The sequence below is a fragment of the Kribbella sp. C-35 genome, assembly GCF_046549195.1.
Taxonomy (GTDB): Bacteria; Actinomycetota; Actinomycetes; order Propionibacteriales; family Kribbellaceae; genus Kribbella.
Map to the genome: position 1 here is coordinate 166071 of NZ_JAJPWG010000001.1, position 445276 is coordinate 611346.

The 445276-nt window shown below is 68.2% G+C and carries 454 protein-coding genes, 1 tRNA gene and 1 pseudogene (2 of these 456 only partly in view); 228 read left to right on the top strand and 228 right to left on the bottom strand.

Annotated elements, in window-relative coordinates; all coding sequences use genetic code 11:
* On the bottom strand, positions 1 to 36 hold the beginning of the coding sequence (locus ACLJOO_RS00850) for an alpha/beta family hydrolase (protein WP_410784809.1). 606 nt of this gene lie to the left of the window's left edge; the window shows 36 of its 642 coding nt (coding positions 1-36); it begins with the start codon at positions 34 to 36; the stop codon falls past the left edge of the window.
* A 36-nt stretch (positions 37 to 72) separates the two neighbouring features.
* Positions 73 to 858 (bottom strand): SOS response-associated peptidase, encoded by a 786-nt coding sequence (locus ACLJOO_RS00855; protein WP_410784810.1) that lies wholly within the window; start codon positions 856 to 858, stop codon positions 73 to 75.
* A 165-nt stretch (positions 859 to 1023) separates the two neighbouring features.
* Here ACLJOO_RS00855 and ACLJOO_RS00860 point away from each other — a divergent pair, with 165 nt between their 5' ends.
* Positions 1024 to 1218, top strand: a complete 195-nt coding sequence (locus ACLJOO_RS00860; protein WP_410784811.1) for a hypothetical protein — start codon at positions 1024 to 1026, stop codon at positions 1216 to 1218.
* A gap of 60 nt (positions 1219 to 1278) precedes the next feature.
* Here the strand turns inward: ACLJOO_RS00860 and ACLJOO_RS00865 are convergent, their stop codons facing one another.
* A complete protein-coding gene (locus tag ACLJOO_RS00865; RefSeq protein ID WP_410784812.1) occupies positions 1279 to 2103 on the bottom strand; it encodes a hypothetical protein in 825 nt (274 codons plus the stop codon).
* A gap of 274 nt (positions 2104 to 2377) precedes the next feature.
* On the opposite strand from ACLJOO_RS00865, the gene ACLJOO_RS00870 reads away from it, so the two are divergent.
* From ACLJOO_RS00870 to ACLJOO_RS00900, 7 genes are all read left to right on the top strand, one after another.
* The gene (locus ACLJOO_RS00870) at positions 2378 to 4681 is read left to right on the top strand and encodes a sigma-70 family RNA polymerase sigma factor (protein ID WP_410784813.1); all 2304 of its coding nucleotides are present in this window, start codon (positions 2378 to 2380) and stop codon (positions 4679 to 4681) included.
* Between the two features lie 248 nt (positions 4682 to 4929).
* Positions 4930 to 6213: an aspartate--tRNA(Asn) ligase gene (gene aspS / locus ACLJOO_RS00875; protein WP_410784814.1), complete on the top strand. Its 1284-nt coding sequence runs from the start codon at positions 4930 to 4932 to the stop codon at positions 6211 to 6213.
* A 13-nt stretch (positions 6214 to 6226) separates the two neighbouring features.
* On the top strand, positions 6227 to 7081 hold the full coding sequence (locus ACLJOO_RS00880) for a phosphotransferase family protein (protein WP_410784815.1): 855 nt from the start codon (positions 6227 to 6229) through the stop codon (positions 7079 to 7081).
* Positions 7075 to 8298 (top strand): M20/M25/M40 family metallo-hydrolase, encoded by a 1224-nt coding sequence (locus tag ACLJOO_RS00885; RefSeq protein WP_410784816.1) that lies wholly within the window; start codon positions 7075 to 7077, stop codon positions 8296 to 8298. The genes ACLJOO_RS00880 and ACLJOO_RS00885 overlap by 7 nt, the downstream gene beginning before the upstream one ends.
* 12 nt (positions 8299 to 8310) lie before the next feature.
* Positions 8311 to 10857 (top strand): ATP-binding protein, encoded by a 2547-nt coding sequence (locus ACLJOO_RS00890; protein WP_410784817.1) that lies wholly within the window; start codon positions 8311 to 8313, stop codon positions 10855 to 10857.
* A 126-nt stretch (positions 10858 to 10983) separates the two neighbouring features.
* Positions 10984 to 11700, top strand: coding sequence for an alpha/beta hydrolase (locus ACLJOO_RS00895; protein ID WP_410784818.1), 717 nt, complete (start codon positions 10984 to 10986; stop codon positions 11698 to 11700).
* Positions 11697 to 12485 (top strand): alpha/beta fold hydrolase, encoded by a 789-nt coding sequence (locus ACLJOO_RS00900; RefSeq protein WP_410784819.1) that lies wholly within the window; start codon positions 11697 to 11699, stop codon positions 12483 to 12485. Before ACLJOO_RS00895 ends, ACLJOO_RS00900 begins: the two co-directional genes overlap by 4 nt.
* A gap of 50 nt (positions 12486 to 12535) precedes the next feature.
* Here ACLJOO_RS00900 and ACLJOO_RS00905 read toward each other — a convergent pair whose 3' ends face one another.
* The 3 genes from ACLJOO_RS00905 to ACLJOO_RS00915 form a co-directional block, all read right to left on the bottom strand.
* Positions 12536 to 13762 (bottom strand): serine hydrolase domain-containing protein, encoded by a 1227-nt coding sequence (locus ACLJOO_RS00905; protein ID WP_410784820.1) that lies wholly within the window; start codon positions 13760 to 13762, stop codon positions 12536 to 12538.
* A gap of 39 nt (positions 13763 to 13801) precedes the next feature.
* Positions 13802 to 14470 carry a DUF4097 family beta strand repeat-containing protein gene (locus ACLJOO_RS00910; protein ID WP_410784821.1) on the bottom strand — a complete coding sequence of 223 codons (669 nt, stop codon included), beginning with the start codon at positions 14468 to 14470 and terminating at the stop codon, positions 13802 to 13804.
* Between the two features lie 115 nt (positions 14471 to 14585).
* Complete coding sequence (locus ACLJOO_RS00915) at positions 14586 to 15422, bottom strand: aminoglycoside phosphotransferase family protein (protein ID WP_410784822.1); 837 nt, start codon at positions 15420 to 15422, stop codon at positions 14586 to 14588.
* An 82-nt stretch (positions 15423 to 15504) separates the two neighbouring features.
* On the opposite strand from ACLJOO_RS00915, the gene ACLJOO_RS00920 reads away from it, so the two are divergent.
* The 4 genes from ACLJOO_RS00920 to rsgA are packed head-to-tail and all read left to right on the top strand — an operon-like array spanning position 15505 to position 19195.
* Entirely contained in the window at positions 15505 to 16236 is a 732-nt protein-coding gene (locus tag ACLJOO_RS00920) for a DsbA family protein (protein WP_410784823.1), read from the top strand.
* A 58-nt stretch (positions 16237 to 16294) separates the two neighbouring features.
* The gene (locus tag ACLJOO_RS00925; RefSeq protein WP_410784824.1) at positions 16295 to 16867 is read left to right on the top strand and encodes a DoxX family protein; all 573 of its coding nucleotides are present in this window, start codon (positions 16295 to 16297) and stop codon (positions 16865 to 16867) included.
* A gap of 49 nt (positions 16868 to 16916) precedes the next feature.
* The gene (aroA, locus tag ACLJOO_RS00930; RefSeq protein WP_410784825.1) at positions 16917 to 18185 is read left to right on the top strand and encodes a 3-phosphoshikimate 1-carboxyvinyltransferase; all 1269 of its coding nucleotides are present in this window, start codon (positions 16917 to 16919) and stop codon (positions 18183 to 18185) included.
* Complete coding sequence (rsgA, locus tag ACLJOO_RS00935; RefSeq protein ID WP_410784826.1) at positions 18185 to 19195, top strand: ribosome small subunit-dependent GTPase A; 1011 nt, start codon at positions 18185 to 18187, stop codon at positions 19193 to 19195. The genes aroA and rsgA overlap by 1 nt, the downstream gene beginning before the upstream one ends.
* On the opposite strand, the gene ACLJOO_RS00940 is transcribed toward rsgA, so the two are convergent.
* Positions 19192 to 19668: a DUF2231 domain-containing protein gene (locus ACLJOO_RS00940; protein ID WP_410784827.1), complete on the bottom strand. Its 477-nt coding sequence runs from the start codon at positions 19666 to 19668 to the stop codon at positions 19192 to 19194. The genes rsgA and ACLJOO_RS00940 overlap by 4 nt on opposite strands.
* A 147-nt stretch (positions 19669 to 19815) precedes the next feature.
* On the opposite strand from ACLJOO_RS00940, the gene hisN reads away from it, so the two are divergent.
* The 3 genes from hisN to ACLJOO_RS00955 are packed head-to-tail and all read left to right on the top strand — an operon-like array spanning position 19816 to position 23268.
* Positions 19816 to 20595 carry a histidinol-phosphatase gene (hisN, locus tag ACLJOO_RS00945; protein WP_410784828.1) on the top strand — a complete coding sequence of 260 codons (780 nt, stop codon included), beginning with the start codon at positions 19816 to 19818 and terminating at the stop codon, positions 20593 to 20595.
* Between the two features lie 40 nt (positions 20596 to 20635).
* Positions 20636 to 21922: a M16 family metallopeptidase gene (locus ACLJOO_RS00950; protein WP_410784829.1), complete on the top strand. Its 1287-nt coding sequence runs from the start codon at positions 20636 to 20638 to the stop codon at positions 21920 to 21922.
* Positions 21919 to 23268 (top strand): M16 family metallopeptidase, encoded by a 1350-nt coding sequence (locus ACLJOO_RS00955; RefSeq protein ID WP_410784830.1) that lies wholly within the window; start codon positions 21919 to 21921, stop codon positions 23266 to 23268. The genes ACLJOO_RS00950 and ACLJOO_RS00955 overlap by 4 nt, the downstream gene beginning before the upstream one ends.
* Before the next feature lie 60 nt (positions 23269 to 23328).
* Here the strand turns inward: ACLJOO_RS00955 and ACLJOO_RS00960 are convergent, their stop codons facing one another.
* The 3 genes from ACLJOO_RS00960 to ACLJOO_RS00970 form a co-directional block, all read right to left on the bottom strand.
* Positions 23329 to 23754: a CBS domain-containing protein gene (locus tag ACLJOO_RS00960; RefSeq protein ID WP_410784831.1), complete on the bottom strand. Its 426-nt coding sequence runs from the start codon at positions 23752 to 23754 to the stop codon at positions 23329 to 23331.
* Between the two features lie 276 nt (positions 23755 to 24030).
* The gene (locus tag ACLJOO_RS00965; RefSeq protein WP_410784832.1) at positions 24031 to 24678 is read right to left on the bottom strand and encodes a response regulator; all 648 of its coding nucleotides are present in this window, start codon (positions 24676 to 24678) and stop codon (positions 24031 to 24033) included.
* Entirely contained in the window at positions 24672 to 25985 is a 1314-nt protein-coding gene (locus ACLJOO_RS00970; protein ID WP_410784833.1) for a sensor histidine kinase, read from the bottom strand. Before ACLJOO_RS00970 ends, ACLJOO_RS00965 begins: the two co-directional genes overlap by 7 nt.
* Before the next feature lie 128 nt (positions 25986 to 26113).
* On the opposite strand from ACLJOO_RS00970, the gene ACLJOO_RS00975 reads away from it, so the two are divergent.
* From ACLJOO_RS00975 to ACLJOO_RS00985, 3 genes are all read left to right on the top strand, one after another.
* On the top strand, positions 26114 to 26647 hold the full coding sequence (locus ACLJOO_RS00975) for a hypothetical protein (protein WP_410784834.1): 534 nt from the start codon (positions 26114 to 26116) through the stop codon (positions 26645 to 26647).
* 35 nt (positions 26648 to 26682) lie between these two features.
* On the top strand, positions 26683 to 27894 hold the full coding sequence (locus ACLJOO_RS00980; protein WP_410784835.1) for an MFS transporter: 1212 nt from the start codon (positions 26683 to 26685) through the stop codon (positions 27892 to 27894).
* Positions 27895 to 28010: 116 nt separating this feature from the next.
* On the top strand, positions 28011 to 28685 hold the full coding sequence (locus ACLJOO_RS00985) for a hypothetical protein (protein ID WP_410784836.1): 675 nt from the start codon (positions 28011 to 28013) through the stop codon (positions 28683 to 28685).
* 497 nt (positions 28686 to 29182) lie between these two features.
* On the opposite strand, the gene ACLJOO_RS00990 is transcribed toward ACLJOO_RS00985, so the two are convergent.
* The 4 genes from ACLJOO_RS00990 to ACLJOO_RS01005 all read right to left on the bottom strand — a co-directional run bounded on the left by ACLJOO_RS00990 (position 29183) and on the right by ACLJOO_RS01005 (position 33554).
* Positions 29183 to 30010, bottom strand: a complete 828-nt coding sequence (locus tag ACLJOO_RS00990; RefSeq protein WP_410784837.1) for a carbohydrate ABC transporter permease — start codon at positions 30008 to 30010, stop codon at positions 29183 to 29185.
* Positions 30007 to 30948, bottom strand: coding sequence for a carbohydrate ABC transporter permease (locus ACLJOO_RS00995; protein ID WP_410784838.1), 942 nt, complete (start codon positions 30946 to 30948; stop codon positions 30007 to 30009). The genes ACLJOO_RS00990 and ACLJOO_RS00995 overlap by 4 nt, the downstream gene beginning before the upstream one ends.
* Before the next feature lie 25 nt (positions 30949 to 30973).
* Positions 30974 to 32329, bottom strand: coding sequence for an extracellular solute-binding protein (locus tag ACLJOO_RS01000; protein ID WP_410784839.1), 1356 nt, complete (start codon positions 32327 to 32329; stop codon positions 30974 to 30976).
* Between the two features lie 223 nt (positions 32330 to 32552).
* Complete coding sequence (locus ACLJOO_RS01005) at positions 32553 to 33554, bottom strand: hypothetical protein (RefSeq protein ID WP_410784840.1); 1002 nt, start codon at positions 33552 to 33554, stop codon at positions 32553 to 32555.
* A 107-nt stretch (positions 33555 to 33661) separates the two neighbouring features.
* On the opposite strand from ACLJOO_RS01005, the gene ACLJOO_RS01010 reads away from it, so the two are divergent.
* From ACLJOO_RS01010 to ACLJOO_RS01025, 4 genes are all read left to right on the top strand, one after another.
* The gene (locus ACLJOO_RS01010; RefSeq protein ID WP_410784841.1) at positions 33662 to 34258 is read left to right on the top strand and encodes a TetR/AcrR family transcriptional regulator; all 597 of its coding nucleotides are present in this window, start codon (positions 33662 to 33664) and stop codon (positions 34256 to 34258) included.
* A gap of 77 nt (positions 34259 to 34335) precedes the next feature.
* Positions 34336 to 35121: an ABC transporter ATP-binding protein gene (locus tag ACLJOO_RS01015; RefSeq protein WP_410784842.1), complete on the top strand. Its 786-nt coding sequence runs from the start codon at positions 34336 to 34338 to the stop codon at positions 35119 to 35121.
* Positions 35118 to 37583, top strand: a complete 2466-nt coding sequence (locus ACLJOO_RS01020; protein WP_410784843.1) for an ABC transporter permease — start codon at positions 35118 to 35120, stop codon at positions 37581 to 37583. Before ACLJOO_RS01015 ends, ACLJOO_RS01020 begins: the two co-directional genes overlap by 4 nt.
* An 81-nt stretch (positions 37584 to 37664) precedes the next feature.
* Positions 37665 to 38603 carry a phosphotransferase family protein gene (locus ACLJOO_RS01025; RefSeq protein WP_410784844.1) on the top strand — a complete coding sequence of 313 codons (939 nt, stop codon included), beginning with the start codon at positions 37665 to 37667 and terminating at the stop codon, positions 38601 to 38603.
* Here ACLJOO_RS01025 and ACLJOO_RS01030 read toward each other — a convergent pair.
* The 3 genes from ACLJOO_RS01030 to ACLJOO_RS01040 are packed head-to-tail and all read right to left on the bottom strand — an operon-like array spanning position 38574 to position 40758.
* A complete protein-coding gene (locus tag ACLJOO_RS01030) occupies positions 38574 to 39362 on the bottom strand; it encodes a class I SAM-dependent methyltransferase (protein ID WP_410784845.1) in 789 nt (262 codons plus the stop codon). The genes ACLJOO_RS01025 and ACLJOO_RS01030 overlap by 30 nt on opposite strands.
* 46 nt (positions 39363 to 39408) lie before the next feature.
* Entirely contained in the window at positions 39409 to 40035 is a 627-nt protein-coding gene (locus ACLJOO_RS01035) for an NADPH-dependent FMN reductase (protein ID WP_410784846.1), read from the bottom strand.
* A 60-nt stretch (positions 40036 to 40095) separates the two neighbouring features.
* The gene (locus ACLJOO_RS01040) at positions 40096 to 40758 is read right to left on the bottom strand and encodes a DedA family protein (RefSeq protein WP_410784847.1); all 663 of its coding nucleotides are present in this window, start codon (positions 40756 to 40758) and stop codon (positions 40096 to 40098) included.
* 173 nt (positions 40759 to 40931) lie between these two features.
* On the opposite strand from ACLJOO_RS01040, the gene ACLJOO_RS01045 reads away from it, so the two are divergent.
* On the top strand, positions 40932 to 41672 hold the full coding sequence (locus ACLJOO_RS01045; protein WP_410784848.1) for a 6-phosphogluconolactonase: 741 nt from the start codon (positions 40932 to 40934) through the stop codon (positions 41670 to 41672).
* Here ACLJOO_RS01045 and ACLJOO_RS01050 read toward each other — a convergent pair.
* Positions 41669 to 42295 (bottom strand): SDR family NAD(P)-dependent oxidoreductase, encoded by a 627-nt coding sequence (locus tag ACLJOO_RS01050; RefSeq protein WP_410784849.1) that lies wholly within the window; start codon positions 42293 to 42295, stop codon positions 41669 to 41671. The genes ACLJOO_RS01045 and ACLJOO_RS01050 overlap by 4 nt on opposite strands.
* Before the next feature lie 25 nt (positions 42296 to 42320).
* A pseudogene (locus ACLJOO_RS01055) lies at positions 42321 to 42428 on the bottom strand (SDR family NAD(P)-dependent oxidoreductase); the annotation flags it as partial.
* An 18-nt stretch (positions 42429 to 42446) separates the two neighbouring features.
* Here ACLJOO_RS01055 and ACLJOO_RS01060 point away from each other — a divergent pair.
* Positions 42447 to 43016, top strand: coding sequence for a TetR/AcrR family transcriptional regulator (locus tag ACLJOO_RS01060; protein ID WP_410784850.1), 570 nt, complete (start codon positions 42447 to 42449; stop codon positions 43014 to 43016).
* On the opposite strand, the gene ACLJOO_RS01065 is transcribed toward ACLJOO_RS01060, so the two are convergent.
* Entirely contained in the window at positions 43013 to 43654 is a 642-nt protein-coding gene (locus tag ACLJOO_RS01065) for a TetR/AcrR family transcriptional regulator (protein WP_410784851.1), read from the bottom strand. The two genes, ACLJOO_RS01060 and ACLJOO_RS01065, sit on opposite strands and share 4 nt — an antisense overlap.
* Positions 43655 to 43740: 86 nt before the next feature.
* On the opposite strand from ACLJOO_RS01065, the gene ACLJOO_RS01070 reads away from it, so the two are divergent.
* Positions 43741 to 45111: a DHA2 family efflux MFS transporter permease subunit gene (locus tag ACLJOO_RS01070; RefSeq protein WP_410784852.1), complete on the top strand. Its 1371-nt coding sequence runs from the start codon at positions 43741 to 43743 to the stop codon at positions 45109 to 45111.
* On the opposite strand, the gene ACLJOO_RS01075 is transcribed toward ACLJOO_RS01070, so the two are convergent.
* The 5 genes from ACLJOO_RS01075 to ACLJOO_RS01095 all read right to left on the bottom strand — a co-directional run bounded on the left by ACLJOO_RS01075 (position 45088) and on the right by ACLJOO_RS01095 (position 50343).
* The gene (locus ACLJOO_RS01075; RefSeq protein ID WP_410784853.1) at positions 45088 to 45708 is read right to left on the bottom strand and encodes an antibiotic biosynthesis monooxygenase family protein; all 621 of its coding nucleotides are present in this window, start codon (positions 45706 to 45708) and stop codon (positions 45088 to 45090) included. The genes ACLJOO_RS01070 and ACLJOO_RS01075 overlap by 24 nt on opposite strands.
* A 92-nt stretch (positions 45709 to 45800) precedes the next feature.
* Entirely contained in the window at positions 45801 to 46151 is a 351-nt protein-coding gene (locus ACLJOO_RS01080) for a VOC family protein (protein WP_410784854.1), read from the bottom strand.
* A 3-nt stretch (positions 46152 to 46154) separates the two neighbouring features.
* Positions 46155 to 46970: a MerR family transcriptional regulator gene (locus ACLJOO_RS01085; RefSeq protein ID WP_410784855.1), complete on the bottom strand. Its 816-nt coding sequence runs from the start codon at positions 46968 to 46970 to the stop codon at positions 46155 to 46157.
* A 125-nt stretch (positions 46971 to 47095) separates the two neighbouring features.
* Positions 47096 to 48466 (bottom strand): ricin-type beta-trefoil lectin domain protein, encoded by a 1371-nt coding sequence (locus tag ACLJOO_RS01090; protein WP_410784856.1) that lies wholly within the window; start codon positions 48464 to 48466, stop codon positions 47096 to 47098.
* Entirely contained in the window at positions 48463 to 50343 is a 1881-nt protein-coding gene (locus ACLJOO_RS01095) for a ricin-type beta-trefoil lectin domain protein (protein ID WP_410784857.1), read from the bottom strand. Before ACLJOO_RS01095 ends, ACLJOO_RS01090 begins: the two co-directional genes overlap by 4 nt.
* Positions 50344 to 50579: 236 nt before the next feature.
* Between ACLJOO_RS01095 and ACLJOO_RS01100 the strand changes: the two genes are divergently transcribed.
* A complete protein-coding gene (locus tag ACLJOO_RS01100) occupies positions 50580 to 51806 on the top strand; it encodes a family 16 glycosylhydrolase (protein WP_410784858.1) in 1227 nt (408 codons plus the stop codon).
* Between the two features lies 1 nt (position 51807).
* On the opposite strand, the gene ACLJOO_RS01105 is transcribed toward ACLJOO_RS01100, so the two are convergent.
* Positions 51808 to 52140, bottom strand: a complete 333-nt coding sequence (locus ACLJOO_RS01105; RefSeq protein ID WP_410784859.1) for a hypothetical protein — start codon at positions 52138 to 52140, stop codon at positions 51808 to 51810.
* Positions 52137 to 52994 carry an alpha/beta fold hydrolase gene (locus tag ACLJOO_RS01110; RefSeq protein WP_410784860.1) on the bottom strand — a complete coding sequence of 286 codons (858 nt, stop codon included), beginning with the start codon at positions 52992 to 52994 and terminating at the stop codon, positions 52137 to 52139. The genes ACLJOO_RS01105 and ACLJOO_RS01110 overlap by 4 nt, the downstream gene beginning before the upstream one ends.
* A 77-nt stretch (positions 52995 to 53071) precedes the next feature.
* Here ACLJOO_RS01110 and ACLJOO_RS01115 point away from each other — a divergent pair, with 77 nt between their 5' ends.
* Positions 53072 to 53668 (top strand): TetR/AcrR family transcriptional regulator, encoded by a 597-nt coding sequence (locus ACLJOO_RS01115; protein WP_410784861.1) that lies wholly within the window; start codon positions 53072 to 53074, stop codon positions 53666 to 53668.
* On the opposite strand, the gene ACLJOO_RS01120 is transcribed toward ACLJOO_RS01115, so the two are convergent.
* The gene (locus ACLJOO_RS01120; RefSeq protein WP_410784862.1) at positions 53665 to 54846 is read right to left on the bottom strand and encodes an ROK family transcriptional regulator; all 1182 of its coding nucleotides are present in this window, start codon (positions 54844 to 54846) and stop codon (positions 53665 to 53667) included. The two genes, ACLJOO_RS01115 and ACLJOO_RS01120, sit on opposite strands and share 4 nt — an antisense overlap.
* 234 nt (positions 54847 to 55080) lie before the next feature.
* Here ACLJOO_RS01120 and ACLJOO_RS01125 point away from each other — a divergent pair, with 234 nt between their 5' ends.
* The 9 genes from ACLJOO_RS01125 (at position 55081) to ACLJOO_RS01165 (ending at position 65286) form a co-directional block, all read left to right on the top strand.
* Positions 55081 to 56094 carry a LacI family DNA-binding transcriptional regulator gene (locus ACLJOO_RS01125; protein WP_410784863.1) on the top strand — a complete coding sequence of 338 codons (1014 nt, stop codon included), beginning with the start codon at positions 55081 to 55083 and terminating at the stop codon, positions 56092 to 56094.
* A gap of 164 nt (positions 56095 to 56258) precedes the next feature.
* Entirely contained in the window at positions 56259 to 57950 is a 1692-nt protein-coding gene (locus ACLJOO_RS01130; protein ID WP_410784864.1) for an ABC transporter substrate-binding protein, read from the top strand.
* A gap of 58 nt (positions 57951 to 58008) precedes the next feature.
* On the top strand, positions 58009 to 59022 hold the full coding sequence (locus ACLJOO_RS01135) for an ABC transporter ATP-binding protein (protein ID WP_410784865.1): 1014 nt from the start codon (positions 58009 to 58011) through the stop codon (positions 59020 to 59022).
* Positions 59019 to 59999: an ABC transporter permease gene (locus tag ACLJOO_RS01140; RefSeq protein WP_410784866.1), complete on the top strand. Its 981-nt coding sequence runs from the start codon at positions 59019 to 59021 to the stop codon at positions 59997 to 59999. The genes ACLJOO_RS01135 and ACLJOO_RS01140 overlap by 4 nt, the downstream gene beginning before the upstream one ends.
* Positions 60000 to 60001: 2 nt before the next feature.
* Entirely contained in the window at positions 60002 to 61033 is a 1032-nt protein-coding gene (locus tag ACLJOO_RS01145; protein WP_410784867.1) for an ABC transporter permease, read from the top strand.
* Positions 61030 to 62028 carry an ABC transporter ATP-binding protein gene (locus ACLJOO_RS01150; RefSeq protein WP_410784868.1) on the top strand — a complete coding sequence of 333 codons (999 nt, stop codon included), beginning with the start codon at positions 61030 to 61032 and terminating at the stop codon, positions 62026 to 62028. Before ACLJOO_RS01145 ends, ACLJOO_RS01150 begins: the two co-directional genes overlap by 4 nt.
* Before the next feature lie 10 nt (positions 62029 to 62038).
* Positions 62039 to 63436 (top strand): GH1 family beta-glucosidase, encoded by a 1398-nt coding sequence (locus ACLJOO_RS01155; RefSeq protein WP_410784869.1) that lies wholly within the window; start codon positions 62039 to 62041, stop codon positions 63434 to 63436.
* A 118-nt stretch (positions 63437 to 63554) separates the two neighbouring features.
* Positions 63555 to 64691 (top strand): NAD(P)/FAD-dependent oxidoreductase, encoded by a 1137-nt coding sequence (locus ACLJOO_RS01160; protein WP_410784870.1) that lies wholly within the window; start codon positions 63555 to 63557, stop codon positions 64689 to 64691.
* Between the two features lie 13 nt (positions 64692 to 64704).
* On the top strand, positions 64705 to 65286 hold the full coding sequence (locus tag ACLJOO_RS01165; RefSeq protein WP_410784871.1) for an OsmC family protein: 582 nt from the start codon (positions 64705 to 64707) through the stop codon (positions 65284 to 65286).
* Between the two features lie 2 nt (positions 65287 to 65288).
* Here the strand turns inward: ACLJOO_RS01165 and ACLJOO_RS01170 are convergent, their stop codons facing one another.
* A complete protein-coding gene (locus tag ACLJOO_RS01170; RefSeq protein WP_410784872.1) occupies positions 65289 to 66821 on the bottom strand; it encodes an alpha/beta fold hydrolase in 1533 nt (510 codons plus the stop codon).
* 38 nt (positions 66822 to 66859) lie between these two features.
* On the bottom strand, positions 66860 to 67534 hold the full coding sequence (locus tag ACLJOO_RS01175) for a GAF and ANTAR domain-containing protein (RefSeq protein WP_410784873.1): 675 nt from the start codon (positions 67532 to 67534) through the stop codon (positions 66860 to 66862).
* A gap of 49 nt (positions 67535 to 67583) precedes the next feature.
* Here ACLJOO_RS01175 and ACLJOO_RS01180 point away from each other — a divergent pair, with 49 nt between their 5' ends.
* Positions 67584 to 69206: a beta-N-acetylhexosaminidase gene (locus ACLJOO_RS01180; RefSeq protein WP_410784874.1), complete on the top strand. Its 1623-nt coding sequence runs from the start codon at positions 67584 to 67586 to the stop codon at positions 69204 to 69206.
* Between the two features lie 80 nt (positions 69207 to 69286).
* Here ACLJOO_RS01180 and ACLJOO_RS01185 read toward each other — a convergent pair whose 3' ends face one another.
* The 5 genes from ACLJOO_RS01185 to ACLJOO_RS01205 all read right to left on the bottom strand — a co-directional run bounded on the left by ACLJOO_RS01185 (position 69287) and on the right by ACLJOO_RS01205 (position 76451).
* A complete protein-coding gene (locus ACLJOO_RS01185) occupies positions 69287 to 71380 on the bottom strand; it encodes an NPCBM/NEW2 domain-containing protein (RefSeq protein ID WP_410784875.1) in 2094 nt (697 codons plus the stop codon).
* Positions 71381 to 71426: 46 nt separating this feature from the next.
* Positions 71427 to 73412 (bottom strand): alpha-galactosidase, encoded by a 1986-nt coding sequence (locus ACLJOO_RS01190; protein ID WP_410784876.1) that lies wholly within the window; start codon positions 73410 to 73412, stop codon positions 71427 to 71429.
* Positions 73409 to 74230, bottom strand: a complete 822-nt coding sequence (locus ACLJOO_RS01195; protein WP_410784877.1) for a carbohydrate ABC transporter permease — start codon at positions 74228 to 74230, stop codon at positions 73409 to 73411. Before ACLJOO_RS01195 ends, ACLJOO_RS01190 begins: the two co-directional genes overlap by 4 nt.
* A complete protein-coding gene (locus tag ACLJOO_RS01200; RefSeq protein WP_410784878.1) occupies positions 74227 to 74994 on the bottom strand; it encodes a carbohydrate ABC transporter permease in 768 nt (255 codons plus the stop codon). The genes ACLJOO_RS01195 and ACLJOO_RS01200 overlap by 4 nt, the downstream gene beginning before the upstream one ends.
* A 173-nt stretch (positions 74995 to 75167) precedes the next feature.
* Entirely contained in the window at positions 75168 to 76451 is a 1284-nt protein-coding gene (locus ACLJOO_RS01205; RefSeq protein ID WP_410784879.1) for an ABC transporter substrate-binding protein, read from the bottom strand.
* Positions 76452 to 76663: 212 nt separating this feature from the next.
* On the opposite strand from ACLJOO_RS01205, the gene ACLJOO_RS01210 reads away from it, so the two are divergent.
* The 4 genes from ACLJOO_RS01210 to ACLJOO_RS01225 are packed head-to-tail and all read left to right on the top strand — an operon-like array spanning position 76664 to position 80038.
* Positions 76664 to 77386, top strand: coding sequence for an SDR family NAD(P)-dependent oxidoreductase (locus ACLJOO_RS01210; RefSeq protein ID WP_410784880.1), 723 nt, complete (start codon positions 76664 to 76666; stop codon positions 77384 to 77386).
* An 11-nt stretch (positions 77387 to 77397) separates the two neighbouring features.
* On the top strand, positions 77398 to 78123 hold the full coding sequence (locus tag ACLJOO_RS01215; protein WP_410784881.1) for a FadR/GntR family transcriptional regulator: 726 nt from the start codon (positions 77398 to 77400) through the stop codon (positions 78121 to 78123).
* Entirely contained in the window at positions 78120 to 79265 is a 1146-nt protein-coding gene (gene dgoD, locus ACLJOO_RS01220) for a galactonate dehydratase (protein WP_410784882.1), read from the top strand. The genes ACLJOO_RS01215 and dgoD overlap by 4 nt, the downstream gene beginning before the upstream one ends.
* Positions 79259 to 80038 (top strand): hypothetical protein, encoded by a 780-nt coding sequence (locus ACLJOO_RS01225; RefSeq protein WP_410784883.1) that lies wholly within the window; start codon positions 79259 to 79261, stop codon positions 80036 to 80038. The genes dgoD and ACLJOO_RS01225 overlap by 7 nt, the downstream gene beginning before the upstream one ends.
* Before the next feature lie 2 nt (positions 80039 to 80040).
* On the opposite strand, the gene ACLJOO_RS01230 is transcribed toward ACLJOO_RS01225, so the two are convergent.
* On the bottom strand, positions 80041 to 81831 hold the full coding sequence (locus tag ACLJOO_RS01230) for an exo-alpha-sialidase (RefSeq protein ID WP_410784884.1): 1791 nt from the start codon (positions 81829 to 81831) through the stop codon (positions 80041 to 80043).
* Between the two features lie 127 nt (positions 81832 to 81958).
* Between ACLJOO_RS01230 and ACLJOO_RS01235 the strand changes: the two genes are divergently transcribed.
* Positions 81959 to 82579 (top strand): bifunctional 4-hydroxy-2-oxoglutarate aldolase/2-dehydro-3-deoxy-phosphogluconate aldolase, encoded by a 621-nt coding sequence (locus ACLJOO_RS01235; protein WP_410784885.1) that lies wholly within the window; start codon positions 81959 to 81961, stop codon positions 82577 to 82579.
* Between the two features lie 237 nt (positions 82580 to 82816).
* The gene (locus ACLJOO_RS01240) at positions 82817 to 83800 is read left to right on the top strand and encodes a sugar kinase (RefSeq protein ID WP_410784886.1); all 984 of its coding nucleotides are present in this window, start codon (positions 82817 to 82819) and stop codon (positions 83798 to 83800) included.
* On the opposite strand, the gene ACLJOO_RS01245 is transcribed toward ACLJOO_RS01240, so the two are convergent.
* Genes ACLJOO_RS01245 through ACLJOO_RS01255 form a run of 3 tightly spaced genes read right to left on the bottom strand, consistent with a single transcriptional unit; the run spans position 83797 to position 85253 of the window.
* Positions 83797 to 84417 (bottom strand): dihydrofolate reductase family protein, encoded by a 621-nt coding sequence (locus ACLJOO_RS01245; protein ID WP_410784887.1) that lies wholly within the window; start codon positions 84415 to 84417, stop codon positions 83797 to 83799. The two genes, ACLJOO_RS01240 and ACLJOO_RS01245, sit on opposite strands and share 4 nt — an antisense overlap.
* The gene (locus tag ACLJOO_RS01250; protein ID WP_410784888.1) at positions 84417 to 84908 is read right to left on the bottom strand and encodes an SRPBCC family protein; all 492 of its coding nucleotides are present in this window, start codon (positions 84906 to 84908) and stop codon (positions 84417 to 84419) included. Before ACLJOO_RS01250 ends, ACLJOO_RS01245 begins: the two co-directional genes overlap by 1 nt.
* Positions 84909 to 84911: 3 nt before the next feature.
* Complete coding sequence (locus ACLJOO_RS01255; RefSeq protein WP_130383899.1) at positions 84912 to 85253, bottom strand: ArsR/SmtB family transcription factor; 342 nt, start codon at positions 85251 to 85253, stop codon at positions 84912 to 84914.
* A gap of 100 nt (positions 85254 to 85353) precedes the next feature.
* Here ACLJOO_RS01255 and ACLJOO_RS01260 point away from each other — a divergent pair, with 100 nt between their 5' ends.
* Positions 85354 to 86001 carry an MSMEG_1061 family FMN-dependent PPOX-type flavoprotein gene (locus ACLJOO_RS01260; RefSeq protein WP_410784889.1) on the top strand — a complete coding sequence of 216 codons (648 nt, stop codon included), beginning with the start codon at positions 85354 to 85356 and terminating at the stop codon, positions 85999 to 86001.
* A 1-nt stretch (position 86002) separates the two neighbouring features.
* Here ACLJOO_RS01260 and ACLJOO_RS01265 read toward each other — a convergent pair whose 3' ends face one another.
* Positions 86003 to 86533 carry a helix-turn-helix domain-containing protein gene (locus ACLJOO_RS01265; protein WP_410784890.1) on the bottom strand — a complete coding sequence of 177 codons (531 nt, stop codon included), beginning with the start codon at positions 86531 to 86533 and terminating at the stop codon, positions 86003 to 86005.
* A gap of 55 nt (positions 86534 to 86588) precedes the next feature.
* Here ACLJOO_RS01265 and ACLJOO_RS01270 point away from each other — a divergent pair, with 55 nt between their 5' ends.
* Positions 86589 to 87491 (top strand): alpha/beta hydrolase family protein, encoded by a 903-nt coding sequence (locus tag ACLJOO_RS01270; protein ID WP_410784891.1) that lies wholly within the window; start codon positions 86589 to 86591, stop codon positions 87489 to 87491.
* 7 nt (positions 87492 to 87498) lie between these two features.
* Here the strand turns inward: ACLJOO_RS01270 and ACLJOO_RS01275 are convergent, their stop codons facing one another.
* The 3 genes from ACLJOO_RS01275 to ACLJOO_RS01285 all read right to left on the bottom strand — a co-directional run bounded on the left by ACLJOO_RS01275 (position 87499) and on the right by ACLJOO_RS01285 (position 92484).
* Complete coding sequence (locus ACLJOO_RS01275; RefSeq protein ID WP_410784892.1) at positions 87499 to 88965, bottom strand: ATP-binding protein; 1467 nt, start codon at positions 88963 to 88965, stop codon at positions 87499 to 87501.
* The gene (locus tag ACLJOO_RS01280; protein ID WP_410784893.1) at positions 88965 to 90626 is read right to left on the bottom strand and encodes an FAD-dependent oxidoreductase; all 1662 of its coding nucleotides are present in this window, start codon (positions 90624 to 90626) and stop codon (positions 88965 to 88967) included. Before ACLJOO_RS01280 ends, ACLJOO_RS01275 begins: the two co-directional genes overlap by 1 nt.
* A gap of 103 nt (positions 90627 to 90729) precedes the next feature.
* The gene (locus ACLJOO_RS01285; RefSeq protein WP_410784894.1) at positions 90730 to 92484 is read right to left on the bottom strand and encodes a chitinase; all 1755 of its coding nucleotides are present in this window, start codon (positions 92482 to 92484) and stop codon (positions 90730 to 90732) included.
* Positions 92485 to 92596: 112 nt separating this feature from the next.
* Between ACLJOO_RS01285 and ACLJOO_RS01290 the strand changes: the two genes are divergently transcribed.
* A complete protein-coding gene (locus ACLJOO_RS01290) occupies positions 92597 to 93376 on the top strand; it encodes a class I SAM-dependent methyltransferase (protein ID WP_410784895.1) in 780 nt (259 codons plus the stop codon).
* A gap of 19 nt (positions 93377 to 93395) precedes the next feature.
* On the opposite strand, the gene ACLJOO_RS01295 is transcribed toward ACLJOO_RS01290, so the two are convergent.
* The 3 genes from ACLJOO_RS01295 to ACLJOO_RS01305 form a co-directional block, all read right to left on the bottom strand.
* Positions 93396 to 93872, bottom strand: a complete 477-nt coding sequence (locus ACLJOO_RS01295) for a winged helix-turn-helix transcriptional regulator (RefSeq protein WP_410784896.1) — start codon at positions 93870 to 93872, stop codon at positions 93396 to 93398.
* The gene (locus ACLJOO_RS01300; RefSeq protein WP_410784897.1) at positions 93869 to 95113 is read right to left on the bottom strand and encodes an MFS transporter; all 1245 of its coding nucleotides are present in this window, start codon (positions 95111 to 95113) and stop codon (positions 93869 to 93871) included. Before ACLJOO_RS01300 ends, ACLJOO_RS01295 begins: the two co-directional genes overlap by 4 nt.
* Before the next feature lie 136 nt (positions 95114 to 95249).
* Positions 95250 to 95600 carry a hypothetical protein gene (locus tag ACLJOO_RS01305; protein WP_410784898.1) on the bottom strand — a complete coding sequence of 117 codons (351 nt, stop codon included), beginning with the start codon at positions 95598 to 95600 and terminating at the stop codon, positions 95250 to 95252.
* Positions 95601 to 95766: 166 nt separating this feature from the next.
* Here ACLJOO_RS01305 and ACLJOO_RS01310 point away from each other — a divergent pair, with 166 nt between their 5' ends.
* The 4 genes from ACLJOO_RS01310 to ligD (ACLJOO_RS01325) are packed head-to-tail and all read left to right on the top strand — an operon-like array spanning position 95767 to position 100275.
* Positions 95767 to 96900, top strand: a complete 1134-nt coding sequence (locus ACLJOO_RS01310; protein ID WP_410784899.1) for a helix-turn-helix domain-containing protein — start codon at positions 95767 to 95769, stop codon at positions 96898 to 96900.
* 49 nt (positions 96901 to 96949) lie between these two features.
* Positions 96950 to 98059 (top strand): branched-chain amino acid aminotransferase, encoded by a 1110-nt coding sequence (locus ACLJOO_RS01315; RefSeq protein ID WP_410784900.1) that lies wholly within the window; start codon positions 96950 to 96952, stop codon positions 98057 to 98059.
* 30 nt (positions 98060 to 98089) lie between these two features.
* Entirely contained in the window at positions 98090 to 99277 is a 1188-nt protein-coding gene (locus tag ACLJOO_RS01320; RefSeq protein WP_410784901.1) for a YwqG family protein, read from the top strand.
* A 35-nt stretch (positions 99278 to 99312) separates the two neighbouring features.
* Positions 99313 to 100275, top strand: coding sequence for a non-homologous end-joining DNA ligase (ligD, locus tag ACLJOO_RS01325; protein ID WP_410784902.1), 963 nt, complete (start codon positions 99313 to 99315; stop codon positions 100273 to 100275).
* Here the strand turns inward: ligD (ACLJOO_RS01325) and ACLJOO_RS01330 are convergent.
* The gene (locus tag ACLJOO_RS01330; RefSeq protein WP_410784903.1) at positions 100272 to 100874 is read right to left on the bottom strand and encodes a TetR/AcrR family transcriptional regulator; all 603 of its coding nucleotides are present in this window, start codon (positions 100872 to 100874) and stop codon (positions 100272 to 100274) included. The two genes, ligD (ACLJOO_RS01325) and ACLJOO_RS01330, sit on opposite strands and share 4 nt — an antisense overlap.
* 84 nt (positions 100875 to 100958) lie before the next feature.
* On the opposite strand from ACLJOO_RS01330, the gene ACLJOO_RS01335 reads away from it, so the two are divergent.
* On the top strand, positions 100959 to 102305 hold the full coding sequence (locus tag ACLJOO_RS01335; protein WP_410784904.1) for an FAD-dependent monooxygenase: 1347 nt from the start codon (positions 100959 to 100961) through the stop codon (positions 102303 to 102305).
* 10 nt (positions 102306 to 102315) lie between these two features.
* A complete protein-coding gene (locus ACLJOO_RS01340) occupies positions 102316 to 102942 on the top strand; it encodes a nucleoside/nucleotide kinase family protein (RefSeq protein ID WP_410784905.1) in 627 nt (208 codons plus the stop codon).
* Here the strand turns inward: ACLJOO_RS01340 and ACLJOO_RS01345 are convergent.
* The gene (locus ACLJOO_RS01345; protein ID WP_410784906.1) at positions 102923 to 103660 is read right to left on the bottom strand and encodes a TetR/AcrR family transcriptional regulator; all 738 of its coding nucleotides are present in this window, start codon (positions 103658 to 103660) and stop codon (positions 102923 to 102925) included. The two genes, ACLJOO_RS01340 and ACLJOO_RS01345, sit on opposite strands and share 20 nt — an antisense overlap.
* Positions 103661 to 103742: 82 nt before the next feature.
* Here ACLJOO_RS01345 and ACLJOO_RS01350 point away from each other — a divergent pair, with 82 nt between their 5' ends.
* From ACLJOO_RS01350 to ACLJOO_RS01370, 5 genes are all read left to right on the top strand, one after another.
* On the top strand, positions 103743 to 104642 hold the full coding sequence (locus tag ACLJOO_RS01350; protein ID WP_410784907.1) for an ATP-binding cassette domain-containing protein: 900 nt from the start codon (positions 103743 to 103745) through the stop codon (positions 104640 to 104642).
* Between the two features lie 10 nt (positions 104643 to 104652).
* A complete protein-coding gene (locus ACLJOO_RS01355) occupies positions 104653 to 105426 on the top strand; it encodes an ABC transporter permease (protein WP_410784908.1) in 774 nt (257 codons plus the stop codon).
* 235 nt (positions 105427 to 105661) lie between these two features.
* Positions 105662 to 105859 carry a hypothetical protein gene (locus ACLJOO_RS01360; RefSeq protein WP_130383912.1) on the top strand — a complete coding sequence of 66 codons (198 nt, stop codon included), beginning with the start codon at positions 105662 to 105664 and terminating at the stop codon, positions 105857 to 105859.
* A gap of 82 nt (positions 105860 to 105941) precedes the next feature.
* Positions 105942 to 106889 carry a proline racemase family protein gene (locus tag ACLJOO_RS01365; RefSeq protein ID WP_410784909.1) on the top strand — a complete coding sequence of 316 codons (948 nt, stop codon included), beginning with the start codon at positions 105942 to 105944 and terminating at the stop codon, positions 106887 to 106889.
* 49 nt (positions 106890 to 106938) lie between these two features.
* Positions 106939 to 107262 carry a putative quinol monooxygenase gene (locus ACLJOO_RS01370; protein ID WP_410784910.1) on the top strand — a complete coding sequence of 108 codons (324 nt, stop codon included), beginning with the start codon at positions 106939 to 106941 and terminating at the stop codon, positions 107260 to 107262.
* Positions 107263 to 107540: 278 nt separating this feature from the next.
* Here the strand turns inward: ACLJOO_RS01370 and ACLJOO_RS01375 are convergent, their stop codons facing one another.
* From ACLJOO_RS01375 to ACLJOO_RS01385, 3 genes are read right to left on the bottom strand one after another with little or no spacing between them, the layout of a single operon-like run.
* The gene (locus tag ACLJOO_RS01375) at positions 107541 to 108890 is read right to left on the bottom strand and encodes an ATP-binding protein (protein WP_410784911.1); all 1350 of its coding nucleotides are present in this window, start codon (positions 108888 to 108890) and stop codon (positions 107541 to 107543) included.
* On the bottom strand, positions 108887 to 109558 hold the full coding sequence (locus tag ACLJOO_RS01380) for a response regulator transcription factor (protein WP_410784912.1): 672 nt from the start codon (positions 109556 to 109558) through the stop codon (positions 108887 to 108889). The genes ACLJOO_RS01375 and ACLJOO_RS01380 overlap by 4 nt, the downstream gene beginning before the upstream one ends.
* Positions 109559 to 109615: 57 nt before the next feature.
* The gene (locus ACLJOO_RS01385; protein ID WP_410784913.1) at positions 109616 to 110290 is read right to left on the bottom strand and encodes a hypothetical protein; all 675 of its coding nucleotides are present in this window, start codon (positions 110288 to 110290) and stop codon (positions 109616 to 109618) included.
* A gap of 46 nt (positions 110291 to 110336) precedes the next feature.
* Between ACLJOO_RS01385 and ACLJOO_RS01390 the strand changes: the two genes are divergently transcribed.
* Entirely contained in the window at positions 110337 to 112436 is a 2100-nt protein-coding gene (locus tag ACLJOO_RS01390) for an ATP-binding cassette domain-containing protein (RefSeq protein WP_410784914.1), read from the top strand.
* Positions 112429 to 114216, top strand: a complete 1788-nt coding sequence (locus ACLJOO_RS01395; RefSeq protein ID WP_410784915.1) for an ABC transporter ATP-binding protein — start codon at positions 112429 to 112431, stop codon at positions 114214 to 114216. Before ACLJOO_RS01390 ends, ACLJOO_RS01395 begins: the two co-directional genes overlap by 8 nt.
* A gap of 69 nt (positions 114217 to 114285) precedes the next feature.
* Here the strand turns inward: ACLJOO_RS01395 and ACLJOO_RS01400 are convergent.
* Positions 114286 to 114359, bottom strand: a tRNA-Met gene (locus ACLJOO_RS01400).
* 115 nt (positions 114360 to 114474) lie between these two features.
* Here ACLJOO_RS01400 and ACLJOO_RS01405 point away from each other — a divergent pair.
* A complete protein-coding gene (locus tag ACLJOO_RS01405) occupies positions 114475 to 115440 on the top strand; it encodes a GNAT family N-acetyltransferase (protein WP_410784916.1) in 966 nt (321 codons plus the stop codon).
* A gap of 119 nt (positions 115441 to 115559) precedes the next feature.
* Positions 115560 to 116144: a hypothetical protein gene (locus ACLJOO_RS01410; protein WP_410784917.1), complete on the top strand. Its 585-nt coding sequence runs from the start codon at positions 115560 to 115562 to the stop codon at positions 116142 to 116144.
* A gap of 96 nt (positions 116145 to 116240) precedes the next feature.
* Here the strand turns inward: ACLJOO_RS01410 and ACLJOO_RS01415 are convergent, their stop codons facing one another.
* From ACLJOO_RS01415 to ACLJOO_RS01435, 5 genes are read right to left on the bottom strand one after another with little or no spacing between them, the layout of a single operon-like run.
* A complete protein-coding gene (locus tag ACLJOO_RS01415; RefSeq protein WP_410784918.1) occupies positions 116241 to 119231 on the bottom strand; it encodes a UPF0182 family protein in 2991 nt (996 codons plus the stop codon).
* On the bottom strand, positions 119228 to 119836 hold the full coding sequence (locus ACLJOO_RS01420) for a PPA1309 family protein (protein ID WP_410784919.1): 609 nt from the start codon (positions 119834 to 119836) through the stop codon (positions 119228 to 119230). Before ACLJOO_RS01420 ends, ACLJOO_RS01415 begins: the two co-directional genes overlap by 4 nt.
* Positions 119837 to 119879: 43 nt before the next feature.
* Positions 119880 to 120917, bottom strand: a complete 1038-nt coding sequence (locus ACLJOO_RS01425; RefSeq protein WP_410784920.1) for a PDZ domain-containing protein — start codon at positions 120915 to 120917, stop codon at positions 119880 to 119882.
* Entirely contained in the window at positions 120914 to 121186 is a 273-nt protein-coding gene (locus ACLJOO_RS01430; protein WP_410784921.1) for a hypothetical protein, read from the bottom strand. Before ACLJOO_RS01430 ends, ACLJOO_RS01425 begins: the two co-directional genes overlap by 4 nt.
* A gap of 30 nt (positions 121187 to 121216) precedes the next feature.
* On the bottom strand, positions 121217 to 121642 hold the full coding sequence (locus ACLJOO_RS01435) for a molybdenum cofactor biosynthesis protein MoaE (protein ID WP_131285467.1): 426 nt from the start codon (positions 121640 to 121642) through the stop codon (positions 121217 to 121219).
* 307 nt (positions 121643 to 121949) lie between these two features.
* On the opposite strand from ACLJOO_RS01435, the gene ACLJOO_RS01440 reads away from it, so the two are divergent.
* Together ACLJOO_RS01440 and ACLJOO_RS01445 are read left to right on the top strand one after the other, a co-directional pair.
* On the top strand, positions 121950 to 123260 hold the full coding sequence (locus tag ACLJOO_RS01440) for a zinc-dependent metalloprotease (protein ID WP_410784922.1): 1311 nt from the start codon (positions 121950 to 121952) through the stop codon (positions 123258 to 123260).
* A gap of 99 nt (positions 123261 to 123359) precedes the next feature.
* Positions 123360 to 123902 (top strand): NUDIX hydrolase, encoded by a 543-nt coding sequence (locus tag ACLJOO_RS01445; RefSeq protein WP_410784923.1) that lies wholly within the window; start codon positions 123360 to 123362, stop codon positions 123900 to 123902.
* A gap of 1070 nt (positions 123903 to 124972) precedes the next feature.
* Here ACLJOO_RS01445 and ACLJOO_RS01450 read toward each other — a convergent pair.
* Together ACLJOO_RS01450 and ACLJOO_RS01455 are read right to left on the bottom strand one after the other, a co-directional pair.
* Positions 124973 to 125596, bottom strand: coding sequence for a DUF2064 domain-containing protein (locus tag ACLJOO_RS01450; protein ID WP_410784924.1), 624 nt, complete (start codon positions 125594 to 125596; stop codon positions 124973 to 124975).
* Entirely contained in the window at positions 125593 to 126000 is a 408-nt protein-coding gene (locus tag ACLJOO_RS01455; RefSeq protein WP_410784925.1) for a winged helix-turn-helix transcriptional regulator, read from the bottom strand. The genes ACLJOO_RS01450 and ACLJOO_RS01455 overlap by 4 nt, the downstream gene beginning before the upstream one ends.
* A 104-nt stretch (positions 126001 to 126104) precedes the next feature.
* Here ACLJOO_RS01455 and ACLJOO_RS01460 point away from each other — a divergent pair, with 104 nt between their 5' ends.
* Positions 126105 to 127028 carry an NADP-dependent oxidoreductase gene (locus tag ACLJOO_RS01460; RefSeq protein WP_410784926.1) on the top strand — a complete coding sequence of 308 codons (924 nt, stop codon included), beginning with the start codon at positions 126105 to 126107 and terminating at the stop codon, positions 127026 to 127028.
* A gap of 3 nt (positions 127029 to 127031) precedes the next feature.
* On the opposite strand, the gene ACLJOO_RS01465 is transcribed toward ACLJOO_RS01460, so the two are convergent.
* From ACLJOO_RS01465 to ACLJOO_RS01475, 3 genes are read right to left on the bottom strand one after another with little or no spacing between them, the layout of a single operon-like run.
* Entirely contained in the window at positions 127032 to 128798 is a 1767-nt protein-coding gene (locus ACLJOO_RS01465; protein ID WP_410784927.1) for a helix-turn-helix domain-containing protein, read from the bottom strand.
* A 4-nt stretch (positions 128799 to 128802) separates the two neighbouring features.
* Positions 128803 to 130104 carry an MFS transporter gene (locus tag ACLJOO_RS01470; protein ID WP_410784928.1) on the bottom strand — a complete coding sequence of 434 codons (1302 nt, stop codon included), beginning with the start codon at positions 130102 to 130104 and terminating at the stop codon, positions 128803 to 128805.
* A gap of 16 nt (positions 130105 to 130120) precedes the next feature.
* Positions 130121 to 130849: a 3-hydroxybutyrate dehydrogenase gene (locus ACLJOO_RS01475; RefSeq protein ID WP_410784929.1), complete on the bottom strand. Its 729-nt coding sequence runs from the start codon at positions 130847 to 130849 to the stop codon at positions 130121 to 130123.
* A gap of 146 nt (positions 130850 to 130995) precedes the next feature.
* On the opposite strand from ACLJOO_RS01475, the gene ACLJOO_RS01480 reads away from it, so the two are divergent.
* Positions 130996 to 133251: an FdhF/YdeP family oxidoreductase gene (locus ACLJOO_RS01480; RefSeq protein WP_410784930.1), complete on the top strand. Its 2256-nt coding sequence runs from the start codon at positions 130996 to 130998 to the stop codon at positions 133249 to 133251.
* Here the strand turns inward: ACLJOO_RS01480 and ACLJOO_RS01485 are convergent.
* Entirely contained in the window at positions 133226 to 134383 is a 1158-nt protein-coding gene (locus ACLJOO_RS01485; protein WP_410784931.1) for an MFS transporter, read from the bottom strand. The genes ACLJOO_RS01480 and ACLJOO_RS01485 overlap by 26 nt on opposite strands.
* 68 nt (positions 134384 to 134451) lie before the next feature.
* On the opposite strand from ACLJOO_RS01485, the gene ACLJOO_RS01490 reads away from it, so the two are divergent.
* On the top strand, positions 134452 to 135039 hold the full coding sequence (locus tag ACLJOO_RS01490) for a CGNR zinc finger domain-containing protein (protein WP_410784932.1): 588 nt from the start codon (positions 134452 to 134454) through the stop codon (positions 135037 to 135039).
* Here ACLJOO_RS01490 and ACLJOO_RS01495 read toward each other — a convergent pair.
* Entirely contained in the window at positions 134993 to 135694 is a 702-nt protein-coding gene (locus ACLJOO_RS01495; protein WP_410784933.1) for a uridine kinase, read from the bottom strand. The genes ACLJOO_RS01490 and ACLJOO_RS01495 overlap by 47 nt on opposite strands.
* Before the next feature lie 142 nt (positions 135695 to 135836).
* Here ACLJOO_RS01495 and ACLJOO_RS01500 point away from each other — a divergent pair, with 142 nt between their 5' ends.
* The 3 genes from ACLJOO_RS01500 to ACLJOO_RS01510 are packed head-to-tail and all read left to right on the top strand — an operon-like array spanning position 135837 to position 138547.
* On the top strand, positions 135837 to 137354 hold the full coding sequence (locus ACLJOO_RS01500) for a hypothetical protein (RefSeq protein WP_410784934.1): 1518 nt from the start codon (positions 135837 to 135839) through the stop codon (positions 137352 to 137354).
* A 6-nt stretch (positions 137355 to 137360) separates the two neighbouring features.
* Complete coding sequence (locus ACLJOO_RS01505; RefSeq protein WP_410784935.1) at positions 137361 to 137717, top strand: hypothetical protein; 357 nt, start codon at positions 137361 to 137363, stop codon at positions 137715 to 137717.
* A gap of 20 nt (positions 137718 to 137737) precedes the next feature.
* On the top strand, positions 137738 to 138547 hold the full coding sequence (locus ACLJOO_RS01510) for a zinc ribbon domain-containing protein (protein WP_410784936.1): 810 nt from the start codon (positions 137738 to 137740) through the stop codon (positions 138545 to 138547).
* Between the two features lie 55 nt (positions 138548 to 138602).
* Here the strand turns inward: ACLJOO_RS01510 and ACLJOO_RS01515 are convergent, their stop codons facing one another.
* Both ACLJOO_RS01515 and ACLJOO_RS01520 read right to left on the bottom strand, forming a co-directional pair.
* Entirely contained in the window at positions 138603 to 140807 is a 2205-nt protein-coding gene (locus tag ACLJOO_RS01515) for an MMPL family transporter (protein ID WP_410784937.1), read from the bottom strand.
* A 427-nt stretch (positions 140808 to 141234) separates the two neighbouring features.
* A complete protein-coding gene (locus tag ACLJOO_RS01520) occupies positions 141235 to 141771 on the bottom strand; it encodes a YgjP-like metallopeptidase domain-containing protein (RefSeq protein WP_410784938.1) in 537 nt (178 codons plus the stop codon).
* A 523-nt stretch (positions 141772 to 142294) separates the two neighbouring features.
* On the opposite strand from ACLJOO_RS01520, the gene ACLJOO_RS01525 reads away from it, so the two are divergent.
* Complete coding sequence (locus ACLJOO_RS01525; RefSeq protein WP_012922897.1) at positions 142295 to 142453, top strand: DUF5679 domain-containing protein; 159 nt, start codon at positions 142295 to 142297, stop codon at positions 142451 to 142453.
* A gap of 144 nt (positions 142454 to 142597) precedes the next feature.
* Positions 142598 to 143911 (top strand): ABC1 kinase family protein, encoded by a 1314-nt coding sequence (locus ACLJOO_RS01530; protein ID WP_410784939.1) that lies wholly within the window; start codon positions 142598 to 142600, stop codon positions 143909 to 143911.
* Here the strand turns inward: ACLJOO_RS01530 and ACLJOO_RS01535 are convergent.
* Positions 143898 to 145370 carry an MFS transporter gene (locus ACLJOO_RS01535; protein WP_410784940.1) on the bottom strand — a complete coding sequence of 491 codons (1473 nt, stop codon included), beginning with the start codon at positions 145368 to 145370 and terminating at the stop codon, positions 143898 to 143900. The two genes, ACLJOO_RS01530 and ACLJOO_RS01535, sit on opposite strands and share 14 nt — an antisense overlap.
* A gap of 139 nt (positions 145371 to 145509) precedes the next feature.
* On the opposite strand from ACLJOO_RS01535, the gene ACLJOO_RS01540 reads away from it, so the two are divergent.
* Complete coding sequence (locus ACLJOO_RS01540; protein WP_410784941.1) at positions 145510 to 146304, top strand: DUF899 domain-containing protein; 795 nt, start codon at positions 145510 to 145512, stop codon at positions 146302 to 146304.
* Here the strand turns inward: ACLJOO_RS01540 and ACLJOO_RS01545 are convergent.
* The gene (locus tag ACLJOO_RS01545; RefSeq protein WP_410784942.1) at positions 146295 to 147269 is read right to left on the bottom strand and encodes an alpha/beta fold hydrolase; all 975 of its coding nucleotides are present in this window, start codon (positions 147267 to 147269) and stop codon (positions 146295 to 146297) included. The two genes, ACLJOO_RS01540 and ACLJOO_RS01545, sit on opposite strands and share 10 nt — an antisense overlap.
* Before the next feature lie 29 nt (positions 147270 to 147298).
* Here ACLJOO_RS01545 and ACLJOO_RS01550 point away from each other — a divergent pair, with 29 nt between their 5' ends.
* Positions 147299 to 147826 (top strand): NUDIX domain-containing protein, encoded by a 528-nt coding sequence (locus ACLJOO_RS01550; protein ID WP_410784943.1) that lies wholly within the window; start codon positions 147299 to 147301, stop codon positions 147824 to 147826.
* A 66-nt stretch (positions 147827 to 147892) separates the two neighbouring features.
* Here ACLJOO_RS01550 and ACLJOO_RS01555 read toward each other — a convergent pair whose 3' ends face one another.
* From ACLJOO_RS01555 to ACLJOO_RS01570, 4 genes are all read right to left on the bottom strand, one after another.
* A complete protein-coding gene (locus ACLJOO_RS01555) occupies positions 147893 to 148033 on the bottom strand; it encodes a hypothetical protein (protein WP_410784944.1) in 141 nt (46 codons plus the stop codon).
* A 108-nt stretch (positions 148034 to 148141) separates the two neighbouring features.
* Positions 148142 to 148429 carry a WhiB family transcriptional regulator gene (locus tag ACLJOO_RS01560; RefSeq protein WP_130383944.1) on the bottom strand — a complete coding sequence of 96 codons (288 nt, stop codon included), beginning with the start codon at positions 148427 to 148429 and terminating at the stop codon, positions 148142 to 148144.
* A 149-nt stretch (positions 148430 to 148578) separates the two neighbouring features.
* Positions 148579 to 148776 (bottom strand): hypothetical protein, encoded by a 198-nt coding sequence (locus ACLJOO_RS01565; RefSeq protein WP_410784945.1) that lies wholly within the window; start codon positions 148774 to 148776, stop codon positions 148579 to 148581.
* A gap of 373 nt (positions 148777 to 149149) precedes the next feature.
* A complete protein-coding gene (locus tag ACLJOO_RS01570; RefSeq protein WP_410784946.1) occupies positions 149150 to 151276 on the bottom strand; it encodes an ATP-dependent DNA helicase UvrD2 in 2127 nt (708 codons plus the stop codon).
* 100 nt (positions 151277 to 151376) lie between these two features.
* On the opposite strand from ACLJOO_RS01570, the gene ACLJOO_RS01575 reads away from it, so the two are divergent.
* Both ACLJOO_RS01575 and ACLJOO_RS01580 read left to right on the top strand, forming a co-directional pair.
* Positions 151377 to 151616: a mycoredoxin gene (locus ACLJOO_RS01575; protein WP_131285498.1), complete on the top strand. Its 240-nt coding sequence runs from the start codon at positions 151377 to 151379 to the stop codon at positions 151614 to 151616.
* A 255-nt stretch (positions 151617 to 151871) separates the two neighbouring features.
* Positions 151872 to 154229 (top strand): hypothetical protein, encoded by a 2358-nt coding sequence (locus ACLJOO_RS01580; RefSeq protein ID WP_410784947.1) that lies wholly within the window; start codon positions 151872 to 151874, stop codon positions 154227 to 154229.
* 103 nt (positions 154230 to 154332) lie between these two features.
* Here ACLJOO_RS01580 and nudC read toward each other — a convergent pair whose 3' ends face one another.
* Positions 154333 to 155256: an NAD(+) diphosphatase gene (nudC, locus tag ACLJOO_RS01585; RefSeq protein ID WP_410784948.1), complete on the bottom strand. Its 924-nt coding sequence runs from the start codon at positions 155254 to 155256 to the stop codon at positions 154333 to 154335.
* A gap of 39 nt (positions 155257 to 155295) precedes the next feature.
* Between nudC and deoD the strand changes: the two genes are divergently transcribed.
* Both deoD and ACLJOO_RS01595 read left to right on the top strand, forming a co-directional pair.
* Entirely contained in the window at positions 155296 to 156009 is a 714-nt protein-coding gene (gene deoD, locus ACLJOO_RS01590; RefSeq protein ID WP_410784949.1) for a purine-nucleoside phosphorylase, read from the top strand.
* A gap of 278 nt (positions 156010 to 156287) precedes the next feature.
* A complete protein-coding gene (locus ACLJOO_RS01595) occupies positions 156288 to 156581 on the top strand; it encodes a hypothetical protein (RefSeq protein ID WP_410784950.1) in 294 nt (97 codons plus the stop codon).
* A gap of 9 nt (positions 156582 to 156590) precedes the next feature.
* Here the strand turns inward: ACLJOO_RS01595 and ACLJOO_RS01600 are convergent, their stop codons facing one another.
* On the bottom strand, positions 156591 to 157217 hold the full coding sequence (locus ACLJOO_RS01600) for a TetR/AcrR family transcriptional regulator (protein WP_410784951.1): 627 nt from the start codon (positions 157215 to 157217) through the stop codon (positions 156591 to 156593).
* 187 nt (positions 157218 to 157404) lie between these two features.
* Here ACLJOO_RS01600 and ACLJOO_RS01605 point away from each other — a divergent pair, with 187 nt between their 5' ends.
* Genes ACLJOO_RS01605 through ACLJOO_RS01615 form a run of 3 tightly spaced genes read left to right on the top strand, consistent with a single transcriptional unit; the run spans position 157405 to position 160908 of the window.
* Positions 157405 to 158211 carry an SDR family NAD(P)-dependent oxidoreductase gene (locus ACLJOO_RS01605; protein WP_410784952.1) on the top strand — a complete coding sequence of 269 codons (807 nt, stop codon included), beginning with the start codon at positions 157405 to 157407 and terminating at the stop codon, positions 158209 to 158211.
* A complete protein-coding gene (locus ACLJOO_RS01610) occupies positions 158211 to 159332 on the top strand; it encodes a DUF5938 domain-containing protein (RefSeq protein ID WP_410784953.1) in 1122 nt (373 codons plus the stop codon). Before ACLJOO_RS01605 ends, ACLJOO_RS01610 begins: the two co-directional genes overlap by 1 nt.
* Positions 159333 to 159342: 10 nt before the next feature.
* On the top strand, positions 159343 to 160908 hold the full coding sequence (locus tag ACLJOO_RS01615) for an AMP-binding protein (protein ID WP_410784954.1): 1566 nt from the start codon (positions 159343 to 159345) through the stop codon (positions 160906 to 160908).
* Here ACLJOO_RS01615 and ACLJOO_RS01620 read toward each other — a convergent pair.
* Positions 160894 to 161565: a GOLPH3/VPS74 family protein gene (locus ACLJOO_RS01620; RefSeq protein ID WP_410784955.1), complete on the bottom strand. Its 672-nt coding sequence runs from the start codon at positions 161563 to 161565 to the stop codon at positions 160894 to 160896. The genes ACLJOO_RS01615 and ACLJOO_RS01620 overlap by 15 nt on opposite strands.
* Before the next feature lie 138 nt (positions 161566 to 161703).
* Between ACLJOO_RS01620 and ACLJOO_RS01625 the strand changes: the two genes are divergently transcribed.
* Positions 161704 to 162312, top strand: coding sequence for a GNAT family N-acetyltransferase (locus ACLJOO_RS01625; RefSeq protein ID WP_410784956.1), 609 nt, complete (start codon positions 161704 to 161706; stop codon positions 162310 to 162312).
* Between the two features lie 21 nt (positions 162313 to 162333).
* Here the strand turns inward: ACLJOO_RS01625 and ACLJOO_RS01630 are convergent, their stop codons facing one another.
* Positions 162334 to 163515, bottom strand: coding sequence for an RNA-guided endonuclease InsQ/TnpB family protein (locus ACLJOO_RS01630; RefSeq protein WP_410784957.1), 1182 nt, complete (start codon positions 163513 to 163515; stop codon positions 162334 to 162336).
* Positions 163516 to 163613: 98 nt separating this feature from the next.
* Here ACLJOO_RS01630 and ACLJOO_RS01635 point away from each other — a divergent pair, with 98 nt between their 5' ends.
* The 4 genes from ACLJOO_RS01635 (at position 163614) to ACLJOO_RS01650 (ending at position 167663) form a co-directional block, all read left to right on the top strand.
* On the top strand, positions 163614 to 165308 hold the full coding sequence (locus tag ACLJOO_RS01635) for an IucA/IucC family protein (RefSeq protein ID WP_410784958.1): 1695 nt from the start codon (positions 163614 to 163616) through the stop codon (positions 165306 to 165308).
* A gap of 200 nt (positions 165309 to 165508) precedes the next feature.
* Positions 165509 to 166000: a Uma2 family endonuclease gene (locus tag ACLJOO_RS01640; RefSeq protein ID WP_410784959.1), complete on the top strand. Its 492-nt coding sequence runs from the start codon at positions 165509 to 165511 to the stop codon at positions 165998 to 166000.
* 101 nt (positions 166001 to 166101) lie between these two features.
* Positions 166102 to 166647, top strand: coding sequence for a Uma2 family endonuclease (locus ACLJOO_RS01645; RefSeq protein ID WP_410784960.1), 546 nt, complete (start codon positions 166102 to 166104; stop codon positions 166645 to 166647).
* 173 nt (positions 166648 to 166820) lie between these two features.
* Positions 166821 to 167663, top strand: coding sequence for an LLM class flavin-dependent oxidoreductase (locus tag ACLJOO_RS01650; RefSeq protein WP_410784961.1), 843 nt, complete (start codon positions 166821 to 166823; stop codon positions 167661 to 167663).
* A 3-nt stretch (positions 167664 to 167666) separates the two neighbouring features.
* Here the strand turns inward: ACLJOO_RS01650 and ACLJOO_RS01655 are convergent, their stop codons facing one another.
* Positions 167667 to 170888, bottom strand: a complete 3222-nt coding sequence (locus tag ACLJOO_RS01655) for a UvrD-helicase domain-containing protein (protein ID WP_410784962.1) — start codon at positions 170886 to 170888, stop codon at positions 167667 to 167669.
* Positions 170888 to 174106 carry an ATP-dependent helicase gene (locus ACLJOO_RS01660; protein WP_410784963.1) on the bottom strand — a complete coding sequence of 1073 codons (3219 nt, stop codon included), beginning with the start codon at positions 174104 to 174106 and terminating at the stop codon, positions 170888 to 170890. Before ACLJOO_RS01660 ends, ACLJOO_RS01655 begins: the two co-directional genes overlap by 1 nt.
* 111 nt (positions 174107 to 174217) lie before the next feature.
* Between ACLJOO_RS01660 and ACLJOO_RS01665 the strand changes: the two genes are divergently transcribed.
* Positions 174218 to 175123 carry a hypothetical protein gene (locus tag ACLJOO_RS01665; protein WP_410784964.1) on the top strand — a complete coding sequence of 302 codons (906 nt, stop codon included), beginning with the start codon at positions 174218 to 174220 and terminating at the stop codon, positions 175121 to 175123.
* Between the two features lie 51 nt (positions 175124 to 175174).
* On the opposite strand, the gene ACLJOO_RS01670 is transcribed toward ACLJOO_RS01665, so the two are convergent.
* The 3 genes from ACLJOO_RS01670 to ACLJOO_RS01680 form a co-directional block, all read right to left on the bottom strand.
* A complete protein-coding gene (locus ACLJOO_RS01670) occupies positions 175175 to 175471 on the bottom strand; it encodes an MGMT family protein (RefSeq protein ID WP_410784965.1) in 297 nt (98 codons plus the stop codon).
* Between the two features lie 9 nt (positions 175472 to 175480).
* Complete coding sequence (locus ACLJOO_RS01675; protein ID WP_410784966.1) at positions 175481 to 176320, bottom strand: TIGR03560 family F420-dependent LLM class oxidoreductase; 840 nt, start codon at positions 176318 to 176320, stop codon at positions 175481 to 175483.
* Between the two features lie 70 nt (positions 176321 to 176390).
* Positions 176391 to 176657 carry a DUF2277 domain-containing protein gene (locus ACLJOO_RS01680; protein WP_410784967.1) on the bottom strand — a complete coding sequence of 89 codons (267 nt, stop codon included), beginning with the start codon at positions 176655 to 176657 and terminating at the stop codon, positions 176391 to 176393.
* 78 nt (positions 176658 to 176735) lie between these two features.
* On the opposite strand from ACLJOO_RS01680, the gene ACLJOO_RS01685 reads away from it, so the two are divergent.
* Positions 176736 to 177377, top strand: a complete 642-nt coding sequence (locus ACLJOO_RS01685; protein WP_410784968.1) for a TetR/AcrR family transcriptional regulator — start codon at positions 176736 to 176738, stop codon at positions 177375 to 177377.
* Positions 177374 to 178159, top strand: a complete 786-nt coding sequence (locus ACLJOO_RS01690; RefSeq protein ID WP_410784969.1) for a maleylpyruvate isomerase family mycothiol-dependent enzyme — start codon at positions 177374 to 177376, stop codon at positions 178157 to 178159. Before ACLJOO_RS01685 ends, ACLJOO_RS01690 begins: the two co-directional genes overlap by 4 nt.
* Here the strand turns inward: ACLJOO_RS01690 and moeZ are convergent.
* The 3 genes from moeZ to ACLJOO_RS01705 all read right to left on the bottom strand — a co-directional run bounded on the left by moeZ (position 178156) and on the right by ACLJOO_RS01705 (position 183259).
* On the bottom strand, positions 178156 to 179346 hold the full coding sequence (gene moeZ, locus ACLJOO_RS01695; RefSeq protein ID WP_410784970.1) for an adenylyltransferase/sulfurtransferase MoeZ: 1191 nt from the start codon (positions 179344 to 179346) through the stop codon (positions 178156 to 178158). The genes ACLJOO_RS01690 and moeZ overlap by 4 nt on opposite strands.
* A 184-nt stretch (positions 179347 to 179530) precedes the next feature.
* A complete protein-coding gene (locus tag ACLJOO_RS01700) occupies positions 179531 to 182281 on the bottom strand; it encodes a Calx-beta domain-containing protein (protein ID WP_410784971.1) in 2751 nt (916 codons plus the stop codon).
* 63 nt (positions 182282 to 182344) lie between these two features.
* The gene (locus ACLJOO_RS01705; RefSeq protein WP_410784972.1) at positions 182345 to 183259 is read right to left on the bottom strand and encodes an alpha/beta fold hydrolase; all 915 of its coding nucleotides are present in this window, start codon (positions 183257 to 183259) and stop codon (positions 182345 to 182347) included.
* A 42-nt stretch (positions 183260 to 183301) separates the two neighbouring features.
* Here ACLJOO_RS01705 and ligD (ACLJOO_RS01710) point away from each other — a divergent pair, with 42 nt between their 5' ends.
* The 5 genes from ligD (ACLJOO_RS01710) to ACLJOO_RS01730 all read left to right on the top strand — a co-directional run bounded on the left by ligD (ACLJOO_RS01710) (position 183302) and on the right by ACLJOO_RS01730 (position 185929).
* Complete coding sequence (gene ligD / locus ACLJOO_RS01710) at positions 183302 to 184228, top strand: non-homologous end-joining DNA ligase (protein WP_410784973.1); 927 nt, start codon at positions 183302 to 183304, stop codon at positions 184226 to 184228.
* 13 nt (positions 184229 to 184241) lie between these two features.
* On the top strand, positions 184242 to 184421 hold the full coding sequence (locus ACLJOO_RS01715; protein ID WP_410784974.1) for a hypothetical protein: 180 nt from the start codon (positions 184242 to 184244) through the stop codon (positions 184419 to 184421).
* 128 nt (positions 184422 to 184549) lie between these two features.
* Positions 184550 to 185179, top strand: coding sequence for a TetR/AcrR family transcriptional regulator (locus ACLJOO_RS01720; protein ID WP_131467385.1), 630 nt, complete (start codon positions 184550 to 184552; stop codon positions 185177 to 185179).
* A 102-nt stretch (positions 185180 to 185281) separates the two neighbouring features.
* Positions 185282 to 185509 (top strand): DUF3107 domain-containing protein, encoded by a 228-nt coding sequence (locus ACLJOO_RS01725; RefSeq protein ID WP_410784975.1) that lies wholly within the window; start codon positions 185282 to 185284, stop codon positions 185507 to 185509.
* A 159-nt stretch (positions 185510 to 185668) separates the two neighbouring features.
* Positions 185669 to 185929, top strand: a complete 261-nt coding sequence (locus tag ACLJOO_RS01730; protein WP_238154745.1) for a GlsB/YeaQ/YmgE family stress response membrane protein — start codon at positions 185669 to 185671, stop codon at positions 185927 to 185929.
* Between the two features lie 64 nt (positions 185930 to 185993).
* Here the strand turns inward: ACLJOO_RS01730 and ACLJOO_RS01735 are convergent, their stop codons facing one another.
* A complete protein-coding gene (locus tag ACLJOO_RS01735; RefSeq protein ID WP_410784976.1) occupies positions 185994 to 186674 on the bottom strand; it encodes a ferritin-like fold-containing protein in 681 nt (226 codons plus the stop codon).
* Between the two features lie 251 nt (positions 186675 to 186925).
* On the opposite strand from ACLJOO_RS01735, the gene ACLJOO_RS01740 reads away from it, so the two are divergent.
* Both ACLJOO_RS01740 and ACLJOO_RS01745 read left to right on the top strand, forming a co-directional pair.
* Positions 186926 to 188638, top strand: coding sequence for a DEAD/DEAH box helicase (locus tag ACLJOO_RS01740; protein ID WP_410784977.1), 1713 nt, complete (start codon positions 186926 to 186928; stop codon positions 188636 to 188638).
* Between the two features lie 87 nt (positions 188639 to 188725).
* Positions 188726 to 189670, top strand: a complete 945-nt coding sequence (locus tag ACLJOO_RS01745; protein ID WP_410784978.1) for a DUF4349 domain-containing protein — start codon at positions 188726 to 188728, stop codon at positions 189668 to 189670.
* Here ACLJOO_RS01745 and ACLJOO_RS01750 read toward each other — a convergent pair.
* Positions 189664 to 190419, bottom strand: a complete 756-nt coding sequence (locus ACLJOO_RS01750) for a ParA family protein (RefSeq protein ID WP_410784979.1) — start codon at positions 190417 to 190419, stop codon at positions 189664 to 189666. The two genes, ACLJOO_RS01745 and ACLJOO_RS01750, sit on opposite strands and share 7 nt — an antisense overlap.
* Positions 190420 to 190481: 62 nt before the next feature.
* Between ACLJOO_RS01750 and ACLJOO_RS01755 the strand changes: the two genes are divergently transcribed.
* A complete protein-coding gene (locus tag ACLJOO_RS01755) occupies positions 190482 to 191357 on the top strand; it encodes an alpha/beta fold hydrolase (RefSeq protein WP_410784980.1) in 876 nt (291 codons plus the stop codon).
* Here ACLJOO_RS01755 and ACLJOO_RS01760 read toward each other — a convergent pair.
* Positions 191350 to 192429 carry a hypothetical protein gene (locus ACLJOO_RS01760; protein ID WP_410784981.1) on the bottom strand — a complete coding sequence of 360 codons (1080 nt, stop codon included), beginning with the start codon at positions 192427 to 192429 and terminating at the stop codon, positions 191350 to 191352. The two genes, ACLJOO_RS01755 and ACLJOO_RS01760, sit on opposite strands and share 8 nt — an antisense overlap.
* Entirely contained in the window at positions 192426 to 192953 is a 528-nt protein-coding gene (locus tag ACLJOO_RS01765; protein WP_410784982.1) for an RNA polymerase sigma factor, read from the bottom strand. The genes ACLJOO_RS01760 and ACLJOO_RS01765 overlap by 4 nt, the downstream gene beginning before the upstream one ends.
* A 278-nt stretch (positions 192954 to 193231) precedes the next feature.
* On the opposite strand from ACLJOO_RS01765, the gene ACLJOO_RS01770 reads away from it, so the two are divergent.
* The 4 genes from ACLJOO_RS01770 (at position 193232) to ACLJOO_RS01785 (ending at position 196215) form a co-directional block, all read left to right on the top strand.
* On the top strand, positions 193232 to 193951 hold the full coding sequence (locus tag ACLJOO_RS01770) for a hypothetical protein (protein ID WP_410784983.1): 720 nt from the start codon (positions 193232 to 193234) through the stop codon (positions 193949 to 193951).
* The gene (locus tag ACLJOO_RS01775; RefSeq protein WP_410784984.1) at positions 193948 to 194262 is read left to right on the top strand and encodes a hypothetical protein; all 315 of its coding nucleotides are present in this window, start codon (positions 193948 to 193950) and stop codon (positions 194260 to 194262) included. Before ACLJOO_RS01770 ends, ACLJOO_RS01775 begins: the two co-directional genes overlap by 4 nt.
* Positions 194263 to 194410: 148 nt before the next feature.
* Entirely contained in the window at positions 194411 to 195274 is an 864-nt protein-coding gene (locus ACLJOO_RS01780; protein ID WP_410784985.1) for a hypothetical protein, read from the top strand.
* Positions 195275 to 195288: 14 nt separating this feature from the next.
* Positions 195289 to 196215 carry a hypothetical protein gene (locus tag ACLJOO_RS01785; RefSeq protein ID WP_410784986.1) on the top strand — a complete coding sequence of 309 codons (927 nt, stop codon included), beginning with the start codon at positions 195289 to 195291 and terminating at the stop codon, positions 196213 to 196215.
* A 5-nt stretch (positions 196216 to 196220) separates the two neighbouring features.
* On the opposite strand, the gene ACLJOO_RS01790 is transcribed toward ACLJOO_RS01785, so the two are convergent.
* From ACLJOO_RS01790 to ACLJOO_RS01820, 7 genes are all read right to left on the bottom strand, one after another.
* A complete protein-coding gene (locus tag ACLJOO_RS01790) occupies positions 196221 to 197168 on the bottom strand; it encodes an ATP-binding cassette domain-containing protein (RefSeq protein WP_410784987.1) in 948 nt (315 codons plus the stop codon).
* Between the two features lie 4 nt (positions 197169 to 197172).
* Positions 197173 to 197988, bottom strand: a complete 816-nt coding sequence (locus tag ACLJOO_RS01795; protein ID WP_410784988.1) for an ABC transporter permease — start codon at positions 197986 to 197988, stop codon at positions 197173 to 197175.
* Positions 197981 to 198778, bottom strand: a complete 798-nt coding sequence (locus ACLJOO_RS01800) for an ABC transporter permease (RefSeq protein WP_410784989.1) — start codon at positions 198776 to 198778, stop codon at positions 197981 to 197983. Before ACLJOO_RS01800 ends, ACLJOO_RS01795 begins: the two co-directional genes overlap by 8 nt.
* Before the next feature lie 242 nt (positions 198779 to 199020).
* Positions 199021 to 199866, bottom strand: coding sequence for an alpha/beta fold hydrolase (locus ACLJOO_RS01805; RefSeq protein WP_410784990.1), 846 nt, complete (start codon positions 199864 to 199866; stop codon positions 199021 to 199023).
* Positions 199867 to 200046: 180 nt separating this feature from the next.
* Positions 200047 to 200916, bottom strand: a complete 870-nt coding sequence (locus ACLJOO_RS01810) for a RecB family exonuclease (protein WP_410784991.1) — start codon at positions 200914 to 200916, stop codon at positions 200047 to 200049.
* Between the two features lie 13 nt (positions 200917 to 200929).
* Complete coding sequence (locus tag ACLJOO_RS01815) at positions 200930 to 201547, bottom strand: MarC family protein (RefSeq protein ID WP_130383984.1); 618 nt, start codon at positions 201545 to 201547, stop codon at positions 200930 to 200932.
* Positions 201544 to 202425: a PHP domain-containing protein gene (locus ACLJOO_RS01820; RefSeq protein ID WP_410784992.1), complete on the bottom strand. Its 882-nt coding sequence runs from the start codon at positions 202423 to 202425 to the stop codon at positions 201544 to 201546. Before ACLJOO_RS01820 ends, ACLJOO_RS01815 begins: the two co-directional genes overlap by 4 nt.
* Positions 202426 to 202526: 101 nt before the next feature.
* On the opposite strand from ACLJOO_RS01820, the gene ACLJOO_RS01825 reads away from it, so the two are divergent.
* Together ACLJOO_RS01825 and ACLJOO_RS01830 are read left to right on the top strand one after the other, a co-directional pair.
* Positions 202527 to 202925 (top strand): NUDIX hydrolase, encoded by a 399-nt coding sequence (locus ACLJOO_RS01825; RefSeq protein WP_410784993.1) that lies wholly within the window; start codon positions 202527 to 202529, stop codon positions 202923 to 202925.
* A 160-nt stretch (positions 202926 to 203085) separates the two neighbouring features.
* Positions 203086 to 203838, top strand: coding sequence for a GNAT family N-acetyltransferase (locus tag ACLJOO_RS01830; RefSeq protein WP_410784994.1), 753 nt, complete (start codon positions 203086 to 203088; stop codon positions 203836 to 203838).
* Here the strand turns inward: ACLJOO_RS01830 and ACLJOO_RS01835 are convergent.
* Positions 203820 to 204257, bottom strand: a complete 438-nt coding sequence (locus tag ACLJOO_RS01835) for a DUF4267 domain-containing protein (protein WP_410784995.1) — start codon at positions 204255 to 204257, stop codon at positions 203820 to 203822. The two genes, ACLJOO_RS01830 and ACLJOO_RS01835, sit on opposite strands and share 19 nt — an antisense overlap.
* A gap of 155 nt (positions 204258 to 204412) precedes the next feature.
* Between ACLJOO_RS01835 and ACLJOO_RS01840 the strand changes: the two genes are divergently transcribed.
* Positions 204413 to 205009: a TetR/AcrR family transcriptional regulator gene (locus ACLJOO_RS01840; protein WP_410784996.1), complete on the top strand. Its 597-nt coding sequence runs from the start codon at positions 204413 to 204415 to the stop codon at positions 205007 to 205009.
* A 78-nt stretch (positions 205010 to 205087) separates the two neighbouring features.
* Entirely contained in the window at positions 205088 to 206068 is a 981-nt protein-coding gene (locus ACLJOO_RS01845) for a hypothetical protein (protein ID WP_410784997.1), read from the top strand.
* A gap of 25 nt (positions 206069 to 206093) precedes the next feature.
* Here ACLJOO_RS01845 and ACLJOO_RS01850 read toward each other — a convergent pair whose 3' ends face one another.
* Entirely contained in the window at positions 206094 to 206669 is a 576-nt protein-coding gene (locus ACLJOO_RS01850) for a histidine phosphatase family protein (RefSeq protein WP_410784998.1), read from the bottom strand.
* Positions 206670 to 206786: 117 nt separating this feature from the next.
* On the opposite strand from ACLJOO_RS01850, the gene ACLJOO_RS01855 reads away from it, so the two are divergent.
* The 6 genes from ACLJOO_RS01855 (at position 206787) to ACLJOO_RS01880 (ending at position 214296) form a co-directional block, all read left to right on the top strand.
* Positions 206787 to 207827, top strand: a complete 1041-nt coding sequence (locus tag ACLJOO_RS01855; protein WP_410784999.1) for a LacI family DNA-binding transcriptional regulator — start codon at positions 206787 to 206789, stop codon at positions 207825 to 207827.
* A 29-nt stretch (positions 207828 to 207856) separates the two neighbouring features.
* On the top strand, positions 207857 to 209152 hold the full coding sequence (locus ACLJOO_RS01860) for a sugar ABC transporter substrate-binding protein (protein WP_410785000.1): 1296 nt from the start codon (positions 207857 to 207859) through the stop codon (positions 209150 to 209152).
* Between the two features lie 173 nt (positions 209153 to 209325).
* Positions 209326 to 210099: a carbohydrate ABC transporter permease gene (locus ACLJOO_RS01865; protein ID WP_410785001.1), complete on the top strand. Its 774-nt coding sequence runs from the start codon at positions 209326 to 209328 to the stop codon at positions 210097 to 210099.
* A complete protein-coding gene (locus ACLJOO_RS01870; protein WP_410785002.1) occupies positions 210099 to 210911 on the top strand; it encodes a carbohydrate ABC transporter permease in 813 nt (270 codons plus the stop codon). The genes ACLJOO_RS01865 and ACLJOO_RS01870 overlap by 1 nt, the downstream gene beginning before the upstream one ends.
* Positions 210912 to 210921: 10 nt before the next feature.
* Complete coding sequence (locus ACLJOO_RS01875) at positions 210922 to 212496, top strand: glucoamylase family protein (protein ID WP_410785003.1); 1575 nt, start codon at positions 210922 to 210924, stop codon at positions 212494 to 212496.
* On the top strand, positions 212497 to 214296 hold the full coding sequence (locus ACLJOO_RS01880; protein ID WP_410785004.1) for a GH39 family glycosyl hydrolase: 1800 nt from the start codon (positions 212497 to 212499) through the stop codon (positions 214294 to 214296). It begins immediately after the preceding gene.
* Here ACLJOO_RS01880 and ACLJOO_RS01885 read toward each other — a convergent pair.
* Complete coding sequence (locus ACLJOO_RS01885) at positions 214202 to 214963, bottom strand: FadR/GntR family transcriptional regulator (protein WP_410785005.1); 762 nt, start codon at positions 214961 to 214963, stop codon at positions 214202 to 214204. The two genes, ACLJOO_RS01880 and ACLJOO_RS01885, sit on opposite strands and share 95 nt — an antisense overlap.
* Positions 214964 to 215141: 178 nt before the next feature.
* Between ACLJOO_RS01885 and ACLJOO_RS01890 the strand changes: the two genes are divergently transcribed.
* Genes ACLJOO_RS01890 through ACLJOO_RS01905 form a run of 4 tightly spaced genes read left to right on the top strand, consistent with a single transcriptional unit; the run spans position 215142 to position 219527 of the window.
* Positions 215142 to 216413 (top strand): ABC transporter substrate-binding protein, encoded by a 1272-nt coding sequence (locus tag ACLJOO_RS01890; RefSeq protein WP_410785006.1) that lies wholly within the window; start codon positions 215142 to 215144, stop codon positions 216411 to 216413.
* Positions 216413 to 217354: a carbohydrate ABC transporter permease gene (locus tag ACLJOO_RS01895; protein WP_410785007.1), complete on the top strand. Its 942-nt coding sequence runs from the start codon at positions 216413 to 216415 to the stop codon at positions 217352 to 217354. The genes ACLJOO_RS01890 and ACLJOO_RS01895 overlap by 1 nt, the downstream gene beginning before the upstream one ends.
* Positions 217344 to 218192, top strand: a complete 849-nt coding sequence (locus tag ACLJOO_RS01900; protein WP_410785008.1) for a carbohydrate ABC transporter permease — start codon at positions 217344 to 217346, stop codon at positions 218190 to 218192. The genes ACLJOO_RS01895 and ACLJOO_RS01900 overlap by 11 nt, the downstream gene beginning before the upstream one ends.
* Before the next feature lie 18 nt (positions 218193 to 218210).
* Positions 218211 to 219527: an alpha-L-fucosidase gene (locus ACLJOO_RS01905; protein ID WP_410785009.1), complete on the top strand. Its 1317-nt coding sequence runs from the start codon at positions 218211 to 218213 to the stop codon at positions 219525 to 219527.
* Positions 219528 to 219539: 12 nt separating this feature from the next.
* Here ACLJOO_RS01905 and ACLJOO_RS01910 read toward each other — a convergent pair whose 3' ends face one another.
* Together ACLJOO_RS01910 and ACLJOO_RS01915 are read right to left on the bottom strand one after the other, a co-directional pair.
* Complete coding sequence (locus ACLJOO_RS01910) at positions 219540 to 220043, bottom strand: MaoC family dehydratase (RefSeq protein ID WP_410785010.1); 504 nt, start codon at positions 220041 to 220043, stop codon at positions 219540 to 219542.
* Between the two features lie 96 nt (positions 220044 to 220139).
* Positions 220140 to 220688 (bottom strand): general stress protein, encoded by a 549-nt coding sequence (locus ACLJOO_RS01915; protein ID WP_410785011.1) that lies wholly within the window; start codon positions 220686 to 220688, stop codon positions 220140 to 220142.
* A gap of 76 nt (positions 220689 to 220764) precedes the next feature.
* Between ACLJOO_RS01915 and ACLJOO_RS01920 the strand changes: the two genes are divergently transcribed.
* Positions 220765 to 221871 carry a magnesium and cobalt transport protein CorA gene (locus ACLJOO_RS01920; RefSeq protein ID WP_410785012.1) on the top strand — a complete coding sequence of 369 codons (1107 nt, stop codon included), beginning with the start codon at positions 220765 to 220767 and terminating at the stop codon, positions 221869 to 221871.
* A gap of 211 nt (positions 221872 to 222082) precedes the next feature.
* Complete coding sequence (locus ACLJOO_RS01925; RefSeq protein WP_410785013.1) at positions 222083 to 223102, top strand: ArsR/SmtB family transcription factor; 1020 nt, start codon at positions 222083 to 222085, stop codon at positions 223100 to 223102.
* A gap of 61 nt (positions 223103 to 223163) precedes the next feature.
* Here the strand turns inward: ACLJOO_RS01925 and ACLJOO_RS01930 are convergent, their stop codons facing one another.
* Positions 223164 to 224354 (bottom strand): acyl-CoA dehydrogenase family protein, encoded by a 1191-nt coding sequence (locus ACLJOO_RS01930; protein WP_410785014.1) that lies wholly within the window; start codon positions 224352 to 224354, stop codon positions 223164 to 223166.
* Positions 224355 to 224461: 107 nt separating this feature from the next.
* Entirely contained in the window at positions 224462 to 225892 is a 1431-nt protein-coding gene (locus ACLJOO_RS01935; RefSeq protein WP_410785015.1) for a protein kinase domain-containing protein, read from the bottom strand.
* 118 nt (positions 225893 to 226010) lie between these two features.
* Between ACLJOO_RS01935 and ACLJOO_RS01940 the strand changes: the two genes are divergently transcribed.
* Complete coding sequence (locus ACLJOO_RS01940) at positions 226011 to 226661, top strand: peptidylprolyl isomerase (protein ID WP_410785016.1); 651 nt, start codon at positions 226011 to 226013, stop codon at positions 226659 to 226661.
* Here ACLJOO_RS01940 and ACLJOO_RS01945 read toward each other — a convergent pair whose 3' ends face one another.
* Positions 226662 to 227018, bottom strand: coding sequence for a hypothetical protein (locus ACLJOO_RS01945; RefSeq protein ID WP_410785017.1), 357 nt, complete (start codon positions 227016 to 227018; stop codon positions 226662 to 226664).
* Positions 227019 to 227172: 154 nt separating this feature from the next.
* Between ACLJOO_RS01945 and ACLJOO_RS01950 the strand changes: the two genes are divergently transcribed.
* Together ACLJOO_RS01950 and ACLJOO_RS01955 are read left to right on the top strand one after the other, a co-directional pair.
* Complete coding sequence (locus tag ACLJOO_RS01950) at positions 227173 to 227844, top strand: TetR/AcrR family transcriptional regulator C-terminal domain-containing protein (RefSeq protein ID WP_410785018.1); 672 nt, start codon at positions 227173 to 227175, stop codon at positions 227842 to 227844.
* 4 nt (positions 227845 to 227848) lie between these two features.
* Complete coding sequence (locus ACLJOO_RS01955) at positions 227849 to 228472, top strand: VOC family protein (protein WP_410785019.1); 624 nt, start codon at positions 227849 to 227851, stop codon at positions 228470 to 228472.
* Between the two features lie 481 nt (positions 228473 to 228953).
* On the opposite strand, the gene ACLJOO_RS01960 is transcribed toward ACLJOO_RS01955, so the two are convergent.
* Together ACLJOO_RS01960 and ACLJOO_RS01965 are read right to left on the bottom strand one after the other, a co-directional pair.
* Positions 228954 to 229916 carry an HpcH/HpaI aldolase/citrate lyase family protein gene (locus ACLJOO_RS01960; protein ID WP_410785020.1) on the bottom strand — a complete coding sequence of 321 codons (963 nt, stop codon included), beginning with the start codon at positions 229914 to 229916 and terminating at the stop codon, positions 228954 to 228956.
* A 103-nt stretch (positions 229917 to 230019) separates the two neighbouring features.
* Positions 230020 to 230178 (bottom strand): hypothetical protein, encoded by a 159-nt coding sequence (locus ACLJOO_RS01965; RefSeq protein WP_410785021.1) that lies wholly within the window; start codon positions 230176 to 230178, stop codon positions 230020 to 230022.
* 251 nt (positions 230179 to 230429) lie between these two features.
* On the opposite strand from ACLJOO_RS01965, the gene ACLJOO_RS01970 reads away from it, so the two are divergent.
* Both ACLJOO_RS01970 and ACLJOO_RS01975 read left to right on the top strand, forming a co-directional pair.
* A complete protein-coding gene (locus tag ACLJOO_RS01970; RefSeq protein ID WP_410785022.1) occupies positions 230430 to 231095 on the top strand; it encodes a LuxR C-terminal-related transcriptional regulator in 666 nt (221 codons plus the stop codon).
* Positions 231096 to 231128: 33 nt separating this feature from the next.
* Entirely contained in the window at positions 231129 to 231644 is a 516-nt protein-coding gene (locus tag ACLJOO_RS01975; RefSeq protein WP_410785023.1) for a hypothetical protein, read from the top strand.
* Here the strand turns inward: ACLJOO_RS01975 and ACLJOO_RS01980 are convergent.
* Both ACLJOO_RS01980 and ACLJOO_RS01985 read right to left on the bottom strand, forming a co-directional pair.
* The gene (locus ACLJOO_RS01980) at positions 231641 to 235264 is read right to left on the bottom strand and encodes a S8 family serine peptidase (protein ID WP_410785024.1); all 3624 of its coding nucleotides are present in this window, start codon (positions 235262 to 235264) and stop codon (positions 231641 to 231643) included. The genes ACLJOO_RS01975 and ACLJOO_RS01980 overlap by 4 nt on opposite strands.
* A gap of 118 nt (positions 235265 to 235382) precedes the next feature.
* Positions 235383 to 236351 (bottom strand): helix-turn-helix domain-containing protein, encoded by a 969-nt coding sequence (locus ACLJOO_RS01985; RefSeq protein WP_410785025.1) that lies wholly within the window; start codon positions 236349 to 236351, stop codon positions 235383 to 235385.
* Positions 236352 to 236440: 89 nt separating this feature from the next.
* Between ACLJOO_RS01985 and ACLJOO_RS01990 the strand changes: the two genes are divergently transcribed.
* The 6 genes from ACLJOO_RS01990 to ACLJOO_RS02015 all read left to right on the top strand — a co-directional run bounded on the left by ACLJOO_RS01990 (position 236441) and on the right by ACLJOO_RS02015 (position 241532).
* Positions 236441 to 237718, top strand: a complete 1278-nt coding sequence (locus ACLJOO_RS01990; protein ID WP_410785026.1) for a magnesium transporter MgtE N-terminal domain-containing protein — start codon at positions 236441 to 236443, stop codon at positions 237716 to 237718.
* Positions 237708 to 238247 carry a DUF1003 domain-containing protein gene (locus ACLJOO_RS01995; RefSeq protein WP_410785027.1) on the top strand — a complete coding sequence of 180 codons (540 nt, stop codon included), beginning with the start codon at positions 237708 to 237710 and terminating at the stop codon, positions 238245 to 238247. Before ACLJOO_RS01990 ends, ACLJOO_RS01995 begins: the two co-directional genes overlap by 11 nt.
* A gap of 40 nt (positions 238248 to 238287) precedes the next feature.
* Positions 238288 to 239181 (top strand): zinc metalloprotease HtpX, encoded by an 894-nt coding sequence (gene htpX, locus ACLJOO_RS02000; RefSeq protein ID WP_410785028.1) that lies wholly within the window; start codon positions 238288 to 238290, stop codon positions 239179 to 239181.
* A gap of 4 nt (positions 239182 to 239185) precedes the next feature.
* Positions 239186 to 239749 (top strand): PspA-associated protein PspAB, encoded by a 564-nt coding sequence (gene pspAB / locus ACLJOO_RS02005; RefSeq protein ID WP_134006890.1) that lies wholly within the window; start codon positions 239186 to 239188, stop codon positions 239747 to 239749.
* A gap of 77 nt (positions 239750 to 239826) precedes the next feature.
* Positions 239827 to 240972, top strand: coding sequence for an Mrp/NBP35 family ATP-binding protein (locus ACLJOO_RS02010; RefSeq protein WP_410785029.1), 1146 nt, complete (start codon positions 239827 to 239829; stop codon positions 240970 to 240972).
* A gap of 2 nt (positions 240973 to 240974) precedes the next feature.
* On the top strand, positions 240975 to 241532 hold the full coding sequence (locus ACLJOO_RS02015; protein ID WP_410785030.1) for a GNAT family N-acetyltransferase: 558 nt from the start codon (positions 240975 to 240977) through the stop codon (positions 241530 to 241532).
* 7 nt (positions 241533 to 241539) lie between these two features.
* On the opposite strand, the gene ACLJOO_RS02020 is transcribed toward ACLJOO_RS02015, so the two are convergent.
* The 7 genes from ACLJOO_RS02020 to ACLJOO_RS02050 all read right to left on the bottom strand — a co-directional run bounded on the left by ACLJOO_RS02020 (position 241540) and on the right by ACLJOO_RS02050 (position 246830).
* Positions 241540 to 241875, bottom strand: coding sequence for a sec-independent translocase (locus ACLJOO_RS02020; RefSeq protein ID WP_410785031.1), 336 nt, complete (start codon positions 241873 to 241875; stop codon positions 241540 to 241542).
* 65 nt (positions 241876 to 241940) lie between these two features.
* The gene (locus tag ACLJOO_RS02025; protein ID WP_410785032.1) at positions 241941 to 243440 is read right to left on the bottom strand and encodes a trypsin-like peptidase domain-containing protein; all 1500 of its coding nucleotides are present in this window, start codon (positions 243438 to 243440) and stop codon (positions 241941 to 241943) included.
* Between the two features lie 76 nt (positions 243441 to 243516).
* Complete coding sequence (locus tag ACLJOO_RS02030) at positions 243517 to 244581, bottom strand: sigma-E factor regulatory protein RseB domain-containing protein (protein WP_410785033.1); 1065 nt, start codon at positions 244579 to 244581, stop codon at positions 243517 to 243519.
* Positions 244582 to 244584: 3 nt separating this feature from the next.
* Complete coding sequence (locus ACLJOO_RS02035; protein WP_410785034.1) at positions 244585 to 245190, bottom strand: anti-sigma factor family protein; 606 nt, start codon at positions 245188 to 245190, stop codon at positions 244585 to 244587.
* Complete coding sequence (gene sigE, locus ACLJOO_RS02040; RefSeq protein ID WP_130384020.1) at positions 245187 to 245858, bottom strand: RNA polymerase sigma factor SigE; 672 nt, start codon at positions 245856 to 245858, stop codon at positions 245187 to 245189. Before sigE ends, ACLJOO_RS02035 begins: the two co-directional genes overlap by 4 nt.
* 150 nt (positions 245859 to 246008) lie before the next feature.
* Positions 246009 to 246230 (bottom strand): biotin/lipoyl-binding carrier protein, encoded by a 222-nt coding sequence (locus ACLJOO_RS02045; RefSeq protein ID WP_410785035.1) that lies wholly within the window; start codon positions 246228 to 246230, stop codon positions 246009 to 246011.
* Positions 246231 to 246293: 63 nt separating this feature from the next.
* Complete coding sequence (locus ACLJOO_RS02050) at positions 246294 to 246830, bottom strand: CGNR zinc finger domain-containing protein (protein WP_410785036.1); 537 nt, start codon at positions 246828 to 246830, stop codon at positions 246294 to 246296.
* A gap of 71 nt (positions 246831 to 246901) precedes the next feature.
* On the opposite strand from ACLJOO_RS02050, the gene ACLJOO_RS02055 reads away from it, so the two are divergent.
* Both ACLJOO_RS02055 and ACLJOO_RS02060 read left to right on the top strand, forming a co-directional pair.
* Complete coding sequence (locus tag ACLJOO_RS02055; RefSeq protein ID WP_410785037.1) at positions 246902 to 248068, top strand: MFS transporter; 1167 nt, start codon at positions 246902 to 246904, stop codon at positions 248066 to 248068.
* Positions 248058 to 248648, top strand: a complete 591-nt coding sequence (locus ACLJOO_RS02060; RefSeq protein ID WP_410785038.1) for a GNAT family N-acetyltransferase — start codon at positions 248058 to 248060, stop codon at positions 248646 to 248648. Before ACLJOO_RS02055 ends, ACLJOO_RS02060 begins: the two co-directional genes overlap by 11 nt.
* Here ACLJOO_RS02060 and ACLJOO_RS02065 read toward each other — a convergent pair.
* Complete coding sequence (locus ACLJOO_RS02065; RefSeq protein ID WP_410785039.1) at positions 248635 to 249516, bottom strand: SIS domain-containing protein; 882 nt, start codon at positions 249514 to 249516, stop codon at positions 248635 to 248637. The two genes, ACLJOO_RS02060 and ACLJOO_RS02065, sit on opposite strands and share 14 nt — an antisense overlap.
* 101 nt (positions 249517 to 249617) lie before the next feature.
* Here ACLJOO_RS02065 and ACLJOO_RS02070 point away from each other — a divergent pair, with 101 nt between their 5' ends.
* Together ACLJOO_RS02070 and ACLJOO_RS02075 are read left to right on the top strand one after the other, a co-directional pair.
* On the top strand, positions 249618 to 250400 hold the full coding sequence (locus ACLJOO_RS02070; protein ID WP_130384025.1) for a DeoR/GlpR family DNA-binding transcription regulator: 783 nt from the start codon (positions 249618 to 249620) through the stop codon (positions 250398 to 250400).
* Positions 250401 to 250566: 166 nt separating this feature from the next.
* Positions 250567 to 251265 carry an O-methyltransferase gene (locus tag ACLJOO_RS02075; RefSeq protein ID WP_410785040.1) on the top strand — a complete coding sequence of 233 codons (699 nt, stop codon included), beginning with the start codon at positions 250567 to 250569 and terminating at the stop codon, positions 251263 to 251265.
* A gap of 3 nt (positions 251266 to 251268) precedes the next feature.
* Here the strand turns inward: ACLJOO_RS02075 and ACLJOO_RS02080 are convergent, their stop codons facing one another.
* The 8 genes from ACLJOO_RS02080 to glgC all read right to left on the bottom strand — a co-directional run bounded on the left by ACLJOO_RS02080 (position 251269) and on the right by glgC (position 259403).
* Positions 251269 to 251991 carry an alpha/beta hydrolase family protein gene (locus ACLJOO_RS02080; protein WP_410785041.1) on the bottom strand — a complete coding sequence of 241 codons (723 nt, stop codon included), beginning with the start codon at positions 251989 to 251991 and terminating at the stop codon, positions 251269 to 251271.
* Positions 251988 to 252983 carry an amidohydrolase family protein gene (locus ACLJOO_RS02085; protein ID WP_410785042.1) on the bottom strand — a complete coding sequence of 332 codons (996 nt, stop codon included), beginning with the start codon at positions 252981 to 252983 and terminating at the stop codon, positions 251988 to 251990. Before ACLJOO_RS02085 ends, ACLJOO_RS02080 begins: the two co-directional genes overlap by 4 nt.
* Positions 252980 to 253495, bottom strand: a complete 516-nt coding sequence (locus ACLJOO_RS02090; RefSeq protein ID WP_410785043.1) for a 3-hydroxyanthranilate 3,4-dioxygenase — start codon at positions 253493 to 253495, stop codon at positions 252980 to 252982. Before ACLJOO_RS02090 ends, ACLJOO_RS02085 begins: the two co-directional genes overlap by 4 nt.
* Positions 253496 to 253498: 3 nt before the next feature.
* Positions 253499 to 253927, bottom strand: a complete 429-nt coding sequence (locus ACLJOO_RS02095) for a RidA family protein (RefSeq protein WP_410785044.1) — start codon at positions 253925 to 253927, stop codon at positions 253499 to 253501.
* The gene (locus tag ACLJOO_RS02100) at positions 253924 to 255426 is read right to left on the bottom strand and encodes a 2-hydroxymuconic semialdehyde dehydrogenase (RefSeq protein ID WP_410785045.1); all 1503 of its coding nucleotides are present in this window, start codon (positions 255424 to 255426) and stop codon (positions 253924 to 253926) included. Before ACLJOO_RS02100 ends, ACLJOO_RS02095 begins: the two co-directional genes overlap by 4 nt.
* 190 nt (positions 255427 to 255616) lie before the next feature.
* Complete coding sequence (locus ACLJOO_RS02105) at positions 255617 to 256918, bottom strand: FAD-dependent oxidoreductase (protein WP_410785046.1); 1302 nt, start codon at positions 256916 to 256918, stop codon at positions 255617 to 255619.
* Positions 256915 to 258147 (bottom strand): kynureninase, encoded by a 1233-nt coding sequence (kynU, locus tag ACLJOO_RS02110; protein ID WP_410785047.1) that lies wholly within the window; start codon positions 258145 to 258147, stop codon positions 256915 to 256917. The genes ACLJOO_RS02105 and kynU overlap by 4 nt, the downstream gene beginning before the upstream one ends.
* Positions 258144 to 259403, bottom strand: coding sequence for a glucose-1-phosphate adenylyltransferase (glgC, locus tag ACLJOO_RS02115; RefSeq protein ID WP_410785048.1), 1260 nt, complete (start codon positions 259401 to 259403; stop codon positions 258144 to 258146). Before glgC ends, kynU begins: the two co-directional genes overlap by 4 nt.
* Positions 259404 to 259467: 64 nt before the next feature.
* On the opposite strand from glgC, the gene ACLJOO_RS02120 reads away from it, so the two are divergent.
* The 4 genes from ACLJOO_RS02120 to ACLJOO_RS02135 all read left to right on the top strand — a co-directional run bounded on the left by ACLJOO_RS02120 (position 259468) and on the right by ACLJOO_RS02135 (position 263677).
* Positions 259468 to 260013, top strand: a complete 546-nt coding sequence (locus tag ACLJOO_RS02120; protein ID WP_410785049.1) for a GNAT family N-acetyltransferase — start codon at positions 259468 to 259470, stop codon at positions 260011 to 260013.
* A gap of 19 nt (positions 260014 to 260032) precedes the next feature.
* Positions 260033 to 261190, top strand: a complete 1158-nt coding sequence (glgA, locus tag ACLJOO_RS02125; protein WP_410785050.1) for a glycogen synthase — start codon at positions 260033 to 260035, stop codon at positions 261188 to 261190.
* Between the two features lie 70 nt (positions 261191 to 261260).
* On the top strand, positions 261261 to 262535 hold the full coding sequence (locus ACLJOO_RS02130) for a hypothetical protein (RefSeq protein ID WP_410785051.1): 1275 nt from the start codon (positions 261261 to 261263) through the stop codon (positions 262533 to 262535).
* Positions 262536 to 262822: 287 nt separating this feature from the next.
* Entirely contained in the window at positions 262823 to 263677 is an 855-nt protein-coding gene (locus ACLJOO_RS02135) for an oxidoreductase (RefSeq protein ID WP_410785052.1), read from the top strand.
* 54 nt (positions 263678 to 263731) lie between these two features.
* Here the strand turns inward: ACLJOO_RS02135 and ACLJOO_RS02140 are convergent, their stop codons facing one another.
* The gene (locus ACLJOO_RS02140; protein WP_410785053.1) at positions 263732 to 264283 is read right to left on the bottom strand and encodes a TetR/AcrR family transcriptional regulator; all 552 of its coding nucleotides are present in this window, start codon (positions 264281 to 264283) and stop codon (positions 263732 to 263734) included.
* A 79-nt stretch (positions 264284 to 264362) separates the two neighbouring features.
* On the opposite strand from ACLJOO_RS02140, the gene ACLJOO_RS02145 reads away from it, so the two are divergent.
* On the top strand, positions 264363 to 265346 hold the full coding sequence (locus tag ACLJOO_RS02145) for an alpha/beta hydrolase (RefSeq protein WP_410785054.1): 984 nt from the start codon (positions 264363 to 264365) through the stop codon (positions 265344 to 265346).
* A 126-nt stretch (positions 265347 to 265472) separates the two neighbouring features.
* Here ACLJOO_RS02145 and ACLJOO_RS02150 read toward each other — a convergent pair whose 3' ends face one another.
* The 3 genes from ACLJOO_RS02150 to ACLJOO_RS02160 form a co-directional block, all read right to left on the bottom strand.
* Positions 265473 to 266429 (bottom strand): type IV toxin-antitoxin system AbiEi family antitoxin domain-containing protein, encoded by a 957-nt coding sequence (locus ACLJOO_RS02150; protein WP_410785055.1) that lies wholly within the window; start codon positions 266427 to 266429, stop codon positions 265473 to 265475.
* A gap of 164 nt (positions 266430 to 266593) precedes the next feature.
* Complete coding sequence (locus ACLJOO_RS02155) at positions 266594 to 268114, bottom strand: leucyl aminopeptidase family protein (RefSeq protein WP_410785056.1); 1521 nt, start codon at positions 268112 to 268114, stop codon at positions 266594 to 266596.
* A gap of 129 nt (positions 268115 to 268243) precedes the next feature.
* A complete protein-coding gene (locus ACLJOO_RS02160; RefSeq protein WP_012923066.1) occupies positions 268244 to 268411 on the bottom strand; it encodes a DUF3117 domain-containing protein in 168 nt (55 codons plus the stop codon).
* Positions 268412 to 268577: 166 nt separating this feature from the next.
* Between ACLJOO_RS02160 and ACLJOO_RS02165 the strand changes: the two genes are divergently transcribed.
* From ACLJOO_RS02165 to ACLJOO_RS02175, 3 genes are read left to right on the top strand one after another with little or no spacing between them, the layout of a single operon-like run.
* Positions 268578 to 269396, top strand: coding sequence for a PaaX family transcriptional regulator C-terminal domain-containing protein (locus ACLJOO_RS02165; protein WP_410785057.1), 819 nt, complete (start codon positions 268578 to 268580; stop codon positions 269394 to 269396).
* A gap of 32 nt (positions 269397 to 269428) precedes the next feature.
* The gene (locus ACLJOO_RS02170) at positions 269429 to 270232 is read left to right on the top strand and encodes an enoyl-CoA hydratase/isomerase family protein (RefSeq protein ID WP_410785058.1); all 804 of its coding nucleotides are present in this window, start codon (positions 269429 to 269431) and stop codon (positions 270230 to 270232) included.
* A gap of 47 nt (positions 270233 to 270279) precedes the next feature.
* Entirely contained in the window at positions 270280 to 272397 is a 2118-nt protein-coding gene (locus ACLJOO_RS02175) for an alpha/beta hydrolase-fold protein (protein WP_410785059.1), read from the top strand.
* 191 nt (positions 272398 to 272588) lie between these two features.
* Here ACLJOO_RS02175 and ACLJOO_RS02180 read toward each other — a convergent pair whose 3' ends face one another.
* The 6 genes from ACLJOO_RS02180 to ACLJOO_RS02205 form a co-directional block, all read right to left on the bottom strand.
* A complete protein-coding gene (locus ACLJOO_RS02180) occupies positions 272589 to 273149 on the bottom strand; it encodes a DNA-3-methyladenine glycosylase I (RefSeq protein WP_410785060.1) in 561 nt (186 codons plus the stop codon).
* Positions 273146 to 273625, bottom strand: a complete 480-nt coding sequence (locus tag ACLJOO_RS02185; protein ID WP_410785061.1) for an SRPBCC family protein — start codon at positions 273623 to 273625, stop codon at positions 273146 to 273148. The genes ACLJOO_RS02180 and ACLJOO_RS02185 overlap by 4 nt, the downstream gene beginning before the upstream one ends.
* The gene (locus ACLJOO_RS02190) at positions 273625 to 274614 is read right to left on the bottom strand and encodes a DivIVA domain-containing protein (protein ID WP_410787106.1); all 990 of its coding nucleotides are present in this window, start codon (positions 274612 to 274614) and stop codon (positions 273625 to 273627) included. The genes ACLJOO_RS02185 and ACLJOO_RS02190 overlap by 1 nt, the downstream gene beginning before the upstream one ends.
* A 214-nt stretch (positions 274615 to 274828) precedes the next feature.
* The gene (locus ACLJOO_RS02195; RefSeq protein WP_410785062.1) at positions 274829 to 275686 is read right to left on the bottom strand and encodes a TIGR00730 family Rossman fold protein; all 858 of its coding nucleotides are present in this window, start codon (positions 275684 to 275686) and stop codon (positions 274829 to 274831) included.
* A gap of 37 nt (positions 275687 to 275723) precedes the next feature.
* Positions 275724 to 276788 (bottom strand): succinyl-diaminopimelate desuccinylase, encoded by a 1065-nt coding sequence (gene dapE, locus ACLJOO_RS02200; RefSeq protein WP_410785063.1) that lies wholly within the window; start codon positions 276786 to 276788, stop codon positions 275724 to 275726.
* Positions 276785 to 277468: a VOC family protein gene (locus ACLJOO_RS02205; protein WP_410785064.1), complete on the bottom strand. Its 684-nt coding sequence runs from the start codon at positions 277466 to 277468 to the stop codon at positions 276785 to 276787. The genes dapE and ACLJOO_RS02205 overlap by 4 nt, the downstream gene beginning before the upstream one ends.
* Before the next feature lie 190 nt (positions 277469 to 277658).
* Here ACLJOO_RS02205 and ACLJOO_RS02210 point away from each other — a divergent pair, with 190 nt between their 5' ends.
* On the top strand, positions 277659 to 278324 hold the full coding sequence (locus ACLJOO_RS02210; protein ID WP_410785065.1) for a maleylpyruvate isomerase family mycothiol-dependent enzyme: 666 nt from the start codon (positions 277659 to 277661) through the stop codon (positions 278322 to 278324).
* Positions 278325 to 278374: 50 nt separating this feature from the next.
* Here ACLJOO_RS02210 and ACLJOO_RS02215 read toward each other — a convergent pair whose 3' ends face one another.
* Positions 278375 to 278638: a hypothetical protein gene (locus tag ACLJOO_RS02215; RefSeq protein ID WP_410785066.1), complete on the bottom strand. Its 264-nt coding sequence runs from the start codon at positions 278636 to 278638 to the stop codon at positions 278375 to 278377.
* 167 nt (positions 278639 to 278805) lie between these two features.
* Between ACLJOO_RS02215 and ACLJOO_RS02220 the strand changes: the two genes are divergently transcribed.
* The 5 genes from ACLJOO_RS02220 (at position 278806) to ACLJOO_RS02240 (ending at position 282313) form a co-directional block, all read left to right on the top strand.
* Positions 278806 to 278982 carry a hypothetical protein gene (locus tag ACLJOO_RS02220; protein WP_410785067.1) on the top strand — a complete coding sequence of 59 codons (177 nt, stop codon included), beginning with the start codon at positions 278806 to 278808 and terminating at the stop codon, positions 278980 to 278982.
* Positions 278983 to 279033: 51 nt separating this feature from the next.
* The gene (locus ACLJOO_RS02225) at positions 279034 to 279396 is read left to right on the top strand and encodes a hypothetical protein (protein WP_410785068.1); all 363 of its coding nucleotides are present in this window, start codon (positions 279034 to 279036) and stop codon (positions 279394 to 279396) included.
* 260 nt (positions 279397 to 279656) lie between these two features.
* Positions 279657 to 280310 (top strand): SIS domain-containing protein, encoded by a 654-nt coding sequence (locus tag ACLJOO_RS02230; protein WP_410785069.1) that lies wholly within the window; start codon positions 279657 to 279659, stop codon positions 280308 to 280310.
* Positions 280307 to 281245 (top strand): ribokinase, encoded by a 939-nt coding sequence (locus ACLJOO_RS02235; protein WP_410785070.1) that lies wholly within the window; start codon positions 280307 to 280309, stop codon positions 281243 to 281245. The genes ACLJOO_RS02230 and ACLJOO_RS02235 overlap by 4 nt, the downstream gene beginning before the upstream one ends.
* A 69-nt stretch (positions 281246 to 281314) precedes the next feature.
* Positions 281315 to 282313, top strand: a complete 999-nt coding sequence (locus ACLJOO_RS02240) for a LacI family DNA-binding transcriptional regulator (RefSeq protein WP_410785071.1) — start codon at positions 281315 to 281317, stop codon at positions 282311 to 282313.
* A 33-nt stretch (positions 282314 to 282346) separates the two neighbouring features.
* Here the strand turns inward: ACLJOO_RS02240 and ACLJOO_RS02245 are convergent, their stop codons facing one another.
* The 3 genes from ACLJOO_RS02245 to ACLJOO_RS02255 form a co-directional block, all read right to left on the bottom strand.
* Complete coding sequence (locus ACLJOO_RS02245; RefSeq protein ID WP_410787107.1) at positions 282347 to 285418, bottom strand: GH92 family glycosyl hydrolase; 3072 nt, start codon at positions 285416 to 285418, stop codon at positions 282347 to 282349.
* A gap of 131 nt (positions 285419 to 285549) precedes the next feature.
* On the bottom strand, positions 285550 to 286443 hold the full coding sequence (locus tag ACLJOO_RS02250) for an NAD-dependent dehydratase (protein ID WP_410785072.1): 894 nt from the start codon (positions 286441 to 286443) through the stop codon (positions 285550 to 285552).
* A complete protein-coding gene (locus ACLJOO_RS02255) occupies positions 286440 to 287300 on the bottom strand; it encodes a phosphotransferase family protein (RefSeq protein WP_410785073.1) in 861 nt (286 codons plus the stop codon). The genes ACLJOO_RS02250 and ACLJOO_RS02255 overlap by 4 nt, the downstream gene beginning before the upstream one ends.
* 78 nt (positions 287301 to 287378) lie before the next feature.
* Here ACLJOO_RS02255 and dapD point away from each other — a divergent pair, with 78 nt between their 5' ends.
* Entirely contained in the window at positions 287379 to 288317 is a 939-nt protein-coding gene (gene dapD, locus ACLJOO_RS02260; protein WP_410785074.1) for a 2,3,4,5-tetrahydropyridine-2,6-dicarboxylate N-succinyltransferase, read from the top strand.
* Positions 288318 to 288417: 100 nt separating this feature from the next.
* A complete protein-coding gene (locus ACLJOO_RS02265) occupies positions 288418 to 289395 on the top strand; it encodes a hypothetical protein (RefSeq protein ID WP_410785075.1) in 978 nt (325 codons plus the stop codon).
* Positions 289396 to 289441: 46 nt separating this feature from the next.
* Here the strand turns inward: ACLJOO_RS02265 and fdxA are convergent, their stop codons facing one another.
* Positions 289442 to 289768: a ferredoxin gene (fdxA, locus tag ACLJOO_RS02270; protein WP_012923087.1), complete on the bottom strand. Its 327-nt coding sequence runs from the start codon at positions 289766 to 289768 to the stop codon at positions 289442 to 289444.
* Positions 289769 to 289886: 118 nt separating this feature from the next.
* Here fdxA and ACLJOO_RS02275 point away from each other — a divergent pair, with 118 nt between their 5' ends.
* On the top strand, positions 289887 to 290813 hold the full coding sequence (locus ACLJOO_RS02275) for a GNAT family N-acetyltransferase (protein ID WP_410785076.1): 927 nt from the start codon (positions 289887 to 289889) through the stop codon (positions 290811 to 290813).
* A gap of 11 nt (positions 290814 to 290824) precedes the next feature.
* Entirely contained in the window at positions 290825 to 291262 is a 438-nt protein-coding gene (locus ACLJOO_RS02280; protein ID WP_410785077.1) for a type II toxin-antitoxin system PemK/MazF family toxin, read from the top strand.
* A gap of 4 nt (positions 291263 to 291266) precedes the next feature.
* Here the strand turns inward: ACLJOO_RS02280 and ACLJOO_RS02285 are convergent, their stop codons facing one another.
* From ACLJOO_RS02285 to ACLJOO_RS02330, 10 genes are all read right to left on the bottom strand, one after another.
* A complete protein-coding gene (locus ACLJOO_RS02285) occupies positions 291267 to 293039 on the bottom strand; it encodes a VanW family protein (protein ID WP_410785078.1) in 1773 nt (590 codons plus the stop codon).
* Between the two features lie 113 nt (positions 293040 to 293152).
* Positions 293153 to 293671, bottom strand: coding sequence for a flavin reductase family protein (locus ACLJOO_RS02290; protein WP_410785079.1), 519 nt, complete (start codon positions 293669 to 293671; stop codon positions 293153 to 293155).
* A 77-nt stretch (positions 293672 to 293748) separates the two neighbouring features.
* On the bottom strand, positions 293749 to 294660 hold the full coding sequence (mshB, locus tag ACLJOO_RS02295) for an N-acetyl-1-D-myo-inositol-2-amino-2-deoxy-alpha-D-glucopyranoside deacetylase (protein ID WP_410785080.1): 912 nt from the start codon (positions 294658 to 294660) through the stop codon (positions 293749 to 293751).
* 57 nt (positions 294661 to 294717) lie between these two features.
* Positions 294718 to 295014 carry a LuxR C-terminal-related transcriptional regulator gene (locus tag ACLJOO_RS02300; protein WP_410785081.1) on the bottom strand — a complete coding sequence of 99 codons (297 nt, stop codon included), beginning with the start codon at positions 295012 to 295014 and terminating at the stop codon, positions 294718 to 294720.
* Positions 295015 to 295171: 157 nt separating this feature from the next.
* Positions 295172 to 296869 (bottom strand): ABC transporter substrate-binding protein, encoded by a 1698-nt coding sequence (locus tag ACLJOO_RS02305; RefSeq protein WP_410785082.1) that lies wholly within the window; start codon positions 296867 to 296869, stop codon positions 295172 to 295174.
* 188 nt (positions 296870 to 297057) lie between these two features.
* On the bottom strand, positions 297058 to 298101 hold the full coding sequence (locus ACLJOO_RS02310) for an ABC transporter ATP-binding protein (RefSeq protein WP_410785083.1): 1044 nt from the start codon (positions 298099 to 298101) through the stop codon (positions 297058 to 297060).
* 16 nt (positions 298102 to 298117) lie between these two features.
* Positions 298118 to 299188 carry an ABC transporter ATP-binding protein gene (locus ACLJOO_RS02315; protein ID WP_410785084.1) on the bottom strand — a complete coding sequence of 357 codons (1071 nt, stop codon included), beginning with the start codon at positions 299186 to 299188 and terminating at the stop codon, positions 298118 to 298120.
* Between the two features lie 14 nt (positions 299189 to 299202).
* The gene (locus ACLJOO_RS02320) at positions 299203 to 300207 is read right to left on the bottom strand and encodes an ABC transporter permease (protein ID WP_410785085.1); all 1005 of its coding nucleotides are present in this window, start codon (positions 300205 to 300207) and stop codon (positions 299203 to 299205) included.
* A gap of 3 nt (positions 300208 to 300210) precedes the next feature.
* On the bottom strand, positions 300211 to 301257 hold the full coding sequence (locus tag ACLJOO_RS02325) for an ABC transporter permease (RefSeq protein ID WP_410785086.1): 1047 nt from the start codon (positions 301255 to 301257) through the stop codon (positions 300211 to 300213).
* Positions 301258 to 301403: 146 nt separating this feature from the next.
* Complete coding sequence (locus ACLJOO_RS02330) at positions 301404 to 301811, bottom strand: (deoxy)nucleoside triphosphate pyrophosphohydrolase (RefSeq protein ID WP_410785087.1); 408 nt, start codon at positions 301809 to 301811, stop codon at positions 301404 to 301406.
* A 9-nt stretch (positions 301812 to 301820) separates the two neighbouring features.
* Between ACLJOO_RS02330 and ACLJOO_RS02335 the strand changes: the two genes are divergently transcribed.
* From ACLJOO_RS02335 to ACLJOO_RS02375, 9 genes are all read left to right on the top strand, one after another.
* Positions 301821 to 302447 (top strand): hypothetical protein, encoded by a 627-nt coding sequence (locus ACLJOO_RS02335; RefSeq protein WP_410785088.1) that lies wholly within the window; start codon positions 301821 to 301823, stop codon positions 302445 to 302447.
* Between the two features lie 102 nt (positions 302448 to 302549).
* Positions 302550 to 302843 carry a hypothetical protein gene (locus tag ACLJOO_RS02340; protein ID WP_410785089.1) on the top strand — a complete coding sequence of 98 codons (294 nt, stop codon included), beginning with the start codon at positions 302550 to 302552 and terminating at the stop codon, positions 302841 to 302843.
* A gap of 80 nt (positions 302844 to 302923) precedes the next feature.
* A complete protein-coding gene (locus ACLJOO_RS02345; protein WP_410785090.1) occupies positions 302924 to 303643 on the top strand; it encodes a hypothetical protein in 720 nt (239 codons plus the stop codon).
* A gap of 7 nt (positions 303644 to 303650) precedes the next feature.
* Positions 303651 to 305531, top strand: coding sequence for a fumarate reductase/succinate dehydrogenase flavoprotein subunit (locus ACLJOO_RS02350; RefSeq protein WP_410785091.1), 1881 nt, complete (start codon positions 303651 to 303653; stop codon positions 305529 to 305531).
* A complete protein-coding gene (locus tag ACLJOO_RS02355) occupies positions 305528 to 306280 on the top strand; it encodes a succinate dehydrogenase/fumarate reductase iron-sulfur subunit (RefSeq protein ID WP_410785092.1) in 753 nt (250 codons plus the stop codon). The genes ACLJOO_RS02350 and ACLJOO_RS02355 overlap by 4 nt, the downstream gene beginning before the upstream one ends.
* Positions 306281 to 306461: 181 nt before the next feature.
* Entirely contained in the window at positions 306462 to 308438 is a 1977-nt protein-coding gene (locus ACLJOO_RS02360; RefSeq protein WP_410785093.1) for an ABC1 kinase family protein, read from the top strand.
* Positions 308439 to 308472: 34 nt separating this feature from the next.
* Positions 308473 to 309879, top strand: coding sequence for an MFS transporter (locus ACLJOO_RS02365; RefSeq protein WP_410785094.1), 1407 nt, complete (start codon positions 308473 to 308475; stop codon positions 309877 to 309879).
* A gap of 4 nt (positions 309880 to 309883) precedes the next feature.
* Positions 309884 to 310171 (top strand): 4a-hydroxytetrahydrobiopterin dehydratase, encoded by a 288-nt coding sequence (locus tag ACLJOO_RS02370; RefSeq protein WP_131467271.1) that lies wholly within the window; start codon positions 309884 to 309886, stop codon positions 310169 to 310171.
* Positions 310172 to 310246: 75 nt separating this feature from the next.
* Entirely contained in the window at positions 310247 to 311305 is a 1059-nt protein-coding gene (locus tag ACLJOO_RS02375) for a VPS10 domain-containing protein (RefSeq protein ID WP_410785095.1), read from the top strand.
* Here the strand turns inward: ACLJOO_RS02375 and ACLJOO_RS02380 are convergent.
* Both ACLJOO_RS02380 and ACLJOO_RS02385 read right to left on the bottom strand, forming a co-directional pair.
* Positions 311278 to 311643 (bottom strand): VOC family protein, encoded by a 366-nt coding sequence (locus ACLJOO_RS02380; protein ID WP_410785096.1) that lies wholly within the window; start codon positions 311641 to 311643, stop codon positions 311278 to 311280. The two genes, ACLJOO_RS02375 and ACLJOO_RS02380, sit on opposite strands and share 28 nt — an antisense overlap.
* Positions 311644 to 311653: 10 nt before the next feature.
* Complete coding sequence (locus ACLJOO_RS02385) at positions 311654 to 312487, bottom strand: helix-turn-helix domain-containing protein (protein WP_410785097.1); 834 nt, start codon at positions 312485 to 312487, stop codon at positions 311654 to 311656.
* A 49-nt stretch (positions 312488 to 312536) separates the two neighbouring features.
* On the opposite strand from ACLJOO_RS02385, the gene ACLJOO_RS02390 reads away from it, so the two are divergent.
* A complete protein-coding gene (locus ACLJOO_RS02390; protein ID WP_410785098.1) occupies positions 312537 to 313361 on the top strand; it encodes an acyltransferase domain-containing protein in 825 nt (274 codons plus the stop codon).
* Here the strand turns inward: ACLJOO_RS02390 and ACLJOO_RS02395 are convergent.
* The 4 genes from ACLJOO_RS02395 to ACLJOO_RS02410 all read right to left on the bottom strand — a co-directional run bounded on the left by ACLJOO_RS02395 (position 313356) and on the right by ACLJOO_RS02410 (position 319189).
* Positions 313356 to 314504 (bottom strand): hypothetical protein, encoded by a 1149-nt coding sequence (locus tag ACLJOO_RS02395; RefSeq protein ID WP_410785099.1) that lies wholly within the window; start codon positions 314502 to 314504, stop codon positions 313356 to 313358. The genes ACLJOO_RS02390 and ACLJOO_RS02395 overlap by 6 nt on opposite strands.
* A gap of 75 nt (positions 314505 to 314579) precedes the next feature.
* Entirely contained in the window at positions 314580 to 315209 is a 630-nt protein-coding gene (locus ACLJOO_RS02400) for a DedA family protein (RefSeq protein WP_410785100.1), read from the bottom strand.
* A 98-nt stretch (positions 315210 to 315307) separates the two neighbouring features.
* The gene (locus tag ACLJOO_RS02405) at positions 315308 to 316489 is read right to left on the bottom strand and encodes a cytochrome P450 family protein (protein ID WP_410785101.1); all 1182 of its coding nucleotides are present in this window, start codon (positions 316487 to 316489) and stop codon (positions 315308 to 315310) included.
* Between the two features lie 9 nt (positions 316490 to 316498).
* Entirely contained in the window at positions 316499 to 319189 is a 2691-nt protein-coding gene (locus ACLJOO_RS02410) for a helix-turn-helix transcriptional regulator (RefSeq protein ID WP_410785102.1), read from the bottom strand.
* A 94-nt stretch (positions 319190 to 319283) separates the two neighbouring features.
* On the opposite strand from ACLJOO_RS02410, the gene ACLJOO_RS02415 reads away from it, so the two are divergent.
* From ACLJOO_RS02415 to ACLJOO_RS02425, 3 genes are read left to right on the top strand one after another with little or no spacing between them, the layout of a single operon-like run.
* Positions 319284 to 320348, top strand: a complete 1065-nt coding sequence (locus ACLJOO_RS02415) for a class I SAM-dependent methyltransferase (protein ID WP_410785103.1) — start codon at positions 319284 to 319286, stop codon at positions 320346 to 320348.
* 33 nt (positions 320349 to 320381) lie between these two features.
* Positions 320382 to 320699, top strand: coding sequence for an ArsR/SmtB family transcription factor (locus ACLJOO_RS02420; protein ID WP_410785104.1), 318 nt, complete (start codon positions 320382 to 320384; stop codon positions 320697 to 320699).
* Complete coding sequence (locus ACLJOO_RS02425; protein WP_410785105.1) at positions 320689 to 321129, top strand: SRPBCC family protein; 441 nt, start codon at positions 320689 to 320691, stop codon at positions 321127 to 321129. Before ACLJOO_RS02420 ends, ACLJOO_RS02425 begins: the two co-directional genes overlap by 11 nt.
* Here ACLJOO_RS02425 and ACLJOO_RS02430 read toward each other — a convergent pair.
* The 7 genes from ACLJOO_RS02430 to ACLJOO_RS02460 all read right to left on the bottom strand — a co-directional run bounded on the left by ACLJOO_RS02430 (position 321089) and on the right by ACLJOO_RS02460 (position 326981).
* Entirely contained in the window at positions 321089 to 321880 is a 792-nt protein-coding gene (locus tag ACLJOO_RS02430) for an ABC transporter permease (RefSeq protein ID WP_410785106.1), read from the bottom strand. The two genes, ACLJOO_RS02425 and ACLJOO_RS02430, sit on opposite strands and share 41 nt — an antisense overlap.
* Complete coding sequence (locus ACLJOO_RS02435; RefSeq protein WP_410785107.1) at positions 321864 to 322679, bottom strand: 2-aminoethylphosphonate ABC transporter permease subunit; 816 nt, start codon at positions 322677 to 322679, stop codon at positions 321864 to 321866. Before ACLJOO_RS02435 ends, ACLJOO_RS02430 begins: the two co-directional genes overlap by 17 nt.
* On the bottom strand, positions 322669 to 323694 hold the full coding sequence (locus ACLJOO_RS02440) for an ABC transporter ATP-binding protein (RefSeq protein WP_410785108.1): 1026 nt from the start codon (positions 323692 to 323694) through the stop codon (positions 322669 to 322671). The genes ACLJOO_RS02435 and ACLJOO_RS02440 overlap by 11 nt, the downstream gene beginning before the upstream one ends.
* A complete protein-coding gene (locus ACLJOO_RS02445) occupies positions 323691 to 324716 on the bottom strand; it encodes a 2-aminoethylphosphonate ABC transporter substrate-binding protein (RefSeq protein ID WP_410785109.1) in 1026 nt (341 codons plus the stop codon). Before ACLJOO_RS02445 ends, ACLJOO_RS02440 begins: the two co-directional genes overlap by 4 nt.
* Positions 324713 to 325816, bottom strand: a complete 1104-nt coding sequence (locus ACLJOO_RS02450; protein WP_410785110.1) for a TIGR03364 family FAD-dependent oxidoreductase — start codon at positions 325814 to 325816, stop codon at positions 324713 to 324715. The genes ACLJOO_RS02445 and ACLJOO_RS02450 overlap by 4 nt, the downstream gene beginning before the upstream one ends.
* Positions 325817 to 325999: 183 nt before the next feature.
* Entirely contained in the window at positions 326000 to 326701 is a 702-nt protein-coding gene (locus tag ACLJOO_RS02455) for a GntR family transcriptional regulator (protein ID WP_410785111.1), read from the bottom strand.
* A 103-nt stretch (positions 326702 to 326804) separates the two neighbouring features.
* Positions 326805 to 326981 carry a DUF5302 domain-containing protein gene (locus ACLJOO_RS02460; protein WP_157996243.1) on the bottom strand — a complete coding sequence of 59 codons (177 nt, stop codon included), beginning with the start codon at positions 326979 to 326981 and terminating at the stop codon, positions 326805 to 326807.
* Positions 326982 to 327127: 146 nt separating this feature from the next.
* Here ACLJOO_RS02460 and ACLJOO_RS02465 point away from each other — a divergent pair, with 146 nt between their 5' ends.
* Genes ACLJOO_RS02465 through ACLJOO_RS02475 form a run of 3 tightly spaced genes read left to right on the top strand, consistent with a single transcriptional unit; the run spans position 327128 to position 329419 of the window.
* Complete coding sequence (locus ACLJOO_RS02465) at positions 327128 to 327778, top strand: LysE family translocator (protein WP_410785112.1); 651 nt, start codon at positions 327128 to 327130, stop codon at positions 327776 to 327778.
* 34 nt (positions 327779 to 327812) lie between these two features.
* Positions 327813 to 328487: a hypothetical protein gene (locus tag ACLJOO_RS02470; RefSeq protein WP_410785113.1), complete on the top strand. Its 675-nt coding sequence runs from the start codon at positions 327813 to 327815 to the stop codon at positions 328485 to 328487.
* Positions 328488 to 328531: 44 nt separating this feature from the next.
* On the top strand, positions 328532 to 329419 hold the full coding sequence (locus ACLJOO_RS02475; protein ID WP_410787108.1) for an aminoglycoside phosphotransferase family protein: 888 nt from the start codon (positions 328532 to 328534) through the stop codon (positions 329417 to 329419).
* Here the strand turns inward: ACLJOO_RS02475 and ACLJOO_RS02480 are convergent.
* The 4 genes from ACLJOO_RS02480 to ACLJOO_RS02495 form a co-directional block, all read right to left on the bottom strand.
* On the bottom strand, positions 329406 to 330131 hold the full coding sequence (locus ACLJOO_RS02480) for a class I SAM-dependent methyltransferase (protein WP_410785114.1): 726 nt from the start codon (positions 330129 to 330131) through the stop codon (positions 329406 to 329408). The two genes, ACLJOO_RS02475 and ACLJOO_RS02480, sit on opposite strands and share 14 nt — an antisense overlap.
* A gap of 150 nt (positions 330132 to 330281) precedes the next feature.
* Positions 330282 to 331067: an ABC transporter permease gene (locus tag ACLJOO_RS02485; RefSeq protein ID WP_410785115.1), complete on the bottom strand. Its 786-nt coding sequence runs from the start codon at positions 331065 to 331067 to the stop codon at positions 330282 to 330284.
* A complete protein-coding gene (locus ACLJOO_RS02490; protein ID WP_410785116.1) occupies positions 331064 to 331819 on the bottom strand; it encodes an ABC-2 family transporter protein in 756 nt (251 codons plus the stop codon). The genes ACLJOO_RS02485 and ACLJOO_RS02490 overlap by 4 nt, the downstream gene beginning before the upstream one ends.
* Positions 331816 to 332784 (bottom strand): ATP-binding cassette domain-containing protein, encoded by a 969-nt coding sequence (locus ACLJOO_RS02495; RefSeq protein ID WP_410785117.1) that lies wholly within the window; start codon positions 332782 to 332784, stop codon positions 331816 to 331818. Before ACLJOO_RS02495 ends, ACLJOO_RS02490 begins: the two co-directional genes overlap by 4 nt.
* A 62-nt stretch (positions 332785 to 332846) precedes the next feature.
* Here ACLJOO_RS02495 and ACLJOO_RS02500 point away from each other — a divergent pair, with 62 nt between their 5' ends.
* Positions 332847 to 333791 (top strand): helix-turn-helix transcriptional regulator, encoded by a 945-nt coding sequence (locus tag ACLJOO_RS02500; protein WP_410785118.1) that lies wholly within the window; start codon positions 332847 to 332849, stop codon positions 333789 to 333791.
* 3 nt (positions 333792 to 333794) lie between these two features.
* Here ACLJOO_RS02500 and map read toward each other — a convergent pair whose 3' ends face one another.
* Positions 333795 to 334574, bottom strand: a complete 780-nt coding sequence (map, locus tag ACLJOO_RS02505) for a type I methionyl aminopeptidase (RefSeq protein ID WP_410785119.1) — start codon at positions 334572 to 334574, stop codon at positions 333795 to 333797.
* Between the two features lie 65 nt (positions 334575 to 334639).
* Here map and ACLJOO_RS02510 point away from each other — a divergent pair, with 65 nt between their 5' ends.
* Positions 334640 to 334906, top strand: coding sequence for a helix-turn-helix domain-containing protein (locus ACLJOO_RS02510; protein ID WP_130384096.1), 267 nt, complete (start codon positions 334640 to 334642; stop codon positions 334904 to 334906).
* Between the two features lie 4 nt (positions 334907 to 334910).
* Here the strand turns inward: ACLJOO_RS02510 and ACLJOO_RS02515 are convergent, their stop codons facing one another.
* The 4 genes from ACLJOO_RS02515 to ACLJOO_RS02530 are packed head-to-tail and all read right to left on the bottom strand — an operon-like array spanning position 334911 to position 337331.
* Entirely contained in the window at positions 334911 to 335255 is a 345-nt protein-coding gene (locus ACLJOO_RS02515; protein WP_410785120.1) for a hypothetical protein, read from the bottom strand.
* Between the two features lie 10 nt (positions 335256 to 335265).
* Entirely contained in the window at positions 335266 to 335679 is a 414-nt protein-coding gene (locus ACLJOO_RS02520) for a pyridoxamine 5'-phosphate oxidase family protein (RefSeq protein ID WP_410785121.1), read from the bottom strand.
* Positions 335680 to 335687: 8 nt separating this feature from the next.
* Entirely contained in the window at positions 335688 to 336764 is a 1077-nt protein-coding gene (gene ychF, locus ACLJOO_RS02525) for a redox-regulated ATPase YchF (RefSeq protein WP_410785122.1), read from the bottom strand.
* A gap of 45 nt (positions 336765 to 336809) precedes the next feature.
* Positions 336810 to 337331, bottom strand: a complete 522-nt coding sequence (locus ACLJOO_RS02530) for a GNAT family N-acetyltransferase (RefSeq protein ID WP_410785123.1) — start codon at positions 337329 to 337331, stop codon at positions 336810 to 336812.
* A 67-nt stretch (positions 337332 to 337398) separates the two neighbouring features.
* On the opposite strand from ACLJOO_RS02530, the gene ACLJOO_RS02535 reads away from it, so the two are divergent.
* The 9 genes from ACLJOO_RS02535 to ACLJOO_RS02575 all read left to right on the top strand — a co-directional run bounded on the left by ACLJOO_RS02535 (position 337399) and on the right by ACLJOO_RS02575 (position 345383).
* A complete protein-coding gene (locus ACLJOO_RS02535) occupies positions 337399 to 338265 on the top strand; it encodes a DUF817 domain-containing protein (RefSeq protein ID WP_410785124.1) in 867 nt (288 codons plus the stop codon).
* A 70-nt stretch (positions 338266 to 338335) separates the two neighbouring features.
* Positions 338336 to 339103: a polysaccharide deacetylase family protein gene (locus ACLJOO_RS02540; protein ID WP_410785125.1), complete on the top strand. Its 768-nt coding sequence runs from the start codon at positions 338336 to 338338 to the stop codon at positions 339101 to 339103.
* A 30-nt stretch (positions 339104 to 339133) separates the two neighbouring features.
* Positions 339134 to 340132 carry a methyltransferase gene (locus tag ACLJOO_RS02545; protein WP_410785126.1) on the top strand — a complete coding sequence of 333 codons (999 nt, stop codon included), beginning with the start codon at positions 339134 to 339136 and terminating at the stop codon, positions 340130 to 340132.
* A gap of 46 nt (positions 340133 to 340178) precedes the next feature.
* A complete protein-coding gene (locus ACLJOO_RS02550; RefSeq protein ID WP_410785127.1) occupies positions 340179 to 341348 on the top strand; it encodes a DNA recombination protein RmuC in 1170 nt (389 codons plus the stop codon).
* A 46-nt stretch (positions 341349 to 341394) separates the two neighbouring features.
* Positions 341395 to 341937 (top strand): DinB family protein, encoded by a 543-nt coding sequence (locus tag ACLJOO_RS02555; RefSeq protein WP_410785128.1) that lies wholly within the window; start codon positions 341395 to 341397, stop codon positions 341935 to 341937.
* Positions 341938 to 342057: 120 nt separating this feature from the next.
* Positions 342058 to 343251, top strand: a complete 1194-nt coding sequence (locus tag ACLJOO_RS02560; RefSeq protein WP_410785129.1) for a glycoside hydrolase family 64 protein — start codon at positions 342058 to 342060, stop codon at positions 343249 to 343251.
* 40 nt (positions 343252 to 343291) lie between these two features.
* Positions 343292 to 343642, top strand: a complete 351-nt coding sequence (locus ACLJOO_RS02565; protein WP_410785130.1) for an ArsR/SmtB family transcription factor — start codon at positions 343292 to 343294, stop codon at positions 343640 to 343642.
* A complete protein-coding gene (locus ACLJOO_RS02570) occupies positions 343639 to 344088 on the top strand; it encodes an SRPBCC domain-containing protein (RefSeq protein ID WP_410785131.1) in 450 nt (149 codons plus the stop codon). Before ACLJOO_RS02565 ends, ACLJOO_RS02570 begins: the two co-directional genes overlap by 4 nt.
* Positions 344089 to 344261: 173 nt before the next feature.
* Positions 344262 to 345383 (top strand): aromatic ring-hydroxylating oxygenase subunit alpha, encoded by a 1122-nt coding sequence (locus ACLJOO_RS02575; protein WP_410785132.1) that lies wholly within the window; start codon positions 344262 to 344264, stop codon positions 345381 to 345383.
* Here the strand turns inward: ACLJOO_RS02575 and ACLJOO_RS02580 are convergent.
* Positions 345367 to 345975: an NAD(P)-dependent oxidoreductase gene (locus ACLJOO_RS02580; RefSeq protein WP_410785133.1), complete on the bottom strand. Its 609-nt coding sequence runs from the start codon at positions 345973 to 345975 to the stop codon at positions 345367 to 345369. The two genes, ACLJOO_RS02575 and ACLJOO_RS02580, sit on opposite strands and share 17 nt — an antisense overlap.
* 77 nt (positions 345976 to 346052) lie before the next feature.
* Here ACLJOO_RS02580 and ACLJOO_RS02585 point away from each other — a divergent pair, with 77 nt between their 5' ends.
* From ACLJOO_RS02585 to ACLJOO_RS02595, 3 genes are all read left to right on the top strand, one after another.
* Complete coding sequence (locus ACLJOO_RS02585; RefSeq protein ID WP_410785134.1) at positions 346053 to 346415, top strand: winged helix-turn-helix transcriptional regulator; 363 nt, start codon at positions 346053 to 346055, stop codon at positions 346413 to 346415.
* 84 nt (positions 346416 to 346499) lie between these two features.
* On the top strand, positions 346500 to 347018 hold the full coding sequence (locus ACLJOO_RS02590) for a SigE family RNA polymerase sigma factor (RefSeq protein WP_327637283.1): 519 nt from the start codon (positions 346500 to 346502) through the stop codon (positions 347016 to 347018).
* Between the two features lie 3 nt (positions 347019 to 347021).
* On the top strand, positions 347022 to 347783 hold the full coding sequence (locus tag ACLJOO_RS02595) for a hypothetical protein (protein ID WP_410785135.1): 762 nt from the start codon (positions 347022 to 347024) through the stop codon (positions 347781 to 347783).
* On the opposite strand, the gene ACLJOO_RS02600 is transcribed toward ACLJOO_RS02595, so the two are convergent.
* Positions 347776 to 348816: a 4-hydroxy-3-methylbut-2-enyl diphosphate reductase gene (locus tag ACLJOO_RS02600; RefSeq protein WP_410785136.1), complete on the bottom strand. Its 1041-nt coding sequence runs from the start codon at positions 348814 to 348816 to the stop codon at positions 347776 to 347778. The two genes, ACLJOO_RS02595 and ACLJOO_RS02600, sit on opposite strands and share 8 nt — an antisense overlap.
* 86 nt (positions 348817 to 348902) lie before the next feature.
* Entirely contained in the window at positions 348903 to 349400 is a 498-nt protein-coding gene (locus tag ACLJOO_RS02605) for an HAD domain-containing protein (RefSeq protein ID WP_410785137.1), read from the bottom strand.
* A gap of 46 nt (positions 349401 to 349446) precedes the next feature.
* Between ACLJOO_RS02605 and xseA the strand changes: the two genes are divergently transcribed.
* The 5 genes from xseA to ACLJOO_RS02630 all read left to right on the top strand — a co-directional run bounded on the left by xseA (position 349447) and on the right by ACLJOO_RS02630 (position 354006).
* On the top strand, positions 349447 to 350661 hold the full coding sequence (gene xseA, locus ACLJOO_RS02610) for an exodeoxyribonuclease VII large subunit (RefSeq protein ID WP_410785138.1): 1215 nt from the start codon (positions 349447 to 349449) through the stop codon (positions 350659 to 350661).
* 17 nt (positions 350662 to 350678) lie between these two features.
* Positions 350679 to 350873 (top strand): exodeoxyribonuclease VII small subunit, encoded by a 195-nt coding sequence (locus ACLJOO_RS02615; RefSeq protein ID WP_410787109.1) that lies wholly within the window; start codon positions 350679 to 350681, stop codon positions 350871 to 350873.
* Between the two features lie 50 nt (positions 350874 to 350923).
* Positions 350924 to 351367, top strand: a complete 444-nt coding sequence (locus ACLJOO_RS02620; protein ID WP_410785139.1) for a GNAT family N-acetyltransferase — start codon at positions 350924 to 350926, stop codon at positions 351365 to 351367.
* A 103-nt stretch (positions 351368 to 351470) separates the two neighbouring features.
* Complete coding sequence (locus tag ACLJOO_RS02625; RefSeq protein WP_410785140.1) at positions 351471 to 352394, top strand: hypothetical protein; 924 nt, start codon at positions 351471 to 351473, stop codon at positions 352392 to 352394.
* Positions 352395 to 352398: 4 nt separating this feature from the next.
* Positions 352399 to 354006, top strand: coding sequence for an SMI1/KNR4 family protein (locus ACLJOO_RS02630; protein WP_410785141.1), 1608 nt, complete (start codon positions 352399 to 352401; stop codon positions 354004 to 354006).
* Here ACLJOO_RS02630 and ACLJOO_RS02635 read toward each other — a convergent pair.
* Positions 354003 to 354629 (bottom strand): TetR/AcrR family transcriptional regulator, encoded by a 627-nt coding sequence (locus ACLJOO_RS02635; protein ID WP_410785142.1) that lies wholly within the window; start codon positions 354627 to 354629, stop codon positions 354003 to 354005. The genes ACLJOO_RS02630 and ACLJOO_RS02635 overlap by 4 nt on opposite strands.
* 42 nt (positions 354630 to 354671) lie before the next feature.
* On the opposite strand from ACLJOO_RS02635, the gene ACLJOO_RS02640 reads away from it, so the two are divergent.
* Together ACLJOO_RS02640 and ACLJOO_RS02645 are read left to right on the top strand one after the other, a co-directional pair.
* Entirely contained in the window at positions 354672 to 355265 is a 594-nt protein-coding gene (locus ACLJOO_RS02640; RefSeq protein WP_410785143.1) for a flavodoxin family protein, read from the top strand.
* The gene (locus ACLJOO_RS02645) at positions 355265 to 355585 is read left to right on the top strand and encodes a DMT family transporter (RefSeq protein ID WP_410785144.1); all 321 of its coding nucleotides are present in this window, start codon (positions 355265 to 355267) and stop codon (positions 355583 to 355585) included. Before ACLJOO_RS02640 ends, ACLJOO_RS02645 begins: the two co-directional genes overlap by 1 nt.
* A 20-nt stretch (positions 355586 to 355605) precedes the next feature.
* Here the strand turns inward: ACLJOO_RS02645 and ACLJOO_RS02650 are convergent, their stop codons facing one another.
* Together ACLJOO_RS02650 and ACLJOO_RS02655 are read right to left on the bottom strand one after the other, a co-directional pair.
* Positions 355606 to 356262: an NTP transferase domain-containing protein gene (locus ACLJOO_RS02650; RefSeq protein WP_410785145.1), complete on the bottom strand. Its 657-nt coding sequence runs from the start codon at positions 356260 to 356262 to the stop codon at positions 355606 to 355608.
* A 187-nt stretch (positions 356263 to 356449) separates the two neighbouring features.
* Positions 356450 to 357088 (bottom strand): DUF4245 domain-containing protein, encoded by a 639-nt coding sequence (locus ACLJOO_RS02655; protein ID WP_410785146.1) that lies wholly within the window; start codon positions 357086 to 357088, stop codon positions 356450 to 356452.
* 149 nt (positions 357089 to 357237) lie between these two features.
* Between ACLJOO_RS02655 and glpX the strand changes: the two genes are divergently transcribed.
* The 3 genes from glpX to ACLJOO_RS02670 are packed head-to-tail and all read left to right on the top strand — an operon-like array spanning position 357238 to position 359683.
* On the top strand, positions 357238 to 358272 hold the full coding sequence (glpX, locus tag ACLJOO_RS02660; RefSeq protein WP_410785147.1) for a class II fructose-bisphosphatase: 1035 nt from the start codon (positions 357238 to 357240) through the stop codon (positions 358270 to 358272).
* Positions 358269 to 359210, top strand: a complete 942-nt coding sequence (locus ACLJOO_RS02665; protein WP_410785148.1) for a carbohydrate kinase family protein — start codon at positions 358269 to 358271, stop codon at positions 359208 to 359210. Before glpX ends, ACLJOO_RS02665 begins: the two co-directional genes overlap by 4 nt.
* 2 nt (positions 359211 to 359212) lie before the next feature.
* Positions 359213 to 359683 carry a hypothetical protein gene (locus ACLJOO_RS02670; RefSeq protein WP_410785149.1) on the top strand — a complete coding sequence of 157 codons (471 nt, stop codon included), beginning with the start codon at positions 359213 to 359215 and terminating at the stop codon, positions 359681 to 359683.
* Here ACLJOO_RS02670 and ACLJOO_RS02675 read toward each other — a convergent pair.
* Entirely contained in the window at positions 359680 to 360348 is a 669-nt protein-coding gene (locus tag ACLJOO_RS02675; protein ID WP_410785150.1) for a FadR/GntR family transcriptional regulator, read from the bottom strand. The two genes, ACLJOO_RS02670 and ACLJOO_RS02675, sit on opposite strands and share 4 nt — an antisense overlap.
* Before the next feature lie 178 nt (positions 360349 to 360526).
* On the opposite strand from ACLJOO_RS02675, the gene ACLJOO_RS02680 reads away from it, so the two are divergent.
* Positions 360527 to 361855 carry a 2-isopropylmalate synthase gene (locus ACLJOO_RS02680; RefSeq protein ID WP_410785151.1) on the top strand — a complete coding sequence of 443 codons (1329 nt, stop codon included), beginning with the start codon at positions 360527 to 360529 and terminating at the stop codon, positions 361853 to 361855.
* On the top strand, positions 361843 to 362631 hold the full coding sequence (locus ACLJOO_RS02685) for an ABC transporter ATP-binding protein (RefSeq protein WP_410785152.1): 789 nt from the start codon (positions 361843 to 361845) through the stop codon (positions 362629 to 362631). The genes ACLJOO_RS02680 and ACLJOO_RS02685 overlap by 13 nt, the downstream gene beginning before the upstream one ends.
* Here the strand turns inward: ACLJOO_RS02685 and ACLJOO_RS02690 are convergent.
* Positions 362573 to 363400, bottom strand: coding sequence for a hypothetical protein (locus tag ACLJOO_RS02690; protein WP_410785153.1), 828 nt, complete (start codon positions 363398 to 363400; stop codon positions 362573 to 362575). The genes ACLJOO_RS02685 and ACLJOO_RS02690 overlap by 59 nt on opposite strands.
* 66 nt (positions 363401 to 363466) lie before the next feature.
* On the opposite strand from ACLJOO_RS02690, the gene ACLJOO_RS02695 reads away from it, so the two are divergent.
* Together ACLJOO_RS02695 and ACLJOO_RS02700 are read left to right on the top strand one after the other, a co-directional pair.
* The gene (locus tag ACLJOO_RS02695; RefSeq protein ID WP_410785154.1) at positions 363467 to 363997 is read left to right on the top strand and encodes a hypothetical protein; all 531 of its coding nucleotides are present in this window, start codon (positions 363467 to 363469) and stop codon (positions 363995 to 363997) included.
* Entirely contained in the window at positions 363969 to 364487 is a 519-nt protein-coding gene (locus tag ACLJOO_RS02700; RefSeq protein WP_410785155.1) for a hypothetical protein, read from the top strand. Before ACLJOO_RS02695 ends, ACLJOO_RS02700 begins: the two co-directional genes overlap by 29 nt.
* Here the strand turns inward: ACLJOO_RS02700 and ACLJOO_RS02705 are convergent.
* Positions 364484 to 365173 carry a DUF1707 domain-containing protein gene (locus tag ACLJOO_RS02705; protein ID WP_410785156.1) on the bottom strand — a complete coding sequence of 230 codons (690 nt, stop codon included), beginning with the start codon at positions 365171 to 365173 and terminating at the stop codon, positions 364484 to 364486. The genes ACLJOO_RS02700 and ACLJOO_RS02705 overlap by 4 nt on opposite strands.
* A 128-nt stretch (positions 365174 to 365301) precedes the next feature.
* On the opposite strand from ACLJOO_RS02705, the gene ACLJOO_RS02710 reads away from it, so the two are divergent.
* Both ACLJOO_RS02710 and ACLJOO_RS02715 read left to right on the top strand, forming a co-directional pair.
* Positions 365302 to 366969: a fumarate hydratase gene (locus tag ACLJOO_RS02710; protein ID WP_410785157.1), complete on the top strand. Its 1668-nt coding sequence runs from the start codon at positions 365302 to 365304 to the stop codon at positions 366967 to 366969.
* 53 nt (positions 366970 to 367022) lie between these two features.
* Positions 367023 to 367445 carry a nitroreductase/quinone reductase family protein gene (locus ACLJOO_RS02715; RefSeq protein ID WP_410785158.1) on the top strand — a complete coding sequence of 141 codons (423 nt, stop codon included), beginning with the start codon at positions 367023 to 367025 and terminating at the stop codon, positions 367443 to 367445.
* A 1-nt stretch (position 367446) separates the two neighbouring features.
* On the opposite strand, the gene ACLJOO_RS02720 is transcribed toward ACLJOO_RS02715, so the two are convergent.
* From ACLJOO_RS02720 to ACLJOO_RS02750, 7 genes are all read right to left on the bottom strand, one after another.
* Positions 367447 to 367605, bottom strand: a complete 159-nt coding sequence (locus ACLJOO_RS02720; RefSeq protein ID WP_410785159.1) for a hypothetical protein — start codon at positions 367603 to 367605, stop codon at positions 367447 to 367449.
* 67 nt (positions 367606 to 367672) lie between these two features.
* Positions 367673 to 368341, bottom strand: a complete 669-nt coding sequence (locus ACLJOO_RS02725) for a DUF402 domain-containing protein (protein ID WP_410785161.1) — start codon at positions 368339 to 368341, stop codon at positions 367673 to 367675.
* A gap of 8 nt (positions 368342 to 368349) precedes the next feature.
* Complete coding sequence (locus ACLJOO_RS02730; RefSeq protein ID WP_410785162.1) at positions 368350 to 369753, bottom strand: class II fumarate hydratase; 1404 nt, start codon at positions 369751 to 369753, stop codon at positions 368350 to 368352.
* 85 nt (positions 369754 to 369838) lie between these two features.
* A complete protein-coding gene (locus ACLJOO_RS02735; protein WP_410785163.1) occupies positions 369839 to 370483 on the bottom strand; it encodes a hypothetical protein in 645 nt (214 codons plus the stop codon).
* Positions 370483 to 370635 carry a response regulator transcription factor gene (locus ACLJOO_RS02740; protein WP_410785164.1) on the bottom strand — a complete coding sequence of 51 codons (153 nt, stop codon included), beginning with the start codon at positions 370633 to 370635 and terminating at the stop codon, positions 370483 to 370485. Before ACLJOO_RS02740 ends, ACLJOO_RS02735 begins: the two co-directional genes overlap by 1 nt.
* The gene (locus tag ACLJOO_RS02745) at positions 370628 to 371143 is read right to left on the bottom strand and encodes a response regulator transcription factor (RefSeq protein ID WP_410785165.1); all 516 of its coding nucleotides are present in this window, start codon (positions 371141 to 371143) and stop codon (positions 370628 to 370630) included. The genes ACLJOO_RS02740 and ACLJOO_RS02745 overlap by 8 nt, the downstream gene beginning before the upstream one ends.
* A complete protein-coding gene (locus ACLJOO_RS02750) occupies positions 371136 to 372491 on the bottom strand; it encodes a sensor histidine kinase (RefSeq protein ID WP_410785166.1) in 1356 nt (451 codons plus the stop codon). Before ACLJOO_RS02750 ends, ACLJOO_RS02745 begins: the two co-directional genes overlap by 8 nt.
* Here ACLJOO_RS02750 and ACLJOO_RS02755 point away from each other — a divergent pair.
* Positions 372472 to 374049 carry an alpha-L-fucosidase gene (locus tag ACLJOO_RS02755; protein WP_410785167.1) on the top strand — a complete coding sequence of 526 codons (1578 nt, stop codon included), beginning with the start codon at positions 372472 to 372474 and terminating at the stop codon, positions 374047 to 374049. The genes ACLJOO_RS02750 and ACLJOO_RS02755 overlap by 20 nt on opposite strands.
* Positions 374050 to 374053: 4 nt before the next feature.
* Here the strand turns inward: ACLJOO_RS02755 and ACLJOO_RS02760 are convergent, their stop codons facing one another.
* From ACLJOO_RS02760 to ACLJOO_RS02770, 3 genes are all read right to left on the bottom strand, one after another.
* Positions 374054 to 374755, bottom strand: a complete 702-nt coding sequence (locus ACLJOO_RS02760; RefSeq protein ID WP_410785168.1) for a hypothetical protein — start codon at positions 374753 to 374755, stop codon at positions 374054 to 374056.
* A 172-nt stretch (positions 374756 to 374927) separates the two neighbouring features.
* On the bottom strand, positions 374928 to 376259 hold the full coding sequence (locus ACLJOO_RS02765; RefSeq protein WP_410785169.1) for a PhoH family protein: 1332 nt from the start codon (positions 376257 to 376259) through the stop codon (positions 374928 to 374930).
* Positions 376260 to 377708: 1449 nt separating this feature from the next.
* Positions 377709 to 378488: an isoprenyl transferase gene (locus ACLJOO_RS02770; RefSeq protein WP_410785171.1), complete on the bottom strand. Its 780-nt coding sequence runs from the start codon at positions 378486 to 378488 to the stop codon at positions 377709 to 377711.
* Positions 378489 to 378748: 260 nt separating this feature from the next.
* Here ACLJOO_RS02770 and trhA point away from each other — a divergent pair, with 260 nt between their 5' ends.
* Positions 378749 to 379444 (top strand): PAQR family membrane homeostasis protein TrhA, encoded by a 696-nt coding sequence (gene trhA / locus ACLJOO_RS02775; RefSeq protein WP_410785173.1) that lies wholly within the window; start codon positions 378749 to 378751, stop codon positions 379442 to 379444.
* A 40-nt stretch (positions 379445 to 379484) separates the two neighbouring features.
* Here trhA and ACLJOO_RS02780 read toward each other — a convergent pair whose 3' ends face one another.
* Positions 379485 to 379976, bottom strand: coding sequence for a hypothetical protein (locus tag ACLJOO_RS02780; RefSeq protein ID WP_410785174.1), 492 nt, complete (start codon positions 379974 to 379976; stop codon positions 379485 to 379487).
* 681 nt (positions 379977 to 380657) lie between these two features.
* Positions 380658 to 381101 carry a MarR family winged helix-turn-helix transcriptional regulator gene (locus ACLJOO_RS02785; RefSeq protein WP_410785176.1) on the bottom strand — a complete coding sequence of 148 codons (444 nt, stop codon included), beginning with the start codon at positions 381099 to 381101 and terminating at the stop codon, positions 380658 to 380660.
* A gap of 53 nt (positions 381102 to 381154) precedes the next feature.
* Here ACLJOO_RS02785 and ACLJOO_RS02790 point away from each other — a divergent pair, with 53 nt between their 5' ends.
* Positions 381155 to 382309, top strand: a complete 1155-nt coding sequence (locus ACLJOO_RS02790) for a phosphotransferase (protein WP_410785177.1) — start codon at positions 381155 to 381157, stop codon at positions 382307 to 382309.
* Positions 382310 to 382373: 64 nt separating this feature from the next.
* Positions 382374 to 382886 (top strand): hypothetical protein, encoded by a 513-nt coding sequence (locus tag ACLJOO_RS02795; protein WP_410785178.1) that lies wholly within the window; start codon positions 382374 to 382376, stop codon positions 382884 to 382886.
* On the opposite strand, the gene ACLJOO_RS02800 is transcribed toward ACLJOO_RS02795, so the two are convergent.
* The 3 genes from ACLJOO_RS02800 to ACLJOO_RS02810 all read right to left on the bottom strand — a co-directional run bounded on the left by ACLJOO_RS02800 (position 382883) and on the right by ACLJOO_RS02810 (position 388646).
* The gene (locus tag ACLJOO_RS02800) at positions 382883 to 384298 is read right to left on the bottom strand and encodes a M28 family peptidase (RefSeq protein ID WP_410785179.1); all 1416 of its coding nucleotides are present in this window, start codon (positions 384296 to 384298) and stop codon (positions 382883 to 382885) included. The two genes, ACLJOO_RS02795 and ACLJOO_RS02800, sit on opposite strands and share 4 nt — an antisense overlap.
* Before the next feature lie 85 nt (positions 384299 to 384383).
* Entirely contained in the window at positions 384384 to 386432 is a 2049-nt protein-coding gene (locus tag ACLJOO_RS02805) for a M4 family metallopeptidase (protein ID WP_410785180.1), read from the bottom strand.
* Positions 386433 to 386681: 249 nt separating this feature from the next.
* A complete protein-coding gene (locus ACLJOO_RS02810) occupies positions 386682 to 388646 on the bottom strand; it encodes a thioredoxin domain-containing protein (RefSeq protein WP_410785182.1) in 1965 nt (654 codons plus the stop codon).
* 36 nt (positions 388647 to 388682) lie between these two features.
* Here ACLJOO_RS02810 and ACLJOO_RS02815 point away from each other — a divergent pair, with 36 nt between their 5' ends.
* Positions 388683 to 389210 carry a nitroreductase family protein gene (locus ACLJOO_RS02815; RefSeq protein ID WP_410785183.1) on the top strand — a complete coding sequence of 176 codons (528 nt, stop codon included), beginning with the start codon at positions 388683 to 388685 and terminating at the stop codon, positions 389208 to 389210.
* 222 nt (positions 389211 to 389432) lie between these two features.
* On the opposite strand, the gene ACLJOO_RS02820 is transcribed toward ACLJOO_RS02815, so the two are convergent.
* The 4 genes from ACLJOO_RS02820 to mca all read right to left on the bottom strand — a co-directional run bounded on the left by ACLJOO_RS02820 (position 389433) and on the right by mca (position 392423).
* A complete protein-coding gene (locus tag ACLJOO_RS02820) occupies positions 389433 to 389990 on the bottom strand; it encodes a type IV toxin-antitoxin system AbiEi family antitoxin domain-containing protein (protein ID WP_410785184.1) in 558 nt (185 codons plus the stop codon).
* Between the two features lie 77 nt (positions 389991 to 390067).
* Entirely contained in the window at positions 390068 to 391093 is a 1026-nt protein-coding gene (locus ACLJOO_RS02825; RefSeq protein WP_410785185.1) for a copper resistance D family protein, read from the bottom strand.
* A gap of 138 nt (positions 391094 to 391231) precedes the next feature.
* Positions 391232 to 391516 (bottom strand): hypothetical protein, encoded by a 285-nt coding sequence (locus ACLJOO_RS02830; protein ID WP_410785187.1) that lies wholly within the window; start codon positions 391514 to 391516, stop codon positions 391232 to 391234.
* Positions 391517 to 391559: 43 nt separating this feature from the next.
* Positions 391560 to 392423, bottom strand: a complete 864-nt coding sequence (mca, locus tag ACLJOO_RS02835; protein WP_410785188.1) for a mycothiol conjugate amidase Mca — start codon at positions 392421 to 392423, stop codon at positions 391560 to 391562.
* Between the two features lie 58 nt (positions 392424 to 392481).
* Here mca and ACLJOO_RS02840 point away from each other — a divergent pair, with 58 nt between their 5' ends.
* A complete protein-coding gene (locus tag ACLJOO_RS02840) occupies positions 392482 to 392910 on the top strand; it encodes a DUF4307 domain-containing protein (protein ID WP_410785189.1) in 429 nt (142 codons plus the stop codon).
* Here ACLJOO_RS02840 and ACLJOO_RS02845 read toward each other — a convergent pair.
* Positions 392907 to 394208 carry a peptidase MA family metallohydrolase gene (locus ACLJOO_RS02845; protein WP_410785190.1) on the bottom strand — a complete coding sequence of 434 codons (1302 nt, stop codon included), beginning with the start codon at positions 394206 to 394208 and terminating at the stop codon, positions 392907 to 392909. The genes ACLJOO_RS02840 and ACLJOO_RS02845 overlap by 4 nt on opposite strands.
* Before the next feature lie 274 nt (positions 394209 to 394482).
* Here ACLJOO_RS02845 and greA point away from each other — a divergent pair, with 274 nt between their 5' ends.
* Complete coding sequence (gene greA / locus ACLJOO_RS02850) at positions 394483 to 394995, top strand: transcription elongation factor GreA (protein ID WP_130384156.1); 513 nt, start codon at positions 394483 to 394485, stop codon at positions 394993 to 394995.
* 55 nt (positions 394996 to 395050) lie between these two features.
* On the opposite strand, the gene ACLJOO_RS02855 is transcribed toward greA, so the two are convergent.
* The 4 genes from ACLJOO_RS02855 to ACLJOO_RS02870 are packed head-to-tail and all read right to left on the bottom strand — an operon-like array spanning position 395051 to position 397940.
* Positions 395051 to 395485 (bottom strand): VOC family protein, encoded by a 435-nt coding sequence (locus ACLJOO_RS02855; RefSeq protein WP_410785191.1) that lies wholly within the window; start codon positions 395483 to 395485, stop codon positions 395051 to 395053.
* Positions 395482 to 396096: a TetR/AcrR family transcriptional regulator gene (locus ACLJOO_RS02860; RefSeq protein ID WP_410785192.1), complete on the bottom strand. Its 615-nt coding sequence runs from the start codon at positions 396094 to 396096 to the stop codon at positions 395482 to 395484. The genes ACLJOO_RS02855 and ACLJOO_RS02860 overlap by 4 nt, the downstream gene beginning before the upstream one ends.
* Positions 396097 to 396129: 33 nt before the next feature.
* Positions 396130 to 396966 (bottom strand): ABC transporter permease, encoded by an 837-nt coding sequence (locus ACLJOO_RS02865; protein WP_410785194.1) that lies wholly within the window; start codon positions 396964 to 396966, stop codon positions 396130 to 396132.
* Positions 396963 to 397940, bottom strand: coding sequence for an ATP-binding cassette domain-containing protein (locus tag ACLJOO_RS02870; protein ID WP_410785195.1), 978 nt, complete (start codon positions 397938 to 397940; stop codon positions 396963 to 396965). Before ACLJOO_RS02870 ends, ACLJOO_RS02865 begins: the two co-directional genes overlap by 4 nt.
* Positions 397941 to 398088: 148 nt before the next feature.
* On the opposite strand from ACLJOO_RS02870, the gene ACLJOO_RS02875 reads away from it, so the two are divergent.
* Both ACLJOO_RS02875 and ACLJOO_RS02880 read left to right on the top strand, forming a co-directional pair.
* On the top strand, positions 398089 to 398400 hold the full coding sequence (locus tag ACLJOO_RS02875) for a hypothetical protein (RefSeq protein ID WP_410785196.1): 312 nt from the start codon (positions 398089 to 398091) through the stop codon (positions 398398 to 398400).
* Positions 398401 to 398477: 77 nt separating this feature from the next.
* On the top strand, positions 398478 to 398927 hold the full coding sequence (locus tag ACLJOO_RS02880; RefSeq protein ID WP_410785197.1) for an MFS transporter: 450 nt from the start codon (positions 398478 to 398480) through the stop codon (positions 398925 to 398927).
* On the opposite strand, the gene ACLJOO_RS02885 is transcribed toward ACLJOO_RS02880, so the two are convergent.
* Complete coding sequence (locus ACLJOO_RS02885; protein ID WP_410785198.1) at positions 398914 to 399924, bottom strand: hypothetical protein; 1011 nt, start codon at positions 399922 to 399924, stop codon at positions 398914 to 398916. The two genes, ACLJOO_RS02880 and ACLJOO_RS02885, sit on opposite strands and share 14 nt — an antisense overlap.
* 274 nt (positions 399925 to 400198) lie before the next feature.
* Here ACLJOO_RS02885 and ACLJOO_RS02890 point away from each other — a divergent pair, with 274 nt between their 5' ends.
* The 3 genes from ACLJOO_RS02890 (at position 400199) to ACLJOO_RS02900 (ending at position 402348) form a co-directional block, all read left to right on the top strand.
* A complete protein-coding gene (locus ACLJOO_RS02890) occupies positions 400199 to 400522 on the top strand; it encodes a hypothetical protein (RefSeq protein ID WP_131467179.1) in 324 nt (107 codons plus the stop codon).
* A 240-nt stretch (positions 400523 to 400762) separates the two neighbouring features.
* On the top strand, positions 400763 to 401344 hold the full coding sequence (locus ACLJOO_RS02895; RefSeq protein WP_410785199.1) for a copper resistance protein CopC: 582 nt from the start codon (positions 400763 to 400765) through the stop codon (positions 401342 to 401344).
* Positions 401341 to 402348 carry a copper resistance D family protein gene (locus ACLJOO_RS02900; RefSeq protein ID WP_410785200.1) on the top strand — a complete coding sequence of 336 codons (1008 nt, stop codon included), beginning with the start codon at positions 401341 to 401343 and terminating at the stop codon, positions 402346 to 402348. The genes ACLJOO_RS02895 and ACLJOO_RS02900 overlap by 4 nt, the downstream gene beginning before the upstream one ends.
* Before the next feature lie 86 nt (positions 402349 to 402434).
* Here ACLJOO_RS02900 and ACLJOO_RS02905 read toward each other — a convergent pair whose 3' ends face one another.
* A complete protein-coding gene (locus ACLJOO_RS02905) occupies positions 402435 to 403898 on the bottom strand; it encodes an MFS transporter (protein WP_410785201.1) in 1464 nt (487 codons plus the stop codon).
* 118 nt (positions 403899 to 404016) lie between these two features.
* Between ACLJOO_RS02905 and ACLJOO_RS02910 the strand changes: the two genes are divergently transcribed.
* Genes ACLJOO_RS02910 through ACLJOO_RS02925 form a run of 4 tightly spaced genes read left to right on the top strand, consistent with a single transcriptional unit; the run spans position 404017 to position 406136 of the window.
* Entirely contained in the window at positions 404017 to 404472 is a 456-nt protein-coding gene (locus ACLJOO_RS02910; protein ID WP_410785202.1) for a MarR family winged helix-turn-helix transcriptional regulator, read from the top strand.
* A complete protein-coding gene (locus tag ACLJOO_RS02915; protein ID WP_410785203.1) occupies positions 404465 to 404617 on the top strand; it encodes a hypothetical protein in 153 nt (50 codons plus the stop codon). Before ACLJOO_RS02910 ends, ACLJOO_RS02915 begins: the two co-directional genes overlap by 8 nt.
* Before the next feature lie 25 nt (positions 404618 to 404642).
* Positions 404643 to 404888, top strand: a complete 246-nt coding sequence (locus tag ACLJOO_RS02920) for an alpha/beta fold hydrolase (protein ID WP_410785204.1) — start codon at positions 404643 to 404645, stop codon at positions 404886 to 404888.
* A 33-nt stretch (positions 404889 to 404921) separates the two neighbouring features.
* Positions 404922 to 406136 (top strand): aminoglycoside phosphotransferase family protein, encoded by a 1215-nt coding sequence (locus ACLJOO_RS02925; RefSeq protein WP_410785205.1) that lies wholly within the window; start codon positions 404922 to 404924, stop codon positions 406134 to 406136.
* Here ACLJOO_RS02925 and ACLJOO_RS02930 read toward each other — a convergent pair.
* The 6 genes from ACLJOO_RS02930 to ACLJOO_RS02955 all read right to left on the bottom strand — a co-directional run bounded on the left by ACLJOO_RS02930 (position 406116) and on the right by ACLJOO_RS02955 (position 411681).
* On the bottom strand, positions 406116 to 406862 hold the full coding sequence (locus ACLJOO_RS02930; RefSeq protein ID WP_410785207.1) for a hypothetical protein: 747 nt from the start codon (positions 406860 to 406862) through the stop codon (positions 406116 to 406118). The two genes, ACLJOO_RS02925 and ACLJOO_RS02930, sit on opposite strands and share 21 nt — an antisense overlap.
* Before the next feature lie 68 nt (positions 406863 to 406930).
* Complete coding sequence (locus ACLJOO_RS02935; RefSeq protein ID WP_410785209.1) at positions 406931 to 407974, bottom strand: hypothetical protein; 1044 nt, start codon at positions 407972 to 407974, stop codon at positions 406931 to 406933.
* Between the two features lie 56 nt (positions 407975 to 408030).
* A complete protein-coding gene (locus ACLJOO_RS02940; RefSeq protein ID WP_410785210.1) occupies positions 408031 to 409107 on the bottom strand; it encodes a hypothetical protein in 1077 nt (358 codons plus the stop codon).
* Between the two features lie 38 nt (positions 409108 to 409145).
* Positions 409146 to 409949 carry an ABC transporter permease gene (locus tag ACLJOO_RS02945; protein ID WP_410785211.1) on the bottom strand — a complete coding sequence of 268 codons (804 nt, stop codon included), beginning with the start codon at positions 409947 to 409949 and terminating at the stop codon, positions 409146 to 409148.
* Positions 409949 to 410731 carry an ABC transporter permease gene (locus ACLJOO_RS02950; protein ID WP_410785212.1) on the bottom strand — a complete coding sequence of 261 codons (783 nt, stop codon included), beginning with the start codon at positions 410729 to 410731 and terminating at the stop codon, positions 409949 to 409951. Before ACLJOO_RS02950 ends, ACLJOO_RS02945 begins: the two co-directional genes overlap by 1 nt.
* 2 nt (positions 410732 to 410733) lie before the next feature.
* A complete protein-coding gene (locus ACLJOO_RS02955; RefSeq protein WP_410785213.1) occupies positions 410734 to 411681 on the bottom strand; it encodes an ABC transporter ATP-binding protein in 948 nt (315 codons plus the stop codon).
* A gap of 55 nt (positions 411682 to 411736) precedes the next feature.
* Between ACLJOO_RS02955 and ACLJOO_RS02960 the strand changes: the two genes are divergently transcribed.
* Positions 411737 to 412303: a hypothetical protein gene (locus ACLJOO_RS02960; protein WP_410785214.1), complete on the top strand. Its 567-nt coding sequence runs from the start codon at positions 411737 to 411739 to the stop codon at positions 412301 to 412303.
* Here the strand turns inward: ACLJOO_RS02960 and ACLJOO_RS02965 are convergent.
* Positions 412300 to 412584 carry a TipAS antibiotic-recognition domain-containing protein gene (locus ACLJOO_RS02965; protein WP_410787110.1) on the bottom strand — a complete coding sequence of 95 codons (285 nt, stop codon included), beginning with the start codon at positions 412582 to 412584 and terminating at the stop codon, positions 412300 to 412302. The two genes, ACLJOO_RS02960 and ACLJOO_RS02965, sit on opposite strands and share 4 nt — an antisense overlap.
* Here ACLJOO_RS02965 and ACLJOO_RS02970 point away from each other — a divergent pair.
* On the top strand, positions 412480 to 413652 hold the full coding sequence (locus ACLJOO_RS02970; RefSeq protein WP_410785215.1) for an amidohydrolase family protein: 1173 nt from the start codon (positions 412480 to 412482) through the stop codon (positions 413650 to 413652). The genes ACLJOO_RS02965 and ACLJOO_RS02970 overlap by 105 nt on opposite strands.
* Here the strand turns inward: ACLJOO_RS02970 and ACLJOO_RS02975 are convergent.
* Both ACLJOO_RS02975 and ACLJOO_RS02980 read right to left on the bottom strand, forming a co-directional pair.
* A complete protein-coding gene (locus ACLJOO_RS02975; RefSeq protein ID WP_410785216.1) occupies positions 413634 to 414362 on the bottom strand; it encodes an SDR family oxidoreductase in 729 nt (242 codons plus the stop codon). The genes ACLJOO_RS02970 and ACLJOO_RS02975 overlap by 19 nt on opposite strands.
* Positions 414359 to 415132, bottom strand: coding sequence for a CPBP family intramembrane glutamic endopeptidase (locus ACLJOO_RS02980; RefSeq protein WP_410785217.1), 774 nt, complete (start codon positions 415130 to 415132; stop codon positions 414359 to 414361). Before ACLJOO_RS02980 ends, ACLJOO_RS02975 begins: the two co-directional genes overlap by 4 nt.
* 249 nt (positions 415133 to 415381) lie before the next feature.
* Between ACLJOO_RS02980 and ACLJOO_RS02985 the strand changes: the two genes are divergently transcribed.
* The 6 genes from ACLJOO_RS02985 to ACLJOO_RS03010 all read left to right on the top strand — a co-directional run bounded on the left by ACLJOO_RS02985 (position 415382) and on the right by ACLJOO_RS03010 (position 420389).
* Entirely contained in the window at positions 415382 to 415984 is a 603-nt protein-coding gene (locus tag ACLJOO_RS02985) for a MarR family winged helix-turn-helix transcriptional regulator (protein WP_410785218.1), read from the top strand.
* Complete coding sequence (locus tag ACLJOO_RS02990) at positions 415981 to 417591, top strand: MDR family MFS transporter (protein WP_410785219.1); 1611 nt, start codon at positions 415981 to 415983, stop codon at positions 417589 to 417591. The genes ACLJOO_RS02985 and ACLJOO_RS02990 overlap by 4 nt, the downstream gene beginning before the upstream one ends.
* A gap of 179 nt (positions 417592 to 417770) precedes the next feature.
* Entirely contained in the window at positions 417771 to 418364 is a 594-nt protein-coding gene (locus ACLJOO_RS02995) for a hypothetical protein (RefSeq protein WP_410785220.1), read from the top strand.
* Positions 418361 to 418678, top strand: a complete 318-nt coding sequence (locus ACLJOO_RS03000) for a hypothetical protein (RefSeq protein WP_410785221.1) — start codon at positions 418361 to 418363, stop codon at positions 418676 to 418678. Before ACLJOO_RS02995 ends, ACLJOO_RS03000 begins: the two co-directional genes overlap by 4 nt.
* Before the next feature lie 32 nt (positions 418679 to 418710).
* Complete coding sequence (locus ACLJOO_RS03005) at positions 418711 to 419292, top strand: hypothetical protein (protein WP_410785222.1); 582 nt, start codon at positions 418711 to 418713, stop codon at positions 419290 to 419292.
* A gap of 11 nt (positions 419293 to 419303) precedes the next feature.
* Positions 419304 to 420389, top strand: a complete 1086-nt coding sequence (locus ACLJOO_RS03010) for a hypothetical protein (RefSeq protein ID WP_410785223.1) — start codon at positions 419304 to 419306, stop codon at positions 420387 to 420389.
* Positions 420390 to 420479: 90 nt separating this feature from the next.
* Here the strand turns inward: ACLJOO_RS03010 and ACLJOO_RS03015 are convergent, their stop codons facing one another.
* The 3 genes from ACLJOO_RS03015 to ACLJOO_RS03025 are packed head-to-tail and all read right to left on the bottom strand — an operon-like array spanning position 420480 to position 424298.
* On the bottom strand, positions 420480 to 421745 hold the full coding sequence (locus tag ACLJOO_RS03015; protein ID WP_410785225.1) for an AI-2E family transporter: 1266 nt from the start codon (positions 421743 to 421745) through the stop codon (positions 420480 to 420482).
* Positions 421746 to 421776: 31 nt separating this feature from the next.
* Entirely contained in the window at positions 421777 to 423147 is a 1371-nt protein-coding gene (locus tag ACLJOO_RS03020) for a glutamate mutase L (RefSeq protein WP_410785226.1), read from the bottom strand.
* A complete protein-coding gene (locus ACLJOO_RS03025; protein WP_410785228.1) occupies positions 423144 to 424298 on the bottom strand; it encodes a cystathionine gamma-synthase in 1155 nt (384 codons plus the stop codon). Before ACLJOO_RS03025 ends, ACLJOO_RS03020 begins: the two co-directional genes overlap by 4 nt.
* Before the next feature lie 357 nt (positions 424299 to 424655).
* Between ACLJOO_RS03025 and ACLJOO_RS03030 the strand changes: the two genes are divergently transcribed.
* Both ACLJOO_RS03030 and ACLJOO_RS03035 read left to right on the top strand, forming a co-directional pair.
* Positions 424656 to 425237, top strand: coding sequence for a hypothetical protein (locus ACLJOO_RS03030; RefSeq protein WP_410785229.1), 582 nt, complete (start codon positions 424656 to 424658; stop codon positions 425235 to 425237).
* A gap of 82 nt (positions 425238 to 425319) precedes the next feature.
* Positions 425320 to 426972: a hypothetical protein gene (locus ACLJOO_RS03035; protein WP_410785230.1), complete on the top strand. Its 1653-nt coding sequence runs from the start codon at positions 425320 to 425322 to the stop codon at positions 426970 to 426972.
* 55 nt (positions 426973 to 427027) lie between these two features.
* On the opposite strand, the gene ACLJOO_RS03040 is transcribed toward ACLJOO_RS03035, so the two are convergent.
* Both ACLJOO_RS03040 and ACLJOO_RS03045 read right to left on the bottom strand, forming a co-directional pair.
* Positions 427028 to 427324 (bottom strand): DUF1905 domain-containing protein, encoded by a 297-nt coding sequence (locus tag ACLJOO_RS03040; RefSeq protein ID WP_410785231.1) that lies wholly within the window; start codon positions 427322 to 427324, stop codon positions 427028 to 427030.
* Positions 427321 to 427902, bottom strand: a complete 582-nt coding sequence (locus ACLJOO_RS03045; RefSeq protein ID WP_410785232.1) for a TetR/AcrR family transcriptional regulator — start codon at positions 427900 to 427902, stop codon at positions 427321 to 427323. Before ACLJOO_RS03045 ends, ACLJOO_RS03040 begins: the two co-directional genes overlap by 4 nt.
* A 94-nt stretch (positions 427903 to 427996) precedes the next feature.
* On the opposite strand from ACLJOO_RS03045, the gene ACLJOO_RS03050 reads away from it, so the two are divergent.
* The gene (locus ACLJOO_RS03050) at positions 427997 to 430153 is read left to right on the top strand and encodes an MMPL family transporter (protein WP_410785233.1); all 2157 of its coding nucleotides are present in this window, start codon (positions 427997 to 427999) and stop codon (positions 430151 to 430153) included.
* A 155-nt stretch (positions 430154 to 430308) separates the two neighbouring features.
* On the opposite strand, the gene ACLJOO_RS03055 is transcribed toward ACLJOO_RS03050, so the two are convergent.
* Positions 430309 to 430968: a YczE/YyaS/YitT family protein gene (locus ACLJOO_RS03055; RefSeq protein ID WP_410785234.1), complete on the bottom strand. Its 660-nt coding sequence runs from the start codon at positions 430966 to 430968 to the stop codon at positions 430309 to 430311.
* 63 nt (positions 430969 to 431031) lie between these two features.
* Here ACLJOO_RS03055 and ACLJOO_RS03060 point away from each other — a divergent pair, with 63 nt between their 5' ends.
* From ACLJOO_RS03060 to ACLJOO_RS03070, 3 genes are all read left to right on the top strand, one after another.
* The gene (locus ACLJOO_RS03060) at positions 431032 to 432474 is read left to right on the top strand and encodes a PLP-dependent aminotransferase family protein (RefSeq protein ID WP_410785235.1); all 1443 of its coding nucleotides are present in this window, start codon (positions 431032 to 431034) and stop codon (positions 432472 to 432474) included.
* A 183-nt stretch (positions 432475 to 432657) separates the two neighbouring features.
* On the top strand, positions 432658 to 433308 hold the full coding sequence (msrA, locus tag ACLJOO_RS03065; RefSeq protein WP_410787112.1) for a peptide-methionine (S)-S-oxide reductase MsrA: 651 nt from the start codon (positions 432658 to 432660) through the stop codon (positions 433306 to 433308).
* A gap of 152 nt (positions 433309 to 433460) precedes the next feature.
* Complete coding sequence (locus tag ACLJOO_RS03070) at positions 433461 to 434048, top strand: hypothetical protein (RefSeq protein WP_410785236.1); 588 nt, start codon at positions 433461 to 433463, stop codon at positions 434046 to 434048.
* 178 nt (positions 434049 to 434226) lie between these two features.
* Here ACLJOO_RS03070 and ACLJOO_RS03075 read toward each other — a convergent pair whose 3' ends face one another.
* Positions 434227 to 435165, bottom strand: coding sequence for a lysylphosphatidylglycerol synthase transmembrane domain-containing protein (locus tag ACLJOO_RS03075; protein WP_410785238.1), 939 nt, complete (start codon positions 435163 to 435165; stop codon positions 434227 to 434229).
* An 81-nt stretch (positions 435166 to 435246) separates the two neighbouring features.
* On the opposite strand from ACLJOO_RS03075, the gene ACLJOO_RS03080 reads away from it, so the two are divergent.
* Positions 435247 to 437541, top strand: a complete 2295-nt coding sequence (locus tag ACLJOO_RS03080; protein ID WP_410785239.1) for a CDP-alcohol phosphatidyltransferase family protein — start codon at positions 435247 to 435249, stop codon at positions 437539 to 437541.
* A 133-nt stretch (positions 437542 to 437674) separates the two neighbouring features.
* Entirely contained in the window at positions 437675 to 438694 is a 1020-nt protein-coding gene (locus ACLJOO_RS03085) for a phosphotransferase family protein (protein WP_410785241.1), read from the top strand.
* Positions 438695 to 438714: 20 nt separating this feature from the next.
* Here the strand turns inward: ACLJOO_RS03085 and ACLJOO_RS03090 are convergent, their stop codons facing one another.
* From ACLJOO_RS03090 to ACLJOO_RS03110, 5 genes are read right to left on the bottom strand one after another with little or no spacing between them, the layout of a single operon-like run.
* Complete coding sequence (locus ACLJOO_RS03090; protein WP_410785242.1) at positions 438715 to 439671, bottom strand: NAD(P)-dependent alcohol dehydrogenase; 957 nt, start codon at positions 439669 to 439671, stop codon at positions 438715 to 438717.
* Positions 439672 to 439717: 46 nt separating this feature from the next.
* Positions 439718 to 439984, bottom strand: coding sequence for a VOC family protein (locus ACLJOO_RS03095; RefSeq protein ID WP_410785244.1), 267 nt, complete (start codon positions 439982 to 439984; stop codon positions 439718 to 439720).
* Between the two features lie 3 nt (positions 439985 to 439987).
* A complete protein-coding gene (locus tag ACLJOO_RS03100) occupies positions 439988 to 440749 on the bottom strand; it encodes a class I SAM-dependent methyltransferase (RefSeq protein ID WP_410785245.1) in 762 nt (253 codons plus the stop codon).
* A 53-nt stretch (positions 440750 to 440802) separates the two neighbouring features.
* Entirely contained in the window at positions 440803 to 441030 is a 228-nt protein-coding gene (locus tag ACLJOO_RS03105) for a nucleoside triphosphate pyrophosphohydrolase (RefSeq protein ID WP_410785246.1), read from the bottom strand.
* Between the two features lie 40 nt (positions 441031 to 441070).
* Entirely contained in the window at positions 441071 to 441994 is a 924-nt protein-coding gene (locus ACLJOO_RS03110) for a DUF4333 domain-containing protein (RefSeq protein ID WP_410785247.1), read from the bottom strand.
* A gap of 117 nt (positions 441995 to 442111) precedes the next feature.
* Here ACLJOO_RS03110 and ACLJOO_RS03115 point away from each other — a divergent pair, with 117 nt between their 5' ends.
* Entirely contained in the window at positions 442112 to 442741 is a 630-nt protein-coding gene (locus ACLJOO_RS03115) for a chloramphenicol phosphotransferase CPT family protein (protein ID WP_410785249.1), read from the top strand.
* On the opposite strand, the gene ACLJOO_RS03120 is transcribed toward ACLJOO_RS03115, so the two are convergent.
* Together ACLJOO_RS03120 and ACLJOO_RS03125 are read right to left on the bottom strand one after the other, a co-directional pair.
* Positions 442726 to 444801: a heparinase II/III family protein gene (locus tag ACLJOO_RS03120; RefSeq protein WP_410785250.1), complete on the bottom strand. Its 2076-nt coding sequence runs from the start codon at positions 444799 to 444801 to the stop codon at positions 442726 to 442728. The genes ACLJOO_RS03115 and ACLJOO_RS03120 overlap by 16 nt on opposite strands.
* Before the next feature lie 118 nt (positions 444802 to 444919).
* Positions 444920 to 445276, bottom strand: partial view of a DinB family protein gene (locus ACLJOO_RS03125; protein WP_410785251.1) — the 3' portion only. It continues 171 nt past the right edge of the window; 357 of the gene's 528 nt are visible here — the last part of the coding sequence; the start codon falls outside the window, past its right edge; the stop codon is at positions 444920 to 444922.

The window sequence follows — 445276 nt, forward strand, 5'->3', positions numbered from 1 at the left end:
CGTCGCCACAATCCGTTCGTCGGTCACCCGGCCCATCCTGTCATCACGACCGGTGAAGAGCGGGCACGAAACTCAGAAGAGAGTGGTCGGGCTGTCCTGCGGGTCCTCGCCGTCGGGCGGCAGCGGATCGAGCAGGTGCGGGCCGTTGTTCTTCACGGAGCTGACCGCCTTCGACACGGCGTACGCCTCGAGGCGGCCGGGTGCGGCGGGGACCAGGAGCTCGAGCAGGTCGTCGGTGTCCGAGGACAGCGGGTCGAGCCAGGCGTCGTACCGCTCGCGCTCGACGAGCAGCGGCATCCGGTCGTGGATGCGGCCGAGGTCGTCGGTGGCCGACGTGGTCAGCACCGTGCAGGTCCAGAGCCAGGCCTCGTCCTTGTCCGGGTCCTCGACCGACTTGTCCCGCCAGATCTCGTACAACCCGGCCATCGACAGGATGCTGCCGTCCGGCGGGTGGATGAAGTACGGCTGCTTGACCGGCTTGCCGTTCACCTTCTCCTCGGCGGTGTACCACTCGTAGTAGCCGTCGGCCGGGAGGATGCAGCGGCGGGTGGCGAACGCCTTCTTGAACGCCGGCTTCTCCGCGACGGTCTCCATCCGGGCGTTGATGAGCCGCGAGCCGATCGAGGTGTCCTTGGCCCAGGACGGCACCAGCCCCCACTTGACCGTGGTCAGCTTGCGGATCGTCTCGTCGGGCTGCTCGCGGTTCTTCCGCTCGACCACCGCGACCACCTGGTTGGTCGGCGCGACGTTGTAGTTCTCGCCGAGCTCCTCGACCGTCTCACGCACATTGCCCGCCTCGATCTCGAACTCCGCGACGAGATCGGACGGCTCCCGGCTGGACGCATACCTACCGCACATGCCACCAGCCTAGGCCGATTCCCGGCGTCTGCTGCGTCAAACCACGGACAGCTACCAGACGTAGGAGGAACACGACGGCCGCGGAGGAACCGGTGCTGGCTGATCCGGTGGCGGCCGGCGATTCCGTCGTACCCGTGCCGAAGGAGCCCCCGGCGCCGACGGACCGTGCTCTGCTGCGCCAACGGATGTACGCTGAGCCGCCGAGCGGGTACGCCGTACTGCCTGGAGATCAACGCGCTGCCCGGACTCACCCCGGGCAGCCTCGTCCCGGTCGCCGCGAAGGGCGCGGGGATCACGTACGGCGAACTCGTCGACCGGTTGCTGACGGCAAGCGGCGGCGGATCGCCCACCCCGTGTTAGGCGATCCGCCGCCGGACTGATGCGCCCGGCCGCCCCCCTGTAGGCGTCCGGACGCAGGTCTCAGGTTCTGGCCAGCTCGTCGAGCAACCTCCCGGCCATCTCGTCACTCCCCGGCAGTCCCTCGATCCAGATCCGGGCCAGCTGGGGTACGTCGGTGTCCAGCCGCCACTGGGTGATCAGGGCTCGTACCGTCGCGACCTGCTCCGGCAGGTTCGGGTCGCGGCCGACGAGCGCCGCCGCGCGGCGTGAGCCGACGCGGCCCAGTACGTCACCGCCGCAGAAGACGATCCGCAGGCACTCCGCGACGTCGACGAGCGTGAGCTCGCGGTCGAACGGCGACGTACCCGGGGGATGGAGCGGTTCGACAACCACCAGTGCGTGGGTTTGCGGTACGGAAGTTCCACGGAGTTCCGCCTCTCGGTAGAGCTCGCCGAGCCGGGACCGCAGGTGCGCCAGGCTGGACAGCCCGGTCAGCGGGTCCTCGCAGGACAGCGAGTGCAGGTAGACCAAGGACGCCTCGGCCCAGCTGGAACTGAGTGCGCGTACCGCGGCGAAAGCCGGCTCGCCCCCGGCGATCGAGCGGTACAACGCACTCAGCCCATCAAGTGCCTCCACCAGCGAGATGCCGTCGGCCGCCAGGCGGCGTCCGGTCTCGTCCGATGCAGGCACGACATCGGCACCGTCCCGGAGCGCCTCGGCAATCGCGAGATAGGCGCTGTGGTCGATGCCAGCTGTGCCGTGCGGCTCCCTCCGGCCGCGCGGTTGCTCCCCCGTGCTTGTGGTCGACGACGCTTCCGGCCGGGTCCGGGCGAGCGACCCCGCCAGGTTCAGGGACTTGGCCGGACGCAAATCGAACCGTCTGCGGATGTCCGCGAACAGCGACATGGCCCTCCTCGAATAGCCCCGTCAGTCTCCCGACCGGTCGGCCGGAAGCGTCGTACGCCGAAGAGACAGCGCTGCCCGCGGTTCATGACGCGGATTCGCAGAACTTTTTTCGGGCGTAACTTCGGGGCTGGTGTTCTCGTCAGGAAAGGAGCACGATTCCGCGTCAGGAAAGATGCGAACCTCCGTCCCACGTGGGAGCCTTGTCTCCGGCAACTAGTGACGGATCGTCACCTTGCCGCACACAGAGTTGCTACACAGCCCACGGGGGAGATGGATGGAGACGCCGGACGGCCAGCCCGATCCGCTGAGCGACGCCGAGCTGATCGCGAGCGTTCGCAACGGCGACCTGGAGGCGTACGGCGAGCTGTACGCGCGGCACCACCACGCCGCCGAGCGGATGGCGCGCCAGCTGGTCCCGGCCAACGACGCCGACGACCTGGCCAGTGACGCGTTCGCCAAGGTCCTGGACGCGCTCCGGGCCGGCGGCGGACCGGACGTCTCCTTCCGCGCCTATCTGCTGACGACCGTACGGCGGGTGCACGTCGACCGGATCCGCTCCGGGAAGAAGGTGCAGACCACCGACGACATCGCGTCGTACGAGCGGGAGCCCGAGACCTTCGACGACCCGACCGTCACCGGATTCGAGAGCGGTGCGGCGGCGAAGGCGTTCGCCAGTCTCCCGGAACGCTGGCAGGCGGTGCTCTGGCACACCGAGGTCGAGGGTGAGAAGCCGGCCGCGATCGCTCCCCTGCTCGGTCTGACTGCGAACGGCGTGTCCGCGCTCGCCTACCGGGCCCGCGAGGGCCTGCGCCAGGCGTACCTGCAGCAGCACCTGGCCGATGTCGCCGGAGACCGCTGCCGCTGGACGACCGAGCGCCTCGGCGCGTACGTCCGCGGCGGCCTGACCAAGCGCGAGAACCGGAACGTCCGCGAGCACATGGACGACTGCGCGAAGTGCACCGCGGTGTACCTCGAGCTCGTCGAGGTCAACAGCGCGCTGCCGGCGCTGCTCGCCCCGGCCCTGCTGGGCACCGCGGGTATCGGCTACCTGGCCGCCGCTTCGGGCGCCAAGGTCGGCCTGGTCGGCTTCTTCGTCACCGGCTGGAAGAAGGTCACCGAGAACAGCACCCGGGCTGCCGTCGGCGGCGGCGCGGTCGTGGTCGTCGCGATCGCCGCCGTACTCGCCGCGATGGCGCTCACCGGCAACGACACTCCCCCGGCCGCGATCAACCAGCCGTCGACGCAGCCGACGCAGCAGCCGACCCAGCCGCCCGCGCAGAAGCCCACCGTGCCGCCGGTCAAGCCGCCGGTGAAACCCCCGTCGGCCAAGCCGCCGGCATCCAATCCGACGCAGGCCCCGACCAGCGCACCGACGGCTCCGACCACGACCGCGCCGACCACCGCGCCGACGCAGCCCAGTGTCACGCCGACGCCGACGGTCCCGACGCCGCCTCCCACTACGCCGACGCCGCCGAAGCCGACCCCGACCACTCCGGTGCTCGACGAGGGTCTGGTGACGATCAGCATCCCGCGCGGCGGCGGCAGCCCGGTGCTCGAGACCCGATCGACGCAGGCCGAGGCCGACGCCGGCGTACGGTTCGTGATCACGATCAAGACCCCGGCCGGGAACGCGAACCCGGTGGTGATCGGGCTCAAGTACGGCGCCGAGCTCGACTGGCCGCTGACGTCGAACCCGGCGGGCTGGACCTGCACCCAGGCGTCCGGCTCGTGTACGGCGAGCGACCCGGTGAACCCGAAGCCGCTGGCGGTCACGTTCGACGCCCCGACCGGCGGCTCGACCGCCGATCGCACCTTCACCGTCTCGGCGAAGACCGGCCGGCTGTACGACGACGACTCGGCGACCGTGGACGCGAAGCCGACCACCGACGAGAACCTGCTGAAGATCCTCGACGGCAAGGCCGACCCGGACGTCCACCACCGGATCCTGACCGTTGCCCCGCGCACCAACCGCAAGAGCGTCACGCTGAAGCTCATGTACGGCAGCGCACTCGAGTGGCCGATCGCGGCGAACCCGGCCGGCTGGAAGTGCACCCGGTCGACCAAGACGTGTACGGCGACCAACCCGGAGAAGCCCGCTCCGCTCGCGGCGAACTTCGACGTACCGGACAAGTCGTCGGACGCGGCGCGAACGTTCACCGTGGCGGCGACCGCGGACCTGGTCAGCGACACCGACTCCGATGTGCTGCCGGCGATCCAGCAGGACGAGTCGCTGCTGCAGATCCTCACGCCGACGCCGCACACCGACCCGAACCCGTTCGTCTACAACCGGTTCTTGAAGGTCAACGGCGCACAGGGCCGGACGGTGACGCTCGACATCTCGTGGGGACGCAACCTGATCTTCCTGCCGTCGTTCGACGTGGGCTGGACCTGCGAGCGGACCAGCGACATCCGCCGTGCGACCTGTACGACGAAGAACTACAAGAAGCCGCTGAACTCCGAGTGGAACGCCTGGCTCCCCGGCAACGGCTCCAGCAACGCCATCACCGTCCACGCTCGCGTCGGCGGCCGCGAGGACACCGACACCGCTCAGATTCCACCGTCGACGTCCCGGCGATGAAATGGGGTTGCCGGGTCCCCTATCCTGGTGATGTTCGTGTTGAGGGAGACAAGTAGCGCCGTACACCACGTCAGAGAGAGTCGCCGGTAGCTGGGAAGGCGATGCGTGGAGCGGTCGTGAAGACACTCCTGAGCGACTGTTGTGCAAGAGGCCGGGCTGTTGTGGCTCGGTGAAGGTGTGGTGGCACCGCGAGATTCCCCTTCGCCCACACCTCCGGGGTTCGAGAACAACCTGGAGGTGAAAACAGCATGCGAATTCTCAGCCATGAGATCCCCTCAGCAGTAGGCCAGACCGTCACGGTGGCCGGCTGGGTGCACCGAAGACGACGGCTCGCCGCCGTCAGTTTCCTGATCCTGCGCGACCGGTCCGGCCTGGCCCAGATCGTCGTCAAGGGCTCTCAGGCCCAGTTGGACGAGCTGGGTGAAGAGACTGTCGTTCAGGTGACCGGCACAGTCGCCGCGAACCCGCAGGCTCCCGGCGGCGCCGAGATCGTCGACCCGGTGATCGAGCCGCTGACCGAACCGGCCGCGACACCGCCGATCGAGCTCTGGCGGCCGACAGTCGGCGCGGGGCTTCCCGTAGTACTGGACAACGCACCGGTTGCGCTTCGGCATCCGGTCGTTCGTGCCGGGTGGGAGATCGCCGCGGCCGCGCTGCACGGGTTCCGGTCCGCGCTGGACGGTCAGGGCTTCACGGAGATCCAGACGCCGAAGATCGTCGGTACGGCGACCGAGTCCGGGGCGAACGTGTTCGCGCTGGACTACTTCGGCGGCCCGGCGTACCTGGCGCAGTCGCCGCAGTTCTACAAGCAGACGATGGTCGGCGTGTTCGAGCGGGTCTTCGAGGTCGGTCCGGTGTTCCGGGCCGAGCCGCACGACACGGTGCGGCACCTGGCCGAGTACGTGTCTCTGGACGCGGAGTTCGGGTTCATCCATGACCATCGCGACGTGCTCGCCGTACTGCGTTCTGCCATCGCGGGCATGTTGTCGGCGGTCGGCGAGCGGGCCGGTGGCGCGCTGGAGCGGCTCGAGGTTTCGCTGCCGGAAATTCCGGTCGACGTACCGGTGCTGCACTTCAGCGAGGCGTTGAAGATCGCGGGTGCGGACCCGGAGGAGCCGGACCTCGCGCCCGCCGACGAGCGTGCGGTCGGCGAGTGGGCGCTGCGGGAGCACGGCAGTGACTTCGTCGCCGTCGAGGGCTACCCGATGGTGAAGCGGCCGTTCTACACGCATCCGCAACCGTCGGACCCGCGCTGGTCGAACTCGTTCGACCTGTTGTTCCGCGGGATGGAGCTGGTCACCGGCGGGCAGCGGCTGCACCGGTACAGCGACTATGTCGCGGCTCTCGAGGCGCGCGGCGAGTCGGCGGACGCTCCGGCGTACAGCTCGTACCTGCAGGCGTTCAAGCACGGGATGCCGCCGCACGGCGGGTTCGCGATCGGGCTGGAGCGGTTCGTGGCGCGACTGACCGGGGCGGAGAACGTCCGCGAGGTCACGCTCTTCCCCCGCGACCTGCACCGGCTGACGCCCTGATGGCTCGTTCATCATGACAGAGAGCACCGAGTCAGTTGTCGCCGAGCTGAACGTTGCCCTCGGCACCGATTATCAGGTCGTGCGGCACCTGACCGGTGGACTCCAGTCGACGGCGTACGAACTGACCGGCGGCGTGGTTCTGAAGTGGACCGACAACCCCGGGTGGGCACCGCGGGTCCGGAAGGCGGCCGAGCTCGTCCGCCGGGCTCGCGCCGTCGGCTACCCCACACCTGCCTGGCTCGCCGTCGGCACGACCGCCGCCGGGTCGCCGTACCAACTGCAGGAGCTCGTTCCCGGCAGCCCACCGAAGCTCGACGACGGCCTTGCTCGGCAGCTGATCGAGATCTGTGAGCTCCAGCGGGACCTGCTCCCGGAGGACCACGAGGTCACCTGGTCGGGGTGGTCGAGCGGCGTCGTCTTCGACGGCTGGGACGGTGTCTGGGAGCGAGTGCAGGCGTACGACGGTGAGACCGCCGAGCTCCTCGAACTGTACGGCGAACTGTGCCGGCCTTATAGCGATGAGGAGCTGCCGCGCCACGATCTCGTGCACGGTGACCTGAACATGGGCAACCTGCTGGTCGACGACGGGCGGATCACCGGGATCGTGGACATCGAGGCAGCCGGCGGTGGCGCGCGTGCATACGACCTCGTCGGGCTGGCGACGTCCGCTGCAAGGGATGGTGCCGAGGCCGGCGTCGACGAGCTGTTCCTCGAGGCGGCCTTGCGCGCGAACGGACGGGCCGCGGTCGCGGTGTGCGCGGCGGCGGCGTTCGCGAGTGTCGCGGAGTTCGTCCACGAGCGGTCGTACTCGCCGGAGCGGGTGAATCACGGCGGCCGGCGGCTGCTCGAGATGATGGGCGCATGCTGAGCGACGTGGAGCGGGCCGCTCTCGATGCGGTCGACGACGAGCGGATCGTTGCGGAACTGCGGGAGCTGGTGCGGATCCCGAGCGTGGACGGGACCGCGGCCGAGGTCGACGTACAGGCATGGTGTGCTGCGCGACTGGAAGCGCTGGGGCTGACCGTGGATCACTGGCGGCTCGATTTGGCGCCGGACGATCCGGGGTTCCCCGGGATGGAGGTCGAGCGCGACGAGGCGTGGGGCTGTGTCGGCGTGCTCGGCGGCGATGCGAAACCGGGGCTGATCTTCAACGGTCATGTCGATGTGGTGCCGGGTGGCACGTTCGACGCCCGGATCGAGGAGGGCGTGATGTGGGGCCGCGGGACGTGTGACATGAAGGGCGGTGTCGCGGCGATCCTCGGCGCGGTGGCGGCGATCGTTGCCGCGGGCATTCGGTTGCGGAAGCCGCTGGCGGTGCACACCGTGATCGGTGAGGAGGACGGCGGGGTCGGCGCGTTCGCGACCCTGCGCCGCGGCCATCGCGGCGAGGCCTGCCTGATCGCAGAGCCGACCGCGGGCACAGTCATCCCGGCGAACGCCGGCTCGCTGACCTTCCGGCTGGAGGTGCCGGGACTCGCCACGCACGGATCGACTCGCAGCCGCGGGGTGAGCGCGATCGAGAAGTTCACCGTGATCCAGACCGCGCTGCAGGAGCTCGAACGCGAGCGCAACCGCGACCCGCATCCGCTGCTGGCCCACCTCGACCTCGCCAACCCGCTGTCCGTCGGCACCATCGCGGCCGGCGACTGGGCGAGCACCGTGCCCGACCACTTGGTGGCCGAGGGCAGGTACGGCGTACGCCTCGGTGAATCACTCGCCGACGCGCGGACCGCCTTCGAGACCGCGATCGCAGAGGCCTGCCTGAAGGACGACTGGCTCCGCGAGCACCCGGTGACGGTCAGCTGGCCCGGCGGCGAGTTCGCCTCCGGCCTGCTGCCTGAGGGCGACCCACTCCTCGCCGACACCCTTCAAGCCGTGTCCGACACGGGCGGCCCGGTGCCGGACGTCAAGGGAGCGCCGTACGGGTCCGATCTACGCCAGTACGCCGCAGCGGGCATCCCCACGCTGCAGTACGGGCCAGGCGACGTCCGCTACGCACACGCCGCGGACGAGCACGTCGTACTGGCCGACGTACTGGATGCCGCGCGTACGTATGCCCTGCTGGCTGTACGCCGCTGCGGTTGATACAAATCCACCATGATGCCGCTGCGGGGACGCTCCGAGGAGCTCGGCAAGCTCCTGGACGCGCTGCGAGCAGCAAGCAACGGACAGGCTTCGCTGGCCGTGGTCAGCGGTGAGCCTGGCATCGGTAAGTCGGCGCTGCTGGCGGCTGCTGTGGAGCAGGCCGAGCGGCAGGGCTTCCTGGTAGCGAGTGCGGCCGCGCACCAGACCGACAACATCAGTCCGCTCGCGTCACTCGCACCTGCGCTCCGGGCCGGCACGGAGCCGCTGATCGGCACCGACGAGTTCCTGGAGCTCGCCGGCCTCAACACCCAGCCGCTCTGGCTCGCCGAACGCCTGGCCGACCTCATCGGCCGCCGTCTCGCCGGTGTCCGCGCCCTGATCGTGCTGGACGACGCCCAGTGGTCCGACCCGCTCAGTGCGTTCGTGCTGCGGGTTGTGGTCGCCCGTCTCCCCGCAGCGAACCTCCTCTGGCTTCTCGCGACCCGTCCGAGCCCTGGTGGGACGACCGACCAGCTGATCGAGGCGGTCGGTGTACCGGTGCACACCATCCCGCTGGCGCCCCTCACCACGGACGCGATCCAGGATCTGGCTGCGGACCGTCTGAACCATCCTGTCGACCCGTCGCTCGCGGTTCAGCTGGCCGGCGTCCAGGGCATCCCGTTTCTGGCTGAGCAGCTCATCGCAGGTCTGTACCTGAGTGACAGCGACCTGTCCGCCGGTCTGGTCGAGGGTGTCCGCCGTCGTACCAGCGAGCTGTCCGAGGCCAGCCGGGACCTGATCCGCACAGCCGCTGTCTTCGGCAGCGAGTTCCGCCTCGAAGACGTCGCCGTACTGATGGCCACGCCGGTTGCCCGACTCGCTGCACCGCTGGAGGAGGCGATCCAGGCCGGTCTGCTCACCGACGCCGGCTCGGTACTGCGTTTCCGCCACGAGCTGCTGCGGTCCGCCGCGCTGGCCGACGTGCCGCCGTCTGCTCAGCGGGCGCTGCACGGCGCGATCGCGGATCAGCTGATGTCCGCGGGGCGTGGTGCGGCCGCTGCTGCGCCGCATGTCCTCGCGGTCGCGCAGTCCGGCGACACGAGGGCGGTCGCGACGTTGCGGGAGGCTGCGCGGGACCTGCTGGCGACCATGTCGATCACGGCCGCGGAGCTGATCCAGGAGGCGTTCGACCTGACCCGGGTGGACGATCCGCTGCGCGCTGAGGTCGGTGTGGACGTGGTGAGCATTCTGCTCGCCGCGGGTCAGTACGACCGCGCCAAGACCTTCGCCGACGACCTGCTCAGCGGTACGGCGCTCTACCACGGACCGATCACCCCGGACCTGCACGCAACGATCCGTCTGCAATTGGCGCCGCACCGGCGTCTCGACGTACGAGAGCTCACCATCCCGGGCGCTGCGCCCCACCTGACCGAACGGCTTGCCGGCCACCGCGCACTGGCCGGCGCGGAGGCTCCGGGCACAGCAACCGACCCGATCGCACAGGCGCTCCAACAGGTGGCTGCAGCCGAGCAGGCGCAGGCAGAGGGAAGGTACGCCGACGCACGCGAACTGTACGCCGCGGCACGCCAGGTGGAGCCCGGTCTGGGGAGCTTGCTGCCCACGCTGGTCGAGGTGGGCGAGCTGTACTGCCGAGCCGAGTCAGACGATCTGTCCGGTGCACTGGAGCGTGTGCGGGAGTTGATGACCGCAGGCTCCTCCTGGGCCGCTGCACAGCTCGCTGTGCTGCATGCGCGGCTCGAGTACGCGTCCGGCAACCTGCAGGAAGCAGAGGACGCCGCGCACGCCGGTCTGCGCTGGATGGACCAGTTGCACAACCGGTCGCTTGCCCCGGCAGCGGACCAGGTACTCGCCCTCGTCGCGCTGCTCCGCGGTCACCTCACGCAGGCACGCAAACTGGCCGGCAGCGATCCGACGATCAGTGCACTGCTGGCGATCGCGGACGGCGACACCAACGCAGTCCGCCGGCTGGCTGCGGCACCACGGGATTTTCCGGAGCGCGTCGGCGTACTGCTGGAAGCCAATGCCGTGGACGAGCTGTCCCAGTCCACAGCAAGCCGTGGCGCGCTCGCGGTGGTGACAGCGGGCGACGACGTCCAGCAGTTGGCTGCGGCGCTGGAGGTCGTTCGAACGGCGCAGCGGCCGTTGCTGCTCGCACAGGTCGAGGAGCGCTACGGCCGGGCCGCTCTGGAGGCCGGTGATCGCAAGACCGGCGTACCGGCTCTGGAGCGAGCACACGACAGTTTGACGGCTATGGGCGCGACAGCTCCAGCCGCGCGGATCCAGGCGGTGCTGCAGGCGGCCGGCGTACGACGGCGTCGCTGGGCCGCCGTACCGCCGCGGGCTCAGGAAGGCTGGGAGTCGCTGACGCCGATGGAACGGCGGGTGGCTTTGCTCGTCGCCGAGGGGCACACAAACCGGTCGGCCGCGGAGGAGCTGGTGGTGTCGGCCAGCACGGTCGGGACGCATCTGCGGGCCGTGTTCGGCAAGCTCGGGGTGAATTCGCGGGTGCAGCTCACCCGGCTGGTGCTGGAACGGTTCGCCCCTCCCCCGAACGCATGAGATTCGGGTGCAGCGGCCGGTCGGAGCACCTGAGGCCGCGCTGACAGGTTCACGTGTTCGCTCGATCCGTCGGAGCGGGCCTGGGCGGTTTCCTTCTAGCAAGCCAACCGAGAAGGGAACAGCAAGATGACTAACAAGACCACCGTCGTCCTGATTCATGGGGCGTTTGCGGAGAACGGCAGCTGGGACGGTGTGATCGGCGAGCTGACCAGCCGTGGCATCCCGGCGATTGCGGTCGCCAACGAGCTGCGCGGGCCCGCCCTCGACGGCAGTCGGGTCGCCGCCCAGGTCCGCGAGATCGACGGCCCGGTCGTCCTGGTCGGGCACTCGTACGGCGGTGCCGTGATCACCGCGGCCGCCAACCAGGCCGACAACGTCTCCGCACTCGTGTACGTCGCCGCGTTCGTCCCGGAGGAGGGCGAGAGCCTGCAGGACCTGCTCGGCAGCTTCCCGGCCAACGACTTCGCGGCCGGCCTCGTCCCGCACCAGCTGCCTACCGGCGACGGCGGCCAGGAGACCTGGCTGAGCATCGACCGGTCCAAGTTCCCGGCGCTGTTCGCTGCGGACGTCGAGAACGCCGAGCAGCTCGGCCGGACCCAGCGGCCGATCGCCGCGATCGCGTTCGAGGAGAAGTCCGGTACGGCGAGCTGGAAGCGGCTCCCGGTCTACGACCTGGTGGCCACCGGTGACCAGGCGATCCATCCGGACGGCCAGCGCACGATGGCCGCCCGCGCGAACGCCACCACGATCGAGGTCGACGGCTCGCACGCGGTCGCGGTCTCGCAGCCGAAGGCCGTCGCCGACTTCATCGCGAGCGCTGTCGAGGCAGGTGCGAACCGATGAAGCCGATCAAACTCAGGCACTTGGTCGCAGTCGCCGCTACGGCGATCCTCGCCGTCACCGGCATCACCACGGCGAGCGCTCAGACCGAGCACAAGCCGAAGCCCACTATCGTCCTGCTCCACGGTGCGTTCGCCGACGGCGCCAGCTGGTCCGAAGTGACCAGTCGGCTCCAGCGGGACGGGTACACGGTGGTCGCACCCGCCGTACCGCTGCGGGGGATCGTGTCGGACACGGCGTACCTGCAGGGCGTGCTCAACAACATCAGTGGCCCGAAGGTGCTCGTCGGCCACTCGTACGGCGGTGCGCTGGTCAGCCAGCTCGCCGGGACGAGCGGCGTGAAGTCGCTCGTGTACGTCGCCGCCTTCATCCCTCAGGCCGGTGAGACGATCGGGGCGCTGAACTCGCAGTACCCGGGCAGCCAGATCGGTCCGGACACGACGAACGCGATCAGCTACCCCGGTGGGGTGGACCTGGTGATGAAGCCGGAGTCGTTCCGGCAGGTGTTCGCGGCCGACCTGCCCGCGCGTCAGGCCGCCGTACTCGGCGCCTCGCAGCGACCGGTCAACGCAGCCGTCTTCGACGAGAAGGTCCCGGCCAGTGCTCCGGCATCGCTCCCGAAGTACGCCGTGATCCCGACCGGTGATCACGCGATCGCACCGGCCGCCGAGCGGTTCATGGCCGACCGCGCCCACGCCACCACGGTGGAGGTCCCCGGAGCGTCCCACCTGGTCGCTCTCTCCCAGCCGGGCACCGTCACCCGCGTGATCGAGCAAGCCGCCCGCTGAAACAGAACGCCGGCCGGACCGCAGTGCAGCGGTCCGGCCGACGAGGTCTCTCAGAGAGCCTGGTAGAGCGTGGTCCAGAAGTCGTTGTGGAGCTGGATCGCGGACGGCACGGTCGTACCGACCTGGGTGAGCACGATGCCGACGACCTGGTTGACGGGGTCCGCGTACGTCGACGTACCGGAGCCACCGTCCCAGCCGAACTGGCCGACCGGCGCGTAGTCGCCCCGGTAGGTGCGCACGGCCATCCCGAAGCCCCAGCCGCCCTGCTGCCCCTGGCCGAAGGAGATGTGCACGTTGTCCCGGGCCAGTGCCTCGCGTGCCGCCAGGACCTCTGGCGTGAGGCTGTTGGAGGTCATCAGCTCCACCGCGGGCCGCGACAGGATCTGCTCGCCCTGGTGTACGCCGTGGTTCAGCAGCATCCGGAAGTAGGCGTGGTAGTCGTCGGCGGTGGAGTTCAGCCCGCCGCCACCGCCCTGGAACGCCGGCGGAGCGCTGTGCCGGCCGCCCTCCGCTTCGTCCCACACCTGGAACTCGCCGGTCGCGGGGTCCGGCGCGTACAGCGGTGGCAGCCGGTGCAGCTGGTCGGCGGGCACCGAGAACCCGGTGTCCTTCATACCCAGCGGCCCGAAGATCCGCTCCTGCAGGAACTCGTCGTACGACTGACCGGTGACCCGGGAGACGAGGACGCCGATCAGGTCGCTGCTGATCTGGTACTGCCAGCGCTCGCCCGGCTGGTACATCAGCGGAAGCGTGCCGAGGCGGCGCATCCACTCGTCCTGCTCCGGCATCGGCACCGGCCCGTTGGGCGTGATGCCCTGCTCGAACAAGGCGGCCATGATCGGCGTACCGATCATCGTCATGTCCATGCCGAGCCCGAACGTCGAGGTCAGCACGTCCCGGACGGTGATCGGGCGCTTGGCCGGCACGGTGTCGTCCACCTGGCTGTCGATCCGCTTCAGCACCTGGCGGCCGGCCAGCTCGGGCAGCCACGGCTCGACCGTGTCGTCGAGCCGCAGCCGGCACTCGTCGAGCAGCACCATCGCCGCCGACACCGAGACCGGCTTGGACGTCGAGGCCATCCGGAAGATCGTGTCCCGTTGCATCGGCGCGCCGCCCTCGTGGCGCATGGTCCCGAGCGTCTCGACGTACGGCTCACCGTCGCCGCGGCTGACCAGGGCGACGACGCCGGGGATCTTCCCGGAGTCGACGTGCCGGGCCAGTACGTCGTGCAGTCGGCGCAACCCGGCCTCGGTGAAGCCGGAGGGAGTCGTTGACATTGGTGATGCTCCTTCGCATTGAAACGTTCAGGTTGCGGGTCAGAGACTACGGGCGACGATGTCGCCGACCGAGGTGGTCGCGCGGATCGTGAGCTCGGCGCCCGCGCCCTCGCTGTTCTTGAGCGCGTTGGTGATGCGGCCGGTGGCGGTGCCGGCGTCCAGCGTGGCCGAGGCTCCGGCGGCGGCGACGATCTCGACCTCGCCGACATCGGTGCGCAGTACGACGGCGCCGCGGACGGCCTCGGCGATCCGGATGTCGCCCTTGCTGGTGCGGATCTCCGCGGGACCGTTGAGGCGGCCGACGGACACGTCACTGGCGGAGCTTGTGATCCGCGCGCTCGCGACGTCCTCGAGGTCGATCGGACCCTGAGCGCTCTCGATGACGACATCGCCGAAGCGTCCGGTCGCCCGGAGGTCGGCGCTGGCCGCCTTCACCTCGGCCTGGGAACCGGCCGGCAGTTGCACTGTCACCGCGACGGCTCCGGACGGTCCGAAGTACTGGTTCTTCGTGACGACCGCGATCCGCAGGACGCCGTCGGCGTACTCGACCGTGGTCTGCTCGGCCGCCTTCACGTCGCGACTCTTCGAGGCGTTCGCGGGGAGCACCTCAACGGCGGTGTCGGCCCGGTCGGCGGCGACGAGCTGGATGCGTCCGGCGGGGATGTCGAGGACTGCGGAGATCGGCTCGGGGGTGCTGAAGTTCGGCATTGTGGTGCCTTCCTGGTGTGTTCGACTGGTTGTTGACACCAAGATCCAGGCCGGCGCTGACACCGAACCGCCGCGGCCCTGACACGGCCACTGACACCCCCACTGACGCGATCGATCAGAGCAGCCGGTCGAGCGCTGCGTGGCCGATCGGGCCCCAGTGGGTCTTCCCGCCCGGCTTGCCCAGTTCCCCGTTGATGCCCATGGCGATCAGGAACAGTGCGCGCGTCAGGGCCCAGCCGCGAGCTCGTCGTACCGACGCCTCGTCCGCCCCGTAGGCGTCGAGGAACCGCTCCGCCTCCGGGAGCAGGATCCAGGCGGCCGCGAGGTCGTTCGCCGGATCGCCGGCACCGATCTCCTCGAAGTCCACGACGCCGGCGAGCGTGCCGTCGGCAACGACCACGTTCGCCGGGTGCAGGTCGCCGTGCAGCCACACCGGCGCCCTGTCCCACTGGGGCGCCGCGAGCGCGTCCTCCCAGACCGCACGGATCTCGTCGGCGCGGCCGACGTACGCCTGCACCTCGTCGAAGCCGGGGCTCGGCGCGAGAGTGCTGCGTTCGCTCACCGGCGCGTCGGCCGGCGGCTCGGTGTGCAGTGCCTTCAGGAAGTCCGCGAGTACGTCGGCAGCGGCCGGATCCGTGATCGGCGCGTGGTCCGCGGGTTCTCCGTGCACCCAGGTGGTGATCAGCCACGTGCGCGGGAAGCTGTCCGACGGTTCACAGAGGTGCACCGGGGTCGGGACGGGCAGCGGGAGTTGGGCGGCGAGGCTGGGCAGCCACTGGTGTTCTCTGCGAAGGGGCTCAGCGAGTTGGTTGAAGCGGGGCATTCTGACGGCCAGGTCGTCGCCCAGGCGCCACATCTGGTTGCCCCAACCGCCGACGATCTCCTTCAGCTCCAAATCAGCCAGGTCGGGGTGCTGCGCTTTCAACAGGGTCCGCACGAGTTCGTCGTCCATTTTCAGATCCACGGCCCGTCAGACGCGTCACATCGGCGGCTGGTTGGGAATAGGTCCAGAGACCGGACAGTTGCCGACAGTTATGCGCATTGATGTGTGGTCCGACGTCGTCTGCCCGTGGTGCTACATCGGGAAGCGGCGGCTCGAAGAGGCGCTCGCCGACAGCGGCGACAGCGCCGAGATCGTCTGGCACAGCTTCCAGCTCGACCCGTCGTCGACGAACGACGACCCGCGGGACCTGCCGACGCGGCTCGGCGAGAAGTACGGTCGCGGCCGCGAGTGGGGTCTGCAGGCGAACGCCCACGTCACCGAAGTGGCGGCCGAGGTCGGGCTCGAGTACCACCTGGACCAGGCGAAGGCGGTCAACACCGTCGACGCGCACCGCATCCTGCACCTGGCCCGCGATCTCGCGGATGCCGGTGAGGTGCCCACAGACACGCAGGGCCGCCTCAAGGAGCGTCTCCTCAAGGCGTACTTCACCGACGGTCTCCCGGTCGGTGACCACGCCACGCTGACCGATCTGGCCACCGAGGTCGGCCTCCCCGCCGAGCGGGTGCGTGAGGTCCTCGCGAGTACGACGTACACCGACGACGTCGCCGCGGATCAGGCACAGGCGCTGGCGTACGGCGCGAACGGCGTACCGTTCTTCGTCATCGACGAGAAGTACGGCGTGAGCGGCGCACAGCCCGTCGACGTCTTCAAGGAGGCCCTGCGCCGGGCGAACGCGGACCGCAAGCCGGTGACGCTCATCACCGCACCGGGCGCGACCACCGACGGTGACGTCGAGTGCGGGCCGGACGGGTGTCCTATCTGATCACCAGGTTCAGCGGTGGGTACCGGAACTCACACGAAACGTGGTGTATTAAGGAGGCATGACTGTCGTGCGCGCACTGGCCAGGCCGTTGCTGTCCATGATCTTCGTCGTGCAGGGCGCGAACTCGATCCGTAACCCCGAGCCGCTGGTGCCCAAGGCCCAGCCGGTGACGGACCGGCTCGTGCCGATGGTGAAGAAGGTCGCGCCGGCCCAGGTCGGCGACCGGATCCCCGAGACCACGGTCAACCTGGTCCGGCTGAACGGAGTCGTGCAGGTGGTCGGCGGGCTCGCGCTGGCGAGCGGCAAGGGCCGGCGCCTCGGAGCCGCCGTGCTGGCGGCCACGCTCCTCCCCGTGACCGTCGCCGGGCACCCCTTCTGGGAGCTGAAGGACAAGGAAGCCCGGAGCGCCCAGCGCATCCAGTTCATGAAGAACCTGGGTCTGCTCGGCGGTCTGCTGCTCGCCGCGGTCGACACCGAGGGCAAGCCGGGCGTCGCCTGGCGCGCCACGCACGGTGCGCGGGCGGCGAAGCGCGAGACCAAGCGCGGCGCGAAGGCGGCCAAGCGGGAGGCGAAGCAGCTGGCCCGCGAGGCGAAGCACGCCGCCCGTCTCGCGAAGGCTGAGCTCAGCTGATCCCGATGCCCTAGGCTCAGGGCGTACAAAACCTGAGCTGAGGAGTGGGATGAGCGAGCAGGGCTGGCCGGCGCCGCGGGTCGATGGAGCGGTGACGGGTACCGTCACAGTGCCTGGATCGAAGTCGATCAGCAACCGTGCGCTCATCCTCGCCGCGATCGCGGACGGCCCGTCGCACCTGACCGGCCTGCTCGCGGCCCGCGACACGGAGCTGATGCGGTCCGCCCTGGTCTCGCTCGGGGTAGGCATCAGTGAGAGCGGTACGACGGTGACCGTCACCCCGGGCTCGCTCAAGGGCCCGGCGAACGTCGACTGCGGTCTGGCCGGCACCGTGATGCGGTTCGTCCCGCCGGTGGCCGCGCTCGCGGACGGCATGGTCGCGTTCGACGGTGACGAGTACGCGCGGGAGCGGCCGATGGGCGTCATCCTGGGCGCTCTGCGGACCCTCGGCGTACAGATCGACGACGGCGGGACCGGCCGGATGCCGTACACCGTCTCCGGCACGGGTTCGGTGCGCGGCGGCAAGGTGACGCTGGACGCGTCCGGGTCGAGCCAGTTCGTGTCCGCCCTGCTGCTGGCCGGCGCGCGGTACGACGAGGGCGTCGACATCCGGCACGACGGGAAGCCGGTGCCGTCGCAGCCGCACCTGGACATGTCGGTGGCGATGCTGCGGGAACGCGGCGTCGTGGTCGACGACGCGGAGCCGAACCGCTGGGTCGTTGCCCCTGGCCCCGTTCGGGCGCTGGACACCGCGATCGAGCCGGACCTGTCGAACGCGGCGCCGTTCCTGGCCGCGGCCGTCATCACCGGCGGTTCTGTCACTGTGACCGGTTGGCCGGCGGAGACCACGCAGCCCGGTGGTCAACTGCCCGAGATCTTCACGCGGTTCGGCGCCGAGGTGACGCGCACCGAGGACGGTTTGACCGTGCGCGGGACCGGACGGGTGCAGGGCTGTGACCTCGACCTGAGCGAGGTCGGCGAACTGTCGCCCGTGATCGCCGCGGTGGCCGCGTTCGCCGACGGACCGTCGTACCTGCGGGGTATCGCGCATCTGCGCAACCACGAGACCGACCGGCTGGCGGCGCTCGAGACCGAGCTCAACGCGCTCGGCGGCGACGTCACGCAGCTCGAGGACGGACTGGCGATCCGGCCGAAGCCCTTGCACGGCGGGCTTTTCCACACGTACGCCGACCACCGGATGGCCCACGCCGCCGCGGTCGTCGGCCTGCTCGTCGACGACCTGCAGATCGAGAACATCGCCACCACGGCGAAAACCCTGCCCGAATTCCCCGCCATGTGGTCGGAGCTCGCCGGCTGATGTCGCGGTACGACGAGGAGGCCAAGTACGACCGTCCGAGGCGTCACACCCGGCCACGGACCAAGGACCGCCCCTCGTACGACGACGCCGCGATCGGGTTCGTCTTCACCCGCGACCGCGGGCGCTATGCCTGCTGGGTCGAGGATCCGGACGGCGGGCGCGAGGTGACCGCGATGAAGGCCCGCCAGCTCGGCCGCACCGGCGTGATCGTCGGCGACCGGGTGAAGCTCGACGGCAACGCCACTGGCGACGAGGGCTCGCTGGCCCGGATCGTCGAGGTTCTCCCTCGGACGACGCTGCTGCGCCGCTCCGCTGATGACGACGACCCGGTCGAGCGGCCCCTGGTCGCGAACGCGGACCAGCTCGTCATCGTCGTCGCAGTCGCGAACCCGGAGCCCCGCACCGGGTTGATCGACCGCTTCCTGGTCGCGGCGTACGACGCCGGCATGCGCCCGCTGCTCTGCCTCACGAAGACCGACCTGGCCGACCCGGACCCGCTGCTCTCGATCTACCGCCCGCTCGGCGTCGAGTCGGTCGCCACACACCAGGGCGGCGATCTGACCGAACTCCGCGAGCAGCTCGACGACCGTACGAGCGTTCTGGTCGGCCACTCCGGTGTCGGCAAGTCCACGCTGGTCAACGGCCTCATCCCGGGCGCGGACCGGGCGATCGGCGTCGTCAACGTGGTGACCGGCCGTGGACGCCATACGTCGACCAACACTCTGGTGCTGCGGCTGCCCGAGGGCGGGTGGATCATCGACACCCCGGGGATCCGCTCCTTCGGCCTGGCCCACGTCGATCCGGAACAGCTGATCAACGCCTTCCCGGATCTCGCCGAGATCGCCGAAACCTGTCCCCGGGGCTGCACCCATACGGCCGACGCCCCCGATTGCGCGCTGGACGACGCCGTGGCCGCGGGACGCGCCGATGCCGCCCGCGTCGACTCGTTCCGCCGGCTGCTGGCCTCCCGCGAAGGCCGGGAGCTGCGCGAGACCGACGAGCCTACTTAGCTCTTCGGGAGTTGCCCTTCCCAGACCGCTTTCGCGCCGGCGTCGCCGGTGCGGATGGTCTGCCAGATGACCAGTACGCCGATCACGACGACGGCGGCCTGCGTCAGCAGCTCGAGCGGTCGGCTCTTCGTTGCCTTGTCACCCTTGATACCGGCGAGCAGCAGGAAGGCGGCGACGGCAACGACCGTGAAGATCAGGCAGTACCAGAACAGCAGGTTGCCGCGCTTCTCGTGCAGTTCAACCGCCTTCGCGAGCGTCGGCACCGCGGCGACGAACGCCTCGCCGCTCTCCTTCGCCACGAACGCGCAGACCACCGTCCCGACGCCGAGCACCAGCGCCGGCCAGCGCAGCAGCCGGCGCCACCGCGGCACCACCGCGAAGGCGATCAAGGTCAGCGCGGCCACGGGCAGCAGCACCACCGTCAGGTGGATCACCAGCACATGCAGCGGCAGGTCCCCGAAGCGCTCGAACATGGACAGCCTCCATGGCAGTCGTGTGACGTGATCAGACACTAATGGCACGTTCAACGACCGCATTCGGTTCAATCCACACCGCAATCGATCCGCAATCGATCCCGGACACCCGGTCCGCTCCGGAGCGGTTCAGGCTAGCCTTCCGGCATGCCTTCGCACACGGATGACCTGCGGCTCGCCCACATCCTGGCCGACGACGCGGACTCGACCACGATGGACCGCTACAAGGCGCTCGACCTGCACGTGGCCACCAAGCCCGACCTCACCCCGGTGAGCGAGTCGGACAAGAAGGTCGAGGACGTGATGCGTAAGACGCTCGCCCGGGCCCGTCCGCGGGACGCGTTCGTGGGCGAGGAGGACGGCACCAGCGGCTGGGGCGTACGGCGCTGGGTGGTCGACCCGATCGACGGCACCAAGAACTACATCCGCGGCGTCCCGGTCTGGGCCACGCTGATCAGCCTGATGATCGAGGACCAGGTCGTCGTCGGCGTGGTCTCCGCCCCCGCACTCGGGAAGCGCTGGTGGGCGTCGTACGGCGACGGCGCCTGGACCGGCCGCGCGCTGCACTCGTCGCAGCCGTGCCGAGTCAGCGACGTGAGCAAGATCGAGGACGCGTCGCTCTCGTACGCCTCGCTCAAGGGCTGGGAGAAGATCGGCAAGAAGAACCAGTGGGCGGACCTGATGGAATCGGTCTGGCGGACCCGCGCGTACGGCGACTTCTGGTCGTACATGCTGGTCGCGGAAGGCGCCGTCGACATCGCGGCCGAGCCCGAGCTCAACCTCTACGACATGGCCGCGCTGGCGATCATCGTCGACGAAGCCGGCGGCATGTTCACCTCCGTCGACGGTGCCCCCGGCCCCAACGGCCCGAACGCCGTCGCCACCAACGGCCGTTTGCACGACGAGGTCCTCAAGCGCCTCGCGTAGCCTCGGCGGGGAGGTTTCGCGACCACGTATGGTGGCCGGTATGCCCTTGACGTACCCCATCGCGGAGCAGACGCTCGACAACGGCCTCCGGGTCGTCGTGAGCTCGGATCGCGCCGTCCCGATCGTCGCCGTCAACCTCTGGTACGACGTCGGGTCGCGCCATGAACCACCGGGGCTGACCGGGTTCGCGCACCTCTTCGAGCACCTGATGTTCCAGGGGTCGCGCAACGTCGCCTCGGGTCAGCACTTCAGCCTGCTGGAGACCGCCGGCGCCAGCCTGAACGCGAGCACGTTCTTCGACCGCACCAACTACTTCGAGTCGCTGCCCAGCGGCGGTCTGGACCTCGCGCTCTGGCTCGAGGCGGACCGGATGGGCTATCTGCTCGACGCGGTCAACCAGGAGAACCTGGACAACCAGCGTGACGTGGTCAAGGAGGAGAAGCGGCAGAGCTACGACAACCGTCCGTACGGCGACTCGTACGAGCGGCTTGTGAAGCTCGCGTTCCCCGAAGGCCACCCGTATGCGCACATGACGATCGGGTCGATGGCCGACCTGGACGCTGCCTCGCTGGAGGACGTGCACGCGTTCTTCCGCAAGTACTACGGCCCCAACAATGCCGTCCTGACGATCGTCGGCGACGTGTCCGAGGAGGACGCGTTCGACGCCGCCAAGCGGTACTTCGGCCATCTGCCCGCGATCCCCACGCCGCCACCGGCGCCGGACGGGACGATCGGCCCGATGACCGGCGTCCAGCGTGACGACGTGGAGTCCGACGTACCGTCCGACCTGATCACGATGATGTTCCGGCTGCCGGTCGACGGGACGCCCGAGCTGGACGCGGCCGGGCTCGCGCTCGACATCCTCGCCGCGGGGCAGAGCGGCCGGCTGAACCGGCGGCTGGTCCGCGACGAGCAGATCGCGCAGTCGGTGTCCGGTGGCGCGCTGCCGCTGATCGGCGGGGTGTCGTTCGGGACGCTGACCGGGATCGCGTCGGACGGTATCGACCTGCAGAAGGTCGAGGACGCGCTGCTCGAGGAGATCGAGAAGCTGGCCGCGGACGGTGTCACCGCGGAAGAGCTCGCCACGGTGCAGGCGCAGGCCGAGCGGGACTGGCTCGAGCAGCTCGCCACGTGCGCGGGTCGTGCCGACGAGATCTCGCATCACGCGTTGCTGTTCGGCGACGCGAACCGGATCAACACCCGCATCGACCAGGTGCAGGCGGTGACCGTCGAGCAGGTGCAGGCGGCCGCGCAGAAGTGGATCCGCGCCGAGGGTCGTGTGCAGGTCACGTACCGCCGTACCGAGACTGCAGGAGAGCAAGAGTGAGCCAGGTTCTGACCACCCCGCCGGCCGTCGGCGCGCCGCGTCCGTGGAAGTTCCCGGAGGCGGTGACCACGCGGACCAGCGTCGGCGCACCGGTGCACGTCTTCGACCGTCCGGGGCAGTACGTCGCCACCGTCCGGGTCACGATCGCGATGCCGCTGATCGCCGAACCGCGGGAGCTCGAAGGCGTCGCGACGATCATGTCGCGCACGCTCGACGAGGGCACCGAACTGCATTCCGCCAACGAGTTCGCCGCCGCGCTGGAACGGCACGGAGCGGCGTACGGCGTCGACGTCAGCTCGGACGCGCTGCACGTGGAGATCTCGGTGCCGGTGTCGCATCTCGCGCCGGCGGTCGAGCTGCTGGCCGAGGCGATCACGCGGCCCGCGTTCAACCAGGCCGATGTCGGGCGGCACGTGACGATCCGGCTCGGCGAGATCAACCAGGAGCGGGCCAACGCCGGGTACCGGGCGCGGGAAGCGTTCGCGGCGCATCTGTTCGACGCGTCGACGCGTCGGTCGCGGCCGACCGCGGGCCGGCCGGACACGATCCGTCCGCTGACTCATACCGAGGTCGCTGAGTTCTACCGGAACAACATCGGCCCCGAGCGGGCCGAGATCCTGTTCGCCGGCGACGCGACCGGTGTGGATGTCGCCGGCATCATCGACGCGGCCTTCAGCAACTGGACGTCGTCCGCCGGTACGGCGCTGGAGACGCCGGAGCCGATCTACCTGCCGGGCAACCGGGTCGTGCTCGTCGACCGGCCGGGCTCGGTGCAGAGCCAACTGCTGATCGGGTGCGCCGGTCCGGACCGGCGGGACCCGGCGTGGGGTGCGGCCGCGGTCGCGAACCACGTGGTCGGCGGGACGATCACCTCCCGGGTCGACACCGTGCTGCGCGAGGAGAAGGGGTACACGTACGGGACGCGGACCAGCTTCGCGGCTCCCCGCAAGGGCGGGACCTTCAGCCTCGGCGGCGCCGTACGGACCGAGGTCACCGGCGCCGCGATCAGTGACGCGCTGCGGATCCTGCGAGAGGCCCGCGACGGCCTCACCGAGCAGGAGGTGCAGGAGGCGAAGGACAGCCTGATCCGCACCGCACCACTGCGCTACGAGCAGGCCGACTCCGTGGCCCAGCAGGTCGGCAGCAACATCGCGAACGGCGTACCGATCGACTTTGCCGACACGTACCTGACCAACATCGCCGCCACCACAGCCGCCGAGGCGACCGACGCCTACCGCCGGTACGTCGGCACCGACGGCCTGCTCGTGGTCGTGGTCGGAGAAGCCAAGGACGTCCGCCCTCAGCTCGAACCCCTGGACCTCGGCGACCTCACCGAACTCAGCTGATCTACCCGGGCTGATCAGGTCCGCTGCCCCGGGCACGGTCGGGGCAGCGGATCCGCCCGGTCAGCTGCTGATGTAGTTGGAGAGCTGCTCGGTCTCGAACTCGAGTTCGCCGATCCGGGACTTGACCACGTCGCCGATGCTGACCAGGCCGGCAAGGTTGCCGTCGACAACAACCGGGACGTGCCGGATCCGGCGGTCGGTCATCAGCCGCATCAGGTTGTCGATCAGGTCGTCCGGCGTACAGGTGTGTACCTCGGACGTCATGATCGCGCTCACCCGGACCTGGCCCGCGTCCGGCGTACCGTTCCAGAGCCGGACGATGTCGCGCTCGGAGACGATGCCGTCCACCGACGCTCCGTCCGCGCTGACCACGACCGCACCGATGTTGCGTTCGGCCAGCAGCGAGAGCAGTTCGGTGACAGTGGCTTCTGGGGAGATGGTGACGACCTGGTTGCCCTTACCGCGCAGTACGTCATTGATCTTCACGGAGCCTCCTGCAAGTTCGAAGGACCAATACCCCAAGGTACCGGCATTCCCCCGGTCACCCCCAGTGACAACGACGGACAACCGTCCACCTCGCGACCACACGCCCGCGGCGTTTAGCTGTTTGAACGCTCAAGTTGGCGCTCGGGGGTGGTTCTCCGGGCGTTCGCTACTTAGGGTGATCGCAGAGCGTGTGCGCGGAGGGGTGCACATGGTCGGTCGGAGGGTACCGATCGTGGGGGCGGTGAAGAGGGGGGATCGCCCGCACGGTCGGCACTCTCAGCGGTCGTCCTTCAGGACGTCGATGGCGGACTGGCGGTCCTTGACCCGGAGTTTGCGCAGTACGGACGAGATGTGGACGCGGACCGTCGTTGGGGACAGGAACAAGCGTTTGGCGACTTCCTCGGTCGTGAGACCTTCGCCGAGCAGCCCCATCACCTCCCACTCGCGCGACGTCAGCAGGGCCGCCTTCGTCCGGCGGACCGTACGCCGGCGCCCCGGTTCCCGGAACTCGTCGAGGATGCGCGCGACCAGCGACCGCGGGATCGCCGCTTCACCCGACAGCACGCCGCGCAACGCCGCGGGCAACCGGCCGGGATCGGTGTCCTTCAGCAGATAACCGGAGGCCCCCGCGCGGAGCGAGTCGAACAGGTCGTTGTCGTCGCGCGACACGGTGAGCATCACGATCGCGATCTCCGGCAGCAGCCGCGACAGCTCCGCGGCCGCCCGGATCCCGCCGCCGGGCATGTGGATGTCGAGCAGTACGACGTCCGGCCGGTGTTCCTCGGCGTACCGGACGGCCTGCGGCCCGTTCCCCGCCTCGGCGCAGACCTCGAAACCGCCCGCCTCCAGGGCCTGCCGGATGTGCGCCCGGAGCTGCGGGTGGTCGTCCGCGATCACCACCCGGCTCGGTTCCGCGTTCACCACCTGACCACCACCGTCGTCCCCTCGTCCGGCCGCGAGGTGAGCTCGAAGGTCCCGGGCAGCGTCTCCGCACGCTCCCGCATGCTGACCAACCCGAACCCGGTCCGCGATTCCCCCGGGTCGAACCCGGACCCGTCGTCGGAGATCCGCAGCCTGCTCCCCTCGCCGTCACGGACCAGCTCGACCCTGACCCGATCCACCTTGCCATGCCGGACTGCGTTCAGGACGGCTTCCCGGGCGATTCGGACAAGCGAGTGCCGCTGCGCGCGGTCGACCACGATCGACTCGTCGAGCTCGAGATCCAGCGTCACGCCGTACCGCTTCGCCAATTGCTCGACCGCCCGGTGCAGCACGAGACCGAGGGGCTCGTCGTCCGACCGCCCCAGGGCCTCCAGCAGCTGCCGCGCCTCGTCCAGCGCGCGGTCGCTGGCGCCGAGGATCCGGTCGACCCGAGGGCGATCGTCGTCGGTGAAGGCCGAGATCTCGGAGCGGATGTAGCCGAGCTCCTGCAGTACGCCGTCGTGCATCTCGCGAGCGAGCCGTCGCCGGTCCTCGACCACCGCGGCCTCCGCCTGCAGCGCCCAGTGCCGGCTGATCTCGCGGCCCGCAGCGACGAGCAGCAGGAGGTACGACGCGGTGCGCAGCACGGTGCCGGAGTAGAGCCAGTTCTCGCGCGCCGGTGGAAAGACCAGGTAGTTCAGCCGCGCGAACGCACCGACCGCGCAGGCGGGACCGAGCCAACGCAGCAGTACGTCGTCCCGGCTGCGGGCCTGCATCGTGAACCCGACCGCAGCCACCGCGAAGCAGGTGAGCGTTACGAGCGCCGGGACCAGGGGTGCATCCGTGGTGGAGAACGCCGGCAGCGAACCCTTCCGCCAGTACAGGATCGCGCCGATCACGAGCATCACCGCGATGACCGGCGCCAACGCCCAGTGCCGCCAGCCGCGCCGACGTGCCTGGCGGTCCGGGACGAGGGCCGCTCCGGCGATCAGCAGCGTGCCGACGATCCGCAGCGCCGGCGGCAGCCAGTTGCCGAATGCGCCGACCGGCTCGTTCTTGGCGAGCGTGACGCTCACCAGCGCGTTCGCCGTACCGAGAACCACCAGTCCCTGCAGCAGCAGAAGATCCTGCCAGGTGTTCGTACGCCGGAATCGTCCGTAGACCAGGTACGCGAGCAGCAGCGCGACGCACGCGTTCACCGTCTCGAGCACGAGGTACGCCGCCGGGCTCTGGTACCCGAACTCGCGCTCCCACCGCCCCACCGCGACCGCCGCCGCAGCCATCCCGGCAACGAGCAAAGCTAGTGCCACGCTTCCCCGTGCCGCCCAAAAACCGCTCAGACGCCCCCTCACAACTACCGACCGTACGCCGATCCCCCACGCACAGAAACTCTCCGCCCGCCCACCGAACAGCGCCGGTTGTGGAATGCTCTGGGCCTATGGTCGTGGTGGAGCCGACCCGGGTCGTCCGGTACGACGCTCGGAGCTGTCTCGGGATCCGAGTGGTGACGCCGTTCCGCGGCATGCTGGGGAAGCGGAACGAGCTGCTGGACGAGCTCATCGCCTGGGTAGCCGCTGCGGGCATCGACGACGCCGGCCCGTTCTTTCTCCGATTGCACGTGATCGACATGAGCGGGCCGATGGATCTGGAGGTCGGCGTCATGACACCGACCGCCCTGCCCGGCGACCAGCGGGTGCGGCCCAGCACGCTGCCCGCCGGACAATACGCGACGCTGACGTACCGCAATCATTCGCTCCGGGCGAACCGCGCGCTGCTCGACTGGGTTGCCGACGAAGGGCTGACCCTCGACCGGCACGAGATCGCGGCCGGCGACGTCTTCGGCTGTCGATACGAGGCCTATCGCACCGATCCCCGCACCGAGCCCCGCAAGACGAAATGGGAGGTCGAGCTGAGTATGCGGCTGGCAGACAGGCCGGATATTCCTCCGCGTGAGACCCGCGGGAGACCGTAGGATCGGCTGGTTCGTCGGGCGGTGAGGGGGATGCGGTGACTTGGCGGCAGGACCTCGCCGTACTGCGGCATCGAGATGTCCGCGTCTTCGTCTCCGCTCGGTTCATCTCGATCCTCGGCTCGGCGATCGCGCCGGTCGCGTTGGTGTTCGCCGTACTGGACGTGTCGCATTCGGCCAGTGCGGTCGGGACGGTGCTGGCGGCACGGAGCATCCCGAACATCGTGTTTCTGCTGATCGGCGGCGTGATCGCCGACCGGCTGCCCCGGCACCTGGTGCTGGTCGCGGCCAACACGATCAGCGGACTCACCCAAGGGCTGGCCGCGACGCTCGTCCTCACCGGGCACGCGACAATCTGGCAGCTCGCGGCGATCGAAGCGGTGAACGGGGTGGCGGCCGCGTTCGTGATGCCCGCGATGACCGGGATCCTGCCGTCGATCGTGGACCGCGCCGAACTCCCCCAGGCCAATGCGATCGCCGGGTTCGCGCGCTCGGCGGCGATGATCGGCGGCGGCGCGGTCGCGGGTGTGATCGTCGGGCTGACCGGCCCGGGGGTCGGGCTCGCGGTGGACGGCGTCACGTTCCTGATCGGTGCGCTGTTGATGTCCCGCCTGACGATCCCGCGGATCGAGCGGGTGGCGAGCTCGGTGCTGACCGACCTGCGGGAGGGCTGGACGGAGTTCGCGTCCCGGCAGTGGGTCTGGGTGATCGTGCTCGCGTTCGCGCTGCTCAACCTGATCTACACGGCCTGCTACCAGGTCCTCGGCCCGGTGATCGCGGACCGCACGTTCGGCCGGGCCGGCTGGGGATTGGTCAGTGCCTGCTTCGGCGCCGGACTCATCACGAGCGGCCTCATCATGCTCCGCCTCAAACCAAGCCGCCCGCTCCGCACCGGGATGCTCGGCATGCTGCTCACGGTCCCGGTGATGTTGTGCCTGGCCCTGCTGCCCGAGCTCTGGGCGATGGCGATCGCGGCGTTCCTCCTCGGGGTCGGTTTCGACATCTTCGGAATCAGCTGGGAGACCGCACTCGGCCAGCACGTCCCCATCGACAAGCTGTCGCGCGTGTCGTCGTACGACATGCTCGGCTCCTTCATCGCCGGCCCCGTCGGCCAGCTCACCGTCGGGTACGTCGCCGTTGCGATCAGCGCCAAAGCCGTCGAACTGTACGGCGCCGCACTGTTCGTCCTGATCACGCTCATCACGCTTGTGGTCCCGTCGGTGTGGAACCTCCGCCGCCTGGACGCCTGACCTTTGGCGGTCGACCTTTGGTGGGTGGGCGTCCGAGATGCTGGGTTTGTGCATCGGATCTCGGTCGCGAACCCTGAATCTCGGACGCCCACCCACCAAATGCGTAGGGTGGGCGTGTGAGCTCAATCGTTCCGGGACCTCAGAAGAAGATCGGCGAGGAGATCGACGCGGCTCGCTCCGGCGCCAAGCCGCTCGATCCCAGCGCGCTCAACGCGTCGGCGCCCCGTCAGGAGCAGCTGACCGGTCTCGAGGACTGGCCGGAGTCACTGCGCACCACGATCGAGGCGGAGCACGCACGCGTCGCCGCACTGGACTCGAACCGCCGCAGGACGGCTGACAAGGCCGTACCCGAGCTTGTCCACTGCCTCGACACACTCCTGGACGAGATCGCTGACCGCCTCCAGTCCGACAAGCCCCGCCTGTTCGGCAAGTCAACCCCTGCCGCAGAGCCGTCAGCCGAAGTCGCGGAACTCCTGGGCATCCCAGCCGACGAACTCGACCAGCCATCAGGCCGCGGCGAACACCGCACGGCGCTCCGCACCATCAAACAGCTCCGCGGCCAATTGAAGGAGCTGGAAACAACCCCCGACCACTCCCGCCTGACCCGCCTGGCAACCTTCATCATCCGCCTGGCCGTAGTAACAGAAGCCGCCCCGGGGTACGCCGCCACTCTGGCCCCGCTGGCCCTCTCCCGCTTCACCCAGGGCGTCCCAGACTTCCAATGGGAAACCCCCTTCCCCGAAAAACTAAAGTTCTGGCACCAAACCCACACCACCCTCACCACCCACTGACGCGGCCCCGCCCGCCCCACCCACCGCCGAGTCGTGGCATTCGGCGAGCCCCCAAGACCACGAGTCGTGGATACGGGTCCCGTTTCCCAACCAATCCCCACGACTCAGCAACCTATGCGACAGCCTCCTCGGCCGGAGCGGCACCGGTCTCCGCCGTCGCCCCGTACCCGCCCCGTACCCGCCGCGCACCCGCCCTCGCCTTGGCCTGCCACCGGCGACCCGCCACGACCCCACCGCCCTTCGCCCCCTCGCCGGCCTGGCTTGTCGACACACGGACCGGCACAAGAACGGATATCCCTCCGTCTTGGGGGTTCTCTGCTGGTGTGCCAGGGGAGAACCCCCAACACGAGGGGATATCCAATCCCGTGCCCAGCCGAGCAACCAAGCGGCGGAAGACGTTCACCACCCAGCACGATCCGCGCACGCCGGGCGAAGCCGGCCAACAGAACAGCCGCCGCGAAGCGGTGTCCGTTTGCGGCGGCTGTTGTGCTTGTGGATCAGCCCTTGATGGCGCCGCCCAGTGCGAAGGCGCCGCCTAGTTTGCGGCTGAGGAGGAGGTAGAGGAGGAGTACGGGGGTGGTGTAGATGAGGGAGTACGCCGCCAGCTGCCCGTAGTTCGGTTCGCCGTACTGGCCGAAGAACGTGAAGATGCTGACCGACGCCGGCAACCGCTCCGGGGACAGCAGCAGCATGAACGGGACGAAGAAGTTCCCCCACATGCCGATGAAGGTGAAGATCAGCACGACCGCGATCCCCGGCCACATCAACGGCAGCACGATCGCCCGCAGCGCGCGCATGTTCCCGGCGCCGTCGACCCAGGCCGCTTCCTCGAGCGAGATCGGTACGCCGTCCATGAACGTCTTCGTCAGCCAGATCGCAAAGGGCAACGCCGAAGTCGCCATGAACATGATCGTGCCGCCGAGCGTGTCGACCAGGTTCAGCTGCACGAACAACCCGTACACCGGCACCATCACCGCGGTGATCGGCAGCCCGGTGCAGAACAGCACGGTGAGCAGGAACGGCCGGTTGAACCGCGTCCGGAATCGCGACAACGGGTACGCCGCCAGCACCGCACACACTATCGTCAGCAACGCGGCCCCGCCGCACAGCACGATGCCGTTCAGCACCGGCCGGTACGTCGTGTCGGTGTTCAGCACCGCCTTGAAGTTCCCGAGCGTCGGATGCGTCGGGAACTCGACCCGCAGCCCCGCGGTCCGGTTGATCGACGCGAACAACACCCACAGCAGCGGAAGCACGAACAGTACGCCGATGGCCAGCAGCACCAGGTTCGATGCGAGCTTGCTCATCTTGTCGCGGGCGATCACGCTGCCTCCGAGTTCAGTCCACGCAGGTAGATCAGCGAGAAGACCGCGCCGATCGCCAGCATCACCAGGGCGATCGCGGTGCCGTAGCCGATCTGGGAGAAGCTGAACGCCTGCTCGTACATGTACAGCGGCAACGTCTGGCTCTTGGTTCCCGGGCCGCCGCGGGTCATCGCGAAGATCAGGCCGAACACGCTCAGCGTCTGCAGCGTGATCAGCATCAGGTTGGTCATGATCGCGCGGGTGATCATCGGCAGCGTCACGAACAGCAGCCGCCGCCAGCCGCCCGCGCCGTCCATCTCGGCGGATTCCTCGATCTCCTTGGGAATCTCGCTCAGGGCGGCCGAGTACACCAGCATCGAGAACGCCGTACCGCGCCAGATGTTGGCCAGCGAGACCGCGATGATCGGTGCCGCGTACAACCAGTCCTGACCGGGCAGGCCGACCGCGTGCAGCATCACGTTCAGCGTGCCGTCGTCGTTGAAGAACGCGCTCAGCAGGTACGCGGCAACCACCTCGGGCAGCACCCACGCGCCGATCACCGCCGTACCGACGAAGTTCCGGACGACCTTCGTGGACCTGCGCATCAGCAGCGCCAGGCCGAGGCCGAGCGTGTTCTGGCCGATGATCGCGGAGATCAGCGTGAACACCAGCGTCAGCCAGATCGCGTTCGTGAACGCACCGCTGGAGAACGCCTTGCGGAAGTTGTCCAGCCCGACGAACTTCACGTTCGCCGCGCCGGTGCCGGTGAGCGCCATGTTCGTGAACGCGGCGTACACGCAGTAGAGGATCGGGCCGGCCAGGAAGACCAGCATCAGTCCGATGGCCGGCGACAGCGGCAGCATCCGGACCAGCTTGGCGGCCCTCGGCTTCCCGCTCCCTCCGGACGTCTTGCCGGAGGGCGCGGGAGTGGAGGCCGTGGGGGCGACAGTCGTCGTCACAGGCAAGGTTCCTTCGTCAGTTCGGCTACTGGCCCGAAGTCGTCTTGTCCTTGCCGACGATGCCTTCGACTGCCTCGTCGTAGTTCTTCGCCGCCTTGTCCGGAGGCGACTGCCCGGTCATCACGGCCTCCATCGCGGTGATGATCTCGTTCGACACCTTCGGGTACTCCGCGAACGCCGGGCGGTACACGGTCACCGACACCAGGTCGGTGAAGAACTGCGTGCTCTTGGCCGAGTTCTTGTACGTGGCGTCGGCCGCGACGTCCTTGCGGACCGCGATCTGCGCGCCGTCGGTGGCGTACTTGGTCGCGTTCTTCTGGGTCTGCAGGGTCTTGATCAGGTTCCAGGCCGCGTCCGGGTTCTTGGACTTGGCCGGGATCGCCCAGGTCCAGCCGCCGGAAAGGCTGACCTTTCCCTTGCCGCTGCCGTCCTGGGTCGGCATCGCGGTCTGGCCGAGCACCGTGCTCCACTGCGGCCACGGCTTCGCACCGGTCTTCTGCCAGTTGCCGTAGATCCACGAGCCGTCGAGGTCGATCGCCAGCTTGCCGCCGGGGAGCAACTCGGTGCCGACCTTGCTGCCCATGTTCGGGTCGAGCGCCTGCTTCGGCGACGGCGCGAGGCCCTCGCTGTAGATGGTCTTGATGAAGTTCAGCGAGTCCTTGAAGCCCTGGCTGCCGACGACCCACTTCTGCTGGTCGTTGTTGTACAGCGTGTCCTTCGTGCCGTAGAGCAGCATCTCGAAGCCCTGCATCGCGGACGCCTCACCCATCGGCTTGCCCGAGTACACGTTCAGCGGGATGACACCGGGGAGCTTCTGCTTGATCGTCCGGGCCGCGCTGAGCACGTCGTCCCAGGTCTTCGGCTGCCAGTCCTCCGGCAGGCCGGCCTTCGCGAACAGCTGCTTGTTGTACCAGAGCGCGCGGGTGTCGGTGCCGTCCGGGACGCCGTACGTCTTGCCGTCGAGCGCCTTCGCCGCGCCCTTGGCGGTGTCCTCGAACTGACTCCACTGGTCCCACTTGTTGATGTAGTCGTCGAGCGGCTTCAGGTACCCCGCGGTGATGTCGGAGTTGATCAGGAAGGTGTCCTCGTAGACCACGTCCGGTGCGGTGTTGGGCGACCGCATCATCAGCTGCAGCTTGGTGTAGTAGTCGTTCTCCGAGGCAACGATCGGCAGGATCTCGACCGTCGAGCCGGGGTTCGCGGCTTCGTACTCGGCCTTCACGCCGGTGAGGAAGTTCTTCATCACGACGCCCGGGCCCCACTGCTGGTACGCGATCTTGATGTGCGCGGGACCGGAGCTCTGCGAGCTGCCGGCGTCCGGCTGCTTGGTCGTCGACCCCTGGCTGCAGGCCGTGACCGCCAGCAGCAGCGCGCTGGCCACGGCGGCTACTTTGAAACGTTTCCTAGACATCATTCAGGTCCACCTTCGGGCAATCGTTGTCATGCCGGTACTACGACCCAAGCCTGCGGGCTTTCCCGCGACCGTAGGAGCCTCTATCGGCGGAAGTCAATGCTTGACAGACAACGTTGTCGCGGCAGGTACGCGGTAACGCGGTGACCGGAACGTAACGATCCGGTCACCGCGTTGTCATACCCCCACTTTGTCAGGCGGCGACGGCGGACGCCTCGTGACGAGCCGGTACGGCGCGTCCCCGCAAGCGCAGTGCGCCGAGCCCGCAGAGCACCACTCCCGCGAGTAACCAGCACGCGAGTACGACGAGTGGCCGGGCAGCGCCGGCGCCGTCGAAGAAGCTCACCGAGCGCAACGCCGTACCGGCTGCTCCGGGCGGCAGGAGCTGACCCAGCGTGCCCCACCCGCTCGGCAGCATCTCGGGCGCACTCGTCATCCCGGAGAGCGGGTTTCCGAGCAGCATCATCGTCGCGCCGCCTAGCGCGAGTCCCGCCGTACCGAGCAGCCACTCGAGGCCGAGCAGGGTGAGACTGATCGCCCCGATCGACATCGCGATCACGCCCGCGTTGCCCAGGTAGCTGCCCTCGAACGAGCCGAGCCAGTACTGCAGTACGGCGGCCAGCGCGAGCCCGCCGGTGATCGCGAACGTGACCGCGCCGATCATCCGCTTCGCACCGGATCGCACCAGCTGGGTGAGCGCAGCCGCGGCAATGATCCCGCCGAGCACGAGCGGCAAGGCGCCGGCAGCGAGACCCGCACCGCGCGGATCGTCCTTCGGCAGCGGCACGATGTCCGTCACCTTCGCCGGGTTCTCAGGGGACATCCGGGCGGACAACTGCGTCAGGATCTGCGCGATGGCCGGCCCGCCCGCGGAGGCGGTCAGTACTTCGGGCTGCGCCGCGTCCAGCACGATCGCGCCGTACGCGTCCCGGTCCTCGATCCGCTGCACGGCCGCCTGCCGATCCAGTACGGCGGTGATCTCGAAGCCACCGGGCATCGCCTGCTCGAGCGCGGCCTCGATCTGGGCGACCGCCGGCGTCGGGCCGGACACCGCGAGCGGGACGTTCCGCGGTTCGGAGCGCGCGGACGGCCACGCGAAGGCGATCAGGAACACCGTGAGGACCGCGGTCAGCAGCGTGATGACGGCGATCAGCGGTGGCCGGCGACGTTCGGCCGCGTGCGCCTCAGTGGTCATGGTGGTACTCCCTCGGGCAGTAAACCGAATGATCGTTCTTTATAAGGACGAGCCTGGCAACGGCTCGGCGACTTGTCAAGAACGGACATTCGTTTTATGTTGCGAGAGTGCCCAAGGTCACCGAGGAACACCGCCTGGCCCGCCGCGCGCAGATCGTCGCGGCGGCCCGCACCTGTGTGCTCGAGGAGGGCTTCCACAAAACCACGATGGCGGACGTGATCCGTGTGTCCGGGCTGTCCGCCGGCGCCGTCTACGGGTACTTCAAGAGCAAGGAAGAGATCGTCGCCGCGATCGCCGAGGACGCGCTCAGCACCGTGGACGAGGTCTTCCAGAAGATCCTCGCCACCGAGGAGCCGCTGACTCCCCTGCTGGCTCTGGAAACCGCGCTCGATCACGTGGTCGCGGTCGCGGAACGGCCCGAAGGCGATGTCACCCGGGTCGCCGTCCAGGCCTGGGCCGAGGCGTTGCGCAACCCGGCGATCATGACCACCGCCTGCGGCAAGTACACGCAGCTGCGCGACCGGTTCGAGGACGTCGCCCGCCGTGCCCAGGCCGACGGCACGATCGACGCCGACGTCGATCCCCGCCACGTCGCCCAGGTCCTGTTCGGCCTGATCCCGGGCTTCGTCCTCCAGCGGCTCATCATCGGCGACGTCACCCGCGCCACCTACACCGCCGGCCTCCGGGCGCTGTTCCGCCCCTAGGTGGTGGGGTTTTACCCACCCCGTACGGTGGTTCAGCACCATGGGTTCGTACGCCGCTGCTCCGTAGCGTCGGCGGCATGAAGAAACGGACGCAGGAAGCAGTCGACGGGACCGGGTACTCGGTCGTCCTGCAGGAGGTACGACGGGTCTACGGCCGTGGCGGGAACGCCGTCACCGCCCTCGACGGGATCTCGATGAAGTTCGCCCCCGGCACCTTCACCGCGGTGATGGGTCCGTCCGGATCGGGCAAGAGCACCTTTCTGCACTGTGCCGCGGGGCTCGACCGGCCGACGTCCGGCAGCGTCTCCATCGACGGCCAGCCGCTCGCCGGACTGAGCGAGCGCAGGCTGACCGAGCTCCGGCGGGAGCGGATCGGCTTCGTGTTCCAGTCCTTCAACCTGCTGCCCGCGTTGACCGTCTGGCAGAACGTCTGCCTGCCGCAGGAACTCGACGGGCGCCGCGTGAACAAGGCCGCCGTACGCCAGGTGCTGGAGCGGGTGGGTCTCGCCGACAGGGCCAAGCATCGCCCCGGCGAACTGTCCGGCGGCCAGCAGCAGCGGGTCGCGATCGCCCGCGCGCTCGTCGCGCGGCCGGCCGTGATCTTCGCCGACGAGCCGACCGGCGCGCTCGACACCCAGACCGCTGCCGACGTCCTCGAACTTCTGCGCGAGCCGGTGCGGACCCAGGGCCAGACGGTCGTCATGGTCACCCACGACCCGGTCGCCGCGTCGTACGCCGACCAGGTGGTCTTCCTCGCCGACGGCGCGCTCGCCGGCAGCCTGACCGCCCCGACCGCCGAAGCGGTCGCCGACCGGATGACCCACCTCGGCGCGCGCTCGGCCCTGCAGGCGGTGGCGGGATGATGCGCCTCGCCCTCCGCACCTTGCGCCATCGCAAGAGCGGATTCATCGCCACGTTCATCGCGGTCGTCTTCGGTACGGCGATCGTCATGGCCTGCGGCGGCCTGATGGAAACCGGCATCCGCTCCAACGTGGAGCCCGAACGCCTGGCCGCGACCTCACTGGTCGTGACCGGTAACCAGTCACACCACCGCCCCGGCGTCGAGGACCCCACCCCGCTGACGGAACGCGTCGGCGTACCGGTTGAGCTGTTGGCCAAGATCCGTTCTGTACAAGGCGTTTCGTCCGCCGTCGGCGACTACACCTTCACCGCCGTCGGACACGATGTTGCTGAGGGCCACAACTGGTCGAGTGCCGCCCTCGCCCCCTATCAGCTCAGTTCCGGGCACGCACCACGTTCCGGTCAGGTCGTCGTCTCGTCCGGGAAGGTCGGCGAGCGCCTCACGCTCCTGATCAACGGTGAGCCGAAGACCTTCACGATCAGCGGACTCGCCCCGACCGCATCCAGCCACGCCTTCTTCTCCGACCACGACGCAGCGCAATTCGTCAGCAACCCGGCCCGCTTCGCCGACGTCGGGGTACAAGTTGCTCCTGGCACCGACCTCGACGCCGTCAAGGACCGGTTGGAAGAAGTCGACGGGAACCTGGCTGTCCGCGCCGGTGTCGACCGCGGCCTCGCGGAACACCCCGACGCCGAATCACACCGTACGGCGTTGATCGCGATCGCCGGCTCGTTCGGCGGGATCGCGACGATGACGATGATGTTCGTGGTCGCGTCCACGCTGGCGCTCGCGGCGCAGCACCGGGAACGTGAGTTCGCCCTGCTCCGCGGGATCGGCACGACGCCCGGTCAGGTACGGCGGATGATCCTCGGCGAGGCGCTCATGGTCTCGCTGCCGGCTGTCGCACTCGGATGCCTGCCGGGGATCTTCCTCGGCCGGTTCCTCTTCGATCAGCTCAGTTCGCACGGCGTCGCCTCGCCGGTGATCGAGTTCTCGCAGGGGTGGATCCCGTTCGCGGCCGGAGCCGGCGCGGCGGTCCTCGCGGCGATCGGCGCGGGACTGATCGCGGCGCGGAAGTCGGCGAAGATCAAGCCGGTCGAGGCGCTGGTCGAAGCGTCGTTGCAGCGGAAGTGGTTCAGCTGGATCCGGTTGCTGTTCGGGCTGCTGTTCCTCGGTGGCGGGATGGCGTTGCTGATCGTCACGGCGACGGTGATGTCCGGGCCGCTCGCCGCCTCGACCGCGGGTCCGTCCATCCTCTGCTGGGCGATCGGTGTCGCGGTTCTCGGGCCGTTCTGGACCAAGGCGGTGCTGGGGATCTGGCGTTGGCCGGTTCAGGCGCTGACCCGCGTGAACGGCCGGCTAGCGATCCGCAACCTGTCGGCGCGTTCGGTGGCGCTGTCGGCCGCGGCGATGCCGGTGATGCTTGCCGTCGGCATCTCGACCGCCAACTTGTACATGCAGACCACGCAGGTGCACGCATCCTCGGAGGCGTTCACGCGGGATCTGCGTGCGGACGCCGTACTGGTGTCGGATGCCGGTCTCTCGCCGACGGTTCTCTCGCAGGTTCGGGAGGTGCCTGGCGTGACGAGTGCTTCGGCCTTCGTACGCAGCATGGCCGCGGTCGATGAGCCTCGTAACGCTCCGTTCGATGAGGAGGGCGCGCCGGTGATCGGCGTGGATGCGCAGGGCGCGAACGGTACGGCGCCGGTTCGGTTGACGAGCGGATCGCTCGCCGGCCTCACCGGGTCGACCGCGGCGGTTCCGGAGTACATGGCGACCAAGACCGGTCGTGGCGTCGGGTCCGAGATCACGATGACGTTGGGCGACGGGACCACGGTGAAGCTGCGGGTGGTCGCGACGTTTGCGGCTGAGCGCGGGTACGAGACGATCATCCTGCCTGCGTCGCTGGTCGCGGCGCACACGACGGACGGGTTGACCAAGCAGATCTTGGTACGAGCCGCACCGGGTGCCGACGTACGGCCGGATTTGGCCAAGCTCGCTGCCGCCCACCCGGGCGTCCAGGTCGCGGACCGCAGCACGCTGGTCGCCTCGAACGTCGAGGACCTGCAGACACAGGCGTGGATCAACTACATGCTCGTCGGCATGTTGATCGCCTACACCGGGGTCTCGGTCGTCAACACCCTCGTGTCCACCACACTGCGCCGCCGTCGCGAGTTCGCCCTCCAACGACTGACCGGCTCGACCCGCTTCCAGGTGCTCCGCATGCTGACCACCGAAAGCACCCTGGTCACGCTCACCGGCGTCACCCTAGGCACCGCCGTCGCCCTGGCCTGCCTGCTCCCCTTCTCCGCGAAGGTCTCCAACGACGCCCTCCCGACAGGCCCGATCTGGATCTACCTCGTAGTCGTAGGCGCCGCAGCTCTCCTGACCTTCGCCTCAACCCTCATCCCGGCAACCACCGCCCTCCGCCACTCCCCCACCCAACCGACCTACTCGGACTGAGTTCGTGCGGCTTTCCGGAAGATTCTTGCCACCCAACGCAAACTTTCTTCCGGAAAGCCGTCCTCGTGATGGGATGGACGGATGAGGTGGTCGGCCGAGAAGTCTCCGAACGCGGTCGCTGACGCCCTGCGAGCGGTTGCTCCGGAGTTGAGCGGGCACGAGATCGTCGTCCGGGAGACACTGAACGAGGAAGATCCGCAGTGGTGGGCCGCCAGCGCGATGGTCGGGGAGCAGTACGTCGCGAAGTTCGCGTGGTCGCGATCCGCAGCGCTCCGGGTTGCGCACGAGATCGACGTGCTGGCGGCACTTGCGAACGAGCCTGGCGTCCCGTTCCTCCCGGAGGTGGTTGCCAGCAGCACCGATCCGGTGCTGCTCGTGACCAAGCGCGTTCCTGGTACGGCGTTGTTCGACATCATCGACTCGATCGACCGGGATCACGCCGGCCGGCAGCTCGCGCTCTTTCTGGCCGGCCTGCACCACCCGGCGACCTTCGAGCGGGTCGACCGGGTCATCGGCGGCCTTCAGCCCGTACTGCTGCCGCCCGCGACCACGCAGACGATCCGCGCCGGCTTCGGGCGGTGGGTCCGCCCGGATCAGGTCGAGTCGGTGATGCGTTGGTGCGACTGGGCCGACGACGTCCTCGCCTCGCCGGCACCGGCTGTACTGGCGCACGGCGACTTCCACGGCGGCAACCAGGTCTGGCAGGGCGATGAACTCCGCGTGGTGATCGACTTCGAAACAGTCGGCACGGCCGACCCCGAGTACGACCTCCGCGCTTTCCCGGGGACCGGGCCGGGCGTCGAACTCATGCAGGCGACCATCCATCACTACCAACAGATCTCCGGCCGCCGCCTGTCTCCCGAGCGGGTCATGGCCTGGCACCTGCGCACCACGCTCGGCGACGCCCTGTGGCGGAGCGAAGCCGGCGTACCGCTCCCGGATCATCGAACCCCAACAGCCTGGGTCGACGACCTGACCGCTCGCTTCAAGTCAGTCTTTGACAGCCCGACAGGTCAGTAGGAGCGGCAGAAGGTCGCCTGGTAGGTGCCAGAAACCGTTGGAGTCCTGGATCATTTCCGGGCTTCGCCGGCGTAGGTCTACTGGGAGCTCGTCGAGGCGTTCCACTCGCAGACCGGCTCCGGCCAGCGCGTTGACGAGGCCGCTGACCGTCCACGGCCAGGTGCTTTGTACGTGCTCCTGCAGCTCCTGGCCGGTGTAGCTGGTTCGGACCGTGCGATCGGCGGCGCCTTCCCGGAAGTACGACGTACGCACCCGGAGTTCCCCGTCGACCATCGATTGCAGCGGGTGGAACTCCGCGAGGAACACCACGCCGCCCGGTCGCAGCATCCGCGCCACCACCCGGGCGAACCTATCGAGGTCCGGTAGCCACACCAGGACGCCGTACGTCGCCACCACCACGTCGTACGACGCGGGCTCCAGTACGTCGGCCACGTCGTACACGTCCGCCTGCACGAACTGTGCGGGCAGCCCGACCTCGGCGGCCAACGCTTGCGCGGCGCCAACCGCCTCGCCGGAGAAGTCCACGCCGGTGACGTCGGCGCCCAATCGCGCCCACGACAACGTGTCCAACCCGAAGTGACACATCAGGTGCAGCAGCCGCTTCCCGCGCACGTTCCCCAACGCCTCGACCTCGAACACCCGCAGCGAACTACGCCCCGCCCGAAACCCGTCGACGTCGTAGAACCCCGACGACACATGCGCAACAGCCCGCAAGTCCCACGCATCCCGATTCCGCTCGACCCGCTCCCGGTCTCCCATGGGGTGACAGTAGGTCGCGGACCGCCAGGTGTGCGCGGGGTTTGCGCTATCGGGCAGGCGTGGGTTCGGCGACTGGCTGGAGGGCGATGGTGGTGGCCTGGACGATGCCGGCGTTGTCGCGGATCCAACCGGACAGCACGACCTGCAAATCCTCGAGGTCGCGCTCCTCCAGGATCACCCCGGGCACCGGGACGCTCGCGCCGAGCTCGGCCAGCACCGGACGGATGTGCTGATCGGCCAGCAACTTGTGGCTCGGCGCCGCCGACACCGTCACCGGCACGACCACGGAACCCGCCAACGCGGAAGGTCGCAGTACGTCGAGGAAGCTCTTGAGCAACCCGGTGTAGCTGCCCTTGTAGACCGGAGTCGCGACGACGATCACCGACGCCGACGACACCAGATCGATCGCGCTCTCAAGCGCCGCCTGCGCCTCGACTCCGGCCTGCTCACCCTGGAAGATGGCCGGGGCGATCGTCACCAGATCGATCAGTTCGTCGATCCGGTACGGCGTACCGAGCTCAGAGGCAAGCAGCTCCGCGACGGACGCCGCAGCGGCCGCTGTCCGCGAACCGGCCCGCGGATTGCCCACCAGCGTGACCACCGACTGCGGCCAGACCGGCGGCTCTTGCGCACCCTGGGGCACGACCTGCGACTCGAACGCGACTGACGGCATCTGACCCATCTCCTGAAACCTCGACGGCAACTCCCTCGAGCGTAGTCAAAGTCGAGCCGCTTACTGGACTTTCTCAGAATCCGAACGCCGGGCCCGGATCTGCACCACGACGAACCACCCGACCGCGCCCACCGCGGCGGCGATCACGAGCTTCTGGAACACCCCGACCGACGACTCCACCAGATGCCACCGCTCGCCGAGCTGGTAGCCGGCCAGGATCAGCACCGAGTTCCACACCAGGCTCCCGACGGCCGTCAGCGGGAGGAACAGCGCGACCGGCATCCGCTCGACCCCGGCCGGCACCGAGATCAGGCTGCGTACCACCGGGACCAGCCGCCCGATCAGTACTGCCTTCGCACCGTGCCGTTCGAACCAGCCCTCGGCCTTGTCGACGTCCCGCAGCTTCACCAGTGGCAGCTTCCCGGCGAGCGCCCGCGTCCGGTCCCGCCCGAGCACCGCGCCCACGCCGTACAACGCGAGCGCACCCACGATCGACCCGAGCGTGGTGAACACGATCGCGGCAACCAGCCCGAAGTCACCGCGCGCCGCCGCGAACCCGGCCAGCGGCAGGATCACCTCACTCGGCAATGGCGGAAACAGATTCTCCAGCGCCACCGCAAGCCCTGCCCCCGCCGGCCCCAACCGCTCCATCAGATCGATCGCCCACCCAGCCACCCCACCCGTCGGCTCCTGCACCGCACCCAGCAACACCTGATTCGTCATAGCCACGAAGCTATTTGCGCGGACAACCCCGCACACTCCAGTCAGCCCACCAACCCAACCGGGGGTTAACCCCCGGGTCAGAGCACACCCGCCGGTGTCGGTGAACAAGCTATTGCCTGTGCCCCGACACCATCGCTTGTTCACAGACCCGAATCGTGTGCGAGCCTTTCCCCATGACTGTTGAGCATGCGCCGCGAGTCGTCACCTGCTCCGACCGCACCGAGCTCGGGCGCGCTGCGAGCGCCGCAGCGGCCGAGCGGCTACGGAAGGCGATCGCAACGACCGGGCGAGCGCGCGTCATGCTGGCCGCCGCGCCGAGCCAGACAGCCACCCTGGCCGCGCTCGCCGCCGAGCCGGACCTCGACTGGAGCCGGGTCGAGTGCTTCCACATGGACGAGTACGTCGCCCTGTTGCCGGAGGCGCCGCAGTCGTTCCGCAACTGGCTGCGCCGGAACTTCCTCGACAAGGTGCCGCAGGCAACGTTCCACCCGCTTGCCCCCGACGACGGCCCGGACGCCTACGCCGAGCTGATGAGCGACGACCCGTTCGACCTGGTCCTGTTCGGCCTGGGTGTCAACGGCCACCTCGCCTTCAACGACCCGCCCGCCGACTTCAATGACCCGGACGCCGTGAAACGCGTCGCGCTCGACGAGACCAGCCGCCGGCAGCAGGTCGACGAGGGCAATTTCCCGACCCTGGCCGACGTACCGACCCACGCGATCACCGTGACCATCCCCCGCCTGCTGAACGCGCACGCGCTGATCGGTTCGGTCCCCGGATCAGTCAAGCGCCAAGCCGTCCACGACACCCTCACGCAGCCGATCGGCCCCGATCACCCCGGTACGGCGCTGCGCACGCATCCCGACGTACAACTCTTCCTCGACACCGAGTCGACGCCCGAGTCGACCCCCTAGCCGACCCCGAGGTGCAGACCACCGGACGCGTCCACGACCTGTCCGGTGATCCACCGCGCCGCCGGTGAGGCGAGGAACGCGACCACCTCCGCGACATCGTCGGCGCTCCCCAACCGCCCGAGCGCCGTCTGCGCGACGATCAGCTCCGACAGGCCGGGCGTCTCGAAGATCGCCCCGTTCGCCTCGGTCCGGGTCGCACCGGGCGCGACGGCGTTCACGGTGATGCCCCGTGCGCCCAGCTCCTGCGCCAAGCTGAGGGTCATCGTCTCCAGCGCGCCCTTGGTCATCGCGAACGAGGTCTGCGCCGGGTTCGCCATCCGGGTCGCGACCGACGAGATCGACACGATCCGGCCGTCGTCGGACAGCACCGGCAGCAACCGCTGGATCAGGAAGTACGGTGCCCGCACGTTGACCGCCATCAACCGGTCGAACGCTGCCTCCGTGTCCGTACCGATCGGACCCGTCGGCGACGTCGCCGCGTTGTTCACGAGCACATCCAGCCGCCGGCCATCCAACCCAGCCGCCAACTGCCGCACCACCCCCTCCACATCCCCTGAAACACCGAGCTCGGCCCCGATCACGAACCCCGCGACCGCCGATCCGCTCGAGCGTCTCCTCCGCACCGGCCTTGTCCTGGTGGTAGTGCACGGCTACCTCCGCCCCCGCCGCGGCCAACCGCTCCGCGATAGCCCGCCCGATGCCCCGGGAGGCGCCCGTCACCAACGCGACCTTGCCGTTCATGTTAGAAACTATCATGTTGTTAGTATCTACCACATGAACTTGAGGGACCGCCAGCGCGCCGACACCCGGCAACGCATCCAGCGGCAGGCGCTCCGCCTCTTCACCGACCGCGGGTACGACGCGACCACGGTGAACGACGTCGCCGACGCGGCCGGCGTCTCGGCGATGACGGTCTACCGGAACTTCCCCACGAAGGAAGACCTGGTCCTGTACGACGACTTCGACCAGCTGACCGCGACCACGCTCACCGAGCTCCCCGCGACGGGATCACTCACCGACCGCATCGGCCGTACCGTCCTGACCATCCTCGACCTGGCCGCCACGAACGAGCACGACCTGCTCCTCGCCAGACTCCGGCTGATGATCTCGACCCCGGCACTCCAGGCGCGACACCTGGACAGCCAATTCCGCCTCCAAGAGGCGTTCGTCAGCGCGATCTGCGCCGACGATCCCACCCTCGAGTACGGCGCCCGCGCCGCCGCAAGCGCCGTACTGGGCGTGACCCATACCGCCTTGCTCCGCTGGGCCGCCGACGACGGCGAACCCGACCTGGCCGACCTCTTCCAGGAGGCGTTCAGCGCAACTTTCGGCCACTCAGCCTAGGGACGGCACGCCCGCACGATCAGATCGGCAGCCTGGGCGGCGATGCGATGCCGATCGTCCGCGCGCAGCGGCTCGGTGCCCTGCAGCGTCGCCACCCGACCCTCGGTGACGACCAGGAACGTCAGCTGCCGAGTCACCAGCTCGGGATCCGGGACCTTGAGCAGGCCCTTGGCGTCACAGGACCGCAGGTACGCCGCGATCAGGTCGTCGCGCCCGGGCCTGGCCGTTTCGTCCCGCCACATCCGCTGCAACTCCGGATGGTGTGGCAGCTCGGCGATCGTCAGGCGGTGCAGCGCCGAGATCGACGGTGACAGGACACCGTCGAGGATCAACTCGCCCACCGCGGTCAGGTCGGCCAGCGGGTCGCCGGTATCCGGCATCCCCGGTTCGACCGCCGCCTCCTGAGCCTCTCGCACCGCCTCGACCACAGCGAGGAACAGGCCTTCCTTGTCCCCGAAGTGGCCGTAGACGGTCTGCTTCCCGACGCCCGCGGACGCGGCGATCGCGTCGACGCTGGTCCGCTCGTAGCCATGCTCGAAGAACATCGCGGTCGCCGCGGCAAGGATCGCCGACCGCTTGGCCGGCGACTTCTTCCGTACCGGCGGCCGTCCCGGGCCGACCGTGCGCTCATCCGTCATACAGCCACCTTACTTGACTAGACGGTTCAGTCTAATTTAGCCTCAAACAAGACTGAACCGTCAAGTCTAATTAGGAGACTTCACCCATGCCCGTCACCGAGACTCGGCTGGAACCCCGGCTGATCCGCCTCGCGCTGGTGCTGTCGATCGGTTCGGCGGCCACGCTGCTCGACACCACCATCGTCAGCGTCGCGATCGACCGCCTGGCCCGCGAGTTCGGCTCTCCGCTCGCCACGATCCAATGGGTCACCACGGCGTACCTGCTCGCGCTGACCGCGATGCTCCCGTTGACCGGCTGGGCCGTCGCGCGGTTCGGCACGCGCTGGGTGTGGCGGCTCTGCCTGACCGGTTTCCTGCTCGGTTCGGTCCTGTGCGCGGTCGCGTGGTCGGCCGGCGCGCTGATCGCCTTCCGGGTGATCCAGGGGCTCGGCGGCGGGATGCTGCTCCCGTTGCTCCGGATCGTCCTGGCCGAGCAGGCGGGTCAGGACAAGCTCGGCCGGGTGATGAGCTTCGTCATCGTCCCGACCCAGCTCGCTCCGGTCGTCGGACCGGTGCTCGGCGGCCTGATCATCGGCGCGTTCGACTGGCGATGGGCGTTCCTGGTCAACGTTCCGGTCATCGTGGCCGCACTCGTCCTGTCCCGCGGACTCGTCACCGGAGGCCCGGCCGAGACCCGGCCGCCGCTCGACCTCCGCGGGCTGGCACTCCTCTCCCCCGGACTCGCGATCCTCATCTACGGCCTGACGTCGTACGGCGGGATCGGTCACCTCTCCGCTGCCGCGACGACCGGGCTGATCGCGGGGATCGTCCTGCTGCTCGGGTACGGCGTGCACGCGGTGCGGACGGTGACGCCGTTGCTCGACCTCCGGCTGTTCCGGGACCGGTCGTTCAGCGCGTGTGCTGCGCTCGTGTTCATCTTCGGAGGCTCGCTGTTCGGAGCGATGTTCCTGCTGCCTCTGTACTACCAGCAGACCCGCGCGGCGACCCCGCTCGAGGCCGGTCTGCTGCTGGCGCCGCAGGGCATCGGCGCGATGATCGGGACGATCTGCGTCGGCCGGATCCTCGACCGGACCGGCGCGACCCGGACGATCATGCTCGTCGGTCTCGCCCTCGCGGTGGCCGGCACGATCCCGTTCGCGATCGCCGGATCGGGTACGCCGGTCGCGTTGCTCGCGGTTGCTCTGCTGGTCCGTGGTGTCGGGCTGACCGCGTCGTTGCTCCCGTCGATCACGGCGACGTACGCGACCTTGCCGAAGTCGCAGTACGCCGCCGCGACGACAGGGACCCGGATCCTGCAGCAGATCGGCGGTTCGCTCGGGATCGCCGTACTCGCGGTGATCCTGCAGCGCGGATCGTTCCCGGCCGCGTTCTGGGCGGCGGTCGCGATCACGGCCGCCGCCTCGATCGCGGCGCTGGCGCTTCCGAACGCCAGGTCAGGTCAGCTCAGGGACCCTTAAATGGGCGATGGCGAGTTCGAACTCGCCGAAGTCCAGCATCTCGGCGCCGGCGTCCTTGGCGGTCGAGGCACGCATCGAGGCCGCCGCTTCCCGGCTGCCGTCCAGCGTCTCCTGGCTGTCGTAGGTGACCGACGAGACCGCGCGGCCGGACGCCCGGTCGACCAGCAGGCTCGCGCTGCAGAAGCCGGCCAGGTCCTCGAGCCTCGGCAGCGACGCGAGCTTGTAGACGTCGATCGACCGGTCGAGGTTCGCAGGATCGACCTTCACCCAGGTCGCCCGGACACACGCGCCGGCGGCCGAACGGTGATCACGGTGCAGTACGGCGATCTCCCACTCCTGCACCATCGGGCTGCCGCCGAGCACCGCTGCGATCCTGTCCCGGACCGGTCGCAGTGCTTCATCCGTGGCCCGCATCGCCTCCTCCGACTGCCAGGCGCTGGTGGTGATACAGCGGCCGGACTCACGGTCGACGATCATGGACAGGCCGATACAGCCGTCCATCCCCGTCAGCATGGGCATCACCTCGTCGCGCACCTGCGCGATTCCGGCGTCGATCGACGCCGGGGCGGCATTGATCGTGGTGGAACGCGCGTACACGATCCACCTCCTCTGCGCTCAGGGCAGCGCCCCGGCGGCGCCGCCGGACACTTCTCACCCTCCTCCCACAATCCCTGCCTGGCAATGGCCCGTCAGGAGTGCTCGGCGAGGTCGAAGACGTTGCCTTCGGGGTCGGCGAGGGTGATCCAGTGGACGCCGTACTCGTGGTGGTCGTCGAGCCGCTTGGCGCCCAGTCCGACCAGCCGGTCGACCTCGTCGGACCAGTCCGCGGTGGCGAGGTCGACGTGCAGCCGGTTCTTGCTGGTGCGCGGCTCCGGGACCTGCTGGAACATCAGCGTGAGGCCGTCCGCGGCGCGGTTCACAGTCGCGAAGGACTCATTGCCGTCAGCATCGACCTCGGTGGACAGGACGCCGGCCCAGAAGGCGGCGAGGGTGGCCGCGTCGGCACAGTCGAAGACGATGCTCTCGAGAGAAGTGGACACAGTTCAGCCTTTCAGCACGGGGATCCGCTGGATCGGCCAGCAGACCTCGGTTCGGTAGTCGGCCGGATCGGGGACGTCCCCCGGGCCGATGGGGTACAACTCACGGATCGGTCCCGGCGCCACCTCGCAGTACTCCGCGACATGGCTGCCGAGCGCGCCGTACGTGCGATCGAAGTCGGTCAACGGGCCGGCGTGCACGGCGATCGCGAAGTACCCGCCGGGCAGGTCGACGAGCTCGACCCCGTCGGCCGGCGGCTGGTCGGGCGCCACCGGGAGGAAGGTCACCACCTCACCCGCGTCGTCGGTGAAGAACTCGTCGCTGTACGTGGCTCCCGAGGTCGCCCGGATGTCACCGGCGACGGCGTCGAGCTTCCCGAAGGCGTACTCGCACCACGGCCCGATCTCGTCCCGTACGACGTGCCCGGACACGCCGTACGCACGGAACGCCGGGATGAACCGGTACTGCACGTCGAGTACCGGCCGACCGGGTGTCAGCAGTTCACGCAGTGACGTGACGACGTCCCGCGTATGGGCGAGTTCCTGCTCCATCCGCTCGAGATGGGCCCGCAACGTCTCTTCCCGGGCCGGACCGTCGGACGCCTCGACCACCGCGCGGACATCCGGCAGCGGCATCCGCAGTTCCCGCAGCCGCCGGATCAGCAGCGCGGTGTCGACCTGATCGGTCCCGTAGCGCCGATAGCCCGAGGAGGCGTCGATCGCGACCGGCGCGAGCAGGCCGATGTCGTGGTAGTGGTGCAGGGTTTTCACACTCAGATGCGTCAGGCGGGAGAATTCCCCCACCGTCACCGTCGCCGTCATGCGACAAGCTTCCACCCTCCGGTAGCCGGAGGGTCAACGATCCCCAGGCCATCACAATCGTCGGCCCGCGACGAGCGCCCGTGGTGGGGCGCCGTCGCGGGCCGATTGTGATGGCCTGGGGATCGCTAACCGCGATATCTCCCAATCACCCGTGAGAAGTCCCAAGCATTCTGGGAGACGCCGGAGCAGGTGTCGGCGCCGCCGCCTGTGCACGGACGGTCGCGGTTCACCGACCAGAACGTGAACCGGGCCAGGTGGTGCTCGGACGCGTAGGACAGCATCGACTCGAAGTCCGACAGGTTGACGCGCTCACCGGCCACGTCGGTGATGCCGTTCATCGAGGAGATGCCGATCTTCCGGTACGCCGCGTCGTCGGTCAGCCCGTACGCCGCCTTGACCCGGTTCTTCAGCCCATCGGCCGCCTGCCGGGTCAGCGTGCCCATGTTGGTCGACCCGCCGCCGAAGTCGAACGGCATGATCACCCAGCCGTCCAGGTTCAGCCCCGAGTTCGCACCCCGCTGGATCAGGTCCTGGCCGTTCCCGTCCGGACCGGACGTCGTGGTGCCGAACGTCAGGTACGTCGCGATCCCCGGGTTGTTCTGCTCGACGATCTTCAGCGCGTCGACGACCTTCTGCCGGACCGCCGGCTGCGAGAACTCCTGGTCCTCGATGTCGACGTCGATCGCCTTCAGCGACAGCGCGTTGATCACCTTCTGGTACGCCGCCGCAAGCTCACTGGCCGTACCGCAGCTCTGCCCCAGCTTGTTGCCGGACCAGCCGCCGACCGAGACCACGACGTCGCCGCCGTTGGACCGGATCGTGTTGATCGCCTGCTGGTCGACGCCACCGGTCAACGGCCGGTTCCCGTCCCACTGCGGGTTGCAGTACCCGTTCGACAGGATGAACGCCATCGTGAACCACTTCACCCCGGCCGCGTTCATCACGGTCGCCGGGTTCGGCGGCTCACCCCAGCCCTGATAGAGGTACGGCGCTGCGGCCATCGGCGCACCGCCCGCCGGAGGAGGCCCGTCATCCGCGGCAGGCACGTTCCACTTCTGGTTCGCCGCACCGGTGCAGGTCCACAACTGCAACGGCGTACTGTTCGCGGAATTGTTTCCGGTGACATCGAGGCACTTGTTCGCCTGCGGGTTCACCAAGTCCCGCCCAGCCGTGTACGTCCACTGCTGGGCAGCAGACCCGTTGCACGTCCACAACTGCACCTTCGCACCGTTGGCCACAGAGCCACCCGACACATCCAGGCACTTGCCGAGGGCCCGCAACGTCCCGTCACTCGATCGGGTCCACTGCTGCGCGCCCGTCCCGTTGCAGTCGTACAACTGGACCGCCGTACCGTCCGCGGAGTTCGCGCCGGCGACGTCCGCACACTTCCCGGCCAGGCCGGTGATCGTCCCGGTCGCCGCCTGCGCAGGGCTGGCCGTCATCAACAGACCACCGCCGAGCACCAGAGCGGCGGCGGCCGCCGTCACCCGCTTCATGAGATGGTCCACTTCTGGTTCGCCGCGCCCGTGCAGGTCCAGGTCTGCAGCGGAGTCGCGTTGGCGGAGTTGTTGCCGGTGACATCGAGACACTTGTTCGCCTGTGGATTCACCAGGTCTCTCCCACTCGTGTAGGTCCATTGCTGGGCGGCACTGCCGTTGCACGAATAGATCTGCACCTTCGCGCCGTTGGCGACGGAGCCGGCGTTGACGTCGAGGCACTTGCCGAGTGCGCGGACCGTCCCGTCACCAGGACGCGACCACTGCTGGGCCGTCGTACCGTTGCAGTCGTACAACTGGACCGCCGTACCGTCCGCGGCGTTGGCGCCGGCGACGTCCATGCACTTGCCGGCCAACCCCGTGATCTGTCCGCCACCGCCGCCGCCGTCGCCGCTCTGTGAGCCGGACCAGGTGAAGGTCGCCGACGTCTTGGTCGGCAGGGTGTAGACGAAGGACTGCGAGCCCCAGTTCACCCGCACGGACTGCGAGCTCCCCGTGGTGTTGAAGGCGATCAGGGCCTTGGAACCGTCCGGGTTCTTCCAGGCCACGTTCTTCACCGAGCTGTTCGCGGTCGAGTCGATCCGCAGCGCGCCCGGCTTCACGAACTTGGTCAGGTGGCCCATCGTGTAGTACTCGACGGTCTTCGTGACCTGACCGCGCTGGCTGTCGTTGCGGTGCACGGTGACGAGACCGGTGCAGACGTTGCAGCCGGCGCCGACGTACGGCAGGTGGTTCTCGTCCAGAGCGATGCCCCACTTGACCCACGACTTGTCCCAGTTGCGGGTGTAGTCGATCAGGTTGTTCATGTCCTCGACCTGCTGGTTCGCGATCCAGGTCCCGCCGGAGTGCTCGGTCATGTACGCGTTCACGCCCGGGTACTGGTTGTGCACCTGGGTCTGCAGGTTCACGTCGCCGCCGTACCCGTGCCAGGCGATACCGCCGAAGTTCGGGTGGTTGCGCAGCGCGGCGTCCGCGATCGGGACCGAACCGAGGTCGTTGTAGTTACCCCAGTTGTAGTCGAGGATCAGCACCTTCGTGGTCAGCCCGGCGGCCTGCAGCGCGGGCATCAGGTTGTTCTTGGTGAACTCGAGCAGGCCGGACCCGTTCCAGTTCATCGACGCGTACCCGGTCGAGTCCGAGCCGCAGCACGTCGGCTCGTTCTGCACCGAGATGTAGTCGATGTGGTTGCCCTGGGCCTCGTTCTGCTGCAGGTACTTGACGAAGTACTGTGCGTACGTCGGCGCGTACTCCCACTTCAGCCAGCCGCGGTGGACGAAGTCGTTGTTGTCCTTCATCCAGGCCGGCGCGCTCCACGGCGAACCCATGACCTTCAAAGCCGGGTTGAGCTGCCGGGCCTGCTTGGTGAGCGGTACGACGTCCGCGAGGTCGTGCTGGATGCTGAAGTCGTTCAGGTCGCAGCAGGTGTCGTCGTACGAGTAGTTGAACCGGGCCAGGTCGGACGCGCCCATCGGGTTCCGGACGAAGGCGAGGCCGATCCCGTTGACCGGGTCGAACAGATCCTTCATCACCTGGTCGCGGGTCGCGGCCGAGATCACGTTGCTGCTGTTCAGCAGCCACGCCGAACTGTCGGCGAACGACGCACCGCCGCCCTCGAAGGACTGGTACGTCGTGTTCTCGTTGACCGTGATGGTCTGGTTCGCGGAGCCACCGGCCGGGCCGAAGTTCACCGGCGTCTGCTGCTGCAGACCGCGGGTCACGTTCTGGCCGGCCGCGTCGTTGGTGGTGGTCAGCCAGATGTTGACCTGTTCACCGGCGGCCATCGAGCCGACGGCGGGTGGGGCGGTTCCGAAGCCGAATCCGGCGGCGGCCACGCAGAGCGCAGCGACCGCGGCCGGCAAGAGCCGTTTCGCGGGCATGGGGCGGTTCTCCCTTGTTTTAAAGGAGCCTGGGGCGGTTTCGAGTTGTCGGCGTCTGCCCGCGCCGCAACAGTTGGTCAGCAAGAGGTAACCATTCGCGCACAGCAGTGTCAACGCCGGAACCGAGACTTTTTTCAGATCTTTTATTTAGTCCCGGGCTTGACCTGAGAGCGTTCTCACGGCACGCTGCCGCCCAATCACTGTCCTCATTCAGACGCCCCCGAAATGAGGTACTCATGAAGCGTCCCCGCTTGTTCGCGCTCGTCGGGATCGGTGCCGCACTGATCGGCACCGCCCTCCTCCAGCCCGCGGCCACCGCACACCAGCAGGCCGATGCGGCCGCGACCGCCACGGTCTGGGAGGACAACTTCGACGGCCCGGCCGGCCAGGCCCCCGACCCCGCCAAGTGGCGGTACGACATCGGCGGCAGCGGCTGGGGCAACAACGAGATGGAGTACTACACCAACAGCACCCGCAACTCCGCGCTGGACGGCAACGGCAACCTGGTCATCACCGCCCGGCAGGAGAACGGCGGCTTCCAGTGCCACTACGGCCCGTGCCAGTACACGTCGGCGCGGTTGCTGACCGCGCAGACCTTCACCCAGACGTACGGCCGGTTCGAGGCCCGCATCAAGATCCCCCGCGGGCAAGGGATCTGGCCCGCGTTCTGGATGCTCGGCGGCGGCAACTGGCCGAACGACGGCGAGATCGACATCATGGAGAACATCGGCAAGGAGCCGGCGACCGTGCACGGCACTATCCACGGGCCGGGGTACTCCGGCGCCGGCGGAATCGGTGCCGCGTACAACCATCCGAACGGCTGGTCGTTCGCCGACGACTTCCACACGTTCACGGTGGACTGGGCCCCGGACTCGATCACCTGGTACGTCGACGGCGTTCAGTACCAGCGCCGTACGCCGGCCGACCTGAACGGCAACACCTGGGTCTTCAACCACCCGTTCTTCATGATCCTGAACCTCGCGGTCGGCGGCTACTGGCCGGGCTACCCCGACGGTACGACGCAGTTCCCGCAGACCATGACCGTCGACTACGTCCGCGTCTCCACGCTCGGCAGCTCCGGCGGAAGCGGCTCGCAGATCACCGGTCTGGCGGGCAAGTGCCTCGACGTGGCCGGAGCGAACGCCGCTGACGGTACGACGGTGCAGCTGTACGACTGCAACGGCACCAACGCGCAGAAGTGGACGCGTCCGGGCGACGGCACGATCCGCGCCCTGGGCAAGTGCCTCGACGTGGCGAACGCCGCCACCGCCGACGGCACCAGAGTCCAGATCGCCACCTGCAACGGCAACGCGGCCCAACAGTGGACCTACACCAGCGGGCACGATCTGGTGAATCCCCCGGCCAACAAGTGCCTCGATGTCACCGGCAACAACTCCGCCAACGCAACCCCGACCCAGATCTGGACCTGCACCGGCGGCGCCAACCAGAAGTGGACCGTGTGACCTACCGACTGGTCTGCTCCGCGACCGCGTTATGTCGCGGAGCAGACCTGAACGTGGCAACGAAGATGTACGGCAGCGTGTAGAGGCTCCCGAGTACGACGGGAACCGCGAGCAGCAGGCCGCGCAACGTCCGTCCTTCCCGATAGACGATCCACCCCATGATCAACAGCAGATGCAGACTGAAGTCACCGTTGATCTGAGCACGCCAAGGGTGCGAGAAGTCCGTGACGAACACGCTGCCGGCGGACAAGCCGACCGTTGCGATGGCGTGCACCGTCACCGCCACGATGGCCAGCCAGGCCACCACGAGCGCGGACCTGAAAGCCGTCATCATGAGGCGAAGTCCACGATCAGTTGGGCCAGTTCGGACGGCTGGTCCTCCGGGATGAACGTCCAGGAGTCGGCAACCGAGACCAGCTCCGCGTTGGGCAGGATTGCCGCAAGTCGATCGAAGAGCACGGGCTGGAAGATCCGATCGTCCGCGGCCCGGACCAGGAGGACAGGTTTGCCGAAGTCGGCGAGCGCTGTCGAAGCAGCCAAGGTGTAGCTGTTGTCGACGCCCGAGATGAACCGCCGGGCGTCCCTGCGAATCTCCGCGTTGTCGCGGATCGGCCGCAGGTAGGAGTCGAGGATCTCCGCGGGAATGCCGCGTTTGGCCAACCAGCCGTAGGTGTTCGGCTGCCGCCGTACGAACGGCAGTTGCAGAAGGCGGCTCGCCAGCCAGATCGCACCTGGCAGACGAGCCAGCTTGGGCATCTGGTCGAACGGCGCCGGGAAGAAGTCCTCGAAGGCGTCACACGGGGTCAGGACGACGCGTCCGATCCGCTCCGGATGGCCGGCCATCAGAATCTGCGTGAGCGCCCCGCCGGTGTCGTTGGCAACGACGGTGACATCAGCTAGATCCAGCGCCTCGATGAACTCGGCGATCAACTCGGCGACGCCGGAGGGCGTCAGATCCGTGCCGTCCGGCATCGGCAGCCGATGCGCGCCGAGCGGCCAGTCCGCAGCCAGACAGCGAAAGCCCGCACCGGCGACGTCCGGAACTACCTTGCGCCAGAGATCGGCGTTGACCAGCAGACCGTGGACGAACACGACCGGCGGGCCGGACCCGCGGTCGACGTACGCGACCCGTCCGCGCGGCAAGTCAACGGTCTTCCGGACGCCAAGAGCAGTGTCGGGCATGTCCATGTCCTCTCCTCGGGACCTTTATACCACCGTTCTGTAACAGCGTTCCGTAACGCTGCTCCACGTGTTACGGTCGGGCTGTGCCACGGGTCAAGCAACGCACGGAAGCGCTCCACGAGCGGGGGCTGGCGAGCGCGATGGCTGTGCTCGCGGAGGAAGGCGTCGCGGGCCTGACGACCCGGACCGTCGCCCACCGCGCCCGCGCCTCGCTTCCGGCGATCTACGAGGTTTTCGGCGACAAGGCGGGGATCGTCCGCGAGATCTTCTTCGAGGGTTTCCGCTTGCTCGGCGAGGAGCTCGCGGCGCTTCCTCCGACGGCGGACGCACTCGAGGCGCTCCGGCACCTGGCCGAGGCCTTCCGCCTGTTCCTCCTGGAGCACCCGATGCTCGCCGACGTGATGTTCTCCCGGCCGTTCGCGGACTTCGACCCCACGCAGAACGAAGGCAAGGCAGGGGCCAAGGTACGCAAGATCTTCGTCCAGCACGTCCGGAACGCCGTCGACGCGGGAGACTTCGACGGCGACCCGACCGACATCGCCCTGGTGTTCTTCACCCTCGTCGAGGGGCTCGCGGCCGCCGAGAACGCTCAGCGCCTCGGCGGTTCGAAGCAGTCGGCCAATCGCCGCTTCCAGCTCGGGGTCGACACCCTCATCGACGGCTTCACCAGAGGTAACTAGCGCGCGGGTACGGTGCCGCCATCGCGAAGTAGTCGTACGACGGGAAGGGTCGCGGCGCCGAGTGCTACGGCGTCGCGGCCCAACTCGCACAACACGATGGACACCTGCGCATAGGGACGCCGAAGCGCGTGCTTGCCCACCTCAGCACGTAGCTCGTCGAGGTGCTTCTCCCCCAGCAACAGTCCCGCCCAGCCACCGAGCACGATGCGCTCGGGGTTGACCAGGTTGACCAGGTTCGCAAACCCCGCGGCCAGGTAGCCGATCGTTTCGTTGACGATCGTCGTAGCCGGCTCTGTCGTCGACTCCAGCAACTCGACGAAGGCGGTCTCCTCGTCGCCGTCGACAGTCCCGCCGGCGAGCCGGTACCGGTCCAGGACGCCTTCCGCACCGACGTACGCCTCGAGGCAGCCCAAGGCGCCGCAGCGGCATCGGCGGCCGCCGTACATGATCGTCATGTGGCCCCACTCGCCCGCGCTGCTGCGGGCGCCGCGGTAGCTGGATCCGCCGGCGACCAGGGCCGATCCGGCACCGGAGCCGACCAGCGCGACGACGGCGTCGGTTGCGCCGCGGCCCGCGCCGAACCACATCTCCGCCTGACCGAGCATGTTCGCGCCGTTGTCCACGTGCACCGGAATATCGGTGCCCTCGGCAAGCAGCCCGGCGAGCGGCACAGCCTCCCAGCCGAGCGTCTGCGCATCGACGATCGCGTTGTCCTCGACCACACCGGCGACCGCGACACCGAGCCCGAGCACCTGCTCGGGCTGGATGCCGGAGGCAGCGATCACGGTCGAAAGCCCTTCCAGTACGTGCTTCACGACCTCTTCGGGCGTCGGCGTGGCGATCGGATGGTCGGCCCGCGCCAGCACATTCATGGCCAGGTCGAACAGCTCGACCCGGACCCGGGTCTCCCCGACCTCGGCGCCGACGACGTACCGGAATGTTGGTGCGACCCGCAACAGCACGCGCGGCCGGCCGCCCTCGGACTCGACCGAGCCGGCCTCCTCGACCACGCCTTCGGCGATGAGTTCGGCGACCAGGTTGCTGACGCTCGCCGCGCTGAGCGAGGTCCGGACGGTCAGCTCCTGGCGACTCAGCGGGCCCTCGCGATAGATGCCGGTGAGGATCACCGAGCGGTTGGACCGGCGCATGTCACGCACCGTGGTCCGGCGTACTTCCATCCCTCTACCTCACCCTGCCCGGCCCCGCGCGGGCCGCTCGCCCCGAGTTCATCATGCCGCCCCCGGCGGCGGAAGAGGTCCCTTCTTCCAACTCGTGAACTAAGCCGCGATTCGTTACCACTCCGTGATTGACGGCCCGTTGCGGTCTCGGCTTTGATCTACGGAACCGCTTCCGAAACCGGTTCCGGCCCAGAAGACGATGCAGCACCCCGACCGCCCGAGGGGAGAGTCAGCATGTCCATCACGATCGCCGATGTCGCGGCCCGTGCCGGTGTCAGCAAGACGACCGTGTCACGCGTCCTCAACGGCAAGGGCGAGCTGGACCTGCGCACCGCCGAGCGGGTCCGGCAGGTGATCGCCGAGCTCGGCTACGTGCCGAGCGCCCGTGCGGTCGGCCTGGCCCGCGGCCGCACCCGGATCGTCGGGATGCTGGTCCCGTCGCTCACCTGGCCCTGGATGGGCGAGGTGCTGCAGGGCGCGGTCGACGTGGTCGAGAGCGAGGGCTACGGACTGCTGCTGTTCACCTTCAACCGGGGTGAGGAATCCATGCATCAGTTCGCGTCCCAGGTCTCGGCGCAGTCGTTCGACGGCCTGCTGGTGATCGAGCCCGAGGGCACGCTCACCTACATCGAGCAACTCCACGCGCGTGGTCTGCCGGTGGTCCTGATCGACGACCGCGACAAGCGCCCGCAGTTCCCGTCCGTCGCCACCACGAACTACGCCGGCGGCCAGTCCGCCGCCCGGCACCTGCTGGAGCTCGGTCGTCGCCGGCCACTGGTGATCACCGGCGTCGAACGCTTCGGCTGTACCCACGAACGCCTGGACGGTTTCCGCGACACCTACGCGGAGGCCGGTATCGAGCTTGACCCGAGACTCGTGTTCGAGGGCGACTTCACCCACGAGAGCGGACGCCGCGGCGTCCAGCACGCGCTCGACGAGCGACTCGAGTTCGACGCGGTCTTCGCCCATAACGACCTCTCCGCCGGCGGTGCCATCCAGGCCGTCCGGGAGACCGGGCGGAACGTGCCGAACGACGTGTCGGTGGTCGGGTTCGACGACATCCCGTACGCCGAGCACACCGAACCGCCGCTGACCACGGTGCATCAGCCGATGCGCCAGATGGGTCAGGCCGCGGCCCGGATGCTGATGGGGTACTTCGGCGGCACACCGCTGCCGGAGACCCCGCAGGTGCTGCCGACGACCCTGATCGTCCGCAGCTCAACCGCCCCGAAGACCCGGTCCCAGTAGAGCTCCGGCGGCGAGGCAGCTGCCCCTGTCCCGCCGCCGGCGTACCCCTCGATATCGATCCGTTAAGGCGTCCGCTCTTCCCATGAGAGCGTTCTCACGCCACGATGCACCTGCTCACGCGGCTCAGGCGTGAGCATCCGCCAACAGATACACAGGAGGAACCGATGCGAGCACGACGTACAGTCGCGCTGGCCCTCACGGGCTTGCTCGCGGCAGCCGCTCTGGCTGCTTGTAGCAGCGGGGACGGTAAGTCAGGCAGCTCCGGGAACAACGGCTCGGGCACCGCCGCGACCGTTCTGAACATCGGCATGCCGAACGGTCCGCAGACCGAGAACCACAACCCGTTCCTCGGCTCCTCCTCGGGCGCCTCGCTGGGCTACCGCTGGATGATCTTCGAGCCGCTGGTGATGATCAACGGGATCAAGCCGACCGAGCCGGGCAAGCCGTGGCTGGCGACCGAGTGGAAGTGGGACGCCAACTACACCAAGCTCTCGCTGACCGTCCGCGAGGGCGTGAAGTTCTCCGACGGCCAGCCGATGACCGCCGACGACGTGGCGTACTCGTTCCAGATCCGCAAGGACAACGAGGGCCTCAACCAGGACGCGATCCCGTACGGCACCATCACCGCGTCCGGCAACAAGGTCGACCTGACCTTCACCCGGTCGCAGTTCACCAACCAGAACAAGATCCTGACCGTGTTCGTGATCCCGAAGCACCAGTGGTCGACGATCAAGGACCCGAGCCAGGACACCCTGAAGAGCCCGATCGGCACCGGTCCCTACACGGTGAAGTCGTTCACCCCGCAGACCACGACGCTGACGTTGCGCGACTCGTACTGGCAGGACCTCCCGAAGGTCAAGGAGCTGCGGTACACGTCGTACAACGACAACAACGCGCAGACCACCGCGCTGGCCAACGGCGCGTCGGAGTGGAGCTTCGTCTTCGTCCCGAACGTGAAGGCCGTCTACCAGGACAAGGACCCGAAGAACCACAAGCTGTGGTTCCCGGCGAACCTCGGCATCCACGGTCTGTGGATCAACACCACCCGCAAGCCCTTCGACAACCCGGCGTTGCGGCGGGCGATGAACCTGGTGATCAACCGCGACGACATCTTCCAGCAGGGCGAGGCCGGGTACTTCTACCCGAAGGTCGAGTCGATGACCGGCATCCCGACGCCGGCCGGTGAGTCCTTCATCGCCCCGGAGTACAAGGACCTGAAGCACAAGGTCGACGTGGACGCGGCCAAGAAGGAGCTCACCGACGCCGGGTTCAAGCTCGAGGGCGACGCGCTCAAGGACCCGACCGGCAAGCCGGTGACGATCACGCTGACCGACCCGGCCGGCTGGTCCGACTACATCACCGACCTGGAGATCATCAAGGACAACCTGTCCACGATCGGGATCAAGGCGACCGTCGACAAGGCCAACCAGGACGCCTGGTTCAAGAACATCGACGAGGGCAACTTCGACGCCGCGATGCACTGGACGAACGGCGGCGCGACGCCGTACGACATCTACCAGAACATCATGGACGGCAAGATCCTGAAGCCGGTCGGCAAGGGCGGCGTGAGCGGCAACTACGGGCGGTTCAACAGCCCGGAGGCGACCAAGGCGCTCGACCAGTACGCGAACGCCGCGGACGACGCGGCCCGCACCGCCGCGCTGAACACGCTGCAGAAGATCATGGTCGAGCAGATGCCGATCATCCCCACCTCGGCGTCCAACGTCGGCGGTCTCTACAGCACCAAGAACTGGGTCGGCTGGCCCGACGAGCAGAACCAGTACGGGCCGGCGCAGCCGACCCAGCAGAACGCTCTGCAGATCATCCTGAACCTGAAGCCGGCCGGCAGCCAGTAGCAGCGGTGGACGGCGCCAGACCGCTTCGGTCTGGCGCCGTCGCCTTGAGGAGAGACTGATGACGGTCACCGAGACCGAGGTTGTTCTGGAGGCCGAGGGCCTCACCAAGCATTTCCCGGTACGACGGGGCGTCCGCGACCTGTTCACCCGCGAGCACAAGGCCGTGCACGCGGTGGACGACGTGAAACTCACGCTGCGCCGGGGCCGGGTGACCGCGCTGGTCGGCGAGTCCGGTTCGGGCAAGTCGACCGTGGCCCGGCTGCTCGCCCAGTTGTACGCGCGGACGTCGGGTGACATCCGGCTGCACGGCGAGTCGGTGACGGTACGCGGCGGCCGGAAGTTCCGCGCGTACTGCCGCCAGGTGCAGATGATCTTCCAGGACCCGTTCGCCTCGCTGAACCCGACGCACACCGTGCGGTACCACTTGACCCGCTCGCTGCGTATTCACGGTCGCGCGGGCGATCTCGAGGAGAACCTGCGCGCGTTGCTGGAACAGGTGCAGCTCACTCCCCCGGAACGCTATCTCGACAAGTTTCCGCACGAACTGTCCGGCGGTCAGCGGCAGCGCGTCTCCATCGCCCGTGCGCTCGGCGCGGATCCGGAGGCACTGCTCGCCGACGAGCCGGTCTCGATGCTCGACGTGTCGATCCGCCTCGGCGTCCTGAACCTGCTGCGGGACCTGAAGGAACGGCTCAACCTCGCCATCCTCTACATCACCCACGACATCGCCTCGGCCCGGTACTTCGCCGACGAGACGCTGGTGATGTACGCCGGCCGCATGGTCGAGGGCGGCGACTCCGAGACCGTCACGCAGAACCCCGCGCACCCGTACACGCGCCTGCTGATCGAGAGCGCGCCGGATCCGGATCGGCTCGGTGAGCTGAGCAAGCCCGAGGACCAGGCCGGCGGCGAACCGCCGAGCCTGATCGCGCCGCCGACCGGCTGCCGGTTCAATCCGCGCTGCGTGCACGCGATGCCGAAGTGCTCGACCGACCTTCCGCCCCGCTTCGAGCTGCCGGTCGCGGGCCATTGGGCCGCTTGCTGGCTCTACGAAGAGGGGGCGGCTAAGTGAAGTTTCTCCTGCAGCGGCTGGCGTTCTACGTGTTCACCGCGTGGGCCGCGCTGACCATCAACTTCTTCATCCCGCGAATGATCCCGGGCGACCCGGTGACGTCGCTGATCAACAAGTTCCAGGGCCAGATGAGCACCGACGCGATCAACTCGCTGTACGTGCTGTTCGGCCTGGACAAGAACGCGTCGCTCTGGAGCCAGTACGTCGACTACTGGGGCCAGGTGTTCCGCGGCGACCTCGGGCTGTCGTTCACGTTCTTCCCGACCCCGGTCGCGGAGATCCTCCGGCAGAGCCTGCCGTGGACCATCGCACTGGTCGGCATCACCACGTTCGCCAGCTTCATGATCGGTACGTCGCTCGGCGTGCTGGCCGGCTGGCGGCGCGGCTCGATCATGGACGGGCTGTTGCCGGTGACAACGTTCCTGTCGTCGATCCCGTACTTCTGGCTCGGTCTGCTGGCGATCACGCTGCTCGCCGGACCGGACAGCTTCTTCCCGTCGTCCGGCGGGTACGAACCGGGGCTGGTTCCGTCGTGGAACGCCGAGTTCATCGGCAGCGCCGTACAGCACAGCCTGTTGCCGGCGATCACGATCCTGATCTCCTCGGTGAGCGGCTGGATCCTCACCATGCGGAACATGATGGTGACGGTGGCCTCCGAGGACTACATCACCGTCGCGCACGCCAAGGGTCTGCCCGAGCGCCGGGTGATGGTCAGCTACGCGGCCCGGAACGCGCTGCTGCCGAACGTCTCCGGTTTCGCGCTGTCGCTCGGCTTCATCGTCGGCGGCACGCTGCTGGTGGAGATCGTCTTCTCCTACCCGGGCATCGGCTACAACCTGTTCCAGGCCGTCGGCGCGAAGGACTATCCGCTGATGCAGGGCGTGTTCCTGGTGATCACGCTGTCGGTCCTGGTGGCCAACCTGCTCGCCGACGTCGCGTACCTGCTCCTCGACCCGCGTACCCGGAAGGAGGGCTGACGATGTCCGCACCGACGTCCACCATCACCGCGGTCACGCCCGAAGGGCCCGAAGTCGCGGCCGCCCCGGCCAAGCGCCGCCGGCTGCGGTTCGTCGCGAACCCGAAGGCCGCGACCGGTCTGGTCGTGCTCGCGTTCTTCTGCCTGATCGCGATCATCGGCCCGTGGATCGCGCCGTTCGACCCGTCGGCCCGGAGCAGCGACCTGATCCAGGCGCCGTCCGGCAAGCACTGGTTCGGTACGACGCACCTCGGCCAGGACATCTTCAGCCAGGTGCTCGTCGGCACCCGCGGCGTGATGTTCGTCGGCCTGCTGGCCGGCCTGGTCGCGACCACGTTGTCGATCCTGATCGGCGTCAGCGCGGGCTTCCTCGGCGGCGCCGCGGACGACAGCCTGTCCGCGTTGTCCAACGTTTTCCTGGTGATTCCGGCGCTGCCACTCATCATCATCGTCGCGTCGACGATCCCGTCGGCCGGCGACCTGATGGTTGCCCTGGTCATCGGTTTGACGTCCTGGGCGTGGGGTGCGCGGGTGCTGCGCGCGCAAACGTTGTCCTTGCGCCGCCGGGACTACGTCGAGGCCGCCCGGGCGACCGGTGAGAGCACCTGGCGGATCATCACGTTCGAGATCATGCCGAACCTGACCGCGATCATCGCGTCCGGTTTCGTCGGCACGGTGATCTTCGCGGTGATGTCCGAGATCACGCTGGCCTTCATCGGGATCTCGACGATCTCCGAGTGGAACTGGGGCACGATCCTGTTCTGGGCGCAGAGCCAGCAGGCGCTCGCGCAGGGCGCGTGGTGGTGGTTCGTCCCGGCCGGTCTGGCGATCGCGGTCCTCGGTACGGCGCTGTCGCTGATCAACTTCGGCATCGACGAGTTCGTCAGCCCACGGTTGCGCAGCAGCGGTCACACCCGGCTGAAGACCAAGGACGGCCACTCCGTGCGGATGCGCGTCGGTTTCACCCCGGTGTTGTCGTCTGCGCGCGAGCCCGTGACGCCCGTCGTACGCCGTGAGCAGGAGGAGGTCGCGTGAAGGCGCCGGTGCTGGAGATCAAGAACTTTCACGTCGACTACGGGCTCGGGGACGAAGCGGTGCAGGCGGTGCGCGACGTCACGCTGACGTTGCACCGCGGCGAGGTACTGGGACTGGCCGGCGAGAGCGGCAGCGGGAAGTCGACGCTGGCGTACGGCGTGACGCGGCTGCTGCCGCCGCCCGGCGTGATCAGCGGCGGGTCGGTGGTCTACCACCCGCCGAGCGGCGATGCGTACGACGTGATGGCGCTGACCGACGCGGAGCTGCGGAAGTTCCGGTGGGCCGAGACGTCGATCGTGTTCCAGGGCGCGATGAACTCGCTGAACCCGGTCCACAAGGTCTCCACCCAGATGCTCGACGTGATCAAGGCGCACGAGCCGCAACTGTCGCCGCAGGCACGGATCGCCCGCGCTCAGGAAATGCTGAAACTCGTCGGGATTTCCGCGGACCGGATGGACGCCTACCCGCATCAGCTGTCCGGCGGCATGCGGCAGCGGGTGATGATCGGGATGGCGCTCGTCCTCGAGCCGCAGGTCGTGATCATGGACGAGCCGACGACCGCGCTGGACGTGGTGATGCAGCGGCAGATCCTCGCGCAACTAGTCGAGCTCCGCGAGCGGCTCGGGTTCTCGGTGCTGTTCATCACGCACGACCTGTCGCTGCTGGTCGAGTTCTCGGACCGGATCGCGATCATGTACGGCGGCCGCATCGTCGAAGAGGCCCGCTCGAAGGACCTCTACACCGACAGCCTGCACCCCTACAGCGAAGGCCTCCTCAAGTCCTTCCCTGCCTTGCGAGGAGAACGGCGCGAGCTCTCCGGGATACCAGGTTCGCCGCCCGACCTCCGCGGCATGCCATCGGGATGTTCCTTCCACCCGCGCTGCCCACAAGCATTCGACCGTTGCTCGACCGAGATCCCCGTGCTGGGAATCCCGTCCGCACGCAACGACCCCAACCGTTCCGTCGCGTGCTGGCTTCCGGGCCGCACTGCCTAGAAAGGCAACTATGAGCACAACATCTGTCTCGGGGGCGGCCGAACTGGTCGCAGGGCTGCCGTCCGGATTCCGCTGGGGAGTCGCGACGTCGGCCTACCAGATCGAGGGCGCGATCGCGGAGGACGGCCGGACGCCGTCGATCTGGGACACGTACTGCCGGGTGCCGGGCGCGATCGACAACGGCGACGTGGGTGACATCGCCTGCGACCACTACCACCGGATGCCGGAAGACGTTGCCCTGATCAAGGACCTCGGTCTGGACACGTACCGGTTCTCGGTGGCCTGGCCGCGGGTGCAGCCGCGCGGCAAGGGCCCGGTGAACCCGGCCGGGATCGGGTTCTACGACCGGCTGGTCGACGAGCTGCTTGCCCAGGACATCGACCCGTGGGTGACGCTGTACCACTGGGACCTGCCGCAGGAGCTCGAGGACGCGGGCGGCTGGCCGGTGCGCGACACGGCGTACCGGTTCGCGGAGTACTCGATGCTGGTGTTCGACGCGTTGAAGGACCGGGTCGACACCTGGACGACGCTGAACGAGCCGTGGTGCTCGGCGATGCTCGGTTACGCGTACGGCGCGCATGCTCCGGGGCGGCGCGAGTACCCGGCAGCGTTGGCCGCCGTACATCATCTGCTGCTCGGGCACGGGCTCGCGACTTCCCAGATGCGGGAGGCGGCGCCGCGCAAGCTCGACATCGGCATCACGCTGAACGTCGCGACGGCGTACCCCGCGTCGGATGCGGAGCCGGACGTCGACGCGGCACGGCGCGCGGACGGGATGGGCCGGCGGATCTACCTCGACCCGCTGGTGCACGGGCACTACCCTGCCGACGTGGTCGCCGACCTCGCCCGTGAAGGCGTCGAGCTGCCAATCCAGGATGGCGATCTCGAGATCATCTCGGCGCCGATCGACGTGCTCGGGGTGAACTACTACTTCAGCCAGAAGTTCACCGGGTACGCCGAGGACGGCAGTACTGTCGACGCTCAGGGTCTCCCGGTGAGTCGCGACGTACCGCTGGGCAAGCCGCGCACCGCGATGGACTGGGAGATCGTCCCCGAAGGATTCACCGACCTCCTGCTCAGCATCGCCCGCGACTACCCCGGCCTCCCGATGGTCATCACCGAAAACGGGTCCGCCTTCGAGGACGTCCCCGACTCGGAGGGCTTCGTCGACGACACCGACCGTACGGCGTACTTCACCTCCCACCTGGCCGCGGTCGCCGACGCCATCGCGCAAGGCGCCGACATCCGCGGCTACCTGGCCTGGTCCCTGATGGACAACTTCGAATGGGCCTACGGCTACGTCAAACGCTTCGGCATCATCCGCGTCGACTACGAAACCCAGGCCCGCACCCCCAAGGCCAGCGCCCTCTACCTCAAGGAGCTCGCCGAGCGGCACCGGAACGAGTAGGGCCTTAGCCGGGCGAATGTGGAGAACTCGTGGAGATTGTGGTCTCCACGGGCTCTCCAAGTTTCGGGGCGCCGGGCGGCGGAGAGTCGACCCCATCACTTGAGGATGGGGGCGGACGATGTACGACGTGGTGGTGGTCGGGGCCCGGTGCGCCGGGGCTGCGACCGCGAGGTTGCTGGCCGGGACCGGCCGCGACGTGGTGATCGTCGACAAGGCGCGGTTGCCGAGCGACACGGTGTCGACCCACGGGCTGCTGCGCGGCGGCGTGGTCCAGCTGTCCCGCTGGGGCCTGCTCGATCGCGTCCTCGCGACCGGCGCACCCGCGATCACGCAGGTGCTCTTCGACATCGAGGGGGACTCGAAGGTACGGCGGATCAAGCAGCGGGCCGGCGTGGACAGTCTGGTCGCACCACGCCGGTACGTGCTGGACGAACTCCTCGCGGACGCCGCCGTGGAGTCGGGCGCGGAACTCCGGACCGGGGTGACCGTGACCGGGCTGCTGCGCTCGGACGACGGCCGGGTCGGCGGCGTCGCCGGCCATGATGCGAACGGCGGCCGGGTCGAACTGCCCGCCCGCCTCGTGATCGGCGCGGACGGCCGCGGGTCACGGATGGCTGACCTCGTCGGCGCCGAGAAGCTCGAGCAGTTCACCTCGCCGTGCGCCGTCTTCTACACCTATGTATCCGGTCTCGCACCGGATACCTACGCGTTCCACATCGGGAAGGACACGTTCGCCGGTGTCTTCCCGACCAATGACGCCGCCTGCGTCTGGCTGATCCGGCCCACCCCGCTGCTCGAACCGATCCGTACGGCCGGCTCCCACCGGTCGAAGGCCTTCGTCGAACAACTCGACCTGCTCGTTCCCGACCTCGGCGAACGAGTGCGCGCGGGCCGCATCACCGAACGACTCCGCGGTACGGCGAACCTGCCGAACTACCGCCGTCGATCCCACGGTCCAGGGTGGGCGCTGGTCGGAGACGCCGGTTACCACCGGGACCCGATCACCGGGCACGGCATCACCGACGCTTTCCGGGACGCCGAACTGCTGGCGACCGCGGTCGACCAGGACGACCTGCCGTCGTACGAGGGGATCCGGGACGTGATGGCTCGCGAGGTCTTCGACCTGACCCGCGCACTGACCGCCTTCCCGGCACCGGAGCGCTTCGTCGAGCTGCAACTGCAGCTCAGCGACGCGCTCGAACGCGAGGCCGACGCGCTCGCCTCGTTTCCAGAACTCACCGCACTTGCCGCTTGAAGGGACCAGCACCATGACCGCAACCACGACCGACACCACGACCGGCAAGGGCCGCAACGGAGTCGACGTCGCCACCTTGTTCGCAACGCTCGACGCCGTCAAGGCCCAGCCGGAGATCGCCCGCTTCCAGTTCCGCGCCACCAACCGGTGGATCAGCGGCACCCACAACCGCGGCACGATCAACGGGTACTACGGAGCCGGCCAGGAGAACACGCGTTCCGCCGACTTCACCTTCGACGCCGATCACCCGCCGGTACTGGTCGGCGGCGACAACGGCCCGACCCCGGCCGAGCACCTGCTGCACGCCCTCGCCGCGTGCCTGACCGCGGGTCTGGCCAACATCGCGTCGGCGCGGGGCATCGACCTCGAGGAGGTCACGTCGACGGTCGAAGGCGACATCAACCTGCTCGGCATCCTCGGGCTCGACCCCGAGGTCCGCAACGGGTACGAGGCGATCCGCGTCGTGTTCCACGTGAAGGGCGACGCCGAGGCGGAGAAGCTCCGCGCCCTCGTCGAGCAGTCCCGCAGCCGCTCGGCGGTGTACGACGTGATCACCCACGGCGTACCGGTATCGATCGACGTCGCGACAGCCTGAGCTCACCGCGGCGCGCAGAAGACGCCGTCGGCGACCGGGTCCGTCGCGATGCCCGAGCCGGCCAGCAGGTCACGTACCCCCGAGGTCAACCACACCGACCCCGGGGGTGCGTCGTCGGCGAGCCCGATCGCAACCTGTACGCCGTACGCGTCGAGGTCGCGTTCGTCCTTGGGTACTTCGGCGATCGCGACACCGAGCCGGTCGCCGTCCCGCACCTGGGCAAGCCCCGCGCGCACCGCGGTGGCCGGACCGTCGAACAGCACCACCGGCCGTCCGGCCGGACCGACGCGGCGACGGCCACCTGCCGCGGACAAGCCGGCCACCAGGTCGTCCGCCCGAGTGCCGGCCGGTGCCACGACCGCGGCGAGCGCCAACGGGCGCGCAACCGGATCGGGAAGGTCGCGCAGGAACCCCTCGATCGCGTCGAGGATCTGATCCGGGTTCCCGGAGACGAAATGGTCGCTGCCCTCCATGAGCTCGAACCGCGCGCCGGGGATGCGATCCGCGAGGTACCGCGCATCACCCATGCTGACCAGTGCGTCACCGGACCGATGCAGTACCAGCGTCGGAACCCGGACGGCGGGTAACGCGTCCCGGACGTCCACGAGCGAGTTCATGTCCATCAGCGCCCGGACGGTCGACGGTGTCGCGGCCGCTCGCATCCGCTGTGCCCACCAGCGCCGCATCGGCTCGTCGGCCGACGGACAGCGCATCACCATGTCGGCTTCCCAGTCCCACTTGCTCACGAGGAGCTCGGTGTACGCCTCCCGCTCCTCCTGGGGGCGCGCCCACGGATAGTCCTCGGACCACACCCGCTTGGCGTAGGTGCCGTACAGGACCAGCCCGGCCACCCGCTCCGGGTGCGCGGCCGCGCACAGGATCGACATCGGGCCGCCCTCGGAGTACCCGACCAGCACGGCCCGGCGCGAGCCGACCGCGTCCATCACCGCGAGGACGTCGTGCATCCGCGTCTCGACGTCGGGGAGGCCGGACGGCCGGTCCGACATCCCGGTGCCGCGCTTGTCGAACCGGATCAGCCGCCCGAAGGACCCGAGCCGGTGCAGGAAGTGCGCGTGCCGGGGATCCGCCCAGTCGAGCTCGAGGTGCGAGATGAAACCCGACACCAGCACGATGTCGAGGTCGCCGCCGCCGGTCACCTGGTAAGCGATGTGGAGCCCGTCGCTGACCGTGTACCTGATCGGCTCGGCCGGCCGCAGCCCGGACTGCGTCTCGACCGGCGCGACGAACCGGTAGCCGCGGCCGTGCAGCGTGCGGATCATCCGCTGGCTGTGACCGTCGTCCCCGAGCGCCCGCCGTACCTGCTTGATCCGGCTGGTGACGGCCGTCTCGCTGACGAAGCGACCGCCCCAGACGCTGTCCATCAGTTCCTCTTTCGGAACCACCCGATCACGGTGCGAGACGAGATACGCCAACACGTCGAACGCCTGCGGCTCCAGCGGCACAGGGGCCCCACCCCGCCGTACCTCGAACAACGCCGGGTCGAACTCCAGGTCCCCACCAAACCCAAGCACCACACTCCGACTATGCCGAACCAACTACCCGAAGTCAGCAGTCAGCGGAGGGTGGTGCCCTCGATGATCTGCTCGGCGATCACCCGGAGCTTCGTGTTCCCGTCCTGGGACAGCCTGGTGAGGAAGGCGAACGCGCGATCGTCGGTGAGCTGATACCGCTCCATGACGATCCCTACCGCGTTGCCGATCAGCCCGCGCGTGCGCACGGCCTCCTGCAGGTTCTGGATCTCCCGGGCGTACTCGATCGCCGTCGCGGCCTGGTGCTGGAAGAGCAGGCCGAGCGCGCCGAAATCGCTGAACGCCCCCGGCCGGCGGGCGTACAGATTCAGCGCACCTCGCGACTTCACGGCGTCGTAGAGCCGGAGACCGGCTTGTGCCTCGATCCCGGCGGCAACCGCTGTCGCGGCGTAGCGCGGGAAGCGCGGATCGCTGTCCAGGTACGGCGAGATGACGTGGACGGATTCGGCCGCCGCGTCGTAACACGGTCCTTCCCGCAGCGCGTACTGGGCGGCGTCGACGGTGAGGAGCAACTCGTCCGTCGGGGCCACCGTTTCCAGCCGTCCGTCGGCGTGCAGGATCGTCATGCTGGCATAGTCCACCTCCGGCAGCACCTCGACCGCCGCCGCCGTGATGCGTGCGAGCGTATGGTCGAGGTCCCCGGGCGTGAGCGCCTTCGACAGGCGTTCTGCCTGCTCCAGCAGCCGTTGCGTGTCCATTGCCACCCGGTACCCAGCTCAGGCGGCCGGAATGCCGCAGAATCGTCGTATGAGTCTTCCCGTGATCCCTGCATCCACGACGACGACCACGAGCGACGCCACCTTCACTCTCAGCGGCGAATCGGGTGTCGCCGTACAGTCGCCGGAGGTGGCCGGGCCGGCCGCACTGTTCGTCAACGACGTCCGGCTCGACACCGGCCTCACACTCACCCCGCCGGTCCTCCGGGACCAGGCAGCGGACAGCGCGGCGGCAGCCATCACCGTTCTGCTCGCCGACGACGGCCTCGACGACGTCCCGGCTGCCGCCGGACTGCGCGCGGACGGCGACGCTGTCGACGAGCGCTACGGGCTGGACGTCACGAGCGAGGGCGTGCGCGTCTGGGGCCCGACCCCCGAAGCGATCCACCGCGGCCTCACCTCGCTGCGCCAGCTCATCTCCGCGAACCTCCAGGACGGTACGGCGGTTCTGCCGGCTGCTCGGATCGTCGACGGGCCGCGGTTCGCGTGGCGCGGGTTGTCGCTCGATGTGGTGCGGACGTTCCACGCGCCGGACGAGGTACGGCGAGTCATCGACATGCTCGCGCTGTACAAGCTCAACGTGCTGCACCTTCATCTCACGGACGATCAGGGGTGGCGGGTCGAAGTACCGTCGCGGCCGGCGTTGACCGAGGTGGGTGCGGCCGGTGCTCTTGGCGACCGCCCCGGTGGGTACTACACGCAGGCCGAGATGGCGGATCTCGTCGCGTATGCGGCCGACCGGTACGTGACCGTCGTACCCGAGATCGACATCCCGGGGCACACGACGGCGGTCTTCACGGCGTACCCGGAGCTGGCGCCGGCCGAGCTCCGCACCATCGACCTCGGCAACGGAACGTCGATCCCGCTGAACGCGCTCGAGCCCGGTCGCCCTGAGACGTGGACGTTCGTCGAGGACGTGCTGGACGCGGTCATCCCGCAGTTCCCGCAGAGCGCGTACGTGCACATCGGCGGCGACGAGGCGTGGGGCATGTCGGATGAGGACCACGCTGCGTTCGTGGACCGGGCCGCCGCGCTGGTGCGGGCCCGGGGCAAGCGCGTCGTCGGGTGGCAGGAGATCGCCCGGGCCGCCATCGGTCCGGACGATATCGCGCAGTACTGGATCAGCATCGATGTCGACGCGATGGACGCCGGCAACGGGCCGGTCCCGCCGGAGGACCTGTTGCCGATCCTCGTCGACCATCTGCAGAAGGCGAAGCGCGACGCCCCGAAAGCACTCGCCGCCGGCGCGCGCCTGATCGCCTCGCCGACCACCTGGGTGTACTTCGACCGCCCGCACGGTGACGCCTCGTCCGACGCCGAGCAGGAGGAGGCCCGCAAGCGGCTGGGCCTGGAGTTCTACGGGCCGGCCACCCTGCGCGACGGCATCTCGTGGGACCCCGTCGAGAACACCCCTGGCGTCACGTCGCCCGATCAACTGGCCGGCGTCGAGGCCGCGATTTGGTGCGAGACGATCACCAGCTCCGACGACCTCGAACTCCTGCTCCTCCCCCGCCTCCCCGGCGCCGCCGAAAAGGCGTGGTCCCACTCTGCTGCCGACTGGCCCGACTACGCCGACCGCCTCGCCAGGCAGTCCCCAATCTGGCGCCACCGCACCTGGACCTGGCTGCAGTCGGTCGAGGTGCCCTGGACCTGACCAACCCCCCACTTTGAGCACGCACCAACCATTTTGGGTCGCCCAAAACGGTTGAGTGGTGCTCAAAGTGGGGTTGGTTGTCAGCAGGTTGCCGTTGGGGCGGCCCAGTCGGCTCGGTCGTTGTAGCCGCCGTCGCCGGCGTCGCCGACGAGGAGGTCCAGGACGCGTACGCCGGTCAGGTCGACGTCGAACTGCTTCGGGGTGAAGCGGTCGACGGTGCCGCTGTCGAACAGGACCTTGCCGTCGCCGACGACCTGGAACGTCGACGTACCACCCTCCGGACCGACGTTGCCGACCACATCATCGATGCCGACGGTTCCGGTCAGCCGCGAGCACGACTTGCCGAGGTAGTACCGGATCAGCGACGGCGACGCGACACCGATTCCGGTGGAGTACGTCGTACCGGTGAGCTTGATCGGGTTGCCGCCGCCGACACTCTCGTCGATCGTCGGCGACATCCAGCCGCTGGTCGCGGTGATCCACTGGTGATGCGACAACGGGACCGTCCCACTCGGCGGAGCGGGCGCGACGACCACCGGCGACAGCACAGTCGTCTGATTCTGCACGCCGTACCCGATCGTCTGGTACGTCGTGGTCGCGGTCAGGCTCGCGGTTCCGGGCGGGGCTCCGGCCGGCAGTGTCACGGTGAACGCGAACGTGGCCTGCATGCCGCCTTCGATGAGAGCAGGTGCCTTCGACAGCGGCTTCACCGTCCACCCGGTGCCACCGGCAACCGTCACTGCCGGCGCGAACACCGGCACCAGCCCATCGTTGCGTACGGCAACCTGCACGGTGAGTTGGTCTCCACCGGCGACCACCGGCGCCGCGCCCTCGGGCTGCGGGTCCGTGCCGACCTTCGTCACCTCCGGGATGCCCGCCGTCACATGCGGAACACCCGGAATGCCACGAGCCGGCGCGACGCGGAACAACGCCGTACCATGCGCCGGAACCGCCGCGCTGATCACGCCGCCGCTGTCCGTCACCTTGTTGCTCCAGGCGTTCTTCAAGGTGAATCGATCACCACTCAGCCCGACCGCCGACGCGGTGGTGGTGAGTGTCTTCGCGCTGTCGCCTCGATTGAGCAGTACGACGGCACGGCTGCCGTCAGCGAGCCGCTTGACCCACGTTTCCGTCGTACCGGCCGCGCCGACCCGGACGGCCTGTACGGCCGCCTTGTCCTGGTTGATCGCGAGCACATCCGGATCGGTCAGCATCCCGATCGTGGTCGCGCTGAGCTTCCGGACGTCGCTGCCGACGACCAGCGGCGCCGCGGCCACCGCCCACAGGGTGAGCTGCGTGCGGAACTCCTCGTCGCTCATTCCGAGCTCTGGCGCCAGGTAGTCCGGGTCGCTGAACGCGCCCGGCTTCACGACCTCCGGGTGCCGCGCGTTCGCGTCGTAGTTCCGCAGGACGTCCTTGAACTTGATGTCGCCCTGGAACCCGACGTCGGTGTACGTACGCCACGACTGCGCGATCCCCGGCGCGTACGACCACGAGTTGATCGACTGCTGGGACTCCGGGTAGTTGCCCCAGTCCGGCGACGTCACCGGGTTGCACAGGTTGAAGATCATCGGCCGGTGGCTGGCGTTGTTGCGCAGCGCCTGGGCGAACTCGGTGAAGACCGTCTTCGGGTCCAGATCCGCCGCGATCCCGCACAGGTAGTCGACCTTGACCGCGTCGAAGCCCCACGCGGCGAACTGGTCCGCGTCGCGCTGGTAGTACCCGCCGCTGCCGAGGCCGCACTTGCCCGGGATGTACGGGCCGGCGTCGGTGTAGATGCCTGCCTTCAGGCCCTTGCTGTGGATGTAGTCGACCAGCGGCTTCAACCCGTTCGGGAACTTGGCCGGGTTCGGCACGAGATCGCCGGCGGCGCTGCGGGACTGATCAGCCTGCCAACCGCCGTCCAGCCAGACGATGTCGTAGCCGGCCTTCGCGAGGCCGCGGCTCACCAGGGAGTCCGCGACCGACTTGATCGTGTCCTCGGTGAAGTCGCCACCGAGTCCGTAGTAGGTGTTCCAGCCCTGGTACGGCGTGGGGCTGAGCACCGTTGCGGTGGCCTGAGCCGCCACCGCACCGGTGCTGGTGGCTCGGGCCGCCACCGCCGGGGTCGTGATGGCCGCGATCGTGCCGGCCACCAGGGCCGCCGCGATCACACCACCCAGGAATCTCCTCATCTGTCTTCCCCTTCAAGAGAGAGCACTGTCGTTGAGCGGAACGGGGTCAGTCGAGGTGCTCGACGACCAGGCAGTGCGAGTCGGCGGAGTCGTCGAACGCGACCCCGACCTGCAGCAGGTAGCTGCCCGGGTAGGTCTCGTTGCCCACCCGGTAGTTCTTCGCCGGATCCAGCCCGGCCAGCGGCACCCGCCGCGGCCGGGTCGGCAACGTACCGCGCACGTTGCCGTCGCCGGTCTCCCACAGGAACACCACGGACCGCGTCGCGCCGACGTACTGCACGCCGGCCGTCAATCCGTAGACCTTGCTTTCGGCAATCAACTCCCGAAAACCCTTGTACTGCTCGATATGGCGTGCTGCGGTCTTCAGCTGGTCGTCGGTCCAGTGCGACAGATCCGCGCCGATCCCGAGTACGCCGGCCATCGCGACGTGGAACCGGAAGCCGAGCGACCGCTCACGACCGTCGTGCGTACCTTCGGCGTCAGTGACCCAGGAACTCATCAGGTGCGGCGCGAACCCGGTCCGGAAGCCTTCCTGAATCCGGAGCCGATCCAGCGGAGCCGTGTTGTCACTGGGCCACAACGTGTCGACCCTCGAGGCTATCCCCAGATCCACCCGCGCACCACCGCCGGCACAACCTTCGACGGAGACCTCCGGGTGCTGGGACCTGAGCTTCTCGAGGATCTCGTAGAGGTTGGCAACCACGCGCCCGTCGAGGTCCCGGCGTTGGTCGCCGCTGTCCAACCGCGGCCGGTTGGCGTCCCACTTCAGGTAGGAGATGTCGTACGACGAGAGCAGCCGATCGAGTGTGCTCCAGATGAACTCCGCTACGTCGTCCCGGCTCAGATCGAGCAGGAGCTGGTTGCGGATCAGGATCGGATCGCGCGCCGGCGTACGCAGGATCCACTCCGGGTGCTCGGCCGCCAGCCGCGACTTCGGACTGACCGACTCGGGCTCGATCCACAACCCGAAATCAAGGCCGAGCCCTCGCAGCTGGGCGATGAAGCCGTCGAGCCCGTTCGGGAACTTGGCCGGATCGACCTCCCAGTCCCCCAGCCCGCCGGTGTCGTCCGACCGTCCGACGAACCACCCGTCGTCCACCACGAACGTCTCGACGCCGATCCCCGCCGCCCGCCGCGCCAGCCCGAGCTGATGGTCGGCGCGAATGTCGAACTCGGTCGCGAACCAGGAGTTGTACAACACCTTCGGAACACGTTTTCGCGACGCGGCCCGCTCGTACTCGTGGAACACCCGTGCCAACCCATCGGCGCCCTCGGCACTGCACGCACCAACGGCCTTCGGCGACACCCACGTCTCCCCCGGCTCGAGCCGCAACCCCAGACTCGACGACGTCCGACCTGCCTGGATCCGCACCAGGCCGGTCGTGTCCGCGTCCGCCGACATCTCCCACGACCCGGACCACGCAAGCTGTACGCCATACGCCAGGTCACCATCGACAACCAGGTACGGCGAGTACGAGTGCCCGGTGATCCCCTGCGCGCTCCCGATCGTGAACCGCCCGCGCGGCAGCGTCACCGAGGCCTGCTGGAACTCGCTGTTCCACTCGCCCCACAAGTACTTGACGGTGTTCCCACCCGGCACCACAAACCCAGCTGACTCATGCCGATGCAGCGTCAGCTCGTCAGTTCCCTCGTTGTCCACGGAAACCCACCGCTCCACCACATCCCCAACCACCCGGTAGTGCAGTACAAGCCGCACACCCCGCACCCCGTCCAGGAACACCAACTGAAGACGAGAGGCTTCGACGGATGCTTCGGCGAAGACCGGGCGCAGTTCGTCGGACCCGTCCGGTCCACTCACCACCAGATCCACCGGTGCCGTGTACCGCACCCCACGAACGGCGTACTCCAGCGGCTCCACGTCAGCCCGCGGGACGAAATGCTCCGTCCCGACAACCTCAACAGGCGCGAGACCGTCGTGCGGACCCCAAGCAACCAGCTGCGCCCACAACCCGTGATCCGGTACGCCGACGACGTACGAGGTCGTCGTACCGCGCAAGGTCCAGGTCCTCACTTGACCGCTCCGATCGCCAGCCCGCCGACGAAGTGTTTCTGGAAACGAAGGAACACCGCCACCGTAGGCACCGCTGCGATCACCGTGCCGGCGGCGATCACGTTCCACGACGACACGAACAGGCCTTGCAGCCCGAGCAGCGCCGGCGTGACCGGCATCTTCTCGCCGGAGCGGATCACCGTGATCGACCACAGCAGGTCGTTGAAGATCCACGTGAACGACAGCGCCCCTAGCGCCGCTAGCGCCGGACGGGTCAGCGGCAGGATCACACTCGAGTAGATGCGACCCGGCCCCGCCCCGTCGATCGTCGCCGCCTCCTGGATCTCTCGCGGCAGATCCCGCATGAACCCGTGCAGCACGAACGTATAGAACCCCAGCCCGAACCCGACATGGACCGCGATCAGCGCGATCAGCGTGTCGTAGTACCCGATCAGCTCCACGAACCGGGAGATCGGGATCAGCAGGATCTGCGGCGGCAACAGGTTCCCCATCAACATCAGCAACAGGATCGTCCGCCGGAACGGGATGCTGTAGCGAGCCAGCCCGTACGCCGCGACCGACGCCAGCCCGAGACTGAGCAGAACGGCCGGGATCGTCACCAGCAGGCTGTTGATCAGCGCCCGGAACTCGTCCGCGTCCTCCCACGCCGACTTGTACGTCGAGAACGTGAACGAATGCGGCAGCGATCCCAGCCCGTTCGCGGCGACGTCGTCGAAGCTGCGGAACGAGATCACGATCACCCAGAGGATCGGCGCCACCCACAGGAACGAGATCAGCCCCATCGCGACGTGGTAGCCCGACGTACGCAGGCGGTTCATGCTTCCTCCCGGAAGGCACGGATCAGGTAGCCGAGGATCACGGCCAGGGCGAGCAGGAAGATCACCACGGCGAGCGCGGAGGCGTAGCCCAGCTGGGTGGACTGGAACGCCGTCGAGTACATGTACGTGCTGAGCAGCTCGGACGAGTGGTACGGCCCGCCCTTCGTCATCGACCAGACGATGTCGAAGGACCGCAGCGAGTCAATGACGATCACCGACAGTACGACGGAGTTGACGCCCTTGAGCTGCGGGATGGTGACGTACCGCGTCCGCTGCCAGGCGGATGCGCCGTCGACCTTCGCGGCCTCGTAGAGCGCGGGATCGACCGCCTTCAGGCCGGCCAGGTACAGCACCATCACGTACCCGATCTGGCGCCACAGGGCCGGCACGATCACGGCGTACAGCGCGGTGTCCGGGTCGGCCAGCCACGGGCGGATGAAGTTGCCGAGGCCAACGGTCCGGAACACCGTGTCGACAAGTCCATCCGGCTGGTAGAACACCCGCCAGATCAGCGCGGTGACCACCAGCGAGAACACCACCGGGGTGAACAGGGCAGCCCGGTAGATCCCGACGCCACGGCGCTCCCGCTGCAACAGGAGCGCCATCCCGAACCCGCCGATCACACTCAACCCGCCGAACAGCACGAGCCAGATCGCCGTGTTCTTCAACGCCGTCCGGAAGATCGGATCCGACACCATGTCGGAGAAGTTCCCGAACCCGACAAACCGAGGCGCCGACAACCCGTCCCAACTCGTCAAGGCCAACCAAAACCCCTGCACAGCAGGCCAAAACACCCAAACAGCCTCAACAACAAACGGCACCAACACAAACGCAAGAATCAGAGGAGACACGCGCCGGGGTCCCGAGCGTTTGGTACGACGCGACCCGGCAGCCGGACCGTTCCCGGTCCGGCTCCGTGGTTCCACAGCTGTAGCCGTCACGCCTTGAAGACCTTCTCGGCGGCTGCCTGCCAGTCCTTGAGGATCTTGTCGATCTGGTCGGGCTTGTCGAGGAACTTGGTGAGGGCGGCGTCCGCGGTCGGCTGGAGGGCGTCGGACGAGTCGCGGTTGAAGAACTGGGTGAGCTCGGCGGCGCCTTCGATCATCGCCTTGCCCTTTTTCACCAGAGCGGTGTCCGCCGACTTGCCTTCCGGGTTCGCGGGAATCGCCGTACCGGACGAGCTCTGCACGTAGATGTTCTGCGCCTCCGGCGTCGCCAGCCAGGTCAGGAACTTCTTCACGCCGTCGACGTCCTGCACCTTCTTCGAGGCGAAGTACCCGTCCGTCGGCGCCTCTTCGGCGACCGGTACGGCGGGATCGATAATCGGGAACTGGAAGAAGTCGATGTCGTCCAGCGCGTCCTTCGGCGCCGAGTCCGCGAAGAACGTCCCGATCAGGAACATCCCGGTCTTGCCCGCGAGCAGCGCCGATGTCGCCTCCTGGAACGGGAACGACTTCCCCTTCGGGTCGAAGTACGGCAGCACCTCACGCCACTTGGTGAAGACCGCCTTCACCTTCGGGTCGGTGAAGTTCCCCTGGCCGGCCAGTAGCTCCCGGTGGAACGGCGCGCCGTTGATCCGGATGTTCAGGTAGTCGAACCACGCCGACGCGACCCACGGGGTGTCGCCGAGCCCGATCCCGATCGGCGGAATCCCCTTGCCCTGAATGGTCTTGCACACGGCGACGAACTCGGCCCAGGTCTTCGGCGGCGTCACGCCCCACTTGGCGAAGTTCGACTTCCGATAGAACATGCCCCACCAGTAGTAGCTGGTCGGCACGAAGATCTTCTGCCCGGCGCTGCTCGTCGACAGCGTCTGCATCGCCTTCGAGTAGTTGCCCATCGATTCCCAGACGCTCGAGACGTCGAGCAACAGGTCCTTCTTCGCGTACGAGTCCGCGACCGAGCCGGCGTACCAGGTGTAGACGTCCGGCGGGTTCGCCGATGTCAGGTACGTCGGGAGCTGGGTCCGGAAAATCTCCGACGCGACCGTGTTCAGCTTGACCTGGGATCCGCCGGTCTTGTTGTACGCGGCCACGAGTTTCTCCATCGCGGCCTTCGCCTGCTCACTGGAGAGGTTGGACTGCAGCGCCAGCTCACCAGTCGCCCCGCTGCTACTGCCCGGACTCTTCGTCGATGTCGCGCACCCCGGTACCAGGGTCGCTGCCCCGAGCAGTCCGAGTCCCTTGAGGAAAGTCCGCCGATCTGCTGCCAGACCCGTCATGCCCGCTCCTGAGTTCTGCTCGACGGTGATGCCAGTCGAGTACGTGGTCCTTGTTGCCGACGATCTTGCGGCGAGCCGTCCCGGGTGTCAATATTAATTCGTAAATTACGAGCAAATCGCTTGACCGGGTACTCTCCTACACGGTCAACTGGTTCATCGTTGGAAGCGGCCTGCCTCCGTGCTTGGGTAGGAGCAGATCGAAGGAGGCGCAGGTGCGGCTGGCTGGGCGGGTGATCGTGGTGACCGGGGCTGCGTCGGGAATCGGCGCGGCCTGCGCCGAGCGAGCGCTGACCGAGGGCGCGCAGGTCGTGCAGGTCGACGTACATCCTTGCAAGGACGTGCCGGGCAAGGCGATCAGCGTCGTCGGCGACGTGTCGTCGCAGGACACCTGGGCGGAGGTCCGCTCCCGCGGCCGCGACGAGCTCGGCCCGATCGACGGCCTGGTCAGCAACGCGGGCTTCGCCGACGTGAAACCGGCCCACGAGCTGTCGCCGCCGGCCTGGCAACGCCAGCTCGACGTCAACCTGACCGCCGCGTTCCTCGGCTTCCAGTCGCTGTACGACGACCTCGTGGCGAACGCCGGCTCCGTCGTACTCGTGTCTTCGGTGCACGCGATCGCGGGTCTGCCCGGACATCCGGCGTACGCCGCGACCAAGGGCGCGCTGGTCTCGCTGGGACGACAGCTCGCGGTCGAGTACGGTCGCTCGATCCGGGTGAACACCGTCCTTCCGGGGCCGATCGTGACCGCGATGTGGGACCGGGTCGACGCCGAAGGTCGTGAGCGCAGCGCGCAGGCGACCGCGCTCGGGCGGCTCGGGCAGCCGGACGAGGTGGCTCAGGCAGTCGCGTTCCTGTTGTCGCACGAGGCGTCGTACGTGACTGCCGCCAGCCTGGTGGTCGATGGCGGATGGTCCGCAACGAAGGACTCGGCGTGAGGGAGAGCGGTATGACGGGGATTCAGCGCGGGGTGTCGCGGGGCTTGCACGGGCAGATCGTGGAGGTGATGGCGGAGCGCATCCTGTCCGGTCAGATCCCGGAGGGGGCGACCATCAACGTGACCGAACTGCAGTCCGACCTCGGCGTCAGCCTGACCGCCGTACGCGAGGCGTTGAAGGTACTGACCGCCAAGGGACTGGTCGACGCGCGGCAGAAGCGCGGCACGTTCGTCCGGCCGCGCTCGGACTGGAACCTGCTCGACGCGGACATGATCCGCTGGCACTTCAAGGACGCCGACGCCCGGCCCGAGCTGCTCGAGGAACTGCACGAGGTGCGCGGAATCGTCGAGCCGGCCGCGGCCCGGCTGGCCGCGCTGCGAGCCGACGATGCGGACGTCGCGGCACTCGACGAGGCGCTCGCGGCGATGGAATCCGCAGGTGACAACGTCGCCGCGGCGGCCGCGGACATCGCGTTCCACCGTGCGTTGCTTGCGGCCACGGGCAATGAGCTGCTGACCAAGATGGAAGTGATCATGGAAACCGGGCTCGCCGACCGCGACCGGCTGGTGCACAAGGTGAAGCCGTCGGACGACCCGGTGCCGAGTCACCGGCGCGTCGTGGACGCGGTCCGCGCGCACGACCCCGAGGGCGCCGAGCTCGCGATGCGGGAACTGCTCGCGAAGGCGGCCGAGGACCTGACCGAGGTCCGCGGATCGAGCCGGCGGCGGCGCCGGTGAAGATCGAGAGGATCGAGACCTTCCTGGTTCCGCCGCGGTGGCTGTTCTGCCGCATCGAGACCAGCGACGGAGTCGTCGGGTGGGGCGAGCCGGTCGTCGAAGGGCGCGCCGAGGTTGTCCGGGCCGCGATCGACGTACTGTCGGAGTACCTGATCGGCCAGGATCCGCTGCAGATCGAGCGGCACTGGCAAGTGTTGACGAAAGGCGGGTTCTACCGCGGCGGACCGGTGCTCAGCAGCGCGGTCGCCGGGCTCGACCATGCGCTGTGGGACATCGCCGGCAAGGTGTACGGGGCTCCGGTCGCAGCGCTCCTCGGCGGGCGGGTCCGGGATCGAGTCCGCGTCTACGCGTGGGTCGGCGGGGACGAACCGTCCGCGATCGGCGAGTCCGTCGCGGAGCAGGTCGCGGCCGGGATGACGGCCGTGAAGATGAACGCCAGCGGGCAGATCCAGGCCTCGCCGTCCGTTGCCGAGATCAACGACATCGTCAACCGGCTCGCTGCTGCTCGTGCAGTCCTGGGGGATTCGCGGGACGTCGCGATCGACCTGCACGGGCGGGTCGGCGTGGCGGCGGCGCGGCGGATCCTGCACGCGGTCGAGGACCTGCAGCCGATGTTCGTCGAGGAGCCGGTGCTGCCGGAGCAGATGGCGCACCTGTCCTCGGTCGTGGAGGCCTCGACGGTCCCGGTCGCACTCGGTGAACGGCTCTATCACCGGGCCGACTTCATGGCGCCGTTGAACGCCGGCGTCGCGGTCGTGCAACCCGACGTCTCGCACGCGGGCGGGATCTCCGAGCTGCGGCGGATCGCCGTACTCGCGGATGCGCACGGGGCCATGCTTGCGCCGCATTGTCCCCTCGGACCGATCTCGTTGGCGGCTTCGTTGCAGGTGTCGTTCGCGACGCCGAACTTCCTGATCCAGGAGCAGAGCCGGGGCATCCACTACAACGTGACAAGCGACCTCACGTCGTACGTCGTGGATCCGGCGCCGTTCACCTGGGTCAACGGTCACGCGGAGTGGAATCCCCTGCCCGGCTTGGGAATCACGGTCGACGAGGAAGCCGTCCGCGCCGCAGACCGAACCGGCCACACCTGGCGCAACCCGGTCTGGACCCACGAAGACGGCTCCTTCGCCGAATGGTAACGGTCGATCTCGTCGACGGTGGTCGTTGGACGTCGCTTCAGCTCGCAGGGCGCGAGTGGCTCTGGGCCGGACCCGGCCTGATCACCGGTCCGCGCACCGGTCTCGCCACCTTCATCGACGCCGGCGGCCTCGACGAATGCTTCCCCACCGTCCGCGGCACCCCCGACCACGGCGGCCTCTGGAACCAGCCCTGGGACAGCACGGTGACCTACGACGACGCGATTCTGACTCGGGCGTTCACCCCGGGCCTGGATACCGTCACCGTCGACTACCACCTCGAGGCAGCCCCTGGCTATCGGTTCGTATGGGCCGCACACGCGCTCCTCGACTGCGTGCCCGGCGCAACCATCTCCGCCCAACCCGGGACGGAGTGCCGCCTGTATCCGGAGGCTGCCCCGTGGCTGCCGTGGACCTGGCCGGACGACACCGCCTGGGTGACCGCTGTCTGGCCGACCCTTCTCGAACTCGGAACCTTCGGCCCCACGGACGGGACTGCTGCCGGCGCGGTTCTGGTGGACTGCCCGACGGTCTCGGTCCGCGACCGCGGCGCCGAGCTCACGACGACCTTGAGTTGCCCGGGGCAACCAGTCTCCACCGCCCTCTGGCGTAACCAGGGCGGGTTCCCGGACGATGCGCCGTACCGGAGTCTCGGGGTCGAGCCGATGCTGGGCCGCGTGTTCGACCTGGCAACCGCCGGTCCGGGCGATGCCGCCGTGGTGCCGGAGAGCGGTGAACTGACCTGGCGGTTGACACTGTCCGCCAGGCCAGTCTGATGTCACCCCAGCGGCAGATCGAGTACGGCGTTGGGCACCGACGTGCTGTTCGCGGTGCGGATGCTGTTGATCTCCGTCGCGGTCAGAGCACGTTTGTAAATCCGGACCTCGTCCATCGAGCCGTCGAAGTGGTGCGCTCCGTCCAGGCGTTGCCCGACGTACATCTTGAAGGGTCGGCCCGGACTGACCGATCCGGCCGGGGCCGTGACGCTCGCAGCCTGCACGCCGTCGACCCAGATCGAGAGGGTGCCGGCCTTGCGTTGCAGGGCGACGTGGTGCCAGGCGTTGTCGTTGTAGGCCTTCGTCGTCTGCACGGCCGCCGTATTGCCGCCGGTGGTGATCAGGCCGCGGATGCGACTGTCCTCGGGCTCTGCGCGGAGCCAGAACTGCGAGAACTCGTTGATGTTGTAGCCCCAGAAGATCGCCTGAGGTCCGGTGCTGGCGCCGTACTTGATCCACGCCATCGCGGTGAAGTCACCGGCGCCGACCGCGAGCGATTCGGCGAACGGGAGCTGGATCGCATCGTCGACGCCGTCCAGGTCTCGCGCTTGGCCGAACTTGCCGGCCACGGCCGTGGTACCGCCGCGCAGGTAGCTGTCGTTGTGCAGGCCGGAGACGTCGGGCGTCGTGGCGCCGAGCGGCGCGTCAGGGTGACCGATGTCGTTCTCGGTGAAGCGGGCGAAGCGGATCTGGTCGCGCGCGTCGACCGTACCGCCTTCGTACAGCAGGCCGATCTCGCCGGTGTCGAGGATCGCCATGTCGGAGTATCCCGACCAGTCGCTGGTGATTCTGGTGCCCTCGGCAACGGTCTGCCAGGTCTTGCCTTCGTCGAAGCTGGACCGGATCGTCATGTACCTGCGCCGGTCGGGATCCGCCGGGGCCGCGAACAGGAGACGGTTGTACTTGTCGCCTTGATCGACCGCTCGCAGACGCTGCAGCGACCCTTGAACGACAGGCGTTGTCAGGCCCGCGATGGTCGCAAACGGCGCGGAAAACGTTTGACCGCCGTCGTTGCTGACCGCGGCCATCCGGCTCGCGCCCGACGTACCGGCGTTGTTGCGAGCACCGGCGTACACACCGCCGTCGACCTTCTCGACGACGCTGATCTCCTGCGGGGTGGCGTCCGAGCGGAGGTCGGTCGCGCCCTTGTGCCACGTCTCGCCATGGTCGTCGCTGTAGACGAGTTGACCCGCGTTCTGGCCGGCGCCGTTGTCGTAGTTGGTGCCCGCGACCAGACGTCCGGCGTGGGCGCCGCGGGCGAGCTGGATGCCGTGCACGGGCCCGGTCGCGTACCAGCCCCAGGCCGGATCGTCGATCTGGCCGCCGATGTTCTTCGCCTTGCTCCACGTCTTCCCGTCGTCATCACTGACCTGCACGTACGGCGTACGCGGACGGCTCGTCGTACCGGGGTCCATCGTGCTCAGCAGCACGATCCGGCCGGTCTCGTAGTCGACGATCGGCGCCGCGTTGCCGCGGGTGGCGACCGCGTTCGGGTCGGTGTCGGTGCCGGAGAGGACGGTCTGGGTCGCCGACCAGGTGCGGCCGTCGTCCTCGGAACGGCGCAGGACGAGGTCGATCTCCTGGGAGTCCGCGCACCACGCGCGGCGGGCCTCGGCGAACGCGAGCAGCGTGCCGGCCTTGGTCTTCACGATCGCGGGGATGCGGTAGCACCCGAAACCGGCGTCCCCTTTGTCGAACAGCACCGTCTGGGTAACGGCGGCTTGGGCGGGCTGGATCGTCAGGGCTGGGACGGCCAGCGCGAGGACCGTCAGCAGGGCTTTGAGCTTAGGCATGAGCGGATGCCTCCTGAAAGTAACCAACGGGGCGGTTGTCTACTTCGAAATTTAGCCACACATTCGGCGTCCACACCAGAGCTCATGGGACGTCCTATGTGTTCATCCATCACATAGGTTGGGGATTATGGATCTGCATGCCGAACTCCGGAGCCGGAAACTGCTCGCGATCATCCGCGCCGACGGGGCGGACACCGCCTTCGCCTGCGTGCAGACCCTCGTCGAGGCCGGCATCACGGCGCTCGAGGTCTCGCTCACCACGCCCGGCGGCGTCGAGGCGATCGCCAAGGCGCGTGCGCAGTACGACCCGAACATCCTGATCGGCGCCGGTACCGTCGTCACCGCCGCCCAGGCCGACGAGGTCGCCGCCGCCAACGCCGACTTCACCGTCACGCCCGCGATCACCCGCGGCGCCTACCGCTCGGTCGAGCTCGGCCTGCCGCTGTTGTGCGGCGCCCTCACGCCCACCGAGGTGGTCGCCGCGCTGGATCTCGGCGCCACCGCCGTCAAGATCTTCCCAGCCAAGGTCTACGGCCCCGGCTACCTCTCCGAACTCCGCGCACCCCTCCCCGACGCGCCGCTGATCGCGGTCGGTGGCATCGACGCGGTGTCCGCTCCGAAGTACCTCGCCGCGGGCGCTCTCGCGGTCGGCGTCGGCTCCCCCCTCCTCGGCGACGCCGGCACCGGCGGCTCCCTCTCCGAGCTCGCCATCCGAGCCAGCACCTTCCGCACTGCCCTCAACATCTAACCCACCACCCACCCAACCCCCGCGCCCCTGACCACCCCGCCCCACCATCCCGCCGCATTTGCTGGGTAGACCAGGCAATTTGCCTGGTCTACCCACGAGATGCTGGGTTCTCCACCCTCAACAACGGTGTGGAACCCTGCATCTGATGGGTAGACCAGGCAAATGCGACTGGGCCGGAGCGGAGACCGGGGCTCGGGGTTTCCGCGGGTGGCCGCAGTATTGAACGGAGTACGTGGAATGACGGACTTGCTGACGCTCGGCGAGACGATGGTGTCGGTGCGGACCGCGCGCCCGATGCGGCTCGGCGGGGATGCGCATCTCTCGATCGCCGGCTCCGAGAGCAACGTGGCGATCGGCGTCGCGCGGCTCGGGCACGACGTCACCTGGCTGAGCGCCGTGGGCAACGACGAACCCGGCCGGCTGATCGAGCGCACCCTCCGCGCCGAGAACGTCGGCACGCGGATCCGGTTCTCCGAGGACGCGTTCACCGGGTTCATCGCGTTCGACCAGCCGTCGCACGACATCACCCGCGTGAGCTACCACCGCCGGGGCTCGGCCGCCTCCACGTTGACGCCCGACGAGACCACCGCGGCCATCGATGCGTTGGCCCCGACCCTGCTCCACGTCACCGGCATCACCCCGGCGCTCTCCGACACAGCACGCGCCGCGACACTGGCCGCCGTACGCACGGCCTTCGCAGCAGGCGCCCAGGTCTCACTCGACGTGAACTACCGCGCCCGCCTCTGGACCCGCCCCGAAGCAGCCACTGCTCTCCGCGAACTCCTCCCCCACGTCCACACCGTCTTCGCATCCGACGACGAGCTAGATCTCCTCACCGACGCCAACGACCCGATCGCCGACCTCCTGAAGTCAGTCGACACCGTCGTTGTAACAGCCGGCGGAAAAGGCGCCTGGTCCCACACCAGAGCCACCGCTGGTACGCCGGCCGAGGCGCACACCGTCGACGCACCCCCGACCGAGGTGCAGACGATCCACAGCCCCGCGCTTCCGGTGACCGTCGTCGACAGCATCGGCGCCGGCGACGCGTTCGTCTCCGGCTACCTCTCCGCCACCCTCGACAACCTCGCCCCCGACGCCCGCCTGACCCGCGCCACCACCTCAGGCGCCTTCTGCGTCACGGCGTACGGCGACTGGGAGTCCCTCCCCACCCGCCAAGACCTCACCCTCCTGACCCACACCCAAGGCACCGCCCTCCGCTAGCGCTCCCGGACCGCGTAGGTCAGGTGTGTCACGTTCGGGGAGTGTTCTGCGTGGACCTGCTCCAGGGCTATGCGGCTCGCGTCCACGCCCTCGAACAAGCGGATTCCGGAACCGAACAGCACCGGCGACAAGGCGACCGAGAACTCGTCGATCAACCCGGCGTTCAGGTACTCCAGGATCGTCGCACCCCCTCCCGCGATGCGTACGTCGCGGTCGCCCGCGGCTTCACGAGCCTGCTCGAGCGCGGCCTCGATGCCGTCGTTGACGAAGTGGAACGTAGTCCCACCCGGCCGCTCCCAAGGGTCACGTTTCTCGTGCGTCACCACGAATACCGGCGTATGAAACGGTGCCTCCTCCGGCCACATCCGCTCCCCGGCGTCGAACATGCGCTTGCCCATCACACTCGCACCAGTCCGCACGTACGTCTCCCGAGCGATGTCGTTGTCGCGCCCCTCCTCACCGCCCTTGCCGAGCTTCAAGTTCTCCCGGAAGAACCGCAACGGAAAGACCCACCGCTGCAACTCCATCCACTGCTTCCCCATCAATTCCTCAGGCGAGTCGGGCGCGATGAACCCGTCCAGCGACATCGACACACCGAAGAACACCTTCCCGGCCATCAGTCCTCCACTCCTACCCGTGAGCTGACATAAGCAGCCAGATTGCTCAGCGTCTGCCGTCCGCCCTCGATCGCGCCGTACTTCTCGACCGCCTCATCACGCAGTTCCTTGGTACGGAACACCGTGCGCATCTCGATCCGCGTCGCCGCACCGTCTAGCGTGAACGTCAGCACCGACTCGAACGCGTTCGGGTCGTCGCTGGATTCACCGTGCAGCAGCGCGATCCGCTCCGGTACGACGATCTCGGTCCACGTGATCCACTCGGCGTAGTCCGTTCCGTCCGGCCCGTGCATCACGAAGTCCCACACTCCGCCGACCCGGAATTCGAACGCCTGCGTGGTCGTGCTGAACCCGTCCGGTCCCCACCACTGCGACAGATGCCGGACCTCGGTGAACGCCTCGAACACCAACTCCCGCGGAGCGTCGATCACCCGAGAGATGACGACCTCCCGCTCGGCCGTCGCTGGTGCTTCTTGTCTTGCCCCTGCCATCGGTCATTCCTCCAGCCGTGTCTGCTTCAAGTCCTGCACGTATGCGTCCAACCGGTCGAAGCTCTCGTTCCAGAACTGTTCGAACCCGCCGGCCCACTCATGGACCGGCCGCAGCCCGCGGGCGTCCAGGCCGTACAGCCGCTGCTTACCCGCCTTGCGATCCCGCACCAGCCCCACCTCCCGAAGCACCCGCAGATGTTTGGATGCCCCCGGCTGAGTCATCCCCAACTCCTGGGCCAGCTCGGTCACCGGCCGCTCACCCGCCCGTAGCAGCACCAGGATCTCCCGGCGCTGCGGCTCGGCGATCGCGTTGAAGACGTCCGACGTCGTCGCTGCTCGTGCCATGCCCGCAATCATATGCCCATATCGGAATGCGTCAAGCAGGTGTCACGCCGGAGCCGGCCGACTCGTCCTAGACAGCGACGTCGAACAGGGAGGAGCTGTGGTGGGTCAGTGGGATGCATTGCCTGTCGTGCGGAGTGTGGCGGAGCTCGAGCAGTTCGGTACGCCGGAGCCGATCAACCGCGACAAGGTCGAGCCGCGACTGAGCGACGTACACGCCGAATGGATCGGCGGCTCGCCGCTCGTCTTCGTCGGTACGTCGTCCGCCGACGGCCACTGCGACGTCTCACCGAAGGGCGACCCACCCGGATTCGTAAAGGTGCTGGACGAGATCACCCTCGCGATTCCGGAACGTTCCGGAAACCGCCGGATGGACGGTTTCCGCAACATCCTCGAGAACCCGTACGCCGGCCTGGTCTTCGTCGTCCCCGGTCGCCCCGAGACGCTCCGGGTGAACGGTCGCGCGAGGATCGTCACGGACGGCCCGTTCTTCGACGACCTGATCGTCCGCTCACACCGCCCGCGACTCGCGCTTGTCGTCGACGTCGAGGAGGCGTTCTTCCATTGCCCGAAGGCATTCGCGCGATCCAAGACCTGGAAACCCGAGAGCTGGGACCCGACGGCGATCCGCCCGTACGCCGAGATCGCCCGCGCACTGTGGCGACAGGGCGAGTCGCTGGAATCGATCGAGGCCCGGAACCGCCCCGAGGCGCTCGACACCCAGCTCTACCCGACCACCAACCTCCCGTGAACTAGTTGTCTTCGGTCGGGAAGAGGATCGGGCTGAGGAGATAGCGGGAGCGGGCCGGCGTCGCCTCGTTCGACAGGACCGGGAGGATCGCGGCTCGCATGCCCTCGATCAGTTGGTGCAGTTCGGCTTCGGTCAGCCAGATGCCGTGCTGGCGATAGCCGACGAGGTCCGCGATCGGGTCGGCCCCGTCGCGTTCGACGTACGCGTTGAACTCCGCGACCAGCGCCGCCATCGCCGCGGCGAATCCGCGCCGGTGATCCTCGACCGTCAGCTGCTCAAGCTCCTCCGGCGTGATCGACGCGCGCGCGACCCGCAACCGGAAGCGTCGCTCGACGGCGCCACGAACCCGCCGCTCCTCCGCGACCTCGAGGATGCCGCCCTCGGCGAGCAGCTCGACGTGCCGGTACAGCGTCGCCTTCGACACCTCCGCGATCCGCTCCCCCAGCTCCGCGGTCGTCAGCTCCCGTCCACCGCGCAGCGCATGCACGATCCGCAACCGCACCGGATGTCCCAGCAGTTCCAACGGACCCATGGCGCAACAATCTCACGCCATGCTACCTTTCTCAAATCATGAGAAAGGTACGCCGATGACTTGGACTCCCCCGCCGTACGCCGATCCGGCCGGCTTCACCGAACACGACATCACCCTCGACGCGGACGGCCGAACCGTCCCGGGCACGTTGACGCTGCCCGCGCGACCGACCGGCCAAGGTGCTGTCCTGCTGACCGGCGGCGGTCCGTTCGATCGCGACGAGTCCAGTGGACCGAACAAGCCGTTGAAGGATCTCGCGTGGGGCCTGGCGACTCAGGGCGTCGCCGTACTGCGCTTCGACAAGATCACCGCGAACCGGCCCGAAGCGATGGCCGAGCCGGGCTACACGATGACCGCGGAGTACGTCCCGCACGGGATCGCCGCCGTACGGCTGCTCGCCGAGCACGTCGACCGGGTCGTTCTCGTCGGCCACAGCATGGGCGGCAAGATCGCACCGAGGATCGCCGCCGAGGAACCGCTCGTCGCCGGGGTAGTGATCATGGCCGGCGACACCGAGCCGATGCAGCACGCGGCGGTCCGCGTCATGCGTTATTTGGCGCAGACGAACCCTGAGGTGGTCTCGCCCGAGACCGTGGCCCTCTTCGAACGGCAAGCGGTCGCGGCCGACAACGTGTCCCCGGATACTCCGGCGGCTGACCTGCCGTTCGGCGCGCCGGCGTCGTTCTGGCTGGACCAGCGCGCGTACGACCCGGTCGTGACGGCCGCGAAGCTCGACGTACCGATCCTTGTCCTGCAAGGCGGTCGCGACTACCAGGTCACCGTCGCCGACGACCTCCCGGCGTGGCGCGAAGGGCTTCCCGACGCCACGATCAAGATTCTCGACGCCGACAATCACGTGTTCTTCGCGGGCCACGGCCAGTCGACGATGGCCGACTACCAGGTCCCCGGCCATCTGGACCCGGCAGTCGTCACCACGATCGTCGACTGGCTGCCTTAAGCAACCGCTAAGCAAGCAGGGCCGGGTCGGACTCCAGTTCGCGCTCCGGATCGAGGGGCAGGACGATCTTGAAGACGGTGCGGCCCGGCTCGGACTCGACGCGCAGGTCGCCGTGGTGCTTCTTCACAACGATGCGCCAGGAGATGTCGAGTCCCAGGCCGGTGCCTTCGCCGATCGGCTTGGTGGTGAAGAACGGCTCGAAGATCCGGCGCCGGATCTCGTCGGGGATACCCGGGCCGGTGTCGCCGATCTCGACGACCGCGTAGGCGCCGTCCCGGCGGGTGCGGATCGTCAGCGTCCCGGATCCGCCCATCGCGCTCACCGCGTTGTCGATGATGTTCGTCCACACCTGGTTGAGCTCCGCGGCGTACGCCGGGATCGCGGGCAGCTCGGGATCGAAGTCCTTGACGATCTCGTACCCCTGCAGCTTCCCCGACATCATCACCAGCGTCGACTTCAGCAGCTCCCGCAGATCGACGGTCTGGTACGGCGCCCGGTCGATCTGCGAATACTGCTTCGCGGCGCCGACGAGGGTCGAGATCCGGGTCACGGAGTCGTCGATCTCGTTCATCAGCGACTCGGTGTCGATCGTGTACATCAACCACCGCACCGCGCCCTCGAGGTACTTCGGGCCGACCGCCGCCAGGACGTTCTCCATCCACGGCACGTCCAGGCCCGCGGCCGCGAGCACCGGTGCCACGTCCCAGCTCGCCTGGACGTCGTGGTCGTCGAGCCAGTCCGTCAGCGTGTCCTCGCGGTCGGACAACTCCAGCGGCGGGATGTCCTTGTCCTTGTTCTTCTCCAGCCGCTCGACCGCGTCGTCCTGCAGCGCGACGATCTGGTGCAGCTTGGTCGCGTCGAGGGTGCCGTCGGCGAGCATCGCCAGCTTCGACCGCATCCCGGACACGCGCTGCCGCAACGTCGCCGCCGCCCGGACCGCGGCGGCGGCCGGGTTGTTCAACTCGTGGGTCAGACCCGCGGACAAGGAGCCCAGGGCAAGCAACCGCTCACGCTCGCCGAGCGTCTCGTTGGTCCGCCGCATGCCCATCACGAAGCCCTCGATCAGGTGCACCGCCATCGGGAACCAGGTGTTCATCATCGTCGCCATCGTCTCGGCGCTGATCACGAAGAACTCCGACGGCCCGGTCACCTGCATCGTCGCGGTGTAGGACTTGTGGTCGTTGGCGCCGAAGAACGCGTTGAACGCCCCGGAGTACACGCCGCGCTGACCGGTCCGGTTGATCTCCACGAGCTCGCCGTGCGACAGCTTGCACAGCCGAATCTCACCCGAGAGCAGGACGTAGCAGCAGGTCGCCTCGTCGCCCTCGTTGAACACGATCCCGTCGTGCACGGACTCGACGTACCCGGCTTCGGAGAGCCACTGCAGCTGCTCCTCGGTGAGGCTCTCGAAGAGGAACAGCGTGCGCAACTCGTCGGGAGTCAGCCGCCGCGGCTCCACAGCTTGGTCAGTCATCAGAGCATCTCCAGGTATCGGTGCACCAGTGTCACGGCCATCGCTCCGTCGCCGACCGCGGAGGCGACCCGCTTCACCGACTCGGCCCGTACGTCGCCCGCGGCGAACACGCCCGGCATGCTCGTCTCCAGGTGGTACGGCTCCCGCTCCAGCGGCCAGCCCGGCGGTCTGCCGTGCAGGTCGGGTCCGGTGAGCACGAAGCCTCGGTCGTCGCGGAGCAGGTCACCGGGCAGCCAGTCCGTCCGCGGAGCCGCGCCGATGAACACGAACATCCATTCCGTGTCCACCTCACGACCCTCCCCGGTCTCGCTGTTCAGCAGGGTGAGACGTTCCAGGTGCTCCGAGCCCTTACAGGAAACGACCTGCGTGCAGGTGTGCACCTCGATGTTGTCGATCTCGTCGATCTGGTCGATGAGGTACGACGACATCGTCGCGGTGAGCGATGGTCCTCTCACCAGCATATGCACGCGTTTCGCATGCCTCGAGAAATAGACCGCCGCCTGACCGGCCGAGTTCGCCCCGCCGATGATGTACACCTCGGCGCCGGCGCACGCCGGACCCTCGGTGGTGGCCGAGCCGTAGTAGATGCCACGACCGCACAGATCGTCGACACCGGGCGCCTGAAGCGTCCGGTACGAGACGCCGGTCGCCAGGATCACCGAGTGCGCCGAGATCTCGCTGCCGTCGGCGAACCGCAGCCGGCGCGCGTTCCCCAGCGTCTCGAGCCCGACGACCTGCCGCGTCGTCAGCAACTCGGCCCCGAACCGGACCGCCTGCCGCCGGGCCCGGTCCGTCAGCTGTGCACCCGACACCCCGTCCGGGAAGCCCAGGTAGTTCTCGATCCGGCTCGACTGCCCGGCCTGTCCACCGGTCGCCACTTGCTCGACCAGCACGGTCCGCAGGCCCTCGCTGGCGCCGTACACCGCGGCACCGAGCCCTGCCGGGCCGCCGCCGACCACGACCAGGTCGTAGAAGTCCTTCGCCGGCGCCGTCGACAGACCGACCTTCTGCGCCAGTTCGGCCTCGGACGGGGCGATCATCACCGTGGCGTCGGGCGTGATCACGACCGGCAGCGTCGTACCGTCCACGTCGGCGGCGTCGAGAAGCCGCTTGGCCTCGTCGTCGTCCACGTTCAGCCAGCGGTACGGCACCGCGTTGCGGGCGAGGAAGTCGCGGGCCGCGAACGACGGCGCCGACCAGCGGTGACCGATCACCCGGGTCTCGTCGCCGGACGGCTCCGGGGTCGACCGCCACAGGTCGAGCATCGCGTCGACCACCGGATACAGCTTCTCCTCCGGCGGGTTCCACGGCTTCAGCAGGTAGTGGTCGAGGTCGACCACGTTGATCGCCTGGATCGCCGCATCGGTGTCGGCGTACGCCGTCAGCAGCACCCGGCGAGCCAGCGGGAACAGGTCCATCGCGGCCTCGAGGAACTCGATCCCGGACATCTGGGGCATCCGGTAGTCGGCCAGCAGCAGCGCGACCGGTTCACCCCGGAGCTTCAGCTCCTTCAGCGCGTCGAGCGCCTGCGCCGGATTCTCCGCCCGGACGATGCGGTTCTCCTCGCCGTACCGACGGCGGAGGTCACGGGCGATCGACCGGGAAACCCCGGGATCGTCGTCGACGGTGAGGATCACCGAGCGGGTCGTTGACGCTGTCATGCCTCCTTCATACCAGCGGAACCCCACAAACAGGGATCGGTAATCCACAGGCCCACACCCGGTTCGCGAGGGGCTGATTCGCGAACCGGGTGCGAGGGGCGGCCTACGGGAGGGCGTCGAGGTACGGCGCGTGGCTGTTCTGGAACTCCCAGTTGTAGTAGTGGTCCCAGTTGATCGACCACGTCATCAGCCCGCGGAAGCCCGGCGAAGTCCCGCCGCGGAGGCTGTAGCCGCCGCAGTTCTGGCCCTTCACCAAGCAGTCGAGCGCTTCGTGCACGGCTGCCGGGGCGGTGTAGCCGTTCCCTGCGCTGACCGCCGCCGGGAGCCCGAAACCGATCTGGTCGTCGCGCAGTCCCGGAAACGTCTGACCGGTGTTCGCCACCGGGAAGCCCGCCTTGACCATGTCGGTCATCGCGATGTGGAAGTCGGCGCCGCCCATGGTGTGGTACTGGTTGTCCAGCCCCATCACGGGACCGGAGTTGTAGTCCTGGACATGCAGCACGGTCAGCGAGTCCCGCAGCGCGTGGATGACCGGCAGGTACGAACCGGTCCGGTTGTCGCCGCCGCTGGAGCCGCCGTAGAACTGGTACCCGACCTGCACGAAGAACGTCTCCGGCGCCATCGACAGCACGAAATTCGCGCCGTACTTGGCCTTCAGGGTCTTCAGCGCCGAGATGAGGTTGACGATCACGGGTGTGGTCGGGTTGCGGAAGTCGGTGTCGCCCGCGTTCAGATAGAGCGAGTGCCCTTCGAAGTCGATGTCGAGCCCGTCCAGGCCGTAGCGATCGATGATCGCGCTCACCGAACTGACAAACGCGTCCCGGGCCGCGGTCGTCGTCAGCTGCACCTGTCCGTTCGCGCCGCCGATGGAGATCAGCACCTTCTTACCCGCAGCCTGCTTGGCCTTGATGGCTGTAGCGAAGTCCGCGTCGCTCTCCACGTTCGGACACTCGCTCGCCGGACACCTGTTGAACCTGATGTCCCCCGAGGTAACGCTGGTGGGCTCGCCGAACGCCAGGTTGATGATGTCCCACTGGTCCGGCACGTCAGCCATCCGCACGTACCCGGACCCGTTGGCGAAGCTCGCGTGCAAGTACCCGATGAGCGCATGCTTCGCCAGACCAGTGCTTGTACAGCCCGCTGTTGTAGCTGTGGTTGCAGCTGACTTCGCTGACTCACCGGCGTCGTTGTACGCCGCCACCGAGTAGGAGTGACTGCTACACGTCGCGAGACCGCTGACCGTCGCCGTCGTACCAGTGACCGTCTGTACGACGCTTGCGCCTTCGTAGACGCGGTATCCAGAGACAGTGCCCGTGGAGGCCGGCCATGTCAGCGCGATGGATGAGGTGGTCGTGCTGGTGACTGTCGGCGTACCAGGCGTGCTCGGAGCACCCGGCGTACCGCCTGGACCGTCCAGGGTGAAGTCGTCGGCCTGGTACGCCGGCTGGCCGTACCAGCCGTGCACGTAGACCTGCACAGACGTCTGACTCGCACCGGTCGTGAAAGCCACACTGAGCTGAGTGAATGTCGACGCGGACGGCGTCCAGGTGGAGACGCCGCCCGCGACACCCAGGTAGACATAGGACCCACGCACCCAGCCCGACAGCGTGTACGCCGTGTTGGGCTGCACCAACACCGTCTGACTGCACTGCGCATAGTCCGAGCTCGTCACTGCGCCGTTGAGGGCGTAGCCACCGCTGCGGACCGGAGTACTGACGACTGAGCCTCCCGAGCAGTTCCAGCCGCTCAGCGAACCGGTCTCGAAACCGGGGTTGGTCAGGATGTTCGCGGCCTGCGCGGGCACCGTGATGCCGGCCAGCAAGACCCCGACGACAACAGCGAGCCATCGTGCACGCATGGAACCTCCTCGGGCGGTCCATTTAGTAGAGACGCTCCATAACTGCGGGTCAATGCGTTCACCCCGTCGGAAACCCGACGCTGTCCGGAACCCGCCGCCTAGGGTGAACGGCATGAGCCAGATCGACTGGGGTGCGGGCAGTTACGAGACAACCGCCGCAGACCTGCTGCCCGCGGCACGCGAACTGGTCGCGGCGGCGCGGATCCAGCCGGGCGAGCAGGTGGTCGACGTGGGCGCGGGGACCGGCAACGTTGCTCTCGTCGCCGCCGACCTCGGAGCCCGAGTGACCGCGGTCGAACCGGCCGCCCGGCTCCGCGAGGTCATCAGTGAGTCCGCCGGCTCCCGAGACCTGACCGTCGTGGACGGCACCGCCGCGTCGCTGCCGCTCGCCGACGGCTCGGCCGACGTGATCCTGTCCAACTTCGCCGTCATCTTCGCGCCGGACCCGCGCGCGGCGATCGCCGAGTTCGCCCGGGTCGCCACGCCGGCCGGCCGCATCCTCCTGACCAGTTGGCTCCCGGGGGTGATGGGCAAGATCGTCGGCATCGTGGCGAAAGCAGTCAACGAGGTGACCGGCAGCGGCAAGGCCATGGAGGGCCAGATCGACTGGCACGACCCCAAGTCCCTGTCGGACCTGTTCGGCGAGCACGGCTTCGAGGTCTCGACCACCGTCAAGGACCTCTCCGTCACCACCACGTCGCCCGAGGACTACTGGGAGACCCGCATCGCCAACCACCCGCTGGGCGTCGCGACCTTCCCGCTGCTCAAGAAGGCCGGCCGACTGGAGGAGGTCCGCACCCAGACGCTCGACGCCATCTCCAAGGACTGGACCACTCCGGCCGGCGAGGTTCGTCTCCCGGCGCAGTACCTGCTGGCAATCGCCACGCGCTGACTGGCAGCGCGCCCCGTACTCAGCGCCAGGTGCTGCGGTCCGCCGGACCACCCGCAACGGGCTCGAAGACCACGTCCTCCTCAGGAACCGCGTTGCCGCCCTTGTCGATGAAGCCGACGTCGACAAGGTCTCTGGACCCCGTGCTCCGCCGGACCACGGTCGGTCCGTCGGGACGCGGCACATGCACATCACCCCACTGCTGCAGGGCCGCCAGCACCAGCTTCAGGTCCTCACCTGCCGACGTCAGGTGGTACGACGACCGCGTCCGCTGGCCCTCCTCGTGATACTCGCGCTTCTCCAGCAGGCCGGCGTCCATCAACGCGGTCAGCCGGTTCGTCAGGATGTTCGGCGCGATGTGCAGGAAGTCGCGGAAGTCCGCGAACCGCGTCGTCCCGAGGTGCGCCTCGCGCAGGATCAGGAAGCTCCAGCGGTCACCCACCAGATCGAGAGTCCTGGCGATCGAGCAGTTCGGCCGGTTCGCCGTACGCGTGGTCATCGCGCCTCCTCCACCTGCTGCCTTCCGGTCTGCGCCGCCAGGGCTCCGGCGGCGGCGATGACGAGCAGCGCCAGGCTACCGATCACGATCACGCCCAGCAGCAACGCCGTACCGAGACCTGACGCCGTCGCGACCAGGCCGAGCGTCAGCGCGATCGCTCCCTGCAGGACATAGGCGACCAGGTACACCGCTGCAACCGTGCCGCCGCGGTGGTGAGCCGGCGCGTGCGTGGTGATCAGACCCAGGCCGCCCGAGAAGAGCAGCCCGTAGCTGATGCCGCCGAGCACGGTGGTGGCCATGAACACCGGCAGCGAGTGCAGCTGGGCCGAGGTCTCGAGGAGGGCCAGGTCGACCAGTGTGGCGACTGCGCCCACCGCGACCAGTCGTGCGGCGGGGAAACGGCGGCCGGCGATGGCGGTGACGCCGATCGTGACCGACATGATCGCGAGGATCAGGCCGATGACGAAGATGTTCTCGGTCCCGATCAGCTGACGGGCGATCTGCGCGCCGAGAGCCAGGAAGACCGAGCCGAAGGAGTACGCGGCGGTCACTGCGACGGCGGAGGCGACGTACAGCACGCGGATGCCCTTGGGCAACGTCATCGGACGCGGCCGCCAGCGGCCCCGGCTCTCGTCCTTGGTGTGCCGAGGCAGCTGCCAGACGAAGCCGAAGACGACGGCCACGACCGCCAGCAGCACCCAGAAGTCGAGGTGGAGGGGCGCCGGCGCGTACTCGATCAGTCCGCCGCCGACGATCGTCGCCAGCGACAGACCGGCCGCCGTCGCCGCGGTCGTGATGGATGAGGCGCGCGCTGCCTTGCCTCGTGCGCTGAACTCGAGCACTGCTGCTGTCGCGGGAGTGAGTGCGAGACCAACGCCTGCTCCCATCAGCGCGCGCCCGGCGTAGACCCAGCCGACCGACGGTGCGATGGCGAAGAGCAGGACGCCGGCGAGCAGCGCGCCAACGCCGTACAGCATCGTCGTACGGCGGCCGATGTAGTCGGACAGCTGCCCGAAGACCAGCAGGAAGGCGACCAGCACGACCGGGTAGACGGCGAAGATCGCAGTGGTCGCGGTGGGACTGAGGTGCCAGGTCGATGCATAGAGCGGGTACGTCGTCGTCGGGGCGGCGCTGGTCCACAGGCTGATGCCCGCGACCGTGGCGGCGGTCCAGAAACTGGCCCGTCGGCTCAGAGTGCGAGGTGAGTGCGAGGTGCTCAGTTCGACAGTGCTGGTGGTCACGCCGGGTTCCTTCCGGAGGGCTTTCCCTGAGTTGCGTTCTGAAACTCAGAACACCTGAGTTGCTCGATGCAATCCAGTTCGCTTGGTGATCCCCGTCACACCCGGGTCCGGCTCGACGACGGCGGGCGGCCTCCGGTCACGGACCACAGGCGAGGCATGGCCACGGCCGGCCGCAGCGGGAGCAGAGGCCGTCGACCCCTGGCGCCGGCAGCCACACGGGCGCCACGTGCTCGGCTGGTCGCTGGTTGACAGTCCTGCTCACGGTCACAGGTGCGCTGGAGAGCCAGTGGACCTGGGTGCGGCCGCCGGTCCCGTGCACAGCCAGGACGGAGCCGATGCAGTCCCAGGTCGACGTACTGGACCAGGGGCCGCGCCAGCGGAGGGCGACGGTGCCGTCGGACCACTCCACGCCCTCGGCGAGGATCGCGGTGGGGTTGGGGTGGCGGACCAGACGGAAGAGGCGGGCCTGTCGCTGCAGCGTGTTCACCTCTGCAGAATCGCCCAGCACGCAGTGCGCACAACAGGTGTGGGCTGTGGGCTGTCAGAACAGCCCACAGCCCACATGCCCTTGTTTTCCACGGTTTTTGTCGGCGAGGGCTTGTAGCTTGTCCGGCACGCACCACATGAGCTCGAAGCGCGAACGGGGTGATCCTGTGACCGAGACATCGATTGGGACAGCGTTTGGTCCGTTGCTGCGGCAGTGCAGGCAGGCGGTCGGGCTGAGCCTGCGCCAACTCGCAGCACGGGTCGGGTACGACCACAGCTATCTGTCGCAGGTGGAGCGCGGGCAGCGGCCCGGCTCTGCGGACTTGGCCCGGCTCTGCGACCGGGAGCTCGGCACTGACGGCCGACTGACTGCCACCTTCGAGCGAAGGCCCACCCGCGCAGGTCAGGTCAGGCCGGAGGCCGACCCGTTGGAGACAGCGTGGCGAGGACTGGTCGCGACGCTCGATGCCGGCGGACCGGTGCCCGACGACTTCCGCAGTGTTCCACCGGCCTCGCTGCTACCGGAGCTGGTGCGGCAGCTGCACGGCGCTGATGGAGCGGAGGCGGCCGAGCTGAGCATGCTGATCGCCGAGACCCTCACCAGACTGGGTGAGCGAAGCACTGCCAGCCGCTGGTGGTGGGCCGCTCGCGCGGCCGCGGACAGCCTCGGCGAAGGCCCGCTGCCGGCCCTGGTGCGGGCCAGGGAAGCAATCACCGGTCTGGCCGAGCGGCGTCCGTTGGCAGAGCTGCTGGAGCTCGCGGACGAGTCGGTCGCACTGGACCGGCACGTGCCGGGCGCGGCAGGCTGCGTGCCGCGGACCGCGCAGGCACTCGTCCTTGCCGAGCTCGGGCGCACTCAGGACGCAGACCGCGCATTGCAGGAGCTGATCGGTATCGGCGACGAACTCCTGCGCACCACTCCGCAGGCCCGGCCGTACCAGCTGCACTGGGCCGAAGGACGAGTCTGCACTCTGCTGGGGTACGGCGTGGCCGGCTGCGTCCTGCTGGAGCGCGCCAGGGAGCTCTGCCCAGAGAGCTGGATCGGAGAGCGCGCACGACTCGACCTGTGCCTGGCCGAGTGCCTGGTGGTCGCGGGCGAGGTTGCAGCGGGCCTGGCCACGGCACTCCGAGTCCTGGTCGAGCTGCCGGACGAGTGGCACGACTCCTTGGTGTACGACGCTGCCGATCGAGTGCTGCACGTCGTACAGGCAGAGCCCGGTGCAGCCGAGCTACGGCAGTTGCTGGCGCGGTCGCCGTACCGGAGTGGTCGGAGTGTGGGCGGCGGGTCGAGTTGGAGATGAGAGCAGGGGTAGCGTGCGGCGAGTGACAGGTGAACAGCAGGCAACGGTAGTGACAGACGCATGGGACTTCGCGGTCGAGCTGCGCAGCGATCCGGCCAGTGCTGAGGCTCGGGCGGCCGTCCTTGCGGATCCGGCGTTCGGACAGTCGTTCACAGACCACATGGTCGTTGCGAACTGGTCGGTGGACCGCGGCTGGCACGACTCGAAGGTCACGGCGTACGCGCCGCTGTCACTCAGCCCGGCGGCTGCTGTCTTCCACTACTCGCAGGAGATCATCGAAGGCCTCAAGGCGTACCGGCACGCGGACGGTTCGGTGTGGGCCTTCCGGCCGGACCGGAACGCCGCACGGTTCACTGCGAGCGCGGAGCGACTCGCACTGCCGCAGGTCCCGGAGGACGCATTCGTCGCGGCGCTGCGCGCGCTGGTGACTGTTGACGAGGCCTGGGTTCCGTCGGCCGAGGACGGTGAAACCAGCCTGTACCTGCGGCCGTACATGATCGCCACCGAGGCCGCGCTGAGTGTCCGGCCCGCCCACGAGGTGTTGTTCGGCGTCATCGCCTCCCCTGCCGGCCCGTACTTCAACACCGGTCCCAAGCCGGTGTCCATCTGGCTGACGACCTCGACCATCCGGGCGACGCCGGGCGGGACCGGAGCGGCCAAGTGCGGTGGCAACTACGCGGCCAGCCTCGCCGGCCTGGCTGAGGCGGTCGCGAACGGCTGCGAGCAGGTTGCGTTCGTCGATGCCGTCGAGCACAAGTGGCTCGAGGAGATCGGCAGCATGAACATGTTCTTCGTGTACGCCGACGGCCGAATCGCGACGCCCGAGCTGAACGGCTCGCTCCTCGAAGGCGTCACCCGCGCATCGGTGCTCGAACTCGCCGCCGACCTCGGCTACCCGGTCGAAGAACGCCGGATCTCCGCCGACGAATGGAAGGACGGCGTACGCACCGGCGAGATCACCGAGGTCTTCGCCTCCGGCACCGCCGCGGTCATTACCCCCATCGGCCGCGTCGCCTGGCCCGACGGCGACCTGACCATCGGCGACCACTCCGTCAACCACGGCGTCGGCCCGATCACCGCCAAGCTCCGCAGCACCCTCCTCGACCTCCAATACGGCCGCACCCCGGACACCCGCAACTGGCTGACGCGGCTGGCCTGACGAGCAATGGGAGACAGGTACGACGCTCTGATGGCCCGCCGTCAGGCGCTACTGGACGACGCAAGCGCCAGGGTCCAGGCGATGCGGGACGAGTTCTTCCGGACCGCCCCCTTGAGTTCACGCTCCTGGGGATCGAGCGCGCCAACCCTCGGCAACGATGGGCGACTGACTCTCACGGTCCACGAGAGCGACGAGTACCACCGTCGCGTAGAGGCCTTCACGTTGGTGTCGGAGGTCGACGGGACGATCCGCCGAATAGGTGAGGCGACAGTCGACGTCGATCCGGGACCTGACCGTCGGGTACGCGATGGCGAGTCGGAGCCGACGTACGACGAACTCGCGGCGCTGGCCGAGCGGCACCTCGGGCGAACTGTCGCGCAAGCCTGGCTCGAGCACCTGGCGCCGGCAGTTCGGCTCGCTCACGCTCAACCGGGCGACCTGGTGGTCGGGCAACTCGGCGGACTACCGATGCTGCCCATCAACTCGTGGCCGGTCTGGCCGGGCTACGGGCCGCTGAGCCACGTCATGAGCCTCGACTGCTCGAAGCTCTCACCGATGCTTCCGGCCCTCCGTCTGCCCGAGTCCGGCCTGCTGTCCTTCTTCTACTTCGACGGCCAGTTCGACAATCACCTCGCCACTGTCACCGTTACCGACCGGGATTCCGAGACGGTCGAAGGTATCCGCACTCTGTGGTTCGACCCGGTGGTGGACGCCCCGCCCGAGCTGGCTCCGGTTGTGACCCAGCCGCCCGCGGGATTGCAGGCCTTCCCGGCGATCGCGCTGACTCCGATCCCGACCCTGACCTGGCCAACCTGGGAACACGTGGAGCTACGCCGGGTCTGGGCGGCCCACGGTCTCGAGCAGCCCAGGCCAGGCGTCCCACCGGAGGCTGTGAACGCTCTGTACGACGTCCTCGACGAGCGAGGCTATGTGGCTCCCAACCACCAACTGGGCGGCCATGCCTTCCCCGAGCAGAGTGCCGTGGAGATGGACCTCGCGGCTGCTTGCCTGCGACGGTTCGGAGCGACCGAGATCGGCTACGGGAGTCCGGAGTTCGAGGAGCATGAGCGCGGCTGGCAACTGCTGCTCCAGGTCGACACCGACGATGACGCTGACATGATGTGGGGTGACGTGGGGAAGCTCTATTTCCTGATGCGGCCCGCGGACCTGGAAGCCGGCAACTTCGGCGAGGTCGGCTTCACCTGGCAGTGTGGTTGAGGCCAGTTGTCCCTCGCGCCCGTTAGTTTGGGTGCATGGCAGGAAAGGCGAAGTCTCCGGCGATCGAGCTGGAAGTGGGGGAACGGACGGTTCGGGTCTCCAATCCGGATCGGGTGTACTTTCCTGCGCGCGGTGAGACCAAGCTGGATCTGGTGAAGTACTACCTGTCCGTCGGGGACGGGATCGTCAACGCGCTGCGGGAGCGGCCGTGCATGTTGCACCGGTTCCCGGAGGGGGTCGCGGGCGAGAAGGTGCACCAGAAGCGGCTGCCGCACGGAGCGCCGCCGTGGATGGAGACGGTTCGGGTCACGTTCCCGCGGTACAACCGGACCGCCGACGAGCTGTGCGTCACCGAGATCGCCCACGTCGCCTGGGCGGTGCAGATGTCGACGGTCGAGTTCCATCCGTGGAACTCCCGGCGCGCCGACACCGAGACGCCGGACGAGTGGCGCATCGATCTCGACCCGATGCCCGACTGCCCGTTCGATCGGGTACGACGGGTCGCGCACACCGTCCACGAAGTACTCGACGAGCTCGGCGCGGTCGGCTACCCGAAGACCTCCGGCGGCTCGGGCATCCACATCTACGTTCGGGTCGAGCCGGCGTACGGCTTCTCCGACGTACGGCGGGCTGCGCTGGCGTTCGCGCGTGAGGTAGAGCGGCGTACGCCGGAGGACGTGACGACGACGTGGTGGCGCAAGGATCGCGACCCTCGGTTGGTCTTCGTCGACTACAACCAGAACGCCCGGGACCACACGATCGCGAGCGCCTACTCGGTCCGCGGGAATCCCGAAGGCACGGTCTCCACGCCGATCCGCTGGGACGAGATCGACGACGTGAACCCGAAGGACTTCACGATCGCTACCGTCCCCGCCCGGTACGCCGAACTCGGCGACCTGCACGCGAAGATCGACGAGAACGTCTACTCACTCGACACCCTCATGGAGTGGGCCGCCCGCGACGAACGCGAAGGCGCCGAAGCCCCACCCGAGGACTAACCGACCAACCCGTGGTGCAGGAGGTTGGTGAGGGTGTCGATGGCTGCCTCGTCGGGGATGGTCTGGCCGTTGGAGGGGTTGACGACGAGCCAGGTGTAGGCGAAGCCCTCCATCAGCGCGTTCATCGCGGAGATCGCGACCAGCGGATCGGCCGGCGGGTTCGGCAGATGGGAGAAGTGCTCGATCATGTGCTGGTCGTCGTCGGCCATGATCTGCTGCAGCCGCCGCCCCAGCTCGGGATCGAGCATCGCGGCCTGCTTCACCGCGACCATCTCCGGCAGATGCGCCTGGTAGAACCGCCAGAACGCCGCCACGTGCCAGCGGATCGCCGACAGCTTGCTGAAGTCGGCGTCGTGCCCGGCGACATCGACGACCGCCTCGTCCGCCGCGGCCAGCATGTCGCGAAGGAGCGCCTCGAGCAGCTCTTCCTTGCTCGCGAAGTGGTTGTAGAAGGACCCGGTCGCGCGGCCCGCGGCCGCGGTGATGTCGGTGATCTTCGTGTTCAGGTACCCGCGCTCGGCGAAGACGTCGCGCGCGGCCTGCTTCAGCGCCACCTCGGTCCCGGCCGCCCGTTGCCGGCGGCTCACCGTGTCTGTCACGAAGTACCTCCTTGACAGCGAACCCTAGTCGTGCGCAAACTGAATATGAATTCAGTGAATTATAATTCAGTCAAGGAGACCACCATGAACGTCCTGATCGCGGGTGCCGGGCCGACCGGACTGACCCTCGGTATCGAGCTGGCCCGGCGCGGGATCGCGGTCCGGGTGATCGACAAGGCGACCGAGTTCTTCAACGGATCCCGCGGCGACGGGCTGCAGCCGCGGACCCTCGAGGTCTTCGAGGACCTCGGCGTACTGGACGACGTGCTGACCCAGAGCCTCCCGATCCCGCTGATGAAGATCTTCATCAGCGGTCAACCGTTCGGAGAGCGCCGCATGGCCGACCCGGTCGAGCCCACCCCGGACATCCCGTACCCGAACGCACGGATGCTTGGCCAGTCCCGCACCGAGAAGATCCTCCGCGACAAGCTCGCGTCGTACGGCGTCAGTGTCGAACTGAACACCGCGATCACCGGCTTCACCCAGACCACAAAGGATGTCACCGCCGAACTGTCCACCGGCGAGACGCTGACCGTTGACTACCTGGTCGGCGCCGACGGCGGGAAGAGCTTGGTCCGCAAGCACCTCGGAATCGCCTTCGAGGGCACCACCGACGAGTCGATCCGCACCCTGCTCGGCGACGTCGCGGCCGATGGACTCGACCACGAGTACGGCTACTGGTTCGCATCGAAGGACAACCCGATGGCCGGCATCGCGATGACTCCGCTGAGCGGCGGCGACCAGTTCCAGTTCGGCGCGCCGCTCGACGGCGACGACGCGGACACCTCGCTCGAAGGCCTGCAGGCGTTGGTCGACAAGTACGCCGGCCCGGGTATCGCGAAGCTCCGCGACCTCACCTGGTCGACAGTGTGGCGCCCGAACGTGCGGCTCGCCGCGAAGTTCCGCGTCGGCCGGGTCTTCATCGCCGGCGACGCCGCCCACGTCCACCCGCCGACCGGCGGACAGGGCCTGAACACCGGCGTCCAGGACGCGTACAACCTGGGCTGGAAACTCGCCGACGGTCGCGAAGAGGTGCTCGCGACCTACGAGACCGAGCGCCGGACCAACGCGATGCGGGTGCTCGGGATCAGCGAGGACCTGCTGCAGAAGCATGTCGACGGCGACGAGTCTGCGCTCGAGCGCGGCGAGAACACCCGCCAGCTGGACGTCTCGTACCGCGACCCGTCGGACACCCGCCCGCTCGTCTCCGGCGACCGCGCTCCTGATGCGCCAATAAAGGATGCCAAGGGCAACCAAGTCCGGCTCTTCGAGCTCTTCCGCGGCCCGCACGAGACCCTGCTGCGCTTCTCGCCCAGCACTCCCTCGGACCACCCACACGCTGTCGAGATCACGAATCCGGAAGCGTTCGCGATCTATCACGCACAGCCGGGCGACGAGATCCTGATCCGCCCGGACGGCTACCTCGCTTAGGATCCCCACCATGGACTCAGCCGCCGCCTACGATCGTGCCGTCGAGTTGGCGACGCGCGGGCGGCGGCAGATCTTGGGGATCACCGGGGCGCCGGCGGCGGGCAAGTCGACGTACGCCGAACAACTCGCCGCGAAGCTGACCGCGGACGGCCACAAGGTCGCGCTCGTACCGATGGACGGCTATCACCTCGCCCAATCGGTTCTGGAAGCTGAAGGACTGGCGGATGTGAAGGGCGCGCCGCACACCTTCGACGGCTACGGCTTCGTCGCGCTCCTCAGGCGGTTGAAGGAATCACCGGACGAGCAGATCTGGGCGCCGCGCTTCGACCGCAGCATCGAGGACTCGATCGCTGCCAGCATCGGAATCGCCCCCGAGGTCACGCTGGTCCTGACCGAGGGCAACTACCTGCTGCTCGACGAGACGCCATGGTCGATCGTCCGCAGCCTGCTCGATCAGTGCTGGTACGTCGAGGTGCCCGAGGAGCTCCGGCACGCGCGCCTCGAAGCCCGGCACCGGGCGTTCGGCAGATCACCCGAGGAAGCGCACGAACGCACGTACGGCTCCGACGAACGCAACGCCCACCTGATCGCGGCGACGGCACCGGCGGCCGACGCGATCATCCAACCCGGTCAATGAAGGCCGCGACCCCGTCCAGGTAGAGCTGCAGGCCGAAGTCGAAGTCGGCCTCGTTGTCCTCCTCGAAGCTCCCGACCTCGTCGAAAACCCCGGCCTCGACCGTACGCGCCACCGCCGGATAGACCCGCGGATCCGCGACCTTCCGCAGCGTCGAACCGAACAGCTGAAAGGCATCCGGGTTCTCCGCGTAGCCGGCCGCCAGGTCGAACGCCATCCGGATCTGTCCCTGCACGTACGTGATCAGGCCCATCACGACGCCGACCTTCGCCTCCTCCGGCAGGCCGGTGTCCTTCAGCACGCCGAGCGCGGAGTCGAACCAGGCGAGATTGTTCGGACCGGCCGGCGGACCGGAGATCGGCACCTTGGCGTACCACGGGTGCCGGCCGATCGCGGTCAGCACGCCGTCCGCCCAGAAGGTCAGCCCGGTCCGCCAGTCGATGCCCTCGGGCATCGGCTCCGGACGCTCGACCGCGGCGTCCGACATGATCACGAGCAGGTCGTCCTTGCTCTTCACGTGCCGGTACAGCGCCATCGTCGAGTTGCCGAGCCGCTCGGCGACCCTCGCCATCGAGACCGCGGCCAGGCCTTCGGCATCGGCGATCGCGATCGCCGCCGCGACGATGTCGTCGAGCGTCAGCGACGGTTTCGGCCCACGCCGCGGCTTCTCCTGCAACCGCCACATCAGCGCGACGTCGGCCGGCAGCTCGTTGTTCTCCACCGGCTCAGTTTAGGGCTTGCCAGCCATTACTGCGTACCTGCTACGCTATTTAGCGTATTCCATACGCAGTAAGGAGGGGACCATGATCGTCGAGGCGACCGGCTTGAGGAAGTCGTACGGCGCAACCGACGTACTGACCGGGGTCGACCTGAGCGTCGCGGAGGGATCGGTGCTCGCGTTGCTGGGCCCGAACGGCGCCGGCAAGACCACCGCGGTGCGGATCCTGACCACGCTGACCCGCCCGGATTCCGGTACGGCGACGATCGCGGGGTACGACGTACTCCGCGAACCGGCCCGGGTCCGCGGCGTGATCAGCCTGACCGGGCAGTACGCCGCGGTCGACGAGAACCAGACCGGGCGGGAGAACCTGGTGATGGTCGGCCGGCTCATGCACCTCGGCCGGCGTACTGCGCGGCGGCGTACGACCGAGCTGCTGGAACAGTTCGGACTCACCGACGCGATGGACCGGCGCGTGAAGACGTACTCCGGCGGCATGCGGCGGAAGCTCGACCTGGCGATGAGCCTGATCGCGCGACCGCAGGTGATCTTCCTGGACGAGCCGACGACCGGACTCGATCCGACCAGCCGGTTCGCGATGTGGGACGCGATCGCGGAACTGGTCCGCGACGGTACGACGATCCTGCTCACCACGCAGTACCTGGAGGAAGCGGACCGGCTCGCCGACCGGATCGTGCTGCTCGACCAGGGGCGCATCGTCGCCAGTGGTACGGCGGACGCGCTGAAGACCCAGATCGGTGGGGAACGGATTGAGCTGCGCTTCACCGACGAGGTACAGCTGCAGAAGGCTGCCGGCGTAGTGAGCGGTGTGGTCGACCAACTGGTGCTGAACGTTCCGTCGGACGGTACGGCGGCGCACCTGCACCAGGTCCTCGACGTACTGCGTGACAACGGGCTGACGCCGGAGCGGGTGTCGTCGCACCGGCCCACGCTCGATGACGTGTTCCTCGCACTGACTGCCTGAGAGGTTGCTGATGTCACACCAAGGAGTCGTCGCCGCCTGCTCGGACGCGGTGACCATGATCGACCGCAGTGTGCGGCTGGCGCGGCGCAACGTCGACACGTTGTTCGTGTCGCTCCTGCTGCCGTTGCTGATGATGGCGTTGTTCGTGTACGTGTTCGGCGGCGCGATCAACACGGGGACGGAGTACGTGAACTACGTCGTACCGGGGATCCTGCTGCTCACCACCGGGTACGGCGCCTCGTCGACGGCGATGGTGGTCGCCGACGACATGAACAGCGGGATGATCGACCGCCTGCGCTCGCTGCCGATCCACAGCTTCGCCGTACTGACCGGACACGTGGTCGCGAGCGTCGCGCGCAACGCGACGTCGACGGCGATCGTCATCCTGGCCTCACTCGCCGTGGGGTTCCGCCCCGAGGGCGGGGTCGTCGACTGGCTGGCGGCGATCGGTCTGCTGTTGCTGTACGTCGTAGCGCTGTCCTGGCTCGCTGCGGGGCTCGGTGTGATCGCCAAGTCGGTGGAGTCGGCCAGCACGCTCAGCTTCTTCATGCTGTTCCTGCCGTACCTCAGCAGCGCGTTCGTGCAGCCGGAGTCGATGCCGTCGTGGTTGCGGCCGATCAGCGAGCACCAACCGATCACGCCGGTGATCGAGACCGTCCGCAGCCTGCTGATCGGGACGCCGATGGAGAACAACGGCCGCATCGCACTCGCCTGGTGTTGTGGTCTGCTCCTGTTCTCGGTCGTACTGGCGACTTCGCTGTATCGGAGACGCACGCACCGCTGAACGCGCTTTTGGTGCCGTTCGGCGAAAGACTGCCGAGAGTGACCCCTTCGTCGGGTTAACGTCAAAGTCCCCCCCCAACGTGTGGTGGTCCCACTCCCCCCGGGACCCACACGGACGAGCGCCCCGGTCATCGATCGGGGCGCTTTGTTTTTCCCGGATTTCTTTTCGAGGACGTGTCGAATCCGGCCCCTCTGGTCCGACGTATCAGTAAGAGCGACCAAAGGAGAGGGTCAGAATGAACATCACCACCGACATCCGGAACATGATCGTCACCATGCTGGCCGAGGGGAGCCCGGTCTGGTACGTGGCCGGCATGGTCAACATGCGAAGCCACGACGTCTACGTGATCGGCTGCGAAGCCGGCTACCCCGACAAGGCCAAACTGCGCCGAGCCGTCTGGGCCGCGCGCAACCGCGTACCCCAGGCCGCCTGACCGAACCGGTCCAGGTCGCTCCAGCCGCCGCCAGCCCCACATCAGGGGCGGACGGCGGCTTTCGCGTGTTTAAGGTGCATCTGTGGACGACATCAGCGTTGTGGACTATCACACGGCCGGGGAGCCCTTCCGGATCGTGACCTCGGTCGAGCTCCCGGGAGCCTCCGTGGCGGACCGACGGGTCGCGGCGCAGTCGTCCGAGGCGATCGACGCCGTACGACGATTGCTGGTGAACGAGCCGCGTGGTCATGCGGACATGTACGGCGGGTTCGTCGTACCGGGTGATGACGACGGCGCCGACTTCGGCGTGGTGTTCTGGCACAAGGACGGGTACTCGACCGCGTGCGGGCACGGGACGATCGCCCTCGCGACCTGGGCGGTCGAAACCGGTCTGGTCCCACCTGGGGATGTCACCATCGACGTTCCCTCCGGAAGGGTGACCGCCCGGGTCGACAGTTCTGGAAGTGTTGCCTTCCGCAACGTCCCGTCGTACGTGCTGAGCCGAGGAGTGCAGGTGCCGACGTCACGCGGATCGGTGCTGGCGGACATCAGCTACGGCGGCGCGTTCTACGCCTCGGTCCCCGCATCGTCGGTCGGTCTGTCGGTGACGCCGGAGTGTTACGCGGACCTGATCGCGATCGGCCGCGAGATCAAGTGGGCCTTGGACGCAGTCGCCGTACATCCGACCGATCCGCGACTGAGCGGTCTCTACGGCACGATCCTGTACGACGATCTCGGCCCTGCGCACCAACGCAATCTGGCGGTGTTCGCCGACGGAGAGGCCGACCGCTCCCCCTGCGGCTCCGGTACGTCGGCACGCCTGGCCCTCCTGCACGACGAAGGACGCCTGAGCACGGGTGAGGTCCTGCGCCACGACTCCATCGTCGGTACGACGTTCCTCGGCCGCGTCGTCTCGGAGACTCCCGCCGGCGTCATCACCGAGGTCACCGGCACCGCCTACCGCACCGGCACCGCGACGTTCAGCCTCGACCCGCGCGACCCGTTGGGCACCGGATTCACCCTCCGCTGATCTCAGATTGGGACGCGCTGTTGATGGGGCGGCCGCTAAGTTGGTCGGCATGATCTTCATCACCGCGAAGTTCCGCGTGAAGCCCGAGCACGCCGACGACTGGCCGACCATCACCGCCGACTTCACCGCTGCGACCCGCGCCGAACCCGGCTGCCTGTGGTTCGACTGGTCCCGCTCCGTCGACGACGCCGACGAGTACGTCCTCGTAGAAGCCTTCGCCGACGACGACGCCGCCACCCACCACGTGACGTCGCCCCACTTCAAGGCCGCCCAGCAACACCTCCCACCCCACCTGGTGGAGACTCCCCGCATCGTCAACTTCAAACTCCCCCAGGACAAATGGTCCGAACTCGGCGAACTCGCCGTCAATTGACCCGTCTGACCTTCGAGAGGTCCGACGCCGACGTGGTCAACCTGCAGGAGGTGCTCACCTACTACCACCTACCGCCGCTTCCCGACGTTGTCCGCGACCGAAGCCACGCCCCGGCAACGCCTGGAAGCGTCATTCAAAGGCGTCCTGTTCACGAGGCTGCCCGCACTACCCCAGCGACCACCTGGCTCTGCTGGTCCGCCTCGAGGTCTAAAGGCGCTGCACCGACTCAGGAACCGGAAAGCCCAGCCGCTGATCCAAGATCGCGTGTGACGCTTGTTCTAGGGTTCGGCGTGTTCGCTACACACCGGCAGTTTCAGGCGCAGTAGCGCGCCGCTTCGGTGCGGCACGACTTCAGCCCTCCCGCCATGAGCCTCGGCGACCTGTCGGACAATGGCCAGACCCAGCCCGGATCCGGGGTGCGCGCGGGCAGCGGGTGAGCGGTAGAAGCGGTCGAAGACGAATTCGACGTCGCTGTCGGGGATCCCTGGACCGGCGTCCGCGACGTCGAGAGTGCCCTCTTTCACGCTGATCAGGACCTTGCCGCCTGCCGGGCTCCATTTCACGGCGTTGTCGACCAGGTTTGCAACGGCGCGCTCCAGGGCGTCGGGGTCTCCGTGGACGAGGGTGGGCGCGCAGGTCAGTTCGAATCCGATCTGTGCCGCCCGACGTGTCGCGCGGGCCGCGACGCGCTCCGCGACGAGATCCAAGCGGACGTCTTCGGTATGGAAAGCGGGTTGACCGTAGCGGGCCAGGTCGACCAGGTCGTTGATCAGCGTCTTGAGCTCGCTTGCCTGGTCGAGCGCTTCGGCGGCGAGCTGTGGGGCCTGCTTGTCGGCCAGGTCCTCCGCCAGCAGCTCGAGGTTCACCGTCAAGCTTGTCAGTGGTGTGCGCAGTTCGTGCGAGGCGTCGGCCACCAGGCGGCGCTGGGCGCCGACGGACTCGTCCAGGGCAGCGGTCATCCCGGCGAACGCGGAGCCGAGCCGGCCGATCTCGTCGTGACCGTCGGCGGGGATCGGGATCGCCAGGTCGCCGGTCGTACGAATCAGTTCAACAGTCTCGGTGAGCCGACCGACAGGCCGTAGGACGCGGCGGGCGGCCAGGCGTGAGGCAAGAGCTGCCACGAGTCCGGCGGCGACCGTCGACGCGGCGAGCAACCCGGCGAGTTTGCGCAGGGTTGGTGCCGGATCGGATTGCGGGATCGCTGTGCGAACAAGCGTGCCGGAGGCCCCTGGGAATGGCGCGGTGTAGACGCGGTAGGCGACGCCGTCGTAGACCGCGTTACGGAAATAGGCAGTGGCGGTTCCGTTCGCGACGGCGACGTCGCGGTCGGTGAGGTCGACGAACCGCGCCGACGGCCCGGCCTGGACCGGGTCCGGCACGATTTGCAGCTGAGTGCTCCCGATCCCCAGCGGAACAGCCGGGAAGGCCCCCTCGTTGGACGTCCCCCTGAATTTCTCCTTGATGGCTTTCGCCACGTCCGGAGCCTGGCCGGCTGCCGTCACCAGAGACCTGTCGATCTGGCCGCGGAGGCTGGATTCCACGGCCGGATACAGGACCACCGACACGAGCACCAAGGCGCCGGCGGCTATGGACCCTCCGGCGATGGCCAGCCGGGTGCGCAGGTTCATGGCTCCTCGCGCAGGACATACCCCAGGCCGCGCACTGTCTGGATCAATCTGCTGCAGCCGTCCGCCTCGAGCTTGCTTCGCAGGTAGCTGATGTAGACCCACAGCGCGTTCGACTCCGGGCCGAAGTCGTAGCCCCAGACGGACTCGAAGATCTGGGTCCGGCTCAGTACCCGGCGGGGATTGCGCAGGAACAGCTCCAGCAGCGACAGCTCCGTCTTGGTCAGCTCCAGGCGCCGCCCGGCGCGTTCGGCCTGGCGGCCGCTCAAGTCCAGGTCGACGTCGGCGAAGTGCAGCACCTCGGCCCTTGCGCCGCTGCGCCGTAGCAGTGCTCGAAGTCGAGCCCTCAGTTCCTCCAGAGCGAAGGGTTTGGCCAGGTAGTCGTCGGCCCCCGCGTCGAGCCCCGCGACCCGGTCGGTGACCAGGTCCCGGGCTGTGAGCATCAGGATCGGCGTGTCGTACCCGCCCGAACGCAGCGTCCGGCATACCTCGAGCCCGTTCGGTTCGGGCATGAGTACGTCGAGCACCACCGCGTCCGGGCGGAACACGCCGTGCTCGGCGAGGGCGGACGCCCCGTCAGCGGCGGATGCCACGTCGTACCCGTCGCGGCCCAGCGCATGCTCCAGGGACCGCCGCACAGCCGGGTCGTCGTCCACGACAAGTATCCGCATGGTCATCCATCCTCGCCGTCGATCATGAGGTTTTGATGAGGTGACGCATGGCGGCTGTCAGCCGTTGTCCAGCGACTGCTTCAGATCCCCCAACGCGGTCTTCAACCGATCGACGCTGACCCCGAGCGAGTCGGCGATGTCGCGGAAGGCCTTGGACGTCGGAACGATTCCGCCGGGAGCCGATACCAGGGTGACCAAGGCGGACTTGGCCTTGGCCTGACTGACGCCGAGCGCCGCCGCCAACCGTGCCGCCGCGGCGTCGGACGCGAACGGCGAGTTCCGCGGGTCGTCCGCCCCCTTCTTGTCCTTCCCGCCCTGCTTGCCGTCGGTCCTGCCCTTGCCGTCCTGCTTGCCGTCGCCGGGACGAGGGCGCCCAGGCTTCAGGAACAACGGTTCCACGGCGGCCTTGACCTGAGCGACCGGCAACGCCAGGTTCGCCGCGACCGCCGCGACGAATTCCTCCGGCGTGACGGTGGTCGAGCCGGCCAGCGACCTCTTGGCCGCGACGAGCGCGGCCTCGAGCCGATCGGTCGTCACCCCGAGCTGCGCCGCGATCTTGGCGAGGTCGGTGTCCTTGGCCGGCTTCGCCTTCCCGTCCACCTTGACCGCAGCACCGGACTTGGCGGCACCGGGTTTCGAATCCGCCCCAGACACCGCCGCCGACGCCGTACCGGTAGTGGCCAGCGCGGCGACAGTTACCGTCGCCACGACCAACTGTGCGCGTTTCATCATCGTGTTCCCTCTCATCCACTGAACGCGCCGGACGAACCCCGGCGCCGTGGATGACAACACAACCGCCCAGGCCTCAGCTGTGCTTTCAGCCAGCTTTAGAGCTTCCTTAGAAGGACTGGCCAAGTACGTCCGCGTCCCGTACGCCGACAACTGCCTGATCCCGCTCCCCGAAGGAGTCTCCGCCGAACAAGGCGCCCATGCTGAGGAACCGAGAACACCCTCCGGGCCTCGCGCTTCGTGGGGTCGCCGGGAGGGTTTGACATGGCGGGTAGCAGCTGTCACATTCCTGCAGTGCAACAAGGGTAAATACTCACAGGATCGGCTGTCGCGCTGGTCGCGCCTGCTCGCGGTCGTCGTACTCGCTCGCGCATTCCCGCGCCGGTTTGCCTTGCTGATCGGGTGCATCGTCCTCACCGCCATCTGGCCGGCGGTCTTCGCAGCGCTGGTCGCACACCTGATCACAATCCTTCCGGCAGCGGCCAGGTCAGGCCCGAACTCACCCGCAGCAGCCGACCTCGTTTCGGCCCTCGCCGGGATCACGCTCGTGCTTGCAGCGCAAGAAGTGACGCGCGCCGCCTACGAGGTGGTGCGCTGGTCGCTATACCGGCGGTACGAGGAACACCTGATCGGCCGCGTGATCCGAGCCGCTCTCAACGCAAGCACCCTAGACATCTTCGAGCGCCCCGACCTGGCCGCCAAGACTGACCGTGCAGTGCGCATCGCGGGCCTCGAACCCGGAGACCTGGTCGACGGCTTGACCATGAAGTGGCCGCTGCAAGCCCAGGGCGTCGCAGCCGCTGTGCTGGTGGCCACCGTCTCCGTCCCGGCCGCCGTAGTCCTGCTCCTGGTCTGGGTCCTGGTCGGCAACGGGTTGCAGGCAAACATGCGCCGTTCCGACCAGTTCACCAGGGAAGACGCCGTACATGCCGCGAGCTACACGCACCGCATCGGATTGCGCCAAGAGTGGGCAAAAGAGGTCCGCATCTTCGGGCTCGCCGGTTGGCTGTCGGATCGCTACGGTCGCCAGACAACGCGCATACTCGCGGAGCTGGCCAAGGCCCGCAAAGTCGGACAGCGCCCGCTAGCAGCGCTCCTTGCCGTGGTCGTTGTGACCAATGCCGCCGTGGTCGCTCTGGCCACACGGTCGGCCCTGAGCGGAGACCTCGGCGTCGGCGCTGTCGTCTTGCTGCTCCAAGGCCTGCTCGGCATGAGCCTTCTCGCCGATCAATCCGGTGACGATCTCATCGAGTACGGCGCCAGTCGGGTCCCGGTCGTGCTCGAGCTGGAACACCTCGTTGCCCACCACGCCACTACACACCGCGGCACTGCCAGTGCGTTGGGACGCCCATCGGAATCGATCGTGTTCGACGAGGTGACCTTCGGATATCCCGGATCCGGGAAGGTCATCTTCGATCGGCTGAACCTCGAGATCCGGGCGGGTACGTCGCTTGGCATCGTCGGACTGAACGGAGCAGGTAAGACAACGTTGATCAAGCTCCTCACCGGACTCGAAGTACCGCAGAGCGGCCGGATCCTCATCGACGGAACCGATCTTCGCGAGCTCGATCAGGAATCGTGGCGGAAGTCCGTGGCGGCGATCTTCCAGGACTTCATTCACTACGAGATGTCCGCACGGGACAACATCGGTCTCGGAGCAGTTGAGCAGTTGGGACAGCCATCGATCGACGAGGAAATCGAGCGCTCCGCCGTACGAGCTGGCGCAGACACCATCCTCGGCAGGCTCCCGCATGGCCTTGATACGACGCTCTCTCCCCGGCTCGAGAGTGGAGCCGACCTGTCTGGTGGACAGTGGCAACGGATCGCTCTCGCCAGATCACTCATGGCGGTTCAAGGCGGCGCGCGCGTGCTCGTTCTCGACGAACCAACCGCGCAACTCGACGTACGCGCCGAGGCAGACATCTACAACAGGTTCCTCGATCTCACGACCGGCCTGACCAGCGTCGTGATCAGCCATCGGTTCTCCACGATCCGTCGCTCCAGCCGGATCATCGTGCTCGATGGCGGGCACGTCACCGAAGACGGCAACCATGAACAGCTTCTCGCGGCTGACGGAATCTACGCCCGCATGTTCCGCAAGCAAGCAATGCGGTTCAGCTCTACCGCCGAGGAGGACATCGATGGCTGAGAACACTCGCCTGCGCGTCATCACAACGATGCTGCGCCTAGCTTGGCAGGCAGATCACGCGGCCGCGGTACTTGCGTTCGTACTGGCCGGACTCGGGGCGATCACGCAGTCGTTCTACGGTCTGTGGCTGAAGTTCATCGTTGATGGCATCCACACCGGCAGTCCACTTCCACCAGGGATCGGCGCTGTCGGAGGCGTCATCTCGATTGCCGCCACCGTCGCTATCACGTACGGCGGACAGCGTGCCCAGTCTCGGCTACGCGACCACACCCGGTACCTGATGAACGGGCACATTCTCAACCTGGTGAGCGCCGCGCCCACACTGGAACTCCACGAGAGCCCGCAGCATTTGAACGAACTGTATGCGTTCCAACGAGAGGGCTATCAGCTCAGCCAGGTCCTGCCGAGGATGGTAGAACTCTGCGCCATCACCGTGCAGATCATCGCGACCGCGGTCCTCATGGTTCTAGTCGATCCGATCCTCCTCGCCCTCCCGTTGTTCGCGGTGCCGTCCCTTCTCGTCAGCTTCAAGACCAGCCGCATCTTCCGCGACAGTGGCCGGCGCGCAGCCGAACCCGCCCGGCTTGCCGAGCATCTCGTAGAGCTGACGGCCACCCCAGGCGGCGCGAAGGAGGTCCGCCTGTTCAGGTTGCAAGCGGAGATGCTGCGCAGGTTTCAGCAAGCGCACCACCAGATCCGACTCTTCAACGGACAGGCCCAGCTCCAGGCCGCGGGCTGGAGTCTTGCCGGACGGCTGGTCTTCATCGCCGGATACGTAGCGTCCATCGCCTTCGTGGTGCGGCAGGTCACCATCGGCGAGTCAACCATCGGCGAAGCCGCGCTGATCGCGGTCCTGGCCGGCCAGGTACTCGGGCTGGTCAGCGGCTCCAGTGAGGTGCTGCAGCTCACGATCCGAAGTCTGGTCGCTGCCGACCGTTTCGTTCGCCTGCAAGACCTCTTCGGCCACGCGGCTCAACGAGGCCACCGCCCTCTGCCGCAGCAGCTCGAGCACGGCATCTCGCTACACAACGTTTCCTACCAGTATGACGGCGCCGCACGGCCTGCCCTCGAGAAGATTGATGTGGACCTGCCCGCGGGTTCGACGATCGCCATCGTTGGCGAGAACGGCGCCGGCAAGTCGACCCTCGTCAAACTCCTCGCGGGCCTCTACAGCCCGACCAAGGGCATGATCACCATCGACGGGGAAGATCTGGCCTCAGTCGACCTCACCGAATGGCAGGACAGAGTCTCCGCCGCGTTCCAGGACCACGCCCGTTTCGAACTCCTGGTGCGTGAAACCGTGTCGCTCGGAGACATCGAAAACACTCATGCCGATCTGAAGGTCCTTGCCGCGCTTGAGCGCGCCGACGCCACCGACGTACTGTCCGCCCTGCCTCGCGGACTCGACACCCAACTCGGCTCAGGCTGGCCGGCCGGTGTGGACCTGTCCGGAGGCCAGTGGCAGAAGCTTGCAATCGCCAGAGCGATGATGCGCCCAACTCCTGCCTTACTACTCCTCGACGAACCCTCAGCAGCCCTGGACCCCGAAACCGAACACCGCCTCTTCGAGGCCTGGACCCACGTCGCGCACGACCTGCGAGACCGCGTCGGCACCATCACCGTCCTGGTCTCACACAGATTCTCCACAGTCCGCATGGCCGACACCATCATCGTGCTCCAGCACGGAACGATCGCAGAACACGGCTCACACGAAGAACTGCTCCAAGAGAACGGCCTCTACGCCGAACTCTTCAACCTCCAAGCCTCCGGCTACCGCTGAAGCAACCAAACCCGCAGGTCAGGCACAACAAAACGAAGGCCCGGACCTGATGGTCCGGGCCTTCTTCCGTAGCGGGGGCAGGATTTGAACCTGCGACCTCTGGGTTATGAGCCCAGCGAGCTACCGAGCTGCTCCACCCCGCGTCGTTGTGTCTTTAGTTTAGAGGATCTGGGCTGAGCAACCAAATCGGTTCCCGGTGTGGCCCCGGACCTGCGAAAACCCGTGTCTGCCGGGGGCGTGGCGGCGTACCGTCCGAGTATGTCCCGACACGTCATTCGGCCGTTCGAAGAGGCGGATCTGCCGGCCGCGGCAGGTCTGCTCGCCGAGCGGCATCAGGAGCACCGCAAGCGTCACCCACTGCTTCCCGCTGACTACGAGGACGCGCATCTCGCGTTGGTCGAGGTGACGGCTGCCTGGGAGACCGAGGGCGCTTCCGGCGCGGTGATGGTCGAAGGCGGCGAGATCACCGGCTACCTGCTGGCCGCCCCGAAGCAGTCCCCGGTCTGGGGTCCGAACATCTGGGTCGAGGCCGCCGGGCACGCCGTACGTGAGCCAGAACACATTCGCGACCTGTACGGCGCTGCCGCGGCGAAGTGGGTCGACGACGGACGCATCGCGCACTACGTCCTGGTGCCCGACGACCCCGCGCTGATCGACGCCTGGTTCCGGCTGGCGTTCGGCTCGCAGCACGCGCATGCCGTCCGCCCCGCGCCTGACTCTCCCCTCCGGCCGCCATCGGATCTCGTCGTACGTCGTGCCGTGCGTGCGGACATCCCTGTACTCGCGGAGCTCGACCTCGAACTGCCCCGGCACCAGGGGTTGTCGCCGGTGTTCTCGTCCGGGGAGCTGCCGACTCTCGAGGAAGCGGTGGCCGACTGGGAGGAGTCGATCGACGATCAGGACTACGCGACCTTCGTTGCCTCGTACAACGGTGAGGTCGTCGGCTCGTCGGTCGGCTGTTCGCTGGACAAGTCGAGTGCGCACAGTGGGCTGGCGAAACCGGACAACGCGGGGTTCCTCGGGTTCGCGGCCGTCCTGCCGTCGGCTCGCGGGCTCGGCGCGGGACGCGCGCTGGGCGAGGCTGTGCTGCAGTGGTCGGCGGAGACCGGGTACACGTCGGTCGTGACCGATTGGCGGGTGACGAATCTGTTGTCGTCGCGGGCGTGGCCGCGGCTCGGGTTCCGGCAGACGTTCCATCGGTTGCATCGGCTGATCGGGCACTGACCGCGAGGTTGTCCACAGATCCGAACTCGTCGGTTCAGGCGAGGGACGATCACTGCACCTTCTTGGTCACGAAGGGCGTCTCGCAGCAGGCGGGGCGCCGCCGTTTCCAGGAGGCAGCCATGTCGCGTTCATCGCTTCGTTCCCGAGCCGTGCCGTCCGCCCGCCGTATCGTGACCGGGAGCGCGGTCTTCCTGGCCGCGCTCGGGCTCTCGGCGACAGTTCCTGCCTCAGCAACAGAGTTCACACCGTCGTCGACGTACTCCGCGGAACATCCATCGACCGAGCAAAGGGTTGGCACCTTGGACGGCTTCGTGATCGAGAACCTTCCCGACGGCCTCGGTACGCCGAGCGACTTCGAGTACGAGTGGGAGGACGTGTCGTTCCACAGCCGGGTCTGGGAGACCGGGCCGGATCCGGAGGGAGCATTCAAGGTCGACCTGACCGTGAAGACCCTCCGCGGCGAGAAACTCACCGATCTCGAAGCTGTGAAGGACTTCCTCGTCGAGTACGAGGAGAAGGAGCCAGGCGACTGGCAGCTCGAACCGGTCAAGGTCGGTGGGTACGACGCTCTGTTCGCGGGCAACGAGGTGTTCTACTTCATCGAGCCCGGCGTCGCGGCCGAGGTCACGATCGATCACGAGCGCTTCACCGACGAGGATGTGCTCGACACTGCGGCCGGGTTCCACCCGGAGCCGACGACCTGATGCCGTAGGCAACCAGCCGGCCAGACCAACGGGAAACGAACGGGGCGGCGACGCCGACTGATGTCGGTGTCGCCGCCCCGGGAACCACCCTGCGGCTCAGCCTGTCGGTGAGGTCGGTGGGCTCGTCGGCGTCGTCGATGCCGGTGGGCTTGACGGATTCGCGGACGGCGTTGCCGATGGCGACGGGGCAGGCGTCTCCGCTGCACCGGCAGCGGCACGGTCGAGCGCGGCCTTCATCTGGTTGAGGTTCGTCTGGTAGCCGGCAAGGTCGCCGTTCTTGAGGGCCGTCTGCGCCCGGGTCCATGCGGCCTGTGCGTCGGCGATGGCCTGCTTGACCGTCTGGTTCGGCTGCTGGGTAGTAGGCGGTTTCTCGGTCCCTGGAGGCAGCTCACCGGTGTCGACGCTGGTCTTGAACACCTTGGTGAGGGCTTCCTGCAACGTCGCGCCGTAGGCGACGCCGTCACCGAAGGACACCAGGACGTACCGGAGGACGGGGTAACTACCCGGCCCGCTGGTCCGCACCGAGTACACCGGCTGGACGTAGAGCAGCCCACCGCCGAGCGGCAGCGTCAGCAAGTTGCCGTACTGCGCTCTTGCTCCGCTGTTCGGCTGGTTGATCGGCAGCAGTGCCTGTCTGATGCTCTCGTCTGTCTGGAACTTGTTGTAGACCTGCCCCGGACCAGGTATCTGCAGGTTGCCCGGCAATCGCAAGACCCGGAACTTGCCGTAGTCCGGCGAGGTGGCCTCGGCATCGACGGCCATGAAAGCAGTGAGGTTCTCGCGTTCACCGTTCGGTACGTAGACCGACGTCAAGGAGAACTTCGGCCCGGTCTGATCGGGCATCCGCAACGAGAGATAGAAGGGAGGCTGGCTGATATGCGTTGCCGAGTCGCCACCGGAGGAGACCGCGGTCGGGTCGTCCGGCACCCGCCACAGGTCGCTGTTCTGGTACCAGGTGCCGGCGTCCTGGACGTGGTACTTCGCGAGCAGGTCGCGCTGCACCTTGAACATGTCTTCCGGGTAGCGCAGGTGCGACATCAGGTCCGGCGAGATCTCCGAGCGCGGTTTCACCGTGTCAGGGAACGCCTTCATCCACGTCTTCAGCACCGGGTCCTTGTCATCCCAGGCGTACAGCTGGACCGAGCCGTCGAAGGCGTTGACGACAGCCTTGACCGAGTTGCGGATGTAGTTGATCTTCTCGCTCGGCTGCTGCGCGATCGTCCCGCGGCCGGTGGTGGTGTCCCGGGTGCTGACGTCCAGGTCGACCTTCTCGGAGTACGGGTAGTTGTCCGAGGTGGTGTAGCCGTCGACGATCCAGACCACCTGGCCGTCGACGATCGCCGGGTACGGGTCGCCGTCCGGCGTCAGCCACGGCGCCGCCTTCTCGACCCGCTCGCGCGGAGTGCGGTCGTAGAGGATCTTCGACTCCGGGTTCACCCGGCTGGACAGCAGGATGTTCGCGTCCCGGAACTTTGTTGCATACAGCAACCGGTTGGCGAACGAGCCGATCGGGACGCCGCCCTTGCCCTCATAGGTGTTCAGCGTCGGGTCGCCGCCGCTCCGTCCTTCCGGCGTGTCGAGCTCAACCTTCTGGCCGCCCGCGGGGGCGCCGACGATCGAGTAGTCCGGCGACTGCTCACCGAAGTAGATCCGCGGTTCGTACTCACCGAGGTCACCGGTGGGTGGCAGGTCCTTCTCGGTCCACACCGGAGTACCGCCCTGGGACTGGTTCCCGTTCGCGGCGACCACTCCGTAGCCATGGGTGTAGACGGTGTGATCGTTGTTCCAGTTGCGCTGCCCGGCCGGCAGGCGGTCGACCTGGACCTCGCGGACCGCGAGGACCGTGTCGTTGACCTTGCCCTTGATCTTGTAGCGGTCGACGTCGAGATCGGTCGGGAACGAGTAGAAGCCACGGACCTGCTGGAGCTGCTCGAAAGTCGGGCCGATCACAGTCGGGTCGATCAGCCGGATGCCCGGCAGGACCTCGGCGTCCGCGGTCAGCTCCTCCGGCTTCGCCGTGGTCGTCGCCTTGTACTCGGTGATATCGACGTTCTCGAGCCCGTACGCCTGACGCGTGGCCGCGATGTTCTTGTCGATGTACGGCGCTTCCTTCACCGGCTCGCTCGGTCGCACCCGCAACTGCTGGAGCGCGGCCGGCCAGAGCGCACCGAGGAGGATCGCCGACAGGATCAGCACGACCGTGCCCACGCCGGGAAGCAGCCAGGTCCGGCGGACCACGTTGGCGAAGAACAAGACCGCGCACAGGACCGCGATGACGGCCAGGATCTCCTTGCTCGGCAGGATGGCATGGTCGCCGGTGTAGGAGACACCGGTGAAGAGCTTCGCGTCCGAGGTCGTGAGCCCGAACCGGTCCAGCCAGTAGCTGAAGGCCTTGAGCAGGACGAGCAGACCGAGCAGCACCGAGAACTGCACCTGCGCCGCGCCGGAGGCCTTCTGCCCCTTGGCGGACGGGCGGAACCCGCCGTACAGGTAGTGCGTGATGATCGCGGCGACCAGCGACAGCAGGACGATCGAGTAGCCGAAGCCGAGCAGCACCCGCAGCCACGGGTAGTCGAAGACGAAGAACGCGATGTCCTTGTTGAAGTGCTTGTCGGTGACGCCGAAGGGGGTCCGGTTCCGCCAGGCCAGGAAGACCTTCCACTCCCCCGACGCTGCCGAGCCGCCGAAGACCAGCATCAGGGTCGCGACGACGCCGACCGCGACCTTCCCGTGCTGCTGCAGCAGATCGCCGTACCGCTCGAAGCCGGGGCTGGGCGACGGGGCCAGTGCTACCCGGGGACGGGTGCGGAAGGCGACGATGATGTTCGCGACGACCGCGGCCGCCATCAGCAGACCGACGATCACGAACAGCAGTACGCGGGTGCCGAGCACGGTGCTGAACACCGAGCCGAGGTCGACCGATCGGTACCAGAGCCGCTGGGTCCAGACGTCGGTGAAGACGCTGAAGAGGATCAGCAGGACGATCAGCGTGGCGATCGTCGGCAGCAGAGCACGGGGGCGTCCGCCTGTTCTTCGGCTCCTGCGGGCCGGCGGCTCCTCCGGCATGTCATAGACGCCGTCGCTCATGGTCGCTTCTCCTCGTCGCTCATGCCGTCGACCCCAGGACCCTCGCCCGACCGGACCGAAGGTTCGAATGTCAAAGACAGTACTTCGCACAGCGTGGGGACCAAGTCGACACCGGTAAGCACTGCGCCGTCCTCGTCGTGGGCGCGCAACCGGACGGCGCCGAACCGGGTGCCCTCCCGGAGCACCGCCGCGACCATCCGGACCTCGTGCCGGCGCGGATCGCTCCCTGCCAGCCGGGCGAGTTCTGCGTCCGACTCGACGCTGGACAGGCCGGATTCGGCCGCCGCCGGCAGCACGATCCGCTCGATGGCCAGTGCGCATCCGGCGACACCGTCCGGCCATTCGATCCGGCCCAGCGTGTCAGCGAGGCGGTCGTCTTCGACACCGCCGGGAAGCTCGCCCTGGGCCACCGGGGTGAGCGGCTGTGACGCGTCCTCGGCGCCGAGTTCGGCGGCAAGATTCGGTTCGGCGCGGAGCAGGTCCGCCGTCGGAACCAGCGCGAACAACTGCGCGGGCTGGTCCCAGCCCGCGCTGCTCACGTGCTTCTCGATCTCGACCACCGCGCGGCTGAGCGCGTCCGGTGGCAGCGTGCCTACGGAGTCCATGCCGGCTGATCTTCCCTTCGGCTCACCAGTACGTACCTATCGCTCATTGGCTGCACGACGGGACATCTCCCTTGCCGTCGGCGATCGCCTGCAGGCCGCTGATGGCGTCGGTCAGCGTGCTGATCTTCACCAGCTGGATGCCCTTCACGCCGGCGTGCAGTGCGGCCGCGCAGTTCGGCGCCGGCACCAGGAACACCGTCGCGCCGTCGTTCCTGGCGCCGGCGATCTTCTGCTGGATACCGCCGATCGCGCCGACCTGGCCGAGCGCGTCGATCGTCCCGGTTCCGGCGACGTGCTTCCCGTTCAGCAGGGGGCCCGGGGTCAGCTTGTCGTAGATGGCCAGCGCGAACGCGGTGCCCGCGCTGGGGCCTCCGATGTCCTGACCGAGGTTGACCGTCACCTTCACCTGCGAGTCGACACCGATCGTGATCCCCACCATCGGCCGGGTCTCGTCACCGGGCGTCGCGGCGGTCTTCAGCTGGACGGTCTGCTCGGCGGTGCCGCGGCGGATCAGGAAGACGACGTTCTCGCCGACCTTGTGCTTACGGACGAACTCGCCGACCTGCGGGACCTGCGTCACCGTCTGACCGTCGACAGCCAACACGATGTCGCCCGGCTTCAGCTTGCCCTGCGCCGGCGAGTTGTCCGCGACCGTCGACACCTTCGTATGGAACGGGACCTTCGCCGCCTGCAGCGCGGCCGCGACCGCGCTGTCCTGCGAGCCGGTCATCTCCGCGGTGTTCTGCTGCTCGACCTCGTCGGCGCTCTGGTCCGGCGGATAGATGATGTCGCGCGGGAACAGGTCGTGGTGTGGGTCGAGCCAGTTCCGCATCGCCTGCGGCAGGGTCAGCTGCCGGTCCGGCGAGGTCACGGACACGGTCGTGAGGTCGAGCTGGCCCGTCGTCGGGAACGTGTCATGGCCGGTGATCTCGACGACCGGCTTGTTCTTCGCCGATCCCAGGGTGTCCTTGACCGGCCCGGGGCTGAACGAGACGAACGGCACCGGGAACGCGGTGACCAGCCCCAGCGAGACGACAAGCACGACGATCGAGGTGACCAATGTGGCGGTACGACGTGTCACGAACCCTGCCCTGCGATCTTGGAGCCGGAGCTACGGATCTCGGAAGAGACCGGCTGATGGTTACGACGACCCAGGCCGCGGCGACGTTCCGGAATGGCCCGTGGGCCTGGTGCGGCGAGCGCGGCGCTGAAGCGGCGGAAGTCCTCGACGGAGGCGAAGGCTCCGCCGGACCGGCGGCGCTCACGGCTGCGCCACCCGCGCCACGCCGCCCAGCACATCGCCAGCAGCGTGGCGACCAGCGGGAACGCCAGCCACGCCAAAACCTTCATCCGGCCACCTTCATGCGCCCAGCGTACGTGTCAGTGAGCGCCGACCCACTCGCTGCCACCGTCGGAAAAGCGCTGGTGTTTCCAAATCGGGACCTCGGCCTTGAGCTCGTCGATCAGCTGCCGGCAGGCGGTGAACGCCACATCCCGGTGCGATGCCGCCACCGCCACGATCACCGCGGCGTCGCCGATCACCAGATCCCCGGTCCGGTGGACGGCGGCCAGCGCGGTCACCGCGGGGTCGTCACAGATACGCTGCGCAACCTTTCGCAAGTGCTCCAGCGCGTCCGGGTGCGCCTCGTAGCTCAGGCGATCGACCGGCTTGTCCTGGTCGTGGTTGCGCACAGTGCCGATGAAAAGCGCAGTTCCGCCCGCCGTCGGGTCCGCGACAGCCGCGAGAACCTCGTCGCTGGACAACGCACTGTCGCGAATGTCCAGCAGTCTGATCGCGTCGCTCATCCGTTCCTCATTCCGGCCAGGTCCCCACGCTCACACCACACCATTCCATCCCCCGCACCGCAATTCTCCCTCCCACCTCCTATTTCCAGGACATCCCCTCCCTTTCCGCGTCCCGGCGTACAGGGCTGCGGTGTGTGGTGCGGCGTACACCGGGAGAGACTGTTGCCTTCCTCACCTACCTGCCGGACCGCGATTCAGGCTCTGCCGGCGGCGAACAGGGACGGTTGTGCGTTCACCGAGCGAGGAACTGATGGACGGAACCAGTACGTTGGAGTTGTACGCCCCACCCGCACAGGAAGGCCCTCCGATGAGCGACGAACCGGACAACCCGGACAACCCGTTCAAGGGAACGCCGTTCGAGGCCATGTTCCAGCAGTTCTCCGGTGCGGCCGGCGCGGGCGGCACCCCGGACCTGAACGCGATCTTCGCCCAGGTCCAGCAGATGCTGAGCGGGTCGACCGACGGCAAGCCGGTGAACTGGGACCTGGCCAAGGACATTGCCCGCAAGACCGTCTCCACCGCCGGAGACCGGTCGATGACGTCCGCCGACAGCGATCGGGTCGCGGACGCGGTCCGCCTCGCCGAGCACTGGCTGGACGACGCGACCACCCTGCCCGAGGTGTCCGCGACCTCCGCGGCCTGGAGCCGTGCCGAGTGGGTCGAGAACACGCTCCCGGTCTGGCAGACGATCGTCGATCCGGTCGCGGAGCACGTCGCGGGCGCAATGGGCAACGCCCTGCCCTCCGAGGCGCAGCAGTTCGCCGGTCCGATGGCGGGCATGCTGCGGCAGTTGGGTGGTTCCGTGTTCGGTGCCCAGGTCGGCCAGGGTCTCGGCGAGCTCGCCGGCGAGGTTGTCAGCTCGTCGGACATCGGTCTTCCGCTGGGTCCGACCGGCCAGGCGATCCTGCTGCCGGACAACGTGGCGAAGTTCGCCGACGGCCTCGGGCTCACCGACGAGGACGTCCGGCTGTACCTCGCGCTGCGTGAGGTCGCGCACCAGCGGCTGTACGCCGGGGTGCCGTGGCTGCGCCAGCATCTGCTGGCCGCGGTCGCCGACTACGCGGCCGGGATCGAGGTCGACACCGGCAAGATCGAGCGGGCGATGGCCGACATCGACCCGCAGAACCCGGAAGCCATGCAGGAAGCGCTCGCCGGGGGCTTGTTCGAGCCCGAGGACTCGGCGCAGCAGAAGGCAGCGCTCGTCCGGCTCGAGACCACGCTGGCCCTGGTCGAGGGCTGGGTCGACGACGTCGTACGGCAGGCCACCAAGGACCGGATGCCCGCTGCGGTGCAGCTCGCCGAGACAGTACGGCGGCGTCGCGCTGCCGGTGGTCCGGCCGAGCAGACGTTCGCGACCCTCGTCGGCCTCCAACTACGGCCGCGCCGCCTGCGTGACGCCGCGAACCTGTGGGCCGCCGTCCGCGACGCCCGCGGCGTCGACGGCCGTGACAACCTCTGGTCCCACCCCGACCTGATGCCAAGCACCACCGACCTGGACGACCCCATCGGCTTCGCCCAACACGCCGGCGAACTCTCAGACATCGACATCAGCGACTTCCTCAACGAACAAACCCCCGACAACCCCCAGAACGACGACGGCGACACCCCCACCAAGTAGCCGGCGACAGCCCACCGAGTCGAGATCGCCGGACCCGGCATGGGAGCCGTCGTCGCACCCCGCTTGAGAGTGTTCGGGCTGGGTGGGGAGACTTGCGGAATGCTTCATGGGGATGCGGTTGAGGTATTGGAGCGGTGGCGTGCGCCCGACGCGGAGCAGGAGGAGCTGCGGGCGCACTACCTGCGGCACCTAGCGACGCATCCGGACGGGATGTGGCGCAGTTGCCGACCGGAGCATGTGACCGCCAGCGCCTTGGTAATCGACAGCACGGGTCAGAACACCCTGCTGACCTTGCACAAGACAGTCGGCCGATGGCTCCAACTCGGCGGCCACTGCGAACCCGGCGACACCACGCTCAGCGGCGCTGCCCTACGAGAAGCGACTGAGGAGTCCGGACTCCCGGGTCTGACGGTGAGCCACGAACCGCTCCAGCTCTCCCGCCACCTCCTGCAAGCCGGCGGCTGCGCGGGCGCGTACCACCTCGACGTCCAGTTCCTGATCACCGCGACAACGACGGAGTACGTCGTCAGCGACGAGTCGGACGACCTCGCGTGGTTCCCGCTGAACGCCCTCCCGGCTGACACCGACATCAGCGTCCAAGCCCTCGCAACCCGAGCCCACCACCAAATCCCCCAGCCCTGACCCACCCTCGCCGAACGGTGCAACTCGGCCCCTCTCCCCACGGACGCGGCTGTGAAACGCGCCGGGCCGAGCCGAGGAACACATGCATGGTAGGCCGAGGAACACAGGCGTGTGGGCCGGCTCAAATCAGCCGGCCCACCTCCCCACAGCAGGGCATTCCCAACCTCAGCCCTGCGATCCCTCGAACCTCACCCCGTAGCACCGCATCCCCCGTGCTGCGCCCCCGCTGACACCGCACCTCCCGCCAGCGCCGCGCACTCCCCGCCCCACTGCACCACCCGACGATCACCCCCGCTGGCGCAGCATTCCTGCCATCCCCGTGCCTCCCCCGCACTGCGTCACCGGGAGATCCTCCTGGTGGTACAGCGTTTCCAGCCATCCCCGTACGTCCCTCCACCCACTGCACCCGGCAATCACCTCACCGGTAGAGCATTTCCAACCATCCCCGTGCTCCCCCGCCGCACTGTCCACGCGACGATCAACCTCTGGCGCCGTGACCGGATAACCGGGTGCGTCGCCGTCGTACTGCGGTCCCGTGGTTTGTGTCGTGCCGCGTCCCCCGTGACGCGATCACCTGCCGGGGCAGGCGTTTCCGGCTGCCCCGGTGCGTTCCCCGTGTTACTGCGATCCCCGTGGTTTGTGCTGTGCTGCGTCCCCGTGGCGCGGTCGCCCGCTGGTGCAGGCGTTCCGGCTGTTGCCGTGCGTTCCTCTGTCGTACTGCGGTTCCGGTAACTCCCGTCGTACTGTCCCCGTGCTGTGATCGCCTGCTGGTGCAGTGGTTTCAGGCCCCCGTGACTTTCCTGGTTCTACTGCGGTTCCCCGTTTGGTGCGTCCCCGTGATCCCCGTTGGTGCGGTGTTCCCCGTGTCCCCGTGGTGCGGTGTGCGCAGTCCCCCGACTGCGGCACGCCGCTTGTGGTGCGATCCCCGTGGTGTGGCGGCCCGGGCCGCATCCCCCCGGTGCGGTCGGGTTGTCGTCGGGTGCCGCCCCTGAACGGCATCGGCGATCAGTTGGGGCTTCCCCGTGGTCCCCGTTGCATGGTGAACGAGCGGGTGGGGAGAAGGTGACGGGTCAGGAGTGACGAAGTATGGATCTTGTGGCGTCCCAGCCTTCGAGGCCGGGATCCAGTCGCGCTAAGTCAGCGTTCGATCGCAGACGGTGCCAGCCGGGGCCGATTGCTACGGCGTGGCGGCGGGGTTTGCGGGCCTCGAGGAGTTCGAGTGGGGTGTCGAAAGTCGGGGCGAGGTCGGCGAGCCAGTCGGCGACGGGGAGCTTGATGCCGACGGCGGCCAGTGAGCCGTCCTCGGCGGGTGTGACGGCGACGTCGGCGTTGCTCAAGGCACGGAAGAGCTTTCCGATCAGCAGGCCGGGCAGGTCGGGTACGTCGTGCGACACCGCGACCACCGCGGCGGCGGGCCCGGCGAGTTCCACTGCATGCAGGACGGGTCGGTCGGGATCGACGGCGTACGTCGGTGTGCCCGGCCAGGTCAGTGCGCGCATCTCAGCCACCGCGTGATCGTCGCCGGCGACTGCGACCGCGACGTCGACCCGGTCGAGCGCGGCAATCACTTCGTACGTGTCTTCGGCCATCGCCAACCGCCACGCCTCCGGGTCCCGGCCTGGCGGAGCCCAGGTCCCAACGGCCGGCACGACAACCACCACAACCCGACGATCGGCTCCGTCCGTGGTCGTCATGCTGGGGTGCTCGGGTTGTCGTAGGTGGTGCGGGCTGTGGTTACTTCGGGCATGTGGGTTTCGGCCCAGGACTTGATGGCGGCGATGAGGGGCATCAGGGTGCGGCCCAGTGGGGTCAGGTCGTAGTCGACCCGGACGGGGACGGACGGGGTGACCGAGCGGGTCAGGAGGCCGTCGCGTTCGAGGGAGCGGAGGGTTTGGGTCAGCATCTTCTGGCTGACGCCGGCGATGCGGCGGGACAGGTCGGAGTAGCGCTGCGGGCCGTCGGCGAGGGCGGTGAGTACCAGCGTCACCCACTTATCGCTGATGCGGTCTAGGAGTTGCCGGGCGGGACAGGTCGCCAGGAACGCGTCGTACTCGCGTGCTGCCTCTTCGCGGAGCTGGGCTGCGGTGCGCGTCGGCATGGCTCTCCTCGTCGTGCGGTACGCACTCCGAAGTGCGTACTTCCCAGGAGAGAGTAGCTCTCCGAGAGTGGTGCAGGTTCCAGACACCACGAGGAGAGAACGATATGCGCGCAGTAGTAGCCCGGCGTCTCGACGGGCCGGAGGCGATCGAGCTGATCGAGACCGACGTACCCGAGCCGGCCGCGGGCCAGGTACGGATCAAGGTGGCCGCCGCCGCGGTGAACCCGGTGGATGTGGCGGTGAGTACCGGGGTGCTGGTCGAGTTCGGCCTGACTGTGCCGCGCGAGCAGTTCGGTCTCGGCTGGGATGTCGCGGGCACCGTGGATGCGGTCGGACCCGGCTGCCAGGCACAGGTCGGTGACGCGGTAATCGGGGTTGCGGATCTCCTCGCCCAGCAGCTCAAGACGCATGCGGAATACGTCGTACTGGACGCCGATGCAGTCGTGCGCGCGCCGGAAGGTGTGGACCTGACCCGGGCATCCACGTTCGGGCTCAACGGGCTGACCGCTCTACAGGCCGTCAAGAATCTGCCAGGAGAAACAGTGCTCGTGACTGGCGCGGCTGGTGGTGTCGGCGGGTACGCCGTGGAGCTCGCCGAGCACGCCGGTCAGACGGTGATCGCCAGCGCTGCAGCACGTGACGAGGAGCTGGTACGGCGGCTCGGCGCGGACCACTTCATCGACCGGAACGAGGACCTGGCGGCAGCGGTACGACGGATCGCGCCGGCCGGCGTGGATGGCGTCGTGGACGCGGCCGTGGTTGGAATCGCTGCGCAGGAGGCGGTGCGCAACGGCGGTCGTCACGTCCACCTGCAAGGAGGTCCGCGGCCACCGCAGCTCCGTGGCATCACTGTGGAGCAGCTCTTCGTCCACACCAACCGCGCCGATCTGGAAGAGCTCAAGCGACTCGTTGAAGCAGGCGTCATCTCAACTCGAGTCGCCGAGACCTACCACCTGAGCGAAGCGGCTAGCGCCTACAAGCGACTTGCAGCGGGAGGGGTCCGCGGCCGCCTCGTTCTGGTGCCATAACAATCACCCGACGGCCGAGTGAAGCCGCAGAGCCACCTGGACGTCCAGTGCGCGGTCCGGGGACTGCCAGCCGTCGCCCAGCAAGGCGGTGATGCGGTCGAGTCGCTGTTGCACCGTGTTGGGGTGGATGTGAAGTGACGTGGCGGCCCGGGTCGGGCTCTGGCCGGCGGCGAAGTACGCCTGCAGTGTGCCGATCAGGTCGGTGCCCCGCTGGGTGTCGTAGTCGAGGACCTTGCCGAGCACATGGTGCACGTGGGTGCGTACGTCGACCTCGGACGCACCCACCAGGCCTGCCACCCCCAGGTCGTCAGGTGTGGCGGATTCGCAAAGGCGACCCAGGCGGACCATGGTGGTGACCAGGCGAGACGCCTGTCGGTGTGCCTCAACCAAGGGCTCTCCCCACGTCGCAGGGCCAGTGACAGCGATCGTCACGCCGGTGCGCTTAGCCAGCTCGGACAGGTCGCGTGCAGTAGCCGCAGCGCTGGTACGAGCAAACAGCAACACCAGGTCCCCGCCGTACGGACCAGACAGCACCAGCCTGTCTTCCAGCGGTGCGGACAGCCGTGCACGTACGGCGGTGTGGTCGCCACGGCACACTGCGACGACCAGGCGATCGTGCCGATGATTGGGAGCGAGCAACCGGAGTCGATCGGTCAGAGCGCGCGGATCGGCGCTTCCACTCAGTACGTCGGCCAGCAGGTCTGCCTGTGCACGTTGGGATTGCTCAGCGGCCTGTCGGCGGAACAGGAGGACCAGTGCGGTGACAACGGCTGCTCGCTCGACGATGCGCTGGTCTGCACCGGACAGGTCGTCAGCGCCGCCAATGACCAGTGCACCGAGCCGTTCGCGCTTCGCGGTCGCCGCCACGACCCAGCAGTCACCGATGCGAGTCAATCGACCGGACTCGGACTCCTGCCACGGCACCGGCGTACCAGGGACGCTCCCGGCAGCTGCCAGCTCGTTGCCGCTGGCATCGACCAGTACGACCCACATGTCGAGCAGCTCGGCCAAAGCGGCGGCGATGGCGTCCACATCTCCGCCGGACAACACGATCTCGGCAAAACGGTCATGCGCGGCGGCTGCGTGCTCGACGCCGGCATGTGCAGCAGACAGCTGGTCCAGCGCTGCAGCGGTCTCCGCCGCAGCACGTACCTGCACCAGAGTCACCGCGGCCAGTGTGGCCAGTGAACCGAGCAGAGACACCTCATCACGGCTGAACGGACGCCGTGTCCGGTTGGACGCGAACAGCACACCGACGAACCGCCCGTCGACGACCAACGGCGTACCGCAGATCGCGACCAGTCCCTCCTCGCCGACCGCGTCGTCGATCGGAGTGGTGTGCCGAAAGCGGCGGTCCGACGGGTAGTCCGCGGTCCAGTACGGCTTGTAGGTCTCCGCGACCAGTCCGCCGAGTCCTGCACCGAGTGGCAGCCGCAACTGCTGGAACGCGGCAGAGACGGAGCCGTCGGTGGCACGCATGTACGTGTCGCCGCGGGTCTCGTCGTACAGGGTCAGGTACGCGACGTCCGTGCCGACGAGGGTACGAGCGCGGTGGACGATGGTGTGCAGTACGCCGCCTGGGTCGCGGGCGGACGCCAGCTCGCGCGCTACGTCGACCAGTGCGGACAGCTCGGCCTCACGCTTCTTGCTGGCGTCCATGCCGGCCCGGATCCGCAGGGCGAGGTCGCGTGCCACCGCGTCCTCGCCCGCCGCCCGGGCCAGCTCGCTCCCGGACGCATCCTCGGCCAGCAGCCGCAGAAGCTCCTCCATGGTCCTACAGCGTAGTGAGGTCCCGACGATGTGTTTCGGAGTACGACGTCACCGCGACGATCGAGATGACCGCACAAGCCGCGACGTACACAGCGATCGCGTAGCCGGAGTCGTACGCCTTCAGCAGTGCGACCGCTATGAACGGCGCCAGACCGCCCGCGATGATCGATGCGAGCTGGTAGCCGACCGAGACACCGGAGTATCGCACCCGCGTGCCGAACAGCTCGGTGAAGAACGAGGCCTGCGGTCCGTACATCGCACCGTGCAGCACGAGACCGACTGTGACAGCCAGTGTTGCGAGGGCGAAGTTGCGAGTGTCCACCAGTGCGATGAACAGGAACGCCCAGATGCCGACACCGACCGCACCGATGAGGTACACGGGCTTCCGGCCGATGCGGTCCGACAGCGCGCCCCACAGCGGAATGGCGAAGAAGTGCACGGCAGCGGCGATCAGTACGGCGTTCAGCGCGAACGACTTGCCCATTCCGAGGTGTTCCTTCGCGTACGTCGCGATCACGATGGTGAAGATGTAGTAGCTGACGTTCTCCGCCATCCGCGCACCCATCGCGGTCAGCACCTCACGTGGGTACCGCGTGAGCACCTCGAGAATCGGAAGCTTGTCTGCCGGCTGCTCCTTAGCACGTGCTTCTTGGAAGACAGGTGACTCCTCGATGCGCAGCCGCACCCACAGCCCCACCAAGACAAGCACTGCCGACAAGAGGAACGGAATACGCCAGCCCCACGAGTCGAAGGCCGCGTCCGACTGGAACGCAGCCAGCCCAGCCAGTACGCCGTTTGCGATCAGCTGACCCGCTGGCGCACCAGCCTGCGGCCAGGAGGCCCAGAAGCCACGCCGTGCCGGATCACCATGCTCCGACACGATCAGTACTGCGCCTCCCCATTCACCACCCAGCGCGAACCCCTGGATGAGTCGCAGCACTGTCAGCAGGATGGGGGCGAGCGCACCGACCTGCGCGTACGTCGGCAGCAGACCGATCGCGAACGTGGCAACACCCATCATGAGCAGCGACAGCACCAGCAACTGCTTGCGGCCCAGTCGGTCACCGAAGTGCCCGAACACCACGCCGCCGATCGGACGGGCGAAGAAGCCGACCGCGAACGTGGCGAAGCTCAGCAGCGTTCCTGTGAGCTCCTCGCCTTTCGGGAAGAACAGGTCGCCGAACACCACCGATGCGGCGACCCCGTAGAGGAAGAAGTCGTACCACTCGACCGTCGTACCGACGAGACTCGCGCCGACCACCCGGACGATCGACGAACGGGTGCGCACTGGTTCTGTTGCTGTCATTGGGCGGACTCCTCAGTTAGTGGGCGGTCCAGCCGCCGTCGAGTACGAACGAGCTCCCCGTGATGGAGGCGGACGCGGGGCCGCACAGCATGGCCACCAACTCCGCCACTTCGGCCGGTTCGATCAGCCGCTTCACAGCGACCGGTTCGAGCAGGACCTTGTCCAGCACCTCTGACTCGGACAGGCCGTGTGTCGCGGCCTGGTCCGCCAGTTGCGCGGTAACCAGCGGCGTCCGGACGTACGCCGGGTTCACGCAGTTGCTGGTCACTCCGTGCGCAGCACCTTCCAGTGCGACGACCTTGCTGAGTCCTTCCAGCCCGTGCTTCGCAGCGACGTACGCCGCCTTGAAAGGGCTGGCGCGGAGCCCGTGGACCGAGCTGATGTTCACCACCCGGCCCCACCCGGCGCCGTACATGTGTGGGAGCGTCTGCCGGATCAGCCGGAACGGCGCCTCCAGCATCAGCCGCAGGATGTAGCTGAACCGCTCCGGCGGGAACTGCTCGACCGGTGCGACCTGCTGTACGCCGGCGTTGTTCACCAGGATGTCCACGTCTGTCGGGAGGTCGGACAGCCGCTCCAGGTCGGACAGGTCGGCTACGACCGTTTCGACGCCGTCCAGCGCGTCGAGACCCGCCCGGTCGAAATCGACGGCCACCACGTGGACGCCGTCCGCGGCCAGGCGCTGGGCGCACGCTGCGCCGATACCGGACGCGGCACCGGTGACGAGGGCTCGACGGGTCTCCATGGCCGATGACTGTAGAAATCCGGACCCCGGCGCACTATGGGATACGACCACACAACCCGACACGGAGACATGGCCCATCGAGCCACTTATCCACAACCGCGGCTATCAAAGCAGCGCGTCACGATAGGTGGACCTATTGTTGAAACATGGTCGATATCGAACCGCCGAAGCGGAAGGCCGCCGGCGTGCCCGCCGTGCTGTCGTCGTTCAAGTTCGGTCTCCGCGAAATGGGGCCGGTGCGCACCGGCCGCGCCTTCCTGAAGATGAACCAGGACCGCGGGTTCGACTGCCCCTCCTGCGCGTGGCCGGATCCGGAGCACAAGCACGCCGCCGAGTTCTGTGAGAACGGCGCGAAGGCGGTGGCCTGGGAGGCGACCCGCAAGCGGGTGCCGCGGGCGTTCTTCGCCGAGAACTCGGTCGCGGACATCGACCGGATCTCCGAGTTCGACCTCGGCAAGCTCGGCCGGATCACCGAGCCGATGCTGCTGCGGGCCGGCGCCACGCACTACGAGCCGGTCGGCTGGGACGAGGCGTTCCAGGTCGTCGCCCGGCACCTGAAGGCCCTCGTCGACCCCAACGACGCCGTCTTCTACACCTCCGGCCGGACCAGCAACGAGGCCGCGTTCCTGTATCAGCTGTTCGTCCGCGCCTACGGCACCAACAACCTCCCCGACTGCTCGAACATGTGCCACGAATCCTCCGGTACGGCGCTGTCCCGGGTGATCGGCAGCGGCAAGGGCGCGGTCACGCTGAACATGCTCGAGGAGTCCGAGCTGATCGTGGTCGTCGGGCAGAACCCGGGCACGAACGCGCCGCGGATGCTCACCCACCTCGAGGTCGCCAAGCGCAACGGCGCCTCGATCGTCGCGGTGAACCCGCTGCCCGAGCCGGGCCTGATGCGGTTCATGAACCCACAGAAGCCACGCGGCCTGGTCGGCAAGGGGACGCCGCTGGCCGACCAGCACCTGCGGATCCGGATCGGGGGCGACCAGGCCCTGTTCCTTGCCCTCGGCCACCTTCTGATCGAGGCCGAGGCGGCGAGCCCGGGCACCGTGCTGGACAAAGCGTTCATCGAGTCGCACACCAGCGGGTTCGAGCTGTACGCCAAGCACAACACCGAGCTCGACTGGCCCGCGGTCGAGCAGGCCACCGGGCTGCGGCGGGCCGAGATCGAGGAGCTGGCGCAGCGTTTCATCAAGTCCAAGGCGACCGTGGTGTGCTGGGCGATGGGACTGACGCAGCACCGCGACGCGGTCGCGACGATCAGCGAGGTCGTCAACGTGCTGCTCCTGCAGGGCAACATCGGCAAGCCCGGCGCGGGACCGTGCCCGGTGCGCGGGCACTCGAACGTCCAGGGCGACCGCAGCATGGGCATCTGGGAGAAGGTGCCGGACGTCTTCCTGGACCGGCTCGATCACGAGTTCTCGTTCACCTCTCCACGCGCGCACGGGATCGATGCCGCGGAGACCGTGAAGCGGCTGCGCGACGGCGCCGTACGGGTGTTCTTCGCGATGGGCGGCAACTTCGCGTCCGCGACGCCGGACACCGAGGTCGTGCATCGCGGGCTCCGGGAGTGCGACCTGACCGTGCACGTGTCCACCAAGCTGAACCGTTCGCACACCGTCGCGGGCCGCGAGGCGCTGATCCTGCCGACGCTCGGCCGGACCGACCACGATCACACCGCGGCGGGTCCGCAGTCGGTGTCGGTCGAGGACTCGCAGGGCGCCGTACACCTGTCGAAAGGCAACCTGATGCCGCCGGCGCCGGAGCTGAAGTCCGAGATCGGGATCGTGTGCGGGCTCGCGCAGGCCGTCGTACCGGATGTCGGGCAGATTCCGTGGGCCGATTTCGCCGACGACTACAGCCTGATCCGGCAGCGGATCGGGCGGGTCGCGGACGGGTACGAGAACTTCGAGGAACGGCTACGGGACGGCGACGGCGGCTTCCTGCTGGCACACGCGGCGCGGGACAAGCGGGAGTTCAAGACGTCCGACGCGCGGGCGCAGTTCACGGCGAACGAGCTGACCTGGTTGCCGACGGAGCCGGGCCGGTTGCTGCTGCAGACGTTGCGCAGCCACGACCAGTTCAACACCACGATCTACGGCCTCGAGGACCGGTACCGCGGCATCCACGGGACTCGCGACGTCGTCTTCGTGCATCCGGACGACCTGGCCGAGCTCGGCCTGGAGGACGGCGGGTACGTCGACATCGTGAGCGAATTCCGGGGCGTCGAAAGGCGGGCCGCGCACTTCCGGCTGGTCTCGTACCCGACGGCTCGTGGCTGCGTGGCGGCGTACTACCCCGAGACCAACGTCCTGATGTCGGCCGACGATCTCGCGAAGGGCAGCAACACCCCGGTCGCCAAGGGCCTCACGGTCAGGCTGGAGCCAGTCGCTTCCTGAACCACGGCTGGAGTGCCGCGAGCACGACCGCAGCTCCGGCGGTCGTGAGCCAGAGTCCTGCTGGGCCTGCAGTCTTGAGCAGTTGGGTGACGGTGATCGGTGCGATCGTGGTAGCGATGCCCCAGCTCAGGCCGAAGACGGCGAGGTAGCGGCCGCGGGCCTCGTCGGGAGCGAGGCCGGACGCCTGGGTCAGGTAGCGGGTCAGCAGGAATAGTTCGCCAAGGCTCCACAGGACCGACGCGAGCAGGAACACGCTGAGGTTGTGGGCGACCGCGCTGACCACCAGACCGGCGGCGACCAGTACGTAGCCGATCGCGATGGCCCGGAAGTCGTCGAGGTGCTGCACGCGGAGCACGCGTTGGGCGACGATCAAGGTGATCGCGGACACGGCGAGGATGATGCCGGTGCCCGACTTCGGGAGTCCTTGGTGGAGCAGCGTCAGCGGTACGCCGATGATCAGCTGCATGTAGATGGTGGCGAAAACCGTGCCGCCCGCGAGAAGCAGAAGAAGTCGCCTGTCTCGCCAGACTGCCGCGGGACGATCCGCCGGGCGTTCCCGGCGTACGTCAGCCGGAAGCGCGAGCGCGACCATTGCGGCGCAGGACAAGCAGGTGATCGCGTCGGCGACGAACAGCCAGCGGAGGTCCCAGTGGCTGATCGCGGCGGCGAGCAGACCTGCAAGTACGCCGGCCCCCGCCAGGGCCGCGCTGTACAACCCGTACGCGGCGGGGCGGTCCTCGGGCTCGGTGACGTCGGCGATCATCGCCTGGCTGGGCGGCTCGTAGATCTCGAACGCGAGGCCGAGCAGGATCGTCGCGAGTACGGCGGACCACAGGGCGTGGCTGAGCGCGATCCACAACTGGGCGACCGCACACCCCGCCAGACCCAGGACGATCGTCCGGCGGCGACCGAGGCGATCGGCCAACTGACCGCCGAGCAGCCGGGACGGGATCGTCGCGGCCCCGAAGACCGCGAGGATCAGGCCGACCTGGCCGAGCGAAGCCTTGAACTCGACCGCGAGCACCACACCCAGGAACGGAAGCGTGAACGCGCCGATCCGGTTCACCGCCCGGGCAGCGACCAGGATCCACACCGTCCGGGAGAGCCCGCGCGCCGTGACAACTGCACTCACCTCGAACCCCCATGACTGTCTAAGTGGCTATGATCGGTCACGCAAGCTCGAGCTTACGGAGGTCATGCATGACTGGTCAAGTGTCTTTTGATAGTCATGCCCGGAGCGTGCTGGCGGCGTCGGTCGAGTACGTGAACCGGCTGACGCCCGGGTACGCCGGTGGCGTCGAGCACACCGCGCCGTCCGACGAACGGCAGGCGGTCGCGGAGGCGCTGACCGCGATCGGCCATCCACCGAAGTCGGTCCCGCTGGACGACGCCCAGCGACTCGTACGCCTGGCGGGGCGGATGCGGATCGTGTTCGAAGCCGCGAACACCGGCGACCTCGACACCGCCGCAGCCGAGATCAACGCGTTGCTGGTGGACACCAACGCGCGCCCGCAACTCGACCGTGGCAAGGACCGCCCGTGGAGCCTGCACTTCCACGGCCCCGACGAGCAACTCGCGAACGGCTGGGCGGCCGGATGCGCCGCCGGACTGGCACTGGCCGTCGGCAGCGACCTGGCCGGCCGACTAGGCGTCTGCGCAGCGCCGCAATGCGACCGGGTCTTCGTCGACACGTCGAAGAACGGTCAACGCCGCTTCTGCTCCCCGCAGTGCCAAAGCCGGGTCAAAGCCGCGGCGCATCGGGCCCGTCAGCAGGCTGCCGCCGAGTAAGGATCGGGTTGGCCGGGTCTTCGTTGTTGACGATCAGGTCGGCGCGTTCGGCCGGGCGGACCTGGTCGACGTACAGCTGCTCGCCCGGGATGTACCTGTTGCGGTAGCGCTCCTCGGCGGCCGCCGACGAGTCCATCCAGGCCGCATCACGGGCGGCACCACGGCGGAGTACCGTCTCGAAGCTGACGTCGACGTAGATGCGCAGATCCCAGAACGCGTCGAGCTCCGATCGTTGCAGGAAAGCACCGTCAGCAACCAGGATCGCGTCCTTCGCAGCGGTCTGAACGGGCGAGTCGAGCACAGTCCGAGCGGAGCTGTCGCGAAGGCCGGCCGTGTACCGCCGATCCCCACCCGGACCAAGCGGCCGCAGCAGCCGCTCGCGGATCGCGTCGTAGTCGTACACCTCGAAGTAGTAACTCTCCGCCGAATCAATCGGGTACGCCGTCCGCAGCTCAGGCGCGCGCTTGAAGTAGTCGATCTCTGCCCGAACGATCTCCCGGTTACTCCGTCGCCGCACCACCTCCGCCAGCTCATCCGCAAGCGTCGTCTTCCCAGCGGCCGAACACCCGTCCACCCCCACCCGCACCGGATGTCCCCGCCCTACCGCCAGCACAACGTCGGCCAGCTCCCCCAGAACCTCGGCTCGATCGCCCATGACAGTCATTCTCCACAACACCGCAGGGCGCGGGCGAAAGGTTTCCGCCAAGCGCTTGCGTCAAATTTCTTTACCCTCCGTGATTGCTGGACCCGGGAAGAGGATCGCCGTACCGTTCACTCCCAGTAGGGGGGAAACACAAATGCAGAGATGTTCTTCTTGTGGTGCCGGAAATCTGGGCGGCGCCACGTACTGCGGCACGTGCGGAAAGGTACTGCCACCCGTCGAAGCAGACGTCGAGCCGTCCGGGGAGGCGCCGCCGTCCGATGCGACCCGTTATCTGTGCGCAGCCGTTCAGTTGAACAGCCGGCTCGCCGACGAGGTCGTCCGCGACATTCTGGACGAAGAATTCAAAGCACCGCCGTCGTCTCCGGACGTCGACCTGGTCCCGGTGATCCTGCACGCGATCGCCGCCAGGAAAAGGCATCTCGTCCGCGATGCCCTGCTCACGATCCTGCTGATCGCCGCATTCTGGGGTGCCAACAGCACGCGGTTCGTCGTTGTGCTGCTGGCGCTCGCACTGTGCTGGGTGGTCGTCGTCGGCGAGACCTTGGTGGCGACCTACGGCGTGGTCGCACGCGACCTGCGTCCGGAACGGTTCAAGCCGGACGCGTTGTCATCGGACGATCCCGCGATCAGAGAACGGCTCAGGGACGTCGCCACAGCCAGTCGGGGCAATGTGAGCGTCTACAGCGGGTACCAGCCGTTCGTCGGAAGTGGAGTGCCGATCGAGTCCTGGTCCTTCGCTCTCGACATCGACCGGGCGGCGCAAGGACAGGTCGCCGAGTCCTTTACCGCGCTGACGATCCACGACTTCGTCAAACAGCACCTGGGCGACTTGCGGACCGGCGAGGTCTCGCTGGCCGACCGCGTCTTCGTCGACGGTCGCGACATCCGCGACGACCGCCGATTCCTTCCGGATCGGTTTGCGGTGCCGAGGCCGAAGGTCGATCGCTCGCTGGTCCGCGGTCTGACCGTCGAGCCCGAAGACCGGGCCCGCCCGTACCTGACCGTCCAGATCAGTGGCTGGCGTGGTCAGTTGGTCGTCTCGACCTTCCTGCGGTTCGTCGTCACGCCGCACGAACTGATCGTCGAGGTCACTCATTGCCTGCTCGGGCCGGTGCGGGACGAGTTCCAAGAGGTGGACAGCCTGTTGCCGGAGCCGACCGCGCGTCAGGCGATCCGGATCGGCGGGCGGGCCCTGCGACGGACGCCGGGGCATCTGCTCCGCGCTCCCTTCGCGGTCGCCGCCCACCTGCTCGGCCCAGTGACGACGGCCAATCACCGGTCCAGGCAACGGCGGGAGATCGTCCGCTCGCTCCGGTTCGACTACGGCGCCGCCAGAAGCCCGCGCGAGACGGTCAGCGACGACCGGTTCCAGCGGCACTTCCAGAAGCTCGACGGCGCCTTGTACACCAAGGTGATCGAGAAGCGGATGCTCCAAGCGGTGGAGCAGTTCCTCGATTCCAAGGGGATCGACACCGTCGAGCTGACGCAGCGACAGGCAATGATGCAGAACAACGGCGTGTACGTCGCCCCGGGTGCGAGTGTCACCGCCGGCAGCATCGCTGCCGGGACCGGAGCACGCGCGACTTCCGTGCTTCGGAAGGCCGCCGACGCAGCCAGGCAGACCGTCACCGACGTAGCTGGAAGGAACTGAACGCTGATGGAGAAGAACTACGGAATCCGGATCTCGGGCGGACACGTCTCGGCGGGCGCGATGGCAGCCGGCGAAGGTGCCACGGCGACGAACATCTCGGCAGTGTCAGCGGGTTCACTCGCCGACGCGCGAGCCGGAATGGCGCAGCTCCTCGAACTGCTGCACACGCACTCGGAGCGGTTGGACCGGCCGGACGAAGCCATCGCGGTGGCAGAGCTGGCCGATCGCGAGCTGTCCAAGGAGAAACCCGACAAGACGTCGGTACTGCGGCTGCTGGAGCTGATCGCGTCCGGAGCCAAGTCGATCGCCTCGATCGGCGGTGCGGTGACGGCTGTCCAGCAGGCGGTCTCTGCGATCTTCTGAGCGTCTGGGGGACGAACTCGATGTCTGTCTATTGCACGATCTGTGGCACTCGCCGGCCGGAGGGAGCCAAGTACTGCTCGCAGTGCGAGGCTGCATTCAAGGACGAGGTTGCCGTATCGCGGACCGCCTACGGTCCATCCGGAGACGGAACGGGCCGGTTCGTCGGGGCCACCATGGTTCTCGCCGCGGTGGTCACCGGTGTGATCCTCGGCGGCGACGCGCTGATCGCGCGGTCCGTGGCTGCCCCTGAGGCGCTCGTCTACAACCAGCGCCTCACACCTGAAGGCCTGATCACGGACGGCCCCGTCGTACCCGTGGAGACCCCCAGCGAGAACTGGGTGCCTGCGCCGACGGAGGAATACACCAGCGACACCCCGTCTGCGTCGCCCGAGCCAACTGAGTCCGTAGCGCCGTCGGTGCCCGCTGTGGGCAACGAACTGATCACCGTTTCCCCGGAGGCAGCCCAAGACCCTGCCGCCGCCGACGTCGTACGAGTGCTGACCGCGTATTTCACAGCCATCAACAACCACGACTACGACGGCCATCAGGCACAGCTGACCCGCGCGGCGCGGGCCTCCATGACCCGCAAGGAGTTCACCACCGGCTTTCGGTCCACCGTGGACTCCGAGATCACGCTGGTCGGGCTCACCATCGCGACCGACGCGCGGCTGGTGGCTGAGGTGACCTTCGTCAGCCAGCAGAACGCGGAGGACGGACCCGACGGCCAGACCTGCACCCGCTGGACCGTCGGCAAGTTCTTCGAGGGCCAGGGCACGAGCCTCCGGATCGGCAAGGCGCTCTCGGGCACCAGCAGGTACGAAGCTTGCTGATTCCAGTACGACGCCCCACGCGGACAGTCCGCGTGGGGGCGTCGTACTGGCCGGCTCAGCCGACCGGGGTGAGTTCGCGCTCTTCTTCCGGGGCGGGCGGGGTCGGGGTGGCGTGCTTGGCGGTGTTACCGCGCAGCCACTTGGGGGCCCACCAGTTGGCGTCGCCGAGGAGGGTCATGATGCTGGGGAGTACGACGGCGCGGATGATCGTCGCGTCGATCAGGATCGCGACCGCGAGGCCGACGCCCAGCTGCTTCATGTCCAGCGTGCTCAGGGTCGCGAAGACCGCGAACACGCCGATCATCACCGCCGCTGCGCTGGTCACCACACCGGCCGAGCCGGTGATGCCTTCGGCCACTGCCTGCTTCGTCGGTACGCCGCGCAGTACCGCCTCGCGGATCCGGCTGACCACGAACACGTGGTAGTCCATCGACAGCCCGAACAGCACCACGAAGAGGAAGAGCGGCAGCCAGCTGACCACGGCGCCGTTCGACCGGAAGTCCAGCAGTCCTTCGGCCCAGGTGTTCTGGAAGACCGCTGTGACGACGCCGTACGCCGCGCCCGCGCTCAGCAGGTTGAGCCCGATCGCCGTGACCGCGACCACCACCGACCGGAACGTCACCATCATCACGATCATCGTCAGCAGCAGCACGAACCCGATCACCAGCGGCAGCTTCTCCCGCGTGTGCGCCGCATAGTCGACGTCCGCGGCCACGAACCCGCCGACCGCGTACTCGACTCCCGGCACCTTGCCGACCGTCTCCGGCATCAGTTCCTTGCGCAGCTTGGTCAGCGAGTCCCGCGCCTGGTCGCTGCCACCCTCGTACGGCGTGGCGACCTCGAGCGTCGCGACCGTGCCGTCCTTGGAGAACCGCGGCTCCTCGAGACCGTCCGACGCAAACAGCTTGTCGTCCTTGGTCTTCGCCATCAGCTCGGCCAGCGCGGCCTTCACCGCAGGCTGCTGGTTCGCAGGCGCCCGTACGGCGACCTCGTGGCTGGTGCCCGTACTCGGGAAGGCCGCGGTCAGCCGGTCGTACGCCTTCATCACCGCGGTGTCACGCGGCAGATCCTCCGTGCCCGGGAACTTCAGCGTCATCCCCAGCGCCGGCGACGCGACCGCGAGCAGCGCGGTGACGGAGACCAGCAGAGTGGCGGTCGGGTGCTTCAGGGCCGGCTTGAGGACCGTCGGCCAGAACCGCGGCTGCTTGTTGCCGGCCGTCAGCCGCCAGACGAGCGGGATCCGCGGCTTGTCCACCCAGCGACCGAGCTTCGCCAGTACGGCGGGCAGCACGGTCAGGGAACCGACGACGGCCACCGCGACGACCAGGATCGAGCCGACCGCGAAGGACGAGAACACCGCGTCACGTGCGAGGAACAGGCCCGCCATCGAGATGATGACCGCCGTACCCGAGACGACGACCGCGTGGCCCGAGGTCGCCGCGGCGATTTCGACCGCGTCGACGTGACCGCGGCCCTTGGCACGTTCCTCACGTTCGCGGCGTAGATAGAAGAGCGAGTAGTCGACGCCGACCGCCATACCGATCAGCAGGATCACGCTGTTGACCGCATCCACGGCCGGCACCAACTGCGACGCCGCCGCCGACAGACCGATCGCGGCAGCCACAGCGGACAGTGCGAGCACCAGCGGGACGGACGCGGCGATCAGCGCACCGAATGCGATCAAGAGGATCGCCAGCGTCACGGGCAGGCTGAACATCTCCGCCCGTTTGAAGTCCTTGCCCAGCGTCTCGTTGAGCGCCTTGCCGATCGACAGTCCACCGACCTCTTCGATCCGCAGGTCCGGGTACTGCTGCTGGACCTTCGCAGTGGTGTCGAGCAGCGGCTGAACCCTGGCGTCGTCGTCCGAGCCCTCCGGCACATCCTTCATCGTCACCCGGACGATGACCGCGTCGTTCTTCGGCGACGGCATCGGCTGGCCGACCTCCGCGACCCCACCGAGGGCGCGCATCTGCTGGATCACCACCGCCGCCGCCTTGTTCGCCGCGGCGTGGTCGAGTTGTCCGGACGGAGCCGTGATCAGCACGCTCTCGACGTCCGGATCGTCGAAGTTGCCGGACTTGACGATGTTGTCCGCCCGGGTCACCTCACCGATGTCACCCTCGTTCTTCGACTCCTTGGTCCCGGTCACCTGCCCGAGCGCGAAACAGGCGATCACGACGACAACCCACATCGCGATCGCCCGCCACGGATGGGTCGCGCTCCAGCGCGCTGCCCGGACCGTGATCTGTCCCCTGGCCATACGTTCCCTGCCCCTCTGCGCACCCACCGGCGCCCCACCCAGCGCTCCCTGGCGTGGCGCTGGCTACGGGTAGAAGCCTGGCTGCCGCAGCCCGGTCGCGACCATGCAGGAAGCCCCCCAGGTCACCCTGAGGGAAACCCCACCCCACCCTTTCCCGTACGCCGTACGCACCCCGGCCCACACTCCACCCCGCCCACCCTTGAGCCCCCACCAACCGTTTCCGGTCGCGCCAAACGGTTGGCGGGTGCCCAAAGTCCAACGAACGCGCGAACGCGCGAACGCGCGAACGCGCGAACGCGCGAACGGGCGGGCGGCGGTGGGCGTGGCAGGGCGGCCCGCGCGACTTTGTGCATGACGTCCGTACGCGACGCGCCGATCCGTGCGGACTGGGTGCACAAAGTCGAACAGGCGGGGGCGGGGGGTGGGGTCAGAAGTCCTCGAGGTCGAGGGACGACGCGGCGGAGACACCCTCGAGATAGCCCTCCGCGCGCTCGGCTTTCGGGTAGCGGTGGACGAGGTCCCAGAAGGCGGCGTTGTGGGTCGGCTCGATCAGATGGGCGAGCTCGTGGACCAGGACGTAGTCGACGACCCACGCCGGCATCGACTGCAAACGGGTCGACAACCGGATCGATCTGTCCGCCGGAGTGCACGATCCCCACCGTCTGTTTTGGTTCGAAACCCACCTCACGGACGCAGGTTCGGGCACTTCGGGGAGGTGGCGACACGCGAGTTCGTGTGCTCTGGCCAACAATTTTTCGTCCGACACGCGCGATCGGCTGCGCTGCTTCTCGAGTCGCGCCAGCATGGTCTCGACCCAGCGCGCCTCCTCGGCGGCGGACAGCCGGTCGGGCATCAGCACGACCACTCGGTCGCCGTCCCGGTAGGCGCTGACCGTGCGCTTGCGGCGCTTGCTGCGGCGGATATCCACGTGAGGCGGGATCGGGCGCAGTGGAGAGTCGGCCATGGCTCAAAAATGTACCCCCCGATTCCGACAACTTTCTTCGGTCCACATCCTGTGCATCGACGTTTCCGCAGGTCAGACGCCAAATCTTGAGGCCTGCGACCCTGGTTGTTCACATCCTGTTCCCCCGCCCGTCCACAGTGCCCGGCGGCGCGTCCCACAGGTTGCTCACAGAGTTATCCACAGGGGTGGACAACGCGCACTTGCCACCGCCGCCGGTACCTCCTAGCGTCATCGGCAACAGGCTCCCGGACCGCCTCCGGGGCCGCTCGGAGGGGAAGCCGAGTGGTCGCGGAGGCGGATCACCGGGAGCCTGTTCCGCGTCGGCGAAAGTTTCGGTAAGGGCTTTCCTCGGGGGAATCACGCGGCACGCGGACCAGCAGGTGCGCTTGAGCCTGCGCCAGGAGGCCGTAGGGTGAATCCCGACTGGGCCGAACGGCCTACGGCAGGACGGTCTGCCGTTAGCATCCAACGACTGCCCGGGGCGAGACCCCGGGCTGGAATTCAGAGCAAGGAGAGGGCCCTCATGGCAGAGACCTGGAGCGGCGAGTTTTACTGCGTCAAGTGCAAGGCCAAGCGCACCGCCGACGGCGAGGTCAAGGTCAACGACAAGGGCACGCGCATGGCGAAGGCCAAGTGCCCCGAGTGCGGTACGAACCTGAACCGGATCCTCGGCAAGGCCTGACGCACCAGCACCAAGTCGTAGAGGCGGTGTCCGGCACGTTGCGCGTGCCGGACACCGCCTCTCGTCGTACCCGGGCCGCGACACACAGCGACATACTTAGGCCCCACCGCGCTCGGGGCTTGGGCGACCGGACAGAATGGGAACGTGTCGGACCTTCCTCGTAAGGCGCTGAGCCGGACCGCGAAACTTGCCAGCCTGCCGCTCGGTGCCGCCGGGCGGGCGACGGTCGGCCTGGGCAAGCGCATCGGCGGCGCGCCCGCGGAGGCCGTGTACGCCGAGTTCCAGCGCCGTACGGCGGACCAGTTGTTCGCCGTCCTGGGTGAGCTCAAGGGCGGCGCGATGAAGTTCGGGCAGATGCTCAGCCTGATGGAGTCCGCGATGCCGGAGGAGCTCGCGGCGCCGTACCGGGCGACCCTGACCAAGCTGCAGGACTCCGCCCCGCCGATGCCGGCCTCGACCGTGGACACGATCCTCAGCCGTGAGCTCGGCAAGCGCTGGCGGGACCGGTTCGATGAGTTCGGCGACGTGCCCGCGGCCGCCGCGTCAATCGGCCAGGTGCATCGCGGGCGGCTGAAGGACGGCCGTGAGGTCGCGGTCAAGCTGCAGTACCCAGGCGCCGCGGAGGCCCTGCGTGCCGATCTGCGTCAGCTCGGCCGGTTCGCCCGGACGATCGGCTCCCTGATCCCCGGGCTGGACGTGAAGCCGCTCATCGCCGAGCTCCAGGAGCGGATCGGCGAGGAGCTCGACTACGACCGCGAGGCGCAGGCCCAGCAGCAGTACGCCGACGCGTTCAAGGATCACGCGGAGTTCGTGGTTCCCCGGGTCATCAAGCACTCCCCCGCGGTGATCGTGTCCGAGTGGATCGAGGGCCGGCCGCTGTCGTCGTACATCACCGACGGCACCCGGGAGGAGCGGGACGCGATCGGGCTGAAGTACGTCCGGTTCATGTTCAGCGGGCCGAAGTACGCCGGTCTGCTGCACTCCGACCCGCACCCGGGCAACTTCCGGGTGCTGCCGGACGGACGGCTCGGCGTGGTCGACTTCGGCCTCTGCGCGCGGCTCCCGGACGGCCTGCCGCCGGCGATCGGGCGGCTGCTGCGGATCTCGCTGAAGGGTGACGGCCTGGCGGTCCGCGATGGGCTGAAGGCCGAGGGCTTCATCAAGCCGCGGATGGAGATCGACCCGGATCAGCTGATGGACTACCTCGCGCCGTTCGCGGAACCGGCCCGGGAGGAGAACTTCCAGTTCAGCCGGGACTGGATGCGCGCGCAGGCGAACCGGACCGGCGACTTCCGGTCCCCCAACGCGTCCCTCGCCCTCCGCCTCAACATGCCGCCGTCGTACCTGCTGATCCACCGCGTCTGGATCGGCGGCATGGCCGTCCTCTCGCAACTCGAGGCCGAGGCCCCATTCCGCTCGGTCCTGGAGGAGCTCCTGCCCGGCTTCAGCGACGACTGAGCGCGGGCAGGGCGCGCAGGGTGACCGCCAGCAGGATCGCCATCGCGGTCAGGGCGACGGCGGTGATCCCAGCGGCCACGTGGAGTCCGGAGGTGAAGGCGTCGCGAGCCTGCTCGAGTACGTCGGCTGGCGCGCCCTGGCTGATCGCTTCACCCAGCGAGTTGCCGCCACGACCGTCGGTACGGCTGCGGTAGACGGCGGTGACCACGCTGCCGAGGACGGCGATGCCGAGCGAGTACCCGAACTCGTTGCCGGTCTGGGTCAGCGCACCGGCCGAGCCGGCCTTCTCCGGCGGGACCGAGCCGATGACCAGGTTCGTCCCCAGGATGACCAGCGCGCCCGGCCCGATGCACTGCACCGCGAACGCGATCACCAGCACCGTGGTCGAGGTGGTCAGGCTGACCACCGCCATGCCGGCCACCGCACACGCGACACCGGCCGGGATCAGGATGCCCGGGCGGATCCGCTGCGCCAGCCGCGGCGCGAGCTGGAAGCCGATCGTCGACGTGATCATGCCCGGAACCAGCGCCAGACCGGCGTCGAGCGGGCTCATCCCCTTGACCAGCTGGAAGTACTGCGCGATGAAAACCATCACGCCGCCGGACAGCATCGAGTACGCCGTCATGCTGCCGAGCGTCACGCTGAAGGTCCGCCGGGTGAACAGCCGCACGTCCACCAGCGGGTCGTCCAGCCGCCGCTGACGCCGAACGAAGATCCAGCCGAAGGTGCCGCCGATGAGCAGGGCTCCGATGGACTGGGCGCCGGCGCCGTGCGAGGCGAGGTGCTTCAGGCCATGGATGGCCGGCAGGATCGCGGCCAGCGACAGCAGGACACTCGGTACGTCGATCCGCCCGGCCTTCTCGTTCCGGTACTCCGGGAGGATGAACGGCCCGACCGCGAGCAGAACCACCATCGCCGGGACGCCGATCAGGAAGGCGGAGCCCCACCAGAAGTGGTTGAGCAGCACGCCACCGACGATCGGGCCGACGATCGCGCCGACGGTGAAGCAGCCGCCCCAGACGCCGAGCGCGGTGGCGCGCTGGCGCTCGTTCGGGAACAGGGTGGAGATCAGCGACAACGTGCACGGCGCGATCGCGGCTCCGGCGATGCCCAGCACCGCGCGGGCGCCGATGAGCATGCCGGGGTTGACCGAGTACGCCGCCACGATCGAGGCGACCCCGAACACGGCAGCGGAGATCAGCAGCAGCCGACGGCGCCCGAGGCGGTCGCCCAGGCTGCCCATCGTGATCATCAGGCCGGCGACCATGAACCCGTAGACGTCCAGGATCCACAGCTGCTGGCTGCTGGTGGCGCCGAGCGCATCAGTGACCGCCGGAACGGCCAGCAGCATCACGAACAGGTCCAGGGACACGAGCAGCGACGCGAGGCACAGCACGCCCAGCGCGATCCACTGCCGCTTCCCGGTGGCCACGGGGTCCGCCACGAGGCTGAGGGTCATGATCCGGGTCCTTCCGCAGGAGTCTTGTCACTCACTGCGTCGGACGGACCATCCGTCGATCGACACGAAATGCATACGAAAAATGAACATCCGCCGGACTATCGTCGGTCGGAGTTCGCCCACCCGAGTGGAGACTGCGATGACGACGTTCGGAAATCTGCCTGAGGTCGTGTCAGCGGAGGAGTGGCTCGAAGCCCGCCAGGAGCTGCTGAGGCTGGAGAAGGAGGTCACCCGGGCCCGTGACCGCTTGAACGCTGAGCGGCGGCGGCTTCCGATGGTTCGGATGGAGAAGCCGTACGTCTTCGAGGGTCCGGACGGTGAGGTTGGGCTGCTGGAGCTGTTCGGCGGGCGGGATCAGTTGGTGATGCACCACTTCATGTTCGGGCCGGACTGGGGCGAGGGGTGTCCGAGTTGTTCGTCCGCCGCCGACGAGATCGGACACCTCCGCCAGTTGTACGTGCGCAACACGTCACTGGTCGCCGTCTCGCGGGCGCCGTACGCGAAGATCGCCGCGTTCAAGGAGCGGCTGGGGTGGACGTTCCCCTGGTACTCGTCGTACAGGAGCGACTTCAACTACGACTTCCACGCCACGCTCGACGACCGGGTCGCGCCGGTGCTGCTGCATTTCCGCACGCAGGAGCAACTGGCGAACGAGAAGGGGACACCGTGGTCGGGTGGACCCTGGACCGCTGAGATGAACGGCGAGGAGCTGCCGGGTATCAGCACGTTCGTCCGGGTCGACGACGAGGTGTTTCACACGTACTCGACCTTCGGGCGCGGCATCGAGGACTTCCACAACTGCTACCGGTACCTCGACCTGACCGTTCTCGGCCGCCAGGAGGCCTGGGAGGAGCCGAAGGGGCGCGCCGAGCCGCTCGGGCTGCACGTCGGCGGGCCTGCGATGCGCGTTCCGGACCGGTACGACTACCAGTAGACCGAGTCGAGCTTTCCCTCGATGCTGCGGACGTTCTCGCGGGCGCACCGGTCGCAGTACACCAGTTTGCGGCCGTCCTCGATCGAGGTCATCCAGGTCAGCAGGACGTCCTCAGACGCCGCCTGCTGACCACACAACGCACAGGTAGCTCTTGTCACGCGCATCAGTGTCGCACCACTGGTCTCCAGGAAGCGCCGCACCTCCGTGTTGAAGGCTTCGGGTGCCTCGAGGTTGGTCTCGTGACCGACCCCGGGCAGTACGACGAGCTCCGCGGTGGGGATCGCCGATCGCAGGGCCTCCGCGACCGTCCCGAGCGGCGCGCGCTGGTCGTGCTCGCCCCACAGCAGCAGCGTGGGGACGGTGATCGTGGGCAGCACGGCGTTCAGGTCCGCCTCGGCGAACGCGGTCAGCATCGGCAGCAGCCCGGTCGGTCGGCCCTCGATCATCATCGTCCGAACCAGCTCCAGGTTCTCCGGCGGCACCGGTCCGTTGAAGAAACTGGGCAGGTAGCCGTCCAGCGACTCCTCCGGCGGCCGCGCAACCTCCAAGCGGACCCGCCAGACCCTGGCGTCGACCTCCTCAGGCGGCAGGGATCCCTTCCAGCCGGCGTACGCCCCCGCCAGGATCAGCGAGCGGACGAGCTCGGGGTGGCGTTCCCAGAGGGCGAGCGCGAGCCCGCCGCCCCAGGACAGGCCGCCCACGTGGGCCCCATCGACGCCGAGCGCGACGAGGAGCGCCGCCAACGCGTCGGCGTAGTCGGCCATCGTCATCTCGCCGAGAGGGTCGTCGGAGCCTCCGCAGCCTGGCGCGTCCCAGGCGATCACGTCGAAGCGATCGGCTAGCCCGGCCAGCTGAGGTCCCCAGGCCCGGCTGTCGCTCCACCCGCCGTGCAGGAACACCAGCGCGGGCCCGGCACCGGCTCGGCGGTACGCCATGGTCCGGCCGTCGACGCCGACCAGCTCCATCGTTCGAACCTCCCCCTATGCTCCTCAGCATGCGCTGGGTGATCCACGGTGAGGAAGAGGCTTGGGGGAACCAGTGGCTGAGCGTACGGCGCTTGGACGTCGAGCAGCCCGACGGTGAGCGGTTCGACTACCACGCGGTGCGCCTGAAGGACATCGCCGCCGCTGTCGTCACCCGGGACGAGTGCGTGCTGCTGATGTGGCGGCATCGGTTCCTGACCGACACTTGGGCCTGGGAGATCCCGATGGGGATCATCGAGGCCGGTGAGAGTCCGGAGGCGGCCGCGGCGCGGGAGCTCGAGGAGGAGACCGGGTGGCGGGCGGAAGGGCTGAGCGAGCTCATCCGCTCGGAGCCGGCGGCCGGGATCATGGACTCGCGGCACTTCGTCTACCGGGCGGCGAGCGCCACGTGGGTCGGTGAGCCGACTGAGCGCAACGAGTCGGACCGGATCGAGTGGATCCCGCTCGCCGACGTACCCGGGATGATCGCCCGCCACGAGATCGTCAGCGGCATCACGCTGGTCGGTCTGCAGCAGCTACTGCTGTCCGAACATGGCTGAGGGGCGGCACCCCCTTTGGGTGCCGCCCCTCAGTGATTCAGCTGGTCAGGCTGTGATTCTGGTGGATCAGACGAGGCGGGCGAGTGCGAGGCGCGCGCGTGCGCTGGCCCTCTCAGCTCGCCGGCTTGCCCGCTCGGCCTGCTTCTGCGCCTTCTCGATCTGGTGAGCGAGGCGGAAGCGCCGGTTCTGCTCTGCGTCCTTCAGCAAGCTACGACAATGAGCACGGGCGAGATCTTCATGAAGTAAATGCATTTCGGTGCTCCTGGTGAAAGTCTGAGTGGTCACGTTGACTCGATTCGGATGGGTTGTAGGCGTTCAGGCGGCGGTTACGGTGTCACTCTTGCGGGGACGCCCACGGGGCCGCTTGCGCGGAACCACCACACCTTGGACGAACAGCTGGCCACCCCACACTCCCCACGGCTCGGAACGCTCGAGCGCTCCGGCCAGGCACTCGGCCTGTAGCGGGCAGGTCGTGCAGAGAGACTTCGCGTACTCGACGTCCGCCGGCGATTCGGCGAAGAAGAGTTCTGGCGCGTAGGACCGACAGGGCAGGTCCTGCGACGTTGCGACCTCGGTGAAGACATCGAGGAAGCTCACGCTCATTCCGGTCACCTCCCAGTGACTTTTGGTTGCTGATCTCTTGTCGTCGGTGACGGCTGCCGGGTGACGGCCGCCAAATCTTGGGGACAAACAAAAGGGCCGCGGGACCCTTGGTGGGTTCCGCGGCCTGGAGGTGCCGGCTCTGACGTCTGTCAGACCGGTGGACTCCATGCTCGAGAACCCGAACCGCCGTACTTCGCATCGCCGACAGCTCCGCCCTTGATCTGGGCAGCGCCGGAGGCCATGAGCACAACGGTCGCGACGTGCAGGCGCGGCGAGGCACCCTGAATCGGGGCGCACGGCAGCGCGGTTACGTCGCTGAACGGCTTCTTGACCGTGTTGGTGATCATTTCCAGGGCACCTCCTCTCGTTGTGGCGAAGCGGGCGGTTAGCTCGATCGCTATGGTGGTTTGAAGTTTTCGGCCAGGCTTCGACCGCAGAAAGAACAGTACGCCGTCCGCGCCGGAGCCCGCAAACTATTTATCGCCAGTTCGCGAAGTTGGCCGGAAGTTGCCGCTCCGGCGACCGGATCTGGCTGCCGTAACAGGGTTCCGGCACGCTCCGGGACGCCATCCGCACGCTCCGGGATCGTTGCCTCTGTCACCTAACTGCCACGTCTGCCAGGAGCAGAACACGGCACGTCCTCCAGGATGCGCCGCGGATCTCGTGCCTGGCAACAGGTTTGCCCGAGAGGGTTCTCAGACATCCTCTGAAGGGCAGCGGTCAGCGCGTGCAGAGGTTGAGGATGTGCTCGCCGTACTTGGTCAGCTTGGTATGACCGATGCCCGGGATCTGCCGGAGCGCCTGGGCGTCGCCGGGCTTGGTCTCGGCGATCGCGGTGAGGGTCGCGTCGGTGAGGATCACGAAGGCCGGCATCTTCTCGGACTCCGCCTGCTCGGTGCGCCACTCGATCAACGCGTCGTACAGCTTCTGGTCGATCGAGGACGGGCAGTCCTCGCAGCGGCCGAGCTTGCGGGCGCCCGGGTCGGTCAGGCCGCGGCCGCAGACCCGGCACTTGGGGATCGGCCGGCCGGACTTCTCAGAGCGCTCAGAGCGGGAGGGGCGCTCCCAGCCGACGGACGACGACGGCGTCCACTCGGAGCGCGCCGTACGGACGCCGATCGGGTCCAGGAAGCGGGTCGGCCCCCGCGTACCGCGGCCGCCCGGCGAGCGCGAGGTGGACCAACTGACGAACAGCTGCTGCTTGGCCCGCGTCACGCCGACATAGAACAGCCGCCGCTCCTCCTCCACCTGCGTCGGCGTCTGGGCGTAGCTGATCGGCAGCGTCCCCTCGTGCGCCCCGACGATGAAGACCGACTCCCACTCCAGGCCCTTGGCCGCGTGCAGCGTCGCCAGCGTGACCCCCTCAGCCAGCGGCGCGTGCTGGATCGTCGCTCGCCGGTCCAGCTCCGTCATCAGCTCCGGGAGCCGGGCCTCCGGATGCTCCGCCGCGAAGTCAGACGTCATCGTCACCAGCGCGCTCAGCGACTCCCACCGGTCTCGCACCGCACCGGTCCCGGTCGGCGGCTCCTGCGTCCAGCCGGCACCGCCCAGCACTCCGGTCACCGTAGTGACCAGGTCGTCCCCGGCTTGACCGGCCTTGGCCTGCCCACGCAGCAGTACGGCGGCCTGCCGGATCTCCGCGCGCTCGAAGAACCGCTCCGCACCCTTCAGCACGGTCGGGATCTTCCGCTCGGCCAGCGCCTGCTCGAAGTTCTCCGACTGCGCATTGGTCCGGAACAGTACGGCGATGTCCCGCAGCGCCACGCCCTCGTCCTTGAGCCGTACGACGGCCCGCGCCACCGCGTCCGCCTCCGCGACCTCGTCGGAGTACTCGCGGTAGACCGGAACCGGACCGGCCTCCTTCTGCGACCGCAGCGTGACCCGCCCGGGCAGCCCGGTCGGACCAGCCGCGTCCAGGATCTTGTTCGCCACGTCGACGATCTGCGGTGTCGACCGGTAGTCGCGGACCAGCTTGATCACGGTCGCCGACGGATGCCGGGACGCGAACCGCACCAGGTTCTCCGGGTCGGCGCCGGCCCACGAGTAGATCGTCTGCGCCGGGTCGCCGACCACGCAGACGTCCTCGCGGCCGCCCAGCCACAGGTCGAGCAGAGTCTGCTGCACCGGTGAGACGTCCTGGTACTCGTCCACAACGAACGTCCGGTACTGCCGCCGGATCTCCGCCGCCACCCGCTCGTCCTCCGCGAGCAGCGCGACCGTACAGAGCAGCACGTCCTCCAGGTCGATCCGCCCGCGTTCCAGCTTCACATCCTCGTACGCCGCGAAGATCCGGGCGATCGTCGCCGGGTCGAAGGCCGCCAGCGCCCGCGCCGACTTGGGCGCGAGCCGCGCGTAGTCGTCCGGCCGGACGTTGCTCACCTTGGCCCACTCGACCTCACCGGCCAGGTCGCGCAGCGCGGGCGTGTCCACCCGGACGCGACACCGGGACGCGGCCTCGGTCAGCAGCGGGAACTTGCGGTCCGCGATCGGCGGCAGCTCCCCGCCGTACACCTTCGGCCAGAAGAACCGGGCCTGCCGGAGCGCGGCGGAGTGGAACGTGCGGGCCTGCACACCCTGGACGCCGAGCTGTGCGAGCCGGCCGCGCATCTCCCCCGCGGCCCGCTGGGTGAACGTCACCGCGAGCACCCGGACCGGGTCGAACGTCCCGGTGCGCACGCCGTACGCGATCCGGTGGGTGATCGCCCGCGTCTTCCCGGTCCCCGCGCCGGCCATCACCGCGACGGCGCCGTGCAACGTGGTCGCGACTGCCCGCTGCTCCGGGTCGAGGGCCTCCAGGAGCTCATCGGCGGATGCAGATCGTGTGAAGTCGCTCACGGGCTGGGACATGCGGGAACAGCACCACCTGCATCATGGTTCGGATACGTCGAAGGCAACCCTAGACGGGCGGCCCGACAAAACCCCTCCCCACTCCACAAGGAGTCCGCCGATGTCGGCATTCACGATGTACTCAACGCCTTGGTGCGGCTACTGCCACCGCCTGAAGGGCCAGCTGAAGCGAGCCGGTATCGAGTTCACCGAGATCGACATCGAGCAGGTCCCGGAGGCCGCGAAGATCGTCGAGAAGGTCAACAACGGGAACCAGACGGTGCCGACCGTGGTCTTCCCGGACGGGACCGCGATGACCAACCCGTCGCTGGCCCAGGTCGCGGAGAAACTCGTCGCGTAGAGGGCGTCTGAGGACCCTGCGCCGTCGCGAGCAGGTGCTCGGCGGAGTGCCTCGGCGTGCTGGAGGGAAGGCCTCGATGTGGTTCATCGTGGCCTTTCCTCCAGTGCGGCGAGGTGCCCGCCGAGTGCCGCGCAGTAGGCGCAGGGTTCTCAGACGCCCTCTCACACCTTGACTCAGGTCATATTGCCTGAGTTATGGACATTACGGTCATGACCGTTATACCTTGCGATGAACGCCGTCGCAGGGAGTCCGCCCATGTTCTCGCGCCGTCCATTCCGCCGCGCCTTGATGACCTTCGCCGCAGTGCTCGGCCTGCTCGCCACGGGCAGCCTGCACGCGACGGCGGCCCCGCCGGGTGACCTGCCGGATCCGTTCCCGTCGGAGAACTGGCCGCTCGGCACCCCGACGCGGCCGATCGCACCGTCGGCCGACGTCATCAAGGACCTCGGCTCGCCGGTCAGCTCGCTCACGATCATGGAAGGCGCGATCGGCCACACGCCCGACGGCCGCGATGTCGTGTACGCCGTACCCGCGGGTGAGAACGCGCGGCTCAACGTCGTCGACCTGCACAGCCGCCAGCTGATCCGCACCGTGCCGCTGCCCGGGGCCGCCGGCGGCTGGGCGATCGTCGTGACGCCGAACGGTGACGTCTACCTCGGCACCTACGCCAACGCGCACCTCTACCGCTACAGCCCGGCCACGGGTGAGGTGACCGACCTGGGGCAGCCCATCCCCGGTCAGTCCCAGATCTACGGCCTCACGTCCGACCAGGCCGGCAATGTGTACGCCGGGACGTACCCGAACGCCCACGCGTTCAAGTACGACGCGACGACCGGAGAGGTCACCGACTACGGGTCACTCGACCCGGTGCAGCAGTACGCGCGGTCCACGGTCTACGACCCCGACCACAACAAGCTGTTCGTCGGCGTCTCCACACCGAACGCCAGACTGCTCCGCATCGACGTGGACACCAAGGCGGTCGAGGACATCACTCCCCCGGGTACGACGGCAAAGGACTTCATCGACCTGGACTACGCCGGCGGCAAGGTGTTCGCGAACGCCAGCAGCCGCCTGGTGGTGGTCGACGCGGTGACCGGCGAGCAGGTCAAGTACACCGACGCGACGACTGGTCAGCAGGTGATGGACTACCCGATCGCCGCCCGTGGTGTCTCCGCAGCCGGACCAGGTGGCGTGTACTTCACCAACAACACCCTGTCCCTCACGCACTACGACCTGGACACCAACACGGTCGGTCCGGTCTCACCGCCGCGCACACTGACCCGTGGCGCGTCCATCGGCTACGGCTGGGTGACTGAGAACGGCGTACCGGTGCTGTACGGCCTGGCCGGTAACTACTCCGGTGGGACCTTCCGCTACAACCCGGCGGACGGGACGCTCGCACAGTGGAGCTCACCGTTCCAGTACGTGCCGTCGCCGCTCATGCACACGCTGGCCGACCCCACCACCGGCAAGGTGTTCGTCAACGTCTACCTGAACGGCGCCACCTCCATCTACGACCCGGCGACCGGCAAGTCGACAGTCACCACCCGGCAGGGACAGGTCGAGGGCTGGGCCTGGGACGGCACCGGCAAGATGTATGTCGGCATCTACCCGTACGGCCGCCTCTCGCTCTGGGACCCGACCGCACCGGACAGCCCGACCAACCCGAGGGAACTGTTCAGCCTCGTCGACAGCGATCACCAGAACAGGCCCGTCGCGGTGGTCCCCGCCGGCAACCGGGTGTACGTCGGCACCACACCGGCGTACGGCGAGTACGGCGGCGCTCTGACCGTGTACGACGTACCGACTGGCAGCCACACGGTCTACCGCAACCTAGTGACCGACCAGACGATCTCCTCGATCGTCCCCTCCGGTGCTGACGTCTGGGTCGGCTCCAGCATCGAGGGCGGTCAAGGCACCGAGCCGAGGGCCAGCGAGGCGCACCTGGTCAAGGTGAACCCGTCAACGGGAGAGGTCCTCACCGACATCGTTCCGGTGCCCGGTGCGGCCAGCATCAACGAGCTGATCACCGGACCGGACGGCAACATCTGGGGCCTCGCCGACGGCATTGTCTTCGCCGTCAACCCGTCCACCGGTGAGGTGCAGCGCCTGCTGCCCGTGTTCAGCGGATTCACCGGCTCGCAGGACGGCGCACTGTCGTGGCGTGACGGCTACCTGTACGGCGTGACAGGTGGACGACTGTTCGTGCTGGACATCCTGAGCGGCCAGACGACCGTACTTCGCGACCGCGGGCTCAACCGGCTCACTCAGACGCCGGACGGCACCTACTACACGCTCCTGCGTCCGGACGGCTACATCAACCCGACCAACCTGGCGTCCTACACGCCACCGGTCGACCCGTGTCCGCAGTCCGACGTCCGGTCGACAGTCTGGACCGGGAACATCGACAGCCATGTCCAGAACCGCTTCTTGACGTACGGCTGCACGTTGACCGACGTACTGCCGGACGCGGAGGCAGACTGGCCCAGTCACAGCGCCTACGTGAGCGCGGTCGCCAAGAAGGTCCGGGAACTCCAGGCCGACGGCTCCATCGAGCGCTGGGAAGGCACACTCATCGTGGTCGCCGCGGCCCGGTCCGACGTGGGCCGGTAGGTCCTGTCTGGTAATCCAGCGCCGTAGCGAGGAGGTGCTCGGTGCGGCGAGGTGCCGTGCCGAGTGCCCCGCAGTAGGCGATGGATTGCCAGACAGGACCTAGTCACCAGCTCCCGCTGAGGCTCTCGCCGTACCAGCCTTCGATCAGGCGGCGAGAGATCGAGATAGCGCCCGGGAGGGCCATCGTGCCGGCTTCGATCAGCACGCGCAGGTCCTCCCGGGTGAACCATTTCGCCTCGGCGATCTCGTCCTGGTCCACGTCGATGTCGAAGTTCGTCGCCTTCGCGTAGAACCCGAGCATCAGGCTCGCGGGCAGCGGCCACGGCTGGCTGGCCGCGTACTCGACCTCCTGCCCGACGATCACACCGGTCTCCTCGAGCACCTCACGCCGTACGGCGGCCTCCAGTGACTCACCGGGCTCTACGAAGCCGGCCAGCGTGGAGTACCGGCCCGCGGGCCAGGCCTCGTTGCGGCCGAGCAGTGCGCGGTCCTGGTCGTCGGTGACCAGCACGATGATCGCCGGGTCGCTCCGCGGGAAGTGGGACAGCCCGCAGTTGGGGCACCGCCGTACGTGTCCGGCCTCCGCTACCTCGGTGTGCTCGCCGCAGTTCCCGCAGTGCGTGTAGACGGCATGCCAGTTGGACAGCCCGATCAGGTGCACCGCGATGCCGGCCTCACGGTCGTCCAGTACGGCGCCGAGCTCGCGCAGACCGCCGTACGACTCGTCGCCGTCACCACTGACCAGTACGCCGAACACCGCACGGCCTTCCGCGGTCATCCCGGCCCCGGACTCGCGGTCGATGCCGAGGAAGATCCGGAGGCCTTCGGGCGCCTCGGACGGCCGCAGGAACCGCAGCGCGGAGCGGTCGTCGACCACCTGGATCTTGTCGCCGGCCACGACCACGACCTGCGTTTCGGGCGCGGCCCAGGCCTTCTCCAGCCAGTCGTCGTCACGGCGGCGGTCGGCGGCGCGGTCCAGTACGGACCGGGACAGGGCTAGCGAACCAGGTGCGATGGAGTAGGCCACATGCCTCAACATATCCCGCGCCCGTGAGAGCATCCCCGCATGAGTATTCACATCGCCGCCGAGAAGGGGCAGATCGCACCGCGGGTGCTGTTTCCGGGCGACCCGCTGCGGGCCAAGTGGATCGCGGAGACCTACCTGTCGGACGTGATCTGCTACACCGAGATCCGCAACATGTTCGGGTTCACCGGCACCTACAAGGGTGAGCGCATCTCCGTGCAGGGCTCCGGCATGGGCCAGGCGTCCGCGTCCATCTACGCGAACGAGCTGTTCGAGGAGTACGACGTACAGACGCTGATCCGCGTCGGCACCTGTGGCGCGCTCACCGAGGCGGTCCGGGTCCGCGACGTGATCATCGCGATGTCCGCGAGCACCGACTCGCAGATGAACCGGCTGCGCTTCCACGGCATCGACTACGCGCCGACCGCCGACTACAAGCTGCTCCGCGCGGCAGTGGACGCCGCCGAGGCAGCCGGGCTGAACGTGCACGTCGGCCAGGTGTTCTCCGGCGACCTCTTCTACAACGACCGCCCGGACCTCGTCTCGCGGACCGCGGAGTACGGCGTACTCGGCATCGAGATGGAGGCCGCGGCGCTCTACACGCTGGCGGCGAAGTTCGGTCGTCGCGCGCTGGGCATCATGACCGTTTCGGACCACCTGATCACGCACGAGGTGACGTCCGCGGAGGAGCGTCAGACGACGTTCTCCGAGATGATCACGATCGCCCTCGACGCGGCGATCGAGGTGCCGGTCTGAACCCCCGGTACGGCGCTGCCGTCCTGGTCTGCGCCGCACTCGTCGTAGGGACCACGTCCTGCTCCGGCGACAAGCCGGAGTCGGACGGAACCCCGAGCGCGCCTGCGAGCACGAGCACATCTGGTACGCCGGCCACGAGCAACAGCTCGGCAGGACCTGAGGAGACGCTGCCGGACCTGACGACGGCACAGGTCGTCGCAGCGTTCACGGGCAAGCAGTACAAGTGCAGCACCGACGAGGCGTACGACACCTGCAGCAGCGGCCTGCGGTCGATCCAGGTGCTGATCGGCACGCATCCGCGCCCACCCGTGATCTCGCTGCAGGCGGCCGGCCCGGCGACCGAGTCGGCGACACGGCTGACCGAGTTCGCACCGGAGGCGCTGGAGCTGGCGCACGTGAACCCGCGCGGTCAGATCACCGATTGGCTCAAGCAGCAGTCAGGCAAGGCGTCCGCGCAGACGACGTTCGGCGACTGGAACGTCGAGTTCTCGATCGAGTCCGACACCGAAGCACCGGGCGCGATCCTCACGCTCACCGACAAGCTCTGCAAAGCGAATTGCGGAGCCGAGTAACAGCCGTGGCTACGCCGCGACCAGCTTCGGCAGGACCTGCATGATGCGGCCGGTCAGCAGGTCCGGGACCTTCTCCGGGTTCGCGGCGTAGCCGACCACGGCCTGCTCGAACAGGCCGTCGACCAGCGCGTACGCCGTCGGCGCGTCGACGGTCGGTGTGGTGCCGGTGAGATCGGCGTACCGGGTCAGGATCCGCCAGATCATCTCTTCGAGCAGCTGGTCGATCGCCTCGACGTCCGGGCGGAGCTGCTCCTCGAACATGCTCTGCGCCCGCAGGTCGTACCAGAGCTTGTGCATCGGGGTCTCCTCGACCAGCGTCTGGGTCATCTTGCCCAGGAAGCCGGTCGCGAGCTCGTCCGCGGACGTCGCGGTCTCGACGACCTCGTCGTACCGCCGGGCGCACTTGGTCTTGTAGTAGCGCACGCAGTAGCTGATCAGGTCGATCTTGTCGCGGAAGTAGTAGTGCACGACGCCGTGCGTGAACTCGGAGTTGTTCGCGATCTCGCGCAGGCTGGTGCGGGCGTACCCGAGCTCACCCAGCGTCTTCAGCGCGGACTCCGCCAGCGCGACCCGGCGGCGTTCGATCTTGTCGATCCCGGAGACACGGGCAGGCCGCTCCTCAGCAGCGGACGCCACGGCAATCACCCACTCTCGTGCTCGGGACTGCTCGGGCCCGGCGGGCCCGATGCGCCAGAGTACCCCGCCCCGGGCCAGGCGCGTCCCGGAGCGGGGAGATTTCTTGACAAGTGTCAAACAAAGTCTTGACGACTGTCAAAAGCCTGGCCAGAGTGTGAAACACCCCAGCGAGCAGAAGGAGCTTCAGATGGGTTCACTCGATCTCTCCGGCCGCAAGGCCCTGGTCACGGGCGGCGCGCAGGGACTCGGCGAGGGGATGGCGAAAGCCCTCGCGGCAGCCGGCGCCAAGGTCGTGATCAGCGATATCCAGAAGGACTTGGGCGAAGCGGTCGCCGACGCGCTCGACCAGGAGTACGGCGCGGGCAACGGCTTCGTGGCCCACGACATCACCGACGACGGCGACTGGGAGAACGCGGTGGTCGCCGCGAACGACATCCTCGGCGGCCTCGACATCCTGGTGAACAACGCGGGAATCGAGATCACCAGCCTGCTCACCGAGGTCACCGCGGACCAGATCCGCAAGATGCTCGAGGTCAACGTCCTCGGCACCACGCTCGGCATCAAGTGGGGCCTGCGGACGATGCGCCCCGAGGGCCTGGCCGGCCAGGGCGGCGCGATCATCAACGTCGCGTCGGTCGCCGCCACCATCGCGTTCCCCGGCATCGCGGTGTACTCGGCGACCAAGTCCGCGGTCGACCGGCTGACCCGGGTCGCCGCGATGGAGTCCGGCAAGCTCGGGTACGGCGTCCGCGTCAACTGCATCTACCCGGGCCTGGTCCCGACCGCGATGGGCGCCGGCCTGGCGAACGACGTGGCCCAGCTCGGACTGTTCGAGTCGCCCGACGCCGCGGTCGCCGCGGTGATCGGCCTGACACCGGCCGGCCGGCTCGGCGAGGTCGCGGACATGGCCGACGCGGTCGTCTTCCTCGCGTCCGACGAGTCCCGGTTCATCACCGGCATCGGTCTGCCGGTCGACGGCGGAATGGGGATGTGATGGCGAAGCCTGTTGTTGTCTACGGCGCCTCCGGGTACACCGGCCGCCTGGTCTGCGAGTACCTGCGCCAGTACCACGTCCCCTTTGTGGCAGCCGGACGTGACGAGGCGAAGCTCAAGGCCTCTATGGACTCTCATGTCCCTGGCATCGAGACAGCCGACTACGAGGTCGCAGCAGTCGACCATGACGTCGCCGCACTCACCGATCTGTTCAAGGGCGCTTCCGTCGTACTGAACACGGTCGGACCGTTCAGTGAGCTCGGTCCGGCGGCTGTGGAAGCGGCACTCGCAGCAGGTGTGCACTACACCGACACGACCGGTGAGCAGGACTGGCTGATGACCTGCGACGAGAAGTACGGTCCGCAGTTCGCTGAGGCCAACCTGGTGCTGGCCCCGGGTATCGCGCAGATGTACACCACCAGCGAGATCGCCGCGCAGCTGTGTCTCGAGCAGCCCGGTCTGGACACCCTGGACGTCGCCGTGTTCTGGGGCGGCAGTCCGACCATCGCCTCGACCCGCACGATTCTGGTGAACGCTGCGACGTCGAAGGCGCACTACCTGGAGAACAACCAGTACGCCGAGTTCTCCCAGCAGGGCCTGGTGCCGTTGGTGGTTCCCGGCCAGCACGAGCTCGCACTGTCACTGCCCTGGGGCGGTATGTCGCACCCGGTGTGGTTCAAGCGCGATCCACGGGTGGCGAACTGCAAGGCACAGGGCGGCGTGTTCAACGCCGCGCTGATGAACGGGGTCCCGCAGATCGTTGCCGCGGCACTGGAAGCCACGAAGGACATGTCGCCCGAGGACCGCAACACCGCATTGACCGAGACGGCTCGTCAGGTGATGAACGAGATGCCGCCCCGGGAGAACCCGCGCGTCAACAAGACGCTGGACTCGGTGCACGCGTCCGGACCGCTCGGACGGGCGCACTGTGTCATCCACGGCAACAGCAACTACCAGCAGACCGGTCTGCTCCAGGCGTACGCGGCGTACTCACTGTTGCAGACACCGCCGAAGCGGGTCGGTTTCGCGAGTGGCTGCCAGGCATTCGGTCACCGTGAGCTGCTCGGCGTACTGCGGAGCTTCGGGCTGGTGTCCGAGCCGCAGTTGACGGTGCAGCGCTAGAGGAGTTGCCGTGCGGCTGGTCGACTACCTGGACAAGGGCGCATCGCTGGCGCCGGACGCCTCCTGCCTGACCACGGACGGCGAGACGCTGACGTACGCCGACGTACAGCAGCTCTCGTACCGGATCGCGGGCGCGCTGGCGGCGACCGGCGTACGGCCGGGCGGCAAGGTGGCGATCCTGTCCGCGAACGACCCGGTGGCCTTTAGTTGCGTGTTCGGGATCAGCCGGGCCGGTGCGGTCTGGTGCCCGATCAACCCGCGCAACGAGGCCGCCGAGAACCGTGAACTGCTCGACCAGTTCGACTGCGAAGTACTGATCTACCAGGCGGCCTTCGCGCCGCTGGTGGACCGCATTCGGGACTCACTGCCGAAGGTGCACACGTTCGTGTGTCTCGACGGGGAGCCCTCCAGCTCCGGCCCGACCCCCCACCCCAGCGGCCGGAGCACTGTCGGCTGGGACGCGTTCTGCGGGGGCGCGTCCCAGCCGGCACCCGATCTGACCGACCCGGACGATCTGGCGATGATCGTCGGGACCGGCGGCACGACCGGGCGCCCGAAGGGAGTCATGCTCGGCAACAGCAACCTGGAGACGATGACCGCACTCACGCTGATCGGGTACCCGTTCGGCGAGCGACCGGTCTACCTGGCGCTGGCACCGCTGACCCACGCAGCAGGTGTGCTGTGCTTCCCGGTGCTCGCGTCCGGCGGCGAGATCGTGATCATGCGAGCTCCCGACGTCCATGCGTTCCTGGAGTTGATACCGCGCCACGGCGTGACCCACACGTTCTTGCCGCCGACGCTCATCTACATGGTGCTGGCAGCGCCGGAGCTCGACTCCACGGACCTGTCGTCACTGCGGTGCTTCTGGTACGGCGCTGCGCCGATGTCGGTCGCCCGGCTCGAGGAGGCGTTGCAGCGGATCGGTCCGGTGATGGCCCAGCTGTTCGGGCAGACCGAGGCGCCGATGATGATCTCGATGTTGCCGCCCGCCGCACACTTCGATGCCGACGGCAACATCGCCCGGGGACGGCTGTCATCCGCGGGACGGCCGTCCCCGCTGGTCACGGTGGCGATCATGGGAGCCGACGGCACGCTGCTCCCGCACGGTGAGCGCGGCGAGATCGTGGTGCGCGGGTCGCTGGTGATGCAGGGCTACTACAAGAACGCCGAGGCCACCGCAGCGGCTTCGGCGTACGGCTGGCACCACACCGGCGACATCGGCTACCTGGACGACGACAACTACCTCTACATCGTCGACCGGGCGAAGGACATGATCATCACGGGCGGCTTCAACGTGTACTCCACCGAGGTCGAGCAGGCGCTGATGGCGCACGCCGACGTACAGGACTGCGCAGTGATCGGTCTGCCGGACGAGAAGTGGGGCGAGCGGGTCGTGGCCGTCGTACAGCTCCAGCCGGGCAGCGTGGTCGAGCCGGACGAGCTGAAGGCGTTCGCGAAGGCACGCATCGGCAGCGTGAAGGCGCCGAAGGAAGTGCTCGTCTGGCCCGACCTGCCACGCTCCAAGGTCGGCAAGGTCGTGAAGCCGGACATCAAGGCCCGGCTAGCTGCTGGCTGACGCTCCTGCGGTGGACGCCACCACGATGGCCGCTGTGACGGCCGCCTGCATCTCGGTGACTGCCTTCTTCACTGCGGCGGCTGCCCAGTCGGAGTCGGCGATCTCCTTCGCCCGCTGCTTCAGCGCCTTCTTGTCGACAGCGTCCGTGATGACCTTCGGTACGACGTTCAGCGCGCTGAGGAGGGCGATCAACGCAGCGGTGCGCTCGTCCGGCGCCGTACCGACCTTCAGCACGCTCTCCAGCCTGGCGCGCACGTCCTGCTCGTGGCGCGCGTCCTTGGCAGGCCAGCGGGTCACCGGGAACAGTCCGAGCACCCTGCCCTGATCCTCCTCCAGCACACCCCGCTCCGCGAGCCGCGCCAGCAGCTGGTTGCGCAGCCGCTTCGAGAGCGCACCGATCTGGTCCTTCGGCTTCTTCCCAGGCTTGTTGACCACGTACGCGAGGCGCTCATCCAGGATCGAGTCGCCGGTCGGTGCACCATCCAGCACCTGCAGACGGCCGGTCTTGCCGTCGATGGTGATGTCGAGCTTCCGGTTCAGCGTCAGCTCGATCAGCACCGCGCCGGCCAGCGCGTAATCCAGGCCTGGCGACCCGGCGACGGGCTTACCGGTCTCGTCGTCGTACAGCAGCAGCAACAGGTCCTCGGCGATCAACATGTCACCAACGTAGGCAGGATGTGCGGTTCGGCACATCCGCCGCGCGGGCTACTTCACGGGTCCGCCCTGGGATGGTTGGATCGGTGCAGGTAAGGTAAGCCTTAGCTAACACGCCCGCCCAGCCTGGGAGCACCCGCCATGACCAGAGCACTGCCCGAGCCGACGTACCGGCGCTTCGTCGCCGGCCTCGGCACCTTCAGCCTCCGGCCGTTCGACCTCGCCGAGGACGTGACCACGCTGCACAGCTGGGTCACCCAGCCGTACGCACGGTACTGGGGCCTGCTGACCGCGTCTGTCGCCGACGTGCACGCGGAGTACCTCCGGATCGCGGAGAGCGCGCACCACCAGGCGTTCCTCGGCGAGCACGACGGGCGGCCGGCGTTCCTGATGGAGCGCTACGAACCGTCCGGGGACGTTGTGGGCCGGACGTACGACGTGGCGCCTGGCGACATCGGCATGCACGTGCTGGTGGCGCCGCCTGTGGTGCCGATTCCCGGGTTCACCGGGGCGGTGTTCGAGACGATCATGGACAGCCTGTTCAGCGATCCGCTGGTCGACCGAGTGGTGGTCGAACCCGACGTACGGAACGTGAAGATCCAGGCGCTGAACGCGCGGATGGGGTTCCGCAAGCACAGCGTCGTACGGCTTCCCGACAAGCAGGCGTGGTTGAGCTTCTGCACGCGCGACCAGTACGCCGACGCCTTTGCGAATGAACGAGGCGGGCTGTTGACGTCCTCCCTGCCGTGAACGGCGGGGAATCCAACACCACTACGCGGAGGTAGCGAGTTGAGGTTCACGGTTCTCAGCAACCCGTGCCGCAGTCGCTCCCCGCGCGATCACGGCCCGTCCGGCCGCGATGTTGACAGCAGCGTTCACATCAGCGTTCGCGGTGTAGCCGCACGACCGGCAACGGAAGGCGGCTTGGCTCTCGCGCGCCTCCCGGTCCCTGGTCCCGCAGTGCGAACACGTCTGCGATGTATAGGCCGGGTTGATCCTCTCGACCCGCCCGACGGCCTTCTGCTCCAGTCGCTCGACCAGCGCGCCCCAGCCGTTGGCGAGGATGCCCCGGTTGAGCCCGGACTTCTGCCGTACCCGCTTCCCGGGAGCGTTGGCGGTGCCGCGCGCCGACTTGGTCATGTTCCGGATGTTCAGGTCCTCGACACAGATGACGTCGAACCGCCGCGCCAGGTCAGTACTGATCTGCTCAACCCAATCCTTGCGCCGGTCCGTCTCACGCGCCTTGAGCCGGGCAATCGCGGCCTTCGTCATGCCTCGCCGATTGCTGCCCTTCTGCGCGCGGGCGAGACGCTGTTGCAGCTTCCGCAGACGGGTCTTCTCGCCAACAGTCAGCGTCGGCACGTTCAACAGCTCGCCGGTGGACAGCGCGGCCGACACGGTCACGCCACGGTCGATACCGACGACCTCACCGGTACCCGGTCCGGGAATCGGGTCGGGGATCACGGCGAAGGCGATGTGCCAGCGGCCGGAGCGATCACGGGTCACCCGGTACGACTTGGCGTCGGCCAGTGGCTTGGACAGCCGGAACTTGACCCAACCGACCTTCGGCACCAGAACCCGCGCCCACTTGCGGTTCACCTTCTCCACCCGCTGGGCCTGCGAGCCGACGATCCGGAACCCTTCGTGGATGCCGGCCTTGCGCCACGTCGGCCGCTGGTGGGTACCACCGAAGAAGTTCGTGACGGCCTGGTCGAAATCTCGCAACGCCTGCTGCTGCACCGTCTGCGACCCGGTCCGCAGCCAATCGTTATCGGCCCGGGCTTCGGTCAGTTGCCGAGCCTGCTCCACGAATCGGGGCGGGCAGCTACGCCGGCCCACCGACCACATCGACCACTGTTCAAGGGCGAGGTTCCAGACGTAGCGGGCATGTGCGCACTGGTCCAGCAACGCCGTTTCCTGCTCCGGGGTCGGGGCAAAGCGGAAGCGGCTCACGAAAGGAATCCAATCACCATGCACCGACAGTTCTGCCGCTGCGCGGCGATCTGCACTCCTCCCCGCCCCGAGGGACGGGATTTCCTTCGGAGGTCTCGATGAATCCTTGGGCAACGGTCAACCAGGCACTGGTCCGGAAGGCGCTGGCGGAGTTCACCCACGAGCGCATTCTCGAACCGGTTGCTGTCGGCAATGAGTACGCCGTCGGCCGGTATCGCTTCGCGGCGCGGCAGTATCCGTTGAATCATTGGGATATCGCACAGGTCGTGCGGGATGACGGCTCGCCGGTCGACGCTTTGGAGTTCATCACCGAGTTCCACGAGCAGCTCGGGATCGGGCGCGAGATGCTGCCGGTGTACCTGGAGGAGATCAGCAGCACGCTGGCGTCGGCGGCATACAAGCTGTCGAAACCGGACCTGACGGCGGCGGACCTGGTCACCGCGGACTTCCAGACCATCGAGGCCGGGATGACCGAGGGGCATCCGTGTTTCGTCGCGAACAACGGGCGGCTCGGGTTCGGGCTCACGGACTATCTGGCCTATGCGCCGGAGACCGGTGCGGGCGTGCAGCTGACCTGGATCGCGACCCGACGGGACCGGACGACGGTTTCTTGCAGTTCTTCGACGACGTTCGACTCGGTGCTGCGGTCGGAGTTGGGCGACGAGGTGTTCTCCCGGTTCGCGGCGGTCGCCGACCCGGCGGAGTACATGTATATGCCGGTGCATCCGTGGCAATGGGACAACAAGACCTCGATCACCTTCGCCGCCGACATTGCGTTGCGGCACATCGTTCATCTCGGGTCGACGGACGACGTTTATCAGCCGCAGCAGTCGATCCGGACGTTCTTCAACCGGTCCGAGCCGTCCCGGTGCTACGTGAAGACGGCGTTGTCGGTGCTCAACATGGGGTTCATGCGCGGGCTGTCGCCGTCGTACATGGCCGCGACGCCGGCGATCAACGACTGGGTGCACTCGGTGGTCTCGAATGATCCTGTTTTCAAGCGCTACAGCTTCAGCGTGCTGCGGGAGATCGCGGCGGCCGGGTACCACAACCGGTACTACGAGAACGCGACCGACAAGACCTCGCCGTACCGGAAGATGTTGTCGGCGCTCTGGCGGGAGAGCCCGGTGCCGTCGCTGGAGCCCGGTGAGCGGTTGGCGACGATGGCGTCGCTGCTGCACGTCGACCGGCACGGCGCATCGGTGGCCGCGGCACTGGTCCGGGCATCCGGCCTGGCGCCGGCGGACTGGCTGCGCGCGTACGTCGATGCCTATCTGATCCCGTTGCTGCACAGCTTCTACGCGTACGAGCTGGTGTTCGTGCCGCACGGCGAGAACCTGATCCTCGTACTGCGGGACGCCATTCCGATCCGGGTGATCATGAAGGACATCGCCGAGGAGATCGCCGTCCTGAGTCCGTCGACGCCCGTGCCGGCCGAGGCGGAGCGGGTGCGGGCCGACGTACCGGACGACGAGAAGCTGCTGTCGATCTTCACCGACATCTTCGACTGCATCTTCCGGTTCCTGTCCCCGCTGCTGGATCGGGAGGGCCTGCTGACACCGTCCGAGTTCTGGTCGGTGGTGGCGTCGTCCATCCGCGACTACCAGGCGGCGACGCCGGAGCTGGCGGAAGCGTTCGCGAAGTACGACATCTTCGCGCCGGAGTTCGCGCTCTCCTGCCTGAACCGCCTCCAGCTTCGCAACAACCGGCAGATGGTCGACCTGACCGACGTCGCCGGCTCACTGCAGTTCGTCGGCACCCTCCAGAACCCGCTGACCGCCCCGCCCAGCTGACCCACGCGCGTTCTACGCCCTACGGCCCCACCCGCCCACGCGACGGGATATCCCCTGGTCTTGGGGGTTCTCCCCTGGTGTACGAGGGGAGAACCCCCAACACCAGGGGATATCCGCTCTTGTGTTGGAGGTGTGAGTCGGGGCGGCCAGGCTGTGGATAACTTCGGCGGGGGTACGGCGGTCTGCGTCAAGCTGGGGTGGTGCGTACAGCAGAAGCCACGCGGGACGGCCGCCGGTACGAGATCGTCGACGGCCGCCTGCTCATCACCGGCCCCCAACCACCCGCCCACCACGCGGCCGTCCTCGCGCTCATGGTTCTACTGAAGCACGCCTGCCCACCCGACCTCCTGGTCGCCGTGGGCTCGATCGCCTTCCGCCCTACACCCCACACCACCCTCCGCCCGGACGTCCTGGTCTGCCACCGCGACGCACCCGTCACCCAGCCGCCGCTCCTGGCAGTCGAGGTCCTGTCCCCCACCGCCCGAACCACCGACGTAGTCCTCAAACGAGCCCTCTACGAACGTTACGGAGTCCCGTCCTACTGGCTCCTAGACCCCACCAACCAAGAACTAACCATCCTCGAACTGACAGACACCACCTACGCCTGCCAAGCAGTCATCCAATCCGAGGAAACCTTCGCCACCACCTGCCCGTTCCCCGTGTCCCTCAGCCCAGCAGCCCTCACCAAATGACGCGTACAACCGGGGCATCCCAGGGCAGATCCCCAAAACGGCACCAACCACCCACCACGTCCCGCCATGCTGGTTGTGTGACCGAGAAGGAGGCACCACGCATGGAGTACGTGGAAACACTTGAGCCGGGTCATTTGACGCCGGCCGATCTCGAAACGCTTCCCGACGACGGCAAGCGCTACGAGGTGGTCGACGGGGTGCTGCTGGTGACGCCCTCGCCGTTGGCAATCCATCAGACCGCGGTGGTAGAGCTCACCTATGTGCTTCGGCATTGCTGCCCCGGCGACCTGAAGGTGTTGGTCGCACCGATGGACTACCAGCCGACGCCGACACGGTCCGTGCAGCCCGATGTGCTCGCCTGCCGACGGGAGGACGTCGGGCGCAAGACGATTGTGAAGCCATTGCTGCTGGCGGTCGAGGTGCTGTCGCAGTCGACTAGCCTGGCGGACCGGGTCCTCGAGCGGCGCTTGTACGAGCAGGCCGGCGTCGCGTCGTACTGGATCTTCGACCCGGCCAGAGAAGAGCTCACCGTGCTTGAGCTCGAGGGCGACACGTACGTCGAGCGGGCAGTTGTCGTAGGCAAGGAAGCATTCGAGGCCGAACTGCCGTTCCCGGTGCGCATCGTCCCGGCCGACCTCGTCGTCTAACCTCCTGCTCCGCAATCCGATCTGGGGAGGTTTGCCCTCCCTCGTTGGGCAGTAGAAGTCCCCAACCTGGTCGCGGCTAGCTGGCCGGCGCGTCTGAGGACGTCCGATCTGTTCAAGAAATCGGGTGGGGGTGATGCCTACCGTCGCTCTTAGAGCGATGAGAGGAATGGATCATGAGGGTTGGGATCGGGCTGCCGGCGGCGGTGCCTGGGGTGGATGCGCGGCGATTGGGCGAGTGGGCCGCTGCGGCCGAAGACGCAGGGTTCGATGCGGTCGGCGTGATCGACCGGTTGGTCTACGACAACCTGGAGCCGTTGACCGCGTTGGCTGCTGCGGCGGCGCGGACTTCGCGGGTGGAGCTCCTCACGACCGTGCTCGACATCGGCTGGCGGAGCAACGCCGTACTGCTTGCCAAACAGCTCGCGTCAGTCGATCAACTGTCCGGCGGCAGGCTCACCGCCGGTGTCGGTCTGGGTGGTTGGCCGGACGACTTCACGGCCAGTGGAGCCGCGCAGCATGGATTCGGCGAGCTGTGGGAAACCTCGTTGGAGACCTGGCGGCAGGTGTGGGCGGGGAAGCTTGATGGCATCTCCCATCTCCCCGACGGCCGTCCCGAGCTTCTGTTCGGCGGATTGGTTCCAGCCGCCTACCGTCGCGCCGCCGTTCACGGGCAAGGTTGGGTGGCTCCGCTGTTCGGTACGGCGACACTCGAGCAAGGTGCGAGCGCCGTACGGACGGCTTGGAAAGACGCCAGTCGAAGTGGAGAGCCTCGCATCGTCACCGGGCGGTATTTCGCTCTCGGGCTCGAGGCTGACGCGGTCGCCGACGAGTACATCCGTCACTACTACGGCGATGCGTACTTCGAGTTCGCGCGAGCCGATACCCTGACGACTCCAGCGGCACTACGCGACCACTTGGCAGGCCTTCGTGCGGCCGGCGCGACCGACGTCATTTTCTACCCGGCTTCCCCTGACCACGACCAGGTCTCCCTGCTCGCCGAGGCGCTGATGCGCTAGAGGTCAGCCGTTCAGAAGTTGGATGAGTTGTTGCTTGTCGGGGAGGTTGTCCGGGCGGATGATGTCGGCGGTGCGGACGTAGTAGAAGGCTGCGGTTACGTGGTCGAGGGGGATGTTCATGAGTTCGGACCAGGCGACTCGGTAGATGGCCAACTGGAGGGGGTCGGCGGTTTCGCCTCGGGTGGTTTTCCAGTCGATGACGTCGTAGCCGCGGGAGCCGTCCGGGCGGACGATCTGGTAGACGGCGTCGATGCGGCCGCGGACGACCCGGCCGTCGAGCGCCAGGGCGAACGGGGCCTCGATCTCGTACGGCGTGGTGTCGCCGAACGGACCGTCGCGGAACGCGTCCATCAGGTCGGTGAGGTCGGTGTCGTCGACGATGTCCTCGTCCGCGGCGCCGGGAAGATCGTCGGGGTCGAGCAGCAGTTGCTGGCCGAAGTAGCTCTCCACCCACGCGTGGAACCGGGTCCCGAAACGCGCCGCCCGGTTGGGTTTGCGCGGCATCGGGCGGGCCAGCTCGGCGGCCAGACCGTCCGGGTCCTTCGCCAGCCGCATCAGCTGCGTCGCGGACAGCGCGGCCGGCAGCGCCACGTCGTACGCCTTCCGGCTCCGGCTTTCCCTTGCCTCGGACAACAATCGCTCGAGTTCCGAGTCCCAGCGCGCGACCGTCGCCTGCTCGTCGAGCAGCAGCGACTCCTCGTCCTCGATCGACGGACCTTCCGTGCGCGACAACTGCACCAGAGCAGCCGACTCCAGCCGTCGCTGGAACGAGTCCACGTCGTACGGCGTCGGCCACGGCGCCTGCGTCTGCTCGGCCAACTCGGGGTTCTCCGCGGTCAGCTCCGGCTGCTCCGCCCACTCGATCACACGCTCCCCGGCGTGCTTCTTCAACACCGAGAGGTACGGCGACGGGCCGCGCGGGCGCTTCTGCGTCGGACCCCACCAGTGCCCGGTCGCGACGAGCAGTTCCTTCGCACGCGTGAACGCGACGTACCCGAGCCGCCGCTCCTCCAGTGCGTTCACGTCCTTGCACTCGTCCGCGAAGGCCTTTAGCCCGGCGTTCGACAGGTCGTGGATGTCCGGCAGTGTGTCCGCGTCACCGCGCAGCGGCCACGGCAGCACCTTGGCGTTCGTCGTCCACTTGTCCCGCCCGCGGTCCGACGGGAACACCTTCGACACCAGCGTCGGCACGAACACGACCGGCCACTCCAGGCCCTTGGACCGGTGCGTGGTGAGCAGCTTCACCGAGTCGGCTTCACTCGGTACGGCGAGGTCGAGGCCGGCGGCGTACTCCTCCTCGGCCGCGAGGTACGCGAGCAGACCGTCCAGCGATCCGTCCGACTCGGTCGACACGAAGTTGCCCACGGCATCCAGGAACGCGGCGAGGTGATCGCGACGTCCGGCGTCGACGTGATCGGGTGTCGCGGTCAGCTCGACGTCCAGGCCGATCGTGCTGATCACCCGGCGGACCAGGTCGAGCAGCGGCTCACCCGCATGCGCGCGCAGCTCGCGAAGCTCGACCGACAACTCCTTGAAACGGGTCAGGGCCTCCGGCGCGTACGCCGACAGACCCGGATCGTCGACCGCCTCGGCGAGCGAGATGACCTCCGTCGAATCCATCCCGGCAACGGCCGCGTCGAGCGCGGCGACCAGGTCGTCCGCGGCTGGGCGTTCACCCGCGTCAGCCAAAGCGCGGGCCCGGTTGGCGAGGAGCGCGAGGTCGCGGTGACCGATTCGGTAGCGCGGGCCGGTGAGGATCCGGAGCATCGCCGCGTTCGCGGTCAGGTCGTTGACGGCTTGCAGGGTTGCGACGACATCGACGACCTCGGGGAGCGCGAGCAGACCGCCGAGGCCGACGACCTCGACCGGGACCTTGCGCGCGATCAGCGCCTCGTGCACCGCGCTGAGGTCGACGTTCGTCCGCATCAGGATGCCGATGTCCTTCCAGCGGCGGTTCCGGGTGCGGTGCGCGGCGACGATCGCGTCGGCGACCCACTCGATCTCCTGCGAGCGGGTCTCGAACAGCCCGACCGTGATCGCGCCCTCCGGAGCGTTCGCCGGGGCCTCCAGCGGGATGACGCCGGGGTGCTGCTCGTAGAGCTCGGCAGCGTGCTGGTTGGCGGCCGCAAGAATGCGACTGCCGCAGCGGCGGTTGACGCTCAGCACATACCGCTGAGCCGGCGACCCATCGGCCTGTGGGAAGTGCTCTGGGAACTCGTCCAGGTTGGCAACGGAGGCACCGCGCCAGCCGTAGATCGCCTGGCACGGGTCGCCGACCGCGGTCACCGGATGGCCGCGCCCGTCGCCCGCAGCGAACAGTGCGGTGAGCATCCGGCGCTGCGAAACGGACGTGTCCTGGTACTCGTCGAGCAGCACGACCTTGTACCGCGACCGCTCGACGGCGGCGACCTCCGGGCACTCCTCGGCGAGCCGCGCGCCGAGCGCCATCTGGTCGGCGAAGTCGACGACGCCGCGCTCCCCCTTGTACGCCTGGTACTCCTCGACGAGCTGCAGGATCTCCCCACGCTTCAACGCGGTCTCAGCGAGCTTGCGCACCTCCACCGTCTGCTTGCGCGCCGCCGCGACCTCCTGCCGTACGGCGTCGTCGTGGTCACGGATGTCGTCGGGACGAAGCAGGTGATCCGCGAGCTCGCCGTCGAGAGCGAGCAAGCTGTTGACGAGCGTCGGCACGTGATGCGAGGCGAACCGGATCGGCCCGGCGGACCGCCGTACGACGCGACCGGCCAACTGGAATCGGGTGGCGTCGGCGAGCACGCGGGAGTCCGGCTCGAGGCCGAGCCGGAGGCCGTGCTCCGCGATCAACGTGCCGGCGAACGCATGGTACGTCGACACGACGGGTTCACCCGGCTCCTCGGGCTCCCAGTTGGGGATGTTGCTGCGTAGGTGCGCGGCCAATATCGGGTGCTGGTCCTTCGGCAGCGTGGATCCGAGGACACCGGCCTTCGTCAGGTCCTCGCGGATCCGGACGTCGAGCTCGTTCGCCGCCTTCTTGGTGAAGGTCAGCCCGAGCACTTCCTCCGGTTTCACCTGCCCCGTGCAGATCAACCACACGACGCGGGCCGCCATCGCCGTCGTCTTCCCCGACCCGGCGCCCGCCACAATCACCCCCGGCGCCAACGGAGCGGTGATGGCCGCCAACTGCTGATCCGAGAACGGGATCCCCAACAGGTCGCACAACTCGGCCGTGGACCGTAGCTGAACCATCAGACGATCTCCCGGCCTTCTGGCTGGATGGGGCAGAGGGCGCGGGCTTCGCAGCGGTTGCAGCCGTCGTTGCGCTGGGCGGTGAAGTGTTCGGTGCGGATCATCGACTCGGCGTCGTCGACCGCTTCGTCGAGCCAAGTGCGGCCGTCCTCCGAAGCTTCCAAAGGCCCTTGGTGCTGGACCTTCGGGAAGCCGCCGTTGTCGTCGTGGCGGAGCTGGACGAGCTCAGCTCCGCCGGCGACCGCCTCCTCGCCGAGCTTCTTCAGCTGCCGCGAGTTGATCGCACGCTGGTAGATCGCCAACTGCACGTGCCGCTCCAGCGCCGGCTTGGTCGGAATGTTCCGCCCGGTCTTCAGGTCGACCACCCGGACCGTGCCCTCAGGATCCGTTTCGACGCGGTCCATCCGGCCCTTGACCCGAACCGCGGGGTGTTCCTCGTCCGGCAGCAGTACGTCGAAGTCCACCTCCGTCCCCACCAATGTCCGGTCCGGCCGCCCCTGGTGCCACGCGACGAACCGCCGCAACGCCTGCTCCGCCTCGACCCGCTCCCGGTCCGAGATCCACGCGGACTCGAACTCGAGCTGCGTCCACACCTTGTCCAGCCACCCGTTCAGCTCGTCGACCGACGGCGGCAACGTCCCGGTCGCAACGGCATCGGCGAGCGTGTGCAGCACCATCCCGAACCCGATCGCCGACGTACTCGGCGTCTCCCCACCGGCCCGCCGGGTCAGGAACCACCGCAACGGACAGTCGACGATCGTCGTCAATGCACTTCCCGACAGAGGGACGGGTTGCGAGGGATCCGCGATCGGCCGCACCGACTCGGTCCGCTCCCGCACGCCCCACCACCGCGACGGATCAGCCGTCGGCACCAAGGGCTGCTCCCGGTCGTCGACAGCCGAAGCCAACAAAGCCAACCGGTCCGCCGCGACCCGCTTCAACGCCGGCGACGACGCCGGATCCGCCAGCACGCACCGCAGGTCCGCCACCAGCCCCGGCAACGACAACGGCCGCCGTGGCCGCCCGGCGACCAGTTTCAAAGGAATGTCCAGCTCGGCAAGGAATCGGGACGGTTGATCACCGTCGGCCTCGGGCGCCTGTACGGCGGTCACGATCAAGCGCTCTCGCGCCCGCGTGATCGCGACGTAGAACAACCGTCTCTCCTCGGCCAGTAACGCGCCCGCCGACAACGGATCGATCAGCCCGTCAGGCCCCAACCGGTCCGGCTCGAGCAATGATCCGCGCCGCCGCAGGTCAGGCCACTGTGCCTCTTGCACGGAAGCGACCACCACAAGCCGCCACTGCAGGCCTTTGGACCTGTGCGCCGTCATCAGTTGTACGCCGGCCTCGCGGTACGTCCCGTCGAACCGGTTGTCCCCCGCGATGTCCAGCGACTCCAACTCCGACAGGAACGCCGAAACCCCCTTGAACCCGACCTGCTCTTCCGCCCGGCCGGCCGCATCGAACAACGCGCACAACGAATCCAGATCCCGGTTCGCGACCCGCGCGGTCTCACCGCCCGACGTGGCCTGCCCGCGCAACCGCCGCAACCAGGGCGACTCCGACCACAGCGACCACATCACCTCGTCCGGCGCCGCGCCCGCGGTGACGATGTTCCTTGCCTTGAGCAACCGCTCGCCGAGCGCCGCGAACCGCGCCTCGGCCGGTGACGCCTCCTCGTCGAGCAGCAACGGGTTCAGCATCGCCTCCCGCAACAACTCGTCCGACGATCGCGGCAACCGCAGCCCGCCCGCCGCGTCCCGATCGCGCCGGCGGAGCACCCGCGCCAACCGCCGCAACTGCCCCGCGTCCATCGCGCCCAGCGGCGACAGCGCCAACGCCCGTACGACATCGACGGTCAACGTCTCCGGGTCGGCCACCGCTCGCAACGCCAGCAACATCGGCCGTACGGCGGGCTCACGCGACAACGGCAGCTCGTCGCCCGCGACGTCCACCGGAATACCGGCCGCCGCCAACGCCCGACGCAGGGGTGGAATCGAACGGCTCCCGGACCGAACGAGCACCGCCATCTCGTTCCACCCGATCCCGTCCTGAACGTGCGCGCGCCGCAGCAGGTCCGCGATGTGCTCGAGCTCCGCGCCGCTCGTCGAGTACAGATTCGCTTCGACCTTTCCCGGACCGAAGACACACGACGAGGCATCCGGGTTCCGGAAGCGTTCGAACGTGTCCCGATCGAGCGACCCCGGTACGCCGAGCCGGTTGACGACGTTGCGCGACACGCGTTGCAGCGTGGTCCCGAAGCGTCGCGTCGTACCCAAAGCGATCTGGGCCGCCTCCGCGCCGTCGCGGGACCGGAACTCGTCGGTGAACCGCAGCAGGCCGCGCACGTCCGCCCCGCGGAACGTGTAGATCGACTGGTCCGGATCGCCGACCACGACCAGGTCGCGCCCGTCGCCCGCGATCGCCTGCAGCAGCTTCGTCTGGCCGGGGTCCGTGTCCTGGTATTCGTCCACGAACACCGCTTTGAACTCGGTCCGCAGCTTCGCCTGCACCTGCGGCTGCTGCGCCAGGATCACCGCACGATGGATCAGCTCGGAGTAGTCCAGGACCTGTTCGTGGTCGAGGATCTGCAGGTACTCCTCGAAGAAGTCGCCGACCGCGACCCACTCGGCCCGCTCCGCCGACCGCCCGATCGCGGACAGGTCCTCCGGGTCGAGACCCAACTGCCGCGCCTTGCCGATCACCGCCTGCACCTCGTCGGTGAACCCGCGCGTCTTCAACGCCGGATGCAGACTGCCCGGCCAGTGCACCGCACCGACCTCACGACTTCCCGACAACGCCTCGCTCAACCGCAACGACTGCTCCGGGCCGGACGGCAGTCGCAGCGGTACGTCGAACGCGTCGGCCGGCGTGAACCGGCGCAGCAACGCGTAGCAGAAGGAATGGAACGTCATCGACGGCATCACCCGCGTCGTCCGCCCGAGGCGACCGGTGATGCGATCCCGCAGCTCGGTCGCCGCCTTCCGGCCGAACGTCAGCACGAGCACCTCGTCCGGACTCAGCCCACGATTGCGAACCCGGTCGACGACGGCCTCCACCAACGTCGTCGTCTTCCCGGTGCCGGGACCCGCGAGCACCAGCAGCGGTCCGCCCGGGTGATCCACCACGGCTTGCTGGTCGGCATCGAGGACAGGGGCCTCCGCGCTCCGGCGCTCCTCCCGGACCAACCGGTACCGGGACCTCTGTCTGCTGACCACCGCCCTATCTCAACAGACCCCACCGACGTTTTCCGAATGGGGCACTCCGTAACTTTTCCACTTCGCTCCGCATCGAGCATCTCGTCAGCACAGCGAATGAAGGAGCACCGAATGAGGACGATGCGGCGTACTGCCGCCCTCCTGGGGGCGGCTGTTCTACTGGCAGGTCTCGGTACCGCCACTGCCACCGCAGCAAATCCGAAGGTCCAGTCGATCTGCTCGCTGGATCTCGGCTCGATCACCGCGCAAGGCACCTACGTCGACCAGGTCCTGTCCGCCGCGAGCCCGCCGGTCGCGAGCGAACGCCGGGTCGGCCCGCAGGTCGCCGAGCCGGGGGAAACGAAGGCCAGTGCGACCTGGGAGTTCTCGTACGACAGCCACGACGGCATCGTCGACCGCGGCTACGCGATCTACGGCACCTGGCTCTACAGCACGCTGATCGCCCGGCCGCCGGACGGACCGTGGTGGGGTCGCGGCAACATCCAGGACGGTATGGGCGACTTCACGCAACTGGCCCGGTCCGGCTATCCGAAGGGCGCCGACCCCGACCGCGAGTACCTGTACGGGCTGCGCAACGACGGTGTGCTGTTCCGCTGGAAGAAGGACAACGTCAACGGCTTCCAGGCGCCCGGTTCGTACGCCGGGTTCTCGGCCGTGAAGACCATGACGCTGATCAGCCAGACGGCGACGTACGACACCTTGCTGGCGACCACGAAGGCCGGCGCGCTGTACACGATCCGGATCCCGGTCACGTCGCCGATGAAGCCGGTGGTGACGGTCGTCCGCTCGTCGACCTGGCAGGGGTTCGAGGCGATCGTCGCGGAGAAGTGCGGCACCCAGAGCACGCTGCTCGCCGCGATCGACCGGGACAGCGGGTCGGCGTACCTGTACGCCGTCGGTCACGCCAACGGAACCGCCACGGTCATCCAGGGCCTGGGTAAGGTGCCCGCGACGTTCAACGACCCGGTCTACTTCCTGCGCACCTCGCAGGCAGGCACACCGCTGAACGGCGAGTAGAAGACCATCGGCGGCGCGGGGACCCGGGGCGGGGTCGCCGCGTCGCCGATGTCATTCCTGTGGGGCCCAACGGACCTGGCGTAGGTTCACGCGACCGTTGGTGATCCGCACGCCGTCCGAGCGCAGCAGGTGCAGTTGCTCGTCGCCGACCTCGTCGGCCGGTACGCCGGACGCTCGGATCACCCGCCACCACGGCACGCTCGCGCCGTACTCGCGCATGATCGCCCCGACCTGCCGCGGTCCGCCCTGCCCGACGTACTCCGCGATGTCGCCGTACGTCGCGACGCTGCCCTCCGGGATCGACTCCACGGCCTGCAGCACGGCCTCGACGTACTCCTCCCTGTCCACAGGGCAAATCTAAGCGAGGGGAGCAAGTGCCTTCGCGAGCGGCTCCAGGACGGACGGCGGCGCGTCCAGCGGGAGGTTCATGATCACCAGGTCGACGCCTGCCTCGCCGTACGCCGCGGCCTCGGCGACCGCCTTGTCGAGCGGGCTGTCGGGGTCGATGCGGACGTTCACCGAGCAGGTGATCTCGTTGACGTCGCGACCGACCTCCTCGCAGCGCTGGACGAGGACATCCTTGAGTGCCTTCCACTCCTGCGGGTTCGGGACGATGACGTTCCACTGCTGCGCCCACTTGGCGACCGCTCGGAGCGTCCGGTTCGGGCCCTTGCCGCCGATGGTGATCGGCGGGTGCGGCGTCTGCACCGGCTTCGGGTTGCAGTACGCCTCGGTGAGCTTGATGTACTTGCCGTCGAAGTTCGCAACCTTCTCGGTGAGCAGCGCGATCATCGCCTGCGTGCCCTCGTCGAACCGGTCGAAGCGCTCCTTCAGCCCGTACAGCTCGATGCCGTACGCCGCGGTCTCCATCTCGTTCCACCCGGCGCCGATGCCGAGCTCGAGACGGCCGTTGCTGATGATGTCCGTGGTCGCGGCCATGTTCGCGAGCACGGCGGGATGCCGGTAGATCATCCCGGTCACCTGGCAGCCGAGCCGGATCCGCGACGTCGCCTGCGCGAGCGCGGCCAGCGTCGTCCAGGCCTCCAGGTTCGGCCCCTGCATGTCACCGCTGAGCGGATAGAAGTGATCCCAGTGCCACGCGGACTCGAAGATCTCGAACTGATCCGCCGCGACCCACACGTCCCGCATCTGCTGCCAGGTGGTGTGCTCCGGCCTGGTCTTAACCGCGAACCGCATCCGCGCCTCCCTCAGGGCAACCAACTAGGGTAACCGTTTCCCAAGGGGAGACACTACTCCGCGCGAATGGTCAGTCGAGGCCGAGGCGGGCGCGTACTTCGGGGCGGCGTAGGGGCGGGACGGTTTGGGGTGGGTTGCGGCGGGCGGGCATTTCCTCGAGGAGTTGTTCGGTGATGCGGGCGACCTCGGCGGCGGCGCGTTCGATGGGGGCGCGGGTGGTCGCGCTCAGGGAGCCGACTCCCGTCACCTTGCGGACGTACTGCAACGCGGCCGCGTAGATCTCCTCGGAGGTCGCGGACGGCTCGAGTCCCCGGAGCACGGTGATGTTTCTGCACATGCCATAAAACAGTACGCGCGACCGGGGACAACCTACGAGGTATTGACATCCCTAATGCCGTTAGGTTTTCCTCATGATATGAGCACTACCGCGCCGGACCGCCGTACCCGCCGTCGTCAGCAGACGATCGGCGAGATCCTCGACGTCGCCATCGAGTTGATGGAGGCCGAGGGGGTCGCGGCGCTGAGTCTGTCCGCGGTGGCCCGGCGGCTCGGCATGCAGCCACCGTCGCTGTACCAGTACTTCCCGTCGAAGATGGCGATCTACGACGCTCTCTTCCAGCGGGGGGCCGAGCTGTTCCTGGCCGCGCAGCGGGACGCGATCGCGGCCGCGACGACGGACGACGTCGTGGAGATGCACCTGATCGGCACCACCGCGTTCGCGCGGTGGGCGATGCAGAACCCGATCTATTCACAGCTGTTGTTCTGGCGGACGATCCCCGGGTTCGAGCCCAGCGCGGAGGCGTTCGCGCCGGCTCAGGAGGCGCTCGGCGACCTGCGCCGGCACCTGCAGGCGGGAGTGGACGCGGGCCGGCTGCACGCGGACGCTGCGAGCGAGGAGGGTCTCGCAGTGTTCACGTCGATCACGGCCGGAGTGCTGTCGCAACAGATGGCGAACGAGCCGGACGCGACCTTCGAGACGGGGCGGTTCAGTCGGCTCTTCCCCGTCGTACTCGAGATGTTCTACCAGCACTATGCACCTAGCAGGGGGACGAAATGACTGCAGTACTAGCGGAACAGATCGGGCGGGCCGACCGGCCGCAGTGCCGGATCCACCGGGATTCCGAGCTCCAGGCGTGGCATGCGCTGCTCGCGTCGATCGAGGGGGACGAGTGGCAGCGACGTACCGTCTGCGACGCCTGGGACGTCGCGGACATCGCCGGCCACTTGATCGGGCAGGCGGAGGACGTGATCAAGCCGACCTCGTTCCCGCGGCGGTGGCTCAAGAACAAGCGGGCGTACCCCGGCGTGCAGCGGTTCGACGCGCACATGATGGTGCAGGCCGACGAACACCGCGGTACGCCGCCTGCCGAGCTCCGGGTGCTGTTCGACCAGGTCTGGGCGAAGGCGACCCGGAAGATCTCGAGCGCTCCGGAGTTGTTCCGGCGGCTATCGATGCAGGTGGATCCGGCGCCCCGGATGTCGTTCGGCTATGTCCAGGACATCCTGCTGGCGCGGGACCTGTGGATGCATCGCGACGACGTGTGCCAGGCGCTCGGACGACCGTTCGATCCGGGGCCGTACGCCGAGGAGCTGATCGCTCAGGTCGTCTACGACCTGGAGACTTCCGGGCCGTTCTGGGGTGAGCGGCCGGCCGTCGTCCTCGAGCTGACCGGGCCGGGAGGTGGGACCTACTTGCTGGGGAGGGGTGAGCCGGTGGGTCGCGCCGCCGTGGACGCGGTCGGCTACATGCGGACGCTGTCCGGGCGTGACGACGCCCCGGCGGTTTCGGGTGATCCCGTCGCCGCCGAGGCGATCGCGTCCTGCCGGATGCCGTTCTAGTACGAGGGCTGGCTCGGGTCGATCTGGTCGACCCAGGCGACCACGCCTCCGCCGACGTGCACCGCGTCGGAGAAGCCCGCGCCCTTGGCGATCGCGAGCACCTCGGCGGAGCGGACGCCGGACTTGCAGTGGAAGACCAGCTGCTTGTCCTGCGGCAGCTTCTCCAGCGCCACACCGGTCTGGAAGTCCGCCTTCGGGATCAGCACCGAGCCCGGGATCTTGTTGATCTCGTACTCGTTCGGCTCCCGGACGTCGATCAGCACGAAGTCCTTCTCGCCGTTGTCCTTGAGCTTGATCCACTCGCTGAGCTGCTTCACCGAGATCGTCGAGCCGACGGCCGCGTCGGCCGCTTCCTCGGTGATCGCGCCGCAGAAGCTCTCGTAGTCGATCAGCTCGGTGACGGTCGGGTTCTCGCCGCAGATCGCGCAGTTCGGGTCCTTACGGACCTTCAGCGCACGCCAGTTCAGGTCGAGCGCCTCGTAGATGTTCAGCCGGCCGAGCGACGGGTCGCCGATACCGGTGAGCAGCTTGATCGCCTCGGTGACCTGCGCGGCGCCGACGGACGCGCAGAGCACGCCGAGGACACCGCCCTCGGCGCAGGACGGGACCATGCCGGGCGGCGGGGGCTCCGGGTACAGGCAGCGGTAGCACGGGCCGTGCTCGGCCCAGAACACACTGACCTGGCCGTCGAAGCGGAAGATCGAACCCCAGACGTACGGCTTGCCGAGCAGCACCGCGGCGTCGTTGACCAGGTAGCGGGTGGCGAAGTTGTCGGTGCCGTCGACGATCAGGTCGTACTGCTCGAAGATCTCGAACACGTTGTCGTTGTCGAGGCGCACCTCATGCAGGACGACGTTGGTGTTCGGGTTGGTCTCGAGAATCGAGTCCTTGGCCGACTGCGCCTTCGACTTCCCCACGTCGGACTGCCCGTGGATGATCTGGCGCTGCAGGTTGGACTCGTCGACGGTGTCGAACTCGACGATGCCGAGCGTGCCGACGCCGGCGGCGGCCAGGTAGAGCAGCGCGGGGCTGCCGAGACCGCCGGCGCCGATCACCAGCACCTTGGCGTTCTTCAGCCGCTTCTGCCCGGCCATCCCGACCTCGGGGATGATCAGGTGCCGCGAATACCGCCGCACCTCGTCAATCGTCAGCTCGTCGGCCGGTTCGACCAGCGGTGGCAGTGACACGTGTCGGCTCCTCAGGAAGACGTCGGACGGGATCTCCGGTTTTCAACCATCTGTCCCTCCTCCATGTTCCCGCACTATCCCAACTGCCCCCGCCGGAGTCCACATCCCGGTCCCCGCGTCTCACTTTGAGCACCCATCAACCATTTCGACGGCCGAATTCTGGTTGGTGGGTGCTCAAAGAACTTCAGTCGTTGTCGGTGATGGTGGCGATGAGGGTGGTGGGGAGCTTGAGAACGGCGCCGTCGATCTGGATGATCAGCGCGGTGAAGGTCTCGGCGGGCTCCTTGAGCTTGTCGTCGAGGATCCTGACCTGGAGCTCACCGGTGGTCTTACCCGGTTCGACAGATCCCTCGATGGTCCGGTCGGCGGAGCCGGTGCCGTCGTCGTTGACGCTGCGGTAGTCCTTGCGGATCACCGCCGTACCGTCCTTCAGGACGCCGGAGAAGCTGACGTACTTGGCGCTCGGCGCGGACAGCTTGACCGGGAAGCTCACGACGCCGGCCTTCTCGGTCGCCTTGAGGTTGCCGACTGTCAGCGTCGGCGTCGGGTCGTCGTCGATGACCAGACCGTGGCCGAACGACTCGTCCAGCAGCCCGTCGTGCGGTGCCGAGAGCACCAGGCTGAACGGCAGGTCGTAGCTGTCCCGGGTGTTCGCCGTGATCGGCACGGTCACCTTCTGCCGCACCTGCCCCGGCTTGAAGACCAGACGCTGCGCAACGCCCCCGACGGACTCGCCGAGCTCGCCGTTCGTCTCGACGTACACGCTGACCGGTCGGATGCTCGGCCGGGACATGCGCACCCAGAAGTCCACTGTGTGCGTGCCCTTGTCCCCCTCTTTCACAGTGACGCTGGACGCGGACAGCTTGGGCAGGAGCACCGCAGGTGCCGACAGCCCGAGTCCGGGCGACGAAAAGCCCAGATCACTCACGTACGCCGACCCGCTGGCGACCCTGTCCGTCCGCAGCTCCACAGCACGCACGTCGCGCAGGTCCACGCCCTTCAGCGACGACACTGGGATGCGGACTGTCCGCAGCAGGTTCTTCGGCAGACCGATGGCGTTGTTGCCCGGCATCCGCACCAGCGCGTCGCTGACCGCAGACACCGGCACTGCTGCCGCCCGTCCGTGCCCGTCGACCACCCGGACGCTCAAGTCGGTCTTGGGCGCGCCAGCCGGGTCCGGGGCGGCGCGGAACGTCAGCGCCGCAAACCGCCGTACGTCACGCTGCCCAGCAGGTACGTCGACGCGTACTACCCCGTTGGCGCCTGTCCACTTCAGCTTCGTGACCGCTGTGGTCGGCGTCTGAGCGGCAAACCACGCGGTGTCCCAGTGCGGCGCATTGCCCCAGTCCTCGGTCTCCATGCACGTCGGCACACCCGCCCGCCTGGCCGGACCGCTCACACCCGCGCACACAGTCGCAGACAGCTTGCCGCTGACGGCGCCCTTAGGCAGCGCCTTGTCGAAGTGGTTCAGGTCCCGCCGCGAGCCCAGCGGCGCCTGTGACACCACTCGTACGACGGCCTTCCCAGCGGACGCCGCCCGCGAGTCCGAGCCGTCGAACTGCGCCAGGAACTGCGTCTCGTGGCCCAGCTGCAGCCGGAAGAACCCAGCGACGTACGCCGTACCGACCGCCTGCTGCTGCTTCGCCGTCAACCGGCCCGCGTACTTCGCTCCGCACGGCGACTCCTTCTCGTCACCGAACCAGTCGTCGTTCGACGGAGCGACCGACTGACCAGGGGTCCATTCGGTGTTGAAGAAGTTGTGATTGGCACCCAGCACCGTGACGGTGGACCGCGGCGCGAGGTCACCGCCAACGGAGTACCTGGTGTCGTCGTAGAACTTCTGGCCCTGCAGATCGGACACGTCACCGTCGCAGTACGGCAGTACGACGCTCATCGCCACACCGGGCACCGTGGCTCGCGCGAAGTCGGTGGGAGCCAGCGGAAGCACTGCGCGGATCCCGTACTGGCCGCCGCGGTCAGCGTTGAGCACGGCGGCCCGGGCGACGCCCTCGCCACCACGTGAGTGCCCCATCAGGCCCACGTTCTGCAGGTTGATCTTGCCGACGAAGCGGGTACCGAACGGACCGCCGCCGATCGTCGACCACTTCCGCCACAGTGCGAGGTGGTCCAGGATCAGTTCGGCCCGCGCCTGTGCGCCGGCGTCGTACGCTTCGCTGTCCCAGCCGTTGATCGCGTTGGCGCTGATCGAGACGACCTGGTACCCATTGCTGGCCAGCGCGGTCGCCGGACCGTCGTACCCGCGGTAGCTGGGGATGGGCTTCATGCCGGGCGGACACGGCCACGGCTTCTCGTTGTCGGACGGGTTGGTGGGTTCGCCGTAGCAGACCTCGTGCCGGCCGTGCAGGAAGACCACCAGCGGCCGCGAGCCTACCGCGCCACGTGGCGAGTACACCTTCCCGCGGAGCTCAGAACGGTGCTTGAGACCTGGCAGGTACACGGCCTCGTCACCCAGGTTGTACTCGGCGGTGTCGACCTTGTACTTGCCCAGCGCGCCGGGATCCGACGGCAGCAGCGGACCACGCCGCGCCTTCAGCCAGTCGGCATCGGTCGGTCCGGCGGTGCCGATGCTCCGATTCCTGCCGGCCTCCTTGCCGAGGTCCCCGGACCAGACCAGGCGGACGTCGCGCGCTTTCAGCACCGCCGGATCGGTGCTGATCAGTGTCAGCGTCCTCCGGTCCGGCGACTGCTTCGCGACGCCGAGCGGCGTGCCGTCGACCTCGAGCAGCGGCAGCGATGCGCGCATCGGTGCGGGTGCGTCGAGGTGCAGGGTGAGTTGATATCCGCTGGCAACAGGCCGGACGTCCCATTGGTTGCTCTGAGCAACGACCGGCGGTGCGGCGGTCGCGGTCAGAGGCCCCACACCAAGGAGTACGGCGATCCCCAACGACAGATTTCGGGCGGTTCTGCCAATCACGCGCCCAAGTTGACCTGACGCTCCGCTCAGTCGTGTCTCAGCCGGGCTTCGGATTCGACTCGATCAGGCGATCAGCTGACGGAACGCCCGCGCCACCTGATCCGGGTGCTCCATCTGCGCGACATGTCCCGACCGCGGCAGGTAGAGCAGGCGCGCGTTCGGGAAGGTGCGCTGAGCCTTGGTACGGATCCGTGCGTCGACCAGCCGGTCCTTGCCGCCGTAGATCAGCAGCACCGGGCACTCGACCGTTGCGGCGTCGGCCCAGAGTGATCTGCGCGGTCTGGCCAGTGACGAGCGCAGGATGCTCCTTGCCGCCTCCACGGTGGCCTGCCGGACCCACGGGTCGGTGTCCCGCCGGTGCAGCTCCTCCTCGTACGCCGCCCGCACCTCAGGCGCCAGCGACCGCGGGTCCCCGAACACCATCGCCAACGACGCCTGGAACCGCTGCTCGAACGGCAACCGGTACGTCCGCTCCAGTACGGCGGGACCGAGCCGGGGCGTCGCCAACGCGGTGAACCACAGCGCACTCGCCGACACCCGTGGATGCGGCAGTGCGGGTGACACGAGCGTCAGCGACGCCACCAGGTCGGGACGCTGCGCAGCCAGCGCCACAGACGAGGCCCCGCCCATCGAGTTCCCGAACACGTGCACCGGCCGGTCGTACTCGCGTTCCAGCAGCTGGATCAGCACGTCGGCCTGCTCCGAGATCCCGGGCACACCAGAAAGCGGCGTACGACCGAAACCCGGCAGGTCGGGAGCGATGCCCCGGATCGTGTCGTTGAGCATCAGGCCGAGAGCGGTCCAGTTCAGCGACGACCCGCCCAGGCCGTGGACGAACAGAGCGGGCGGCAGGTCCGGTGCCGCATCCGGCACGTCTCTGACCAGCAGCTCCACCCCTGCGACCGGCACCCGCCGCTCCGGCCACTTCTGCAGTTCCACGGGTACGGCGTCCCCGGTTACTGGCCCGTAACTATCCACAGCACCCATGTTAGGCGTCCGTTCAGGTGGAGACTGGGACGCATGGCGGGAGCGCAGCAGCAGCTGACGACCGAGGTGGATGGGCAGACCATGAAGCTCACCAACCTCAGCAAGGTCCTGTATCCACAGACCGGGTTCACCAAGGCCGAGGTCATCGACTACTACCACCAGGTGGCCGCGTTGCTGCTGCCGCACCTGTCCGACCGGCCCCTGACCCGCAAACGGTGGCCAGACGGGACCGCAGCGGCGTACTTCTTCGAGAAAAACGCCCCCCGCGGTACGCCGGCCTGGGTACGGACCGAGACGCTGCCTACGCCCGGTAGCTCGACGGGCCGCGACGAAATGAGTTTCGTGGTCTGTGACGACGTACAGACCGTGGTGTGGCTGGCCAACCTGGCCGCACTCGAGCTGCACGTCCCGCAGTGGCGGATCGGGCTGTCCGACCAGGGCCAGGACCCGCAGGCGGACCTGATCGTGTTCGACCTGGACCCGGGGCCAGGAGCGAGCATCGTCGAGTGCTGCGACGTTGCGCTGGCGCTGCGGCAACTGCTGGGCCACTACGGCATGGAGGGCTGGCCGAAAACGTCCGGGAACAAGGGGATGCACCTGTACGTCCCGATCGAACCGGCGTCGTCCAGGCAGACCAGCGCGTTCGCCAAACAGCTGGCCGAGCAACTGGCGGAGGCGTTGCCGGAGAACGTGACCGCCAACATGACCAAGGCACTGCGGCCCGGCAAGGTGTTCATCGACTGGAGCCAGAACGCCAGCGCGAAGACCACGCTGGCGCCGTACTCGCTCCGCGGGTCCGACGAACCCCGGGTGTCCACCCCGATCGACTGGGACGAGGTGGCATCCGCCACGTCACCGGAGGACCTCAGGTTCCTCCCGCACGACGTCCTCGCCCGGATCGAGGAGTACGGCGACGTACTGGACGGGCTGTACGACGACCCGCAGCCGCTACCTACCTGACCAAGGAGGCGACATGACCGATACCGATTTCGAGGGCCCGGACTACGACCCGGCCTTCGACGCCGAGCACGACACCGATCAGGACACCGACGAGGACGAGTCGGAGCCCGACGTACCCACCGATGCCAACCCGGCGGACGTGGAGGAGCAGCGCCGCGAGGTGGGCGACTCAGGAGAGGACGACTACCGCTGACAGCTACCACGATGGAACGCGGTTCGGCGGGGAAGCTACTGGCGGGGAGGACTGCTGGGTAGGATTCGGGGAACGACCTGGCGGCCGACGCAGACTGCCGCCGGAGCGCACCCTCGAAGGAGCCGACCGTGTCGACGACACCGGAGACCGCACCCAAGCGTGGCAGCCGCCTGCCCCGGCTCGCCCGTCGCGCGCAACTGCTCGAGGCTGCCCAGGAAGTCTTCGTCGCGAACGGGTACCACGCCGCCGCGATGGACGACATCGCAGACCGGGCCGGCGTGTCCAAGCCTGTCCTCTACCAGCACTTCCCCGGGAAGCTGGAGCTGTACCTGGCGCTGCTGGACACCTCGTGCGACGCGATCGTCGCCTCCGTGCAGGACGCGCTGAAGTCGACCGAGGACAACAAGCTCCGGGTCGCGGCGACGATGCACGCGTTCTACGACTACGTGGCGAACGCCCAGGGCGCCTTCCGGCTGGTGTTCGAGTCGGACCTGACCAACGAGCCGGCCGTCCGGGAGCGCGTCGACCGGGTCACCCACGCCTGCGCCGAGGCCGTTTCCGAGGTGATCAGCGCCGACGCCGGCCTCAGCCGCGAGCAGTCGATGGTGCTGGCCGTCAGCCTGGTCGGCATGGCCCAGGTCAGCGCCCGCTACTGGCTCGGCGCCGGCGACCCGTCGTTCCCGCAGCAGCAGGCCGCCGACCTGGTCGCGTCGCTGGCCTGGCGCGGCATCCGCGGCTTCCCGCGCACCGACACCTGAGGTTCTGCTTTGGGCGGACGGATGAGGGCTGGGGTCCGCTAGCGGATAGGCTCGAAGCGTCACCGGCGAGAGTCGCCGGTCGGAGCGTGCCCGGAGGGTTTCGTGGAGGTCAAGATCGGCGTGCAACACGCCAATCGTGAATTGGTTCTGGAGAGCGAGCAGACTCCGGAAGAGGTCCAGGAACTGGTGGCGGCGGCGCTCACCGGCAAGTCCGGTCTGCTGGAGCTGGCCGACGAGAAGGGCCGCAAGGTGCTGGTCCCGGCCGACCGGCTCGCGTACGTCGAGATCGGCGAGGTGTCGACTCGCAAGGTCGGATTCGGCGCGATCTGATCGCGTTCCGGACACAGTCGCGCGTGTCCCGGTTGCAGAGCGCCACTCACAGGGCACGATTGCGGTGAGACCTGCGCCTAACTGGTCTGGTTGTCACGGGGCACCGGGCCGGCGCAGGTTCACCATCCCCCACAAGGAGGAACCGTGTACTGGGTCTGGATGATTATCGTCAGCCTCATCGCGGGCATCATCTTCGGGCCGTTGGCCCGGGCGGTGCTCCCCGGCAAGCAGAACATCAGCCTCGGCTGGACCATCCTCGGCGGCGGCATCGGCGCCTTCATCGGTGGTCTGATCGCCAAACTCCTCGGTGTCAAGGACACATCGGGCCCGGACTGGATCCAGTACCTGATCCAGATCATCTGCGCCGCGATCGTGGTCGCGATCATCTCCTCACGCAACAGCAAGACCAAAGCCGCCTAACCTCAGGCATCACCAAACGGCCGCCGCCCCACCAGGGGCAGGCGGCCGTTGCCCTGTCCGGGACCTAAGCCTGGAGGCCCAGTGCCGTCATCCGGGCGGTGTGGGCCTCGGTCAGGCGGGTGAGCATGCGGCCGATGGCGGCCAGGTCCAGGCCGGGGCGGTCCACGCTGCCGGCCAGCAGAGCGGCCAGGGAGTCGCGGTCGGCGGCGATCCGCTGGGCCTGGCTGAGCGCCTCACCCACCAGGCGGCGGCCCCACAGCGCCAGCCGGCCACCGAGCTTCGGGTCCTCGTCGATTGCCGCCCGGACCCGGTCCACCACGAATTCGGCCTGACCGGAGTCGGCGAACACCTCGAGCACCAGGCCCCGCGTCTCCGCGTCCACGAACGACGCGATCTCCCGGTAGAAGTCGTTGGCCAGCCCGTCCCCGACGTACGCCTTGACCAGGCCCTCGAGCCAGTCGGACGGGGCGGTGTGGTCGTGGAAGGCGTCCAGCGGGGTGACGAACGGCGTCATCGCCTCCATGGGGTCCACCCCGAGCGCGACCAGCCGGTCCCGCAGCTGGACGAAGTGCCCGAACTCGGTGGTCGCCAGTGCGGCGAGCTCCGCCTTGTCGTTCAGCGTCGGCGCCAGTTTGGCGTCCTCGGCCATCCGTTCGAACGCGGTCAGCTCGCCGTACGCGAGCACTCCCAGCAGATCCACCGCCGCGGCCCGGTAGGCGGGATCATCAAAGGCCGTCTGCTCCATGCCCGGCACCCTATCGGGCCGCGCGGGACAGTGGCGCATGCCACACGAAGCGGCGTTGACAGCCGCTGCGGTTACACTGGTGAGCGATTCGCCGGTGACGCGCCCAGATGGGCAAGCTGGTGCGAGGTGCTTGCACAGTGTCCCCGCGCCTCACGATCGGGGCTTTCCAGCCCCAGGCGCCCGGCCACTGAGCATCTGTCCGCACAAGCATGTGAGAGGCGATCAGCCTGACCACCTTCCGAGAGCTCGGGGTGCTCCCCGAGATCTGTGACGCGCTCGATCGCGTCAACATCATCGAACCCTTCCCGATCCAGGAGATGACTCTCCCGGTGGCCCTGATGGGCACCGATCTGATCGGGCAGGCCCGCACCGGCACCGGCAAGACGCTCGGTTTCGGCATTCCGTTGCTGCAGCGCACGATCGCGCCGCACGAGGCGGACTACGACGAACTGGTCGCGCCGGGCAAGCCCCAGGCCCTGGTCGTCACCCCGACCCGGGAACTGACCATCCAGGTCGCCAAGGACCTCGAGACCGCCTCCACCGTCCGCACCGTGCGGATCCTCAAGGTGTACGGCGGCGTTGCGTACGAACCGCAGCTGGACGCGCTGAAGAGCGGCGTCGACGTCGTCGTCGGTACGCCGGGACGCCTGCTGGACCTGGCGAACCGGGGCGTTCTCGACCTCGGCCACATCAAGGTCCTGGTCCTGGACGAGGCCGACGAGATGCTCGACCTCGGCTTCCTGCCCGACGTCGAGCGGATCCTGCGCAAGACGCCGGAGCTGCGCCAGACCATGTTGTTCTCGGCAACCATGCCGTCGGCCGTGATCGCGCTGGCCCGCACCCACATGCGGCACCCGCTGAACATCCGGGCGGAGTCGCACGAGGACACCCAGATGGTGCCGACCACGGCACAGTTCGTCTACCGGGCGCACGACCTGGACAAGCCCGAGGTGGTGGCCCGCATCCTGCAGGCCGACGACCGCGGCCGGGTGATGATCTTCTGCCGGACCAAGCGCGAGGCCTCCCGGCTCACCGACGACCTGCAGGACCGCGGGTTCAAGGCGGCCGCGATCCACGGTGACCTGAACCAGCAGGCCCGCGAGCGGGCGCTGACCCGGTTCCGTGGCGACAAGATCGACGTACTGGTCTGTACCGACGTCGCCGCGCGGGGCATCGACGTCGAGGGCGTCACGCACGTCATCAACAACACCTGCCCCGAGGACGAGAAGACCTACATCCACCGGATCGGCCGGACCGGGCGCGCGGGGGCGAGCGGCATCGCCGTCACCTTCGTCGACTGGCCGGACCTGACCCGGTGGAAGGTGATCAACAAGGCGCTCGACCTGCCGTACGACGAGCCGCAGGAGATCTACTCCACCTCGCCGGAGCTGTACCACGACCTCGGCATCCCGTCGGAGGCCAAGGGCCGGATCCGTGCGGCGCGGGACGCGAAGGAGAGCCGCGAGCCCCGTGAGTCGCGGGAGCCTCGTGAGTCGCGGAGCTCGCGCGACGGGCGGTCCGAGGGTGAGCGTGCGGCCGCGAAGAAGCGCAACCGGACCCGGAAGCGCACGCGCGCCGGTCAGCCCGTCGAGGAGCTCGCCGACGTCACCACGAAGACCGAAGTGCCGGCCGTGACCGAGGCTCCGGAGGAGGTGCCGGCGCCCAAGGCCCGCAAGCGCACCCGCACCCGGAAGACCGCGGAGTCCGTCGAGTCCGTGGAGACAAAGGCGGTCGAGGCTCCGGCCGAGGCAGCCGTCGAGGCGCCTGTCGAGGCTGCTGAGGAGAAGAAGCCGGTCAAGCGGACGCGGACGCGCAAGACCGCCGCGGCGAAGGCGCCCGTCGAGGCCGAGGAGACTCAGCCGGCGGACGAGAAGCCGGTGAAGCGGGTCCGGGCGCGGAAGGCGACTGCGCCGGCCGAGCCGGGCACCGCTCCGACGACGCCGATCTTCAGCGCGCCGGAGTGAACGTCACCTAATGGTGATCTGAAGCTGCAACACCCAGCCCCACGTGGGCCGTCCTAGGGCGGTAGATCACGAGAGAGGGGCTGGGTGATGAGGCGGATCAGAGCGGTAACAGCCGTGGTGGCTGTCGTGGGGGTCATGGTGCTGGCCGGTTGTGGTGCCAGCGGCAACGACAGCTCGACCAGCAGCGGTGCGCCGGCCGCGAAGCAGGACTCCGGCACAGGTGAGTCGGCCGGCAACGCGAAACCGCAGGCACCGTCCGCAGGCAAGACGGACTCAGGAGCGGGCGGCGGCAACGAGCAGCCGGCGATCACGCGGGCGATCATCAAGAGCGGCTCGCTGGCCGTCGAAGGCGACGACGTCTCCGGCATGCGGCAGAAGGCCGTCGCCGCGATCGGCAGCCTGGAAGGTCAGGTGGCCTCCGAGGACACCGGCAGCGACTCCGACGGCAAGATCACCCGGTCGAACCTCGTTCTCAAGGTTCCGACCAAGTCGTTCGAGACCGCGATCCAGCGGCTCTCCGACCTCGGCAAACGCACGCAGATCCATCAGGAGTCGACCGACGTCACCGAGCAGGTGGTCGACGTGGCCAGCCGGATCGAGTCCCAGCGCGCCAGCCTGGACCGGATGCGCGCGCTGATGGCGAAGGCGAACACGATCGGCGAGATCGTCTCGGTCGAGAGCGAGCTCACCCGCCGTGAGGCCGACCTGGAATCCCTGCTGGCCAAGCAGAAGAACCTGTCCCTGCAGACCGATCTCGCGACGCTCACGCTGACGCTGACCGAGAAGGGCAAGCCTCCGGCGATCAGCGAGCCGAAGGAGGACAAGGGCTTCGTGGCCGGTCTGAAGAGCGGCTGGAACGCGTTCACCGCGGCGTTTTCCGCGATCGCGACCGCAGTCGGCGCGATGCTGCCGTTCCTGGTGCTGCTGGCGATCATCCTCCTGCCGCTGTGGCGCTTCCGGAGCAAGCTGCGTCGGCAGCCGTCGGCTGTGCCGGTGACAGGGCCGCCGCCGGCGCCCAACAGCGGTCAGTGATCGAGTAGGGCGCCGGCCAACGCCCGGTAGGCCTTCGCACCGGGCGAGGCCGGCGCCGTGCTGAGCACGGTCTCGCCGATGGCGGGCGCCTCCGCGAACCGGATCGACTTCGGGATCGCCGGCTGCAGCACGTCCAGCTCGTACGTGTCCGCGATCGTCTCGAGGACGGTACGAGCGTGTGTGGTGCGTCCGTCGTACAGGGTCGGGAGCACGCCGAGCACTCGCAGGCTGGGGTTTGCCAGCCGCTGTACGTCGTGCACGGTGTCGAGTAGTTGCCCTACGCCACGATGTGCCAACGTCTCGCACTGCAAGGGAATCAGGACGTCGGACGCCGCGGACAGCCCGTTCACGGTGAGCAGGCCGAGCGTCGGTGGGCAGTCCACGATGATCCAGTCGTACGACGTCCGCAGCGGGCGCAGCGCGGTCCGCAGTACCTGCTCCGGACCGCTCTCCCGGGCCAGCTGTACGTCGGCGGTCGCCAGCGCGATCGTCGCGGGCAGCAGGTCCGGGGCGTCGTCCAGCTCGATCAGTACGTCGCGGGCGCGCACACCGCCGAGCAGGACGTGGTGGATCGACTTGTCCAGGTCCTCGGGGTCGATGCCGACCGAGAACGTCAGACAGGCCTGTGGATCCAGGTCGACCAGCAGCACCCGTTGGCCGAGCTCGACCAAGGCAGCGCCGAGAGTGGCGACGGTGGTCGTCTTGGCGACGCCGCCCTTCTGATTGGCGACCGCGAGAGTGCGAGGCACCCGGCCATTGTGCCGTACTGCGGAACGCCTGTGGTCCATTGGAGCGGTTACCCTCTTTACTTGTGAGTACGCCGCGTACGTTGACGCTGCCCGACGGGGTACGCCCCGAGACGCTTGAGACCGACCGTGGTGCGTTCGCCACGCTGACCGCCGTACCGGACCTCGGTACGCCGCTGGGCACGGTCCTGCTCGTGCCGGGGTGGACGGGGAGCAAGGAGGACTTCACTCCCCTGGTCGACCACCTGTGCCGGTACGGGTGGCGCACAGTGGCTGTCGACCAACGTGGTCAGTACGAGACCACAGGTCCGTCCGACAAGTCGGCGTACTCGCTGGCGGAGCTGGGCGCGGACGTGGTGGCGATGAGCAAGGCGCTGGGCGGGTACAGCCAGCTGGTCGGGCACTCGTTCGGCGGGCTCGTAGCGCGTGAGGCGGTGCTGACGGACCCGTCGGTGTTCTCGACGATCAGCCTGCTCTGCTCGGGACCGGCCGCGTTCACCGACGAGGGGACGGTCCAGAGTCTGCAGATGCTCGCGTTCGGGCTGGAGAACCTGCCGATCGAGCAGGTGTACGACATGAAGCTCGACCACGACAGCAAGGCCCCCGGGTACGTCGCTCCGCCGGAGGACATCGCCGCGTTCCTGCGGAAGCGGTTCACCGGCAACGTGCCGACCAGTCTGGCCGAGATGACTCGCCGGCTGACAGACGCGGAGGACAAGACCGATCAGCTCGCGAAGTCCGGCGTACGCGTGCAGGTGCTGCACGGAGCCACCGACGACGGCTGGCCGCTCCCGGTGCAGCGCGCGATGGCTGCAGGGCTCGGGGTGGAGGCGGAGGTCATTCCCGACGCCGGTCACTCACCTGCCATCGACCAGCCCGCAGCGACCGCCCGCTTCCTCGTGGACTTCTTCCACGACTACCCGAGCCTGGTGACTAGCTGACCGGTCGCACCTGCGGAATCACCTGGATCAGGTCGAGTCCGACCGGGGTGAGCGCAGCCTTCACCTCCGGCGTGTACGCCACGAGCGAGACGGTGGCGCGACCGCCGTAGATCCCGGCACCGCCTGCGCCGTAGATGCCGAGCGTCTTGTCGTTGCTCATCGCGGTGCCGAGTGCGTCGGTCACGCGCTGGGTGTCGGACCGGCTCAGCAGGACGGGGACGACGCAGTAGTTCCCCTGGTACACCTTCTCGAAGGCCTCCCGGAACACGGAGGCGTCACCGTGCGCGATACCGATCAGGATCACCACGGGCGCGCCGCGGCTGGTGCCGTTCGGGTACCGGAAGATCGGGCCGTCGACCTGGGCAGCGTGCGCGGCGAGGAACTTGTTCACAGCGTTCGACAAGATGTTGCTCGGCTTGGACTTCCAGCCGCCGGGCGGGACCGGACACTCCAGCTCTTTCTGTGCCGGGTAGGGCAGCTGCTTCTCGGCCGACTGCTCTTCGACGTCGATCGCGCCGCCGCGCCAGATGCCGGTGACCGCCGCGGCACCGACGCGGACGCCCTTGATCGTCTTGATCCCCGGGACCTTGTCCAGGTCCAGGCCGTTGAGCTTGACCGCGAACTCGTCGGGGCAGCTCGGGGCCGGCTCCTTACCGGGCGGGTAGCCGATGGCAGGGACGGGCAACTGCGGGCAGAAGACGGGCGTCTTGCCCGGGGCAGCGACGATCTGGCCGCTCACCTGCACCTTGTCCCCGGGCTTCACCAGGAGGTCATCGTTGCCTTGAGCAAACGTCCGCGAAGTACCGCCGTTCGGCGTACCGCTGGCGGGGGCACTGGCGACGGGACTGGCCGGGGCATCGGCTGTCGGGGACTTCGGGTTCGGGAGTACGGCGATGACGCCGGCCGCGACCACCGCCACACTGGCCGCGGCGAGCGCCGGCACCCAGCGACGGTGCTTACGGCCGCCGCTCAGCATGTACTCGAGATCAGGCTCCGGCGGCGCCTCCTGATCAGCCCGCCAGCGAGCCCCAGCGCGGGTCAACAGGTCGTCGACTTCATCGGTCTGCTTCATTCGGTCACCTCCAGGAGGGTGCGGAGTCTGTTGCGGGCGTCGGAGAGGGTGGATTTCACGGTGCCTTCGGAGCAGCCCATGACGGCGGCGGTGTCGGCGATCGACAGGTCGGCGAAGTAGTAGCAGTCGACCGCGAGCCGCTGCCGCGCCGAGAGCGACATGATCGCGTGGTCGACATCCATCCGGGCGTCGAGATCCGGCCGCGACACCGGGCCGCTCGTGGCCTCGTCGATCAAGTACAGGTTCCCCGGACGTGTCCGGCGTACCGCTTTCCGGGCCTGATCCGCCGTGATCGCGAGCAGCCAGGCAGACGGCGTACCGCGGCTCGCGTCGTACTGCGACCGCTTCGCCCAGGCCCGCGCGAGCGCCTCCTGCACGATGTCGTCCCGATCCGCCCCGACTGCAAGCCGCCCCGCCAACCGAGCCATCGCCACCAGATGCGGCCGCACCCACGCGACGAACCCAGGCCCGTCCCCCGGCGGCCCCTGCACCCCCACCACCGGCTCACCCGTCATCGTCGGCATACCTTCTCTACCCCCGATCGACCCACCCGGTTGGGTCCTACCCGCATTTCAACGACCCCACCACCCCAAGGTCACCACCCCCACCCATTCCGTAACCCACCCGAGTTATCCACAGATCCAAATTTCCCACCCCACAGCCCAGCGCAGCTTCCCTACGGTCGAAGAACAGCCCACCCGACCAGGGAAACCAGATGCCATGCGCCCCAGACCTCCCACCCACCCCAAAATCCCTCCACGAGGCCCTCAACAACACCCGCCCCCTGATCTGGGGCGACAAGATGGGTTCAGCAGACGAAATCGCCCACAAGTACGGCGCCGACGCGACGCAGCGGAGCCTCTCGATGATCGGACGGGTTGTCGCGGTGGAGCCAGCGGTCACCAACCAGTTCCTGGACTCACTCCCACCGGGTGCCTCGCCGTACCAGCTGAATCGAAGGGTGAAATCGCCGGAGTCGCTCGCTCGCAAGATCGCGGACTGGGAGCAGGTCAACGATCGCCTGGCGATCGACGACCTCCTGCGCTACACCGTGCTGACCGGCCTGTCCGACGAGGTGGTCGCCGCCGCCCGGCGGACTGTGGATTCGCTCAACGATCGCGGCTGGCGGGTCCGCTACGCGATGCACTCTTATACCGAAGGTTCGCGGTACAAGGGACTTCACGCGCATCTCTCGGTTCCAGGCTCACCCCGCGTCGAGATCCAGTTCCACTCGGCCGCCTCGGCGAAGGTCAAGGAGCTGACAACCCCGTGGTACGAGATCGAGCGCAGCACGACGGCAACGGCCGAGGAGCGATCGGAGGCACGGCAACGGTGTTGTGAGGCCTCGGCGACCCTTGAACTACCCCGAGGCATCGACGGGCTCACACGGTTGGGCGGGCAGCGCGTCAAGGTGAAGAACTACAGTCAGTATCGGATGCCGGCTGGGCAGCCCGCACCGAGCAGCGCGCCACAGGCGCCGCACCCCACAAGGATCGAGAGAAACGGCGGGATCGCGCGATGAGGCTCTACCTGGTCAAAGACGAGGAGGAGCGCCTGGTCTGGGTGGCGGCGCTCGCACACGAGACGATGTACGCGTACGTCGCCAACACGGGAAAGTTCCACGACAACAACGCTCTACGCAATGACTTCTACATGGTCCGGCGCTTCACCTACGAGGAGATCGGTCCCGCCGAAGCCAGGCGGTTGATCGCGCAGGGAATCGGCACCCTCAACGAAATCGACCACCCCAACGCCCTCGTCAAGTGGCGTGCCGATCCGAAGCCACTTGCGCCCGCCGATGTCCTTTCCATGGCGGCCGGCTCCAACGGCTAGCGCTCCGGCCGGTGCTCGGTACGGGGGACCTTGGGAACTGTAGTTTTGTGCGGTGGAGATGATCTCGGCTTGGTGTTTTCCTACGCCTGATGTTGTTAAGACGGGGAACAATCCGGCTGTTTGGGATCAGTTGGGTGGGTTTGCGGGGGTGCAGGCTGTTGAGGCCAATGCGGCGTTGGGGGTGTTGGCGGCGCGGTTGGCGGGGGCGGGGTCTGCGGCGGAGCGGGTTGCGGGGTTCGAGGCGGCGTACCGGCATGTGGCGGAGTGGCGGTATCAGGTTGCTGTGCAAGGCGAGTGGACGCGGCCGGGTGCGAGCGCGGACGACGTTCGGGAGACGATTGGCGATGGCGGGTACATGCGGTACCGGTTGACGCCAGGTTCGGGTCGGCGGGAACCGGGGTCGCCTGCGTGGAAGTTGCTGTCCGAGCTGGAGCGCGTTGCTCTGAAGCGGCTGGGCCGGGAGCAGCAGGTGCAGAACGTCGTGACGTTGCGCGACGGGACCACGGTGAACGGGAACCAATTGCATCTCGTGGCGGCGCCGCGGGACCGGGAGACAGGCGCTACCTTTCCGGGGCACCCGGACTACGTGGCGACGCAGACCGCGACGTACGCGAATCGGGAGGTGCTGCGGAGGGCGTCGTTCGAGGCGCTGGCCGAGTTGGAGGGGTTGCGGGCTGCGGGTACGGCGGATGTGCGGGATCCCGCGCAACGGCAGGCGTTCGTGGATGCGGCGTACTTCTTGGTGCAGGGGCCGGAATTCCGGCGCGGGAGTGATGCGATCATGCGCACGTTTCTGGTCGCCGCGCACGCCCGGGTCTTCGATCGGGCTCCGGTGCTGCCGCATGCCATCGATCTGGACGGGATGGTCCGTGGGCAGGATGCCTTCAGCCAGGTGATGCGCGACCAGCTCCGAGTGCTCCCGTCGGCAGACGAATCAGGGCTGGCGGCGACCGGGGCCGATCGGGCTCCGCGTGACCGCGGCGTACGCCGGACCGGTGGAATCGCCCGCTGATAGCGTCACCGGGTATGGGTGCTGAGCGGATCACGGCGCAGAGTTTTCCTACGCCGGATATTGTGAAGACGACCAACAATCCGGCGATGTGGGATCAGCTCGGCGGATTCGCGCAGGTGCAGGCCGCTGAGGCGAACGCGGCGCTGGAGTTGCTGGACGAACAGCTCGCGAAGGCCGGCAGCTTCGACGAGCGCGCGGCGGCGTTCGAGACCGCGTACCGGCACGTGACCGAGTGGCGGTACCAGGTGGCCGTCCAAGGGCAGTGGACCCGGCCGAACAGCGAGGTCGAGGCCTTCCGGACCCCGATTCCGGCCGACGAATGGATGGACTACAAGCTCACACCGTGGGCGGCCGGGCGTGAGCCCGGGTCGCCCGCCTTCGTTCTGCTCACCGATCTGGAGCAGGTTGCGAAGGATCGGTTGAAGAACAGCTTGAACCTGCACAACCCGGTGAACCTGCCTGATGGGCGGACGATCAGGGGTAACCTTCTCGACCAGGAGTTCCATCCCGGCCTGGTCATTACCGGGACTGCGAGGTTCGAAGATCGGGAGCAGTTGCGGCGGGCATCGTTCGAGATCCTGGCTGACCTGGAGACGCAGCGTGCCGACACGGAACGGCTGGACCCGCAGGACCCCGAGCTGCGGCAGAAGTTCACTGATGCCGCTTACTGCTTGATCCAGGGGCCGGAGATGATGCGCGGGAGCGACTCGATCATGCGCACGTTCCTGGTGGCGGCGCACACCCGGGTGTTCGACGCGGCGCCGGTGTTGCCGCAGGCAATCGATCTGGACGGGATGGTGCGCGGCCAGGAAGGTTTCAACCGGGTGATGCACGAACAACTCCGCCTCGCCCCGTCCCGAACCGCCACCCAGCCCATCGCCGCCACAACCACCGAACGGGCAACCCCCACAAGAACCCGCCCCGGCGGCCTCGCCCGCTAACCCGCCTACGCAGAGTTATAGAGCTGGGTGATCACAGATTCGATGGTGGGTTCGGAGACTGATAGGTCTACGAGGGGGTAGCTGGCGGCGATCTCTGCCAGCAGCGGCGCCGCGCTGGTGCTGGTTGGGAAGGTGAGGTGCTGCCGGGGCCCGTCGACCTTCACAACTGTCGCTCCGGTGACCTCGATCGGCGGTAGGGAGGCGGCCAGGTCGACGACGAGTGTGCGCGGTGCGGACTGGCTCGACTTCAGCCCGTCCAGCGTGCCGTCGAAGATCTGGTGGCCGTGGTCGATGACCATCACCCGGGTGCAGAGCGCCTCGATGTCGTCGAGGTCGTGGGTGGTGAGGATGATCGTCGTACGGCGTTCCGCGTTGACCTGCGCCAGGAACTCGCGGAGCCGCGCCTTGCTGATCACGTCCAGCCCGATCGTTGGCTCGTCCAAGTAGACGATCTCGGGATCGTGCAGCAGCGCGGCCGCGATGTCGCCGCGCATCCGCTGCCCCAGCGACAGTTGCCGCACCGGCACGTCCAGCAGGTCCTTCAGGTCGAGCAACTCCACGAAGATGGCCAGGTTCGACCGATGACGTGCGAGCGGTACGCCGTACATCTTCTGCAGGACCGCGAAGGAGTCCTTCAACGGCAGGTCCCACCACAGAGTGGTTCGCTGGCCGAAGACGACGCCGATGCGGCGAGCGAGCTTCATCCGGTGCCGCGACGGATCCACCCCGGCCACGCGGATCGAGCCGCCGGACGGCACCAGGATCCCGGTGAGCATCTTGATCGTGGTGGACTTCCCGGCCCCGTTCGGCCCGATGTACCCCATCACCTCCCCCGGTTCGACGCTGAATGTCATACCGTCGACCGCCCGCACTTCCCGCCGGGTACGGCGCCATCCGGACCGCGACGTGACGGTGAAGGCACGCGAAACGTCCGCCAATTCGATAACAGGCACGACCTCAACTCCCTGTACTGCGATAGCGACGAAGGCCGGCCCGCCACGCCAGCGAAGCCAGCGCGACCATCACCGCCGCGACCAGCGGCGACAGCAGCCCGATCCAGGACGGCAACCCGAGCGGGGCCGGCTTCCCCAGGATGTAGAGCACCGGGTAGTAGTTGACGAAGGCAATCGGTACGACGAACGTGACGGCCCGCACGATCTGCTGACCGAAGACCACCAGCGGGTACTGCGTCATCGCCTGCCCGCCGTACGTGAACGAGTTCGCCAGCTCGGCCGAGTCCACCGACACGAACTGGAACGCGGCGCCGAGCACGAAGATCGCAGCGAAGATCACCGAGCCGGCGACCATCGACACCACCAGCATGATGCCCCGGGCAACGGTCCAGTCGACGTCGAGCCGGGTGAGCGCGATCACCAGAACGATCCCGGCCTGCAGCGGCCGCCCGATCCGCCGGAGCGCGAACCCATCCGCCGCGGCCTGCAGGAACGCGGGCACCGGCCGGATCAGGTAGGCGTCGAACGTCCCGGTGCGGACCCGTTCCCCGACCCGCTCGATCGAACCGGTGAACAGGTCCGCGAGCCCGAGCGTCATCGAGGCCGTTGCGTAGAGCAACGCCATCTCCGCCAGCGAGAACCCGCCGAACGACGAGATGTGGCTGAACATCAGCACGATCGCGACGAAGTCCATCACCGTCAGCACCATCGAGCTGAACAGCATCAGTACGAACGACGCCGGGTACGCCATCGAGGACCGGATCCACATCATGATCAGCATCCAGTACTGCGACGGCGCTCGGAGCACGCGCTCAACCACCCTGGATCACCACCTTCCGGGTCGCCACCGACGTGACGAGTTGCGCGCCGAGGAGGAGTACCACGATCCAGCCCAGCTGGAACAGGAGCGCCGAACCGGTCCCGCCCGGGTTCCGGCCGAGCCAGATGTCGATCGGCACCTGCATGGTCGCCGCCCACGGTGTCGCCCGGGCGATGTCTCCGATCGCACCCGGGAACACCACCAGCGGCAGGATCATCCCGGAGAAGAAGGTCGACAGCACCAGCGCCAACTGCTCCATGCCCCGCGTGTCGGTGATCCAGAACCCGGACAGCGCGACCAGGTAGCGGATCCCGAAGCTGACGAGGATCGCCAGGAACACCCCGGCCGCGACCGCAAGCCAGGCCAGCGGTGTTGAAGGGAACTTGAGGTCGAACACCAGCGCGCCGACGAGCAACGGCGCCCCGCCGCGCACCAGCAACTGGAACATCGCCCGGCCGAGGTCGACGGACAGCCACCAGAGCAGCAGATGCGTCGGCCGGTACAGGTCGACCGCGATCTCACCGCTGCGGACCCGTTCCCCCAGCTCACCCGTCGTCGTCGCGCCCCAGATCCCAACCGGCATCAGCAGCCCCTGCTGCAACCACACGAACGTGAGCGCGTCCGAGACGTCGTACCCGCCGAGTCCGGGGCGCTCGTGCCACAGCGTCAGGTAGATGCCGCACATGATGAACCCGAAGACCGAGTTCGTGAACGCGCCGGACGCGGTCGCGACCCGGTACGTCGAGAACCGCCGGAACGACCGTACGGCGATCGCCCAGTAGACCCCCACCTGCAACCTCCTCTCGTAACAGGTGATGTCCGAGAGCCACAGCGGCACGCAGAACCGACCCGAATCTGGAAAGACCCGGGGGTTCGGACACCACTGTGACGGCATGGCTGAACCACGCCGATTGTCAAAGGCAGAAGAGGGACGCTACGCCGGACCGTGGGAATGCGTCAACACAAATAACCGGTCCGGACGTGGGACCCCTCAGACCCACGCCCGGACCGGTGCCCGGAAGGTACAGGAACCTACAGGGTGTCGCTCTTCAGGAGATGAGCGAGGTGGGTGGCGAACGGCGCCGGGTGGCTGGCGTACCCGCCGTGCCCGCCCGGGAACATCACCACCGGCCAGCCGAGATGGTCCGCGATGACCTCGATCGGCCGCCCCGGAAGGTGCATGTACGACTCCAGTCCGGCCGCCGGGACGACGCGATCGGCCACCCGCTTCAACGCGTCCAGATCCGGCTCGTACCGGGTGAACGGCAACAACTTGTGCTCGTAGAAGTTGGCCGCGTTCGCCTGCATCCGCTCCGCGAGCTCCCGGTACTCCGGCAGCAGATCCTCTATCGGCGGCATCGCGTCGTCGTCCATGCCGGTGCCCATCATGAACACCACGTCGGCCGCGGTCAGCCCGTCCGTGCGGTAAGTGTCGTACACGTCGGCGAAGAACGCCCGCGCGTCGTCCGCGTCGGAGCCCGGCAGCACCTCGGTGCACGGCGGCTCGTGCGCGACCAGCATCCGCACTCGATCGGGGTGCCGGGTGATCAGCTCGAGGCCGGTGATCGCGCCGGAACTGCTGCCGAAGACGTACGCCGGTTCGCTGCCGGCGACCGCATCGATCAGGGCCAGCGCGTCCGCGGCCGCCTGCACGAGGGTCTCGTCCGTCGCGTCACCGACGTACCCGCTGCGCGAGTTGCCCCGCGGGTCGTACGTCACGACCGTGTACTCGGCGGCGAGCTGCCCGACCATCCCGGAGAACACACCGGCGTCGGTCCCACCACCCGCGATCAGCAACAGCACCGGCCCCGAGCCGGCGACCTCGTAGTGCAGCGTTGCCCCCGGCACCGCCAACTTGTTCACAGTCTTCGCACCCATCAGCGAGCCCCTTTCATTCCCCCTCAGGCTCCACCCCAGCGCTGGCACCCCGCGCACACGGCGCTGGCACGGCGGCAGCTCGACAGGAGGTGTCCGCCGATCGACCCGTCCGTCAGGCGTGCGCACCCGCCTGCAGACCGGGCAGTGGGCGTATACGTACTGTCGAGCTGCCGTGCAGGGTCAGCCGGTCTCTTCCAGCGGGATCGTTGACGGCTCGTCCAGGCCGGCCCAGGGGTCGCGGGTGGGGGCTTCGCGGCGGCCTTGGGGGCAGATTTTGGCGAAGTCGCACCAGCCGCAGAGGGCGGAGGGTTCGGGCGGGAAGGCCTCGTCGGCCTCGGCCGGGGTGAGGCCCTCGGCCCAGCGTGCTTCGGCGGCGGCTGCGTCGTCGGCCATCGACTCGGCGCGTTTCTGGTGCCGTCCGAGCGAGTCCTCGTCGTGGTCCGCGGCCGCGACGGTGTTGGTCGGCAGGTGGTGGAGCTCGACGCGCGTGCACGGCTTGTGCAGGACGCGGCGCGCACCAAGCACATAGAGAGCCATCGCCAGCGACGACCGTGCGTCGACAGACGTCAACGGCCGCCGACCGGTCTTGTAGTCGACGATCGCCAGCTCAGTCCCACCGCTGCCGTCGCGCGCCGGTCGCTCGTCGATCCGGTCCACCCGTCCGCGCAGCGAGGCCCGCGCCGTGGTGAACGCCACGGTGCGCTCCACTCCGCGAGGTTCGTAGTACGGATCGGAATCCCGCAGGTACCCGAGCACCATCTCGGTCGACCGGTCCCGCCAGTCCAAGGACTGTTGCTCGTCGCGGAACCCCTCGCTACGCCAGCTCGACCGCATCTTCGCGACGACCTCGTCCGGCGTACGGCGGGATGCGGGCCAGCGCCCGAAGAAGTCGGCGAGCACCTCGTGGACGATCGCGCCGACCGTGTTGTGCGCCCACGGCGGTCCCTTGGGCGGCCGCGGCGTCTCGAGGTACGTGTACCGGTACTTCCGCTTGCAGTCCGCGAACGTCAGCAGCTTCGTCGGCGTCGCGACGAACAACCGCTTCGGCATACCGGGAAGCACGTCACCCCGCCTTGATGAAGTCGGTCACGGCGTCGGCCACGAGCTGTACGGCGATGGCGCTCAGCAGCAGACCGGCGATCCGGGTGACGAGCAGTACGCCGTTCTCCCCGAGGATCCGCATGATGATTCCGGAGAACCGGAGCGTCAGCCACATCACCAGATGGATCGCGATGATGCCGACCGAGATCGCGACGACGTCCGGCAGCGACCCGTTCGCCCGCTGCACGAACACCATCGTGGCGACGATGGCACCCGGCCCGGCGAGCAACGGCGTACCGAGCGGAACGAACGCGATGTTCACGTTCTTGGTCTGCACCGGGTCCTCGGCGGTGTCGGTCAGCAACTGCAGCGCAATCAGCAGGAGCAGCAGACCGCCGGCGCACTGCAGCGCCGGGAGCGTGATGCCGAGGCGGTGCAGGATCTGTTGCCCGAACGCCGCGAACACCACGATCACGCCGAACGCGACAAGCACGGCCTGCCACGCCGCCTTCTTCCGAACGGCGCGGGACTGGCCGGCGGTCAGTGAGATGAACAACGGCACAGTGCCCGGCGGGTCCATGATCACGAACAGCGTGACGAAGACCGAGCTGAACAGGCCGAGGTTGATGACGCTGTTCACGGCAGGTAGGCCTCGGGAACAGTGCAGTCGGAGGCGGCGGCGTTGGTCTTGGCGACGTCCAGCAGACGTTCGAGCTGATCGGGCTCGGTCGAGTTCACGCCGAGGTCGTGGTCGATCTTGCCGGCGCCGTGGTGGTCGCTGGAACCGGTGTAGATGATGCCGAGGTTCTGGGCGATGGCGCGCAGCGCTTCCCGCGACTCCGGCGAGTGGTCCTGGTGGTCGACCTCGATACCGGCCAGGCCGTGGTCCGCGACCAGACCGGCCAGGTTCTCCTCGGTCATCACCTTGTAGCTCGACCGTCCCCACGGGTGCGCGATCACCGGCACGCCGCCGGCCTCACGCACCAGGTCGATCGCGTGGCCCGGCTCGAGCGCGTAGTGCGGAACGTGGCCGGCGCGGCCGTCGGCTAGGAACCGGTCGAACGCCTCACTGCGGTTGGCGACCGTCCCGTTCGCGACGAGCGCGTCCGCGACGTGCGGCCGGCCGACCGACGGCGTACCCGTCGCCTGGGCCAGCACCTCGTCGACGGTGAGCGGTACGCCGATGCTGTTCAGCCGGGCCACGATCGTCGGAATCCGGTCAGTACGGCCCTCGCGAACCACCTGCAGGTCCTTGGCGAGCGGAGCGTACGTCGGATCGGGGAGGTAACCGAGCAAGTGAACGCTGATCCCGTTGAGCTTGCAGGAGATCTCCAGCCCCGGAATGAACCCGATCCCGAGCTCCTCGGCGGCCCGCCGGCCGTCCACCCAGCCGTCGGCGGTGTCGTGGTCGGTGAGCGCGATCACATCGAGCCCGGCCTGCTGCGCGTGCCTCATCAGGACGTCCACCGGGTCGGTGCCGTCCGAACGGTTCGAGTGGGTGTGCAAGTCGATGCGCACGAGCTGGCCGTGTCCTCTCTGATGGACTGTCACGGCTGATGCTATCCGCGTTCACCGACTAGACCTGGAACTTGTGCACAGACGCCCTATCCTCGGGGTGCATGGAGCGCGTCGACTGCGTAGGTGCCCTGGTGTACGACGAGCAGCACCGGTTGCTCGTCGTACGGAGAGCGCACGAGCCCGGCCGGGGACTCTGGTCGATTCCTGGCGGCCGGGTCGAGTCCGGTGAGGACGATCCGACCGCGGTTGCGCGGGAGGTCGCGGAGGAAACCGGGCTGACCGTGGAGGTCGGGGATCTCGTGGGCGAGGTCGAACGGACCGGTCCGCGCGGACAGCTGTACGTGATCCGCGACTACGCGGCAACGGCCGTCGGCGGCACGCTCACCGCGGGTGACGACGCGACGGACGCACGCTTCGTGACCCGCTCCGAGTTCACGGCGCTTCCGACCACGACGCTGCTCGTTTCCACGTTGGAGCAGTGGAACGCACTGCCCGGCTAAGGGGACGCGGCCGGTGGCGTAGGCCGCGGGGGCGGCCCTGATCCGGAGCGGCGGCGAGTGGACGCTGACGAACGACGTCGAACAGGTGCTTGGCCGCCCAGTCAGAACCTTCCGCGAAATGGTCGAGACGCACCACACCCTCTTCAGCAACACTTAGCGGGTGGACGACGCTGATGTGGTGCGGGCGATCGAGGAGAACTCCGCCGAGTTGCTGATGGCGATGGGGGCTGCAGGCGGTGGGTCGCAGCGTTCGGACGATCGGGCGGAGTGGACGATCGGTGGTTCGCCGATCGACTATCACAACGCGGTGGTACGGGCGTCTTCGGTCGAGGTGGCTGCTGAATCCCTGGCGGAGTTGAAGAAGCACGGCGTACCAGGGAACTGGCATGTCGGGCCGTCCATGCAGATCGACGGCGCAACCTTGACCGCGGCCGGATTCGTCGCGGCCGGGAGCGAGCCGGGGATGGCGGTGCGGATCTCGGAGCTGATCGCGCCCCGCGCCGTACCGGGGCTGTCGTTGACGCGGGTGCGGGACGACGACGCGTTGGCGGTGTGGGAGGCGACGCTCGGGCAGGGGTTCGGCGAGGGCGAGCCTGAGGCGCGGTGGGTCGCGTCGGTCTACCGGAAGCTCGGGTACGACGACCCGTGGCAGCACTACGTCGGGTGGCTGGACGGCGCCCCGGTCGCGACTGCCACGGTGTACCTCGGGGCGGGCGTCGCCGGACTGTACTTCGTGATGACAGTCCCGGAAGCGCGCCGACGCGGGATCGGGGCAGCAATCACGTACGGCGTACTTCGTGCAGCAAGCACGGAGTACGCCGTACTGGAATCCTCCTCCGCCGGCCGCCCCGTCTACGAGTCCCTCGGCTTCCGCGAATACTGCACCATCGACCTCTACGAGTGGGCCGGCTGAACGGTCTCGCCGGTCTGGGCGGGGGTGGTGGTGGGGCGTTCGCGGAGGAGAAGGATCGCGTCGAAGAGGACGACGAGTGCTGTGAGCCCGTGAACCCCGAGTGCGGTGGCCGCGGGGCCGTCGTGGGTGAAGACGGTGATCATGTCGATGATCGGGACGAGCGTGGTGATCGCCAGTACGACGCCCGTCGCCCGTCGCTGGCGTAGCGCGAACAGGGCCAGGATGCTGAGCCCGAGCGCGATGTCGCGGACGCCCTTCACTGCGAAGTACCCGGCGGCGGTGCCGGTCGGCCATGGGTCGATCCCGAAATTGGCGGCGGCCCCATGCCCGTCGAACAGCCCGTTGAACAGGAACTGGGTGCCGAACGTCAGCGGGAAAACACCGAGCAGGACAGTCAGAACGGTGGTAAAGCGGCGCATCGCAGTACTCCTCAACATCGCGGAACTCCTCAACAGCATCGGCAGAATCTAGCAGCGCTAGTTTTCCTAGCGATGCTAACCCTGTCATTGCTAGATTGTCTAGCGGTGCTAGATCTATCGTCGCTAGATTGTCTAGCAGTGCTAGGGTTCGGGGTATGCCGACTCAGTCACGCCGTGAACGGGCCCGCGCCGAGCGTCACGAGCTGATCCTGCGCACCGCCCGCGAGCTCGCCGAGTCGATCGGCTGGGGGGCCGTCACCACCCGCCGCCTGGCCGAGGCCATCGACTACAGCCAGCCGGTCCTTTACGGACACTTCGAGAACATGAACGCGATCGCCGACGCCGTCGCCATCCAGGGCATCGAGGAGCTGATCGCCGTACTGCGCGACGCCCGCACGAGCGCACCGGATCCCGCGGCCGGACTCAACGCACTGGCGAAGGCCTACCTCGAGTACGCGTCCACCCACCCGGCCGTGTACGAGGCGATCTTCGTCCGCCCGACCGACCTGGAATTCGCTAGCAGTGACAGCCCGCTACTCCTGAAGACCGCCTTCGCCGAGTTCCAGGCCGCGATCGAACCCTTCGCCGCCGGCGACGACCCCGAAACCCTCACCGAAGTCCTCTGGAGCGCCCTCCACGGCCAAGCCACCCTCGCCCACGCCCGCCGCCTCCGCCCCGGCCAAGGTGACACCCGGGTCGAGCTCCTCCTAGCCCGCCTTTCCGGAAAGAATTCGCCACCCAGCGCAACATAAGTTCCGGAAAGCAGCGGTCGCCCCGGTTGTCCACAGGGAGTACGGCGGGCACGCGCCGAATCCGTCATCCTGAACCGCGTGGAGTGGTGGTGGTCGCGTCAACTGCGCGAGAAGGGGATCGATGCGCTGATCCACGACCAGGGCCAGATCGTGTCGCGCGCCCAACTACTCGCCGCAGGCTGGTCCGAACCGCGCATCAGAAGACGACTGCGCAATAGGCGCTGGCGAGCAGTTCACCCCGGCGTATACGTCACGCACACAGGCCCGATCGGGTACGCCGAGCGCTTGCTGGCGGCCCTGCTGTACGCCGGACCTGAGGCAGCGTGGAGTCATTACACCGCCGCGGAGCAGCTCGGGCTGATCAAGCCGGATCCGGAGCGCCGCGTCTTCGTGACCATCCCGGAGCGCCGCAAGGTCCAACCCCGCGCAGGTCTCGTCATCCATCGCGACGAGCACTGGGCCGCCCGTCTCGCCGCGATCGCCCCACCGCGCCGTACGCCTGCGGACGCGGTCCTCGACATCGTGAGCATCGCACCGTCGCTGGACGAGGCGGCCGCGGTGATCGCCGAGGCGTGTCAGAGCGGCCGCGTCGGAGCGCAGGACATCCTGAGTTCGCTGGCGGATCGTCCGCGACTGCGACATCGCGGGAGCCTCCGGCCGATCGTCGCCGATGTCGTCGCGGGATCGCACTCCTTGCTGGAGATCCGCTACGCACGGAACGTCGAGCGCCGCCACGGGCTGCCACGCGGGCAACGGCAGCGCTCTGTGGACGGCGAGTTCACGGACGTGCACTACACCGGGTTCAGTCTGAACGTGGAACTCGACGGCCGGCTCCATCTCGTGCCGCAGCAGCGGTGGCGTGATCTCGACCGGGACAATCGCGCCACGCTGCGGACCGAGGCGACGCTGCGCTACGGGTGGTTCGACGTCACGAATCGCGCGTGCGACGCCGCCGTACAGGTTCTCCAGGTACTCCGTCGTACGAACCCGTTCCTCGACGCCACCGCCTGCTCACCCACGTGCGCCGTCACAGCTTTCCGGAACATTTCTGCCAGCTAGCGCAAGAAATGTTCCGGAAAGCGAGCTAGCTGTTCCAGCGCAGCACGGCTGGGGAGCCTCGTTCCCAGCCGAGGGTGGAGAGGGTGGCGGTGTTGAGGACGAAGTGGCGGCCTTCGGTGACGTCTAGTTCTAGCCAGCGGGCGGTGAGGCCGCGGAGGGCGTGGGAGTGGCCGAAGACGAGGACGTCTCCGGGTACGGCGGCCAGGCGGGTGTTGACGCGGTCCAGGCGGGTGGCGACCTCGGCGGGGGTTTCGCCGTGGGGTACCGGGTCGTCCCAGACTGTCCAGCCGGGGACGGTCTTGCGGATCTCGGCGGTGGTGATGCCCTCGTAGTCGCCGTAGTTCCACTCGACCAGGTCGTCGTCGACCTCCGCGTCGGGGAAGCCCGCGAGTTCCGCCGTACGCCGGGCGCGCTGCCGCGGTGATGTCAGCACCAGGTCGAAGGACTCCCCCGCCAGCCGTTCCCGCAAACTCGCGGCGACTCGTTCGCCCTCGGGTGTCAGCGGGAGGTCGGTGACGGACGTGTGCCGACCCGACTTGCTCCACTCGGTTTCCCCGTGCCGGACCAGGAAGACCCGGTCCTTCCGCTCCTGTGTCGTCACGCGTGCATCCTCGCAGACGACAGATCCACCAAGCCCCACCCCTTGACCGCTGGAACGATCCAAGGCAAGGTAACGAAACTGTAAGCGCTTCCACTTTTCCCCCGAGGAGCGAACCCAGTGCCTTCCGGACCCACCGGCCGGCCGGCGACGATCTACGACGTCGCGGCCCGCGCGAAGCTGTCGATCGCGACGGTTTCGCGTGTCCTGCAAGGGACCGGGCCGGTGTCGGCGAAGGCGCGGGCGCGGGTGGACCAGGCGGCGCAGGAGCTCAACTACGTACCGCTGCGGGCCGCGCGGAGTCTCGCCGTACAGCGGCACGAGGCGCACGGGCTGGTACTGCCGGATCTCGCCGGTCCGTTCTACGGCGACCTGCTGATGGGGTACGAGCGCTGGGCCGGCGAACACGGTCAGAGCGTCGTCATCACCGTCACGCACGGCAACCCGGATCCGCGGCGCACCGTGATGGATCTGGCCGGGCGGGTCGACGGGATCGTTGTCCACGGCAACGCGCTCGATCTGCCGACGGTGCAGGGGCTGCGGAAGGCCGGCGTACCGGTCGTGCTGATCGCGCATCCGCCTGTCACCGGCTGCGACTCGGTGCGGAGCGAGAGTGCGGCGAGTGCTGAACAGCTCACCACCAGACTGCTCGACCACGGGCGCGAGAGTCTTCTGTTCGTTGGTGACCCGGCCAGCTCGTACGACGTTTCCGAGCGGTACGCCGGGTTTGCGAAGGCGCATGAGCTTCGCGGGCTGCAGGTACCCAAGCCGATCCGCGTCCCGCTGACCGAAGAGGCTGGCCGGACAGTCGCCGAGAAGATGCTCCAGGCAACCACCAACGCACCGAACAAGCGGCCGGACGGGCTGGTGTGTGCGAACGACGAGCTTGCGCTTGCTGCGCTGACGACGTTGGCCACCAACGGGATCGGCGTACCCGGGGAGATTGTCGTTACCGGGTGGGACGACGTGATGGCGGCTCGGTATGTGTCGCCGGGGTTGACGACTGTGCGGCAGCCGATGGCCGAGTTGGGACGGGTTGCCGCTGAACGGCTGCACGGGCGGGTGACCGGGATTCGGACCCGGGCGCGCAACGACGTACTGGCAACAGAACTGGTGCTGCGGGACAGCTGCGGCACGAGGCCGGGGGATGCACAGCAGTAACTCCGCAGTAATACGTGAGGAGACAACACATGTTCACCCACAGCATCCGCCGCCGGCTGGTGATCGGCAGCGCTGCACTGACCGCGACGGCGCTCGCACTGGCCGGGTGTGGACGGTCCGCGGACACGCCGAGCGGCGGGTCCCAACCGACCACCACCGTCAGCGAGGGACCGGCGACCGGCAACCTGACCGTCTGGGCGATGGGCACCGAGGGCGAGAACCTGCCCAAGCTGATGGAGCAGTTCAAACAGGCCAACCCGGGCGTCAACGTGACCGTCACCCCGATCCCGTGGGACGCGGCGCACGACAAGTTCACCACCGCGATCGCCGCCAACACGCCACCGGACGCCGCGATGGTCGGCACCACCTGGATGGGCGAGTTCGCCGACCTCGGAGCGCTCGACCCGACGCCGCAGGGCTTCGACAACTCCGGCTTCTACCCGGGCGCGCTTGACACCACGAAGGTCGGCGGGACGCAGTACGGCGTTCCGTGGTACGTCGAGACGCGGCTCGTGTTCTACCGGAAGGATCTCGCCGCGAAGGCCGGCTTCAGTACTCCCCCGACGGACTGGGACGGGCTGAAGGCGATGGCCAAGGCGATGAAGGAGAAGGCCGGCGCCAAGTACGGGATCAACCTGCAGCCGGGCGGCGACGGGTCCTGGCAGACCGTGATGCCGTTCGCCTGGTCGGCCGGCGCGAACATCACCGGGGACGACCAGAAGTCGTTCACGTTCGACACGCCGGAGATGCAGGAGGGGCTGAAGTACTACCAGAGCTTCTTCACCGAGAAGCTGGCCGGTACCGACCTGCCGCCGAACCAGACCGAGGCGCAGTTCGTGAACGGTCAGGTGCCGATGTTCATCTCCGGTCCGTGGATGGCCGGCTCGGTGGCGAAGGTCGGCGGGGACAAGATCAAGCCGAACATCGGGGTGTTCCAGATCCCGAAGAACAAGACCTCGACGTCGTTCGTCGGTGGGTCGGACTTCGTGGTGTTCAAGTCGTCGAAGAACAAGGACAGCGCCTGGAAGCTGGTCAAGTTCCTGTCCGACGCGAAGACGCAGGCGTCGTGGTTCAAGATGTCGTCCGACCTGCCTGCGGTGAAGAGTGCGTGGGAGGACCCGAGTATCGCGTCCGACCCGCTGCTGCCGGTGTTCGGCAAGCAGTTGGAGGACGCCAAGGCGCCGCCGGCGATCGTGAACTGGGAGCAGATCGCGAAGGCGTTCGACACCGAGGTCGAGAAGATGGCGAAGTCCGGCCAGTCCCCCGCCGACACCGCCAAAGCCATCCAAACCAAAGCATCCGCCATTGGCCCGGGCGGTAGTTGAGCACGATGACAGTCGTCACCGATAGGCAGTCCCGGGCAGTACGGCGTACGCCGCCGCCTGGGCGCCCGCGGCGCCGGATCACCCGTGAGGCTGCGGCCGCGTGGATTCTCGTGTTGCCGTTTGTTGTTCTGTTTTTGGCGTTTACTGCGGGACCGGTGCTCGGGTCCTTCGGGATGAGTTTCACTGATATCAAGCAGCGGGATTTGCGGACGCCGTTTTCGGTGAACGGGGTTGGGTTCGACAACTACCTCAAGGCGCTCCAGGACGAGACGTTTCGTAAGGCGGCTTTCAACACGGCGTACTTCGTGATTGTCGGGGTGCCGTTGACGCTGGTGGTGGCGCTGGGTGCGGCGCTGTTGCTGGATCGCGGGGTCAAGCGGTTCCAGGCGCTGTTCAAGGTCGGCTACTACCTGCCGGTGGTGACGTCGATCGTCGCGATCGCGGTGATCTGGCGGTTCGTACTGGCACCGGACAGCGGTCTGCTGAACACGGCGCTCGGCTGGGTCGGCATCGACGGCCCGAACTGGCTGGCGTCCAAGACCTGGGCGATGCCGTCGCTGATCGCGATGTCCGTCTGGCGGAACTTCGGCTCCGCGATGATCATCTTCCTGGCCGGCCTGCAGGGCATTCCGCAGTCGGTCGAGGAGGCCGGCCAGATCGACGGTGCGGGCTCCTGGCAACGATTCCGGTACCTGATTCTGCCGCTGCTCCGGCCGACCATCCTGTTCACCAGCGTGACCAGCGGCATCGGCTACCTGCAGTTCTTCGAGGAACCGTTCGTGATGACCAAGGGCGGTCCACTGGACAGCACGCTCTCGGTCTCGATGTACACGTACAACCAGTTCGGCTTCGGCAACTACGGGCTCGCGACGTCGATGGCGTACATCCTGTTCGTCGTCATCGCGGTCGTCACGTTCATCCAGTTCCGGCTGCTGAGGGAGAAGTGATGCGCCGTACCTGGTGGATCTATCTGATCGGCATACTCGGCCTGGTCGCCGTCGCGGCGCCGTTCCTGTGGATGGTGCTCGGCAGCTTCAAGACCCAGGGCGAACTGCTCCGGGTCCCGCCGACCTGGTGGCCGCAGAACCCGACCAACGAGAACTACGACGCCCTGTTCAACAAGGCGAACTTCCCGCGCTACTTCCTCAACTCGACCCTGGTCGCGCTGGCCGTGACGGCCGGCAACCTGACCTTCTGCTCGATGATCGGCTACGCGCTGGCGAAGCTGCGGTTCAAGGGCCGCAACGCGCTGTTCGTGGTGGTGCTGGCCACGCTGATGATTCCCGGCATGGTCACGTTCGTCCCGCTGTTCGTCCTCGTCACCAACGCCGGGCTCGCGAACTCGTACCCCGGCCTGATCCTGCCGTTCCTGGTCTCGCCGTTCGGCGTGTTCCTGATGCGGCAGTTCTTCCTGGGGCTGCCCGACGACCTGATCGACGCCGGCCGCGTCGACGGCACCACCGAGCTGGGGATCTTCGCCCGGATCATGCTGCCGCTGACCCGGCCCGCGCTGGCCACGCTCGGCATCCTCACCTTCCTCGGATCCTGGAACAACTTCCTCTGGCCGCTGGTGATCGCCCAGACCGAGGACAAGTACACGCTTCCCGTCGCCCTGGCGCTGTACTCGACCGGACAGAACGCGCAGAACTACGGCCTGTTGATGGCCGGCGCGGTCGTGGTCGTCCTACCGGTGCTGGTGATGTTCCTGGCCTTCCAACGCCACGTCACCAAGGGCATAGCGATAACCGGACTGAAATAGGAGACCTCAGATGACCGCCATCATCAGTCGCCGCACCGTGCTCGCCGCCACGGGCGTCGCAGCGCTCGCAGGAACCGCCAGCCCAGCCTTCGGTGGAACGCCTTCACCCGCTGACCTCTTGAAAGGCAGCTGGACACCAAGCCGCGAAGACAAAGCCACGGTAGGCCGGTGGGCCCGTGACACCTGGCGCAGTCTGGTCGCGATGACCGACGAGCACACCGGTCTGCCGGCCGACAACATCGGCGAGTCGGTGACGAACCCGGTGCGCAGCAGCTACACCTCCCCCACCAACATCGGCGGCTACCTGTGGAGCACGGTCGTCGCCAAGCACCTTGGCATCATCTCGCCGCAGGAGTCGCTGCGCCGCATCACGCAGACGCTGACGACGATGAAGAACGTCGTACATCACGAGCCGAGCGGCATGTACTTCAACTGGTACGACGAGGCCACCGGCGAGGTGCTGACCACCGACCCGGACGGGACCAAGCCAATCACGCCGTTCGTCTCAAGTGTCGACAACGGCTGGTTCGCCTGCGCGCTGATGGTGGTCCGCAACGCCGAGCCGCGCGCCCGAGCCCTCGCGGACGCCCTGCTGAACAAGATGAACTTCGCGTTCTACTACAACCCCGCGGCCCGCCCGGGCGGTCTGATGCGCGGCGGCTTCTTCGAGACCCCGCCGCCGGACGAGGAAACCGACAAGGGCAACCACGCCGGCGTCGGCCCGGACGTGTACTACCGCAAGTTCCACTACGACACCTGCAACACCGAGGCCCGGATCGCCGGATACGTCGGGTTCGCGCTCAACCAGGTCCCGCACACGCAGTACTTCGCGACGTACCGCACCTTCCCGGACAGCTGCGACTGGTCGTGGGTGGAGCAGAAGCCGAAGGGCGTGCACCGGACGTACCTCGGTCTGGACGTCTTCGAGGGAACCTACGAGTACCGCGGGATGCGGCTCGTGCCGTCCTGGGGCGGTGACATGTTCGAGTCGCTGATGCCCGACCTGTTCGTGCCCGAGTCGACCTGGGCGCCGCGCAGCTGGGGTCTCAACCACCCGCTGACGGTCCGCGCACACATCGAGCACGGCCTCGACGACGCGAAGTACGGCTACTGGGGCTTCTCCCCCGCGTCGAATCCGAAGGGCGGGTACTCCGTCTACGGCGTCGACGCGATCGGGATGGACCCGGGCGGCTACCCGTCGGACCTGGAGGCGACCAACTACGACGCCGGCTTCGAGGGTTGCCGCGAAGGCACCAACCCGAACCCGACGTATGGCGACGGCGTGGTCACCCCGCACGCCGCGTTCCTGGCGATGGCCTACGCGCCGCGGCAGGCGATCGACAACCTGAGCAAGATCGAGAAGACCCTGCACGCGTATGGCGGCGGCGGGTTCTTCGACTCGGTCGCCGTCAAGTCCGGGCTGATCGCCCGCCGGTACCTGTCACTCGACCAGGCGATGGTGATGGGTGCCATCGGCAACGTGTTCGGCGGGAATCTGATCCGGCGCAGCTTCGCGAGCCGGACGGTGGAGAACCGGATCCGGCCGCTGATCGCGATGGAACAGTTCGAATCGGGAGTCGCATAGATGCAGGACGACGCCAAGACCGACTGGGACCAGCGGATTGCGCTCCGCTCCGATGAGCAGCGCGCGTTCGCCTTTCCCGAGCTCGATCCGCCGAAGGAGGTCACGGCGGTCGGCGGCGTCGGCCAGGTGACGATCGACTGGTCGCCGGTGGACGGCGCAGTCGGCTACCTGATCTTCAGGGGAACCGGCGAGCGCGGTCCGCTGGAACCGGTCGATCACCACAGCGGCGACGTGCTGTCGGTCCCGTCGCCGCCGTACGTGGACACCACGGGAACCCCGGGTACGCCGTACCGCTACGCGGTCGCGAGCGTGCCCGAGGTAACGACCCACGGGCTCCCGAGTCGGACCGTCGGCGCCGTACCGCTGGTTGCCGGCGGTGTCGCGCCGAAAGTGAAGGTGACCGTCGATACGATTGCCGAGGGCACCGAGCTGCAGCGGCCGTGGGAGCCGATGGTCGGCAGCGAGCGCCTGAGCCAGCTGCTCTGCAAGGACCTGACCGGCGGCCACGAGATCGGCAGCGAGCTCGAGGACGCGCTGCGCCGGATGCACGACGAGATCGGCGTCCGCACGGTCCGCGCGCACGCGGTCTTCCACGACGACACCCACGTGATCGACGGGGACACCTACAACTTCGACGTGGTGGACGCGATCTACGACAAGCTGCTCGCGCTCGGGTTGCGTCCGGTGGTCGAGCTCGGTTTCATGCCGCGTGAGCTGGCGAGCGACCCGACGAAGACAGTCTTCGAGTACGGCGCGATCATCTCGCCGCCGGCGTCGTACCAGCGCTGGCACGACCTGGTCCGCGCGCTCGTGCAGCACCTCGTCGACCGGTACGGTCTCGACGAGGTGCTGACGTGGGACTTCGAGGTCTGGAACGAGGCCAACCTCGAGGTCTTCTGGTCCGGCACCAAGGCCGAATGGCTCCAGCTGTACGACGTGTCCGCTGCCGCCGTGAAGTCCGTCGACCCGCGCCTCGCGATCGGCGGCCCGTCCTCCGCCGCAGCCGGCTGGGTGGACGACCTCCTCGCCCACGCCAAACGGTTCGGTACGCCGGTCGACTTCGTGTCCACGCACACGTACGGCTCGCCGCCGCTCGACGTACGGGCCTCGCTGGAGCGACACGGATTCGGCGATGCTCGCATTCTCTGGACCGAGTGGGGTGTGACGCCGAGGCACTTCAACCCGATCAACGACTCGGTGTTCTCCGGGATGTTCCTGCTCCGCGGCATGCGGTCAGCTGCGGGACGGATCGACGCGCTCTCGTACTGGGTCGCGTCCGACCACTTCGAGGAGCTCGGCCGGCCGCCGCGGTTCCTGCACGGCGGCTTCGGGCTGCAAACCGTTGGTGGGTTGGCGAAACCGCGCTACCACGCGATGACGCTGCTCAGCCGGCTCGGACCGGTCGAGCTGCCGTTGACGTACGACGGAGACGGTGGCGGGAGCCTCGTGGAGGCCTGGGCGTCCCGGGACCGCGACCGGATCGCCGTACTGCTGTGGAATCTGACCCTCGATCAGACCAAAGCCGACGGGGCACCGGAACTGACCAGGACGGTCCAGGTCCAGCTGCCCGGCGTGGACCCGTCCTGGCAGGCCACGGCAACCACTCTGGCCGTCGGGTCCGGCGACATCGCGCAGGCCGCCGAAGGTCTCGGCGACTGGCCGACCGACGAGGAGTTGGCCGAGCTCGCCGAGCGCAGCCGGCTGGTCAGTACCCCACTCGAGTGGAACGGTTCAGCCGTCGAGGTGACGCTGCAGATGCCCGCCGCGGTGCTGCTGGAGCTCCGTCCACCTCGAGATTGACCGCCTCGTTGAGCCAGCGTTCGACGCCCGCGATGTGCACGGTCGCCCAGGCCTGGGCGACCTCCGGCTCGCGGGCGGCGATCGCCTCCAGGATCGAGCGGTGCTCCGCGACCGAGCGGTTCACCGCGCCCGTCTGGGTCAGGCCGCGCCAGATCCGGGCCCGGTAGGTCGGCTGCCGCAGGCTCTCGATGATCGACGCCAGGGTCCGGTTCCCGCTGCCGATCGCGAGCAGCCGGTGGAACTCGACGTCGCAGGCGAGCTGCTCGTCGGCGGACGGGTCGTCGGGGAGGTCGTCCAGCAGTGCGCGCATCGCGGTGATGTCGGCGTCCGGCATCCGCAACGCGGCCCGGGCCGCGGCGGCCGGCTCGAGAATCCGCCGTACCTCGAAGAACTCCAGGACCGACGCGTCCTGGTGCAGGTCCAGGACGAAGCCCATCGTCTCCATCAGCAGCGCCGGGTCGAGGCTGGTCACGTAGGTGCCGTCGCCCTGCCGGACCTCGAGCACCCGGATCAGCGCCAGCGCCTTGACCGCCTCGCGAAGCGAGTTGCGGGACAGCCCGAGCCGCGCGGCCAGGTCGGCCTCGCGCGGCAGCCGGTCGCCGGGCTGCAGCTCGCCGGCCACGATCATCTCCTTGATCCGGTCGATCGCCACATCCGTCACCGCCATGCAAACCCTCCCTTCGGCCCCAAACCTCCGATGTCTCTGGACCATACATCGGAGGTCTAGCCCCTGCGCTAGGCGTGGGAAGTTCCTTTTTCTCCTGAAATAAGCCCACGAGCTGTTGACTCTGGTCAAGATCCCGACATATTGATCGGATGACTCACAGTTCTCCTTGGAGGTCAGGATGAGAGGAACACCAGCTCGGGCACGCCGCTGGCTCATCGCCACGTGTGCGGTGCTGGCCCTGACCGCCGTTGCCGCGTGTGGCGGCGGCGACGACGGCAGTAGCGGTAGCTCCGGCTCAGCAGACAAGGCCGACCTGGTCTGGTCGTTCTGGATCGCCGGCGCCGAGGACCAGGCCGCCTGGCAGAAGGTCGCTGACCAGGCCCACACCGATCACGCCGGGATCACCGTCAAGCTCCAGGGCGCCCCCTGGGACAGCTACTGGTCGAAGATCGGGACTACGCTGGCCGGCGGCAAGGCACCCTGCATCATCGGCATGCAGAGTCTGCGGATGGCGTCGTACGCGAGCGCGATGCTGCCGTTGGACGACCTGATGAAGAAGTACGGCATGAAGGCCGAGGACTTCGACAAGCCGATCATGGACGGCCTGAAGGCGGACGGGAAGCAGATCGCGATCCCGTACGACTCCGGCCCGATGGTGATCTTCTACAACAAGGACCTGTTCAAGGCCGCCGGCGTACCCGATCCGAAGCCGGGCTGGACGATCGACGAGTTCAAGGCGGCCGCGAAGAAGCTGACCGCCGCTGGGAAGACCGGCCTGGTGACGACCCCCGGCGACCTGGGCACCATGTCCTGGGTACGGACCATGACCGGCGCCGAGCCGCTGGCCGACGGCAAGCTCAACTTCACCGACTCGAAGTTCGAGCAGGGCTTCTCGCAGTACGCCGACTTCGTCAAGACCGACAAGATCGCCCCGCAGGTGCCGGGCGGCAACCCGGACTTCGAGACCCAGCAGTTCACCGGCGGCAAGGCCGCGATGCAGCTGAACGGGCCGTGGTCGCTGATCGATACCAAGGGCAAGGTCAAGTTCGACCTCGGCATCGCGCCGATCCCGGCCGGTCCGGACGGCTCGAAGACCTATACCGCCGGGTCGGGCTTCGGCATCTCCCGGTCCTGCAAGACGCCGGACGCCGCCTTCCAGGCGATCATGTCGATGACGAGTGAGAAGCCGCTGACCACGCTGGCCCAGGCCGGCCGCGCGTACCCAGCTCGCACCGTCGCGCACCCGGCGTGGTTCACCGCCGCGAACATCGACGGCGCGAAGGAGACCATCGACTACGCCTCCGAGCACTCGGTCCCGCTGGTCACCTCGAAGAACTGGGTCCAGGTCGCCGACCTGCTCAACCGGTTCGGAACGCAGGCGCTGAACGGCGAGATCCCGCCGGACCAGGCCCTGAAGACCATCCAGGACCAGGCAGGCGCTGGTTCGTAATGGCGACCGATACAACCGTCGCTCCCCCGGGCACACCTGCAGGTGCGCCCCGGGCGGGGCGCCGGCCCGCGTTGCGCCGGGACGGCCGGTACGCGTCGGTCTTCCTGGCGCCGAGCCTCGGCGGGCTGGCTCTGTTCACGTTGTTCCCGACGGCGATGGCACTGGGCATCAGCCTGTTCGACTGGCCGGTGTTCGGGGAACGCACGTTCCAGGGCTTCGGCAACTATTCGCACCTGCTGCACGACCCCGTGTTCCGCCGGGTGGTGCTGAACACGGTTCTGTTCGTGGTGCTGTACGTCCCGCTGAACGTGGTCGTCTCGCTCGGGCTCGCGGTCTGGCTGGGCCCGCAGATCAGGGGCCGCCAGGTGTTCCGGGTGCTGTTCTTCATCCCGGTGATGACGCCGATGGTGGCCAACGTGATGGTCTGGCGGCTGCTGTTCCAGCCCGGTGGGCTGATCGACGGCGGCCTGCAGAGCTGGTTCGGCATCGACGCGCCGAACTTCCTGGGCTCGTCGAACTGGGCGATGCCGGCGATCGTGGCGATGTCGATCTGGCAGGGCTTCGGGTACAACTTCCTGGTCTTCTCGGCCGCGATCGACCAGGTTCCGCAGTCGCAACTGGAGTCCGCGCAGATCGACGGCGCCGGGCCGCTGCAGCGGTTCCGCTACATCACCTGGCCGATGATCACCCCGTCGATGTTCTTCGCCACCACGATGACGCTGATCACCTCGTTCCAGGTGTTCGCACAGCCGTTCATCCTGACCCAGGGCGGCCCGGGCGTGGCCACCCAGACCATCGTCATGTACGTCTACAACCAGGGCTGGCAGTTCCTCCAGATGGGACTGGCGTCGGCGGCCGGATGGGTGCTGTTCGTGATCATCATGGGCATCACCGCGATCCAGTTCGTCGGGCAGAAGCGGTGGGTGAACTATGACGTCTGAGACCAACAGCGCCGCCCGCAAGGTCCGCAGCGGCGTCTCGCACACGCTCCTGGTCATCGTCGCGATCGTCTTCCTCGGCCCCCTGGTGTACGCCGTTTCGACGTCGCTGAAACCCGCCGACGAGGTGTTCACCCCGACACCGCACCTGTTCGGCTCCGAGATCCGCTGGAAGAACTACGCGGACGCGTTCACGTTCGCTCCGTTCGATCGGTACTTCCTGAACAGTCTGTTGGTGGCGGTGGCCGGCACCCTGGTGGTGGTCGCTGCCTCGAGCATGTCGGCGTACGCCTTCGCCCGGCTGAAGTTCAGGGGCCGGGAGCAACTGTTCGTCCTGTTCCTGGGGACGTTGATGGTGCCGCAGGAAGTGCTGATCGTGCCGATGTACTGGCTGATGCAGGCGCTCGGCTGGGTGGACAGCTACTGGGCTTTGATCCTGCCGTGGGCGTTCACCGCGTTCGGCACGTTCCTGCTTCGGCAGTTCTTCCTGACGATCCCGGCCGAACTGGAGGAGGCCGCCCGGGTGGACGGGTGCGGTCCGTTCGGCACGTTCCTGCGGATCATGTTGCCACTCGCGCGGCCGGCGATCGCCGTACTCACCGTCTTCACGTTCATCAGTTTCTGGGGAAGCTTCCTGTGGCCGTTGATCATCATCAACAGCGTCGAGGACAAGGGCACCGTGCCGCTCGGCCTGGCGCAGTTCGTCGGTCAGCAGGGCACCCAATGGAACCTGATGATGGCTGCCTCGATCATGGCCATGATTCCCACCGTGCTGCTTGTCGTCCTGCTGCAGAAACATCTCGTCCGCGGCCTGCTCGTCACGGGGCTGGGCGGACGCTAAACCACAAGGAGAATTGAGATGACCGACGCGCCTCCCGCGCCCAAACCGTCGAGCACAGTCGTCGAGAAGTTCCGCGGCTGGCGGTTTGGACTCTTCGTCCACTGGGGCCTGTATTCGCTGCCGGCCCGGCACGAGTGGGTGAAGAACCGCGAACGGCTGACCGACGAGGACTACCAGCCGTACTTCGACCACTTCGAGCCGGACCTGTACGACCCGGCGAAGTGGGCCCGCGCCGCCCGCGAGGCCGGCATGAAGTACGCCGTCCTCACGACCAAGCACCACGAGGGTTTCTGCCTGTGGGACTCCGAGGTGTCCGACTACACCGTGGCGAAGACCGCCTGGGGCAAGGACCTGGTCGGGCCGTTCGTCGAGGCGTGCCGGGCCGAAGGGCTCGGGGTCGGGTTCTACCACTCGCTGATCGACTGGCACCACCCGGAGTTCCCGATCGACGTCGTCCACCCGCAGCGGTACGACGAGGAAGCGCAGGCGAAGGCCGCGGGCCGAGACGTCCAGGTGTACGCCGACTATCTGCACGCGCAGACACGCGAACTGCTGACGAACTACGGACCGATCGACATCATGTGGTTCGACTTCTCGTACCCGAACCGGAACCGGGAGGACGGTCTGCCGGGGCCCGGCAACGGCAAGGGGAAGGACGAGTGGCGGTCCGTCGAGTTGATGGCGATGGTGCGGGAGCTGCAGCCGGACATCCTGATCAACGACCGGCTGGACATCCCGGGTGACTTCGTGACGCCGGAGCAGTACCAGCCGGACGGTCCGATGGAGCGCGACGGCGTACCCGTGCTGTGGGAGGCGTGCCAGACGCTCAACGGCAGCTGGGGCTACGACCGGGACAACCTGGACTGGAAGTCACCGGAGACGCTGGTGAAGATGCTGGTCGACTCGGTCTCCAAGGACGGCAACCTGCTGCTCAACGTCGGTCCCACGGGCCGGGGTGAGTTCGACCCGCGGGCACTGGCGACGCTGGCCAAGATCGGTCAGTGGATGCGGCTGCACGAGCGGTCGATCCGCGGCGCGCGGCCGTCCGAGTTCACGCCGCCGACCGACGCCCGCTACACGCAGAAGGGCAATCGCCTCTACCTGCACCTGTTCTCCTGGCCGATGGGGCACGTCCACCTCCCCAGCCTCGGCGGAAAGGTCAAGTACGCGCAGCTCCTCAACGACGCGTCCGAGATCAAGCGCATCGTCAACGACCCGAAGCAGACCGCCCAGAACACCCGCATGGGCGGCGTCTCCCCCGACACCCTCACCCTGAAACTCCCGATCCAGCGGCCGAACGTCGAGGTCCCGGTGATCGAGCTGTTCCTCAGCTGATCAGGAGGCTGATCAGGAAGCCGGGGCGGGGCGGCCAGGCTGTTCTCCGCCCCGGCTCTCCAGGTAGTTGTTCTTCGGGACCATGACCTTGCGGCGGAACAGGCAGACGACAGTGCCGTCCTGCTTGTAGCCCTTGGTCTCGACGTAGACGACGCCGCGGTCGTCCTTGGACTTGGACTCCCACTTGTCCAGGACGAGCGTCTCGCCGTACACGGTGTCGCCGTGGAAGGTCGGGGCGACGTGCCGCAGGGACTCGATCTCCAGGTTGGCGATCGCCTTGCCGCTCACGTCCGGGACCGACATCCCGAGCAGGATCGAGTAGATGTAGTTGCCGACCACAACGTTCTTCCCGAACTGGGTCGACCCCTCCGCGTAGTGCGTGTCCAGGTGCAGCGGATGGTGGTTCATGGTGAGCAGGCAGAACAGGTGGTCGTCGTACTCCGTGACCGTCTTACCCGGCCAATGCTTGTAGACAGCACCGACCTCGAACTCCTCGTAGCTGCGCCCGAACTGCATCTCGGTTCCTCCTCGGCTCCTGGATTCCCCATGCTGCCGGGTCCGGGCGCATCCGGGCCGTGGTCTGGCTCTCACCGACAGGAGAGATAGGTCACCTCAGTCGACGGGCCGCTGCGTGGTCTGCTGCGTCTGCTGGGCCTGGTGATCCGGCAGCAGCGGGTGCACCTCGCCCTTCAGCGCCAGCTTGGCGAGGTGGTTGCGCGCCTCTTCAGCGAACTTGAAGTCGCAGAGCACGTCGTACGTCGTGGCCACCACGGCCGTCCGCGACGTGAAGTCCCGGCGGCCGGCGGACTGCGCGTAGCCGAGGCCGCCGAACACCAGGCCGAAGAAGGCACCCAGTACGACGCCGGTCAGCACCGCTGCGATCCAGTTGTTGGTGGTGAAGAGTCCCAGCAGCAGGCCGACGAACAGCCCGAACCAGGCGCCGCTGGCCAGGCCCGCGGTCAGCGCCCGGCCCCAGGTGAGCCGGCCGGTGATCTTCTCGACCTGGCGAAGGTTGTTGCCGACGATGGTCGTGTGCTCGACCGGGAACTTCTCGTCCGAGAGATAGTCGACAGCTCGCTGTGCCTCCCGGTAGGTGTCGTACGTCCCGATCGTCAGGCCGGTCGGCCTGGGGTCCATCGAGGGCATGCCCTGCGTGGTCATCGTCGTTCCTCTCCACGTGCTTCCACCCCCATCATTGCCGACGGCTGGTTACCGCGTCTTGATAGCCTCGCCGGTGATGACCGGGCGACGATGGGACATGGGCGCGACACGCCGTGTGGGACGAGTCTTCGCCCGGCGTGCCGGCGGTGCCGGACGCCCGCCGGACGACGTGGTCACCGGCAAGCTCGAAGGCGCCCTGGTCGACTGGGGACTGTACCGCGACGGCGTCCGCGACACCCGCGTCAACTCCTACACCGAGGCGCTCGTCCGGGCGCAGCGCGGGCAGGGCTTCGTGTGGATCGGCCTGTTCCAGCCGACCGACCACCAGCTCGCCATCATCGGTGCGGAGTTCGGTCTGCACCCGCTGGCGCTGGAGGACGCGTACGAGGCGCACCAGCGCCCCAAACTGGAGCGGTACGGCGAGACGCTGTTCGCAGTGTTCAAGACGGTCACCTACGTCCCGCACGACGACCTGACCGCGACCAGCGAGGTGGTCGCGACGGGTGAGGTCATGGTGTTCTGCGGACCCGGCTTCGTCGTCACGGTCCGGCACGGTGAGCACAGTGAGCTGGCGGGGCTGCGGCAGGAGCTGGAGCGGGAGCCGCAACGGCTCGCCACCGGTCCGGGCGCCGTACTGCATGCCATCGCGGACCACGTCGTGGACCGGTATCTGGAGGTCGCGGACGCCGTACAGGCCGATATCGACCTGATCGAGACGTCCATGTTCACGCCGCGTGGCTGGCGGAACATCGACCGGGTGTACCAGCTGAAGCGTGAGGTGCTGGAGCTCAAACGGGCCGTAGCGCCGCTGACCGGCCCGATGCGCGCGCTGGCCACGCTGCGGCACCCGCTGATCGCCGACGAGACGAAAAACTACTTTCGCGACGTCGACGACCACTTGCAACGGGTGAAGGAGCAGGTGATCTCGTTCGACGAGCTGCTCAGCTCGATCCTGCAGGCCGGGCTGGCCCAGGTCCAGGTGGCCGAGAACGAGGACATGCGGCGGATCTCGGCCTGGGTGGCGATCCTCGCAGTGCCGACCATGATCGCCGGGATCTACGGCATGAATTTCGATTACATGCCGGAACTGCGGCTGAAGTACGCGTACTTCGTGGTACTCGGAGTGATGGTGGCGGCGTGCACCGTCCTTTACCGCTTGTTCAAGCGGAACCACTGGCTCTAGTCATCTTCTGGGCGCGGAATTCGCTCCGCCCGGTCGGGTGAGTTGGCAACCTTTTGCCATGGCCAGGACTACTCCCGGATTGGAATGTTCAAACGGTTGTCCCGGGATCGGCTGCCTTGATTGAATTCCGGAATCGCATTCGGTCAGGAATTGATTACTTTCCGCGACCGATGCGGACCCGGGGGACGACCGAGGACGGGAGGGGATCGCGGTGCTTCGTATTCATTTCACGCCGCGCGACCTGACCCGGGTCACGGTCGCCACCACGCCGGCGCCGCTCTGGGAGGTGCTGCTGAGCCTGCATATGCTGCAGCACTCGGAAGGCCGGCTGATCTTCGAGGACTGGCGGCGCCACGTGCGGGCGACGGTCGCACCGGACCAGATGCGGCTGCTGCTCGAGCTGACCCCGTCCAAGGGCTACTCGCCCGACTTCCTCACCCCGGCGGAGCCCGCACCGGACTTCGACACCGCACTGGAGCAGGCGCTGGCGACACCGCGGCAGCAGATCCGCAGTGAGCTCGACCTGCTCGCGCAGTACCGGCCGCCCTCCCCCTGGACACGGGAGCTGGCCCAAGGTGGCCGTACGTCGATGCAGAAGCTCGGACGGGCCATCCGGACGTATCACGACGCGGCGATCGCGCCGTACTGGAAATCGATCGGGACGCACGTGTCCGCCGACCACGCCCATCGTGGGGAGGCGTTGGCCCGGCACGGTGTGGACCGATTGCTGTCGTCGCTGCATCCGCGGGTCCGGTGGGTCGCACCGGTTCTGCAGGTGCTGGACATGAACGACCGAGATCTGTATCTCGATGGCAGGGGAATCGAGTTGCAGCCTTCGGCGTTCTGCTGGCAGGTACCGACCAAGCTGCGGGACCCGGACCTCAAACCGATCCTGGTCTATCCGATCCAGCATGCGCCCGGGATCCTGCGGCAGGCGCCGTTGGAGCACCCGCCGTCGAGTGATCCGCTGGGTTCCCTGCTCGGGTCGACCCGGGCCGCCGCACTGGAGGCGACCGTCAGCGGCTGTACGACGACGGAGCTGGCGAAACGCTGCCGGATCTCCCCGGCGGCCGCGAGCCACCAGGCGACGGTACTGCGGGAGGCCGGCCTGATCACGACCCGCCGGGCCGGTGCTTCAGTACGCCACGAGATCACTCAACTGGGCATCTGGCTGCTCTCCGGCCACGGCTCCGGCAAAACCCGGCAAGTCCCGACCCGCAGTACGGCCTAGACCCTGCCCCGCCGCGCGCTGGGCCGACCGGCACCGCCCCGCCTGTCGACCCAGCGCACGGTCAGAGCTTGTAGTCCTCGAGGAGGCGGCGGCCGATGATCATCCGCTGGATGTCCGCCGTACCCTCGCCGATCAGCAGCATCGGCGCCTCGCGGTAGAGGCGTTCGATCTCGTACTCCTTGGAGAACCCGTAGCCGCCGTGGATGCGGAACGAGTCCTCCACGACCTGCGAGCAGTACTCGCTGGCCAGGTACTTCGCGACGCCGGCCTCGAAGTCGTTGCGGGAACCGCTGTCCTTCTTGCGGGCCGCCTTCACCATCAGCTCGTGCGCGGCCTCCACCTTGACGGCCATGTCGGCGAGCCGGAACAGCACGGCCTGGTGCTCGGCGATCTTCTTGCCGAACGTCTCCCGCTGCTGCGCGTACGAGATCCCGAGCTCGAACGCCCGCCGCGCGACACCACAGCCGCGGGCGGCAACGTTCACGCGACCGACCTCGACGCCGTCCATCATCTGGTAGAAGCCCTTGCCCGGTACGCCGCCGAGGATCTGGCCCGCGTCGATCCGGTAGCCGTCGAACACCAGCTCCGTGGTGTCGACGCCCTTGTAGCCCATCTTCTCGATCTTGCCGGGGATCGTGAGGCCCTTGTCGACCTCGCCGAAACCGGGCTCCTTCTCGACCAGGAACGTGGTCATGTTCTTGTAGACCGAGTCTTGCCCCTCATCGGTCTTGACGAGTACGGCGACCAGGTTCGACGTACCGCCGTTGGTCAGCCACATCTTCTGGCCGTTGATCACGTAGCCCTCGCCCTCGCGAGTGGCCTTGGTCTTGATCGCGGCGACGTCGGACCCGCAGCCGGGCTCGGACATCGAGAACGCGCCGCGGACCTCGCCGGTCGCCATTCGCGGCAGGTACTTCTGCTTCTGCTCGTCGGTCCCGTGCTGGAGCAGCATGTACGCGACGATGAAGTGCGTGTTGATGATCCCGGACACGCTCATCCAGCCGCGGGCGATCTCCTCGACGCACAGCGCGTAGGTCAGCAGCGATTCGCCGAGGCCGCCGTACTCCTCGGGGATCATCAGGCCGAACAGGCCGAGTTCCTTGAGGCCCTCGACGATCTCGGTCGGGTACTCGTCGCGGTGCTCGAGCTCGGTCGCGACCGGGAGGATCTCGGCTTCGACGAAGGCCCGGACCGTCTTCAGGATCTCTTCCTGGATGTCGGTCAGCCCGTCGGTCTGCTGCAACCTGCTCATCGTGCGTCTCCTTCGGCCGGCTTACCCGCGAGTATCCTCGCTATCAGCATCCCGGTACGAGGGTGACACCCGCTGTGACACCGGCCACCTGGTGAAGGTCGCGTGCCTCACTCGTCGTCGTGGTCAGGAGGCGGGAGTGACTGGCTGATGGTGAAGAACAGCGCGGCGATCTGCTGGGTCGCCTGCCAGCGGTGGCGTTGCTGCGCCTCCGCCAGCCGCTGCCGCGCCTCGTAGAAGTGCTTCGCGGCGGACTCGGTGTCGCCGTGGTCGATGGCCTGGGCCGCCTGGTCCAGGTCGTTCGCAGCCTCCCGCGGCGCCCTGCTACGGCTGCCCTCCTGCGTCGCACGGACCTGCGCGGCCAGAGAGCGCAGCCGCTGCACCAAGACCGCCTGCGGGTTCTGCGTCTGCGTCGGCTTCTTCGTCGGATTCGTCTTGGTCTTGGTGGGAGTAGGGGTCGGCTGGGGCTTCGGTGTGGTCTTGGGAGCCGCTGTGGCCTTCTGCACCGGAGCAGACGGAGTACCGCCGGCCTGTGCGGGCGGATCGTTCGACACGCCGGCACGCAACATGAGGGCGCCCACCACACCAGCCACCACTACGGCGGCAGCCACACCCGCCTTGGCCAACGGGAAACCCCTGCGGGTCGCCCGATGGGCCGGTTCGTCCGAGTCCTGCTCCCACTTGCCCACACCGACCACCTCAGCGGCCGCAGGTGGTGTGACCGCTAGGACCTGGGTCTGGTTGGCCGGTGCGAGCAGCGCAGCCACCTCAGACTCCGACGACGGGCGGTCCGCCGGATCCTTGGCCAGCAGGTGCGTCACGAGATTCGACAGCTCAGCCGGTACGTCGGCACGCGTGACAGGCGGAGGCGGTACGTCGAGGTGCTGCCGCATGACCACGTCGACGGTCGGCCCGGTGAACGGCGGCGTACCGGTCAGGAGCTCGTGGAGAACGCAGCCGAACGAGTACCAGTCGCTGGCGGCGGTAGCGGGCTCGCCGCGGACCTGTTCCGGCGACACGTACGACGCCGTACCGAGCAGGACGCCGAGTCCTGTCGTCTCGGTGCCTGCGCTCTTGGCGATACCGAAGTCGGTCATCTTGAGGGTGCCGTCGGGAGCCAGCAGCAGGTTGCCCGGCTTGACGTCGCGGTGCACGATCCCGGCCGCGTGCGCCGCGTCCAGCGCGCGAGCGCCCTGCAGGGCGATGTCCTGGACCAGTGCGGCGGCCGGGAGTCCCGACGTACGCATCAGTTGGGCGAGATCGGGGCCTTGCACCAGTTCCATGACCAGGAACACGTGGTCGCCCTCGGTGCCGACGTCGTACGTCGCGACGACGTTCGGATGCGTCAATCGAGCGGCTGATTGAGCCTCACCGCGAAACCTCTGGACCGCGTCCATCGGGTCGCCTTCGAGGCTGCGCAGCAGTTTCACCGCGACCTGACGGGCGAGGACCGTGTCCTCCGCCTGCCACACCTCGCCTGCACCGCCCCTGCCCAGCAGGGTCAGCAACCGGTACCGACCGGCCAGTACCTCGCCGTTCACACATACACCTTCCGCAGCGGACCGGATCACCTTAGGCGGGATGTGCCGGATGTTCGAGTCCGCGGCGAATTCCTTGAACAACCTCTGCAGAGAGCGAGCGAGGTACTACGGTGTGGTGATGAAGCGATCACTCACCGCCCTGATCGCGGCCGTTCTGGTCGCGACAACGCTTTCCACGACGACAGCCTCGGCCACACCGGCGTCCAAACCGGTGGCGAAATGCGAGTTCACGCCGACGCCTGAGAACCCGGCGGCCAAGCCGGTCCGGATCCCGTCCCCGGTTGCCCGTGCGAAGGGCACGGTGGACGTGTACTTCGTGACGAACTACGGACCGTTCGTGGTCCGGATGGACCGCGCCAACGCGCCCTGCGGCGTGCACAACTTCGTGCACCTGGTGAAGAGTCGGTTCTACGACGCGACGCAGTGCTTCCGGCTGACGAACTCGTCCCGGCTGGGTGTCCTGCAGTGCGGTGACATCTACCGCCAGGAAGAGGGTGGGCCGGGGTACAAGTTCCCGGACGAGGTCACCGGCCAGGAGACCTACCCGCGCGGCACCGTTGCCTACGGCAACCAGGGGCCCGGGACCAACGGCTCGGAGTTCTTCGTCGTGCACTCGTTCGCGAATATCGCCCCGAACTACACCGTCCTCGGCCACGTGATCGCCGGCATGTCCACCTTCGACCGCATGGTCGCGGCCGGCATCGCCGACCCGGACCAGGACGGCCCGCCGGTCAAGCCGATCCGCATCTACAAGGTCTGGACCCGCTGATCACTGCGAGCGGCGGATGCTTTTGAACATCCGCACGAAGACGATGTTGACCAGGGTGATCCCCAGCCACATGGCGAACACCGCATCCGATTCGGCGTGCGCGCCGGCCGTCAGCCAGACCGAACCGATGACCCCGAGGAGCAGGGAGAACACCGGAACGGCCAAATGTGAGTTGTCGGGCTGCGGCTGCTTCTGACCCGGTGCCCGCTCCGCCAGCCGGGCGTCCACCTGCTGATTGATGGACTGCGCGGCATTGGCGACGAAGGATTCCAGTACTGCGCGCTCGTACTCGGGTCCCAGCTCCTTGCGGACCTCGTACGCCGCGGCGGCGTCGTCGCGGAAGTCGGAAGTCACCATGTTCACACTCCAGTCCGACTGGCGGTGTACGGCGTACACCCTGGTACGTTGACGGTAGGGTGTACGGCGTACACCTGTCAAGGGTCGTCCGGATACGAGAGGAGCCAGGGACATCACCACGCAGACCGAACCCGCCGCGCCGTCGCGGACGCCGTTGAGCAAGGAACGGATCCTGGGCACCGCCGTCGACCTGGCGGACGAGGGCGGTGCCGACGCCGTCAGCATGCGCAAGATCTCGCAAGCGCTCGGCGTCGTGCCGATGGCGCTGTACAAGCACGTGCGCAACAAGGACGAGCTGCTGGACGGCATGGTCGACGCGATCGTCGGCCAGATCGATCCGCCCGCCGAGGACACCGACTGGAAGCCGGCCGTCCGGCAGCGGATCTTGTCGGCCCGCCAGGTGCTCCTGGCTCATCCCTGGGCGCCCCGGGTGATCGAGGAACGGACCAGGGCGCGGACCGACCCGACCCCAGCGGTGATGGACTACATGGAGTCGATGATCGGGATCTTCCGGGCCGGGGGCTTGTCGATCGACCTGACCCATCACGCGCTGCACGCTCTGGGCAGCCGCCTGCTGGGGTTCTCGCAGGAACTGTTCGAGGACACCGCCGGCACCGGTCCGGATCCGGCGCCACCGCCACCGGAGCTGGCCGAGCGGTTCCCCCACATCACCGAACTGGTCACGGCGATCACCCACGAGCAGGGCTCCGTCGTCGGTCCGGGGTGCGACGACCAGTTCGAGTTCGAGTTCGCCCTGGACCTCCTACTGGACGGCCTCGAACGCCTGTCGGGGGAGGGTAATTCGGCGACCCCGGAGCTAGCTTGAGGGTGTGGGTAGACGCGGACGGCCCCGGCACCCCGACGTACTGACACCCGCCGAGTGGCAGGTGGTGCACGCGGTGCGGCACGGGATGTCGAACCGGGAGATCGCGCGGCGGCGTGGAGTCAGCGTCGACGCGGTCAAGTTCCACGTCGCGAACGCGCTGATGAAGCTCGGCCTGGACCGCCGGGCCGAGCTTCGCAGCTGGCGCGGTGTGCCCGCCGACAGCGCCCTTCGAGGACAAGGAGCCCAGGCGATGGAGCTAGGTGTCATCGGGCAGATCGCCCGCCCGGTCAGTGATATCGAGACCGCGGTCGACTTCTACGGCAAGGTGCTCGGCCTTCCGCACCTCTACACGTTCGGCGATCTCGCCTTCTTCGACTGCGGCGGCACGCGCTTGTTCCTGAGCGCGAACGACGGCCCGATCGGCGAGCCGTCGGTCCTGTACTTCCGCGTCGACGACATCCAGACGGCGTACGACGAACTCCGCGCCCGCGGCGTGGAATTCGAGCAGGCCCCACACCTCATCCACAAGCACGACAACGGCGTCGAGGAATGGATGGCCTTCTTCCCCGACCCCGACGGCCACCTACTCGCGATCATGGCCCAGACCGGACCTCTTAACCCGGCATGATCGCTTGGCGCTGGGACTGTCGCCGTGTTCGTCGGCGGCGTGCCGGTGCTGCTCGGCGTCGGCGCCCGCTTCGGCTACCTCGCGTTGACCGGCCAACGACGGAGGTTGTCCACGACCTGCTGGAACGGTTGGCTCGCTAGCTTGCACCGCACCCGACATGCACCGCCCGGTCCGTCCCACCAGCTGGACTTGACCGAGCACGACGAGAACCCGCGCACACGAAGGGATATCCGACGGCGTTGTGCCTTCTCCGTTGCTATGGGAGGGGAGAACCCACAACACCAGGGGATATCCGGCCCTCCTGCCGGAACTGTGGGTGGTGGTGGCGGCTCGGCTGCTCGCGGCGGTGTGATGTGCAAGCTCGACAGGTAGTGCACCGGCGAGACGCTGTACGCACGGACCTGTTCACGCTCAGGTGCACTACCCGGCCACCCGACACCTCCTGTCGAGCTGCAGATCACACCAGGCCGACCACCCGGAACTAGTCCGCGGGGGGCTGCCAGATGTTGGTGCGGGTGAGGCCGGCGGCGCGGCCCTTGGCGGAGATGACGAGGGCCATTTTGCGGCTGGCCTCGTCGATCATCTCGTCGCCGAGCATGACCGCGCCGCGGCCGCCGCCGGCTGCGGAGGTGTAGTGGTCGTAGGCGTCGAGGATGTTCTCGGCGTGGTCGTAGTCGTCCTGGCGCGGGGAGTAGACCTCGTTCGCGGCGGCGATCTGGTCCGGGTGCAGGACCCACTTGCCGTCGAAGCCGAGGGCGGCCGAGCGGCCGGCGACGCGGCGGAAGCCGTCGACGTCCTTGATCTGCAGGTACGGGCCGTCGATCGCCTGCTTGCCGTGCGCCCGTGCGGCCATCAGGATCTGCATCAGGATGTAGTGGTAGGCGTCGCCGACGTCGTACCCGGGCGGCTGCTCGCCGACCACCAGCGACTTCATGTTGATCGACGCCATGAAGTCCGCCGGGCCGAAGATGATCGTCTCCACCCGCGGCGACGCGGTCGCGATCGCGTTCACGTTGGTCAGGCCGAGCGCGTTCTCGATCTGCGCCTCGATTCCGATCCGGCCCGGCTCGTAGCCGTGCACCTTCTCCAGCTGGGTGAGCAGCAGGTCGAGCGCGACCACCTGCTCGGCGGTCTGCACCTTCGGCAGCATGATGCAGTCGAGGTTCGCGCCGGCGCCGCCGACGACCTCGATCACGTCGGCGTACGTCCACTCGGTGGTCCAGTCGTTCACCCGGACGACGCGCAGCTTGCTGCCCCAGCCGCCCTCGTTGAGCGCAGCGACGATGTTCTTGCGGGCATCAGGCTTGGCGATCGGCGCGACCGAGTCCTCGAGGTCCAGGAACACCTGGTCCGCGTCCAGCCCCTTCGCCTTGGTCAGGAACCGCGGGTTCGACCCGGGCGTGGCCAGGCAGGACCGCCTGCTCCGCAAAACCTGCTCCGTCATCAGCCGACCTCCACTCGGTTACCCACCGGTCACCGGCAGCGTACGGCGTCTCCCGCCGCTGGCCCGGTGACCCGGCTCACTTCCTTTCCGAGTGTGTCCCGATTCACCGTGCGGTGAGACCGTACGCGCGGGTGATGGTCTGCTTGATCGTGTTCCCGGCCGCATCCACGCCCTCGGTCCGCAGGCTGACGGCACCTGTGCTGCGCTTTGGGTGCTTCAGTACGGCGGTGTACTCGCTCCGACCCGACTTGGTCGTCCGCACGGACTGCCACGTCGCCCCGTCGTCGTAGCTGACCGACAGCTTCAGACTGGTCAGCTCCGGGTCGCTCTCGAGGTACGAGTGGTGGTAGCCGCTGATAGTGATCTTGTTGTCGCGTCCCGCGGGCAGGGTGTTGTCCAGCCGCAGTCCGAGGTCCGGAGGCGAGCTACAGCGCTCTCGTCGCGTCTGGACCGTCCGACAGCGAGCAGACCGCCGTACTGACCAGCCTGATCGCCAAAGATCTCGTGAGCCGCGTGGGCGAGCGCTACGTGGCTGTGGCGCCGGACATTGCGTTGGAGGTGCTGCTGCTGGAACAGGAGCGCCTGCTGCGTGACGTACGCGCACACATCGACGACCTGTCAGCGGCGTACCGCAGCCACACCGGCACGCCTACCGCGACGCTGGTCGAACTGGTGACAGGTGCTGGCGCGGTCCGGCAGCGGATCGATCAGGTGCAGGCAGCGGCGCGGACTGAGCTACGGCGGCTCGTCAAGGCACCGTATGGCGATCCCCGGGTGCAGCGGGCCGAGTGCAGGACCGTGTACGAGCACGGCGTACTCGATGCGCATGGCAACGAGACGGCACGGATGCTGCCGGCGCTGCCGATCCACCTGTACCTGGCGGACGACCGGTTGGCTCTGGTCCTGCTGAGCGAGGAGTCCGCCGTAATGGTGCAGCCGTGCGGTCTGTTCGATGCGTACGTCGAGTTGTTCGAGGCACTGTGGGACCGCGCGCCGCCGGTGAAGGCTGACGGCGCAGTCGTCGAGCTCCTCCTCGCGGGTCTGACCGACCAGGCCATTGCCCGGCAGCTGGGCGTCAGCGAACGTACGGCGCAGCGCAAGATCGCCGCACTGATGCAGGAGCTCGGTGCGCGCACCCGGTTCCAGGCCGGTGCTCAAGCTGCGATGCGGCATCAATGAAATGAGGGGCAATGATGTGACACGCTGGGCCCTGTGAGCACCGAGGAGATCGCCGGCGTGATGAAGAAGGCCGGACTCGTCTGGCTGGCGTGGGAAGGCCGGCGACCAGTGCCGGCGTGGTTCGCCACGGTCGAGGGGCAGTACGTCGTCCTGGCGGACTCAGCTGACGGCGCGGAGCAGCCGCTGCCTGGACTCGCAGCAGCACCCGCGGTCGAGGTCGTCGTACCGGCCAAGCCGGCCACGAACCGCCTGGCGAGCTGGAAGGCGACCGTACGGCGGCTGGAGCCCGGCAGCGACGAGTGGACGGCAGCCGCGCAGGTACTGCGTAGCGAGCGACTGAACGCAGCCGACCTGGACACTCAGCTGGAGCGGTGGCGGAGCGAAGCCGACATCCTGGTCCTGGAGCCGACCGGTGAGATCACCGAGGCAGCCGGACGGTACGACGACACACCGCGGGCCGAGGCTCCGGTGTCAACCAGAGCCACGACCCGCGGCAAGCCACCAATGACGCTGCACCGCCCGGTACGCCGCCGCCCCAAGCTGAGTTAGCGAACCCCGAAGGCCCGTTGGACGGTCTGGCTCACGCTGTTGCCGGCGTTGTCGCGCGCCGTCACCCGCATGCTCACGTACTTGGCTGACGCCGGCGCGTCCACTGTGCCTCGCCAACCAGCACCGGACCGCTGCAGTCGGGCAGGTCGCCAGGTCGCGCCGTCGTCGTACGACAGCTCCAGCGTCGCCGTGGTGACCTTGCCGATATCCACAGCTCCCGGCAGGTGCGAGGCGCTTACCCCGAGGTCGGTGTGGCGCTTCGCCCGGCCGGACAGGTCCGTTGCGATCGAGTAGTCGAGCTGGAGTAGCGGCAGCGTCTCCAGGTTCGCGTAGTCGGCCTGACCGGACGTGAACCCCCACTCGGTGTGGGTGCTCGGCGAGTACGGCCGGTTCGGCAGGTCTCGCTTGGTGTCCACGACGAGCCGGTACGGCAGGGGCTCCGGAGCAACCTCGACCGAGATCATGTCGGCACCTTCACCGATCAGTGTGTCGCCCTGGTAGAACGCGGACGTGACCGGCGCTCCGACGTCGTACACGGTGCCCTGGTGCGGGCCCGAGTCCGCGAAGCCGGGCAGGGTGAAGACGCTCATGATGTCCCCGACACGTGACGGCGGCGTCGACAACGCGTTGTCGCTGAGCAGCCGCGGACGCTGGATGCCACCGAACCAGGTTTCCTTCGTCGTGCTGCCCGCGCGGTACGACAACGACGAGCCTTGCTGGCTCAGGTCCGGAACCGCGGCCTGGCTGAGCCACTTCACCTTCGGCGAGGCCGTGACCCAGACCGTGTGGTCACCCTGGGCCGGAACAGTCGTAGCGGCGGCACCCACCGCCCACGTGAGGTCCGCCGACAGGTCGAAGCGGATGTCGAGTGCATCCCCGGGCTTCGTGTCGCGGAAGGTCTCGTCGATGCGCGCGAGGTCCCGGACGGTCGGCCGGTACCCAGGGTCCTTCGGAACCGCCCCGTCATGGTGCTGGACGAGGTCGTAGAGGTACTCGGGGTACGGGTGCGAAACGAGCGGCAGCACCTTGGGCCTGCGTGACAGCAACTGCTGACCCTGGTCGGTGTTCAGCGACGCCACCGGCAGGGCGGGCGCCTCCTCCTGCGGCAGATCGGCCCAGGCATCCAGCGGCCCGTAGCCGTCGTTCAGGATCAGCAGCAGCTTCGCACCACCCTTGGCAGCGGCCGCAGCCTGTGCTGTCGGCGGTACGGCGTCGTTGCGCTGGGCAACCACGATCTTGCCGCGGACGTCGTACTTCGCGACGTCGGAGCCGACGTACACCACCGGGTAGACGCCAGTGCCTTTCGGCAGCTTCGGTGACCAGCTCTGAACGACGCTGTCGAACGATCCCACCGTGAGCGCCGGCTGCACCTGACGCCAGCGCGTGGCGAACGTGTAGGAGCCCTGTGTCACCTTGCGAGTCGGCGTAGCCCACAGGGAGTCGTAGATCCACCACTCGAGCTGATATGTGTCGACAAAGCGATGCAGGTCGCCGTAGCTGCGGTATTGGTCGACGCGTACGTACGTGTTGTCAGCAGGTCGTGGTGTGACCGCTGCGACCTTACGAAGTCCGGCCGCGTCGAACGTCAGCGTCTGATCCTGGGTGACGTCGACCTCCGGCTGACTGATGACAGCCCGCCCCAGCGAATGCGGCCCCTCCAGACCAAGTACGTCGGCGTACATCCACCCGGCGTACGTGCTCGGGCGAACGTCGACGTCGAGGCTGCCGTTCACCTCGTACACCTTCGGTACGACGTCCCGCTTGATGTCCTTGAGTACGACGACGCCGGACAGCGGGGCGCCGTGCGGGTCCTTCGCGCGGAGCGACAGCTTGACGCGCTGACTCTGCTTGCTGACGCCGACCGAGGTGTGGGCAAGCACTGCCCCGTTGGCGTCGGTTGCCGTCAGCATCGAGCTGTAGCCGGCGTCCTCGGCGGCGACGTCGAGGTGACTCACCACACCGGCTGTGGCGGTGCCGTGAGCCGGCACGGTCAGCTGTGGAGTCGTCAGCGTGAACAGGCCGGTGGGAATGCCCTGGTTCTTGAGCGACAGGTTCAGCGTGACCGGCTCGGCACCGTTGTTGGTGTAGGTGACGTCCTTCTGCACCAGTCCGCTCGCCGGGTACGGCCACTTCACCGCAGCGAAGGCGGAGCCCGACGAGTACAGCGTGCTGCGCACCGCAGCGGCCACGTCCAGCCGACCGGTGCCGGCAGTGAAGGGGCTGTACTGCACGGTGGTCTTGGTCGTGCTGACGAGTGCGTCTTTCAGTTGCTGCCCAGTCCAGTCAGGGTGTGCGTTGGCCAGCAGCGCAGCCGCACCGGCAACGTGCGGTGTGGCCATCGACGTGCCGCTCATCGCGACGTACGAACCCTCCCCTTCCGGCGAGTACTGGGACCGTGCGGCGAGCACATCGACACCAGGCGCAGTCAGGTCGGGCTTGAGTGCGCTGTCACCGAGCCGGGGACCGCGACTGGAGAACGAGGCCAGCCGGTCGGCCCCGTCCACCGCACCGACGGTCAGGGCCGCGTCCGCGGCACCCGGCGCCGAGACGCTGTACGGGTCCGGGCCGGAGTTGCCCGCGGCAATCACGAACAGCGCACCGGTCTCCGCGCTCAGCGAGTTCACCGCCTGGCTCATCGGGTCCGTGCCGTCGGTGGGCCCGGAGCCGAGGCTCATGCTGATCACCTTGGCGTGCTGGTCACGCGCCGCCCATTCCATCCCGGCGAGGATCCAGGAGTCCTGGCCGCTGCCGTCGTCGTCCAGCACCTTGCCGATGTGCAGACCGGCACCGGGCGCGACGCCCTGCTCCTTGCCACCCGAGGCCGCACCGGTACCGGCGATGGTCGAGGCGACGTGCGTGCCGTGACCGTTGCGGTCGGTGACGTCCTTGCCCGGTACGAAGCTCTCCGACGCGACGATCCGGCCACCGAAGTCCGGGTGAGCAGCGTCGACACCGGTGTCGAGTACGGCGACGTCCACGCCCTGGCCGGTGTTACCGCCCTGCCACACCTCCGGTGCACCGATCTGTTCAGTGGTGTCCGACAGGGCCGCCTTGGACTTGCCGTCCAGCCAGATCTTCGCGACCGCGGTGCGGGCCGCCGAGCCACCGCCGGTGAAGGACGTCCAGAAGGAGGCGGCCCGGTCGTGGTCCGCGGTCAGCGCAACGCCCTTGATGCTGGTCAGTGCGAGGGTCTGGCGGGCGCCTGCCAGCGCGGTCTGCTTCCGTCCCGGGGCGTACGAGACGATGAGCGGCGTGCCGTCGCTGTGCGCGTCGTCGTACCCGTCGGCGAGGAGTTCGGTGACGTTGAAGAGGCGCTCGTCGAGAACGCCGGACGCGAGATAGGGCAAGGCGGCGTCCGGGTAGACGTACAGGTCGTTGCCGACAGCCATGATGTGCGCACCGGCGGGGGTGCCGTTGGGCCTGCTCGCGGTCGCGGTCGGACGGCCGTCGACGGTCGTCACGGTGACCTTGTCGCCGGTGATCAGGGTGACCGTGCGCGGCGGCGTACTGGCGACGACCGGCTGGGCCGCAGCGGCCTGCGGCACCGTGACGGCGGTCAACGCCAGCACGGCCGCGCCGAGGGCTGTCAGCCCGCGTCGGCAGGAGGAGGGGAAGGACACGGAAGCTCCAAGCTCAGGGGGAGGTCCAACGATGTCCGCATTACATGTGGCTCCCCGCCCCTGCTGCTACGGATCTGACTGGCGCAAAGCGGTCACGACCAATCCGGCCAGCCCACAGTCACAGCCAGCCGCGGTCCCGCGCGTGCCAGCCCAGCTGTAGCCGGGAGCGCGAGTGGGTCTGTTCCATCAGCTGCTGGACCCGTCTGGCGACCGTACGCCGGCTGATGCCGAGGCGAGCGCCGGCCGCGTCGTCGGTCAGCCCTGCGACCAGCAACGACAGGAGGTACCTGTCCTCGGCGGACATGGCTTCTTCGGGCTCCAGGCCGTCCGAGTCGGTCACGCTCAGCGGGCTGGCGCGGTTCCACACTGTCTCGAACAGAGCGACCAGCGCGTCCAGCAGGCTGCACGGATGGACCAGCAGCGCGGCGTCCTGTGCCGGCGTCGCCCAGTCCAGGGGAAGGAGCGCCAACTCGCGGTCGGCGATCGCCAGCTTGGTCGGTAGCTCGTCCGCGATCCGGGCCTGCTCCCCCGCCCGCACGTGGCTGACAGCACTTGCCGCCAGCACTGGGTCTGCGAGGGCCGAGCTGTCATAGACCACCCGGTACGTCACACCGGCGCCCTGCCGTGCCAGCTGCGTGCTGTTCACCTCCGCCGAGGCGACGTACGGCGGGGCGACCAGCTCCCGCATCTCGCTCCGAGCCGTCCGCTGCACCCGATCGAACGCCAGACCGACCGCTGTCTCGCCGCTGACGATCTCGATCAGCTCCTCGGTCCGCCGCGCACCCCGCTGCCGGTTCGCCTCGGCCGCGAGCCGGTACGCCGCCTTCCGGATCCGCTCGAACTCCTCCTCCTGCCGCAGGACGAGCTGCTCCACCGCGAGCTCCGGAGGCACCGGCACGATCAGCTCGCCCGGTGGCGGCGTACGGTGCACGAAGCCCTCGGCCAGGAGGACGTCGACGGCCTGCTGAACGTCCGGCATCGGCCGGCCCAGGCGTGCGGCCAGCTCCAGCAGCGACGCAGCACCATTACGGATGAGATCCAGGTACGCCGTCTCGTCGTCGGCGCCGAGCCCGGTGGATCCCAGCATGCCCACCCCCCACCTTGAAGTCGCCCGAGGGCGAAAGTCTACGAAGCGTCCTCAGTCGAGACTCACGGTCGGCGGGTTAGCCTTCGGACATGAGTGGATCGCCGTCGCGGGTATATGTGGCCCGGTTGGCGGGTCTGCCGGTCTACGACCCTAACGGGGATCAGGTCGGCAAGCTCCGGGACGTGGTGGCGATGATGCGCCAGGGCGACCAGCCGCCCCGCGTGCTCGGCCTGGTCGTCGAGGTGTTCACCCGGCGCCGGATCTTCCTGCCGATGACACGGGTCACCTCGGTCGACGTCGGCCACGTCGTCACGACCGGTCTGCTCAACATGCGGCGCTTCGAGCAGCGCACGACCGAGGTGCTCGTCCTGGGCGAGCTGCTCGACCGGACAGTCACCATTGCCGACACCGGCGCCACCGCGGTGGTGTTCGACATGGCGATGGAGCAGTGGCGGACCCGGGACTGGTTGCTGACCAAAGTGGCGGTCCGTGAGGGCTCCAAACGGTTCCGGCGCCGCGGACAGACCCATGTGCTCGACTGGAGCGACGTCAGCGGGTTCACGCAGGTCGAGGAGGGACAGGGCGCGACCCACATCCTCGCTGCCTTCGAGTCGATGCGTGCCGCGGACCTGGCCGGCGTACTGCACGACCTGTCGCCCAAGCGGCGCAAGGAGATCGCTGTCGCGCTGAACGACGAGCGACTGGCCGACGTACTGGAGGAGCTGCCTGAGGAGATCCAGGTCGAGATCCTCGCCGGCCTGGACACCGAACGGGCTGCAGATGTGCTGGAGGAGATGTCCCCGGACGACGCCGCAGACCTGATCGCTGAGCTGCCCACCGAGACAGCCGAGCGCCTGCTGACGCTGATGGAACCTGAGGAAGCAGAAGACGTACGGCGGCTGCTGACCTACGAGGAGCACACCGCTGGTGGCTTGATGACGTCGGAGCCGGTCATCCTGCCCGTGGACGCCACTGTGGCCGAGGCGCTCGCCCATGTACGCAACGCGGACCTGAGCCCCGCACTGGCCGCGATGATCTACGTGTGCCGGCCGCCCCTCGAGACACCGACCGGACGGTTCATCGGGATCGGCCACATCCAGCGGCTGCTCCGCGAACGGCCGTCCGAGCTGGTGTCCGCCGTACTGGACACCGATCTGGACGGGCTGCGGCCGGACGACAGCCTGCAGACGGTCAGCAAGTACCTGGCGACGTACAACCTGGTCGCCGCGCCGGTGCTCGACGACGAGGGCCGGCTGATCGGTGCGGTCACCGTCGACGACGTACTCGACCATCTGCTCCCGGACGACTGGCGGGAGCACGACCACACGGAGAGCTCGGAGCAGGAGGGGGGCCACGATGCCTCGTGACGAACGCGGCAGCAGCACCGCGGCCGAGGAACGCCGGCTGATGCGCGGCACCAACCGGCTCGACATCCCCCTCGAGCTGCGCCGCACGATCGCACTGCGCTCGGCGTACGACGCCGACGCGTTCGGCCGGCTGTCCGAACGGATCGCGCGCTTCCTCGGCACCGGGCGGTTCCTGGTCTACATGACCGCGACCATCGTGTTCTGGGTCGTGTGGAACATTTTTGCGCCGGAGAGCGTGCGCTTCGACGAGTACCCGTTCATCTTCCTCACGCTGGCGCTCAGCCTGCAGGCGTCGTACGCCGCTCCGCTCATCCTGCTCGCCCAGAACCGGCAGGAGTCCCGCGACCGGGTGCAGTACGAGCGCGACCGCGACGTCGACGCCCGGACCCGTGCCGACATGGAGTTCCTGGCCCGTGAGGTCGCGTCCCTGCGGATGGCGGTCGGCGAGGTCGCCACCCGCGACTTCCTGCGCTCCGAGCTCCGCTCCCTGCTCGCCGACCTCGAGACACGCGAGGACGACCGGGTTTGACCCCGAGCTACCCTCGCTGTTGAGTGAGGAAGGACGTGGGATGAAGACTCGATTCGCGCCTGATCGCGGGCTGTCCAGCCGGATGGTGATCACCAGTTTCCTGCTCGGGCTGCTGTACGTCGGCTTCGTGGCGCTGCTGATCGCGCTGACCCGGAGCGCGGTGCTGGCCGTGCTGATCGCGGGCGGCATGCTGTTCGCGCAGTACTGGTTCTCCGACCGGATCGCGCTGTACGCGATGCACGGCCGGATCGTCACCCCCGAGGAGGCGCCGCAGCTGCACGGCGCGATCGACCGGCTGTGCGCGCTCGCCGACATGCCGAAGCCGCGGGTCGCGATCGCCGACGTCGACCTGCCGAACGCGTTCGCCACCGGCCGCAACCCGAAGAACGCCGTCGTCTGCGTGACCACCGGCATCATGCGCCGCCTGGACGCCGACGAGCTCGAAGGCGTGCTGGCGCACGAGCTCTCGCACGTCGCGCACCGGGACGTGGCCGTGATGACGATCGCGTCGTTCCTCGGCGTACTCGCGGGCCTGATCACCCGCTTCGGCCTGTACGGCGGCCTGGGACGGAACCGCGACCAGAACGCGGCCGTGATCATGCTGACGATCATCGGGGTGTCGATCGCCGTCTATGCGATCTCGTTCGTGCTCACCCGGGCCCTGTCGCGGTACCGCGAACTGGCCGCGGACCGAGCCGGAGCGATGCTGACCGGCAGACCCTCGACGCTGGCGTCGGCGCTGACGAAGATCAGCGGGGACATCGCACAGATACCGTCGCGCGACCTGCGCCAGGCGCAGGCGTTCAACGCGTTCTTCTTCGCGCCGGCGATCACCGGCAAGAGCCTGTCGTCGCTGTTCTCCACGCACCCGTCCCTGGAGACACGCCTCGACCGCCTCGGTACCCTCTCCCGCGAGCTGGGCGAGCAAGCTTAGAGCTATGGGCCTTCTCGACATCCTGCTCGGGCGCAGCAAGGCTGTGCCGCCGAACCTCGACCAGTTGTTCTCGCTTCCGTCGGCCGCGATCACTCTGGAGACCGCGGCCGGCTTCCGTCCGACGGGCAGCGGCTCGGTCTGCTTCAAGGCGGCCGAGGGCGGTGGATTCACCGCACTCCGCGACGAGGTCGACAAGCTGCTCGCGCTGGACAACGGCAAGTTCACCAGTACGACGGACTCGTACGGCTTCACCTGGCTGGTCCGGCAGACGGCCCCCGACGACCTGGAGACCCTGGTCACCGACCTGCACGCCGTCAACACCTCCCTGGTCGACGCCGGCTTCGGCAACGCCCTGCTCTGCACCCTGGTCGCCTTCACCAACGGCTCCCAGTCCGTGGGCCTCGTCTACCTGTACAAACGCGGCTCCTGGTACCCGTTCGTCCCGGTCGGCACGGACCGCCGCGACAACGCCCAGGAACTCCAGATCAAGTCCGTCGTCGGCGCAGACCTGAACTTCGAATCGGACCTTTCCCGCTGGTTCCCCATCTACGGCGCCCCCGGCCTCTGAAGTAAGGCTTGCCTTGCCGGACCTACGTCACATGGACCGTGGTCGGGTGGATAGGGGTGAGCACGTAGCCTGGGGGCATGGCTCCCACTGCTGATCAGGTGACCACGGCGCTCGGTGGCGTAATGGATCCGGAGATCAAGAAGCCGATCACGGATCTGGGGATGGTCGAGACCGTCGCCGTCCGCGAGGACGGCGTGGTCGCCGTACGCATCCTGCTGACCGTCGCCGGCTGTCCGATGAAGGACACGCTGCGCCGGGACATCACTGCCGCGGTGAGCAAACTGGACGGTGTCACCGGTGTCGAGATCGACCTCGGCGTGATGTCGGCCGAGCAGCGCGCGGCCTTGCAGACCCAGTTGCGCGGCGGCGTGGCCGAGAAGGAGATCCCGTTCTCCCGGCCGGACTCGCTGACCAAGGTGTTCGCGATCGCGTCCGGCAAGGGCGGCGTGGGCAAGTCGTCGGTGACGGTCAACCTGGCGGTCGCGATGGCCAAGCAGGGACTGTCGGTCGGCGTCCTGGACGCGGACATCTACGGGCACTCGGTGCCCGCCATGTTCGGGGTCGCCGACGAGCGGCCGACCGCGGTGGACGACATGATCATGCCGGTGCCCGCGCACGGCGTGAAGGTGATCTCGATCGGCATGCTGAAGCCGAAGCGCGACCAGGTGGTCGCGTGGCGCGGCCCGATCCTCGACCGCGCGCTGGTCCAGATGCTCGCGGACGTGTACTGGGGCGACCTCGATGTACTGCTCCTCGACCTGCCGCCCGGCACCGGTGACATCGCGATCTCCGTCGGCCAGCGGCTGACCAGCGCCGAGGTGATCGTCGTGACGACCCCTCAGGAGGCCGCCGCGGAGGTGGCCGAGCGGGCCGGCACGATGGCGCAGATGGTGCACCAGCGAGTGGCCGGCGTGGTCGAGAACATGTCGTTCCTGCCCTGCCCGCACTGCGGTCCCGAGCACCGTATCGAGATCTTCGGCACCGGCGGCGGTACGCGCGTCGCGGAGACCCTGTCCGCGCGGCTGGGGTACAACATCCCGCTGCTCGGCGAAATCCCGCTGGACGAGCGCCTCCGCTCCGGCGGCGACCTCGGTCAGCCGCTCGTGGCAGCCGACCCCGACACCCCGGCCGCGCAGGTCCTCGACAAGATCGCGTCGACCCTGGGCGGTAAGCCGCGCGGTCTCCTCGGACGCCAGCTCGGTCTCTCCCCTGCGGGCCGCTGACAGTGGGCCATCCCGTCCTGGAGACGGCGCGGCTGCGGTTGCGGAAGTGGCGTGAAGACGAGGTAGAGCGGATCTCCGCGGCCCGCACCAACCAGGCGACCGCGCATTTCCTGCCGTTCATCCCGCAGCCGTTCACCGTGGAGGACGCGCGGTTCTGGCTGAAGGACCTGGCCGAGCAGGCGGCGGCCGGGACGCGGTTCAACTGGTGCGTGGCGGACGCCGCGACGGATCAAGGGCTGGGCAACCTCACGCTGTTCGGCATCCATGTCCGCGGCGCGGTCCGCGACGCCGAGGTGGGGTACTGGATGCACCCCGAGGCGCAGGGCGGTGGCGTGATGACCGAGGCGATCCAGCGGGTCGCCCAGTGGTATTTCGCTCCGGCGAACGCGGGCGGGTTTGGCGGCCGGCGGATCTTCATCCGTACGGCGGCCTCCAACACGGCGGCCCGCCGTACCGCGGAGAAGGCCGGCTTCCGGCACGTCGGCACCGAGCGCGCCGCCTTCGAGATCGGCACCCACGTCGACGACAAGGTCACCTACGACCTCCTGATCACCGACTGACCAGATCTCAGGTCGACTCGGGGTCGTACGGCGGCTTGGCGCCGGCCGGGAGGCGCTGCGGGGCGCTGTCGGCGAAGTCGGCGACGGGCTTGTCGTCCTCGTCCATCGGCTCGAGCAGGTGCTTGCGGACGAAGTTCTTCGGGTTCAGGTCCTGCAGCTCGAGGTCGGCGTACTCCGGACCGAGCTCGTTGCGCAGGTCGTTCTGCGCATTCGTCACCATCTGACGGACCTGCCGCAGCAGACGGCCCGCCGTACGAGCGAACTCCGGCAGCCGGTCCGGCCCGAAAACGAGTACGGCGACGATCGCGATCACGACCAGCTCGAGCGGCCCGATGCCGAACATGTCCCCACCTCTCCGTACTTCGTTCCGGACTGCGCACAGCCTATCCCGGCACTGGGTAGCACCCGTCAGCCGATCTGCTGGGCGAGAGTGAGCGTAACTGTTCGGGACCGCCCACCGCGCTCGTAGGCGAGCCGCACGGCCTCGCCCGGCTGGTGGGTCCGGATCGCGACGATCAGCACCTCGGCGCTGTCCACGGGGTCGCTGTTGATCGAGGTGATCACGTCACCGACCCGCAGACCGGCCTGCGCGGCCGGCGACCTCGGGCTCACCGCGCTGACCCGGGCACCGCCCTCGAACATCATGTCCACACTGGCGCCGATCACCGGGTACGACGCCACGCCGTTCGCGATCAGCTGCTGGGCGGTCCGCCGGGCCTGGTCGATCGGGATCGCGAACCCGAGCCCGATGCTCCCGCTCTGCCCCTCCTCGGAACCGCGGACGGTGGCGATCGCGGAGTTCACCCCGATCACCCGCGCGTTCATGTCGACCAGCGGACCGCCGGAGTTGCCCGGGTTGATCGCGGCGTCGGTCTGCAGCGCGCTGATGTACGACGACGCCTGCCCGGTGTCGTCACCGGTCGTCACCGGGCGGTTCTTCGCCGAGATGATGCCCGACGTGACCGTGCCGGCCAGGCCGAGCGGCGAGCCGATCGCGACCACGTCCTGCCCGACGACCGCCTGCTCCGACCGGCCGAACTGCACCGACGGCGCGGTCAGGCCGGACACCTGAACCACGGCCAGGTCGTACGCCGGGGAGCGGCCGACGAGCCGCGCGGTCGCGGTCTTGTTGTCGTTGGTGACGACCTGGATCGAGCCGCCCTTGGCCGCGGCCGCGACGACGTGGTTGTTGGTCAGGATGTGCCCGACGTTGTCGATCACGAAGCCGGACCCGGTGGCGTCGGAGTTGTCCTGTCCCTCGACCTTCAGTTGCACCACGCTCGGCAGCAGGGTCGCGGCGACCGCGGACACCGAGCCGGTGCGGATCTTCGGGTCGGCGCCGGTGCCGACCGGCGGCTCAGGCTGCTGTGCGATCGGGGTGTTGTTGCCGCTGAGCGCGACAACGGCCGTGGCCGCACCGGCGCCGGCCAGGACTCCGATGACCAGAGCGACCAGAGCCGCGATGGTGACGACCCGGTTGAGCTTCTGCGGCTCCGACGCGTACGACCGGGCCTGCTGCTGGTGCCAGTCGGCCGGTGGCGGCGGCACGTAGGCCGGCCGGTACTGCGGCTGCTCGGTCGGCCAGGCCTGTCCCTGGTACACCGGGCGGAAGGTCTGCTGCTCCTGCGGCTCCGGACGTCCGAAGCTGCGCTGCGAGGTGGACCGGCCGCCGTTCGTCTGCCGGTACGCCGCATCCGAGCCTGGCGTCCGCAGCGGCATCGCGCCCGCTCCGGGACCCGGCGGGGTCAACCCGGTCAGCGGCGGACCCGCCGCGGACCCGTTCCCATTACCGGCCGGCCCGTTCACGAGAGGCCCGCTTCCGTTGGGAGCGCCCGCGGTGGGCAGGACCGCGGTGGGTTCCGCGGTCGCCGGATTCGGAACTGTCGGCTCGGCGTCGTCGCTAGTCACGGTGCCCGCCTCACGTCGTCGTCGTGGTCGTCGGTGGAGCCCTCCGGAGGTAACCGGGAGAGACTTCCATATTTGATTATCCCAGCTTCGGCGAGAGTGCACCCATCGGAGTGAGCCAGGTCGCGATTTTGGCCAGCCCCGTTCCCAGTCGCTGGATCGCGCTCAGCTCGACCGGGAGCTCGTGCGGGAAGGATCTGACCACCTGTCCGAGCTGGTCCGGGGGCAGGTCCCCGATCAGCGTGTAGACGATTCCGCCGGACGACCAGACGACGTACGACGGCATGCCGTACCGCAGGTATACACCAGGGCTGTCGGTGCTGCTGAAGCCTTCGACCGCGGCGGGATCCAGTGTGCCGCGCTGCTCGAACAGGGAGACGTTGAACAGCCCGTCGGAGTACGAGAACTGCAGAGAGCCGTTGCTGGTGTCCTGGTGGACGTCGTACAGCTTGAGCGACGCAGGCAGCTCCGGCGCGCAGACCCAGCCCTCGGAGCGCAGGTTGTCGACCTTGCCCATGCCGAGCGCTTCGACACCACTGGGCACCGTCGGCGGCAGGTGGCCGAGGAACTCGGAGTCCTCGATCTCCAGCTCGGTGAACACGGTGGCGCGCACCATGGTCTTGCCGTCCGCACTGAACAGCTGACGCTGCAGCAGCAGCCCGGTCGCCTTGTCGATCCAGAACTTCGCCGCCAGCGTCTGGTCGTCCCGCAACGCCTCCACGAGCACAGCGGTCCGGCCGATCAGGTCGGTGCAGCACTTGTCGACCAGCTGGTACGTCGCTTGCAGCAACGCCAGCGGTCCGCCGTCGATAGCAGCGTCCGTGGTGGTGGCGCGCTGCACGAACGCCTTCGCGCCTGGCGCGGACGAGCCGAGCACGCTGATCTCGGAGCCCTGTGACGCTGCGTGCAGGATGTCCAGCATCGCCGAACTGGCGCCCTGCGGGCCCCAGGCGGTGATGATCTGCGTGCCGTGGTACGAGATCTCGTTCGGCGCGACAGCCGCCCGCTGCAGCCAGCTGACCGCCGTCGGCGAATCCGCCTTCGAGAGCGCCGGCAGCAGGGCTGGGACGGCCGCGGCGGACGTGGGCAGGCCGAAGCCGATCAGGGCGGTGCTGACCAGGACGGCGAGCCGGGAGAGGCTCACCGGTCAGCGTCCTGTCAGGGCCACCGGGCGCAGCGTCGGGTTGTTCAGCCCGGCGTACCCCGCACCGTTGTAGGAGTTCAGCAGCGCGACCGGGTCAGTGAACGGCGCTCCGCCGCTGGTGCTCGCATGGTCGGAGGAGAAGCTCGCCACCGGCGGTTGCAGCGTCGGCGGCTGCTCCGAGCGGGACGGGTCGCCGACGACGAACGCCGTACCGAGCAGGGAGGCGACTGCGGCAGCTGAGCCGGCTGCGCCCAGGACGCCGCTGCGACGGCGGGAGCGAGTGCCGCGGGCGGCTCCCGGTCGGGTGCCACCTGTGCGCCCGGCCGGGAACGCGGACCGCTGCGGGAACAGGCTGACCGGCGTGACCACCGGGCGGACCTCTTCTCGTGGCTCGGTCGAGAACGACGAGACACCCATCAGACGCTGCATCAGGTCGGTCGACGGATCCGGAGACTCCAGCGCGGCGATCTTCGCCTTCAGCCGCCGCTGAGCGTCGACCTCGGACCGGCAGGTGTCGCAGCCGACCAGGTGGCTCAGGACCCTGTCACGGGAGTCGTGGTCGAGCTGGCCGTCGACCACGGCACTCAGCTTGTCGAGCGGGTGCGTCATGCGAGGTCACCTCCGTCGCCGAAGAGGCCGCCGTCGACCGGCGGTCCGCCGACCCGGGTCTGGCCGGACCGCGGGGCCCGGTGCTCCAGGTGCTTCCGCAGCATCGACCGGCCGCGGTGGATGCGGCTGCGGACGGTGCCGAGCTTCACGTCCAGGACGTCCGCGATCTCGTCGTACGTCATGCCCTCGATGTCGCACAGCACCACGGCCGCGCGGAAGTCCTCGGGCAGCGCGTCGAGCGCGTCCTGGACGTCGTGGTCGAACAGGTCGGAGTCGAGCTTCTCGGCCGGGCCCTCGCCCTTGGCCGGGAGCCGGTCGTGCGCGTCCTCGGGCAGGCCGTCGAAGCGGATCCGCTGCTTGCGGCGGGCGCCGTCCAGGAACAGGTTCGTGGTGATCCGGTACAGCCAGCCCTCGAAGGTGCCCGGCGTGTACGACGACAGCGAGCGGAACACCCGGACGAACACTTCCTGGGTGAGGTCCTCGGCGTCGTGCTTGTTACCGGTCAGGCGGTACGCCAGCCGGTAGACGCGGGCGGAGTGTGTGCGGACGATCTCGTCCCACGACGGCAGTGCGTCCGGCACCTGTTGGGGTGCGGGGACCGTCGACGTGTCGAACGGCTTCACCGCAACGCCTCCCTGGGTCCTCTCGGCAATAAGCGTGAAGGCCATGGTGCCGCGGTCACCGTCCTCTGCGCACGTCGGGAAAACCCGGGTTGGACCCTGGTTTGTTCGTACGACGGCTCAACGCGGCGCTCCGGCCGGAAGTTCCCGGCCGGTGCCTTCACCGATAAAGACGCGCAGACGGCCATTTAGGTTGAATCACTCCTGGTCGATGACGGCGATCGGGTCGCCGTCGCGGACGACCTCGCCCTCGACGACCTTCAGTTCGACGATGGTGCCGGCCACCTCGGCCAGCACCGGAATCTCCATCTTCATCGACTCCAGGATGACAAGGGTGTCGTCCGGCCCCACCGTGTCTCCGGCCTTGGCGGTGACCTTCAGCACATTGGCCACCAGCTCGGCCAGCACGGTGTGACTCAACTCGCACTCCTCCCACTCCCGGAATCCCACTCCCGATCCTAGGCGTGGCAGGCCAAGGCCCGGCTACTGGGCGTGCTGACGGGCCCGGTACGACGCGACGCGCGTCCGGCTCGAGCACCGCGGCGTACAGAACCTCCGCGGCCGCTTCTCCGCCGCATTGGCGAACACCCGCTCGCAGTCCACGGCCGCACAGACCCCGAGCGCCTCGAACCCGTGACCGGCCGCGAACGTCGCCAGCCCGAGCGCAGTCGTCGCCGCCAGCCAATCGGCCCACGTGGCTCCGGGCTTCGCCACATGCAAGTGCCACGGCGACCCGTCGTGGTCGGACAGATACGGCCGTACGGCGTACTCCTCGAGCAGCTCGTTGAGCATCCAGGCAGCTGCGCGCGGGTCGGCGTAGAAGACCTCGCGGACCCGCGCCCGGACCTCTCGGACCGCGAGCAGGTCGCCCTCGTCCAGTGTGATCGGGTCCGACTCACCGTGCTCGAGGAGGAACGCGCGTACGTCGGCCGGCGCCGTCAACTGCTCCGGGTCGCGGGTGCGCGTGTTGACCAGGTCGACCGCGAGCCGCACCTGCCGGTCCGGCGTCTGAATATCCACTGGACTCCCTCCGTAACGCCTTTATGATCGTAACGCGTAACAGCCAGCTTTGCGTTACAGGAGGATCGGGCGTGGCGAGCTACTACTTGGCGGCGACGCTGGCCCGGCTTGCCGACGAGATGGTCGCGTTCACGTTGGTGCTGCTGGTGCTGGAGCGGACCGACAGTCCGGCACTGGCAGGGATCACCGGAGCTGCCTACGCGCTCCCGGCGGTCGCAACGGGGCCTCTCCTCGGTGCATGGCTGGACAGGACGCCGTACCGGCGGAGCGCGCTCGCACTCAACCAGGCTGTACTCGGCGTGGTCATGCTCAGCCTGCTGGCCGTGGTCGGCCACAGCGCGCACTGGATCACTCCGGCGCTCGCAGCGGTCGCCGGCGCAACGCTGCCGATGGTGAGCGGCGGATTCACCAGCATGCTGCCGAGCCTGATCCCACCGGACCGACTAGCCCGCGCCAACTCCTTCGAGGCAGCTAGCTTCGGCGCGGCAACCATTACCGGCCCGGCGACCGCTGCCACGATCGCAGCCACCCTGTCGGTGAACGTCGCGGTCGTAGTCATCGCCGTGGCCGCAACACTCAGCATCTGCGCCATCAGCCGCCTGCCTGCCCTGCCACCGTTGCAGACCGCAGCAGAACCGTTCCTGCCCGCTGTTCTGGCCGGCCTGACACACCTGGTCCGCACACCGCGGCTACGGGCCTCCACTGTGACCACGACCCTGCTGATGGGGGCCACTGGCCTCCTGCTGATCGCCCTGCCGCTGCACATGGCTTCACTCGGCATGCCCAAGTCAGCGGCCGGCTACCTGTGGACCGCCGTCGAAATCGGCTGCGTCACGACCGCACTCCTACTGCCTCGTCTCCAAGCGCGCTGGCGCCCGGAGCAGGTCGTCATCGTGTCAGTCGCGGCCTACGGCCTCGCCGTGACCACCTGGCCCCTGGCGACAGCCTTCGCCGCGCTCCTGGTCATGGCCTTTGTCGGCGGTCTCCTGGAAGGCCCCACCCTCCCTGCCATGTTCGCCGCCCGTCAGCAGTACAGCCCGGAGTCCCTGCAAGGTCGCGTCAGCACCACGGCCGCCAGCCTCCGAGTAGGTGCCGCCGCGATCGGCCAGGCCACCGGCGGCCTCCTGGTCCCGGTAATAGGCACCCACAAGGCTCTGCTGGTCGTCGCCCTCGCCCTGCTCGCGGCCGCCGCCCTCGGCGCAGCCATCTCCAGAAAGGCACCGCTGTATGTCTCTTGACGCATGGGTCCACGGCTGGGCCATCTCCCGCAGCACAGCGGCACCGGTGAAGCTCCCGAGCGGCTACCGCATCGACGTGGGCCTGCCCGGTCACCAGGTCCGATACGTCCTCCCGACGTACGACGCTGGTCTGGTCGACGGGCTCGGCGAGCCGGACACCTGGCTGAAGATCTGCGGGCAGGTGTCGCTGAGCGCGCCTTGGCAGGTGCAGCTTCCCGAGTACCTGATGACGCGGTCACTGGCTAGCACGGGAGTGAGTGTGGGTGCGTCGTACGAGTTGAAGAGTGTGCGGCGGGGCAGTCTGGTCGACGTTGTCGTGTGCGCAGCCGACGGCTCGGTGGCGGCGAGTGGGAAGGCAGCGCTGACCGGAGAGGCTGCTGTCTTCGACCAGATCGAGACCTCTCCGCAGCACCGGCGGCGTGGGCTGGGACGGAGCGTTATGGCTGCTCTGTCCGCCGCAGCGCAGTACGCCGGTGCGACGACCGGCGTACTGGTTGCGACTGAGGACGGACGGGCGCTCTACACCGCGCTGGGGTGGACGCTCGAGTCCCAGATGACTGCTGCGGTCAGTCGAGGATGACGGAGCGGGACAGGCTGCGCGGCTGGTCGGGGTTGAGGCCGAGAGCCAGAGACTTGGCCACCGCGACCCGCTGGGCGACGACGAGGGACGCCATCGGGTCGAGGTCGGCGTGGTAGACGATGGTCGCGCCAGTGGCGTTCACGTCGTCCAGCAGGCCCACCGGCGGCTCACCGAAGACCCAGACGCCGCGGCCGGGCTGAGCGATCGCGATCGGGCCGTGCCGGTAGTCCATCGCCGGGTACGCCTCGGTCCACGCCGACGCGGCCTCACGCTGCTTGAGCGCGGCCTCGTGCGCCAGACCGACCGTCCAGCGCGTACCGATGTACGTGACCTGCTCGAGCTTGGCCAGGTCGTCGACGTCGATGGTCAGTGCGGTCTGAGCGTCCGCAGCGGCCTTCGACAGGTCCTCACCGAGCGACGCGCGCAGCAGCGCCAGCGTGGTGGTCGCGAACCGGGTCTGCACCACGGACTGCTCGTCGGCGAAGTCGAGCAGGATCGTCTGGTCGGCCAGCTCGACGATCGGCGAGTCCGGGGTCGCGGTGATCGCCACGGTCGGTACGTCGGTCGCGCGGATCAGGTCGAGCACCTCGGTCGTCGTACCGGAGCGGCTGATCACCACCACGGCGTCGTACGAACGGCCGGCCGGGAACTCGGATCCGGCGAACGCGTCGGTCTCGCCCTGGCCGAGGTCCTCGCGCAGCGCGGCGTACGCCATCGCCATGAACCAGGACGTGCCGCAGCCGACCGCCGCGACCCGTTGGCCGGCCGTCGGAAGTGCACCGCCGTACTGCGCGAAACCGTCCGAGACCTGTCGCCAGAGGTCGGGTTGGGTGGCGATCTCAGTGCTCACGAATGGTGTCTGCGTCATGTCGTCTCCGCGCTTGTCATGGTCGAAACTGCTCGAACGTGATCGAATGGTGCCAACCAGCCGCCACCGGGCTGACCGATTGTGTGAAGGAGGAGCCCCGGGTGAAGCGTTATGAACGCCTCAACACCTTGCTCGAGTCGCTCGCCGAGAAAGGCGCCATCGACGTCGACGAGCTCGCCGAGCAGTTGCACGTGTCCGCGGCCACGATCAGGCGTGACCTGGACCATCTCGGCAAGCAGCAGCTCCTCACCCGGACCCGCGGCGGCGCGGTCGCCAACGCGGTGTCGTACGACCTGCCGCTGCGCTACAAGACTGCGCGTTTCGCGTCCGAGAAGCAGCGGATCGCGCAGGCGGCAGCCACGCTGGTCCGTCGCGGCATGGTGATCGGGATGAACGGCGGCACCACCATCTCCGAGGTGGCGCGGACGCTGGCGACCCGGCCGGAGCTGTCCGCGGAGCACGGCGAGCCGGCGTTCACGCTGGTCACCAACGCGCTGAACATCGCCAACGAGCTGATCGTCCGGCCGCACGTGAAGATGGTGCTGACCGGCGGTGTGGCGCGGCCGCAGTCCTACGAGATGATCGGCCCGCTGTCGCACCGGATCCTGTCCGACCTGTCGCTGGACATCGCCTTCATCGGCGTCGACGGGATCGACGAGACCGGCGCCACCGCTCACCACGAGGGCGAGGCGAACATCAACCAGCTGATCGTCAGCCGGGCCGCGAAGGTGGTCGTGGTGGCCGACTCCTCCAAGCTCGGGCAGCGGGCCTTCGCCCGGATCTGCGAGCTGAGCGAGATCGACACGCTCGTCACCGACGCCCAGGCCGACGAGTCGCAGCTCGCCGTCTTCAAAGAAGCCGGCATCGACGTCATCCGCGCCTGATCCCCCCAACTTCCCAAAAAGCACCGCACACCTCCCTCACCAGGTGAGTCACGTCTCCAAGAGACGATCATATCTGATCAGGGCAAGGTTGTTATGAGCAAGAGTGCGCAACCTCCGCGCGTGCATCACGGAATGCGGACCTCCAGCCGCTAGGCTTCGGTTCAGCATGGGTACCGCAGCCGCACACCGCTCCGCCGACCACTCCGACCACTGGGAGGACGCCATCGCCACCGGCATCGACCCGACGTCCTGGGCGTACGCCGAGGACTACACCGGTGAGGACGAAGTCGTCACCGGTGCGCGGGCGAGCGCCGCGGACAGCGGTGTCGCCCCGATCGGACCCGGCGCGGCCGCCGCGCTGAGCCTGCTCGCCGCCGGTGTGAGCGCGAAGGCGGTCGTCGAGATCGGCACCGGGACCGGCGTCTCCGGGCTCGCGCTGCTCCGCGGCATGCGCGCCGACGGCACGCTCACCACGGTCGACATCGACGCGGAGAACCAGCGGCTCGCGCGCAAGACGTTCCTGGACGCCGGCGTCGCGTCCAACCGGTTCCGCCTGATCGCGGGCGCCGGGCTGGACGTGGTCACCCGGCTCACCGACGGTCACTACGACCTGGTCTTCTGCGACGCGGACCGCCGCGAGAACACGGCGTACCTGCACGAGGCCCTCCGCCTGCTCCGCCCCGGCGGCATCGTCGCCTTCGCCGGCATCCTCACCGCCGGCCGAGTAGCCGACCCCGCCCGCCGCGACCCCGACACCATGGCCCTCCGAGACCTCATCCGCGCCGTCCGAGACGACGACAACCTGGTCTCAGCCCTCCTCCCCACCTCCGACGGCCTCCTAACCGCCGCCAAACGCCTGAAGTAGCCGCTAGCTGGTTAGGCGGGTTAGTTCGGTGGTTACTTCGTGCCAGGGGTCTGTTTGGGGGTCTATCAGTTCGTAGTGGCCGCAGTGGGGAACACGGTGGAAGTGGGCGGTGGGGTGGGCGGTGAAGTAGGACTCGGTGATGGTGATGGGGACGACTGTGTCGCGGGTGCCGTGGATGAGGGTCACGGGGGCTATGGAGGCGGGGAGGTGGGCCGGGTCCAGGTCGTTGCGGACGCCGCCGCCGATGAAGTCCTGTACGGCGCCCTCGCCGATGTGCTCGCGGTCGGCCTTCAGGAGGTCGGCTACGGGAGCCAGGGCGACCACACCGCGCAGCCGGACCGGGTTGAGCGTCGACGCGGCCCATAGCGCCAGCTGACCACCAGCGGAGTGCCCCATCAGCACGTAGCCCGCGTGCACGTCCACCACGTCAGGTAGCGCGTCCAGCGCCGTACGGATGTCACTGGTCGTCACGTCCGGGTTGCCGGGCTCGCGACGGTACTCAAGAGACAGGACCGGCCAGCCGAGGTCGGACAGCGCTGCGCCGAGCGAACGGGCGTGCACCCGGTCGTACTTCGGCCGCCAGAACCCGCCGTGGACGAACACCACCAGCGGCCGGTACTCCTTCGCGTGCCAGTAGTCGATCACCTGGTCCGCGTGGTCGCCGTACCGCAACTCCTCGTCCGGCTCGGGCGCCTTACGCGACAGTACGGATCGGTCCTCACTCATTCCGACCTCCCGAGATAGCGCAGGGCGTTCAGAGTCAGCAGCTTGTGCTGCTGCTCCGCGGTCAGGAAGCCGGCCTTCCGTACCACCTCCCCGACCGGCCGCTCGCCCAGTGGATAGGGATAGTCACTGCCGACCAGAACGCGGTCTTCCCCCAAGGTATCGACAAGTAGCCGCAAAGGCGCTGATTCGAACACGACCGTGTCGACCAGGATCCGGTCCAGGTACGCCGACGGTGGGTGCTCGGAGCAACCACGGACGATGTCGCCGCGCCGGTGCCAGGCGTTCTCGAGCCGCCCGAGCCAGAACGCGAAACTCCCGCCCCCGTGGGCGAAACAGATCTTCAGGTACGGCGGCAACCGGTCGAACGCCCCGCCCAGGATCATCGCCAGCAACGACAGATGCGTCTCGGCCGGCATCCCGGTGAGCCAGCGCGCCATCCAGCGATCCAGTCGCGGCCCGCCCGGCATGTCCCACGGATGCACCAGCACCGGCGTACCGGTCTCCGCGCAATGGTTGAGGAAGGCAACGATCCCGGCGTCGTCGAGATCCTTGTCGCCGACGTGGTTGCCGATCTCGACCCCGACATGCCCGGCGGCCAGGCACCGGTCCAGTTCGGCGCAGGCCAGGTCCGGATCCTGCAACGGCACCTGGCAGAACGGCACGAACCGGTCGTCACCGGCGAGCGTCTCCAAGGTGAGGTCGTTGAAGATCTCCGCCAGCTTGACAGCCTGCGCGGCCGGGCGTTCGTACCCGAAGAACACCGGAGTCGGCGACACCACCTGGAGATCGATGCCGTCGGCATCCATATCGGCACGTCGTACGGCGGGATCCCAAGCCTGCGGTCCGACCGGGCGGAACTCGTTGGACCCGACCATGATCATCGCGGCCCGCTCGGAATCCACCCGCAACCACGGCCAGCCGTCCCCGCCGCACGCCGCCGAAAGATCCGGCCAGCCGTGCGGGACCAGATGAGTGTGGACGTCTACGGTCATTTACCCGGGTGCACGGTTCCGCACTTCGGGCAGGTACGGGCTTCCTCGCTGTCGTAGAAGGCTTTGAACACAGGCGGCAGGTCCGCGACGATGTCGGTCACCTGGAGCTCGACCTCGTGCACGATCGCGTTGCAGTTCGCGCAGTACCAGCGGAACTTCTCCAGTACGCCAGGCTCCCGGACTCGCTCGATCACCAGGCCGATCGAGTTCGGGCCGCGCTGCGGGGAGTGCGGCATGTTCCTTGGCAGCACCCACATCTCACCGGCGTTCACCGCAACGGTCGCCGGGCCGTCGTCGGTCATAACGTTGACCTTGAGCTCGCCGGAGATCTGGTAGAAGAACTCCTCGTACGGGTCGACGTGGAAGTCGGTGCGCTGGTTCGGGCCGCCGACCACCATCGTGATGAAGTCGTCCCCGGTCGGGAACATCTGCTTGTTGCCGACCGGCGGCTTCAGCAGGTGCTTGTTCTCCTCGATCCACTGCGGAAAGTTCGTCGACTCCAGGTTGACCATGTCCTACTCCTCCTCGAGCGGGCTGTGTCCTTGTGAGACGGCCGCTACAGCAGATATCTCGATCAGCAGCTGGGGATGCGGCAGCTGATGTACTGCGACGGTCGTACGCGAAGGCCCCGACTCGTCGAAAAACTCGCCATAGATCTCGTTGTACCCTCCGAAGTCGTTCATCGACACCAGGTACGTCGTCACGCTGACGAGATCCTCCAACCCGGCCCCGACCGCCCCGAGCACGTCCCGGATGTTCTCCAGCACCGCCCGCGTCTGCACCCGGATGTCCAGCTCGACGGTGCCCATCTCGTCGACCGAGGCACCGGCGATCGAGTTGTCGGGCCGCCGGCTCGACGTCCCCGACACGAACGCGAACCCACCCGCCACCTTCACATGCGGAAAGCGCCCCCGCGGCGTCGCCTTCCCCGGTACGACGGTCATGACAGCTCCACGCAGACGTTGGTGGTTTCGGTGTAGAAGTCCACCGAATGCCGTCCGCCCTCGCGGCCGACGCCCGACAACTTCACCCCGCCGAAGGGCGTGCGGAGATCGCGGAGGAACCAGGTGTTGACCCAGCAGAGGCCGACGTCCAGAGCGGCGCCGGCGCGGTGGGCGCGGCCGACGTCGCGGGTCCAGACGGTGGCCGCCAGCCCGTAGTCGGAGGAGTTCGCGAGGGCGTAGGCCTCTTCCTCGGTGTCGAACGGGGCGATGTGGCAGATCGGGCCGAAGATCTCCTCGCGGTTCGTCCGGGCGTCCGCCCCTAGACCGGTCACGACAGTTGGTTGCACGTAGCAACCGCCGTCGCGGGCGTCGCCGAAGGTCGGTACACCGCCGCCGGCGAGGACCTCGGCGCCTTCAGCTCGGGCGAGATCGTAGTACGACAGCACCTTGTCGCGGTGCTGTTTGGAGATCAGGGGCATGTTCATGGTGGCCTCGTCGGCGGGCCAGCCGTACGTCAACTCCTTCGCCCGCTGAGTCAGCCGTGACGTGAACTGCTCGAAGATCGGGCGTTCGACGTACAGGCGTTCCGTGCACAGGCAGACCTGCCCGCCGTTCGTGAAGACCGAGCGGACCGATCCCTCGACCGCGGCGTCGAGATCGCAGTCGGCGAAGATCAGCCCCGCGTTCTTCCCGCCGAGCTCGAAGGACACCGCCTTGACCCGATCCGCCGCCACCTTCGCGATCGCCGTACCGGTCGCGGACTCGCCGGTGAACGTGATCGCATCCACACCCGGGTGCCGCGTGAGGTATTCCCCCGCCGACGACGGCCCGAATCCGTGCACCAGGTTGAAAACCCCATCAGGTACGCCGGCCTCCGCCATCACCTCGGCGAGGACGGTCGCCGACGACGGGGTCTCCTCGGACGGTTTCACCACCACCGCGTTGCCACAGGCAAGCGCCGGCGCAACCTTCCACGTGAGCAGGAGCAACGGAAGATTCCACGGTACGACGATCGCGACCACCCCGACCGGTTTCCGTACGGCGTAGTTCAACGCCCGCCGCCCGTCCGGAAGCACGGTCGTGTACGACTCGGTCGGCACCGTCGTCGCGAAATCCGCGAACGCACGGAAGTTCGCCGCACCGCGCGGGATGTCCAGGGTGCGCGCCTGGCTGATCGACTTCCCGGTGTCGCCGACCTCCGCCGCCACCAGGTCCGCGAACCGCCGCTCCAGCCCGTCCGCGACCCGCCGCAGTACGACGGCCCGCTCCTGCTCACTCATCCGCCCCCACGGCCCGCTCAACGCCTGCCGAGCAGCCCCAACCGCGGCGTCAACAGTCGCCTCGTCCGCCTCACAAACGTCGAAGATCTGCTCCCCCGTCACCGGCGACACCTTCGCGAACCGCGAAGCGCTCTCCACAAACGCTCCCCCGACGAAGTGCCGCAACAACCCAACGGACGAGGGCTGTCCGATCAGCAGCTCAGGCGACCACAGGCTCACTCCGCCACCTCCCCTGACCTCGACCACACTCGAGGGGATATCCACTGGTGTTGCGGCTTCTCTGCTGGTGTACCAGCAGAGAACCCACAACTCGAGGGGATATCCCTTCGAGCGTAGACCGGCACGCGGACGTGGCGCGGCGGCGTGCCGGTCGGCGGCGCGGTGCGGGCGAGCGAGACGCCTGCCGCGGTCATCGGCGTTTCCTCGCGCGGACGAGGCTCAGCAGCGCACCGGCAACGGCGACCGCCCCGGCACCCAGGAGTTGGTGCTGGCGGTGAACCCGCCGTTGGACTTCGGCGTACGGCGTGGTGGAGAACGACACGAGCTCGTAGCGGGAGACGTACGTGCCGGGGAGGAGGCGTTCCAGGGCGTGTTCTACCTGTTTTTGCAGGCGGAAGACGGGTGAGGCAACCTTGTCGCGCATTTCGACGAAGTTGGCGAGGGCCATTTCGGCGATCGCCTCGGTGTTCTCGCGACGGCGGGCCTCGAAGAGCGGGAGCGCCCGCGCCCACGAGCCGCCCGTGTCGTCCAGGCAGCGGTCCAGTTCGACCACGTCCTCGAAGGCGCAGTTCGCGCCCTGCCCGTAGAACGGCACGATCGCGTGCGCCGCGTCGCCGAGCAACGCCGTACGTCCGTGAGCCTGCCACGGCAGCGTGTGCACCGTCCCGAGGACCCCGACCGGATTGTTCAGGTAGTCGTCCACCAGATCAGGTGCTAAGGGCAACAGATCGGGATAGTGCTCCTGGAAATGCGCTGAGATGCCCTCCGCGGCGGTCAGCGCGTCGAAGGACCCGGCCGGCCAGAACAGCGTGCAGGTGAACGAGCGGTCCGGGTTCGGCAACGCGATCATCATCGACGTACCGCGCGGCCAGATGTGCAGCGCCCCGGGATCCAGCGCGAACTCGCCAAGAGCTGCGGGGATCGACAACTCCTTGTACCCGTAGTCGAGGAAGTCCACGTCCTCCGCGACGATGCCCTCGGCAAGCAGTTGCTCGCGCACCGCGGATCCGGCGCCATCGGCCCCGAGCACCACGTCCGCCGCGACCGACACCTTCCCGGACGGCGTCGCGAACACCATCTGCCCAGCGGCCGAGTCCAGCTCCACCAACCGGTGCTCGAACTCCACCGACACACCAGGAGCCCACGCCGCCGCCGACAGCAACGCGTTGTTCAGGGTGCCCCGGCTGATCGAGTTGATCGCGCGGTCCCCGGACGCCGAGTACGCCTGGAAGTCCAGCGGCCCAGACACGGGATGGATCATCCGGCCCTTCATCGGCAACGCGTCCGCCATCACCTCATCGACCAGATCGATCCGCCGCAAGGCGTCCAGCCCGCGTTCGGAGATTGCCAGGTTGATCGACCGGCCGCGTTCCACCTGCGCGACCCGAGGATCCGGGCGCCGCTCGTACAGCGTCACGGTCAGGCCGCGGCGCGCGAGGAAGCACGCGAGCAGCGAACCGGTCAGTCCCGCGCCGACGATCGCGACCTTCATGCCATCACCGCGGCCAACGCCGCCGCGGCCCGCCAGCAGTCGTGGTACGTCGAGTACAACGGCACCGGCGCGAGCCGCAGTACGTCGGGCTCCCGCGAGTCCGCGATCACGCCGTACTCGAACCGCAACCGCCGTGAAACCGCCCCAGGCTCAGGAACCCGCAGCGACAACTGCGCCCCGCGCCGCGCCGGATCGGCCGGAGTGATGACCTCGAACCCCGCCAGAAGCTCCGAAAGGTACGCCGTCAACCGCACACTCCGCTCCCGTAGTACCTCGATGCCGACCTTGTCGAAGATCTCCAGCGACGTCCGCACCGGGCTCATCGAGAAGATCGGCGGGTTCGACACCTGCCACGCGTCCGCGGTCGCCGGCGGCCGGGACTCGGGCGTCATCTCGAACCGCGTCTTCGCGTCGGTGCTCCACCAGCCCTCGAACCGCGGCAGGTCCGCGCCGAGATGCCGCTCGTGCACGAACGCACCGGCGATCGCGCCCGGACCGGAGTTCAGGTACTTGTACGAGCACCACGCCGCGAAGTCCACGCCCCAGTCGTGCAACGCGAGCGGCACGTTCCCGGCCGCGTGCGCGAGGTCCCACCCGACGATCGCCCCGGCCGCGTGACCGGCCTTCGTGATCGTGGGGATGTCCATCAGCTCACCGGTCAGGTAGTTCACGCCGCCCAGCAGTACGAGCGCCACGTCGCCACCGAGCTGCTCGACGACATCCGCCGTACGTAGACTGTTCTCGCCCGGTCGCGGACGCAAGCGGATCACCGCGTCCTCCGCGTCGTACCCGTGGAAGGCGACCTGCGACCGTACGGCGTAACTGTCCGAGGGGAACGCCGAGTCCTCGATGACGATCCGGTGCCGGGACCGCGTCGGCCGGTAGAACGACACCATCAACAGGTGCAGGTTGACGGTGAGCGTGTTCATCACGACCGTCTCGCTCGGCAACGCGCCGACAAGCCGTGCGGCGGGCCCGGTCAGCAGCTCGTGGTACGGCAGCCAGGGCCGGGCCGCGTCCAGATGCCCTTCGACCCCGAGCGCCGCCCACGAGTCCAGGTCCGCGAGCAGCTCGGACCGGGTCGCCTTCGGGCGCAGACCGAGCGAGTTGCCGGCGAAGTACGCGACCTCCGGATAGTCGCCACCCTGCGCGGGCGGTACGTCGAACAGCTCCCGGTGCCCCGGATCGTTGGCATCGAGTTCCAGTGCCTCCGTCTCGGAAAGGGTCACGCCTCGGCAACCTCGTCGGCGGCGCCCTTGGGCGCCTCGATCACCTGCCCCTTGCCGAGCACTGTCACGCCGCCCTTGGACACTGTGAACCCGCGCTCCCGGTCGTAGTCCGGGTCGACGCCGATCTGCGTGCCGTCCGGGATCACGATGTTCTTGTCCAGGATCACGTTCTTCAGCACGACGTTCTTGCCGATCTTGCAGTTGTCCATGATCACGGAGTGCTGGATGTCGGCGCCGGCGCTGACGATCACGTTCGACCCGAGCACCGAGTGGTCCACGTGCGCGCCGGACACGATCGAGCCCTGGCAGACGATCGACTCGCCGACGGTCGCGTCGTCGGTGAACTTCGCGCCCGGCAGCTGCGGGTGGGAGGTGAAGATCGGCCAGTCGTTGTTGTAGAGGTTGAACACGGGCTGGATCGACACCAGGTCCATGTGGGCCTCGTGGTACGAGTCCAGCGACCCGACGTCCCGCCAGTAGGAGTGGTCCCGGTCGAGTGCTCCCGGTACGTCGTTGTCCTTGAAGTCGTAGACGCCCGCCTTGCCCTCGGCAACGAGCATCGGGACGATGTCACCGCCCATGTCGTGCCGCGACGCCGGATTGGCGGCGTCCTTGCGCAGCGCCTCGACCAGCACATCCCGGCTGAACACGTAGTTGCCCATCGACGCGAACGTCTCGTCCGGCGAGTCCGGCAGCCCCGGCGGGTCGGCCGGCTTCTCCAGGAACTCCTCGATCGCGTGCCCGTCCGCGGCGGTCTTGATCACGCCGAACTCGGTCGCCTCGGCCCGGGGCACCCGGATACCGGCCACGGTCACGCCGTTCCCGCGCTCGATATGCGCGGCGACCATCTGCGACGCGTCCATCCGGTACACGTGGTCGGCGCCGAAGACCACGATGTACTCCGGGTCGGCGTCCTTGATCAGGTTCATCGACTGGTAGATCGCGTCCGCGCTGCCCTGGTACCACTGCGGGCCGAGCCGCTGCTGGGCCGGGACGCAGGTCACGTAGTTGCCGAGCAGGGTGGACATCCGCCAGGTCAGCGTGACGTGCCGGTCCAGCGAATGCGATTTGTACTGCGTCAGCACACAGAGATTTCGATAACCCGCATTGACCAAATTCGACAGCACGAAATCGATGAGGCGATAACTGCCGCCGAACGGCACGGCCGGTTTGGCCCGGTCCGCCGTCAGCGGCATCAGCCGCTTCCCCTCACCACCGGCCAGCACGATTCCGAGAACTCTGGGCGCCTTTGCCATGTCCGCACCTTAACTCCCGATGCCCACTGGCATAAGCGCTTGTGGGTGTCGCGACACTGGGAGGATGCCGATCCTCGTCGTACCGACCACTGCCGTTCACCGATCGTTTCTCGCGGCCTGGGACGAGCTCGGTCCGGATCATGAACGGTGGATGGGTGCGCGGTCGATCGCGGGCGCCGAGGAGGAGTGGACCCGCGGGCAGGCGGCGGATCCGGCCGAGTTCGCCCGCCTGGTCGAGGCGATCCGGACGGAGGCCGAGCCAGAGACCGAGCTGGCGGCCGGCCTCGTGCACCAGACCGTGCTGTGGTTCGTGGACGGCGTCGAGTTCCTCGGCCGGCTCTCGATCCGCCACGACCTGACACCGGCGCTCACCGAGGTCGGCGGGCACATCGGGTACTGCGTCCGCCCGTCCGCCCGGCGGCGCGGGTACGCGACCCAGATGCTCACCCAGTCCCTCCCGATCGCCGGCGCGCTCGGCATCGAGCCGGCCCTCGTCACCTGCGACGTGGACAACGCCGGATCGCGCAAGGTGATCGAGGCAGCTGGTGGCGAACTGGAAGACGAACGACACGGAAAGCTGCGCTTCTGGGTGCCGACACACGTCGTCTGATGACCTATGGTCGGAGCTTATGAAGGTCGCCATCCTGACGCGTGAGTTTCCTCCGGACGTGTACGGCGGGGCGGGGGTGCACGTGGACTTCCTGGTCCGCGAACTGCGCCGGCTGATCGACGTCGACGTCCAGTGCATGGGCGAGCCCCGGAAAGGCGCGACCGCGCATTCCGAGGACGACCCGCGGATCCCGAACGCGAACGCGGCGCTGCGCATCCTGTCCACCGACCTGACCATGACCGCCGCGGTCGGTGGGGCGGACCTGGTCCACTCGCACACCTGGTACGCGAACATGGCGGGGCATTGGGCCAAGCTGCTGTACGACGTACCGCATGTGGTGACCGCACACTCGCTGGAGCCGCGCCGCCCGTGGAAGGCCGAGCAGCTGGGCGGTGGGTACCGGCTGTCCAGCTGGGCCGAGCAGACGGCGTACGAGGCCGCCGATGCGGTCGTCGCGGTGAGCCGCGGGATGCGGACCGACGTCCTCGACTGCTACCCGTCGATCGACCCGGCGCGCGTTCACGTGATCTCCAATGGCATCGACGCCGACTTCTACCGGCCGGATCCGTCGACGCATGTCCTCGAGCGGTTGGGCGTCGACCTGAACCGGCCGTACGTGACGTTCGTCGGCCGGATCACCCGGCAGAAGGGCGTGCCGCACCTGCTCCGGGCAGGGCTGCGTCTGGACCCGTCCGTGCAGCTCGTGCTGCTGGCCGGGGCGGCCGACACGGTCGAGCTGAAGGCCGAGACCGACGCGCTGATCGACGACCTGAAGCTGGCCCGAGACGGCGTGTTCGTGGTCTCCGAGATGCTGCCGCGGGAGGAGGTCCGGCAGGTTCTGACCCATGCGCTGGCGTTCTGCTGCCCATCCATCTACGAGCCGCTCGGCATCGTCAACCTGGAGGCGATGGCGTGTGAGACCGCGGTCGTCGCGAGCGCGGTCGGCGGCATCCCCGAGGTCGTCGACGACGGCGTGACCGGCACCCTGGTCCCGTACGACGAGAACGACCCGGACGCCTTCGAGCGCGGGCTCGCGGACGGGATCAACGCGCTGGTCGACGACCCTTCCCGAGCTGACGCGATGGGCAAGGCCGGGCGGGAACGCGCGGTCTCCGAGTTCGGCTGGGACGCCGTCGCGCAGCGCACCGTCGAGCTGTACAACAGCCTGCTCGGGTAGGGGAAACCCCACCCGGGGTTCGGGGCATCGCACCATTCTGCGAGCGCGTCGGCGGCGGTTGGGTTGAGGCATGACTTCTCGCCTGACGAAGACCGTCGCCGCCACCCTCGCAACCGCTGCCCTCCTCACGTTCCCACTGACCGCCTTCGGCGCAGTCCACCAGCCAACGCTCTCCGAGGCCGCGATCTCCAGCGTGTATTCGCCACATGGTGCGCTCGTCTCAGCCACGCGGATCGCTCACCTGACAGCGGCTCAGCTCGACGCGGCCGCCGCCGACTTCGCGGGTACGCCACGGGCGTCGTACGGCGTCACGGCGTACCGCTTGATCTATCGAACGGTCGACACTCTCGGACGGCCAACCACGGCGAGCGGGATCGTCGTACTGCCGGACGGCCGCCGAGGAGCGCTGACCGTCACGGAGTACCTGCACGGGACCAGCGCGACCAAGGTGGACGCCGGATCCGTCGACGACACCTCGACGGATCGGCTGGTCACAGCCCTGTTCGCAGGTCAAGGGCTGGTCGGCGTAGCACCGGACTACCTCGGCCTGGGGTCGGGCCCGGGCCTCCATCCGTACCTGGACACGAAGACCGAGACCTCGGCGTCGGCCGATCTCCTGCTCGCCGCGCGGACGTTCGCGGCCAAGCACGGGGTCGCGCTGAAGCGGGACGTCCTGGTGACCGGGTTCTCGCAGGGCGGGCGAGCATCGCTGGCGTTCGGCCGCGCGCTCAGCCGCGGCGAGGTCGGGCCGTTCCGCCTCGGCGAGATCCGGGCCGTCGCCGGACCGTACGACCTGCTCGGCGAGGAACTCCCGGCGGCCTTCGACGGGCGCGTCATCCCGCCGACCGCGACCTTCTACCTCGGGTACTTCGTGACCGCGTGGAACCGGACTGTCGGGTTGTACGACGATCCGCGCGAAGCATTCCAGGCGCCGTACGCGGAGACCGTCGAGGGGCTGTTCGACGGATCGCACTCCTTCGAGGAGATCGTGGCCGGGCTGCCGGACTCGCCGGAGAAGCTGTTCACGCCGGAGTTCGCCGCGAAGCTCCAGCATCCGAGCGGGCGGTTCCTGCGGGCCCTCCGAGCGGCCGATCAGGTCTGCCGGGACTGGACGCCGCGGGTGCCGGTGCACCTGTACAGCGGGACGACGGACACCGACGTGGTCGCCTCCAACGCCGACTCGTGCGCGGCCTCCCTGCACAAGCGCGGCGCGAACGTGACGGTGCATTCGATGGGCGCCGTCGACCATTTCGGTACGGCGTTCACGGCGTACCCGGAAATCATTCGGGCCTACGCTCGCTGGGGTCTGACGCTCCGGTCGGACGACCCACGCTGTGTCTGCTGAGGGGCGACGAGGCTGCCTAGCAATGCTAGCAATTCCGCATCGCGCGATCCTGGTCCTCCCAGTCGCGGCGAAGGGCCCGCTCGGCCGGGTCGAGGAGCACCTTGGTGAGCAAGGTTGACCCCGACGGCGTAGTTCGGCGACAACGGGCACGGAGGTAGTCACCCAGCGCGTTCGTACTCTCCATGACGTCCACGGTAGACCGGGTACGCCGCCGCAGCCTGGGTCCTGTCACTCCCAGGAACAGCGAGGTACTCCCTGTTCGGTGCACGCCGACGAACAGTGGAGACATGACGAACTCAACCATCACCCTCGCCGAGGACCTGACCATCACCCGGATGGGGTACGGCGCGATGCAACTCGCCGGCCCAGGCGTCTTCGGACCGCCCAAGGACCGCGACCAGGCGATCGCCGTACTCCGGGAGGCCGTCGCACTCGGCGTCACCCATATCGACACCAGCGACTTCTACGGACCGACCGTGGTCAACGAAATCATCAAGGAAGCGCTGCACCCCTACCCGGCGGATCTGGTCCTGGTCACCAAGGTCGGCGCCCGGCGCGGCGACGACGCCAGCTGGATCCCGGACCACGCGCCGGACGCGTTGCGGGCCCAGGTCCACGCCAACCTCGAGCACCTCGGCCTCGACGTACTCGACGTGGTCAACCTCCGCAGCATGGCGCACGAAGGCCACAGTGAGGAGTCGATCGCGGAGGCCTTCACCACGCTGGTCGAACTCCAGCAGGAGGGCCTCATCAGGCACCTCGGGCTGAGCAGCGTGACGATCCCGCAGATCCGGGAGGCGCAGGCGATCGCACCGATCGTGACGATCCAGAACCTGTACAACCTGGTCAACCGCGAGGACGACGAGGTGGTCGAGTTCTGCGCCGACAACGGCATCGCGTACGCGTCGTTCTTCCCGCTCGGCGGATTCACCCCGCTGCAGTCCGAGACGCTCGCGAAGGTCGCGGCCCGTCTGAACGCCACCCCGCAGCAGGTCGCCCTCGCCTGGCTCCTCCAGCGGTCCACGACCAGCGTCGTCATCCCCGGTACGTCGTCGCTGGCCCACCTGCGCGAGAACGTCGCCGCCCGCGACCTCGTCCTGCCCGCCGACGCCGTCACCGAACTCGACGCAATCGGCGCCTGACGCCCCGCTTTCCGGAACTTTTGTGCCACCTGGCGCCACAAATGTTCCGGAAACCTAGCGGAGTTCGCGCTGGAGCATCTGGATGAGGGCGTCGACGTCGGACTCGACCATGGGTTCGCCGGTCATGCCCATCCGATGCAGCAGCGTGCCGATGACGACATCGATGAAGAACAGGACGCGCTGCTCGGACAGACCGAGCGTCTCGGTGAGCACCTGGCGGTACGGGTCCTGGAGCTGCGTGGACAGGATCTCGCGCAGACCAGGATCGCCGATTGCGTCGGTGAACACCCCGGCGAACGCCGCCGCGACCCCAGGCTCCGCGATCCGCCGCGCACCGAACCGGACCGCGGCGGCCACATCCTCCTCGCGATCCCGACCGACGAGCGGAAGCGGGCCGAAGGCGTCCACCAGGCACGCGGTGACGAGCGCGCCCTTGGACGGCCAGCGCCGGTAGATCGTGGTCTTCGCGATCCCGGCGGCCGCGGCGATCCGGTCGACCGTGGCCCGGGTGTACCCGAGCTCGTGCACCGTCCGCAGCGTCGCCGCGAACACCTCCGCGTCGACGCTGGAACGGGGCCGGCCGGGCGGTCGCGTCGTGGAAGCCATCGGCACAGCATAGCGAGTTATGCTACCGTCGGTATCGATACTAGCCGTAGCGAAACCCGCAACGTCAGGACGATGCCCGATGCTCAAGACCGCCACCACTCCCGCCGCCACGCACCGGCCGCCGCTCGGCATCCGGCTGGTGTACTCCCTGCGCAAGGAACCCGACTACCTGGCGATGTCGCCCGCGGACCTCGTGAAGTTCGGCGAGACCCAGAGCCGCATCGTCAACTCCCGCTTCGCCCGCCTCATCACCGGCCGCCCGCACGCAGGCGTCACGATCGACTGGCAACAGGTCCAGCTCGCGGACCGTACGATCCGAGTCCGGGTCCACCGACCGAAGCAAGCAGGAGCAGGCAAACGTCCGCTGGTGCTTCACGTGCACGGCGGCGGCTACACCGGGACCGCGGTGCAGTGCGACTGGATCAACAGCCATATCGCCGCACAGGCGTCGGCGGTGGTCGTGTCCGTCGAGCATCGGCTCATGAACCACGAGACCCCGCTCGCGGCGATCGTCGACGACGGTTGGGACGTCCTACGGTACGTCTTCCAGCACGCCACCGACTGGGGAATCGATCCGTCCCGCGTGGCTCTCGCCGGCGAGAGCGCAGGCTCGATGGTTGCCACCCTCTCCGCACTACGGGCCCGGGACACGGGCCTGTCGCTACGAGCCCAGGTGCTCATCAACCCGTGCGTCGACGTCACCTCGACCGCACTCGACTACGAGTCCGCGACCCAGTACGCCGACACGCCGACGCTCACCCGCGCCGGAATCGAGTTCTTCCGGCATCTCGCCGTACCGGAAGGAACCGATCCGCGCCCGCTCTCACCGCGGTACGCCGACCTAAGCGGGCTGCCTCCGACGCTCGTGGTGATCCCGGCCCTCGACCCGGTCGCAGACCACGGCCGCGTGTACGCCGACGAACTCCGAGCCGCAGGTACCGCCGTCCAAGTGAGCGAGTACGCCAAGGCCGGTCACGCGTTCATCAGCCTGCCCGGCCTAGTACCGCAGGCCAAGCCAGCCCGCAACCGAATCATCGACTTCCTCTGCACGCAGTTCCGCTAGTGGGTCCACCCACCAGATGCAGGGTTTGCGTCCGAGATCCCGACCGCAAACCCTGCATCTCGGACGCCAACCCACCAAAGGCGGGGGATCGCGGGAACACGGTCGGTTCGGCGGCCGGCGTCGGGGTCAGCCGGCTAGTGGGGTACGGCGGGCGCGGGCGAACGCCTGCCGGATGCGCATCGCCGTACGGGCCGGATGCTCGAGGTCTGCCCAGGTGATCCGGACGATCTCCAGTCCCAGGGCCCGGAGCCGGTCCTCGCGCAGCTTCTCGCGGATCAGCGCCTCACGTGTCCCCTCCCCGTACTTCGCCAGGCCGTCGAACTCGACGACGGTGTTGTGCTCGGGGAAATAGAAGTCCACCCGTCCGACGAAGCCGTCGGCATCCGCGAACTCCGCCTGCAGCACCGACACCGGCAGGCCCTCGTTGTGCATGAGGACCCGCAGCCGGGTCTCGCCGACGGACTCGGCCTGAGGATCGGCGAAGTCGAGCACCGCGCGAATCCCGGGGCCGCCCGGCCAGTTGTGCGTAACCTCGCGCAGCCGGAGCAGGTCGTCCGCGCTCACCTCCGATCGCCGGAACGCCGCGTCGGCACTGACAACCGCCGCCTCGAACGACGACGTACCGGCAACCTCGACCACGGCCCGGGTCAACGCGGTCACGGCGAGCCCGGCGACGACCGTCACGTCCGAAGCGCCGAGCCTCGACCGGTGGTGACGCACACCGGTCTTCGGCCCGCTCCGCATGCCGGCTGTACGCGTCAACTGGACCTCGGACAGATTGGCCTGCCAGACCGGTACGCCGTGCATGACCAGCGCGGAGTGGTGACTCACGACCGCGGATCCCGGGCACATGGAGTTCACTGCGGCGTGGACCAGGCGCCGGTGACGGAGGAGCTCGCGTTCCCAAGTCGGCAGGTCGCGCATGTCCGGGCGCTCGGCGTACTGCCCATACCGAATCCGCTCCCAGCGTCCGTCGCCAAGCCGTCGACTGATCTGCTCCCGGGTGTAACCGGCGCTCATCGCCTGCGCTCTGCTGACCACACCGCCCTGCCCGGCCGCGATCGTCTTCAGTCGAGGATTCACCCCACCAGCATCAGTCCCCGATGCTCTCCCCGCTGCCCCATCACGCCACTCTGTGGATAACCCTCTCGTGGGTGCACCCATCAGATGCGGGGTTTGCGTCCGAGATCCGGGACGCAAACCCCGCATCTCGGACGCCAACCCACCAAAGGCGGGTGGTGCGGGGGTCAGCCGATCCCGGAGGTTGGGGTGTCGGAGGATAGCCAGGTGCTGAGGAGGCGGGCGCCGGCGCCGGTCGCGCCGGCGGAGTACTCGAAGCGGTCGGCCGGGGCCTCCGCGATCGACGAGAGGTCGAGGTGCGCCCACGGGAGGTCGCCCGTGAACGCCTTCAGGAACAGGGCCGCGGTGATCGAGCCGGGGCCCTTCGAGCTGTTCACCGAGTCGGCGATCGGCGTCGAGATCAGGTCCTCGTACTCGGCCGGCAGCGGCATCCGCCACAGTTCCTCACCGGACACCCGGCCGGCGTCCGCGAGGTTGTCCGCCAGTGCGTCGTCGGTCGCGAACATCCCGCCGTACAGCATCGCGCCGAGCGACACCTTGATCGCGCCGGTCAGCGTGGCGACGTCGACGAGTACGTCGGGCTTCAGCTCCTGCACGGCGTACGCGAGTCCGTCGGCGAGCACCAGGCGGCCCTCGGCGTCGGTGTTCTTCACCTCGGTGGTGCGGCCGCCGAAGTGCCGGATCACGTCGTCCGGGCGGTACGCCGTACCGGACGGCATGTTCTCCGCGGCGCAGACCAGTCCGGTCACGCGAACGTTTGCGCCCAGGTCGCGCAGCGCCGACAGCGTCGCGATCACCGAGCCGCCGCCGGTCATGTCGCGCTTCATCGACACCATGCCCTCGCGCGGTTTCAGCGACAGGCCGCCGGTGTCGTAGGTGATGCCCTTGCCGACGAGCACGACGTACGGCGTCTTCTTGGTCGCGCCCTTGGGCACGTAGTCGAGCCGGATCAGCCGCGGCGGGCGGGTCGAACCCTGGCCAACCGCGAGGATGCCGCCGAACCCGTCGGCGGCGAGCTTCTTCTCGTCCCAGACCGTCACCTCGAGGCCGGTCGCGGCGGCCACCTCGGTCGCGCGCGCGGCCAGCCAGGCCGGGTCCTTCTCGTTCGACGGGGTGATCGCGAGCTGCCGGGCCAGCCAGCCGGTGCGCCCGATCACGACACCGCGGTCGATCGCCGGCTGCCGCTCCTCCGCCGATCCGTCGGTCAGCGTGACGGTGCCGACGGCAGGCTTGCCCGCGTCGGCCGTCTTCTGCGTGTACGCGAACGAGCCGAGCACGACGCCCTCCGCGAACGCCTGCAGCGCCGCGTCATCGATGCCCTCGGCAACGACAGTGGTGAGCTCGTCCTTGCCGCGACCGAACCGCGCGATCGCCGCACCGGCGTGTCGCAGCTCCTTGGCGGTCCCGCCGCCGGCTCCGACCAGCAGGATCTCGGTCACCTCACCGGTCAGCAGCGGGTACGCCGCGGTCGCACCGGCGGACGGGGCGAACCCGGTCGCGCGCTGCACCTCCAGCAGCCGGTCGAGGTCGACGCCGAGCCGCCCCCCGGCTTCCTTCGCGGCGGCCGGCAAACCGTCCTCTTCACCGACGACGACAACCCACGTCGACGACCCGTGCACCGGCAGACCCGGCTGCCAGGCAACAACCGGAAGACTGGGAAAAGCAGACGAACTACTGCGGCGAGCCACTGGGTCGAACCTCACTGTTTGATCAGATAGAAGCTGCATAACCGTAACGACCCCGGCCGGTGCCGCAAAAGGCACCCACCGGGGTCGGAGTGATAGGCAGGGGGCGACCAGACCCCCTGGAGGATGTGATCAGCCGACGACGGCCTTCAGTGCGTTGCCGAGCTCGGTCGCTTCGTCGGCGTTGAGCTCGACGACGAGCCGACCGCCGCCCTCGAGCGGAACCCGCATCACGATCCCGCGGCCCTCCTTGGTGACCTCGAGCGGACCATCGCCCGTCCGCGGCTTCATCGCCGCCATGCGCGCACCCCTTCCCAGTGTCGGTGTTGAGCGACGACACCGCGCGGGGAACCGTCGCCGGCGCCGTTGCGGTGATGCGCCGTCGGCGCGTATCGCAGTGTGTATCAGACCCCATTATTCCCGATCCCAGGCCAGAGCCGTGCACCATACGGCAGACTCGAGTCTTGTGCACGCCCGTTCAGCCCTCTTCGACCTGTACGGCGACCACCTGCGCGCGCGAGGTGCGCAGGCTCCGGTCGCGGCTCTCGTCCGGCTGCTCGCACCGCTCGGGGTCCACCCGCCCGCGGTCCGGACCGCCGTCTCCCGGATGGTCCGGCAGGGCTGGCTGGAGCCGCTCCGGCTCGACGGCCAGCCCGGGTACGCGCTGACGTCCCGGGCGCGTCGCCGCCTCGACGACGCCGCCGCCCGCATCTACCGGACCGCGCCGGACGGCACGCCGGTGGCGACCGGTTCGGAGGGGCCGGCCGACTGGGACCGGCACTGGCACCTGGGCATCCTCCGCGAGGTCCCGAACGCCCGCCGCCGCGAGCAGCTGGCGAGCCAACTCTCCTTTCTGGGTTGGGCTCCGCTGTCCGACGGCGCGTGGGTCGGGCTGCGCAACGATGCCGAGGTGGACCAGATCCTCGGCGTGGAGGGCATCGCCGCGGACCGGTTCCGCGCCCCGGTCGACGCCGGCGCGGTCGAGTTCGCCCGGCGGGTCTGGAAACTCGACGAGCTCGGCGCGTCGTACGACGCCTGGCTGATCGAGGCGAAGGCCCTCGTGGACGCGGCCGGCACGGAGACGAGCGACGAGCAGGCGTTCGCCGTACGGTCGGAGCTGGTGCACGAGTGGCGCAAGTTCCTGTTCCGCGATCCGGGGCTTCCGGACGAGCTGCTGCCGGCCGACTGGGCCGGGACGAGGGCGGCCGAATTCTTCGATTTCCATGCGGAACGATTAGGCCCCGCGGCCGGGCGTTTCGTCGACGACTGCCTGACACAGCACTGAAAATTTCACTGACAGTCAAGGAGCTGACCACGATGAGTGATCCCGCCCACCATGCAGTCACGTACGCCGTAGGTGCGGGTGTCGCGACCATCACGCTGAATCGGCCGGACGCGATGAACGCGCTCGACACGCCGACCAAGGTACTGCTCCGCGACACCGTCCTGGCCGCCGCCGACGATCCGGCCGTGCGGGTCGTCGTACTGACCGGGACCGGCCGGGCGTTCTGCGTCGGGCAAGACCTGAAGGAGCACATCGGGCTGCTGCAGGCGAACGACCAGGCCGCGCTGTGGAGCACGGTGCCGGACCACTTCGCGCCGATCGCACTCGCGCTCGCCGAGATGCCGAAGCCGGTGATCGCGGCGATCAACGGCGTGGCGGCCGGGGCCGGCGCGTCGATGGCGTTCGCGTGCGACTTCCGGATCGTCGCCGACACCGCGGGCTTCAACCTCGCCTTCACCGGCATCGCGCTGTCCTGCGACACCGGGATCTCCTGGACCCTCCCCCGCCTGATCGGCCACGCGAAAGCCCTTGAACTGCTCTATTTCCCCCGCACCGTCCCCGCCGCCGAATGCCTGGACCTCGGCCTGGCCACCTCGGTCGTCCCCGCCGCGGACCTGGAGAGCGCGGTCGCCGACCTGGCCGGGAAGCTCGCGGCCGGCCCGACGGTCGCGTACGGCGCCGTCCGCCAGTCACTCGGCTACTCGGCCAGCCACACACTCGCCGAGGCCCTGGTCTTCGAGGCCGGCAAAATGCAACTCACCGGCTCGACCGAAGACCACCACAACGCGGTGGAGTCCTTCGTAGCCAAACAAAAACCCATCTTCACCGGCCGCTGACTCGCAGGCTCTTGTAATCGTTTACGTAAGCGATTACAACCTGACGTGTGAGGAAACTGCTACTGCCTGTCCTGACCGTTGCCACGCTGGTCGGGAGTCTCGTCGTACCCGGGTCCACTGCCGCCCCGACCGCCGAGCCGGGTGTCATCAAGCCTGCCGCCGTGCGGTCGACGACGCTCGGTGAGGACATCAACTACAACGTCTACCTGCCGGCCGGGTACGACGCCTCGGACCGGCGCTACCCGGTCATCTACCTGCTGCACGGGCGCGGGGACTCGATGAGCGCCTGGACGCAGATCAAGAGCCGTCTGGACGAACTGATCGGCAGCGGCGAGATCCCACCGACGATCGCGATCATGCCGGACGCCCCGTGGAGCAGCCGGGCAAGCTGGTACGTCGACTCGGCGTACCGAGGAACCGATCCGGGACGACCCGTCGAGACCGCGTTCTTCAAGGATCTCGTGCCGCAGATCGACGCGACGTACCGCACGATCGCGGACCGCACCGGCCGGGCGATCGCCGGGTACTCGATGGGCGGCGCCGGGGCGTTGCGGTACTCGCTGGCGCACCCGGACGTGTTCGGCGCGGCGATCGCCCTCAGCCCGGCCGTGTACTTCCCGCTGCCGCCGAGCGATTCGAGCACCCGCGATTTCGGTGCCTTCGGCAAGGGTCAGGACCCGTTCGTCGAGTCGACGTACCTGAAGCTGAACTGGCCGGCCGCGCTGAAGTCGTTCGCGGCGACCGGGCTGCAGTCGCATCTCTTCCTCGCGGTGGGCGACGACGAGTACAAGAACCCGAAGCCGATCGACGCCACCCACGACCTCGACTTCGAGACGCATGTGGTGTTCAACCAGGCGGCGCGGGTGCCGACCCTGACGTCGGAGTTCCGGGTCGTCGACGGCGGGCACGACTGGGACGTCTGGGGGCCGACGTTCGCCGAAGGCGCGAAGTACATCTTCCAGTACCTCGGGAAGCCGCCGGCCACGCCGATGCAGGCCGCGATCACCGGTACGGCGGGCGAGGACCGCGCCGGCGGGATCGCAACAGATGCCTCAGGCAACGTTTACCAGGCAGTCGCGGCAGCGGGCGCGCTGGACGGGCAGCCGTACGCCGGTGGCACGGACGTCGCCCTGATCAAGTATCGCGCCGACGGGTCGCGGGAATGGACTCGATCGCTGGGGACTGCTGGGACGGAACGCGCGTACGGCGTTGCTGTGGACGCGGACGGGCGGGTCGTGGTGACGGGTTACACGAACGGCAATCTGGACGGCGCCCATGCGGGGAACGCCACGGACGACGCGTTCGCGGCGCAGTACGACGCTGACGGGAATCGCCGGTGGCTGACGCAGTTCGGCGTACCGGGGGTGGCGGATCGGAGCTACTCGGTGGCGGTGGACGGGACGACGGTGTACGTCGGCGGCTACACGAAGGGCGCTCTGGGCGGGGCGAACCAGGGCGACAAAGACGTGTTCGTTGCGCGACTCGATGCGGACGGGAACCAGGTGTGGTTGCGGCAGACCGGCAGCGCGGGCGAGGACAAGGGCATGTCCGTCGCGGTCTCGGACGGCGCGGTCTACCTGGCCGGGATGACGGCCGGCGAACTGGGTACGTCGGCCGGCGGGATCGACGGGTTCCTCGCGCGCTACTCAGCCGCTGGCGATCCGGTGTGGACGAAGCAGTTCGGCACCGCTGTGTCCGATGAGGTGTGGGGCGTTGCGCCGGATCCTTTGGGTGGGGTCTATCTGACCGGTTACACCGCGGGCGATTTCGCGCGAACGTTGATCGGCGACAAGGACATCCTGGTCGCTCGTTCCGACGCAGACGGCGTACTGACCTGGCGGGATCAGTTCGGAACGACCGGCAACGACAAGGGCGCCGCAGTGGCAGTAGATGCGGGCGGTGCGCTGTACGTCGGCGGCTTCACGGACGGATCGTTGGAGACCCCACTGGGCAAGTTCGACGGCGTACTGACGAAGTACTCGCCCGACCACGCGCGCAGCTGGACGCGACAGTTCGGTACGACGGACGACGACGCGGCAGATGCTTACGCCGAAGCGAATCTGTACCTCACGACAACCTCCACCGGCACCCAACTATCCGGCCTGACCGGAACCGACGTGTTCCGGACGGCCTTCTCCACAGACGGCGTAAATAAACACCCCTAGAACGTTTGGTGGGCTCCACGACCGCGTTCCGGCCGGGCGAGTCACGGCCGGACAACCACCTGACAGTCGGGGAGCCCGCTGAACACCACATCACGTTCAGTGGCCGAAGCACAACTCGTTCAGCCGTTTGTCTTTTGTTTCCGCCAAAGTACCTTTTGCATCTGCAGAAGGCTTCTGCACGTGCACGCGGATTACCGGGCTATACAGGTCTTCAAGTGGTCGTTCACGATGCCCGTGGCCTGCATCAACGCGTACGCCGTGGTGGGTCCGACGAACACGAAACCCTTCTTCTTCAAGGCCTTCGACATCGCCACGGACTCCGGTGTCGTGGCCGGTACGTCGGCCAACGTCTTCGGGGCCGCGTGCTTCGCGGGGCGGAACGACCAGAGCAGCTCGGTGAACTCGCCTTCGGCCAGGTCGAGCAGCGCGCGGGCGTTGGAGATCGTCGCGTTGATCTTCAACCGGTTGCGGACGATCCCCGGATCGGCCATCAACCGCTCGAAATCCGCGTCGTCATACTTCGCGATCGTCTCCGGATCGAACTGCGCGAACGCGGCCCGGAAGTTCTCCCGTTTGCGCAGGATCGTGATCCACGACAGGCCGGACTGGAACCCCTCGAGGGTCATCCGCTCGAACAACGCGACATCGGTGCGGATCTCCTTGCCCCACTCGGTGTCGTGATATTCGACGTACTCCGGTGCGGACGTCGCCCAACCGCAGCGCGGCTGCCCGTCCGGTCCGACCACCGTCATGCGTTGGCCTCCTTCACCAGTCGCCGGAGGGAGATCCGCATCATCGTCTCGAACGCCGGGCGCACCACCGGCCAGGCGAACGCACCCAGGCGACCGAGCGGCGGTACGACGTCCTCGGACCAGGTGAACGTGCTGCCGAAGACCGACTGGTCGCGCTCGACGCCGCAGAACACTCTCGGCTCGATGGCGAACGTCCCGGTGCCGCGGACGAGCTTGCCGAGATGCTTCACCGTGCACTCGCGCGGCGGATCCCAGTGTGTGATGACCATGTCGTCAGTGAACCCGACGCCACCGACAGAAGTCCGCGCCGCGACTCCCCCGCCGACGCCGACGCCATCGTTCTCGGTCCCCCAGACACGCGTAAACAGCATCCAGCGGGATTGGCGCTCCCAGTCCATCACCACGTCCCACGCGACCTCAGGCGCCAGCAGCAACTCGACCGACGCCTCCGCGTGACAGCTCCTTGTGGCGGCCATCAGCTGGGGCGCTGATACGCCCCTTCACCCTGCTGATCCGCAGGCGGCCAAAACCGCCACCCCTCCTCGTCCCCATCCCCAGCCGCCCCGTTAGCCCCACCCTGCTGCTCTCCCGGCTGCTGCCCCTGCGCCTGCTCCGACCCCTGAGCCTGCTGCTCCTGGGCGTCCTGCTCCGCCTGCCGCTGCGGCGCCTGAGCGGGAGCCTCCGGTGCCTGCGGCTGCTGGAGCTGCGGCGGCTGCTGCGTCCAGTGCGTGGTGGGTGGCTTGGTGGGAAGTTCTTCGGGGGCCGGCTGCTCCTGCTGCTGGTTCTGCTGAGCGGGAGGTTGCTGATGTGGAGCCGGCGTACGGCGTGGAGTTACCGGTTGGGACTGAGCTTCCAGTACGGCGCGGGCCTCGGCCTGCAGGCGCTCGTACTCGTCCGCAGCTGCCTGGATCGCCCGCGGCAGCTCGGTCGTCTCCGGTTCGTCGTCCGCCGCGTCGGAGGCTACGGACGCCTGCGGTACGTCGGACGTCTCGCCATCAGACCGCGCCGACCCATCGGATCCAGCCGAGTCGGTGTCCTCCGAGGCGGCAGGCTCAGGTGCCGGCGCGGGTGGGGTGATGGGGTCGGGGCCGCCGACCAGGATCGGCGGCTGGGTTCCGGTGTCCTCGAACTCGGCCGGGTCGTACGGGCGCGAGCTGAACCCGTGCCCGTCCGGCGCCTCGACGATCGGCGCCACGGCACGCTCGAGGTCGGCGATCCGGCGGTCGCGTTCGGCGACCTCCTTCGCGACCCGTTCGAGCAGCGTGTCGACCTCGTCCATCCGGTAGCCGCGCACCCCGACCGCGAACCGCGCCGACTCGATATCGGTCGACGTGAGCGCCTGCCGCGCCGGCACAGTCATGTCGGGCCGGTCGTCGTACGCCGTGCTCATGGCACCCCAACGACCCGAGGCCACTACCGCGACAGCCCCGATCAACAGCACCACGATCAGCCCGAAGAACCACATCACGGAACCGATCGTGCCATGCCGGGCGAGTCAACCGCGAAAGTCCCCGGGATTTAGAGGTCGCGCAAGGCGCCGGCGCCGTCGCGAGCGTCGTCCCGCGGAGTGCTGGGCAAGGCGGAGGAGGGAGGCAGGACGGAGTCCTGTCGACCGACGACAACGCCGCCCAGTGCCCGCGGGACGGCGCGCAGCAGGCGCCGGCGCCTTGCGCGACCTCTCAGCTCCCGTCCGACCCGAGACGCTGCGCCCGGGAGGCCGGCTCGTTGGCGGCGTCGACCTCGCGCGCGGCTTCCTGAGCGGCTTCCGCGGCGGCCTCGTCGGCGAGTTCGCCCGACTTGACGATGTAGCTGATCGCCTCGTCGACGTCGTCGGTGACGACGAACATCTCCAGGTCGGCGGCCGAGATCTTCCCGTCCTCGAGCATCGTGGTCCGCAGCCACTCCACCAGGCCGCCCCAGTACGACGTACCGAACAGCACGACCGGGAACGACGTGACCTTCCGGGTCTGCGCCAGCGTGAGCGCCTCGAACATCTCGTCCAGCGTGCCGAACCCGCCCGGCATCACCACGAACCCCTGGGCGTACTTCACGAACATCGTCTTCCGGGTGAAGAAGTACCGGAAGTTCATCCCGATGTCGACCCACTCGTTCAGGCCGTTCTCGAAGGGCAGTTCGATGCCGAGCCCGACCGATACCCCGCCGGCCTTGGACGCGCCCTTGTTCGCGGCCTCCATCACGCCCGGTCCGCCGCCGGTGATCACGGCGTACCCGGCCTCGACCAGCTTCCGCCCGCACTCCTCCGCGGCGGCGTACATCGGGTCGTCCACCTTGGTCCGCGCCGACCCGAACACGCTGATCGCGGCGCCGAGCTCGGCCAGCATGCCGAAGCCCTCGATGAACTCCGACTGGATCCGCAACACCCGCCACGGGTCGGTGTGCACCCAGTCCGACGGCCCGCGGCTGTCCAGCAACCGCTGCTCGGACGTGGACTGCTGCACCTGGTTACGCCGCATCACGACCGGCCCGCGCTGCTGCTGGCCGACCGGACGGTCAGGGTGGATCGATGGTTCTGACATGCCTCCAGGTTATTGCCTGACCGGTAATCGGGCCGGTCTAGGCGCGGCTTGTCAACCAACTCCTCAGCCGCTGTTCACACAGCTCGATCTCGGCCTCGGGCACGAACTCGTCCTGCTTGTGCGCGTACAGCGGGTCCCCCGGCCCGTAGTTCACCGCCGGTACGCCGAGCAGCGTGAACCGCGCCACGTCCGTCCACCCGAACTTCGGCTGCGGCTCCCCGCCCACCACCTGCAGGAACGCCGCGGCGGCCGGCCGCTCGAGCCCCGGGAGCCCGCCCGGAGCGGAGTCCGTCACGGTCACGTCGTATCCCTCGAAGACCTCGCGCAGGTGCGCCTCTGCCTCCGCCTCGGACCGGTTCGGCGCGAAGCGGTAGTTGATCGTCACCGTGCACAGATCCGGTACGACGTTGCCGGCGACACCGCCCGTGATCGCGACCGCGTTCAGCCCCTCGCGATACTCGAGCCCGTCGATCGGCACCCGCCGCGGCACGTACGCCGCCAGTCGCGCGAGCACCCCGCCCGCGGTGTGGATCGCGTTGCTGCCCATCCACGACCGGGCCGAGTGCGCTCGCTCGCCGCGGGTGGTGACCTCGATCCGCATCGTGCCCTGGCAGCCGGCCTCGACGACCGCGTTCGACGGCTCCATCACGACCGCGAACACGCCCTCGAGCAACTCCGGGTTGGAGCGGGTCAGCCTGAACAGACCGTTCCGCTCGGCCTCGATCTCCTCGCAGTCGTAGAACACGTACGTGACGTCCCGGTTCGGCGCGTCGAGGGTCGCGGCGAGCCGGAGCCCGACCGCGACGCCGCCCTTCATGTCGCACGCGCCCAGCCCGTGGATCAGGCCGTCGGCGCGGCGGGCCGGGAGGTTGTCGTTGAGCGGCACGGTGTCGAGGTGACCGGCGAGGACGACCCGCTCGGCGCGGCCCAGATCGGTGCGGGCCACGACGGTGTTGCCGTGCCGGAAGACCTTCAGATGCGGGTACGCCGAGAGCGCGGCCTCGACCTTGTCCGCGAGCTTCTCCTCCGTCCCGCTGACCGAGGAGATGTTCACGAGGGCCTCGGTCAGGTCGGGACCGCTCGCAGTGAGATCCAGCTTCATGGGGCCTCCGGGGGCAGGAACACGCAGAACTCGTTGCCTTCGGGGTCGGCGCAGATGTGCCAGCCGATCTCGTCGTCCTTGGGCCGCAGCAGTGTCGCACCCGCGTCGAGCACCGGCTGCAGTGCGGGTGCGGTGACGTCCCAGTGCACGCGGTTCTTGACCGTCTTCGGTTCCGGGACCGGGTTGAAGACCCAGTACCTGAACGGCAGACCGGGGACGTTCTCGAGCCAGTCGTACGGCCGCCCGGCCCGGCTCGAGAACTCGCCGCCGACCACGCCCGCCCACCACCGGGCCTGCGCCTCCGGGTCGGCCGAGTCGACGATCAGTTCCATCAGCCGGTACGCCGGGACCGTCTCGCGGACGAACCCGCAGAACTCACCGCCCTCCGGGTCGGTCAGCACCGTCCACTGCTGCTCCGGCGTCTCCGGGGACTGAACTGTCGCTCCGGAGCGTTCGAGGTCCGCGATGTCGCCAGTGATCACGTCGAGGTGCACGCGGTTCTTCACCGTCTTCGGCTCCGGGACCGTGCACATCCAGATAGTCTTCTCCGGGACGTCACCGACGAGCACGTTCGGGTTGTCGGCCGGCGCGGTCAGCCCGATCGTCCGCCCCCAGAAGCCAGCCATCCCACTCGGGCTCGCCACGTCCACACACAGGTCCTTGAACCGCGCGACGCTCATACCGGACAGATTATCGGGCGGTCCGCCTCCGGTAGTGGCGGCTGACCCGCTCGCGATTCCCACAGGCAGGTTGGGGAGGATTTCTTCCCGATTCGGGTACACAAACCTCCCCAAGTCGGACTCGCACCGCAGCTGCCTCTTCCGGAGAATGGGGACATTCGATTGATGGCATGTGATTGAAGGAGCTGCTGTGGGCCTGAACGACGTACGCGTGATCGCCGACCAACTGCTCGCCGTGACGGCAGACCTCGACGACGCCAGCGCACGCGCCGGCTCCGGCCTGCCCGGGTGGTCGCGTGGGCATGTGATCACGCACATCGCGAACTTCTCCGAGGCGATGACACGTCAGGTCGACGAGGCGCTGCAGGGTCGCCTCGTCGAGGTGTACGACGGTGGGCGCCCGGCGCGCGATGCCGCGATCGAGGCCGGCGCCGACCGCCCCGCCGCCGAACTCCGGTCCCACCTGACGCAGGCCGTCACCACGCTGCTCGCCTCCTGGGACAAGGTCGGCCCCACCGACTGGCCGCTCCCGATCCTGCACCGCAACAGCAACCTCTCCGCAGGCCTGCAGGCCACGTGGCGCGAACTCACCATCCACACCACAGACCTCGACCTCGGCATCACAGCCACCACCTGGTCCGACGACTTCTGCCGGCACCTCCTCGACTTCCTCCGCCCCCGAACCCCCGACAACATTCACCTGATCCTCAAGTCCCCCACCCAAACCTGGGACAACGGCACCGGCAAAGACATCACCCTCGAAGGAACCCTCACCGCCCTAACCGCCTGGTACGCCGGCCGCCCAACCCCAACCCCCATCACAGGCCCAACACCAGAACTCCTCCCCTGGCCGTGAACTTTCCGGAAAGAAATACGCACTGGGCGACGATTTCTTTCCGGAAAGCGTCAGCTCACGGTGAAGTCGTCGAGCTGGATCCAGGTGTCGAGGTTGGGGGCGTTGAAGCCGGCGTAGACGGTGAGTTCGTGGATGTTGGGTGGGACCTTCAGCGTGACCTCGTGGTGGGCGTAGCCGGTGCCGGCGCTGAAGGTGGTGGTTGCCAGGTCGGTTGTTCCGGTGCGGACGCCGAAGCGGCCCTGGTCGGCGGGGAGGTTTGCTGATGCGTTGATCCAGGAACCGAACGTGTACGTCGTACCGGGGACAACAGGCACGTTCTGGTACAGCGCGCTCCAGCCCGTGCACGTCCAGCGGATCCAGCCGTTGTTCGCGCCGGAGTGTGCGAAGCCGAGGCCGCGGTCGACGCCGTTGGCCGCCGTACCTTCGAAGAGCCACGCCGGTTTGCCGCTGCCGGTGCCCTCGAATCCACCGTCCGCGAGCTGTGAGACGTACCGGACGGCCAGCGGCGCCCTTCACCTCGTCGTCGAAGTCCGATTCGCTGCCGGTGCGAGCGCCGTCGTTCAGCAACGCGAGCGCCAGGAACACGGACTGCGGATCGGCGACGGTGTCGTCGAACGAGTCCCGCCAGTTCCCGTCCAGCCCGTACGCGTACACGTAGCCGTCGGGCGCCGCGGCGCCGCCCTTGCCGAAGTCCGCGAACCAGATCGTCGTGAACACATGGTCCCTGAACATCGGCTTCGACTTGTCCCACGTCCAGGTCCGCCCGTGGTCGGTCGACTTCAGGATCGTCGCCGCCGGTACGTCGTTGAAGTCGAGCGCGAGGTCCTGGACGGCGAGGTACATCGTGTCGCCGACGCACACCATCCCGGTCGGCTTCCGGTTGTACCCGGCGCCGCTCCAGACCGACCCGACCTGGTCTCCGCGAGAGATCGTTGCCCCGGACAAGTTTCCCGGCGTACCGGTGATCTCGCTGACCGCGATGTCGGCGAAGTCGCCGTCGAGGCTGAACCCCTTGCCGTCGCCGTTCCGAAAACCAGCGGCAGGAGAGCAAGCAAAGCCCCACGCTTCATAGCAGTTCCTTCACTTGAGTCCGGTCGCCTTCATCGCCTCGAACGGGTCGAGCGGGGTGCCCCGAGGGGCAATCGATTTCTCGCAATCTACGATCGGCGACCAGGCCGGTCAAGGGGCGTCGGGGTGCCGATGTGATCAACCCGAGCAATTCCCGCCTGTACGCAAGGGTTTCGACCTGGGCGCAGCCGTTGACACCACCAGACCGCGCTGCCTAATCTGCGGAAATCGATTTCTGAGACGAGAGGCACTGGGATGCCAGTTGTGCCGAACCGTGCGTCCGCCCACCGCACGGCCGACGAGCTGTCCAGGGACCTGGTGGCACGGGGACTGCAAGCGGCGCGGGACGCCATCGAGACCGAGGCCGCGGCCGTGTCGGCACTCGCCGACCGGCTGGACGGGGTCTTCCTGGAGGTGCTGATCGCGGTCGCCCGGTGCGAAGGTCACCTGGTCGTGACCGGCCTCGGCAAGTCCGGTCTGGTCGGACGGAAGATCGCCGCGACGCTCGCGAGCACAGGTACGCCGGCCACGTTCATCCACGCAGGCGACGCGTTGCACGGTGACTCCGGCGCCGTGACGTCGCGCGATCTCGTGCTGGCGCTGTCCGCCTCCGGAGAGACGACCGAGGTGTGCGAGTTCGCGCGGATGTTGCGAGACCGCCAGATCCCGGTGATCGCGATGACCGGGCGCGAGGAGTCGACGCTGGCGCAACTGGCGACGTACACGCTGGACACGATGGTGCTCCGCGAGGCCGATCCGCTGAACCTGGCGCCGACCGCGTCGACCACCGCCTCACTGGCGATGGGCGACGCGCTGGCGTGCGCACTCGTCGTACTGCGGGAGTTCAGTCATCACGACTTCGCACAGTTCCATCCGTCTGGTGCCCTGGGCAAGCGTCTCGCGGAGGACCAGAAATGAACGATGTCTGTGTGCTCGGATCGTTCATGAAGGATCTGGTCGCGTCGGCGGAGCGGCGGCCGTTGCCGGGCGAGACGCTGCACGGCACCGGGTTCGCGGAGTTCCTCGGCGGCAAGGGCGTGAACCAAGCGATCGCGGCGGCCCGGATGGGTGCGCGGACGGCGATCGTCGGGACGATCGGCGACGACCGGTACGGCGAGGAGTTCCTGGAACTGCTGTCGGCGAACGGGGTCGACACCTCGTGGGTCGTGCGGCACCCGTCACTCGGCACCGGGGTGGGACTGCCGCTGGTGCTGCCGGACGGCGGGAACTCGATCATCATCGTGTCCCGCGCGAACGCGGCGATCACCGCGCTGAACGTCGAGGCGGCGACCGACGTACTGACCGCGAGCAAGGTGCTGAGCGTGCAACTCGAGCTCCCGGTCGAGGCGAGCCACACCGCCCTCCGGCTCGCCTCGGCCGCGGGCGTCACCACGATCCTCACACCGGCCCCGGTCGGGCCGGTCGACCCGACGCTGGCGTCGTACGTCGACATCCTGGTGCCGAACGAGGTGGAGGCGGCGGCGCTCACCGGGCTCGACTGCGACGACGAGTCGCAGGTGCCGATGATCGCCCGCAAACTCGCCGAGGACTGGGATCTGCGGGCCTGTGTGGTGACGCTCGGGTCCCGGGGCGCCTATGTCCTGGACCGGGTCGGCGGGTTCGAGGAGCGAATCAGCGCACACGAGGTGGACACCGTCGACACGGTCGGCGCCGGCGACGCGTTCTGCGGTTCACTGGCCGCGTCACTCGCGCACGGGGCCGACCTGGTGGACGCCGTACGACTGGCGAACGCCGCAGGCGCCCTGTCCACCACGGTGAACGGCGCCGCCGACTCCGCCCCTTCACAGGCCGCAGCGCTGGCACTACTGCAAGGCGCGACGTCGGCACCATGAGATCCTTTGGCTCGGATCGGCGTTAGAGTGCGATCCAGACGACCATCGGATCTCCAGCGGGGAGCGGGTATGACGACGATCTACGACGTTGCGCGTAGGTCGGGGGTGTCACCGGCCACGGTGTCCCGCGTGCTGAGCGGCCGGCGGAACGTGGATCCCGAGCTGTCCGAGAAGGTTCGGGCCGCGGTCGCGGAGCTCGGGTACCGGCCGAACGGTGTTGCGCGGAACCTGCGCAAGTCGTCGACGAACCTCTGGGCAGTCGTCATCTCGGACATCGAGAACCCGTTCTTCACCTCGCTCGTCCGCGGGCTCGAGGACGTCGCGCAGACCGAGGGGTACCACGTCGTACTCTGCAACTCCGACGAGGACTCCGCGAAGGAAGCGGCGTACGCGTCGGCAGTCCTGACCGATCAGATGGCCGGCGTGGTGATCTCCCCGACCTCGACGGCCGAGGGCGTCCACCTGCTCGCGAACGCGAAGATCCCGCTCGTGATGATCGACCGTCGCGTGGAGGGGGTCGAGGCCGACACCGTGCTGGTCGACAACGAGCACGGCGCCTTCGAGGGCGTCAAACACCTGATCGACGGCGGGTACCGGCGGATCGCCTGCATCACCGGCCCGCGCAAGGTGTCGACGGCGATGGACCGGCTGGCCGGGTACCGGTCGGCGCTCCGGGCCGGTGGGATCCGGTACGACAAGGACCTGGTCCGGCACGCCGACTTCCGCGAGGCCGGCGGGTACGCCGCGATGGAAAGCCTGCTCGAACTCCCCGATCCGCCCGAGGCACTGTTCGCCACCAACAACCTGATGACCGTCGGCGCCCTGGAATGCCTCGCTCGGAAGGGGCTGCGGGCGCCGGACGACATCGCGATCGTGGGCTTCGACGACATCCCCTGGGCCGACCTCGTCGTACCCAGCCTGACGACCGTCGCCCAGCCGACCTACGAACTCGGCCGCACGGCCGGCCTCCTCCTCAAAGACCGAACCGCCTCCCCCGGCCGCCCACCCTCCACCGTCACCCTCCGCACCGAACTCCACATCCGAGCCACCTCCGCCCCCAAGAAGTAAAGGACACCGCTCCGCGGCGGCAGCTCTATTGCGTCAGTGGAGGAGTTCTAGCTGGGCGAGGGTAGTGGGGGTGGGGAATGTCAGGCGGTAGTGCTGGTATTCGCCGGGGGTCTTGAGGGTGAAGGGGCGGGTTTGGCGGGGCCAGGGGAAGGTTTGGTTGGTGCGTTCGTCCAGGAGGGTCCACGTGGTGCCGTCGGTGGATGCCTCTAGTTGCCACGTGGTGGGGGCGTCCGCGGAGCCTGACGTCAACGTGTAGAGGGTCGGGGTTGCGGGGGCGGGGAGGGACCACGTGGCTCGTTCGACGGTGGTTTCGGTGGTGGAGGTGTCGTCGAAGAGGGGGTCGTTCGGGTCGACTGGGATCAGGTCGACGAGGGGCGCCGGGACGGTGTCGTCCGACGTGAGCGCGGGTGGTGACTCGAGCGTCGCCCAGTCGGACGGTGAAGCGCCCAGTGTGAAGTGGAGTTGGTCGGCGGCGGTCAGGTCCGCGTGGGTGATGGATGCTACGGACAACTGCTTGCCGTCGACCTGGAGCTCTTGTACATAAGGGTGTTCAGCGCCTGTGGCAGTGATCGTGAGCGGACGGCCGCCCAGCGGGGAGACGAGGACGCGCGGGAAGAGCGGCGAGCCGATCGCGTACTCGGGGGCACCGACCCGGAGCGGGTACAGACCGAGCGCCGCGAACAGGTACCACGCGGACATCTCGCCGTTGTCCTCGTCGCCCGGGTACCCCTGGCCGATCTGCTCACCGACGTACAGCCGGTCGAGGACCTCGCGGACGATCGCCTGGGTCTTGGCCGGCGTACCGGTGTAGTTGTACATCCAGGCGATGTGGTGCGCCGGCTGGTTCGAGAAGCCGAACTGGCCCATCCGGACGGCCTGCGCCTCGAGCATCTCGTGGATGACGATCGAGTACGTGCCCTTCTTCACCGCCAGTTCGGGGGTCGCGAAGAACGCGTCGAGCTTCGCCTCCAGCCCGCGCGGCCCGCCGTACAGGTTGGCGAGGCCGCGCGGGTCGTGCGCGACGTGGAACGCGAAGTTCCACCCGTCGGTCTCGGTGAAGTCGCCGCCCCACTCCTCGGGATCGAAGTCAGCGGGAGTCTTCGCGAAGGAACCGTCCGGCCGGCGACCCTGAAAGAAGTTGATGGCGTTGTCGAACAGCAGTACGTAGTTCAGCGACCTGCGGCGCAGGTACTCCGCTTCCTCCAGCAGTTGAGCGCGCCGATCCGGAAACACCTCCGCCAACTGGGCGGCCATCGAGGCCAGCGCGAAGTCGTTCAGGTACGCCTCGAGCGACCACGGCACGCTCTCCTCGATGTCGGTGCTCACGTACCCGGCGAAGAACCCGGTCTCGACGCCCTTCCGCCCGACCTCGGTCGCCTCCGGCGCGACGGTCGCGTTCCGCAAACCGGCGTCGTACGTCGCCAACGGGTCGGGCAACGCCACGCCCTTGAGGTACGCGTCCGCGAACGACACGTCGGAGCTCGTCCCGGTCATGCAGTCCGCATACCCGGGCGAGGACCAGCGCGCGATCCAGCCGCCGTCGCGGTACTGCTGCACGAACCCGTCGACCAGCTCCGCGGTCAGCTCCGGGTAGAAGAACGCGTACGCCGGCCACGCGGTCCGGTACGTGTCCCAGAACCCGCTGTTCACGTACATCTTGCCGCTCTTCACGACCGCGTTCGTCTCGCGCGCGGTCGGGACGCCTGATGTGGGCAGGACCGGGCTGGCGTAGCGGTACTCCGGTGCGTCCGGCGTACCCGCGTTCTCGAAGTGTGAGTTCGGGTAGAGGTTGAGCCGGTACAGGTTGCCGTACACGGTCCGCAGCTGCGGCGGCGTCGCGCCCTCCGGCCGGATGACCTGCAGGCGCTCGTTCCACACCGCGTTGGCGGCGGCCTGGATCTCCTCGAAGGACCGCCCCGCGAGCTCGAGCTCCAGGTTGTGCCGGGCCTGGTCGACGCCGATGAAGGACGTTGCGATCCGCAACGTCACCTCGGGTACGTCGAACGTCGCGGCGCGGGCGTTGGCGCGACCACCGTGCGCTTCTCCGAATGAGGCCGTCTCAGAGAACACCCCGTAGCAGTACATCCGGGTACGACCGGTTTCGGAGCCGTTCTCGACCCAGCCGGTGACCGCGTTCCCGTCGTACTCGAAGGCGCCGTTCTCGTCGATCGTGTCGAAGATCAGGTGCCGTCCGGGCGCGTCCTGCGGGAACGTGAAGCGGAAGATCGCGCCGTGGTCGGTCGGGGTGAGCTCGGCGCGGACGCCGTTCATCAACTGGACCGAGTACACGTCGGGCCGGGCGAGTTCGTCGTCGTGGCTGAACGCGGCGGCGCGCTCGGCGGGATCGCCCAGCGGCTCGGCGGCGGCGACCGGCATGATCGTCAGCTGATCGCGGTCGCCCATCCACGGGCTCGGCTGGTGGGAGAACGTGAGGCCCTGCAGTTCGGGGCGGTTGTCGGCGTTGTTGGCGCGGTGGTACTCGTACGGCCAGCGGTGCGTCGAGGCGTTCGTGACCGGCGTGAGGAAGTTGAACCCGTTCGGCCAGGCAGTGATCGGCAGCGTGTTCCCGCGAGAGAAGTCGTGGCTGGCGTTGGTCCCGCGACGCGTGTCGACGTACGCCGTGAGGTCCGACCCATCGGGCTCCGCCGGCGCCGGGCCGATCTCGACGTCGTCGATCCATCCGGCGAACTCGTGTCCCGCCTCAGGCGCATCCACCACGAGCACGACCTGCGCGATCGTCTTCCCAGCGGCCGCGGTCAGATCGACCTGTACGTCGTTCCACTGGTCGGCGTACAGAATCTTCGCGGCCCCCAGCCCCGCGGCGTCAGCAGCCTTCCCGTACTGATCCCGAGCCCCGACCAGCCGAGTCCCATCCCCAAACACGACCTCGACCGCCACATACGTAGCCGAGTAACTCAGCCCCGCGTCCAACTCCGGATAAACCAAGTACCGCAACCGATCCCCCGCGGCGACAACCTCACCCCCACCAGGCAACGCCACGACCTGCCGCCCACCCGACGTCCCCGAGTACCGAGTCCCATCAACACTCGTGAACCCCGCCCGAGAACTAGTCGGCCCGCCCGGCCCGCCACCACTCCGAATCATCACGCCGCAATCCTACGAACCCCCACACCGGCCCCGTCACCATGTTTCCATCGTGGACTGGATGGCCTGCTTTCCGGAAAGAAATCTGCACCTGGCGGCAGAAATGTTCCGGAGATCGTTCGCACCAAAGGTCAGTGCGGTGGATCCGGTGGGGTGTTTCCGGCTTGGATCCAGGTGACGTAGTCGTGGGCGATCGCCTCGTCGGGGCGGAGGTGGAGGCCGGCGCCTAGGGCTTGGGTGTTGTTGAGTTGGAAGGTGCCGTCGTTGGTGCCGTCGTGGGGGAGGTGGAAGCGGTCTTCGGGCGGGGACCAGTTGATGGGGTGGGCGTTGGGTGTGGTGGTGCGCCAGGCGTCGGCCAGTTCGGTCATCGTTTGGGTGGGGCCTACTGCGTTGAAGGGGCCGGGGATGTGGTTGACGGTGAGGTGGAGGAGGAAGGCGGCCAGGTCGCGGGCGTCTATGTACTGGATGGGCTGGTCGGGGCGGGCCGCGCATTCCATCGGGAGGTTGTGGGCGAGGGCCCAGCCCCAGTTGCCGAAGTCGGGGTTGTAGGGGCCGACGACGAAGCCGGAGCGTACGGCGGCGGTGCGGGCGCCGAAGGTGGCGGTGAGCAGCGATTCGTTGCGGACCTTCGACGGGCCGTAGAGGTCCATCGTGAACTGGTCCTCGGGGGCGTCGGCCGGCCACGGCAGCAGCGGGGCGGATTCCGTCATACCGGGCGTGGTCTTGCTCGCGTACACGGCGATCGAGGACATGTACGTGTAGTGACCGCAGCGGTCGCGGAGTACGGACGCGCTGAGCGAGACGTCGCGGACCAGGAACCCGGACATGTCGATCACGCCGTCCCATCCACCGGTGGCGAGGGCCTCGGGTGCGGCGCGGTCGCCGACGATCCGGCGTACGGACGGGAAGATTTCAGGGTTCGTCTGCCCGCGGTTGAACAGCGTCACCTCATGACCGTCCGCAAGCGCCGCCTCGACGACGTGCCGCCCGAGATTCTTGGTGCCGCCGAGCACAAGCAGCTTCACGCCAGTGCTCCGACGACGTCCTCGAGTTCGCTCAGCAGCCCGTCGATCCAGCCCGCGGACTCCGGGATCGTCCGCAGGCCTTCCTCGACCACGAACGTCAACGCCACCAGATAGAAACAGCCGCCGCCCACCAGGAGCTGACGCTCCACCAAGGCCGGGTCGGCTCCGGCGGCCTCGACGTAGCGGGCCACGATCGGCTCCCGGTCGTGGCTGAGGGCAACGGCATCGCGCAGCAGGGTGTAGAGGTCGCTCAGATGCGGCGCCAGGTACGCGCCCGGCCAGTCGATCGCGGTCCATCGCCGGCCGTCGGTGACCAGGTTCTTCGGCACGAAGTCGCCGTGCACGACGGCCGTCGGAGCGTCCCGGTGCAACCCAGCCAACGCTTCGGTGAGCGGGCCGAGATCGAAGCCGATCCGCCCGATCCGATCGGCGAGCTCCTTCACCCGCTCCGGCGGGAACTCGCTCGCTCCGGGCGAAGACGGTGAAGAAGTCGGCGCGCGGGTTCCCGCGGTCGCCTGCGAGCGGATCCTCGCCGCCAGTTCTGCGGCCGCGAGGAACCCGTCGGCCGTCGGCTCCTGCTCCAACGTCACCCGCCCGACATCCTCCAAGACCAGGATGCCGGCCCCGCCGGATCGATACCGGTGAATCAATGCGGGCGCCGGCAGCTCCAGCGGTACGACGAAGCGCTCGTACGCCGCTGCCTCGTCAGCCTGCCCGTCGGTACCCCGCTTGACGATCACGCTGTTCAGCCCGAACGACAACCGCCACACCTCGGAGGATCCCCACTGCCGAAGCAACTCCCCGCGCAACTCCGCGACGGCCGGCGCCTTCGTGGCTTCCAGAACCGGATCGGACACGATATCGAGCCAAGCAGGAAGCATCCGAACAGTAGACCACGGTCCGGCCACCGGGCGCCGCCGAATTAGGGTGTCCTCATGACCGAGAACGCCACGCACGCCTGGGGCTTCGGCCTCGCCACTGTTACGACTGCTGGGGACGTCCTGGATGTCTGGTACCCGGCGCCCGAGCTCGGGACGCAGCCCGATGACGCGAAGGCTCCGGCGGAGCTGGTTGCGGCCGAGGGTAGCGACGAGCTCCGGCAGGTACGGCGTGAGGTCGTGGCGACCGAGATCGCGCTGGACGCGGCCCCCGACGGTACGGCGGACGCGTACCTCCGGCTGCACCTCCTGAGCCACCGCCTGGTCCGGCCGCACGGCGTGAAGCTGGACGGCATCTTCGGCGCCCTCCCGAACAACGCGTGGACGTCGCACGGCCCGGTCCCGGTCGAGGAGATCGAGAACGTGCGGCTGCGGGCGCGCGCGGCGGGTCAGCACCTGAGCGTGACGAGCGTGGACAAGTTCCCGCGGATGACGGACTACGTCGTACCGTCCGGGGTCCGGATCGGCGACGCGGACCGCGTCCGTCTGGGCGCGCACCTCGCGGAGGGTACGACGGTCATGCACGAGGGGTTCGTGAACTTCAACGCCGGCACCCTCGGTACGTCGATGGTCGAGGGCCGGATCGTCGCCGGGGTCGTGGTCGACGACGGCAGCGACATCGGCGCGGGCGCGTCGATCATGGGCACGCTGTCCGGCGGCGGCAAGCAGGTCATCTCGATCGGCAAGCGCTGCCTGCTCGGCGCGAACGGCGGGACCGGCATCTCGCTCGGCGACGACTGCGTGGTCGAGGCGGGGCTGTACGTGACCGCCGGCACCAAGGTCCTCCTCCCCGACGGCAGCGTGGTCAAGGCCCGCGACCTGTCCGGACAGCCCGGACTGCTCTTCATCCGCAACTCGGTCACCGGCGCGGTGGAGGCCCGCCCGCGCAAGGGCGAAGGCATCACGCTCAACGAGGCGCTGCACGCGAACGCCTGATCGTCCGAAAGTATGAATTCGGCAACCGACGTGAGGCTCGGTACGTCAACCCGTTCGTGAGGCAGGAACCTGTCACCCGCCCCCGAGCGTTGGGAGCAGTATGCCGGTGAAGCGTGGTGCCCTCGTGGCCGTGGGGGGCATCGGCGTGCTCAGCCTGGCGGTCGGGGTCGGCATCGCCTGGCTCGGCGGGAAGCACGTCGGGAACCTCCTGCCGCCGACCGAGGAATGTACGGCGACGGTCGGCGGACAGATGGTCGTGGTCGATTTCGAGCAGGCCGAGTCCGCGGCGATCATCGCGGGCGTGGCCGTACGACGGGGTCTGCCGGCCCGCGCGGCGACGATCGCGCTCGCCACGGCGTACCAGGAATCCGGCCTGCGGAACCTGGCGCACGGTGACCGCGACTCGCTCGGGCTGTTCCAGCAGCGGCCGTCGCAGGGCTGGGGTACGGCGGCTCAGGTGCGGGACCCGCACTACGCGGCCGGGAAGTTCTACGACGCGCTCGTGAAGATCAGGAACTACCAGAAGCTCGCGATCACGGTCGCGGCCGACAAGGTGCAGCGCAGTGCGTTCCCGAATGCGTACGCCGACCACGAGGCGGACGCCCGCGTCCTGGCGTCAGCGCTGACCGGGCAGTCGAAGAGCGTCTTCAGCTGCACCGTGAACACCGACGCGGTGCCGCAGGAGGCGATGGGCAGCAACGGGCTGACGCCGCGCGCGGACGCCGTACGGAAGGACCTGATCCGGACGTTCGGGAAGGTGACGACCGGCGGGTACGCCGTGGGCGGCGTGAAATCCGGGCACATGGAGGGGTCGGCCCACTACGACGGGCGGGCGGTCGACGTGTTCGTCCGGCCGATCTCGACGGCCAACACCACGAAGGGCTGGGCGATGGCGCAGTACCTGGTCGCCCGGGCGGACCTGCTGAAGATCAAGACGGTCATCTTCAGCGACAAGATCTGGACCGCCGGCGGCCGGTCGGACTCCGGCTGGCGGGACTACACCCCGCCGGAACGCTCCGGCGACCCCAAGATCCTCCGCCACCTCGACCACGTCCACGTGGACGTCCTGGAGCAGTAAATGACAATGGGACGCCCAGCGCGGGCGTCCCATTGTGATCGAGCGCTTACTCGTCGTGTTCCTGGGGCGGCAGGGCCGCGATGAACGGGTGGTCCTTGTCGATCTTGCCGAGCTTGGACGCACCGCCCGGCGAACCGAGGTCGTTGAAGAAGTCGACGTTCGCGGTGTAGTAGTCCTTCCACTGCTCCGGGGTGTCGTCCTCGTAATAGATCGCCTCTACCGGGCAGACCGGCTCGCAGGCTCCGCAGTCGACGCATTCGTCGGGGTGGATGTACAGCATCCGGTTGCCCTCGTAGATGCAGTCGACGGGGCACTCCTCGACACAGGCGAGGTCCTTCAGGTCAACACACGGCTGCGCGATGACGTAGGTCACTGCTACTCCTCCTATGGCAGGCAAGCGCAGCGGGGATTCCGGGGTGCTGCGATGCGGTGGTGCTCGGTGTCTCTAGTATCACGGTAGTACGTTGCCCACTGTGCCAGGAGTCCGGATCGTGTCAGGCCTGGGTGCCCGTGATATCGGCCACCGTGTCGTCGTCCGGCACCGGATTCCGGGCGGTCTGACCGACGTCATCGGGGTACTGCAGGCGTGGACCCCCGCCCTCCTCATTGTCCGCCACGCAGACGGCACAGTCCACGAAATCTCGGTTGCCGACGTGACCTCCGCCAAGACGATCCCCGAGATGCCGCTCCGCCCGGTGGACGTCGACCAGCTCTTCCTCACCACCGCACTGGGCCGCCCAGCTGTGGAGACGGCGTACGTCGGTCACTGGTTGCTCCGGGCATCGTCCGGCTGGACGGGCCGCGGCAACTCGCTCCTGCCCGCGGGCGACCCTGGTATGCCGGTTGCGGACGCACTCCAGCAGGCGATCGCGTTCTACGACCAGCACGGTCTTCCCGCACAGGCCCTGGTCCGCGTCGGCAGCCCGTACGACGAGGAGATCCGCGCCTGCGGCTGGATCGACGCCCGCCCGGAGGAGTCCGACGTACTCGTCATGCACACCACGCTCGACCACGTGAACGGTGTCCCGACGTACGACGTACAGCTCGCGGAGGCCCCAAATGATGCGTGGTACGGGACCGCTTTCGACGGCACGGTGCCGGATGTCGCCCCGAAAGTCCTCGAGGGCGCCCCGAAGACGGCGTTTGCGTCGATCGTGCTGGACGAGGCCGTCGTCGCGGTGGGGCGTGGCTCCATGACCGGGCACTGGCTCGGTGTGGACGCGATCCGCGTGGCTGACGGCTACCGCCGCCGAGGCCTCGGTACGGCGATCCTGCAAGGGCTGGCGCGCTGGGCGGGACCGCATGGCGGCCGGCGTACCTATCTCGAGGTCCTGCTGGAGAACACGGCCGCCATGACGACGTACACCCGCCTCGGCTACCAGGAGGCGTACCGCTACCGGTACCTGACCAGCGGCTAGGCTCACGAGGCATGGCGGATCATGTGGTCGAGCGGCCGGAGTATGCGGGGGACTTCGAGGGGACGGTGCGGGTGGAGTACACGCCGCACCCGGACGACGGGGTCGCGGATCCTGGTGAGATCGTCTGGACCTGGGTGCCGTTCGAGGAGGACTTCAGCCGCGGTAAGGACCGCCCGGTGCTGGTCGTCGGCTGGGACGAGCCGTTCCTGCTGGCGCTGATCCTCACCAGCAAGGACCACGACCGAGACGCCGCCGACGAGGCGCGCTGGGGCCGGGTCTGGCTCGACATCGGCAGCGGGTCCTGGGACAAGGAGCACCGGCCCAGCGAGGTCCGCCTGGACCGGGTCCTCCGGATCGACCCGCACCAGGTCCGCCGCGAGGGCGCCGTGATCGAAGAGGCGATCTTCGATCAGGTCGCGGCCGGCCTGCACAACCTCAACCGCGGCTGAAGGATCAGCGGGTCGTCGTGGCGACGCCCGGCTTCCGGCCGGGTGGTGTCGAGATGCCGCCCGGCGGCGGCGTCACGGTGGTGCCCGGCTTCGGCCCGCAGCGGATGTCGTCGGCCGCGTTGTACTTCGTGGTGAACGACTCGGTCTTCTGCCGTACGCCGTTCTTCGCGAAGTACCGGTAGATGGTGATGTCGAAGCCCGGGGTCGGCGCCTGCGGCTCGCACTTCGCGGCCGTGTTGTAGACGAGACCCGGCTGGCGGAAGTTCGTCTTCTGCGACTGCCCGGCGGTGATGTCGACGAACTTGGTGCCCCAGATGATCACCCGGATGCTGCCCTTGCTGCCCGGGGTCGACGGCTTGAAGATCGTCTGCACCAGCAGGCCGTGCCCGGAGTCGTTCAGGAACTTCAGGTCCACGTTCGGCCAGGCCACGGTCGCCTCCCGGCCGACCGGGTAGCGGCTGATGTAGACGCTGTGCGCCTTGTGCGCGACGATCTTCAGCCCGGCGAAGAACGCCGCGTTGAAGGTGGTGGTCGCCGACTGCGAGACGCCGCCGCCGAAGTCCTTCTCGAACTTGCCGCCGCTGATGATGTACCCCTCGGCGAACCCGTTCTCCTTGGTCCGCTCGCCGACGATCTTGTTCAGGCTGAACTCTTCGTTCGGCTTCAGCAGCGTGCCGTTGATCTTCGCGGCCGCCGTCCCGATGTTGGTGTTGCGGTACGGCGCGTGCGGGAACTCGGTCTTGAAGTCGCCGATGTTCTGCGTGATCCCGAGCGCGGTCGCCTGCGCGGTGGTGAACTTCGCCGGGGTCGGCGTCAGCGGTACGGCGGCCCGTCGCTCACCGGTCGGCTTCGGCAGGATCGCCAGGATCGCCGCACCGACCTTCGCCCGGTCGACGACCATGCCGTTGACCGCCGGGATCACCTTCGGCCCGGCGCCGACGATCTGCACCGTCGCGTCCTTCGGCAGCGTCTCCAGCGTCTTGAACCGCTGCAGGAACAGCGGCTCCAGCGCCTTGGTGTTCAGCGCCGGGATGACCTTGCCCTCCTGCACGCTGACTGCCAGCGCCGGTGCGAGCTCGGCCGGCTCCAGCTCGACCGACTTCGTCCCGACCGTCAGCCGGACCGGCCCCGACATCGCGGGCTCGGCGAACTCCTTCAGCGCCTTGTCGATCGCCTCGGTGGCGGCCTGCGGCTTGGTCACGCCGGCCGGCAGTTCCTTCGGGGTCCCGTCCGACGGGTACGCCGCGTACACCGCGTCGCCCGCCTTCGCGGAGTCCAGCTGCAGGCCGTCGGCCGGGTCGTGCTTCACCGGCTGCGTGCCCTTGAAGGTGATCGTGCCCTCGGTGGCCTTGCGGTTCACCTGGCCGGCGAGCTTGTCGACGGCGGCCTTCAGCTTCGCGTCGTCCTTGGTGACGACCGGCTCGACCGCGTCACCGCCGGTCAGCGCGTGCCAGATCCGGCCGGGGGCCAGGCTGCGACCCGCGCCCGCGGCGGCGACGGTCTTGTCCACGTCCACCGAGAGCCCGGCGTCGGCCGGCAGCACCTGGAACTTGGCGTCGCCCGCCTTCAGCGCGATCGGCGCGGCCACGCGGTCCTTGAGACCGGCGCTCAGCTTGGTCTTCGCGTCGTCCTCGGACAGGCCGCCGATCGGGATACCGAGCACGGTCGTGTCCGTCGGGATCTTGGCTCCGGCGAACGCGAACGCCGCGCCGTACCCCACGACGACAACACCGAGCCCCGCGGCGGCGATGATCCCCGCGAGCTGCTTTCTCCCCACCGGACAGAGTCCTCCCGCTCGAGCGCTTGGTCAGGGCACAAGCGGACATCCTACGGGACGGGGCAGGCCCCACCGACCGTCGGGGCCGCCCCGCGATGCCCCGCCGGTAACGATCAGTTTCCGGGCAGTTCCCGGTAGTGACTGGAGTGGTAGATCAAGGCGCTAGGGTCAGCCGGATCGCCCGTGCCGAGGCTGAGCACCTCGCCCACGACGATCGTGTGGTCTCCCCCGTCGTACGTCGCCCAGGTCCGGCACTCGAGCCACGACAGGGCGCCGTCGACGGTCGGGCAGCCGGTTTTCGGGCCCGCCGTCGTACCGATGCCGTCGAACTGGCTGTACAGGTCCCGCCCCGACCGCGCGAACCGATCCGCGATCGCCTGCTGCGCCCCGGACAGCACCGACACGGCCCAGTAGCCGCAGTCCAGTACGGCGGAGTGCATCCGGACGCCCTTGTCGACGCAGACCAGCACCAGCGGCGGATCGAGCGAGACCGAGGTGAACGCGTTCGCGGTCATCGCGTGCGCGACGCCGTCCTGCAGCGTGCTCATGATCGTGATCCCCGACGCGAACTGGCCGAGCGCAGCGCGGAACTCCGCAGGTGGGACGCTCCCACTCGACTCGGTTGAGGACACCCCAGCAGGTTATGCCTGCCAGTAGGTTGATGCCTCAACCGAGCGTGTGGGAACCGTCACCTGCCCTGCTGAATCGTCTAGAGGCCGGCGAACAGGTCGTGCTCCAGGCCGTCGGGACCGGGGGCCGGGGTGCCCTTGACCAGGCGGTACGGCTCGGAGGCCCAGATCTGGTTGCCGTTGTTGTTCGACAGCGCGAAGAACGGGCCGTCGACGGTGATCTGGGTGGCGTGCGCCTTCATCGCGTTCATCTTCCGGTCGATGAACTGCTCGCCCTCGATCACGCAGTCGATCAGCCGGTCCGGCGTGATCATCGGCGGCATCGGGCCGTCCGGGTCCATCCCCTCGAAGGTGGTCGTGTCACCGGCGTCGCGGAGCGTCCGGAGCTGCTCGCGCATCCGGGACTCGGCCATCGCGGTCCAGTAGATCTTCGGGATGTCCCAGGCCGGGCCGAGGTCCTCCCGGTACGACCGGGCGGCGGCCAGGGCGGCGGCGTACGTCGCGACGCGGTGTGCCTTGATGTGATCGGGGTGGCCGTAGTTGCCCCACTCGTCGTAGGTCACCAGGACCTGCGGGCGGAGCTCACGGATCACCGGGACCAGATCGTTCGCCGCGGCGACCAGGTCGGCCTGCCAGAAGCTGTCCTTGCGGGTCTGCGGCGGGACGTCCGCGTTGCCTTCGTCGTTGTAGATCATGCCGGTGTCGCGGTACTTCCCCGGGCCGCCGAGGAACCGGTGGTCGGTGACACCGAGCTCGGCCATCGCGTTCGCGAGCTCACCGATCCGGTGCTCGCCGAGGCCGTCGTCCTGGTCCGCGGCCAGATGGGCCAGCTCGGGGACGAGGACCTCGCCCTCCTCGCCGAGGGTGCAGGTGATCAGGGTGACGTGGGCCCCCTCGGCGACGTAGCGCGCCATCGTCACACCGTTGTTGATGGTTTCGTCGTCCGGGTGGGCGTGCACCAGCAGCAGCCGGCGCTCAGCAAGCTCAACCATGCCGAAAGCCTACGTCGGCCCCCGGACAGTTCTCGCGGCAGTTCTTCCGGCAGCGGGTCAGCCGAAGCGGCGGACCAGCAGGCACCCGGCCTGGAACCGCGACTTGGCGCCGAGACCGGCGATCAGCGCGCTGATCTCGGAGCGCACGGTGCGCAGCGACAACCCGAGGTCGCGCGCGATGGCGGCGTCCTTCGCACCGGTCGACATCATCCGGCCGATCGTCACCTGGCGGCTGGTCAGCTCCTTGACCGCGGCGGGAGTCCGCCGGTGCGATCCGAGCTCGTAGACCTCGCAGACGATCTCCGGCGCGACGTCTTCGAGCCGCACCGCCTCAACAGCCGGATACACCGACATGCGTCACTCCTCCCCAAGAGTTCAGGAAAGGATTCTCGTCCCCGGGACGGACCACGTGCCAGGTACAACCCGTACAAACCACCCATACAGTTGCGGTGCGTGAACAGCGAGAAGGGCGGCGCCCGCAGGCACCGCCCTCCTCAGAAGTGTGCTGCGATCAGCTCACTTTCTTCAGACCGATCTGGGTCAGGTCGGGGAACCCACCGGTGTTCGGGTCGCCCACCACGTTGTCGAGGTTCGAGCCCACGACGTACACGTTGAGGTCCTGGACGGTCGGCACCAGCGGAGCCGTCTTCATGATGTCGACGTACAGGTCGGACAGACCGGACTCGATCTTCGTCTTGTCGGTCTCGGTCGCCAGGGACGCCATCTTGTCCCAGCCGGCCTGGCTGCGCGCGTAGTTGTTCTGCGCGGCCTTGCCCGGCGCGGTCGTGTCCGGTCCGAACACCGACGGCACAATGGTCGTCAGGCTCGCCCAGTCGTAGCACCAGCCCGCGGTGATCAGGTCGGTCGCCGCGGTGTCCTGCTGCTGCGTCGAGTAGTAGTTGTCACCCGGGATCTTCTGGATCTCCACGTTGACCCCGATGGCCTTCCAGGACGCCTGAGCGGCCTCGGCAGCCTTCACGGCAAGACCGGAGTCCGCCGTACCCAGGACGAGCTTCTCGCCCTTGTAGCCGGCCTCGGTCAGCAACTGCTTGGCCTTCGCCGGGTCGCCTGCATCCGGGACCTTGAAGGTCTCTTCCTTCTTGTAGCCCTCCATGTCCTGCGGAATGATCGAGTCGACCACCTTGGAGAGCCGCTCGCCACCACGGCCGTCGCGGTAGCTCGTCCGGTCGAGGCCGTAGTACAGGGCCTCACGCAGCTTCTGGTTCTTCAGCAACGGCTTCTGCTGGTTGAACGCGATGTACCGGCGGCAGATGTCGGTGCCCTCGACCACGCGGTCCTTGACGTTCGCCTGGTTCGTCTTGGCGATGTTCTCCGGCTGGACACCGGCGAAGCTCAGCGAGCTCTGGTCCGCCGCGCCGTTCGCGATCAGCCGCTGGTCGACGGTCGCCTCGGCGTCACCGAACTTGAAGATGAACTTGTCCGGCCGGGCGTCGCGCAGCGGGTCGGTCTTCTGGTCCCAGTTGGTGTTGCGGACCAGCACCAGCTGCTTCTTCCGGGTGTACGACTCGATCTTGTACGGGCCGCTCGACACCGGGTGGTTGTCGTACTGGGTCTTGGTGTCCTTCGCCTTCGGGACCGGCGCGAAGACCTTCATGCTCGCCGTACCGTCGAACGACGCGACCGGGCGGTTCAGCTTGAAGACGATCGTCTTGTCGTTCGGGACCTCGATCGCGGTGCAGCCCTTGCCACCGTTGTTGCCGGACACGTACGGGCCCTTGTAGCCCTTGCAGTCGAGGTACTCGTGCGCGTAGGGCGCACCCTCGGCCATGTCCGCGGCGAACGACCGCTCGGCGTTGTACTTGATGTCGGCGGCAACGATCGGCGTACCGTCCTCGTACTTCAGGCCGTCCTTCAGCTTGAAGGTCCAGGTCTTGAAGTCCGGGCTGGACTCGTAGCTCTCGGCGAGGTCCTTCTCGAGGACGATCTTCTTCGCCTTGCCGTCGTACCGGTAGTCCGTCAGGGTCCGGGTGATCAGCTTGCCGATCATCTGGGAGTCGGTGACGAAGTTCCGCGCCGGGTCGAGGTGCTCCACGTCGCTGACGTGGTAGACGGTAACGGTGCCCCCCTTGGCACCGGCCGAAGCCTGCCCTGTCGGCGTCTCGCTGTTTCCCCCGCCGCAGGCAACCGCGGTCAGGCTCAGAACCAACCCTACGGCGATCGCCGCTCCGGGTCGTTTGAGGTGATCCATGGCCAGTGATTTCCTTCCTTGTGTTGACACTCGTCGCCGGGTCACGGCGGCACGGAGAAAGTGATCTACGTCATGTGGCGGTCATCAACTCACGTGTTCACAAACTGCGCAATGGAGTTTGGGCCGCTTGACCGGATCGTGATCCCTTCAATGCCGTCGCTACACCGGACGAACACTCTGTGTAGTAGTCACACCACGTCCCGTTCCTCGGGGAAGTGGCAGGCCGCTTGGTGGCCCGGGGCTCCGATCTGCAGCAGCGGCGGCTCTTCCGCGGCGCAGATCTCCTGTGCCTTCCAGCACCTGGTCCGGAAGCGGCACCCCGAGGGCGGGTTCAGTGGGCTCGGTACGTCGCCCGTCAGCCGGATCCGCTCACGCGCTTCCTCGGCGTCCGGGTCGGCCTCCGGCACCGCGGACAGCAGCGCGTGCGTGTACGGGTGCCGGGCGTGGTTGTAGAGCTCGTCGCGGTCGGCCGTCTCGACCACCTTGCCGAGGTACATCACCGCGACCCGGTCGGAGATGTGCCGGATCACCGACAGGTCGTGCGCGATGAACAGGTAGGCGAGCCCGAACTCCTCCTGCAGGTCCTCGAGCAGGTTCACGATCTGGGCCTGGATCGACACGTCGAGCGCCGATACCGGCTCGTCGCAGACGATCAGCTTCGGCCGCAGTGCGAGCGCCCGGGCGACCCCGATCCGCTGCCGCTGGCCGCCGGAGAACTCGTGCGGATAGCGGTTGTAGTGCTCGGGATTCAGCCCGACCCGCTCCATCAGGGTCTGGACCGCCTTCTTCGTCCCGCTCTCGCTCTTCACCTTCTGGATGTCGAACGGCGCCGCGATGATGGTGCCGACGGTCTGCCGCGGGTTCAGCGACGAGAACGGGTCCTGGAAGATCATCTGGACCTCCCGCCGGAACGGGCGCATCCGGGCCCGGTTCAGGTGGGTGATGTCCGAGCCCATGAACGAGATCGAGCCGCCGGTCGGCTCGTCCAGTCTGGTCACCAGCCGGCCGGTGGTGGTCTTCCCGCAGCCGGACTCACCGACCACGCCGAGCGTCTCGCCGGCGTGGATGCTGAGGTCGACGCCGTCGACCGCCTTCACCGCGCCGGTCTGCCGCTGGAAGATGATCCCCTGCGTGACCGGGAAATAGCGTTGCAGCCCCTTGGTCTCGAGCAGCAGTTCGCCACCCGCGGACTGCTTGCCGGTCGTCTGCTCGGCAGATGTCGTCGTACTCACCAGCACTCCCCCGCCATCAGAGGCTCGGCTTGATCTGCTCGGTGAACAGCTGTTTGCGCTGTTCGGACCTGATATGGCACCGCACCCGATGCTGTTCCTGGCCGATCTGCAGCAGCTCCGGCAGCTCGGTGGCGCAGCTCGCCCCCTCGACGTGCTCCTGGTAGTCGCAGCGCGGCTGGAACGGGCAGCCCTTCGGCAGGTTGATCAGCGACGGCGGAGTGCCCCGGATCGACTTGAGCCGCCCGTCACCGGAGCGGTTCACCCGCGGGATCGAGCCCAGGAGACCCCACGTGTACGGCATCTCGGGCCGGTAGAAGATGTCCCGGACGTTGCCGGACTCGACCACGCGGCCGCCGTACATCACGACCACGTTCTCGGTCATCTTGGCGACCACCCCGAGGTCGTGGGTGATCAGGATGATCGCGGAGTTGAACTCCTTCTGCAGATCCTTCATCAAGTCCAGGATCTGGGCCTGGACGGTGACGTCGAGCGCGGTGGTCGGCTCGTCGGCGATCAGCAGCGCGGGGTCGCACATCAGCGCCATCGCGATCATCGCGCGCTGCCGCATACCGCCGGAGAACTGGTGCGGGTAGTCGTAGAACCGCTTGTCCGGCGACGGGATGCCGACCCGGTCGAGGAGGTCGATCGCGCGCTTCTTGGCCACTGCCTTCGGCGCGTTGTTGTGCACCAGGAAGGCCTCGGTGAGCTGGTCACCGACCCGGTAGAACGGGTGCATCGCCGACAGCGGGTCCTGGAAGATCATCGCGACCTGCTGGCCGCGCAGTGCCCGGATCTCCGGCACGGACATCGACACCAGTTCGGCGCCGTCCAGCCAGATCTCGCCGGTCACCTTCGCCTTGCTGCCCTTGTGCAGGCCCATGATGGCCAGGCTGGACACGCTCTTGCCGGAGCCGGACTCGCCGACGATGCCGAGCGTCTTGCCCCGCTCGAGGGTGAAGTTCAGGCCGTTGACGGCCTTCACCAGCCCGTCGTCGGTCGGGAAGTGCACCTGCAGGTCCTTGACCTCCAGGAACGGCTTTCCGGCGCGGGTGTCCGCCGGCGGCGCACTGGTCACGGATTCGGTCATCTCACCTCACCTGATCAGGACAGCCGCACGCGCGGGTCGATGACGGCGTACAGGACGTCGACGACGATGTTCGCGAGCACCACGAAGATCGCCGCGAACAGCACCACGCCCATGATCGCGGGCAGGTCGTTGCTGAGCACGGAGTCGATGGAGAACTTGCCGAGGCCGGTGATGCTGAAGATCTGTTCGGTGATCACCGCGCCGCCGAGCAGACCGCCGACGTCCAGGCCGAAGATGGTCACGATCGGGGTCAGCGCGGACCGCAGCCCGTGCTTGAAGACCACGGTCCGCTCGCCCAGGCCCTTCGCCCGGGCCGTCCGGATGTAGTCCTCGTTCATGGTGTCGATCATGTTGGCCCTGGTGATCCGGGTGTACAGCGCCGCGAACACCAGTGCGAGCGTGATCCACGGCAGGATGTAGAACTGCAGCCACTTCACCGGACCGACCGTGAACAACGCTGCGTTCGCCGTGTCGGGGAACGGGACCCACTTCAGTTTGACGATGAACAGGAACAGCAGCAGGTAACCGAACACGATCGTCGGGAACGACACCCCGAACAGGGCCAGGCCGACGCTCAGCTTGTCGACGAACTTGCCCTTGCGGAGCGCGGCGATCAGGCCGAGCAGTACGCCGGACAACAGCCAGAGGACGGCGGCCCCGAGGGCCAGCCACAGGGTCGACGGGAACGCGTCCTTGATCGAGTTCCAGACCGGGATGCCGTTCTGGTACGACTCACCGAAGCACGGCCACGGGCAGTTGCGCTCGTTGCCTTCGGACCCGATCGTCCGCCCGCCCGGGCTCACCAGGCCCTGCATGTACTGGCCGTACTGCACGACCAGCGGCTTGTCGAAGCCGTACGTCGCGTTGACCTGTGCGACCGTCTCCGCGTTGCAGTTCTTGCCGCAGATGAGCAACGCGGGGTTCGCCGGCGTGGCCCAGAAGAGGAAGAACGTGATCGCGCTGATCACGATCAGGACGAACACCGCCTGGATCAGGCGGCGGATGAGATAGCGGCCCACCGGTCAGCTCCTTCCGGCGCGCGGATCGAGGGCGTCCCGGACCGAGTCGCCGAGCAGGTTGAACGCCAGCACGGTGATGAACAGGGCCATCCCCGGGAAGAACAGGTACAACGGGTTGCCCTCGATCCAGTTCGACGCGTCGGAGATCATCCGGCCCCACGAGGCGGTCGGCTCCTTGATGCCGACACCCAGGAAGGACAGCGCCGCCTCCGCGGTGATGTTGGTCGGGAGCAGCAGCGTCGTGTACACCAGCAGCGTCGGCAGCATGTTCGGCAGGATCTGCCGGAACAGCACGTAGTTCGGCCCGGCACCGAGTGACCTGGCTGCCTCGACGAACTCGCGCTCACGCAGCGAAAGCGTCTGACCACGGACGATTCGCGCCAGATACGCCCAGCCGAAGAAGCCGAGGACGAACATCAGCACGCCCATTCGCAGCGTGTTGTTGTCGGGGATGCCGAACAGATCCTGGGCACGCGAGGCGACCACCGGCGTCAGCGCCATCACGAACAGCAGCGACGGGAAGCTCAGCATGATGTCCATCAGCCGGCTGAGCAGCGTGTCGACCCAGCCGCCGAAGTAGCCGGACACCATCCCGATCACGGTGCCGAGCACGACGGCGATGATCGTGCCGCCGAGCGCCACCAGCAGCGAGACCCGGGTGCCGTAGACCAGCCGCGAGAAGATGTCGCGGCCGTTCTGCGGCTCGATGCCGAGCCAGTGCTCGGAGCTCGTGCCGCTGCCCCACAACCCGCCGATCGGGATGCCGCCGTCGCGCGTGTTCAGCAATGGGTCCCCGTTGGCGTTGAGCTTGTTGAACTGATCGGGCGGGAACCCGTTCAGCTTCACGATCAGCGGCGCGAACAGCGCCACGACGATGATCAGCAGGATCACGATCGCGCTGATGATCGCGATCTTGTCCTTCCGCAGCCGTGCCCACGCGATCTCCCCCGGCGAGCGGCCCTCGATCTCCTTCGCTTCGGCAGTCTCGACCAGAGCATCTGTCGGCAGCCCCTCATCGGGAGACTGCGTCTCCGATACCCCCAGCGTCATCGCCCGTCACCCGTCCTTCATGGTGATGCACCCCGCACCTTTGACCCGGGCTCGCCGGGTTGCCGGGAACCCTACGTATCTCGCAGTGTGGACGCCATGGGAAGCCGACGCTAGTCACCGAATCGTGACCGGTGTGACTTCTGCCACTACTGGCGGGTTCGGAGCGCCTTGACGAACGGCCGATCGGGTATCAGCCAGTCGCTCTCGTCGAGGTCCTCCGGCGCGAACCACCGGAGCTCCGAGTGCTCCCGCAGTACCGGATCACCGGCCACGATCACCGCCCGGTAGACGTGCAGCCGGTACGCCTCCGAGATGTCCACGCCCGGCCCCAGCGACTCGCCGACCTTGATCTCCAGATCGAGCTCCTCGCGGAGCTCCCGGACCGCGGCCTGCTCGTCGGTCTCCCCCGGCTCGACCTTGCCGCCCGGGAACTCCCAACCGCCGTCCGGCCCCGGCCGGTACGCCGCCAGCACCAAGCCGTCCCGCACCAACGCAACACCCACCACAATCTGCACGTCGCGACTCTGCCAGAAACCGTCCGCCGCGTCCGGCATGATGCCGGTATGCCGTTGCAGAACAGGGTTCTGCCCACCCAGGAGATCGTCGCCGACCCCGGCCGCGGTCTGCTGATGGGCAATCGCGGCAGCCTGCACGGCCCCGACCGCCGCCTCGGCACGACCCGCTGGCGGTCGAAGGCGTGGATCTGCTGTGTCCTCGACTGGAAAGGGATCCAGCGCGATCCGATGCCGCCGGGCCGCTGGACCGCGCTGTTCTTCTTCGACGAAGCGGTCGCGCTCTCGGCCGGCCATCGGCCCTGTCATTACTGCCGGCGCAGGGATTTCCTGCTGTACGCCGGTGCGTGGGCGCAAGGTCACGCTCAACGCCCGAGAGCTGCCGAGATGGACGCCGTACTGCACAGTCAGCGGGTCGAATCCCGCACCCGACGGCAGCGGACGACGACCCAGAACCTCTCCGAACTGCCGGACGGGGCGATGGTGCGGTTCGACGGTGCACCCGCGCTGGTGCTCGGTCAGCGGGTGCTGCCGTGGTCGTGGGAGGGGTACGGCGAGCCGCGTCGACCACCTGGGCTGGAGCAGGTCGAGACCCTCACGCCACCTGCGAATCTCGTTGTCCTACAGGCCGGATTCGCCCCATTACTCCACCCGTCGGCGCCCTCGCAACTGAGGTAAGCCTAACTGGAAACACGCCGTACCGAGGGGTCTTCCGTTGGACGCTCGGCAGGGGCAAAGTGTGCCCATACTGACAGCTACATAACCATCACTGGAGTCGGCATGAGTGAAGGCAACAGCAGCGTTGCTGCAGTAGTCCGAGCGCTCGAAGGCCTGCATGCGGCCGTCGGCAAACTCAGCCAGGAGTACGGTGACACCCTCGGCATCCGCCGCCTGGTGTCCGATGTGGCCCGGCTGAGCGAGGATCTCGCAGAGCTCGGCCCGCCCGACCCCAGGCACAGGCCCGGACCCGTTCCGGAGGAACTCGAGGAGATTCCCGACGTGGAGTATGACGCGTCCATGTGGACCGACGCGGAACAGGAAGGCTTCGGCGCGCCTGACAGGCACGCCCCCTGATGGCGACCGGGGTAAACGCGCCAGGCCGCGCTCAAGTAGGCCTCAAGACGGCAAGATCGGATCGATGGTGGCTCGCGCCGTTGCGCATCGGCGTGATCCTGGGCTTCTTCATCGTCTACGCGACGATCCGGATCTTCATGAACAAGTGGTACTGGGTCGACGCGTACCACTACCTCACGCCGCTGTACTCGCCCTGTGTGACCAGCAGCTGTGTCGAGGGCTCCAGCCATCTCGGCACCTGGTTCGGCGACTTCCCGCGGTTCGTGCCGTTCAGCCTGATCACGTTCGTGATCCTGGCCGGCTTCCGCGGCACCTGCTACTACTACCGCAAGGCGGGGTACCGGTCGCTGTTCTTCGCGCCGGCCGCCTGCGCGGTGCCCGAACCGCACAAGAACTACACCGGTGAGCGCAAGTTCCCGCTGATCGCGCTGAACCTGCACCGCTACTTCTTCTACGGTGCGCTGATCTTCGGTGTGCTGAACATCTACGACGGCGTGCAGGCCTTCCACGGCGACGGCGGCGGATTCGGCATCGGCCTCGGCACGGTGATCATCTGGCTGAACCTGGTGATGCTGTGGCTGTACACCCTGTCCTGCCACGCCTGCCGGCACATCGTCGGCGGCCGGCTGAAGAACTTCTCCAAGCACCCGATGCGCTACCGGTACTGGACCTTCGTGTCCAAGCTGAACCCGAAGCACGGCACCTTCGCGATGACGTCGCTGTTCACCGTGATCCTGACCGACTTCTACATCATGGCGGTCTCCGCCGGGTGGTTCTCCGACCTGCGCATCATCAATTGAGGATTTCATGACTGAGCTGGAACGACACTCGTACGACGTCGTCGTGATCGGGGCCGGCGGCGCCGGCCTGCGCGCGGCGATCGAGGCCCGCGAGCAGGGCAAGAAGACCGCGATCATCTGCAAGTCCCTGTTCGGCAAGGCGCACACCGTGATGGCCGAGGGCGGCTGCGCGGCCGCGATGGGCAACGCGAACTCCAACGACAACTGGCAGGTCCACTACCGCGACACGATGCGCGGCGGGAAGTTCCTGAACAACTGGCGGATGGCCGAACTGCACGCGCAGGAGGCTCCCGACCGGGTGTGGGAGCTGGAGACGTACGGCGCACTCTTCGACCGCACGCCCGACGGCCGGATCAGCCAGCGCAACTTCGGCGGTCACACCTACCCGCGGCTCGCGCACGTCGGCGACCGCACCGGGTTGGAGCTGATCCGCACCCTGCAGCAGAAGATCGTCTCGCTGCAGCAGGAGGACTTCGAGGCCACCGGCGACTACGAGGCGAACCTCAAGGTGTACGCCGAGTGCACGATCACCGAGCTGATGAAGGACGGCGACGCGGTCTCCGGCGCCTTCGGGTACTGGCGTGAGTCCGGCCGGTTCATCCTGTTCGACGCGCCCGCCGTCGTACTGGCGACCGGTGGTGTCGGCAAGTCCTTCAAGGTCACCTCGAACTCCTGGGAGTACACCGGTGACGGGCACGCGCTGGCGATGCGGGCGGGCGCGACGCTGATCAACATGGAGTTCATCCAGTTCCACCCGACCGGCATGGTCTGGCCGCCGTCGGTGAAGGGGATCCTGGTCACGGAGTCGGTCCGCGGCGACGGCGGCGTACTGAAGAACTCCGAGGGCAAGCGGTTCATGTTCGAGTACGTGCCGGACGTGTTCCGGGCGCAGTACGCCGAGTCCGAGGACGAGGCGGACCGCTGGTACAAGGACCCCGACAACAACCGGCGCCCACCGGAGCTGCTGCCGCGCGACGAGGTCGCCCGCGCGATCAACTCCGAGGTGAAGGCCGGCCGCGGTACTCCGCACGGCGGTGTCTTCCTGGACGTGTCCTCGCGGCTCCCGGCCGAGGAGATCACCCGGCGGCTGCCGTCGATGCACCACCAGTTCAAGGAGCTGGCGGACGTCGACATCACCGCGGAGCCGATGGAGGTGGGTCCGACCTGCCACTACGTGATGGGCGGCGTCGAGGTCGACCCGGACACCGCGTCGTCCGTCGTACCGGGCCTGTTCGCCGCGGGTGAAGTGGCCGGCGGTATGCACGGCTCGAACCGGCTCGGCGGCAACTCGCTGTCCGACCTGCTGGTCTTCGGGCGGCGGGCCGGTATGGGCGCCGCGATGTACGTCGACGGTCTCGGAGCGGCTCGGCCGAAGATCGACGAGGCCGACGTCGACGCGGCGGCCGCGGACGCGCTGGCGCCGTTCGAGCTCGAGGGCGGCGAGAACCCGTACACGATCCACCAGGAACTGCAGCAGTCGATGAACGACCTGGTCGGCATCATCCGCAAGGAAGAGGAGATGGAGCAGGCGCTCGGCCGCCTGTCCGAGTTCCGCAGCCGGATCGCGAAGATGACGGTGGAGGGTCACCGGCAGTTCAACCCGGGCTGGCACCTCGCACTCGACCTGCGCAACATGCTGACCGTGTCGGAGTGTGTGGCCGGGGCGGCGCTGATGCGGCAGGAGTCGCGCGGTGGGCACACGCGCGACGACTTCCCGGGGATGAACCCCGAGTGGCGCAAGAAGCTGCTGGTGTGCGCGCTCGACGCCGACGGCGTCGTGAACGTCACCGAGGAGCAGCAGATCCCGATGCGCGAGGACCTGCTGGAGCTGTTCGAACTCGACGAGCTGAAGAAGTACCTGACGGATGAGGAGCTGCCGGCCAAATGAGTTACAAAGGTAAGTTCCGCGTCTGGCGGGGAGACGCCGAGGGCGGTGAGCTCAAGGACTACGAGGTCGAGGTGAACGAGGGCGAGGTCGTCCTCGACGTCATCCACCGGCTGCAGGCGACCCAGACGCCCGACATGGCGGTCCGGTGGAACTGCAAGGCCGGCAAGTGCGGCTCCTGCAGCGCCGAGATCAACGGCATGCCGAAGCTGATGTGCATGTGCCGGATGAACACGTTCGCCGAGGACGAGGTCGTCACGGTCACGCCGATGCGCACGTTCCCGGTGATCCGGGACCTGGTCACGGACGTGTCGTTCAACTACCAGAAGGCGCGCGAGGTGCCGGCCTTCAAGCCGCCGGCGGACCTGAAGCCGGGTGAGTACCGGATGCAGCAGGTCGACGTCGAGCGCTCGCAAGAGTTCCGCAAGTGCATCGAGTGCTTCCTGTGCCAGGACACCTGCCACGTGATCCGTGACCACGAGGAGAACAAGGAGTCGTTCTCCGGTCCGCGGTTCCTGATGCGCGTCGCCGAGCTGGACATGCACCCGCTCGACGCCGCCGACCGGCAGCACGCCGCGCAAGAGCAGCACGGCCTGGGCTTCTGCAACATCACCAAGTGCTGCACCGAGGTGTGCCCCGAGCACATCAAGATCACCGACAACGCCCTGATCCCGATGAAGGAACGCGTCGTCGACCGCAAGTACGACCCGATCGTCTGGCTCGGCAACAAAATCCGCCGCCGCCCCGCCTAACCACCCGCACCACCCCGAGTCCCCTGGCCCCACCCGGGCCAGGGGACTCGCTCTTTGAGCACCCACCAACCGTTTTCGCGGCCCCGAAATGGTTGGTGGGTGCTCAAAGTCGGGGGGTCCGGGGTTGGGTCACTCGCGTGGGTGAGGCGGGTGGGCCGGTTCGGGGCCTACTGTTCCGGGCATGGGGATCGTCGTCGCGGGATTGTTCAGTCTGTTTGTGTTCATGGTGATCTTTGTGCCGGTCTCGCAGCGGCTGCTCGGGGTGCGGTTCGGGGTACTCCGGCTGGCGCTGGGGGCGACGCTGACGCTGTCGGTGTTCAGTCCGATCGCCAACGCGCTGGTCGGCAAGCTGCCTTTCGAGGGTTCGAACGCCGCCGCGGTCGCGTTCCTCGCGTTGACGGCGGTGTGTTCGATGCTCGCCGGTTTGGTCTTCCTCGTACTGGCCGAGGCCATGGTGCCGACGGGGTCGTTGCCGCGGGCCCGTGATCTGCGGCGGGATCTGAGCGGGCGGATCGCACGCACCCGGCGGTACCTGCAGATTCTGCGGATCGCGATCAAGCACGGCCTCGGCCCGTACCTGCGCGGCCGCCGCCGTCCCGGCCGCGAGAACGCCGCGGGTCAGGCCGAGCTGGCCAGGTCGCTGCGGCTCGCGCTCGACGAAGCCGGTGTCACGTTCGTGAAGCTCGGCCAAGTACTGTCCACGCGCAGCGACGTCATCCCGCAGTCGGTCGCCACCGAACTCAGCCGCCTCCAGGACCAGGTCACCCCGGCACCCTGGTCCCAGATCGAGGAGATCCTCACCGAAGAACTCGGCGCCCCGATCACCCAGCTGTACGCCGAGTTCGACACCGAACCCCTCGCCGCCGCTTCCGTCGCCCAGGTCTACACCGCCCGCCTCACCAACGGCACCGATGTGGTGGTCAAGGTTCAGCGGCCTGGGATTGCCGGGCTTGTTGACCGTGATCTCGACATCGTCCGGCGGCTTGCCAGGTTGCTGGATCGGAACACCGACTGGGGACGCTCGATGGGGGTACGGGCGCTTGCCGACGGGTTCGCGGACGCGATGCGCGAGGAGCTCGATTTCACCGTCGAGGCCGGCAACATGACCACGGTCGCCGCCGGCCAGTCCGTTGCCACCAGCAATGACCTCGTCGTACCGCGGCTGTACCCGGAGCGCTCCACCCGCCGCGTCCTCACCATGCAGCGCCTCGACGGCATCGGTCTGGGCAACGCCGCGCAGGCGATCGCCGACCGCGGCCTCGACCCAGCCCGCCTCGGCCGCGCCCTGTTCGAGTGCCTGCTCGGCCAGGTGGCGATCGACGGCGTCTTCCACGCCGACCCGCACCCAGGCAACTTCCTCCTGCTGACCGACGGCCGGATCGGCATGCTCGACCTCGGCTCGGTCGGCCGCCTCGACCCGGCCACCCGCGAGGCCCTGCAACGTTTCCTGCTCGCGATCGACCACGGCGACCCGGTGTCGGCCACCGACGCCCTGCTCGAGATCGTCTACCGCCCGGACGTCGTCGACGAACGCGCCCTGGAGCGCTCCGTCGGTCAGTTCATGACCAAGCATCTCGCGGCCGGCGTGACACTCGGCCCGGCGATGTTCAACGACCTGTTCAAGATCATCACGTCGCACGAACTCGGCGTACCGCCCGAGGTCGCCGCCGTGTTCCGCGCGCTCGCCACGGTCGAAGGGACGATCTCCCGGATCTCCCCCGACTTCGACCTGGTCGCCGCGTCCCGTCAGTTCGCTGGCGCGCACGTCACCGACAGGCTCACGCCCGATGCGCTCCGTCGTACGGCGACCGAGGAACTCGCCACGCTGCTCCCGATGTTGCGCCGCCTGCCGCGCCGGATCGACCGGATCGCGGCTGCCGCCGAGAGCGGACGGCTCGGTGTGAACGTCCGCCTGTTCGCCGACGAACGCGACCGCCGGCACTTCACCGGCCTGCTCCACCAGGCGCTCCTAGCAGTGCTAGGTGCGACCGCGGGCATCATGGCCGTCCTGCTCCTCGGTACGCCGAGCAGCCCGAAGGTCACCGACTCGATGACGTTGTTCCAGCTGTTCGGCTACAACCTGCTGGTGATCTGCGCGGTGCTCGTCCTCCGCGTCCTGGTCCTGATCTTCCGACTCCCCGGCAATCGAGCCACTTGACTTAAACCTAACTTGAACTTCAACCATAGCGGGCATGACGACGACCGCTGAGTCCCGCCCCAAGCTGTTCACCGGACAGCACCTGCCACTGGTGCTCGGGGTGATCGGCCTCGTCACGCTCGGCGCGTTCGAGAACCGCGCGGTCGGTACGGCGCTGCCCACGATGGTCCGCGAGTTCGACGCACTCGGCAGCTTCGGGCTCGCGAACGCTGCGCCGAACGCGAGCTACCTCATCTCGCTCGCGCTCGCCGGCCTCTGGTCGGACCGCCGCGGCCCGATCCCGACCCTGCGCGCGGGCGCGATCTCGTTCACCCTCGCGCAGATCCTGGTCGGTACGGCGACTGCGATGCCGATGGTGATCGCGGGACGGCTGCTCAGCGGTCTGGCCGAGGGCCTGCTCGACGTGTCGTTGATGGTGCTCGTCGCCCGCGCGCTGCCCGCGGTACTGCGACCGCGGATGTTCTCGTTGTTCGCTGCGATGTGGATCCTGCCGTCGGTCCTCGGACCGGTGCTGACCGGCGTGGTGACGGAGCAGTTCGGCTGGCGCTGGGTCTTCCTGGGCGCGCTCGTCCTGCTGGTGCCGAGCTGGCTGCTGCTCCGCCCGGCGATGCGTCAATCGGCCGACGCCCCCGCACCCGAGCGCACCGCCGAGGATGCGGCCGAGCTCGAGGCGTGGCGAGCCGCACTCCCCTGGGCCCTCGCCGCATCCGTCGCCCTGTTCTCGATGACGCTGGCCGGTGACCACCTGGAAGCGCATCCTTTCCTGGGCGGTACGGCGGTGGTCGTGGCGCTAGCAGTGCTAGGACGGGCCGCCGTACGCGTGATGCCGGCCGGCACGTTCACCGCACGACGCGGTTTCCCCGCGGTGGTCGCCGTCCGCGGACTCGGCGGGGCTGCGTTCGCCGGAGTCGGCGCGTACCTCCCGCTGCTGCTCACACTGGAGCACAACTTCAGCCCGTCGCGGGCCGGGGTGACGCTGTCGATCACCGGCGTCTGCTGGGCGTTCGGATCGTGGTTGCAAGGTCGTGAGCACGGGATCGAGCGGGTCGTCGTACTGCGGACAGGGCTGGCGTTCATGACGCTCGGACTGGCCGTGACGTCGCTACTCGCATGGACGGAGGCGACCACGTGGATCGGCCTGATCGGTTGGGGGTTCGCGGGAATCGGCATGGGACTCAGCTCTTCGAGCCTGTCGGTGCTCACGCTCGACCTCTCCGACCAGAGCAACTCCGGCCGCAACACCAGCGCCGGTCAGATGGCCGCGACGATGAGCATCGCCACCGGACTGGCGATCAGCGGCACCCTGCTGGCGTTCAATTCCGACAACCCGCAGCCCTGGGTCTTCGGCGCGATCGTCACCGCGGGATCGGCACTGGCCCTGCTGGGGTTCCTCGCCGCCCCGCGCGCCCGCCGCTCCGCGTCACGCGGGGGTCTAGAGTGAGCGCATGAGTGAGCTCTTGACCGACGACCAGATCGACCTCGCGTTGCGCGACCACCTCCCGGAGTGGAAGGTCGTGGACAACGAACTGGTCCGAAGCGTCAAGAGGGACACCTTCCTGGACGGCATCCGGCTGGTGGCGACCGTCGGGCAGCTGGCGGAGTCGATGAACCACCACCCGGACATGGACATCCGCTACACCACCATCACGTTCAGGGTCAGCAGCCACGAGGCCGGCGGGATCACCGACGACGACCTGGTGCTCGCGCGCCACATCGACACCGCTGCCGGCTGACCTGTTCAGGTCATGGCGCTTGTCGGCCACGGCAAGCGCTGGTTCGGCGTGCCTGAAATCCCTTACACCTAAGGGATGACCGCCCTCGGAACTGCCCTGACCGTCCTGATCGCGCTGACTCCTCCGTACGCCGGTGCCGCGGACCCCGGCTGGTTCTGGAACCGCCCGCACTGCGACACCGTGTACGGCGACGGCTCGGTGACGATCACCGAGTCCGACGGCGCGACCCTCGCCCCGACGACCGGCAAGCTGCGCGCCGTCACGTACGCGAAGGTCGCCGCACTGCAGGAACCGAACACGCTGGTCAGCATCGGCCAGCAGACAATCCAGCGGTCGAACGACGCCGGGTGCAGCTGGCAGTTGCTCGACAAGACACCGGACGACCTCAGCACGTACGACGTACAGCCGGGTCCGGGCGACTCGGCGTACGTCTACAGCGTCAACGACCAGCCCATTTATCGCGTGCACGGTTCGCAGGTCACCACGGTTCTCGGACCGGTCGCCGGCGGCGGGCTGGCTGCGCTGCACGCACAGCCCGGTCGGCTTCGGGTCGTGGCCGGCGACGGGCAGCTCTACGACTCCTCGAACGACGGCGTGACCTGGCAGCGCGTCGGCGTACCGCCTGCTCGTGATCTCTTCCTGTACGACGCCGTGGTGGATCCGCGGAACCCGGATCACGTGGTGGCCGGTGTGATGTCCGACGGCGTGTACGTGACGTTCGACGGCGGGCTGACCTGGACCCGGTCGCGGCCGGTCGAGCGGGTGAACGCGTTCAGCCTGGCGATGTCACCGGCCGACCCGTCGAAGGTCTGGATGGAGGGGTACGACCGGGACCGGTCGACCCGGTTCATCTGGGAGTCGACCGACGGCGGGCAGAAGTTCCGCGAGGTGCTGGACCAGAGCCGGGCCGACCTGATCAACGGCAACAAGATGTGGGCCGCACCCACAGACACCGACCTGCTCTACTTCAGCTACGGCACCTCCTTCGCCAACTTCGGCGCCGACCTGTACCGCTTCGTCCCCTCCACCGGAGCCCTCACCAAGAACCACAACAAGCACGACGGCATCCCGTCGCTGGCCTTCAACCCGTCGAACCCGCAGATCCTCTACCTAGGGCTCGCCGAAGAACGCTGACGCAGGCCGACCAGGACGCCCTCGGTGTCGCGGACGTAGCTGAGTCTCCCGACGCCGGGGAGGTCCTGGATCTCGCCGACCGGCGTGCCGCCTGCCGCGCGGGCGGCCGTCAGGCTCGCCTCGAGGTCGTCGACCTCGATCCACGCGATCGTCGGCTGCGACTGGTACCGGCTGCTCATGATCGCGCCGTCGATCCCCTCCCCCGGCCCGGTCGCCGCGAGCAGGTACCCGTCCGGAACCGGCGCCGGCGTCACCTCCCAGGCGAACACCTCGCGGTAGAACTCCGCGGCCCGATCGTGGTCCTCGGCAACTATCTCGACATGAACAATGCGTCCCATACCCAGATCCTCAGGCATCGTCCGGCTGATCGTCTTGGACGGATCTTCCATGCATCAGAGCAGCGATGCCGTTCTGTACGGCGAGGAACGTCGTCGCGCTCACGCCGGTGTACCGCTTGAAGTCCCGTGCCGCGTGCGCCTGGTCGTAGTACCCGTGCAACGCGGACAGTGTCGCGGCGGCGTCGGCGGGACCACCGAGCAGCCCGCCGACGAAGTGGTAGTACCGGATGATCTCGGCGTACTGCTTCGGCCCGATCCCGATGCTCCGCCGGAACAGCCGGTACAAGGTGCTGTACGACGTCCCGCACCGCCGAACCACCTCCGCCACGGCTACCTGGCCCCGCAGTTCGTCGATCGCGTGTACCGCCTCGATTACGACCGGCGGAGCGACCGTCGTCGTCAGCCGAGCCGCGAGGAAGCCCGCCAACCTCTCGGCACGCCCCGGGCCGAACGGCACCGCCCGCATCTCCGTCGTCAACCCGGCCACCGCATCCGCGCCGACCCAGTCCGCCAACGGCTGCACCTCGTCCACCAACGCGGCGAGACCGAACGCGGCAAGCCCCCACGGCGTGAACTCGACGCCCGCGTAACTCGACGTACCCACCTGCCCGAGCACGTGCGGGCGAGTCATCACTCCGAACACCGAGGCCGCATTCGGCCACTCGATATGGGTCACCGGATCATGCCGCGTCCCCGGCTCGCCGAGCGCGACGGCCAGCCCTGGCCGACCGTTCGGAATCAGAATCTCCTGCCGCAGCTCCGGCAACGGCGGCGACTCGACCAGCCAGACATGGTCGACCACGTTCCGCAACCGCTCCGGAGGAGAGAAGCGCTCGTAGCTCACGCCTGAGATCGTAAGTCCCTGGCTCGTTTACATCGGTTACCGTTGATGAGTGACGAGTCTTGAGGAATATCGCCTGCTCGGGTTCGCCGATGTCGACCGGGAGGCGGCCGAGGCGTTCACGCCGGATCAGGCGGTCGTGAAGGAGCTCGCGGACCAGATCCGCGGCGCGATCGGAAAGCTCGGCAGCGAGCCGGAGTTCAAGATGCCGGAGGATCCGCGAAACTCGGTCCAGGCGTTCCTGGACACCGTGCCGGACATCCGCCGTTTCCACGCGGAGCGAGGCATTCCGGACGAGATCAGCTGGGCGTCGCTGGCTGACCTGGGGCAGCAGCTCAAGGTGAGTCGTCGTACAAACGGCGAGTACAGCCTCGAGACGCATTGGTGGCTGACGAACTTCTGGGTCGGCAACATCTACTGGCTCGGGCGCCTGCAGTACATGCTGTTCCAGGTCACGGAGGACAAGCCGGTGCCGGGCACCGAGCCCGGTGAGTGGATCATCGGCGTCCACATCCCGGGGACCGGTCCGCTGACGCCGGAGCTGGTCGACGACAGCATCCAGCGGGCCCGCGAGTTCTTCCCGCGGCACTTCCCGGAGTACCCGGTGCAGACGGCGAACCTGTGGTCCTGGCTGCTCGACCCGTACCTGCTCGACAACCTCCCGCAGGACTCGAACATGGTGACGTTCGGGCGCCGCTTCACGCCGTACGGGACGCCGAACGACAGCCAGGACAGCGCGATCTTCTTCACGTTCCGCACCCACGGCCTGGAGCACCTCGACGAGCTCCCGCAGGACACGAAGCTGCAGCGGCTCGTCGTGGGCCGGATCAAGGACGGCGGCACCTGGCAGAGTGCGTACGGCTACCTGAAGCTATGACGGTTGGCGAGGGCCGCGCGGTACGCCGTACTTCGCGAGCCAGCTCGCCAACTCCATGTTGGACACGCACCGTACGTCGGGCTGCTGGCACGTCTCCGTAACGAAGGCGGTCAGCGCGTCGGAGTACACGCTGTTGTTCCACCGGTTGAAGTGGTTGCCGAGGAACAACGGCGGGTTGCCGCTCGCGCGCGACTTCGCGAGCGCCTGCCGGTAGGTCGCGAGGACCTGCGCCTTCAGCGCGGGCGCCTGGGCGATCGGCGCCTTCCGCGCCTGGGTCTGCGCGAACCACAGGTTGTAGTCCATCGTCAGCGTCTTCTTGGCGGTGCCTGCCAGCGTCACCGATTCCAGCGGGAAGTTCCACAGGCCGTCGGCCTTCTTCGGCCAGGCGATGTACCCGGGCGCGGAGGCGTCGTACAGCATGCCGCGCTGCGCCATCGCGACCCGGTACGCGGGGCGCTTGCCCTCCAGGCACGGGGTCCGCATGCCCTTCACCGTGGCTGGGTCGAACGGCGGCTCGACGGTCTTGCCGGCCGCCAGTGAGGGGCCGGTCCGCACCATCCGGTCGAACGCGCCCAGTTCGGCCGTCCACTGCGCGGTCGTCCAGCGGCCGATGCCGGTCGCGCCGCAGAAGTGCCCGTTCGCGTGGGTGCCGATCTCGTGGCCCTCGGCGATCGCCTCCCGGAGCACCTTCGTGCGGCCGAGGATGCTGGCCGTGTCACCCCAGCCGATGTCGGAGGCGCCGGGGTTCTTGTACGGCGGTTGGTAGTCGGTGCGGCGGTCGCCTGGGTAGAGGTACGGGCCGGAGAGGAAGAAGGTCATCCTCGCGTTGACCTGCTTGGCGACAGCGCGCCAGCGAGCCCAGAGCGCGAGATCGCCGGCGCCGTCGAAGGAGACGACGATGAAGAGCGGTGGTTTGCCGGTGGGCAGGCGTTCCGGGAAGGCCCGCAGTACCGGCGCCGCCGCCGGCAGCTTGGGCGTCGGCTTGATGGTGGGCTTGGCCGCAGTGGGTTTGCTGGCCGTGGGGTTGGTGGGGGTGGACTTGCTGGGGCTGGGAGCGCCTTCCAGCGGTACGTCGGCGCATCCGGCCAGGACCGCCGCGAAGACCACCGCAACGGCCGCGAGGTTCGCCCCAGGCCTCACCACGGGACTACTGACGCACGGGAATCAGCAATTGTTGTCCCGGGACACGCAGCCGCGCGGAAACCCGCGGGGGGATCGTTAAGCGGCCGTGACCTTCGCCGCGCGGCGCTTGACCACGATCCGGCGGGACGTCTCGACGACGAGACCGATCACCGCGGCCAGGCTCAGGCTGAACGCGAGCCCCTTCAACTGGTCGTGCGCGAACGCGTCACCGCCGAGGTAGCCGAGCAGGGCGACGTACGTGTAGGCGACCGTCACGCCGGCGAAGGTAAACACGATGAACTTCTTGAACGAGTACCGCGTCGCGCCCGCCGTCAGCGTCGCGACCATCCGGGCTCCCGGGATGTAGCGGACCGTCATCAGGATCAGCCCGCCGCGGGAGTGCAGTGCGGCCGACACCTTCTCGTAGAGCTTCTGACGGCGCTCCTGGCGCTTCATCCAGCGGTGCAGCGCCGGTCCGGAGCCGCGGCCCAGGAAGTAGCAGACGGACTCGCCGATGACGGAGCCGGCCATCGCGACCGTGATCACGAGCAGCAGGTTCTGGTGACCGGCGGCCGCGGCCATGCCGGCGGTGATCACCATGCCCTCGCTGGGCACCACCGGGAACACCGCGTCGACCGCCGCGGCGGCGAACAGGATGAGCAGCAGCCAATGCGAGGCCATCGCAAAGCTGAGCAGCTGTCGCGCGACCTCTATCAACTCCGTCACCCGGCCAAGGATGCCATTCATCGTCAAGGGAGCTGCAATCCCACCGATGTGATTCAGGCGTGGTTCACCCGATGTTCAGCCGATGCCACTGGCTGGGGTCAGAGCAGCACGGGGAGTTCGCGGATCGCGTTCATCAGCAGGCTCGGGTGCCGCGGCGGATCCTGCTCGGGTACGGCGAGCCGCAGCCGCGGGAACCGTTCGAACAGCAGGCCGAGCGCGATCCGGCCCTCCAGCCGCGCGAGCGGGGCGCCGAGGCAGTGGTGGATGCCGTGCCCGAACGCGAGGTGCGCGGTGTCGGTCCGGGTGATGTCGAGCTCGTCCGCACGCTCGACCTTCCGTACGTCGCGGTTCGCCGGGAGCAGCGCGAACACGATCACCTCGCCGGCCTCGATCCGCCGCCCGGCGATATCGATCTGCGCGGCGGCGACGTACGGGATCGCGGCCTGCAGCGGACCGTCGTACCGGAGGAGCTCCTCCACGGCTGTGGGCAGGCGCTCGGGCTCGTTCTTGAGCAGCTCGAGCTGGTCGGGATGCCTCAGCAGAGCGTGTACTCCGTTGGTGATCAGGCTGACCGTCGTCTCGTGGCCGGCCGCGAGCAGCAGGAAGACCATCGAGGTCAGCTCGTCCTCGCTGAGCCGGTCGCTGCCGTCGCGCGTCGCGATCAAGGCGGAGAGCAGGTCGTCGGTCGGTGCCTGCTGCTTCTGCAGGATCAGCTCGTGGACGAAGGCGAGCATCGAGGTCGTCGCCTCGATGTACTCCTCGGCGGTGTACACGGCGGCGTTCACGAACACGGACGACCAGCGGCGGAAGTCGTCCCGCCGTACCGCCGGGATGCCGATCAGCTCGCAGATCACCGTGATCGGAAGTGGGTAGCTGTACGCATTCACGAGGTCAACCGGCTCGTCCGCGGTGGCCATCTCGTCAAGCAGGCCGGTGGCGATCTCCCGGATCCGCGGTTCGAGCGCCTCGATCCGGCGCCGGGTGAACGCGGCCGTGACGAGTTTGCGCAGCCGCGTGTGGTCCGGCGGGTTCGCGCCCAGCATGTGCTGCTCGGTACGCGCGATCAGGTCGTCCATGACGCTGTCGCGGTGCGGCCCGTCCAGCGGCGAGCGCACCACATCGGGATGGGCGAGCAGCTCGCGGGTCTCGGCGTACCCGGTGACGAGCTGGACGGGTACGCCGGTGAACAGCGTCAGGCGTTGCACCGGGCCGGTGGACGCGAGGTCCTCGAAGCCCCAGTGGCGGGCGATTCCGCTGACTTCTGTGAACGGCTGCCTCATCCAACCAGCCTACGTTCCGAGGTGCTCAGCCAGTTCGGTGCGCGAATGGATTCCCAGCTTCGCGTAGACCTTGCGCAGGTGGTACTCGACGGTCTTGGGGCTCAGGAACAATCGCGCCGCAGCCTCCCGAATGCTGTGACCATCCGCGAGCAGTACGGCGATCTGCCGCTCCTGTGGCGTCAACTCGTCCGCCGTGCTCGGCACACGACGCCGTGCGGTCTCACCGGTCGCCTTGAGCTCCGCCGCCGCCTGGTCCGCCCACCCGAGTGCGCCCAGTGCGTCGAAGTCCTCCACAGCGAGCCGCAGCTGCGTACGCGCGTCCACACGCCGCCGTGCCCGTCGCAACCAAGCGCCGTACGCCAACCGAGTCCGGGCCAGCTCGAACGCGTCCAGCGTGTCCTCATGCCAGCCCAGTGCCAGGACGAAGTCCGACTCGCTCTCACCGGCCACGCCCCGTGCGCGTGCCGCTCGCGCCAGCGACCACGGCTGGCCTTTCGCCTCGGCCAACGCGGAGTGTTCGTGCACCACCCGCTGTGCATCGTCCGACCGCCCCAACCGCAGGTAGACCTCGACCAGCTCCGGTACCGGCGACAGGTCCGGATCCTTCAGGCCGTACTCAGCCAGTACGTCGACCAACCGCTCGTACTGCGGTAGTGCCGCCGCCGGGTCGCCACGTCCCAGCTCCAGGTCTCCCAGCGCGAACAGGGACCACACCGTGCCGAGGCGGATCTCATGCTCCGCACAGATCCGCAGACACTCAACAGCAAGCTCTTGGCACTCCGGTCTGCCCTGGTGGGACAGCAGCCACGCCAGTCCGGCCAGGTTCATCGCCAGTTCAGTCGTTTGACCGGTCTCCCGCGATAGCCGGACCCCCTCGTCGTACGACGTCTCTGCGTCGGCCCACCGGTCGGTTGTCGCGTCGTCGCGGGCCAGCAGGAACAGGAGACCCGGCAGCGTCCCGAGCGCGACCTGCTCACGTCGCTCGAGCATCGCCTGCTGCAGGAGCGTCCGGCCGGTACCTGTCTCCCTGAGGAACAACGCGGCGAGCACCATCCACACCTGGCGACGGCGATCCCGGTCGAGCTCGTCGGAAGGCGCCAACGCGATCGCTGCACGGATCTGGTCGGTCCCACCGCTCCCGGCGAGCACCTTGGCGACGCCGCTCGCCAGCATGCCGATGATCCGCGGACCGGGCCGATCGACCGCCGGCAGCAGGCTGTCGAGGTCGTACGCCACCTCCAGCCCGGCCGCGGCATCGCACAGCCGGAAACAGGCCGCGACCGCATCCGCGAGCAGACCGGTCGCGATGGCCGGGTCCGTGGACTCCGCCGCGGCCGCAACCAGGATGTCGCGGGCGCGGCGGGGCGACCCGCACTTCACCTCGATGTCGCCGCGAATCTCTTGCGCACGGATCCGTACCGGGAGCGGCGGCTGCAGGATCAGCGCATCGCCCAGCAACGCCTCTGCTCGCTCCGCCAGTCCCGCCGACCACGCCGCTTCACCTGCCGCGACCAGTCTGACTGCACGGTCCGGCAGCCCCTGGCTCAGCCGCGCAGCACGCTCGTACGCCGTTGCTGCGACCGCATGTGCACCACGAGCAGCCGCGTGCTCCGCTGCAAGGACCAGTCCGGCTGCCACCTCGTCGTCAGCGCCCAGGACTGCCTCGGACAGGTGCCACGCTCGCCGGTCCGGGTCAGGGGTGTCCAGAGCCACCGCACGATGCGCCGTACGACGTGCTGCCGGGTCAGCGCTGGTGTAGATCGCTGAGCGGACCAGTGGATGTCGCCACTGGACCTCACCGTCGCGAATGGCAACCAGACCGGCTGCCTCGGCATCCTCCAGTGCAGCGACATCGACGCCGAGCTCCGCGCACACGCGGGACACCGTCCCGAGCTCACCGTCAAGAGCCGCGACAAGCAGTGCAGTTCGCGCATCCGGGCCCAGCCGGTTCGCCCTGCTGGCAAACGCTTCGGCGAGCATCGCGGGGACTGGGAACGGCACACCCGGCGGCATCCGGTGCAAGCGGTCCGGATCGTCAGCCAGCTCCAGCAGCGCCAGCGGGTTCCCTGCCACGGTCTGGTGCAGCTGCTCGACCAGGTCGCCCGGGAGGTGCTGCACGACCTGCCGCGCGGCCTCCAGCGTGATGCCCTCCAGCCGGAGCCGTGGCAGGTCGGCCTCGAACGGATGCGGCTCGTCGACGCGAGCCGCGATCAGCATGACGATCGGGTCGGCCACGAGGCGCCGGGCGGCGAACAACAGGGCCTCTGCGGACGGACGGTCCAGCAGGTGTGCATCGTCGATGATCAGTGCGAGTGGCGTGTTCTCGGCGTACCGGCAGATCAGGCTCAGCGTTGCTGCACCTACGGCGAAGCGGTCCGCCGGGCTGGCGGCCTCTGGTCCCGAGCCGAGTGCCAGTGCCGATGCGAGCGCTGTCCGTTGCGGTCCGGGGATGCGGTCGAGCCCGGCCAGCACAGGTCGCAGTAGTTGGAGCAGGGCCGCGAACGGCAGCTCACGTTCGGCGTCGGTGCCGCGTGCTCGCAGTACCTGCAGTCCGCCCGCCATCGCAGCGGCCTCATCCAGCAACGTGGTCTTGCCGATGCCGGGCTCACCAGTGATGAGCAGAACGCCCGCGGCCCCGACCCGCGCCCCCGCGATCAGTTGCTCGATCACCTGGCGCTCCGCCTCCCGCCCGATGAGCATGTCTCGCAGTGTGCACCAGTAGCCCCACCTGATGCGATGGTCCGGCTCCTCTTCCTAGGTTCGCCGTACCAACCATGCAAGGGGGAGAAAGCGAATGACTGTTGCAATCGACAGCGACAAACTGATGGGCTTCGTCTTCAAGGCGGTCGACGAGGTGGGGGCGACGCTGAATGCGGCACTGGTCGTGATGGGCGACCGGCTCGGCTTCTACCAGGCGCTCGCCGACCACGGTCCGGCCACGCCGGCCGAGCTCGCCGAGCGGACCAGCACCGATCAGCACTACACGCGGGAGTGGCTGAACGCGCAGGCCGCGGGCGGTTTCGTCGAGTACGACGCGAGCACCGGCCGCTACACGCTGCCGCCGGAGCAGACCGTGGCGATGACCGATCCGAACAGCCCGGCGTACCTGCCCGGCTTCTTCCAGATCGCGCTCGGCACGGTGCAGCACACGACGGAGACGATCGAGGCCGCGCGGAGCGGTGCCGGGGTCGGGTGGCACGAGCACACGTCCGACGTACATGTCGGCTGTGAGCGGTTCTTCCGGCCGTCGTACAACACGAACCTGCTGCCCAGCTGGCTGCCCGCGCTGGACGGCGTGGTGGCCAAGCTGGAGCGTGGCGCGAAGGTGGCCGACATCGGCTGCGGCCACGGTTCGTCGACCATCCTGATGGCCGAGGCGTTCCCGCGGTCGACGTTCATCGGCTCGGACTACCACCAGGCGTCCATCGAGACTGCCCGGCTGCGGGCCGCGGAGGCGGGCGTCGATGATCGAGCCTCCTTCGAGGTCGCTCCGGCGGACAGCTTCAGCGGGTCCGGGTACGACCTGGTGACGACCTTCGACGCCCTGCACGACATGGGCGATCCGGTCGGCGCGGCCCGGCACGTGCGCGAGGCGCTCGCACCGGACGGCACCTGGATGCTGGTCGAACCGATGGCCGGCGACCACGTCGAGGACAACCTCAACCCGGTCGGGCGGGCGTACTACGGCTTCTCCACGCTGCTGTGCACGCCGGCCTCGTTGTCCCAGCCGGTGGGTCTCGCTCTTGGTACCCAGGCCGGCCCGGCCCGGATCCAGGATGTCACCACGGCGGCCGGGTTCAGCAGGTTCCGCACGGTCGCACAGACGCCGTTCAACCTGGTGTTCGAGGTCCGCCCTTGACACAACAGTTCACCAACTGGTGAAGTATCGGGTGTGCTGACCAGGACCTTCGGAGCGCTCGCGGACCCGACTCGGCTGGCCGTCGTCGGCCGGCTGAGTCGGGGCGACGCGACGATGGGCGAGCTGGCCGAGCCGCACCGGATCACGCCCCCGGCGATGACCAAGCACGTCACCGTGCTCGTCGACGCCGGGCTCGTGAGCCGGCGGCGGGTCGGCCGGACCGTCGTGTGCTCGCTCCGGCCGGAGGCGTTCTCCGAGCTGGAGCAGTGGCTCGGCGACCTCACGGCGTACTGGAACAGCACCGTTGACCGGTTGGAAGAACTCCTGCGAGGGGACGGCGATGGACACTGAGATCCGGATCGAAAGGGTGCTCCCGGCAACGATCGATCGGGTGTACGACGCCTGGACGCAGGCCGACCTGCTGGTTCAGTGGTACTGCCCGAACCCCAAGCTCGAGCTGAAGGTGCAGGCCGACGTCCGCGCCGGTGGTTCGTATGTCGTGGAGATGGGGCTGCACGTCGTACGCGGCACCTACCTGGAAGTGGATCCGCCGCACCGGCTGGTGTTCAGCTGGAAATGGGACGGCACCGACGACGAGCCGACGCGGGTCGAGGTCGAGCTGACCGAGACACTCGACGGCACCCGGATGCTGCTCAGCCACACCGGGTTCGCGACCGCCGAGGACGCCGCGAACCACCGCATGGGCTGGGATCCCGAGGTGCTCCGCCTGGTCGAACTGCTCAACGCTCGGCAGCCCGACCCCGCAGCCGATCGAGGATGAGCACGAGTACGACGGTGCTCGCGAGCAGCACCACTGCTTCGGCCGCGGCGACGAACGCCTGACCGCGGTCGGTGAGCGCGAAAATGCTCACCGGCAACGTCCGCCACGACGCGGGATAGACCATGATCGTCGCGCCGACCTCGCCCATCGACAGCGCGACCGAGAGCCCGGCGGCCGAGGAGATCGCGGGCAGCAGCATCGGCAGCCGGACCCGCCACAGCACGCGGGCCGGCGACGCCCCGAGCGACGCGGCAACCTCGGCGTACGAGGGGTCGGTGCGTTGCAGCGCGGCGGACACCATTCCGTAGCTGAAGGCAACCATCAGGACGAGGTGCGCGATCACCACGATCCACTTGGTGCCGTTGAGCAGCAGCGGTTCGCGGGAGAACGCGACCAGCAGCCCGAGCCCGACGACCACCGACGGTACTGCGATCGGCAGGTGATGCATCGCGTCCGCGAGCCGCTTGAACCGGGTGTCTGCGGAGGACAGAGCACCCCAAGAGCCGAAGACGACCGCGAGCAGGCCGCCCAGGAACGCGGTCTGCAGGCTCACGGACAGCGAGGCCAGTTCGTCACCGGACAACGCCTGCCGCAGGTGATCGGCCGTCGGGTCGGCCGGCAGTACGCCGTTCCACGAGCCGGCGAACGCGGCCGCAGTCACGACCACGAACGGGGCGAGTACGAGCAGCCCGAACACCACGGCGAACACGAGCCAGACGATCGCCTTCCCGGGCTTAGTCCAGACGAGCACGGCGCCCTCCCAGTGCCATTCGCAGTACGGCGTACAGGCCGAGGGACAACGCGATCTGTACGACGGCGATCACGCACGCTCCCGGGTAGTCGAACATCACGATGCCCTTGGTGTGCACGAGCATCGGCAACGTGGTGGTGCCTTTCGCGCCGAGGAACAGGACGATGCCGAACTCGTTCAGCGTCAGCAGCAGCGTCAGGCTTCCGCCCGCGAGGAGGGCGGGTCGTACTTCGGGGAGTACGACCTGGCGCAGCACCCGCCACGGGCCCGCGCCGAGACTGGCGGCTACGTCGAGCTGAGCTCGGGGCAGCCGACTCATTGCCGCCAGCAACGGTCGCATCACGAACGGGGTGTAGAAGGTGATCTCGGCGAGGACCACTGCCCATGGTGAGGTGAGGAACCCGCCGGCGCGCAGGATGCCGGTGCTGCCGTAGATGAACGTGAAGGAGAGCGCGACCAGGAACGACGGGAGCGCGAGCATCGTGTCGACGAGTCCGGCGACGAGGCGGGCGCCCGGGAAGGGGACGAAGCTGATCACGACTGCGAGGAAAGTCCCGACCGCAAGACAGCCTGCGGTTGAGCTCACCGCGATCTGCACCGTCCGCAGCAGCGCGTTCCGGAACTCGGCTGATCCGATCACCTCACCCCACGCCGGGGCGGATTCCACCGCGACCAGCACGAGCGGGTAGACGACCAGGACGGCGATCAGCAGGAGCGGCGGCAACACCCACAACCATCGGCCGTCCCGCTGCGGTCGATTGCTGACGACAACCCCGGCGCCCAGCGCCTCAACAGCCATCAGCCCGCACCAGACTGCACGCCTCCACCGGCATCACCAGCGAAACCTCCGCCCCAACCTCAGGCACCCACCGATCAGCCGGTACGTCGACCCGCACCGTCACGTCCTCGACCCTGCAGGTGACCTGGTTGAACGCCCCACGCCACTGCACCCCCACCACCCGCGCCCCGCTGCCATTGGTTTCCAGACGGATCGCGTGAGGTCGGATACACAGAAGGTTCTTACCTGACACGGCTTGCAGACCTGGGAGTACTCGGCCGGCCACCTTCACTCCACCTTCGACTGACTCGACCGGGAGCAGGTTCGCCCCGCCCAGGAACGAAGCGGTGAAGGCCGACGGCGGAGCGGCGTACAGCTCGGCAGCCGGCGCGACATCGACCAACCGCGCATCCCGCATCACAGCGATCCGGTCCGCCAACGCGAGCGCCTCGGACTGATCATGCGTCACGTAGATGATCGCGATGTCCGGCACCTCCTGCCGCAGCTTCTGCAGCTCGCCGAGCATGTCCGCCCGCAACTGCGCATCTAGCGCCGCTAGCGGTTCGTCGAGCAACAGCACCGGCGGCCGGATCGCAAGCGCCCGCGCGATCGCAACCCGCTGCTGCTGACCACCGGACAGCTCACGAGGAAACCGCCGCGCGTACGCCGACATACCAACCATCTCGAGCATCTCGCTGACCCGCGCCGCCACCTCAGCCCTCGGCCTACGCGCCGCCTTCAGCCCGAACGCCACGTTGTCCGCAACCCGCAAATGCGGAAACAACGCGTACTGCTGCACCACAACCCCGATCCCCCGCTTAGCCGGCGGAAGATCGGTCACATCGTTGCCGGCCAACCGAACCCGCCCCCGACTCGGCCGGACGAACCCCGCCACGGCCTTCAACGCGGTCGACTTCCCAGAGCCCGACGGCCCGAGCAGCGCGACCGTCTCACCAGCCGCGACACTCAGATCAAACCCTTCCAGCGCACAAGTACGCCCGAAGTGCACCGTCACGTCCTCGAGCTGGACAGTCATCCCACAGCCTTGGTGTACGCCGCCACGTCCGCATCCAAGTCGGTCAGCACAGCGGACCAGTCGGGCTGCCAGACCTCGACGCCCTGGGTCGCCTTCTCCACCGTCTGGAAGTTCGCGTCGGTCGGCTTCACATCGCCCCGAGCCGGGATCCCGAACGCGTCCTGCGACACCGTCTGCTGTGCCTCGGTCGACAGCAGGTACTCCATCAGTTGCTTGCCACCGTCAACATTCGGCGCACCGGCGCCGAGGCCCATCACGTACGGCAGCGCGAGCGTCGTACGCTTGCCGTCCTTGCCCGCCGGGAAGAAGATGCCGAACGCCGACTTGTCGTTCGCGATCGACGCCGCATTCATCTGGACGTCGCCGTTCGCGACCAGCAGCTCGCCCTTGCTGACCTTCGGCTGCAACTTGCCGGTCGACGCCGACGGGCCGACGTTGTTGGTCTCCAGCTTCTTCAGATAGTCGAGGGCACCCGGCTTCCCCAGCAGGTGCTGAAGCAGCAGCAGTACGGCGGTGCCATCGCCGGCCTGCCCCGGGGTCGAGTACTGCAGCTTCCCCTTGAACTTCGGGTCGAGCAGCTCGTCGAACGTCTTCGGCGTACCCGCCTGCTGGTTGGCGATGAAGCACAGGTAGTTGTCGACGACCGCGACATAGTCGTCGCCCTTGACGCCCTTCACCTGATCGGCGCCCGGTACGTCGTACTTCTGCAGCAGCCCGTCCTGCGATGCCTTCTGGATGAACGGCGGCAGCGTCACGACGACGTCGGCCTGCGGGTTCGACTTCTCCTTCTGCAGACGCGACACCACCTCACCGGAGCCGGCCTCGACCGTCTGCACCTTGATCCCGGTCTTCTGCGTGAACGCGTCGAATCGGGTCTTGTACCAATCAGCAAGGCCGTCCGCCGTGTAGACGGTGACGGTCTTCGCGGCGCCGTCACCGGTTGATGCCGCTCCGGTTCCACCACAGGCGGCGGTTCCGGCGAGCAACAGGGTGGCGGCGAGCAGGGTCTTGAGAGCCTTCACTTCTCTGTCCTTCCGATGTCGTCGAAGGTCGCCTCAGCGATCGCGGGCGATATGGTCATGCCGCGCCCACCGGGACCGGTCACCAGGTGCACGCCGTCGGCAATTTCCCGCCGGACGATCACCTCGTCGCCGGTCGCCTGCGAGTACACGCCGGCCCATCGCCGCACGATCTTGGGCAGCTTGCGGCCGAGGAGGTTCTCCGCGGTGTCCTGCAGGTAGTCGTACGGATCGCTCTGTACGTCGAACCCGAACGGCTCGGCGTATTCGTGGGTGTCACCAATCGTCAGGCCGCCGTGCGCCCGCTGCACCATCAGCAGCTGCATCCTGTGGTCCGCGGCAACGGGGGCCTGCGCCGGCAGGTCGTTGATTGCGTTTCCGCTGTACGCCGGGTAGTACCGGAAGCTGTCTCCGTCGGCGACCGCCGTGGTGAGCGTGTCGCCGAGCGGTGCCGTCTGCATCATCTGCAGGCGCACCCGGCGTACCGGAAGGTCGTCGGTCAGTTCGCGGATCAGGCCGCTGTGCCAGGCGCCCGTACAGAGAATGACGAGGTCAGCTGAATGCGTGACCCCGTTATCGTCGACGACCCGGCCGGTGTGGACGTTGCGCACTTCCCGTCCACCGAGGAACTGGTAGCGGTTCGACTTCAGCAGCTCGGCCCGGAGTGCCGGCAGCACCTCACGCGGCTCGACGATCGCGTCCCGCGCACACCACAACGCGCCGCGCAGGTCGCCCTGCAACGCCGGGTTACGTTCCCGGGTCTGCTCCGCGTCGAGCACCTGGAACTCGCGCGCCACCGCATCCGGTCGGGCCGCGGCCTCCTTGGCAACCGCCAGCTCGGCCTCGGTACGGCAGACGGTCAGCGAGCCGACCGTACGGACATCGACGCCCGGCACCTCGGCCCACAGGTCACGGGCCCGCTGCGCCAGCTCGATCTCGGCCCCGTCGGCGCGACCGCTGACCCAGACCAGGCCGAAGTTCCGCACGCTCGCACCCCGCGCCTCGATCTCCCGCTCGAGCTGCAGCACCTCGTGCCCACGCCGTACCGCCTCCCAGGCGTGAAACGTGCCCAGCACCCCACCACCCACCACAACCACCCGCACACCGGCTCCTCTCGTCGCGACCAAGATTGGTCCGGACCAATGACAGGAGCGTACGAGAACGTCGACGGGCGGGTGAACCGCGGACGAACAGTTCTCCAGGCCATCACAATTGCGCTCGCGCGGGAGCCTTCCGCGGCGATCGCCGTGGAGGCCGCAGTTGTGATGGCCTGGGGATCCGAGGGGTTAGGGGCGGAGGGTGGCGCGGAAGCCGACGCGGTCGCCGCGGTAGAGGGAGCGGACGGCTTCGATCGGGCGGCCGTCGGTGTCGCGGCTGGTTCGGTGCAGCAGGAGCATCGGGAGCGACTGGGTGGCCTTGAGGAGTTCGGCCTCCCGCGGGGTCGCGATCACGGTCTCGACCAGCTCCTCCCCCTCGCCGAACCGCACGCCGAGCTGATCGGTCAGGCACCGGTACAGCGACCCGGTCGGCTCGAGCAGCTCACGCAACGTCGGGAAGCGCGCGACCGAGAGGTACGTCGTCTCGAGCCCGATCGGCTGCCCGTCCGCGAACAGCACCCGCTCCAGCCGGTGTACCGGGTCCCCCTCGGCGACCTTCAACTGCTCCGCGAGCTCGACATCGGCGACCACCTCGTCGAACGCGACCACCTCACGCCCCGGTGTATGCCCCTGGGCCCGCAACGCCTCGGTGTAACTCACGAGGGCCAGCGGCTGTACCAGCTTCGGCGTCGCGACGAACGTCCCCTGCCCCTGCCGCGCCCGCAGCCGGCCGTCGGCGATCAGCTCCCGAATCGCCTGTCGCATGGTCCACCGAGAGACCCCGAACTCCTTGGCGAGTACCCGCTCCGGCGGCAACGCCGCTCCCTCGCCCAGCCGCTCCAGCACGTCCACCAGCTTGGTCTTCACCACGAAATGCAGCGGCTCACTCACAGAGCCGACAATAGTCGAGGCTCGAGTCCGCCCCGCGGAGAAAGGTCGAGCCCCGGGCGGCAACCCGGGGCTCCTTCTGGATGGATGGACAGTTTGGCGGAACTCAGCTGCCGGACTTGCGCCGGAACTGGCGCTTCTGCTTGTCGTTGTGCGCGTCGCCGACGCCCTGCCCCCGCACTCCGGATCCCGGATGCGAGTGCTTCCCGGCGTTCTTCTTCTCGAGCGCTTCCCGAAACTTCTTCTGCAGATCGTCCGCCGGCTCGCTGGACTTGTCGCTCATACCGTCTCCTTCAAACCGTAGGCGTACGGACCCCACGCTAACCGAGGGTGAGTGCTACCCGCGAGTGGATTCCAGCTCGCGGAAATCCCCCGCGGCGGATCGGGCGCCGCTGTTAGGTTCGGAGTACGTCGAGGGAGGGACACGGAATGCTGGTCAGCAACGAGGCACTGCTCGGGATCGCCCTGGTCGAGCTGGGCCTGGTGATCGTGCCGGGACCGAACATGATCTACCTGATCTCCCGCTCGATCGCCCAGGGCCGCCGCGCGGGCCTGATCTCGCTGGCCGGCGTCGGGATCGGCTTCCTGACCTACTTGCTCGCGGCAAGCGCCGGCCTCGCGACCCTGTTCGCGCTGGTCCCCGAGATCTACGTCGCACTGAAGCTGGCCGGCGCGGCGTACCTGCTCTGGCTCGCGTGGAACGCGTTCCGCCCTGGCGGTGCGTCGGTCTTCGCGACCCAGGAGCTCGAGCCGGACCGCCCGCGCAAACTGTTCGGCATGGGCCTGCTCACCTGCCTGCTGAACCCGAAGATCGCGATCCTCTACATCTCGCTGCTCCCCCAGTTCCTCGACCCGTCCCGCGGGCACCTCGGCCTACAGAGCCTGATCCTCGGGCTCACCCAGCTCACGGTCGGCGTCGCGATGAACGCCGTCTTCGTGATCACCGCCGGCTCGGTCGCCGTGTTCCTCGCCCGCCGCCCGACCTGGATGCGCATCCACCGCTACCTCACCGGCACCGCCCTGGCCGTCTTCGCGATCCGCCTCGCCACCGACCGCGCCCGCCCACTCGCGACCCACTGAGAACTGTCGGACCGGCCGACTAGCCTCCTCCGGGATGAACGATTTCGTTGCCTCGTCCCTCGATCGGCTCGTCGCCGCCTGGAACACCGCGCCGGTCGCCGCCCTCGTCCGCGACCGCGGCCTGCCCGCGATCACCCGCGAGTACCTGCTCGACGAGTTCGCCTGGCAGGACGCGGAGGATGCCACGCAGGCGCTGACCAAGCACTTCGCCGGCGCCCGCTTCGCCGACGAGGTCGAGTACGGCGTACTCCTCGTCCCGGACCCCGCGAAGCTCGACACCCGCGGCCCGCTGCCGGACGAGGTCCGCCCGACGCCATCACCCGACGTGTTCGACGAACGCCTGCCCGCCGGGGTCGCGCTGCCGGGCGATCGTCCGTGGCAGCTCGTCGTGAGCGTGATCGGGTCGTACGGGCCGTCACTCGGCAGCTACAACGACGTGATCGCCTCGGACGACTTCAAGGTGGACGGGCAGGACACCCGGCAGTGGATGACCCGTCAGGTCTGGGGCGCCCGAGTGCTGCAGTGTGGGGCGACACCGCCGGACTGCGAGCACAACGAGCGGTGGACGTTCACCCTGTTCCCCGGTGAGGAACTCGTCGACGGGCAGGCCGAATCCGGGACGGTACTGAAGGGCAAGGTCCGCTTCCGCCTCGGCAAACCGAATCGCGGGATCGGCTCAGCTCGGGTCGCCTCTGCAGTCCTCGTCTAAATCGTGTGCGGCTCACCCGCAGCTCCCGGATACTTCTGGGCGTGATGCACGAGGGGCAACTGGATGTGAACGTCGAGCTGGTCGAAGGGCTCGTCAAGGAGCAGTTCCCGGAGTGGAGCGGGCTCGCCGTTCGCGCCGTACCGTCGCACGGGACCGTCAACGCGGTGTTCCGGATCGGTGACGAGCTGGCCGCGCGGTTCCCGATCCAGCCCGGTGACGCGGCGGCCGTGCGGCAGGAGCTCGAGGGCGAGGCGGAGGCGGCGCGGCGATTGCACGCGATGTCGCCGTACCCGACGCCGCGGCCGGTCGCGATCGGTGCACCCGGCTTTGGTTATCCGCTGCCGTGGGCAGTGCAGACCTGGGTGGACGGGACGATCGCGTACGACGCCGATGTCGCCGGGTCGACCGCCTTCGCCGAGGATCTCGCGCGGTTCGTGCTCGCGTTGCGGGCGCAGCCGACCGACGGACGCGTGTTCACGAGTCCCTCGCGTGGCGGGGTGCTGACCTCGCAGGACGAGTGGGTCGCGGACTGCCTGGAGCGCAGTCGCGGGATGATCGACGTCGACGGCCTCACCCGGTTGTGGGCCGACCTGCGAACGACGCCGCGCACCGAACTGGACGTGTGGACGCACCGCGACCTGATGCCCGGCAACCTGCTCGCCAAGGACGGCCGGCTGGCGGGCGTGATCGACGTCGGCATGTTCACGGTCTCGGATCCGGCGATGGATCTGCAGCCCGCGTGGAATCTCCTCGATCCCACCGCCCGCGAGGCGTTCCGCACCGCGCTCGGCAGCGACGACGCCGAGTGGCGCCGCGGCATGGGCTGGTCGTTCGCCCAGGCCATCGGCTGCCTCTGGTACTACGTCGACACCAACCCGGTCATGTCCCGCACCGCCCACCACACCCTCACCGCACTGCTCAAATCGCCCTAGCGACGAAGACCCACTCCTTGCCCGGCCGGTCCGGCGCCTCCCGTACGTCGTCGACCATGAACCCGGCCGCTGTCAGCGATTGCTCGACCTCGTCCTGGTCGCGGAACCGCAGGGTGGAATGCGACGTGAGTACGGCGCCGTCCGACGAGAACACGTACGTGCCCTGGAAGGAAACGAACGGCAGCTCCACCGAGAGCAGATCGCTCCAGGCCTCCACCGTTTCACCGCCCGCAACCTGCCGCACCTGATGGGTACGCTCGCGCGTCCACTCCTCCCACTGGCGCCGCGCCGGATCCCGCGTCTCGAACACGAACCGACCGCCCTCGGTCAACGCGGCCCGCACTCCCCGCACCGTCGCCGCCCACTCCTCGTCCGTCAGGAACACCTGCGCCACGTTTCCCGTCATCAACGCAAGGTCCACCTGCAACGGCGGCAACGTCGTCGCATCCCCGTGGATCCACTGGACCCGATCCGCAAACTCCTTGCCCCGAGCAACCTTCAACGAAGCCGTCGCCGGATCCACCCCGACAACGTCCACCCCGCCTTTGGCGAGCAGACAGGCCAACTCACCCGTCCCGCACCCCACGTCCAGCACCTTCGCCGCGCCGAACTCCGCCACGATCGCCTCGTAGTGCTCCAGATCCCCCCGATCCGGATCCAGCGCGTCATAAACCGCCGCCAACCGAGGCTCCCCGAACAAAGCGTCAACCATGCCCGCGACCGTAACCCGCTGCCCTCGGTCCAGCCACTGTTTTTGAACCTAAGAACAGGACGTCCATGTCTACGTATGGCGGCCCGCACGCCTGACCGGACGCCGGAGCGCCCTCGAATCGGGCACACCTCCTGTTCTTAGCGCACACACTCACGAGGTCGCCCCGGTGTAGCGACGCAACCCAGCCCGCCAAGCTAGCGCTGCTAGGACGGCGGCACCTGCTGCTGCGAGCACTCCGGCGAGTAGTACGCCGAGTTGAGGGCCGCGGAGTAGTGCGGTTGACGGGACGCTGGCGATGAGCGCCATCGGGAAGACGTAGGTGAGGAGGATGCGGAGCGGGCGGGCGAAGACGTCCGTCGGATAGCGGCCGAGTTGCCAGGCCGAGTGGTAGAAGACGTCCAACTGCAGCTTCGGCGCCCAGAACGCCAAGCAAGCCAGCAGCACGCTCAACGCCCAGGTCACCACCGTCCCCGCCACGACCAGCACCAACCAACTCACCACGCCGCCAACACCCGGCGACCGATCAGCGGCTCCGATCCCCCACGCCAACACGCCGACCCCGAGAACGACCTGGATGAGCTGCAGCGGCGACGACAACGACAAGCTGGACAGGAACAAACTCGGCGCCGGCTGCAACAGATAGCCGTCCAGCTTCCCCTCGCGGATCCCGGTCTCGGGGAACCACGACAGGTTGGGATCGATGAACGTCGTCCGCAGCCCGGTGATCAGCTGATACGTGCCGATCAGGACCAGGAACTCCGCCTTCGACCAGCCCGCCAACGTGTCGGCCCGGGTGAACACGATCAGCACGGCCGCGATCGCCGTACCCAGACCGGTGAACGCAAGAATCACGTCGAAGACGAGGTTGACCCGGAACGCCACGCTCCGGCGCAGAGACATCGAGAAGCCTGCCGCCAGCAAACGAAGGAGTTTCACGAGCCCACCGCCGTGTACCGACGAACGCCGGCTCGCCACAGGACCATGACCACTCCCACCAGCACGACCACCCACACCAGCTGATAGACCAGCGATCCACCGCTCCGCGTTCCAGCGGCGATCTCCGCCGGTAGACCGTTCATCCCGTAGAACGGCAGCACCTCCGCGACCCGGCGCAACCCGTCCGGCAGCAACCCGATCGGCGCCGCCGTACCGCCGAACAGGAACACCAACTGGCTCCCGAAACCCACCACCGCGTGCACCCGATCCGTCCAGAACGCCGTCAACGACAACAGGAAAGTCCACAGGAAAACGAGCACGGCCGCGAGCAGGACGTACGGCGTGCTCCGCAGCACTGCCCACCCGTCGAATCCGACCTGCAACGCGATCCCCGTGAGCAGCACGATGGGTGCCCCGAGCAACGTCAGCCAGGCACGGATCGCGAGATTCATGCCGATCACGCCGACCACCACCGGCTGCGGCCTGAGCAGTTCGTGGCTGAGCGTCCCGTTGTAGATCCGTTCGGAAAACGTGTGCTGCTCGAACGACTCGGTCATCAGCGTGACCAGGATGATCGCGACGTAGTACCGCGCGATCGCCGGATCGTCCGGATAGACCGCGGACCAGACGAACAACCCGATCAGCGGCGCGACCACGGCCTGCACGACGAGCGTCAGCAGGAACCACCACGCGCCGGACCACTCCAGCACTTCCTGACGGAGCCGGAATCCCAGCAGTACTGCGGTTCTCATCGCAGCCCCTCCCGGTACGCCTGGTCGATGACCTTCTCCAGCGGCGGCTCTTCGACCGCGAGGTCCACGACCTCCAACGCCTGCAGCAGGCGGCCCGTCGTACCCGCGACCTCGTCCCGCGGGACCCGCAGCACCCACTGCCCGTCCGCCTTCTCGACCACCTCGCCGAACGATGAAGGGTCCCCTTGCGTGGAGATCCGGATCAGTTTGTACGGCGACAGGCGTGCGGACAGTTCCGCGAGCGGACCGTCGTACTGAACCTTGCCCTTGTCGATCAGGATCAGGCGCGGGCAGAGCGAGGCGACGTCGGCCATGTAGTGGCTGGTCAGGAGTACGGTCGCGCCGGTCTGTTCGACGTACTCCTGGACGAACTCGCGGATCTGGCTCGCGGCGCTGACGTCGAGGCCGATCGTCGGCTCGTCGAGGAACAGCACCTCGGGGCGGTAGATCAGCGCCATCGCGAGCCCGACCCGCATCCGCTCGCCGAGGCTGAGTGCGCGGAGTTGCCGCTCGAGCAGCGGGTCGAGTTCGAGGAGGGCTTCGAGTTCGGCGAGGGTACGGCGGAACGTGGCGCGCGGGACGTCGTACAGCAGGCGCTGATACTCGAGGGAGTCCATCACGGTCAGCTCCTGCGAACCGCCGACCGGCTGGCTGCCGCGGACGAACGCGATCCGCTTGAGGAAGACGGAACGGCGTTGCCACGGGACAGCGTCGAGAACCTGGACCGCGCCGCTGGTGGGGTGCAGGATCCCGGAGAGGATCTTCATCGTCGTGGTCTTGCCGGCGCCGTTCGGGCCGATGAACCCCGCGACCTCGCCCGGGGCGATCGTGAACGACACCTCGTCGAGGGCCTGGACGGTTTTGTACTCGCGGCGTACCAGCGAACCGAACGCCGCCCGCAGCCCGCCTTTGCGGACCGGAGCCTTGTAGGACATCGAGAGGTTTTCCACCTCGACTGCAGTCATGGTGGCGACCGTAGAGGGAAAAGACGCCAGCTCCTGGCTTGTTTTCCTGAGATCATCGGAGGATGCGCGCCGAACGGCTCCTCCGACTGCTGCTGCATCTGCAGACCCGCGGTCAGTCGACGGTCGCGCAGCTGTCGGCCGCGCTGGATGTTTCGCCGCGTACGATCCAGCGCGATCTCGATGCGCTGAGCCTTGCCGGCGTTCCGGTGTACTCGATCCGCGGGCGCGCTGGTGGGTGGACGCTGCTGCCTGACTACCGCAGCCGATTGACCGGGCTGACGCCGTCGGAGGTCATGTCGGTGTTCGTCGGCGCGACCGCGCATGTCCTCGCTGACCTCGGCCTCGACGCGTCCAGTGAGCTCGCCGTCACGAAGTTGATCGCATCACTTCCCGAAGGCACTCGCCGCGAGGCCGAGTACGCCCGGCAGCGCCTCCTGATCGACCACGCCGGCTGGGACGACCGCCGCGAAACCCCACGCTGGCTGGACCTCTGCCGCCAAGCCCTCTGGGAGGAACGCCGCCTCGAAATCACGTACGGCGAACCCACCGACGACGGTCCGCGGAGGGGGCCGTTTGCGGTCTCGCCTCTTGGGCTGGTCGCCAAGGCGCGCACCTGGTATCTGGTCGCCGCCCGCACCGACGGCCGCCTCCGCACCTACCGCCTGTCCCGCCTGACCTCGGCCGAGCTCACCACCGATGTCTTCACCAGACCCGCCGACTTCGACCTGGCCGCCTACTGGGCCCAGTCCCAGCGCGAGTTCCAGGCCTTGCGTCCGTCGTACCCGATCGTCCTGAAGGTCCGCGACCACGCCGTCCGCCGCTTCCGCCCGACCGCCCCGATGCTCCCCGCCGAGGACAACTGGTGGATCATCCACACCGACCTCGAAAACCCCCACGAAGCCCGAGCCGCCGTCCTGGCACAAGCCGGCGCCGCCCAAGTCATAGCCCCACCCGAACTAATAACCCTGGTCCGCAACGCCGCCCGCGAAATCGCAAACACCCACTAACACTCAGCCCTGCACCTTCGGGAGGGTGAGGATTTCTGGGCCGGTTTCGGTGATGGCGATGGTGTGTTCGGTGTGGGCGGTGCGGCAGCCGGTGATGCTGCGGAGGGTCCAGCCGTCGTCGTCGGTGACGAGTTCGGCGGTGTCCTGCATGACCCACGGCTCGAGGGCGAGCAGCAGGCCGGGGCGGAGTTTGTAGCCGCGGCCGGGCCGGCCCGTGTTCGAGACGTGCGGGTCCTGGTGCATCGTAGAACCGATGCCGTGACCGCCGAACTCGGTGTTGATCGGGTACCCGGCCGCGCTCAGCACGGTCCCGATCGCCCGCGAGATGTCGCCGATCCGGGCCCCGGGAACAGCGGCCGCGATCCCCTCGGCCAAGGCGCGTTCGGTCGTGCTGATCATCGCGACGTCCTCGGGAGCCTTCGACCCGCCCACGATGAAGCTGATCGCCGCGTCCGCCGCGATCCCACCCAGGGAGACGGCGAGATCGAGCGTCAGCAGGTCACCGTCGGCGAGCTGGTAGTCGGACGGCTTCCCGTGCAGTACGGCGTCGTTGACCGCCGTACAGATGTAGTGACCGAACGGCCCGCGTCCGAACGACGCCTCGTAGTCGACGTAACAGGACTGCCCTCCAGCCTCGGCGATCAAGGCCTTAGTCCACTGGTCGATGTCCAGCAGGTTCGTGCCGACCGCGGTCCGGCTCTTCAATGTCTGCAGGATGCCGCCGACCAACGCGCCGGATTGCTTGGCTTGGGCCAGTTGGCGGGCGTCCAGGATCTCGATCATGCATGGCCTCTCGTGTGCATCCAATAACTATACCGGCCATATTATCCCGGTACTATCATCGGATCATGGTCCGGCTGCCGCTCACCCCCGCGGAGGTCGAGCGCGGCGAGCGCCTCGGCACTCTCCTTCGCCGCGCCCGGGGCGATCGCTCGATGCTCCAGACCGCCCTCGACGCCGGCGTCTCCCCCGAAACCCTCCGCAAGATCGAGTCCGGCCGCGTCGCCACCCCGGCGTTCCCCACCATCGCCGCGATCGCCGACGTCCTCGGCCTCTCCCTCGACACCTTGTGGACCGAGGTAAACCAAACCGAACCAAAACGCCTGGTCTCCTAAACCGTCAGTCGTCGCGGGTCACGACAGCGAAGAAGTCGCTGCACCAGAAGGCGAAGAAGCCCTCTCCCTCCGCCACGCGGTAGCTGATGTTCTCCAGCTGGTGCGTAGCGATGTCCCTGACGTCGATCACGTCCAAGCGCGCGGGAACGAAGTCGGGCCAGGACACCTGCAGATCGACCACCCCCAAGAAGGTCACCTCCAGCCGTGACCGGCCGTCCACGGACTCGGTGGTCAGCCTTACGGTCTGCCCGGCCTGCTCGTGGCTGACCAGGAAGCTCCGCAGGATCGGTATGTCGACCGTACGAAGGCGTGACAAGCCCACGGAGTCGTTGGTAACCGTCTCGATCATCCGACCGGGTCTACCAGGGATTGCCTTCTATGACGAGGGCGGGGTCGGGTCGGGCGTCGTAGTGGCGCAGCCAGTCCGGAACGACGCGGACGATCGAGAACCCGGCGGCGAGTGCGCGCGATCCCGGGAACTGGGCAAGGTAGACCTTCCCGTAGGCATCCCGCTCGGGCCCGGACAGGATCTCCGCAGATCCTTCGACCTGGACGGACACACCGCCGTCCCAACCGATCACCAGGGCGGCCCTTGGGTGGGCACGGAGGTTGTCGACCTTGCGGGTCGCAGTGTACGAGTCGAAGAGCAGATCGCCGTCGTCGGTGGCGGCGAGGCCGACCAGCGCAGCTTCCGGATTACCCCCGGCGTCGACCGTCGCAACAACGCCCTGCCGCGCCCGTCGGACGAACGCGACGAACTCTTCACGCGTCATCAGGTTCGTCAGACGTTGAAGCGGAACTCCACCACGTCGCCGTCCTGCATGACGTAGTCCTTGCCTTCCATGCGGACCTTGCCGGCGGAGCGGGCGGCGTTCATCGAGCCGGCGTCGATGAGGTCGTCGAAGGAGACGATCTCGGCCTTGATGAAGCCGCGCTGGAAGTCGGTGTGGATGACACCGGCGGCCTCAGGCGCGGTGGCGCCGCGCTTGATCGTCCAGGCGCGGGACTCCTTCGGACCGGCGGTCAGGTACGTCTGCAGCCCCAGCGTGTCGAACCCGACGCGCGCGAGTACGTCGAGACCGGGCTGGTCGATGCCCATCTCGGCGAGCATCTCGCGGGCCTCGTCCTCGTCACCGAGCTCGACCAGCTCGGCCTCGAACTTCGCGTCCAGGAAGATCGCCTCGGCCGGTGCGACCAGGTCCCGCATCTTCTGCTTCAGTTCCTCGTCGGCGAGCTCGTCGGAGTCGCAGTTGAAGACGTACAGGTACGGCTTGGCGGTCATCAGCATCAGCTCGCGGATCGCGTCCCGGTCCACTCCGGTGGCGATGATCGGCGTACCCGCCTCGAGGTGCTTCTGCGCCTCGCGCACCGCCTCCAGGACGACCGCCGACCCCTTCTTCAGCCGGGCTTCCTTCTCCAGCCGCGGGATCGCCTTCTCGACGGTCTGCAGGTCGGCGAGGATCAGCTCGGTCTGGATCGTGGAGATGTCGTCGGCCGGCGAGACCTTGCCGTCGACGTGCGTGACGTCGTCGTCGCGGAACACCCGGGTGACCTGGCAGATCGCGTCCGACTCGCGGATGTGGCTGAGGAACTTGTTCCCCAGGCCCTCACCCTCCGACGCGCCGCGGACGATGCCGGCGATGTCGACGAACTGCACCGTGGCCGGAATCACCTTCTGCGAACTGAACAGCTCGGCGAGCTTCCCCAGCCGCGGGTCCGGGACACCGACCACTCCGACGTTCGGCTCGATGGTCGCGAACGGGTAGTTCGCGGCGAGTACGTCGTTCTTGGTCAGCGCGTTGAACAGGGTGGACTTGCCCGCGTTCGGGAGCCCGACGATTCCGATGGTGAGTGCCACGGGAGGCAAGGTTACGCGGGTAACCCCGCCGTACCCCAATCCGCGTCAGATCAGGAAGGCCTCGAGCTCCACGCCGTACCAGCGGCTGGTGCGGCCGATCGGGCGCATCCCCAACCGCCCGCACACGGCCAGCGAGGCGACGTTGTCCGGGCGGACGACCGCGTAGATCTGCCCGATCCCGGCCTTGAACCCGTGCTCGATCGCACCCCGCGCCGACTCGGTCGCCAGGCCGCGGCCCCACGCGTCCGGGTGGAAATGCCAGCCGATCTCGACCTCGCCGCGGCCCGCGGTCCCGTCCGTCGGGTCGGGTAGCGGGGCCAGTAGTACAGTGCCCGCGATCGTCCCGGTGGCGCGTTCCTCCACGGCCCAGACGCCGTACGGCGCCTCGCGGCTCCGCTCGTTCCACCGCATGATCGCCTTCGTCGCCGCACCGCGATCGGTCATCACCCGAGGCTCGGCGCCCAGCCAGCGGGACACCTCCCAGCGGCGGTAGATGTCGAAGACGCGGTCGCCGTCCGGATCCGCCCAGTCACGCACCACGAGCCGGTCAGTCTCGAAAACCACCATGCTCCCCACCTCCCAAGGCTGTTCCTATTTCTGCGAACCAGGCGATCGCAAGCAACGTCTCCATCCTGTGACCACTTGGACGGATCGGATCGGGATTCCCTCACGCTTCGTGTTCGGATGCCTGCAATTCCTGCGTTTCGGGTGGCTGGAGGTGGTGTCGTGCCTGTTTCCGGGGTTCCTGTTCGCGGGTCTGGCGATCTCGAAGTACATCCACCTGCCGATCGCCCGGTACGACGCCCTGCTGATCTACTGCCTCGGCCTGACGCTGCTGTTCTGGGTGGTGGGGCTGGAGACCTGGCGTGAGGTCGCGGTGATCTTCGGGTTCCACCTGGTCGGGCTCGGGCTGGAGCTGTTCAAGGTCCGGGTCGGTTCGTGGGAGTACCCGGGCGATGCGGTGACGAAGCTCGCCGGCGTACCGCTGTTCGCCGGGTTCATGTACGCCGCGGTCGGCAGCTACCTGTGTCAGGCGTGGCGCCGGTTCGACCTCCGGGTGAGCAACTATCGCCCGATCCTGACCACGGTCTTCGCGGTGCTGATCTACGCGAACTTCTTCACCCATCAGTGGATCCCCGACCTGCGGATCCCGATCGCGCTCGGCCTGCTCGTCGTGTTGCGCCGTACCTGGGTCTTCTTCACGGTCGGCGTACGGCGTTACCGGATGCCGCTGGCGTTGTCGTTCGCGTTGATCGGGTTCTTCCTGTGGATCGCGGAGAACTTCGGCACGTTCCTCGACGCGTGGAACTACCCGGACCAGGTGAGTGTGTGGCGGCTCGTACACCCGGCGAAGTTTGGCGCGTGGTCGTTGCTGGTGAGCATGAGTTTCGTGCTGGTCGCGAGCGTGAAGTCCTTGGAGGGCCGGCTGTACCACCGCGGCGGAACCGCAACAGTCGAGACATCACCGCAACACGGCCACGCCAACCAAGCTGAGAGGTAAGGCGTCTTCAGTGGTGTGAGGGCGCGCCTGAGGGGGCGCTGGGGAACCGCCTTAGGAACAAGGGGAAGTCATGTCCCGAAAGTTCGCCGCATTCGTCGCGACCGGGGTGGCGCTGGCCGTCGTCGTCGGTTCGTTGCTGGTCCTGGCGCTCGGGCACGAACGGCAACCACGACCGGCCGCCGCGACCACGCAGAGCACGACGACACCGGCACCGACGCCCACCGAGACGCCGACGCTGAACGCACCGCCGTCGACGCCGCGCAAGCCGGCCCCGAACCCGACCGCAGCATTTGCCTCCGGCAACAAAAAGGTGCTGTTCTTCAGTTTCGACGACGGGCCGGACCCGGTCTGGACGCCGAAGGTCCTGCAGGTCCTGAAGAAGTACGGCGCACACGCGACGTTCTTCGAGCTCGGCTCGATGCAGACCGCGCACCCCGGGCTGCGCGAGCAGGTGCTCGCCGCCGGCCACACGATCGGCAGCCACTCGATCACGCACCCGCAACTGACCGCGATCTCAGCGGCGAAGCGGCACCACGAGATCTTCGACGGACCCGGGTCGACCTGCTTCCGGCCGCCGTACGGCGCCTCGAACCCGAAGGTCCGCGCCGACATCAAGGCGGCCGGCATGGTCCAGGTGCTGTGGGACGTCGACCCGCGCGACTGGGCCCGCCCGGGCACGAACGCGATCGTGCACAACATCCTCACCCACGCGCACAACCACAACATCATCCTGATGCACGACGGCGGCGGCAACCGGGCCCAGACCGTCGCCGCACTCGACAAGGTCCTCCCACTCCTGAAGGCGCAGGGCTACACCTTCCCCGCGATGAACTGCTGACGTCGGGCGCTCCGGGTCGCACACTGAGCCATGGATGCTTCCCGGGAGCTGCACCGCCTGACCAGCGGGTATCAGGTGACTCAAGCGGTGCACGTCGCCGCCACGCTCGGCATCAGCGACGTACTCGCCGAAGGCCCGAAGAGCCTCGCCCAGCTCGCCGAGTCCACCGGAACGGACACAGGGGCGTTGGCGCGCCTCATGCACGCGCTGGCCGCGCTCGGGCTCTACACCGTCGACGACGGGAAGTACAGCAACACCGAGCTCGGTGCGGCCTTGCGGACCGACGTACCGCGCTCGGTCGCCGGCTGGGCCCGCTTCATCGGCAAGGGCTCCCACTGGCAGGCGTACACCGGTTTGGAGGACAGCATCCGGACGGGTGAGACGGCGTTCCCGGCGGTCCATGGCGAAGCGGTGTGGGAGTACCGCGCGAAGCATCCAGCGGAGCAAGCGGCCTTCGACGCGGCCATGACGTCCATGTCGGAGACGCTGTCCGACGCGGTCGTCGACGCCTACGACTTCAGCCGCTTCGGGACATTGGTCGACGTCGGCGGCGGGCGTGGCCGCCTGTTGATCGGCATCCTGTCGCGGTATCGCTCGGTCAGCGGCGTGCTGTTCGACCAGCCTGACGTGGTCGCGGGCGCCCACGACCTGCTGTCCGCCGCGGGTCTGTCAGAGCGTTGTCTCGTGGTCGGCGGCAACTTCTTCGACGCCGTGCCCGAGGGCGACGCGCACGTTCTGAAGTCGGTGATCCACGACTGGGCGGATGCCGAGTCGATCGAGATCCTGCGCACCTGCCGGAGGTCGATGCCTGCCCACGGCCGCCTCCTGCTGGTGGAGCAATTGCTGGACGAGTCGCCGGATCCCGTGCGTACGGCGTTCTCGGACCTCAACATGCTCGTGATGACCGGCGGACGCGAGCGGACGACGGACGAATACCGCGCACTGCTCGCCGCAGCCGGCCTCGACCTCGTCACCACGGTTCCCACCGCCGGCCCGGCGTTCATCCTCGAGGCGGCGCCCCGTACGTAGGCGTGGTTCGCAGAAACTGTCGGTGGCGTTCGGCACTATCTGTGACATGACCGGTACGACGGTGTTGCTGATCCTGCTCTTCCTTGTGGTGGGGCTGCTGCTGGGGGCTGTGTTCGGCGTGCTGTGGGTGCGCGGACGGGACGGTGCTGCGCTGGCGCGGATCACGGCCGAGCGGGACGCGGCCGAGGACCGGGTGGTCGAGCTGACGCAGGAGCGGACGAGCGTCGGGCAGCAGATGGGCGGCCAGGCGGTCGTCAAGGAAGCGCTGGATCGCCTGCACGCGCAGCTGAATCAGCTCGAGCAGGGCCGTGCGGCGTGGCAGAGCCAGCTGCATCAGCAGGTGAACGAGGTGCGGATGAGCGGTGAGGCGTTGCGCCGCGAGACTGCCTCGTTGTCGACCGCGTTGCGCAAGCCGCAGGTGCGTGGCCGATGGGGCGAGCTGCACCTGCGTCGCACCGTCGAGCTCGCCGGAATGGTTGCCCACTGCGACTTCACCGAGCAGACGACGACCGTTGCCGAGGACGGCGTACTGCGGCCGGACCTCGTGGTGAGGCTTGCCGAGGGCAAGAATCTGGTCGTCGACTCGAAGGTGCCGCTGGCCGCGTTCCTCGAAGCGAGTGAGTCCGACGACGCGGAGTTCCGTGAGGACCGGTTGCGGGCGCACGCGCGGCACCTGCGGACGCATGTCGACCAGTTGGCCGCGAAGGCGTACTGGACGCGGCTGTCCCCGTCGCCCGAGTTCGTCATCCTCTTCGTGCCGGGCGAGTCGTTCCTGTCAGCCGCGCTCGACGTCGAGCCTTCCCTGCTCGAGTACGCCGCTGAACGCCGGGTGATCCTCGCGACGCCGACCACGCTGATCGCTACGCTGCGCGCGGCGGCGTACGCGTGGAACCAGTCGGCGTTGACCGAGTCGGCGCAACAGGTCTTCGAGCTCGGACGGGAGCTGTACGAGCGGCTCGGCACGATGGGCGATCATCTCGGCCGCGTCGGGCGCTCGCTCACGTCCGCGGTGGAGGCCTACAACGGGACGGTCGGGTCGTTCGAGCGCCGGGTGTTCATCACCGCGCGCAAGTTGCGCGACCTGCATGTCACCGAGTCCGAGCTGACCGCGATGGAGTCGATCGAAGCGTCCGTGCGCCCGCTTACGGCGCCCGAGTTCGTGGCGCTGGACGAGTCGCCGACCACGAGGCGGTGGCCACCATCACAGGCGGGCTGAACGTTCCGGAAGGTGATCGTCCGGAACCCCCGCTAGGGTCCTTGCCATGGACAACGCACTGCTCACCGAGCCGCCGGTCGCCGGACCCGAGGCCGACACGTTGCTGGGGGCGCTCGAGCGCAACCGGCGTACCTTCGCCTGGAAGTGCGGAGGATTGGACTCGGCCGGCCTGAACAAGCAGCACCCGCCGTCGACCGTGACGCTCGGCGGGCTGCTCAAGCACCTGGCGCTGGTCGAGGACGAGTACTTCACCCGCCGGCTCCTCGGCAAGGAACTCCCAGCACCGTGGGATTCGGTCGACTGGGACGCCGACCCTGACTTCGAGTGGCACAGCGCGGCGGACGACTCACCTGAAGAACTGATGGACCTGTGGCAGGCGGCGGTCGACCGCTCCCGCGCCGCGGTCGCCGAGGTTCTCGCCACCGGCGGCGTCGACCAGCTGGCCCAATACAAGGGCCGGAACGGCGACTCCCCCAGCCTGCGCTACATCCTCGTCGACCTGATCGAGGAGTACGCCCGCCACACCGGCCACGCCGACCTGATCCGGGAATCCATCGACGGCCTGACCGGCGAAGGCGTACCGCAGTAGGCGTGGGGTTGGCAGACACGCCCTTCCTGTCGGAAAGCCGACAGTAGTGAGGTGTTGACAGTCGGTGTCCTTCTCGCGAAACGATGAGAGCGCTCTCTCAGGCGACGTGAGGAGAAAGAGATGCGCTTCAGAACCAGAGTCTTGGGTGTCGTCGCGGCTGCGGTGGCTGTGGCCGGCGTGCTGTCGGCGACCCCGGACCGGTCGGCCGACGCAGCCGTGCCGGCGACGATTCCGCTGACGATCACGAATAACTCCGGCCGCGGCGACGCGGTCTACATCTACAACCTGGGCACGAACCTCGCCACCGGGCAGCAGGGCTGGGCGGACGCCTCGGGGACGTTCCACGCCTGGCCCGCGGGCGGCAACCCGCCAACCCCGGCGCCGGACGCGTCGATCGCCGGACCAGCCAACGGGCAGTCCGTCACGATCCAGATGCCGAAGTTCTCCGGCCGCGTGTACTTCTCCTACGGCCAGAAGCTCGTCTTCAAGCTCACCACGGGCGGCCTCGTGCAACCCGCCGTACAGAACCCGAGCGACCCGAACCGGAACATCCTGTTCCACTGGTCGGAGTACACGCTCAACGACAGCGGCCTGTGGATCAACAGCACGCAGGTCGACATGGTCTCTGCGCCGTACGCCGTCAGCGTGAAGGCCGGGGACGGGTCCACGAAGACCACCGGCCACCTCAAACCCGGCGGCTACAACGCCGTCTACAACGGTCTCCGCAACGCTCCCGGCGGTTGGGGCGGCCTGATCCAGACGGCGCCCGACGGCTCGGTCCTTCGCGCGCTCTCCCCGCTGTTCGGCGTCGAGACCGGGGCGATCCCGGCGAGCGCGATGGACGACTACATCAACCGCGTGTGGTCGAAGTACAGCTCGGAGACCCTGACGGTCACGCCGTTCGGCGACCAGCCGAACACCAAGTACTTCGGTCGCGTGTCCGGCGGCGTCATGAACTTCACGAACAGCTCCGGCGCCGTCGTCACGTCGTTCCAGAAGCCTGACTCGGCCAGCGTGTTCGGCTGCTTCAAGTTGCTGGACGCGCCGAACGACCAGGTCCGCGGCCCGATCTCCCGCACCCTGTGCGCCGGCTACAACCGCTCCACGCTGCTGACGAACCCGAACCAGCCGGATCCCAACGACGCGAACTTCTACCAGGACGCGGTCACCAACCACTACTCGAAGATCATCCATTCCCAGATGGCCGACGGCCACGCGTACGGGTTCGCCTTCGACGACGTCGGCAACCACGAGGCGCTCGTCCACGACGGGAACCCGCAGCAGGCCGGACTGATCCTCGATCCGTTCGACTGAGTTCTTGACTCTCGTCTTGGTTAGTGGCAGCTTACCGTTCGTGGGAACTTACGGATCGCTGGAAGCCGCCGGACCGGTGCTGGACGCGCTGGGCGACCCGACGCGCCGGGTGATCCTCGAGACGCTGCGTACCGGCGGGCCGTGCTCGGTCGGCGTGCTGGCCGAGCGCGTGCCCGTCAGCCGGCCCGCGATCTCGCAGCACCTGAAGGTGCTCGGTGCGGTCGGCCTGGTGCAGCACGAGTCGCGCGGGACCCGGAACATCTACCGGGTCCATCAGGCGGGACTCGGCGAGCTGCGCAGCTGGCTCGACCAGTTCTGGGGCGACGCGTTGCAGGCGTACGCCGACCATGTCACGCAGACTGTTCGGCAGACCGAGGAGGGACGGAAATGACTGTGGAACAAGACATCTCGCCGTTGGTGAAGACCGTCGTCGTACCGGTCGGGGTCGACCGGGCGTTCGAGGCGTTCACCGCGGAGACGTCGGCGTGGTGGCCGCTGTTCAGCCACTCGGTCGGCGAGGCCAAGGCGAACGAGGTACGGCTGGAGGGCGCCGTCGGCGGGCGCATCGTCGAGTACGGCGCCGACGGCGAGATCGCCACGTGGGGCACCCTGTCGGACTGGGATCCACCGAAGTCGCTGAGCTTCAGCTGGCACCCTGGGCAGGATCCCTCGGAAGCCGGGCAGGTCACCGTGACGTTCGACGCGACCGACGACGGCACACAGGTCCAGCTCGTGCACTCCGGCTGGGAACGCCGCGCCGACGGCGGCCGGGCCCGCCTCAGCTACGACACGGGTTGGGACTTTGTACTGGGCAAGTACGTCGAACACGCCCGATAGTGCCCCGTGAGTGGCGTGGCTTGAGCGATAGCGGTGTCCAGGTGCGTGCATCGGGGTGCTTGGTCAGTGGCCTCGATGCGGAGCATCGTGGGCGCTGGCCAAGTGCCGCGAGGTGCGTGCATGGGCGCCGATAGCGCCAAGCCACGCCACTCACGGGGCACTAAAGTTGGTGGATGGCGAATCCTCCTGTTGACGCGCGTGCACTGGAAGCCTCGCTGCGGCCGCATGGTGAATCGGTCATGCTGCCGCGGGCGGCGTACGTCGATCCGGAGGTGCTCGCCTGGGAACGCCGGCACTTCTTCGCCGGCACCTGGACCTGCCTCGGCCGCGTCGACGAGCTGTCCGACGGTACGTCGTACCGCGAGGTGACTGTCGGCGACATCGCGACCGTTGTCACGTTCGGCGACGTACCGCGGGCGTTCGCGAACACGTGCCGGCATCGCGGTCACGAGCTGCTCGAGCGGGACGAGACGAGCGACCGGCGGGCCGTGGTGTGCCCGTACCACGGGTGGTCGTACGAGCTCGACGGGTCGGTGAAGGCGGCACCGCGGATGGGTGATTGCTTCGACACGTCGCCGTACGGGCTCGTCGAGCTGCCGGCCGAGGTGTGGCACGGGTGGCTGTTCGTGAACGCGACCGGTACGGCGGCGTCGTTCGAGGATCACCTCGGCGGGATCACCGACCTCGTCGCGCCGTACGCGCCGGAAACCCTTGTACTGAAGGCGCGGCACGCGTACGACGTGGCGGCGAACTGGAAGACGATCGTGGAGAACTACCACGAGTGCTACCACTGCCCGCTGATCCATCCCGAGCTGTGCAAGGTGTCGCCGCCGACCTCGGGCGACAACTGGAACCTGCCCGGCGCGTGGGTCGGCGGGCTGATGGACCTGCGACCGGACGCCGAGACGATGTCGCTCGACGGCCGGTCGCTCGGGCTCCCGATCGAGGGCGTCGACCCGCGTCAGGTCAACTACCTCGGACTGTTCCCGAACCTGCTGCTCTCGCTGCATCCCGACTACGTGATGACCCATCGCCTCGAGCCGCGCACACCGGGTCTGACCGCGATCGAGTGCTCCTGGTACTTCCGGCCCGAGGTGACGGACCCGTCGTACGCCGTGGAGTTCTGGGACATCACGAACCGCGAGGACTGGGCCGCCTGCGAGTCGGTCCAACGCGGCGCGGAGTCCCCCCACTTCCGCCCCGGCCCGCTAGCACCCGCCGAGGACGCCGTTTACCAATGGGTGACGATGCTCGCCCGCGGCTACCTCGGCAAGTCGCTCAGTAGCCCAGCGTGAAGCGGCGGCCGTTGTGGGCGGGGGTTTCCGCCTCGTTGATCAGGGCTACCGCGTAGTCCTCGGCGGAGATGTGGTCGCCGACAGGCTCGTCCTGGCCCAGGCGGAAGACGCCGGTGCGCTCGCCGGGGGCGATCACGAAGGCCGGGGACAGCACGGTCCAGTTCACGTCGCTCGCGCGCAGGTTCTCGAGCGCCTGCGAGACGGTCAGCGACTCGTTCTTGTACTCGGCCGGGAACTCCGGGCCGTCCACCACCCGGTTGCCGTTGACAACCAGGCTGCCGGCGCCGCCGACCACGAACAACCGGGTCGCCGTCCCCCGCACCGCGGCGATCAGGGTGTCGACCGCGTCCAGGTAGTCCTGGTGGTCGCCGCCGGTCCGGCTCGGCCCGATCGCCGCGACCAGCACGTCCGAGTCCGCCGCCAGCTCCTTGACCGCCGCCACGTCGTTCGCGCTCCCCCGCACCGCACGGACGCCGTCCGGCAGCGCACCACCGGAGCGCGTCACGCCGGCCACCTCATGCCCGCGACCGACCGCCTCAGCCGCCACCCGGCTGCCGACCATCCCACTCGCGCCGAACACCGCGATCTTCATCTCTACTCCCTGTCTGTTGGTCTGACCTCGACGGTATCTATTGGTAACTGGCTACTTCAACGTGCTATAAGTACCTTGTGGTAACCAAAGGCAACGCGTTCGACCCGAACTGCCCGACCCGCACGATCCTGGACCGGATCGGCGACAAGTGGACGGTGCTTGCCGTGCTGAGCCTGCGCAGCGGCCCGCTCCGCTTCACCGAGCTCCGCGACGGCATCGGCCGGGTCGCGCCCAAGGTCCTCACCCAGACCCTGCGCCGGATGGAGCGCGACGGCCTGATCACCCGTGAGGTCTACCCGGAGATCCCGCCGCGCGTCGTCTACACCCTGACCCCGATGGGCGCGTCCCTGATCGAGCCGATCAGCGTGATCACCGACTGGGCCGAAACCCACATGCCCGCGATCACCAAGGCGCAGGCGACGTACGACGACCAGGCCTGAAAATCGCCCGCATCACCGCTCAACCTTTCCGGTGCGCCCAGGCATCACAAGTCTGACCGAGTTGAACGAGATGGGGGGCTGGGGATGGACCCAGGACGCGACCACGAATTCGCGGAGTTCGTGGACGGGCGATTCACCGCGCTGCAGCGCTTCGGCTACCTGCTGACCGGTGAGTGGCATCTGGCCGAGGACCTGGTGCAGACCGCGCTGACCAAGGTGTGGTTCCACCGGAACTCGCTGCGGAGCGGTAACGCGCTGGAGAGTTACACCCGGACCGTGATGGTGAACACCAGCACGCAGTGGTGGCGACGGAAGTGGCGCGGCGAAACACCTACCGAGCAATTGCCCGAACCGCGGGCCCAGGAACAGTACGACCCTGTCGACGACCGGGACCTGTTGCTGCGTGCACTCGCCACGCTGCCCCGCCGAACGCGCGCAGCGCTGGTCCTGCGGTATTTCGAGGACCTGCCGGAGGCCGAGATCGCCCAGATCATGGGCTGCTCGGTCGGCACCGTGAAGTCGAGCGTCTCCCGCGGACTGGCCAAGCTCCGCGAACACCACCTCGTCGCCGCCGTTTCCGCTCCGGCCCAGAAGGAGGGCTGAATCATGACCGACGATCTCAAGCAGCAGTTCGAGCGGCTCGTCGCCGACCCGCCGCCACCCAGCACAGTTCCGAGCGAGTCCGTGTTCGCGCGAGTCCGTTCGGTACGGCGTCGTCGTACCGCCGGCGCGTTGACGCTGGCCGCGGCCGCGGTGGTCGCTGTCGCCGTTGCCACCAGCAACCTCACGGACATCGGCAGCAGCCCGCCTGTCACCAACAGCCCGAGCGCACCGGTGACGATCGTCACCGGACCCCCGACGAGCACGCAGTCGACGGTGGCACCGACCACTACCGGAACGACCACGACCACGTCCACGACCACGCAAGGGACGACGACCGGCACGACGACAACGGGGGCAGTGAGCACGACCACGCCACCGCCGGTCAAGCCACCGACTCGGCCGATCCTTGTCGGCATCGTCCTCAAGCCGACTGTCACCGGCCGCACAGTCGCGGTGAAGGTCACGCTCTCGGGCACCGTCATCGTGCCCACGGTCGACGGGAAGAACCTGCCCGCCGACACGTCGTTCCTCAACCTCTCCGGCGGCACGAACTACTACTGGGGCGATGGCGAACAGGGCGGTTCGGACGGCGGTTCGGCCGGATGCGGCGGCACGACGCGGAAGACCGGTCGCGAGACGTACTCGATCGAAACGCACACCTACACGAAGCCGGGCACGTACACGCTGCGCTACGAAGTGCGGTACTGCACCGCCAAGGACAGCGCCTTCACTTTCACCAAGACCACCAGGGTGACGGTCAAATAGTCCAGGCGTGGTCGGAGGTGCCGGTGGTGGGGAGGCCGGCTGCCTTCAGGTCGGTGCGGAGGTCGCGTGGGAGGGCGAACGTCAGGCTCTCCTCCGCGGTCGTGACTTCCCGTACGTCGTCGTACCCGCGCTCGGCCAGCCAGCGCAGGACGTCGCGGACCAGCACCTCCGGCACGCTCGCGCCGCTGCTGACACCGACCGAGTCGACGCCGTCCAGCCAGGCGTCGTCGATCTCGTCGGCGTAGTCGACCAGGTAGCCGGCCTTTGCGCCGTGCTCGACCGCGACCTCGACCAGGCGCACCGAGTTCGACGAGTTCCGGGAGCCGACCACGATCATCAGGTCGGCCTCCGGTGCCAGCTTCTTGACCGCGGCCTGGCGGTTCTGGGTGGCGTAGCAGATGTCGTCGCTCGGCGGATCCTGCAAGTGCGGGAACCGCTCGCGCAGCCGCCGTACCGTCTCCATCGTCTCGTCGACCGACAGCGTGGTCTGGGACAGCCAGACGACCTTCTCGGGGTCGCGGACGGCGACGTTCGGTACGTCGTCCGGGCCGTCGACGAGCGTGACGTGCTCCGGGGCCTCGCCGGAGGTGCCGATGACCTCCTCGTGGCCCTCGTGGCCGATCAGCAGGATGTCGTAGTCGGTCGCGGCGAACCGCTTCGCCTCGTGGTGCACCTTGGTGACCAGCGGGCAGGTCGCGTCGATGGTCTTCAGCTGCCGCGCGGCAGCTTCCTCGTGCACCACCGGGGCGACGCCGTGTGCGGAGAAGATGACCGTCTCGCCCTCGGGCACCTCGTCGGTCTCGTCGACGAAGATCGCACCACGCTTCTGCAGCGTCTGTACGACGTACTTGTTGTGCACGATCTCCTTGCGCACGTACACCGGCGGCCCGTACAGGTCGAGCGCCTTCTCCACCGCCACCACGGCCCGGTCGACACCCGCGCAGTACCCACGGGGCGCGGCAAGCAGCACCCGCTTCGTCTTCGTCGCGGTCGTCGTACCGGTGTCGTCAGGCTGAGAAGTCACGTCACCCATGGTACGGGCCGTGATTTGTGAGCAGGGTCACTGGGGAGCCGTCCGCCCTATCCGGACGGCTCCTCCGCGGGAGGTGTACCTGCTGTTCAAGAATCGCCTGGAAACGCCTTGTGCGCAAAGGGTTTTCGGACCCACCCCCGCAGTACGCCGAAATGCCGACCGGTCAGCCCGGCCCGCGCGTCGACCGGAAGGATCAAGGCCTCCGGGAAGCGGTCCCGCTCCACGTCGCCCACCTCGTCGTCCACCCAGGCAAACGGACGGTCACCGACCCAGTCCGCGACGTACGGCGCCTTCCAGGAACCCCGGCGTACCGGCCGGCGATCCGGCCAGACGATCGTCGGCAGCTCAGGCAGACCGAGGAGGGGCCCGAGCAGACGATTGGCGCCGTGCTCCCAGCTACTGGCCCACACGAGCTCGAAACTGTCCGCGAGCGCGTTGAGCTCCACCCCGTGCACCGGATTGAGCAGAATCCGCCAGGTCTTCGCACCCTCAGTGATCTCGTGCCGCTGGTACCCCGGCGGGATCCCCTCGGCGCGGTGCGGGTTGAGGGGGCCGTCGAAATCCAGGAGGAGGAGTGGGCGCATTACTCAACGTTAGGGAATGTCGGTGCGGGGTCGTAGGGTCTGGGGCGTGGCTTTGGAGACCTCGCCGGAAGCGCCTGCGGCCGTGCGGACGATCGCTAACGGGATCGCGAGCTGGATCAACCAGCTCGGTGCCGTGTGGGTCGAGGGGCAGCTGACGGACGTCTCGATCGGGCGCGGTACGACGACGGTCTTCGGGACGCTGCGGGACACCGATGCGGACATCTCGTTGCGGTTCACCTGCAACCGGCGGGTGTTCGAGGCGGTCGAGGTCCACGACGGCTCGCGGGTGCTGGTGCACGCCAAGCCGAACTTCTTCGCCCGCCGCGGCACGCTCGCGCTGGCGGTCAACGAGATCCGTCACGTCGGGATCGGCGAGCTGCTGGCCCGGATCGAGCGGCTGAAACAGCTGCTCGCGGCCGAGGGCCTCTTCGAGCCGTACCGGAAGAAGAAGCTGCCGTTCCTGCCGCACACGATCGGGCTGATCTGCGGGCGGGATTCTGCGGCCGAGCGCGACGTACTGGAGAACGCGAAGCGGCGCTGGCCGGCCGTCGCGTTCCGGATCGAGTACGCGTCGGTGCAGGGGCCGTCGGCGGCCGGTGAGGTGATGACCGCGCTGCGGAAGCTGGACGCGGACGATGCGGTCGAGGTGATCGTGATCGCGCGCGGCGGCGGATCGCTGGAGGATCTGCTGCCGTTCTCCGACGAGGGCCTGATCCGGGCGGTGTCCAAGACCGGTACGCCGGTGGTGAGCGCGATCGGGCACGAGCCGGACTCACCGCTGCTCGACCTGGTCGCGGACCTCCGGGCGTCGACACCGACCGACGCGGCGAAGCGGATCGTGCCGGACGTGCGCGAGGAACTGGACGGCGTACGGCAGTTGCGCGAGCGCGGCCTGCGGGCAATCCGGTCCTGGCTGGATCGCGAGGCGCACGCGCTGGCGGCGATCCGTTCGCGGCCGGCACTGGCGGCGCCGGTGTCGGACCTGCAGCGGCGGTCCGACGAGATCACGGCGCTGGTCGAGCGCAATCGGCGGACGCTCACGCATCGGCTCGACCGGGCGAGTGACGACATCGCGCACCGGTTGGCGAGCGTACGGGCGCTGTCCCCGAAGGCGACACTGGAGCGCGGGTACTCCGTGCTGCAGCTGGCCGACGGCACTGCCGTACGAGAAGTGGCGCAGGTGGCGCCGGGTGACCTGCTGCAGGCGCGGGTCAGTGACGGCCGCTTCGCGGTCGAAGTCAAGGCGGAGGAGAAGAAGTGAGCGGCGACCGACCCGAGATGACGTACGAGCAGGCCCGCGAGGAACTCGTCGACGTGGTCCGCAAACTCGAAGCCGGCGGCACCAGCCTCGAGGAATCCCTCGCGCTGTGGGAACGCGGCGAAGAACTGGCCGGCACCTGCCAACGCTGGCTCGACGGCGCCCGAGAACGCCTCACCAAAGCCCAAGCCGCGCAGGAGGAGAAGTCGAACTGACTATCCGCGCCGCGCGCTCGGACGACCTGCTTGGTGCCGCTGAGGCTCGGGTGGCTAGTTGGAGAGGTGCTTTCACGGGGCTCGTGCCGCAGGACTTCCTCGACGCGATGGATCCGGACTCGATCGCGGCCTCCTGGGCGGACAGTATCGCCGCGGGCCGCTCCCGCCTGTACGTCTCCGTCACCGATCGGGTCGTCGGGTACGCCGGGGTCGGCCCGGAGCGTGATGAGACAGCCCCACCGAACACAGGCGAGCTGTACGCGCTCTTCGTCCACCCCGACCACTGGGCAACCGGCGCCGGCCGCGCCCTGACCGACGCCGCCTGCACCGACCTCCGCAACGCCGGCTGCACCACGGTCCGCCTATGGGTGCTCGAGGCAAACATCCGCGCACGCCGTTTCTACCAACGCTACGGCTTCACAGAGACCCCCGACCGCACGCACTCCTCGCTCGCCAACCTCCCCGAGATCAGGCTGACCGCACCCCTGATGTGAAGGTTCCGCAAAGCCGAACCGATTCCTCCAGCGGTGACCTGATCCGTCACTACGGTGAACCACTTTCCTAGATCTGGTTCATCATGTGGAGGTTTTACCAACAATGATCGCGCTCATCGTGATCGGCGTACTCGTCCTCGGACTCGCCGGTTTCGTCTTCTGGTTCCTGAAGATCCGCGATCCGCTGAAGGGCGAGGACTTCTACAAGTTCCACGCCGAGCAGAAGTGGGCGTGGGAGCTCACGCTGACGCCGGAGCAGGAGAAGGCGTTCATGGCCGGCCTCGAGGCGTACGACGACGAACGCGGCTGCTCCCCGATGCGCGAGGAGGGCATCCTGCGGGTGTACAGCCCGATGATGCTGATCTCGCTGTTCTGGATGACCGAGCGGTTCGCCGCGATGGGGCCGGCCGCCGTACAGGATCCGGCAGGCGCCGTACAGCAGTTGATGACGGACGCCGCGGACGGCGAGAGCGACGGCATCCTCTACTACGACGACGAGTGGATGGGCGAGGACGTCGAGCAGGTCGACGGCATGGACAAGTACGCGTTCACCGACGCGATCATGTCCGCGACGCACGCGCAGGGCGTGGACCACGAGTTCGCCGGCGGGTACGCGGACGAGGACAAGGGCTTCGTCACGATGGGCGTTCTCGCCAAGAGTCCCGAGCACGTGACCAAGATGTACGAGGACGCGTTCGCCGTCTCGGGCCCGCAGCCCGAGCTGAACAACCGGCTGGACGTCATGCGCGAGGTCATGAAGGCGGAGGACCCGGAGTACATCGCGGCACACAACAAGGCCGAGGCGGAGAAGAGCAAGTACGTCAACACGTTGATCTTCTGCTTCGACCGCGTCGTGAAGCGCTACAACGAGGCGCGGCCGGAGATGCAGTACGCCGAACCGCGCGACGTACTGTCCGTCGTGATGGCGCAGATGCTGGAGGACGGGCGCTCCGGGTACACGTGGACGCGCCCACCGTCGCAGGAGCAGCACGAGCTCGCGCTGGCGATCCTGGGCAACCGAGGCTAACTGCGTGCACAAAGATCGTGAGGATGCTGCGGCCGCCGCACTGACCGAGCTGGCCGAGCTGATCGCCGGCGCCGCTCCTCGGGATTGGAAGCGTGCCGAGTTGCATGGGTATGCGCTCGGGGAAGGCGCGTCCGGGCATCGTGGTTTCCACTTCCTGCCCGCCGGACTGGACCAGCACGACATCGACGTCCACCCGAGTCTGTGCGGCCTGCATACGTTGCTAGGGGCAACCGAGCATCTCACGATCGATCTGGAACTGGAGGCCCGCGGTCGTTTTCGCGCGATTCTGAGCGAGCGGCTCGATCGCACGGACGACCGCGGCTTCCGGTACCTGCTGGACCCGCAGTCCGAGCCGCCTGCACCTGACACGCCGGCTCCTACTCTCGGCGAAGCTGGGGATCCGGCCGAAGCGGTTGCCCTGCTCAACGAATACCACCGACTGCTCCAGCCGACGCTGGACCTGCCTGATCTTCCACCGCCGTTGGAGGACTGGGACCTCGACCTCGCGCTGCCCCGCGATCTCAGTGCGTTGTACGCCCTTGCTGACGGCGGCGGTGGGCACGTGCAGTTCCACGGCTTCGCTTGGTTCGGTCTGGAGATGCTGGAAGAGCTGAGCTCGGACCACTGGTGGGTCATGCGCGGGTGGCGGCGCTTCGTCCACAACTCGTTCGTCACCGAGTTCGGGCCGCCGGGGGCGATTCGGCGAGTGGGCGATCATCCGGGCTGGATTCCGTTCGCCACCGACTCGTTCGGCGACTACCTCGCCGTCGACATGGCACCCGGGCCGAACGGGCGGCCCGGTCAGGTGATCCTGATCGGACGCCACCAGGACGCGGGTCCGATCTACGTCGCGGAATCGGTGACCGAACTGATCCGCTCGCACGCGGACGCGCTCCGCTCCGACCGGATCGAGCGCGACGAGGACGGCCAGCTGTGGATCGACTCGGGCGACGCCTACCACTATCAGCGCCGGCACGACGACACGGGCCGGCTCACTGTCAGCGGTCGCGACGCGGGGCCCGTCCGCGGGCTGACCGCGGAGACGCGTGAACTGCTGGTGCACGACGCACCCTGGGTCGATCTCCGACCGGTGCGGGATGCGCCCGCGCTGCTGAGGTTCTCGGTCCACAACTGCGCGGGGCTCGACCTGTCGCCGCTGCAGGAAACGTCGGTCGAGGTGCTGTCTCTGGCGACCGACACGATCGACCTGTCCGGTCTGCACGGGCATCCGACCGTCGGCCAGGTCGTCCTGCGCAGCGCGAAGCCGATTGATCTGCGACCGCTGGCGTCCTGTCCGAACCTGCACACCCTCGACCTGACCGACGCGCCGGCCGCCGACGTGTCCGCGCTGGGTCAGCTGTCGGGCCTGCGCTACCTGCGAATGCTGCGCCCACAGTGGCAGGAGTACCTGGCCGCCCAGCCGCGGCCCGCGACGCTGGCAGTCGCCGAACTCGCCGAGGAGCCACTGAAGGAACGAAAGTTCTACTGGTCCTTCGACAAGGCCTACGAGAAGCCCCGCCGCCCCACACTGGCAGACGCCCTCGAATGGGCAGAAAACCTCACCGGCCAAGCGACCGACATCACCACCCTCAAAGGCAAGTTCAAGCCCTAGACCGGTAGCAGGCTGGTCGCTACGGCTCGGAGGCCGGTTTTCAGTCGGTTTAGGTCGTAGCCCTGGTCTCGGAGGGCGTTGTGTAGGTCGGCTGCTAGTGGTGCTAGGAGCACATGGGCTGTGTAGTCCGCGTCCAGTTCGGGGCGGGCGGCTTCTATCAGGTGGGACAGGTGGCGGTGCCAGAGGTGGTACGAGCCGATGCGGTAGCGCGCGCCGTTCGAGGCGTTCTCGCTGTCCATGAACAGGGCGACGTGCCGATCGAGTAGGTCGAGGTACGCGTCGAGGAACGCCATCACCCGGACGACGGGCGGCGCCCCCGGGCCGAGGGGCGGCGGGCCGCTGATGATCTTCGCCTGCAGTTCCTGCTCGCGCTCGTCGAGCAGCGCGACCGCCAGGCCCGCGCGATCACCGAACCGGCGGAACACAGTCCCCTTCCCCACGCCCGCTTCCGCGGCGATCGCATCCAGCGAGACGTTCTTCACGCCGCGCTCGGTGAACAGTCGTTCCGCAGCCTCCAGAACCCGCAGCCGATTGCGTCGCGCATCCGCCCGTTCCGGCCGCGGCTCCCCCACGACCGGCAGACTCCGTTGTAAAGCGGACCGCGGTCCGGTACTGTCGTTCATAAGACGGACTGTAGTCCGCTAAAGACTCTGGAGGAAGCAGACATGAGCAACGCTCGGATCGCGATCGCCTACCACTCGGGCTACGGGCACACCGCGAAGCAGGCGGAAGCGGTGGCCGCGGGCGCCGCGTCCGTACCGGGGACCACTACCGATCTGGTGCCGCTGGACGAGCTGACCGAGGAGGTGTGGGAGCGGCTGACCGCTGCCGACGCGATCATCTTCGGCGCACCGACGTACATGGGGAGCCCGAGTTGGGTGTTCAAGAAGTTCGCTGAGGAGAGCGTGCGGATCTGGGCGGCCGATCTCGGCTGGCGGGACAAGATCGCGGCCGGGTTCACCAACTCGAAGGCGATGTCCGGCGACAAGCTGAACAGTCTGGTCGACCTGGCTGTGTTCGCCGCGCAGCACGGGATGATCTGGGTCGGCCTGGACATCTACCCGGGCTGGGCGGACAGCACCGCGAGTATCGAGGACCTCAACCGGCTCGGCAGCTGGCTCGGCGCGATGGCGCAGTCCGACGCGGACCTGTCCGCGGAGAAGGCGCCGCCGAACACCGACCTGCGGACCGCGGCCGCGCTCGGCGCGCGGGTCGCGACCGTCACGCACCGGCATCTGAGAGGAGCACTGGCGGCCTGATGGCTTGGATCATCCTGCTCGCCGCGGCGGCGTTCGAGATCGCGTTCGCGCTCAGCCTGAAACCGAGCGAGGGCTTCAGCCGGCTGTGGCCGACGCTCGGCGTGCTCGTGTTCGGCGTGATCTCGGTCGTCCTGCTCGCGAAGACACTCGATCGCCTCCCGGTCGGTACGGCGTACGCGATCTGGACCGGCATCGGATCGGTAGGCGTTGTCACCCTCGGCATCGTCCTGTTCCACGAGCCGATCACCCCGACCCGCCTGGCCTGCATCGCCCTGATCGTCACGGGCGTTGTAGGCCTCCGCCTGGCCGGCGCGGACTAAACCCCAGTCGGAAGAACCGGTCAGGTGTTGGTGTGGCGTCGGCGGCGGGGGCGGGTGGACAGCGGGAGGGGGTGCGTGTCCAGGGGGAGGTCGTCGATGGGGGCTGGTCCGCCGGCCAGGAGTTGGTGGTAGGCGGACCAGGTGGTGGCGCGGGGCGGGATGTTGCCGATGGCATCTACTCGGGTGACGGGGTGGGTGCCTTCGTGGATCGGGTCCCAGAGGTCGGCGTCGCTGCGGAGGCCCCGGAGTTCGCCGAAGAGTTCGCGGCCGAACCAGCACGGGTAGCTTTCGCCGTCGTCGTACCGGCTGACGCCGATCGGCGTGGAGGCCTCGGCGACGAGCGACCAGACGGTGGCCGACGTGATCCCGGGCTGATCACCGAGCAGTACGACGATCCCGTCGGCGCGCCGGTCGACCGCGTCCAGGGCCGGCACGATCGACGAACTACCGGTGTCGGCATGCGGCGACTCGACCACCCGAACGCCGTCGAGATCGATCCGGTCGTGGACCTGCTCCGACGCGCTGCCGAGCGTCACGACCAGCTGGTCGAACGAGCATTCCCGCGCGCTTTCCAGCGCGGCGCCGAGCAGCGTGCCGCCCTGATAGGCGAGCAACTGCCAGGGAGAACCGAGGTGCGGCGAGCTGTCCGCGCCCAGCAAAAGCCCCGTGATGAACATTTGCGGGTCAACTCCCTGCCCGGGACGGCGCGACCATTCGACGACCCTTCTGCTGGTCCCCGAGCGTACGCAAGCCGAGCCTCGATCGAACCCCTTGCCGTGGGTATGTGTCAACGACCGTCCGGAAAGTGGTCGGAATTGACCGGAAAATGGGCAGTCCGGCGGTTACCGCAGGTCAGCACAAATGTCAGCGCAGTACCGAAGCGAACGCTTCAAGCGCCGGATATCCGGCATTTCCGGCGACGATCGTCGTCACCCCGGAACCCACCAGGAGCAAGGCGTTCTCGTTCTTCCGGTCGAGCAGCACCTTGCGTTGCCAGGTCACGCCGCCGACCGACGCCGTACCGTCGTCGGACGTCCGGCCGAGCTTCTCGGCGACGTATTTCCCGCCGCTGACATTCGACTGCTCGAGGCCGACATATTTCTTCTCGTTCGTCACGACGCCGAGATGCCAGGTGATCGGTTCCTGCTGCGGGGTGCGGAATTCCACGCTGGTTGCGGTCCACCCGGACGGCATCGGCTCCGGTCCGCGGACCCAGGCGGCAGCCTTCCGGGCGTCCTCCAACTGGGCGGTGTACTCGACCGGGTTGGGCTGCGCCTCCTTCTTCGGGCGCCACGTGACGGTGATCAGGAACGCGACCACGGCGAGGCAGATCACCAGCGCGAACACCATGTTCCCGACGGTCTGCGACTTCCGCTTGTCCCGCCGGTACGCCTGCCGGTATTCGTTCGCCTCCGCCTGAACCTGCGCCTTCTCCCGGGCCTTCGCCTCGGCCTTCTCCTGGGCCGCCGCGTCGTTGGAAGCGTCCTGACCTGTCGAACTCATGCTCACAGTGTCTCGCGAGGTGCAATCCGCCCGAACACCCCCCAACGTCGTTGGCTACGATCCGTTGGCATGAGCGAGCGCAGCGAGCGAACAAAGACAGAGCCGACCTTGTCGCTCATGCGGGAGCCGAGCGCCAGCGAGGTGGACGCATGAGCGACCCGACCACCCCACCTGCCCATCTGGAGGTCGACGCGCACGCGCCCGACCGGAACCTCGCCCTCGAACTGGTCCGGGTCACCGAGGCCGCGGCGATGGCGGCGGGCCGCTGGGTCGGCCGCGGCGACAAGAACGGCGCCGACGGCGCGGCGGTGAACGCGATGCGTACGCTGATCGGCACTGTCGGTATGGACGGCGTCGTGGTGATCGGCGAGGGCGAGAAGGACAACGCCCCGATGCTCTACAACGGCGAGCAGGTCGGCTCCGGCGAAGGCCCGGAATGTGACGTGGCGGTCGACCCGGTCGACGGTACGACGCTGGTCGCGAAGGGCATGAACAACGGCATCGCGGTGATGGCCGTCTCCGCCCGGAACTCGATGTACGACCCGTCCGCGGTCTTCTACATGGAGAAGCTCGTCGTCGGCCCGGAGGCGGCCGAGGTGGTCGACATCCGGCTCCCGGTCGCGGAGAACATCCGCCGGGTCGCGAAGGCGAAGGGCAGCTCGGTCGACGACGTCACCGTCGTACTGCTGGACCGGCCGCGGCACGACGAGCTCGCCACCCAGATCCGGGCCACCGGCGCGCGGATCAAGTTCATCTCCGACGGCGACGTGGCGGGCGCGGTCGAGGCGGCCCGCCCGGACACCGGTCTGGACATGTTGCTCGGCATCGGCGGTACGCCGGAAGGCATCATCGCCGCCTGCGCGATGAAGTGCCTGGGCGGGAAGATCCAGGGCAAGCTCTGGCCGCGGGACGACGCGGAACGGCAGAAGGCGCTCGACGCCGGGCACGACCTGGACCAGGTCCTCGACACCGACGACCTGGTGAGCGGCGACGACTGCTTCTTCGTCGCGACCGGCATCACCGACGGCGAGCTGCTCCGCGGGGTCCGCTACGGCCGGTCCACGGCGCGCACCCACTCGCTCGTCATGCGCTCCCGCAGCGGCACGATCCGCTCGATCGAGAGCGTCCACCAGCTGGAGAAGCTCCGCGCGTACTCCGCCATCGACTTCGAGCACGCCCGATGACCGCTCCGCTCCTCGTCGTCGGCGAGGCACTGGTGGACATCGTCGGATCCGCGAAGTCCCGCAACGGCAACGGGAAGAGCAACGCGACGCCGGGCGGTTCGCCGGCGAATGTCGCGGTCGGTCTGGCGCGCCTCGGCGTACCGACTGAGCTGGTGACCCGGTTCGGGACCGACGCGTACGGCGATCAGCTCGGTGCGCACCTGTTCGGGAACGGTGTCCAGCTCGCGCCCGGATCGGTCGACCCGAACTTCCGGACCAGTACGGCGACTGCGACGCTGGACGCGGCGGGCGTCGCGACGTACCAGTTCGACATCACCTGGGAACCGCCTGCGCTCTCGCTGTCCCGCGGCTGCCCCGCCATCCACACCGGCTCGATCGCGACCGTGCTCGAGCCGGGCGCGGCGTCGATCCGCGACTTCCTCGCGTCGGTCGCCGACCAGCCGGTGACCGTGACGCTCGACCCGAACGCGCGGCCGAGTATCACGCCCGATCCGGTCTCGACGTGGGATGCCGTACGGGCGCTTGCGGCGTTGAGCGATCTGGTGAAGCTGAGCGACGAGGACTGCGAGTTCCTGCGTCCCGGGATGGCTCCGGTGGAGATCGCGAAGGAGCTGTTGACCGCCGAGCGGACGCAGTGCGTCGTGATCACCCGCGGCGGCGAAGGCGCGCTCGGGGTCTCCCGGGACGCCCACGTCGACGTGACGGCGCCGGTGATCGAGGTCGTGGACACCGTCGGCGCGGGCGACTCGTTCATGTCGGCGCTCATCGCCGGACTGGACGCACGCGAGTTGCTCGGCGAGCGGCGGCTGGCCGGACTGACCTCCGAGGACCTGCGGGACATCGTGGACTACGCGGTGAAGGCGGCGGCGATCACCTGCACCCGGCACGGCGCCGACCCGCCGACCGCGGCCGAGCACACGGAGAAGTGGGGTTCCTGAGGGTGTCTGCCGAAACGTGGACCTCCGAACTGGAGTCCAACGGCAGCGTGGACTTCCGGCCGCGCCGCAGCAGGCTCGCGGTGCGGCTGGCCGGATTCGGTCTGCTGATGGTGCTGTCGGCGTGGACGAACGTCGAGCATCTGCGCGCGGACGGTGTGTCGGGAGCACTCGGCGTACTGCGGCTGACCGCTCTCGCGGCGTTCGTCTACGGAACCGGCTGGACCACGTGGCAGCTGATCACGAACCGCCCGGTCATCACGGTGGACGCCGAGGGCATCACCCGGGGCCGCAGCCTGCAGTGGTCGGGCATCACCAGCATCGACGAACCCGCCGGCTGGCCGCTGGCGCGCGCGGTGCAGATCAACCCGGCGGACCGCCGTACGCGACCGATCTCGATTCCGCAGGACCACGTCGAGGACCTGAACGCCCTCGCCCCCTGGCTGCGCTCACTCCACGAACAGCACCGGGACTAACCAAGCGTGGACCGGACCGCGCTGAGGTGCTCGCGGGAGCGGGCTGCGGCGAGGTCCGGGTCCTTGGCGCGGATGGCGTCCGCGATCGCCTCGTGGGCGGCCTGGTCGTGGCGATGCCGGTGCTCCTCGTCGAGCTTGAGCATGTCGATCATCGCCCGCCGGATCCGCGGCACGAACGTGTCGAACAGCTCCGTCAGTACGGCGTTGTGCGCGGCTGTCACCACCGCGCGGTGGAACGCGAGATCGGCCTCGATGTACCAGTCGTCGGGCGCCTTCACGGCGGCCCGTTGGCGGTCCGCGAGCGTGTAGCGGAAGTTCTTCAGGTCCGCCGGCGTACGACGGATCGCCGCGAGCCGGGCGCCCTCGGTCTCGATCGCCAGCCGGCCTTCCAGTACGTCGGTGATGTCGGCCTTCCGCAGTACCTTGTCCCAGTCCTCGGCGGCCTGGAGCGCGATTACGAACACGCCCGCGCCTTGGCGGCTCTCCAGCACCCGCCGGCCGGCCAGTTCCCGCACGGCCTCGCGGATCGTGGACCGGCCGACGCCGAGCTGCGCGGCCAGCGTGGTCTCACCGGGAAGCTTGGCGCCGAGCGGCCATTCACCGTCGCCGATCCGGCGTAGCAACTCCTCGGCTGCCTGCTCGGCTAGTGGGTGGCGACGAATCATGTGCACCATCCTAAAGGTTGTCAGCTTGTCTGAGGAGTTGATACGGTGCTCGGCATGCGCAAGCTTCCGGGTCTCCTCCTTCTTGGCCGCCACGGCGGGAGCTGATTCGACCGGCGCTCCCTCCGTGGAGTGCAGTCGTCCGCCGGTCCTCCCCCGCTCCCCGGAAGGACCACCTGTCATGAATCGTCAGCAGCCCTCCCCCATGCCCAGCCACCGCTACCGCGACATCTTCGCCCGGGTCCCGGTCGCACCCGTCGACCGCACCTGGCCCGATCGCCGGATCACGACGGCGCCGCTCTGGGTGCCGGTCGACCTCCGGGACGGCAACCAGGCGCTGGCCGACCCGATGGACCCCGAGCGCAAGCGCCGGTTCTTCGAGCTGATGGTTGCCATCGGCTACAAGGAGATCGAGGTCGGCTACCCGTCCGCTTCGCAGACCGACTTCGACTTCGTCCGGCTGCTGGCGACATCCGACCTGGTCCCGGACGACGTCACGATCGTGGTGTTCACCCCGGCCCGCCGCGACCTGATCGAGCGGACCGTGGAGTCGGTCGCGGGCATGCGCGGCGACGTGGTGATCCACATGTACGCCGCGACCGCGCCGGTCTGGCGGGACGTCGTACTGCGTCGTACGAGGGACGAACTGGCGTCGATGATCTACGCCGGCTCCGAGGAGATCCTGCGGCTGGCCGGGGACTCGGTGCGGTTCCAGTTCTCGCCCGAGGTCTACAACCTGACCGAGCCTGACTACGTGCTCGAGCTGGCGGATCACCTCACCAAGCAGTGGGACGCGACGCCGGAGCGGCCGGTGATCCTGAACCTGCCCGCGACGATCGAGGCCGCGACGCCGAACGTGTACGCCGACCAGATCGAGTACATGCACCAGAACCTCCCGCGCCGCGACGGCGTGATCCTGTCGGTGCATCCGCACAACGACCGCGGTACGGGCGTCGCCTGCGCGGAGCTAGCAGTGCTAGCGGGAGCGCAGCGCGTCGAGGGATGTGTCTTCGGCAACGGCGAGCGCACCGGCAACGTTGACATCGCCACCCTCGCGCTCAACCTGCACGCCCAGGGCGTCGACCCGATGATCGACTTCTCCGACATCGACGGGATCCGTTCAGTGGTCGAGTACTGCACGCGCATGCCGATCCATCCGCGGCATCCGTACGTCGGGGAGCTCGTCTACACGGCCTTCTCCGGGACGCATCAGGACGCGATCCGGAAGGGGTTCGCCGTACAGGGGCCTGGTGTCTGGGAAGTGCCTTATCTGCCGATCGATCCGGCGGATGTGGGGCGCGGGTACGAGGCCGTCGTACGGGTGAACAGCCAGTCCGGTAAAGGCGGGATCGCGCATGTGCTGGAGTCTGTGTACGGCATTCGGCTGTCTCCCGAGCAGGAGCGGGAGTTCGCGGGGCACGTGCAGCGGCATACGGACGGGACCGGGCGGGAAGCGGGTGCGGAGGAGTTGAAGGCGTTGTACGAGGAGGTTTACGGGTGCTCGAACTGAAGGACGTCGACTTCGTCCGGGACGGCAAGCCGTTGCTGTCCGGGGTGTCGCTGACCGCGGGCGAGGGTGAGCGGTGGGCGCTGCTCGGGCCGAACGGCGCGGGCAAGAGCACGCTGCTCGGGTTGTGCGGCGCAGTCACGCATCCGACCCGCGGTACGGTCGAGATCCTCGGACGCCGGCTCGGTACGGTCGACATTCGCACCCTGCGGGAGTCCATCGGGCACGTGAATCCGCGGCACCCGCTGCGGTCGCCGCTGAGCATCCGGGACGTCGTACTGACCGGTCTCACCGGGACGATCGAGCGCATGCCGCGCTGGGAGCCGACGCCGGCGCAGGAGGCTCGCGCGCTCGAGCTGATCGAGTTGCTCGGGATCGGCGGGCTGGCCGGCGCGCACTGGACCACGCTGTCTCAGGGCGAGCGCGGGCGCGCGTTGATTGCGCGGGCGCTGATCTCGGACCCGCAGCTGCTTCTGCTGGACGAGCCGTCGACCGGCCTGGACGTGGCGGCGCGCGAGCAGTTACTGGAGACGCTCGACCAGATCCACCTGAGCCACCCGCACCTGGCGTGGGTCCTCGTCACCCATCACCTCGAGGAGCTCCCCACCTGCACCACCCACGCCGCCCTCCTCCGCGACGGCCGCGTGCTGTCCGCCGGGCCGGTCGACGACGTGATCACCACCGAACTGATCACGGCGACCTTCGACCATCCGATCGAGATCAACCGCCACGCCGGCCGCTGGACCGCAACCGCCCGACGAGGTACCCAGCACCGCTGAGCAGTGCGAATACGCCGCAACCGCCGCCGAGCGCCAGCCAGAACGTCTGGTCGTCCCGCGCCGACTCGACTCTCCAGACAGCACGGCCTTTGGCCGGATCGGCGATCACGTACTCCACGGGCACTTCCTCGCCGAGCGCGAGGAAGTGCTCGCCGGGGTCCCGTCCGGTGTTGAACGTGTATTCCACGCCGCCGACGGAGTACCGGACGTCGACGGTGCCGGATCCCTTGTCCAGCAGGCTCGGCTCGTGGATCTTGACGACTGTGCCGGTGGTGGTCGCGGTCGGTTGATCCGCCGGTTTGGCCACGCTGCGGGCGTGCAACCCAAGGCTCCCGAACGCGACTGTCATCAGGACGAGGAACACCACCAGACTGCCCGGCACCAGCGGCTCCCCACGCCGCCGCCAGCCGGACGAGCCGGTGGAGCCGGTGGAGCCGGTGGCGTGGCGCCCGGCCGGATGCTTGCCCGCCGCCGTCGCGGAGGGGCTCACACCCCGGACCCAGAGGATGCCGACGACAACCAGGACCAGCACCAGCCACGCCATCAGCGCGCCGATCCCGACCATCCCGCCGACGAACGCCGCATCGCCGACCGGACGGTCGGCCACGAGACCGACGAGAGCACCGACGCCGGCCCCCAGCCCGGCGACCAGCGCCATGGCCAGCAGGACGCCGATCCCGAACAGCGAGGAGCCGGAGTCGGCCAGCGCGTACGCCGCCGCCGGACCGCGCACGAACGCCCAGCTGAGCACCCCGCGAATCCGCCGCATGGGCCAAGTGTGGTGCACTACAGTGTCTCTTGCTCCGGGGGTGGAGTTTAAGGGCTGGGGGCCGACATGACCGTCATGGGTGAGCGACTACCCGAGGCCTGGATGGTCGAGATGCACCGCAACGGCCGCGTCGAGTTCCCGCTCCGCCGCTGGTCGTTCCTGCAGTTTCCCGTGCTGCTGTTGCTACCCATGGGCCTCATGGGCGCGAGCGGCATCCCGAACATGCTCGACCGCGGATGGCGCGTGCTCGCCTACCTGCTGATCACGATGTACGCCGCGTTCGTGGTCGCGATCATCTGGCAGCTCATCACCCAACGCCCGACCCTCGTCATCGACCACCGAGGCATCCACCTGGGCCGGCGCCGCTCCATGCCCTGGGCCCAAATCGGCTCCATCGGCCCCGTCTCCGGCCCAAAACCGTCCCGCCAACTCCAAATCCACCCGAAAAACGTCTGGGCCAAAAACCTCACCCTCACCCAGCAACACGCCAACGACCTACAAGCCCTCCAAACCTGGCTCCAACAGGTCCTCGAGGATCAGCGCCATTCGGAGACCCCACAGGACGACGATGACCCCGATCGGCGACGGGCCCACTGAGGTCTGGACCGCCGAGCTGCGGCGGGCCGGCCGGGTCGTCTTTCCACTCCGGCGCCGACCGGTGCTGCGGCAAGGCGTGTCCGGCCCGATTGTGCTGCTGTTTCTCACCAGTACGGAACTGCCGCGTGCGCTGAGGAGCGGCGGTCCCTGGCCGGTTCTGGCCGTCGGCGTCATGACGGCCTGCGTGGCCGGCGCGTCCTTCGGTATCTGGCAACTCGTGACCCTGCGGCCGTTCCTGACCGTTGACATGTCCGGCATCCGGCTCGGGCACAGGCGGTTCATGGCCTGGGACGAGATTGGCGCCATCGCCGAACCCGACGGGCCGCCGGGCGACCGGTTCTTCGTCGTCAGCGCGAGGGTCGGCAGGAGAAAGCTCCGGCCCGGCGAAGATCACGTGCGCAACGTGCCGGCGTTCAGGTATTGGCTGTCCGCCCTGCTCGAGGAACGCCGGCGGGAGGCCGAGGTCGATCCTCCCGCGGCGGCGGGCTAGGTGAGGCCGAGGCGTTTGGAGAGGCGGGGGCCTCGTTTGATTTTGATTTCGCCGAGGATGGCGGTGCCGCGGATGTGGAAGCGTTTGGGGGCGGCGGGCTGGGCGTTCGGGTCGGGGACGGCTTTGAGGCCGGCTTCCTGTTCGGAGACGGAGCCGAGGATCGGGTTGCTGTCCAGGAGGACGATCGCGTTCTGCGGGACCCGGATCTTCACGTCGGCGAGGATCGACTTCACGTCGATCGTGATCTCGTCGAACGGGATCTGCGCCTCGGTGTAGTCGAGCGTGACGTCGCCGAGGACCGCGTTCACCTCCTGGCGCTGCGGGACCAGCCAGCTGCCCATCCGCTTGGACTCGGACATGAACACGTTGATCACCGGCCCGGTCTCCACCAGCGCGCCGCCGTACTGCGGGGTGGTGGCCGGCACGCTCTGCGCGCGCGGGCCGGTCGGCAGGTCGGCGGTCAGCTCGACCAGTTCGCCGTACGTCTTGGAGGCGTACAGCGTCTCGAGCCGGTCCTCGAGCTCGGTGTAGGACAGCCGGCCCTCGCCCGCGGCGTCGCGGAGGATGTCGGCGACCTCCTCCCGCTCGAGGTCGGACACCCGCCGTCGCAGCGCCGGATCGTCACCGCCCTGCGCGGGCACGACATCCTGCGGGCGGTTCTCCTGGGGAACGTCATCCTGGGCCACCCCAAAACCATACGCGCGCCCACCCCCGCCCGCAGACCCGTTTCCTCCCCGATTCACCCCTGATCCGACCCCTGAGGGCATGTCCTAGGCTTTGGATATCCAGTCCAGTCTGTGTGGAGGTATGCCCGGTGTCTGCCGACTTCAACTACTCCGATCTGTTGCCATTGGGTGCCGACGAGACGGAGTACCGGCTGCTGACGACGGAGGGTGTCAGCACGTTCACCGCAGGCGATCGGACGTTCCTGCAGGTCGAGCCGGAGGTCCTCCAGGCGCTGACCGCGGAGGCGATGCACGACATCTCGCACTACCTGCGGACGGCGCACCTCGCGCAGCTGCGGCGGATCATCGACGACCCGGAGGCGTCCGGGAACGACCGGTTCGTCGCGCTCGACCTGCTGAAGAACGCGAACATCTCCGCGGGCGGCGTACTCCCGATGTGCCAGGACACCGGCACCGCGATCGTGATGGGCAAGAAGTCCGAGGGCGTCCTCACCGGAGCGGTCGACGAGGAATGGATCAGCCGTGGCGTGTACGACGCCTACACCAAGCTGAACCTGCGCTACTCGCAGATGGCCCCGCTGAACATGTGGGACGAGAAGAACACCGGCTCCAACCTCCCGGCGCAGATCGAGCTGTACTCGACCCCGGCCGGCTCGGGCGACCCGGCGTACAAGTTCCTGTTCATGGCCAAGGGCGGCGGCTCCGCGAACAAGTCGTTCCTGTACCAGGAGACGAAGGCGGTCCTGAACCCGGCGCGGATGATGGAGTTCCTGGACGAGAAGATCAGGTCGTTGGGTACGGCGGCCTGCCCGCCGTACCACCTGGCGGTCGTGGTCGGCGGCACGTCGGCCGAGTTCGCGCTGAAGACCGCGAAGTACGCCTCCGCGCACTATCTCGACACGCTGCCGACCACGGGATCGCCGGTGGGCCACGGGTTCCGGGACGTGGAGCTGGAGGAGGAGGTCTTCAAGCTCACGCAGGAGTTCGGGATCGGGGCGCAGTTCGGCGGGAAGTACTTCTGCCACGACGTCCGCGTCATCCGGCTGCCGCGGCACGGCGCGTCCTGCCCGGTCGCGATCGCGGTGTCGTGTTCGGCGGACCGGCAGGCGCTGGCGAAGATCACGCCGGAGGGTGTGTTCCTCGAGCAGCTCGAGCGCGACCCGGCGCGGTTCCTGCCGGACACCACCGACGAGCACCTGTCCGACGACGCCGAGGTCGTGCGCATCGACCTGAACCGGCCGATGAGCGAGATCCGCGACGAACTGTCCAAGTTGCCGGTGAAGACGCGGCTGTCGCTGAGCGGTCCGCTGGTGGTGGCGCGGGACATCGCGCACGCGAAGATCAAGGAGCGGCTGGACGAGGGCGAGCCGATGCCGTCGTACCTGCGGGACCACGCGGTGTACTACGCGGGGCCGGCGAAGACGCCTGAGGGTTATGCGTCGGGGTCCTTCGGGCCGACGACGGCTGGGCGGATGGATGCGTACGTCGATCAGTTCCAGGCGGCCGGCGGGTCGTTCGTGATGCTTGCTAAGGGCAACCGGTCGGCGAAGGTGACGGCGGCGTGCAAGGAGCACGGCGGGTTCTACCTCGGGTCGATCGGCGGGCCGGCGGCGCGGCTCGCGCAGGACTGCATCAAGTCCGTCGACGTGATCGAGTACCCGGAGCTCGGCATGGAGGCGATCTGGAAGATCCAGGTGGAGGACTTCCCGGCCTTCATCGTCGTCGACGACAAAGGCAACGACTTCTTCACCGACACTCGGAAGCCCGTTCCGCTGACGGTGCGCCCCCGCAGCTGAGTGGTTGACGTGGTGGGGTGATCGCCGGACCCTCGCAGGTGGGGGTGGTTGCGATGGGGCAGCGGATGTTGCGGGTGGGGAACCGGATCGGCGTGTGGATGTACAAGACGCTGGACGGGCGGTGGGCGAGTGGGAGCAAGGACGTGCATGTCCTGATGCTCACCACCCCCGGCCGCCGCACCGGCGTACCGCGGTCGACGTGTGTGCGGTACGTCGATACGCCCGACGGCCTGCTCGTCTGGGGTACCGGATCGGGCTCCCGCCGGGACCCGGACTGGTTCCGCAACCTCCGCGCGGCGCAGACCACCGACGTCCAGATCGGCGCCGCGCACACGACCATGCGCGCGCGGGAACTGACCGATCCCGAACGGAACACCGTCTGGACGGACGTCATCCTCCGCGAGGACCCGCGGATCGCCCGGTTCGCGGCGAAGGCCCAGCGGACGATCCCCGTCGCCGTACTGAAACCGGCCTGACTCAGCCGGCTTTGGTGTCGACGGCCTCAGGCAGTTTGAGCATGAGCATCTTCGCGGCCTGGACGAGGTCGGCTTCATTGTGGCCGAAGGCCTGGAGGTAGCTCCTGAGCGCGGATCGCAGTAGCTGGAGCTCCTCCGCTTGCAACTCGATGGTGTACATATCTCCAAGCTAAGTCCGTACCGGTCAGTTGCAACCGCTCGTGACCCACCTGTTGTCAGCCGCTGTTTCAGGCGCTGTGGAGCTCCTCCGCGATCAGGTCGGGCTGGTGGGTCGTCGGCGCGACGGGCAGTCGCCAGGTCGGCGGCGCGGACCAGGACTGCCAGTCGTCGGAGAACGGTGACGTCCAGGCCTCGACATCGCGGATCGCCGCGTGCGCGTCGGCGACGATCTGCTCCGCCTCGGCCGCGGTGAAGCGCCCTGCGGTGACGGCGCCCTCCAACTCGTCCTCGTCCTTCCACTCGATGCGGCGGTCCGGGTTGATCCAGAGGTCCAGCACATGATCGACAGTGCTGGTACGGCGGGACGCCCAGTCGCGCACATGCTCACGCTCGAGGTTCACGTACCACCCGCGGAAGGTCCCGTCCGCGTCCCAGAAGTACCAGACCGACCACGGCTTCCCGGGCGGTGACACCTTGAGGATCCCGGTCCCGCGCCAGACGTCGAGCTTCAGCACCCGCTCCTCGGTGAACATCCCGACTGGACCGGCGTGTCGCATCTCCCGCCCGTCGGCGAGGACCGGTCTGAGCAACGGCGTACCCGGCGCGAGCCAGGCGACCAGCCCGTCCGCGTCGTCACGCACGACCGTCATCGGCCGCACGTTCGGCTTGTCCACATGCCGTCCGGTGCCCTCGTACACCCACTCGATCGTCGTCCCCGGCTCCCAGTACTGCGTCACTCCACCAGTCACGACTGCGCCGGCCGGGTCATGGACAGTACGTCGAGGGCCGCGTCCAGCTGCTCCTCGGTCAGGTCTCCCTTCTCGACGTGACCGTTCTCGATCACGACCTCGCGGATCGTTTTCCCTTGTTTCAAAGCACTCTTGGCGACGGCGGCCGCGTTCTCGTACCCGATGTAGCGGTTCAGCGGGGTCACGATCGACGGTGACGACTCGGCCAGCGCGCGGGCGTGGTCGACGTTCGCCGTGATGCCGTCGACGCAGCGGTCGGCGAGCAGGCGGGAGCTGTTCGCCAGCAGGCCGATGGATTCGAGCAGGTTGCGCGCGATCACCGGCAGCATCACGTTCAGCTCGAAGTTGCCTCCGGCACCGGCCACGGTGATCGCGGTGTCGTTGCCGATCACCTGGGCGGCGACCATCAACGTCGCCTCGCAGATCACCGGGTTCACCTTGCCCGGCATGATGCTCGACCCGGGTTGCAGGTCCGGCAGCGCGATCTCGCCGAGCCCGGCGCGTGGCCCGGAACCCATCCAGCGCAGGTCGTTGCAGATCTTCGTCAGGCTGACGGCGATCGTCTTCAGCTGCCCGGACAGCTCGACCAGCCCGTCACGAGCACCCTGAGCCTCGAAATGGTCCTCGGCCTCGGTCAGCTCCAGCCCGGTCCGGCGGTTCAGCTCGGTGATCACCGCGGCCGCGAACCCGGGCGGCGTGTTGATCCCGGTCCCGACCGCCGTCCCGCCGAGTGGCAGCTCGGCGACCCGCGGGAGCGTCGCCCGCACGCGCGCGGCGCCGCGGCGGATCTGTTGCGCGTAGCCGTTGAACTCCTGGCCGAGCGTCACCGGGGTCGCGTCCATCAGGTGCGTCCGCCCGGACTTCACCACCTCGGCGAACTCGGATCCCTTACGGGACAGGGAATCCGCGAGGTGCTCCAGCGCCGGCAGCAGCTCTTGAACGACGCCGGCCGTGGCCGCGACGTGGATCGCCGACGGGAAGGTGTCGTTGCTGGACTGCGACGCGTTGACGTGGTCGTTCGGGTGCACATCCGCGCCGAGCGCGCCGGTGGCCAGCGTGGCCAGGACCTCGTTGGCGTTCATGTTCGTCGACGTACCCGAACCGGTCTGGAAGACGTCGATCGGGAACTCCGCGTCGAACTCCCCCGCGGCCACCCGGTCCGCGGCGGCCGCGATCGCGGCCGACCGGTCCGCGTCGAGCACCCCGAGCGAGGCGTTCACGACCGCGGCCGAGGCCTTGATCTGCGCAAGCGCGTGCACGAGCGCCGGCGCCAGCGGCCGCCCGGAGATCGGGAAGTTCTCCACCGCACGCTGCGTCTGCGCCCGCCACAACGCGTCCCGAGGCACCTTGACCTCGCCCATCGTGTCGTGCTCGATCCTGAACTCCGCGTCATCACCCATACCAAAAAGAGTACGTCGATCGGCACTGTCCGAACGCCCTGACCGACAAGCTGTGGACAACGACACAACCCTCGTGTGACGTGGACTACGAGCTGCCTTGATAGACGTAGTACAGCTCGGGGCGGCCCTGTAGTTCGACCGGGACGGGTTTGACGTCGCAGGTGCCGAAGACCGCGCTGACGGCTGCTTCCAGGGCGGCTGACGCGGACGAGGACCAGACGGTCAGGGCGCCGTCGGGGCGGAGCTTGGTGCGGCAGGTGGTGAGGAAGTCGGACGAGTAGATGGCCGAGTTCTCGTTGTAGACAAGGAAGTCCGGGCCGTTGTCGACGTCGAGCAGGATGGCGTCGACGGACGCGTCGGGGAGGTCCGTGACGACCGCCCGCACGTCACCGACCACCACACCGACGCGAGGGTCGTCGAGGATCGACGGGACCAGGCCGGAGCGCATCCAGGACACCACGTCCGGCTCAATCTCCGCGACGATCACCTGACCGAGGCGGGGATCGGCCAGCAGCGCCCGGACCGTGTACCCAAGTCCCAGCCCACCGACAAGCACCCGGTCAGGGTGACGCACCGCCTCCAGCGCAGCCGACGCCAGCAGTTGCTCGCTCGACGTCTCCTGGTCGTCCATCACGAAGACGCCGTTGACCCGCAACTCCAGCGCCCCGTCGTCACGTCGACGCAGTACCAGCTCGCCCCGCGGGCTGAGCGCTCGTGCCAGCTCCGCCATCACACCAGCCCAGCGTCGTGGGCCAGCAGAGCGAGCTGCACGCGGTTGGTGAGCTGCAGCTTCGCGAGGGAGTTCGTCAGATGCGTCTTCACCGTGGCGACCCCGACCTCCAGCGCAGCAGCCGCTTCCGCATTGCTCCTGCCCTCAGCCACGGCCAGTACGACGTCCCGCTCCCGCTCCGTCAACTGCGCCAGCGCCGCGAGTGCCGTCGTACGGCGACCGTCCTGGTCGACTGCACCCACGTGGTCCAATCAGCTGCCGCGTGGACTGTGGTGACAGCACAGACTCGCCAGATGCCACCTTCACCACAGCGGCAACGATCTCAGCCGGTGCAGCGTCCTTGAGCAGGTACCCCGACGCACCGGCACGCAGTGCGCGCAGCAGAGCCTGATCCGACCCGAACGTCGTCAGCATGACCACCTCCGGCGCATCAACTCGCCTACGGATCGCAGCAGTCGCAGCAACCCCGTCCAGCACCGGCATACCGATGTCCATCAGTACGACGTCCGGCCGCACGTCACGTACCGCATCGACCGCCTGCTGCCCGTCGGCGGCCTCACCGACCAGCTCCAACTCCGGCGCACCGCCCAGCATGCTGGACAGTCCCGCCCGGACGAGTGGGTCGTCGTCGACCAACAGCAGCCGGACCGGTTCACTCACGCCCGTCATCGTAGGCCACCCACGGCAGCCAGCACGCCAGCCGGAACTCACCATCTGCCGTCGGCCCGTGCTCGAACCGCCCACCGGCCAGGGATGCGCGCTCTGCCAACCCGATCAGCCCCACACGCGAACCCGGACCGGCCGCACCGGGCTCCAACCGGTTCGACACCGCCACCGACAGACCGGCACCTGCGGTACCGCTCACCGCGACCCGAACTACCTGATGAGGAGCATGTTTCCGTGCATTTGTCAGCCCTTCCTGGATGATCCGGTACGCGTGCCGCCCGATCGAGTCCGGCACCGCACCGAGCTCAGCCGCCACCTCCAGCTCGATCTGCATCCCAGCAGCCCGTGACTCGGCCACCAGCTCGTCCAGCTCGGCTATGCCCCGCCGTGGCCCGTCAGCGGTGTGCTGAGACCGCAGTACGCCGACAATCTCGCGCAGGTCGTCCACGCAGTCGCGTGCGCTGGACCGGATCACACCAGCGGCACGTGACAGCTCAGCGGACGGCATGTCCGGTCGGAACTCCAGGGCGCCCGCGTGCATGCTCAGCAACGACAGGCGATGCCCGAGCGCGTCATGCATCTCCCGCGCAATCCGCTCCCGCTCCAGCCGCTGCCCCTGCTCAACACGCAACTGCTGCTCCGACTCGGCCCTGACCGCACGCTCGGTCAGTGACGCCATCAGCTGCCGCCTGGTCCGGATCACGATCCCCCAGGCGACCAGCACCAGACATGCGAGCGCAGTGAGCGTCACAGCGATCCAGTAGCCATTGGGCACGTCAGCAACTGGATAGAGCCAGAACTGCACCATGCAGGACGCCATCGCCACCACAGCCAGCGAGAGGCTGACAGCGGGCCGACGGTGCACTGCGACATTGAACAGCGCCAGACCGCCGGCTGCGCCCACTGACGGCACCAGAGTGGACGCCAGGATCATCAGCACCGCCAGACCGGTCGGCCAGCGCCGGCGGAGCAGTAGCGAGAGCGCACCGGCGATACACAGCGACACGTCCAGCCAGTGCGGCAGCGGACCGACCCGTGGCTGCGGCTCCACGTCCCCCACTGCCAGCAGCCCGACCAGGAACGCGATCAGGACGCAGGCGACGTCCACCACCCGATCCCGCGGCGTCAACCGTCCGTAGCCCGGCGCAGCACGCGATCCGGGCGCGATCAGCGCTGCGAAGATCCCCGTGTCCACCTGACCGACGGTAGCGCCTGGCCAGCCCAGCGCGAGACTTTCGGTGGAGGCGGCGGTCCGCCGGATGATGATCACGACGTACCGCGGGCTGATCCGCAGGACCGGCGTACGACGGCAGGATTGCAGCATGATCCTTGCCAAAAGCATCTTCCGCAGGGTCGGCAAGTTCCTCCTGCGGTTCGCCCTGGTGGTCGTCGTACTGGTGCTGATCTTCGCCGGCGGCTCCGCGGTCTGGACGTGGCAGGACGACCGCAAGGCCGAGATGACGACCGACGGGCCGTACGAGGCCACCGTGGAGTCGCTGAACAAGCATCCGCTGCCGAAATGGTTCGCCGACGCGAAGTTCGGGATCATGATCCACTGGGGCCTCTACTCCGTGCCGGCTTTCGCGCCGAAGGGCACCACGTTCAGCAAGCTGCTCGAGACGCAGTACGGGAACGCGATGACCCACAACCCGTACGCCGAGGACTACGCGAACGCGATGAAGGACCCGAAGTCGCCGACCGCGAGCTATCACCGCGAGCACTACGGCAGTGCGCCGTACAGCGACTTCACCAAGCAGTTCGACGCCGGTCTGGCCAACTGGAACGCGGACCGGTGGGCTGCGCAGTTCAAGGCGGCCGGAGCGTCGTACATCGTGGTGACGGCCAAGTACGCCGACGGGTACTCGCTGTGGCCCACGAAGGTCCGCAACCCGCACGCACCGGACTTTCACGCCGAGCGGGATCTGATGGGTGAACTGGCAGCGGCGGTCCGCAAGCAGGGCCTGAAGTTCGGCGTCTACTACTCCGGTGGGGTCGACTGGACGTTCCAGCGCAAGACCGTGAAGACACTGGGCGACTACGCCTACCTGCACTACGGGGAGGACTACCGCGAGTACGCCGTGGCTCAGGTGCGCGAGCTGATCACGCGGTACAAGCCGGACATCCTGTGGAACGACATCGCCTGGCCGACCGGCTCCAGGCGCCTCTACTCGGTGCTGGCGGACTACTACAACACCGTGCCGGAGGGTGTCGTCGACGACCGCTGGAGTACGGCGTCGTTCGGCCGGCAGGTGATGAGCGCGAAGCCGATGCGCTGGGGGTTCGACCAGTTCATGAAGGGCCTGTTCAAGCTGCCCGGTGTGGCGGACAGCATCAACACCCAGAAGCCCGCTCCGCACAGTGACTTCCGGACACCGGAGTACACGGACTTCGACACCGTCCAGGACAAGTTCTGGCAGCAGGACCGCGGTATCGGCGGCTCGTTCGGCTACAACCGCGAGGAGAACGACCAGGACTACGCCAAGTCGACCGATCTGATCGCATCACTCGCCAAGGCGGCAGCCAACAACGGTGCGCTGCTGCTGAACGTCGGACCGAGTGGTGGCGACGGTGCGATCGTCCCGGAGCAGCTGAGCAGGCTCACTGACATCGGAGCCTGGCTGAAGGTCAACAGGGAGGCGCTGGACGGCACCCGGCCGTGGACGCGCTCGTCCGCGACCACCACGTCCGGAGACCAGGTGATGTTTACTCAGAAGGGCAAGACGGTATACGCCGTCGTACTGGGCCTGCCGAAAGGGGACATCGTCATCAAGGACGTCCAGCTGAGCGGTCAGGCGGCGCGTGTGGGCGGGAACCCGGTCACGCTGACGGCATCCGGTCAGGGCACCCTGCTGAAGGGCGCCGGCGACGGGAGCTACGGTCCGGTGTTCCGGATCGAATGACGGGTCAGTACCAGCCCTTGGCCTGGGAGTGGCCCCAAGCGCTGCAGGGCGAGCCGTAGGTGGCTTCGATGTAGTCCAGGCCCCACTTGATCTGGGTGACCGGGTTGGTCCGCCAGTCCTTGCCGTACGCCGCCATCCGGTTGCCGGGGAGCGCCTGCGGGATGCCGTACGCCGTCGACGTCGGGTTGTCGGCGCTGACCTTCCAGCGGGACTCCTTGTTCCAGAGCTTCTCCAGGCAGCTGAACTGGCTCTGACTCCAGCCGTGGTCGGGGAGGAGGTTCATCGCGACCTCCTTCGGCGTGCCCTCGTACTTCTTCCGCTCGGCGTCCCGGCTGGCCCGCTCCTCGCTCGACGAGCGCTGGGCCTCCCGAAGTGCCTGATAGCGCAGCAAAGCGGCGTTCTTGGCCTTCATCTTCACCGCGGCCGCGTCCTGCGTCGCGATGCGTTGCTGCTCGATGGCCTCGACCTGGTTCCGCATCCGGACCGCCTCGGCGGCGATCTCGGCGGCCGACTGCGGCTTGGCCGACGGCGTGGTCGCGGAAGGGATGGCCTTCCCACTGTTCAGCACGGCCATCTCGGCCCGCCCGGACACCTTCTCCGACGCACTGCTGCTCCCAGGAGAGCTGAAGAGGTCGATACCGGCGACAACGGAAACCACGGCGATTCCGGTCACTGCGAGAACCGCGACGGAGCGCTTCGCTTTCATCTGTCCTTCCGAGAAAACCCGACCCCCGTCGGCTGCAACGAGAACATACTCTGGCGTAAACCGTCCGTGATCACAAGCAGGTCACGAACGAACGGTGCGGTCGCCGCGTGGCGACCGCACCGTTCTTACCTCTGCTTTACAGATGCTTATTACCTATCCGTACGAACACTCCTTACAACTGCAGGTCATCGAGCATCTCGGTGACCAGCGCCGCGATCGGCGACCGCTCCGAGCGGGTCAGCGTGACGTGCGCGAACAGCGGGTGCCCCTTCAGTTGCTCGACCACCGCGACCACACCGTCGTGCCGGCCGACCCGCAGGTTGTCCCGCTGCGCCACGTCGTGGGTGAGCACCACCCGCGAGTTGGCGCCGACCCGCGACAGCACCGTGAGCAGTACGTTCCGCTCCAGCGACTGCGCCTCGTCGACGATCACGAACGCATCGTGCAGCGACCGCCCGCGGATGTGGGTCAGCGGCAGCACCTCGAGCATGCCCCGGTCGATCACCTCGTCGATCACGTCATTGCTGGTCAGCGCGCCGAGCGTGTCGTACACGGCCTGGGCCCACGGCCCCATCTTCTCGGCCTCGCTGCCCGGCAGATATCCGAGCTCCTGCCCGCCGACCGCGAACAGCGGGCGGAAGACGATGACCTTCTTGTGCTGGCGGCGTTCCATCACCGACTCGAGGCCGGCGCACAGCGCGAGTGCGGACTTACCCGTACCGGCCCGGCCGCCGAGCGAGATGATCCCGACGTCAGGGTCCAGCAGCAGATCGAGCGCGACCCGCTGCTCCGCGGACCGGCCGCGGATCCCGAACGCCTCCCGGTCGCCGCGGACCAGCCTGATCCGCTTGTCCGGCATCACCCGGCCGAGCGCGCTGCCCCGGTCGGACAGCATCACCAGCCCGGTGTGGGTCGGAAACTCGCCGGCCTCCGTCAGCTCGATCGCGCCGTTCTCGTACAGGTCGTCGACGACGTGCGTCTCGACCTCGAGTTCCGCCATACCGGTCCAACCGGACTCGAGCGTGAGCTCGGCGCGGTACTCCTCGGCGATCAGGCCGCACGCCGACGCCTTGACCCGCATCGGCAGGTCCTTCGAGACCAGCGTGACGTCCTTGCCTTCGGCCATGAAGTTGCAGGCCACGGCAAGGATCCGGCTGTCGTTGTCACCGAGCCGGAAACCGGCCGGCAAGGTCTCCGGGTCGGTGTGGTTCAGTTCGACCCGGAGAGTTCCACCCTTCTCCCCCACTGGCAGGGGCGCGTCCAGTCGTCCGTGCAATATCCGGAGCTCGTCGAGCAGGCGTAACGCCGTACGTGCGAAATAGCCGAGTTCCGGGTGATGCCGTTTGGCCTCCAATTCGGTGACGACGACCACCGGAACGACCACCTCGTGCTCGTCGAACCGCAGTAACGCATGCGGGTCGGAGAGGAGCACCGAGGTGTCCAGCACGAAGGTGCGCTGGTCCGGTGTTGATGAGGTACTTGACGCCTTGGCGTGGATGGCCATGTCGCACGTCCTCTTCTAGGCCGTGACGTACACCCTCGCCCCGGCCCGCCAGTGGTTAGGTGATGGGTCGGGTGCCGCCCTCGGGGTCCGGTGTTGACCCCGTCCGCGCCGCCGCGTACGCGGCAACGGCGATCAGTGAGCTCGAGACCTGAGGTCTCGGGTACTCCGTTCGGCCCCTCATGGGGCAACCGGCTGGAACGAGATTCTCAAACTGATCGGGCCTCCCGTGACAGCCGGCTTCCCCTCCGACCGTCAATGTCAGGGTAGGAGCCTCCTGCAAACGGCGCAGCCCGACACGCCCGGCCACGGGGTTAACACGGTGTTACGCCTTCCCCCCACCCGAGGGAGCCGGGTCACTCCGCCGGGTGATCCGGTACGCCGGGTCACCGGGCGAGGCTCGATTCATGACGAAGAACTGGCCGACGTGGATCGGGTACGCCACCGCGCTCTGGTCCCTCGTGTACGGCGTCCTCGGCCTCTACTGGACCCTCGGCGGCGCGGGCTACCCGTTCGCGCGGGTCGCCGACGATCAGGCCTCCTCGTCGATCCTTGAGGGTACGCCGGTGCACGTGATCGCTCCCGTGATGGCGGCGATCGGGCTCGGCGGCGCCGTACTCGCGCTCGTGATGACCCGGATGCGGCCGCGCGGAACGATCCTGCAGGCGATCGCCGCCGTACTCGCGGTCGCCCTCGCGCTCGTCATCCCCGACTACACGCTGATCGCGGTGGTCGCGATGGCACCGGCGCTGATCGTGTTCGCGTTCACCGGCGTACCGGGGCCGCAGGACGGCGTCGGCGACATCCTGTACTGGCACCGCGTGAACCTGATCATCCTGTTCGTCGGCGGCCTGCTCTGGGCGGCGACCGGGCTCGCGTACCACCGGCGCAGCCGCAACGCCTGCGTCTCGTGCGGCCGGGGCGCCCACGATCCGGCCTGGATGCGACCGGAGGCCGCGCTCCGCTGGGGCAAGTGGGCGGTCGCGGTCGCCGTGGTGGCGAACCTGCCGTACGAGTTCACCCGGATCGCCTGGTTCCTCGGCTGGCCGGTCGGCATCACCGACGAGTTCCACCAGATGATGGCCGACACGCCCGGAATGCTCGAGATGGGCCTCGGCCTGGCCGTGATGGGCCTGGGCGGAGGTGTCCTCACGCACGGCCTGGTGCACCGGTGGGGCGAGATCTACCCCCGCTGGATCTGGTTCAAGGCCGGCCAGCGCGTCCCACCGCGGCTCGCGACCATCCCGGCCTCGATCGTCGCCGTCGTACTGATCCCAGCCGGTCTGATGAACACCCAGGCACCGCTCGGCGGCGACATGTGGGCCACCAATGGCCCCGGCATCCTCTGGATCCTGTGGGGTACGGCGCTGGGCGTGGCGACGTACGCGTACTACCTCAGGCGTCGCACGACGTGCCGGCGGTGCGGCCGAGGAGCCCCGTCGGCCGTGCCGATCAGGTCCCGAAGCGGCGCTCGCGTTGGGCGTAGCTTCGGATGGCCCGGAGGAAGTCGACATGACGGAAGTCAGGCCAGAGCGCCTCGCAGAAATAGAACTCGCTCAGCGCGCTCTGCCAGAGCAGGAAGCCGCCCAGGCGCTGCTCACCCGACGTCCGGATGACCAGATCGGGATCGGGCTGGCCCTTGGTGTAGAGGTGCCGCGCGATGTGCTCCACGTCCACGCGATCGGCCAGCTCCTCGATCGAGATGCCCTTGGCGGCCTCCTCGAGGAGCAGCGAGCGGACCGCGTCGGCGAGCTCGCGACGTCCGCCGTACCCGACCGCGACGTTGACCAGCATCCCCTGGACGTCGTGGGTGTCCGTCTCCGCCGCCTTCAGCGCCTCGGCGGTGGTGCCGGGGAGCAGGTCGAGCGCGCCGACCGGGTGGATCCGGTAGCGGCCGATCGCGGTCAGCTCCTCGACCGTCTGCTCGATGATCCGCAGCAGCGGCTCCAGCTCGTCGGCCGGGCGGGTCAGGTTGTCGGTGGACAGCATCCACACCGTGACCACCTTGACGCCGACGCCGTCGCACCAGTTCAGGAACTCGGAGATCTTGTTCGCCCCGGCCTCGTGACCGCGCGACACCGGGTCGCCGACCTGGCGGGCCCACCGCCGGTTGCCGTCGATGATGACCCCGATGTGCCGCGGGATCCGGTCCGGCGACAGCGATCGGGTCAGCCGCCGCTCGTACAGGCCGTAGACCGCGTCGCGCAGCTTCTGCTTGCCAGGTGTCCGCATGGGCAGGGTGCTCTCCTCGAAGACTCTCGGTCACGAGGCTAGCCCACATTCGCCCCGGTCGGAGAGGCCTTGGAGTGGCTCACAGAAACCTGCCAGAAAGGTCGAACTTTCTGCGAAGTTCGCGCATCGTAAACGTGGGCGTGCTGCATCACCCGGGTGACTTCGCCTACATTTCATCCTTCTGAACCATTGAACCTACGGTTGCGTAGGTTACGGTTGCGTAGGTAGGAACCGCCCGGACACCCCTCGAAAGGACGGCGATGACTGTTTCCAGCGCACAACCCCAGGAACTCGGTCACCGGCTCTCCGGGCGGCTCGGCCCGCTCAAGCCCAAGCTCCGCGGGTGGTTGCACGCCGGCACGTTCCCGTTCGCCACCGCGGCCGGCATCGTCCTGATCTGCCTGGCACCGCACGCGAACGCACGCTGGGCGGCCGCGGTCTACACCGCCGGATCGATGCTGCTGTTCGGCATCTCCGCGCTGTACCACCGGTTCTACTGGGGCCCGACCGGCGAGGCGATCCTGCGACGGCTCGACCACAGCAACATCTTCCTGCTGATCGCCGGCACCTACACGCCCCTCGGCATGGTGCTGCTGCACGGCAACGACCGCCTGTTGATGCTCGGTCTGGCGTGGGGTGGCGCGGCGCTCGGCATCCTGTTCCGGATCTTCTGGCTCAGCGCGCCACGCTGGATCTACACCCCGCTGTACCTGGCGCTCGGCTGGGTCGCGATCTTCTGGATGGGCGACATCTACCACGCCGGCGGCGCGGCAGTAGTCACCCTGATCGCCGTCGGCGGCGGCCTGTACTCGATCGGCGCCGTCGTCTACGGCACCAAGCGCCCCAACCCGTCCCCCCGCTGGTTCGGCTTCCACGAAATCTTCCACGCCTTCACCGTCGCCGCCTTCATCTGCCACTACATCGCCGTAAGCATCGCGACGTACCGCGCCGGCTAACCACCCGTACGCCGAGCAAAGGAGGCGCGCGCGGGGACTTCTAGCGCCGGTGGCTGAATGCTGCCAGGAGCACAGCGAGCGCGACCCCGCTGCCTGCGAGAAATGCGGAGCGGGGAGGCGCCTTCAGGACGTCGTGATCGCCGTCGCTGCTCAACAACGACCAGCGGGACCGAGCTGAGAGTGCTGAACCGAAGGAGAGCACCGAGCCGGCCGAGAAGGCGGACAGAGTCGATCCCACCGACGCGACCGACAGCGCAGAGCCGACCGATCCGATGCTGAGCACCGACCCGACCGATCCGATCGACAGGATCGATCCGCGGCTTGCGATCGAAAGAAACGAGTCTTCTGACCGCAACGACAATCCACCCATGCCCGGCATTCTGACACGAGCCTGAGCCGACGCATATGTGGCGAACCTCCGCACTGACAGGCCCCGGCTGCGGACCTGGCTGCGCAGTAGGGCGACTCTACGAAAGCGCTGCGCGGCAGTGAGCCACTCGGCCCGGTGTTCGGGAGTGATCGCGATGAGCATGCGGTCGCGGCTGCCTCCTTCCCCATCACCGCACTTCTCCGCCGACCGCGTGAGCACCTCACCACAGTCCGCGCCCTGGCGAAGCCGGCCAATGAGACAGCCGCGCCGCAGGCGTGACCGCTCCACATCCCGCGCCACCACACACGCCCGCCAAGCACGTCCGCTCCGCACCACCGTCCACGTGCCGGAGACACCCGGCGGTGTCCGGGAACAAGCAATAGCCTGTCGCCGGCCCCCATCCCCTGTCCCCGGTGCGAGCCAGCCCTGTACTGCGGAACATTTCTGGCAGCAGGTGCAACATTTGGTCCGCAAACAGCCCGGCCAGCCCCAGGTGCCGAGCGGCGCATTCGCCCGCCAAGCATCCCGCTCGTCTCACATCCCGCGCGCCGGCGAAGCCGGCCAACAGACAGCCGCGCCGCAGGCGTGACCGCTCCACATTCCCCCCACCACACACGCCCGGCAAGCGCGGCCGCCCGCACCACTTGTCCGCGCGCCGGATACACCCGGCGGGGTCCGGGAACAAGCAATAGCTTGTCCGCAGACCCTGTCCCCTGTCCCCGGTGCGATCCAGCCCTGTACTGCGGAACTTTTCTGGCAGCAGGTGCAACATTTGTTCCGCAAACAACCACCCCGCCGAGCACCCCGGCTCGTCCGCACACTCGCCCGTCCGACGGGGACGGGCTACGGGTCGACGCCTAGTTCGTGGAGGGTTTGGCGGAGGTGGGTGTAGCGGGTGGGGCCTAGTTGGGTGGACCAGGATTGTTCTACTCGGGCTATGGCGGCTCGGCTGAAGGCGACTGCTTCGTCGCCGCGGGGTGTACGGCGGACCAGGCGGACTCGGCGGTCGGTGGGGAGGCGGGCGGACTCGGTGTAGCCGAGTTTCTGCAGGTAGTCGACGTGCTGGCCGAGGCCCTGTTTCGTCATCGTCGCGACCTCCGCCAGGTCGGTGATCCGGGCTCCCTCGGGCGGGATCAGGTCGAGCAGGCGGTAGTGCGAGACGCGCAGCCCGGGGAACCGCTCCTCGGACGTGGCCAGGATCTCCGACCGGATCCGTCGCAGCGCCAGCCCGAGCAGCGCGGCGATGTGATCGGTCCCGACCCGGGGATCGTCGTTGACGGAAGTCATAAAGCAACTTTACTATCACATCAGTAAGGTGACTTTACTTCCGTGGGGGGAACATGATCACCGGACTGGAACCGTTGGGCCGGGACGCGTTGGGGGAGGAGGACCTGACCGCGCTCGCGCGGACGATCACCGGGGATCCGGCGGCCGTCGCGAGCGCGGTCCGGGTCGAACCTGTCGACTACCCGATCGGTACGCCGAGCACCGAGTCGCTGCACCGCGTCTTCGGTACGACGCTCGGCGGCGCCGACTGGTCGTGCTTCGTGAAGAAACTCCAGTCCGTCCGGCACTCGCCGATCATCGAGCTCGTGCCCGTGGAGTACCGGCAGAGCTTCATCGACTACATGCCCTGGCGGCTGGAGATCGCCGTCCACCAGAGCGGCGTCGGCGACCTGATGCCGCCGGGTCTGCGACTGGCGCACGCTTACCGCATCGACGAGTACGACGACGACCGCGCGACCCTGTGGATGGAGAACGTCATCCAGGAGTGGGGCCCGTGGCCGATGGACCGCTTCGAGCGGGCGGCGTACCTGCTCGGCCGGTTGTCAGCACGCCGGCAACCCCATCTCGTCGAGCCCCTGCTCGACCGGGTCGTCTCCAGCACCCCCGGTACGGCGCTGCGGTACTACGCCGACGGCCGCGTCATAAAGTCCGCGCTACCGGTTCTCACCGATCCGGAGACCTGGCGGCACCCCCTGTTGAGCGCAGCGGTCTGCCACCTCGGCGACCACCGCCTACGGGACGACCTGCTCGCATTGGGCGAGCGTGTCCCCGCCGTACTCAATGCGCTCGAGGCGTTGCCGCAGTGCTACCAGCACGGGGATGCGAGCCCGCAGAACCTGCTGGTGCCACATGACAGCCCGGACGAGTTCGTGGCGATCGACTGGGGTTTCGACTGCCCGCAGGCGGTCGGGTTCGATCTGGGGCAGTTGCTGATCGGACTGGCGCACGCGGGCGAGCTGGCGCCGGAGGCGTTGCCCGCAGTACACCAGGTGATCCTGAAGGGGTTCCTGGAGGGTCTTGCGGCGGACGGTATGCAGGTGACCGAGGAGGAGGTTCTCTACGGGTACCTAGGCTCGCTGCTGGTCCGGGCCGGGTTCACCGCGCTGCCGTTGGAGATGTTCGGCACGGCCAACGCTCCACTGGAGGTGTTCGAGCAGCGGGTCCAGCTGACCCGCGCGCTGGTCGATCTGGTGTCTCCTGTCGTTTGACGCGATCACATTTCAGTCGTGTCACAGCTGCAACGAACGGCGCCCCTCCGTGTATCCATGATGCGTGAGGAACCTGAGCAGATACGCAGCAGCAACCGTCATCGCAGGCTTCGTGCTGACCGGATGCGGAAGCGAATCCGGCACCGGAAGCCCAAGTACGCCGTCACCCAGCGCCCCGACGCTGCCGACCGCGTCGGTGACGCAGTCGACGCCGGTGGGCACCGGTCTGCCGCTCACCGTATCCAGGACCGGTGGGTTCGCGGGCTTCGACGACCAGGTGCAGATCGGCACCGACGGCGTCGCGACCGTGAGCAAGCGCGGCAAGGAGACCATCCGGTGCAAGCTCGACGCGAGCCTGCTGACGACCATCACCACGGCCGCTCAGCAGGTCGACTGGGCGAGCCTGGCCCCGACCAAGCCGGCCACGAAGCACCCGGACGACATGATCGTCGCGGTCTCCGCGAACGGGAAGACGGCCCGGATCGAGGATCCGAGCGTGAAGCCGCTGGCGGCTTCGGTGACCAAACTGCTCACCGAAGCCGCCATCCCGCCAGGACCGCTCTGCAAGCAGCTCTAGCTCGCGGTCAGGGCTACGTCGTCGATCACAAAGCTGGTCTGCAGGGAGGAATCCTCCTGGCCGACGAACTTCACGGTGACCGTCTTTCCCTTGTACTGCGTGACATCCAGCGTTTTCTGCACGTACGACGTGCTCTTGTTCAGGTTCGAGTACGTCGCCAGCGTGGTCGCGGTGGACCCGTCGACGATCTGCACCTTGACCGTGTCGTACACCGTGGAGCCCGTGGTCTCAGCGGTGTCGATCCGGATCCACAACGACAAGGACGCCGCTGCGGCGGTGGACGGGATCGCGACCGACTGCCCGATGTTCTCGGTGGTGCTCCGGCCGTTCCCCTGCAGCCACGCCTTGTACGACCCGCCGTGCGCGGGACGTGACGAACTGTTCGTGATGACACCGGTGGTCCCGGTCCAGTTCGCGGTACCAGACTCGAAGTCCGGATTTTGCAGCAGGTTGTTGCCGGTCGGGGGCGGCCCGCCGGTGTAGTCCTTCTGCGCGTACGTCCAGATCATGTGGCCGATGGCATCGATCTGGCGGTCCAGCGAGGTCAGGTCCAGGTTGTTGATGGTGTCGCAGGACCGGTGGTAGCACGGGTCGAACGCCTGGCCCGCCGAACCTCCCCACTTCGCCGCCTGGGCGGACGTTTTGGTGCCCTCGGCACCGGAGAACGTCCCAGCCGTTGGGATCCCCAACGAACGGAACGCCGCGTGGTCGGAGCGGCCCTGGACGTCGATGAACTCGGTCTGCACGCTCTTCCCGGTGAAGTACGCCACCAGGTCGTCGCGGGCGCCGTCGCCGGCCGGGTTGTCGTCGTACACGAAGTACCCCGGGTTCGGCGACGCGATCATGTCGAAGTTCAGGTACAGCTCGATCTTGTCCCGCTCGGCGGCGGGCAGATTGTTGACGTAATACTTCGAACCGAGAAGCCCGAGCTCCTCGGCCCCCCAGAACCCGAACCGCAAGCGATTCTTGGGGGTCTGAGCACTGGCAGCGTAAGCGAGGGCGGTTTCGAGTACGCCGGCGCTACCAGAGCCGTTGTCGTTGATCCCCGGACCGGAACTGACGCTGTCCAGGTGCGAGCCGGCCATCACCACGTGGCTCGCGTCGCCGTGCGGCCACTCCGCGATCACGTTGTACGACGTACCCGCCGAGGTGCTGAACGACTGCAGGGTCGTGGTGTACCCGGCCGCGTCCAGCTTGGCCTTCACATAGTCGGCCGACGCCTTGTACCCCGCGCGGCCGGTGTACCGGTTACCACCGTTGCTGGTGGCAATGGACTGCAACTGGTCCAGATGAGCCTTCGTGTTGGTGACGGAGATGTCGGGCGAGTCGGCCGCCACCGCACTGTTGCCAGTAGCAAGCAATGTGGCCGCGACGAGCACTGCGCCGAGCCCTGGGACAAGGGACTTGCGCATGGGTGACCTCCTTCGGGCAAAGGAAATCCGGGGCGTGCGGGCTTGGGCGGAAGGCCTCGCACGCCCCGGACGATTCACCGTGAGCTCAGCTCGCGGTCAGGGAGGTGTCGTCGATGACGAAGCTGGTCTGCAGGGAGGAGTCCTCCTGGCCGACGAACTTCACGGTGACGGTCTTTCCCTTGTACTGCGTCACGTTGAGCGTCTTCTGGACGTACGACGTGTTCTTGTTCAGGTTCGAGTACGTCGCCAGCGTGGTCGTGGTCGACCCGTCGACAACCTGTACCTTCGCCGTGTCGTACACCGTCGAGCCGGTCGTCTCGGCGGTGTCGATCCGGATCCAGAACGACAGGGTGGCGGTGGTCGCCGAGGCCGGGATCGCGACCGACTGGCCGACGTTCTCGGTGGTGGCGCGACCGTTGCCCTGCAGCCACAGCTTCCAGGTGCCGGTCCGCGCCGGGCGACCGGTGTTGTTGGTGATCGGGCCCGAGGTGCCGGTCCAGTTCACCGCGCCGGACTCGAAGCCCGGGTTCTGCAGCAGGTTGTCACCCGTCGGCGGCTCCGGGTCGGTGCCACCGCCACAGGCGGCCGCACCGGCCGGGACCGAGATGCCGCTGAACGCGGCCTCGATGCCCTTGCACTGCGCCGAATCCGCGCCGTACAGCTCCTTCGCGGAGTTGATCGCACCCTCACGGGCGTCCTTGTAGGTGCTGCCCGAGCTCAGCTTGGTGCTCAGCGTGCGGTACCAGACCTTGGCGGCCACGTCGCGGCCGACACCGGTGATGGTGGCGCCGTTGCAGCCGGTGCTGCTGTGCGTCACGCCGCCGATGACCTTGCTCCCGGTGCCTTCCGACGCCAGGTAGAACCAGTGGTTCAGCGGGCCGGACGAGTAGTGCGGGTCCAGGCCGCCGGTGCTGGTCGACCAGCAGTCCACGCTGCGGCCGTCCTTCGAGGGCTTGTCCATGTAGCGCAGCGGCGTGCCGTTGCCGTTGATGTTGATCTTCTCGCCGATCAGGTAGTCACCCGGGTCGGACGAGTTGTTGGCGGAGAACTCCACCGCCGTACCGAAGATGTCGGAGGTCGCCTCGTTCAGGCCGCCAGCGTCACCGGAGTAGTCCAGGTTGGCGGTCGCCTCGGTGACACCGTGGCTCATCTCGTGACCGGCAACGTCGATCGACGTCAGCGGGTGCGTGTTGCCGCTGCCGTCGCCGTACGTCATCTGGGTACCGTCCCAGAACGCGTTCACGTAGGCGTTGCCGTAGTGCGTGCGCGAGCGGGCGCCCTGGCCGTTGTTGAAGATGCCGTTCCGGCCGTGGACGTTCTTGTAGTAGTCCCAGGTCAGCTGCGAACCGTAGTGCGCGTCCACACCGGCGGTCTGGCGGTTCGACGCGGCGCCGGTACCCCAGGTGTCGTCGGCGTCGGTGAACGTGGTGCCGTTACCGGAGGTCGAGCCGTTCAGGTCCGTGGTGTAGTTGCCGCCGCGGGTCGGGTCGGTCATCGTGAAGCTGCCCGACGTACCGATGCTGACCGTGCCGGAGTACATCGAGTTGCCGGTACCGGTCTTGACCTCGTCGTCCTGCGCGAGCACCGCACCGGACTTGGCGTCGACGAACGAGTGCAGCACCGACGGGGTCTGGTCGGGCTTCACACCGGTGGTCACCACCTCGTACGCGAGGACGGGCTTGCTCGGCGTCACGAAGACGACCAGCGCGCCCTTGTTACCGGTGGCCTTGAACTTCGCCGCCTGCGCGCCCTTGGTGAGCGCCGCCGACTGGGACAGAGTCGGCTTGGTGGCGACGGCGACCGACTTGGCGCCGCGGTTGTACGTGACCTGCCCGATCGACTCGCCCTTGCGCTTGACGATCAGGTCACCCCCGACGACCTTGAGGCCGTTGAAGGTGCGGTCGTAGCGGACGTACTCGGTGCCGTCCGCGTCCTTGACCACGTCGCGGACCTTGAGCTGCTCGCCGGTGCCGAGACCGAGAGCGGCGGCCGTCTGCGCGGTCAGCGCCTGCTCGGCCTGAACGGCGGCCGGCTGGTTGAAGCCGGATGCCGGGAGCGGAGCCGTCCGGTCGGCGGCACCCGCGTTCGAAGCGGTGAACGTCGTGGCAAGACCCGCTGCCGCGACGATGGCCACCGCCCCTGCTGATGTCAGTCGTTTCAAGACAACATCTCCTCACGGTGTGGTCGCTGTTTGGGCGCAGCGACCGAATTCAGTTGGGGACGCCGGATGTGACGCAACAGTGCCACTGCCTCATCTGTGACACTTCGTGTCGGAACATGCGAGTTCTGTTACATCCAACTGAGGACCGACTGTTGCCGCCCGCTCGCCGCGCGTCAAGGGATTCCCGCGAAACCGCAGGGAAAACCCGCACCCGGAACGGGCTCAGTCCGTGGGGCGCAACTCCCGGCGAAGGTGTTCCGGCAACGTCACGGGCAGCCGGCAGGTGAATTTCTGACACACATAGGCCGCCGGTACGCCGCCGACCAGGTCGCGGCCGTCCATCAGCGGTACGGCGAGACCGGGCGCGCCGGCAACGATCGGCGTACCCCAGGGCGCGTCGGCGAACGCGACCCGCAAAAGCTCCGGTGAGTCGCCGGCGATCGCGACCTCGAGTGGGCCGGCGGCAATCAGCTCGGCGACCGCGAGGGCCCGGCCGGCGAAGCGGGGTGCGCGCTGCGCGATGGCGGACGAGGCCTGCAGCGCCTGCTGGGCCGCGGTCTCGTATCGGTCTGATCCGGTCAGCCTCGCGAGCGTGGCGAAGGCCTCGGCAGCAAGGCTGACTCCCGACGGGGTCGCGTTGTCCGTCGCATCCTGCGGCCGCCACACCAACTGCTCGGCGTCGGCGGCCGTGTCGAAATAGGAGCCATCAGCAACGAATTGCTCCAGAACCCTGCCCAGCAAGGCCTCCGCGACCCGATACCACTCGACATCACCGGTCGCACCCAGCAAAGTCAAGCACGCTTGGGCGACCGCCGCATAATCCTCGAGTACGCCGTCCGCACTCCCCCGCAGACCGTCTCGCGACGTCCGGTACAACCGCGCCCCGTCGAGATGCACGTCCCGGATCAACCGGGCCGCTGCCTCCGCGGCCTCGACGTACTGCGGCTTGCCGAGCACGACCCCGGCGCGAGTGAGTGCCGTGATCGCGAGACCGTTCCACGCGGCAACCACCTTGCCGTCGCGCCCCGGATAGGTACGACTGCCCCGCGCGTGCTTGAGCGTTTCGCGGACCCGATTCCACCGGTCCACGTCATCCGGATCCTGCCGAAGCTGGAGGACCGACGTACCGTGCTCGAAGGTTCCGGTCACGTCGCAGAGGTCGATGACCCAGTCGGCGTCGTCCCCGACGGCTTCACGGAGTTGTTCCGGCGTCCAGGCGTAGTACTTGCCTTCCTCCCCGTCGGTGTCGGCGTCGAGGGCGGACGCGAAGCCGCCTTCCGGCGTCCGGAGCTCGGCGAGCAGGAAGTCGGCGGTCTCCTCCGCGATGCGCTTCGCGAGCGGGTCGCCGCTGATCGTCCACCAGTGCGTGTAGACGTCGAGGAGCAGCGCGTTGTCGTACAGCATCTTCTCGAAGTGCGGGACGATCCACTGGCCGTCGACGGAGTACCGCGCGAAGCCGCCGGCGAGCTGGTCGTACATCCCGCCGCGGGCCATCCGGGCGCAGGTGTGCGCGACCATCGCGAGCGCGTCCTCGTCGCCGGTACGGCGGTGGTGGCGGAGCAGGAAGTCGAGCACCATCGACGGCGGGAACTTCGGGGCCCGCCCGAAGCCGGCGTCGACGGGGTCGAAATCGACCTTCAGCAATTGCACCGCCTGCGCCAGGTCGAACGCCTCCTGACCCGCCGGTTGCTGCGCGCCGAGCTGCTCGACGACCCGCTTGCCGATCCCGTCGAGCTGCTCGCGCCGGTTCTGCCACGCGTCGGTGATTGCCTCCAGCACCTGCCGGAACGACGCCATCCCGCCACGGGAATCCTTCGGGAAGTACGTCCCGCAGAAGAACGGCTCCCCCGCCGGCGTCAGGAACACCGACATCGGCCAGCCGCCCTGCCCGGTCATCGCCACCGTCGCCGCCATATAGATGGCGTCGACGTCCGGCCGCTCCTCCCGGTCCACCTTCACGCTCACGAAATGCTCAGCCAGGTACGCCGCCGTCTCGGCGTCCTCGAACGACTCGTGCGCCATCACGTGACACCAGTGACAAGCGGAGTACCCGACCGACAGGAAGATCGGCACGTCCCGCTCCCGGGCCTCGGCGAACGCCCGCTCCGACCACTCCCGCCACTCCACCGGATTGCCCGCGTGCTGCCGCAGGTACGGACTGGTCGACTGTCCAAGCTCGTTCGCCATACTCCCCACCGTATGCGTCCGAGGTTGAATGGGACCGTGCCCGTCCACCCTTTGCTCGCCAGCCGCTTCAGCCCGCTGATGTTCGATCCCGCCTGGACCGTCACCGAGGAGGATGTCGAACTCCTCCTCGACGCGGCTCGCTGGGCGCCGTCCGCGGGCAACTCGCAGCCCTGGGCGTACTTCGTCGCCCGCCGCGACGAGCCCGACCACAAGCGCATCGTCCGGCACCTCGCCCGCAGCTCGGCCCGCTGGGCACCGAGCGCGTCGCTCCTGATCGTGACGATGGCCCATCGGTACGTCGAGGACACCGACTGGGCCTACTCCGACTTCGCGGACTACGACCTCGGGCAGTCGGTCGCGCACCTCACCCTGCAGGCGCACGCCATGGACCTCGCCTGCCGCCAGTTCCGCGCCTTCGACCTCGAAACCCTCACCACCGACCTGAACCCCAGCCCCGGCTGGCACATCGTCTCGATGATCGCCGTAGGCCGCCCCGCCGAACCCCGCCCACCGTCCCGCGACCGCCGCACCACCACCGACCTACGCACAGCCCCCTGGGCCTAAAGCCCTGCGCCAGAACTTCGCAGCGCAACTGGCTGTGCCCCGCCGAGCGTCTCTCGCCGGTACCCCTCGGGGCATCTTTGAGAAGCCACCGACCATTCCCGGGGCCCGATAATGGTTGGTGGCTTCTCAAAGATGGAGCCTGCGGCCGGTTGGGGAGGGTTTGGCGCCGCGAATTCCAGGGCGCCTTGTTCTGGATCTGCCGGAACATTGCCTCGCCGTCGGTCATGCGAGGAGCTCCAGTGCTTGCAGGATTGGGCCTTTGGCCCGGGGCAGACGGGCAGCGATCGCCACGAGTTGGGCCGGTTTGCCGCCCCGGCGAAGCCACTCCCGCAGCGCCTCCCGGCCGAGATCGTGTCCGACATCGCCGCGCAGGCGGAACGCGTCCACGATGGACCGCTCGGGAGAGTAGAGCCCGATCTGAAGCTCAGCGCCGGGAATCGGGATCTGCGTTCGGCCGAGATCGAAGGTCTCCTTGGCGAACAGATGCCAGCTGATGGCAGCCTGCGTCGCGGGGAGACGGGCACCTCGCGGGATCGCGACATCGAGCGTTTCGGGAATCGTGTCAGTGAGGTCGTGGATCGCGAGCGCGGAAGTGAGGCAGATCGTCGCGTCTGCCCGGCGGGCGGTTGCCTCGATCCAGTCCCAGTCGGCGGCTGGGGCGTCTGCCGGACGGTAGATGCCGCGGGCGATCCGGTCATACTCTCCCGCGCGAGCCGCGCGGTAGAGAGCACTCTTGGACAGGCCGGCGCCAGGCGCACCTTTGGGTCGCAGTGCCTCCATGGCTCACCTCTGATCCGATTCGTCTACAGATAACTCTACCTGTATACGCTTTCTTCCATCGGATATCCAATGGGAGGTCAGACAGTCTGGGAAAGGGCTACCGAGAGGCCGAGGGTCAGGGCCATGACCAGGAGTTCGACGCCTACGACGCGCCAGAACGGACGGCCCGACTCCAGGAGATCGGCGTCGGAGCGGCTGCGGTGGACTGCGGCGAGGACGATCAGGACCAGGAACGCGGCCACCTTCACGAGCAGTAGAGCGCCGTACGCGTCCTGGGTGACGACGTCGACGATCGAGCCCCAGCCACCGCCCTTCGCGGCCAGTCGACCGGCCGCGCTGATCAGGCCGCTGATCAGTACGGCGATCGCCGAGACGAACGCGACCTGGCCGTACCGTTCCAGCACGATCGGCAGCCCGGTCCGGCTCGCCCGCCCGTAGCGGACCAGGCCCGCGAGCCCGCCGACCCAGGTCGTCGCCGCGATCACATGGATCACCAGGGCCGCTCCGGCGAGTACGACGTACGACTCGTTCCTCGGGTACGCCGTGACCGCGGTCGGGACCAGTGCGGCGATGGCGACCAGTACGCCGAGCGCCGCCGCCGAGGACGTCTGCACCCGGCGGATCCCGATCGCCAGCGCGAGGACCAGGATGCCGGTGATCAGCAGCGCCTTCACCTCGGGTACGCCGAGCGCGTCGTCGAACCGTAGCCGCAGCAGCCGCACGGGTGTGTTGAGCAGGAGCGCCGCCGTCACGATCGCGCCCGCGAACGCGCACACCGCCCAGATGATGGCCGAGTTGCTCGCGTCCCGGACCGCGCGCCGGCCCTGCACTCCGAGCGGTCCGCCCTCGATCCGCAGCAGCACGACCGCCGCGAGCAGCGCACCCGCACAGCCGACCGTGGCCAGCGTGGTGATCAACCGGAACAGCGGCAGCAGCCAGGCGATGAACGCACCCGGCCCGCCGATCCCGCCGGCATCCTGCGGCTCACTGTCGGCGGCGTACAGCGCCGCGACGAGGGCCCCTGACGCGATGAGGACAGCACCCACCCCACCCGCGACCAGGCGTCCGGGCATGCGGTGCCGGGCGGCGTGGGTCGCGGTCACCGGAGGGACAGGTCGTGGGCACCATTCAGCACGCGGCTCACTATAGGGTCAGCCGAAGGTGGGCAGCCCAGTCCGACACCATCTCGTGACCAGGGTGTTTCCGAGTTCCCAGGAATCGGTGACAGCAGTGACACCGGGTCAGTGCTCTGAGTGTTCCTTGGAGTCACTCGGCGTCTGGGTCGGGGCCGAAGTCGTAGGCGCTGCATCGGTAGCCGGGGAAGCCGAGCGGTCCTGACTCGCTGGGTCGTCGGACGGTGCTGGGTCGTCCGCACCATCGCGATCGAAGTCGATCCGCTTCAGCTGCTTGCCCATGTTGCGCACCAGCAGCACCGTGGCGGCACCGAGAGCCAGCACGATCAGCAGCGCGACCCACCCCGGCTTCACCACGTTGGGGTCGATCTCGGCCGTCTGAAGGGAGATCATCGCTGTTACCACGCCACCATTCTCTCATTGTCCGCAGCCCCCGTCAGCGCAGCCCCGCGAACAGATCGTTCTCGGGCAGCTCGGACTCGACCAGACTCCGCGCCAACTCGTAGTCCTCGGTCGGCCAGGCCGCCTGATGCACCTCCAGCGGTACGGCGAACCACGCACCGTCCGGGTCGATCTGCGTGGCGTGCGCGAGCAGCGCCTTGTCCCGCACCTCGAAGTACTGTGCGCACTCCACCCGGGTGGTGATGCGGCGCTCGTTCTCCGGGTCGGGCTTCCAGTCCTTCAAGCGCTCGGCGTACGGCGACTCCAGGCCGCGCGCGAGCATCCCGTCGTGCAGCGCCTTCATCCGCTCGTAGTGGAACGTGTGGTGGTAGTACAGCTTGAGCGGCTGCCACGGCTCGCCGAGCTCCGGGTACGCGTCCTTGTCCCCCGCCGCCTCGAACGCGGCGACGGTGATCGTGTGGCACATGACGTGGTCCGGATGCGGGTAGCCGCCGTTCTCGTCGTACGTCGTGACGACTTGCGGGCGGAACTCGCGGATCAGCTTCACCAGCGGGGCGGCGGCGTCCTCGACCTTCTGCGCCGCGAAGCAGCCCTCCGGGAGCGGCGGCAGCGGATCGCCCTCCGGGAAACCGGAGTCCACCCAGCCCAGCCACTCCTGCCGGATCCCGAGGATCTCGCGCGCCGCGTCCATCTCCTTGCGGCGGATCTCGGTGATGTTCGCCAGCACCTCCGGGCGGTCCATCTTCGGATTCAGGATCGATCCGCGTTCCCCGCCGGTACACGTGGCGACCATCACTTCCACGCCGTCCGCGACGTACCGGGCAGTCGACGCGGCGCCCTTGCTCGACTCGTCGTCCGGGTGGGCATGCACATGCAACAACCGAAGATCTCCACTCACAAGACACAATGGTCCTCCAACGCATGCGAAAACCCACGACCGACCCCCTGGACACCCCTTGACCGAGTCTTCTGCCGCCACTCCGGCCTCCGATCTGAACGCCCGCTACGGCCGCGGCGGGCGCTCCCGGCGGCCGCTGCTGATCGGCGCCGTCGGAGTGGTCGCCCTGGCCGGTCTGACCTGGCTGATCTGGGTGGCCTGGGTGCAGTCGAACCCGCCGGTCACCTCGCAACTCCAGGGATTCGAGATCGTCTCGCCGACCAGCGCGAAGGCGACCCTGAAGGTGGACCGCAGCAAGTCGGTCGAGGCGAACTGCCGCCTGCAAGCCAAGTCCGCAGACTTCTCGATCGTCGGCGAGCTGACGGTCACAGTCCCCGCGGACGCACCCCGCCACCAGGTCCTCCCGGTCACCCTGACAACCCAACGCTCAGCAACGTCGGTCGTCCTGGTCGGCTGTACGACGGCAGACCAGCACCGCCCGCGCTAGCTGTACTTCTTGATCGCGGCGACCAGAGCCGTCTCGCCGAGCTTCAGGTGCTTGCGCAGTACCTGCTCGCGGACGGCAGGGGCGTCGGATCCGTCGGCCAGATCGGCGTACAGCGAGTTCACCGCCGCTTGACCGTACGTCGTCACCAGGTACTCGACGATGATCCAGCTGACGCCGTAGCTGTCCTCGTCGTAGTCGCCGTGGAAGACGCCGTCGATCGGGAGCACCACCAGCGCGGGGATCTTCTCGCGTAGCAACTCACGGCGCTCCTCGGCGAGCTCCCGTTCGTACCCGTTCTGCGCGGCGAGCCGGTTCTCGACGTACCTGGCGAATCCTTCGACCAGCCAGATCGGCGCACGATCACCCAGCGGCTCCATCGCCGCATGCGTGAACTCGTGCGCGAGCAGCAGACGTCCGGCCCGGGTGCGCTGGTCGGGGTTGATCACCACGCGGCTCCCGGTGACCTTGAACTCGCTCGCCTCCGGATTCGCCGGAGCGTAGTTCCGCGCGGCGACGGCGGCCGCCGGATGTCCGCCGGTTCGCCACTCAGGATCCATCGAGCGGCGGTCGGCCAGCGCGACCACCAGAATCCCCGCCTGGGCGCGCCGGGTGATGGAGCGCACCACCGGGATCGCCGACTGCGACTCTCGCGCGAGTCGCTCACCGTTGCGGCGTTCGCCGGCGGGGACGACGACGAGTACGCCGGGTCGCCGCGCCACCTCGAGCGCGCCGAGGTCCCAGGGTTCGCGGTACGCCTTGAGGTCCGCCTCGGCCGCGAGATCGTCGTCGTCGACCAGCAGCCACCGACCGTCGCGCTCGGCGAACGTGTAGCCGAGCGCGGTGGCGCGCGGAGTCGAGTCGATGCCTGCGACCTGCACCAGCATGAGGACACGGACCGCCCGTGCACTCGGTCCGTGCTGCGCCTGCACCTCCGGGGCCCAGTTGGCATCTACCTGATAGCTCAACCGGGAGAGGCCGAGCTTGCGCAGGTTGGCGAACACCTGCTGATCGCGTTGCCGGAGCTTTTGGTTCGCAGGGTCGACGTACTGGAGGTACTGCGGCAGCTGCCCGGACAGCACCGCCGACGCTCGCGTCTTCAGGATGGCACCGGCACCGGCCAGCATCCGCTCCTCGACCGACGGGTCGGACGCCGCCTGCGTGGGAGTGGCCGCTGACGGACGGGGTGGATCCCCTCGGCCGGCGACAGCCCAGGTCGCGGCAGCCGCTGCGAGCGCGAGTACGACGGCGCCCGCGATCCACAGCCAGCCGCGGCGCGTACGCTCGCCATCCGTTGTCACATCCACTACATCCCCCCAAGCCGCCAGACGTCGGTCTTCGGGAGCGTAGGAAAGTCCAGGTCAGGGGTCAATCGAGCGGCTGGCGGCAACCGATTGCCGGGAATCCGCGGAGGAAGGGTGGAAAGCCGTCGAGCAAACGGTTTCCAAGCGTTTGAGACCGGCGAGAGCCCCTGCGTGATCGGCGGTCTCTTGCTACGCTCGTTTGATTGGTCGCCGTCGACGACGGCGGCCAGCAGTATTTTCCTGCCCATCCCACCGACACAAGGAGCAGCCCGTGACGCAAAAGATCGACGAGGACAGCGTTGTCTGGCTGACGCAGGACGGTTATGACCAGCTGAAGTCCGAGCTCGAGCACCTCAAGGGCCCTGCCCGTGCCGAGATCACCCAGCGGATCAGCGAGGCCAGGGACGAGGGCGACCTCAAGGAGAACGGCGGCTACCACGCCGCCAAGGACGAGCAGGGCAAGATCGAGGCGCGGATCCGGCAGCTGGAGGACATGCTCCGCCGGGCCCGGGTCGGCGAGACCCCGAAGGCCGGCGGCAAGATCGAGCCCGGCATGAAGGTGTCCATCAAGTTCGCCGGTGACGACGACGTCGAGACGTTCCTGCTCGGCTCCCGCGAACTGCTCGCCCTGGACGCGTCGGTCGACATCGACGTCTACTCGCCGCAGTCTCCGCTGGGCGCCGCGATCCTCGGCAAGAAGAAGGGCGACAAGGCCAAGTACGAGGCCCCCAACGGCAAGGACGTGACCGTCGAGATCGTCGCCGCCGAACCCTTCACCGGCTGACCCCACCAAGCTCCCGAAGCGCCCCGGTGGACACCCACCGGGGCGCTTCGTCGCTTCAGTGCGCGGCGGGAGCGAAGAGCTCGAGCTGGATGTTGTCCTGGTCGCGGAAGACCAGGACCGAGGCGTACGGCTCGTCGGCGATCGGCGACTGGGTGAGCGGCTTGTCGGCGGTGTCGGCACGGACGACGCCGTGCGCCTCCAGATGGTCCTGCCACTGTTCGAGGTCGGCACGCGAGTCGACCGCGAAGCCGGCGTGGTCGAGCCCGGTGACGGTCTCGGTGGACAACGCACCGTCGTTGGTCTCGTGGTGGTGCAGCGCGATCATCAGCTGATGGTCCGCGTCGGCGAGGATCCGTCCGACACCGCCGGGATGCGGTACGTCGATCACCGGGTGGACTCCGAAGACTTCGCCGTACCACCGGACGCTCGACTCCAGGTCGGTCACGGTCAGGGCCAGATGGTGCAGCTTGACCTGGGTGACTGCGGTCATGATTCCCCCTTGCTGTGCGTGGAGTTCCCGCCCGCGTACTGGGCGAGGAACATCCGGGTCACGTCCTCGACGAGCCGGGTCCACCGGTCGCCGTCCGGGTCGTTGGAGACCTGCTGGCCGACCAGGCCGACGGTGATGGCGGTCCAGATGTCGAGGTGCCGTGGATCGTGCACGCCGTTGCGTGCGAGGAGCTCGCGCGTCACCGCCAGGGCGCTGACGGCGAGCTCGTAGGACTCGGGCGACGGGGTGAAGCCGGGCACCGAGTGCTGGAAGAGCAGCTGGTACCGAGGGACGTCGGACACGCAGAACATGACGAACGCCCGGGCTTCGGTCAGCAGGTCCTCTTGCGGGTCGTCCGTCGCCGGCAGTGACGCCTTCAGCTCGACGAAGGACTGTGCGGCCTGCGCGAACATCGCGTCCAGGATGGCGTTCTTGGACTCGAAGTACGCGTACAGGGTCGGTGTGGTGATGCCCGCCCGGCGAGCCAGCTCACGCAAGGACAGGGCGGCCAACCCGTCCTCGCGCACCAGCTCCCACGCGGCGGTGAGCACGTTCGCCCGCGCACTCTCCCGTCGCGCCTCACGCCAGTTCCCGGCCGGTTTCTTTAACACAGTTCGAATTATTTGTACGCTGTATAAGTCTTGTCAATGCCCAGTGGCACTCCGGTACTTGCGGACTGCGAGTGGGGCGAAGATCGCGATGATGGCGGCGCACCAGATCAGGGACAGCCAGACTGGGTGCTGGGCGGGGAAGCCGTCCGGGCTGGCGAAGGGGGACGGGTTGCCGAACAGGTGGCGGCAGGCTGCGACGATCGAGGAGATCGGGTTCCACTCGGCGACCGGTTGCAGACCGCTCGGCAGGTTCGGCGTCGGGACGAACGCGTTCGACAGGAACGTCAGCGGGAACAGCCAGATCAGCCCCGCCGACGCCGCCACCTCGGCGCTGCCGACCGACAGGCCGATCAACGCACCGACCCACAGCATCGCGAACGCGAACAGCAGCAGGATCGCGAACGCCGCGAGCGCCTGGCCGAATCCGTTGTGCCACCGCCAGCCGACGATGAATCCGCAGAGCACCATGATCAGCATCACGAACGCGTTGAACACCAGGTCCCCGACCACCCGGCCGGCGATCACCCCGGACCTTGCCATCGGCAACGACCGGAACCGGTCGATGAGCCCCTTGGACATGTCGTCGGCCAGCCCGACGCTCGCCGACGCGACCGCGAAGGCCATCGTCTGCGCGAAGATCCCGGACATCAGGAACTCCCGGTACGCCCGCGCCCCGGGGAAGCCCGGGATCGGGATCGCGTTCCCGAACACGTACGCGAACAGCAGCACGAACATGATCGGCTGGATCGTCGCGTAGATCAGCATGTCCGGAGTCCGCGGGATCCGCTTCAGGCTCCGCCACGCGAGAATTCCGGCATCCGACAACGCCCGGCCGATCGGGTTGACCCGGGCCGGCAGCTCCGCACTCACAGCGACTCCTTCTGTTCGGCCTCGTGCCCGGTCAGGGTGAGGAACACGTCGTCCAGCGTCGGGCGCCGCAGCCCGATGTCGGCGATCCGGATCTCCGCGGCGTCGAGCGTCCGGATCACGTCGACCAGTTCGCTCGAGCCGCCCGGCGCCGGCACCGTGATCCGCCGGGCGTGCTCCTCGAGCGTCGTCGACTCCGGATCCGCGATCCCGAGCGCGGCGGTCAGCAGCCCCAGCGCCCGCACGGTGTCGCCCGGATCGTGGACGACGACCTCGATCCGCTCACCGCCGACCTTCGCCTTGAGCTCGTCCGCCGTACCGCGAGCGATCACCGAGCCGTGGTCGACGACCGCGATGCTGTCGGCCAGCTCGTCGGCCTCTTCCAGGTACTGCGTGGTGAGCAGGATCGTGACGCCCTCGCGGACCCGTTCGCGGATGATCTGCCACAGGTCGAGGCGCGAGCGCGGGTCCAGACCCGTCGTCGGCTCGTCCAGGAACAGCACCTTCGGGTGCGCGATCAGCGACCCGGCGAGGTCCAGCCGGCGCCGCATGCCACCGGAGTACGTCTTCAGGATCCGGTCCGCCGCGTCGGTCAGATCGAACGTGGCGAGCAGTTCTTCCGCTCGCTGCTTGGCCTGCTGACTGGACAGCCGGTACAGCCGGCCGAACATCCACAGGTTCTCCCGGCCGGTGAGCAGTTCGTCGACCGCGGCGTACTGCCCCGACAGCCCGACCAGCGACCGGACCGTGTCCGCCTCCTTCACCACGTCATGCCCGAGCACCCGGGCGGTCCCGGAGTCCGGTTTCAGCAGCGTGGTCAGCACCCGGACCGCCGTGGTCTTGCCGGCCCCGTTCGGCCCGAGCAGGCCGAGCACCGTGCCCTCCGGCACGTCGAGATCGATCCCGTCGAGCGCCTTGACCGTCGATTTTCTGCCCTTGAACGTCTTCACGAGGCCGGTCGCCTCGATTGCAGCCATCCGAACGTCCCCCTTCTGGATGTGACGCAGGCCACCATCCTGCCCGAGAACGCCGACAATTTCACTCCTAAATTATATTGAGTCTGTTGGACTCAGCTTTCTTGACAGTTGAGTCGACATGACTCAAGTTTGGTTCTACGGTCGCGGAATGGGCATCCTCCGCCACCCCGATTTCCGCCGGCTGTGGGCCGCCGACCTGCTCAGTCAGCTCGGATCCCGCCTGAGCATGGGCGCGATCCCGCTGCTCGCCGTGCTCACCCTCAACGCGTCGACGCTCCAGGTGTCGCTGCTCCGGACCTGCGAGACCGCCGCCTGGCTCATCCTCGGTCTGTTCGCGGGCGCCTGGGCCGACCGGATCCGCTGCCGGGCAACGCGAAGCTCGCCGCGAACCACTCGATCGCCGCGGTCATCGGCGCCGGCGCGAGCGGACTGCTCGTCCAATGGCTCGGCGCGGCGCTGACGATCGGCCTGGACGCACTCAGCTTCCTGTGGTCAGCGCTCTGGCTCCGCTCGATCCGAACACCCGAGACGGAGTCAGTGAAGCCCGAGCTGCCCAACCTGCGCCGCGAGATCGGCGAGGGCATGCGTTACGTCTTCCGGCATCCGCTGCTGCGGCCGTCGACGGGCATCGGCGTCGCGTTCACGGTGCAGGCGCTGACCGCACCGGGCTGGATGGTGAGCTGGTTCGTCATCGGCACACTGCTGGCGGGCTTCTGCATCATCGTCAGCTACATCCTGCAAGTCAGCACCCAGCAACGCCTCTGCCCGCCAGACCTGCAGGGTCGGATGAGCGCCACCATGAGCTTCGTCAGCTGGGGCGCCGCACCCGTCGGCAGCCTGCTGGGCGGCGCGCTGGGTACGGCGTTCGGCCTGCACACCACCTTGTGGATAGCAGGTCTGGGCACCTTGGCCGGAAACGCCTTCCTCTACCTCTCCCCCATCCGCAGGCTGCGCACGATCCCGGCGGAGGAGGTCAGTCCGACGTGATTTGGGCGGTGCCTACCAGGACCTCTACGTCGAGGGCCGCGCGGCCGCGGCCGATTTCTACGTCCTTGGACTGGCCGGAGACGGCGCCGCTCCAGGTGACGCGGCCGAGCTGGGACTCGGTGTGGACGTGGACGTCGGAGCCGCGGCGGAGCGTGACCTGCGCCGTACCGGACTCGACGCGGACGCGGGAGCGGCCCTTGGTGATCTGGGCGTCGAGGCTGGCAGAACCGGCCTGGACGAGTACGTCGATCGGGCCGTCGACGTCGGCGACCTTCGCCGTACCGGCGGTGACGCGGACCCGGGTCAGGCCGGGCAGCCGCTCGGCGTTCACGCTGCCGCCGGTGACCTCGACCTCGACCTGCAGGTTCGGGTTGACGCGGATCGACAGCTCCTTGGCGAGGCCGTTGACGTGGGCCTTCAGGTCGGTGGGGTTGCGCAGCATGCTGAAGCCGTCGATCGAGACGCCCATGTCGCCTTCGCTGCTGATCGCGAGGGTGTCGCCGTCACGCTTGATCACGTGCGGACCGTCGACCGCTACACCGTTCACGGCCGGCTCACCGATCAGCCGCACCCGCCGCCCGATCGCGCGCACGGTCACCCGCTGCACCCCGGACGGAATCGGCACATTGCTGTGCTCCTCCTCGACCGGCTCCTGCTCCACATCAGCCTCAGCGACATCCGCAGGCACAGCATCCTGCACAGGCTCGGAGGCGTGCCGGGCGCCTGCGGCATCGGCCGCCGTAGGTGAGTCGACGGCATCTGCCCACACGGTGGTGGACGGTACGTCGTCACCCGACGGCCAGGGCCACGGCGGCTTCCCCTCGGACGCCGCGTCTGGGTCGTCAGCAACCGGAGCGTCGGCCGCCGGCTCGGCAGCCTCGGAGGGGTCGGTCTTGAGGGCGGCGATCAGGGTGGTGGCCTCTTCGGTCGAGAGGTGCCCCTTGGCGACGCGGTCCAGGATGTCCTTGACCTTCTCGTCGTAGCTCTGGTTGCTCATGCCACCAGTCCAGCACCCCGCCGGGTCGAAACCAATCGGGGATCGCCCCCAACCTGCAGTCTCGCACCCTGAACCGCGGTCTGCCGGAGCCTGACGAAGCAGCATCCGTTTCGTTCCGTGAGCAAAAAATCACGAATTGCTTGTGGTTCACCCGAGACATTCAATACATTCATTTCAAGCGACGCATTGACTGGCCATCGGGCGCCGCGGCCGCATCATTTCACCGGTCAACGACGACCGTATTCGTCCCACCCTCCCGCAAGGAGAATTCGTCATGCCCAATTTGAGGTCCCGCCTGATCACCCTGCCGCTCGCGAGCCTCGCGCTGGCCGCCGGCGGCGCTGCCCTGACCGCCACCACCGCTTCGGCCCACGAGCACCCGACCCCGGTCGCGAACGTCGGCGACGCGGTCGACTACGCCACCGACCAGGTCCAGCTGCACGTGGACGACGAGGCGCTCGGCCTGTACCCCGCGGTGGAGAACCCGCTCGGCTACACGACCAGCCACGTGGTTCCGGTCGGCGTGAACGTCGTGTCCCTCACGCTCACCGGCCACAAGTCCGTCGACGACGGCACCGGTCACGGGCACGACCACTGATCCACCGGCTGCGGCGCCTGTCGACCTGACCGGCGTCGCGGCGTCCCGATCGCCCGTGGCCGCGGAACCTCCCCCGCGACCACGGGCGATCCACATCCCGGGCCGATTCGTCCTCACACCTCAAAAGTAACCCAGAGAGGTTTCGAGCGCATTTCCCGGGGCTCCGGAATTGTTACGGCATAATGACCGATCTGCATTTCTCCAAACCTTTTCCGCTATTTCTCCGACAGGAGGATCCGGATGTCTCTGCCCCTGACGTCCTGGCTCTTGGCACTGCGGCGGAACTGCCCACCGCTCCTCGCCGTCGTCACATTCACCGCCGCCCTGACCCTCGCACCGGCCGCCCCCGCCGCCGCCCACAGCAAGCTCTCCGCCAGTACGCCGGCCAACGGCGCCCGGCTCACGTCGACCCCGTCCGCGCTCGCCTTCACGTTCGACCAGACCCTGCAACCGGTCCCGGGTTGGGACGCGGTCCTGGTGACCGGCCCCGACGGGAACCGCCACCCCGCCCGCTCGGTCCGGATCGAGGGCGACACGCTGCACGCCACCTGCGACCGGCTCGGCACGGCCGGCGTCTACATGATCAGCTACCGGGTGATCTCCGGCGACGGCCACCCGATCGCCGGTCACATCACGATCACCCTCGCTCGGCCCGATCCCGGTTCACGGGCCGCGAACGCGATGGTGATGCCGACCGACGGCGTACCGGCGTGGCTGTGGTTCGCCGAGCTCGCGGTCGTCCTGTTCCTGGTGCGTGGCTTCCGGCGCTGGCGGTCCGATCTGGCCGCTCCACCCGAAGCGGTCGTCAGGGATCAGCGATGAATGTCGCCATCCCGCCCCTCAAGGCCCGGCGCCCGGTCGTCGTCGGGGCGATCGCCACCTTCAGTACGGCGGCCCTGGCCTGGTCCATCGTCGTCACCCGCCCGGCCCCCGAGCCGGGCCTGACCACGACCAGCCCGGGCATCCTCTACACCACCCCGGTCGCCCGCTTCGTCACGAACGTCACGGCAGTCCTCGCCGTCGGCGCCGTACTGCTGCTTCTGCTTCTCGGCTCCAAGGGCAGGGAGAGGTACAGCGCGATCGCCGGTCGCGCCCGGATCATCGGCATCGCCTCCGGCACCGCCTGGGTCACGGCCACCACGACGACGTGGTGGCTCCAGGCCGCGGCGATCTCGCAATCCGGCTGGAAGATGCAGTTCGCAGGCATGGCCTCGTACGTCCTCGACGTCTCCTCAGGTACGGCGCTGGTGGTGACCGTTGTCGCCGCGGGCGGGTACACACTGGCCACCGTCAAGCGCAGACCGGCGCTCGGCTTGGGTACGGCGCTTGTCGGACTGGTCGCCGTACCGGTCACAGGGCACGCCTCGCAGAGTGAGGCTCCCTGGCTCACCACGCCCGCGATCACCGCACACATGTGCGCGGTGAGCCTGTGGGTAGGTGGTCTCGCACTGGTCACAGTGCTTGTCGCCGGCAACCGTTCCGCGTTGGCCCTGGTCCTGCCGCGGTTCTCGACCGTTGCTGGTGGAGCGATCGCCACGGTCGGGCTCACCGGCGTACTGCTTGCGGGACCACGTCTGACGAAGGACATGACCCCCCACCTGTCCGTACTACTTCACGCGCTACTCGAGACCCCTGCGGGCTGGCTGATACTCGGCAAGCTCGCAGCTCTGATGATCCTGGCCGCGACCGGCGGTGCGATCCGCCAGATCCTCCTGCCGGCCGTACGCCGCGAGGAGACGACCGCACTCGCCACACTGGCGACTGTCGAACTCACGGTGATGGCCGTGGCCATCGCACTCGCCACGGTGCTGGCCAGACCGCTGTGAACACAGCAGTGCGGGCCCAGGAGAGTAGACCTGGACCCGCGCTGCGTTCTCTATAAACCGCAACAGCCTGGGAGGGCTGGTTGTTGTCAGGCGGCCGGCGTCATCTCCTCCGCCGCCAGCTCGTCCTGTACGGCGGCCAACTCGGCAGCCTCGGCTTCTTCTGCGGCCCGGCGGGCCCGGAGGCCGTGGAGACCGGTCAGTGCGATGACCAGGCCGAGCGCCGCGATCCCCGTCACGACACCGAGACCCGACTTGTACGCCGACAGCACGCCGGCGGGTGCGGTGACGCCGACGGTCTGGCCGCTGATCACCGCGGTCACGATCGCGAGGACCACCGCGCCGCCCACCTGGTTCGAGGTGTTGAACAGCCCGGAGGCCAGCCCCTGCTCGTGGTCCGGGACCCCGGACACGGCCTGGATGTTCAGCGACGGGAACCCGATCGCGAACCCGAGACCGAGCAGCATGATGGTCGGGAACACGGTCGAGAAGTACGCCGACTCCGGGCCGATCCGCAGCGACAGCGCGTACCCGGCGACGAACAGCGCCATCGCGACGATGATCATCTTCTCGGTGCCCACCCGGTCGACGATCTTGCCGACGTTCGGGGACAGCGTGGCGACCAGCAGTCCGGCCGGGAGGAACCCGAGCGCGGTCTCGAACGACGACCAGCCCAGCAGGTTCTGCAGGTACAGGGTGCCGATCAGCTGGAAGGCGACGTACGAACCGAAGACGGTCAGGATGGCCAGGTTCGCCCGCCGCAGCGACGCGTTGCGCAGGATGCCGAGCCGGACCAGCGGGTGCTTGGTGCGCAGCTCGATCGCGACGAAACCGGCCAGCAGGACGGCGGCGAGCACGAACAGGCCGATGGTCTGCACCGAGACCCAGCCGGCGTGCTCGGCGCCGACGACTGCGTAGACCAGGGACAGCATGCCGGCGGTGACGGTGATCGCCCCCGGTACGTCGTACCCGCCGGCGGCGTTGTCCCGCGGGCTGTTCGGGATCAGCTTGATCGCGAACAGCAGCACGATCAGGGCGACCGGGCCGGGCATCAGGAAGGTCCAGCGCCAGCCGACCTCGGTCAGCGCGCCGCCGAGGATCAGGCCCATCGAGAAGCCGCTGGCGGCGCAGGTGGTGAAGATGCTGAGGGCGCGGTTGCGATCCGGGCCCTCGTGGAAGGTGGTGGTGATGATCGAGAGCGCGGCCGGGGCGGTGAACGCCGCGGCGACGCCCTTCACGAACCGCGCAGCGATGAGCAGTTCGGGGTTGGTCGCCAGTGAGCTCAGCATCGAGACCAAGGCGAAGACGGCGAGGGCGATCAGGAAGACCCTGCGCCGGCCGAGCAGGTCGGCGGTCCGGCCGCCGAGGAGCAGCAGGCCGCCGTACCCGAGCACATAGCCGGTCACGACCCACTGGAGAGAGGCAAGGGAGACGCCCAGGTCGGCGCCGATGGACGGCAGGGACATGCCCACCATGGACACGTCCAGGCCGTCGAGGAAGATCACGCCGCAGACCACCAGGAGCGCTCCCCAGAGGCGCGCGTCCCAAGTCATGCGAGCTGGCGTTGTGGTTTGCGTAGTCACGAGGAGAGACTATTGCATGCGTGTGCATCTAATGTCTAGGCATTAAATGCCTTTGCATTGAATGCGCATGCATGCTATGGTCACCGGCATGACCGTGATGAAGGTCAGCGCTGGACCTGGTGAGACCAGCGCCGATGCGAGTGCAGATGTCAGGGAGTGGCGCGAGCTGCTGGCTCGCCACGCCGACCTGACCTGCGCCCTCGACCGGGCGCTGCAGGCGGGTCATGCACTCGGGATGAGTGAGTACGAGGTGCTCGAGCGGCTCGCGGAGCTGCCGGAGCAGTCTGCGAAGGTGGCGACGATCGCCAAGTCCGTGCACCTGAGCCAGAGTGCGCTGTCCCGCGTGATCGGCCGCCTGGAGGTCGCCGGCCTGGTCGAGCGGCACATGTGCCCCGAGGACCGACGCGCCGTGAACGTCCGGCTGACCGACGAAGGCCTGCGCCGCCAGACCGAGGCCAAGCCGACCCAGCGCCAGGTGCTGGCGCAGCGACTCCATGCCCCACTGGTGAAGACCTGCGAGCCTCTACCATCGGTGGATGGCTGACGAACCGCTCCTGACGCCTGACGACGCCCGCGAGATCATCGGCGACCTGCAGCGCATCGTGACGCCGGACGGCATCCAAGAGACGTTCCAGCTCCGGGCTGCTGTCGCCGGAGTACGACCTCGACGAGACCGAGACCATTGGTGAGGGCAACGAATTCACCCTCGGCCGGGTGCTCGACGAGTTGCTGGAGGTCGACTTCACCGGGGTCACCGAGTTCCCGATCCCGGTACTGATGTTCCTTGGACGGCACGACTACACGACGCCGGCACAGCCTCCCGCGGAGTGGATCGAGGCGGTCGAGGCGCCGTACAAGCAGGCTGTCTGGTTCGAGCACTCGGCGCACCTGGCGCCTTGGGAGGAGCCGGACAAGTTCCTGGTCAGTCTGCTGACCTACGTACGTCCGCTGGCCGGCTAAAAGCAGTTGCATGGGATACATACGCTTCTGCAGGTGAAGGTAACGGCTGTCGTAGTGCGCCCGTCCGACCAGGCGGTCCTGATGCTGCCGTCGGGGCTCCCTCAGGTCGAGCAGTCGGACGACTTGTGGTTCCCGGACGTCGAGCCGGTGCTGCACGCGCTGCGGGATCAGCACGGCGTCGAGGCCGTCGTACTCACGTGTCTGTCCACGGATCCGCTCACCTACCTGATGCTCCCGAGCGGCGAGCCGCCTGCCGGCGCGCGCTGGGTCCACGATTACCCCGTCAGCTCATCCGACCTGCCCGGCTGGACACGTCCGGAGTGGTACGGCGAAGCGCCGCAGTGGATCGCTGAGCGGCTGAAGGCGACGGGCCCGTGGTCGCAGGTGAAATCGTGGGGCCTGTCGAACGTCCTGCGCATCCCGACCGCCGCCGGCGACGTGTATTTCAAGGCGCTCTCGCAGGCGTCGACCGAGCCCGACGTGTTGCCGTTCCTGTTCACGAACGAACCGCTGTTCCTGCAGCGCGCCTCCACCGATCGTCCCGGTACGGTGCCGGCGCCGTTGGCGATCGACGAGCAGCGGGCGTGGATGCTGCTGCCCGACCTCGGTACGCCGCTGGAGGACGAGAGCGACGTCGCGGTGTGGATCGATGCCGTACGCAACCATGCCCGGTTGCAGCGCAGCTATGTCACGGAACCCGAACGGTTGCTGGAGTACAGCTGCACCGACCGACGGCTCGCCGTCCTCGACGCCGAGCTGGATCGCCTGCTCGAACCGAACTCGCTGACGGCACAGCTCGACCCGACGAAGCAGTCCCGGTTGCCGGAGCGCGGGAAACAGTTGCGCGAGGCAATCGTCGAGCTCGCGGACATCGGCGTACCGGAGACCTTGCTGCACGGCGATCTGCACCCACGGAACCTGGCCGTCCGCGACGGTCAGGTCCTCGCCTTCGACTGGACCGACGCGGCGCTAGCACACCCGTTCCTGGACCTGGTGACGTTCACCGAAAAGCGCTCGCCACTGTCGAGCGACCCACGTGTGCTGGACGCGTATCTGCACGAATGGCAGGAGTACGCCACCCCCACCGACCTCCGCCGCGCCCTAACCCTCGCCGAACAACTCGGCACCCTCTACCAAACAATCACCTACCTACACCTAGTCGACCATCTAACCGGCCCAAGCAAGAACTCCATGCTCCGCGGCGGCACGTTCTGGCTGCAGAGCTTGCTAGCGGTGCAGGATTGCTAGTTGGTTGTGTAGGCCTCGGCGGACGGGTGGGTCGAGGTAGCGGTCCCATTCGGGATGGCGTTCGCCGCGGAGTTTTGCGTAGTGGGCGAGGGCTTCGGAGAGGGCGGCCTCGCGAAGGTAGCCGCGGGCGAGGGGCTGTTTGCCGCGGCCGTTCGGGCGGGGGCGGCGCTCGTACGCCGCGTTCGCGGTGAAGATGCCGAGTCCGTAGAAGACTGTGATCAGGTCGGTGAGTGGCTCGTGGTCGGGCCGGCGCGCGAGCGAGATGCGGCCGCTGCCGAGGAGCAGCTCGTGGCCGACCTCGTGGGCGTAGATCGCGATCAGCGCGACCGGATCGGCCGTCAGCGCCGGTGCGAGCTGGATCTGGTTCCGGCCGTTCCCGCGGATCCAGCGCCCGGACTGTTCCTTCACCACGAGACCGCCGACCGGGCGTCGTACGCCGTTCAGTTCGAAGCTCAGCCCGCACTGGCCGGGCCGGAGATCCATGCGGTTGTCGACCCGGCCGCACAGCTCGGTCGCGGCGGCCACGCTTCCGTCGTACCCGTCCGGGATCAGGTCGGCCGGCACCGCGATCGGGCGGAGCAGGACGTCGCGGCCGAACTCGGTCACCAGCCAGTCCATCGACGTACGGATCCAGCGCCGGCTGCCGCCCGGCAACCGTTCGCGGGGCGCCTTCAGCTGGGAGCGCAGCTGCTGACTTCGGCGGATCATTCCGATTGGATTCCTCACCCGCCGGATCATGCCTGTCCGACGCCACGGCAAACCTCACGGTTCCGCAGCGTCACCACAAGTTGACATCAGGTCAGCGGTGCGCCTTCCTGGATCGACGCGATCTCCGCGTCCTTCACCAGCGACGCGAGCCGGGCGAAGGTGCGGATCCGGACCGCCCGGTCGACCTCGGCCGGCATCGCCGGGAGGATCGATTCCGGGAACAGCAGGTGCCGGCGGAAGCAGTACGCCGCCAGCGCGTCGGAGGCGCCGCGCTCCCCCAGGTACCCGAGCGTCTGCAGCGCCGAACGCCGTCCGGGGACCCGCTCGACCGCCTGATTGGCGAGGAAGATCCCGAACCCGTGGAACACCGCGAACAGATCGGTCAGCGCCTCGGCGTCCGGACGGCTCCGGTCGATCAGGTGATACCCCCAGAGCACCTCGTGCCCGAGCTCATGGGCGGTGGCGGCAACGACCGCGGCCGGGTCGGCGAGAGTGGTTGCCGACAGCATCACCGCGGTCCCCTCGAGGCCGCCGGCCCGCAGATCCAGCCAGGCCGCCCGCGATCCACTCCCGGCCGGCGTCGACCAGATCGCCTCGGCGCGCCGGCACAACTCGGCCCGGCGGTCCAGGTCCGTCTCCTGGAGGATCGCCGTACTGCGTTTCACCTCGGCCTGCAGCTCCCGCTCGGCGAGCACGTTGATCTCGGGCGCGAACCCGGCAGCGGCCAGCGCGTCCACCTCGGACGGGGTCATCGTTGCCCGCAGCCCCGAGATCGCAATCAGGTCGCTGCCCTGCTCGGCGTTCAGCCGGTGCACGGCCGCGCTGCGGGCGGCGGCGCGGACCTCTTCCATCCGGAAGCTGAACCGGATCCGGTCGTCAGGTACCTCCATCCACGCACAGACCCGCAGACAGAGTTCACGTGCCGCGCGCTCGGAACCGTCGTACCCGGCGGGTACGAACTCGCTGGGCAGCACCGGCCGCCGGCGAAGCGGCTCGACCCCGAACCGGCCGATCAGCCAGTCCAGCGAGTCCTCGATCCACTGCTCCGGCCCACCGGGCAGCAGGACCTTCGGTCCGTACAGCTGCTCTCGATGTCGTTGCCGGCGGCGCCAAGCACCGATCAGATTCATACCGGAAATGACGCGGCCGCCCGAACCCCCGTTCCATCAGCAATGTTGCAGCTGGATCACCAACCCAACACGGTCGGCGGACCGCCAACTAGTTCCTCGAGACGGGCCAAGAAACGGGCCCGTGGCTCCGGGTCGAGAGCCTGATGCCACGCCGGGACAAGCGGTCCGTCGCGAACCAGTTGGTGCTGCCGGAAGCGGTACACGGCGAGCGCTTCGGCGACTGCTCGTTCGCCGAGGTAGCCGAAGGTTTCGACGGTCGGCGTGCCGAGTGTGGTCTCGTCGAGCGCGGCGTTGGCGTGGGCGATCCCGAATCCGTGCAGTACGGCGTACAGGTCGGTCAACGGCTCACGGAGCGGACCAGCGCCGCCGGGCACATCGGAGGACATGAGGACCTGGTGGCCGAGTTCGTGCGATGCCGCCGCGATCAGCACGGTCGGGTCGGTGAGGATGTCGGAGCCGAGCATCACCGCGCTGTATCCGGGCAGCAGCTCGACACCGGGAAGGCAGTAGGTCAGATCCGTCCAGCGCCCCGCCGCCGACGACTCGCGTGCGGAAACCTGCGGGTCCGGACGATCCGGCTGCTGCTCGAGCTCGGCCTGCCGCGCCGGGTCCGGCTCGGTCGCGATCTGCCGGCAGCGGACCAGTTCGGTGAGGAAGTCGAGGAACGCGAACCGCTGGATCTCGGGCAGCAGCCCGTCGTCCTCCAGTAGCTCTTCCAACCGATCGTCGGACGTGGTGCCGAGCAACCGCGAGTACTTCCGTACGGCGGCGATGTCCTCGGGTGCCGCGCCGCGGAGCGCGGGATGGGTCTGCGCGACGTACGCGTCGACGATCGTGGCGCCGAGCAACTGACCGGCCTCGACGACCTTCTCCAGCTGGAAGCTGAACCGGATCCGCTCGGACGGGATGCCCATCCGCTCACTCACCTTCAGGCACACCTCGCGGGCCGCCGCCTCCGACCCGTCGTACCCGTCCGGCACGAACTCCCCCGGTACGACGGCCGGCTGCCGCAGCGCATCGGTGCCGAAATGACCGGTGAGCAGCCGCAACGACTCCTCGACCCACCGCGCCGACCCACCGGGCACCTCAACTTTCGGCGCCCGCACCAGATCGCGGAAGGACATATCGGTCATGCCAGCTCCGACGGATCCGCACGCCTCTGCGGTTCCACCTACTTGAGGAGCAGCTTGCCGAGGCGGCGCGAGGCGACGTACATGCCGAGGGTGCCCATAGCGGCCAGGTAGAGGGCGTGGATCAGCAGGAACCAGCCGACGTTGCCGGTGCTGAAGGCACGTTCCAGTACGACGCCTTGGTAGAGCGGGGTGATCTCGACCAGCCAGCGGATCGCGCCGGGGTAGGTCTCGACCGGGTAGAAGGTGGCCGAGAAGAGGAACATCGGCATGATCGCCAGCTGCACGAACTCGAAGTCCTGCCAGCTGCGCATGAACGTGGTCAGCGCCATCCCGGCGCCCGCGAACGCGAACCCGATCAGCACCGAGGCGGGCAGCGCCAGCAGCGCCCACCACGACGAGATCAGGCCCATGATCAGCATCACCACGATGAACATCGCCGAGTAGATCGCCCCGCGCAGCAGCGCCCAGGTGACCTCGCCGGTCGCGACGTCCCACGGCCGCAGTGGCGTCGCGAGCATCGAGTCGTAGAGCTTGGCGTACTTCATCCGGAAGAAGATGTTGTACGTCGAGTCGAAGATCGCACCGTTCATCGCGGAGCTGGCGAGCATCGCCGGCGCGACGAACGCGGCGTACGCGATCTTCGTGCCGTCGGACAGGGTGAAGTCGCCGACCAGGTGGGCGACGCCGATGCCGATCGAGAGCAGGTAGAAGACCGGCTCGAAGAAGCCGGACAGGAACACCACCCATGACCGCCGGTAGAGCAGGAAGTTCCGCTCGACGATGTGCCGCCCGCCGCCGAGCCGCACCGGAACGGGCAGGACCCGCGCTGCAATGGTCGCCATCAGCCGATCAGCTTCTTGGTGAAGCCGCGGACGGCGAGGCGGGTGCCGACGAGGAACCAGGCCAGCAGGTAGGCGAGGTTGCCGAGGGCCAGCAACGGGTTCACCGTGCCGAGGCTGAGGTTTCGGGAGAGGTCGACCGCGTGCCACAGCGGACTCACGTACGCCAGCCACTCGATCCAGTCCGGCAGCTGCGAGACCGGGAAGAACGCCCCGGAGAACAGGAATGCGGGCACCACGCCGAACCGGAACACCATCGCGAAACCGGAGTCGTTGTCCAGGATCGTCGCGTACGCCGCGATCGGACTGGCGACCGCCATCCCGACGAGCAGCGCGACCGGCAACCCGAGCACCCCGAGCGGTGACTTCAGCCCGCCGAACAGCGTGATGATCACCAGGAACACCGCGCACGAGGTGAACACCCGGAACGCGATGAACGCGAGCTGCCCGTACACCACATCCGCCGGTCGCAGCGGCGTCGCGATCATCGAGTGGTAGAACTTCTGCCACTTCAGCCCACTCATCACCGGGTACGTCGCCTCGCCGACCGCGATCTGCATCGCGGTGGACGCCAGCAGACCCGGCGCGATGAACTGCAGGTAGCTGACCCCGCCGAGCGCACCGGTCCCGTTGCTGTCCACGAACGACCCGAGCCCGATTCCCATCGCGGCCAGGTAGAGCATCGGCAGCAGGAAGCTGCTGATCATCGTGCCCTTCCAGGTCCGCTTGTAGACGGTCAGCCAGTAGTCGAACATCCGGCGACCGTTCTCCACAGCAACAGCCATGTCTAGTCCACCAACGTTCGGCCGGTGAGTCTCAGGAACACGTCCTCCAGGGTGGAGCGGCGTACCAGGACGGCGGCCGGTTCCAGGCCGCGCTCGTGGACGGCGGCGACCGCGTGCTCGCCGTCGTCGGTGTAGAGCAGCAGCCGGTCCGGCAGTACTTCGATGCGCTCGGCCAGGTCCTCGACCTTGCCCGCCAGCGCGTCGTGGTCGGCGAGCATCACGTCCGGCCCGAACCGCAGTTCGGTCACCTCACGCGTCGAGTAGTCGCGGATCAGGTCGGCCGGGGATCCCTCGGCCGCGATCAGGCCGCCGTCCATCACCACGAGCCGGTCGCACAACTGCTCGGCCTCGTCCATGTAGTGCGTGGTGATGATCAGCGTGACGCCGGCCTGTTTGAGCCGGAACAGCTTGTCCCACAACAGATGCCGGGCCTGCGGGTCGAGTCCGGTGGTCGGCTCGTCCAGCAGCAACAGGTCGGGCTTGCTGACCAGCGAGCGCGCGATCGTCAGCCGGCGCTTCATCCCGCCGGACAACTCGTCGACCTTGACCTTCGCCTTCTCGGTCAGCGCCACGAACTCGAGCAGCTCGTCCGCACGCTCACGACACTCGGCCCGACTGAGACCGAAGTACCGCCCGTAGATCGTCAGGTTCTCCCGGACGCTGAGCTCGGTGTCGAGGGTGTCGTCCTGCGGGCAGACGCCGAGCCGCGCGCGGATCGCCGGCCCGTCGGCGGCCGGGTCCAGGCCGAGGATCTCGAGGGTGCCGCCGCTGATCGGTGAGACCGCGCCGATCATCCGCATCGTCGACGACTTGCCCGCACCGTTCGGTCCAAGAAACCCGAACGCCTCACCCCGCCACACGTCCAGGTCGATGCCACGAACCGCCTCGAAGTCGCCGTACGACTTGCGCAGCCCGCGGACGTGAACCAGAGACTCCCGCTGCTCACTCACCTGACTGACACTAGACGCACCTCCGGACAGTTTCTTGCGGTTTTGGGCGGGCGGGATGGCATTCACTGTTGACGATCTTCGGCGGCTGAGCGACCTCACGGTCAACGCCTGGCAGGACGGCATCGACCGGGACTGGTCGGCCCCCGCAGGCGGCCTGACCTGGAGCTGTCTGCAGACGGCCGACCACACCGTGGACACCGTGATCGCCCCGGCGATCTTCCTGGCTTCGCGGAAGCTGGACGGCTATCCGGCGTACGGGATCGGGACACCGGGCCCGGACGTGTCTCCCCCGGTCCTTGTCGAGGCGTTGCAGACCGCCACGAGGATCCTGGTCGCGGTGGTCCGCGAAGCCGGCCCGGACGACCGGGCGGTGATCTGGCGGCGGCCACACGTCGAGACCCGCGGACCGGCGGACTTTCCACCCCGGGCAGGCCTGGAGCTGATCCTGCACTCGTACGACGTCTGTCAGGGGCTGGGCATGCCGTTCGAACCGCCGGCGGACCTGTGCGAACGTCTGCGGGAGCACACCCGCAACTGGCCGATGTGGGCGAGCCCCGGCTGGTCGTCGCCGACGGACGACCCAGACCCTTGGGGCGACCTGCTCCGGGCCTCCGGCCGCTAGCTCGGCTGGAACCCGAGCCGCTGGACCGCGTACGCGCGGACTCCGGCAGCCAGCCACTCCGGCAGATCCCGGTCCACCATCTCGATGATCGCTCGCTGGTCCGCGTTGCCCACCAGGAGATCCCCGAGCGCGTAGTAGGACGCCGGTGTGGCCGGCCACAGCTCCAGCACGCCTTGGTGGTGTTGCTCGATCAGCTCGAACCCCTCCGGCGAGTCCGGCAGTACGCCGCGATCTCGCGCGGCCGCCATTCGCAGCAGCAACCGACGACCCTCGTCGCCCAGCCGCTCGTAGTCCTCGCGGGTCCAGCCGTCGGTCTCCCGGACGGCCTTCTCGAACCCTTCCGCGGGACGCCGCGCTCGTCGTTCCGTACTTCGAGTATCGGAGCCACCGCGCCGGGCGGGCATCCGACGATCGCGTTCCCGCCGATCCCCTACGTCACTGGGCCGGACGACGCGAAGCAGTTCGTCGCGGACCGGGTCGCCGAGGGCGCCGATCACCTGAAGCTGATCTACGACGACGGCTTCGGCGCGGGCCTGAACCTCCCGACGCTGGAGCCACGCACCGTACAGGCGCTGGCCGACGAGGCGCACGCCCATGGGCTCACAGTGGTAGCGCACGTGTCGACGGCTGCCGGTGCGGTCACGGTCGTCGAGTGCGGCGTCGACGTACTCGCACACGTACCGTCCGACCTCATGTCCCCAGAGGACGTCGAAGCCGTGGCTGACGTTGCTGTCATCGCGACGCTTGGTGTTCTCGCGGACGGGTTCAATGGGCCGTCCGGCCACCTGCCGTTGCTGGACGAACCAGAGCTGATCGCACGCATGCCTGCGCTCTGGCAGCAACTGCTGGACGAGCAGTCCCGTCGCTGGATGCCCCCGGAGCCGCCAGACGGTACGGCGGCTCGCGCCAACACGCTGGCGTTGCACCAGGCCGGCGTACGCGTGCTGGCCGGGACAGACGCACCGAACCCGGGCCTGGTGTTCGGAGCGTCGCTACATCGGGAGCTAGTCCAACTGGTGCGTGCAGGCCTCACGCCGGCGGAGGCGGTCGTGGCTGCAACCAGTGCACCCGCTGAGGTGTTCGGACTAGCGGACCGGGGCCGACTGACAGTCGGCGCGCGTAGTGACCTGTTGCTGGTCGACGGGAACCCACTGGCCGACATCACTGCCACACAACGGATTCGCCATACCTGGGTCGGCGGCGAGCAAGTCAGGCCGGAGGAGTACGCCGGCAGCGAGCAGGAGCTGGCCGGCATTCGCTTCTTGGGTGAGACAACGGACCGGATCGTCGCGGCGCTGCGGAGCTGTTCCCAGGGCTTCCGTAGGCGCCGTCAGCCTCTTCCTACGTAGGGCATTCCGGCTGCCATGACCGTCAGGGTCGGGACTGCGACGGACGTCGGCAGTTGCGCGATCTGCACCACGAAGTCGGCCACGATCTTCGGGTCGAACGTCGGCTCGACCGCGATCGAGCCGTCCGGCTGGAGCACGCCCTGCTCCATCCGGGCGGTCATCGCGGTCGACGCGTTGCCGATGTCGATCTGGCAGGCGGTGATGCCGTGCGCGCGCCCCTCCAGTTCGAGGCCTTTGGTCAGACCGCTGATCGCGTGCTTGCTCGCGGTGTACGCGATCCCCTGCGGCCGCGGCACATGCGCCGAGATCGACCCGTTGTTGATGATCCGCCCGCCCTTCGGGTCCTGCCGCAGCATCACGTCGTACGCCGCCTGCGCGCAGAGGAACGACCCGGTCAGGTTGGTGTCCACCACCTGCCGCCAGTCCTCCTCCCGCACGTCCTGCACCGCCGCGGCCGGAGACCCGGTGCCCGCGTTGTTCACGAGTACGTCGACCCGCTCGAGCCCCCCGAAGAACCGCCGTACCGCACCCCCATCAGCAACATCCAGTACGGCGAGCTCGACCCGGCCCTCGCCGAGCGCGACCGTCTCGCGCAGCTTGTCCTCCGTCCGCCCGGTCACCCACACCTGGAACCCGGCCCCCGCCAACGCCAGAGCCATCTCCCGCCCCAGCCCTGACCCACCACCGGTAACCACTGCAACCCGCGTCATGCCGTCACCCTTCTATCTCGCCGGACTGCCGTCCAGAATGGCAGCAACGCCGCAGCGACCGCGGTGAGGACCAGGAACTCCACCCAGACCCCCTGGCCGAGCGGAGGAACCAGCTCCTCCATGAGGTTCCACGCCGCGTGCAGCAGGATCGCCGCAGGCACGCCTCCTCGCAGGCGCTCGCTGACGAACAGCATCAAGAACGTCAGCGGGAACAACTCCAGGAAGAACGTCAGCCCTTCCTGCGTGAACAGCCCGTCGTCGTGCTGACCTGTGCCGCTCAAGAAGTACAGCGGCAAGTGCCACACGCCCCAAGCCGCTCCCAGCACCACGGTCGTCCGGAGCGGCCCGAAGTACTCACGAAGTCGCGGCTGCACGTACCCACGCCACCCGAACTCCTCCGACACCGGCCCAGCCAGGAAGGTGTACGCCGCAGCGCCGAGCACTCCCCCAGCACCAGAGATGACCGACGCGGCGTGATCAGGCAACGCCGGCAGGTCCCCCATCACCGCCGACGCCACGAGTGGCGGCAGCGCACCGAGTACGACGGCAGCGGCCGGCCACACCAGCGACCACCGGACGACGCGCCGCCGCTCCCGGTACCGCAGCCACATCACCAACGCGGCCAGCGACGGCCCCGACGCCGCCAGCGCGAACACAAGACTGCCTGCGCCCTCGTCCGGATTCACACCGAGGATGCCGAGGACTCCCCACGGCACCCAGGTCAGGACGAGACAGACGACTCCGAACTCCAGCAACCGCCGCTTGATCACCGCCCCAGCCTTCTCGTGGGCGCAGCGTCCGGCCAGGGTGCTGGACCGACCTCCGCTGGGGATGCCAGCACCACCCACGCCGGAATCCGCGTCACAAAACGCACCCTTCCGCCGTCGAAAGAGGGGGAGACAGATGACTCCACTGCGGACAGTGACCAGCCGGCGACCGAGAGCAAATGAGTGGCGGCTCACTTGAAGACTTTGGAAACTCATTTGCGTGTATCACGCAAGCATGTATATGCTTGCAGCATGCAAGTAAACGACGCGTACACCCCACAGACCCCCATCGAGGGCGTCATGCACGCGTTCACCCGGATCGGGCGCCGCCTGAAGGCCAAGCAGCCCGGCGACACGCTCGACCACAGCGCGCACATCGTGCTGTTCGCGCTGCGGTGCAACGGTGCCCTGCGGCTGTCCGACCTCGCCGGGAAGCTGGAGCTCGACGCCTCCACCGCGAGCCGCCACGTGCGGTCCCTGGAGCAGCTCGGCCTGATCCGCCGCTCCCCCGACCCGGACGACGGACGCGCGTTCCGCGTCGAGCTCACCGAGCAGGGCATCGAGCAGTGGGAGGCCAGCGCCCGGCACCGGATGGAGGTGCTCAGCGCGGCCATGGAGGGCTGGTCCGACGAGGACGTGCAGACGTTCGAGCGACTGATGACCCGGTTCGCGGACGGCGTCGCCGCCCGCACCGAGGCCCCCAGCAGCGCCGCCTGGGCCGACAAGGGCTGGGCCGCGGTCGCCCCGCGACTGCAGTCCGCCGCGGCCGAGCGCCGTACCGACAAAGACTCCGCGCCCGGCAGCGACCCTGCCGCCCGCGAGAACAACGACAACAACCTGGAGAGCACCAGATGAGCACCACAGAACCCGCCACCGCCGGCGGGGCTGCACCAACCGACGGTGGTCCCAACTACCTGTCCCACAAGCAGATCCTGGTCGTCCTCGGTGGACTGATGGCCGGCATGTTCCTCGCCGCCCTCGATCAGAGCATCGTGGGTACGGCGCTGCCGCGGATCGTCAGCGACTTCAACAGCCTGGACAAGCTGTCCTGGGTGGTCACGGCGTACCTGCTGACCTCGACCGCCTCCACGCCGCTGTGGGGCAAGATCTCCGACCTCTACGGCCGCCGCCCGCTGTTCATGGCAGCCATCATCACCTTCCTGGCCGGCTCGGTACTGTCCGCGCTGGCGCAGAACATCGAGATGCTGATCGGCTTCCGGGCCGTCCAGGGTCTCGGCGCCGGCGGTCTGATGGCGCTGGCCTTCGCCACCATCGGCGACGTGATCCCGCCGCGCGAGCGCGGTAAGTACATGGGGTACTTCGGTGCCGTCTTCGGCCTGTCGTCCGTGGCCGGCCCGCTGCTCGGCGGCCTGCTCACCGACGGTCCCGGCTGGCGCTGGATCTTCTGGATCAACCTGCCGATCGGCCTGGTTGCCCTGGGCATCGTTGCCGTCGTACTCCGGCTGCCGCACGTGAAGCGGTCGCACAAGATCGACTACCTCGGCGCCAGCACCGTCGCAGCGGCCGTCACCGCACTGTTGCTGGCCGTCTCCTGGAGCGGTCCGGACAACGGCTGGGGCAGCACCACCACGATCGCTCTGCTGGTCGCGGCCGTCGTCCTCGCCGTCGGGTTCGTGCTGATCGAGCTGCGGGTGGCCGAGCCGATCATCCCGATGGACCTGTTCAAGGGCCGGATCTTCTCCGGGTACGCCGGTTTCGCGTTCCTGCTCGGCTTCGCGATGTTCGGTGCGCTGATCTTCCTGCCGCTGTACCTGCAGGCGGTCAAGGACATGTCACCGACCCGCTCCGGTCTGGCGCTGCTACCGATGATCGTCGGAATCTTCTCCGCGTCGATCCCCAGCGGTCAGCTGATGAGCAAGACCGGCCGGTACAAGATCTACCCGATCATCTCCGCGGTCATGGTCGGCGCCGCGATGGTGCTGCTGTCCACGCTGAGCATGACCACGCCGTACTGGCAGCTGGCGATCTACATGTTCGTGATGGGCGCCGGGCTGGGCCTATCGATGCAGATCACCGTCACCGCGGCACAGAACAGCGTGCCCCGGCAGCACATGGGCACCGCGACCTCGACGATGACCTTCTTCCGCTCCATGGGCGGCGCGATCGGTACGGCGGTCTACGGCGCCGTACTGACCACCCGGCTGAAGGACCACCTGACCGACATCGTCCCGAACGCCGCGCAGGGCATGGTCGACGGACTGGCCAAGGCGGCGAACAGCGTCCAGGCGCTGCACGCCCTGAAGCCGCCGATGAAGGGCTGGGCCCTGCAGGGTCTGGTCGACGCGATGGGCGACGTGTTCCTGGTCTCCCTGCCGTTCCTGGCGATCGCGCTGATCCTCGCGGTCATCACGCCGGAGCAGCGGCTGGCCGGCCGCAACGACGGCCCGAAGGCCGAGGGCGAGGACTCGCTGGAGTCCTCCGCCGCCGCGGCCATGCACTGAGGCCTTGTACTGAGGCGCGTCACCGAACTGAGACCGAACTTCGGTTGACCTACCCGACAGCCGCCCTGGAAAGCTTCCCAGGGCGGCTGTTCTTGTGCTGTCCACGAGCAGGACGGCCGCCTGACCCCTCCGGGGACTTAGTTTCGACACGTACCGCAACGACAGGGACTGCCGCACGGATGAAAACACTTGACCGGCCGCTGGACGACGACGACCGCGCGATGGCCGACATCGCCGAGGTCCGCGACTGGCGGCGCCTTGCCGGCCCGCAGGCGGGCGAGACCGGGCCGCTCCCGGTTCGCCGCCTGATTCGTCGTGTGAAGTCGGGGACGAACTGGAAGCCGTGGCCGATCAACCGCCGTACGGTGATCGACGACCAGCTCGACGGCTGGGGCTTCCTGACCCGCCGCAACACCGAGCTCGCGGTGTACGACGACCAGGTGCTGCCGCACAGCCCGTTCAGCGGCTGGGTCGCGTTCGCGATCGAGCGCAACGACATCGAGGCGGCGGCCGCCGGGCTCGACGAGCACTGGCCCGCGAAATTCGACCTCGCCTGCCGGCACTGGGGACAGCCGTCGTACGTCGGAATCGAGAGCAAGACCGGATTCGAGGACGACTGGGCCCCCGGCGCCGGTATCGACCGCCGCCACCTGGCGGTCTGGACGCCCCCGGGCGCCGAGATCCATCTGTACAGCAACAAGCCGACGGCGAGACCGCTGTCGGTGTCGGTCGGAATCAACTACACGGTCTACCTCAACGAGGAGGGCTCATGACAGCAGTCGACGAGCGCCGGGCAGCCCGGACCGCTCTGCGCGACCAGATGGCGAACGGCGACACCGCGCCGCCCACCGGAGAGCAGAGCAGCGTGTCGCCGCAGGCCTTGGCCGAGACGTCTCGACGCGTCGCGGCGATGGTGGGCGGCGGGCCGACCGGTCTGTCCCCCGACCTGCTGAAGAGCGTCCAGGCCGCGTCGCGTCCTGCGGTCGCCCCGGGGCAGGCGCGCACCGGTGAGACTTCCGGCGTACGCAACGAATCCAGCCGGTTCGAGCGCGGCACCGGCACCGGCAAGAACACGCCCGAACGCTAGACCACAGCACTGACGGAAGGAACAAGCCCGGAATGAAAACCCAGGACAGGCCACTCGACGAGGACGCAGCAGCGATCGCCGACTTCGCCGAGATCGCCGACTGGCACCCGATCGCCGGACCGGACAACGACGACACCGGCCCCGAGGTGGTCAAGGCGATCGTGCAGCGGGTCACGGCGGTCACCGACTGGCAGCCCTGGCCGCTCTCGCCAGGACAGCAGATCGACGACGTGCTCGCCTCGTGGGGATTCACCACCAAGCGCGGCAGCACCATCGTGGTCTTCCCCGGGCTCGCGTTCGCGGACGCCCGCAACAGCGGCTGGTCGGCGTACGAGATCAGCCCCGACGACGTCCCGGCGGCCGAGGCCGGACTCGACCAGGCCTGGCCGGCGATGCTCGAGCTGGCGCGCAAGCACCTCGGTGAGCCGGACTACGTGGGCGACGACAGCAGCCCGCACTTCGTCGACGAATGGCGCCCCGGTGCGGGCGCCGACAAGCGGCACCTGGCCGCCTGGGTCCGCCCGGGCGCGCAGTTCCACCTGTTCAGCAGCAAGCCGACGCGGGAACCGCTGACCGAAGCGGTGGGCGTCACGTACGCGGTCTACATCGACTAGGAGTTCGAGAAATGTCGCAGCCCACCGAAGGCCCGCAGCCGCAACGCACCTGGACCGAGACGCTCGACTGGCTGGCGAGCCAGCCGCAGCAGACCCTGGACACCGTGTCCGCTCTCGGCCAGTTGAAGCAGAACGAACTCGACCGACTCATCCAGCAGGCCCAGAAGGTGCCGCTGAAGGACAAGGTGCAGCAGAAGGTCTCGAACGTCGTCTCTCGGGTCGAGGCGATCTACGACCGGGAGACGCAGCGCCTGAGCGACATGGCCGAGCGCCTGCAGAGCCAGGCCGGCCAGTACCTGAACGCCGGTCAGGAATGGGCCAACCAGCAGGTCCAGGCAGGTCGTCAATGGGGTAGCCAGCAGATCCAGGCCGGGCGCGAGGGCTTGCAGGCCGGGCGTGAGTGGGCCGGTCAGCAGGCCCAGGCCGGTCGCGAATGGGCCGGTCAGCAGGTCGACCGCGCCGCCGCGTTCGGCAGCCAGCAGGTCGACCGCGCAGCCGCGTTCCGTGACCGGCAGGTCGACCGTGCCGTGGAGTTCGGTCAGCAGGCCGTCGGCACCTACCAGGCCGGCGTCGAGGCGGCCGGCCGCGGCATCCAGGCCGGTCGCGAATGGAGCGGCCAGCAGGTCGACCGCGCCACCGCGTTCGGCGGTCGTCAGGTCGACCGGGCCACTGAGCTCGGCGGGCGCGCGATGGACGCCGGACGCGATCTGCGCGACCGGGCGGGGCGCTGGCTGGACGCCCAGAAGGGTCGCGTGACGCGAGCTGCCGAGGGCGCCCGCGCGACCATCGCCATGGCGAGGTTCGACGGGAACATGCCGGGCGTGACGACGCAGGACCTGACGCAGCTGAGCCAGCAGCACAGCCGCATCATGACCGGCCCGACGCTGGAGTCCCGCCTGGAAGCGGCCCAGGCCGTCGCCCAGCAGCTCCAGTCGCAGGTCGAGGCTCAGGGCGCGCAGGCCGCGCTCGGCGGCATGGCCCCGGCTGGAAAGGCCGTCACCCAGGGTCAGGGCACGCAGACCCAGTCCTCGACGGAGCAGGGCGCCGTCAACCTGCAGAAGAACAACAACGAGAACAAGGGCATCGGCAGTCGCTGATCACCTGCAACACCACTGAAGACGCCGCCGAGCCTGGCTCGGCGGCGTCTTCTGCGTTGGGTGGAGGGATACCCTCCGGGGTCGGCGCGGTTACTCGGAGGGGGCCGGGTGGGGGCGGCGTCTGGGGAGGGGTCTGGGCGGTTCGGGGTCTACGTCGTGGCCGGCCAGGTGGTTCACGATGGCGTTCAGGACGGCCGCGGTGGGGACGGCGACCAGGGCGCCGACGATGCCGGCGACCACCACGCCGGTGGCGATCGAGAGGATGATCGCCAGCGGGTGCACGCGGACCGCGCGGCCGAGCAGGAACGGCTGCAGGACGTGCGCCTCCAACTGCTGTACGCCGATCACGACCGCGAGCATCACGATCGCGATGATGGGGCCCTTGGCAACCAGTGCGACCAGGACCGCGACGGTGCCGCTGATCAGGGCGCCGACGACCGGGATGAACGAGCCGACGAACACCAGGATGCCGATCGCGCTCACCAGCGGCAGGCCAAGGATCGCGGCGCCGAGGGAGATCCCGATCGCGTCGACCGCCGCGACGATCACCGTGGCGCGGACGAACGCCGTCAGCGAGACCCAGGCCTTCCGGCCCGACGAGTCGGCCTTGTCGCGGGCCCGGCGCGGGAACAGCCGGACCAGCCACGACCAGATCTGCTCGCCCTGGTACAGGAAGAAGAACAGGCAGAACAGCGAGATGAACACCCCCGCCACCAGGTGCGTCGCCGTCGTACCGACCGCTGCCGCCTGCTGACCGAGCGCGCCGCCGGACGTGACCAGCTCCTGCAGCTGCTTGTAAAGGCTGGTGATGTCCGCGTCGGTGAGGCCGAAGTTGATCCGGGCCAGGTCCCGCAACTTCTGCACACCTTCGCCGACCTGGTTGGACAAGTCCTCGAACTGCCCGGCGATCTGCGCCCCGACCAGGGTCAGCAGGCCGGCGACCACCACGATCGTCGCGAGCACGGTGATTCCGGCCGCGGCGCCGCGCGGCAGGCGGAGCTTCTGCAGGCCGCTGGTGACGGGGATCAGGAGGGCGGTGAGGAGCACGCCGACGGTCACCGGTACGACGACCTCGGACAGGTACCGCATCCCGTAGCCGATCACGCCGACGGCGGCGACGATCACCAGGAACCGCCAGGCCCACGCGCTGGCGATCTGCATCCCCGGCGTCACGCCGTGATCCACCTTCGCCGGCGACTCGACAGCCTGCGACCCGACAGCCTGCGACTCGGCCGCCTCGACTGCCGGCTCGGCTGCCTCGGCCACCGACTCGCTGGACGAGTCCAGCACCTCGTTGTCCGCGACCGGGCTCTGCTGGTCGTGCTCTCCGGTCTCGTCCCGCCCCGACTCGCTCATCCCACCTCCGCAAGCTGATGTGGTGATGACACTAGTGCCCGGTCGGGCCTGTTCCATGAATGTGGGCGGCCAGGCCTTCGGCGGCCTTCGGGGCATCGTCCGCGAGCAAACCGACCGCGGCGAGCACGTAGTCCGCGTCGACGCACACCTCGGCGTGCTGCGGGACGAGCCAGCCCTCCTCCTGCGCGTTGGTCCCGATCGAACCGAGGATCCGCGCCGCGACCTCCGGCGGGTTGTGCCGCAGCACTCCCCCGGACCCGACCAGCAGATCGACCTCGCGCAGGTCCTTCCCGGAGCGCTCGATCACTCGTCCACCAGGCCCGAACACGATCCGCTGCCGCCCCGCGTGCCGCCGCAAGGCGACCGTCGCGGCAACGCTCGCCAACGTCTCGTCGTACGACGCCTCACGTCCGCTGTCCGGAAGGTACGACGGGTCCGCACGCCGACGTTCGGCCGCCGCACGCACTTCATCCACGTCAGCAATCAGCCCCGCCTCGGCGCCAGCGGCAACGACCGGTACGGCGCTCCAGCGCATTCCGAGATCGCCTTCGACGGTCCGGGTCACGGGATGGGGCGCGACCACTTCGCGGCCGAGGTTCGCGTCCTCGGGGTCGAGCTCGATCACCGAGTGCACGTCGGTGGTGGCGCCGCCGATGTCCACGACCGCCACGTCACCGTGCAACGCGGCGAGGACCTCGACACCCCGCAGTACGACGTCCGGCGTCGCGGCGCGGACCATGGCGGCGAAGGACGGGTCGCGCGACAGGTTCTTGCCGCCGATCACGTGCTCCAGGAACATCTCCCGGATCGCGGCCCGGGCACTGTCCGGCGCGAACACGCCGATCTCCGGTACGACGTTTTCCGCCTGGACATGCGGTACGTCCGCCGCGGTCAGGGTTTCCGTGATTTCCGCCTGCGCATCGCTGTTGCCTGCGACAACGACCGGTTTCCGCCACTTGTACTTCGCCAGCGTCTCGGCGGCCTTGAGCAGTACGGCCGAGTTGCCGCCGTCGGTGCCGCCGAGGAGCAGGACGACGTCCGGACGTTCCTTGCGCAGCTCCTTCTGGCTCGTCGCACTCAACCCGCCGCTGACGACCGCCACGACGCGCCCGCCGCTGGACAAGGCGACCCGCTTCCCGGCCTCCGCGGTCACGAGCTCTTCGTTGCCCACGACACCGATCCGCAGGCCCCCGCCCGCACTCGAACAGGCCAGCACCTCCGCGTTCCGCACACCTCGGTCGGCCGCTTCGAGTACGGCGCGACAGGCCTGCCACCCGTCCATGACGTCGGTGTCGATCGTCGTACGGTGTTCGGCCCGGGCCACGAGCTCGCCCGAGCCGGAATCCACCGCAACCGCCTTCGTGAAGGTCGACCCGAAGTCGACCGCCACTACAAGGCTCACGCCATTGCGCGATCGAGGTCGAGCAAGAGGTCGTCGATCGTCTCGATGCCGACGCTCAGCCGGATCAGGTCCGCCGGGACCTCCAGCGGGGTGCCGGCCACCGAGGCGTGTGTCATCTTGCCGGGGTGCTCGATGAGGGACTCGACACCGCCCAGGGACTCCCCGAGCGTGAAGACCTCGGCCTTGTTGCAGATGTCCAGCGCCTGCGCCTCGCCACCGGTGACCCGGAAGCTGACGATCCCGCCGAACCGCTTCATTTGCTTGGCGGCGGTCTCGTGGCCCGGGTGCCCGTCGACGCCCGGGTACAGCACCTGGCTGACCGACTGGTGCCGCTGCAGGAACTCGACGACCTTCTCCGCGTTGTCGCTGTGCCGGTCCATCCGGACGCCGAGCGTCTTGATGCCGCGCAGTACCAGCCACGAGTCGAACGGTCCGGCGACGGCGCCGATCGCGTTCTGGTGGAAGGCGATCTTCTCCGCCAGTTCGGCGTCGCGCACGATCAGTGCGCCGCCGACCACGTCGGAGTGTCCGCCCATGTACTTCGTCGTCGAGTGCACGACCACGTCCGCGCCGAGCTCCAGCGGCTGCTGCAGGTACGGCGAGGCGAACGTGTTGTCGACGACCAGCAGGGCGCCGGCGTCGTGGGCGATCTGGGCGACGATGGCGATGTCCGCGACGTTCAGCAACGGGTTGGTCGGGGTCTCCAGCCAGACGACCTTCGTCTTCCCCGGCTGGATCGCGGCCCGGATCGCCTCCGGGTGCGTGACCGCGGCCGGCGTCATCTCCACACCCCAGGTGCCGAGGACGCGGGCGAACAGGCGGAACGTGCCGCCGTACGCGTCGTCAGGGAACACCACGTGGTCACCCGGCACGCACAGCGAGCGGATCAGGGTGTCCTCGGCGGCGAGACCGCTGGCGAAGGCGAAGCCGCGGGTGCCGGCCTCGATCGCGGCCAGACACTCCTCGAGCGCCGTCCGGGTCGGGTTCGCCGAGCGGGAGTACTCGTATCCGTTGCGCAGCCCGCCGACGCCGTCCTGCTTATAGGTGCTCGTGGCATAGATCGGCGGGACCACCGAACCGGTGGTCGGATCAGGCTCGTTCCCGGCGTGGATCGCGAGCGTTTCGAAGCCGTAGTGGTGTTCCGTGTTCACCGGACCAGCGTACGGCCTGGTCTGCTCGGGTCCTGCATGCCACCCGAGGCTGGGCGCCTCTGACCACTGCCCGCCGTCGCGAGCAGGTGCTCGGTGCGGTGGCTCGGCGTGCTGGAGCGAAGGCCTCGATGTGGTTTCATCGTGGTCTTTGCTCCAGTGCGGCGAGGTGCCGTGCCGAGTGCCGCGCAGTAGGCGGGGAGTGGTCAGAGGCGCCCAAGACGATCCGGTGGATCCGAGTTGTCCACAGGCGCGTCGTACTGGCTGGCGAATGACCCATTGGGCCGCCTACGGTTGCGCACAGAGGGTCATCTAGAGGGTTGCGGTCAGGGAACGGGCAAGGAAGGACGACGGCGCCGGATGAAGACGCAGGACAGGCCGCTCGACCAGGACGACCTGGCGATGGCGGATCTCGCCGAGGTTCCGGACTGGACCGTGATCGCGGGACCGGACGGCGACGAGGCCGGGCCGGAGGTCGTGCGCGCCCTGGTGCACCGGGTGATGGGCCAGACCTCGTGGCAGCCGTGGCCGCTGCAGGCCGGTGAGGTGATCGACGCGGACATGGTCTCGTGGGGGTTCACCACGCGGCGCGGCACCACGATGATCGTGTTCGACGGTCTGGCGTTCCCGGACTGCCCGGACAGCGGCTGGTCGGCGTACGAGATCGGTCCGGACGACATCGCCGCCGCCGAGACCGGGCTGGACGCGCACTGGCCGGACCACCTCGCGCTCGCGACCAGGCACTGGGGACAGCCCGACTACGTCGGTGACGAGGGCAGTCCGACGTTCGCCGACGAGTGGGAGCCCGGCGCCGGGACCGGCCGCCGGCACCTGGCCGTCTGGCTGCGTCCAGGCGCCCAGATCCACCTGTACAGCACCAAGCCCAGCAAGGACCCGCTGACGACGTCTGTCGGGGTCAACTACGCCGTGTACATCGACTAGGAGACCCTGCCGTGAGCGAGCGAACAACGAGAGCAGCCAAGCAACTCGCTCACGCCGGAGCCGAGCGTAGCGAGGTGGAGGCGTGAGCCAGTCCTATCCAGAGAACCCGCGTGGCATCCGCCAGCGTGTCTCCCGGTGGAGCACGACCCGTCGCGGCACGAAGACACTGAAGGCGGCGTACGCGCAGGCAGCCCGCGACGTGAAGCGGATGGACCCGGCCGTCCGCGAGGCGATCGGCCGCTCGAGCATCACCCGCGCCGACCTGCAGCAACTGGCGAGTCTGCACGTCGACGCCCAGTTCCGTCCGGACCGGTACGGCGACGTCTCGCGGCGACTCGGCGCTGAAGCGACCGCCCGTACGAACCCCGGTCCCGGCCAGACGCGGAACCCGCTGCGCCGGATCGCCAACAGGTACTCGCGCTGGCAGGACAGGCGACGGGGGACGAAGGCACTCAAGGCCGCGTTCACGCAGGCGGCGCGGGACGTGAAACGCACGGATCCGCAGGTCCGGTGGGCGATCGGCCGCTCACAGGTCAACCGAGCGGACCTCGCGGCGCTGGCGTCGAGCCGGATGGATCAGGTGTTCCGGCCCGAGGGCCGGTTCCAGAACGTGCCCGGGCAGAACCAGAACGGCGCTGGGCGGCAGAACGGCGCTGGGCGGCAGGGGCAGGGGGTCCAGTCCCCGGACGCGGTCCGGCAGGCGCCGTCGCCGCAGCAGGCCGAGCAGATGAACCAGCGGATCGCGGCGCTGCAGCAGGCGATCCTGGAGAGCCAGCAGCAGGCCCTCACGCTGATGGAGGAGAACAACCGCCTCCAGGCGGAGATGCGTCAACTGCTCGAGGCGCGCGTTCAGCAGATCCAGCAGGAGAACGCCGCGGACCCAGCCTTGGAGCCCGCTCAGCAACGGGAAGGCGCCAACCAGCTGGAGACAGGTGACCAGCAGCCGGACGAACGCCGCACCGAAGGCGAAGCCGAGCTCGGCGAAGCCCGCACAGACGGCGAGGCCCAGACCGGCGAACCCCGCACCACGGGCGAAACCGAGGTCGGCGAGCCTCGCGCTGCGGGCGGGAGCGAGGTTGGCGAGGCGGGTGAGCCTCGTGCCGTGGGCGAGGCCGAGGTTGGTGAGGGTGAACCTCAGGCTGTGGGTGAGCAGACTGGGGAACGTCCGGTGGGCGAGGCACAGGTCGGTGAGGACACTGGGCCGCAGGTCGGTGAGGGCGGAGAACCCCAGACGGCCCCGGAGGTCGAGGGTGCGGAGCCGGTGAGCCCCGCCGAGGGCTGGACCGTCTCGTCCGAAACCCAGGGCGAGTCCGTCAGGGCCAGCGATGCACAAGAGAGCCGGCAGTCCACCGGCGAACTGGAAGCACCCGCAGCCAACACACAGGACCCAGCACCAACCGTCGCCCCCCAGCAAACAAGCACCGCCCCCCAGCAACCCGGCGTCGGAGGACAGCAGCCCGGTGTCGGTGAGCAGCCGCGTGGGGCTGATCCGCGGGTGGCGGCGGCCTACGAGCAGCGACCGCAAGGGCCGGCTGCCGGGGAGAAGTCGTCGGCGGAAGTCGACGCCAAGTTCGCGGCAAGCAAGGGATTGGGCGGCAGGCCGCCGCTCAACAAGGTCTCGTCCGAGCACTTGGACAATGCCGTCAGGGACGGCGGCGACGACGCCAACAAGCGGCCACAACGCAGCGGCCAGGCAACAACCCGGAACGGCCCAACCGGCCGAGAGGGCGGCTGACCCCGCAACCTGACGTACGCCGCCGCTCGCCACGGCGGCGTTCGTCGTACGAGGGCTAGAAGTCGGTGAGTTCCAGTTGGGTGTCGACGGGGGCGCCCTCGAGCAAATTCTCCGCGGTGCGGACCGGTTTCTTGATCGGGAGGACGTAGGTGCCGGTCTTGGTCGGGAAGACGGATGTCTGCCACGTGCTGCCGCCGACCGTCACCGTGACGCGCACCGAACCGAAGCCCTTCCGACTCCCCTCGGTCAGGTCCGTGATCTCGTCGCTGACGTCCTCCGGCACCGTGACGAAGTACCAACTGCCTTCACCCTGGTGCTGCCAAAGCGGCACCGTGAATCGGTACCCGGTCACTCGTCCACCGGAGTCCCACGGCGAGCAAGAACCGCGGTAGCAGCGTCCAGTAGCACCGCGCGGATCTCCGCATCGTCGGCCTGGAGATCGAGCTCGGTGGACATCGCGGCCCCGACCGCCTCGACCGCGGCCGCGGCACGCAGCCGGTCGGCGGCCGTCGGGTCGGGGCCGGCCAGCCACAGCTGGAACCGGCGGCTCTGCGCGATCAGCTCGTCGAGGTCGTCCCCGAAGGCCGCGAGTACGGCGGCGATGTCACGGAGAAGCGTCGGCCCGGTCGCCCGGTGCGCGATGATCACGTCGACGTACGCACCGAGGACCTCGCGCTCCGTCTCCGGCGACCACGGCAGCGTCTCCGAGAGCCGCAGTACCTGGAAGATGTCGTCCAGGAACGTGCCGACGATCGCGCGCAACAGCTGCTGTTTCGACGAGTAGTGGTAGTACAGCGACGCCTTGGTGATGCCGACCTGCTCGGCGATCTCGCGCAGGCTGGTCTTGTCGTACCCCTGGGTCGAGAACAGGTCGACCGCGGCGCGATGGATCTCCGCCTTGGTGTCCCGGGAACTGGTCGCGTGCTGCACGTCACCACCCTCTCACCTTCACCCGCCTACCGGTCGGCAGGTAGGCTACCTACCGACCGGCAGGTAAAGACAACCCGCAGGGAGGGGTCTCGGGGTGTTCACCAAACTCGGACGCTTCGTCGTCCACAATCCGTGGAAGGTGATCGCCGCGTGGGTGGTCGCGGCGGTGGCCGTGATCGCGTTCGCGCCGACGCTCGCAGACGTCACCACCAAGGACCAGGCGGCGCTGCTGCCGGACAAGTACGAGTCGGTGCAGGCGCAGAAACTGGCTGCCGACGCGTTCGGGCAGACCAACGACGCGACCGCCAGCATCGTCGTCAAGCGGAACGCGGGCGGCGAACTGACCGCGGCCGACCAGGCCAAGGTCACCGAGGTGGCCGACAAGATCACCGCGGCGAAGATCGACCGGGTGACCGCCGCGATCACCGGCCCGCAGGCGGTCTCGCCGAACAAGCAGGTCCAGATCGTCAGCATCGGCCTCAAGGGCGCGCCGGACGAGCAGGCCGTGCTGGACGCCGTACAGAAGATCCGTGACGTGACCGGCGCCACGCTCACCGGCGCCGATCTCGAGTACGGCGTGACCGGTGACGCGGCGCTGATGCTCGACAACCAGGACGCGTTCAACAACGCCTTCATCGTGGTCGGAATCGCGACCGTCGTACTGATCATCGGCCTGCTGCTGGTGATCTACCGCAGCCCGGTCGCCGCGTTCCTGCCGATCCTCACGGTCGGTTTGGTGTCGGCGATCGCGCCCGGCCTGATCGCGCTGGTCGCGAAGGCGACCGATCTGCAGGTCACGCAGGACCTGCAGACGATCCTGACCGTCGTCCTGTACGGCGTCGGCACGGACTACATCCTGTTCCTGCTGTTCCGGTTCCGCGAGCGCCTGCGCGCCGGCGAGGCGCCGAAGGAAGCGCTGGTGAACGCGGTCGCCCGGGTCGCCGAGGTGATCGTGTCGGCGGCGGGGGCGATCGTCGTCGCGTTCAGCGCGCTGCTGCTCGCGGTGTTCGGCGGGTTCAAGAGCCTCGGCCCGGGGCTCGCGATCGCGGTCGCGGTGATGGCGTTCGCGGCGATCACCCTGGTCCCGGCGGTCGTCTCGCTGCTCGGCCCGAAGGTGTTCTGGCCGTCGAAGTCGTGGCAGAAGACGCCGAAGGGCGCGATGTTCAAGCGGTTCGGCACGTTCACCGCGCGGCGCCCGGCGGTGGTCGCAGCGATCTCCGGCGGCGTGATGGTCGTGCTCGCGCTCGGCTCGCTCGGTATGAAGGTCGACTACGACGCGTTCAGCCAGTTGCCGGACGGCACCGAGTCATCCCGCGCGATCAAGGACCTGCAGGCGGGTTTCCCGGCCGGCGCATTGAACCCGACCACGGTCTACGTCAAGAGCACCGACGGTACGCCGCTGGATCCGGCCGAGCTCACGACGTACGCCGGGAAGCTGGCAAAGGTCGACGGTGTCGGCGGAGTGCTTCCGGCTGGCGCGGACGGCAGTATGGCGTTGCTGAACAAGGACAAGACCGTTGCCCAGATCAACGTTGTTCTCGACGGCGCGCCGTACGCGAACAAGTCGCTGGATCTGGTCGACGGGAAGCTCCGGGAGGCCGCGCACGCCGAGGCGCCGGCCGGAACGACCACGCTGCTCGGCGGCGTGACCGCCAGCTACACCGACATCCGGGACGCCAACAGCCGGGACCTCTCGGTGATCTTCCCGGTCGCGGGCGGGCTGATCGCGGTCATCCTCGCGCTGCTGCTGCGGTCGCTGATCGCGCCGCTGGTGCTGATGCTCGCGGTGGTGCTGAGCTTCTTCAGCTCGATCGGCGCGACGGTGTTCGTGTTCCAGGGCGCCGCCGGGCATGCGGGCGTGACGTTCTCGCTGCCGATCATGCTGTACCTGTTCGTCGTTGCCATCGGCACCGACTACAACATCCTGATGATCGCCCGGTTGCGCGAGGAGGCCGAACGCGGGACGGATCCACGAACCGCGGCCGACCGCGCGATCGAGCACGGCGGCCCGTCGGTGGCGGCGGCCGGGCTGATCCTGGCCGGCACGTTCTCGTCCCTGATGCTGGCCGGTATGGCGCTGCTCACCGAGATGGGGTTCTCGGTCGCGGCCGGCATCGTGATCTCGGCGTTCGTGATGTCGAGCTTCCTGGTGCCGAGTGTGATCGCCCTGCTCGGCCCTCGCGCCTGGTGGCCGCGCCGAATGAAGGCCCGCTCGGTCACGGAAGAGCGTGAACTGGAGCCGGTCGGCTAGGGGGTGTCTGACGGTTCCACGCCGTAGCGAGGAGGTGCCGTGCCGAGTGCCCCGCAGTAGGCGTGGAACCGTCAGACACCCCCTAAGAGCCCGCAGGCTGAGGGGTCCTGCGAGAAAGAACGGGTCCCGGACCGCTACTGGTCCGGGACCCGTCTCTAGTTGCGCTTGAGGCGGACGGTGAAGATCGGCAGCAGGATGTGGACGAGCGGGCCGATCGAGAGTGCATAGACGACAGTGCCGACGCCGATCGAGCCGCCGAGCAGGAAGCCGGTCGCGAGGACGGTCAGCTCGAGCGACGTCCGGACGAGGCGGACGCTCAGGCCGGTACGGCGTACCAGGCCGGTCATCAGGCCGTCGCGAGGACCGGGGCCGAATTGGGCGCCGATGTAGAGAGCGCCGGCCAGCGCGTTCAGGACGACACCGGACAGCATGAACACGATCCGCAGCCAGAGCGCGTCCGGGCGGTCGACCGTGGCCAGGGTCAGGTCGGTGACCAGGCCGATCACGATCGCGTTGCTGATCGTGCCGAGGCCGGGCCACTGGCGCAGCGGGATCCAGGCGAGCAGTACGACGAAGCTCATCGCGATCACCACGGTCCCGAAGCTGAGCGGGAGGTGCTTGGTGATGCCGGAGTGGAACACGTCCCACGGGTCGAGGCCGAGGTTGCCCTGGATCATCAGGCCCATCGAGGCGCCGTACAGGGTCAGGCCGACGTACAGCTGCACCAGGCGGCGCGGGAGGTGGCCTGCCTTCAGCTGCTGGATCGGGTTGAGGGGCGCGAGCTGACGCGGCGGGGCATCGGAGGTGGCGGTCACGAGATCCAGTGTCAGGGGTAAGTGGCCTGGCATTCGATAGCCAGTTGCGCGATAGTGGACTGCATGCGAGCCCGATATCTTCCCGCCAGCACGTTAAGCGGCCTGCTCGGCGAGTGGGCCGACGGGACCGGTCCGGCGTACCGGGTCCTGGCCGAGCGGCTCCGGCTGCTGATCGCGGACGGGCGGATCATGCCCGGGTCGCGGCTGCCGAGCGAGCGCGAACTGACCGAGGCGCTGGGGGTGAGCCGTACGACGGTGGCGTCCGCCTATCGCTCGTTGCGGGACAGCGGCTACCTGACGAGCCGGCGTGGTTCGGGGAGCGTCACGGCGCTGCCGTCGAAGATCGAGCCGGAGCTCGGACGGCACCACGCGCCCGGGATCGACACCGAGGGGCTGTACGACTTCACTTGCGCGGCGCCGGCCGCGGTGCCGGGGATCAGTACGGCGGTGGCGTCGGCAGCTCTCGATTTGTCGCTGCATCTGGCGACGCCTGGGTACCACCCGCAGGGCTTGCCGGTACTGCGTTCCGAGATCGCGGCGGCGTACTGCGAACGCGGGTTGCCGACGTCGGCGGATCAGATCATCGTCACCGCCGGGGCGCTCGCCGCGACGTCGATCGCGATCCGGGCGATCACGCAGATCGGCGACCGGGTCCTCACCGAGAGCCCGACGCATCCGAACTCGGTGGACGCGATCCGGCGCAGCGGTGGCCGTGTGGTCGCCGTACCGATGTCGCCCGGCGGGTGGGACCTGCCCTTGCTGGAGGCAACGATTCGGCAGACGGCGCCGCGGGCCGCGTGGATGGTGGTGGACTTCCAGAATCCGACCGGTTTCCTGATGTCCGCGGCGGATCGGCAGCGGATGGCGCGGGCGTTCGCGCGGTCGCGGACGACGGCGATCGTGGACGAGACGCTGTTCGAGCTGTCACTGGACGGGCAGGAGATGCCGCCGCCGTTCGCGTCGTACGACCCGGACGGGGTGATCACGGTCGGGTCGGTGAGCAAGTCGTTCTGGGGCGGGTTGCGGATCGGGTGGATGCGGGTGCCGGAGGCACTGGTCGCGCGCGTGCTGGACGCAAAGGCGTCGATGGATCTCGGTGCGCCGGTGCTGGAGCAGTTGGTCGTCGCGGACCTTCTGCGGCGCCGCTCGACTTTGCTGCCGGAGCGCCGGGCGTCGCTGGCTCAGCGGCGGGATGCTTTGGCCGCCGCGGTGTCTGCCGAGCTTCCGTCGTGGAGGTTCCGGCTGCCGTCGGGTGGACTGTCGCTCTGGTGCGAGCTCCCCGAACCGGTCGGCTCCAGCCTCGTCGGCGTCGCCCAGCGCAACGGCGCGCTCCTGGTCGCCGGATCGCGCTTCTCCCCCGACGGCGGCCTCGAGTCCTTCATCCGCCTCCCGTTCACGCTGGACGTGGACTCGTTACGCGAGGGCGTCACCCGCCTCGCCGCGTCGTACGCCTCCCTGACCACCGCCGGCGTTCCCGCCCGGCGGAGTGGGGTGATGATCGCGTAGGCCGGACGCCCAGGCCATCACAATTGGCCCCGCCTCGCGCGCCTGCGGGGAGCCGACCGGATCGGGCAATTGTGATGGCCTGGAGGTCCGCCGCACGTCATCGTGCCGTAAGGGGTCGGGGGAAGGTTCACCTGGGCGGGGGCGTTGGGAGACTATGAGAGTCACACTGCGAGAGGCGTGAGAATGTCGTTCTTCACCCGCAACACCGCCATGGTCGAGCCATCGGCCGCCCTGCCCGGACGGGACGCCCCGGGGTTCGCCGTACCGGACGAGAACATCGTCCTGCACACGCCGCAGACCGCTGCCGCGCCCGAGGGCTTCGAGGAGGTCTGGTTCGGCACCGGATGCTTCTGGGGCACCGAGGAGATCTTCTGGCAGCAGCCGGGCGTGTACACCACGGCCGTCGGGTACGCGGGCGGTTACAGCCCGAACCCGTCGTACGAGGAAGTCTGCACTGGGCGCACCGGTCACGCGGAGGCCGTCCGGGTCGTGTACGACCCGACCAAGACCACCTTCACCGACCTGCTGAAGGTCTTCTGGGAGACCCACGACCCGACCCAGGGCATGCGGCAGGGCAACGACCTCGGTTCGCAGTACCGCTCGGCGATCTACTACACCACCGACGCCCAGCGCGCCGAGGCCGAACGCACCCGCGACCTCTACGCCCCCGTCATCAAGCCCCTCGGCTACGACGACATCACCACCGAAATAGCCCCCGCCACCACGTTCTACTACGCCGAGGCCTACCACCAGCAGTACCTGTCCGCCTCGAAGAACCCGAACGGCTACAGGTGCCACAGCAACACCGGCGTTGCGTTCCCGGCAGACGCATAACTGCAAACTGTGAAGTATGAGGGCACCACTTTCGCGGTGGTGCCCTCGTCGTCAGCCTTCCGGGCGACGGTCTCCCGGCCTTGGAAGCTGAGCGCCGTAGCCTCCGGGCGGCCAATACGACGGCACCGGAGTCGCGTCATAAGGTTGGGCCGGTGAGCATCTTTCGCCGCCCGATCGACCCCACCGAAGCCGTACTCCGGCGCCTGTCCAAAAGCCTGCGGTGGTTCCGGCCGTCCCTCGCCGACGCTCCCACGCCGGACCTGCAACTCGGGCACCTCGCCCAGCATCGGCTGTGCCCGGCGATTGAGCAGGGTGACGCGGCTCCAGTGCTGACGTCCCTCGCCATCGCCGAGGAGGCCCTGGCGGCCGCCGATCTCGACCACCAACTCGGCGCCAATCTCGACCACGCGCTCACGCTAGGCCTGGTCGAAGTGATAAGCGACTGGTGCTCTTGGCCGGAGACGCCACCAGAGGTGGTTGCGACGATCGAGGCAGCCATGGGACCGATGACCCGCGAGCGGTGGAACGCCGTCCGGGACCAGGGCGCCGCCGTGGCCGACTGGATCCGTCACGGAGGTGCAGTTGACCGTACCGGCGAAACGCCCGCGGCGTACCGGGAGATCCAGAACGCCGATCTCCGATTCCTTACCCGGTCAACCCGGCAGTACATCGACGAGACGATGACCGTGGGAACCGCCGACCGCGTGCGGTTCGAGGGGTTCACCGGTCAGGGCGTGTAGCCGGCCCTGCGTTGCCTGATCGTCTACTCGGGGCAGTGACCGGACGTCTTCTATCGCCTGGACGGTATTGCTACCACCAGCAGTACCTCCACAAGAACCCCAACGGCTACCGCTGCCACAGCAACACCGGCGCGAAGTTCCCGGCTGAGGTTTGATCTAGCGCGATGCCCCTGGACTCTTAAGAGTTCAGGGGCATCTGGCGTGTTTGACGGGCAACCGCCAGGACGACGGCCCCGGGCAGCGTTGCGACCAGCGCGAGTACGCCGTACACCACCGCGACGGTGACGCCCAGCGGCGCGCCCAGTCCGATCGAGCTGAACGCCCATGCGGCCGCGCCCTCGCGTGGACCCCAGCCTGCGATGTTCGTCGGCACCGCCGAGGCCGTCAGCACGACCAGTGCCAGCGGCAGCAGCCGAGCCGGCGACAGGTCCGCCCCGGTCGCTCGTACTGCGATCAGGAACACAGCGGCGTGGCCGAGCACGGCGACTGTGGAGGCGAGCAGGATGCGAGGCCAGGCCCGCGGCGCGAGGATCGCGTCGCGGAGGTCGCTGGTGAACACGCGTCCGATCCGCGAAGCGAGGCGATGTCCCTTTAGACAAAGGAGTACGGCGACCACACCGGCGAGAACCGCAACCGTCACGGCGGCCGGGGGAACAAAGGAGCCCGCGGGCCAGGACAGCAGGAACAGCACGCCCACCGTCAGCACGATCTGGACCGCAAATCCCGACGACCGCTCCCACGCGACGGCCCGCAGGCTCCGGCCCAGGTCGCCGACCTCGCGCCCGTGGCGCACGGCGCGGTGTACGTCGCCCATCACCCCGCCGGGCAGCGTGGCGTTGAGGAACTGGGACCGGTAGTACGCAGCCACCGCAGTCCTCAGCGGCATCTCGACGCCGAGCCCGCCGGCGACGAGCCTCCACCGCCAGGCACAGCACAACGTGGTCAGCGACGTGATCGCGAAGGCCGCGGCGAGTGACCAACCGGTCGTCTGTCGGAGCCCGTCCACCAATGGGCCCGTGCCCACCCGCCAAACGAGAACGGCGAGGATCGCGGCGCCGCCCGCCACGCGCGCCCAGGTCCAGATGCGTCGGCTGAACGCGCGTGCTTCTGTCGGCACCGCATCCTCCTTCTCCCGCCCGGATGAACCGGTGCGACGCTGTTCTCGTATGACCGTCGTACCCGCAGATACGGAGGCACTGTGCGTCTGGTTCAGGTTCGAGTGCGCAGCCGCATCCTGACCGGCCCGCTCGCCGGCTTCGCTTGTCTGCTCGTGCTCCTCGGTGTGCTCGCGGCGACCACTGGCCTCGATGTCGCCGGCTGGTCGACCGGCGTCGCCTGCGGAGCCGGTCTTGCCGCGCTGGTCGCTCGCTCGATGGCGCGTCACCGTCGTGACAGGTTGGGGCCTGCGGACAAAGTGACACTGGCTCGCGCGGTCCTCGCCTGCGGGGTCGCGGCGCTCACGGCGGACTCGTTCGGCGGCCGGGCGCCGGTGGCGATCCTCGTGGCGCTCGCGACGGTCGGGCTGTTCCTCGACGGGGTGGACGGGAAGGTCGCTCGGCGTACCGGCACCGTTTCGGCGTTCGGCGCACGCTTCGACATGGAAGTCGACTCGTTCCTCGTCATGGTCCTGAGCGTGTACGTCGCACAGACGATGGGCTGGTGGGTGATCGCATTCGGTGCAGCCCGCTACGTGTTCGTGGCTGCCGGCTGGGCGCTGCCGTGGCTGCGCGGCTCGCTCCCGCCCCGCTACTGGGCCAAGGTCGTCGCCGCGATCGTGGGCATCGCGCTGACCGTCGCGGCTGCCCGGATCCTGCCCGATGCCGTGACCACGGTGGTGCTGGTGATCGCGCTGGGACTGCTGGCCGAGTCGTTCGGGCGTCACACCTGGGGGCTCTGGCGCCTGGCCGGAAGCCCGCCGCGCACCCGTACCACCGTGACGTCGGCGCTGGCGGTGCTCCTGGTCTGGGCTGCGCTCCTCGTGCCGGACCACACCGGCGACCTGTCACCGGCCGCCTTCCTCCGGATCCCGCTCGAGGGCCTGGTGTTCATCGTCCTCGTCTGCGTACTGCCGTCGAGACTCGCACGGATCCTCGCCCTGATCGGCGGTTTCCTCGTCGGGGTGCTGACGATCACGCGGCTGCTCGACAGAGGCTTCTGTTTCGCGTTCGACCGTCCCTTTCACCCGGTCTACGACGCGGCGTACGCGGACTCCGCGCTGGACCTGCTCGGCGACTCGATCGGCGGCGTCGGCGCCCTCGTGGTCTTCATCGGAGCCGGAGTCGTCTGCGTGGCCCTGCTCGCCCTGCTGCCGTTGTCGGCAGTGCGGGTGACCCGGCTCGTGGCGAGACACCGGCGGCCGACGATGCGGATCGTTGCCGTTCTGGCCGTGATCTCGATCGTGCCCGCACTGACCGGCGCCTGGCCCGTTCGACAGCTCGCCTCGGCCTCCGCAATCCGGCTCGCCACGCAGGTCGGTGAGGACCTCCGCGACCAGCGGGAGTTCGTACGGGCGCTCAAGCAGGATCCGTTCCGCGACACCCCGGGCAACGACTTTCTGGCCGGCCTGACGGGCAAGGACGTGCTCCTGGTCTTCGTCGAGAGCTACGGACGCACGGCGCTCGACTCTCCTGTGGTCGGGTCGGCGCTCGAGGCCGGGGAACGGCGGCTGCAGCAGGCAGGCTTCTCCTCGCGCAGCGGCTTCCTCACCTCGCCGACCTTCGGCGGCATCAGCTGGCTGGCGCACTCCACCCTGCAGTCCGGGTTGTGGGTGAACAACCAGCAGCGGTACGACCACCTCGTCACCCTGGACCGGCTCACTCTCACCGACGCGTTCGGTCGGGCGGGCTGGCGGACAGTGGCCGACGTACCGTCCAATGACAAGGACTGGCCGGTGGCGAAGACGTACTACCACTACGACATGGTCTACGACCGCCGGAACGTGGGGTACGCCGGGCCGTCGTTCAGCTATGCCTCGATGCCTGACCAGTACACCCTTGCCGCTCTCCAGCGGCTGGAGTTGGACAAGACGAACCGCGCTCCCGTCATGGCCGAGGTCGACCTGGTTTCCAGCCACACGCCCTGGGCACCGCTCCCCCGGCTGGTCGACTGGAGCCGGGTGGGTGACGGCTCAGTCTTCGATCCAATGCCGGCCGAGGGCGACTCGCCGGAAGACGTGTGGCGGCAGCCGGACCGGGTAAAGGCCGCGTACGCACAGTCCATCGCCTACTCGCTCGACGCCCTGACCTCGTTCGTACAGCAGCTCCACGACCGCAACCTGGTGCTCGTCGTCCTCGGCGACCATCAGCCGGCCAGCATCGTGTCGGGCAACGGGGCAAGCCACGACGTGCCGGTCAGCATCATCGCCGCCGACCCGGCCGTGACCGATCGGGTAGCAGACTGGGGCTGGCGGCCCGGGCTGCGGCCGGACGCCGACGCATCGGTCTGGCCGATGGACACCTTCCGAGACCGGTTCCTCACCACCTACGCCCACTAGCCCCGCACCAGAACCCCAACGGCTACCGCTGCCACAGCAACATCGGCGCCCCGTTCCCGGCTGACGCCTGATCGCCGGGCCCCATTGGGTAAAGGGTTTGCGCGGGCAGTTCGAGCGCCGACACGCTAGGACGATGCTGAATGCCGCTTCGCTGACAGAGCCCGCCGCCAGGCACATCGTCGGAGCGGGGCCATCGGACGACCTGCGTGTCACGTTCTTGCGCCCGGAGAACCACACTTGGCGGATCGCGGCGCCGGATGCGGTTCGGTACCTCAAAGCACACACCAAACCCTGGTACGGCGGTGATCCCGATGCGGCAGGTCGCGCAGTCCAGCACGAGGCCAGGGCTCATCGGCTGCTAGCTGAGGCCGGGCTGCCGACACCAACTGTCGAGACAGCTTCGCCAACCCGCGACAACCCGTTGGGCTGGCCGTATCTGCTCACAGCTGAGCTCGCTGGTACGTCGCTTGTCGATCTGCTACCGACACTGAGTCGCCCCGAGGCCGACGAGGCTCTGCGGCAGGTCGGGCGGCACCTGGCCGGTATGCATGCGCTGCGCTATGAACATGCCGGCTACCTCGTCGATGGTCCGCCGACCCAAGCGCCGACGGACGGATTCCAGCATCCGAGCTGGCGCTTCGAGCGCTTCCTCACTGCCGCGATGCGCACCTGGGCGAACGACAGCACCAAGGTCAGCCCGACGGTCATGGACCGCTTGGCCAACCTTGTTGCCGACTCGGTCGACGACGCTCGCTGTTCATTCGACCCGCCCCGATTCATCCATGGGGACTGCCATGCCAACGGGTTCTTCCTCGACCGAGCACCGTCAGGTTGGACTGTCACTGGCGTCTTGGACCTGGAAGTCTCCTCCGCCGGCTGCCCACTGTTCGACTTCACGAAGCTCTTCATCGAACTAACGGGCCATCTCAGCGGCAGTGGCTACCGCTGGTGGGAACCCTTGTACGACGGCTACGGCCGCGAGCCTGATCTCCAGGTAGTGCGCCTACTCCTGGCCGGCAGCGGCCACATCAACTACACCTGCCTCGGCGAGCACGCCTGGCCAGGCGACCGGCAGACCATCCTCAACCACATCGTGACCGCCACGAGGTGGGAAACCTTGTTCAACCCAACCGACGAAGCACCCGCAGTCTGAGTAGGCAATTCGGATGTGCGTCAGGAGAGGTCGACGATGACTTTGCCGAGGGCTCGGCCCTCGCCGACGTGAGCGAGTGCGGCGGGGACCTGGTCGAGGGCGAAGGTGCGGTGGATGTGGATTCTTATCTCCCCGCTGACGCAGAGGGCCGCCAACGGCTCGAAATGGGCTGGGCCCTCCTTGACGGCGAGGATCCCGATTGCGCGACCGGTGAGCCGGCCGACCGGCCAGCCGACGGTGAGCACGCGCAGCAGCGTGGGTACCGACCCACCTACGCATCGATAGGTGCCGCCGGGTGCCAGCGCGCGCCGGTAGGCGAACACCGACCGGTGCGCGACCAGGTCGAGGATCAGGTCGTACGGGTGGGCGGTTCGGGTGAAGTCATCCCGGCGGTAGTCGATGACTTGGTCGGCGCCGACCGACCGTACGAAGTCCAGCTTGGTGGCGTTGTCGACGCCGGTGACGTGAGCACCTAGCCGCTTGGCGAGCTGAGTCGCGAACGATCCCGACCCTCCGCCGGCGCCGTTGATCAGCACCCTGCGACCTGGCGCGGCTCTGTCCGTGCCCTGCAGGGCGATCGCGCCCGCCTGCGGGATGGCCGACGCCTCGGCGAACGTGAGCTGGGCCGGCTTGTGTGCGAGTGCGGATTCCGGCGCGAGCGCATACTCCGCGAAGCCACCCATCAGCGCGAGGTTGTCGCCGTACACCTCATCTCCGGGCCGGAACCGCGTCACCGTTTCCCCCACGTCGTCAACCACGCCGGCGATGTCCGATCCGAGCGTCCGGCGAGCCGGGAAACGCAGCCCGCCGATCCGCGCGTACGCGGGCGATCCGCGCAGGCACTCCCAGTCGCTGAGGTTGACCGAGGTCGCGGCGATCTTCACCCGCACCTGGCCGGCGGCGGGCGAGGGTACCGGGACATCCTCGACCCTCAGCACATCAGGGGACCCGTACCGGTCGTAGACGACCGCCTTCACGCCCGCCCCGCAGCCCGTCTGGTCATGGCGGCAACGTAGCAAAGCGTCAGTTGATGTCGAATTCGTTGCCTTCCGGATCCTTCATCCCGACCGCGTAGTGGTCGAGCCCTTCCTCGAACGGGCCCGTAATGGTGGCGCCCAGGCCGGCCAGACGGGTCGCCTCCTCGGGGACTCCCAGGTCGCGGTAGAAGTCGTTCCAGGTAGTGAATCCAGCCGGGGGCGGCGCGAGCTCATAGCCCAGCGCGGCGGCCCAGAACCGGGCTAGTCGGTCCGGGTCGGCACAGTCGACGACCAACTGGAATCGGACAGCCATTGGCTAGTGGTGGCGGCGGGCTAGGTGGGCGGTGATCTGGGCGTCGATTTCGACGGTTTCGGGGAGGGTCTGGAGGGTTCGGCGGAAGACCTCGGCTCGGTCTGCCGGGGGGAGCATGACGTACGCCGAGACCGTCGACAGTTGTCCGATGTAGTCGTGGGCGCTCATCGCCAGGCGTCGTTCGATCACTGCCTGCTGGACGTCGGTGAACCACTCGGACTGCTGGAGTTCCGTGCCGGGCCATTGCATCGGGCGGTCCGCGGGGGTGCCGTCGGGGGACGGGACACCGTCGTCGTCCAGGTACGGCGCACGGGCCGCGCGCACGGCCTCCTTGAGGGCCGGGTCGGCGAGCTGGATCGGCACACCGAACGAGGTAAACACGCCACCCGGTCGTACGAGCTTGGCCATGCGCTCCCACCGGCCTTCAGGGTTGGTCCAGTGGAGCGCGGCGGCCGAATACACCAGCTCGTACGACGTATCCAGCGGCAGGTCCTCGAAGGCGGCCTGCACGGTCGTGACGTTGGCCGTCAGGTGTTTGCGCAGCTCCGCGAGCATGGCCGCGTCGGGTTCTGTCGCCGTGACCGCGATCCCTCCCTGCGCGAACAGGCGCGTTGCCTTGCCTGTCCCGGCACCGATCTCGAGAGCGGTCCGGATCGGTCCACGGGCGTACGCCGTGACCAACTCCAGGAGTTCCACGGGATACCCGGGCCGGAACCGTTCGTAGGCCTCAGCCACCGTCCCGAAGCTCAACGCACGCGCAACCATGCCTGCATCCTGACACCTTCCACGCAACTACCGCTCGGCATTTTCGGGACCGGTCAGCGGATGCCGGTCCAGATGGTTCGGTCGGTGAACGCTCCACGCTCGCGGGCCTTGGCGGCTCGGGTTGTTTCGAGGGCCTCCTCGGTCGTGCCCAGGTCGGCTGCGAGGGCATAGACGACCGCGAGCTTGTCGCGCAGCCGGCGACGGTACTCGGCCGGATCGGCCTGATACGTCATCGGCTCGGCGCCACTCGCACGGATGATCTGCGGGATCCGATCCCTCACCAACTTGCCTCAGCCGGTTCGCCGCCACCGGCGACCGCGCTCAGTACTTCCAGGCTCCTAGTTGGTTGTTGGTGGCGTCGCGGATTACTAGATGGCCGTGGCGGGTGGGGACGTCGAAGATCAGCCAGCCGGCGGTTTGTTCGCCTTGGTTGAGGAGTACTGGGTCGAGGGGTGGGTCGAAGGTGGTTGAGGTGACTATGGCGTCGCCGGTGTAGGTCTTGCCGCCGGATACGGCGGTGATTTCGATGAGGTCTTGCTGGTCGATGAGGGCGCGTAGGGTCACGTAGGCGCCTAGATACAGGCCATGTTCGGGCTGGTCGAAATCGTCGCCGGTACTGAATTTCACTCGCGCGACGGTGACCTCCAGCAGAGCGGCGCCGGACTCGCCGTACACCGTGATCTTGTCGCCGATCTTTCCGATCGAAGCCGCCCACACCGTGGCTGGCTCGAAGTGGACGGTTCCGCCGAGGTCGTCGACGACGGTCTGGACGACCTGGCGTTTGCCTGCCAACGAGACGGTGCACGGGATCTTCCCGCTGACCTCGACGATGCGGATCAGCGCCGTACCGCAGTCGATCGAGGCGCCCGCGGCCTGCGCCGGGAGCCTGGACCGGATCTCGGTGACGACCTTGCGGGTGTCGATGAGCGCCTTGGCCGGTTTGAACTCGTAGGTGTACTCGCCGCCGCTCACGTGGCTCAAGGTCACGTTCATCGGCAGTTGGGTGCCGGCCACATCGGCTGTACAGGTGAAGGTCTTGCCCTCGGCGACCTTCACGTCCGTCGGGCACGTAATGGTGCCGACCTGTACGTCGGGCACGTGTTCGCGCAGGTACATCGCGACTGCCGAAGCCATCCGATCCGCATCGACCGTACCGTCGCCGACCGTGACCTCGGCCGAGCACCCGGCCAACACGACAGCCGCCAACGCCGCGGCCGATCGGTGTGAGTTGGTGATTGCGCGCATGACGACCCCCCGCCATCTGAGCTGGGCGGCGGCTCCCCCCGCGTCACGGTCCGCAGTCCTAGTTCGGACGTTACTCCTCGCCGTACCAAGGAAGAAGCCGTCGGAGATGATAGGCCGGTGTCGATCACCGCAAGCCATGAGCTGACTCCTGAAACGAACGTCGGCCGCCCAGGCCGGCTCATTTTCCTCAACGGTACGTCGAGTTCCGGCAAGTCGAGCATCGCGAACGAGTTGCTCGGCTCGCTGGACGGCACCTGGTTTCATCTGGCGATCGACCAGTTCCATCGGATCCGCGCCAGGCGGGAGATGTCGGACGAGGCCTTCCTGTCCGTGTTCCAGCGAACGGTGCTCGGATTCCACCGCGCCGTCGCCGGGATGGCGTCGGCGGGGAACGACGTGGTGGTGGATCACATCCTTGGTGAGCGGTGGCGGCTCGCGGATTGCCTGGCGGTGTTCGACGGGCTGCCGGTTCTGTTCGTCGGCGTTCGTTGCTCGCTGCCCGAACTCGAGCGGCGCGAACGCGAACGCGGCAACCGCACGATCGGCAGAGCGGCGGTGCAGTTCCCGATCGTCCACGAGCACGGCGTGTACGACGTGGAGGTCGAGTCGGATCGGCACACCCCGGCCGAATGCGCCGAGATGATCCGCGACCGCCTCGACGCCGGTCCACCAACGGCCTTCAACCGACTCCGAGCGAGGGGCGCCTCCACAGCGGGAGACGCCCCTGATGTTCAGCCGGCGCGGTAGAGGGATCCGCCGGCCGAGATGGCAACGCTGGTGCGTTTGCCGCCGACGTTGAGGTTGACGATGAACGTCGTACCGACCTGTCGCACGGTGTAGGTGACCGATCCGCTGGATCGGACCGGAACGATGAACGACAGGATCGAGGCCGACGTGCCGGAGCGGGCCATCATCAGCGTCGGGGCAGACTTGCGCACGAAGCTGCTCGGGTACTGCCAGCCCTGGATCGGGTTGGTCTGCGCCTGCTTGACCAGGAGCGCCCCGGCCGGCAGCGCCTGCTTGAACGGCACCTGGAACAGGATCGTCTTGGACGTGTCGCCCGACGCCATCGCCACGGCAGTCGTCCGCGAAACGACCGTCGCGCGCTGGTCCGACGGCAGGTGCCACAGCGTCTGGAACGCCTGAGCGGTCCTCGCCGAAGCGCTGTCCCACGTGACGATCAGGTCCGGATCCTTCAGCACGAGAACCCGCCGTACCCGACTGATCCCGCTCCCCGGCGCATCCGCGAACACGTACGACTCCGCGTTCGCCTTCACCGACAATGCGGTCAGCCGAGTCACCGGATTCAGGTACGCCGACGTCGGCGTCGTCATCACGCTGTGGGCGTACGGACTGACGGCCCAGGTGCGGAAGGCGCCGGCGTTGTACGCCGCGTACCCGCCGTCGACCAGGATGTCCCGACCACGTGCCGTGTACGTGATGCTGGTGTGGTCGAGATGCCCGTGGAACGCCCGCACCGGACCGTACCTGATGCTGTACGACGACTCGCCCGTGAAGCCTCGCGCAGGATCACTGCCCCAACCGGTGCGACCGAAGATGTAGCCGGCCGAGTAGGCCCCGACCCGCCACAGCGGCATCGTGCCCGCCGTACCCTTCGAACCGGCGTACTCCAACGGCGTGCCTGTCCACGGGTACGTCGACTGCACCTCGGTGTCACCGATTTGGTGGAGTTTGCCGAGCGAGTTCGTTGCCAGCGTCAAGAACTTGGCCAGCAACGCACGCCGGGTGGCGATCGTCGTACCGGGGTTGACGCCGCAGTTCTGCATGACGGCGATCGCGCGACCCCACAGCGAGTAGTTGAAGGACGCGTAGCCGGTCGACTGTTCGTTGGTCCCGCCCTGGGCATCGATCGAGGTCGTGATACCGGCCGCGAATCGTTGCTGTGCGAGGTTCTTGTAGTCGGTTCGGCCGAGCACACACCCGACCCCGAACAATGCGATGCTCTCGTCGGTGCCGTGGTTCCAGGCACCACTCCAGTTGTACGTCAGGAATCTCGCGTGACTCAGCAGCGCCGCGTCCACCCACGCGTACCGGGCCGGCACGGTGCTCACGTGCAGCCCAGTCAGGATCGCCTGGCGCAAGCAGTTCAGCACGTTGGTCCGGTGCATGGTGGACTCCCAGGCGCCGACGTTCGCCTTCCACGAGTACGGGTTGTCGCGGTACCAGTCGTACGCGATCGTGTTGACCCGCGTCAGCGCGGTCAGATCACCCTTGCCCGCAGCAACAATCCCTTGGCCCAGCCAGCGCAGCGAGTGGAACCACATGTACCAGCTGGCGTTCTTGTACGGATTCGCCGCCCAGTTGATGTTCCCGCCGCCGTTGCCGACCTTGACCGCCGCGTACGGCCCCCACTGGAACCTGTCGCTGTACAGGTTCGTCAGCGGGTTCGTCTTCTCGATCCCGCTGAACCCCGGGCACGCGTAGAACGGTGCCGCAAGCGACTGGATCTTGTTGGTGTTCGTACCGATGTCCGTCGCCGGCGCGGCCGTCGGTCGTACGACGTTGCTCCCGCCCGGCACGAACTGGGACTCGCCTGGATCGTCCGGTCCTGGGACGATCTGGATACCGGGACCTTCTTCTCCCGGAGCACGAGTGTCTCCTGTTGCCGTTCCCGCCCCCAGAACCAGAACAGCGATCCCCACGGCCACAACGGCCGTACCCCTGAATCGCATGAAGTTGTACCTCTCCCCCAACCGTCTCCGGACACCGGCGACGGTCTCCTGAGCGGACTTGCGTACCGGCGTGCGGTACGCCGTACCAACGGTCAGCCCAATGGAGGCGGTCAACTCACCGAGGTTTAGTTCCCCTTACCTGCCTCGATGCGGAAACACCGCGGAAAGTTGCGTTTCCGGGCACAGCAAAGCGCCAGGACCCCGGAGGAGTCCTGGCGCCTTGTTTGTTGGTTCAGCCCATGGTTTTCTGGCCGTCGATCGTCTCCCGGATGATGTCGGCGTGACCGGCGTGCTGGGCGGTCTCGGCCGTGATGTGCAGGAAGACCCGGCGGACGGTCCAGAACACACCCGGCGGCTGCCAGGGCGCGGCCGGGAGCTCGTAGCTGGTGTCCAGGTCGAGGGTGCGGACGAGCTCGTCGGTGGCGGCGGCGACCTTCTCGTACTCCGCGAGTACGCCGGCCAGCGTCTCGCCCTCGGTGAGACGGAACTGGTCCTGCCAGGCGGCGATGACCTCCGGGGTGTACTCCGTCTCCGCCGGGCTGCCCCCGCCCTTGCCCTGCGCGAACTCGGCCCAGTGCTGCTCGGTGGC

What these genes read in the sequence shown, in the direction of transcription:
- ACLJOO_RS02375 (WP_410785095.1), top strand. Translation starts at nt 310,247, where the DNA reads ATGACCGCCCTCGGAACTGCCCTGACCGTCCTGATCGCGCTGACTCCT.
- ACLJOO_RS01070 (WP_410784852.1), top strand. Translation starts at nt 43,741, where the DNA reads ATGCCCGTCACCGAGACTCGGCTGGAACCCCGGCTGATCCGCCTCGCG.
- ACLJOO_RS02245 (WP_410787107.1), bottom strand. Translation starts at nt 285,418, where the DNA reads ATGATTCGGAGTGGTGGCGGGCCGGGCGGGCCGACTAGTTCTCGGGCG.
- ACLJOO_RS01745 (WP_410784978.1), top strand. Translation starts at nt 188,726, where the DNA reads ATGAGGCGGATCAGAGCGGTAACAGCCGTGGTGGCTGTCGTGGGGGTC.
- ACLJOO_RS01470 (WP_410784928.1), bottom strand. Translation starts at nt 130,104, where the DNA reads ATGACAGCAACAGAACCAGTGCGCACCCGTTCGTCGATCGTCCGGGTG.
- ACLJOO_RS01545 (WP_410784942.1), bottom strand. Translation starts at nt 147,269, where the DNA reads ATGGAGCTGGTCGGCGTCGACGGCCGGACCATGGCGTACCGCCGAGCC.
- ACLJOO_RS02640 (WP_410785143.1), top strand. Translation starts at nt 354,672, where the DNA reads ATGAGCAACGCTCGGATCGCGATCGCCTACCACTCGGGCTACGGGCAC.
- pspAB (WP_134006890.1), top strand. Translation starts at nt 239,186, where the DNA reads ATGGGCCTTCTCGACATCCTGCTCGGGCGCAGCAAGGCTGTGCCGCCG.
- ACLJOO_RS01865 (WP_410785001.1), top strand. Translation starts at nt 209,326, where the DNA reads ATGAGTTTCACTGATATCAAGCAGCGGGATTTGCGGACGCCGTTTTCG.
- ACLJOO_RS02340 (WP_410785089.1), top strand. Translation starts at nt 302,550, where the DNA reads ATGAGTGAAGGCAACAGCAGCGTTGCTGCAGTAGTCCGAGCGCTCGAA.
- ACLJOO_RS03010 (WP_410785223.1), top strand. Translation starts at nt 419,304, where the DNA reads ATGTCGCAGCCCACCGAAGGCCCGCAGCCGCAACGCACCTGGACCGAG.
- ACLJOO_RS02655 (WP_410785146.1), bottom strand. Translation starts at nt 357,088, where the DNA reads ATGAGTTCGACAGGTCAGGACGCTTCCAACGACGCGGCGGCCCAGGAG.
- ACLJOO_RS02570 (WP_410785131.1), top strand. Translation starts at nt 343,639, where the DNA reads ATGACTGTGGAACAAGACATCTCGCCGTTGGTGAAGACCGTCGTCGTA.
- ACLJOO_RS01135 (WP_410784865.1), top strand. Translation starts at nt 58,009, where the DNA reads ATGACGGTCACCGAGACCGAGGTTGTTCTGGAGGCCGAGGGCCTCACC.
- ACLJOO_RS01370 (WP_410784910.1), top strand. Translation starts at nt 106,939, where the DNA reads ATGATCTTCATCACCGCGAAGTTCCGCGTGAAGCCCGAGCACGCCGAC.
- ACLJOO_RS01995 (WP_410785027.1), top strand. Translation starts at nt 237,708, where the DNA reads ATGCCTCGTGACGAACGCGGCAGCAGCACCGCGGCCGAGGAACGCCGG.
- ACLJOO_RS02945 (WP_410785211.1), bottom strand. Translation starts at nt 409,949, where the DNA reads ATGGCGACCATTGCAGCGCGGGTCCTGCCCGTTCCGGTGCGGCTCGGC.
- ACLJOO_RS01465 (WP_410784927.1), bottom strand. Translation starts at nt 128,798, where the DNA reads ATGGAGGAGCTTCTGCGGCTGCTGGCCGAGGATGCGTCCGGGAGCGAG.
- ACLJOO_RS02540 (WP_410785125.1), top strand. Translation starts at nt 338,336, where the DNA reads ATGTCCCGAAAGTTCGCCGCATTCGTCGCGACCGGGGTGGCGCTGGCC.
- ACLJOO_RS01350 (WP_410784907.1), top strand. Translation starts at nt 103,743, where the DNA reads ATGATCGTCGAGGCGACCGGCTTGAGGAAGTCGTACGGCGCAACCGAC.
- ACLJOO_RS02975 (WP_410785216.1), bottom strand. Translation starts at nt 414,362, where the DNA reads ATGACGCGGGTTGCAGTGGTTACCGGTGGTGGGTCAGGGCTGGGGCGG.
- ACLJOO_RS01405 (WP_410784916.1), top strand. Translation starts at nt 114,475, where the DNA reads ATGTCCCGACACGTCATTCGGCCGTTCGAAGAGGCGGATCTGCCGGCC.
- ACLJOO_RS01825 (WP_410784993.1), top strand. Translation starts at nt 202,527, where the DNA reads ATGGAGCGCGTCGACTGCGTAGGTGCCCTGGTGTACGACGAGCAGCAC.
- ACLJOO_RS01385 (WP_410784913.1), bottom strand. Translation starts at nt 110,290, where the DNA reads ATGATGAAACGCGCACAGTTGGTCGTGGCGACGGTAACTGTCGCCGCG.
- ACLJOO_RS02870 (WP_410785195.1), bottom strand. Translation starts at nt 397,940, where the DNA reads ATGGCTGCAATCGAGGCGACCGGCCTCGTGAAGACGTTCAAGGGCAGA.
- ACLJOO_RS01145 (WP_410784867.1), top strand. Translation starts at nt 60,002, where the DNA reads ATGTCCGCACCGACGTCCACCATCACCGCGGTCACGCCCGAAGGGCCC.
- ACLJOO_RS00905 (WP_410784820.1), bottom strand. Translation starts at nt 13,762, where the DNA reads ATGTCAACGACTCCCTCCGGCTTCACCGAGGCCGGGTTGCGCCGACTG.
- ACLJOO_RS02380 (WP_410785096.1), bottom strand. Translation starts at nt 311,643, where the DNA reads ATGGGACGCATTGTTCATGTCGAGATAGTTGCCGAGGACCACGATCGG.
- ACLJOO_RS02065 (WP_410785039.1), bottom strand. Translation starts at nt 249,516, where the DNA reads ATGACGCAGACACCATTCGTGAGCACTGAGATCGCCACCCAACCCGAC.
- ACLJOO_RS01100 (WP_410784858.1), top strand. Translation starts at nt 50,580, where the DNA reads ATGAAGCGTCCCCGCTTGTTCGCGCTCGTCGGGATCGGTGCCGCACTG.
- ACLJOO_RS02300 (WP_410785081.1), bottom strand. Translation starts at nt 295,014, where the DNA reads ATGTCGGTGTATCCGGCTGTTGAGGCGGTGCGGCTCGAAGACGTCGCG.
- ACLJOO_RS01500 (WP_410784934.1), top strand. Translation starts at nt 135,837, where the DNA reads ATGCAGAGATGTTCTTCTTGTGGTGCCGGAAATCTGGGCGGCGCCACG.
- ACLJOO_RS01120 (WP_410784862.1), bottom strand. Translation starts at nt 54,846, where the DNA reads ATGGAAGTACGCCGGACCACGGTGCGTGACATGCGCCGGTCCAACCGC.
- glgA (WP_410785050.1), top strand. Translation starts at nt 260,033, where the DNA reads ATGAAGGTCGCCATCCTGACGCGTGAGTTTCCTCCGGACGTGTACGGC.
- ACLJOO_RS02370 (WP_131467271.1), top strand. Translation starts at nt 309,884, where the DNA reads ATGAGTGAGCTCTTGACCGACGACCAGATCGACCTCGCGTTGCGCGAC.
- ACLJOO_RS00895 (WP_410784818.1), top strand. Translation starts at nt 10,984, where the DNA reads ATGACTAACAAGACCACCGTCGTCCTGATTCATGGGGCGTTTGCGGAG.
- ACLJOO_RS00915 (WP_410784822.1), bottom strand. Translation starts at nt 15,422, where the DNA reads ATGGACGACGAACTCGTGCGGACCCTGTTGAAAGCGCAGCACCCCGAC.
- ACLJOO_RS03000 (WP_410785221.1), top strand. Translation starts at nt 418,361, where the DNA reads ATGACAGCAGTCGACGAGCGCCGGGCAGCCCGGACCGCTCTGCGCGAC.
- ACLJOO_RS02755 (WP_410785167.1), top strand. Translation starts at nt 372,472, where the DNA reads ATGATCCTTGCCAAAAGCATCTTCCGCAGGGTCGGCAAGTTCCTCCTG.
- ACLJOO_RS00880 (WP_410784815.1), top strand. Translation starts at nt 6,227, where the DNA reads ATGACAGAGAGCACCGAGTCAGTTGTCGCCGAGCTGAACGTTGCCCTC.
- glpX (WP_410785147.1), top strand. Translation starts at nt 357,238, where the DNA reads ATGAGCGACCCGACCACCCCACCTGCCCATCTGGAGGTCGACGCGCAC.
- ACLJOO_RS01460 (WP_410784926.1), top strand. Translation starts at nt 126,105, where the DNA reads ATGCGCGCAGTAGTAGCCCGGCGTCTCGACGGGCCGGAGGCGATCGAG.
- ACLJOO_RS02730 (WP_410785162.1), bottom strand. Translation starts at nt 369,753, where the DNA reads ATGGGTGATGACGCGGAGTTCAGGATCGAGCACGACACGATGGGCGAG.
- ACLJOO_RS03005 (WP_410785222.1), top strand. Translation starts at nt 418,711, where the DNA reads ATGAAAACCCAGGACAGGCCACTCGACGAGGACGCAGCAGCGATCGCC.
- ACLJOO_RS02010 (WP_410785029.1), top strand. Translation starts at nt 239,827, where the DNA reads ATGGCTCCCACTGCTGATCAGGTGACCACGGCGCTCGGTGGCGTAATG.
- ACLJOO_RS02780 (WP_410785174.1), bottom strand. Translation starts at nt 379,976, where the DNA reads ATGCTCATCGCGATCACTCCCGAACACCGGGCCGAGTGGCTCACTGCC.
- ACLJOO_RS01510 (WP_410784936.1), top strand. Translation starts at nt 137,738, where the DNA reads ATGTCTGTCTATTGCACGATCTGTGGCACTCGCCGGCCGGAGGGAGCC.
- ACLJOO_RS02205 (WP_410785064.1), bottom strand. Translation starts at nt 277,468, where the DNA reads ATGAGCGTCGCGCGGTTCAAGGACCTGTGTGTGGACGTGGCGAGCCCG.
- ACLJOO_RS01480 (WP_410784930.1), top strand. Translation starts at nt 130,996, where the DNA reads ATGGTCGATATCGAACCGCCGAAGCGGAAGGCCGCCGGCGTGCCCGCC.
- ACLJOO_RS02180 (WP_410785060.1), bottom strand. Translation starts at nt 273,149, where the DNA reads ATGACGGTGGTCGGACCGGACGGGCAGCCGCGCTGCGGTTGGGCGACG.
- ACLJOO_RS02425 (WP_410785105.1), top strand. Translation starts at nt 320,689, where the DNA reads ATGGACACTGAGATCCGGATCGAAAGGGTGCTCCCGGCAACGATCGAT.
- ACLJOO_RS01475 (WP_410784929.1), bottom strand. Translation starts at nt 130,849, where the DNA reads ATGGAGACCCGTCGAGCCCTCGTCACCGGTGCCGCGTCCGGTATCGGC.
- ACLJOO_RS02960 (WP_410785214.1), top strand. Translation starts at nt 411,737, where the DNA reads ATGGCATTCACTGTTGACGATCTTCGGCGGCTGAGCGACCTCACGGTC.
- ACLJOO_RS01015 (WP_410784842.1), top strand. Translation starts at nt 34,336, where the DNA reads ATGAAGAAACGGACGCAGGAAGCAGTCGACGGGACCGGGTACTCGGTC.
- deoD (WP_410784949.1), top strand. Translation starts at nt 155,296, where the DNA reads ATGAGTATTCACATCGCCGCCGAGAAGGGGCAGATCGCACCGCGGGTG.
- ACLJOO_RS01525 (WP_012922897.1), top strand. Translation starts at nt 142,295, where the DNA reads ATGGCAGAGACCTGGAGCGGCGAGTTTTACTGCGTCAAGTGCAAGGCC.
- ACLJOO_RS02500 (WP_410785118.1), top strand. Translation starts at nt 332,847, where the DNA reads ATGCGCGCCGAACGGCTCCTCCGACTGCTGCTGCATCTGCAGACCCGC.
- ACLJOO_RS01205 (WP_410784879.1), bottom strand. Translation starts at nt 76,451, where the DNA reads ATGACGGGTCTGGCAGCAGATCGGCGGACTTTCCTCAAGGGACTCGGA.
- ACLJOO_RS01885 (WP_410785005.1), bottom strand. Translation starts at nt 214,963, where the DNA reads ATGGCGGTGACGGATGTGGCGATCGACCGGATCAAGGAGATGATCGTG.
- ACLJOO_RS02910 (WP_410785202.1), top strand. Translation starts at nt 404,017, where the DNA reads ATGACCGTGATGAAGGTCAGCGCTGGACCTGGTGAGACCAGCGCCGAT.
- ACLJOO_RS01455 (WP_410784925.1), bottom strand. Translation starts at nt 126,000, where the DNA reads ATGCCGACGCGCACCGCAGCCCAGCTCCGCGAAGAGGCAGCACGCGAG.
- ACLJOO_RS02325 (WP_410785086.1), bottom strand. Translation starts at nt 301,257, where the DNA reads ATGACGCTGGGGGTATCGGAGACGCAGTCTCCCGATGAGGGGCTGCCG.
- ACLJOO_RS01155 (WP_410784869.1), top strand. Translation starts at nt 62,039, where the DNA reads ATGAGCACAACATCTGTCTCGGGGGCGGCCGAACTGGTCGCAGGGCTG.
- ACLJOO_RS00940 (WP_410784827.1), bottom strand. Translation starts at nt 19,668, where the DNA reads ATGTTCGAGCGCTTCGGGGACCTGCCGCTGCATGTGCTGGTGATCCAC.
- ACLJOO_RS03060 (WP_410785235.1), top strand. Translation starts at nt 431,032, where the DNA reads ATGCGAGCCCGATATCTTCCCGCCAGCACGTTAAGCGGCCTGCTCGGC.
- trhA (WP_410785173.1), top strand. Translation starts at nt 378,749, where the DNA reads ATGACTGTTTCCAGCGCACAACCCCAGGAACTCGGTCACCGGCTCTCC.
- ACLJOO_RS03015 (WP_410785225.1), bottom strand. Translation starts at nt 421,745, where the DNA reads ATGAGCGAGTCGGGGCGGGACGAGACCGGAGAGCACGACCAGCAGAGC.
- ACLJOO_RS00855 (WP_410784810.1), bottom strand. Translation starts at nt 858, where the DNA reads ATGTGCGGTAGGTATGCGTCCAGCCGGGAGCCGTCCGATCTCGTCGCG.
- ACLJOO_RS01550 (WP_410784943.1), top strand. Translation starts at nt 147,299, where the DNA reads ATGCGCTGGGTGATCCACGGTGAGGAAGAGGCTTGGGGGAACCAGTGG.
- ACLJOO_RS01160 (WP_410784870.1), top strand. Translation starts at nt 63,555, where the DNA reads ATGTACGACGTGGTGGTGGTCGGGGCCCGGTGCGCCGGGGCTGCGACC.
- ACLJOO_RS02890 (WP_131467179.1), top strand. Translation starts at nt 400,199, where the DNA reads ATGCCCAATTTGAGGTCCCGCCTGATCACCCTGCCGCTCGCGAGCCTC.
- ACLJOO_RS01435 (WP_131285467.1), bottom strand. Translation starts at nt 121,642, where the DNA reads ATGAGCGACGCGATCAGACTGCTGGACATTCGCGACAGTGCGTTGTCC.
- ACLJOO_RS01360 (WP_130383912.1), top strand. Translation starts at nt 105,662, where the DNA reads ATGAACATCACCACCGACATCCGGAACATGATCGTCACCATGCTGGCC.
- ACLJOO_RS01225 (WP_410784883.1), top strand. Translation starts at nt 79,259, where the DNA reads ATGGTAACGGTCGATCTCGTCGACGGTGGTCGTTGGACGTCGCTTCAG.
- ACLJOO_RS03095 (WP_410785244.1), bottom strand. Translation starts at nt 439,984, where the DNA reads ATGGCTGTCCGATTCCAGTTGGTCGTCGACTGTGCCGACCCGGACCGA.
- ACLJOO_RS02995 (WP_410785220.1), top strand. Translation starts at nt 417,771, where the DNA reads ATGAAAACACTTGACCGGCCGCTGGACGACGACGACCGCGCGATGGCC.
- ACLJOO_RS02170 (WP_410785058.1), top strand. Translation starts at nt 269,429, where the DNA reads ATGAGTGATCCCGCCCACCATGCAGTCACGTACGCCGTAGGTGCGGGT.
- ACLJOO_RS01990 (WP_410785026.1), top strand. Translation starts at nt 236,441, where the DNA reads ATGAGTGGATCGCCGTCGCGGGTATATGTGGCCCGGTTGGCGGGTCTG.
- ACLJOO_RS02355 (WP_410785092.1), top strand. Translation starts at nt 305,528, where the DNA reads ATGAGTTACAAAGGTAAGTTCCGCGTCTGGCGGGGAGACGCCGAGGGC.
- ACLJOO_RS01375 (WP_410784911.1), bottom strand. Translation starts at nt 108,890, where the DNA reads ATGAACCTGCGCACCCGGCTGGCCATCGCCGGAGGGTCCATAGCCGCC.
- ACLJOO_RS01675 (WP_410784966.1), bottom strand. Translation starts at nt 176,320, where the DNA reads ATGCGGTTCGCGGTTAAGACCAGGCCGGAGCACACCACCTGGCAGCAG.
- ACLJOO_RS02935 (WP_410785209.1), bottom strand. Translation starts at nt 407,974, where the DNA reads ATGAATCTGATCGGTGCTTGGCGCCGCCGGCAACGACATCGAGAGCAG.
- ACLJOO_RS01340 (WP_410784905.1), top strand. Translation starts at nt 102,316, where the DNA reads ATGGACTCAGCCGCCGCCTACGATCGTGCCGTCGAGTTGGCGACGCGC.
- ACLJOO_RS02520 (WP_410785121.1), bottom strand. Translation starts at nt 335,679, where the DNA reads ATGACGCGTGAAGAGTTCGTCGCGTTCGTCCGACGGGCGCGGCAGGGC.
- ACLJOO_RS02020 (WP_410785031.1), bottom strand. Translation starts at nt 241,875, where the DNA reads ATGTTCGGCATCGGGCCGCTCGAGCTGGTCGTGATCGCGATCGTCGCC.
- ACLJOO_RS01130 (WP_410784864.1), top strand. Translation starts at nt 56,259, where the DNA reads ATGCGAGCACGACGTACAGTCGCGCTGGCCCTCACGGGCTTGCTCGCG.
- ACLJOO_RS02075 (WP_410785040.1), top strand. Translation starts at nt 250,567, where the DNA reads ATGGGTACCGCAGCCGCACACCGCTCCGCCGACCACTCCGACCACTGG.
- ACLJOO_RS02265 (WP_410785075.1), top strand. Translation starts at nt 288,418, where the DNA reads ATGCCGGTGAAGCGTGGTGCCCTCGTGGCCGTGGGGGGCATCGGCGTG.
- aspS (WP_410784814.1), top strand. Translation starts at nt 4,930, where the DNA reads ATGCGAATTCTCAGCCATGAGATCCCCTCAGCAGTAGGCCAGACCGTC.
- ACLJOO_RS02940 (WP_410785210.1), bottom strand. Translation starts at nt 409,107, where the DNA reads ATGACCGATATGTCCTTCCGCGATCTGGTGCGGGCGCCGAAAGTTGAG.
- ACLJOO_RS01235 (WP_410784885.1), top strand. Translation starts at nt 81,959, where the DNA reads ATGGATCTGCATGCCGAACTCCGGAGCCGGAAACTGCTCGCGATCATC.
- ACLJOO_RS02460 (WP_157996243.1), bottom strand. Translation starts at nt 326,981, where the DNA reads ATGAGCGACAAGTCCAGCGAGCCGGCGGACGATCTGCAGAAGAAGTTT.
- ACLJOO_RS01420 (WP_410784919.1), bottom strand. Translation starts at nt 119,836, where the DNA reads ATGGACTCCGTAGGCACGCTGCCACCGGACGCGCTCAGCCGCGCGGTG.
- dapE (WP_410785063.1), bottom strand. Translation starts at nt 276,788, where the DNA reads ATGAAGCTGGATCTCACTGCGAGCGGTCCCGACCTGACCGAGGCCCTC.
- ACLJOO_RS02515 (WP_410785120.1), bottom strand. Translation starts at nt 335,255, where the DNA reads ATGATCGAGACGGTTACCAACGACTCCGTGGGCTTGTCACGCCTTCGT.
- ACLJOO_RS01110 (WP_410784860.1), bottom strand. Translation starts at nt 52,994, where the DNA reads ATGGACATGCCCGACACTGCTCTTGGCGTCCGGAAGACCGTTGACTTG.
- ACLJOO_RS01445 (WP_410784923.1), top strand. Translation starts at nt 123,360, where the DNA reads ATGCTTCATGGGGATGCGGTTGAGGTATTGGAGCGGTGGCGTGCGCCC.
- ACLJOO_RS01620 (WP_410784955.1), bottom strand. Translation starts at nt 161,565, where the DNA reads ATGTTGATCGCCGAGGACCTGTTGCTGCTGCTGTACGACGACGAGACC.
- ACLJOO_RS01505 (WP_410784935.1), top strand. Translation starts at nt 137,361, where the DNA reads ATGGAGAAGAACTACGGAATCCGGATCTCGGGCGGACACGTCTCGGCG.
- ACLJOO_RS01515 (WP_410784937.1), bottom strand. Translation starts at nt 140,807, where the DNA reads ATGGCCAGGGGACAGATCACGGTCCGGGCAGCGCGCTGGAGCGCGACC.
- ACLJOO_RS01665 (WP_410784964.1), top strand. Translation starts at nt 174,218, where the DNA reads ATGAGGACGATGCGGCGTACTGCCGCCCTCCTGGGGGCGGCTGTTCTA.
- ACLJOO_RS02855 (WP_410785191.1), bottom strand. Translation starts at nt 395,485, where the DNA reads ATGACCGCAGTCACCCAGGTCAAGCTGCACCATCTGGCCCTGACCGTG.
- ACLJOO_RS01625 (WP_410784956.1), top strand. Translation starts at nt 161,704, where the DNA reads ATGACCAGAGCACTGCCCGAGCCGACGTACCGGCGCTTCGTCGCCGGC.
- ACLJOO_RS02160 (WP_012923066.1), bottom strand. Translation starts at nt 268,411, where the DNA reads ATGGCGGCGATGAAGCCGCGGACGGGCGATGGTCCGCTCGAGGTCACC.
- ACLJOO_RS01760 (WP_410784981.1), bottom strand. Translation starts at nt 192,429, where the DNA reads ATGAAGCAGACCGATGAAGTCGACGACCTGTTGACCCGCGCTGGGGCT.
- ACLJOO_RS01905 (WP_410785009.1), top strand. Translation starts at nt 218,211, where the DNA reads ATGACCGACGCGCCTCCCGCGCCCAAACCGTCGAGCACAGTCGTCGAG.
- ACLJOO_RS01565 (WP_410784945.1), bottom strand. Translation starts at nt 148,776, where the DNA reads ATGATCACCAACACGGTCAAGAAGCCGTTCAGCGACGTAACCGCGCTG.
- ACLJOO_RS01645 (WP_410784960.1), top strand. Translation starts at nt 166,102, where the DNA reads ATGGAGTACGTGGAAACACTTGAGCCGGGTCATTTGACGCCGGCCGAT.
- ACLJOO_RS02690 (WP_410785153.1), bottom strand. Translation starts at nt 363,400, where the DNA reads ATGCGGCGGATTCGCGGGGTGCTCAGCTGGGCGTTCGTGCGCGGTCCG.
- ACLJOO_RS01245 (WP_410784887.1), bottom strand. Translation starts at nt 84,417, where the DNA reads ATGGCCGGGAAGGTGTTCTTCGGTGTGTCGATGTCGCTGGACGGGTTC.
- ACLJOO_RS01230 (WP_410784884.1), bottom strand. Translation starts at nt 81,831, where the DNA reads ATGCCTAAGCTCAAAGCCCTGCTGACGGTCCTCGCGCTGGCCGTCCCA.
- ACLJOO_RS02810 (WP_410785182.1), bottom strand. Translation starts at nt 388,646, where the DNA reads ATGGCGAACGAGCTTGGACAGTCGACCAGTCCGTACCTGCGGCAGCAC.
- ACLJOO_RS01285 (WP_410784894.1), bottom strand. Translation starts at nt 92,484, where the DNA reads ATGCGTGCACGATGGCTCGCTGTTGTCGTCGGGGTCTTGCTGGCCGGC.
- ACLJOO_RS02875 (WP_410785196.1), top strand. Translation starts at nt 398,089, where the DNA reads ATGGGCATCCTCCGCCACCCCGATTTCCGCCGGCTGTGGGCCGCCGAC.
- ACLJOO_RS01985 (WP_410785025.1), bottom strand. Translation starts at nt 236,351, where the DNA reads ATGCTGGGATCCACCGGGCTCGGCGCCGACGACGAGACGGCGTACCTG.
- ACLJOO_RS01270 (WP_410784891.1), top strand. Translation starts at nt 86,589, where the DNA reads ATGACTTGGACTCCCCCGCCGTACGCCGATCCGGCCGGCTTCACCGAA.
- ACLJOO_RS02575 (WP_410785132.1), top strand. Translation starts at nt 344,262, where the DNA reads ATGGCGAATCCTCCTGTTGACGCGCGTGCACTGGAAGCCTCGCTGCGG.
- hisN (WP_410784828.1), top strand. Translation starts at nt 19,816, where the DNA reads ATGCCTTCGCACACGGATGACCTGCGGCTCGCCCACATCCTGGCCGAC.
- ACLJOO_RS01395 (WP_410784915.1), top strand. Translation starts at nt 112,429, where the DNA reads ATGGCTGAGAACACTCGCCTGCGCGTCATCACAACGATGCTGCGCCTA.
- ACLJOO_RS01280 (WP_410784893.1), bottom strand. Translation starts at nt 90,626, where the DNA reads ATGACAGCGTCAACGACCCGCTCGGTGATCCTCACCGTCGACGACGAT.
- ACLJOO_RS00900 (WP_410784819.1), top strand. Translation starts at nt 11,697, where the DNA reads ATGAAGCCGATCAAACTCAGGCACTTGGTCGCAGTCGCCGCTACGGCG.
- ACLJOO_RS02950 (WP_410785212.1), bottom strand. Translation starts at nt 410,731, where the DNA reads ATGGCTGTTGCTGTGGAGAACGGTCGCCGGATGTTCGACTACTGGCTG.
- ACLJOO_RS02600 (WP_410785136.1), bottom strand. Translation starts at nt 348,816, where the DNA reads ATGGGTGACGTGACTTCTCAGCCTGACGACACCGGTACGACGACCGCG.
- ACLJOO_RS01415 (WP_410784918.1), bottom strand. Translation starts at nt 119,231, where the DNA reads ATGAGCGACGGCGTCTATGACATGCCGGAGGAGCCGCCGGCCCGCAGG.
- ACLJOO_RS01490 (WP_410784932.1), top strand. Translation starts at nt 134,452, where the DNA reads ATGACTGGTCAAGTGTCTTTTGATAGTCATGCCCGGAGCGTGCTGGCG.
- ACLJOO_RS01335 (WP_410784904.1), top strand. Translation starts at nt 100,959, where the DNA reads ATGAACGTCCTGATCGCGGGTGCCGGGCCGACCGGACTGACCCTCGGT.
- ACLJOO_RS02715 (WP_410785158.1), top strand. Translation starts at nt 367,023, where the DNA reads ATGGGGCAGCGGATGTTGCGGGTGGGGAACCGGATCGGCGTGTGGATG.
- ACLJOO_RS01910 (WP_410785010.1), bottom strand. Translation starts at nt 220,043, where the DNA reads ATGCAGTTCGGGCGCAGCTACGAGGAGTTCGAGGTCGGTGCTGTCTAC.
- ACLJOO_RS01915 (WP_410785011.1), bottom strand. Translation starts at nt 220,688, where the DNA reads ATGACCACGCAGGGCATGCCCTCGATGGACCCCAGGCCGACCGGCCTG.
- ACLJOO_RS02820 (WP_410785184.1), bottom strand. Translation starts at nt 389,990, where the DNA reads ATGGAGGCACTGCGACCCAAAGGTGCGCCTGGCGCCGGCCTGTCCAAG.
- ACLJOO_RS01535 (WP_410784940.1), bottom strand. Translation starts at nt 145,370, where the DNA reads ATGACCCTCAGCCTCGTGGCGGACCCCGTGGCCACCGGGAAGCGGCAG.
- ACLJOO_RS01570 (WP_410784946.1), bottom strand. Translation starts at nt 151,276, where the DNA reads ATGTCCCAGCCCGTGAGCGACTTCACACGATCTGCATCCGCCGATGAG.
- ACLJOO_RS02465 (WP_410785112.1), top strand. Translation starts at nt 327,128, where the DNA reads ATGCTGGTCAGCAACGAGGCACTGCTCGGGATCGCCCTGGTCGAGCTG.
- ACLJOO_RS02360 (WP_410785093.1), top strand. Translation starts at nt 306,462, where the DNA reads ATGGGGATCGTCGTCGCGGGATTGTTCAGTCTGTTTGTGTTCATGGTG.
- sigE (WP_130384020.1), bottom strand. Translation starts at nt 245,858, where the DNA reads ATGGCCTTCACGCTTATTGCCGAGAGGACCCAGGGAGGCGTTGCGGTG.
- ACLJOO_RS03030 (WP_410785229.1), top strand. Translation starts at nt 424,656, where the DNA reads ATGAAGACGCAGGACAGGCCGCTCGACCAGGACGACCTGGCGATGGCG.
- ACLJOO_RS01810 (WP_410784991.1), bottom strand. Translation starts at nt 200,916, where the DNA reads ATGCCGAAGCGGTTGTTCGTCGCGACGCCGACGAAGCTGCTGACGTTC.
- ACLJOO_RS01580 (WP_410784947.1), top strand. Translation starts at nt 151,872, where the DNA reads ATGTTCTCGCGCCGTCCATTCCGCCGCGCCTTGATGACCTTCGCCGCA.
- ACLJOO_RS01805 (WP_410784990.1), bottom strand. Translation starts at nt 199,866, where the DNA reads ATGGGTGCGAAGACTGTGAACAAGTTGGCGGTGCCGGGGGCAACGCTG.
- ACLJOO_RS02605 (WP_410785137.1), bottom strand. Translation starts at nt 349,400, where the DNA reads ATGCGCCCACTCCTCCTCCTGGATTTCGACGGCCCCCTCAACCCGCAC.
- ACLJOO_RS02545 (WP_410785126.1), top strand. Translation starts at nt 339,134, where the DNA reads ATGGATGCTTCCCGGGAGCTGCACCGCCTGACCAGCGGGTATCAGGTG.
- ligD (WP_410784973.1), top strand. Translation starts at nt 183,302, where the DNA reads ATGGCGGGAGCGCAGCAGCAGCTGACGACCGAGGTGGATGGGCAGACC.
- ACLJOO_RS01765 (WP_410784982.1), bottom strand. Translation starts at nt 192,953, where the DNA reads ATGCCGACGATGACGGGTGAGCCGGTGGTGGGGGTGCAGGGGCCGCCG.
- ACLJOO_RS02830 (WP_410785187.1), bottom strand. Translation starts at nt 391,516, where the DNA reads ATGATCTCCCTTCAGACGGCCGAGATCGACCCCAACGTGGTGAAGCCG.
- ACLJOO_RS02510 (WP_130384096.1), top strand. Translation starts at nt 334,640, where the DNA reads ATGGTCCGGCTGCCGCTCACCCCCGCGGAGGTCGAGCGCGGCGAGCGC.
- ACLJOO_RS01320 (WP_410784901.1), top strand. Translation starts at nt 98,090, where the DNA reads ATGGCCCGCCGTCAGGCGCTACTGGACGACGCAAGCGCCAGGGTCCAG.
- ACLJOO_RS01240 (WP_410784886.1), top strand. Translation starts at nt 82,817, where the DNA reads ATGACGGACTTGCTGACGCTCGGCGAGACGATGGTGTCGGTGCGGACC.
- ACLJOO_RS01450 (WP_410784924.1), bottom strand. Translation starts at nt 125,596, where the DNA reads ATGACGACCACGGACGGAGCCGATCGTCGGGTTGTGGTGGTTGTCGTG.
- ACLJOO_RS02650 (WP_410785145.1), bottom strand. Translation starts at nt 356,262, where the DNA reads ATGTTCATCACGGGGCTTTTGCTGGGCGCGGACAGCTCGCCGCACCTC.
- ACLJOO_RS01215 (WP_410784881.1), top strand. Translation starts at nt 77,398, where the DNA reads ATGACGGGGATTCAGCGCGGGGTGTCGCGGGGCTTGCACGGGCAGATC.
- ACLJOO_RS01860 (WP_410785000.1), top strand. Translation starts at nt 207,857, where the DNA reads ATGTTCACCCACAGCATCCGCCGCCGGCTGGTGATCGGCAGCGCTGCA.
- ACLJOO_RS01090 (WP_410784856.1), bottom strand. Translation starts at nt 48,466, where the DNA reads ATGAAGCGGGTGACGGCGGCCGCCGCCGCTCTGGTGCTCGGCGGTGGT.
- ACLJOO_RS02895 (WP_410785199.1), top strand. Translation starts at nt 400,763, where the DNA reads ATGTCTCTGCCCCTGACGTCCTGGCTCTTGGCACTGCGGCGGAACTGC.
- rsgA (WP_410784826.1), top strand. Translation starts at nt 18,185, where the DNA reads ATGTCGCGGTACGACGAGGAGGCCAAGTACGACCGTCCGAGGCGTCAC.
- ACLJOO_RS00890 (WP_410784817.1), top strand. Translation starts at nt 8,311, where the DNA reads ATGATGCCGCTGCGGGGACGCTCCGAGGAGCTCGGCAAGCTCCTGGAC.
- ACLJOO_RS02695 (WP_410785154.1), top strand. Translation starts at nt 363,467, where the DNA reads ATGACCGTCATGGGTGAGCGACTACCCGAGGCCTGGATGGTCGAGATG.
- ACLJOO_RS01045 (WP_410784848.1), top strand. Translation starts at nt 40,932, where the DNA reads ATGACTGTTGAGCATGCGCCGCGAGTCGTCACCTGCTCCGACCGCACC.
- ACLJOO_RS03100 (WP_410785245.1), bottom strand. Translation starts at nt 440,749, where the DNA reads ATGGTTGCGCGTGCGTTGAGCTTCGGGACGGTGGCTGAGGCCTACGAA.
- ACLJOO_RS01290 (WP_410784895.1), top strand. Translation starts at nt 92,597, where the DNA reads ATGAGCCAGATCGACTGGGGTGCGGGCAGTTACGAGACAACCGCCGCA.
- ACLJOO_RS02105 (WP_410785046.1), bottom strand. Translation starts at nt 256,918, where the DNA reads ATGAAGGTCGCGATCGTCGGCGCGGGACTGACCGGTTCGCTGCTCGCG.
- ACLJOO_RS02615 (WP_410787109.1), top strand. Translation starts at nt 350,679, where the DNA reads ATGACGTACGAGCAGGCCCGCGAGGAACTCGTCGACGTGGTCCGCAAA.
- ACLJOO_RS01020 (WP_410784843.1), top strand. Translation starts at nt 35,118, where the DNA reads ATGATGCGCCTCGCCCTCCGCACCTTGCGCCATCGCAAGAGCGGATTC.
- ACLJOO_RS01895 (WP_410785007.1), top strand. Translation starts at nt 216,413, where the DNA reads ATGGCGACCGATACAACCGTCGCTCCCCCGGGCACACCTGCAGGTGCG.
- ACLJOO_RS02700 (WP_410785155.1), top strand. Translation starts at nt 363,969, where the DNA reads ATGACCCCGATCGGCGACGGGCCCACTGAGGTCTGGACCGCCGAGCTG.
- ACLJOO_RS01440 (WP_410784922.1), top strand. Translation starts at nt 121,950, where the DNA reads ATGAGCGACGAACCGGACAACCCGGACAACCCGTTCAAGGGAACGCCG.
- ACLJOO_RS02240 (WP_410785071.1), top strand. Translation starts at nt 281,315, where the DNA reads ATGACGACGATCTACGACGTTGCGCGTAGGTCGGGGGTGTCACCGGCC.
- ACLJOO_RS01655 (WP_410784962.1), bottom strand. Translation starts at nt 170,888, where the DNA reads ATGGTTCAGCTACGGTCCACGGCCGAGTTGTGCGACCTGTTGGGGATC.
- ACLJOO_RS00870 (WP_410784813.1), top strand. Translation starts at nt 2,378, where the DNA reads ATGGAGACGCCGGACGGCCAGCCCGATCCGCTGAGCGACGCCGAGCTG.
- ACLJOO_RS01785 (WP_410784986.1), top strand. Translation starts at nt 195,289, where the DNA reads ATGGGTGCTGAGCGGATCACGGCGCAGAGTTTTCCTACGCCGGATATT.
- ACLJOO_RS02885 (WP_410785198.1), bottom strand. Translation starts at nt 399,924, where the DNA reads ATGAGCAACCAGAGCTACGACGAGAAGGTCAAGGACATCCTGGACCGC.
- ACLJOO_RS01685 (WP_410784968.1), top strand. Translation starts at nt 176,736, where the DNA reads ATGAGCACTACCGCGCCGGACCGCCGTACCCGCCGTCGTCAGCAGACG.
- ACLJOO_RS01265 (WP_410784890.1), bottom strand. Translation starts at nt 86,533, where the DNA reads ATGGGTCCGTTGGAACTGCTGGGACATCCGGTGCGGTTGCGGATCGTG.
- ACLJOO_RS02405 (WP_410785101.1), bottom strand. Translation starts at nt 316,489, where the DNA reads ATGAGGCAGCCGTTCACAGAAGTCAGCGGAATCGCCCGCCACTGGGGC.
- ACLJOO_RS02130 (WP_410785051.1), top strand. Translation starts at nt 261,261, where the DNA reads ATGACTTCTCGCCTGACGAAGACCGTCGCCGCCACCCTCGCAACCGCT.
- ACLJOO_RS01295 (WP_410784896.1), bottom strand. Translation starts at nt 93,872, where the DNA reads ATGACCACGCGTACGGCGAACCGGCCGAACTGCTCGATCGCCAGGACT.
- ACLJOO_RS00950 (WP_410784829.1), top strand. Translation starts at nt 20,636, where the DNA reads ATGCCCTTGACGTACCCCATCGCGGAGCAGACGCTCGACAACGGCCTC.
- ACLJOO_RS01125 (WP_410784863.1), top strand. Translation starts at nt 55,081, where the DNA reads ATGTCCATCACGATCGCCGATGTCGCGGCCCGTGCCGGTGTCAGCAAG.
- ACLJOO_RS00910 (WP_410784821.1), bottom strand. Translation starts at nt 14,470, where the DNA reads ATGCCGAACTTCAGCACCCCCGAGCCGATCTCCGCAGTCCTCGACATC.
- ACLJOO_RS02595 (WP_410785135.1), top strand. Translation starts at nt 347,022, where the DNA reads ATGACCGACGATCTCAAGCAGCAGTTCGAGCGGCTCGTCGCCGACCCG.
- ACLJOO_RS02760 (WP_410785168.1), bottom strand. Translation starts at nt 374,755, where the DNA reads ATGAAAGCGAAGCGCTCCGTCGCGGTTCTCGCAGTGACCGGAATCGCC.
- ACLJOO_RS01030 (WP_410784845.1), bottom strand. Translation starts at nt 39,362, where the DNA reads ATGGGAGACCGGGAGCGGGTCGAGCGGAATCGGGATGCGTGGGACTTG.
- ACLJOO_RS02675 (WP_410785150.1), bottom strand. Translation starts at nt 360,348, where the DNA reads ATGATTCGTCGCCACCCACTAGCCGAGCAGGCAGCCGAGGAGTTGCTA.
- ACLJOO_RS01355 (WP_410784908.1), top strand. Translation starts at nt 104,653, where the DNA reads ATGTCACACCAAGGAGTCGTCGCCGCCTGCTCGGACGCGGTGACCATG.
- ACLJOO_RS02645 (WP_410785144.1), top strand. Translation starts at nt 355,265, where the DNA reads ATGGCTTGGATCATCCTGCTCGCCGCGGCGGCGTTCGAGATCGCGTTC.
- ACLJOO_RS01060 (WP_410784850.1), top strand. Translation starts at nt 42,447, where the DNA reads ATGAACTTGAGGGACCGCCAGCGCGCCGACACCCGGCAACGCATCCAG.
- ACLJOO_RS02915 (WP_410785203.1), top strand. Translation starts at nt 404,465, where the DNA reads ATGGCTGACGAACCGCTCCTGACGCCTGACGACGCCCGCGAGATCATC.
- aroA (WP_410784825.1), top strand. Translation starts at nt 16,917, where the DNA reads ATGAGCGAGCAGGGCTGGCCGGCGCCGCGGGTCGATGGAGCGGTGACG.
- ACLJOO_RS01195 (WP_410784877.1), bottom strand. Translation starts at nt 74,230, where the DNA reads ATGAACCGCCTGCGTACGTCGGGCTACCACGTCGCGATGGGGCTGATC.
- ACLJOO_RS02135 (WP_410785052.1), top strand. Translation starts at nt 262,823, where the DNA reads ATGACGAACTCAACCATCACCCTCGCCGAGGACCTGACCATCACCCGG.
- msrA (WP_410787112.1), top strand. Translation starts at nt 432,658, where the DNA reads ATGTCGTTCTTCACCCGCAACACCGCCATGGTCGAGCCATCGGCCGCC.
- ACLJOO_RS02985 (WP_410785218.1), top strand. Translation starts at nt 415,382, where the DNA reads ATGCAAGTAAACGACGCGTACACCCCACAGACCCCCATCGAGGGCGTC.
- ACLJOO_RS02680 (WP_410785151.1), top strand. Translation starts at nt 360,527, where the DNA reads ATGAATCGTCAGCAGCCCTCCCCCATGCCCAGCCACCGCTACCGCGAC.
- ACLJOO_RS01520 (WP_410784938.1), bottom strand. Translation starts at nt 141,771, where the DNA reads ATGGCCGACTCTCCACTGCGCCCGATCCCGCCTCACGTGGATATCCGC.
- ACLJOO_RS01960 (WP_410785020.1), bottom strand. Translation starts at nt 229,916, where the DNA reads ATGACGGAGCAGGTTTTGCGGAGCAGGCGGTCCTGCCTGGCCACGCCC.
- ACLJOO_RS01065 (WP_410784851.1), bottom strand. Translation starts at nt 43,654, where the DNA reads ATGACGGATGAGCGCACGGTCGGCCCGGGACGGCCGCCGGTACGGAAG.
- ACLJOO_RS00865 (WP_410784812.1), bottom strand. Translation starts at nt 2,103, where the DNA reads ATGTCGCTGTTCGCGGACATCCGCAGACGGTTCGATTTGCGTCCGGCC.
- ACLJOO_RS00975 (WP_410784834.1), top strand. Translation starts at nt 26,114, where the DNA reads ATGGTCGTGGTGGAGCCGACCCGGGTCGTCCGGTACGACGCTCGGAGC.
- ACLJOO_RS02635 (WP_410785142.1), bottom strand. Translation starts at nt 354,629, where the DNA reads ATGAACGACAGTACCGGACCGCGGTCCGCTTTACAACGGAGTCTGCCG.
- ACLJOO_RS00925 (WP_410784824.1), top strand. Translation starts at nt 16,295, where the DNA reads ATGACTGTCGTGCGCGCACTGGCCAGGCCGTTGCTGTCCATGATCTTC.
- htpX (WP_410785028.1), top strand. Translation starts at nt 238,288, where the DNA reads ATGAAGACTCGATTCGCGCCTGATCGCGGGCTGTCCAGCCGGATGGTG.
- ACLJOO_RS02990 (WP_410785219.1), top strand. Translation starts at nt 415,981, where the DNA reads ATGAGCACCACAGAACCCGCCACCGCCGGCGGGGCTGCACCAACCGAC.
- ACLJOO_RS01180 (WP_410784874.1), top strand. Translation starts at nt 67,584, where the DNA reads ATGAGTCTTCCCGTGATCCCTGCATCCACGACGACGACCACGAGCGAC.
- ACLJOO_RS01715 (WP_410784974.1), top strand. Translation starts at nt 184,242, where the DNA reads ATGACCGATACCGATTTCGAGGGCCCGGACTACGACCCGGCCTTCGAC.
- ACLJOO_RS02060 (WP_410785038.1), top strand. Translation starts at nt 248,058, where the DNA reads ATGTCTCTTGACGCATGGGTCCACGGCTGGGCCATCTCCCGCAGCACA.
- ACLJOO_RS03110 (WP_410785247.1), bottom strand. Translation starts at nt 441,994, where the DNA reads ATGCGCGCAATCACCAACTCACACCGATCGGCCGCGGCGTTGGCGGCT.
- ACLJOO_RS01380 (WP_410784912.1), bottom strand. Translation starts at nt 109,558, where the DNA reads ATGCGGATACTTGTCGTGGACGACGACCCGGCTGTGCGGCGGTCCCTG.
- ACLJOO_RS02555 (WP_410785128.1), top strand. Translation starts at nt 341,395, where the DNA reads ATGGACAACGCACTGCTCACCGAGCCGCCGGTCGCCGGACCCGAGGCC.
- ACLJOO_RS01185 (WP_410784875.1), bottom strand. Translation starts at nt 71,380, where the DNA reads ATGAGGAGATTCCTGGGTGGTGTGATCGCGGCGGCCCTGGTGGCCGGC.
- ACLJOO_RS02770 (WP_410785171.1), bottom strand. Translation starts at nt 378,488, where the DNA reads ATGCGGACACCTGGCAAGCAGAAGCTGCGCGACGCGGTCTACGGCCTG.
- ACLJOO_RS02085 (WP_410785042.1), bottom strand. Translation starts at nt 252,983, where the DNA reads ATGACCGTAGACGTCCACACTCATCTGGTCCCGCACGGCTGGCCGGAT.
- ACLJOO_RS02765 (WP_410785169.1), bottom strand. Translation starts at nt 376,259, where the DNA reads ATGGCCATCCACGCCAAGGCGTCAAGTACCTCATCAACACCGGACCAG.
- ACLJOO_RS02365 (WP_410785094.1), top strand. Translation starts at nt 308,473, where the DNA reads ATGACGACGACCGCTGAGTCCCGCCCCAAGCTGTTCACCGGACAGCAC.
- ACLJOO_RS02550 (WP_410785127.1), top strand. Translation starts at nt 340,179, where the DNA reads ATGACCGGTACGACGGTGTTGCTGATCCTGCTCTTCCTTGTGGTGGGG.
- ACLJOO_RS01605 (WP_410784952.1), top strand. Translation starts at nt 157,405, where the DNA reads ATGGGTTCACTCGATCTCTCCGGCCGCAAGGCCCTGGTCACGGGCGGC.
- ACLJOO_RS01275 (WP_410784892.1), bottom strand. Translation starts at nt 88,965, where the DNA reads ATGACTGACCAAGCTGTGGAGCCGCGGCGGCTGACTCCCGACGAGTTG.
- ACLJOO_RS00885 (WP_410784816.1), top strand. Translation starts at nt 7,075, where the DNA reads ATGCTGAGCGACGTGGAGCGGGCCGCTCTCGATGCGGTCGACGACGAG.
- ACLJOO_RS02195 (WP_410785062.1), bottom strand. Translation starts at nt 275,686, where the DNA reads ATGTCAGAACCATCGATCCACCCTGACCGTCCGGTCGGCCAGCAGCAG.
- glgC (WP_410785048.1), bottom strand. Translation starts at nt 259,403, where the DNA reads ATGGCAAAGGCGCCCAGAGTTCTCGGAATCGTGCTGGCCGGTGGTGAG.
- ACLJOO_RS02415 (WP_410785103.1), top strand. Translation starts at nt 319,284, where the DNA reads ATGACTGTTGCAATCGACAGCGACAAACTGATGGGCTTCGTCTTCAAG.
- ACLJOO_RS02490 (WP_410785116.1), bottom strand. Translation starts at nt 331,819, where the DNA reads ATGAGAACCGCAGTACTGCTGGGATTCCGGCTCCGTCAGGAAGTGCTG.
- ACLJOO_RS02095 (WP_410785044.1), bottom strand. Translation starts at nt 253,927, where the DNA reads ATGACCGTCGTACCGGGGAAGGCGACGCCGCGGGGGCGCTTTCCGCAT.
- ACLJOO_RS02335 (WP_410785088.1), top strand. Translation starts at nt 301,821, where the DNA reads ATGCCGTTGCAGAACAGGGTTCTGCCCACCCAGGAGATCGTCGCCGAC.
- ACLJOO_RS02475 (WP_410787108.1), top strand. Translation starts at nt 328,532, where the DNA reads ATGCACGAGGGGCAACTGGATGTGAACGTCGAGCTGGTCGAAGGGCTC.
- ACLJOO_RS01575 (WP_131285498.1), top strand. Translation starts at nt 151,377, where the DNA reads ATGTCGGCATTCACGATGTACTCAACGCCTTGGTGCGGCTACTGCCAC.
- ACLJOO_RS01610 (WP_410784953.1), top strand. Translation starts at nt 158,211, where the DNA reads ATGGCGAAGCCTGTTGTTGTCTACGGCGCCTCCGGGTACACCGGCCGC.
- ACLJOO_RS02120 (WP_410785049.1), top strand. Translation starts at nt 259,468, where the DNA reads ATGCCGATCCTCGTCGTACCGACCACTGCCGTTCACCGATCGTTTCTC.
- ACLJOO_RS02735 (WP_410785163.1), bottom strand. Translation starts at nt 370,483, where the DNA reads ATGGCGGAGCTGGCACGAGCGCTCAGCCCGCGGGGCGAGCTGGTACTG.
- ACLJOO_RS02350 (WP_410785091.1), top strand. Translation starts at nt 303,651, where the DNA reads ATGACTGAGCTGGAACGACACTCGTACGACGTCGTCGTGATCGGGGCC.
- ACLJOO_RS02590 (WP_327637283.1), top strand. Translation starts at nt 346,500, where the DNA reads ATGGACCCAGGACGCGACCACGAATTCGCGGAGTTCGTGGACGGGCGA.
- ACLJOO_RS01410 (WP_410784917.1), top strand. Translation starts at nt 115,560, where the DNA reads ATGTCGCGTTCATCGCTTCGTTCCCGAGCCGTGCCGTCCGCCCGCCGT.
- ACLJOO_RS02495 (WP_410785117.1), bottom strand. Translation starts at nt 332,784, where the DNA reads ATGACTGCAGTCGAGGTGGAAAACCTCTCGATGTCCTACAAGGCTCCG.
- map (WP_410785119.1), bottom strand. Translation starts at nt 334,574, where the DNA reads ATGATCGAGATCCTGGACGCCCGCCAACTGGCCCAAGCCAAGCAATCC.
- ACLJOO_RS01735 (WP_410784976.1), bottom strand. Translation starts at nt 186,674, where the DNA reads ATGGAGCAGACGGCCTTTGATGATCCCGCCTACCGGGCCGCGGCGGTG.
- ACLJOO_RS02090 (WP_410785043.1), bottom strand. Translation starts at nt 253,495, where the DNA reads ATGGTCAACCTGGAGTCGACGAACTTTCCGCAGTGGATCGAGGAGAAC.
- ACLJOO_RS02280 (WP_410785077.1), top strand. Translation starts at nt 290,825, where the DNA reads ATGGCGGATCATGTGGTCGAGCGGCCGGAGTATGCGGGGGACTTCGAG.
- ACLJOO_RS02305 (WP_410785082.1), bottom strand. Translation starts at nt 296,869, where the DNA reads ATGGATCACCTCAAACGACCCGGAGCGGCGATCGCCGTAGGGTTGGTT.
- ACLJOO_RS01495 (WP_410784933.1), bottom strand. Translation starts at nt 135,694, where the DNA reads ATGGGCGATCGAGCCGAGGTTCTGGGGGAGCTGGCCGACGTTGTGCTG.
- ACLJOO_RS02720 (WP_410785159.1), bottom strand. Translation starts at nt 367,605, where the DNA reads ATGTACACCATCGAGTTGCAAGCGGAGGAGCTCCAGCTACTGCGATCC.
- ACLJOO_RS01835 (WP_410784995.1), bottom strand. Translation starts at nt 204,257, where the DNA reads ATGCGCCGCTTTACCACCGTTCTGACTGTCCTGCTCGGTGTTTTCCCG.
- ACLJOO_RS00920 (WP_410784823.1), top strand. Translation starts at nt 15,505, where the DNA reads ATGCGCATTGATGTGTGGTCCGACGTCGTCTGCCCGTGGTGCTACATC.
- ACLJOO_RS02785 (WP_410785176.1), bottom strand. Translation starts at nt 381,101, where the DNA reads ATGACTTCCGTCAACGACGATCCCCGGGTCGGGACCGATCACATCGCC.
- ACLJOO_RS01025 (WP_410784844.1), top strand. Translation starts at nt 37,665, where the DNA reads ATGAGGTGGTCGGCCGAGAAGTCTCCGAACGCGGTCGCTGACGCCCTG.
- ACLJOO_RS01430 (WP_410784921.1), bottom strand. Translation starts at nt 121,186, where the DNA reads ATGAAGGTTTTGGCGTGGCTGGCGTTCCCGCTGGTCGCCACGCTGCTG.
- ACLJOO_RS02750 (WP_410785166.1), bottom strand. Translation starts at nt 372,491, where the DNA reads ATGCTTTTGGCAAGGATCATGCTGCAATCCTGCCGTCGTACGCCGGTC.
- ACLJOO_RS02145 (WP_410785054.1), top strand. Translation starts at nt 264,363, where the DNA reads ATGCTCAAGACCGCCACCACTCCCGCCGCCACGCACCGGCCGCCGCTC.
- ACLJOO_RS03085 (WP_410785241.1), top strand. Translation starts at nt 437,675, where the DNA reads ATGCTGAATGCCGCTTCGCTGACAGAGCCCGCCGCCAGGCACATCGTC.
- ACLJOO_RS02440 (WP_410785108.1), bottom strand. Translation starts at nt 323,694, where the DNA reads ATGACTGTCCAGCTCGAGGACGTGACGGTGCACTTCGGGCGTACTTGT.
- ACLJOO_RS01900 (WP_410785008.1), top strand. Translation starts at nt 217,344, where the DNA reads ATGACGTCTGAGACCAACAGCGCCGCCCGCAAGGTCCGCAGCGGCGTC.
- ACLJOO_RS01890 (WP_410785006.1), top strand. Translation starts at nt 215,142, where the DNA reads ATGAGAGGAACACCAGCTCGGGCACGCCGCTGGCTCATCGCCACGTGT.
- mshB (WP_410785080.1), bottom strand. Translation starts at nt 294,660, where the DNA reads ATGGTTGAGCTTGCTGAGCGCCGGCTGCTGCTGGTGCACGCCCACCCG.
- ACLJOO_RS01870 (WP_410785002.1), top strand. Translation starts at nt 210,099, where the DNA reads ATGCGCCGTACCTGGTGGATCTATCTGATCGGCATACTCGGCCTGGTC.
- ACLJOO_RS02580 (WP_410785133.1), bottom strand. Translation starts at nt 345,975, where the DNA reads ATGAAGATCGCGGTGTTCGGCGCGAGTGGGATGGTCGGCAGCCGGGTG.
- ACLJOO_RS01770 (WP_410784983.1), top strand. Translation starts at nt 193,232, where the DNA reads ATGGGTTCAGCAGACGAAATCGCCCACAAGTACGGCGCCGACGCGACG.
- ACLJOO_RS02905 (WP_410785201.1), bottom strand. Translation starts at nt 403,898, where the DNA reads ATGACTTGGGACGCGCGCCTCTGGGGAGCGCTCCTGGTGGTCTGCGGC.
- ACLJOO_RS01540 (WP_410784941.1), top strand. Translation starts at nt 145,510, where the DNA reads ATGACGACGTTCGGAAATCTGCCTGAGGTCGTGTCAGCGGAGGAGTGG.
- ACLJOO_RS02625 (WP_410785140.1), top strand. Translation starts at nt 351,471, where the DNA reads ATGATCGCGCTCATCGTGATCGGCGTACTCGTCCTCGGACTCGCCGGT.
- ACLJOO_RS02035 (WP_410785034.1), bottom strand. Translation starts at nt 245,190, where the DNA reads ATGACGCACCCGCTCGACAAGCTGAGTGCCGTGGTCGACGGCCAGCTC.
- ACLJOO_RS02435 (WP_410785107.1), bottom strand. Translation starts at nt 322,679, where the DNA reads ATGGCTGTTGAGGCGCTGGGCGCCGGGGTTGTCGTCAGCAATCGACCG.
- ACLJOO_RS01095 (WP_410784857.1), bottom strand. Translation starts at nt 50,343, where the DNA reads ATGCCCGCGAAACGGCTCTTGCCGGCCGCGGTCGCTGCGCTCTGCGTG.
- ACLJOO_RS01930 (WP_410785014.1), bottom strand. Translation starts at nt 224,354, where the DNA reads ATGAGCAGGTTGCAGCAGACCGACGGGCTGACCGACATCCAGGAAGAG.
- ACLJOO_RS01775 (WP_410784984.1), top strand. Translation starts at nt 193,948, where the DNA reads ATGAGGCTCTACCTGGTCAAAGACGAGGAGGAGCGCCTGGTCTGGGTG.
- ACLJOO_RS02470 (WP_410785113.1), top strand. Translation starts at nt 327,813, where the DNA reads ATGAACGATTTCGTTGCCTCGTCCCTCGATCGGCTCGTCGCCGCCTGG.
- ACLJOO_RS01005 (WP_410784840.1), bottom strand. Translation starts at nt 33,554, where the DNA reads ATGACCACTGAGGCGCACGCGGCCGAACGTCGCCGGCCACCGCTGATC.
- ACLJOO_RS01250 (WP_410784888.1), bottom strand. Translation starts at nt 84,908, where the DNA reads ATGGCAGGGGCAAGACAAGAAGCACCAGCGACGGCCGAGCGGGAGGTC.
- ACLJOO_RS01650 (WP_410784961.1), top strand. Translation starts at nt 166,821, where the DNA reads ATGAGGGTTGGGATCGGGCTGCCGGCGGCGGTGCCTGGGGTGGATGCG.
- ligD (WP_410784902.1), top strand. Translation starts at nt 99,313, where the DNA reads ATGGCAGGAAAGGCGAAGTCTCCGGCGATCGAGCTGGAAGTGGGGGAA.
- ACLJOO_RS01040 (WP_410784847.1), bottom strand. Translation starts at nt 40,758, where the DNA reads ATGACGAATCAGGTGTTGCTGGGTGCGGTGCAGGAGCCGACGGGTGGG.
- ACLJOO_RS02900 (WP_410785200.1), top strand. Translation starts at nt 401,341, where the DNA reads ATGAATGTCGCCATCCCGCCCCTCAAGGCCCGGCGCCCGGTCGTCGTC.
- ACLJOO_RS01560 (WP_130383944.1), bottom strand. Translation starts at nt 148,429, where the DNA reads ATGAGCGTGAGCTTCCTCGATGTCTTCACCGAGGTCGCAACGTCGCAG.
- ACLJOO_RS02790 (WP_410785177.1), top strand. Translation starts at nt 381,155, where the DNA reads ATGATCACCGGACTGGAACCGTTGGGCCGGGACGCGTTGGGGGAGGAG.
- ACLJOO_RS01035 (WP_410784846.1), bottom strand. Translation starts at nt 40,035, where the DNA reads ATGCCGTCAGTCGCGTTCGAGTCGCAGGTCGTGCCCCAGGGTGCGCAA.
- ACLJOO_RS01940 (WP_410785016.1), top strand. Translation starts at nt 226,011, where the DNA reads ATGAAGCGATCACTCACCGCCCTGATCGCGGCCGTTCTGGTCGCGACA.
- ACLJOO_RS02080 (WP_410785041.1), bottom strand. Translation starts at nt 251,991, where the DNA reads ATGAGTGAGGACCGATCCGTACTGTCGCGTAAGGCGCCCGAGCCGGAC.
- ACLJOO_RS02190 (WP_410787106.1), bottom strand. Translation starts at nt 274,614, where the DNA reads ATGTGGTTCTTCGGGCTGATCGTGGTGCTGTTGATCGGGGCTGTCGCG.
- ACLJOO_RS01635 (WP_410784958.1), top strand. Translation starts at nt 163,614, where the DNA reads ATGAATCCTTGGGCAACGGTCAACCAGGCACTGGTCCGGAAGGCGCTG.
- ACLJOO_RS01690 (WP_410784969.1), top strand. Translation starts at nt 177,374, where the DNA reads ATGACTGCAGTACTAGCGGAACAGATCGGGCGGGCCGACCGGCCGCAG.
- ACLJOO_RS01840 (WP_410784996.1), top strand. Translation starts at nt 204,413, where the DNA reads ATGCCGACTCAGTCACGCCGTGAACGGGCCCGCGCCGAGCGTCACGAG.
- ACLJOO_RS01255 (WP_130383899.1), bottom strand. Translation starts at nt 85,253, where the DNA reads ATGGCACGAGCAGCGACGACGTCGGACGTCTTCAACGCGATCGCCGAG.
- ACLJOO_RS02560 (WP_410785129.1), top strand. Translation starts at nt 342,058, where the DNA reads ATGCGCTTCAGAACCAGAGTCTTGGGTGTCGTCGCGGCTGCGGTGGCT.
- ACLJOO_RS02235 (WP_410785070.1), top strand. Translation starts at nt 280,307, where the DNA reads ATGAACGATGTCTGTGTGCTCGGATCGTTCATGAAGGATCTGGTCGCG.
- ACLJOO_RS02330 (WP_410785087.1), bottom strand. Translation starts at nt 301,811, where the DNA reads ATGCCGGACGCGGCGGACGGTTTCTGGCAGAGTCGCGACGTGCAGATT.
- ACLJOO_RS02800 (WP_410785179.1), bottom strand. Translation starts at nt 384,298, where the DNA reads ATGCGCAAGTCCCTTGTCCCAGGGCTCGGCGCAGTGCTCGTCGCGGCC.
- ACLJOO_RS01875 (WP_410785003.1), top strand. Translation starts at nt 210,922, where the DNA reads ATGACCGCCATCATCAGTCGCCGCACCGTGCTCGCCGCCACGGGCGTC.
- ACLJOO_RS02140 (WP_410785053.1), bottom strand. Translation starts at nt 264,283, where the DNA reads ATGGCTTCCACGACGCGACCGCCCGGCCGGCCCCGTTCCAGCGTCGAC.
- ACLJOO_RS02530 (WP_410785123.1), bottom strand. Translation starts at nt 337,331, where the DNA reads ATGGTGGTTTTCGAGACTGACCGGCTCGTGGTGCGTGACTGGGCGGAT.
- ACLJOO_RS01730 (WP_238154745.1), top strand. Translation starts at nt 185,669, where the DNA reads ATGATTATCGTCAGCCTCATCGCGGGCATCATCTTCGGGCCGTTGGCC.
- ACLJOO_RS02185 (WP_410785061.1), bottom strand. Translation starts at nt 273,625, where the DNA reads ATGGCCGCCACAAGGAGCTGTCACGCGGAGGCGTCGGTCGAGTTGCTG.
- ACLJOO_RS01175 (WP_410784873.1), bottom strand. Translation starts at nt 67,534, where the DNA reads ATGGACACGCAACGGCTGCTGGAGCAGGCAGAACGCCTGTCGAAGGCG.
- ACLJOO_RS02410 (WP_410785102.1), bottom strand. Translation starts at nt 319,189, where the DNA reads ATGCTCATCGGGCGGGAGGCGGAGCGCCAGGTGATCGAGCAACTGATC.
- dapD (WP_410785074.1), top strand. Translation starts at nt 287,379, where the DNA reads ATGACCGAGAACGCCACGCACGCCTGGGGCTTCGGCCTCGCCACTGTT.
- ACLJOO_RS02480 (WP_410785114.1), bottom strand. Translation starts at nt 330,131, where the DNA reads ATGGTTGACGCTTTGTTCGGGGAGCCTCGGTTGGCGGCGGTTTATGAC.
- ACLJOO_RS01165 (WP_410784871.1), top strand. Translation starts at nt 64,705, where the DNA reads ATGACCGCAACCACGACCGACACCACGACCGGCAAGGGCCGCAACGGA.
- ACLJOO_RS02315 (WP_410785084.1), bottom strand. Translation starts at nt 299,188, where the DNA reads ATGACCGAATCCGTGACCAGTGCGCCGCCGGCGGACACCCGCGCCGGA.
- ACLJOO_RS01880 (WP_410785004.1), top strand. Translation starts at nt 212,497, where the DNA reads ATGCAGGACGACGCCAAGACCGACTGGGACCAGCGGATTGCGCTCCGC.
- ACLJOO_RS01085 (WP_410784855.1), bottom strand. Translation starts at nt 46,970, where the DNA reads ATGACGGCGACGGTGACGGTGGGGGAATTCTCCCGCCTGACGCATCTG.
- ACLJOO_RS01945 (WP_410785017.1), bottom strand. Translation starts at nt 227,018, where the DNA reads ATGGTGACTTCCGACTTCCGCGACGACGCCGCCGCGGCGTACGAGGTC.
- ACLJOO_RS01105 (WP_410784859.1), bottom strand. Translation starts at nt 52,140, where the DNA reads ATGATGACGGCTTTCAGGTCCGCGCTCGTGGTGGCCTGGCTGGCCATC.
- ACLJOO_RS01920 (WP_410785012.1), top strand. Translation starts at nt 220,765, where the DNA reads ATGACCGGGCGACGATGGGACATGGGCGCGACACGCCGTGTGGGACGA.
- ACLJOO_RS01680 (WP_410784967.1), bottom strand. Translation starts at nt 176,657, where the DNA reads ATGTGCAGAAACATCACCGTGCTCCGGGGACTCGAGCCGTCCGCGACC.
- ACLJOO_RS02665 (WP_410785148.1), top strand. Translation starts at nt 358,269, where the DNA reads ATGACCGCTCCGCTCCTCGTCGTCGGCGAGGCACTGGTGGACATCGTC.